The organism is Tamaricihabitans halophyticus (genome assembly GCF_004340875.1).
In the GTDB taxonomy this organism is placed as follows: Bacteria; Actinomycetota; Actinomycetes; order Mycobacteriales; family Pseudonocardiaceae; genus Tamaricihabitans; species Tamaricihabitans halophyticus.
Window position 1 is genome coordinate 226,749 of the sequence record NZ_SLXQ01000002.1, and the last position, 341,162, is coordinate 567,910.

The window sequence follows — 341,162 nt, forward strand, 5'->3', positions numbered from 1 at the left end:
GCGAGGTACTTGTCGGTGGTGGTGCCCGGCTGGTCGACGAGGTGCCCAACGCGTCCTATGTGGAGCCCGCCGTAGTACGGATGCCGGAGCAGAGCGCGATCGTGCGGCAGGAAACCTTCGCGCCGATCCTCTACGTGCTCACCTACGATGACTTCGACGAGGCGATCGCCCTGCACAACGGGGTTCCGCAAGGGCTGTCGTCCTCGGTGTTCACCCGGGACCAGCAGGAGGCCGAGCGGTTTCTGGCGGCCGATGGTTCGGATTGCGGGATCACGAACGTCAACATCGGTACCTCGGGAGCCGAGATCGGCGGCGCGTTCGGTGGCGAGAAGGAAACCGGTGGTGGCAGGGAGTCCGGTTCGGACGCATGGCGTGCCTACATGCGCAGGGCCACCAACACGGTCAACTACTCGAGCGAGTTGACGCTCGCGCAGAACGTCAGCTTCCTGTGACCTACCCCGGCAGGCGCCCTTTGCCGCGCATCGCGGCGTGCACCCGTTCCTCGGCAAGGCGCCGGCCGGCCTGGTGCGGGGTGAGCTGATCGCGGGTCGCCGCGGTGAGCACCGTCTGGGCGTTGGCGCGCAGCTTCTCGGCGATGGTACGGAACATGTCCGTGGTGTCCGGCCGGAATCCGGAGTGGCGCGCGTCCATCGCGAAGGCGGCCGCGATCACTCCGCCGGCGTTGGCGACGAAATCCGGGATGACCGGGATACCGCGCTTCGCGAGGATCGCCTGGGCGTTCGGCGAGGTCGGCAGATTGGCTCCCTCGACGATGAGCCGTGGCTGTACCGCTTGCGCGATATCCTCGTCGATCACGTCCTGCACGGCGGCGGGAACCAGGATCTCGCAGTCGGCAAGAAGCTCCTTGCCGGCGGCGAGCGGCGAGCCGATGTCGATGCGGTTGACGAAGGCGTCGCCGTATTCGGCGCTGGCCGCGCTGAGCGTGGCGACATCCAGCCCGGCAGGGTCATATCGCCCGCCGTGCGCGGTGGATACCGCGACGATGGTGGCACCGAGTTGGTGGAAACGTTGCGCGGCCGCCTTGCCGACCGCGCCGTAGCCCTGGATGGCCACGCGGGCCCCGGAAAGCGGTAGGTCGAGCATGGCCGCGCCGGCCTCGGCTGCCTCCGCGACGCCGAATCCGGTGACCCCAAGCTGATCGTAGGCAAGACCGCCCAGCTCCGCCGGCGTGCCGACCGCGGTGCCGCGGTCACCGAGTTCGTCCTGGATGATCGCGGCGTCCTGTTCGGTCAGGCCCATATCGAGCCCGAACACGTACTCGCTTGGCACCTCGTTGTGCAGGGCCCGCGCGAAGGCCCGCAGCACCGCCTCCTTGTCGGCGGCACTCGGGTCCGCGATGATGCCGGCCTTGGCGCCACCGTAGAACAGGTCGACGGCCGCCCATTTCCATGTCATGTTCCGCGCGAGCCTGGCTACCTCGGGCACGGTGACCGACGGTGCCATCCGGGTACCGCCCTTGCCGATACCGCGCGCGGTGTTGTCGATGACGAGTACGCCCCGCATGCCCGTACGGCGGTGCGAAACGACGACGATCTTCTCCGGTCCCCACTCGTCGACGAGTTGCAGCGCATCGGTCATTGCTGGCCCCCAGTGTGGTCTAGCACGGTGGACTGCCCGGATGCCCGGGCTCGAGCTCCACGATGCTGGTAATGCGCCGCGCGGCCAAGGGCGCGTAGCGCGACACTATTTTCGGGGCAGCCACAACTGTGCTTGCGCTCGCCAGGGTGGCCGTTACGGGCGCAGCTGGCCGAAGGCGGCCAGCCGTCGCCGGTGGTAGTCCAGGTCCTCCTCGTCCTGTGCTAGCCCGCGCGCGCTTGCCTGTACGAAGTAGACACTCTCGCGCCGCAGCCGGTGACGCATCAGCTGCACGAGGGTCTCCTCGTCGAGGCGTTCGGCAGTACCGCCGGCAGCGATATAGTTCTCGGTGAAGCTCCGTAGCCGCACCGGATCGAAGCGGAACTCGCCGGAGAACTCGAGTACCGCACTCGCCACTTCGATTTCGGGCCTGCCAACGAAAGCCTCATCCCAATCGAGCACGGCGATCAGCCGGCCGGACCCGTCCCGCGCAGCCAGCAGGTTGCCGCGGTAGTAGTCGCCGTGCAGTGGATGTCGTGGCCCGGCCTCGGCGGAGAACTCCGCGAGCCAGGCGTCCAGGCGCGGATCGTGCAGTAGCGGATCGGCATAGCTGGCCCTGCCGTCCAGGCCGGGCTCGAGAAAGCACGGCTTCGGGCGGGCACCGACGCTCGCGCCGGCGAGCGCGCGGTGTAGCCGGCCGAGCAGCCGTGCCGCCGCTGGCGCCGTGGTGACATCGGCTGCTGCTGGCCAGACGCCATCGATATACGGCCACAGCGAAACCACGCGGTTGCCGACCAACGTCACGGTTCCGGTACCGCCTGGCAGCTGTAGTGGAGTGACCGCTTCGGCGCAGCCCTGATCTCGTGCCGCGGTGGCGACTCGGTGGCACCACGACGCTGCGCCGATAGCCAGCTCTGCCGGGTCCGTTGTGGACGCGCCGATCCGGACGACCTTGTCGGCTACCCGCCAGGCGGCGGATTCCTCGCCACCGTACAAGCGCTCGGCCGGCCCGTACGCGCCGCAGACCCTTCGGATATCCGCCGTCAGTGTTGCCTCGGCGAAAACCATCTACCGCGCTCCTAGCCTCCGGGATCGGCAGCACCCGGCGGAATCCAGTCAGTGGGTAACGTCGGTCAGTGCGTTGTCCAGAATAGCTACCCCGCGATCGATCTCGGCATCCGATGCGGTCAATGGTGGGGCGATGCGGAAGGTGCCGCCCATCCCCGGCAGCTGCACGATGTTCATATGCAGACCGAGTTCGGCGCACCGTCGGGTGACCGCGGCGCCGAGTTTGTCTGTGTCGTCACCGCCGCCGGCGCCCTGCTCGTTCACCAGCTCCAGTCCGATCAGCAGTCCGCGACCCCGGATGTCGCCGATCGCCGGATGCCGGCCGGCGAGTTCGTGTAGCCCGTTGCGCATCCGCTCGCCGAGTTCCCGTGCGCGCAGTTCGAGGCGATCCCGTGCCAGCACGTCCAGCACGGTATTGCCGACCGCGGCTGGCAGCGGATCGTTGGCGTGCGTGGTGAGGAACAGGAACCCGCGATCGTGGGCCTCCCGCTCGATCTCCTCGCTGGTCACCATGGCGGCCAAGGGGAGCCCGGCGCCGAGGGTCTTGGACAGCGTGAGGATGTCCGGTACAACGCCGTCCCGTTCGAACGCGTACCAGTCGCCGGTACGGCACAACCCGGTCTGCGCTTCATCCAGGATCAGCAACATCCCGCGCTCGTGGCATTTGTCCCGCAGCGCGGCCAGATATCCGGGTGGCAGGTCGATGATTCCGCCGGAACTCAGGATGGGTTCGACCAGGCAGGCCGCGAGGCTACCGGCGGACTGGGCATCGATCAGGTCGAAACCAAGATCGAGTTGCCGGCGCCAGTCCAGGTTTCCGTTCGCGTCAACGAGGTCAGGGCGGAACCGGTCGGGGACAGGCAGGGCGAAGTTCCCGGGCGCGGGCGGTCCATAACCGGATCGTCCCGCGCTGTACGTCGCGTTCGCGGCCGCTTGCGTCATGCCATGCCAGGAGCGAGCGAAGGAGACGATCTCGTATCGGCCGGTGACCAGTTTGGCCATCCGGACCGCAGCCTCGTTCACCTCCGCTCCGGTGGTGAGCAGCATGGTCTTGCTGAGTGAGGCGGGCAGCGTCTCGGCGAGCCGGCCGGCCAGATCGAGTACTGGGCGGCTCAACATACCGCTGTAGAGGTGGTCCAACCGGCTGACCTGGTCGCGGACCGTCGCGACGATCTCCGGATGAGCGTGGCCGAGGATGGCGCTCATCTGTCCGGAGGTGAAGTCGAGTAGCTCCCTGCCGTCCTCGGTGAACACCGAGTTTCCCTCGGCCCGGTCGATGATCTCAGGGCTGAACGTGCCGTGTCCGAAATAGCGGACGAGGTGGCGAAGCTGGGTATTGGTGTCCTGCGGCATGGTTTCGACGTTACGAACGACAACGGTGCACGTCTATCACATGATATCGACGATTCTGTTCGATGTTGCCGTACAATTTGCTGGATGTTGAACCCGTGGCGGCTTCGCCTGCTCGGTTTGCTCGACAGTCTCGGCACCATCCGCGCGGTTGCCGAAACGCTGCATCTGAGCCCGTCCACGGTGTCCCAGCAGCTCGCCGTGCTCGAGGCGGAAACGCATAGCCAGCTGCTCGCCCGAGCCGGTCGGCGGGTCCGGTTGACCCGAACCGGGGTGGCGCTTGCCCGGCGGGGCAGGGAGATCCTCGACCGGATGGCCGAGGCCGAAGCGGAACTGCGGGCGCTCAACGACGAGCCGATCGGTACCGTCCGGCTGGGTGCCTTCCAGAGTGCGATTCACCCGCTTGCCGTCCCTACGGCCGCTCGGCTGGCCGACTCGCATCCACATCTGCATGTGGAGCTGATCGAATCCGAACCACATGAGAGTGGGTCCGCGCTACGCACCGGCGAGCTGGACGTGATCGTGACGACCACCGATTATGTCGAGTTCCCGTGGGATCGGGATCTGGAGATCATCCCGCTCGGTACCGATCCGGTGGTGCTGGTGCTGCCGAAGGGACATCCGCTGGCCAACCGGCGCGTGGTCGATCTTGCCGCCTGCGCGGCGGAGACCTGGGCATGTGACCGGCCCGGCTCCTACCTGGCCGAGCTGACCGCTCGGCTGTGCAGGGAAGCCGGTTTTGCGCCGAGGGTGGCCTGCCGGTTCAGCAACTACCTGCTGGCCGTGCAACACGTCGAAGCCGGACGATCGGTCACACTGTTGCCCGCGATGGCCGTCGCACCGAACTATGCGGTGGTTACCCGCGAGCTCACCACACCGGTGCACCGTAACGTCGCGATCGTCGTCCGGCGCGGGACCGCGCCACGGGCGGCGGTGGATGCCGTCGTTGGCGCGCTACTCGACCATCCGGAGATCCCGGGTCTTTCCGTACCAGCCTCGGGCGGGGACTAGCCGCGGCTACACGCTGCGCAGTACGGAGGTCACGATGCCGAGCACGATGGCCTCGTCGCCATCGATGTCCTGGTACGCGGGATTGCGTGGTTCCAGCGTGACATGCCCATTGCGCCGCCGGTAGACCTTGACGGTTGCCTCGCCGTCCAGCATCGCCGCGACGATCTGTCCGGAATGCGCCTCGGGTGTTTGCCGCACCACGACGATATCCCCATCGCAGATGGCGGCGTCGATCATCGAGTCGCCGCGCACCCGTAGCCCGAAGACGTTCCCGCGCCCGGTGAGTTCCCTTGGCAGCGTGAGCATGTCGTCCACGTGCTCTTCGGCGGTGATCGGGGTTCCCGCGGCGATATCGCCGACAACCGGCACCCGCACGGCGTCCTCGGCCGAATCCTTGGCCGCCGGCTGGTGCAGAAAGGCCCGCATATCGATCTGCCTGGACAGCGCGCGACCGCGGCGCAGAATGCCCTTGTCCTCGAGGCTTGCCAGATGTTTGGCCACCGAGGATGTGGACCGCAGGCCGACGACGTCACCGATTTCTCGCGTGCTCGGCGTGTAGCCGTACCTGTTCACCCAGTCCCGGATAGCGACCAGGATTCGTTGCTGACGAACGGGTAGTGCCGAGGTGTTCAGGTGCTCGAACGCATCGAGATCGTCGTAGGCGGTCATCCGCGGAATGGTAGAGGCAGGTAGCCGCGCCCGACGCAGTGGCAAGGGGTTGCCTCGTGACAGCCGGTAGCGGTATCTGGCGAGATGAGTGGTGCGGCACACCTGAACGTCTTAATGAAAATGACTGTCATTCAGCCTAAGGTCTACCCGTGCAGTCATCACAGTCAGGCCGCATCGAGGCCAGCCACCCGTACCCCGAGTCGTGTCCGTCCTCCGTGCTGCTGACCGAGTTGTCCAGGCTGCACGCCCAGCTTGCCGCGACGGATCTCCGGCCTTCGCCGACCACCGACGCCGCGTTCGGCCGATTGGTCGAGTTATGCGTTCGGGCGGGCGAGCGCGATGCCCGGGAGGTGCTCGCGGATCCGCGTTCGGCGGAGCTGGTTCCCGCGTTGCGCGCGGTGAGCGCCCGTGGCGAGACCCTGCTCGAACACCACTGGGCCGAACGCGTACTGGCCGCCGACGACGCGTGGACCGCGCTACGGCAGTTCCCTTACCTGGACAACTATCGCGAGCTGGTGCGAATGGAGCTTGCCGCGGCGGAGGCGGTCGGCTTCGGTATGCCGAAGTCCGTGGTGATTCTTGGTGCTGGGCCGCTGCCCCTGACCGGCCTGGTGCTCGCGCATGAGCATGGCATCCGAGTGGTCCACGTCGATCACAACACGCGGGCGTGCGCATCGGGTGCCGAACTGGCCGCCACGCTGGGACTGTCCGATCGAGTGTCTACCGTGGTCGCGGATGCCTCCGAAGCGGCGGGCCTTGCCGAGCTGCGGGAGGCCGATCTCGTGGTACTTGCCGCGCTAGTCGGGATGGACGGCGCCGCGAAACGCCCGGTGCTCGCGGCGCTGTCACGTAATATGCGCGCGGATGCCCGACTGCTCGTCCGGTCCGCGCACCGGCTGCGCACCGTGTTGTACCCGGCCGTAGCCGCCGACGATCTACTCGGGTTCCGGCCACTGCTGGAAATGCATCCCTGGGGCGAGGTGGTCAACTCGGTGCTGCTCGCCCGTCCTGAACCGGTGGCCGTGCCGCAAGCGGCACGGCCGAGCGGATTCAGCTAGCCGCCGTCGCAAGACGGGGTCGCCGGCGGAAATTCAGTGGACGGCGCCGTGCGGCCAGGCCGATCGTTCTTGTTATGTGGCAACAGGAGATTTGGGACGCGGAAACGGCCCGACGCTATGACACGCCGGGCCGTGGAATGTTCGCGCCGCAGGTGCTCGCCGCCACCGTCGACCGTCTTGCCGGCCTCGCGGGAGCGGGCGCGGCGCTCGAATTCGCCGTGGGTACGGGTCGGGTAGCCGTTCCGCTCGCCGAACGCGGTGTCCCGTTCACCGGCATCGAGTTGTCCGAGCCGATGATCGACCAGCTGCGCGGCAAAGCGGATGCGGACACGATTCCGGTCATCGTCGGTGATATGGCGGAAGCCAGCGCTCCCGGGCGGTACTCGCTCGTCTATCTCGTCTACAACACGATCTCCAATCTGCTCGATCAGGACGCCCAGATCGCGTGTTTCCACAACGCCGCACGCCATCTGGTTCCTGGTGGCCGGTTCGTGATCGAACTCGGCGTACCCGAGCTGCGTAAGCTCCCGCCAGGCCAGGACGCGGTTGTCTTCACGAACGAGCCCGGCTATCTCGGTGTGGACACCTACGATCCGCTGCGGCAGCACCTGATCTCGCATCATGTCGAGTTCACTGAGTCCCGGCAGGCCAGGCTGTCGCGTTGTCAGCAGCGCTATATCTGGCCGGCGGAGCTCGATCTGATGGCCCGGTTGGCCGGCTTCGAGCTGGAGGCGCGGCATGCGGACTGGTCGGGCGCCGAGTTCACCGCCGAATCACCGGCGCATGTCTCCGTCTACCGCCTGCCGTGAACTTAATGAACGAAACCCGCTTTACCCGGTCCATGCGCCTAGTGTCCTCGTCACGCGATGATGCGTTGGCCGCGAAGGAGTGCGTTGTGGGACCTGCTTCGAGTGGAGCTCGGCTGGCCGGGCGGTATATGCGCCGCGCGGTCGTCACCCTGGTCGCCTTGCTGGCGCTGCTCGGCACCGGGATACCAACCGCGACGGCTCGGAGCGGGCCCGAACCAGCTGCCTGCCCTGCGGCGATCGCCACGGCCGCAACCTGTTTTGCCGGTAGGGACACCACTGGCGCGTACTACTCGATCGCGATTCCGAACGAATGGAACGGCTCGCTCGTCATGCACGCGCACGGTGGGCCGGATCTGGAACCAGCGGATTCCGATCCACAACGGAGCGCGGACGACCTCGAACGTTGGACCGTCATGGTGCGGGAGGGCTACGCCTGGGCGGGCTCGTCATACCGGCGCGGCGGATATGGCGCGGAGATGGCCGCGCGGGACACCGAGAGCCTGCGGCGACTGTTCGTACGGGAATTCGGCGAACCCCGGAAAACCCTGCTGCACGGTCAGTCCTGGGGTGGCAATATCGCCGCGAAGATCGCCGAGGGCTTCGGGACCGATGCGAAGTCGCCGTACGCGGGGGTACTGCTCACCAACGGCTTGCTCGCCGGCGGTTCGCGCGGCTACGACTACCGGGTGGATCTCCGGGTGGTCTACCAGTACTACTGCGGGAATCATCCTCGGCCAACCGAACCGCAATATCCACTGTGGATGGGATTGCCCGCCAAGGCCACGATGACCGAGGACGACTTGCGTGGGCGGTTACAGGAATGCACCGGGTATGCCTCGTCGCCCACTGAACGTAGCGCCGTCCAGCAGCGGAAGCTGGACGAGATACTGGCCGTCACCAGGATACCCGAGCGCAGCTTGGAGTCGCACCTGAAGTTCGCGACCTTCACCTTCCGCGACATAGTCCACAATCGACTCGGTGGCCGTAACCCGTTCAGCAACCTGGGTGTGCGCTACTCGGGTTCGCGAGACGACGCGGCGCTCAATGCCGGTGTCGAGCGGTTCGCGGCGGACCGATCCGCCCGGCGCGACCTCTCCTACGACAGCGACCCGACGGGCGCGGTGTCGGTACCGGTTCTCACCCTGCACGCGATCGGCGATCCGACGGTCTTCGTGGAACAGGAGGCCGCCTACCGCGCCAGCCTCGCCGGCGCGGGCAGCGGTGGGTATCTCGTGCAGACCTTTACCGCGGAAGATGAACACAGTGGACTGAGTGACGCCGAGTACGCGAACTCGATCGCCGCGCTGTCCAGTTGGGTGGACACCGGGCGCAAGCCGACCCCGCACTCGGTGGCCGCGTCCTGCGCGGCATTCGACGCCAGTTACGCAACCGGCTGCTTCTACCGGCCCGACTATGCGCCGGCGAGCTATGCGAGCAAGGTACGCCCGCGCCCCGGTGGTACCCAGTGGCCAGCGCTCACCGCGAAACGCGCCGAACGCTGGCGCCAACAAGGCGATGTCGGGATCGCGCCCTGACCAGGCCGGCCGGTGCGCTGCTCAGCGAATGGGAATCAGCGGCGCGCTCGGTGCGATATGCCCGGTGATCGCCCCGAGCTCGGCGATCTCGACGCGTACGGTGTCGCCGGGGAGCAGATAGGGGTAGCGCTCCCCGCCGTGTAGTCCGGACAGTTCCAGGATGCAGCCGGTACCCACTGTTCCGCTGCCAATGACGTCACCGGGAACGAGCGTGGTGCCACGCGAGGCATAGGCGAGCATCTCACCGAACGACCAGTAGATATCCGCCCAGCTGCCGCCACCGTAGTCCTGGCCGTTCACCGAGGCGCGCATGGCCAGCTGGTAGCCGTTGCCCTTCCGGTACGGCTCCAGTTCATCCGGGGTTACCAACACGGGACCGATGCTGGTCGCGCTGTCCTTGCCTTTCGCCGGGCCGAGCCCGATGGTCGATTCGTGCGCCTGCACATCGCGCGCGGACCAGTCACAGAACACGGTGTATCCGGCGATATGTGCTTCGGCCTCGCCTGGTGCCAGGTTGCCGCCGGCACGGCCGATGACCGCCGCCACTTCTACCTCGTAGTCGAAGGAGCGCGAACCGGGGGAGATCGCGATCGTCTCGTCCGGACCGTGTACCGCGGCGGGATTCGTGAAGTAGAAGACTGGTTGCTCGAACCATAGCGGCGGGATCTCCGGACGGCCCAGAGCCTGCCGCGCGTTGCGTAGATGTTCCTCAAAGGACAGGAAGTCGCGGATCGAAGGCGGGCGTGGGATTGGCGCGCACAGCGTGATGTTCCCGAGTTCGGCAACCTCGACGGGCGCCTGCTCGGCACGCTCGGCCGCCGCGTCCAGCCCGCCTTCGGACTCGAGCAGATCGAGCAGACTCTCCCGCGGACCGAGCCCGCGCACCTGAGTGCCATTGAGCAGACCGGGGCACTGCTCGCCGGTTTCCGGGGAAAGGTAGGTGACCCAACGCATTTTTCGCTCCTGGATAGCTGACTATGCCGGCGTCCGCCGAACCGCATTCCTTAAGGTTATTGCGGCGGTCGGAGCACCGGGGACGTTTCCCTGAACACGCCGGCCTGCCGGAGGCCAAGCGGCGTTACGCGAAGCAGCCGATCGGGCCGCCGTTGAACTCGACCATATCCGTCCACACGGCACCGAGTGGGATCCGCTTGTCCACCGGGTTGCCGTCCAGCTCGGAATAGGCCCGGTGCAGGTTTCCGACCAGACGTTCACTTTCCTGCCAGCGTGCGAACCGGCTGTCGCTTGCCGCGCGTGCCGCCTCGAGTGGGCTGATCCCCGCGGCGTGTCCGGTACGTGCCACTGTGTCCACGAAACTGGCGTAGTCATCGAGGTTGTCGAGCAGCGTGGCCACCTCGTCGCCGCGACAGACCGGTCCGTGCCCGGGAATGAGGACGTCCGGTTCGAGCTCGCGGATCCGGGCCAGCGCGCGCGGATAGCCGGCCACGCTGCCCTCCACCAGGAAGGGCTGCCCGCCGGCGAAGGCCAGGTCCCCGGCGAACAGCGTGCGCTGTTCGGCAAGCCAGACAAGAACATCGCTGCGGGTGTGCGCCGGGCCGACGTGGATCAGGTCCACCTGGCGTTCGGCGAGGTGCATGGTCATCGTATCGGTGAAGGTGAGATCCGGCGGGCGTAGTTCCACGTGCCCGTAGTCCGGGCCGGTCAGCAGTTCGGCAGCGGCGAGACCGGCAGCAAGCACATCCTCGCGGCAGGTGACATGCCCGATGATCGGTGTGTGCGCGGGCATCAACCAGTTGCCATAGGTGTGGTCGCCGTGATGATGCGTGTTGACCAGGGCCCTCGGCGACCGCGTGCTGATCTCCGCCACCGTGGCGAGCAGCGCGCGATTGCGTTGCTCCGTGGATGTGGTGTCCACCAGCAGGTAGGAACCGTCGGCGTCGGTGATGATCCCGGTGTTGTTGACCATCCAGCTGCCGTCCGGCTGGATATAGCCGTACACCCCTGGGGCGACTTCGATGAGTTCCGGCGGTGGCAGCGCTCGGTTCGGCATGGCGGATTCCTTCGGGCAGCGAGTGGACGGGACTGGGTTTTACGCCTCGGGTTTATGGCATGGGTTATCCGGCTGGTTCGGTTCTGGTGGGTGTCTGGTCCGGCGCATCTCGATGGTGGGCTCGATCGGTACGGGGCAGTAGAAAGGTCAGCAGCGCGGCAGCCGCGAAAAAGCCCGCACAGATCAGCAGGCCGACACTCAGGCCAGCGGCGGCGGCGATCGGCGCGAGGGCGAACGGCGCGAACGCGGAGATGCCCCTGCCGATGTTGAAGCAGAACCCGGCACCGGTGGTGCGCACCCTGGTGGGAAACAGTTCGCCGATGTACGAACCGAACAGTCCCACGAAGGCGGCGAAGAACGCGAACAGCGGGCCGAACCAGAGCAGCGCGGTCTGATTGCTGGTCAGCGCGTACAGCGGAAGGGTTACGGCGACGCCGGCCAGCGAGATGATGATGGCGGCACGGCGTCCGATCCGGTCGGCGATAACACCGAATACGTTGTAGCCGACGAACATTCCCAGGTTGAGTACGGTCATGTAGACCGCCACGCTTTCCGAGTCGATACCACGTTCGGCGCTCAGATAGGTAGGGAGCCAGGTCGAACCACCCCACCAGCCGATCAGCGCGAGAGTGGCGACCAGGGTAGCGAGAATCGTGTTCCGGCGGATAGCCGGTTCGAAGATCTCGCCGATCGAGACGCGATCGGTCGCCGCCCGGGGCCCGGCTTCCCGCCGCCGGTTCGCTAGCCATTCCGGTGACTCGTCGAAGAAGATGCCCACGATGAGTACCGGCAGGATCACCGCCGTGCCAGCCACCAGGAACAGCAACCGCCAGTCCGGCAGAAAGAACCCGGAAAGTACGGCGGCGACCGCGCCGCCGATCGGGAATGAGCTGAGCACGAACGCCGCCGCACGGCCGCGATGCTGGCTCGGCCAGGTTTCCACGACGTAGGCGGACACCACGCCCCACACCCCGCCCAGGCCGAAGCCGGCCACGAATCGCAGGATCAGGAACACCGTGAAGTTAGGGACCACGGCCAGCGCGGCGGTGCACAGGCCGAAGGTGATCAACGATCCGAGTAACGCCTTCTTACGCCCGAAATTGTCCGCGAGATAGCCAGCGAGCACACTGCTCACGCCAATACCGAGCAGTGTCGCGGTGGCGAGCAGACCACCTTCGGCGCCGGTCAGGCCCAGATCGTCCTGGATCGCGGGGAGCGCGAGGGCGAGCAGCAGGATCTCCATCGCGTCGAACAGGTAGGCGATGAAGCCGCCGCCGAGAATGATCCATCGGGTGCGTTTCACCGAACACTCTCCTTTGAATGTGGCTCGTTCCCCATGCCGTGGCGGCCTCGGCCAGGTGGCAATCTGAGGCGTACTGTACGGACGTACAGTCAGTTTCGTCAACGGTGTGCCGGGCCGGCGGTTGAGTTGATCGCGCACGATTAGGGTCAGGTGAACCGGCAGAACGGAATTGGGTGGATGGGATCGTCAGCGGCAGGTGACTCCGGCGAGCGGGTCGAGCGGGCGGCGCCCGATCGGCGAAACCGCATTCTGGATGCGGCCGAGCGGATCTTCGCCGAGCATGGATACCACGGCACCACGCTGCGCCAGGTGGCTGGCGCGGCTGAGGTCAAACTGTCGCTGCTCGTCTACCACTTCGAATCGAAGCTTCGGCTCTACGTCAGCGTGTTCGAGCGACGGCAGTACGTCAACGACGAGCGATTGCGCAGATTGACCGTGATCGAGGACCTGACCGCGCCGGACGCGGTGGAGCGGGTCGTGCGCGCGTTCCTCGATCCGGTGGTCGAACTCGCCGAGGATGGCCGGTGGTACCGACGCCTGGTGCTGCGTGAGGCGGCTGATCCGTCCAGCCAGGACCGGCCGGTGATCGGCACGCTTTTCGACCCGATGGCGCGCCAGTTCATCGCCGCGCTGCGCGTGGCACTACCCGGCAAGCGGGAGGGCTTCTACGAGTGGGCGTACCTGTTCGCGGTGGGCGCCTTGACCCAGAGCGCCTTCGACGACCGGCTCAGTTCCATTTCGGATGGGACCATTTCGGACGAATCGAATCCAGGTGCCAAGGCCGATCTGTTGCGCTCGTTCATCGTCGCCGGATTGCGGCACGGCTAGCCGTGGCTGGCGACTAAGCGTCCGGTTCGTAGAGTTCCTCGACCGCGCTGAGCCGGTCGTGCGCACCTTGGCCAAGCCGCGAAGTGACCGCGGCGACCAGCGTTTCCAGCACCGCCATGGCCGGCACCAGTGAATCGAACGGGCTTGGTGCCTCGACCCTGGACGGCAGCACGATCTCCGCGATATGCGCTGCCGGTGAGAGCCACGGGTCGGTGAACAGTACGATACGTGCTCCCTGGTCGGCCGCCTGGCGAGCGAACTCGACCGTGGCGTTGTCGTAGCGGCGGTAGTCGAACAGCACGAGCACGTCGCGCGCTCCGAGGTCGAGCAGGGTAGTGGCACGCGTCAACTCGCCAGCCGGCACGGTTCGCACCGCCTTACGGATGAGTACCAGGTGCGCGGCCAGGTAATCGGCGAGTACCCCGCTGAACCGGCCACCGAGCAGGTGAATACGTAACCGAGGATCGGCGAGTAGCTCGGTCGCCCTGGTGAACTCTGTGTGCGGCAGTGCCGCGAAGCTGTTGGCGAGCACCTGCTGATAGTGCTGTTCGGCCTCGCCGATCGGCCGGTCCTGGCTCGTCCCGCGATCCGCGTCGGCGAGTTGGCGAAGTGGTGAGCCCATCTGCGCGTGTACTTCGCGGATCAACGCTTCCTGCATGGCCGGGTAGCTTTCGAAACCGATCCGGGCGGCGAAGCGCAGCACGGTGGGTGCGCTCACCAGGGCGCGCTTGGCCAGTTCCGCCACGGTTTCCAGTCCGGCCACGGGATAGGAGGCGAGAAGCGCGCGGCCGACTTTGAGTTCGCTCGGGCTGAGCTCGGCGAGCTTCTCGTGGGTGCGATCGGCGACGGTCGCCGGTATGCCGGTCGGCTGTGCGACGCCGTCCGCATCATCGCCCTTGCGCCCCTTGGCCTTTCCGGTCACCGAGTCCTCCCGAGAAGCGTGTTGCCGCACCTGCCAGTCAGCGTAGGCGGATGGCGCCGACCGCGCGGAGCCGGCATCTGACGGAGCACCATCGATCTCACAAACGTAACATCAGATCCTATTGACCGCGTAGTTGTAACGGCCATAACATCACTTGGGTTGGTGAGCCGACGGACCTACCGGTCGGCGCTCGTCCAATGAGGCCGTTCCGCGCCTTGCGGGCGAATACTTCGACGTTGGGTTCGACCAGCGTGGGGAGAGCGGGAAACAATGGAAAACGGTACTGGCGACGGCGCGGGCGCGCGATCGACCGGGGCGCCACGCCCGACCTACCGGCAGCCGAAAGGCGTTGAACAGTACGGCGTTGAACCGGTACCCGCCAGCGCGCGAACCGTACGCTGGCTCGATCTGTTCCAGATCATCGTCAACGTGCTGCTGAACCCAGGGTTGATCCTGGTAGGCGGGCTGGCGGTGGTCTCCGGGCTGTCCTTCTGGGCCGCGGTGAGTGCCCAGGTACTTGGGATCGCCATTGCTTTCATCGCCTACACGATCATGTCCACGATCGGCGTCGACTACGGCCTTCCCGGCATCGTCGCGACAAGGGCGACGCTCGGCATCCGGGCGTCCAAATGGCTGCTTTCCGCGCTGCGCTCGGTTGCCTCGGCGTTCTGGTTCGCGTTCCAGACCATCGCGGGCGCGCTCGGGATCACCGCGGTGCTCGAGGTATGGCTGGGTGTCGACGTTTCGGTGATCCTGGTCAGCGTGATCTTCGCGGTACTGCAGGCCGTGGTGGCGCTGTTCGGCTACCGGTCGCTCAAACATCTGTCCCGAGTGGCCTTCCCGCTGAAGATCGTGATCCTCGGGTATCTCGGCTACCTGCTCGCTACCCACGACGCTCCCGGTTTCTCACCCGCCGAGGTCTTCAGCTACTCCGGTGAAGGAAACGGCTGGCAGTGGGCGATCTTCGCGGTGTGGACGAACGCGACCGCGGCGACCTGGTTCACCCAGATCACCGATGCCGCCGATTACTGCCGCTACACCAGTTCGCGTAAGGACATGTGGCTCGGCACGATGGGCGCGGCCCTGCTCGGCGCTACCGTATCGGCCTGTTTCGGTGCGTACGCGGCAGCGGCGACGCTCGGCACCCAAGCAAACCCCTTCGAGGTGATTCCCGGGCTCGGCGTCGGCGCGATCACGCTGTTCCTGGTTCTCGTCGTTCTCGTGCTGGACAACTGGACGATCAACGTGCTGAACCTGTACACAGGTGGGCTCGCGCTGGTGAACATGATTCCGCGCGCGGGCCGCTTCTGGGCCACGGTGCTGATCGCCATCGCGGGCACCGCACTGGCCGCGGTTCCGTCCGTAGTGGACAATTTCGAAGGGTATATGACCGCGTTGGGCAATGTTTTCGCGCCGGTGGTGGGAGTGCTGGTCGCGGACTACCTCGTCGTCAAGCGCGCGAGACTGGAAGTGCCGGCGCTGTTTGAACCAGCCGGCCGCTACTGGTATGTAGCCGGCGTGAACCCGATCGCGCTCGGCTGGATTCTGCTCGGCGCCGCGGCGTACGGCTTCGTGCCCGAGGAGCTGCTGCCCACGCCGAGTATCGCGGTACTCAGCGGTATCGGCTACTGGCTCACCACGACGCTCGCCGCTCGGCACTGGCCGGCGATCCGGGAAGCCACCGCTCGGGCGGAGGTTCCGCCGCGACCGGAGGACACGGTGGCACGGTAGTCGCTATCGCTGGAATCGCTGTCGTTATCTCGCCGGCCGCGGCGGGAGGAAAGGAGAACGGTATGGATGTGCAGGCGGCGATCACCCGCGTGCTGGACGAGGTGGAGCGACAGCGCGACTTTCCGGTGGAGCTGGCCCGCGAGCTGATGCGGGTTCCCACGGTGAACCCCAAGTTCGAGGAAGCACCGGGGATCAACAGGGAGCCGGAGGCCCAGGACATCGTGGCCGCGCGGCTTGCCGAACTCGATATGACGACGACGCGTGCCGAGGTATTCGCCGGGCGGCCGAATGTCGCGGGGAGCTGGGCCGGTTCGGCCGAGCGCAGCCTGGCCATCAATGGGCATATCGATGTGGTCCCCGTCGGCGATCAGGCGGCCTGGTCGGTGGACCCTTTCGGCGCCGAGATCCACGATGGACGGTTGTATGGCCGCGGTGGTTACGATATGAAAGCCGGAATCGCGGCGGGTATCGCCGCGGCAAAGGCGCTGCGGGACTGCGGTATTGAACTCGACGGGCGTTTCGAGATCCACAGCGTGGTCGACGAGGAAGCCGGCGGCTTCGGTACCAAGGATCTGCTCCGCGACCCGGACCGAGTGCCGTCCGCGGTCATCGTGGGCGAGCCAACCGAAGGCCAGATCATGCCGTGCCAGCCCGGTTTGGAGTGGGTCAGGGTCACCATCCGCGGCCGCAACGCGCACGCTGGCTGGCGATACAACGATATCTACCCGCAGCGAGACACCCCGGACCGCACCCGGCCGGGGGTCAACGCGGCAGAGCTGGCCGCCAGGTTCCTCACCGCGGTGGGGCAGCTCGAGCGCGACTGGGGTTGCCGCAAACCGGCGCATCCGCTGCTGCCACCGGGGATTACCACGATCAACCCCGGGGTAGTTCAGGTCGGCTCCGGCATCGGTGCGAACGGTCTGCCGGTGACGATGACCAACCCGGCGATCACCCCTGATGTGGCGGTACTCGACTTCGACCTCAAGTACTCGCCAACCGAGAACTCGGCCCAGGTCCGCGCCGAGTTCGAGGAGTTCGTGCGCAGCTGGGCGGCGCAGGATTCCTGGCTGCGCGAGACCCCGCCGATCGTGCAGTGGGAACTCGGTTCCTTGCACTTCCCGGCCTTCGATACCCCGCTGGACTTCCCGTTGGTGGACAGCATCCGGCGGCAGCGCACCGCCCTCGGCAGGTCGGCGGAGATCACCGGTTTCGTCGCCGTATGTGATGGTGCCTTCTACCGCGGAGCTGGCGCGACCCCGCTGATCCACGGCCCGCTCGGCGCGGACGCGCACGGACCTGACGAGTGGGTGTCCGTGGAGTCGATCGTGGACACCGCGAAGGTGTACGCGGCCGCGGCCATCGAGTACTGCGGTTTGCGGGCTGGCTGAGGCCAGCGTGCTACGGCGTTTCTGTCCTACCTGGCACGGCGGCATACGCTGGGCATGGTGACTAGCCGTCCATGCCCAGCGTGCTGGCCGCGCCAAGGTAGCCGGCGAGCATCGCCCGCGCCACCTGCCTGATGTGTTCGTCGTCCGGCGCGAAGGTGGCGGAATGCAGGCGTTCGCTGCCGCCGTGCGTGCCGACGAACATCATCAGGGACGGGTAGCACGCGGAGAAGTACGCGAAATCGTCCGAGCCCGCCGAACGCAGTACCTCGTCGACCGTGATGTCCTGCGCGCGAAGATAACGTGCGGTGCCTTCGGTGATCCGCGGATCGTTGTGCAGCACCGGTTCGCCGCCGTGCACGGCGAGCTCGCCGGCGCATCCGTGTGCTTCCGCGACTCGCTCGACAAGTTCGGCGAGTTCGGCGTGCAGCTGCTGGCGCGCCGTTTCGTTCATCGCCCTGATCGTGCCCCGCGCGGTGGCGATATCCGGCGTGACGTTCGGTGCCGCGCCAGCGTCCAATGTCGTCACGCTGAGCACGGCCGTGGCCATCGGGTCCATCCGGCGGCTCACCAGGCTCTGCGCGGCGACCACGACCTGTGTGAGGCCGAGGACGGGGTCCCTGGTCAGCTGCGGATAAGCCGCATGCCCTCCGCTACCGCGAACGGTGATGGTGAACTCGTCACACGAGGCGTTCACCGCACCAGGCACGCAGGCCACCGTGCCGTCCGGGAGTAGCGGCTGCACGTGCGCGCCGATCGTGGCGCGGACTTGATGTTCGGTGAGGACACCGGATTCGGCGATATCGCGCGCGCCCGAAGGGTAGGTCTCCTCCCTCGGCTGCAGGATGCCAACCAGCGGGACCGGCACGTCGACCGCGTGCGCCGCCCGGCAGAGCGCGACCAGCGCGGCCAGGTGCACATCGTGTCCACAGGCGTGCATGACGCCAGGCCGGGTGGACGCCCACGGCAATTCGGTGCGCTCGGTGACCGCGAGGCCATCCAGTTCGGCCCTCACCGCGACCGATCGTCCTGGCCCACCGATTCGCAGTACCGCGCCGGTATCGGCGACACTCGTGCGCGCGAGCTCGGCGGGTAGCGCGTCAAGCACGCGATCCCTGGTTCGCGCTTCCGCGCCAGAGAGCTCGGGCAAACGGTGTAGTTCGTGCCGGAGTTCAATGGCTCCCGGTAGCTCCCGGTCAATCTGTTCGCTGAGGGCAGCGAGCAGGTCACGCACCCGTGCTTCTCCCATGCTTAGTTGGAACATTCTCTGGTTCCGCTGACTCCGATGTCGACGGGTTCGAGGTGGTGGTGCTTGGCAGGCGGTAAACCCGAGTGGCGTTCTCCGCGCCGATCATCCGTACGACCCGGCAGGCATCCGCGGTTGACCAGTCACCATCGGCCACCCAGTCGCCGATCGCGCGCAGCATGCCGCGTCGCCACAGCAGGGCGCCGAGGTGGTGCAGTTCTGGCGGGCCCCATGCGTCCGAAGAGAACAGGACCTTGGCGAACGGCGCGAGTTCAAGGGATTCGGCGATGATCGCGTCGGAGCGAGCGCCGGTGTAGTTCACGCCGAGGCCCACATCGAAGAAGACATGCGGGTAGGCCTGCGCGAGGTAGCCGGCTGAGCGGTGAAACGGATAACAGTGCAGTAGCAGCACATCCACGCCGGTTGGCTCGACGAGTTCCAGCCAACCAGTAAGCAGCAGCGGATCGCACCGGTCAAGGCGTAGATCGGGATCGCCGTAGCCGCTGTGCAGCTGAAGCGGCAGGCCGCGGTCGATTCCGGACCACAGCAGGAATCGCAGCAGCACCGGGTCGACAACCGGCGCCGCGCCACTGGTTTCCACCTCGCGTAGCCAGTTTCCGGCCGCCCGGACGACCTCGGACTCGCTGGGGCGAGTTGGGTCGAAGTCGAAGCCGTAGCGGTAGGCGACGATACTCTTCAGGCCAACCGCGTCGGCGCTGAGCTCGGCGAGCAGCTCAGGGAACCGGTGGGGAAACTCGGCTGCGCTGACCCCTGCACCAGCCAGTTGCTCGGCAACGGTCTCCAGCCGTACCACCTCGTGTGCCGGTACCCCGCTGGCTTCCGCCATTTCCGTGACGCCGAGGATCTCGTCACCACGAAACCCGGTTTCCACCAGGTACCGGCCTATCCCGCTGGCGGTGAGTAGCCGCCGGTTGACCTCCCGCGTGCCGAGCTCCGTCCGACGGTCCATATAGTCCTCTGCCGAGGCATGCGGCGACAGATCGAGAACTGGCGCGCACCACCGGCGAACCGCGAAACCCAGCTGCGAGTCGAACTGGGTCATCCAGCCGGGCACCGGCCGGTCCGATTCGGTGAGCAGGTTCTCCAACCCCGCCCGGTCAACATCCGCGCGAAGCGCGCCGTGCACGTGGTGATCGACAAGTGGCAGCTGATTGATCGTCTCGGCGAGCGCGGTCATGTCATTCTCAGTAGGCATCGGCGACCCTACGGACTCGTTCGGTATCGGCAAGGCCAGCGAGATGATCCATCTCGTGTCGCTTCACGGCCAGCTGGCTGGCGAGTAGTCGAGGATCGAACCAGGACCGCACGGTGTCATCGGCTTCCAGGTCGGCAAGCGCTTCGGGAAGTGATCCGGGCAGCGTGGGCGTGTTCGCCAGGTCCTGCTCGGTTGCCTCCTCCGGCCATACAACGGGTTCCGGGTAGTCGGCGCCGCCGGCAAGACCGGCGAGTCCGGCGCGGAGCACGACGGCGAGCGTCAACCACGGGTTTGCCGTCGCATCGGCCGCGCGGAACTCCAGATTGAACTGCCGGGCCGGGTCGGTGTCCACAACCGTACTTGTTGGACAGATCCGCAGCAGAGCTTCGCGGTTGTGCTCGGCGAGAAACGCGCCGCGCACGCTCCAGCGATGTGGACGTAGGCGCAGGAAGGAGACCGGGCTGGGCGCGGTCCACGCGGTCAGCGCTCGGGCGTGCCGGAGGATCCCCGCGCTGAACCGTAGCCCCAGCGTGGACAGCCGGCCAGGCTTGGCCGGGTCGAACAGCACTGGCTCACCGGTCTTGTCGGTGAGGCTGAAATGCAGGTGTACACCACTTCCGGTGCCGTCCGGGTGCTGCAGCGGGGCGAACGATGCGGACATGGACCTGCGTAGCGCGAGGTCGCGCACGAGTTCCCGGAGGTACACCGCGCGGTCTGCCGCACGTAGCCCCTCCGTGGGGCAAAGCGTGACCTCGAACTGATCCTCGCCGTACTCGGGTAGCCAGGTTTCCGGGTCGAGTCCGCTGGCGGTGAGTGTCTCGAGTAGATCCTCGCCGAACCGCGCGGCATCGCGGTGCCTGCGTAGCGAGAACGGCGCGCTGCTCGGCAGTCCACGAAGGACGAACTCGTGCTCGAAGCTGGCGCGTACCCGCAGGCCCGCCTCATCCGCGAGTTTGTCCAGTGTCTCGCGCAGGAAGCCGCGCGGGCAGCAGGGCCAGGCAGTTCCGTCCGGGTGTGTCAGATCGGTCAGGTACATGCGAAGGCCCGGATGGTCGCCGTCGGCTGGCAATTCGAGGCCGGTCTCCCGATCCGGCAACATGCGTAGATCGCCGATCGAACCGAACACGTCACCGGAGGTGATATCGCCAAAGGCGGTCAGCCCGAGGTTCGCCGGCACCCAGCCGACACCGCCGCGCAGCACCGCGTCGTGATTAGCGGACGGTACCGAGCGGCCACGAACCTGGCTGGCCAGATCGCAGGTAGCAAGGAAGACATCGGAAGCAGTGCGCATGAGTAGCTGTCTCCACGGGACGGGGGCGTGCAGGTAACGTACTAGAAGTTTCAGCGGTTGGCCATATATGCACGGAAGAAACATTTATTACACATGCTGGGCTGCCCGTTCATCTGGCTGGCGCCACGCGAGTACCGCGTAGCCGGCAAGGCCGAGCATGAGTACCGCGGTACCGAAGTTGAGCCAGCCGTACGAGGCCTGCGCCACGATCACCCCGGCGAGGGCGCCGCCGACCGCCGCGCTCGCGTTCATCCCGACATCGGAAAGACCCTGCGCGCTGGCCCGATTGGCGGTGGGCACCGATTCGGATAGCAGCGCCGAGCCCGCGACCAGGCCGCCCGACCAGCCCAGCCCAAGCAGGAAGAGCCCTATTCCGAGCAGCCAGGCCTGGTCCGCGGCGGCCAGCCCGCTCACCGCCGCGGCCAGCGCGGTGACAACCGCGGCGGCAACGATCACGGTGAGCCGCCCGAAGCGGTCGGCCAACCAGCCGATCACTGGCGAAAAGCCATACATGCCAAGAATATGCACGCTGATCACCAGCCCGATCACCGACAGTGAAACGTCCACATGGTCCATATGCACCGGAGTCATCACCATCACCGAGACCATGGCCAGATGTACGGCGGCGATCGTCAGCATGCCGAGCAGCGCGCGTGGCCGCGCGCGTAGCACCGGCAGCGTCGCGCGTAGCCCGACGGTGGGCTGGGTGCCCTCGGTGGCGGCTCGCGCCGTTCGCTCGGCGAGCCGTAGTGGGTCGGGGCGCAGCAACACGGCGAGCACCGCCGCGGCGCAACCGAATCCGACGAACGAGACCAGGAATGGCCCGGTCAGCGGCGGCAAGTCGAACAACGTGCCGAGGCGGCCGGCGGGTTCGGCCAGATTGGGGCCGAGTACCGAGCCGATCGTGGTCGCCCACACCACGGTGGCCAGCGAGCGCGCGGTGCGTTCCGGCGCGGCCAGATCGGTTGCCGCATAGCGTGCTTGCAGGCCGGCGGCGGTCGCGGAGCCAAACAACAACAACCCGAAAAGCAGCAGTGGCAGCGAATCGAACGCCGAGCCGGCGACCACGACGGCGGCACCGATCGCTCCCGTCGACATGCCACTGACCAGTGCGAATCGCCGGCCATTGCGGCGGGTCAGCCAGGCGATCGGCACCGCGACCAGTCCCGCGCCGAGCACTGAGCAGGTTTGTGCCAGCCCGGCAACCGATTCGGTTCCGCCGATCTGCGCGGCGATCAACCCGCCTACGGCGACACCGACGGCCACCCCGAGGCCGCCAAGTACCTGAGCGGCGGAAAGCACGGCCACCGTACGGCGTTGCACCGCTCGTTGGTCGACGGATTCAGTCATCGGGCTCCCTTGGCTCTCCTGCGCGTTACTGGCCTTTCCGGTACCAACCGGTGCTGGGGTTGCGCGGTCCCGGGTTTCGGGCGTGCTCGATCAGTTTGGCCCGCTCAGCCGCCGGTAGCGAGAGCGGCCAGGCACAACGCTGGTAAGGTGACCCTCGACAGGGAGTTGATCAGGGGGTCGGGTGCGGACTAGCGATTCTGGCCCGAGTGCTTACAGCTGAATGCATGGCCAATGAAGACAATTCGTAAGCGTCTCGGCGCGTGGGTTGGGCGACGATATCTGGCGAGAGCCCAGAAAAAGGGCCTCGATCTGTCCCAGATGTCGTTCTTGCCGGATTCCGCGTTATTACCGTTGAAGCGGGACGGACTGGACCCGATCCCGGAACTCGGGCAGCGGCGCGCCGAAGAACCGGTAAGCAAGTTGCCGCTACCGTTCGGTCTGAACGTGTGGCTCGTCACCGGCTACGCCGAGGCGAAGACCGTCCTCAGTAAGGCGGACGCGTTCAGCAACGACTTCTCACATCTGCTTGGTGCCGGTTTCAGCGAGGAACAGAATCCCGGCGGACTGGGTTTCAGTGATCCGCCGACGCACACCCGGCTGCGGAAACTGCTGACGCCGGAATTCACCATGCGCAGGCTGAAGCGGCTCGCGCCGCGTATTGAGTCCATTGTAGAAGGTCAACTGGACGAGATCGCCCGTGCTGACGGTCCGGTGGATCTCGTGGAGAGCTTCGCCCTGCCGATCCCTTCGCTGACCATCTGCGAGCTACTCGGCGTGCCGTACGCGGACCGCGCGGAGTTCCAGCGACTCAGCACTGCCCGGTTCGACCTGTTCGGCGGCGCGGGCGCCTCGCTTGGCGCCATTTCCGAATCGCTGAGTTACCTGAGTGAGATCGTCAAGAAGCAGCGTGCGGAACCCGGTGATGACCTGCTCGGCATGCTGATCAAGGAGCACGGCGACGAGATCGATGACACCGAGCTCGCCGGTCTCGCGGACGGGTTGCTCACCGGCGGTTTGGAGACCACCGCGAGCATGCTCGCGCTCGGCACGATTATCTTGCTACGGGATCGGGAATGCTTCCAACTGGTGCACGATGACGATGCCGCGATCGGTCCGTTCGTCGAGGAGCTGCTTCGCTACCTGACCGTGGTCCAGGTCGCCTTCCCGCGATTCGCCACCGAGGACATCGAGATCGGTGACAAGCGGATCGAGTCCGGCGACGTCGTGCTGGTCTCGCTCAGCAGTGTCAACCGGGACGACACTCTCGGCACCGAGATGGAACAGTTTGCCGGTACGCGCAAGCCATCCGCGCATATGGCTTTCGGTTACGGTATCCATCGCTGCGTCGGTGCCGAACTCGGTCGGATGGAGTTGCGCGCCGCGTATCCCGCGCTGGTACGTCGGTTCCCGCGGATGCGGTTGGCCGTCGATCCGGCTGAGCTCACCTTCCGGACGGCTTCCGCCGTGTACGGAGTGGAACGTTTGCCCGTTTTGCCACATTAGTCGTTGCGCCCAGAAGGTCGGTTCCCGTGCTCGCCGAGCGCGGAGAATCAGCGCCGGATGATGGCACCATATGCCGATGAGTGCTCCACATCGCGCGCGGCGCTGGCATCGCTACTGGGACAAGAAATCCGGCTCCTACGACGCGGAAATGCGCCGCTGGGATCAGCGGCTGTTCGGCGACTCCCGCAGCTGGGCATGCTCGCGCGCCAGTGGCGCGACGCTCGAGGTTGCCGTTGGCTCCGGTCTGAACCTTCCGGAGTATCCCGCTTCGGTTCGGCTCACTGGAATTGATCTGAGCGAGCGCATGTTGGACCTGGCACGAGCCCGAGCCGCCGAACTCGACCGGCAGGTGGAGCTACGACAGGCAAACGCGCATCAGCTGCCGTTCGGGGATGCGGAGTTCGACACCGTGGTGTGCACGTTCGGGTTGTGCGCCATACCCGACCCGCATCAGGCGGTGCGGGAAATGATCAGAGTGCTGCGTTCGGGCGGTGCCCTGGTGCTGGTGGACCACGTGCGGAGTACTTCGGCGTTGTTCCGGACGGGCCAGTGGTTGCTGGAACGGATCACCGTCCCGCTCGGCGGGGAGCATTTTCTGCGCCGCCCGCGCGAACTGGTCGAGGCGCACGGCCTGCGGATCGAGGAGGCGGACCGGTTCAAGCGCGGCATCGTGGAGCGACTCATCGCCCGCCAGGCACCAGTCGGCTGACCCGAGTCGGGGTGACCTGGCTGACACATCCATCCGTCAGGAATTAGCGGCCGGCTCTCGCACGTTAGTTGATAGCGAAAGGCTCAACTATGCGATGGACGTGCTGGTGAACCAACCAAGAACGTCCTCGCCGCGAGGAGGTAAGGATGGCCACGTTCTTCGGTCCTGCCGGGTTCGAGTCCGGCTCTTTCGATGAGTTCCTCGCGCGCTTCTTCGGTGCCGGCGGGGGTGCCTCGGATTCCCGCCGCCGGATTGACCTCACCGAGCTGATGACCGAGCCCACGCAACGGTTGCTGGGCGCGGCGGCACGGTACGCGGGGGCGCGTGGGCAGACCGAGATTGACCCGCTGCACCTACTGCACGCGATCGCCGAACAGGAGCCGACCAGGGAACTGATCGGCCACACGGGGGCGGATCCGGACAAGCTGGCCGGGGCGGTCGAGCGCGAGCTGCCCCCGGTCGCCGAACGACCGGCCGAGGCAAGTCAACCCACCTTGGCCGCGGCCACCAAGCGAGTCCTGCTGGACGCCCATCAGGCCGCGCGAGCCCTCGGATCGATGTACATCGCGCCCGAGCATGTGCTGCTCGCCCTCGCTGCCAACCAGTCCACCAGGGCGGGCAATCTGCTGGACGGCGCAGGGGTCAGTCCACGGGCGCTGCAGAGTCCGCAGGAGCAGGGTGCCAGCGCGGGAACCGGGGCAAGCGGTACCCCGACGCTGGACAAGTACGGCCAGGACCTGACGAAACGCGCCGCCGACGGCGAGCTCGACCCGGTGGTCGGGCGTGCCGAGGAGATCGAGCAGACGATCGAGGTACTTTCCCGGCGTACCAAGAACAACCCGGTGCTGGTCGGTGACGCGGGCGTTGGCAAGACCGCGATCGTCGAAGGCATCGCCGCGCGGATCGTCGCTGGTGAGGTGCCAGACACGCTCGCGAACAAGCGGCTCGTGCAGCTGGACCTGTCCGGCATGCTCGCCGGAACCCGCTACCGGGGTGATTTCGAGGAGCGGATGACCAAGGTCATCGAAGAGATCAGCGCGCACAGCGCCGAGGTGATCGTGTTCATCGACGAGTTGCACACCGTGGTGAACGCGGGTGGCGCGGAAGGTTCCGTGGACGCGGGCAATATGCTCAAACCCCGGCTGGCGCGCGGCGACCTGCACGTCATCGGCGCGACAACGCTCGGCGAGTACCGCAAACACGTGGAAGCCGACCCGGCGCTGGAACGCCGGTTCCAGCCCGTGCAGGTACCCGAGCCAAGCGTGCCGGACACCGTCGCGGTACTGCGCGGCCTGCGGGAGCGCTACGCCGAGCACCACAAGGTGCACTACACCGACGAGGCGATCACCGCCGCCGCCGAACTCGCGGACCGCTACATCGCGGACCGGTTCCTGCCGGACAAGGCGATTGACCTGATCGACCAGGCTGGCGCCCGGCGGCGGCTCCGGCTGCCCAGCGCCGACCCGGAAATCGGCCGCCTGCGTAAACGGCTGGAGTCCTTGGCAGCGGAGAAGGATCAGGCAGTCGCACAGGAGCGTTTCGAGGATGCCTCGCGGTCGCGCGATGAGATCAACGCGCTGCGCGACCAACTGAGCGAGCGTGGTGTCGCGCCCGATTCCGGCGCGGATGTCGAAACACCCGAGGTCACCGCGCGGGATATCGCCGAGGTGGTGTCCCGTCGCACCGGGGTCCCGGTCAGCCAGCTCACCGAGTCGGAGAAGGTTCGGCTGCGCAAGCTCGAAGACGAGCTGCACCAGCGGGTGATCGGCCAGGACACCGCGGTCCACGCGGTGGCGAGGGCCGTGCGCCGGTCCCGCAGCGGAATGGGCGATGAGCGCCGGCCGGTTGGTAGCTTCCTGTTCCTCGGCCCGACCGGGGTCGGTAAGACCGAGCTCGCCAAGGCGCTCGCGGAGACGCTGTTCGGCGACGAGGAGCGGATGGTGCGTCTGGATATGAGCGAGTTCGGCGAGCGACACACGGCGAGCCGGCTCGTCGGTGCCCCGCCCGGCTACGTCGGCTACGGCGAGGCAGGCGAGTTGACCGAAGCAGTGCGTCGGCGGCCGTACACCGTGGTGCTGCTCGATGAGGTCGAGAAGGCGCATCCGGATGTGTTCAACACGCTGTTGCAGGTGCTCGAGGACGGTCGGCTGACGGATGGCCAAGGCCGCACCGTGGACTTCAGCAACGCCGTGCTGATCATGACCAGCAATATCGGTTCCGAACTGATTTCCAGCAAGTCCGGTCCGATCGGGTTCAACTCGGCACAGCGCGCGGACGATGAGCGCTCGCTGCGCGAGCGGTTGATGCCACGGCTGCGGGAGTCCTTCCGGCCCGAGTTCCTGAACCGGATCGACGAGATCGTCACCTTCCGCCGGCTGGCGGCCGATGAGCTACACACGATCACCGATCTGCTGCTCGCCGATACCCGCAAACGGTTGTCCGCGCAGCGGATCGAGGTGGAGTTCGACGCCAGCGCGGTGGACTGGCTCGCCGAGCACGGTCATCAGCCGGAGTTCGGCGCGCGCCCGTTGCGGCGCACGATTCAACGCCAGGTCGACGATCACATCGCCGATCTGCTGCTGGATGGTGAGCTGTCCGAGGGTGCCGCCCTGCGGATCGGCGTGGCCGAGGATGCGCTGACCTTCGAGGTCCGGCAGCAGACTGCCGCGGCGTGAATCGAGCCGGCGGCGGCCGATGACTTTCGGGTGGTGGGTTCGTCAGTACTGGGGCAAGCCCACTACCCGAAAGGAGCGCGATGCGCACGGTCAGCTACACGTTCTCGGTTTCCCTCGACGGGTACATCGAGGACGGGAACGGCGGCATCTCGTGGACCACGCCCGATCCGGAAGTGCACGAGTTCTTCAACGAGATGGGTCGGGGCATCGATGTGTCCCTGTACGGTCGCCGGCTCTACGAGAGCATGTCCGGTTTCTGGCCGACCGTGGACGACAGCTCCGCCGAGTCCACCGAAGAAGCCGACTACGCGAAGATCTGGGCTGCCACCCCTAAGATCGTCTTCTCCACGACGTTGACCAAAGTGGACCACAACTCGCGGCTGGTGCGAGAGAACCCGGAAGCCGAGGTGCGGGCGCTCAAGGCGCAGCAGGGCAAGGAGATCGAGGTCGGTGGCGCCGGGCTGGCGGCCAGCCTGATGCGTGCTGATCTGATCGACGAGTACCGCATGATGCTGTTCCCGGTGGTGCTCGGTTCGGGTAAGCCGTACTTCACCGAACTGAACGCGTCCTTGCCACTCGAACTGGTGGAGACGCGGACATTCGGTTCGGGCGCGGTGTACTTGTGTTACCGGCGTATCCGCGAGGCGTGAGTGTGATTACGGTTGGGCCATGCGGTCCCAGGTCTCTGCGCGTACCCCGGTTTTCCGCAGTTCCGCTTTGCGGACCTTCCCGTTCGCGGTGAGCGGGAGAGCGTCGACCAGATCGATGAATCGCGGTATGGCGAAGTAGGCGAGCCGATCCACGCAGTGCTCGGCCAGGTCGGCGGCGGTTGTCTTGCCCAGTTCGGGTTTCACCACAACCGCCGCCATAACCTCGTCCTCGGCAAGCTCGGACGGCACCGCGAAAACCGCGACCTGGTCGACCGCCGGATGCGTACCGAGCACCTGTTCCACCTCGAACGAGGAGATGTTCTCGCCGCGCCGGCGGATCGCGTCCTTGATGCGATCGAGAAACCGGAACCAGCCGTCGCTTTCGCGCACCACGCGATCGCCGGTGTGAAACCACAGATCGCGCCAGGCTTGCACCGTCTGCTCGGCGGCGTGGTGATAGCCGGTGGCGAAGGCGAACGGGTCGTCGGCGCGCAGCACCAGCTCGCCCGCCGTGCCGTCCGGCACGGGAAGATCCAGCTCGTCGACGACTCGTGCCTGGAAACCAGGCAGCACCTTGCCGAGGTATCCAGGGCGTTGTTCGCCAGGTCGGGCGCCGATCACCATATTCGTCTCGGTGGAGCCGAAACCGTCCACGAGCGTGATCCCGAACCGGTCCTGAAACGGCAGGAACAGGCTACTTGGACTGGCCGGCGCGAGCGCTCGACGTACCCGGTGCGCTCGGTCGTTCGCGCCGGGCGGCTTGCTGTACAGGATGTTCACCATGGCGCCGAGTAGATAGGTCACCGTGGCCTCGCTGGTACGCAGGTCGGTCCAGAACGCCGAAGCGGAGAACCGTCCACCGAGGACATACCTGGCGCCGGAAACAAGCGCTTGCGCGAAGCAGTTCAATGCGTTCGTGTGATAGAGCGGGAGCACGGTGTAGAGCACGTCCCGCTCGGTGATCTCCAGTGTTTCGCAGACATTGATTCCCCACCAGTAGAATTGCGCGTGCGGACAACACACTCCTTTGGAGACGCCGGTGGTCCCCGAGGTGTACAGGATCGCCATCGTGTCGCCCGGTCGCACCTCAGCCGGCGCGATCGGTTGTGTCCGTGGCGGCAGGAGCTCCACCGTGCGCCCAGCAACCGCTTGCCGCGGTGTTCTTTCGGTCACCCACACCCTTTCCACCGTGTCCGGCAGCTCGAACGCGTCCAACCGGTCAAGGAGCTCCGGCTCGAGAATCAGCACCCGGCAGCCGGAGTCGGCGAGCGCGTGCCGCAGTCCCGCGCCGCGCAGGGCCACGTTCAGCGGTACCGCCGTCGCGCCCAGCCAGGCGCAGCCGAGGATGAGGTCGAGTAGTTCAACGCGGTTGGTGCAGAGCATCGCGATATGGTCGCCGTGCCGCAGGCCTTCGGCGCGCAACATGCCAGCGGTCCCGGCCACCGCGTCGCGCATCTCGCGAAAGTCGCGCCGCAGCTCACCGATCCGCAGCAGTTCCCGTCCGCCGTAGCGGTCGGCCTGCGCCTCAAGCAGTGCGGGCACCGTGCATTCGGCAAGCGGCAGATCGCGCAAGGGCAGCTCGGTCATGCGGGTTCGTCCTGTTCCGGTACCGGCACATAGCCGTACCTCGCCGGGCTGTGCGGGCCAGGCTGGGCGGTGCCTAGTTCGACCTCGTGTCCGTTGTGCACATCGGGGTAGTTGAGGCGAGCGATGACGATCGGGCCCAGCTCCGTGCGGATCGAGGCGAGTACCGCATCCGCTGGCTGGCCAAGGTGGGTGTACTCAACGACGTCGCCGTACCGTGCCCTGACCAGCCGGCCTCGTTCGGTGCCGCACCGTGGACAGAGCTCCCGGGGTGGAAATCGTGTCCGGCCACATTGCACGCATTGCCACATTGGTAGTCCCTGCTGACTCATCGGCCCTCCAGCACGGCCAGATTGGCGCAGGCGCCGTGCCGGTAGAGCACCATGCCGTACCCGGTTACCGCCGCGATCCTGGCTGGTACGGAGCGCTCGCCCGCTTCGCCGCGCAACTGGATGGCCGCCTCCACCAGCCCATGCATTCCGCCGGCCGCGCCCGCTTGCCCCGCGGACAGTTGCCCACCCGTGGTGTTTATCGGGAGGCGGTGTTGACGAAGATCCTCGTACAGGAACCGGCGCAGGTTCTCCGGCGCGACCAGCCCGAGCTCGGTGAGCTGGATCGCGACCATCACCGGGTAGTCGTCGTAGACGCAGACCAGATCCAGGTCGGCGGGGCCAACTCCGGCCCACCGCCAGACTTCCGGCGCGACCTCGCCCAGCCCAGTGCGCAGGCCGGTGGACTCCTGCCCATCGGCGTTCACGATCCCACCGATCGCGCGCACGACAGCGACCCCGCGCCCCGCCGCGCGGTCAGCCGCGGTGACAACCAGCGCGTCCGCGCCCGTTACCGGTGGCACGCAGTCGTAGCGATGCAGTGGATCGGCCACCAGGGGAGCGTCCAGATAGTCCGCAATGGACAGTGGTGTGCGATAAACCGCGCCCGGGTTGTGTCGTGCCCAGTCGCGCTGTGCGAGGACGATCTGACCGTAGTCCTGGCGATCAAGGCCGAACTCGGCCATATGTCGTTTGGTGAGCATCGCGAACAGCGGGTTCGGGCCAGCGGCCGGCAGTGGAGTGAGATGGTCGCGGGTCGCGATGTTGTACTCCGCGACCAGTTCGGCGAAGGCGGATCCGGCCATTCGATCACCGGCGATCAACAGGATGGTGCGCGCATCCCCGGCCTGCACCGCGCGTACCGCGTGCTGGAGCAGGTTTACCCCACTTGCGCCGCCATTGGTGTCCTCCATGATCCAGTTCAGCCGCAGTCCCATGCGCCAGGCCAGATCGACCGCATGATCCGGGCGGAGCGTGAAGCTGGCTACACCGAGCCCGTCGACATCGGCGAGCGTGATACCGGCATCCGCGACCGCCCGGCGCGCGGCGTCCACGAGCACCGTTTCGGTGCTCGCCGCCCGTGGTGGATGCCGGGTGTACGGACTTTCCGCCGCACCGGTGATCGCGACCTCGCTCATGTGCCGGGCACCGTGGTAGCGGGTGCCGGTTCGGTATCGACCGGACGGGTCTCCTTGGCGGCCAGTACCGCAACGACCGTGATGACGCCGAGGCCAACCAGATAGAGGGCGATCGGCCAGGACGCCCCGGCCCAGGCGAGGAGCGCGGTGGCGATGATGGGGGACATGCCGCCGGCGAATACCGAAGCCAGCTCGTGGCCGAGCGACACCCCGCTGTAGCGAACCTTGCTGCCGAACAGCTCGGCGAAAAAGCTTGGCTGCGCGCCGATCATGGCGCCATGACAGCCCGCGATCGCGACCACCATGGCCAGCCAGACCAGTAGCGGCGTTGTCGTGTCCAGCAGCCAGAAGAACGGGAAGGCGAAGGCGATCAGCCCGAGCGCGCCGCCGAGGTAGACCGGTCTTCTGCCGACCCGGTCGGATAGTGCGCCGAAGCCGACCATGGTCGCCCCCTCGATCGCCGAGGCGATGACCACACCCAGCAGTACGGTGTTGCGATCCATCCCGATCTGAGCGCCATAGGCCAGCGCGAATACCAGAAACACGTAGGATGCGCCGTTCTCGGCAACCCGTGCGCCCATGGTGACCAGCACCGACCTCGGATGTGCCCGGATCGCTTCCACCACTGGGCGTCGGCTGCGCTGCTCGCTGCCGCGCAGCTTCTGGAACTCGGGCGTCTCGTCCAGTTTGGCCCGGATGAGCAGACCGACTCCGGCAAGGACGATGCTCACCACGAAGGGGATTCGCCAGCCCCAGGACAGAAACGCGGACTCGGGCAGGGTGTTCACCACGGCGAAGGCGGCAGCGGAGAGTACGAAGCCGAGGACGACGCCGGTCTGGCTCCATGCCGAGAAGAAACCGCGCCGGCGGGCTGGCGCGTGCTCGCTGATCAGTAGTACGCCACCACCCCATTCGCCGCCTACCGCGATGCCCTGGACGATCCGCAGTAGCGTGAGTAGCAGCGGAGCCCAGATGCCGATCGCCTGGTAGGTCGGCAGTAGCCCGATCAGGCAGGTTGCCACGCCCATCATGGTCAGCGTGATGACCAGCATTTTCTTTCGGCCGAGGCGATCGCCGAAGTGTCCGAACACGATCCCGCCGAAGGGGCGCGCGGCGAAACCAACCGCGAACGTGCCGAAGGAAGCCAGCGTGCCGGCGAGCGGATCGAAGGCGGGGAAGAACAGCTGGTTGAACACGAGTGCGGCGGCCGTGCCGTACAGGAAGAAGTCGTACCACTCGAGGGCGTTTCCGACGACGCTGGCTACGACGACTCGGCGGATTCCGTGCGATGGCTGGTGTTGCTGGTCGGGACGCATGACTGGCCCTACCTCTCCGGCAGTGGATGCCAACCGCGCGGTAGGCGGCTGGTTCCGTGCTGGGCAGCGATTGTGCTGGGCTCGTTGGTTTGTTCCAATACCAACGGTCCGTTCAGCGGACCACCGCGAGAGTCAAGCGTTCTGGTTGCCGAGTGTGCCCTGCGGGAGCTGTCTGCCGAGGGCGCGGGCGGCGGTGAGTAGGGCGGGCGCCGACCGGTGTGGATCAAACCGGTCCGCCGGTGCGACTACGGACAGCGCGCAGATCAGCTCGCTGTCCCCAGCGAACACTGGAGCGGCCACCGCCGCGTAGCCAAGCGTTTGCTCTTCCCGCTCGACCGCGTAGCCGGTGTTCCGGATCGTCCGCAGCGCGGCCCTCAACCGATCAGGGTCAGTGACCGTGAACTTCGTCCGCGGCCGCATCCCGGTAGCGATGATCCGTTCGCATACATCCGGATCGCAGTGCGCGAGCAGCGCCTTGCCGTTCGCGCTGCTGTAGAGCGGGCTTCGGGACGGGACTCGCGCCGAGGACACCCCGCGCTCGCCGAGAAAACGCTCCACATGAAACAGCTCGAGATCGCCGCGAACTCCGAGGTAAACACTCTGCCTGGTGGTGAGGAAGAGATCCGTCATGAACGGCCGTGCGACCTCACGCAGGATGTTGTTCCTCGGCACGAGCTGGCCGAGCTCGTAGAGGCGCGCGCCGAGCCGGTATCGCCCTTCGGCTCGCTCCAGTACACCCCAACTGACGAGTTCCCGGGTCAGCCGGTGCACGCTGGCTTTCGGGACGCCGCTGCGCCTGGCGAGTTCGTTCAGACCGAGCTCGGCGCGGTTACCGCTGAAGGCCTCGATGATCAGCCGTGCCTTGCCGAGTACTGAATCCCCGTCAGTCGCAGCAGTCATCCTCGAACGCTAGTGTTCGCCGGTTGAGGATGTCCAGGCCGAGTAGGGCGGCGCCGGCGACTGGTGGTTGTTCGGCGCGGTAGACCTGTGCGTGTGGGATGCGTTTGCGGCAGCGTTGCGCTATGTCCTCGATGTGTTTCGGGTCGATTCCGGCGAGTACGCCGCCGCCGAGGACGATGCGTACTGGTTGGTCGACCAGGTCGAGTCGTTGGGCGGATACGGTGGCTAGCAGGGCGATCTCGGTGAGCTGCCGGTCGACCACCGTGCTGGCTACCTCGTCGCCGGCCTCGGCCACGGTGAACAGTAGGGGCGCGAGCTGGTGGATCACGGACATTGCCAGCCGGCCGAAATGTAGTTCGGTGACCACATCGGACATTGTCGCCACCTGGAAATGATCACGAACGGCCTCCTGTAGCGCGGTCCGCGGGCCACGACCGTCCTCCGCCCGGACGGCCGACCACAGCGCCTCCATCCCGAGTTGCTTGCCGCCACCCCAGTCGCCGGAGATCCGCCCGAGCGCGGGAAACCGATGTACCCGGCCATTCCCGGAAACCCCGACACAGTTCACTCCCGCGCCGCACACCACCGCGATCCCGACGCCGTCCGGGGTACCGGAACGGAGCAACGCGAAGGTGTCATTACCGACCGCGGCGGAGGTTGACCAGTTCCGCTCGCGGAGCTTGGCCAGGTAGGCGTCCTCTTCCTCAGCCAGGTCGAGTCCGGCCAGATACGCCGAGGTATGCCGGGCGTACGGGCCATCCTCGGGTAACCCCGCGCGCCGCGCCGCCGTACTGGCGAGCTCTTCGATCACGCCGAGGCTGGCGGGAATACCAAGCGATTGCGGTGAGCTCCCCGGACCGCGTACCCGCGCGAGCGGCTGCCCGTAATCGTCGACCAGCCAGACATCCGTCTTGCTGTTCCCGCCGTCAACGGCAAGTACCGCAGGTGTGGTCACGACTTGGTCCACGGCAAGAAGGGCGCGTTCTGTGCGATGAGCTCGTCAGCCAGCCGTTCGGCAAGCGTGTACTGGCCGACGAGTGGGTGCGCGAGTAGCGCGTCGGCCACCCGGTCCCTGCCGCCGAGCTTGGCCGCTTCCAGCGCGAGATGCTCGTATCCGGTGACATGTCCGATCAGTCCGGCGAGCGCGGGTGGTACCGGCCGGACCGGCATCGGCTTCGCTCCTGACGAGTCCACAGTAGCCGGAACCTCGATCACGGCGTCGTCCGGCAGGAACGGCATGACCCCGTTGTTCGGCACATTGACCACGTGTTCCTCGGCGCTCGCTCCACTGGTCAGCGCGTGCACGAGCTGGATGGCCGCTTCCGAGTAGTAGGCGCCGCCGCGCTCACCGAGTAGCGCCGGCTTGTCGGTCTGGTTTGGATCGGCATAGATATCCAGTAGTTCCCGTTCCACCTCGCTGACCTTCGTCGCGCGCGGCGTGCCCGCGCGCTGTTTGTCCACGATCTCGTCATGTGCGTAGAAGTACCGCAAGTAGGGAGAAGGCAGCGCGTGCAGGCGGTGCAGGAGATCCAGCGGGCTACCGCTGCGCTCGGCCAGTGCGGCGCCGTGCTGCTTGAACAGGTCGGCCAGCTGATCGACACCGTCCACCAGCACACCGCGTTCCCACGTCAGATGGTTCAGTCCGATGTGTTCCAGCCGAACCGAATCTGGTTCCGTGCCAAGCATTGTGGAGATCAGCCGTTGGTACATGATCGCCACGTTGCACAGGCCGACGGCCCGGTGCCCAGCGGTGGTCAGCGCCCTGGTGACGATGCCCACCGGGTTGGTGAAGTTCACCAGCCAGGTGCGTTCGCCAGCGATCGCGCGCACCCGATCCGCGATATCCAGCACGACCGGCACGGTACGTAGTGCTTTCGCGAGCCCACCGGCACCCGTCGTCTCCTGACCGATGCAGCCGCAGTCCAACGGGAAGGTTTCATCGCGTTGCCGTGCCGCCTGGCCACCAACCCTGAGCTGGAGCAGTACCGCGGTTGCGCCGTCCACGCCGCGTTCCAGCTCGGTGGTCGTGCGCACCCGCGCGGGATGCCCGGCGTGGTCGAGGAGCCGCTGACAGAACGGCCCCACGATGCCGAGGCGGTGCTCGTCCGGGTCGACCAGCACGATCTCGTCGACGGCCAGGCTGGTGCGCCTGCCGGCGATACCGTCCACGAGCTCCGGCGTGTAGGTCGAGCCACCGCCGACGACGGCAAGTTTCATTATTTCACTCCCGTGAATGTGATCCCTCTGATGAACGTCTTCTGGGCGAAGACGAACAGTACGATGACCGGCAGGATGGTGAGCACGGTCGCGGCCATGGTCAGATTCCAGTCCACTTTGTGCGTGTTGCGGAACATCGACAGCCCAAGCGAAAGCGTCCAGCTCTCCTCGTTCGTGCCGGTGTAGAGCAACGGTCCGAAGTAGTCATTCCAGGTGTAGAGGAAGGTGAACAGTGCCGCGGCGGCGATGCCCGGCCTGATCATCGGCAGCAGCACCTGGTAGAGGATGCGGAACTCGGAACAGCCGTCCACCCGTGCCGCGTCCAGATAGTCCTGTGGAATCGTCAGGAAGAACTGGCGGAGCAGGAAGATACTGAACGCATCGCCAACCAGATAGGGCACGATAAGCGGCCAGAGCGTGCCGGTCAGGCCGAGATCCGCCCACATGCTGTAGAGCGGGACGGCGACGACCTGTGGCGGCAGCATCATGGCGGCGATCACCAACATGAAGCCCACGTTGCTGCCGCGCCAGCGAAGCCTGGCAAGCGCGTAGGCCGCGGGGATACTGGAGATCAGCATGCCGACGGTCGCCGCGACCGAGTAGAGCACGCTGTTGACAAAGAAGTCGAGCATGGGCGCGGCTTCGAAAACGGTCGCGAAGTTGTCGAATCGCCACTCGCGCGGCCAGAGATCCGCCGTCAGTGCCTGCTGGTCCGTCATCACCGCGGTCAGCAACACGAAGAGCACCGGCAGCGCGAACATCAGGCCGAGTGCGATGCCGAGGCTGTGTACCGCTACCCAGTGCAGGAACCGTTGCCCGCCAGGACGGCGGGTGCTGGTCCGTTGTGTGGTCAAGGTTGTGGTCATGAGCGCACCGCCTCCGGGCTGCGGGCACGCAGCTGTCTGATGAGAACGGCCGTGAACGCGAACGACACGAGAAACAGCAGTACGGCCATGGCCGAGGCGTATCCCATGTGGTACGCGCGGAATCCCTCGTCGAACATCCGCGCCGTGAAGGTCAGCGTGGAGTCGGCGGGATAGCCGATCACCCTGGTACTGCCGACCGGGAAAGTACTGCCGGACGCCACCGAGCCGGCGACCACCGCCTGCGTGAAGTACTGCAACGCGAACACGATCGTATTGACGACGGCGAACAGCAGCACCGGCGCGATCGACGGCAAGGTGATGTTGCGGAACCTGCTCCATGGTCCGGCGCCATCGAGTTGCGCGGCCTCGTGTAGCTCCTTTGGCACGTCCAGCAGCGCGGCCAGAATAATGATCATGATCTCGCCGGAACCCCACAGGGTCAGCAGCACCAGTGCCGGTTTGGCCAGCGCGGGATCGCTGAACCACAGTGGACCTTCGATGCCCAGCCAGCCGAGCACGGTACTCACGGGCCCCTCGGGAGCCATGATGAAGACGAAGGTGATCGTCGCCGCGACCGGGGGTACCAGCGATGGCAGGTAGCACAAGGTGCGCACCAAGCCGACCCCGCGTTTGAGCCGGGCGAGCACCGAGGCGACGGCGAGCGCGAAGGCTACCCGGCATACGGTGAGCACGGCGACCAGCCACACCGTGTTGTACGCGGCCGTGGCGACCACCGGATCCTTGGCGAACAGGTACACGTAGTTGCGCAACCCGACGAAGCCGGGAGTGGCCAAACCGTCGAAATCGGTGAACGAGTACCACAGGGTCGCGGCAAGCGGGTAGAGGAAGAACACCGTGAGGCCGATTGCCCACGGCGCGAGGAACAGCAGTAGCCAGCCGCGGTGGTGCCGGGAGAGTGATCGGCGGCGTTTCGGCGTGTCCGAGGTGAGCGGTGCGCCGGCCCTACGTGTGTCGGTTATCGCGCGTGTCATCGCCGCCCCAGTTCTTTCGCGTCATCGATCGCCTGGTCCAGATCGGCGAGTTCGGCGGGCAGGTCGTCGACCTGGCCCGCTTGCCAGGACTGCAGGAAGCTCTCCACGGTCTTGATCGAGGCAAGTCCGTTCGGCGTAGGCGGGCTGGTGGCCAGATGTGGGCTGGTGAATATATCCAAAAAGGTCTGAAAGCGCTCATCTGCCTCGAGATCGGGATGCTTGGCCGCGTCCAAAGTGGAGGGCACGTTGCCAAACTCGTTCGCCAGGTGAAGCTGTGCCTCGGTGTTCGTGGACAGATACTTGATGGCCTCCCATGCGGCACCCGGCTGGTTGGCGCCACGCGGGATGCCGACCGTGCTACCGGTGATGTAGCCGCCGCCGTACGTGTTCCTACGGTCGTCGGCGACCGGTGCGGGGGCCGTGCCGTAGTTGACATCCGGTGCCTGGTCGGCGAGGAAGGCGGTGCGGTACTCGCCGTCGAAGACCATTGCGATCTCGCCGGTCTGGAATCCTTGGTCAGCCGAGGAGTAGAGGCCCAGCTTGCTGGTGAAGCGCTGCAGCCGTTCCCAGCCGTAGTAGTCGGTGAGCTCCTTTTGCCAGCGCAGCATTCGCTGCCATGCGGGATCCGTGGCCAGCGAGGATTTGCCCTTCTTGTCCACCCAGTCCGCTCCCCACTGCGGTGCCCAGACGGTGGGATAGTTCTGGTAGAAGAACATGCGGGGCACGAACCCGGCTACCTTGATCGAACCGTCCGGATTGAACTCGGTGAGGCGCTTCGCGTAGTCGGTGAGTTCGGACATGGTTCGCGGCGGCCGGTCGATGCCTGCCTTGGCGAACAGCTCCTTGTTGTAGTACAGGCCGAAAGTATCCGCGAGCATCGGCATGGAACACCGCGTGCCCTGATACTGGGTGTAGTTCCGAACGGCTTGCGGGATCCGGCTCAGATCCACCTCATCGCGCTCAAGATACGGGCCGAGATCCTGCCAGGCGCCGCTCGAACAGTAGAGCCCGACGTGGTACGACGCCGAGGAGATCGCCACATCCGGCGGTATGCCACCACGAATAGCCTGCGTGATCTTGTCGTCGTCCTGGTTACCGGATACCTCGACGGAGATATTTGGCTGCGATTCATCGAACCGGCGCATGACCTCGCGCAGTGCCTCCAGCTCGCGGTCCGCGAAGTTGCTCCATACCGTGATCGTGACCGGCCTGTTAGGCGGTGGTTCGGCCGTAGCCGGTTCGGTGGGGCCACCGCCGCAGGCGGCAAGGACGAAACCGGCGGCCATCGTGCTGGCGGCAAGCCGGATCGTGTTGCGACGGAACAGCTTAGTCATCGGCACTCCTCGGTTCCGGCCTTGGTTGCGGGCGGGTGAGTAGTTCGGCGGCGGAAAGGCCGAACAGCTGCTCCCTGGCGTTGGCGAGCGCGACATGCAGCGCGCCCGCGCGAACCGCGTCCTCCTGCGTCCAGGCCAACTCGACCGGTGTAGGTACCCATGCCTGCCGGTGTAAGTGCTTGCCAACTAGTGCGCATAGTCGCTCGCCGCCAGCCTGCGCGATCTGACCGGCGAGTAGCACGAGTTGCGGATCAAGCACGCTCACGATGCCGAGTACACCGGTGCTGATCCTGCTCGCCAGATCGTCGAGGAACGCTTCGCCGGATTGCCCCGCCGCGACCGCCTTGCGCACCACGACCTGGCCGGTACGCCCGCTGATGCCGTGCGCCCTGGCGAGCCGAACGGTTGCCGGATTGCCCAGCAGCTCGCCGAAGCGACTGCCAGCTGGCCCAGCAGAGGTGTCCGTTGTGGAGGGATCAGGCACCCGCATCCGGTCGATCTCACCGGCACCGCCGTGCGCGCCCCGCAAGAGGGTTCGGTTGAGTACGACCGCGCCACCAACCGCCGCAGCCGGCCAGACGAGCACGAAATCACGGATGGCCGCCGCCCTGCCGGTGACCATCTCTTCCAGGGCGACCAGGTTGACGTCGTTTTCCACCGTTACCGGTGTGTTCAGCTCGGCGCCGAGTCTTCCTGGCAGATCGAAGCCTTGCCAGCCGCGCAGGCCGGGAGCGAAGCCGAGCCGCCCCGTGTTCGGGTCAACCGCGCCCGGGCTGCCAAGTACCACGTGTAGCAACTGGTCCGCGGTGACTCCGGCCTTCGCGGTTGCCTTGCGCAGCGCGGCGGAGAACGCCGAAAGTGCCGCCTCGGTGGAACTGGTCGGCAGTTCGGCGTGCAGTTCGGCATGAATCCGGCCGGTGATATCGGCGAGCACGATGTCCACCGCGCCGATGGTCAACTCGGCGGCGACGAGATAGCCAAGCTCGCCGCGCACCGCCCACAGCTGTGCCCGTGGGCCGCGGCCGCCTTCCCGGAGACCGACAGTCTCGATCACCCCGTCATCCTGTAGCCGGGTGAGTAGCTGTGCGGTCGCCGGTTTGGACAGTCCAATGCGCTCGTCCAGATCGGCTCGGGTGAGTGGCCCATCGTGTAACAGCGCGTCGATCGCCGCGCGATCGTTGATCTCCCGGAGTAGCCGGGGACTGCCAACTCGCATCAAGACCTCGTTGTCTAGATCTGTCTGTTAACTTTCCAGACTAATTAGACAGAGGTTATGGCCGCTGAGGTGCGAGGTCAATACTCCGAATGCCAGGTTGGGCTGATGTTGGTCTGGCTAGGCCTCCGGCACGCCGATACCGAGATTCGTCCACCACCAGGGCGGCAGTGTTGTGGTCCGGTCGCTGACAAGCTGGTAACAGGCAACCTGTTGGCCCAGCCCATGTTGCCGCGAATGCCGTAGCCGAGGCAGTCGAGATAGGTGCTCAGTTCCGGACTAGCGGAGCGGAGCACGACATCGCGTACCTGGAGGAAGTGGGCGAGGATACGGTCACGCAACTCGGCGACTGGTCGCGGCGTGGCTATGCTTGGGTACTTGGCGCGTCCATTTCGGTGTCTGCTATCGGCGGTAGCCGGTTGGCGATTTCCAGCAGCGCGAAGGTCGGGTCGCCGCCGACATCGCGGGCCGGCTCAGCCAGGCGCGACCACTTGATCGAGCAGGGTATGGAACGTGTTCCGGTCCAATGTGCACGGATCTTCGGCCAACCAGCGGCCGATGTTTCGAACGAACTGGTCCGGCGTCATGGGTGGGGCCTCCAGCGTCTCCGGCGCATCGGCGGTGACCTTGCCCGACCGGCTGGGGTAGATGATCAGGGCGCCGCGGATCTGCGCCCCGGGTAGGAGCTCGCGGAACGCGGCCAGCGCGTCCGGCAACTGGGTTTCCCCGCCAAGGAAGCGATGACTGTCCCGCCACAACTGACCGGTTTCGTCGATCGTGTAATGCCCCGGCAGCCAGAGTTTGGAATCGATCAGCACCAGCCGTTTACCGCACAGCACGGCGTGGTCCACATCGGCGAAGACCGAATCCGGCAGCGCGAGACCATGGAACACGCGCACACCACTGAGTCTGGTCAGGTACCTGGTGAGCAGGTCGGCGGTACGTCGTTCGTCGACCTCATCGCGTTCTACCCCCGGCCGGCCGAACACCACCCGGTCGCCGAACTCCGCGGCGAACTCCTTGTCTTCCCGCGCGGTGGCCAGATATCGACGGGCGAGCAGCGCGCCGGCGACCACGGTGCCGGCCAGTACCGCCAGCACCGCGACGAAGACACCGGTCGGCAGGTTGAGCGGCAGTACCACCAGCAGCAGGCACAGCACGCCAACGCCGCCAACCCAGCCAGCCGGCGCGTGCCCGGTGGCTTCGCGCAAGGAGAACTGTGCCCGCTCGCCCGCGCCAGGCGCGAACCACCAGTCGATGGTGGCCGGGTCCACCCTTGGCGTCGGCGGGACGTAGTTCGGATCCGAACCGACCGTGCGCCGAGCGCGCGGCCGAGTAGTTCGCCGGGTGCCACCGAACGCTTCGAAGGCCAGCTCCTCGAGCGTCGCGTCGTCGAACCGGCTGGACTCGGCCCAGGACTCGTGCTGCCCGTTGAGTGGTTGGCCCGTCCCGTTCTTCCCCGAGCTGTCGTACTCCGCCCGAGTCACCGGATCGTGCAGCGTCTCGAAGGCGATCTGGAGTAAGCGAAAGGCGCCGGGCGTGCCGCCGGCGTCCGGGTGCATCGTTCTCGCCAGGTTCCGGAAGGCCGATTTGATCTCGGCCGGCGATGCATTCCGGTCCACGTCGAGCAACTCGTAATAGTCGACGTCGTCCGCTCCGCCCACGTCTGTGTCCACCTCCAGGTAAGTGCTTCGCAACGATATCGGCCGGCCAGGCGGCTTCGGGTGCCATGGGGCTGCCGGCGCGTCGATGCGGTGTGCTTACGGCCGCATGGCGACTTCGGCGGACGCGACAGGCCGAAAAATCAGGTTTCTAGCCCAAAGCATGAGCAACTGCCGGTACATTCCGGGCATTCGAGACCCGGAGGCGTGTAATGACACAAGTCGGCGACAAGACAACCGAAAGTGAATCGGCGACCGGATCCTCTCGCCTGAACTGGGTGGGGCTGCTTCTTGGTCCCTGCCTAGCGGCGCTGTTGTATCTGGTATTACCGGACAGCCTTGCTGGTAACGGGAAGATCGCCGCCGCCGTCGCGATGCTCATGGCGACCTGGTGGGTCACCGAGGCGATTCCGCTACCTGCGACCGCACTGTTGCCGATGATTATGTTTCCGGTCTTGGGTGTCGCACCCATCGAAGACGTCGTCGGTCCGTACGCCGACAAGGTCATCTTCCTGTTCATGGGTGGTTTCGTACTGGGACTAGCCATGCAGCGGTGGAACCTGCACCGGCGATTCGCTCTGCGTACCGTGCTCCTCGTTGGCACGAGCCCGGTCCGGCTGATCGGCGGGTTCATGCTTGCCACCGGATTTATCACGATGTGGGTGAGCAACACCGCCACCGCGGTGATCATGTATCCGGTGGGGCTTTCCGTGCTCGCGTTGGTTGGCCAACTTGGCGACGGCAAGGGCGACAAGAATTTCAGCACCGCGCTGATGCTGGGTATCGCCTATGCTGCCTCGATCGGATCGTTGGGCACGATCATTGGCACGCCACCGAATACGTTCCTGGTTGGTTATCTGCGCGATAACCACGACATCAACATTGGTTTCGGGCAATGGATGTTGTTCGGCGTGCCGATCTCCGCGGTCTTCCTCGTGCTTGCCTGGCTGGTGCTGAGCAAGTTCGTGTACCGGCCGCGCATCAAGGAGTTGCCGGGTAGCAGGGAGTTGCTCAAGCAGCAACTCGACGAGATGGGGCCGATGTCGCGTGGTGAGAAAAATGCGCTCGGGGTTTTCATCGGTGCGGCCGCGGCATGGATCCTGGCGCCGCTGCTTGCCGATCCGACGATCATGGGTGGCGCCGCGCTGACCTGGCTGGATCGGTTGGACGACAGTGTTATCGCTATGGCCGTAGCCGTCGTGCTCTTCATCCTGCCTGCCGGCGGTGGTGCCCGAACCATCGACTGGGACACCACGAAGCAGTTGCCGTGGGGAGTACTACTGCTTTTTGGTGGTGGGCTCAGCCTTTCTGGCCAGTTTACCGAGAGCGGCCTCAGCTCCTGGCTCGGTGAACAGGTTCGCGGTCTTGACGTACTGCCGACGGTGTTGTTCGTCGCGGCAGCCGCGTTGATCGTGTTGGCGCTGACGGAGCTGACCAGCAATACGGCCACGGCGGCTACCTTCATCCCGATACTCGGCGGGGTTGCAGTTGGCTTGGGCATTGATCCGATGGCCCTGGTAGTGCCCGCGGCGCTGGCTGCTACCTGCGCTTTCATGCTGCCGGTTGCGACTCCACCGAACGCGATCGTGTTCGGCTCTGGGCACGTCACCATCGGTCAGATGGTTCGCGGGGGTGTCTGGTTGAACGTAATCGCCGTCGTGCTCATCACGGTGGCTGTCTACGCCCTAGGCGGCTGGATACTCGGCATCGCGCTCTGATGCCAGGGGGTAGGTTGGCGCCATGTCGACCAGGGCCGCCGGACTGTTGCTCGCCGCGGGCGCGGGCCGACGGTTCGGCGGTCCGAAAGCGCTGGCCACACTGGACGGTGAAGCTTTCGTCCAGCGTGCCGTGCGAACGCTCACCGATGGCGGTTGCGATCCGGTACACGTGGTACTCGGTGCGCGGGCCGCGCAGGTCCGCGAGCTGTTGCCGGCCGGCGTGCACGCGGTGACCGCGCCGGACTGGTCGAGCGGGATGGGTGCCTCACTGCGCGCCGGGCTGGCCGCGATCGCCGAGCTGGACGTGGCCGCGGTGCTGGTGCACCTCGTTGATCTGCCGGGAGTATCCGCTCGGGTCGTCGCCACGCTAGCGGCGCTGAGCGAACCCTCGGTGCTCGCGCGGGCCAGCTACCACGGCGTGCCTGGCCATCCGGTGCTGCTCGGCAACCAGTACTGGCCGGAGATCGCGGCGAGTCTGCACGGCGATCAGGGCGCCCGGGGCTGGCTCGCCGGCCGGACCGACCTGCGGTTTGTGGAATGCGCCGAGCTCGGTGCTGGTGCCGATGTGGATACTCCGGATGATCTGCCCGCTGACGGGACGGGGTCTCGCCCGTAGGCTCGGTGCTCGTGACACCCGAGACCGCGGCCGAACTGGCCGACCAGCTCGAATCAACCGGCTACCTCGCCGACCCCGGCGTCGCGACCGCGGCGTTCCTGGCTATGCGGATGCCCAAACCGCTGTTCTGCGAGGGCGAGCCGGGGACAGGGAAAACCTCACTGGCGCAGGCGCTGTCCCAGGCCCTGGACGTGCCGCTGATCAGGTTGCAGTGCCACGAGGGGATCGACGCGGGGCAGGCGCTCTACGAATGGGATTTCCCCCGCCAACTGCTGCACCTGCGCGCGCTCGAGGCGGCCAGCGGTGGCGAACTCGACGTCACGGTCGCCGAGCAGTCCCTGTATACCGAGCGTTTCCTGCTCGCCAGGCCCCTGCTGCGCGCGCTGACCAGCGCGCCGTGCGTCCTACTCATCGACGAGATCGACCGCGCCGATGACGAGTTCGAGGCCTTCCTGCTCCAGGTGCTGGACGAGAACGCGGTGAGCATCCCGGAGTTCGGTGAGGTCCGTGCGCAGACGCCACCGCTGGTGGTACTCACCTCGAACCGCACCCGCGAGGTGCATGACGCGCTCAAGCGGCGCTGTCTGTACCACTGGCTCGCCCATCCCGAGTTCGCGCGCGAGGTCGAGATCCTGCGGCGCAGGTTGCCGGGGATCAGCGAACGACTGGCCGAGCAGGTCGCCGGAGCGGTGCGCCGGCTGCGTGAGCTGGAGCTGCTCAAGCCGCCCGGCGTGGCCGAATCGCTTGACTGGGCGCGGGCGCTGCAGGCGCTTGGCCGCGACGAACTGGACGCGGCCACCGCGGCCAGCACGCTTGGCGCGGTGCTGAAGTACCGCGAGGACGCGGATCGCGCGGTCGCGGCCGGGCTAGACGCGCTGCTCGCGGGTTGAGGCGATGGCAGGGGACACGATGGACGTACTGCCCGGGCTCGTCGGATTCGCCCGTGTGCTCGCCGAATCCGGTGTCCCGGTCAGTTCCCATCGCACCGCGATGTATCTGGACGCGGTTGGGCACCTCGACCTCGCCGATCCGGGAGCGCTCTACTGGGCGGGACGGCTGACGCTCTGCGGCGACCCGGACGACCTACCGCGCTACGACGAGGCCTTTGCCCGGTGGTTCACCGATGACTGGCCGGCGCAGGAGCAGCGTTCGGTGAGCATGCCGCAGCGCGCGCAGATCGCCGCGCTTTCCGGTGTCGAGGCCGGCAGCGGGGATGTGTTGAGCGATCCGGAAGCGCTGCCCGTGGCCGCGAGTGAAACCGAGATCCTGCGACATCGGGATATCGCTGCGCTCAGCCCGGCCGAACGCGCACATCTGCGGGAGCTGTTGAACAAGCTGCGGCCGCAACCGCCGAGACGTGCCTCGCTGCGGTCCGAGCAAGCGCGGCGCGGTCACCTCGACCCGCGCCGAACCCTGCGCGGCATGCTGACGACCCTGGGCGAGCCGATCCACCTGGCACACCGCAAACGCGCGAAACGGGCGCGCAAAGTGGTGTTGCTCGTGGACGTCTCCGGTTCGATGAGTCCGTACGCGGATGCGCTGCTGCGGTTCGCGCACGTGGTGACCAGGCATAACCCGGCGACCACCGAGGCGTTCGCGCTCGGCACCCGGATGACCCGGTTGTCACGGGCACTGCGCAGCCGGGATCCGGAGCATGCGCTCGCCGATGCCGGGCGCGCGGTGCCGGACTGGGCCGGCGGTACCCGGCTCGGCGAGACACTGCGCGCCTTCCTCGACCGGTGGGGACACCGTGGGCTGGCCAGGCACGCGGTGGTGGTTATTTTCTCGGATGGATGGGAACGCGGCGATACGGCGTTGTTGGAAGAGCAGCTCGCTCGGCTGCACCGGCTCGCCTACCGCGTGTTGTGGGTGAATCCGCACGCGGGGCGGAAAGGATATGCCCCAGTGCAATCCGGTATCGCGGCCGCGCTGCCGCATATCGACGGGCTGCTTGCCGGGCACAGCTTGGCCACGTTGGAACAACTGCTCCAGGAGATGCGTGATGCGGGACGTTCTTGATGAGCTATCCAAGCGCTGGGATGCCGGCGAGTCCGTCGGTCTTGGCACGGTAGTGAACACCTTCCGGTCGGCACCCCGCGCGCCTGGCGCGGCGATGGTGGTCGCCGAAGACGACACCGTCACCGGCAGCGTATCCGGCGGCTGTGTGGAGGGCGCGGTTTACGAGCTGGGGCAGCAGACCATCGCCGAGGGCACGCCGGTACTACAGCGCTATGGTGTTTCCGACGACGACGCTTTCGCGATCGGCCTCACCTGCGGCGGGATTATCGACATTTTCGTCGAGCGGGTGAACCGCGAATCGTTTCCCGAACTTGGCGCGATCGCCGAAGCGGTCCGGGCTGGGAAACCGGTCGCCGTGGCGACGGTGATCGAGCATCCGGACCCCGCCTGGCTGGGGAACCGGTTGGTGGTGTGGCCGGATCGGGCGAGCGGCGGGCTGGGCAGCGCCAGGGCAGACGATGCGGTCGCCGACGATACGCGCGGGCTGCTCGCGGGCGGGCGCAGCGCCACATTGCACTACGGGCCGGACGGCCAGCGCCGTGGCGAGGGGATGAGCGTGTTCGTGAACTCGTTCCAGCCGCCGCCTCGGATGTTGGTGTTCGGCGCCATCGACTTCGCCGCCGCGATGGCGCGGATGGGCGCGTACCTCGGCTACCAGGTGACGGTCTGCGACGCGCGCGGTGTATTTGCCACCGCTGCGCGGTTTCCCGAGGCGGACGAGGTGATCGTGGACTGGCCGCACCGTTACCTCGAGGCGGAGGCAGCCGCCGGCAGGGTGGACGAGCGAACGGTGCTCGCGGTGCTTACCCACGACCCGAAATTCGATGTACCACTGCTCGAGGTGGCGCTGCGGTTGAACGTCGCCTACGTCGGGGCGATGGGTTCCCGGCGGACGCATGACGACCGGCTCGCCAGGCTGCGCGAGGTCGGGCTCGGCGAGGCGGAGCTGGCCAGGCTCGCCTCGCCGATCGGCCTGGATCTCGGTGCCCGCACGCCCGAGGAGACCGCGGTGTCCATCGCCGCCGAGATGATCGCGCTGCGGTGGGGCGGGCGCGGGGAACGGCTCGCCGAGCTCAGCGGCCCGATCCACCGCGACGAGTAGTACACCGCAAGCGCGCCAGCCGGGGTCGGGCGGCGAGCTAACCGAGGACGACGGGACGACGAAGGACGGCTACTCGTACTCTTCACCGTCGCCCTTACCTGGCTTGCCGCCACCGCGGTCGGTTGCTCTGGCGTCGTCTTCCGGGTTCCCGCGGACGTCGATGTCCCCGACGCCGGCGTCCTCCCAGTCGCCCATGATGCGGTCGAAGGCGTGCTGCCTGCCGTCATCGGTCGCGGCGTAGTCCTCCGCGGCGGCCTCGACCTGCTGCGCGGCCAGGACGTAGCGGCCGGTCGACGTGCTGAGGAAGCCGCTGAACTGGTCGCGCAGCTGCTGCAATGCGGTGTCCGCGGTGGTCGCCTTTCCGTCCTGGTCGGCAAGGCTCTTGTCGGCGTCCTCGGTGTCATCGACCTTCGGGGCGAGCGCGTCGTACTGCTCGCCGACGTTGTAGCACACCTTGCTGATCTGCAGGATGTCCTCGATCTCGGCTTCGTAGCCCTTGTCGTCGCCACCGCGGTCGCCCTGTGCGTTGTTCTTTGTCAGGTCGTAGAGCTCCAGGTTGTAGCTGTGCACCCCGTTGAGCCCGTTCTGCAGTTCGGTGACTTTCGCGGAGTACTCCGACTCCATGTCCGACAGCTTGCGGCCCAGCCCGTCGATCTGCGAGTTCAGCGTGTTGACGATCTCCTCGATCTCGTGCGTGTACTCCTGCTGCTTGACCTCGGGGAGCAGCTTCTCACCGAGGAAGCCGACCAGGCTGATCGTCGCGCCCGCCGCGGCGCCGACCCCGGTGAACGAGGAGTAGACGCCGACCGCGGCGCCAATCCCGCTGACCACGGCCCAGCCCTCGCGCAGATCGGTCTTGACCGTGGCCTCCGCGCTGCACGCCTTGGTGGCCCACTGGGACCAGTACAGCGTGTCATTGCGGGCCTTCTGGATGATCGCTGCGCGGGTGGCGTAGAGGTTGGCGAGCGACCCGGCGATGCCGGACTGGTTGGTCATGCTCGGCAGGACCGAGGCGAAGAACCCCTCCTTCGCCCTGCTGGCCGCGAGCCCCGTCCAGCCGGCCCAGAAGTCCTGGCCCTGGCCCCTCTCGTCACCGAGGACGGTGACCTGGTTGGACAGGTCGTCTTCGCTGACGCCGTCGAACTTGCCATCCTTGACCGGCTGGTTGAGTCCGAGGTCGCCGCCGATCTTGACGAGGTCGTCATATGCGTCCTTCAAGGCGCGCAGGTCGTGCGTGTCGAACAGCGGCATCTTGAAGTAGACGTTGTCCCGCTCGCCGTACGCCCACTCGTCGATCAGCTTCAGATTGTCGCCCATGCCGCAACGGATCTGCGGCGGAACGGTGACCATCTCGCCGCCGTCGGCTGGCGTGCCGAGCACGTCGGTCGGCTCGTTGACTCCGGTGTTGCCAGGGCAGGTCACCGCGCTCAGCGAGCCCTGCTGGCCGCCCTCGACCCACTGGACGTACTGGCAGTCGCCGTTGACGAGATGGTGTCGGGCCGCCGTGGCGTGCGCGTTCCACAGTGTCAGCGCGGTCGGCGAGGTCGGGCGCTGGATGACCGTGGGGTAGTCGTAGCTGTACTCCCCGCCCGCGACCACCTCGACGTATTTTTCCCGCCATCGCTTGGTCAACGCCTCGTGGAAGTCGTTCATCGCCACGGATAGCGTCTCCGCGAAGTTCGTGCTGTAAATAGCAGAGGGGGGACTCATAGGTGACTCCTCTCGTGTGTGGTCACCTAATCCGTTCGATGGTTGGACGGTTCCGGTCCCGACCCTGGTTCCCTCGTCGGCCGATGAGGTGCGGTATACCGAGGTGTGGGTGACCGCAAGATTCTTAAGAAACGCGGTTCGGCGGGGCTGGGGCGGCTGGAACATTCGTATTACCGATGGGTTGGCACATCTGGGGGATGCGATCCGCACTTGCTGGTGATTCTGCGCCAAAATCTCCGCGAACGCGGATATAGCCTCGGGGAGGCGCCGCTGCGGACTTGTATGCGAACCGAATGGGGTGCAGGCTCCGAGATGAGTCCGATCATCGCCTCGTTGATGGGATTCGCCGTGTTCCCGATGACCAATCGCAAGGCCCCGCTTCGGCTGCGGGCCACCCACCGACAGGAGGCCCCATGCGCATCTCCGTCACCGTTGATGGAACGAAGTATGACGACGATGTCGAGCCACGCACCCTGCTCGTGCACTACCTGCGTGAACAGCTCGGCAAGACGGGCACCGTGGTCGGCTGCGACACCAGCAACTGCGGGGCCTGCACCGTCCACCTGGACGGGCACAGCGTGAAATCCTGCTCGGTGCTTGCGGTACAGGCCGATGGCTGTGAGGTCAACACCATCGAAGGCCTCGAGCGGGACGGCCAGCTTCACCCCATGCAGCAGGCCTTCCACGACAATCACGCCCTACAGTGCGGTTTCTGCACGCCGGGCATGATCATGCAGTCGCTCGATCTGCTCGCCGACAATCCGAATCCGAACGAGCACGAGGTACGGGAAGGTCTGGAGGGCAACCTCTGCCGGTGTACCGGCTACCAGAACATCGTGCGCGCCGTACAGGATGCCGCCGGCAAGATGAGCCCCGGTGCCGGCCCGGAAGTCGAGCGGGTGGCCAATGAGGTCGCCGGCCGGCACAGTGCCCGCACACCGGTTTCCAGCGGGGGTGAATGATGACCGCCACCATTGAGCCCGAGGTAGGTAAGGCCCGGCGGCGCAAGGAAGACGCCCGGCTGATCACCGGGCGTACCCGCTGGACGGACAACATCGTGTTGCCCGGCATGCTGCATATGGCGATCCTGCGCAGCCCAGTCGCGCATGCCCGGATCACCAGTATCGACACCAGCCAAGCCAGGGGGATGTCCGGGGTCGAAGCGGTGGTCACGGGAGCGGATATCGCCGAGGCGCAGGGCAGCCTGCCGTGCGCATGGCCGATCACCGACGATATGAAGTCGCCGCCGGCGCCCTCGCTTGCCGTGCACACCGTGAAGTTCGCCGGCGAGGCCGTGGCCGCGGTCGTCGCCCGCAGCAAGGCGGAAGCGCAGGACGCGTTGGAAGCCATCGAGGTCGACTACGCCGAACTGCCGGTGGTGCTGGACATGGCGGAGGCCGTGGCCGATGGTGCGCGGCTGACCCACGAAGACCTCGGTACCAACGCGAGCGCCACCTGGAAGTTCGACTCCGCGGAGGCCGGTACCGGGGGCGATGTCGAGCAAGCGATCGCCGACGGCGAGGTCGTGGTGCACCGCACCTTCCGGCAACAGCGGTTGATTCCCGCCTTCATGGAGCCGCGCTCGGTCGTCGTCGACCCGACCGGTGAGCAGCTGACCATGTGGTCGGCCACCCAGATTCCGCACATCCTGCGGTTGATGCTGGCCATGACGCTTGGCGTAGCCGAGCACAAGATCCGGGTCATCGCCCCGGATGTGGGCGGCGGCTTTGGCGGCAAACTGCAGGTCACGCCAGAGGAAGTGATCGCTTTCCTCGTCGCCCGCAAACTCGGCAAGCCGGTGAAGTACACCGAGACCAGGTCCGAGTCGTTGCAGGCCGCGCATCACGGCAGGGACCAGATCCAGAAGCTGACGATGGCCGCTCGAAGGGACGGCACGATCACTGGGCTGAAGGTGGAACTGCTGGCCGATATGGGCGCCTACCTGCGCCTGGTCACCCCCGGGGTGCCGATCCTCGGCGCGTTCATGTTCAACGCGATCTACAAGATCCCCGCGTACCACTTCGCCTGCACGAACGTGTTCACCAACAAGACGCCGACCGATGCATACCGGGGTGCGGGCCGGCCAGAGGCCACCTTCGCCATCGAGCGGATGATGGATGAGCTCGCGGTGGAACTCGGCATGGAACCGCTCGAGGTGCGCGAGAAGAACTGGATCAAGCACGAGGAGTTCCCGTACACCACGGTCTCCACGTTGACCTACGACTCCGGTAACTACGAGGCGGCGACCGCGAAGGCCAAGGACCTGTTCGGTTATGACGCGCTGCGCGCCGAGCAGGCTGAGCGCCGGGCGAAGAACGATCCAGTGCAGCTTGGCATCGGAATCTCCACATTCACCGAGATGTGTGGGCTGGCGCCGTCCCGGGTACTCGGTTCGCTGTCGTATGGCGCGGGCGGTTGGGAACACGCCGCGGTGCGGATGTTGCCGACCGGCAAGGTCGAAGTGGTCACCGGTTCCTCGCCACATGGCCAGGGGCACGAGACGGCGTGGAGCCAGATCGTCGCCGATCAGCTTGGTGTGCCGTTCGAGGACGTCGAGATCCTGCACGGGGACACGCAGTCCTCACACAAGGGAATGGACACCTATGGTTCGCGCTCGCTGACCGTTGGCGCGATGGCGGTGCTGAAGGCCGGTCACAAGGTGATCGACAAGGCTCGGACGATCGCGGCGCATATGATGGAATGCGCGCCGGATGACGTGGAGTTCGAGGCGGGTAAATTCACCGTGCGGGGTACCGATTCCTCGGTCGGCATCCAGGATGTCGCGCTCGCCGTCTTCGCCGCACACGACCTGCCGGACGGTGTGGAGCCATCGCTGGACTCGGAGGCCACCTTCGACCCGGAGAACTTCTCCTTCCCGCACGGCACCCATCTGTGCGCGACCGAAGTGGACACCGAAACCGGTCAGGTGCGCATCCGCTCCTACGTTTGCGTCGACGATATCGGTGCCGTGATCAACCCGCTGATCGTTGAAGGGCAGGTGCACGGCGGACTGGCCCAGGGAATTGCTCAGGCGCTGTTCGAGGAAGCCGTGCACGACGAGAGCGGGACGCTGACCACCGGTACGCTCGTGGACTACCTGGTGCCCTCGGCTGCCGACCTGCCGAGCTTCACCACCGGTCTCACCGAGACCAGGGCGACAAGTAACGAGCTCGGAGTGAAAGGTGTTGGTGAGGCCGGCACCATCGCATCCACGCCGGCCGTGGTGAACGCCGTTGTCGACGCGGTGCGACACCTTGGCGTTGCCGATATCGAGATGCCGTGCACGCCGATGCGCGTATGGCAGGCCATTCACGGAGGTGCACGATGATCCCTGCGGCATTCGACTACACCGCGCCGTCCACTGTGGAGGAAGCGGTCGGTGCGCTTGCCGAAGCGGGTGAGGACGCGAAGGTGCTTGGCGGCGGGCAGAGCCTGCTGCCGGTGCTGCGGATGCGGCTGGCCGCGCCGACAACACTGATCGACCTCGGCAAGGTGGCCGAACTGCGCGGTGTTCGCGAGGACGGCGGCGCGCTCGTGATCGGCGCTATGACCACGCACTACGACGTGCAGCGCGACCCGTTGGTGCAACAGCACGCCGCCTTGCTCGCGCGGGCGACCGACACCGTCGCCGACCCGCAGGTGCGGCACCGGGGAACCTTCGGTGGTTCGATCGCGCATGCGGACCCGGCTGGTGACCTGCTCGCGCCGGCGCTGGCGATGGACACGGAGATGGTGATCGCCGGGCAGGGCGGGCGCCGTACCGTCGCGGCCGCGGATTTCTTCGTGGACTACTTCACCACCGCGCTCGAGCCAGACGAACTGCTGGTGGAGGTGCGGGTACCGAAGCACACCGGATGGCACGCGCACTACGAGAAGTTCAACCGGGTCGCGCAGGCCTGGTCGATCGTCGCGGTAGCGGCCACGGTGCGGGTCGAGGGCACCTCGATAGCCGAGGCCAGGGTCGGCCTGACGAATATGGCCGCCACTCCGGTACGCGCCCACGCGGTCGAGAACGCGCTCGTCGGAGCGCCGGCCACCCCGGAGGCGATCCGCGCCGCCGCCGCCCACGCGGCGGAGGGGACCAGCCCGACAAGTGACGGAAACGCCGATGCGGACTACCGTCAACACCTGGCGCGGACGTTGACCGGGCGCGCGGTCACGGCCGCAGTCAGCGGATAGCGAGGTCGTGTGGGTCCTTTTCGGGCGTTCCGCGTCGCGAAGGGGACCCACGCGTCGACAGCTGTGTCTAGGACGAAGGAGTTTCTGCGTTGATTCTCGAGCACCAGTTTTCCGTGCCGGCACCACTCGACGAGGTGTGGAAGGCGGTGCTCGACCCCGAACGGGTAGCACCCTGTATGCCGGGAGCCACGCTCACCGAGGTGGAAGGGGATTCCTTCCGCGGTTCAGTCAAGGTGAAGCTGGGCCCGATCTCGCTGACGTACAAGGGGTCTGGTGAGTTCAAGGAAAAGAACGAGCAGGCCAAGCGGGTTGTGATCGAAGCTTCGGGTAAGGACGCGCGGGGTGGCGGCACGGCGTCGGCCACCGTGACCGTCACCCTCACCGCAAGCGGTGACAAGACCGATGGCGCGGTACACACCGACCTGAACATCACTGGCCGGCCGGCCCAGTTCGGCAGGGGGATGATTTCCGAGGTCGCTGGCAAGCTGCTTGATTCGTTCGCGCAGTGCCTCGCCGACAAGCTGGGCGGGGCACACGAGGCACCAGCCGCGCAGGACGCCGCCGCATCCAGTGCGGCTTCGGGTAGTTCTGGAGTGGGGCAGACCCCATCCACGGGTGCCGGCGGATCCTCATCGACCGGTGGTGGCACGTCGGCGGCGGGAAGTACGGCCACGGGAAACGCGGCCAGTAGCGGGGCTCCCCAGGACGCCGCCGCGATCGATCTGCTCGACTACGCGGGAACGCCGGTGATCAAGCGGTTGGCACCGGTGATTGGTGGCGCGCTCGTCGTGCTCGTGTTCGTCGCGCTGCGCCGTAAGCGCCGCAAGAAGAAGCGCGGCTAGTTCCCGCTCGTCCCCCGGCGGGTCATCGCCGCGCGACCGCGTCGATGACCCGGTTACCGCTGAGCAACACCGGGTCGTTGTGGTCGGCGCCGGGCACCTCGATCGCGGTCCCGTTCGGGAACGCCTCGGCGACCGCTCGGCTCTGTTCGGCGGGCACGATCGAGTCGGCTGAGCCGAACACCACCGTGGTGGGCGTCTGAATCCGCCGCGCGAGTTCGGCGACCGGAAAGCGATCTTTGAGCAGCCAGCGGGCTGGTAGAAACGGGTACTGCCGCGCGGCTACGTCAGCGAGCTCGGTGAACGGGGAGCGCAGCACCATTGCCGCCGGCGGTCGTTCGGCGGCGAGCCTGGTCAGCACGGCGGCGCCTAGGCTTTCCCCGAAATACCGCAGTTCATCGGCCGGCGCACCGAGTTCACCGACGAGGAAATCGTGCGCGGCACGGGCATCGCGGAGCAGGCCCTCCTCGCTGGGGCTGCCCTCGCTGTCGCCGTAACCGCGGTAGTCGAACAGCAGTACGGACAACCCGCGTTCGGCCAGGGCGCTCGCCAGCGGTGCCCGTAGCGAGCGGTCCCCGCCGTTGCCTGCGGCGACAAGGACCGTCGCGGCCGGTTCGCCAGCCACGGTTGCCCGCGCCGGTAGGTACCAGCCGCGCAACCGCACGCCGTCGCTGGCGACGAAGCTGACGTCGCGGGCACCAGGTAGGACCTCGTTCGCCGGCGCGACCGTGCCGGTGGACGGTAGATAGATCAGTTTGCGCTGGAACAGGTAGGCGCCGCCGAGGATCAGTCCGAGCACCAGCAGTACGACAAGCAGTCCGATCAGCACCCGCTTTCCCCATCCGCGGCCCGTGCCAGGCACCGCCGCACGCGCTGGTCGGGACACCGAATCAGTCGGCGGATTCGGCCTTGGCCGGCTTCACCGACTCGGCGTGCGCGGCGCCTTCGTTGTCCGGGCCTTCGGCGCCCGTGTCGTCGTTATCTGTGCCGTCGTTATTTGTGGCCGCCTTCTCCCGTGCCGCCGCGCGCCGTTTGCGGATGATCATCACGACGATGCCAATCACGAGAAGCGTGACAAGCAGCACGGCGCCCGCCGTGCCGAGCTGGCTCTCGATCGCCTTGGCGGACGCGCCGGCCCCGGCACCGATCCCGATATGCAACGCCGACCACGACGAGGCACCCAGTACCACCGCGGGCAGGAACTTGCGGAACGGAAGTCCGGAGGTGCCTGCCGCCGCGGGTGTCAGCGTGCGCACGACCGGCAGGTACCTGGCGAAGAATACGGCGTACGCGCCCCTGCGGCGGATCAGGTCGGTTGCCTTGTCCCAGTGCTGCTGGCCGATCTTGCGAACCAGTTTCGTCTCGCGCAGTCGCGGACCGAATCGTTTGCCGATCGCGTAGCCGATCGAATCACCGATTCCGGCGCAGACCGTGACGACCAGCCACAGCACGATGAACCGGGTGGGGGTGGTGACACTGGTCGCGGCGAGTAGCAGACCGGACTCGCCGGGTGCGATGAAGCCAAGCCCGATCGTGCATTCCGCGAGTACCAGCGCGCCGGTCGCGGCGACCAGCGCGGGTTGCGGCAAGCTGGCGATGCCTTCGATGAGGTCGGTCAGCAAGGCCACGTGCCGTTCTCCTCCCAGCGGTGCGATGTGGCACCAGTACCGAGGAAGGCAATGATGCGCACGACCCGGATGCGCTCCGGTAGATTCGTCTTCTTCTGACGGTCAGGCTACCGGTCCTGGTTCACCGTGGATTCATCGGCGGCCGACCCGGATTCCCTTTTTGCCCGTTTCCGTTTCACCAAGTACCAGATCAGCGCGGCCACCGCCACGGCACCAAGCAGAATCCAGCTAACCCGGCCAATCGCGTCCTCGATCCACTTCGCCGCCTCGCCAGCGGCCGAACCGATGCCAATATGCAGCGCCGACCACACCGTGGTGCCGACGAGTACGGCGGGCAGGAACTTGCGAAACGCCAGCCCAGAAGCCCCGGCCGCGGCCGGTACCAGGGTTCGCAGCACCGGCAGGAAGATCGCGAAGACCACCGCGAGCGCACCCCTGCGGCGAAGGAAGTCGGTTGCCTTGTCCCAGCCCTGCGCGCCGTGCTTGCGTACGAGCTTGGTCTGCCGGAGCTTGGGCCCGAAGTACTTGCCGATCGCGTACCCGACGGAATATCCCGCCGTCGCGCACAGCGAGGTAACCAGCCACATGATCAGGAACCGAGGTACCGAGTTGGCCGTGGTTCCAGCGATGAACAACGCCGTCTCACCCGGCGCGATGAAGCCGAGGCCGATCGTGCACTCGCCGAATACCAGCAGTCCAGCACCGATGACCACACCGGCCTGCGGCAAACTCTGCAGCCATTCGAGCAGATCGGTCAGCATCGCCATCGTGCCTTTCGCTTCGCCTGTGGCGAGCCTAGCGCTGGATGGCGTGATCTGTCGGACGGCGCGACCAACCGTGCGCCGCGGTCAGCCCCTGGCCAGTAGCGAGCTGGCTTCCTGCGCGGCGGGGCCGGCCTCGGCCAGATGCGCCAGCTGCGCGGGCAGTTCCTCGCCACGGTGCCGCACGGCCTGCGTGTACAGCCGACCGGCCCGGTACGAGGAGCGCACCAACGGCCCGGCCATCACGCCCGCAAACCCGATCTCCTCGGCCTTGTTCGAATGCGCCACGAACTCCTCCGGCTTCACCCAGCGGTCGACCGGATGGTGCCGAGGGGAGGGGCGCAGGTACTGGGTGATGGTGAGGATGTCGCAGCCGGCTTCGTGCAGATCGCGCATGGCCGGTTCGACCTCGTCACTGGTCTCGCCCATGCCGAGGATCAGGTTGGACTTGGTGACCAGCCCTGCCTGCCTGGCCTTGGTGATCACCTCGAGTGAGCGCTCATAGCGGAAGCCGGGGCGAATGCGCTTGAACACCCTCGGCACGGTCTCGAGGTTGTGCGCGAGCACTTCCGGGCGCGAGCCGAACACCTCGGCCAGCTGCTCCTCGTCGGCGTTGAAGTCCGGGATCAGCAGCTCCACACCGGTACCCGGGTTCAGCTGGTGGATCTGCCGGACGGTCTCGGCGTAGAGCCAGGCGCCGCCGTCGGGCTGATCGTCTCGTGCGACGCCAGTCACCGTGGAGTAGCGCAGCCCCATGGCCTGCACCGATTCGGCCACCTTGCGGGGCTCCTCGGTGTCCAGATCATCCGGCCGCCCGGTGTCGATCTGGCAGAAGTCGCACCGCCGGGTGCACTGGCCGCCGCCGATCAGGAAAGTGGCCTCGCGGTCTTCCCAGCATTCGTAGATGTTGGGGCAGCCAGCTTCCTCGCAGACGGTGTGCAGCCCCTCGCGGCGCACCAGGCTTTTGAGCTCGGTGTACTCCGGGCCCATCCGTGCCCGGGTCTTGATCCACGACGGCTTCTTCTCGATGGGCGTCTGGCTGTTGCGAACCTCGAGCCGCAGCAGCTTGCGCCCTTCAGGCACCACACTCACAACGATCACCTTACGCGGCTAGGCGGCCAGGTCGGTACCACGCGTGGCCGCCATCCCATTTGCTGGCGGCCAGTGCTGGGTGGCGTTGTTCAGCCAGCGGGCGCGAGCAACCGGCGCAGTTGCGCGACCGGGCCGCGTGGCCTGCCGGCGGGGCGTGTCGGGGTGCTGGCGATCAGGTTCAGCAGTGCCGTGCCAACCCTGCGGATCTTGTCCGCCGGTTCGGCCGCGCTCGCCAGGCCCGCGTTCAGCGCGAGCATGCTCAGTTCGACATCGCGGCCAGCGCGCAACTGCTCGGGAAAGGCATCGCCGTGCGCGTCCAGCACCGCGCGCAGTTCGGGATTCTGCCGCGCGGTTTCCCGCCAGGCGCGCGAGATCGCGTCCACCCGATCGTCCTCGGCGGCGCCGTGCGCGCCGTGATCCAGGTCGTCCAGCGCGAGGCCGATCCGCCCGGTGAGTAGTTGGTTCCACTTGTGCTGTAAGGCGAGCAGTAGTTCGCCCTCGTTCATGAACACGTCGTATCCGCCGGGGATCTCGGCGAGGGTGACCCGGCCGCCGGTCCGGCGCGCCTGCCGCAGTGCTCGGTCGAGCACCTCGCGGCGGCGATAGAAATCGCTCCAGCTCATGGCTAGACCCCTTTTACGTGACCTGCGTCATACCTTCGGTCTGTGGCATACCGTCGGTATGGTTCCCTGGGTTAAACGTACCACCGGTATGTGGGGTTCCCCGTGTCGTAGAGTTGTGAGTGTGGTGACAGTGCGCGCGAGGCGATTGGACTATTCCGAAGCCACCCGTACCGCCCTGGTGGACGGCGCGGTTGAGCTGTTCACCAAGCACGGCTACGCACAGACCTCACTCGACCAGATTGCCAAACATGCCCGGGTGACCAAGGGTGCGCTCTACCACCATTTCGGTGGGAAGCAGGCACTGTTCGAAGCGGCCTTCGACCGGATGGAAACCGTCTGCCTGCGTCGGGTCGGCGCGGTGCTGGAAGGCGATGGTTCGCCATGGGAACGGGCCAAGGCGGGACTACGCGTCTTCATCGAGATCTGCCTCGAGCCCGGATACCAGCGCATCGTGGTGCATGAGGCGCCCGTAGTGATGGGTTGGGAGCGCTGGCGCGAGGCCGAGGAGAACTTCGGGTTCGGCCTGGTTCGTGCCGGGGTACGGCTGCTGATCGATGCCGGCGAGGTGGCCGAGGTACCCGTCGAGGTCAGCGCGCGGCTGCTCTACGGTGCGCTGTGCTCGGCGGCCGAGCTGATCGCCAGCTCTACCGACCAGCAGAAGGTCGGCGAAGAGGTCGCGGACACGATCGAGCGACTGCTCGAACAGATCCGATCCCGCCCGCAGGCTGGTTGATTCCGCTAGCCTCGGCCAGGTGGATTTGAGGATCTTTACCGAGCCGCAGCAGGGTGCCAGCTATGCGGATCTGCTCCGCGTGGCGCGCTGCACCGAGGATGCCGGCTACTCCGCGTTCTTCCGTTCTGATCACTACTTGAAGATGGGCTCGGCGGACGGGTTGCCCGGCCCGACCGACGCCTGGATCACCCTCGCCGGCTTGGCAAGGGACACCAGTACGGTGCGCCTTGGCACGCTGATGACCGCGGCCACCTTCCGGCTGCCAGGACCACTGGCGATCTCCGTGGCGCAGGTCGACCAGATGTCCGGCGGCAGGGTCGAGTTCGGCTTCGGCAGTGGCTGGTACGCCGAGGAACATGACGCGTACGGCCTGACCCTGCCGCCAATGCGGGAGCGCTTCGACCGCTACGCGGAGCAGCTGGAGATCATCACTGGTCTCTGGGCGACCCCGGATGGCCAGAGCTACTCGTTCAACGGGAAGTACTTCCAGCTGGCCGACTCACCGGCGCTGCCGAAGCCGGCGCAACGCCCCCGGCCGCCCGTGCTGATCGGCGGCGGTGGCAAGAAGCGCACGCCAGCGCTCGCGGCCCGCTTCGCGAACGAGTTCAACCTGCCGTTCATGCCGGCCGAGCAGGCCGCGGCACAGTTCGATCGGGTGGCCGCGGCCTGCGGGGAGATCGGCAGGGACCCTGCCGAGATCACCCGCTCCGCGGCGCTGGTCGCCTGTGTTGGTCGGGACGATGCCGAGGTGGCCAACCGGGCTTCGGCGATTGGCAGGGACGTCGCCGAGCTCAAGGAGAACGGTCTCGCCGGTACGCCAGCCGAGGTGGTGCAGCGGATCGGCGAGTGGCGCGCGCAGACCGGGGTCGAGCGGATCTACCTGCAGATGCTCGATCTGTCCGACCTGGCCCAGATTGAGCTGATCGCCAGCGAGGTCGCGCCCCAGCTTCGGTGACGACTACGCTCGGTAACCGTGCTCTTTTAGATTAGCGAGTCTGCAACGTGAAGGTGACTCCGGGAGCGCTTGGCTGGTCCGCCCGGTCCAGCCAACGCTCTGTCACCGGCAGCGTGCCGGCCAGCGCCGCCAGCACCGCTTCGGTGGCCAGCGGGCGCACCTCGTCCACCGTGACGTCGCGATCCAGCTCGGCGCTCAGTGAGGTCACCCCGGCATCACTGATCCCGCACGGCACGATCTTGCCGAACTCGCCGAGGTCCGAGTTGCAGTTGATCTCGAACCCGTGCATGGTGACGCCGCGCTGCACGCGGATACCGATCGCGGCGATCTTGCGCTCCGGGCCGCGCGCATCGGCCGCGAGCCACACCCCGCTGCGCCCGTCGACGCGACCGGTTGGCACGCCGAGCGTGTCGCATACCGCGATCAGCGCCTGTTCGAGGCGCCGAACGTAGTCGACCACGTCAATCGGATCGGCCAGTTTGACAATCGGGTAGCCGACCAGCTGACCGGGGCCGTGCCAGGTGATCTTTCCGCCCCGATCCACATCCACGACCGGGGTCCCGTCGTCCGGCCGCTCATGCGGTTCGGTGCGCTTGCCCGCCGTGTACACCGAAGGGTGCTCGAGCAGCAGCATGGTGTCGCCCTCACGCCCCTCGTCGCGGGCGGTTACCAGCTCGCGCTGCAGCTCCCATGCCTCCTGGTAGTCCACCGTGCCAAGGGAACGGACCCGTACGGGTTCGGTCGCGGCGCGGCAGGGGCTTTGCGTCGTCGTCACGATGTCGAGCTTACGGCCGTCGCGACCGGTGGTTGGTGGGCCGGTCGATGTAGGGACCGGTCGATGTAGAGAGAGGATCACCATGCCGAGCAGGCCAACCCCAAGTACCCCGAGGACGGCGCCAATCGTGTCCGTCAGCCAGTGCACGCCAAGCAGCAAACGCAGGATCGCGGACAGCAGCACCGCGAGCACGCCGCAGCTGACCGCGTACCGCAGCAACCGCCTGGCCAGCAGCAGGCAGTACAGGGTGGCGAGCAGGGCTACGACAGTGACCGAGACGACATGCGAGCTCGGATAGCTCAGATCCGGGTAGGCCCTCGGTCGCTCGCGGTCGAAGAGCGGCTTCGCCAGGGAGACCGCCCGGCAGGCGATGCCGAGCAGCACCAGGCGGAGCAGGATCCCGGCGCGGTGGCGATCGCCGCGTAGGTAGCGCAGGCCAGCCGTCACCGCGAGCACGGCCATGGTGACCGCGTACAGCGAAGGCCCGAACAGGTCGCTCAGTATCGCGAGGACCTGCCCGGCACTGGTCTGCCAGAGCCCGTCGAACCGGGCGGCCAGCCAGGCATCCGGCGTGCTCGGTGCCGCCCGGACCGCGAACCCCAACCCGATGCAGGAAAGGATCGCGAGTGTTCCGGCCAGGGTGAGGTGGCGGCTTCCCGCGCTCACCGGCGCGTCGACCGGGCGAGTGCCTCGGCGAGTTCCGGGTATTCGAAGGTGAATCCCTGCCGCAGTAGCGCGGCGGGAACGGCCCGCTGGCCGAACAGCAGCATCTCCTCAAGTTGCTGGCCGCCGAGCGCCCGCAACGCGAAGGCGGGGGCAACCCACGGCGTGGGCCGGTGCACGGCCGCGCCGAGCGCTCGGGTGAAGGCTCGGTTGGTCGCGGGGTTCGGCGCGCACATGTTCACCGGACCGCTCAGCTCCTCGTGCTCGACCGCGAAGGTGACGGCGGCGGTGAAATCGGTGAGCTGAATCCACGGCAGGTACTGCTCACCCTGGCCGAACCGGGCACCGAGCATCGCCTGAAACACCGGTCGCAGCATGCCGAGCAGCCCGCCGGTCCTGGCCAGCACCGGACCGGTGCGTAGCAACACCACCCTGGTGCCCGCGTCCGCCGCCGGCTGTGTCGCCTGTTCCCAGTCCACGCACAGTTCGGCAAGAAAACCCGTGCCGGCCGCGGCGGTCTCGTCCACTTCCGTGGCACCCGTATCGCCGTAGTACCCGACCGCCGAAGCGTTGATCAGCACCGGGATCTGGTGCTCGGCTACCGCGGCGGCGAGTACCTCGGTCGGTTCCAGCCTGCTGTCCCTGATCAGCTGTTTACGGGCGGCGCTCCACCGCGCTGGCGCGAGCGGTCGGCCACAAAGATTGAGCACCGCCGAGACGCCGTCCAGCGCATCCTCGGCCAACCGGCCAGCTGGCGGATCCCAGGCGCGCTCAGCTGGGCCGGTTGGTTGTCGGCGCACCAGCCGCAGCACGTCATGCCCTGCCGAACGCAGTGCCGAGGTGACGGCCGCGCCGAGAAACCCAGACGATCCAGCGATCAACACCCGCATGGCGATGATGGTGCCATCGTTTCGAGAAAAAGCCACGGGGGCGGACCCCGCATCGCGGTCCGCCCCCGTGGTAGCAAACGGTCGTTACAGGCCGAGGTCGGCTTCGAACGCGCCCTCCTGCAACCGGTTCTTGACCGTGGTCAGGAACCGGCCCGCGTCCGCGCCGTCGACGAGCCGGTGGTCGTAGGTCAGCGCGAGGTAGACCATCGAGCGGATCGCGATGGTGTCCTCCCCGTTCGCGTCACTCACCACGACCGGCCGCTTCACGATCGAACCGACACCGAGGATCCCGACCTGTGGCTGGACCAGGATCGGGGTGTCGCTCAGCGCGCCATTGGTGCCCAGGTTGGTCAGCGAGAACGTGCCGCCCGCAAGCTCGTCCGGCTTGATCTGGTTGGTGCGGGCCCGCGCGGCAAGATCGTTGATCTTGTGTGACAGCCCGGCCACGTTCAGCTCACCCGCGTTGTGCACCACCGCGTTGAGTAGGCCGCGCTCGGTGTCCACCGCGATACCCAGGTGCTCGGCACCGTGATACGTGATCTGCTTGGCTTCCTCGTCGATCGAGGCGTTCAGCACCGGATGCTGTTTGAGCGCCTCGACCGTGGCCTTCGCGAAGAACGGCAGGAAGGTCAGCTTCACGCCTTCCCGCTGTTCGAAGTTGGCCTTCGCCTGCGCCCGCAGCCGCGCGATCTTGGTGACGTCCACCTCGAACAGCTGGGTGAGCTGCGCGGAGACCGCGAGCGATTCCCTGGTGCGCTGCGCGACGATCTGGCGCAGCCGGGGCAGTTTCTGCACGGTGCCGCGTAGCCCATCAGCCTCACCCGACGGTGCGGCTGGCGCGGCTGGCGCTGCCGGAGCACTCGGTGCGGCTGCCGGCGCGGCGGCCGCCTTGGCCGCCTCGACCGCGGCAAGCACATCCTGCTTGCGGATCCGGCCGCCGACCCCGCTGCCCTTGATCGTGTTCAGGTCAACACCGTGCTCGCCGGCCAGCTTGCGGACCAGCGGCGTGACGTACGGCGCGCCGCCCGCCGGTGCCGCGTCCACCTGTGGCTGCGCCGGCGCCGGTGCGGCGGGAGCGGCCGGTGGCGCGGGAGCAGGTTCGGGTGCGGCATGCCTGGCGGCTGCCGGCTCGGCTGGTGCGGCCGGCTGGGCTGGCGCTGGCTGGGCTGGCGGTTCGGGCGCTGCCGGTGCTGGTTCGGGCGCCGGTGGGGTAGGAGCTGGCGCGGCAGCGGCACCGGCCGCGCCGACTACCGCCAACTGGCCGCCCACCTCGACCGTGTCGTCCTCGCCGGCGAGGATTTCCAACACCGTGCCGGCTACTGGCGAAGGGATCTCGGTGTCGACCTTGTCGGTGGACACTTCCAGCAACGGCTCGTCGACCTCGACGGCCTCGCCGACCTGCTTCAACCAGCGGGTGACGGTGCCCTCGGTGACGCTTTCGCCGAGCGCGGGCATGCTGACCGTCGTGCCGCTCGCCGCGCCACCGGTAGGTGGTGCGGGCGCCGCCTCCTGCGGCGCCGGCTCAGTTGCCGGCGGCGCGGCCGCGGGCTCCGGTTCGGCCGCGGGCTCCGGTTCGGCCGCGGGCTCCGGTGTCGGCGCCGCGGCCGGCGCGGGCTCGGCCGCCGCGCCATCGCCGATCAGCGCGAGCTCGGCGCCGACCTCGACGGTGTCGTCTTCTTGCGCCAGGATCCGTTGGACGGTGCCCGCCGCGGGGGATGGGATCTCGGTGTCGACCTTGTCGGTGGACACTTCCAGCAACGGCTCGTCGACCTCGACGCTGTCACCCTCCTGCTTCAACCAGCGGGTGATCGTGCCCTCGGTGACGCTTTCGCCAAGTGCCGGCATCTGGACGGAGAAGGCCATCTGTTCGCTGACTCCTCGTTGTCTCTTTCGTTCGCTGATGTGGTGCCGACTGCTCAGCCGTGGACGTGCAGCGGCTTGCCGGCCAAGGCGAGGTGGGCCTCGCCGAGGGCTTCGGTCTGCGTCGGATGGGCGTGGATCAGGGGTGCCACGTCCGCAGGGAAGGCCTCCCAGTTGTAGATCAGCTGGGCCTCCCCAATTAGTTCGCCGACTCGTTCACCGACCATGGTGACGCCGACAACCGGACCTTCTTCTCCTTCGGCCCCGGCCTTCACGAGCTTGACGCCCCCTGCGGTCTTCAGGATCTGGCTCTTGCCGTTCCCAGCAAGATCGTAGGTGAAGGTGTGTACCGTGCCGAACTTCTCCTTCGCTTCCGCTTCGGTGAGCCCGACGGAGGCGACCTCCGGCTTGCAGTAGGTGACCCGAGGAATGCCCGCCTCGTCGATGGGCTTCGGGTTCAGGCCGGCGATGTCCTCGGCGACGAAGATCCCCTGCTGGAAGCCCCGGTGGGCCAGCTGCAGGCCGGGCACGAGATCGCCGACCGCGTAGACGCCAGGCAGGTTGGTGCGCAGCCGCTCGTCGGTGGGCACGAACCCGCGCTCCATCGCCAGGCCGGCTTCCTCGTAGCCGTGGCCCGCGCTGTTCGGGCCGCGGCCGACCGCGACGAGCAGCAGGTCCGCGTCGATCTGGTCGCCGGATTCGAGCGAGACGGACACGCCGCTTTCGGTCTGCTTCGCCTCGGTGAACTTGACGCCGGTCTTGTACTTGATGCCGCGCCGGCGAAACGCCCGCTCGAGTTGCTTGGAGGCGTACTCGTCTTCGGCCGGCACCAGCCGGGGCAGCGCTTCGACGATCGTGACCTCAGCGCCGAACGACCGCCATACGCTGGCGAACTCGACACCGATGACGCCGCCGCCGAGCACCACGACGCTTTCCGGTACGAAGTCCAGGTTCAGCGCTTCCTCGCTGGCGATGACCCGGCCACCGAGTTCGAGGCCTGGCAACGACTTGGAGTAGGAGCCGGTGGCCAGTACCACGTTCTTGCCGGTGTAGCGGGTGCCATTCACCTCGACGGTGCCGTTGCCGACGAAGGTGCCCGCGCCCTCGACCAGCGTCACCTTGTGCGCCTTGGCGAGCCCCTGCAAACCCTTGTACAGCCGGCCGACGATGCCGTCCTTGTATCCGTTCACGCCGGCGATATCGATGCCTTCGAGTGCCGATCGAACGCCGAACTGCTCACCTTCCCTCGCGTTGTCCGCGACCTCGGCCGCGTGCAGCAGCGCTTTGGTCGGGATGCAGCCGCGGTGTAGGCAGGTGCCGCCCAGCTTATCCTTCTCGATCATGATGACGGATAGGCCGAGCTCAGCCGCGCGAAACGCGCAAGCGTAGCCGCCCGAGCCGCCACCGAGGATCACCAGGTCGGCGGAGGTGTCGGTCACGTCGCTCTCCTCGAAGGGCAGTATTGGTTGCTCTCAGTTAGGTGATCGTTACCAGGTTGGGTGCGGCCACCACACGTCATCTTGTCACTAGGTGCGGCAAGCTTGCGACCTGGTGGGTCCTGTTCGGGTTACTCGGGTGATTTGGTGGATCCTGGAAACAGGTACGGCGGCAGGCGCAGTCGGCGGGAAAGCTTGGGAGGTCGATCGACGTGGGTCTATTCGACTCGCTGCGCAGGAAACGAAAAGGTGGCGGTGGGCCAAGGAAAGCAAGCGATACGGATACCGATCATCTGGACAGCTGGGCGGCCGAGCGGCATGGCGTCGAGGCATATCTGGAACCCCGGACCAACGTGACGGAAACCACCGTGGTGTTGATCGCGCACGACGGCGAGTGGACCCGGCGGCGGATCGCCAGCCCGGACGCGGCGCAGCAGTTTGGCCGCAAACGTGGCATTCCGGTATACGAGGTGCGCAAAGTCGGTTACCCGCAACGGATGCGGGATTACACCGAGCGGCAGCGGATCCGGCGCCGACGAGCACGCGAGCAGGAGTAGCCGCGCCCGGTGACCGCAAGATCTCTCAAGATCGCGGTCACCGGGACGTACTTTGGCGCGATCAGCCCGATTCGGCGATATCCGCGAGCACCGCCGCCAGCGTGCGGACGGGGACACCGGTGCCACCCTTGCCGGTGTACCCCCACGGCCCACCGGTGTTGAACGCCGGACCCGCGATATCGATATGCGCCCACGGCAAGTCGTCCGCGACGAACTCCTGGAGGAACAGGCCCGCGGCCAGCATCCCGCCCCAGCGGTGCCCGGTGACGTTCGCCAGATCGGCGAGCCGGGAATCCAGATCGCCGCGCAGTTCCTCCGGAAGTGGCATCGGCCAGCCACCCTCGCCGGTGTCCTGGGCGATCTTGGCTACCCTGTCCCGGAAATCCGCCGAACCCATGATCCCTGGGGTGCGGCTGCCGAGGGCGACCAGCTGCGCGCCGGTCAGCGTGGCGGTCTCGATCAGGTAATCCGGGTTGTCCTCGGCCGCCCGCACCATCGCGTCGGCGAGGACCAACCTGCCCTCCGCGTCGGTGTTCAGTACCTCCACGGTCTTGCCGCCGTACATCGTCAACACATCACCCGGGCGGTAGGACGTGCTGGATGGCATGTTCTCCGCGAGCGGCACCGTCGCGGTCACCTCGAGCGGGTAGCGCAGCTTGGCGGCGAGTACCACCGTTGCCACCACCGCCGCCGCCCCGGACATATCCGAGGTCATGTGATCCATATTGGCCGCTGGTTTGATCGAGATCCCGCCGGTGTCGAAGGTGATCCCCTTGCCGACCAGCGCGACCTTCTTCCGCGGCTTGCTTGCCCGGTAGCTCAACCGCACCAGCCTCGGCTGCCTCGCGGAACCCCCGCCGACTCCGAGGATTCCGCCGAAACCTTTGCGGCGCAACGCTTTCTCGTCCAGGACGGTGATCTCCAGGCCGGCCTCCTTGGCCAGCGCGCTCGCCCGATCGGCGAACGAACCAGGGTAGAGATCATTGGGTGGGGTGTTCACCAGATCACGTGCGATGCCGACGGCTTCGGCGATCGCTCCCGCCGCCTTGACCGCCGCGCGGTGCTCCTTGGTTGTCCCGGTCGCGGGCGCGAGCAGATCGATCTTGCCGAGTGGCGCCTCGCCCGGGTCGGATTTGTACTGAGTGAAGGCGTAACTGCCGAGCGCGGCGCCCTCCGCGGTCGCGCTCAGGTCCACCGCGGACAGCGTGAACAGGGCGCTCCGGCTGCCGGTGAGTGCCCGTGCGGCCGCGCCGGCGGCACGACGTACCTGTTCCGGGGTGTGCCCGCCGTGCTCGTCCGGCGCGCCAAGCCCGACCGCGAGCACCAGATCGGCCGTGGCCTTGCCCATCGAGGGCAGTTTGATGATCTCCTCGGCCTTGCCACTCGCGCCGAGCGCGGTGAGTAGCCCCAGCAGCTGACCGTCGAAGGCCGCGTCCATGTGCTCCGTGCCCTCGGCCAGCTCGGGGCCGTTCTTGCCCTGAACGGTGCCGAGCACGATGGCCTCGGTGCGTGCGCTGGCGATCGCCGACGGCTTCGGGGTGGCTACGGCGAGCTTCGGAACGGGCACGGTGTACTCCTTAGGCGCTTGGCAGCCGCTGGTATGCACAGGTTGGACGGATTCGTGCAGCATGCTAACGACCAGTCCGTTCGGCCACGTCACGAGCCTCGGCTCGGTTCTGCGAAGCTTGCCCGATGTTGCTGAGGTTGAGCGGGATGATCGGGGCCGGCTTGCTGCTCGGGTTCGCCCCCGCGGCGCAGACCGCGGGCTGGTCGGCCCTTGTCGGGATTCCGATTGCCGGCCTGGTCCTCTTGGCGCTCCTGCGGGTAGGGCGGTGGGCCGAGCCGTTCCCGGTGGCGCTGGGACTGCTGCTGCGGGTGCTCGCCGGCGCGGCGGTACTCGGTGCGGTGACGGTCTACGTGGCGCCGGGGCAACCGGTGGTGGCGTTCGGAGTGCTCGCCGTGGCGCTCGCCGTCCGGGCCAGTGGCTACCAGCCGCCAGCGCTGGCCGTTCAGCTGCTTACGGGACTGGTACTGGCCGTGTTACTTGCCGTTGTCGCGGCCAGCTTCGCGATCGCGCCGGTGGTGCCGTTCGAACCGAACCAGCTGGATCCGCTCGGGGTCGCGCGAGTGCTTGGCCTGTTCCTGTTCGCTCTGCTCGGCGTGGGCACGGGGGAGCGCGGTTCGGCGAGTATGGCGCTCGGTGGCGGTGCCTTCGCGCTACTCGCCGTCGGCGCGGCTGCGTTGTACCAGCTCGGACCCGCCCGGCTCGGCCTCTCCCCAGCGCCGCTGCGGGACATGCTCGCCGCGGCCGATGCCACCGCGCTTGGTGGCCTGCTCGACGGTGCGGTGCTGGTGATCGCGGTGATCGCGGTGTACTGGTTGCTCGGCGGGATCGGCACCGCGGCCGGTTCCCTTGGGCTGCCCGGTATCGCCGCGATCTGGAGCACCGTCGGTGGCTTGCTGATTCTCGTCGCCGGACTGTTCGGCACGCCAACCGAGCTGTTGGTACTGGCCGGGTGTGTGGCGCTGGCGTGGTGCGGGTGGCCGGCGCTGCGGGCGGTGTACCTCGATCGATCGAAGCTCGCGGCCGGCTGTCTCGTGGTGCTGGCGATCGCACTGGCCGCGCAACCCGTTGGCTATCTTGGTGTCGCGGCACTGCTGGTGCTGCTCGCCGCGGCCGGCGCGCTGGCGGCACGGCGCACTAACCGCGATCAGCTGACTACTCGATAGCTGGCCCGCTCGCCCACGGGGCGGATTCTTGGGATCTGCGATGTTCTGATGTCCAAGTACAGGATACGGTTCCTGCATGACCTCAGAACTGCCATTCACCAGGACTCCGAACACTGCGCCGGCGACCCCGGAGCGGGTAGCGGAGGTATTGGCTAAGCCTGGCTTTGGGGTGCACTTCACCGACCACATGGTGACCATCCCCTGGGACGCCGAGCACGGCTGGCACGACGCGACCGTCGGGCCGTACCGGACGTTCGAGCTTGACCCGGCCGCTTCCGTGCTGCACTACGCACAGGCCATCTTCGAAGGGCTCAAGGCCTACCGGCAGCCGGACGGTTCGATCGCGTCGTTTCGCCCGGAGCAGAACGCCGCGCGGTTTCGCGCCTCGGCTCGCCGGATCGCGATGCCCGAGCTGCCCGACGAGCTGTTCCTCGACTCGCTGCGCGAGCTGATCGCCGTCGACGAGCGCTGGGTGCCCTCAGCCGATGGCGAGTCGCTTTACCTGCGGCCGTACATGTTCTCCACGGAGGCCGGCCTCGGCGTGAACCGCCCGGCTGGCAAGTACATGTACGCGCTGATCGCCTCGCCGGCCGGCTCGTATTTCGCCGGCGGCGTCAAACCGGTGAAGGTGTGGCTGTGCACCGAATACGTGCGCGCGGCACCCGGCGGTACCGGCGCCGCGAAGTTCGCGGGCAACTACGCCGCGTCCTTTGTCGCGCAGGCGCAGGCCGTCGAGCAGGGCTGCGATCAGGTCGTCTGGCTGGATGCGGTGGAGCGCAGGTGGGTCGAGGAGATGGGCGGGATGAACCTGTTCTTCGTCTTCGGTTCCGGCGCGGACGCGCGGATCGTCACGCCAGGGCTGAGTGGTTCGCTGCTTCCCGGTGTCACCAGGGACTCGCTGCTCACGCTTGCCAAGGACCTCGGTTACCCGGTCGAGGAGCGTCGGGTGTCCACTGAGGAGTGGGAGAAGAAGGCGGCTACCGGCGAGCTGACCGAGGTCTTCGCCTGCGGCACCGCGGCCGTGATCACTCCGGTTGGCACGGCCAAGCACGCGGATGGTGAGTTCACCATTGGTGGCGGGCAGCCAGGCGAGGTGACGATGAAGCTACGCGCGGCGCTGACCGCGATCCAGGACGGCAGCGGGTCCGACCCGCACGGCTGGATGCGCAAGCTCGGCTGACTGGTCGCGTCAGGCCGTCGCGGACACGCAGACCACCAGCGTGACGGTGGTCGCGAGTTCGACGGCCGCGCCAAGCACGTCTCCGGTGATCCCGCCAAACCGCTTGCGGATATGCGGCAGGACGGCAACGACCAGCGCGGTGGCCAGTACCACCGCGAGCGGCCCAAGCCAGGGCAGCTCGGGGATGGTCAGCACCGCCGCGCCGGCGAGCAGCGCGGTCCAGCCAAGCGGGACCGGTAACGGCTGTGAGCCGGCGACGAGCGCGCCCAATCCCTCGGCGCGCGCCGAGGGCACGCCCCGTCGGCAGCACCAGCCAAGCGCGGCGCGGCCGGTGGCGACGGCGAGCGGCACCACCCACCAGCGTCCACTGTGGAGGACGCTGGCGAAACAGGCTGCCTGCGTGCCGTACACCACGAGCAGGGTTACCGCGCCGAACGGTCCGACGCCGCCGTCGCGCATCACCTCGAGCGCACGGGCTGGCGGACCGTAGCAGCCGAGGCCGTCCGCGGTATCCGCCAGACCGTCCACATGCATCCCTCTGGTCGCCAGCGCCAGCGCGCCGACCGTGAGTATCCCGGCGACCAACGCGGGCGCGCCGAGTTGGTGCAACCCGGCAAGCACGCCGAGCGCGAAGCAGCCGAGCAATACCCCCACCAGTGGGGCGAGGCTGATCGCCCGACGACAGTCCCGTGCTTCGACCGACCCGCCGGCTACCGGCAGTACGGTCAACCAGGACAGCGCGAGCCGCACCCGCTAGTCCTCGGCTGGTTGTGGGATTTGGCCGGAAACACCGGCTTGCTCGAAGGTAGCCATCTCGGTGAGAACCTTGGCCGCCATCCTGAGCAGTGGCAGCGCGGCGAGTCCGCCGGTGCCTTCACCAAGGCGCATGTCCAGCTCAAGCAGCGGTTCCAGCTGGAGCTGGTCGAGTGCGAGGTGTTGGGCGGGCTCGGTGGAGCGATGGGCGGCCAGCCACCACTGCCGCGCGCCCGGCGCGAGTTCTTCGGCGACCAGCGCGGCCGCACTGGCGATCACCCCGTCCAGCAGCACCGGTGTCTGTCGAACCGCCGCCTGTACGAGGAATGCCGCCATGGCGGCGAAGTCAGCGCCACCGACGACGCGGAGCAAGTCGACCGGATAGGCGCTGTTCGCGCGGGCCCTGCGCAATCCGTCCCTGATCGCCGTGGCCTTGCGCATCCAGGCGTTGTCATCGATGCCCGTCCCCCTGCCGATTACCGCTACCGGCTCGCTACCGGTGAGCGCGGCGATCAGCACCGCGGCGGGGGTGGTGTTCCCGATCCCCATATCGCCGACAATCAACAGGTCGGCGCCCGCGTCAACCTCGGCGTCCGCGATCGTCCGCCCCGCGGTGAGCGCGGTCTGCGTCTGCTCCTCGGTGAGCGCGTCCTCCACATCGATCGATCCGGACGACTCGCGCACCTTGAATTCGGCTACCTCGGGCGGGGTTTGCGCGGCCACCGCGATGTCCACCACCCGCACGGTTGCGCCGGCGACATCGCTGAGCACGTTCACCGCCGCGCCGCCGTCCAGGAAGTTGCGCACCATCTGCGCGGTGACCTCGGCGGGATAGGCGGAAACGCCGCCGCGCGCGATGCCGTGATCCCCGGCGAACACGACCACGCGGGGCCGCTGCAGTGGCCGAGGTGGGCAGCGACGCTGGCGCGCGGCGAGCCAGGTCCCGAGTTCCTCGAGCTTGCCGAGCGACCCTGGTGGCTTGGTCAGCTCCGCATGCCGTGCCCGCGCCTGGCCCGCCGCGTCCTGGTCGGGTTCGGGAATCTCCGGAAAGGTCACCGTGGCCGGCGGGAACGACTCGGTTGGCGGGGTCAAGCGCTACCTCCCTGCGTACGCAGCTTCAGCGGTATTCCCGCGACGAGCAGCACGACCTCGTCGCAGTGCTCGGCGAGTTGTGCGTTGAGCGCGCCGAGCTCATCGCGGAAAAGCCTGCCAGAGCGGGTTTGCGGCACGATGCCCAGGCCGACTTCGGCGGAAACCAGAACGAGTCGAGCCCGGCAGGCCGCGACGGCTTCCGCCAGCCGTGCGCGAGCCGCGCGTACCCGGTCCAGGTTATCCCGTTCCCAGCCGTTGGCCTCGTCGAATGCCCTGGTCAGCCAGGTGGCGAGATCGTCGACCAGCAGGGGCGGATCGGTTGGCTCGGCGGTGTGCAGCAGATCGGCGAGTTCGGCGGCCGCCGGCTCCGCAGTATGCCAGCTGGCCGGGCGGCGCTCGACGTGTTCGGCGATCCGCGCCTGCCAGTCGGCATCGTGCGGATCGCGGTAGGCGGTCGCCACGTAGACCGCGGGCTCATCTCCTGGCAGCAGCCCCTCTGCGTGCGCGGATTTGCCGGAGCGGGCACCGCCGAGGACAAGCGTTCGCCGTGGCTCGCCGAATATCACGCGCTGGCACGTTACCTTGTGCCCCGTGGACTACCGGTGGCGCTATACGAACCGGCACGGCGCGGTCGTGCCCGGCCCGGACGAGGCATTCGACGAACAGCAAGAAGCCGAGGCGTGGCTGACGGACAACTTCGGCGAACTCGCCGCATCCGGCATTGACCAGGTCACGCTGCTGGAAGGAACACGGGTCGTCTACGGCCCGATGAGCCTGCACCCCAGCTAGCGCTCAACTAGCGACGAGCGCACGCCCCGCGACCGCGTTCTTTAAGGTTCTTTAAGGGTGAGCGAGTCAGCGGAGCTGGTCGCCTGGTTTGAGCCGGGGCTTGGGTACCCGCAGCCGGCGTACCTGACTGGCGCGAACGAAGGCATACCAGCCGATGGACCGGCCCTTGATCTCTTCCTTCGGGAACTTCGCGCGCACCTGCTGGGTGATTCGCCTGCCGTTGAAGAAGCCCTCGAGCAGCATGCCGAGCAGCATCAGCGTGCACAGCAGCGTGGCGAACTGCTGCACCTGCGGATAGGGCACGAGCAGCGAGATGAACACCAGAATCGCCAGCGGCATGAACATGCCGAGCAGGTTCCGCCGGGAGTCGACGACGTCGCGCACATAGGCCTTGATCGGTCCCCGGTCCCTCGGCAGCAGGTAGCGGTCGTCGCCGGCCATCATGCGTTCCCTGCGCTCGGCGGAGGCCTGGCGGCGTTCCTCCTTGCTCGGCCGGGTCGCCTTCGACCGCTTCATCGCCTCGCGCGTGGTGCGCGGTGGCGGCGCCACCGGACCGCGCCGCCGGGCCTCGGCCTCGCGCCGCTTGGGCGTTGGCCGGCCCTTGCTCGGGGTATGGCGCTTGTCGTCATCGGCGGCGTCGGCGACCTCGGCATCAACGTCGTTCGCCTCGGCCGCGCTGCCTTCGGGCTCGGTGGATTGGCGACGCAGGAACTTCACCAGGCCAGGATATGGCAAGGCGGTCGCGGTGACGTCGGGTACTACCGGTTTTATCGCTAAGCTCCGTTCTCATGCGCGTCGTGGTTGCCCCAGACTGTTTCACCGGAACGCTCACCGCGGCCGAGGCCGCCGAGGCAATCGCGGCTGGCTGGTTAGCTCGCGCGCCTGGCGATGAGCTGATCAAACGGCCGCTTGCCGACGGTGGTCCCGGTTTCATCGATGTGCTGCATGCCGCGCTCGGCGGTATCCGGCACTCCCTGCGGGTCAGTGGACCGCTCGGGAACAGCGTCACCGCCGAATGGTTGGAACACGACGGAACGGCCTACCTGGAATCCGCCCAGGCCGTTGGGTTGCACCTGGTGGAAAGGGCGGACCGGGCCGCTGGATGCCTGCGGACCGGCAGTCGCGGAGTGGGCGAGCTGCTGCTGGCGGCGAAGGAAGCGGGAGCGCACACCGCCGTGGTCGGACTGGGTGGTTCGGCCAGTACGGACGGTGGCGCCGGCATGCTTGCCGCCCTTGGCGCGGCCCCGCTGGACGCCGACGGAGCCGAGCTGGGTTCCGGTGGTGCGGCACTGGCCGACTGTGCCCGGCTGGCCGGACCGGCTCCAGCCGGTGCGCTACCGGTGCTGGGAATGCGCCTCGTACTCGCTTCGGACGTGGAGAATCCACTGCTCGGGACGCATGGCGCGGCCCAGGTCTTCGGTCCGCAGAAAGGCGCGGATGCCGAGGCCGTGGAGCGGCTGGAGGTCGGGCTGACTCGCTACGCGGAGGTGCTGGCCGCGGCCGGCGCGCAGGTGCAGGACCGCGCCGGGGCAGGCGCGGCAGGCGGGCTCGGCGCGGGATTGCTTGCCCTCGGCGCGGACCGGATCTCCGGCGCGGCGTTCGTACGCGAACGCACGGGGCTGGACGCCGAGCTGACCAAGGCCGAACTGGTGCTCACCGGGGAGGGGAGCTTCGACTGGCAGTCCCTGCGCGGGAAGCTGATCACCGCCGTCGCCGCGGGCGCGGCCGAGCGCGGGGTGCCTTGCCTGGTGCTGGCGGGCCAGGTCAGTGTTGGCCGGCGGGAAGCGGGCGCGGTGGGCGTGGACACGGCGTATGCGGTGGCCGAGCACGCCGGTTCGGCCGAGGCGGCACTGGCCGATCCCGTGGGTACGCTGCGCGCCCTTGCTGGCGACGTCGCTGGGCAATGGAGCCGCGAGGCGGATCGGTAGTGCGGTGGCTCAGGCCACCGAAGTCGAGATGGGCGCGATCGTCACCGTAGGCGGATAATGTGTAACCATAGAGGGGAATAGGTCCCACTGGTGCGGTGTTGAACCGAGCGAACCACCAGGCAGACGCGGAGGAGTCCGAGGAGAGCCATGACGACCGCTCAGGAAAATGCCACCGAGACGTCAACCCACGGTGTGACGCTGACCGATGCGGCCTCGACCAAGGCAAAGGCGCTGCTCGATCAGGAGGGGCGCGACGATATGCATCTGCGTATCGCGGTACAGCCTGGTGGTTGCGCTGGCCTGCGTTACCAGCTGTTCTTCGACGAGCGCTCGCTGGACGGTGACTTGTTCCGGGAGTTCAACGGCCTGCAGGTGGCCGTGGACCGGATGAGCGCACCCTATGTGCAGGACGCCGTGATCGATTTCGTGGACACCATCGAAAAGCAGGGCTTCACCATCGACAACCCGAACGCCGGTGGTTCCTGTGCCTGCGGTGACAGCTTCCACTAGTAGGTTCCACTAGCAGGTTAGTTCGGCAACTGGTTTTCTCGGCCCGTCCGCTGTGCTTGGCGGACGGGCCGCTGCCGTTTTCAGCGGCTCAGACGTACAGATCCAGGTCTTCCACCTGGGCGAGGCAGGACTCCGATACCGCCCACGGCGCCGCCGCGCGTTGCTGCGGGATACCCCGCTCGGCCTGTATCGAGCCGGGGATGTCCGTACAGTCCGCGATCAGTTCGGCCATGCTTTCCGGGAGCGCGTAGCCAGTCATCGTGTTCACCACGTTCCCGACGCTAGGTCCTCCGCGGCTCCGACGGCACCCTTACCAATCGGTAGTGTTTGCGCCGGAGCCGGAGACAACCCATCCGAGGCACGTTCATAGGCGAGAACGCTGGTGTGTATCTTGCGGAGCTAGAGCAGTACAGGGTACTGCGGTTCCGGAATCTCCGGCTTGATCCGGTTCTCCACGAAGATTCCGTGCCAGAGCATGAACAGCAGTAGTGCCCAGATCCGCCGACTGTGATCGAGATTGCCGGCTCGGTGGTCCTCGAGCAGCCGCAGGACGGCCGGCTTGTCCAGCAGGGCGTCGGTGGCCGAGTCGTTGATGATGCCGCGCGCCCAGTCGTACATCTCGTTGCGCAGCCAGTGCCGGATCGGCACCGGGAAGCCCAGTTTTCGCCGGTTCAGCACGTGCCCTGGCACGATATCCGCGAGCGCCCTGCGCAGCGCGTGCTTGGTCGTCTCCTTGGTGATCTTTTCCTCGAGCGGGATCGTCGAGGCCACCCGGAACACCTCGTGGTCGAGGAACGGCACCCGCAGCTCGAGCGAGTTCGCCATGGTGACCTTGTCCGCCTTGACCAGGATGTCCCCGCGCAGCCAGGTGAACAGGTCAATGTGCTGCATCCGGCTGACCGGGTCCCAGCCGGTCGAACTGGCGTACAGGTCGGCGGTCACGTCCTGGTGACCGGCGCTCGGGTCGAAGGTGCGCAGTACGCCGCGCAACTGGTCGTCCCGGAACAGTCGGGCATTGCCGTAGTAGCGCTCCTCGAGCGGCAGCGCGCCCCTGCGCAGCAGGTCCTTACCCCTGGTGCCCTCGGGAATCTTGCTGGACACCTTGCCGATCAGCTTGCGTACGCCGCCGGGCACCTTCTCGAACGGCGCCAGCGAAAGCGGTTCGCGGTAGATCGTGTAGCCGCCGAACAGCTCATCCGAGCCCTCGCCGGAAAGCACCGCCTTCACGTGTTTGCGCGCTTCCCGCGCGATGAACCACAGCGGGACCAGCGCCGGGTCGGCCACCGGGTCATCCAGGTACCAGACGATCAGCGGCAGTGTGTCCATCATCTCGTCCGCGGACACGGTGCGGATCACGTGCTTGACGCCGATCGCCGCGGCGGACTCGGCCGCCACGTCCACCTCCGAGTAGCCCTCGCGTTCGAAGCCGGTGGTGAAGGCGATCAGGTTCGGGTTGTGTTCCTTGGCCAGCGCGGCGATCGCGGTCGAGTCGATCCCGCCAGAAAGGAACGCGCCCACGGTGATGTCCGGGTCGGCGATCATGTGCTTGCCGACCGAATCCCGCATCACATCGCGGATGCGCTCGTGCAGCTGCCGCGACTCGGTCGCGTCCCGCACCGGTTGCGCGTCGAACCGGGGGACGAAGTACCGCTTGGTCCGTAGCTCGCCGCCAGGCGCGACCGTGAACGAGGTGCCGGACTCGATTCGGCGGATGTCCAGGTGCAGCGTCTCTGGTTCTGGCACGTACTGCAACGTCAGGTAGTGCTGCAGCGCACGGGTGTCCAGGGCGCCTGAGATGCCGAGCTGTTCGGTGAGTTCGAGCAGGCTCTTCTTCTCGCTGGAGAACGCGGTGCCCTGCGGGCCGGCCGCGTAGAACAGCGGTTTGATCCCGAACGGGTCCCGCGCGCCGTGCAGTACCTGCTCCTCGGCGTCCCAGATCAGGAAGGCGAACATGCCACGCAGCCGGGGTAGCGCGGTATCGGCTCCCCAGTAGTGCCACGCGGCCACGATGGCCTCGCCGTCGCCTTCGGTGGCGAACGTCGCGTCGTGCTCGGCGATCAGCTGCTCGCGTAGCTCCTGGTAGTTGTAGATCTCACCATTGAAGTTGAGCGTGTAGCGGGCCGGCGACTCCGGCGGGCCCCAGGTGAGTGGCTGATGGGAGCGTTCGACGTCGATGAACGCGAGCCGGTTGAAGCCGAAGACCACCGGGCCGTCCGCCCAGGTGTCCGACTCATCCGGGCCACGGTGGCGCTGGCAGTGCATCGCGGCGCCGACCGCTTGCCGTGCCTTCGTCGCGTCGTCCTCGCTGGCGCATACCAGCCCAAGCAGGCCACACACGCGTGTGGTGCCCCTTTCCGATTCGGTTTCCGGTGCTCAACTGGCGCTCGGTTGGCGCTCAATTGGCCCCGTCGAGTGCGTCGCCTAGTATGCGCCATCACCCGAGTGTGGTTTCAGGCACGGTGCCCGCCATGCCGGGTTGCCCCCTCGCGCCGCATCCGGTGATCCCTCGGCTAGGCTCCGCGGTAGCTCATTCATGGGCGAGTGCCGAGGTTTTGCGGCATGCTCCGTGGTGGGCTACGCACATCGGTATGGCAGTCATCGGTAGGGCAGTCGAGGAGGCTTCGCGCAGTGGGCCGCAACGAGCGCACACCGGCAACACGGCTCAACAGGGCCGGAAAACTTGCCGCCCTTGTCGGGCTCATCGCCGTTCTGGCGACCGGGTGCTCAGCTGAGGAGGTGCTGCGGTTCGGTTGGCCCGAGGGCGTCACGCCGCAGGCCGTCGAGATGCGCCAGCTATGGACCGGCGCCTCGATCGCCGCCCTCGTCATGGGCTTCATCGTGTGGGGTCTGATCTTCTGGACGATCACCTTCCACCGCAAGAAGGCCAACTCGCCGGAGCTGCCGAGGCAGACCCAGTACAACGTGCCGCTCGAGCTCGGCCTCGCGGTCGTGCCGACGATCATGGTGCTGGTGCTCTTCTACTTCACCGTCAGCACCGAGGTCTCGGTGCTTGCGAAGGAAGACAACCCGGATCAGACCGTGGACGTGATCGCTTTCCAGTGGAACTGGGAGTTCCAGTACCAGGGATACGAGACTCCGGACGGTGAACCGGTCAGCACGGTGGGTAGCTCCAATGAGATCCCGCTGCTGGTGCTGCCGACCACCCAGACGATTCAGTACAACCTGCGATCCACCGACGTGATCCACTCGTTCTGGGTGCCCGAGTTCAACTTCAAGCGGGACGTGTTCCCGCACCCGGAGAAGAACAACCAGGACAACGAGTTCCAGAACACCATCGACCAGACCGGAAGCTTTGTCGGTCGGTGCGCCGAACTCTGCGGTACCTATCACTCCGCGATGAACTTCGAGGTGCGGGCGCTCGAGCCGGCCCAGTTCGAGGAGTACATGCAGCTGCGGATGCGGAACAACCCGAGTACTGGTGAGCTGTACACCGCGTCCGAAGCACTTGAGGAAATGGACTGTGGTGAGCTCTGCAGCCCGCGTGCGGTGACCACCAGGCCGTTCGACACCGACCGCACCGCGCGTACCGCATCCGGCTGAGACTCGCCCGGGTTCGACAGCGCGGATGGAAGCGGCACGCGGCATGCGAGTACGTAATGGGTTTGTGAGAGTGAGGACACCATGAAGGTCGAGGCTCGGATATTCGATATCGTTACGGCCTTTGCCTTTGTCGTAGCGATCATCTACGGCGTGCTGACGCATTTCTATGCGCACGACGGCGTGGAACCGGTGGGACTCACCGCGCTGATCCTGACCGGTGGGCTCTCCATGCTCGTCGGTACCTATTTCCGGTTTATCGCCAGGCGTATCGAACATCGCCCGGAGGACCGGGGCGATGCCGAGATCGCGGACGGCGCGGGAGAGCTGGGCTTTTTCAGCCCCGGTAGCTACTGGCCGATCGCGCTGGCCGGTTCGGCCGCGGTGACCGGTGTGGCGATGGCCTTCGGCCAGTGGTGGATGGTGGTGCTTGGCGGGATCGCGCTGCTGATCTCCGTCGGCGGCCTGGTTTTCGAGTACCACTCCAGTCCGAACGAGACCTGAACCAGCAGAGCTGGTAACAAACCGACCCGTGAATGGCGCCATTCACGGGTCGGTTTTTGTTTCGTCGCTAGGGGGGTGACTTGTTAGGGCTGGTCGGGTTAACCCAGTGAGGTGGAAAATTCCGCCCAGCGGGCGAGCAGCTCGGCAGCCGCGCCGGAGTCGACCGCTTCGGTGCCCTTGCGTAGCCCCTCCCGCAGGTCCGCGTGGACATCGTCGGTCAGCCCGCGGTAAGCGGCCAGCGTCCCGGCGGCATTGAGCAGTACGGCATCGCGCACGGGGCCCGGTTTGCCGTGTACCAGATCCCGTACCGCGCGTGCGTTCGTCTCCGGATCCCCGCCACGCAGCTCCGCGGGGGAGGCGAGCGTGATGCCCAGTTCGGTCGGTTCGATCCGGGCGGTGTGTACCTGGCCGTCGCGAACCACCCAGGCCGAGGTCGCGCCACTGGTGGTGATCTCGTCCAGCCCGTCGTCTCCCCGCACGACCAGCACGGAGGCACCGCGATCGGCGAACACCCGCGCGAGCACGGGAGCCATCCGCTCGTTCGCGCAGCCGATCAGCCCAGCGGCGGGCTGCGCGGGATTGGTCAGCGGGCCGAGCACGTTGAACGCGGTCGGAATGCCAACCTCCCGTCGCGGCGCCGCGGCGTGCACGTAACTGGGGTGGAACACGGGCGCGAAGCAGAAACCGATACTCAGCTCGCGCAGGCAGGCCTGCACTTGTGCGGGTGCCAGTTCGATCCGCACGCCGAGCCGTTCGAGCACATCCGCGGCCCCGCACTTCGAGGACGCGGCCCGGTTGCCGTGCTTCACCACCGGCACGCCCGCGGCCGCCGTGACGATCGCGGCCATCGTGGAGATGTTGACCGACCCCGACCTGTCCCCGCCGGTGCCCACCACATCCACGCAGCGCTGGTCGACCTCGACGCGGCGGGCATGGGCCAGCATCGACTTGGCCATGCCCGCGATCTCGGCGGCCGTCTCGCCCTTCGCGCGCAGTGCCACCGCGAAGGCGGCAACCTGGGCGGGTGTGGCGGCGGCGCTCATGATCTGGTCCATCGCCCACGCCGTGTCCACGGCATTCAGATCGTGCCCGGCGACCAGCTCGCCGAGCAGTCGTGGCCAGGTATGCGCCGATTCGTCGGGTTCAGCGGCGGTGCCAGTCATCTGGCCGCTCCTTCGATTAAAGAACTGCCCTTCGGGGGTTCACGAGGAACTCTTCCCTGGGAACTCTGCCCTGGGGGCGGTTAGCCGCGGACGGTGGGAACTCGCGCCGAGCGCGCTACATCGGCGACGGTCTCGGCGGCGGCAAGCGGATCGAGCGGGTGCACCAGCACTCCGTCCGCCTGCGACCAGGTCGCCAGCCATCGGTCGTCCTTGCGGCGTACCGCCACCACGATCGGCGGGCAGGCGGTGATCTCCAGCTTGAGCTGCCGGCACAGGCCCATGCCGCCGGTTGGCTGTGCCTCGCCGTCCAGGATCGCGAGGTCGATCTCGCCACTGTCCATCTCACCGATGACCTCGGCCACAGTCGAAGCCTCCACATAGGTGACCCGACCAAGGTCGGGAGCGGGGCGACGGCCAACGGCGGTGAGAATGCTCTCCCGGACCTGCGCGCGGTGGCTGAACACCAGGACACGAAGTCCGGGGCTGCTCGGCGTGCTCATTCTGGACACCCTCCTGCGTTGGCTGGTCCTGGCTCGGCTGCTGATCGACAGTTCGCGACGATGGCGATGTTAGCTGCCGGAGCACCCGCGCGGGCAGCGGAGGTGCCCACCGTCGCTGGTGGCCGACCGTGGGACCGGCCAGTGATTGGCTGGTCGCGCTGCGGACGCTCGCCTGGTGGCCGGTCCGTCCGGAATGCCCAGCCACCATCGTGATCGACTTGACGCGACACGGGCATGGACCCAACTCAGCGCCGCCCCCGGGCGCAGGACATAATGCGGTCGTGACTACGGGAGCGCCTTCGATCGGCCATCGGGTGCATTCGCTGAACCGGCCAAACATGGTCAGCGTGGGCACCATCGTGTGGCTAGCCAGCGAACTGATGTTCTTCGCTGGGCTGTTCGCCATGTTCTTCACGGTGAAAGCCCAGAACGACGCCGGGCATTGGCCGCCGCCATTGGAGAACGGTGAGCCGATCCATCTGAACCTCCCGTACGCCCTGCCCTTCACGATCATCCTGGTCGCGTCGTCCTTCACCTGTCAGCTCGGTGTGTTCGCCGCCGAACGTGGGGATGTCTACGGGCTGCGGCGTTGGTATCTGGTCACCCTGATCATGGGCACGATCTTCGTCGCCGGTCAGGGCGGTGAGTACATCCAGCTCATCACCGACGGGGTCACGATGAGCTCGGGCGCGTACGGCACGGTCTTCTACATGACCACCGGCTTCCACGGTCTGCACGTGATTGGTGGGCTCGTGGCCTTCGCGTTCCTGATCATGCGAACCCGCATGAGCAAGTTCACGCCAGCGCAGGCGACCTCGGCGATCGTCGTCTCCTACTACTGGCACTTCGTCGACATCGTGTGGATCGGTCTCTTCGCCGTGATCTACATCGTTCCCTGATGCCGAACACCGCGAACCGTCGCATCAAGCCCCGAACTGACAGCAAGGGTTGGCGCACATGACCACCAAGAACAAATCCAAGCCGAAGCGCACCGGGACGAAGTTCCGTCGCAGGCTCTCCGGCCTGCTCGCGCTCGGTGTCGCGTTGCTCAGCGTCGGTTTCCTGTACAGTGCGTTCGCGCCGGAACCGCAGACCGCGCAGGCGCAGGAAGACCCCGCCCTGGTCCGCAAGGGCGAGCAGGTCTACAACAACACGTGCATCAGCTGCCACGGCGCCAACCTGGAGGGCGTCCAGGATCGCGGGACCAGCCTTATTGGCGTCGGTGAGGCCTCGGTCTACTTCCAGACCTCGACCGGCCGGATGCCGATGGCACGGCAGGAAGCCCAGGCGCAGCGCAAGCCGGCGCAGCTCACCCCGGAGGAGATCGACGCGCTCGGTGCCTACATCCAGGCCAACGGTGGCGGCCCGGAGAAGCCGGCGAAGTCCGGCGGGGCACTGCAGGGTGAGGACTCCGCGCGCGGCGGCGAGCTCTTCCGGTTGAACTGCGCGTCCTGCCACAACTTCACCGGTCGGGGCGGAGCGCTGTCCTCAGGAAAGTTCGGACCACATCTGGACGGCGTGTCCGAAGAGGAGATCTACACGGCGATGCAGAGTGGGCCGCAGAACATGCCGAAGTTCTCCGATCGGCAGCTCACTCCGGAGGAGAAGGAAGACATCGTTGCCTATGTGAAATCGGTGACGGACGGAAACAACAATCCCGGCGGTAACGCCCTCGGTGGTTACGGACCGATGCCCGAAGGGCTGATCGTGTTTGTCGTCGGAATCGGGGCATTGGTCGGTGTGACGCTTTGGATCGGAGCCAAGGCATGAGCAAGGAGCAGCCGGAGCAGCCGAGCGAGGCCGAGCTCGCGGAGATGAGCCGCGACGACCTGGTCAAGCTGGGTGGCAAGCTGGACGGCGTTGAGATCGTTGAGTACCCCGACCCGTGGCCGGTGAAGGGGACCCGCGCGGAGAAGCGGGCGGAGCGTCTGGTCGCACTGTGGTTCGCCATCGCCGGACTGTCTGGTTTGGCCTTCGTTGGGGTGTTCCTGTGGTGGCCCTGGCAGTACACCGCCCCGGACGATTCCTCTGGTCACTTCCTGTACGGGCTTTACACGCCGCTGGTTGGGTTGACCCTTGGTTTGTCGATCACCGCGATCGGCGTGGGCGTAGTCCTCTACACCAAGAAGTTCCTGCCGCACGAAGTGACCGTGCAGCAGCGGCACGACGCCGGTGGTTCGAGTGAACTGGACCGGCAGACCGTGCTGGCACACCTTGCCGACGCCGGCACCAAGAACGGGATCGGTCGGCGTTCGCTGATCAAGCGCAGCGTCGGTTTCGGGCTCGGCGCTTTCGGTCTCGCGGGTGGGGTTTTCGCCCTCGGCGGGCTGATTCGCGATCCGTGGAAGAACACGGAGAACCACGAGGGTCTATGGCACACCGAGTGGCAGGCACGCAACGGCGAGCGGGTGTTCCTGCGCCGGTCCACTGGTGATCCACACGAGATCGCGCTGGTCCGGCCGGAGGATCTGGAGGCCGGCTCCATGGAGACGGTGTTCCCGTTCCGGGAGTCCGACCGCGAGGACGAGGACGCCTTGCTGCACGCGATGAAGAGCGCGGACAGCCCGGTGATGCTGATCCGCCTGCGCCCGGACGATGGCCGCAAGGTCGTCAAGCGCGCGGGCCAGGAGGACTACAACTTCGGCGACTACTACGCGTACACGAAGATCTGTAGTCACCTCGGTTGCCCGACGTCGCTGTACGAGCAGCAGACGAACCGGATTCTGTGCCCGTGTCACCAGTCGCAGTTCGATGCGCTGCAGTACGCCAAACCGGTTTTCGGGCCGGCCACGCGGGCGCTCGCACAACTGCCTATCGATGTCGACCCCGAAACGGGCTATTTTTACGCTAGGGACGATTTCAACGAGGCCGTTGGGCCGGCTTTTTGGGAGCGTAAGTCATGAGTGCCATCACCACGCCCACGAAGCCGAACAATCCGGCTGCCCGTGCGGCCGGTGGCGCGGCGAAGGCGGCCGACGATCGCCTGCACATGGCCGGCGGCATCCGGAAACAGCTGAACAAGGTATTCCCGACGCACTGGTCGTTCCTGCTCGGCGAGATCGCCCTGTACAGCTTCATCGTGCTGCTGCTCTCGGGTATCTATCTCGCGCTCTTCTTCGACCCTTCGATGGAGGAAGTGCAGTATCAGGGCGCCTTCGTCAACCTCCAGGGTCTGGAGATGTCCAGGGCGTACGAGTCCACGCTGGAGATCTCCTTCGAGGTCCGAGGTGGATTGTTCGCCAGACAGGTCCATCACTGGGCGGCCCTGCTGTTCATGGCCTCGATCGTGGTGCACATGCTCCGGGTGTTCTTCACCGGCGCGTTCCGTAAGCCGCGTGAGCTGAACTGGATCATCGGCATCCTGCTGCTCGGCCTGGGCATCCTCGAGGGCTTCACCGGCTACTCGCTGCCGGATGACGTGCTTTCCGGTTCCGGTCTGCGGATCATGTCCGGCCTGATCATGTCCATCCCCGTGATCGGTACCTGGACACACTGGCTCGCCTTCGGCGGGGAGTTCCCGGGGACAGAGATCATTCCGCGCTTGTATACCTTGCATATCCTGGTCATTCCGGGGATTTTGCTCGCGTTGATCGCGGTACACCTCGGCCTTGTCTGGTACCAGAAGCACACCCAGTTCCCTGGTGTGCGGCGCAAGGAGAGCAACGTCGTCGGCGTGCGGATCATGCCGTACTTCGCGCTGAAGGCCGGTGGCTTCTTCGCGATCGTCGTCGGTGTCTGTGCGCTCCTTGGCGGGTTGTTCCAGATCAACGGAATCTGGAACCTGGGCCCGTACAACGCGTCGCAGGTTTCCGCGGCAACGGTTCCCGACTGGTATATCGCCTGGACGGACGGTCTGCTGCGGATCTGGCCAGCGTGGGAGGTCTACCTAGGAAACTGGACGATTCCCGCGCCGTTCTTCCCATTCATGATGGGTCTGCCGATGCTGCTTGGTATCGCGGCCGTCTATCCGTGGCTCGAACGAAAACTCACCAAGGACAACGCGCACCACAACCTGCTGCAGCGGCCGCGGGATGTTCCGGTGCGTACCAGCCTCGGCGCGATGGCCATCACCTACTTCCTGGTCACGCTGATCACCACTGGTAACGATGTTATCGCCGATAAGTTCCATATCTCGCTGAACGCGATGGTGTGGTGGGGTCGGATCTCGTTGATCGTGCTGCCCCCGTTGGCCTACATCATCACCTACCGGATCTGCCTCGGTCTGCAGCGCGCCGACCGCGAGGTGCTTGAGCACGGTGTGGAGACCGGCATCATCAAGCGGCTGCCGCACGGTGAGTTCATCGAGGTGCACCAGCCACTTGGCGAGGTGGATGAGCACGGGCACGCGGTACCGCTGGAGTACCAGGGTGCGCCGGTGCCGAAGCGGATGAACAAGCTCGGCTCGGCAGGTGCACCGGTTCCAGGCAGTCTCATCTCGCCGGACCCGGTGGAGGAGACCGCCGCGCTGGAACGGGCGCACGCCGAGCAGCACGGGCACGGCAACGGTGCCGCGGGCAATGGTGCTGGCGGCAACGGTCATGTCGAGGCCGGCTCGGAGGCGAAGGAAGAGCCAGCCGGGCGCACCGACTGAGTTTCACCACCAGAACGTCCGGGTCACTCGCGCTAGCCGCGGGCGGCCCGGACGTTTTTGTGACACGCAGTGACCGCTAGATCCCTAAGAACCGCGGTCCGGGGTAGGGGTTGGGCTGGCGGGTCGGGTAGTAGGTACCGTCCGGGGCCGGCATACCGACGAGCCGGCGAAAGGGTGTAAAGGGTGGCGGAGACCGTCAACTCAGCGGATGCGGTCGTGGCGCAGGCAAACGATTTTGTCGAGTGGTTCCGGTCGAATACCGATCAGTTCATCTCTGGACTGCTGAACGTCGCGATCATCCTGCTGGTCGCGATCCTGCTCAGGGCGCTGGTTGGTCGGATCATCACGCATGTCATGAAGCGGATGGTTGGCTCCCGGCAGCGGCTGAGCAATGCCAAGGCGAAGGCGACCAAGGCCGTGCGCAAGAGCGCGGACGACGCCGCCAACACCGCCGACCGGCAGCTGCGCCAGCAACAGCGCGCGGACACCATCCGGTCGGTCCTGCGCAGCGTGGCCACCTTCGTCATCTTCGGGGTGGCGTTCGTGATGATCCTCGGCGAGTTCGGGATCAACCTGGCGCCGATTATCGCGAGCGCCAGCGTGCTCGGGCTGGCCATCGGGTTCGGTGCGCAGAGCCTCGTGCAGGACTTTCTTTCCGGCATCTTCATGATGATCGAGGATCAGTACGGCGTTGGAGACACGGTCGATATCGGTGACGCGGTCGGCACCGTCGAAGAGGTGACGTTGCGGATCACCAAGGTGCGCGACCTCGACGGTGGGCTCTGGCATGTCCGCAACGGCGAGATCATGCGGGTCTGCAATATGAACCAGGACTGGGCGAACGCGGTCGTCGATGTGCCACTCGATTACTCAGTGGACCTCACGAAGGCACATGAGGTGCTCGAACAGGCGGTGACCGAGTTCGCCGCGGAGCCGGCGAACATGCCGCGGATCCTGGCGAAGCCCGAGGTCAACGGCGTGGTGAGTATCGGAAACGGTGCGGTGACCGTGCGAGTCGTGGTGAAAACCAAGCCAGGCGAGCAGTGGGCGCTCGGCAGGGCGCTGCGCGGACTGCTCAAGCAGCGCTTCGACGCCGAGGGAATCCGGGTCGCTTACCCGCTGCTACCAGCGACCGGTGCGGGCGCGGCCAAGGAAGGCTAGTACGAACTAGTCGGCGTCCTGGATGCCGATCGCGAAGGCCGACTCCGCGTCCGCATGCGAATAGGACCGGAACGCGATATGCGTATCGGTGTGCCGCACGCCCGCGACCTTGCTGATCCGGCCAGGAACGAGTTCGGCCAGTTCCTCGTGGCTCTGGATGCGCACGATCGCGATCAGATCGATCGAACCGGCACAGGAGTAGACCTCCTGGACCCCGTCGATATCCGCGATCGCTTGGGCTGCCTCGGTGATGGTGTCCGCCTCGGCGTGTATCAACACGATCGCGGTGATCACGGCTTGTCCTCCTCGCGGTCGACCTCGTGCCGATAGCACGTGACGCGCCGATAGTAGCGCCTGCGCGGTCAGTCCCGCGCCAGCACCATCGCGCGGTCCCGCGCCTCGGTTGCCGTGGCGAGCCAGCCCCGCCAGCGCCCGGCGGCACCCGCTGGCTCCGCCCACGGCCAGCTGCTACGCACCAGTCGGGTGCCTGGTTTGGCCAACCAGCGGGACAGCACACCAACCTCCTCGGGTGGCGCGCCGCGGAGCGGCCCCGGCCCCGGCAGCACGGTCTCCGCGGCCGCCGTCAGCGCGTCCACCACCGGCATCGGCGCGACCCCGCGTTCGGCCACCCCGGCAGAGGCGAGGCGGCCGTATCGCGCGATCGCGAACCGCCAGCCGCCCGCACCGTCCGACTGGGCTGCGACCAACTCGGGCAGCGCGGCCAACGCGGCCAGCCGCTGACCTCGGTCGACCGCTCGTACCAGTGCGGCAAGTCCGTCCCTACGCAGCGCGGCCTGTTCGTAGCGCTGTTCGGTGGAAAGCTGATCGAGTTGTGCGGCGAGGGCTTCCAACGGGCTCGCCGCGGTCCCGGTGATCAGCTCGGTGATCGCCTGTACGGCCGGGGCATACTCCGCGACGCTCTGCCGTCCGGCGCACGGCGCGGCGCACCGGTCGAGCTCAGCCAGCGCGCACGGCCGGCCGGCCGCGCCAACCGCGGGGATCCGCTGCGTGCAGGCACGTAATCCGGAGGCACCCTGTAGCGCCTCGGCAGCCAGGTGCGCGGCGCGCTGGGAACGGAACGGTCCGAGCGCGCCGTCCCTTGGCACCTTGACCACGGACAGTCGGGGAAAGGCCTCCTCCGTGAGCACCAACCACCAGGCCCGGTTCGGGTTCTTCGAACGCCGGTTGTACGGCGGCCGGTGCGCGGCAAGCAGCCGCAGCTCGCGAACCTCGGCTTCCAAGGAATGCGCGCAGGGGACGGCGTGCACATCGGTGGCCAGCGCGACCATCTCGCGCAGCCGTGGCCTGGTCTCGCTCGCCGTGAAGTACTGCCGCACCCTGCGGCGCAGATTGTTCGCGGTACCGATATACAGCACTTCGTTGTTCGGCCCACGAAACAGGTACACACCCGGCTCCTCCGGCAGCCCCTTGGCCAGCGTGCGCTTGCGACGTTGCTGCGGGGTGCGCTCCGGCAGGTAGTCAACGAGCTCTTCCAGCGAGTGCACGCCAACCGCACCCACCCGTTCCAGGAGCGCGTGCAGCACGTCCACTGTGGCCCTCGCGTCGTCCAGCGCTCGATGCGTTGGTACCCGCGCGTTGAACAGCGTGGCCAGCGCGGAAAGCCGGCAACTTGGCGTGTCCTGTTTGGATAGGACACGGCGCGCCAGCCGAACCGTGCAGAGCACGGTGGACCGAGGGCGCGGGTACCCCCGTTGCTGGCAGGCAGCGCGGAGAAAGCCAGTGTCGAATCCCGCGTTATGCGCGACAAGCACCGCATCGCCGGCGAACTCGAGGAAAGCCGGCAACACGGTGTCCAAAGTGGGGGCATCGTGCACCATCGCCTGAGTGATCCCGGTCAGCCGAACCACCTCGGGCGGGATGCCGCGCTGCGGGTCCACCAGGGTGGTGAACTCCCCGAGTAACTCGCCGCCACGTACCTTGACCGCGCCGATCTCGGTGATCGCGTCGGATTCGGCACTGCCGCCGGTTGTCTCCAGGTCGAATACCACGAAGGTGGTCTCGCGCAGCGGAGTGCCGAGTTCGTCGAAGCTGAGTTGGCTGTTCCGCGCGGGCATGCGCGCACCGTAGGTCCGCCCCCCGACAAGGTTCGCGAGTCGAGCGCGCCGGTCCGTGCCCAGACCGGGATACGCACGGCATAATCGTGCGTTCGAACCACCGCCGGGTAGGAGGCACACCTCGTGGACCAGATCGGACTCAGTGTCGGGGGATGACCGGGCAACACGACGGCCCGGACGCCGCTGGCGGAGATGCGCCGGGCCGGGGTTCCTCCAGCTGGGACTCCTCCAGCTGGGATTCCCTCGACTGGGACTCCCTCGACTGGGCGGCGCTACCTGATCTCGTCCGGGGCCGGCTCGCCGAACTCGCCGCGGGTGCGGTGGGTGAGCTTTCCCGCGCCGACCTGCCGCCCCGGCTACGCCCGGTCGCCAGATTCGCCCCGGCCAAACGCGCGAGCAGGGCAGCCCAGCAGCTGCTGACCGAGCTCAGGGACAGTGCCCTGTTCCGCGCAGCGGTATTGCGTTGGGCGACCGAGCACCGGCCGAGCGAGGTCGACCCGGACAACGCCGACGCGGTCACGGCAGCCGCGGCCGCGGTCCTGCATGGCACCCCGGACGCGCCGGAGAAGGTCAAGCGGCTCGCCGACCAGGCACAGCAGAGTGGGCTGCGTGCGCAGCGCGACGCCGCGATAGCCCAGGTTGCCCGGCTCGAGGCGGACGTGGCCCGGCTGAGGGCCGAACTGGCCGACGCCCGCGAAGCCACCGAACAGGCACGAGCGGAACGGCGGGACGAGCTGGACCGGCTGCGTGGCCGGTTACGCGCCCAGGGGCAGCGGCTACGAGACGCGCTCGACACGACGGAGCAACAGGAGACCGCCGTGGCGCGGGCACGCGCCGAACTCGCTGACGAGCTTGCCGAGCTGCGCGCGCAGCGGGACGCCGAGCGGGAACGGGCCGAGCGGGAACGCGGCCGTGCCGAGCGGGCCAGTCAGGACGCCGAGCTCGCGCGTGCGGCTGCCAAACAGGGCCGGCAGGTCGACGAGGTACGGCTGGCCCTGTTGCTGGACAGCGCCGAAGGCGCGCTGCACGGGCTGCGCAGGGAACTCAGTATCGATGAGGCGGCGAGTCGGCAAGGGCGACCGGCCGATTGGGTCGCCGGTGCCAGCGCCGGTAGCGGGGCCGGCGGCAGTGTGGGTGATGCCGCCGCGTTGGGCAGGCTGCTGACGCTGCCGAGCGTGCACCTGATCGTGGACGGCTACAACGTGACCAAAACTGGGTATCCGGAATTGTCCCTGGCTGATCAGCGGGATCGCCTGGTGCGCCAGCTGGCCGCGCTTGCCGCGCGCACCTCGGCCGAGGTCACCGTGGTTTTCGACGGTGCGGGCGTGGTGGCGGTACCCACGGTGGCGCCACGGTCGGTGCGCGTGCTGTTCAGCGATCCGGGCGTGACCGCCGACGAGGTGATCCGCAACCTGGTCGCGGCGGAGCCCGGCGGTCGGCCCATGGTGGTGGCCACCGCCGATCGCGCCGTGGCCACCGGGATCCGCGCCGATGGAGCGCATCCGGTGGCTTCCGCGGTACTGCTGGACATGCTCGGCAGATCCTGACCGCGTGACGTTCGGCCGAACCGCTCGTTAGGTGGGTGAGGGAGAGCGGGCGGAGGTGGCCATGCGGCGGTGGCTGGTGGCTGGCTCACTCGCGCTCGTGACCGTACTCGCCGGTGCTGTCCCAGCCGTAGCGGAGGAACCGCCGGTCGAAGCGGGCGTGGCGCCGGGAGCCCAACCGCCGGACCCACGGCCCGGCGAAGCCTTCGCAAGCCCCGAGATCGCCACACTGCAGCGCACCGCGGGCACCGTGCAGCGGGAGTTGACCGACCTCACCGGGCGGATCGAGGGCGCGCGGGCAAAGCTGCGTACCGCCGATGCCGAGCTGCGCCGCGCCACGAGCGCACGGAAGCGCGCGGACGCGGTGGTCGCCGCGCGTCAGGACGAGGTGGACCGCTACTCGGGCGCCGTGTTCAGCGCGCTCGGTCAGCCCAACGAAGTGCGCCTGTTCCTGGTCGCCACCAGCGAGCGAGACTTCCTCGACGGCGCGCAGCTGATCACCGAACTGCGCGACGAGCAGCAGCGACGGTTGACCTCCGCGGTGAACCGGCAAAGCGCCGCGCAGCGCGCGGAACAGGCGGCAAGGGGCGCCCGGCAGGTGGCGGCCAACCGGTCGGCCCAGCTGGAGCGCAGCGTCAGCGACGCCAGGGGGCGGGCCGAGGCGGTGTCCTCGGAGCTGCGCGGTCAGCTGGCCGATGCGGACGCGGCCGTGCGTACCCAACAACGCGAACAACAGCGACTCAACCAGCGCACCGCGGCGAACTGGCGCGGCTACCTCGACCGGCTCAGCGCGGCCGGGATCCAGCCACCGGCCGCCGCGGACCTCGCCGACCCCGCCCGACTACCCGCCGGTCTCACACCGGTGCCGGGTGCGGACGGAACCGCACAGCGGGGCATCGCGCGAGCGACGAACGCCAACGGCCAGCGGCTGTTGGTGCTGCCGAAGGAAACCCTGGACGCGGTGAGTAAGGCGATGGACGCGTTGGGCAAGCCCTACGTGCCGGGTGCGACGGGCAGCGGACCGACCGCGTACTCCTGTGACGGACTGACCTCGACGGTGTATCGCGAAGCTGGGCTCGCCGTGCCCGATACCGCGGCGGCGCAGCTGGCCGAGGGGGTGCCGGTTCGCCGGACCGACGCGCAACCTGGTGACCTGATCTTCCTCGGTCCGGAACGCTACGGGGTGCAGTCCGTCGGGATCCTGTTGGATGGCCGCAGCATGCTGGTCGCCGACGCGAGCAGGGCGAATGTGGTGGTTCGGGAGTTGCCTGGCAAGGACACGGTGCTCGGCTTCACCAGGCCGTCGCTTGGCAACCGGGACGCGGCGCCGGTACCCGAGGCGACCGACGGCGGCCTGCGGTGGCGCTGCGGCAGCGTGCTGCTGCCCGCGCGGCTGGCCGATGGCGGTGCTGAGCCTGCTGACTCCGCGGGCTCGGCGGCACCGGCCACCGCCGGTGCCTGGAGCGGCTATCCGAACGGGCTGATTCCGTCGACCTCGCTGTGCCAGGTCGCCACCGGCCACCTGTTGCGCTGCGACGCCGCGCAGGCGTACCTGGCGATGTCCGAGGCGTACGCGGGTCGATTCGGTCAACCGCTGTGTATCACCGACTCCTACCGGACCTACACCACGCAGACGGAGCTGTATGCCCGCAAACCGGGACTGGCCGCGGTTCCGGGCACAAGTAACCACGGCTGGGCGCTTGCCGTCGACCTGTGTGGCGGTATCGAGTCGTTCGGTAGCGCACAACACGGCTGGATGCGGGCGAACGCCGGCACGTTTGGCTGGGTCAACCCCGACTGGGCCCGTCCAGGCGGTGGGCGCGAGGAACCTTGGCACTGGGAGTTCGCCGGTTAAGGGAGCCCGCCGGTTAAAGGGAGTTCGTGGGCTAGGGGAATCTGTGGGCTTGCTCGCATTGCTGGCGCGGAAACTGTCGGAGCCCGGCGTTACCGTCCTCGCGAAACGAACGTATGTGCGAACGTGAGGAGCTTCCTGTGCTGGTGGATTGCGATCGGTGCGCGGTGCGCGGTGATGCCTGCGGGGACTGTGTGATCACGGTACTGCTCGGGCCGCCGGACCCGGTTGAGTTCGATGTCGCCGAACGGCGGGCGATCGACGCGCTCGCGGAGGCCGGCATGGTCCCGCAGCTGCGCCTGGTGCCAACGGATTCGACCGAACGAGATGAAACGGGCGCCGCGTGACAAGCCAGATCGCGTCAGTTCGCGATACCTCGAGCTAGTCGGCGGCTGAGCGGTGAGCGGTCACTATTTGCGGTGAGCGGTTAGCGGAATTGGGCGATGGTGGTCACAGCCGGGAGTCGTTCGCTGGTCCGTTGGGGGGACTCATCGATAACGGAGTCATTTCATCGGGTCGCGGTGGACGCATCGGCTTACTTTTCGTAACCTGTCCGAGACCTCGCGGAAGGCGGTCGCTCACGAAGGGCGGCGACGTGGGGTCACCGCCGTGACAGCCTGTCGGGGGGCTGACCGGATGCCGTCGCCAGGCACCACAGAGATGTGGCGCCGAGCGAGCAGCAGCGCCGCAGCCGCCGGATGTTGGAATCCGTCTGGTTGATCGAGGGCCCCCGACCTCGACGCGGCCACCCGGTAGGCGGTACGTCGAGGACGAAGGAGACACGCGCGACGTGGCGTCGCATCGACTCAAGCGTTCGGTGCGTGGAGCATTAGCCGCTTCCGCTGTGATCGTGGCAGTGGGCTATGTTTCGGCACCGGCCATCGCAGACCCCGTAGATGACCCCGCCCCCGGCTCCCAATCTGAAGCACTCACGAAGTATCGCGAGCTCAGTACGGAAGCAGAGAAACTCAACGAGCGTCACCTCAAGGCGCAGGACGACCTGACAACCAAGCAAGGTGACCTGCGTACCGCGAACGCGGATCTGGCCAAGGCCAAGACAGCCGAGCGGCAGGCCCTGAAAGACCAGGAGCAGTTCCGCGGCCACGTCGACGAGCTGGCCGACGCGTCCTTCCAGGGTGCCCGGTTCAACCGGCTTTCCGCGCTGCTCACCGGTGATTCGGCGCAGGACTTCCTGGACAGGTCTTCGGCGCTTTCGGTACTGGCCGAAGACAAGGCGCAGGCCCTAGAACGGCTCTCCGGTGCCGTTCAGCGCGCCGAAACCGCGCGCAAGGAAGCCGGCAACGCCCAGCAACGCGCCGAGACCGCCCGGAACGGCGCGGCGAAGTTGGCCGGCACCATCGAAGAGCGCAAGGAAGCGCTGGAATCGCAGATCACCGAGGTGCAGGAGGCCGCTGGCCTGCTCAGCTCGGCCGACCAGGCGGAGATGTCCTCGGAGGGCGTGCAGGGCACGTTCCTCGCGCCAGCAGGCGCCGCCGGCGATGCGATGAACGCGGCGCTCGGCAAGCGCGGCAGCCCGTATGTCTGGGGAGCCACCGGCCCGAACGAGTTCGACTGCTCCGGGCTGACCTCCTGGGCCTACCAGCAGGCCGGCGTCAGTATCCCGCGGTCCAGCTCGGCACAGTCGCAGCACGGCCAGTCGGTGTCCCCGGACGCCATGCAGCCGGGTGACCTGGTGTTCTACGGTTCCCCGGTGCACCACGTCGGCATCTATGTCGGCGGCGGCAACATGGTGCACGCGCCGACCACCGGCGATGTCGTCAAGGTGTCCCCATTGCAGGACAACCTCACCGGCGTACGTCGCGTCGCGGGCTAGCCAGACGCTTTCCGGGTAACGGTCGGTTCGGCCCTACGATCTGTAGGCCATGATGGCCACCGCGCGAGCCAGAGCGGTGCTGGCCGCCGGTATCGCGGTGGTCGCACTGGCCGGCATCCTGATCCTCGGTGTGCCGCTGGACGAGCGGCACACCGAGTCGGGACCGGCAGCGCCGGGCGCTACGCGGCTGGCCACGCCAACCAGCGTCACCAGTTCCGCGGCCGAGGAAAGCGCCGCCGAGACCGCGCGGGCGCGGGAGATATCCGCGCTACTCACGCGCCGGGCAACCGCCCTGCGCGAACGCGATGAGCAGGCTTTCCTGGCCAGCCTCGATCCGAAAGCCGATCCGGCGTTTCGTACCGCCCAACAGGCCATGTTCCGTAACCTCGCGGACGTACCGCTCGCCGAGTGGCGCTACCAGGTGGCCACCGAGCCGGTGGCGGACGTGGCCGCGCTGTCCAGTACCGAACGGTTGGCCGCGCCACGCGTCGATCTGGTCTACGCGCTGGCCGGTGCGGATCAACGGCCCACGACCCGACCGATGGGGTACCTGTTCGTGCAGCGCGCCGGGCAGTGGTATCTGCGGTCCGATACCGAACTCGCCGAGCTTGGCGTCGATACCTGGCGTGGCCCGTGGGACTTCGGGCCGTGTGTGGTGTTCCGAGCGGAGTCCGGGCTGGTGATCTCCCATCCGAGCCGCGTGGCCACCGCCCGGCGGTTGACGGCGGAACTGGATGCGGCCGTGGCCGCGGTTACCGAGGTGTGGGGGCCGGCATGGGCCGGCACGGCCGCGCTCTGGCTGCCCGAGACGGCCGAGGAAATGCGCGCACTGGTCGGGCCCAAGTTCAGCACCGAAGGGATCGTCGCGGTCGCCGTGGCAGACCGGGTGAACGAGGCGGACCGCACCGCTCGCGGCCAGCGAGTGGTGTTCACCCCTGGCGGTGCCGAACAGCTCAGCGATACGGCATTGCGCGTGGTACTACGGCATGAGCTGGCCCATATCGCGACTCGCGGCCAGACGGTCGATGGCGCTCCGAAATGGTTACTGGAAGGCTTTGCCGACTACGTCGGTTACCGCGGCACGACCGTGCCGATGACCTACGCCGCGCCGGCCCTGGCTGCCTTGGTGCGCGCCGAGGGTCCGCCGGAAGAGTTCCCCACCGATGCCGACTTTCACGGCGATACGCATCCGTTGGACCTTGCCTACCAGCTGTCCTGGTCGGTGAGCAGCTACATCGTCGAGGAATACGGCGAGCCCCGGTTGCTCGAGTTGTATCGGGAGGTAGCCGCGCTCGGTCCCGCGGGGCGGCCAGCCGTCGATGCGGCGATCCGCGAGGTGCTCGGCGTGCCTCGGGCGGAACTGGTCGCTGGCTGGCGGGACTACCTGCGCCGCGTCTTCGATTGAGTGCCGATCGGGACGTCGGCGTCAAACGCCGGGGAGGAACCGTCCCGTCCGGGCCGGTGCGGCGTGTTCCTGGCCGCTGGGGTTCGACGGCACTGATCAGGCTTCGCCGAGGTAGTCCCAGGCGGCAAGGATGACGCGGTCGAATTCGACTGTGCCGGGCATGGGACGTCCGTACTCGTCGGTGGATCGGGGCATCACGTTTCGCAGGCACACCGCCGCGTGCATGCGTTGTGCGGGCAGGCGCAGTTCGTCGAGGGCGACGTCGATCATCGCGGTGAAGATCGTCCGGTCGGTTGCGTCCCATTCGGCGGTGCGGTGCAGGTAGCGGGCGGCGGAGCTCAGCGCCTTGGTGGTTGCGTGCCCGGCCTCGTCGCCGGTGACGCCGCAGAGCAGGCGCAGTATGTCGTCGCGGTAGTTGTGTCCGAGACCCCACACATCGTTCAGGATGTGGAGCGCTTGGCCCGCGACCGTCGGATCGTCGTCGGTGAGGTAGCGCGCTACGGCATCGGAGTTCCGTTCGGGCGTGGCGACCATACCTACGATCATCAGCGCTCGGTACGCGTCATTGGCCGACAATCCCTTGGCCAGCGTCTCCTCGACGAGACCGATCTCGCGAGCACTCAACCTGCGGTCCCGCGCCCGCCGCAGTAAATGGTCGAATTCGTGCATGGGTTGTCACAGCTCCGGCATCGTGGGGCACGTCCGTTGGCGTTGCCAATGAGTGGGGCGGTTGGTAGGCGAGGTCCAGCGGTTGCGTATGGCCGCTGGCGGGACTGGGACTACCTGCGCCGCGCCTTCGGCTGAGTTCCGACCGGAAGGTCCCGTGGCGCAAACGCGCTCGGCGGCGGAAGTGGCCGGTTGCTCGAGCCGGTGCGAAACGACTGGAGGAGGTAGGCCACCAGCCGGCGGGAGGCCGCGCCGTCCTCCGGCAGCGCCGCAACCAGGCCGGCGTGCGCCAGCAAGATCACGGCAATGTCGGAGGGCTGGAAATCGGCGCGCAGTGCCCCGGCCGCCTGTGCCCTGCGCACCACCGTGGCGAGGTCTCGTTCGGCCTGTTCGAGGGGGCGTTGGTGGTCCGTCATGCTCATCGGGAAGTCGGCGGTGAACGCGGCGGGGAAGCCCTTTTCCGCGCGCTGCTGCTCGCAGGTCGTCTCGACGAGTCGCTGGAAGCCGCGCCACGGGTCCGGATCGACAAGCGCGGCGGTGAGTTCCTGGGCGCAGGTTCGCAGCTGCTGCGCGAACGCCGCGCGTACCAGGTCGTCTCTGGTCGGGAACCGGCGGTAGAGCGTGGCCACGCCGACGCCGGCCTTGCGGGCCACGGTTGCCATCGGCGCGTCGATCCCATGCTCGGCGAACACGGCACGCGCGGCGACCAGGATGCGCTCCCTGTTGCGTCGCGCGTCCGCGCGCAGTCCGTCCTCGGTGGTCAACTGAGAGGATTCCACCACCAATACTTCTCACCTCCGGGCTAACAGGACGAGATCGTCCACTTATGAGTCTACGGTCGATATCGGCTTCCCGTTGACCGCTGATGGCAAAAGGTGCGAACGATGTCGGGCAATCTCATGAAAGCAGTGCTCTTCGATCGATACGGTGCTCCCGACGTGCTGTACATCGGTGAGGTGCCGCGCCCCGAGCCGGCGCCAGGTACGGCACTTGTCCGGGTGGCCGCCTTCAGCGTCAACGGTGGTGAGACCCCATGGCGCGCCGGCGACCTTCGCCCTTTTTCCGGCCGGAAGTTCCCCAAACGGGTTGGGCTGGATTTCACCGGTGAGGTGGTCGCGCTTGGTCCGCCTGGCAAACACCTCGGCGTCCAACCGGTCGCGGTTGGCGACCGGGTATGGGGCGTGCTTGGCCGCACCGCCGGATTCGGTAGCGCGGCCGAGTACGTGCGCGTGCCCATCGATCGGCTCGGGCGTGTACCCGAGCAGGTGGACCTGGTGGCGGCCGCCGCATTGCCGGTTGCGACCACGGCGGTCACCGCACTGTTCGAGAAGGCCGCGCTACGCCCCGGTGAGCGGCTACTCGTGCGTGGCGCGGCCGGCGGCGTCGGCTACGCGGCCGTGCAACTGGGCAGGGCGCGCGGTGCGGAGGTCACGGCCATGGCTCGCGCGGCCAACCTGGAGTTCGTGCGCGGCCTCGGCGCCGAGCACCTCGTCGACCACCGAACCGTTGTGCCAGCCGAGCTTGGCCGGTTCGACGTGATCCTGGATACGGCGGGCTCCGAACCGTGGACCTACCGGCGGCTGCTGCGTCCAGGTGGTCGGATGGTCACCATCGCCTTCGACCTGGCCCGGCCAGTCGTTTCGGTTGGCTACCTGGCGGCGAGCTGGGTACACGGACGCGGCCGGGTGCGGTTTTTCAGCGGTAACCCGAACCGGAAGCACCTCGATGACCTCGCTCGCCGGGTCGACGGCGGGGAGCTGCGCCCCGCCGTGCACGCCGTCTTCCCACTGGCGGAGACGGCGGCGGCACACCGCGCGCTCGAAGCCGGCGGTGTTCAGGGCAAGTACGTGGTCCGGGTCGACTAGCCGAATCGCGGTGGCTGGGTGCCTACGGCCGCCGGCAGCCGGTTAGCCTGGGCGGAGTGCGCACCACCTTGCTGATCACCAACGACTTTCCGCCGAGGCCAGGCGGGATCCAGGCATTGCTGCATTCGTTGACGGTCGAGCTGCCAGCCGACGACCTTGTCGTCTACGCGCCGTCCTGGTCGTCAGCGAGTGGCACTGATCACGAGTTCGACGCTGCCCAGCCGTTCGAAGTGGTCCGCCATCCCGGCCCGCTGATGCTGCCTACTCCGGATGTGCTGCGCAGAGCCCGGCAGATCGCCCGAGCCAGGGACTGTACGGCGATCTGGTTTGGCGCCGCCGCACCGCTCGCGCTGCTCGGCGAGAGCCTGGCCAACGGGGGCGAACGGCGAGTGGTCGCCTCGACTCATGGGCACGAGGTCGGCTGGTCGATGCTGCCCGGCGCGCGGCAGGCGCTGCGCCGGATCGGCAACACGTCGGATGTGGTGACCTTTGTCAGCCGCTACACCCGGTCCCGGTTCGCCAGCGCCTTCGGCCCGCACGCCGCGCTCGAGTACCTACCCTCCGGGGTCAATGCCGAGCGGTTTCGGCCGGACTCTGGTGCGCGAGCCGAGATCCGGCGGCGATACGGCATCGGCGAGCGCCCACTGACCGTCTGCGTGTCCAGGCTGGTGCCGCGAAAAGGGCAGGACATGCTGATCAGGGCGCTACCTGGACTGCGCGAGCGGGTGCCGGATGCCGCCCTGCTGCTGGTCGGCGGTGGCCCGTACGCCAACCGGCTGCGCTCGCTGGCCACCGCTCTCGGGGTGGCCGAGCATGTGTTCTTCACCAGCTCCGTGCCCTGGGATGAGCTGCCAGGGCACTACGCGGCCGGTGACGTGTTCGCGATGCCCTGCCGGACCCGTGGTGGGGGACTGGATGTGGAAGGGCTCGGGCTGGTCTATCTCGAGGCATCGGCGACCGGTCTACCGGTTATCGCCGGTGACTCGGGCGGTGCGCCGGAAACCGTGCGCGATGGCGTGACCGGGCATGTGCTGGACGGCAGGGATCTCGACCGCCTGGTGCGGCGGTTGGTCGAACTGCACGGCGACCCGGAACGGGCGGCGCGGATCGGCGCGGCCGGGCGCGAGTGGGTTCGGGAGAACTGGCGCTGGCCGGCGCTCGCCGCCCGGTTGTCCGGATTGCTCGACGGCGCCGGCGAACCAGCTCAGCTCGCGTAGAGCGCCTCGATATCCGCGGCGAAGTTCTTGTTCACCACGTTGCGGCGCACCTTCAGGCTCGGGGTCATCTCCCCGCCGGTTTCGGTGAAATCCACCGGCAGGATCCGGAACCGCTTGATCGACTCCGCTTTGGACACCGTGGTGTTCGCCGCATCGATCGTGGCCTGGATTTCGGCACGGAGCTCGGTGTCATCAACCAGTTGTGCCACGGTCGCTTCCGCCGGCTTGCCGTTGCGGCTCTTCCACGCGGGGAAGAACTCCTCGTCGATGGTCACCAGGGCCGCGATGTATGGCTGCTGGTCACCCACCACCATGCATTGGCTGACCAGTGGATGCGCCCGGATCTGATCCTCGAGGGTGGCCGGCGCGACGTTCTTGCCGGCGGCGGTCACGATGATCTCCTTCTTCCGCCCGGTGATCCGCAGATAGCCGTCTTCGTCCAGTTCACCGAGGTCGCCGGTGTGGAACCAACCGTCTTCCAGCGCCTCGGCAGTGGCCTCGGGGTTGTTCCAGTACTTGGTGAACACGATATCGCCGGAGATCAGGATCTCACCGTCGTCGGCGATCCGGATCGTGGTGCCTGGCACCGGTTGGCCCACCGTGCCGATCTTGATTCCGCCTTCGAGGTTCACCGCGGCCGCCGCGCTCGTCTCGGTCAGCCCGTAGCCCTCGTGTACCGGAACGCCGATGCCACGGAAGAAATGCCCGAGCCGTTCGCCGAGTGGCGCGCCGCCGGAGACCGTGGATTCGCACCGGCCGCCGAGTGCGGCGCGCAGCTTGCCGTACACCAGTTTGTCGAAAAGCAGGTGCCGGATACGCAGGCCAATGCCAGGGCCGCCGGTGTCCCGTGCCTGACTGAACTCGACCGCGGTCGCTTCCGCCGCGTCAAAGATCTTGCCCTTGCCCTCGGCGTGCGCTTTCTGCTTCGCGCTGTTGTAGACCTTCTCGAACACCCGAGGCACCGCCACGACCGAGGTCGGCCGAAACGAGCCGAGGTCGGCGACCAGGTTGGTGGTATCCGGGGTGTGCCCCGCGGTGAGTCGGCCGTACACACAGGTCACGGCCAGCGCCCTGGCGAGCACGTGGGCCAGCGGCAGGAACAGCAGCATGGACTTACCCGGTTGGAAAACCTGCGGGAAGATCGCCGTATTGGCGCGTACTTCGGCGAGGAAGTTGCGGTGCGTGAGTACACAGCCCTTGGGGCGCCCGGTGGTGCCCGAGGTGTAGACCAGCGTCGCGGGATCACTCGCCTTGGGCTCCCTGCGCCTGCGGTGCAGATCGTCGTTGGAGACGTCCACGCCGAGCTCGGTGAGTTCCTGGACCGCGCCGTTGTCCGCTTTCGCCGCCGGCTCGATCAGCCAGACGTGGGCCAGCTCGGCGAGGTTGCCGGCTACCTTGTCCACCACGTCGCGGTGCGCGGTGCTCTCCACCACGATCGCTTTGCTGCCCGAGTCGCCGAGCATCCACTCGACCTGGTCGGCCGAGGAGGTCTCGTAGATCGGCACCGTGACGCAGCCCGCGGACCAGATCGCGAAGTCGAGCAGCGTCCACTCGTAGCGGGTCTTCGCCATCAGGGCGACCCGGTCACCGACCGCCAACCCTGCCGCGATGAACCCCTTGGCGACCGCGCAGACCTCGTCGGCGAACTGTTTGGCGGTGACGTCCAGCCACGAGCCGTCGACCTGACGGCGGAAACTCACCGTGTCGGCGAACCGCTCCGCGTTCGCCCACACCATGTCCGTCAGGTTCTCGTCCTCGGCGACCGGGTTCGCTGCAGAACCGCTGAACTCACGCACCTCAAGCCTCCGTGCCAATGGGAGTTACCGACAAGTAAACCACCTGTTGAGCAGCTAACTTAGCGCGGATAACGCGCACAAGCCAGCGTGCCAGACCTGCGTGGTGCGGTGCGCGCGCCCCCGAGGGATCCTCGGCGGGTTGCCTGGTGGTCAACGGCCGGCCCGTGCAATCCTGCTGCCCGTGGCTACGGCAGCGGAACCGACACTGGACATCGTCGACGAGACCTTCCTCGCCGTGCCACCAACAACGCTGGCCGCGGTGTTCGCCGATCCGGCGAGCTGGCGGCGCCACTGGCCGGACCTGCGGTTGCGGGTCTATGCGGATCGCGGGGCGGAAGGGCTGCGCTGGACCGTGCGCGGCGCGCTCGTCGGCACCATGGAGGTGTGGCTGGAGCCCGCGCTGGACGGCACACTGCTGCACTACTTCCTGCGCGCCAGCCCCGCCGATCAGCTCGGTAACCCCGTGACCCTGCCGCCGGGCAAGCTACGCAAGGAGTTTGACCGGCGAGCGCGTGCCGCGAAGGCGATGTCCCTTGGCCTGAAGGAGATCCTCGAGGACGGCCGCGCGCCCGGCTGCCCGCCGCCCGGCTGAACCGGCGCGGGTCACACGGTAGGTAGCGTTCCTTCGCCGCATTAGGCTGGGGAGCGTGCGGGTTCATGTGGTCTCTGATGTGCACGGAAACGCGGAAGCACTGGCACGAGCCGGGGAGGGAGCTGATGCCCTGATCGTGCTCGGTGACCTGCTGGATTTCGTCGACTACCACGATCACGGCAAGGGGATCCTCGGTCGGCTGTTCGGCGCCGAACGGGTCTCGGTGTTCGCCAAGTTACGCAAGGAACGCCACCACGCGGAGACCGCCGCCTATGCCCGGTCGCTGTGGGAGGGCTTGGAGAACGCGGCGGATGCGGTCGAGTCGGCGATTCGCGAACAGTACGCCGAACTGTTCGCCGCGATGACCGTGCCCACCTATGCCACTCCCGGCAACGTGGATGTGCCCGCGCTCTGGCCGGAGTTCACCGGTGGGCATATCCGGATGCTGGACGGGGAGGCCGTCGAGTTGGACGGGTTGCGCTTCGGCTTTGTCGGGGGCGCGCTGCGCCCCGCCGGTACGACGCCCCGCCGTACCGGGGTGTGGCGGCCGTACCTGCGGGTCGAGGAGGACTTCGATGCCGGCGTCGCCGCGCTGCGGGAGGTGGACGTGTTGTGTACGCACATCCCGCCAGCCGTTCCGGTGCTCACCTACGACGTGGTGGCCAGGCGGCCGGAGGCGGGCTCGGCCGCGCTGCTCGACCTGATCCACCAGCAGCGGCCGCGCTGGTCGATGTTCGGGCACGTACACCAGCCGCTGGCGCCCCGGGCCCGGGTGGGCGCCACCGAGTGCATCAACGTGGGGCATTTCAAACAGACCACGCGCCCGTATGTGCTGCGCTGGTGAGCGGCCGAACCGGTAGCCTGCGCGGTATGACCGACCAGTCGACGCAGTCCATCGTGGTGAACGCGCCTCCGGAGCGGATCATGGCGGTCATTGCGAACTTCGCCGAGTACCCCCAGTGGGCCAACCAGGTCAAGGAGGCCGAGGTACTCAGCGAGGTGACCGTGGGCGAACACACCAGGGCCAAACAGGTGCGGATGACCCTGGACGCTGGCCCAGTCAAGGACGTCTACACCCTCGAGTACGCCTGGACCCCGGATGATCTGCTGGTCAGTTGGCATCTGGTGAAGGGGCAGATGCAGAAGGCGCAGGAGGGGAGCTACCGGCTCGAGCCGCAGGGCTCGGCTACCAAGGTGACCTATACGCTCGCCGTCCAGCTGGCCATTCCGATGATCGGCCTGTTGCGGCGCAAGGCGGAGAAAGTGATCATGGATATCGCCTTGAAGGATTTGAAGCAGCGCGTCGAGCAGGCCGCGGACGTCTAGGTGCGCGTCCTGCTGTTTACCGGCAAGGGCGGCGTGGGTAAAACGACCCTCGCCGCGGCGACGGCCGCGCAACTGGCCAGCCAGGGGCGCAAGACTCTGGTGATCTCTACCGATCCCGCGCATTCGCTTTCCGACGCGTTCGGCGTCCGGCTCGGCGCCGAACCGACTGAAGTGTCCGAACTGGACGTTACGGTGCACGCGGCGCAGCTGAGCTCGCGCGGCCTCGTCGATGAGTCGTGGCAGGAACTGCGCGCGCGGTTGCGTGCCGCGCTGTCCGGGTTCGGCGTGGACGAGCTGGACGCCGAAGAACTCACCGTGGTGCCAGGGATGGACGAGCTGCTCGCGCTCACCGAGGTCCGTCGGCTCGCGGACACCGGATCGTGGGATGCGCTGATTGTCGACTGTGGACCCACAGCGGAGACGTTACGGCTACTCTCGTTGCCTGAGGCGATTTCTGGCTATGTGCAGCGGATGTATCGAGGGACCCCGGCCGGTGGCGCGGCACCAGCGGTAGCCGAGGCCATCGGCCAGCTGGCAAGCCACGTCGCCGGGCTACGGGATTGGCTCACCGACGCGCGTACTACCACGGTCCGGCTGGTGTTCACCCCGGAACGGCTCGTCGTATCCGAGACACGCCGTACGCTCACCGCGCTCGCCTTGCGCGGCATACAGGTAGACGGGGTCATCGCGAACCGGCTGGCGCCGAAGGTGCGCCGCTGGCGGGGCGGCGCGGCGAACTGGTTGCGCATCAGGCGGTCCGAACAGGACAAGGTGCTCGCGGGGCTGGCCGGAACCGGCATCGCCGAGCCGCGGACCGTGGCGCACCGTGCGGCCGAACCGGTTGGCATGCAGGCGATTCTGGGTATCGCGACCGAACTGTACGGCGCGACCGATCCACTGTGCGGCCACAACACCTTCCGTGGGCCGCTGCTACGGGTCGAGGATGATCCGAGTGGGCACCGGCTGCACCTCGCGCTGCCGATCACCGACGACACCGATGTGGACTTGGCGCGAGTGGACGATGACCTTGCGGTTACCGTGGACGGCATGCGGAGGTTGATCGCGCTGCCGGCACTGTTGCGGAACCGTGTGGTGACCGGAGCCGAGGTCGACGCGGATGGGCTTACGGTGTTCCTGAGTAAGGACGGGGCGCGTCGATGACCGGACACGAGGATCAGCCACAGCTCGCCGAGGAGCTTGCGCTGTTGCTGGAGATGGTGTTGTCCAGGGCGCAGCCGTGGCTGGACGGGGTGATCGCCGCCGGGCATTCGGGCGAGCGGGCACATGCCGATTCCGATCAGGACTCGGATGCGCGGCAGGAGACGAGCGAATGCACCTGGTGCCCGTTGTGCGCGGTGGTGGCGATGGCTCGCGGCCAGCGTCCGGAACTGGTCGCCACGGTTCTTGAGCACGCCGCGGAAGTAATCGCGCTACTGCGTGCCGTGCTCGCGGACCGCTGGGACCCGAGCACGGTGCACATGCCGGGCTTCCGGCCGGAGCGGGAGGCGCCGTCCGGCGATTCGCCACCGGATCAGGGGCAGGGCAGTTCGGCCGAGCACGCCCGGCGGTGCGACGATGTCCCGCGCGGACCGCGCTCGCCACGCGTGCAACACATCGCGGTTCAGCGGAAAGGCGCGCCCGCGGGAGGCTCGGCGTAGTGCACACGATCGGTATCGACGTTGGGGGCACGAGTGTGCGTGCCGGGGTGGTCGACGAGTACGGCACCATTCTGGACACCGCGCGCGCGGCGACCCCGAGCGACCAGCACGCGCTGGAGGACGCGATCACCGCGACCGTCACGGAGCTCGGTGATCGGCACGAGATCGCCGCGGTGGGGCTCGCGGTGGCTGGATTCGTGCACAACGACCGGCGCAGCGTGATGTTCGCACCGCATCTGGCCTGGCGCGATGCTCCGGTAGCCGAACGGGTCGCCAGCCGGATCGGACTTCCGGTGCTACTGGAACACGACGCGAACGCCGCGACGGTTGCCGAGCACCGGTTCGGCGCGGCTCGAGGCGCCGGGGTGGTGCTGCTGATCGCGATCGGAACCGGGATCGGCGCTGGCCTGTTGCTGGATGGGCGGTTGTATCGGGGCGCCTACGGGGTAGCACCGGAACTGGGACACCTGCGGGTCGTGCCGGGTGGCCGGCCGTGCTCCTGCGGGAAGAAGGGCTGCTGGGAGCGCTACTGCAGCGGCACCGCGCTGAGCACTACGGCGATCGAGCTGCTGGCCAGGTATCCGGGCCGGTCCACCGTGCTCGCCAGGGAGGCGGCCAAGGACGCCAGGGAAGTGACCGGCCGCAAGGTCGCTGGCGCCGCGCGGGATGGTGATCCGGTGGCCAAGGAGGCGGTTGCCGATCTGGCCAGATGGCTCGGCGAGGGGTTGGCACTGGTCGCCGATGTGTACGACCCGGAGATCGTGGTGATCGCCGGTGGAGTCTCGGCCTCGGCGCCGCTGTTCCTCGACGATGCGCGGGAGTACTACCGCGAGTTGACCACGGGTACCGGGCATCGTCCGCTGGCGCGGATCCGGACGGCGCAGCTCGGCGACGAATCGGCGATCGTCGGCGCGGCGAGCCTGGCCCGCGAGCACGCCCCGTAACCGCGTTCGTGAAGGTCAGCGAGCGTGTTTTAGACCTGTGAGCCGTCCGGGTTGGCGCCCGGAGGTGGGCCCTGCTGGCGTTTGCTGAGTACGAAGTAGCCAAGCGCGCAGGTGACCGCGAGCAGGCCGATCGGCGTGCTGACCTCCGGAGTGAGCCCGAAGATGCCAGGGGCGAACAACAACAGCAGCCCAACCAGAACGAAGACCAGCACGATGATGGCGCCCTTGCGTGGCCTGGGCAGTGGCGGCGGCTCCGGCGGGTGATAGTGATCGTCGTCCGGGTCGACGTTGTCCAGCGCGTCCAGGTTCTGCCAGGTGGGGTCCCATTCGGAGGAAGCGCTACGCCAGCCACCGCTGGTCGGCTGCTCCCGAGGGATCGTGGCGGTGCCGGCGGAGTCGTCCTGTGGTGGCTCCGGCTCGTCCGGAGCGTCCTGATCCGGCAGGTTCTTGCCGAGTCCCTCGGACTCCAGCCCGGCTACGATCTCCGCGAAGGCGGCATCCACATCCTCCGGCCCGCCAGAGCCGTTTCCCCGGTTCTGCACCGCTCACCTTCCCTCGGCCACTGCCGTTGCTCGCTCGGCGTGTACCGCACGCAGGAACTCGACGCTCTTCGCGAAGATCGTCGGCGCGTCGTTGTCCATAGTGGCCACGTGAAAGCTGTCCGTGAGGGTTACCTCGGTGACCATCGTGCTCCGCACACCATCCAGCACCACTTGCGCGTTCACCGGCTCCACCACGTGGTCGACGGTCGAGTGCAGCATCAACAGCGGTTGGGTGACCAGCGGCAGGTCTCGGCGAACCAGCCGCCACAACCGCGCCAGGCTCGTCGCCGCACGCAGTGGCAATCGATCGTAGCTCAGTTCCCGGACTCCCGGCTTGGCGATATCGCCGGCGATCCCTGCCAACGAGGGCACCAGCCGGGAGGCCACCGGCAGTAGTTTCGCGTCCAGTCTCGTGGTCAGCACCGATGGGTTGACCAGCGCGATCCCGGAGACCAATGGACCGTACTGCTGGGCCAGCCGCAGGGTGAGCGTGCCGCCCATGGACTGCCCGAAGACGTACACCTCGGCGTATTTCCCGCGTAGCGCGGCCAGTTCGGCCCGCACGCATTCGTACCAGTCCGGCCATCGGCTGCGGTTGCACTCCTGCCAGCTCGTGCCGTGGCCGGGCAGTCGGGGACAGCTGACCGCGTAACCGCGTTTGGCCAGGTACTCGCCCCACGGTCGCATGCTCTGCGGGGTGCCGGTGAAGCCGTGGCACAACAGCACGGCGATACCGTCCGTGGCCTCGGCTGGCGAGTGCGCGAACGGTTCCGCGCCGGGTATGACTGGCACGTGCGTCCCCTCACGTGGGTAGCGAATCCGCCCTGGCCATCCTCCCATGGACTACCCGGTGCTGGCACGTCTCGGTCCGGGCGCCGGTGATGTCGTTAATGATGAGGACTGGGTAAACGTCGACTGGGTAAACGTGGACTGGGTAAACGTGGACTGGGTAAACACTGTCCCCCTTACTGGTCAGGTAACGTTGTCCGACGGGGCCATGCTTCGTAGGCTGCTTCGTAGGCCTGGTGAGCAGGCAACGAGTGAGCGAGCGCGAATCGGATCGAATCTCCGTCAGACGGGAGTCGCGGTGCTGTACTGGGTGTTGAAACACCTGTCGCTGGGTCCATTGCTCCGGCTGTTGTGCCGGCCGAAGGTCACCGGCCGGGAGTTGATCCCGGAGCATGGCGGCGCGCTGCTGGTCAGCAACCACCTCGCCGTGATGGATTCGTTCGCGATGCCGCTGGTCATCCGGCGCAGGGTGACCTTTCCGGCGAAACTGGAGTACTTCACCGAGCCGGGGCTGAAGGGTCGGTTGAAGAAGTGGTTCTTCAGCGGTACCGGTCAGGTGCCCATTGACCGGTCGAGTGGTTCGGCGGCGCAGGCCGCGTTGGACACCTGCATCCGGCTGGCCAAGGAGGGCCACCTGGTTGGGATCTACCCTGAGGGCACTCGGTCGCCAGACGGCAGGCTGTACAAGGGCAAAACGGGCGTCGCGCGGATCGCGCTGGAATCTCGCGTTCCGGTCATTCCGGTCGCGATGGTCGGCACGGACAAGGCGAACCCGATCGGTTCGAAGACCCTGCGGCCACACCAGATCCAGATCCGGTTCGGTGAGCCGCTGGACTTTTCCCGGTATGACGGGCTTTCCGGTGATCGTTTCGTGGAGCGGTCGATCACCGACGAGATCATGTACGCCCTGATGGAACTGTCTGGGCAGGAGTACGTGGACATCTACGCGGCCAAGGCCAAGGAGTTACAGGAGGCCGAGGCAAACGGGGTCCGACCGGACGTGCCCGCGCAGCCGGTGCAGACGGCAGCCGAGGTCGCCCGAATTCCGGACAGCAAGGCCAGCTGACCGTGCCCGATCGGACGACAATTACGCTGCCCGAGTGCGGTTCTTCTATGACACCGAGTTCATCGAGGACGGAACCACGATCGACCTGGTGTCGATCGGCGTCGTCGATGAGCGCGGTAACGAGTTCTACGCGGTGTCCACGGAATTTGACGAGGGCAAGGCTGGCCCGTGGGTACGCGAGAACGTATTGCCCAAACTGCCGCCACCGGCGGACGGCGCATGGCGGTCCAGGGCGCGGATCAGGGACGAACTGATCAAGTTCCTCAGTCCGAACGGTGAGCGGGTCGAGCTGTGGGCCTGGTTCGCCGCCTATGACCATGTGGCTCTGGCTCAGCTCTGGGGCGCGATGCCGGCGTTGCCCCGGCAACTGCCCCGATTCACCAGGGACCTGCGCCAGCTCTGGGATGAGGTCGGCAAGCCGAAACTGCCGGACCAGCCCGAGGACGCGCACGACGCCCTCGCCGATGCCCGGCACAACCTGACGCGCTGGCGAATCATGGACGCGCACCGCAAACGCAAAGGGAACCCGACCCGCTGACCGGTCGCAGTGGCGGAGGTCACTAGGCTGTGCTCGCGCGACTTGAACGATTCACGCGACCAGTGTTGATCAGCTGGTGACGACGAGAAGGGATAGCCCATGCGAGTCGGAGTACTGACCGGCGGCGGAGACTGCCCGGGATTGAACGCGGTGATCAGGGCCGTTGTCCGGAAGGGCGTCGAGACGCACGGCTGGGAGGTACTGGGTTACCGCAACGGGTGGCAGGGCCCGATGAGCGGGGAGTCCCGGCCCCTCGGGCTCAACGACGTGGAGGACATTCTGCCGCGTGGTGGCACGATCCTCGGCTCGTCGCGGACGAATCCGTACTCCACCGACGGTGGCGCGGAGCGGATCCGTCAGGTGCTCACCGACCAGGGCATTGACGCGCTGATCGCGATCGGTGGCGAGGACACGCTCGGCGTGGCCAAGCGGCTCACCGATGACGGCATCGGGGTCGTCGGTGTCCCCAAGACGATCGACAACGATCTGGACGCGACGGACTACACCTTCGGCTTCGACACCGCCGTGCATATCGCCACCGAGGCGATTGACCGGCTGCGCACCACCGCGGAATCCCATCACCGCGCCCTGGTCGTCGAGGTGATGGGGCGGCACGCCGGCTGGATCGCGCTGCACTCCGGTCTTGCTGGCGGGGCGAACGTCATCCTGGTGCCGGAACGCCCGTTCTCACTGGACAAAGTGGTGGAGTGGACCCAACGCCGGTTCGAGCGGCAGTTCGCCCCGATCCTGGTGGTTGCCGAAGGCGCGCTGCCGGAAGGCGGCGCGGAGGTGTTGCAGGCAGGCGAGAAGGACGCGTTCGGCCACGTCCGGCTTGGTGGGATCGGCACTTGGTTGGCCGAGGAACTGGCCGAGCGCACCGGCAAGGAGTCCCGCGCGGTCGTGCTCGGGCACACCCAGCGGGGCGGCACGCCAACCGCCTACGACCGGGTGCTGGCCACCCGGTTCGGGCTGCACGCGGTGGATGCGGTGGCGGCCGGCGAGTTCGGTTCGATGGTCGCCCTGCGCGGCACCGATATCGTCCGGGTGCCACTGGCGACCGCCACGGCGCGGTTGAAGACGGTGCCGGCCGAGCGTTATGCCGAGGCCGAGGTGTTCTTCGGCTGAGCCGAGTCTGCTCCGGTACGGGCAGGCGCGCCGGTGTTGTCCCGCCGGCGCGCCAGCCGCAGCCAGCGCCAGAGCAGGCCGCGACGCGGCGCGAGCAGGCGTAGCAACAGGAAGCAGCCGACGGTGGTGAGTCCGATCATGCCGGCGATCGAGCTGTCGTAGGCGACGGCGGCGCGCTGCCCGACAAAGGAGCTCACCCAGCCGATCGCGACGGACACCAGCAGCATCGTGTCCAGCCGGTTCGCCACCAGTTGCGCCGCGGCGGCAGGGACCACGAAGAACGTCACGACCAGGATCGCCCCAACGCTGTCGAAGACGATGACCGCGACGATCGCGCTCACCATCAGCAGTAGCCGCTGGATCAGCCGACCGCGTAGCCCAGCGATATCCGCGAACTCCGGGTCGAAGGCCAGCGTCTGTAGCCCGCGCCAGCTGAGCAGCACGAACCCCAGCGCGAGTAGTACGGCAAGCAGGGTCATCAGCAGCGGGCGGGGAAACTCCACCGCGCCAAGCGACATCGTGCGAAACGGCGCGAAGGTGATCTCGCCGTAGATCGTGGAGTCCAGATCCAGGTGCGCGCCGGAGGCAAAGCCGCTGACGCCGAGCACACCGAGGGAGAACAGCGCGGGGAAGGTCAGCGCGATCGCGGCGTCGGTGCCGAGCAGTCGGGTACGCCGCAGCGCGTCGATGGCCAGTACACAGAGCAGCCCGAAGGCCGCGGCGCCAAGGGTGGCGAGCAGACTGGATCTGCTGCCGGTGAGCAGGTACATCGCCACCACACCGGGCAGTACCGCGTGCCCGATCGCATCCGAGGTGAGCGATTGCCTGCGCAACACCAGAAATGGGCCGAGTAGCCCGCAGGCGGTGGCCAGGGTTCCGGCCGTCAGGAGGATGATCGCGTCGTCGGTGTTCATCGCGACACCTGCTCGGATTCCAGGCGTGCCGAGCGGGCGGCGTGCCGCCGCCACGCCCTGCTCAACACTCCTCGGCGCGGCGCGAACAGCAGCGCCGCCGCGGCGAACGCGGTGGCGAGCAAGACAATAACCGGTCCGGTGGGTAGTCCGGCCCTTCCCGCGAGTAGTGCGCCGGACACCCCGGCGAGCGCGCCGATGGCCCCGGAAACCGGTACCAGCGTGCCAAGTCGATTGGTCAGCGCGCGGGCGGCGACACAGGGCGCGACGAGGAGGGCGACCATCAGGATCGCGCCTACGGTGCGTACTCCGAGCACCACGGCGATAACCAGCAGCGCGGTGCTCGCCGCGTCGATGGTCCAGGTAGGCACCCCGGCGACCGCGCTGAACTGCGGGTCGAAACTCGCTGAGCGCAGCAGCCGGAAGAACACCACGATGGCCAGTAGCGCCAGGCCACCGAGGATCAGTGTGAACCACACATCGCGAACGACCATCCCCGCCGCCTGCCCGAACAGGTAGGCGTCCAAACCGGACTGTTGGCCACTGCCGCCCTGTGCGATATGCGTGAGCAACACGATGCCCAAGGCGAAGGAGGCGGACAAGGTGATGCCGATCGCGGCATCCGGCGCGGTTCGGCCGGCTCGTTCCAGACCGATCATCAGCGCCGCGGCGCCGAGTGCGCAGATCGCGGCACCGACCAGCAACACCGCGGGGTCTTTCACGCCAACGAAGAGGAAGGCAAGGGCTACTCCCGGCAGCGTGCCGTGGCTCATCGCGTCGCCGAACATCGCGCGTCCGCGAAGTACGGCGAAGGGCGCCAGGCTGCCCGCGATGAACCCGAGGACCGCGCTCCCGGTCGCGACCACGGCCTCCGGATAGGGCAGCGGTAAGAGATCGAGTAACGCGTTCACCGCGCTGCCCGTGCGGGTTCGGTATGGCGTGGCGCCAGGCCGTACGCCCGTGCCAGGGCCTCCGTGGTGAGCACATCGGATACCTCACCGGCGGCAAGCACCGTGCCGGCGAGCAGCACCGCGTGGTCGAATCGCTCGGCTACCGTACGCAGGTCGTGGTGCACCGCGAGCACGGTCGCGCCGTCGGCGCATAGCTCGGCGAGCAGGTCGACCAGCGCCTCCTCGGTCCGGGTGTCTACCGCGGTGAAGGGTTCGTCGAGGACAAGCAGATCGGCCCGCTGGGCCAGGGCGCGGGCGAGGAACACTCGCTGTCGCTGACCACCGGAAAGCTCATCGAGTGGTTCATCGAGTAGCGCGCCGATTCCGGTGCGTTCCACGGCTTCGGCGACGGCCGCGTCATCGTCCGCGCCAAGCCGGCGAAACCAGCCACGATGCGGGTAGCGGCCCATCTCCACCACCTGGATCGCGGTGATCGGGAAGTCCTTGGTGACGAGGTCCTGCTGTGGCACGTAGGCGACCCTGCGGCGATTCGCCCGCAAGGTCGTGCCGAGGATGCGGACGTCGCCGTTGGTCAGCGGGACCAACCCGAGTGTCGCCTTGAGTGCCGTCGACTTGCCCGCGCCATTCGGGCCCACGATCGCGGCGAGTACGCCGGTCGGTATGTCGAAGGAGACCTCACGCAGCACGGGACGGCCGCCGTAGCTAACCTCCACATTGGACAGTTGAAGGGCAAGTTGGTGCTGTTCACTCATGACAATCCCGCCACCAGTCTGTCCACATTGGCCCGTAGCATTCCTGGGTAGCTTCCTTCGGGGGTGCCGGCCGCTCCGGCGGCGTCGGAGTACAGCTCGCCGCCAAGTCGCAACGGGTGATCTCGAGAGCGGGCGGCGGCGAGTACCGCCTGCAAGGTCTGCTCGGAAACGCTGGACTCGACGAACACGGCGGGAACCTGCCTGCGCGCCACCAGGTTCGCCACGCGTTCCACATCCGCGGTGGTCGCCTCGTCACTGGTGGAGATGCCCTGGATGCCCACTACGTCCATGTCGTATGCGCGACCGAAGTAGCGGAAGGCGTCATGCGAGGTGACCAACACCCGACGAGACTCCGGGATCGTCGCGATCCGGGCACGGATCTCGGTGTCCAGTTGGTCCAGTTCGGCTCGATAGCTCGCCGCGCGCTGCCGGTAGTACGCGGCGTTGGCCGGATCCTGGGCACTGAGCGAATCCCGCACTCCGTTCACCACGAACCGCCAGAGTTGGACGTCGAACCACACATGCGGATCGAACTCCTCGGCTGCCGGTGCGTCATCGGCCGGCTCGAGCAGCCGCTCGGTGGGGATCCGTTCCCCGGCGAGCAGCACCGGTCGACGTTCGGCGACATCGTCGAGTACCGGCTGTAGATTGCCTTCCAGGTACAGGCCAACCGCGACGACGAGATCGGCGCCGCGCAGCCGGGCCACGTCCGAGGCCGTCGCGTTGTACAGATGAGGATCCACGCCTGGGCCCATCAGCCCGCTCACCGCTACCCGGTCACCGCCGACCTCGCGGACCGTGTCGGTGAGGAAATTGGTCGTGCTGACCACACGCAGCTGGCCGGGCCGGGCGCTGGATTCGCCATGCGGCCAGACCGCGAAGGTGATCGAACCGCTCAGCAGCATGCCGGCAACCAGGATGACACCGGTGATCAGCCGCCTGCGGCGGGTCCGCTGAATCGCGCGGGGTTGAATCGCACGGGGTTGGGTGGCACGGGGCTGGCGCACGTCAGTCCACCTCGACGAAGATCGCGTCCGTGAGTACGTGCCCGAAACCGTGCGTGGCTTCGTTCGGGGGTTCGCCGACGCGCACCATCAGCGGTCCGCCAAAGGGTTTGCGCTCGAGCAACGTGATCTGGTCACCGAGGCTGATCTGTTCGGCGGCGAGATAGCGAAGCAGTTCGGGGTCGAGGTCGACCACCCGCACGATGCGCCCACTCGCTGGCGGGTCCAGCTGGGAAAGGCGGTGCGCGTCCGGGATGGCGATGGTGCCGTCCGCGGTGGGGATCGGATCCCCGTGTGGATCGACCAGTGGGTGGCCGAGTTTCGCCGCGATCCGGTCAAGCAGGGTGTTCGAGACGGTGTGTTCCAGTTGCTCGGCCTCGTCGTGCACTTCATCCCACGCGTAGTCGAGGTGCGTGACCAGGTATAGCTCGATCAGCCGGTGCCGGCGGAGCACTTCGAGGGCGATCCGCCTGCCGGCTTCGGTGAGCGTGATGTCGCCGTACCGAGCGTGCTCCACGAGTCCCAGGTCGGCCAGTTTGCGCACCATGCCGGATGCCGAGGAAAGCGAGACGCCGAGGCGTCCGGCAAGCGCGCTTGTGGTGACCGTGTCCGCGCCGCGTTCGCGCAGCGCGTAGATCACCTTCAGGTAATCTTCGACGGAGCTCGATCTCCACTTCGGCATGCCGAACATTTGACTATGGTACGGCATAGTTGGTGCCGGTAACCAGACCTGCCCGACGCGTTCATGGGCGGCTGGCGCATGCGGAGCGGGCTCGCCGGCCGGGTAGTCTGCTACCCATGGCAGATCAGGCGGCGAACGTGCACGGGGCTGGGCGGCAGGACGAGCGCGACGGTATGTCGTGGACCGTGGATGTCCCGGTTGACACCCTGCCCGAGCTGCCGCCGTTGCCGCCGGACCTGCGCGGCAAGCTGGATGAGGCGGTGTCGCTACCGGCCGCGCAACAGCCGGAGTGGCCCAACCCGGAGCATGTCCGCCAGGTACGCACCGTGCTGGAGAGTGTGCCGCCCATCACCATGCCTGCCGAGATCGACCGGCTGCACGAGCGGTTGGCCATGGTGGCGCGCGGTGAGGCCTTCCTGTTGCAGGGCGGCGACTGCGGGGAGACCTTCGCGGACAACACCGAACCGCATATCCGGGCCAACCTGCGCACCTTGCTGCAGATGGCCGTGGTGCTGACCTACGGCGCGAGCCTGCCGGTCGTCAAGGTCGGCCGGATCGCCGGCCAGTACGGCAAGCCGAGGTCGAACACCACCGACGCGCTTGGTCTGCCGGTGTATCGCGGCGACATCGTGAACTCGGTGGCGGCTACCCCCGAGGGGCGCCAACCGGACCCGAGCAGGATGATCCGTGCTTACGCGAACTCCAGCGCGGCCATGAACCTGCTGCGTGCGTTGACTGGCGCCGGGATGGCCGACCTGAGCAAGGTGCACGACTGGAACAAGGATTTCGTGCGCACCTCGCCCGCCGGCGAACGGTACGAGGCGCTTGCCGCCGAGATCGATCGCGGTCTGCGGTTCATGTCGGCCTGCGGAGTGCAGGATCCGAGCCTGCACAGCACCGAGATCTATGCCAGCCACGAGGCACTGCTGATCGACTACGAGCGTGCGATGTTGCGTCTCGATCAGTCCAATCCGGACTCACCGAAGTTGTACGATCTTTCCGCGCATTTCCTCTGGATCGGGGAGCGCACCCGGCAGTTGAGCGGTGCGCATATCGCTTTCGCCGAGTTGTTGTCGAATCCGATCGGCTTGAAGATCGGCCCGACAACGACGCCGGAGCAGGCCGTGGAGTACGTCGAGCGGTTGGATCCGCGCGGCACGCCTGGCAGGCTCACGCTGATCAGCAGGATGGGCAACCAGAAGGTGCGTGATGTGCTGCCGGCGATCGTGGAGAAGGTGACCGCGTCGGGGCACCAGGTGATCTGGCAGTGCGACCCGATGCACGGAAACACCCATGAATCGTCCACTGGTTACAAGACGCGACACTTCGACCGGATCGTGGATGAGGTGCAGGGCTTCTTCGAGGTGCACAGGGGCCTGGGTACCTATCCGGGCGGGGTGCATATCGAGCTCACCGGTGAGGATGTCACCGAATGCCTTGGTGGCGCGCAGGACATCTCGGACACCGATCTTGCCGGGCGGTACGAGACGGCTTGCGATCCGCGGCTGAACACGCAGCAGTCGCTCGAGCTGTCGTTCCTGATCGCCGAAATGCTTCGTTCCTGAGCTGAGCGTGGCTCAGCGCGGGCGGGAGATCGGTTCGCCCTTGCCCCAGTCGGTGTACTCGATGGTGGTGGCATTGGCGTATTCCTGGCCGTCGCCGAGGCTGTACTTCTCCCGTTCCGCAAGGCTTATCGGGAGATAGTCCTTGTTCAGCGTGAGGGTGAACTCCGTACCAAGGTCAAAGTACTGCACTTCCGGATTGCTCTTGGACTCGTCCGCGGGTATCTCGCCGCGGTAGATGATCGAGTCCGCGTTCTGCCGCGCGGTGTTCAGCGTCGCGTCGGCGAGTAGCTCGCGTACTCGCTCGATACCAGCGGCGTTCCGCACTTCGACCAGGGCGGCGGCGTCGAGCTGATCATCCGCCCAGCCCGCTCGCTCCTCGGCGGGCGTGTCCAGTTGTCCAGTCGGGAAATCGCGCCAGCCGTTTCCAGCGTCCATATAGGTCATATCTGGAAATACGAAACCGTTGCGGCGTGGCGTATCTGGATCATCCGGGCCGCGTTCGGTATTGTAGTAGTCCACGATCTCCGCGGTACTACCCGTGTCCCCGTAGCTGATCCGACCGTTTCCGGTGTACACGTTCGCGCAGCAAGCCTCGTAATCGTAGGTGAACGAGGCGGTTGTGGCTTCGCTGACCTGATCCACGATCACGTCGTCCACATCGTCCGGTCGTTGGGGCGGTGTTTCCGGAAGCTCGGATTCGGCGCGAGGTGGTAGCTCGTCACTGGAGCCAGGGCCGACGATCACGACCGCGCCAACGATGGCTCCGGCGGTGACCACCGCGCCCGCGCCGACCAACACGGAGGTGGGCAGTTTGGCCAGCGGGCCAAGCGCGGCCGGCGGGGCTGGCGGCGTACTCACCGGTGGTGCTGGTGGCTCTGGCGCGGGCGGCCCTGCCGCTTCCGGCGTCCCCGGTGCCAGTGCGCCAGGGGCATGCGCCAAGGGGAACAGTCCGGCCAGCAGCGCGGTGAGGGCCACCAGGCGTTTGCGGCCGCGTGCTTCCCAGCCTTCGCCGTAGCCGGCGCTCGCCGCGAGTTCCAGGTCGCCGAGAAACGCGGCTGCCGAGGGGTGCCGCAGTGCCGGATCCTTGGCCAGCCCATCGGCCACCAGTTCGCGCAGCGATTCGGGTACCTCGGCGAGTGGGATCGGCGCGTCCCGGTGGGCCGCGGCGAGTGCGCTCAGCTCCTGCTGCGGAAACGGCCGGTGCCCGGTGAGGCATTCGAAGAACACCGCGGTCGCCGAGTAGACATCGCCGGAAGGGCTGGCCGGCGCGCCCGCCCACTGTTCCGGGGCGAGGTAGGCGGGGCTGCCTTCGGCCGCCACCACGGCGCCGGTGGACACCGCGATCCCGAAGTCGGCGAGTTTGCTGCTGCCATCCGCGCACACCAACACGTTCGGCGGTTTGTAGTCGCGGTGCACCGCCCCGGCCGCGTGTGCCGCGGTCAACCCGAGCAGCGAGCCCTTGAGTAGCAGCAGAGCGGCTTCGGGTGGCATCGCCCCGTGCGAGTTCAGCAACTCGCGCAAGGAAACACCGTCGACCAGCTCCATCACGATCGCCGCGCCGGCCGAGCCTTCCACGTATTCGTAGAACCGGACGATATGCGCCTCGGTGAGCCCGGCGAGCAGTCGCGCCTCGCCCCGGAACCGATCCCGGAACGCCTGATTGGCCAGCAGCTGCGGGGACACGTACTTGATCGCGACCGCCGTGCCACTCGCGTCATGCACGGCATGCACCACCCGGCCGGAGGCGCCCGCGCCAAGTTCTCGAACTTCGGTGTAGCCGCCCAGTCGCCAGTTCTCGGCCATTTGCCCGGTGTCGCCCCTCGCCGTGTGCTTGCCTGACGACGGTATCGACATCATCCGTGACACTCAATGATTAAGTGTCACCTTACTGGTCTCGGGATTGGGGTACAGCGGGACCATGCGCGCGCATCGCCGCAAGATTCCTCAGGAATGCGGCCCGCTGGCGCGAAACGGATTCACGATTTTCTGGCCGTCGCATGCCGCGCCCCACCTGTTGAACTGACCGGCTTGGCCGTCGCACGCTATGGCCCAGTAGTCTCCCAATTCCGCTGAAATTCCCGGCCGTGTCACTGGGATGGGAAAGGAGCCACATGGACCATCGGTGGCCGGCAGGCAGTCGCATCGGTGTCGGGATGCATCGCGACAGCGTCACCGCCGCCCTGGTCGCCGAAGGCAGCCAGCTTGGCAGGAACGACCTCCCGCTGGACTCCACGTGGCAGGAGCTGGAGGGTCGGCTGGCCATCCAGCTGCGGCAGCTCGGCAGTCGGGCCCGGACTCCAGTGGAATCCGTCGCCTGGGAGCTTTCCGACCTGCTCACCCCACTCGCCGAAGCGTCCCCGGTGGCCGCGTTGCGCATGCTGCCCCGCGCGCCGGTATCCGACGCGCTCGCCGGACAACCCTCGCCGCTGTTGCACACCCTCGTCGGGCACCGCGCGAACGTGCGTGGCGGACACGATCTGTTCGGATTCGAACTCGCCCCGCCGGACGTGACCGGCGCGGTCGCGGTCGCCCGAGCCGCCGCCGAGGCCGGCTATCCGGCACTGGCCATCACCGCCTCTGGCGCGATGGGTTGCCCCGAGCATGAGCAACTCGCCGCCGAAGCGATCCTGGATGCCGTACCCGGACTGCGGCTGTGCCTTTCGCACGAGGTTGGCGGGCTCGGTGTGCTGCAAAGGGAAGCCGCCGCCGTGCTCACGCTCGCACTGCAACCGCGCATCGGCGAGCTGATCGGCGCGTGCGAACGGGCTACGGCGAGCGGTGCGCCCGCGGCCACCGCATGGTTCGTCGCCGGTGACGGCGGGCGGCTGTCCGCCGAACGGCTGCGTACCTTCCCGGCGAGCGCGCTGGGTTCCGGCGGGGCAGCTGCGCTGCTTGGCGCCGCCGTGCTTGCCGAGCAACCCGATGCGAGCGTGGTACTCGCCGATGGCGACAGCTACGGCTTGGGCTACGTCCGTTCCGGATTGCCCTACGCCAGCTCCGATGTGATGGAGGTGGACCGGATGCGGCTGGCGATCCCGCAGGCGGTGATATCGCCGGTCGCGGTACCGGATGTTGGCCAGGCCGGGGTGCTCGCCGATGGTACCGGCCCGGCGCTCGTCGTCGGGTTGCGCTCCGACGATATTGCCGCGGCGCGGTCGTTCAGCGAGCGATCAACCAGCGAAACCCGGTTGGTGTGCGATGCCGATGTGGTCGCGGTGGGCAGCGCGGTCACCGAGCCGAGCGCCTGGCTCGATCTGGTGGTGACCGCGGATAACCCCGAGGAGCTGGAGCGAGTGCGCGGCACACTGGCGGACCGGGCGTGCACCCTGCTCGCCTCGAGTGGCGCGCGGCCGGGAACCGAGCGCATCGTGAGTAGCACGGTTTCTCCACTCTCCTTTCTGCGTAGCGGCTCCTATCGGGTGGTGCTGCGTGCCAGCGGCAGCATCGGAGGTGCACCGTGAGTCGGGTAACCCAGCTGACCGCGGCGGACGCGGATGCGATGCTGCTCGGCGCCGAGTTCTTCGGTGCCTCCATCGCCGGCCATCACCTCGAGCACTTTCGTTCCTGGCTACGTGAGGTACTGCTGCGGCGCGGGCCGGTTCCCGTTGTGCCGCCGGCCGAACTGCCAGCGGAAACGCAGTGCGCCGCGATTGGCGTTGCCGGCTCGATGATCGCGGTTGTGGAACTGCCACCTTCCGGTGACGAACCGCAGGGTGTGGCTGCCGCGTTGGAAAACCAGCTCGACCGCAAACTCGGCGCGGTGATGGCGATGAACGCCGCGACAATCAACGCGCTGTTACCAGTGATCGCCGCGGCCGAACTTGATCTGCCCATTGTGGACTGTGATGGGATGGGTCGAATCCTTCCACTGATCAGTCAAACGAGCTACACGGTTGCCGGTCTGCCGCTGACCCCGATGACGGCGACGAGCGCGGTGCGAGACCAGATGAGTGTCGTCGCCGAGGCGCAGCGCGCCGAGCTGCTGGTGCGCGCCATGCTGAACACCGCGGGTGGCTGGCTGCTCTGCGGCCTGTACCCAACAACGGCGCGGCAGCTGGTCACCGGGGCGATCGAGGGTTCGATCAGCAGGGTGGTACGCGTCGGTCGGGTGCTTGCCGCCGCGCGGGATCGGGACCATATTCTGCGCGGCCTCGGATCCGAGGTGGGCGCGACCTGGCTGGGCGGTGGTCAGGTCGTCGAGGTGGGGCCGTCCGGCAAGCGTGGCGCGGAACCCAACCAGCCGGCGAACCCGACCACCGTGGTGGTGCGGGAGCGCGGCAGCTCCGGCAGGGTGATCCGGATTGAGGCGCAGAACGAACTGCTGCTGGCCGTTGTGGACGGTGTACTGGTGACCGCCGTGCCCGATCTGATCTGCCTGCTCGACCGCAATGGACTGCGCATCCAAGGTCTGGAGCGGACCAACGTCGGCGACGAGGTCGACGTGCTGATGGTGCCGGCCGCGCCGGTTTGGCACACCCCGGCCGGGCTCGCGCTCGCCGGCCCGCAGGCTTTCGGTCTGCCCGTCCGACACCCGAAGGAGCCCGTCGAATGAGTCGAACTCCGTCACTGGACGCGCTCACCGTGGACGCCCTGGTCCGATATGGACCGTTGGCGACCGCTACTCCGCTGATCGAGGAACACTTCGACCGCCCCGTTCCGCACGTCGCTCTGGTGTCCGAACTGGACGATATTCGCGGATGCGCGGCACATACCGCGGTGGTACTGCATCCGGTGCTCACCCACGGCGTATGGGCGGTGGAGTCAGCTTTGCGGCTGTCCTGGGAGCGCGCGGCGTCCTGTGTGGTCACACCGGGACTACCGGGAATCGGGGAGTCCACCGCGCAGCTCGCCAAGCGGCTGCGGATGCCGGTGTTCGTCGTTCCGGACGACTCCGCGCGATGCGCGCTCGACCTGGCCGCGGCCGTGGCGAACCCGGAATCGGTGCGTGCCAAGGTGATCGCGCAATGCGCGATGCTGTTCGGGGAACGTAGCACCGCACGCGGCATTCTTGGCGTGATCAATACCGAGGTGCCCGGGGTGGAGGTGGCGCTGGTCGCCGAGGACGGTGCGGTGCTTGCCGGGCGTACCGCCGCGGCCACCGCGGGCGGCGATCAGGTTCGGGTCGAGGTTGCCGGTCCGGACGGGAAACCGTGGGCGAGGATGGTGGCGAGTCTGGTGCAGGGTGGGCATGTGCGGGAGACCGTACGTTCGATCCTGCGCTTGGCGCGCGCGCCGCTGGTTGCCTCGGTCGCGCGGGAACGGCTGGAGGTCGTGCACCGCAGCGCTCGGGCTGGGGCGGCTCTGGATGTACTGCTCGGCGCGGAGGCGCGCGGGGAGCAGTCGCTACTCGGACCGTCCGGTCTGGAGGCGGAGGCGGTGACCGAGCTCGGCTGGCAGCCCGCGGACCTGCCGATCGCGGTGTTCCTGCGTGCGGCGACGGAGGCCGGGCCGGATGTGCCGACGGTGACACCCGGCGTGATGTCCGCCTGGCAGCAGGTTTTCGGTGACCGGCCGCTGGTGCCGCGCGCCGCCGGCTGGGCCAGTTGGTGGTCCGGAACCTCGTGTTCTCCCGAGGAGGTGCGCGATCGGTTGCGTCGCGGGCTGAGCCGGATGCGCTCGCCGATCGCGCTGGTAGGCGGCGTCGGCACGGTCGGCGAACAACCGGGCAGCCTGCGTACCTCCCTGGTGCAGGCCGAACTGGCTTCGGCCGGCGCCCGCGGCCAGTCGGTCGGCCACGTCGAGCTGTTCACCGAACTGGGGGAGCGACTGGTGCTTGCCTGCCTTCCGCTCGCCGAGCTGGCCCGTTCGGCCGAGGTCGCCCTGGCCGAGCTGCTTGCCGCAAGTGACAGGGAAACGCTGGTGGAAACCTTGCGCGCGGTGTTGGACAGCGGCGGGTCCACCGGGCAGGCAGCCACGCGGCTGCGGGTCCATCGCAACACCGTGCTCGGGCGGCTGGAGCGGATTCGCGGTTATGGCATCGACCCGGACAGCGCGGACGGCCGGCTTGCCTTGCACCTGGCCGCGTACGCGCTGTCCACACACGGCCCGGCGCCCGCTCGCTGACCGCGTTCTTTAAGGTTAGCGGGGTGGGGCGGTGATGTGTTGATCGAGCAGATCCGCTTCGATGGCCGCCGGGTCCCGGTCGGCCACAAGGCCGAACCCACCACCGCCACCGGTCGCGCAGCGCACCACGTCACCGGCGGAGAGCTGCATCCCGTTGCATTTGAGCAACCGGCGCTCGTCCGGCCGTCCAGGGTTGATGATCACCTCGGGCGGTTCCGCGTCGGCTCCGCCGAACAATCCCCACGCCGGAGTGATCGAACGCTCGAACCACAACGACACCGTGCAGTCGGACAACGCCTCGTACTCGCGCACCACACCGTTCCCGCCGCGCCATTTGCCCGCGCCGCCAGAGTCTGGCCGAATACCGTATTCCCGCAACCGGAACGGATACCGCGTCTCCAACACCTCGATCGGCATATCCTTCAGCGACCCGTTCACGTTGTTGATCAGCGCGGATTCCCCGTCCGAACCCTCGAAACCGCCCCAACCGCCGAGAGTGGCCTCGAGGTTCACGTAATCCCTTCCGGTGCGCGGATCGTTGCCGGCCAGCAGCACGATCATGGAATCGCCATGACTTGCCCCGGCCACCTTGTCCGGCAGCGCCGGAGCGAGCGCCTTGGCCACCAGGTCAATCAGCAGACCCAGGTGCGAGAAGTACCATTGGCACGCCGCGGGGGCCACCGCACCGAACACCGACCCTTCGCGTACCTGCACGGTCATCGGCCGGAATGAGCCGCCATTGCCCGGCACGTCCGGGCTGATCAACAACTTGTAGCCAACCCGGCACGCGGACACCGCTTGCGCCGCACCACAGTTGATCGGTCCCACGGTCTGGTCGGCGGACTCGGTGACATCGAAATCGATCTGCTCGCCCCGCACGGTGATCTTCAGTTTCACCGGGATCGTGGCCGCGAGGTCGACGCCGTCGTTGTCCAGTACGCCTTCCGCGGTGTACACGCCATCCGGAACATCGCGGATTACCGCGCGCTCCAACCGTTCGGTCTGTGCGAAGATCTCGTCCCTTGCCGCCCGCAGCGTGTCCAAACCAAACCGTCGAACCAGCTCGGCCAGCCGCTTCTCGCCCATCTTGATGGTGGCGATCATCGCGTGCATATCGCCGGTCGTCGGATACGGGAAGCGCACGTTCGTAGCGATGGTGCTCATCACGCCGGGTACGTCCACCCCGCCCTCGACCAGTTTCTGCGCGCCGAGCCGCAGGCCTTCCTGGAAGATGTTCACCGAATCCATGGATCCGCCTGGATCCTTCGAACCGACATCGATCCAGTGTGCTCTGGTCGCCGTGAACCCGACCAGCTCGTCATCGACGAACACCGGCCCGAATATGGTCACGTCATTGAGATGCGTACCGCCGAGATAGCTGTCGTTGAGAATCCACACATCGCCTGGCTGCCAGACGTCCCTGCCGAACTGGCGCTCGGTATCCCGCGTGCAGGTCTCCAGATTGCCAAGGAAAATCGGCAAACCCGCGGACTGGCCGAGCACCTGGTGCTTGTCGTCGAGCAGCGCGACGACACAATCCCCGCATTCGTAGATAATCGCGGTGTAGGCGGAGCGGATCAGCGTCGCGTTCATATCGTCTGCTGCCGCGGTCAGCGCGTTGCGCACGATCTCCACGACGACCGGGTCCACATTCGAGCTCATGCCGAAGCCTCCTTCGCGCGAATCACCAGCGAGCCGATGCTGTCCACGGAAACCGTGTAGTCGGGCGGAACCACGGTCGTTGCGGTGCCTTCGACCACGATCGCCGGTCCGGCAAAGCCGTGTCCCCGTGCCAACTCATCGCGCTTGATGAGTGGCGCGGAATACCGCTGCCCGTTGAAGATTACTTCGCGGTCCGCTGTGGGGAAATCGGCCGATTCGGCCGAGGGGATACGTTCCGCCTCGGTGCGTTCCAGCACGCCGAACGCGGTGCTGCGCAAGGTCACGAACTCGATCGGCGCGCCCAGATTCGCGTGCCCGTACCTGGTTTCGTGTAGCTGGGCGAAGCGTTTCGCGACCGTCTCGACGAAATCGGCGCGATGCGGTTCGTTCGCCTCCACGATCGGCACCGTGAGCGTGTACTCCTGCGCCGCGTAGCGGATATCCACCGCATGCTCGACCCGCTTCGCCTGCTCGGGCACCCCCTCGCTGTCCAGTGAGCGCAGTGCCTCCCGCGCCATTGCCGCGAGCTTGCCGGCCATATCCGCGCGGTCGAGGTCTTCGTCGAGGAAGAAGTACTGCTCGGAGAAGTCCTTGCGGATCTCGGTTTGCAGCATTCCCCATGCGCTCAGCGCGCCGGGGAACCTGGGTACCACGACCTCGCCGATGCCCAGTTCCTTGGCAAGGAACACCGCGTGCATGGGGCCCGCGCCGCCGAAGGCGACCAGAGTGAACTCCCTCGGCTCGATCCCTCGGGAGACGGTGATGGTGCGGATCGCTTGGGCCATCTTGGCGTTGGCCACATCGCAGATCCCCTCGGCCATCGCCACCGGTTCCAGGTCCAGCTGCTCGCCGAGTCGGGCGATGGAAGCCCGCGCGGCCGGTAGCGACAGGCTGAGCTGTCCGCCGGCGAACCAGTCGGGTTCGATGCGGCCAAGCGTCAGGTTCGCGTCCGTGACCGTCGGTTGCTCGCCGCCGCGCTGATAGCAGGCGGGACCGGGGGCAGCACCGGCCGAATGCGGCCCGACGCGCAGACCGCCGGCTTCCAGCCAGGCGATTGATCCACCGCCAGCGCCGACCGTGTGGATGTTCACCACGCTCATCAGCAACGGCAGACCCTCGAGCTCGGCCTCGGGGGACACGTCCGGCTGGCCGTCGATCACCAGCGACACGTCGAACGAGGTGCCGCCCATGTCGACACAGATCAGGTTCGGTCGGCCGGTGGCCGCGGCCAGCGCGACCCCACCCATAGTGCCGCCAACCGGCCCGGAAAGCAGGGTCTGCAGCGGGCGAGCGCGCGCCGATTCGGCGGTCAGCACGCCGCCGGAGGACTGCATCACGTGCAGCGGAACCCGCAACCCTTCCTCGGCGAGGCTGCGTTCGAGCTCGGTCAGATAGCTGCGCACCACCGGCCCGGTGTAGGCCTCTACCACGGCCGAGGAGGTGCGCTCGTATTCCCGCCATTCCTTGGCGGCCTCGTGCGAAAGCGAGATGGTGACGTCCTCGCCGAGCTCGGCGCGCAGCAGGTCCCTGGTGCGCCGCTCGTGGTCCGGATTGGCATAGCTGAACAGGTAGGCGACCGCGATGGCGCCGAAACCCTCGTGCCGATAGCGTTCGGCCGCCGCGCGGACCGCCTGCTCGTCCAGCGGTTCGAGTTCACCGCCGGTGTGTTCCAGCCGGCCACCGATCTCGACGATGTCTCGCCTGGGCACCAGCGGCTGCGGCTTGCGGTAGTGCAGGTCGTACAGCTTGGTACGGGGGCCACGCGCGATGTGGTACGTGTCCGAGGCTCCCGCGCTGGCCAGCAACAGGACCCGCACGCCACGCCGTTCCAGGAAGGCGTTCAGACCCTGGGTCGTGCCGTGCACGGTGAACGAGATGTCCCGAGGCGAATCGACGAGGGAGTTCAGCGCGCTGTGCACGCCTTCGGTCAGATCATCTGGAGTAGTTGAAGATTTTCCGGCCTGAAACCGCCCGGTTGTCTGGTCGTAGGCGACGACATCGGTGAAGGTGCCGCCGATGTCCATGGAGACGCGGTACTGGTCCATTCGGCGAAACTCCTTTCAACAAGGAAGTATTCCCACGGTAAGGCCCCAGAAACGTGGCTGACTGTGCAGCGTGAACACGCACGGGGAAATTCGGGGTGCCCGATGCCCACCTTGGTGCGAATGGGGGTATCTATCTTATCGGGTGTTCAACTCGATGCCCGCAGTAATCGGCGGGCACCTGGCCTGCTCGGGAGGGTGGTTGTGGCGACCCGGTTCGATGTCCCGCGACCAGCGCGACGGAACTACTCCGTCGATCCAGCCGACGTGTTCGAGGCGTACAACGACGCGGTTAACCTGCGCGATGTGCGTACCGCACAGACACTGCTCAGCCCGAATCTATCGGTGACCATCAACGAACGGCCGGCCATCGGGTTCACCGATGGTGACCAGGTCACCGACGAACTGCTGTTGCGCTGCTTTCCGAACTGTCGCAGGGAAATCCTGCGCACGCTCGTCCAGTCCAACCAGGCCGCGGTTCGCTGGCGGCTACGCGGCGAGCCCGCCAGGACCTTTGCCGGGCTTCCCGAGCTGGATGTGCACGGCTGCATGTTCGTGCGCGTCCGGGACGGCCGGATGGCACAGGTCGCGATGTACTTCGAGGACCTTGGGTTGCGCACGATTCTCGCGCGCGCCCGTGATCTGCTGGCTCGCGTCCCCCGCGCGGCCGGCTGACCGTCGCTTGATCCCGACTGTGTGATCCAGAATGGGTGATCCCGGCCCCGACCCGGGAAACCAAGCGCGGTCGCGATGGCCTGCTGGGGCGTGTCTCCCCCCTCAGACGCCCCGGCAGGCCACCCAGTCTTGGTGACGTCCCCGTTCGCGTTCGTCAAGGCCAGCGTTTGTCGGGGCAACCGCGGCTGGTTAGGGGAAAGCGCCGACCAGGACGGTACTGCCGGGCGCTACGTTGCTGCCCGCGCTCGGCTCCTGCTGCACGACCCTGCTGTCCGGCCGCGGGAACAGCTGCCGTACCTCGGCGGCCAACCCGGCGTCCTCGAGTGCCGCTTCGGCCTCGGCCACGGTCTTGCCGGTCAGTTCGGGCACCGTCACCGCCGTCGACAGGTAGACCCCGACCCGGGTGGAATCCTCATCGGGCACGGTTCCCGCCGCCGGCTCGGTGCGAATCACCCGGCCGTTGCCAGCCTCCTCGGAGAACTCCTCGCCAGCGACGTAAGGCTCCATCCCCGCTTCGCTGATCGCCGCGAAGGCCTCTTCCTTGGTCATACCGGCGACCTCGGGCACGGGCTGTGGCGGCGGCCCCTTGGACACGATGACCATCACGGCGGCGCCGGTCTTCAGCGCGGTGCCAGCGGGCGGATCGGTCTTGATCACCGCGCCTTCCGGGACCTGGTTGTGATACTCGTTCACCGAGTCGTCCGTGCGCGGCCGTAGCTGCTCGTCCGCAAGCGCGGCCCGCGCCTCGTCGAGCGACGTGCCTGGCGTGATGTCCGGCACCGTGGGTGGTCCGGTGGAGACAAGCACGGTGATCTCATCGCCGCCAAGTGCCTGGTGTCCCGCTGCCGGGTCCGAGCCGATGACCGTGCCGGCGGCGACCTCGTCGTGCCGCATCTTGGTGATCTTGGGCGTGAAGCCGGCCGTCCGTACCGTCTGCTCGGCCCGCGCGGTGTCCATCCCGGCGATCTCGGGCACCGGAGACCAGCGGCCGTCCACGAACCACCAGGTACCGACGCCGAGTAGGCCAAGAAGTAGCGCGCCGAGTATCGCGAAGACGATGATCTTGCGGCGGCGGCCACCGCGCGCGGCGGCCATACCATGCGGTGGCGTCGGTGCCGAATCACCAATCGGCGGTTGATGCGCGGTGTGCTCGGCGGGAAGTTCGCGCCGCAACGCCTGGGTGCCGCGGGGTCCGGTATTGGCAAGTGCGGCCATCTCGGCCGCGGAGAGCACGCTCGTACCGTTGGGTGGCGTGCCGGAGCTGGTCGGTTGGTTGGCCGTGGCCTCGGTGGCGGAATCCGCGGTTGGTTCGGCGGCCTCCGCCGAACTGATCGTCGACGCCGAAACCGGGCCGGTGTGTTCGCGGGCATGCGGGACAGGGACCGGAACGGGCGTCGGTGGGATGCCGAGGGTTCGTCCCACGCCGAGTAGCTCGGTGCGGAACTGCTCCGCATCGGCTGGCCGGGCGCTCGCATCCCTGCTGGTCGCCCGCAGCACCAGCTCGTCGAGCGCGGCCGGAATCCCAGGGATCAGGGTGCTCGGCGCGGGCACGTCGTTGTGCACGTGTTGGTAAGCCACGGAAAGCGCGGTATCGCCACGGTACGGCGGGCGCCCGGTGAGCATCTCGAAGAGCAACACACCCGCGGAGTAGACGTCGCCCCGTGAGGTCGTCGCACCGGTGGTGACCTGCTCAGGGGACAGATAGGCGACCGTACCGAGGATGACGCTCGAGCTGGTGTGCGTCGCGCTGGCCACCGCGCGGACCAGGCCGAAATCGGCAACCTTGACCACGCCGCTCGCCGAGCCGCCCGTGCCGCTGCGACCGATCAGCACGTTCTCCGGTTTCACGTCGCGGTGCACCAGGCCGGCCTGATGCGCGGCGGACAGCGCGGAAAGCACCGGGTCGAGCACGCTCAGGGCGAGCGGCACGGGTAGCGCGCCCCGTTCGCCGAGTAGATCGCGCAGCGTGCCGCCGTCGACCAGCTCCATCACCAGGAATACCCGGTTGTGCTCGGGATCGGTTTCGGCACCCTGATCATGTACGGCTACGACGTTCGCGTGGTGCAGGCGCGCGGCGGACCGGGCTTCGCGCTGGAAGCGGTCCACGAACGTCGGATCGTCGGCGAATCGCGGATCCATGATCTTGATCGCCACCGCGCGGTCCAGCCTGGTGTCCATACCTCGGTAGACGGCGGACATACCGCCCTTGGCGAGCAAGGCGTCGACCCGATAGCGCTGCTCCAGCACGGCACCGATCAGGTTTGCCCGCATCCCGTTCACGAGCGTTGATCGTAGAGAGCCGCGCGTGGACGCGTGGCACCGTATCGATAACGCCCGGGTCCGCTGTCCGATGCGTCCGGATCCGGAAGGCCGGCATATCGGATACCAGGAGCGTCCGGTGCCAGCTTTGCCCGGAAGGGGCACACCTGATTGGCATGGATATGGCATCGTATGGGGCGTGAGTGCGATCCCAGTCGCCGATGATGTGCTCGATGCCGACGTTGAGGTGCTCAGCCTCACTGAGGTGGCCAATCAGCTCGGGCTTTCGGCGAACAAAGTTCGGCAGTTGTTGCGGGAAAGTCAGCTGGTGGCGGTGCGCCGCGACGGGCAGCTGTACGTACCGTCGTCGTTCCTTGCCGAGGACGGCTTAGTGAAAGGATTGGCCGGCACGCTGACGGTGCTCTCCGATGCCGGCTTCGACTCGAGCGAGATGCTGCGCTGGTTGTTCACCGCGGACGACACCCTGCCGGGTACGCCGATCGAGGCATTGCGTACCAACCGGGGGACCGAGGTCAAGCGGCGCGCGCAAGCATCAGCGTTCTAGGCGTTCGTTGTTCTGGGCGTTCGTTTCAGCGTAGCCATGCGGCGCGGAGGAAGCCGGGCAACGCGACGCGGATTCGCTTGCCGGCTGGCACGCTGACTCGCCTGGGCAGCACGTCGTAGTCCACCGCTTCGATCTCGTCCAAGATTGCTTGGTACAGCGTGAACGCCGTGGCTACGCAAGGGCGAACGGCAGGTCGAAGCAGCTCGATGCCCGGTAATGCCCTGCGGTAGACGGCCCGGGTGTGCGCGACCAAGTGGGCAAGCGCGGCACGGATCCGGCGGTCGGTCTGCCCGCTGCGCTGTGCCCAGCGCAGCAGTTCGCGATCGACGCCGAACGCGGCGAGCTCGGCGGCCGGCAGGTACAGCCTGCCGCGGTCAAGGTCCTCGCCGACATCGCGGAGGAAGTTCGTCAGCTGAAAGGCGATACCGAGCGCATCCGCGTGCGGTTCGGCCTGCTCGGCGGGCACTACCGTACCGAGTACGGGTAGCAGCTGCCTGCCGATCGCGCAGGCCGAGCCGCGCATGTAGTCCTCGAGCGCGGGGAAGTCCGGGTACTCGGCAATCCGCAGGTCCATGCGCATGGCGTCGAGGAACTCGACGAACAGCTTCGGATCGATCTGGTAGCGCCGCACCGTATCCGCCAGCGCGATCAGTACCGGCGACGCTACTGGCGTTCCGGCGATCGCCGCGTCCAGCTGGCCGGCCAGCCCCTCCAGCGCGCTGGCGCGCTGCTCGATCGTGCGGTCCGGGTCGATGTCCACGATATCGTCTGCGTGCCTGGCGAAGGCGTAGAGCGCGTGCACCCCGGCCCGCGCGTCCGGCGGCAGGAGTCGCGTGGCCAGGAAGTAGGTGCGGCCGTGCCGCGCATTGATACCGCGCGCGGCCGTGTACGCGGCGCGTAGGCGCGGCGCGGTGATACCGGCCGCGTCCAGTTCAGCGGGACTCATGCGGTGTGCCTAGGGATTAGCTGCCTCGGGGATCGCGCCCGTCGGGGTCGGTCAGATCGCGCCCCACGCTACCCAGCGGCGCGACGTGAGCTGGCACGCAGTCCGCGCACACCGCAAGATTTCTGAAGGATGCGCCGAGCCCGGCGCTAGCGTAGGGCCACGAGTACCCGGTCCTCGCCCTGCTGCCATACGGCGCCCACTTCGGTGAATCCCGCCTCGTGGAGCAGCGCGGTGTGCTGGTCGACCGAGAGATTGTTGGTGTCGTCGTGCTCGAGCGCGCGTTGCGAGCGGGCATCGACGAGCGGGCCGAGGCATTCGTCCTCGAGCACCTCCCGCCACCAGGTTCGCCAGCTCTCCAGGTCGGCGCCGCCAGCGCGGTCGGCTTGACCGTTGCGCACCACCTCACTGAGCTGGTCCAGCCGCTCGGTGCCGGTGGGCAGGTGGTCGCCGTTGACGAAGATGCCGTTCGGCTCGAGTAGTTCGCCGAGTGTGCGGTAGAGCCCGGCGAGTGACTCCGGCGCCATCCAGTGCAGCGCCGTGGTGGAAACGGCGGCGTCGATCCGCCCGGTCAGCCCAGCGCTACTCACCCAGTTCGGGTCGGCGAGGTCCGCGTCCACGAACTCGACCCGCGGGTAGTCCTGCCCGTAGTAGGCGCTGCCAAGGCCGAGGAGCAGTGGGTCGGCGTCCACACCGATGATGCGTGCTCCGGGTAGCGCCTTCGCGAGTCGACCGGAAAGCGAGCCAGGTCCGCAGCCCAGGTCCACGATAACCGGGTCCTTCCGGTCGCCGAGGTGGTGTCGAACCAGGTCGATGATGACCTGAAAACGCTCCTCGCGGTCGAGAATGTACTGCTCCTGCTGGGTGTCCCAGCGTCGTAGCCAGTCCTGCGCGGCGGGGTAGTCGAGTGTCGGCATCGCGGACTCCGATCCTCGTCGTTACTGTTGTTATCTCTGATGGCAGTTACGACGCTAGATTGGGATCGGTGACTGGTCAAGTGAGATTCGACAGTCATGCGAGTGATGTGGTCGCGGCCGCGGTCGGCCTGGTGAACGCGCTGACCCCTGGCTGGCGGCGCGGAAGGGAGTACTTTCCACCCGAGGAGCCGGAGCGCTTGCGGGTGGTAGCACACGCCTTGCGGGACTGGCGAGCGCCCGTCGCCGCCGAGGTCGCGGAGTTGGCGCAGGAGGCGGCCGCGTTGCGTGTGGTGTTTGAGCTACTGGCCGATGGTGCGCTGGATTCCGCGTGCGCGGAGGTGAATGCCTTGCTCAAGCGAACCGAAGCCGTACCCGTGCTGTCCAATCACGACGGAGACGAGTGGCATCTGCATTTCCACGCGATGGATGCGGGGTTCGCGCGGAGCTGGGCAGCGGCGATGGCGACCGCGCTGGCCGTCGCGCTCGGTCATGGCTACGCGGACCGGCTCGGCGTGTGCTCGGCCGAAGCCTGCGATCGGGTCTATGTGGACGTCTCGCGTAACGGCACGCGGCGGTTCTGCTCGACCGCCTGCCAGAATCGCGTGAAGGCGGCCGAGTTTCGCCGTAGGAAGTCCGCGGTCCAGGACTAACTCGCGGGCACCGGTTCCCCGGTGGGTTTGGCCGCCTTGCTGAGGTAGCGCTGCTGCGCGAACAGCAGCGCGGCCAGCGCGATACCGATCAGGTCCGAGCGCCAGTCGCCATGCAGCAGCGCGATCCCGCTTGCGGCAGCGGCAATCCGTAGTGCCCAGTGCAGCTTGGCGTTCAGGTAGCCGACGAGCGCGATCGACACCATGATCGCGCCAGCCGCGCCGGTGAGCGCGGCCAGTATCCCTTCCGCCCAGCCGACTTCCTGCAACAGCAGTTCGGGCGAGAGGACGAACATGAACGGTACGACGAAGCCGGAAATCGCGATGCGTACCGAGTAAACCCCGGTCTTGATGGGATTACCGCCGGAGATCCCGGCCGCGGCATAGGCGGCGAGGCAGACCGGCGGCGTGATATCCGCCATGACACCGAAGTAGTAGACGAAGAAGTGCGCGACGAGCACCATCGCCACCGTCGGTTCGGCCAGGTCGCCCTGCAGGATGGTGATGATCGCCGGCGCGGCCAGCGTCGCGGTGATCACGTAGTTCGCCGTGGTCGGTAGCCCGATACCCAGGATCAAACAGGCCAGCATCGACAGGATCAGGGTGGGCAGCAGGTGCCCCTGGCCGAGCGCGACCAGCCCGGCGCTGAGCTTGAGGCCGAGCCCGGTCAGCGTGATCACGCCGGCGATCAGGCCGGCCGCAGCGCAGGCCGCGATGATCGGTAGCGCCAGTTTGGCCGCGCCCACCAAACCGTCCACAAGCGAGCGAACGGTGAGCTTGTCCTCGACCCCACGCCAGCGTCCAACCAGCAGCGCGATCAGTTGCACGAGCAGGTTGATGCCGATAGTGATCGCGATCGCGCGCATCGCCGCGTAGATCGGCGAGTAACCGAGGGAAAGCAGCACGAAGATCGCGATGATCGGGATGAGCAGATATCCCTTGGTGGCGAGCAGCCGGCGCAGGCTTGGCAGCACGCTTCTCGGTAGCCCGCGGATGCCCAACCGTTTCGCGTCGAAATGCACCACGGCGAACTGCGCCACGAAGAACAGGATCGCCGGGATCAGCGCGGCCTTGATGATCTCGAGATAGGACACCCCGGTGAACTCGATCATGAGGAACGCTGCCGCGCCCATGACTGGAGGCGCGATCTGCCCGCCGGTCGAGGAGGCCGCTTCGACCGCTCCCGAGTATTCCCTGCCATAACCGGATTTACGCATCATCGGGATGGTGAAGGCGCCATTGCTCACCGTGTTGGCCACCGAGCTTCCGGTGATGGTTCCGGAGAACGCGCTTGTTACCACCGCGACCTTCGCGGTGCCGCCGGTAGCCCAGCCGGTGGCACCCAGCGCGAGGTTGGTGAAGAACTTCTCCATCCCGGTTCGCTGCAGCATCGCCGCGAAGATGAGGAACAGGAAAATGAACGTCGACGAGATCGCGATGGGGGTGCCGAATACACCCTCCGTGCCTAGAAAGGACGAGGCAACGATCCGCTCGACACTGTAGCCACCGTGTTCCAGAAAGCCGGGCAGCCACGGTCCAATGTAGGCATACAGCAGCATGGCGCTCGCCAACACGACGAGCGCGCTGCCAAGCGCGCGGTGTGCGGCGACCAGGATCAGTAGCACCCCGACGGTACCTACGGCGATATTGGCCGCGTCGAGCTTGCCAACCGTATTGGTGATCTGCTCGTACCGCAGGAAAACGTAGAACCCGGAACCCATCGCGAGCACCGCGAGCAGCACATCAGCGGCTGGCATGCCGAACGGTGCCCACGGCAGGTAGCGCGCGGCCTGTACGGAGACCAGTACACCGAACGCGGGGAGCACGACGAACGGCTCCGCGAAACCGTTGACCGTCAGCCAGCCGAGCACCAGCAGCCCGGTACCGGTCAGCGCCCAGCCAAACTTGCGCGCACGCGCGGTGTTGCGCGGTTTACCGGGGTAGAGCAGAAACAGCAGGCCCAAGCCGAGCGCCAGATGCAGCGAACCCTGCTGCAGACCGGGAAGCGTGCCGAAGAACCCGGTGTACAGATGGAAAAGGCTCAGCGCGAGACCAACGGTGAACACCACCGCTTGCCATCCGGGATGCAGGTCCCTACCGGAACCCGTCTCGGTGAGATCGAGCTCCTTGAGTTGTTCGAGATCGGCTTGTACCGCCGTGGGCGGTTGTTTCGGTTGTGTGGTCATCGCGCTACCCCAGATCGTGCGGACGGACGGTGGGAGAACGGATCAGTCGAGCAGGCCGACCTCCCGGTAATAGCGCTCGGCTCCAGGATGTAGTTCGAAGGGGCCCTGGCTGTCGATGGCCTTGTCCCTTTCGATCTGGGCGCCGACATCGTGTCCGATCTGGCCGGAACGTTCGTAGAGCTGTTTCACCAGTTGATAGGCGGTTCGCTCGTCGAAGTCCCTTGTGGTGTACAGCGTCGCCCAGTTGCTCACCGCGCGCACCGGTTCCTGCTGTGCCGGATAGGTCCGCGCCGGAATAGTGATGTCGGTGTAGCTGGGGCGATCCTTGGTGAGCTTGTCCAGGCCGGCCTGGTCGATCCGCACCATGCGCACGTCGTTGTTCGTGGCCACCTGGGTGATGCTGCTCGCGGGTACGGCGAGTACCGACATCGCCGCGTCCACTTGGCCATCGCCGAGTTTGCGCGCGGCGTCCTCGAAAGTGCTGTCGAAGGCGGTGATATCGGCGGTGGACATGCCGTGTGCCTCCAGTACGTGCTCGGAGGTAACCGCCGTACCACTGCCAGGCGGGCCGATCTCGACCCGCTTGCCTCGTAGATCTTCCACCGAGTCGATGCCGGATTCCTTGCTCGCGACTATCTGGAGCACTTCGGGGTAGATATTGCCGAGCATCACGATATCGTCCGGATTGTCCAATGGCTCGGTGGCGAAGATGTCCTCGCCTTCGACCGCGCCGGCCGCCGTCCCGTTGGTGGCCATGATGAGTTGGTTCTCGCCCTGATCGAGCAGCCGTAGGTTCTCCACCGAAGCGCCGCTCGCCTGGGTGCTCACCGAAACATTCGGAATGTGGTCGGTCCACAGCTGCGCGATCTCCCCGCCGAGGGGGAAGTACGTGCCGCCGGTCGAACCGGTGGCCATCCGGATGCTGCCCGCGCCGGGTTCGGTGCACGCGGCAAGCAGGCAGAGCCCAACCGCCGCGCCGGCCACCGCCCTTCTGACGCGCGCGAAAGTGGTTCGGACCATCGCAGCATCTTGCTGGCTCGGCATGGTGGTTGACAATAACCAGAATGCCGCAATTCCAGCTTACTTTTCGCGACGTTGCCTCGCGGCAGTACGCTTGGTGCGCGGAGAAGTCATCTCCCGCCGGTGATCCGCGCCGCGGCGAGTTTTCCGGAGATCAGCACCGGTGGGATACCCACGCCGGGCGTAGTGCCGCAGCCGGCGAGCACCGCATTGTCCACCCCGGACACGAGATTGCGCGGCCGGAACGGCCCGGTCTGTCGGAAGGTGTGCGCGGCGGAAAACGGCGTTCCGGCGGCGAGGCCGTCGGCGGCCCAGTCCTCCGGTGTGCAGCGCACCCGTTCCTCGAGGGAATCGCCGAACCCGGTCAGCCCGCGTGCTTCGAGTACGCGTTCCAGTTCGGCGCCGTAGGCGGGGCCAACTCGATCCCAGTCGATCCGTGCCGTCTCGGTATTCGGGCAGGGCGCGAGCACGGTGTAGAGCTGCTTGCCGTTCCCGGTCAGCTGCGGGTCGGTCCGAGTGGGATTGGTAACCAGCAACGAGGGGTCGGTCATCAACTGGCCCGTTGTGGTGATCTCGCGGAAGGTGGTTTCCCAGTGTTGCCCGAACATCAGCGTGTGGTGCTCGATGGGTGACCATGCTCGATCGCTGAGCGCGTGCAGCACGAAGGCCGAAGGCGCCCAGCGCATCCGTACCGGTCGACGTGGTTGGTGGCCGAGTAGCCGGTAGGCGGTCGGTAGTTCGGTGCTGAGTACCACGGCGTCGCAGGCGAAGCGTTCGCCGGTGTTCGCCCTGACCGCGCTGACCCTGCCGCCGTGCCGTTCCAACCACGCGGCCGAGGTGTCGAACCGGATCGTCGCCCCCGCGTTGCGGGCGGTGTCGGCCATTGCCTCGGCGAGCCGGTGGACGCCACCGCGCGGGTAGTACACGCCGGCGATGGTGTCCATGTACGGGATCACCCCGTAGGCGGCCAGCGCGGTACGTGGCGGCAGTCCGGCGTAGAGCGCCTGGAAGGAGAACAGGCGGCGGAGCCGTTCGTCCCCGAGGAACGTGGCGATGGCGGGCCCCAGGCGGCCGAACCCACCGATCGCGGTCAACCGCAGCAGTTCCGGGCACAGCAGCTGAAATGGCGAATCGAAGTTCGCGCCGATGAATCGCTCCCGCTCCACCCGGTACAACTCGGTCAGCCAGGCCCGCAACGCCCGGTAGCCTGCCGCGTCCCGCGCCCCCGAGGCTCGCCGGATCTCCTCTTCCATCTCCGCGCCATCGGTGTGTACGGCGATCGTGCTGCCGTCCGCGAAATGCGCGCGGTAGGCGGGATCCAGCCGCTCCAGGGTGACCTGGTCGGACAGGGTGGCGCCGACCGCCGCGAAGGCTTCCTCGGCAAGCTCGGGCATGGTGAGCACGGTCGCGCCGGAATCCATCCGGTGACCGCCGAGCAACCGGCTGCCAGCACGCCCGCCCGGGGTCGCGGATCGTTCCAGCACGGTCACGTTCCGCCCGGAGCCAAGCAGATGCAGCGCGCAGGACAGTCCGGAAAGGCCGGCGCCGACCACGACCACGTGGTCCGTGCGCCCGGTTACCGTGCGCACTCCTAGCTCTCTCGCTTGGTCGCGGCCATCGCGAGTGCCCGTAGCCGCTCGCCGGCTGGCTCAGCGAGCCCTGCCGAGGCCAACGCGGCCAGCGCGCTTTCGGTGAGTTCGGTGATCTGCCGCTCCACCGCGTCCACCGCGCCGAGTTCGACAAGCAGCTGGCGCGCGTCGAACACGTCTTGTTCGGTGAGCTCGGCTTTGCCGAGATAGGAGCGCAATCGCCGAGCCTCGGCGTCCCTGTTCTTCGCGGCGGCGTATTCCAAGCCGCGAGCGAGCAGCACCGTGCGCTTGCCCTCGCGCAGATCATCGCCCGCCGGTTTGCCGGTGACCGCCGGGTCCCCGAAAACGCCCAGCATATCGTCGCGTAGCTGGAAGGCGACCCCGATATCAGCGCCGAACTGGCGTAGCGCGGCGATCAGTGACTCGTCGGCGCCGGCGAGCGCGGCACCAATATGCAACGGGCGTGCCACCGTGTAGGCCGCCGTTTTCAGCTGGTCGATGCGCAACGCCGCGTCCACCGACTCACTGCCGCGCGCCTGGGTCAGCACATCCAGATACTGTCCGGCGAGCATCTCGCTGCGCATCGCGTGCCAGGCCGGCGCGGCGCTGGCCAACCGCGCCTCGGGCAGCCCGCACCGGTAGAACATGTCATCCGCCCAGGCCAGCGCCAAATCGCCGATCAGCACCGCGCCGGCGAGCCCGTACTGCTCGGCCGAACCAAGCCAGCCGGCTTCGCGATGCCGGCGGCCGAACTCGATATGCACCGTCGGGGCCCCGCGCCGGGTATCGGAGGAATCCATCAGATCGTCGTGCACCAGCGCGCACGCCTGGATCAGCTCAAGGCTGCTGACCGCGCACAGCAGCTGCTCGGTATCCGGCCCGGTGGGGTCACCGCCGGCTCCTCGCCAGCCCCACCAGGCGAACGTGGGGCGCAGCCGTTTTCCGCCGCCGAGGACGAAATCGGTCAGTGCGTCAACCGGGTCCGCGAAGGACGGCTCGGTCGTGCGCAGCGGTTCGCCGAGTCGCGTGAGGTGAGTACGCAATACGCGCGCCACCTCGGTGGGCAACTGCTCGTCGATCGGATGCGAAGCTGGGTGTGCGGGCACCACACCATGGTCCGATGCGCCCGGCGTCAGCTCCCATCCGGGGTAATCGACACCGCGCGGGAAGTGCGTAAACCCTGCTGCCGGAGTGCCTGTCGACCCGGTAGCGTGCCGGCATGGCAGTTTCCCGAACCGGTGTACATGAGATCAGCGACAAGTACGTTCGTGACTACGTCGCGGTCGACCCCATCGAAGGCACGGCTATTGGTGAGCCTGGCTACGACGACCAGCTTCCGGATTTTTCCCCGGACGGTTACGCGGCCCGCGCCGAGGTCAACGCACGGGCGTTGCGTGCGATCCGGGAAGCCGAGCCGGCCGACGAGAGTGAGCGAAGCGCCCAAGCGGTGTTCCTGGAGCGCACCGGGCTGGCGATGGAGATCCACGAGGCGGGGCTGGACGTCTCCTCGTTGAACGTGATCGAGTCGCCGGTGCAGGCGATCCGCGAGGTTTTCGATCTGATGCCCACCCAGACACAGGAGCAGTGGGCCACGATCGCCGCGCGGATGGCGAAGATTCCGGACGCGATTGACGGGCTGCGGGTCTCGTTGACCACATCCATCGAGGATGGCACCGCTTCGGCGCTGCGCCAGGTGAGCAAGGTCGCCGAGCAGTGCGAGACCTGGGCGGGATTGCGTGGCAGCGCCCCGTTCTTCGAGCGATTCGTTGCCGATGCCGACCAGGTGGCCGGCGTTTCCGAGGGGCTGCGCACGGATTTGCGGGACGCGGCTCGGCAGGCGGGGGAGGCCTATGGGCAGCTCGCCGGCTTCCTGCGCGCCGAGATGGCGCCGAAGGTGCCGACCAAGGATGCCGTTGGTCCGGACATCTACAGGCTGATGTCCCGGCATTTCACCGGCGCCAACCTGGATCTCGCCGAGGCCTATGAGTGGGGCTGGGCGGAGTTCTACCGCGTCGAGTCGGAGATGAAGCAGGTCGCGAACCGGATCAAGTCCGGTGCTGGCCTCGCCGAAGTCGCCGGCACGCTGGATGCCGATCCGCGCTATCGCGTGGTGGGCCAGGACGGGCTGCGGGAGTGGATGCAGCGGTTGTCCGATGACGCGCTGGTCGGCTTGCGGGACACGCATTTCGACATACCCGACGCGCTGATGGCGCTGGAGTGCAAGATCGCCCCGCCGGGCGGTGGAGTCGGCGCGTACTACACCGGACCGACGGATGATTTCTCCCGCCCTGGCCAGATGTGGTGGTCGGTACCCGCCGACCGGCAGGAGTTCAGCACCTGGCGCGAGGTCTCCGTGGTCTATCACGAGGGCGTGCCGGGACATCATCTACAGGTCGCCACGGCGGTGTACCAGGCGGCCACGTTGAACCGCTATCAGCGGTTGATGTGCATGACCTCGGGGCATTGCGAGGGATGGGCGCTCTACGCCGAACGCCTGATGCACGAGCTCGGTTATCTCGGTGACGACGGGAACCTGCTGGGCATGCTCGACGCGCATCTGTTCCGGGCCGCGCGGGTGATCGTGGACATCGGCATGCATCTCGAGCTGGAGATCCCGGCCAGTGTGGACTTCCATCCCGGCGAGCGGTGGACGCCCGAACTCGGGCTGGAGTTCATGCTGACCAGGACGATCTCCGAGGAAGCCCATGTGCGCGACGAGATCGACCGTTATCTCGGTTGGCCGGGGCAGGCGCCTTCGTACAAGCTCGGCGAGCGGCAGTGGCTTGCCGCCCGCGACGAGGCAAAAGCCAGGCACGGTGCGGATTTCGATATCAAGCGGTTCCACACCCAGGCGCTCGCGCTCGGCTCGATGGGCCTGGACACGCTGCGCGAACGGCTTGCCGCGCTGTAGGGCAGGAGCGGAGATGGGCGAGTTACTACACATCGCGGAGCGCGTCGAATGGGAAGCGGCGCGCTCCGTGGGGGAGTACCGGATCTCCACCCGTGGGGTCGGTCTCGACGAACAGGGCTTTATCCACCTCTCGTTGCCCGAGCAGGTGCGTGGAGTCGCCGAACGGTTCTACGCGGATGCCGAAGACCTGGTGCTGCTGGTGATCGACGCGGACCGGTTGACCGATCCGGTGCGATACGAGCCGCCCGCGCCAGGGGTGGCGGAGGAGTTCCCGCATCTGTACGGGCCGTTGCCGGTCAGCGCGGTCCGCGAAGTACGGCCGATCAGCCGGACGGCCAGCGGTGAATTCCAGTTCTCCTGACCACGTTACTCCGGGGATCCTTCGATGACTGTGTGTGACCGCGTTCTTTTGAGGTGTCCTTTGAGGTTAGCGAGATTGGTCGCGGGCGGGCATGGGTAGTGCGCGACCGAGGACCGCGAAGGGCCGAGGGTCCCCGGCGAACCGGTAGTCCCGCAACACGTCGGTGAAGCCCGTCTTGCGGTACAGACCCCAGGCCTTGCTGGTGCCTTCCGGAGTGGACAGCAACACCTGGCTGACCGGGAGGTCGGCGAGCAGCAGGCGCAGCAGATCCTCCCCGGTGCCCTTGCCCTGGTTCTCCGGCTGTACGTGCAGCTCGGTGAGCTCGAAATAGTCGCGCAGCCAGGTATCGGCGGTCTCCGTGCCGTGCAGCTTGCTGAGCCCGTTGCGTACCTGTTCGTGCCACCACTGGCCGCGCGCCCCGTAGTAGCCGTAGGCGATACCGACGAGCGTGTTCTCGGTGTCCGTGGCGACCACGCAGCGCCAGCCGACGCGCAGCATATGCGATAGCCACATCGGCGCCCGTTGTTCGGCGGTTCCCGCTGGGTAGCGCATCGCCCGGACGTAGATCCGCAGCGCTTCGGGGAGTCTGGCGCGCAGCTCCTCGGCGGTGAGCCGGGTGATCCGGGCGTTGTCGGAAGAGCCCATTGTCCGGTGCCGGCCGTCAGTATCTGTCACGGTGCGGCATTTTCCTCCACCGCCGCCACATTCGCAGCCGTTCCCCCAGTGAGCGTGCACAACTCCGCGTAGGTCGTGGGATACACCGTTTTCGGATGCCCGGCGGCCGCCCAGATCAGCGCATAGTCGGCGAGTGTCGCGTCCACCAGAGTGCGTACCGGAGTGGGATGACCCACCGGGGCAACCCCGCCGATCGACTGACCGGTGTGCGCCCGGACGAACTCGGGGTCCGCCTTGCGGATGGATTCCGCGTCGACCAGGGCGCGGAGTCGTCCGGTATCCGCGCGATGCGCGCCGGAAGTCAGCACGAGCAGTGGGAAATCGACGCCGCCCGCGTGTGCGCGAAAGATCAGACTGTTCGCGATCGCGCCGACCGGGACGCCAACCGCGGCCGCGGCCTTCGCCGCGGTGCGCACATCATCGGGAAGGACCTGAACGCCGTCCGCCGCGCGGTGTTGCCCCGCGGCCCGCAGCTTGGCGACGACCTGGGTGACGGCGGGATGATCGAGTGAACTCACGGGGGCTATCTCAGCATGGGAACACCCCGTGCCGCATCCGGATTCGGTGTCGTCTCGCTGGGGAGTTGAAGGTTGTCGGGGGTCGGAGTTAAGCTGAATTTGTTCGAACACGCGTTCGATAGCGGTAATGGGTGCGAGTCGGTTCTGGTGCTTCTGGGTCCCGGCGCCTGACCGGCTTATCGGGCTCCGGCGGCGAGGTGGGGGAAGCGCCGCGCCGCCGGAGCCCGCCAAGCGTGTTCGAACACCACCGGCTCGCTCGCGGTGGGCGGCGTATCCGTGCCACTCGAGCACCAACGCGCAGGAGGTCGTTCATGGCCAGCACACTGAAGCCCGGTCCGCCGGAGAGTGACACGCTGCTGGACAGCGCCAGGACGTCGGCTGGCAAACCGGCGAAACCAGCGGCGCGGCACGAGACACAGCGTCCCGGCCTGTTCAGCCACCGGCAGTTGGCCAAACCGGCCCCCGCGCCACAGGCGCTCGCCTTGCTTGCCGACGCGAAGCGGGAGCTGGGTGAGGCGGTACGGGAGCAGGACCGTGCCCAACGGTTCGCGGGCGCCTACCAGGCCGCGTTGCGGGCGAGCGCGGCGGTACTTGCCGCGCGTGGCAGGCCGCATCGGGGGCGGGCAAGGCCAGTCAGCGCGTGGAAGCTGCTCAGCACCATCGCGCCGGAACTCGCCGAATGGGCGGGGTATTTCGAAGCTAACTCGGCAACGAGAGCGGCCGTGCAGGCGGGCATCACCCGCGACGTGGGTATCCAGTCGGCCGATGAGCTTGTTCGGCAGAGCACGCGGTTCCTGGCGATCGCGAGGCGAGCGGTTCATGCCGGCGGATAGTTCCGGTTCGGGCTTTCCTGGCTTTGTCGACTATGTGCGATTACTGGACGTACTGGCGGTCGAGGTGGAGCTCACCGCGCGAACCGTGCATGGTTCGCGGCTGGACGCGCCGGTACCGGCGTGCCCAGGGCTGACCCTCGGCGAGACCGTTCGGCACCTCGGCAGCGTGTACCGGATGGCCCGAAGCTGGATCGCCGAGGGTGCCCGGCCGACGCACTGGCAGCGCGCGCCCGATTCCAATGGAACGGGCTCCAGCGGAGGTAGCTGGGGCGGCGCGCTCGTTGACTATCTGCGGTCCGGTCTGGCTGAACTGCTCCCCGAATTGTCCGGCCATGCTCCGGATGATCCCTGCGCGACGTGGTGGCCGGCCGATCGTGGCTACGGTTTCTGGGCACGTCGCCTGGTCCATGAGACCACCGTGCATCGCACCGACGTACAGTCCGCCGCAGGCGTCGCGGTAGCGGACATAGCCACTGATATCGCGCTGGATGGCGTCGACGAGGTACTGCGACTGTGGCTCGGTTACCGGCTCAGCCAGCTGGGTGTCACCGGCACCCGACACGGCACGGTGCTGGTTGAAACGGACCAATACCGTTGGCTGGTGCGCGCGGATCCAGCCGAGACCGCGGTTCGGCGCCTCAGCGCCGAAGCGGCCGACAACTCAGCTGACTCGGTGGATGCCGTGGTTTCGGCCAACCCGGTGGAGATGTACCTCTGGTTATGGGGACGTCGTCCGCTCGGCACGGTACGGATCACCGGACAGGATGAGGCGGTCTGGCAGATGTGGGCCTTGCTTCGGCTGGCCACCCGCTGAGCGGCGAAAGGCTGGTCGAGCAGCAACGCCTCTGGTCAGCGTGACCAGAACCAGTTGGTTTCCCGTGCCGCGCGCATCGCCTTCTTCCGCCGATCCTGGTCCAACCGGCTCAGGTACAGCATTCCGGAAAGGTGATCGGTTTCGTGTTGTAGACACTGCGCCATGACTCCGGCGCCTTCGACGGTCACCGGCTCGTTCGCCAGATCCACCCCGCGTACCACCGCGTACTTCGCGCGTACCGTGGGAAACCACAGTTCCGGCACGGAAAGGCAGCCTTCGTCGATCTCGTGGGTCTCTTCGGAGAGCTCGACGATCTCCGGGTTGATCACATAACCATGCTTGCCGTCCACGAGATAGCTGAACGCGCGGAGGCTGACGCCGATCTGCGGCGCGGCGAGGCCCGCCCTGCCTGGCGCTTCGACGGTGTCCAGCAAATCGGTGATCAACGCGGCGGTTGCCTTGTCGAAGCTGGTGACCGGCTCGCAGGCGGTGGTGAGCACCGGGTCGCCGAAATACCTGATCGAACGCATGGCCATGCCGAAGTCCTTTCTCGTTACGGCGGGAAAGTCTACGGTCGCCACCGGGTCGGTTCGCGTGGTACTCAGGCCCGTAGCCGCAAACCCTGCGGTGTGGTCCGAAACCCGGCCTCGCGCAGGATCTCCGCGAGCCGCGAGGTCAGTGCCTGCTCTCCATCGGCCTTGCGGACCGCCAGCTGACCCAGCCAGCCGTCGCGCACCGCCTGGGACAGCGCGTCGGCCGCCGCGCGCAGCACCGATTCCTCCGTACTGAAGGACAACAGCGAACGCCCACCGCGTTCGACATAGAGCGCGGGCTGCCCGTCCACCAACACGGTCAGCGCCCCGGCCTTCCTACCTGGTCGATGTCGGGATTTCCCGTCCTGCGCACCGATCACCTCCGGCCAGGCCAGCGCGGCACCGTAGGGCTGCGCCGGATCCGTCGCGGCAAGCACGGTGGCCACTGGTCCGGTGTGCGCCGTGTCCGATCGGGATACCGCACGCAGCCGATCAACCGCGCCGCGCGCCGCGAACTGCGCGGCGCCAAGCCCTTCCACCACGTAACCGCGTACGAGCTGTCCGGACTCCTCCATGGCGCGCAGCACCCGGTACACCGCGCTGAAACCACCGGTGACCCGTTCGGTATCCAGCGCACCTCTGGTCAGTACGCCATGCCGGTCGAGGAAGGCCTCCGCGCGCGCGTGCGCCTTGCGTGTCGGGTCGGGTTCCCGTTCGGGTACCAGCGCCCACCTGCCGGCCACGTTCGGCGGGCCGGAGCGGCTGGTCGACAGCGCCCCTCGGGCCGCGCGCATCCGGGCGTAGCGGCCCCGGGGAGCATTGCGCCGTGGCTTGTGCGCTCCGCCACCCGCGAGCTGCGCGCGCAACGGGGCCAGCGTGTCGCCGGTGACCAGCCCCGCCCAGACGAGTTCCCACAGCGCCGCACTCACCTGCTCCTCAGTAGGTGCCGGCTCGTCGTCCGCGCGAGGCAGTCCCCCCACCCGTTCGGTGAGCTGTCGGAAGAACAGTGCCCCGCCGGCAAGCGCGGAAAGAATCCCGGTATGCAGCGGAGTGTCGGGGATGGACTCAGCGGGATCCGGCAGCAACAGCCCAGCAAGGTCGGCGGGCGCGACGGCGAGCCAGCCGTCTCCGCCGCTGAGCGCGCCACAACCACACCAGACCACCTCGCCGCCCGCGGACAACTCGTCCAGCAGCGTCGGCAGATAGCCGGGTAACCGGACGGGCAGGATCAGCGATTCGAGCGCGCTCGCCGGAAGTGGTGCCCCAGCGAGCTGTTCTACAACGGACAGTACGTCATCGGCCGTCGGTGCCGCGCGCATTCGACGGCCGATGCCGTGCCAGGAAGGGAGAAACCTGCCGAGCGCGGCAGGCTCTACCGGTTCCACTTCGGAGCGAATCCTGGCCAAGCTCGCCCTGCGCAGCCGCCGAAGGACCTCGGCATCGCAGTACTCCACCTGACCGGCGCCGTCACCGGCCGACTCGTCAAGCGGCCGTAGCTCGCCACGCACCAGCCTTCCCGCGCTCACCATCCGGTCGAGCGTTCCGGTGACCACCGCGACGCCGAGCCCGTAGCGGGCGGCCGCGCTCGCCGCGGTAAACGGCCCTCGGGTGCGGCCGTATCGAGCGAACAGTTCACCAAGCGGATCCGTTACCGGCTCGGTGAAAGCCTCCGGTACACCCACGGGTAGCGCTACCCCGAGCGCATCCCGCAACTTGCCGGCATCCTCGATCGCCGCGAAGCGCTCCTCGCCGGCAATGCGCACGCGAATCGCGCGCCGGGCCGACTCCAGTTCGGTGAGCCAGGCGCTGTCAATCCCGCGCAGCGCGGCTTCCGTGGTGCTCAGATCGCCGAGGAAGCGCAGCAGATCGGCCGCGTCCTCGGCATGCCGGGCGTGTCGTTCGGGTTCGAGGCGTTGCAGGGATCGCTCCACCTGGTCGATCACGGCACCGTCGAGCAGTTCGCGGAGCGCTTCGGTGCCGAGCAGCTCGGCGAGTAGCGATGAATCGAGGGACAGTGCGGCGGCACGCCGTTCCGCGAGTGGCGCGTCGGTCTCGTAGAGGAACATCCCCACATAACCGAACAGCAGGGTGCGCGCGAACGGGGAGGGTGTCGTGGTCTCCACTTCCACCACCCGCACCCGGCGGGCTTGCACATCGGACATCAGCTCGCGCAGCCCACCCACGTCGTAGACGTCCTGCAGGCACTCCCGCATCGCCTCGAGCACCACCGGAAACTGCTCGTACTGCGCGGCGACCGCGAGCAGTTGAGCGGAACGCTGCCGCTGCTGCCACAGCGGCGTCCGTTTGCGCGGATCCCTGCGGGGCAGCAGCAGGGCGCGCGCCGCGCATTCCCGGAACCGAGCCGCGAACAGTGCGGAACCGCTGACCTCGGCGACCACCACACGCTCCACGTCATCCGGATCGAGCAGCACATCATCGGCGCCGACGGTGACCGGCGCCCCGGTGTCGTCCACGGTGTCCGGCAGGCGCAACACGATGCCGTCGTCGGAATGCGCCAACTGCGCCTCGATCCCGCGCCGGTTCCGCAGCCGTTCGGCGATGGCCAGCGCCCATGGCGCGTTCACCCGCGCCCCGAACGGGGAATGCACGACCAGCCGCCAATCGCCCAGTTCGTCGCGGAACCGCTCGACGAGCAGGGTTCGGTCGTCCGGTACATGCCGGGTCGCCGCGCGTTGCTCGGCAAGGTAGCCGAGCAGGTTGTCCCGCGCCCATTCATCCAGCCCGGCCGCTGCCGCCCGCTCACGTGCCGCGGTGTCCCCGAGCGCGGAGAGTTCGCGGAGGAAGGCGCCAAGCGCCCTGCCCAGCTCGAGCGGGCGACCGGGCGCATCGCCTTTCCAGAACGGCATCCGGGCCGGTTCGCCGGGTGCTGGGGTGACGATCACCCGGTCATGGGTGATGTCGCCGATCCGCCATGCGCTGGTGCCGAGCAGCACCGTGTCGCCGACCCTGGACTCGTAGACCATCTCCTCGTCCAGCTCGCCCACCTTCGATCCGGGGCGCCCCTCTTCGCCGGGCGTGGTCACGGTGAACAAACCGCGATCCGGGATCGTGCCGCCAGACGTCACGGCCAATCGCTGGGCGCCGGGGCGGGCGTGCAGGGTTCCCGCGATCCGATCCCAGGTGATCCGGGCGCGCAGCTCGCCGAACTCCTCACTCGGATAGCGGCCAGCGAGCATGTCCAGCACCGAATGCAGGGCCGAATCGGGCAGGCCGGCGAACGGCGCCGCGCGGCGCGCCAGATCCGCCAGCTCGGGCACCTGCCAGCTGTCCATTGCCACCATCGCCACGATCTGCTGGGCGAGTACGTCAAGTGGGTTCCGCGGGTAGCGCATCGCCTCGATCGCCCCAGCGGTCATCCGCTCCGCGACCACCGCGCAGGACACCAGATCGCCCCGGAACTTCGGGAACATCACGCCCGTGGATACGGCGCCGACATGGTGGCCAGCGCGCCCGACACGTTGCAGCCCGGACGCGACCGTTGGTGGCGCCTCCACCTGCACGACCAGATCCACCGCGCCCATATCGATGCCGAGTTCGAGGGAGGAGGTGGCGACGACGCAGGCCAGCCGTCCACCTTTCAGCTCTTCCTCGACCCTGGTGCGCTGCTCTCTGGACATGGAACCGTGATGCGCCTTGGCTACCGGGCCATCCTCGGTACCTTCGGCGGTTGTTGTTTCGGTGATCCCCGCCGCCCACCCGGATTCGGCGATCGCCTCGGCGGGAAACCGGCCGACGTCTCGTGGATATACCGGTTCTTCCGCGGCCAGCTCGTTGAGCTTCGCGGTGAGCCGTTCGGCGAGCCGCCGGGAGTTGGCGAACACGATCGTCGACTGATGTGCCCGTACCAGCTCGAGGATCCGGCGCTGTACCGCCGGCCAGACCGACGGTTGCGATTGACCGTCTCCGTCGGATTCCCCGGTATCCGACTCCTGCCGGGGTTGGGCCTGCTCCGTGGCGCCGGGGTTGCCGAGATCCTCGAGTGGCACCTCGACGCGGACGTGAATGGTCTTGGCCGTCTCCGGCTGGACGACCCGTACCGGTCTACCGCCGGCGAGGAAGGTGCTCACCTCGGCCACCGGTCGCACGGTCGCGGAAAGGCCGATGCGCTGGGCGGGTTTGGCAAGCAGCGCGTCCAGCCGCTCGAGGGACAGCGCGAGATGGGCGCCGCGTTTTCCACCGGCGACCGCGTGTACCTCGTCCAGGATGACCGTCTCGACCCCGCGCAGCGATTCCCGCGCCGCCGAGGTCAGCAGCAGAAACAATGATTCGGGCGTGGTGACGAGCACATCGGGTGGGCTGCGAGTGAAGGCGCGGCGTTGCTCTGCCGGTGTATCGCCGGTGCGCATACCCACGGTGATGGCCGGCTCGGGTTGCCCGAGCCGGGTGGCCGCCTGGCGGATTCCGGCCAGTGGGGCACGTAGGTTGCGCTGTACGTCGACGGCCAGTGCCTTCAACGGTGAGACGTAGAGCACGCGGCACCGTTGCTGGCGCGCTGGGGTATCGGCGGTGCTCGAAAAGGTGCTGGTGGCGAGCCGATCCAGTGCCCAGAGGAAAGCCGCCAGTGTCTTGCCGGACCCGGTGGGGGCGACGACCAGCGCGTGTTCGCCCGCCGCCGCGGCCTGCCAGGCGCCCGCTTGTGCTTCGGTCGGCGCGGCAAAGGCGCCGGTGAACCACTGGCGGGTCGCGGTGGAGAACGGTTCTAGCGGGTCCATACCCCCATCCTGGTTCAGACCACCGACATACCGCAGGCGGCGCGGTGCCGAACACGCTCCGCTACCAGGGTGACCCGTCCGAGGCGCAAATCTGCGGGCAACGACCACCGTGTTGCGCGAACATGGCAACATCACGCACGACACGGGGCCGGTTGGTCGGTGTTCACGACAAGGACGAGGGGAGCGGTAGTGCGGATCCTTTCGGTGGATCTCGGCACGTCCAATACCGCGGCTGTACTGTCCGCGCACGGGCGTCCACCGAGAGTCATTGAGGTCGACGGTTCGGCGACTTTGCCGTCGTCGGTCTTCGCCGATGAGGATGGCAACCTCATGGTTGGCAGGGATGCCGAGCGACGCGCGCGGCTGGATCCCGCACGGTTCGAACCCAATCCGAAACGCCGCGTGGACGAGGGGAATCTGCTGCTCGGCGATCGGGTCGTGCCGGTGGCCGAAGCGCTCAGCGCGGTGCTGCGCAGGGTCAGTGAGGAAACCTCCCGCCAGCTTGGTGGCGCGGTCCCGGACGAGGTGCGACTCAGTCACCCCGCGCAGTGGGGTCCGGTGCGGCGAAACGTGTTGCTGTCCGCGGCGCGCCAGGCCGGCTTTGGTTCGAACCTGGTCCTGGTTCCCGAACCGGTCGCGGCCGCCGCGCATTACGCCGCGCTTTCCGGGTACTCGCTGGCGCCCGGGCAGTCACTCGCGGTCTACGACCTTGGCGCCGGTACCTTCGACGTGGCCGTGGTCGGCGCTACTCAGCAGGGTTTCGCCGTGCTCGCCGAGGGGGGTTTACCTGACCTCGGCGGGTTGGATGTGGATCAGGCACTGCTCGAGCACGTCGGTAGGCAGGTTTCGTTTCGCGATCCGCAGCGCTGGCAGCGACTGTTGCGGCCGGAGTCGACGGCTGATCGCCGGGCGCAGCGTGCGCTGCGGGAGGACGTCAAGGAAGCGAAGGAGTCGCTTTCCCGGCATCCGCAGACCGAGGTGCCGATGCCGGAGCCGTTTGATGACGTGCTCGTCACGCGCGCCGAGCTGGAAGCACTGGTGCGGCCGAGCCTGTTGCGCAGCGTGGAGCTGCTGGCCAGCACGGTCCGGTCCACGGGGACCACACCTGATCAGCTCGCGGGTATCTATCTGGTCGGTGGATCCAGCCGGATACCGCTGGTCGCCAGTCTGATCGGGGAGCAGCTCGGTGTGGTGCCGACGAGCCTGGACCAGCCGGAGACCGCCGTCGCTCTCGGCGCGCACCACGTATCCGAGGAAGGCCTGCGGATGCGTACACACGACCTCGGTGGCGTGGTCGGTGGCGCGGCCGCCGCCAGTCAGCTCGGCCAAACCGGCCAGCCCAGCCAAGCTAGCCAGCCGACTGGCGTCGGACCGAGTTCGGGTGGACTGCCCAGTCAGGCCCAGCCCGGTCAGGCCCAACCCGGTCAGGCCCAGCCTGGTCAGCGACCGGCAGGGCCTCCGCCCGCTGCCGGCGGTCCGCAAAACCCTGGCTACCGGCCAGCCGCGGCGGGGCCGAATAACCCGGCGCCCGTCCGCGGCGGTTATCCGGCTGGTTCGGGCACGGCGCAGCTGCCCAAGTCGGCCAAGAACGCCAAGAACAGTTCCAAGAACAGGGCACTGCTTATTGGCGGTATCGCGGCGGCGGTGTTATTGCTCGGTGGGCTCGCGGCGTTCATTTTCTTGCGGGGCGACGACAGTCAGCCGAGTGCCGAGGAGTGCCAACAGCCTGGCGAGACTGACGATGTCGGCTTCACCAACTGCATGCGCCAGCTGGCCGGCAGCATCGCCGACCAGGGCGACTGTTCCAGCGGATTGAACGCGGGTGGCTACGAAATGGGCTCGATTGGTGGCCCGATGGTCAGCTGCAAGATCCCCGAGGTCGAGGGCGCGTCGCTGATCTATTACCACGCTCCTTCGCAGGCGCAGGCGGATACCTCGATGAACGTGATGGACCAGATCACCGGTGCGCAGGGCAACGCCGTGGAGGCCAATTGGCAGGGCAACGGGTTGGCCGGTCGGTACCGGTCAACGGCCGGCCCCTCGATTGCCGTGTTGACCTTCACGGTGAACGACCGGCCGGTTTACGGCACCATCATCAAACCGAATCTGGGCGGCGGTTCGACCGATCCCAACGACCTCGCCGACGTGTTCGAGAAGAACGTGGTGCCAGAAAGCACTGAGTGAGTTGGGCGGCTAGCGGTTCCGCATGTTGCGTAGCGCGATCACGCCCACCACGATCGCCGAGATGATCACCACGAGCGAGGCGATCTCCAGTGCGGTGGAGCCGAGCGGGGAGTTCTGCGCGAGCAGCATGGCTCCAGTGTAGGGATGCGGGCCGGCTGGGACATGGGATGCTGGGTACATGACCGACCAGCAGTGGCAAGCAGTGGACGATTACTTCACCGGGCTGCTGGACACGGCTGACCCGGTGCTGGACGCGGCGCTTGCCGCCAATGCGGCCGCGGAGCTACCGGATATCGGCGTAGCGCCGAACCAGGGCCGATTTCTGCAGTTGCTGGCCAGGATGCGGGGCGCGCGGAACATCCTCGAGGTGGGCACGCTCGGCGGCTACAGCACGATCTGGTTGGCCAGGGCACTCGGCGCGGACGGTCGGTTGATCAGTCTCGAAGTCGATCCGAAGCATGCTGAGGTCGCGCGGCAGAACATCGCCCGTGCCGGGTTGACGGATCAGGTGCAGATTCGGGTGGGTAGGGCGGTGGACACCCTTGCGGAGCTGGCCGGTGAAGGCGTTGGGCCATTCGACTTCATCTTTATCGACGCGGACAAGCCCAGTAATCCGGACTACTTCGCATGGGCGCTGCGGCTTTCCGTGCCGGGCAGTGTGATCGTGGTGGACAACGTGGTTCGAAACGGCGCGGTAGTCGATGCGGACAGCGCCGATCCAAAGGTACGGGGGGTGCGGGCGCTTGCCGAGGCCGTCGCTGCCGAGCCACGGGTACGCGCGACCGTGCTGCAGACCGTGGGCGGCAAGGGCTACGACGGTTTCCTGCTCGCCGAGGTACGGCACTAGCTGAGCGCGTCGGTCGGCTGGAAGCTTGCTGGGAACTTGGCGGGTGCTTGCCGCGGGGTGTTGTCGGGCAGACCGTAGGCTGGGCGGCGATGCGTATTACGGCGTTCCGAAGGCTGATGGCCGAGGAGTTCGGTGAGGTGCGGGCTGAGATGCTCGCACGGGATCACGTGTTGAGCGCGCTTGGCGGGCGGACCGTGGATCAGGCGTTGGCTGAGGGGGAAGCGGCCAAGCGGGTGTGGCTCGCGGTGTGCGATGACCTCGAGGTGCCAAAGGATCGGCGCTAGACCAGTCTGGACCAGCTCTAGACCGGCTCTAGACCAGCTCTGGACCAGCACTGGCTATCGGAACCAGTCGTTAGATCGCAGGTCAGAGGCATTTTTCGGGTCCGGGAAGAGAAAAGTCTTCCCGCTGGGCGTGTCGCCCGCGGCATCGAACAGATGTTCGTCTACCATGTTCTCCACAGTGGGGTCAGTTGTCCACAGCTCGGCTCCGCTGACTGGATTTGTCGGCCCTGGCGCTTAGCGTCAATGGTGTAAGGCAAGCGAGAACGCACGACGACTCGAGCCGGTGAAGCACAGCCCGAGCGTCGCACAGGCAACGAGGTGGATTCTCAATATGGCACCAGCAGCACCAGACAAGGACAAGGCGCTCGAGCTGGCCCTTGCCCAGATCGACAAACAGTTCGGCAAGGGGTCGGTGATGCGCCTTGGCGAGGAGGGGCGTGCACCCGTCGAGGTGGTTCCCACCGGTTCGATCGCGCTGGATGTCGCACTGGGGATCGGAGGCCTGCCGCGCGGTAGGGTCGTCGAGGTCTACGGTCCGGAGTCCTCGGGTAAGACCACCGTCGCGCTGCACGCGGTGGCCAACGCGCAGAAGTCGGGCGGGATCGCGGCCTTCGTGGACGCCGAACACGCGCTCGACCCGGAGTACGCCAAGAAGCTCGGGGTGGATACCGACGCCCTCCTCGTGTCCCAGCCGGACACCGGTGAGCAAGCGCTGGAGATCGCGGACATGCTGATCCGCTCTGGCGCGCTGGACATCCTGGTGATCGACTCGGTGGCCGCGCTGGTGCCTCGTGCGGAAATCGAAGGCGAGATGGGCGACTCGCATGTGGGTCTGCAGGCCCGGTTGATGAGCCAGGCGCTGCGTAAGATCACCGGTGCGCTGCACAACTCGGGTACCACCGCGGTGTTCATCAACCAGCTGCGGGAGAAGGTCGGCGTGATGTTCGGCTCGCCGGAGACGACCACGGGCGGTAAGGCGTTGAAGTTCTACGCTTCGGTGCGTCTGGACGTGCGGCGGATCGAGACCCTCAAGGATGGCGGTGAGCCGGTGGGTAACCGCACCAGGGTGAAGGTCGTGAAGAACAAGGTCGCGCCACCGTTCAAGCAGGCCGAATTCGACATCCTGTACGGCCACGGAGTGTCCCGTGAGGGCTCGCTGATCGATATGGGTGTTGAGCAAGGCATTCTGCGTAAGTCCGGCGCCTGGTACACCTATGAGGGCGATCAGCTCGGCCAGGGTAAGGAGAACGCGCGGAAGTTCTTGCGGGACAACCCGGACATAGCCAACGAGATCGAGAAGCGAATCAAGGACAAGCTCGGCATCGGTGCCACGCTGGATGCCGATGAGACGGTCCCCGCTCCCGTTGACTTCTGAGCAGGCCGCGGGTCGTGACTCCGGTCCGAGCGCTCAGCCGGACGGGTTCAGCCAGGCCAAGGACGTCTGTCTCCGTCTGCTGACCACGCGACCGCGGACGCGTGCCGAGCTCGAGAAGGCCTTGCAGGGCAAGGGATTCGACGAGGAGACAGCTGAGTATGTGCTTGGCCGGCTGGACAAAGCCGGTCTGGTGGACGATGCCTCGTTCGCTGAAACCTGGGTTCGTAGCAGGCATGTTCACCAAGGGCTTGGCCGCCGCGCGATCGCGGCCGAGCTACGTCGTAAGGGAGTTGACGAGTCGGTGACCGCCCAGGCGGTGGCCGAGGTCGATCCGGAGTCGGAAGCCGAACGTGCCAGGGAACTCGTGCGCAAGAAGTTGCGCGGGATGACCAGCGCGACGGCCGGGCTCGACGAGACAACCAAGATGCGTCGACTGGTGGGTATGTTGGCACGCAAGGGTTACGCGGAAGGCCTCGCCTTCAGCATCGTTCGGGAAGAGCTGGGTGCCGCGGACACCGAGCCACAAGATCCCTAACCTCGCCAACCTTGCAGAACGCGGTCTGGCGGACACCGGTAACCCGCTCGCGCGCGGCGCCGGCTTTAGGGTGGTCGCCATGACAAGGGAGCTTGGTTTGGAGCGTGACACGGTGCTACCACGACCGGCGCGACATATCGTGTGGGACTGGAACGGAACGCTGCTGGCCGACAACGACGCTGTGCTCGCGGCGGTGAACAAGGTCTGCGCGGGATTCGAACGACCAGCGGTCACGCTCGCCGAATGGCGGGCGATATATGGTCGTCCGATCATCCACAGTTACGAGCGACTGCTCGACATGCCGATCGATGACGCCGCATGGGCTCGGGTCGACGCGTACTACCACGACCACTACCGGGAGCTGCTGCCAGACTGCGGCCTAGCCGAAGGCGCGCTCGATGCGCTGCGTCAGTGGCGCGCGGCCGGTGGTACCCAGTCCCTGCTTTCGATGTGGTTCCACGACGAGCTGACGCCGCTGGTTGCCGACTTCGGTCTCGCTGAGCTGTTCGGCAGGGTCGACGGTCTCCAGCGAGAGGTCGGCGGGGATTCCAAAGTCGAGCATATGCGGTCACATTTGCGTGCCCAACGGCTCGACCCGGCCGAGGTCGTACTAGTTGGCGACGTCGTGGACGATGCCTACGCGGCCGAACAGGCGGGCGCTTCCTGCGTGCTGGTGAGTACCGGGATGGCGCCCCGCGATGAACTCGCTCGCACGGGTGCCCCGGTCGCCGATTCCCTTGCCGATGCGATAAACCATCTGCTGCCGGAAACTGGCGTCCAGAGCCTCCCGCACTGAAACAGAACTCGCCGCGGGCCTCACGATCACTCGCCCAGGATCACCCGGCTAGGGCGGCCGCGTCCTTGGCCAGTGCTTCGATCTTGGCGACATCTCCTGCGGCCACGGCGTCCTTGGGGGTCAACCAGGTTCCGCCAACACAGCCCACATTGGACAGACCGAGGTAGCGCGGTGCGCTGTCCGGGGTGATACCGCCGGTCGGGCAGAAGCGCAGTTCGGGCAGCGGACCAGCGATCGACCGCAGATAGTCGACCCCGCCACTGGCCTCGGCGGGGAAGAACTTGAGCGCGCCGAAGCCACGCTCGGCCACCCGCATCGCCTCGGAGACGGTACTGACCCCGGGCAGGAACGGCAGCCCGGTTGCCGATGCCGCGTCCAGCACGCTGTCCGTGCAACCCGGCGTGACCAGAAACTGCGCCCCCGCGGCGGCGGACTGTTCGGCGTGCCGGGGCGCAGTCACCGTCCCGGCACCGACCAGCGTCTCCGGTACCTCGGCGCGCACCCGCGCGATCGCCTCCAGTGCGACCGGCGTGCGCAGCGTGATCTCGATGATCCGCACACCACCCGCGGCGAGCGCCCGCGCCACTGGAACGGCATGATCGACGTCGTCCAGGACGACCACGGGAACGACGGGCGAAACCTCGAGTAGCTCGGCGGCGGTGGTCACGGTGGTCAGTGTCTCCTTCACGGTAGGTGGCCCGGTGCCAGGCCAGCTTCGGCGACCGTACCGGCGAGCGACTCCGCGCTGGCCGCGTACTGCCCGCTGAACACGCTGGCGCCCTCTTCTGCCGGGCCTACGGCGGCCCGCAGCGCGCCGAACAGCTCCCGGCCGGTGCCGGTCCAGCCGCTCGCCAGCTGTCCGTCCTGAGCCGGCTGACGGCTGGCCAGCTCGGCCTGCTCGACCAATACGTCTAGGGTTCCGGCCCGGGTGTCCAAGCTGATCATGTCTCCGTCCCGAACCCTGGCAAGCGGACCACCCGTGGCCGCCTCCGGAGTCAGGTGGATGGCCGCGGGAATCTTGCCGGACGCGCCGGACATCCGGCCATCGGTGAGCAGCGCGACCCGGTGCCCACGGTCCAACAACACGCCAAGCGATGGCGTGAGGCCGTGCAGCTCCGGCATCCCGTTGGCCTGCGGGCCCTGCTGGCGTAGCACCACCACCACATCACGGTCCAACTCCCCGGCACGGAAAGCCTCGGTGAAGGACCGCTGATCGGTGAACACCCGGGCGGGTGCGGTCACCTCGCGATGCCGCTCGGCCACCGCGGACACCTTGATCACCGCCCTGCCGAGATTGCCCTGCACCATGCGTAGGCCGCCGTCGGCGGAGAGCGGCTTGCTTGCCGGCCGCAGTACCTGCTCGTCCAGCGAATGACTGGGGCCTTCCCGCCAGGTCAGTTCGCCATCCTCGAGCACCGGTTCCATCCGGTAGTGGTCCAGGCCCTCGCCGGCCACGGTCCGCACATCGCGGTGCAGCAGGCCGGCCTCCAGCAGGGTGGACACCAGGAACTGCACGCCGCCGGCGGCCTGGAAGTGGTTGATATCCGCGCTGCCGTTCGGGTAGACGCTGGCCAGCAGCGGTACGACCGCCGAAAGATCATTGAAGTCATCCCAGGTGAGGCGGATACCCGCGGCCGCGGCGATCGCCACCAGATGCAGCGTGTGGTTGGTCGATCCGCCCGTAGCGAGCAGCGCGATGACCCCATTGACCACACTGCGCTCGTCGACCACCTCGGCAAGCATGTGGCCCTCATCGGCCAGCTCCACCACCCGTCGCCCGGCGTGCTCGGTCAGCGCCTTACGCAGCGGTGTGCCCGGCGGGACGAAGCTGGCCCCTGGCAGGTGCAGCCCCATCGCCTCCACCACGAGCTGGTTGGAGTTCGCGGTGCCGTAGAAGGTGCAGGTCCCCGGCGAGTGGTAGGAAGCGGCCTCGGCCTCGAGTAGGTCCTCCCTACTCGCCTTGCCCTCCGCGTACAGCTGGCGAATCCGGGACTTCTCCGAATTGGGCAGACCAGAGGCCATCGGACCGGCTGGCACCAGGATCGTCGGCAGATGCCCGAAGGACAGCGCGCCGATCAACAATCCGGGCACGATCTTGTCGCACACTCCGAGCAGCAGCGCCCCGTCGAACATCTCGTGGGACAGCGCGATACCCGTGGACATCGCGATGACCTCGCGGCTGAACAGGGACAGTTCCATCCCCGCCCGGCCCTGGGTGATCCCATCGCACATCGCTGGCACGCCACCCGCGAACTGCGCGACGCCCCCGGCCTGTCGCACCGATTCCTTGATCCAGTCGGGGAACTCCCGCAGCGGCTGATGCGCGGAGAGCATGTCGTTGTACGCGGAGACGATCGCGACACCGGGGCGGTGTGCCCTGCGGAGCACGAGTTTGTCCTCGCCAGCGCAACCGGCGAAGCCATGCGCCAGGTTGCTGCAGGGCAGGTCGGCGCGGACCGGTCCGACACTGGCCGCTTGGCGCATCCGCGCCAGGTAGGCAGCCCTTGTGGGCTCGCTTCGTTCGACGATCCGCGCGGTGACCTGGTCGATGACGGGGTGAATCGGCGCGTTGATAGCAGCCTCCGGATCAATAGGTGTCAGCTCGGAGGCGGAAGCGATACGGCGCTGTATGCGGCCGCCGCCTGTCAAGTTTAAGCCACTGTGAAGATCAGATCAAAATCGATCCAGTAACCGCTGATCGTGGCCAACCCGTATCGCAAAGTGAATCTTGAACTGTGTACCTTGTCACAGTAGGAGCTGGCTCGGCGGAGTCGGCGAACGTGGCGGGTCGCACCACCACAGCGCACTGCGGCGCCGCCTGGCAACTGAAGTGATGCCCGAACTGATGTGATGCGAGGTGCGGTTATGGCGACCACGGAAATCACCGAGTTGCGGCGAGCGATTGGACAGCTGCGCCAGTGTGTCGGCGACCTACGCTCCCGATATGGCGATGCGGCCGTGATTCAGCGACTCGCCAACGACGTCGACCGGTTGGATATCGACGCGAACGAGCTTGGTGACCCGCCACCATTGCCCCAGCAGCCGGCAGGCGCTTCGGGGCGCGAGAACGTGGTCGTGGTTCCGGATACGCCGTACGACGACTCGCTCTGGCACGGCGCCGACGACGAAGGCGTCGGCGGGTACCGGCCGCAGCACCCATGAGTGCACCGGATATAGAGTCCCGAGGGGTGGACCAACAAACAGGTACCGGGGTCCTCTCAAGGACGAGAGCCCGGATCGCGGATCGGACGCTGCGGACCGATCGCTGGTGGCTGTCGCCACTGCTGACCGTGCTGGGCCTGGCCTTCTTCGTCATCTACTCGACGATCCGGGCTTTCTGGGGCTCCGCCTACTACGTACCCGAATACAACTATCTGACGCCGTTCTACTCACCATGTCTGAGCACGGCATGTGAACCCGGTTCGAGCCACTTCGGGACCTTGTTCGACTTCCCGTGGTTCATTCCGTATGCCGCGCTCTCGCTGCCGTTCCTGCTGCTGTTCCGGCTGACGTGCTACTACTACCGCAAGGCCTACTACCGCTCGGTGTGGTTCTCCCCGCCGGCGTGCGCGGTTGCCGAACCACACAGCAAGTACACGGGGGAAACCCGCTTCCCGCTGATCATGCAGAACCTGCACCGGTACTTCTTCTATGCCGCCGCGCTGGTCGTGCTGATCAACACCTACGACGCGATCGCCGCGTTCAGCGGCGAGAACGGTTTCGGGATCGGGCTCGGCAACCTCATCCTGCTCGCGAACGTGATCCTGCTCTGGGCATACACGTTCTCCTGCCACTCGTGCCGGCACGTGGCAGGGGGCAGGCTGAAGAACTTCTCGAAACACCCCGTGCGGTACTGGTTCTGGACCCAGGTGTCCAAGTTGAACACGCGCCACATGCAGTATGCGTGGATCACGCTGTTCATGCTGATGTTCACCGACTTCTACGTGATGTTGGTGGCCAGCGGAACCATCGCCGACCTGCGCATCATTAACTGAAGAAGCTGAGGAATTCTATGACCGAGGTGGAGCGGCACAGCTACGACGTCGTAGTGATCGGTGCCGGCGGCGCCGGTCTGCGTGCCGTCATCGAGGCACGGCAGCGTGGGTTGAGCGTGGCCGTGGTCTGCAAGTCCCTGTTCGGCAAGGCGCATACGGTAATGGCCGAGGGCGGTTGCGCCGCGTCGATGGGCAATTCCAACCCAAATGACAACTGGCAGGTGCACTTCCGGGACACCATGCGTGGTGGGAAGTTCCTGAACAACTGGCGGATGGCCGAGCTGCACGCGAAGGAAGCTCCCGAGCGGGTCTGGGAGCTGGAGACCTACGGGGCGCTGTTCGACCGCACGGCGGACGGGAGGATCAGCCAGCGGAACTTCGGCGGGCATACCTACCCGCGCCTCGCGCATGTCGGCGACCGCACCGGGCTCGAGCTGATCCGGACGATGCAGCAGAAGATCGTCTCGCTGCAGCAGGAGGACTATGCCGAGCACGGCGACTACGAAGCCAAGATCAAGGTTTTCGCCGAGTGCACGATCACCGAACTGCTCAAGGACGGTAACGCCATCGCCGGCGCATTCGGCTACTGGCGGGAATCCGGCAGGTTCATCCTGTTCGAGACCCCGGCGGTGGTGCTGGCAACCGGCGGTATCGGCAAGTCCTTCAAGGTGACCTCGAACTCCTGGGAGTACACGGGAGACGGGCATGCGCTCGCCCTGCGTGCCGGCGCCAAGCTGATCAACATGGAGTTCGTCCAGTTCCATCCCACCGGCATGGTCTGGCCACCAAGCGTGAAGGGCATCCTGGTCACCGAGGGGGTGCGTGGCGACGGCGGAGTGCTCAAGAATGCCGAGGGCAAGCGCTTCATGTTCGACTACATCCCCGAGGTGTTCAAGGACCAGTACGCGGACAACGAGGAAGAAGCCGACCGCTGGTATGACAACCCGGATGGGAACCGGCGAACGCCCGATCTGTTGCCACGGGACGAGGTCGCCAGGGCGATCAACTCGGAGGTGAAAGCCGGCAGGGGATCTCCGCACGGCGGGGTTTTCCTCGATATCGCTAGCCGGCTGCCGAAAGAGGAGATCAAGAAGCGGCTGCCGTCCATGCATCACCAGTTCAAGGAACTGGCCGATGTGGACATTACCGGCGAGCCCATGGAGGTCGGGCCCACCTGTCACTACGTGATGGGCGGTATCGAGGTCGATCCGGACACCGCTTCGTCCGATGTGGCGGGTCTCTTCGCGGCTGGCGAATGCGCCGGCGGGATGCACGGCTCCAACCGGCTCGGCGGGAACTCCCTTTCCGACTTGCTGGTCTTTGGTCGGCGGGCCGGTCTCGGCGCGGCGAACTACGTCATCGAGCTGGCCAGCTGGCCAAGTGTCGCCCCGTCCGATGTGGATACCGCGGCTGCCGAGGCGGTGGAGTGCTTCGAGCCGAAGGAAGGCAACGAGAATCCCTACACGGTGCATGCCGAGCTGCAGGACTCGATGAACGGTCTTGTCGGGATCATCCGCAAGGCCGAGGAGATGCGTGCGGCCGCTGCGAAGGTCGAGGAGTTCAAACAGCGGGCCAAGCAGGCCACCGTGGAGGGCCACCGGCAGTTCAACCCCGGCTGGCATCTCGCGCTCGACCTGCGGAACATGCTGCTGGTCAGCGAATGCGTCGCGAAAGCCGCGTTGCTACGCGAAGAGAGCCGTGGTGGACACACCCGCGACGATCACCCGGGGATGGTGGCGGACTGGCGGAACAAGCTGCTGGTCTGCGCGATCGATGGGGACGGCGTGCGGGTGACCGAACAGGAACAGCCACCGATGCGGCAGGATCTGCTCGAGCTGTTCGAGCTCGGCGAGCTGGAGAAGTACTACACCTCGGGCGAACTCACCGAGCATCCAGAACGGAAGGAGTCCATATGAGTTACCAGGGCAAGTTCCGGGTCTGGCGCGGCGATGTGGACGGAGGCGACTTCGAGGACTTCACCGTTGAGGTGAACGAGGGCGAGGTGGTGCTGGACATCATCCACCGGCTGCAGGCCACCCAGGCACCCGATCTGGCGGTTCGGTGGAACTGCAAGGCGGGCAAATGCGGGTCCTGTTCGGCGGAGATCAACGGCCGGCCGCGGTTGCTGTGCATGACCCGGATGTCCACCTTCACCGAGGACGAAACGATCACCGTGACGCCGTTGCGGGCCTTCCCGGTGATGCGGGATCTGGTCACTGACGTGTCGTACAACTACACGAAGGCGCGGGAAGTGCCGGCTTTCACTCCGCCGGAAGGTGTCGGGCTCGGCGAGTACCGGATGCACCAGGTGGATGTCGAGCGCTCGCAGGAGTTCCGCAAGTGCATCGAATGCTTCCTGTGTCAGGACACCTGCCACGTGGTGCGCGATCACGAGGACAACAAGGAGTCCTTCGCTGGGCCACGTTTCCTGATGCGGATCGCCGAACTGGAGATGCACCCGCTCGATGCGGGCGATCGCACCACGGCGGCACAGGAGGAGCACGGCCTCGGCTACTGCAACATCACCAAGTGCTGCACCGATGTGTGTCCGGAAGGTATCAAGATCACCGATAACGCGCTGATCCCGATGAAGGAGCGCGTTGCCGGTCAAAAGTACGACCCGCTCGTATGGCTTGGTAACAAGCTGTTTCGGCGCGGCTAGCCGCGCCGCCCGTCGGGTCGCAGGCGCTCAGCGCAGTGCCTGCGACCCGACGACGGACAGTAACCGCAGTTTCTCGTAGCTCTCGCTGCCCGCGATCGCCGTATAGACGATCAGTTGATGCGACTGGTTCGGGTCAAGGAGCGTCTGGCAGTGCAGTTCCAACGCGCCGACCTCGGGGTGTACGAAATTCTTCACCTCGCGGGGCCGGACGCCGATCTCGTGGTCTTGCCACAGGTGGCGAAACTCCTCGCTCTGGTCGAGCAGCAGCTCAGCGTAGTGAGCCGCCCGGGAATCGGGGCCGCGCAGCGCGGCGACTCCGCGTAGCCCCGAGACGAACATCCGACTGAGGAACGCATGGTCCTCGGGCGCATAGCGCTCCCGGGTATCAGCATCGGTGAACCACCGGTACCCGATGCTGCGAGCGGGCCCGCGGAAGCCGGTGAGGTCGCCGGCGAGCGCGACGCCGAGCGGGGTCTGCCGCAGCGTCTCACCGAGTTCCGTGACGACCTCCGCGGGAGTGTCGTGTAGACGGTCGAGGACGCGCAGCAGCCCAGGGCTGATGTGCTCGCTGTCCACACCGCGCGCGGGCGGCGAGTGCCCGGCAAGCCGGAAAAGGTGATCCCGCTCGTCCAGGGAGAGATGGATCCCCTGTGCGATCGCGGCGATCATCTGCTCGGACGGCTGTGGGCCGGTCTGTCGTTCGAGCCGCGCGTAGTAGTCGGTCGACATGTGGCACAGCACGGCCACCTCCTCCCGCCGCAGGCCCGTCGTCCTGCGGCGTTGCCCGCGAGGTAGGCCGACATCCTCGGGTTGCAGGGACTCCCGACGGCGCCGGAGGAACTCCGCTAAACCGGTTCGATCTATCACCGCATGCGCCTCCGCTTCCGGCCGTGCCCGTTCAGGTCCTATTTCTACCGCCAGGATCGTTTGCGAGCCACGGATCGTGAATCCACCCCTGACGGATGCGCGCGCGCAAGGCCGGAGCCTGGGCTTCCTGATCAGTGGATCGGACGGCCCTGAATAGTGCTACCGATGCACGCCATGGTGGAGGAGCACTATAGCCGCACGAGCTCGAAACCCAGGAGTGGACAGATGCCACGCACGATCATCGACTGCACGGTCCCGGACCTGTCCGGTGGACGCGCGCTGATTACCGGAGCAAGCGACGGGATCGGGCTCGGCCTCGCCACGCGACTCGCGGCCGCGGGGGCCGAAGTGCTGCTGCCGGTGCGCAATCCACGCAAGGGGGAGGCGGCGATCGGCACGATCCGGCAGACGGTACCCAACGCGAAAGTCGCGCTGCGCGAGCTCGATCTGTCTTCGCTCGTCTCCGTCGCGTCCCTCGGCGAGACGCTGCTCGCCGAGGGACAGCCGATCAACATCCTGATCAACAACGCCGGCGTGATGACCCCGCCCGAGCGACAGGTGACCGCCGACGGCTTCGAGCTGCAGTTCGGCACCAATCACCTTGGCCATGTCGCCCTGGTCGCCCACCTGCTGCCACTGTTGCGTGCTGGCCAGGCGCGGGTGACCTCGCAAGTCAGCGTCGCGGCGAACCAGGGCGCGATCAACTGGGACGACCTGAACTGGGAGCGTTCCTACGAGGGTAGGAGGGCCTACAGCCAGTCGAAGATCGCCCTCGGGCTCTTCGGCCTGGAACTCGACCGACGCAGCCAGGCCAATGGCTGGGGGATCACGAGCAATCTCGCCCATCCCGGGGTCGCGCCGACCGGCCTGCTTGCCGCCCGCCCCGAGGTCGGCCGCGATACGGACACCAGAAGCGTGCGTCTGATCAGAGCGCTGTCCGCGCGTGGCATCCTCGTCGGCACCGTACACACCGCGCAGTTACCCGCCCTGTACGCCGCGACGTCTCCGGTGGCAAGCCGTGGCGGGTTCTACGGGCCACGCGGACTCGGACACATGGGTGGCCCGCCGGGCGAGCAGAAGCTCTACTCGCGGCTACGCGGCCACGAGCAGGCGGCGCGCGTCTGGCAGGTCTCCGCGGAACTGACCGGGGTGCCGTGGCCGGCCAGCTAGCTGGCCCGTCAGCGGGCGTCGGCCAGCGTGGCGTCCGGCTTCTTGTCGTCGTCCAGGTCGATGTGCTTCTTGCTCCGGTTCTGCCGCTTGTCCAGGTAGTTGGCCAGCCAGGTGAGCAACAGGCACAGCACGATGTAGATCGCCGCGATGACGATCGTGGTCGGCACGATCGGACGATCGAAGACACCCTGCGAGCCCAGGTTGCGCGCGTAGTACAGAAGTTCCTGGTAGGTGATCAGGAAGCCGAGCGCGGTGTCCTTGAGCAGCACCACCAGCTGGCTGATGATCGTCGGCATCATCGACCGGATGGCCTGCGGCAGCAGCACCGTGACCATGACCTGCGTTTTGCGCATGCCGAGCGCATAGGCGGCTTCCTGCTGTCCCTTGGGTAGGGCGAGCACACCCGCGCGGAAGACCTCGGCAAGCACCGAGCCGTTGTAGAGCATCAGCCCGAGCACGACCGCGAGATACGGCGTCATCTCCACGCCGGCGACGGGCAGTCCGAAGTAGAACAGGAAGATCATGACCAGCAGCGGGATCGCGCGGAAGAACTCGACGATCACCGTTGCGAAGGCACGAATCCAGACATGGTCGGACAGGCGCGCGATCGCGAAGATCGCGCCGAAGACCAGTGCGAGAACAGCGCCGGACGCGAACGCCTGCAGGGTTGCCAGAACGGCCTTCGCCAGGTCGATCTGGATCTGCTCGTACTGCAGCCATTCCCATTTGGACGGTACGAACTCGCCGCTCTCGTAGAACTTGTATCCGACATAGCCAAGCGCCCCGGCAAGGGCGAGGATGCCGAGCACCGCCAGCATCCGGTGGCGCGCCTTGGCTTTCGGGCCAGGCGCGTCGTACAGCACGCTGCTCATCGCGCCACACTCCAACGCTTCTCGAGGGTCCGCTGTACGGAAGTCAGGATCATGACGAGGAGGATGAAGCCGACCGCCACGAAGATCAGGGTAAGCAGCTGGTTCTCACCACGCTCACTGAGAATCGAGCGGATCTGTCCGGCCTCGGCCACCGAGAAACCAGCGGCGATCGTGGTGTTCTTCAGTAGCGCGATCAACATGCTCATCATCGGTGGCAGCACCGAGCGGAACGCCTGCGGTAGCACGATCGTGCCGAGTACCTGCCCGAAGCCGAGGCCTAGCGCGCGTGCCGCCTCGGCCTGTCCGACAGGGACGGTGTTGATTCCCGAACGGACCACCTCGCAGATGAATGCCGAGGTATAGACGGTCAGCGCCACACATGCCGTCATGAAGAACGAGAGATCGACCATGTCCAGCCGCGGGTAGGCGAACGCGAAGAACAGGAAGACCAGGGTCAACGGCGTGTTGCGCACGATCGTCACATAGAGCGTGCCCGCCGAGCGAAACACCGGCACCGGGCTGACCCGGAGCATCGCCAGCGCCGTACCCAAGATCAGCGAGCCGATTCCGGACACCACGAACAGTTGAATCGTCGTGTAGAAACCGTTCGCGAATACGTCCAGGTTGTCGAATAGAACGTCCATCGAGCCTTCCCCGCGTACTGACCTATGACGGTGGCCGGGTGGAACGTGTCCAGCCGGCCACCGTCCCAGGGTGATCAGTACCGATCGATCTTCGGTGTCTCTGCCTTCGCGCCCGACTTGCCCAGGGTGGCGTCGTAGATCTCCTGCCAGGTCCCCTCCTCGATGGAGGTTTCCAGCTCATCGTTCACGAAATCGCGCAGGGCCTTGTCTTCCTTCGCGAGGCCGATGCCGTAGGGCTCCTCGGAGAAGGTGTCCCCAACGAGCTTCATCTCCTCGGGGTCCTCGGCGGCGTAGCCGGCCAGGATCGCGTCATCGGTGGTAACCGCGTCCACCTCGTTGCCAAGCAGCTTGTCCACGCACTGCGAGTAGCCCTGGAACTCGACGATGTTGGAGTTCTCGGTCAGCTTCTGCTCGCGCACGTTCTGGATCGGGGTGGAGCCGGTCGCCGAGCAGACCTTCTTGCCCTTGAGCGTGTCCTTGCCCTTGATCTCTTCCTCGTCGCTGCGGACGAGTAGCCCCTGGCCGGCCTCGAAGTACGGACCAGCGAAGCCGACCTGTTGCTTGCGCTCATCGCTCATCGTGTAGGTGCCGACGTAGAAATCCACGTCACCGTTGATGATCGCCTGTTCCCGTGCCTCGGAAGGAACCGGCTTGTACTCGATCTGATTGGCCTTGTAACCCATCGCTGCGGCGACCATCCGGCCGATCTCGATGTCAAAGCCCGAGTACTCGTTGGTCCTCGGGTCCTTGTAACCGAGTCCCGGCTGGTCGTCTTTGACGCCCATCACGAGCTTGTTGTCGCCACGGGACTGCATATCCTTGAACGTCGGCGAGTTGGCGATCTCGACGTTCTGGGCGACCTCGTAGGTCGGCAGCGCCGCCTCGTCGGGTGCTGAGCCGCCGCCCCCTTCCGGGGCGTCGCCTTCCTTGCCGCATGCCGACAACACGAGACCGCCGACGAGCAGCCCGACTGCCAGGGACCGAACCTTCATCGTGCTCTTCTCCTGCTCTTTGATCGGACGGCGCGGTTGGCGCCGTAACCGGAACTCAGTGGGCCGAACTCAATGGGTCAGGATCTTGCCCAGGAAGTCCTTTGCCCGGTCGGACTTCGGCGCCGTGAAGAACTCGTTCGGGGTCGAGTCCTCCACGATCTCCCCGTCAGCCATGAACACCACTCGGTGCGCGGCCCTGCGGGCGAAGCCCATCTCGTGGGTTACCACGAGCATCGTCATACCGTCCTTGGCCAGCCCGGCCATCGTGTCCAGCACTTCCTGGACCATTTCCGGGTCGAGCGCCGAGGTCGGCTCGTCGAACAGCATCACCTTCGGCTGCATCGCAAGCGCGCGGGCGATGGCGGCACGCTGCTGTTGACCGCCGGACAGTTGCGCGGGGTACTTCTCCGCCTGGTTGGCGATCCCCACTCGGTCGAGCAGCGCCATCGCGGCCTTCTTGGCCTCGGCCGCCGACTGCTTACGCACCTTGACCGGCGCGAGCGTGACGTTATCCACGATGGTCTTATGCGAGAACAGATTGAACTGCTGGAACACCATGCCGACATCGGCGCGGAGACCGGCAAGCGCCTTGCCCTCGGCTGGCAGCGGCTTGCCATCCACCTCGATGGTGCCCGAATTGATCGGCTCGAGCCGGTTGATCGCCCGGCACAGGGTCGATTTACCTGACCCCGATGGGCCGAGCACCACGACTACCTGCCCGCTGGGAACCTCGATGTTGATATCGCGCAGCACGTGCAGCTGCCCAAAGTACTTGTCGACGCCGGCCATGCGAATCATCGGCGGCGTAGGCAGCGAGCCCTCTGCTGCGGTCATCGGCCCTCCAGGACGGCTGTGTCAGTCTGCGTTCTGATCGTTGTACGGATGGTGCGCGTTAGCCAAGCCCCGTAACCATGCTGTTTCCCAGGCGGATCTAACACGATGCGTCCTAGGTTGGGGTCGGAATTCACCGAATGACAACCTAGCGGCACCGACTTGTTACTCCAAACGGGTGGGGCAGGTGGCTCGTCACTGTAGTCATGGCCGGGAGCCAAAGCACGCCGGGTACCAACCGGTCGAGTACCGGGTTCTACCCTGGGGTAGCGAACACGAAATGCCTGTCAGGAGCTCGAGTGACGCGCAGTTACCAGATCCGTACCTTCGGTTGCCAGATGAACGTGCACGACTCGGAACGGCTGGCCGGACTACTTGAGGACGCCGGTTATGCGCCGGCGTCCGAGGGTGCCGCGGCCGATGTCGTCGTGTTCAACACCTGCGCGGTTCGAGAGAACGCGGACAACAAGCTGTACGGCAACCTTGGCCACCTGCGGCCGAGCAAGGACGCCAATCCGGATATGCAGATCGCGGTCGGCGGCTGCCTTGCGCAGAAGGACCGTGGCGAGATCGTCAAGCGCGCGCCCTGGGTGGATGTGGTGTTCGGTACGCACAACATCGGTTCGCTTCCCACGCTGCTCGAGCGGGCCCGGCACAATGCCGAGGCCGAGGTCGAGATCCTGGAGTCGCTGGAGACATTCCCCTCGACGTTGCCAGCCAGGCGCGATTCGGCCTACTCGGGTTGGGTGTCGATCTCCGTCGGCTGCAACAACACCTGCACCTTCTGCATCGTTCCCTCGCTGCGCGGTAAGGAACGTGACCGGCGCCCAGGCGAAGTGCTCGCCGAGGTGGAGGCGCTGGTCACAGAAGGAGTCCTTGAGGTAACCCTACTGGGGCAGAACGTCAATTCTTATGGTGTGGAGTTCGGCGACCGGCTGGCCTTCTCCAAGTTGCTGCGGGCATGCGGCGAGGTCGACGGCCTCGAGCGGGTGCGCTTCACCTCGCCGCACCCGAAGGACTTCACCGATGACGTGATCGCCGCGATGGCCGAAACACCGAACGTATGCCCGCAGCTGCACATGCCGCTGCAGTCCGGTTCGGACCGGGTCCTCAAGGCGATGCGGCGTTCCTACCGCTCGCGGCGGTATCTGGAGATACTGGACAAGGTTCGCGAATCGCTACCGGATGCCGCGATCACCACCGATATCATCGTCGGCTTTCCCGGTGAGACCGAAGCGGATTTTCAGGACACCCTGGACGTGGTCCGCGCGGCGCGGTTTTCCAGCGCGTTCACCTTCCAGTACTCCAAGCGTCCGGGTACGCCGGCAGCCGAGCTGCCGGACCAGCTGCCGAAGGAGGTCGTCCAGGAGCGGTTCGAGCGGCTGATCGAGGTGCAGAACGAGGTGTCCTGGGCGGAGAACAAGAAACAGGTTGGCCGGGAGGTGGAGATCCTCGTCGCCGCGGGTGAAGGGCGGAAGGACCAGCGAAGCAACCGGATGAGCGGGCGGGCACGGGATGGCCGGCTGGTCCATTTCAACCCCGAGGGTGCCGCCGTGGACCGCGCCGTTCGGCCCGGGGACGTGGTGCATGCCGTGATCAGCTACGCCGCACCGCACCACCTCGTCGCGGATGGTGAGTTGCGGGCACATCGACGTACCCGCGCGGGTGATCACACCGAGGACGGTGTTCGACCGAAGACCGCTGGGGTGAGCCTGGGCCTGCCGGCCTTTGGAGTACCCGATGCGCAACCTGTCGTTGCGGAAGGATGTGGCGTGTGATGAGCGAGGAGTCGGCGAACCGGTCGGGCGTTGACCTGGCCGAGATGGACGAGCTACGCGAGGAGGTGGACTCCGCCGAACGGCGCGCCGTTCGGACCGTCGAGTTCGGCAACCGCGCGATGGTGATCGCTGGTGCGGTGTTCGTTCTGCTCATCGGGATCGTGTTGCCCTGGATGGATGGCCAGACCGGCTGGCAGGTTCTGCTCAATGGCGAGGAAGCCATCCCTCGGCTGTTCGCCGGCACGGCGATCGGCATCGGCGTGCTCGGCTCAATAGCCACCCTGATCACCCGGCGGTGGGCGCTGTGCTGGGTCTGTGCGATCGGCGGTTGGTTTGCCTCGGTCGATGGGCTGCTCGCGATCTGGTCGCAGCAGTCCATGGTCGGCAGGGACGTCGCCGCCACCGGGCCGGAGTTCGGCATGATCATTTCGGCGGTCGCGATGGTCGTACTTGCCGTGCAGTGGTTCCGGATGGCCTGGTCGCGTCCCTGATCGCGGGCCGTGGCCAGGCGTGCGGCCGGGTAGCCGCGGGCTCAGCGGTTGGCGACCGCGTTCTCCGCGGCCTCCAACCACTCGCGCCACTGCGCCGCCTGAGCTTCCGCCTGCTCGGCACGTTTGCGATCACCCGCGGCGCGGGCCTTCTCCGCCTGAGACTCGAACTGCTCGACGCGCTCCCGGAACTGCGCCGCGCGCGCCTGCGCCTCCGGATCGGTCCGCCGCCACTGCGCGTTGGCCGCCGAGCGGACCTTGTCCTCAACCGCCTTGAGCCGGCCCTCGAGTTCCCTGATCCGTTCCTTCGGAACCTTCCCGATACCGTCCCAGCGCTCCTGGATCCGGTGTAGCTGGGCTTTCGCCGCTTCGATATCGGCGGCGGGATCGATCTTGTCCGCCTCCGCGAGCAGTTCCTCCTTCAGCTTGGCGTTGTCCGCGAACTCCGCGTCACGCTCACTGAAAACGTCCGAACGCCGTTTGAAGAAGGAATCCTGCGCGGCGCGGAACCGTTGCCACAGCGCCTCGTCGGTATCCTTCGGGGCGCGGCCAGCCGCCTTCCAGTCGGCCATGAGCTGCTTGTACCTGGTTGCCGTGGCACCCCAGTCGGTGGAGTCGACGAGCCCTTCGGCCTCGGCGAGAAGCTCCTCCTTGCGTTGTTTGGCCACCGCCCGCTGCTTGTCCAGTTCGGCGAAATGCGAGCCACGCCGACGGTTGAACGACTCCCGCGCCTTGGAGAAGCGCTTCCACAACGCGTCGTCGGTTTTCCGGTCCACCCCGCGGACGGTCTTCCACTCGTCCAGGATGGCGCGTAGCCGATCCCCCGCGGTCTTCCACTGGGTGGATTCGGCCGCGAGCTGTTCCGCCTCGGCGACCAGGGCCTCTTTGTGCCGCACGGCCTGCGACCGTTCCACCTCTTTTGCCTTCTTGGCCTCGTCCATCGACCGCTCGGCATGGGCGATCACATGTTCGATTCGCGCGGACAGCGCGGCGAGGTCGCCGACGACGGCGGCATCGGCAAGTCCGTCCCGCAGGTGTTTCGCGCTGGTCATCGCCTGTTTTGGATCACCAGCGCCGGAATTCAGCCGCGATTCGAGCAACTCGACCTCGGTGCGCAGGTCGTCGAACCGGCGCGCGAAGTGCAGCAACCCTTCCGTCGGCGAGCCCGCCTGCCAGGAACCGACGACCCGCTCACCTTCGGGGATCTCGCCATCCGGGGTGTCCATCTTCGGGGTTCGGACGTAGACCGTGCCATCGGCATCGACCCGGCCCCACACCTCCGGTGTGGATTCGGCGGACGGCACGGGCGGTGCTTGTGGAACTGCCCGTTTTCCCTCGCCGGATGGTTCGCTGTGTGGGCGGGTGCCCTTGTCGGTCATCGCCGGTTCCTCCTCGCATGGTGCTCCGCCTCGCGGATACCTGCGCGCATTCAAACAGTTCAGGGCGCTCGATGGGTAGCCCACTGTAAGCCGGTAACCTCACCGGGCGTGAGCACGCCCGCCGGTGTCCGTCCGATCGCGATTGTCGGCCCCACCGCGACCGGCAAATCCGAACTCGCCATCTCGGTCGCCGAGACCATCGGCGGTGAGGTGATCAACGCCGACGCGATGCAGTTGTATCGCGGGATGAACATCGGCACGGCGAAGGTGACCACCGCCGAGCAGCGCGGCATACCGCACCATTTGTTGGACGTGCTCGAGGTTACCGAATCGGCGACGGTGGCCGCATACCAGCGGGACGCGCGAGCGGTTATCACCCGGCTGCGGACCGCCGGGGTCGTTCCGGTGCTGGTGGGCGGCTCGGGTCTCTATGTCCAGGCCGTACTCGATGAGCTGCGGTTTCCAGGTACCGATCCGGTGGTCCGGGCCCGGTTGGACGCCGAGGCCGCCGAGCTGGGACCGGCCGTACTGCACGAGCGGTTGGCCGCGCTCGACCCGGCGGCGGCGACCGCGATCCTGCCGTCCAACTCGCGGCGGATCGTCCGGGCGCTCGAGGTGATCGAGCTGACCGGTGCGCCGTTCTCCGCGAATCTGCCGAAGCCGGGCCCTGCCCGCTACGGCACCGTGCTGTTCGGGGTGGACAGGGATCCCGCCGAGCTCGACGCCCGAGTCGATGAGCGGGCTCGGCTGATGTTCGAGACCGGGCTGGTGGACGAGGTGCGTGCGCTGGTGGACGTCGGCCTGCGCCAGGGGCGTACCGCCGCCCGCGCACTGGGGTACCAGCAGGTGCTCGCCGCGTTGGACGGCACATACGATATGGCGGAGGCCGAGCGCGAGACCGCGCGGGCAACCCGGCGATTCGTGCGGCGACAGCGGTCCTGGTTCCGCAGGGACAAGCGGATCAGTTGGCTGCCCGGCGCGGAGCGCGGATTGGCCGAGCGAGTGATTCGGCAGTGGCGGCGCGAGACCGACGATTAGGCTGGAAGACGTGGGCGGAATCGAGTTCCTCAAGGGACATGGCACGCAGAACGACTTCGTCGTGCTGCCCGATCCAGAAGGCAAGCTGGAGTTGACCGAGGAACGGGTACGGGCACTGTGTGACCGTCGGCGGGGGATCGGCGCGGACGGCGTGCTGCGCGTGACCCGCGCCGGTGCGATGCCGACCGAAGCGCCGGATGTGGAATCCATCGTGGACCGCAATATGTGGTTCATGGACTACCGCAACGCGGATGGGTCGATCGCCGAGATGTGCGGGAACGGCGTGCGGGTGTACGCGCGCTATCTCCGCGAAGCTGGGTTGGTCGAGGGTAGCGAGTTCGTGCTTGGTACTCGCGCGGGCGCGCGCGGTGTGGTGTTCAATCCGGATGACACGGTGACCGTGGATATGGGCTCGCCGCACCGGAACGGGCACGCCGCGGTACGGGTGGGGGAAACCGAGTACGACGCGATGAGCGTGAACGTGGGCAACCAGCACGCGGTGTCCATTGTGGAACAGCCGGTGGCGGGGATCGATCTTTCCGCCGAGCCGGCGTACGAACCCGAGGACTTCCCGGATGGCGCGAACTTCGAATTCGTGAACGTCGTGTCCGAGGACGTGCTGCGGATGCGGGTCTACGAACGCGGCGTGGGCGAGACGCGGTCCTGCGGTACCGGCACGGTGGCCGCGGCGAAGGTCTACATAGCCCGCAAGGAGAACAGCAACGGGGTGGGTACGGCCGATGTGCTCGTGCCTGGTGGCCGGGTATCCGTGCGAATCATGATCGGAGCCAGCACGCTGACCGGACCAGCCGAACTCGTGGCGCGTGGTGAGCTGGACGAGAGCTGGTGGCGCTCGGCCGCCGAACCGGTCTAGCGCGGGTCGGGTGTAGACGGCGGCTCCGGCGTGGCGTCGGCCGGTACGTCACGCATCCGGCGCAGTGGTGAGCACAGTACCCACAGCACCGACAGGATCGACCCGCCGGTCGAGATCCAGATTGCCGGTCGTACGCCCAGCCATTCGCCAACCACACCGCCGAGTAGCGCGCCGATCGGCAGTACGCCCCAGATGACGAACCGCATGGTTGCCGTCATCCGCCCGCGTAACCGGTCCGGGCAGATCATCTGCCGGTAACTGACCTGCGCGATGTCGTACACGACCACCGCGTAGATCAGCGCGATATAGCCGACGAACGCCAGCGCGACACCGATCTCCGGTTGAGCCAGCGGTAGCAGCAGCATCAGCGGCTGCACGGTAACCAGGACCAGCCACATCGTGCGGACCTGGCCGAAGGTGCGCATCCACCAGCTCGCCGTGAGCGCACCGAGCAGCGAACCAAGGCCACCGCTGGCGAGTACCAAACCAACAACGCCAGCGGAAAGACCGAGTTCCTGAACCAGGTAGAGCGCGAGCAGCGCGCCGAGCATCGACTCGAAGAGGTTGGCCGTGGCACCGGTCGCGACGAGCGGGCGGATCGTCGGGTGGGTGAAGACGAATCGCAGGCCTTCCACGATCTCGGTGCGCAACCGGCCCGTGTGCTGACGTTCGGGCACGGTTTCGACGTGCTTGATGCGGAACAGGAACAGTACCGAGGCGAAATAGCCGACGCAGGTGCTCAGCACGGCGTTCGCGGCGCCGGCGAACTGGATCAGCCAGCCACCCATCGCGGGGGCACTCATCTCGGAGATCGAGCGGGTGGATTCGAGTTTCGCGAAGCCGTCCGGCAGCTGCTGGCGGTGGATCAGGTTGGCCAGGTACGGCTGGGCGGCGATATCGAAGAACACCGTACCCGCGCCGACCAGCAGCGCGACGATCAGCAACTGGGTCATGCTGAGCGCATCGAACCAGGCGGCCACCGGGACGCTCAGCAGCAGCAGCCCTCGGCTGAGATCAGCGATGATCATGACGGGCCGCCGGCGCAGCCGATCCAGCCAGGCGCCGACCGGCAAGCCGATCAGCAGGAACGCGAACGTGCTCGCCGCGTTCAGCAGGCCCAGTTCGAACGCGCTGGCACCGAGCGAGCCGATCGCCAGCAGCGGCAGCACGGCCTGCACCGTGTAGGTGCCGAACTGGCTTGCCGTATCGCCGGCCCAGAACCGTAGGAACCCGGCATGGCGGGTCAGCGCTACCGGCGCTGGCGATTCGGACATATGTGCAGCATCCCGTATTACGGATGATCACTGCAGCCGAGTATCGATTTTGGGTGAGTTCGAGGTGTGTCGACCGGTCGTGTTCGGGCGCGGTCGTAGCCTGCATGGGTGACTGGACGACGAGCAACGGAGTTGGAAACGAAGGCGCTCGCCTCGGCCGTGCGACTGCGGATTCTTCGGTTGACCCACCAGCGCGGGTTAACGAACAAGGAGATCGCGGTGCGGCTCGGCAAGGATCCGGCGACCACACTGCACCATATCCGCAAACTGGTCGCGGCCGGTTTTCTCACGGCACAGCGGGCGCGTAGGGGCGCAAGGGGCGCGCGGGAGATTCCCTACCGGGCGACAATGGCGAGCAGGCACATCGGCGTCGGCACCGATGGCACGCCCGCGGAACGCCTCGCCGAGCTTTCCGCGCGGGAGGCGATTCTCGCCGCCTATCTCGGTGAGGTCGCCGATCTCGGCCTGACCGAAGTTGACCAGGTACGGCTGGCCCTTTCGCTACGCCGGCAGGACCGGGAGGAATTTCATACCCGGTTGACCGCGTTGGTTGAGGAGTTCCGCGAGCGCGATCCGGACGGTGACCGGCTCGGGGTTTACGTCGCGCTCTACCCGAGCGGGTAAAGCGCTCGGCGTAACCGAGGAAACGTGGGACAATAGGGGCAGGATGACAGATTTGATACGTGATGACGAGCTGATCGGGCAGGGTGCGCGGAGCCGGGGTTCCCAGGGGCAGGGTTTCCAGGGCCAGGGTTCTCCCGAGGGCCTTGCCGGCGACGGGGTAACCGCCATGGCCGAGGACATCTCGGATGGCGAGTTGGCGCTGACCGAACGGGCGGCGCTGCGCAGGGTCGTCGGCCTGTCCACAGAGCTCGCGGATATTTCCGAGGTCGAGTACCGCCAGCTGCGGCTGGAACGGGTCGTGCTGGTCGGGGTATGGACCAGTGGCACGGTCGAGCAGGCCGATGCCTCGCTCGCCGAGCTTGGTCGGCTCGCCGAGACGGCTGGCTCGGAGGTGTTGGAAGGCCTGATCCAGCGGCGCGACCGGCCGGATCCGGCTACCTACATCGGCTCGGGCAAGGTGCGCGAGCTGGCTGACACCGTGCGCGCGAACGGCGCCGATACGGTGATCTGCGATGGTGAACTCTCCGCTGGCCAGCTGCGCCAACTGGAGGAAAAGCTCAAGGTCAAGGTGATCGACCGGACCGCGCTGATCCTGGATATCTTCGCCCAGCACGCACGGTCCCGCGAAGGCAAGGCGCAGGTTGAGCTGGCCCAGTTGCAGTACCTGATGCCGCGGCTGCGTGGTTGGGGTTCGGCCCTCTCCCGGCAGGCCGGTGGGCGCGCTGGCGGTGCTGGCGGCGGTGTCGGGTTGCGCGGTCCAGGTGAAACGAAACTGGAGATCGATCGCCGGCGGATCCACAAGCGGATCGCGAAACTGCGCAAGGAAGTCGTGGGGATGGACACCGTGCGGCGGACCAAGCGGGATCGCCGGCTGGCCAACGAGGTTCCGAGTGTGGCCATCGTGGGCTATACCAACGCGGGTAAATCGAGCCTGCTGAACGCGATCACCGGGGCCGGTGTTCTGGTCCAGGACGCCCTGTTCGCCACCCTGGATCCGACCACTCGGCGCGGTGTGACACCGGACGGCAGGGACTACACCCTGACCGATACGGTCGGCTTCGTCCGGCATCTGCCGCACCAGCTCGTGGACGCATTTCGGTCCACATTGGAGGAAGCGGTAGCCGCGGATGTGTTGCTGCACGTCGTGGATGCCGCGGACGCACTGCCCGAAGCACAGGTCGAAGCGGTACGCGAAGTGCTCGGGGAGATCACCGAGGGCCGGGACGAGACTCTGCCGCCGGAGCTGCTCGTGGTGAACAAGGCCGACGCGGTGGACGAGTTGGAGCTGGCCAGGCTACGACACGTGTTCCCGGAAGCGATCGTCGTATCGGCGCGTACCGGGACTGGTGTGGCTGACCTGATTGAGGCCATCGCCGATCGGTTGCCCCGACCGGACGTGCTGGTCGAGGCACTGCTGCCGTATGCCAGCGGAGCCTTGGTGGCCAGGGTGCACCGGGAAGGTGAAGTGCTTTCCGAACGGCATACCGCCGATGGCACCATGCTCAGCGCCCGGGTACGCCCCGACCTGGCTGGTGTGCTCGCCGGTTTCACCACAAACGGCACGGCCGGGTGAGACGAGCCGCCATCGCGGCTGTGCTCCTGGGGCTGACCGCGCTGGTCTGCCCGGGGGTAGCGTCGGCAACGGCGAACGAGGTGCCCGAACCGGTCGACCGGTGCGTCGTCTCGGACCCCCGGCTGGATGAGGTTTCCGGGCTGGCCGCCGATGACCAGCGATGGTATGCCGTCAACGACGGCGGTTCCCGGCTGGAGGTGTATGTCCTCGGTCGGGACTGCGCCGTGCAGGACGTGATCACCAACGACACCAATCCCTACGACGTCGAGGATCTGGCGCTGGCCACCGATGGCACGCTGTGGCTGGCCGATACCGGGGACAACCGGAAGGTGCGCGAGACCGTAGCCCTGCACGAACTCGGCCAGGACGGTTCGGCCACGCTCTACCGGCTGACGTATCCGGACCGGGCGCACGATGCCGAGGCGCTGCTGCTCGGCGCGGACGGTGTGCCGTACATCGTCACCAAGTCGGGGCTGGGCAGCTCCGGTATCTACCGCCCGGCCGAAGAGCTGACCAGCCCTGGGCCCACTCCGCTCGAGCGGGTCGGCTCGGTGCAGTTCACGCCGACGAGTACGCCGGGTGGGCCGATCTCGCGCGTGATCGGCTCGGTGACCGTCACCGGCGGCGCGGTGAGCGCGGATGGTCGGGTGGTGGCGCTACGCACCTACACCGACGCCTACCTGTATCCCGCGCCGGACGGTGATGTGCTCGCCGCACTGGCGCGAGATCCCGTTCGGGTTCCGCTGCCGAACGAGCAGCAGGGCGAGGCGATCGCGTTCGAGCCGGACGGCGCGCTGCTTTCCGCGTCGGAAGGCACCAACCAGCCGCTTCGGGCGGTCGAAGCGGCGGAGGAGCTGGCCGGCAAGGCGGCTACGTCGGCCAGCCGTTCCGGCGCGGAGCAGCGCGAAACCGGCGGTACTGGCCCGGAGGGGGATGCGGCCGCCCGAAGTGATGATTCCGGGCTGGCGACCGGACCCGCGCTGCTGATCGCCATCGGGATCGCGCTGCTGCTTGCCGTTGGTTTCGGGCGGTGGCGCCGGCGTTCTCGCTGAGCCCAGCAGCGCGGCTACTGGCCGACTCGGTAGCCGGCTCTATAGCCGACGCAGTACCGCCACGACCTTGCCGAGCACCGTCGCGTCGTCACCGGGAATCGGTTCGTAGGACTCGTTGTGCGGGATCAGCCAGACGTGGCCGTCCTTGCGCTTGAGCGTCTTGACGGTGGCCTCGCCGTCGATCATCGCGGCGACGATATCGCCGTTTTCCGCGTCCTCCTGTTGGCGGACAACGACCCAGTCGCCATCGGTGATCGCCGCGTCCACCATCGAATCACCGCTGACGTTCAGCATGAACAGCGATCCGTCACCGACGAGTTCCTTTGGCATCGGGAACACGTCCTCGACCGCCTGTTGGGCGAGAATCGGGCCACCGGCGGCGATCCGCCCCAGGATGGGCACATAAGTCGGAGCGGGCAGGCTCTCGTTCGGTTCCGCCTCGGAACTGTGTGCCGGACCGGTGGGCCGCGCGTCGACCTCACTGGCCGCGGAGCTGATCGGGATCACCTGCCGGGCCTTCTTACGCCGCTTGCCCGGTTCGTCCTCCGGCGGCAGCACGCCAACGGCACGCGGCCGGTTCGGGTCGCGTCGCAGGAAACCCTTCTGTTCCAGGGCGCGAAGCTGGTGCGATACCGACGAGGTGGAGGTCAGGCCGACGGAGTCGCCGATCTCGCGCACGCTCGGTGGGTAGCCGAACCGGTCCACATGGGCGCGGATGACCTCCAGCACATGCCGCTGGCGCGGGGTGAGTCCGGCCGCGTCCACGGCGTCGTCGAGCCCGGGAAAACCCGTCACGGTGCCTTTCCGGGGACGTCCGGCGCGCGAGTTTCGCGGGCCCGCGTCGTCGGGCTTGTCGTCGTTGTTCGTCACTGCGTTCCTCCGGTGCCGGCCATGCTCGTGCGGTCCGTGTGTTCGATTATCGCGCGACCTGAGTCAAGTTGCGCGGAGATCCACGGCGATGTGTTCGACGCGCTGAAACGGGATGGTCAATTACCCGGTTCGCGACTCGTTTGTCGAGGTAGACGGTAACCCGCGAGATCGGCGAGATCAAACACCTGTTCGAGAGACACGCCGGGCGGGACTCGATTTTGTCGGGGCGAAGTGGTACAAAATCGCACGGACGTTCGATCGAACTACTGTTCGAAGCAGCGAAGGGAGCGAGGCGATGTCGGTACTCGCGAACGACACGGCAAACGTGCCGGAGATGCCGGAGGCGTCTGGGGTGTCTGGGATTCCTGGGGCGTCTGGGGCTCCTGGGGTCTCTGGGGTGCTGAGGGAGCGCGGGGAGCGGCACTCACGAGGCGGGGCCGGTGTGATCGTCGAGCATCCGGCCGTTCGAAATCGTCCTCCCCGTCCGCGAACTCCGGCGCCGCGAGCTCTTCCCGGGCAGCGAAACGGGCGTCGGGTGCTCGAACGCGTGCCGGCGAGGTCGCGGCCGCCACGCGGGGTTGAAGCGCCAAGGTCGGTCCGGTCGAACGGTTGCCAGGCGCGGGTACCGGCGCGCAGGTGGCCAGCGCTCCTGGCGCTCGGTGTCGCGGTGTTTCTCGGGGTGCTGGGCTTCGGCGCGCTCGCTGACGGGATGAGCCCGCCGGTTCCGGAGCGCACCACCGTTGTCTCGGTCGCCCCCGGCGAGACGCTCTGGCAGGTCGCCGACCGGTACGCCGCGGATAGCGACCCGAACGAGGTTGTGGCGCGTATTCAACAACTCAATGAGATGTCCGGCACCAAGGTGCATGCCGGAGACGTGCTGACCGTACCGGATCAGGCCGGCGGCACCGAGATCAACTGACGGTAGCGCGTACCGCGCTCGACGTCGGGTCCGCGCCGCCCGCGGCTGGGCGCGAGCGTGGCGTCGCCCGCCAGAATCCGGGCGAGTCGGGTAAAGCGGACCCGACGCGCCGCGACACGTTTTACGACTTTGCCCGCTCGGGTGAACACGATCGGTGATGGGGTTCGCGTTGACCTCGGCATCGAGTCCGGCTGAGGTATCTGTAGCGCGACCACGAGCTGTTTCACTCGCTCGTGTCGCTTGCGATTCCTTGGTCAGCGGCCTAACGTCTACCCCAACATCTAGTAGTTACATCGCTGTCGTTAGTCCACAGGTTGGGTTAGGATCGAAGGTAGCTGTCCACAGGGCATCCACCGGTAGTCCACAACTTGATCAACAGTTTGATCAGTGGCCGTGATCGTTAACCCGTGACGACGACGCCGTGGCGGGCGGCGGCGGTGCGGACGCGGATGGACCGTCAGCCAGTATCGGTGCGCATGTTCGTAGCGGAACGTGATGGTGTGGTTGCCGGGTAACTCCCGTGCGGCGCCCGTGCGGCGGGGGTGGCTAGTCGAGAAAGTAGGAGTCTTACGATGCGATGTCCGTTCTGTCGGAACACCGACTCGCGAGTCGTCGACTCCAGGGAAGTCGAGGATGGTCAGGCGATTCGTCGCCGGCGATCGTGTTCGGCCTGCAGTCGGCGGTTCACGACGGTCGAGCAAGGTGTGCTCGCGGTGGTGAAACGATCCGGCGTGACCGAGCCGTTCAGTAGGGACAAGGTCGTTCGGGGAGTCCAGCGCGCCTGCCAGGGTCGTCCGGTGGACGACGATGATGTTCAGCAGTTGGCCCATCGGGTGGAGGAAACCGTCCGAGCCGCGGGTGTCGCGGAGATACCGGCACACGAGGTTGGCCTTGCCATCCTGGGACCGCTTCGCGAGCTCGACGAAGTCGCCTACCTCCGGTTTGCGAGCGTCTACCGGGCGTTTTCCTCCGTGGAGGACTTCGAGAAGGAGATCGCGGAGTTGCGTAAGGCGACCGAGCGGGATCCGGCGGGGTAACTCGGCCGCACGGTACGGGCAGCGCGTGGTCGTGGCGGTAGCTGGTTGATGGGGCGAGTTCGGGACGGCGAAGTGAGTGCGAGTGACAAGTAGTAGGGCTTTCTTGCGGGGGAAGTCGAAACAAGTGAGGGAGAGAAGGGTCATGACCGAGACCGTCGGGGCCGCGGCGAACACCGCGTCAGGGGACGAGAGCGGCGATGCCGCGGTGGGTGAAGGCGGGACGGCCCGCCGGGGCCTGCGGGTGGAGCGCGTGTTCACCACCGAAGGCGTGCATCCCTACGACGAGGTGACCTGGGAGCACCGCGACGTCGTGATGACCAACTGGCGGGACGGTTCGGTCAACTTCGAACAGCGCGGCGTGGAGTTCCCGGATTTCTGGTCCGTGAACGCGGTCAACATCGTGACCAGCAAGTACTTTCGCGGCGCCGTCGGAACCGCGCAGCGGGAGAGTAGCCTGCGTCAGCTGATCGACAGGGTGGTGAACAGCTACGTGCGCGCGGGGACGCTGCACGGCTACTTCGCCACCGATGCGGACGCCGAGGTGTTCCAGCACGAACTCACCTGGATGTTGCTGCACCAGTACTTCAGCTTCAACTCGCCGGTGTGGTTCAACGTGGGAACCAGTTCGCCGCAGCAGGTCAGCGCCTGCTTCATCCTGTCGGTGGACGACACCATGGAATCGATCCTCAACTGGTACAAGGAAGAGGGGCTGATCTTCAAGGGCGGCTCCGGTGCCGGGCTGAACCTGTCCCGCATCCGGTCCTCCAAGGAACTGCTTTCCTCCGGCGGCACGGCATCCGGTCCGGTCTCGTTCATGCGCGGCGCGGACGCGTCCGCGGGGACGATCAAATCCGGTGGTGCCACCCGGCGCGCCGCGAAGATGGTCGTCCTGGATGTGGATCACCCGGACGTCGAGGAGTTCATCGAGACCAAGGCGAAGGAAGAGGAGAAGATCCGCATCCTGCGGGATGGCGGCTTCGATATGGACCTCGGTGGTCGGGACATCACCTCGGTCCAGTACCAGAACGCGAACAACTCGGTGCGGGTCTCCGATGAGTTCATGCGCGCGGTCGAGCGCCGGTCCGAGTTCGGGCTGCGGTCCAGGACCACCGGCGAGCCCGTGGACACGGTGGACGCCAAATCGCTCTTCCAGAAGATGGCCAAGGCCGCTTGGGAGTGCGCGGACCCCGGGCTGCAGTACGACGACACGATCAACGACTGGCACACCAACCCGGAGACAGGTCGGATCACCGCGTCGAACCCGTGCTCGGAGTACATGAGTCTGGACAACTCGTCCTGCAACCTCGCATCGCTGAACCTGCTGAAGTTCCTGCGTGACGACAGCAGTTTCGACAGCGCGAAGTTCGTCAAGGCGGTGGAGTTGGTGATCACCGCGATGGACATCTCGATCTGCTTCGCGGACTTCCCGACCGAGCCGATCGGCGACACCACCCGGCGGTTCCGGCAGCTGGGTATCGGCTACGCGAACCTTGGCGCGCTGCTGATGGCCACCGCGCGTGGTTATGACTCGGACAGCGGGCGCTCGCTGGCCGCGGCGATCACCTCACTGATGACCGGCACCGCGTACCGCAGGTCCGCCGAACTCGCCGCCGCCGTCGGTGCGTACGACGGCTATGCCCGCAATGAGGAGGGGCACAAGCGCGTGATGCGCAAGCACGCCGCCGCCAACGACTCGGTGCGTGTGGTCAACCCGGATGAGCGCGCGGTGCTCACCGCCGCGAGTGAGCAGTGGCACGAGGGGTTGCGGATCGGCGAGCAGCACGGCTGGCGCAACGCGCAGGCCAGCGTGCTCGCCCCGACCGGAACCATCGGGTTCATGATGGACTGCGATACCACCGGTATCGAGCCAGACTTCTCCCTGGTGAAATTCAAGAAGCTGGTCGGCGGCGGTTCGATGCAGATCGTGAACCAGACGATCCCGCGGGCCCTGCGGAACCTGGGTTACGTGGAGGAGTCCGTCGAGGCCATCGTCGAGTACATCGCCGAGCACGGTCACGTGGTCGACGCGCCCGGGCTGCGCCCCGAGCACTACGAGGTGTTCGACTGCGCGATGGGCGAGCGGTCGATCGCGCCGATGGGTCACGTGCGGATGATGGCCGCCGTACAGCCGTTCCTTTCCGGTGCCATCTCCAAGACCGTGAACATGCCGGAAGCCGCGACCATCGAAGATGTTGAGGAGATCTACTTCGAGGGCTGGAAGCTCGGGCTCAAGGCTCTGGCCATCTACCGGGACAACTGCAAGGTCGGCCAGCCGCTTTCGGTACACAAGAGCGGTTCGGACGAGCCGGAGAAGGTCGTGGAGTACCGGCCGGTGCGTAAGCGGCTGCCCAAGAAGCGGCCGAGCCAGACCATCTCCTTCACCGTTGGTGGCGCGGAAGGCTATCTGCACGCCGGCGAATACCCGGACGACGGCCTCGGTGAGGTCTTCGTCAAGCTGGGTAAGCAGGGATCCACGCTCTCTGGCGTGATGGACGCCTTCTCGATGTCCATTTCGGTCGGTCTGCAGTACGGCATCCCGCTGGAGTTCTACGTTTCGAAGTTCCAGAACCTGCGTTTCGAACCGGCTGGGATGACTGACGACCCAGACGTTCGGATGGCGACCAGCGTGCTGGACTACCTGTTCCGGCGACTCGCGTTGGACTACCTGCCGTACGAGAAGCGGGCCCAGCTCGGCATTTTCACCGCCGCGGAACGTACCGCGCAGGTGGCGGAGGACTACTCCACCGAACAGTCCGCTGTAGACATTGATGGGCTGCGCGGTTCGGTCGATGCCACGCCGAGCAAGGAGATCTCGTCGGCCGAGTCGGCTGGGGACGATCAGGAGGTTGGCAGTTCGACCGAGTTGCTCGAGCTCCGGCTCGGCAAAGCCGCCGATGCGCCACTGTGCATGACCTGTGGCACCAAGATGCGCCCAGCGGGTTCCTGCTACGCCTGTGAGGGCTGTGGCGCCACCTCGGGCTGCAGCTGATAGCAGCAGGTTTTAGGGTGGGCGCCGGTAAACCAGCCGGCGTCCACCCTGACCTGCCGAGTTCCTTGGGGTCCGTTCTGGACAGAATGCGACGGCTTCTCGGTCAGTCTGCGGGCAGCGTGGTGCGCAACCGGCGAATCGTACGCAGGGCTTCCGTGCGGTGCTTTGCGGATTTCAACCAGGCCGGCAGTCGTTCAACGAGGCTCATCGAACCGCGATAGGCGCCGCGTTCCCGTAGTCGCGCGGCCAGATAGGACTCGAGTAGCGCGAGATGCTCGGCGTTGTACGCCCACAGAACGTTCCCGCCGCAGCACTCCGCGCGCAGCCACAATGGCAGCCCGAAGTATGGATCATCGGGCCCGTTCAGCTCCGGCACGATCCAGTAGTTGTCGTGCCGCGGCGCGGTCCAACCGGCGGTGTGGCCACAGCCCAGACAACTAAGCCTGCGGTGCGGGTTGGAAGGCCCGGGCCGTGCCGTCGTGGTCGGCTCAGGGAGTACCGAAGCGCAGCCGGCGCATTTCGGGCACCGCACCAGTATCCGGTCGGCATACCGCCATAACCGGACCAGCGGGTCGGTAAACCGGTCCGACTGGCCGTCGCTGGTCTCGGTCATCCTGCTTCCCGTAAGTGGCCGCGCCCGCGCTACCCGGGTATGCCGATTCCCTTGGACAGCCGATCGCGCAGACCGACCGCCGCGAGCAGGCAGTTGGCCAGCTCTTGTGGTGTGGACAGGAAAGGGGAGTGGTCGGCTTCGAGTTGGTAGACGGCAAGGCAGGGCAGCATCGCGTGCATCATACGCTGCGCGGCCAGCTCGAGTGCCCGATCGTGCAAGCACTCCACATAGGCCCTGGCGACCGAGCCGAACCGGCCATTGCTCTGCGCGACATCCGGGCCCGCTTCGGCCGCGGAAGGCGGGCCGGCAGGTTCGGGAACCAGTCTCTCCGCCGCCCAGCTCGCGTCCTCGGCGCCGCATCGGTTGAACAGCACGGACTCCGGATCGCGCACCGTCATCGTGTTCGTCTCAGCGTCCTCGACGATCCGGCTGGTCAGCGCCTGGCCGGCGAACTCGGGTGGCACTGTCCCGTTGGGCAACAAGAACGCGCTGACGTAGACCAGCAGGTGCACCAGATCGGGCCGCAGCTGGGCCAGTTTCGATATCACCATCCCGGACGAGCTGTGGCCGACCAGTACGACCGGTTCCGCGCACTGTTTGAGCAGGGCAAGCAACTCATTGAAGGAGGCGCGGTCCGGGGTGTGCACCGTATGCCCGGCATCCCGAAGCGACGGCACGACGCGTTCCCAGCACCACGCGCCATGCCAGCGGGCATGGACCAGCACGAAAGTCGTCATGAGCGGTCGCCCGGCGGATAAATGTGCATATCCCACAGATTATCTATGCATTTTGCACAGGTCAACCTGTCATGATGGTGCTATGGCAGGTGAACGTACGGTCGACGCGACCGGTGCGGAGCCGGGCGGTGGGCCAGAACTGTTTCGGTTAGTGCGGTTCTGGGCGCGTCGCTGGGCCAGTCAGGTCGCGGTCGATGCGGCTGGTGCCGCGGAAGTCGCGCATGTGCATGTGGTCGAGGCGGTGCATTCGGCCGCGTACGGCCGGGACGTCGAGGTGGCCGTGCCCGAGGTCGCGCATCAGCTTGGCGTGGATCGTTCCGTGGCGAGCAGGATGGTCAGCGCGGCAGCCGCGGCCGGGTACGTACACAGGCAAGCCTCGGCCTCGGATGCGCGGCGGATCGGCGTGCGCCTGACCGAAACCGGTAGGGAGCTGCTGGCCGCCGCATACCGCTGGCAGCAGGAGACCTTCGATAATCTCGTGGCCGGCTGGGAGCCGGCCGATGCCAGCCGGTTCGCTGGGTACCTCCGCAGACTTGCCGACGAACTCCTCGAATCGCCCAGCTGACGTCGACCGCGAGCTGCCTCAGTCGGACAGTGTTCGCCAGAGGAACTCGAAGGCCAGCGCCCATTTGAACGCGAGCTGCGCGTTGTCCGCGGCCGCCCCGTGGCCACCTTCGATATTCTCGTAGTACTCGACCGGATGGCCTTGGGCACGCAGCAACGCCACCATCTTGCGGGCATGTCCCGGATGAACCCGGTCGTCCCGTGTGGACGTGACGAACAGGGTTGGCGGATACGACCGGTCCGGTCGCGCATTGTGATATGGTGAGTACTCGCGTAGAAATGCCCAGTCCGCCTCGTCATCCGGGTCGCCGTACTCGGCCATCCAGGACGCGCCGGCAAGCAACTGGTGATAGCGGCGCATATCCAGCAGCGGCACCTGGCAGACGATCGCGCCGAACCGCTCCGGGTAGCTGGTCAACATGACGCCCATCAGCAAGCCGCCATTGCTGCCGCCCTGGATGCCGAGCTGCTCCGGCGTGCTGATCCCACGTCGTACCAGATCATCGGCCACGGCCGCGAAGTCGGCGTACGCGCGTGGCCGGTTCTCCCGCAACGCGCTGGTATGCCATTGCGGGCCGTACTCTCCGCCGCCGCGGATATTGGCGATGACGTAGGTGCCGCCGTTGGCGAGCCAGCCACTGCCGATCACCCCGCTATAGGAAGGGGTGAGCGCGATTTCGAACCCGCCGTAGCCGGTGAGCAGGGTCGGTCCGGCGCCGTGCTCCTTGCCGACGACAAAGTAGGGAACCTTGGTCCCGTCCGCGGATTCGGCGAAGTACTGGCGGACCGCGATCCCGGTGGCGTCGAAGGCCGCCGGTGCGCGTTTGAGCGTTTCGGTCGCGCCGCCGATATGTCCGTACCGGAGCTCGGCTGGTGTGGTGAAACCGCTGATATTGAGCAGGTATTCGTCACTGTTGTCCGGATCGGTGCCGATTATCGTGGCGCTGGCGTGCTCGTCCACTCCGCCTAGCGGTTCCTGTGACCACCCGTCATCAGACGGGGTGAGTACCTTCATCCGGCTCTGTACATCGGAAAGCAGGCTCAGCACCAGATGGTTCCGCGTCCACACGTGACCGTCCAATGAGGTATGCGCATCGGGCTCGAAGAGCACGGTGAGGTCACGGCCGCCAGCGAGGTAGTCGACGACTCTGGCCGCGAGCAGCACGCCGGCCGGGTAGTCCGTGCCCTGCACAGACCATGGCGCGCGGGTGCGGATCAGCAGCCATTCCCGATGCACGTCAATGTCCGCATCGGTGGGCACGTCGATGCGGACGAGTTCACCGCCAGGCTCGCGCAGGTAGTTCTCATCGTTGTGGAAGTCAAGCGCACGGCGCACGAAGTCGCGCTGGTATCCGGGCGTCGAATCGTGCATCGCGAATACCGCGACATCTTCGGGCTTTCCCTCGAAAAGGGTCTGCGCCTCGGCGAGTGGCGTGCCGCGTCGCCATTCCTTGGCGATCCTGGGATACCCGGAGTTGGTGCGGGAACCCTCGCCGAAGTCCGTGCCCACGAAGATGCGATCCTCGTCGATCCAGCTCACCGAGCTTTTCGCTTCGGGTAGCTGGAATCCGTCCGGTACGAAGGTTCGAGTGTCCATATCGAACTCGCGAACGACGCTGGCGTCAGCGCCACCCCTGGACAGTTCCACGAGGCAGCGGCGGAAGCTGGGCCGCAGTACCGTCGCGCCCTGCCACACCCAGTTCTCGCCTTCCTGCTCGGCGAGCGCGTCCACATCGATCAGCACCTGCCAGTCCGGCTGGTCCTTGCGGTACTCGTCGAGAGTCGTGCGGCGCCAGAGGCCACGGGGGTGGTCGGCGTCCCGCCAGAAGTTGTAGAGATAGTCGCCGCGCCGGCGCACGTACGGGATGCGGTCGTCCGCGTCGAGCACCGCACGGATGTCATCGCGAAGCCGCTCGAAGCGTTCGTTGTGCGTGAGTTCCTCGGTGGACTCGGCATTGCGGGCGCGGACCCAGTCGAGCGAGGTGTCGCCGGTGACGTCCTCGAGCCAGCGGTACGGGTCGGTGTCGGCGTGCGTATCGGTCACATATCGAGTCTGCCAGTTCGGTTGGGCCGGCCGGCCGCCGCCCACTTGCGGGATTGACAGCCGGCCTGGTCGAGACAACAGTGCGATTGGACACATTTCAGCTCAGTCGCCTGGGGGTTTCGTGCGGGCTTCGCGAATGGCCGCTACGGCCGCGGTTCTGCTGGCGCCATTACTCGTTGGCACGGTGCTCGCCCCGGGCTTGGGAGCCACGGCGGCCACGTCTCCGGCGGCGTCAGCCCAGCAGGCGCCGCCGCAGCGGCCGGTGTTCAAGGATGGCGAGGCGCAGCCGGTGTTCGATCCGAAGAACGTCGTGCGCGAGGAGCTGTTCGTGCGAGCGCCGGTGGACAGTGATCGCGACGGCGCCGACGACGAGGTGCACGTGGTAGTGGTGCGCCCGGCTGAGACCAAACGCGGCGTGCGGGTGCCGGTGGTCTACCAGGCAAGCCCGTACTACGCCGGCGGCAATGACGTCGCCAACCATGATGTGGATGTCGAGCTCCACGACCCTGGCGCGCCGGACGACCGGGCGACGAACGGTACTGGCACGACCCTGCGCGCGGCCGAGGATCAGCGGAGGGTCGCCGCTGCCGGTGCGCGAGCGCCGCGAGCCGATATCGGATCGTCCTACGAGGAGTATTTCCTCGCCCGTGGTTTTGCCATGGTCTATGCCGAGTCGCTTGGCACCGGCGAATCCACTGGTTGCCCGACCACCGGTGGGCGAAACGAGACCATTGGCGCGCGTTCGGTTATTGACTGGCTTGGCGGTAGGGCAAGCGCCCGCGACAGCACGGGTAAGAAGGTCAAGGCGAACTGGACGACCGGCAAGACCGGGATGATGGGCGTGTCCTACAACGGAACCCTGCCCAACGCCGTCGCGTCCACCGGTGTACCGGGACTGGAGGCCATCGTGCCGATCGCCGCGATCTCCAGTTGGTATGACTACTACCGTGCCGACGGCGCGGTAGTGGCACCCGGTGGGTTCCAGGGCGAGGACGCCGATGTGCTTGCCAAGTACGTGCACACCCGGGCGGACCGTGCGGTGTGCCAACCGGTGATCGACGAGTTGGCGGCTGAACAGGATCGCTCGACGGGCGACTACAGCGAGTTCTGGGATGAGCGGAACTACCTCAACGACGTGGACAAGGTTCGGGCCGGCGTGCTCGCCGTACACGGATTGAACGACTGGAATGTGAAGACCAAGCAGGCTGCCCAGTGGTACGAGGCACTGGCCGACAACGGAGTCGACCGCAAGATCTGGCTACATCAGGGAGCGCACGTCGATCCGGCATCGGTCCGGCCGAAGGAATGGCATCGCACACTGAACCGATGGTTCTCCCATTTCCTTTACGGCCTGGACAACGGCGTCACCGACGAGCCAAAGGCGACGCTGCAGCGCGCTGACGAGTCTTGGGTGGACGAACCGGACTGGCCCTCGGTGCAGGCGCAGGACGCGCGGGTCTATCCGTGGCCGGGCGGGACCGGGCGCGGCGCGCTCGATCCACGGTTCGGGGTCCCTGGCTCGCCGAGCGTCGAGCGGTTGGCTGACGACGCCACGCAGACCGTGGACGAGCTGGTTGACCTGGCACGTTCCGGGAACCGGCTCAGCTACGTCAGTGCTCCCGCCCGTAGCGACCTGCGGCTCAGTGGAACGCCGCGGGCACGCCTGCGGATCGCGTTCGACCGGCCAGCGGCGAACGTGACCGCGGTGCTCGTGGACCGCGCGCCAGATGGCTCCAGCAAGATCATCACGCGCGGCTGGACGGATCCACAGAACCGCGATGGCGCGGACCGCACTGAACCAATTGAACCGGGTGAGTCCTACGATCTTTCGGTCGAGCTACAACCGCAGGACTATGTGCTGCCCAAGGGGAACCGGCTGGAGTTCGCGCTGGTTTCCAGTGACCACGACTACACCCTGCGGCCGAAACCAGGCGCAGGGCTGGCGATGACACTGAACGCGAGCAACGTGACGCTGCCGGTGGTGGGCGGCCCGGCCGCGCTGCGGAACGCGATCCAGCGCTAGCCACTGAGCGCTGGGGGCAGGGACGCTACGTAGATCGCTGCCGGATTGCCCGGCGACCAGTCCGGCAGCGGGTCGATCGTGTCTATCTTGAGGAAACCGTGCTTCTCCCAGAACGCCCGGGTAGCCCGGTACGGTTCGTACCCGGCGCCCGCGTCCAGCGTCTTGACCTCGATCAGGCGCAGACCGTCTTCGGACAGTTCGCCCAACACCCGGTCCAACAGCCAACTTCCGACACCGTGACCGCGTCGCGATGCCGTGATGGCGAACCAGAGGATCTCCGCGGCATGCGCGAACCGCCGCTCGACGATCGCGAACCCGACCGGTGTCCTGCCGTCCACGGCGAGCCATGTCGAATGGGCCAACAGGTCCGCGGCAACCTTGTCGGGTACGTCCTCGGTGAAGTATTCGGGCAGTCCCCGCACGATCGCGACACAATCGCCAGCGTCAGCGGGTTTCGCCCTGCGCACGGCCAGCACGCCGCGATCGTCGCAGCGGTCGGTCCAGCCCGGCAAATGGTTTTCGCGCACGGCAAGGCAGTTGTCCACACGCGAGCGAACTGTCCACAGTTGGCGCATTGAGGAGTGCCGAACAGGTCTTCGCCCCGCATCGTGGAGCCATGACGACTTCGCCAACACCACCAGCGTCCCCGACGCCGCCAGCCCTCAATGAGCCAACCGGCAGTGATCGAGTCACCCTTCGCGAGCCGGGCGAGATCATCGCCGCCACCGGGTACTTGCTCGGCTTCCATCCGACAGAGTCGGTCGTGCTCCTCGGCCATACCAGTGCGGAGCGTGGTCGAATCGGGATGAGCATGCGGGCCGATTTGCCGGTCGCGGCAGCCGAGGGGGAGCTGGTCGAATACCTCTGCGATGTGCTGGCCACCCAACTGGCCACCCAGGAAGTCTCGGCCATCACCGTCGTCGTGGTCGGTGGCCTCGGCGATCGTCCGCAGGGCAGGCGTTCGCCGCCACGCGGACGGCTGATCAAACGACTGCGCCATGCCTTCGAGGGGCTAGGGCTCCCGCTCCTCCATGCACTGTGGACGGCCCGCGTGACCAAGGGGGCGCGGTGGCGGTGCTACCAGGACGCGGATTGCACGGGCACGCTGCCGGACCCGGACAGTTCGGTCGTCGCCGCGACGACCGCCGCGCGGGGCAGGGTGACCTACAAGCACCGGCAGGAACTCGTAGACAGTCTCCGCGCCGATCCAGCCGAAGCGCTGGACAGGCGAGCGGCGTTGATCGGCGAGCGAATGTCCACGATGGATTCGACGAGTGAGTCGGCCGAGGTCACGGCGGCCCGGGGGCGCAAAGCCGTCCTTGAGGCACTGAATGCTGAGGAGAACGGCCAGCCGCGCCGGCACGATGACCTCATCGCCGAACTGGCCATGGCGCTGGCACAGACGGCGGTCCGGGACTGGTGCTTACACACCGCCGTGCCCGTGGACAGCCTGCGCGCCCTGGCAGCGGAGCGTCTCTGGACATGGCTGACCAAGTCGACCCCGGCTCCGGAACGTGCCGAACCGGCGTGTCTACTCGGTTACGCGGCCTACGTTCGAGGTGATGGAGCATTGGCACGAGTCGCCTTTGAGGCGGCGCTGGACGCGCATCCCGGCCATACGCTGTCCCGACTGCTGATGCGGGCACTTGAGAACGCGTTACCGCCGGAACAGATCGCCGTATTGGCTACCTCTGGTACCCGGCGCGGTGCCACGCCGGGTACCGGGGCCGCGAGTGGGGCCGTCGCCCAGTCAGGCGGGCAGGCGGCTCTGGGTGAATGACCAAGCGTCGCCGACCATCTCCGCGAGTTCGGCGCGCTGGGGCTGCCAGCCAAGCTCGGTGCGGGCCCGTTCACTGGAGGCGACGAGTACGGCAGGGTCGCCGCCGCGCCGTTCCGCCGCGACCGCGGGGATCGGATGTCCGGTGACCTCGCGACAGGTGTCCACGACCTGCCGGTTGGAGAATCCGGTGCCGTTGCCGAGGTTGTAGATCCGGTGTTCCCCCGCGGCTGCCTTGTCCAGCGCCAGCAGATGCGCTTCGGCGAGGTCCGCGACGTGGATGTAGTCCCGTACGCAGGTCCCGTCCTCGGTCGGGTAGTCATCCCCGTAGATCTGGACCTGCTGGCGTTCGCCGGCCGGCACCTGCAGCACGATCGGGATCAGGTGCGTTTCGGTGGTGTGGCGTTCGCCGAAACGCCGGTAGGAGCCAGCGACGTTGAAGTATCGAAGGCTGACCGCGGCAAGGCCGTGCGCGGCCGCATAGGAGGTGATCGCGTGATCGATGGCTAGCTTCGTCGCCCCGTAGGTGTTGGTCGGGCGCGTCGGCGCGGTTTCCCGAATGGGTACCTCATCCGGCTCGCCGTAGACGGCGGCGGTGGACGAGAACACCAGCTTCGGGGTGCCCGTGCGGCGCATCGCTTCGAGGAGGCGCAAGGAGGTAACGACGTTGCCATCCCAGTACTTCGCCGGATCCTGCATCGACTCACCGACCAGGGACTTCGCGGCGAAATGCAGTACGCCGTCGAATCCCTCGGTGAGCAGCGCGGCGGCATCCGTCGCGGCATCGCCCTCGACGAAACGGCAGCCGTCCGGGATGGCGTCCGCGTGGCCGGTAGACAGATCGTCGAGCACGACGACGTCATGCCCGTTCTCGATCAGCCGTGCGGCGCACACACTGCCGATGTAGCCGGCGCCGCCAGTGACCAGCAGCTTCGCCGGAGAGTTGGGGATGGTGTTCACGGTCTTGCCTTTCTCAGGGCCCATCTTTTCGAGGTACTGGCACCGCGTGTTTCGAGGTACTGGCATTGGGCACGGCGGGTGTGTGTCCTAGTAGTACCCCGTGGACCCGACGGATCGTACGCCGGGTCAGCACACCTGGCCCGCGCCGGCCGAGGGCACGGCGGTGAAGGTCCTTGGCGAGCGGTAGCCGGCGCTCCGGAATGCCTCGTACACCGTGCGCTCGATACCGGCCCGTTGATCCTGACGCACCAGCGCGATGGCCGAGCCACCGAATCCGCCACCGATCATCCGAGCCCCGAGTGCTCCCGAGCCGATGGCGGTATCCACCGCAAGGTCGAGTTCAGCGCAGGAGACCTGGTAGTCGTCCCGCAGGCTGACATGTGAGGCGGTCAGCGATCCGCCGATCGCGCTGGTCGAGCCGGATCGAAGGGCAGTGACGACATCGAGCACGCGTTGGTTCTCGGTGACTACATGCCGGGTGAGCGCGGCCAGTTCCGCGGGTAACTCCGCCAGCGCGGCGCCAAGCTGCGCCATAGCGATATCGCGCAGGGCGGGGACGCTGAGGAGTTCCGCCGCTTTCGCGCAGCCGTTGCGCCGGTCGCCGTAGCCGGATTCGATTAGCGCGTGGTTCGACCGCGTGTCGATGACCAGGATTTCCAGGCCCTCGTCGATCGAGCGAAACGGCACCTGTTCCTGCTCGCCGGAGCGTACGTCGAGGAACAGGGCGTGCCCTTCGGTGCAGCACATCGACGCGGTCTGGTCGAGTATCCCGCTTGGCATGCCGACGAACTCGTTCTCCGCGCGCTGTGCCCAGCGGGCGATCGTGGCGCGGCTCGGGCCCGCCGGTACCGACTCTCGTGGTACCGACTCTTGTCGCGCCGTGTCCTGGAGTGCCGAGTCCTGGAGTGCCGAGGGGCCCACGCCGGCGAGACCCAGTAGCGCCAGCGCGACCGCGCATTCCAACGCCGCCGACGAAGACAGTCCGGCACCGGTGGGAACATCGCTGCGCAGGACGAGATCGGCACCGCTGGCGTAGCCGTGGGCGCGCAGCACCCATGCCACCCCGGCAGGGTAGGCGGCCCAGCCGGAAACCGTGCCTGGAACCAGCTCGTCGATCCGCACTGGGGATGCCTGCTGCGCTCGCCCGTCCGAGCCGACGCTGCACAGCGTGAGCATCCCGTCCGAACGGGCTGTCCCCGCCACCGCGATGCGGTGCGGTAAGGCGAACGGCAGTACGAACCCGTCGTTGTAGTCGGTGTGTTCGCCGATCACGTTCACTCGGCCGGGCGCGACCCACACTCCCGCCGGCCGCCGGCCGTGCCGCTCCACGAAAGCGGCACCGACCGTATCGACAAGCGTCATTTGACCTGGGCAAGTACCGCATGCAGCACCGAGGTGCCGACCTCGGTGGAGCGCTGTTCGCCGCGTACCTCGATGCGCTTGGTCGCGGTGTCCAGCTTGCCGATCTCGACGGTACCGCCGGGCACCAGCCCGACTTCCTTGAGCTCGACCATCAGGGCGCTGTCCAGCTGCAGGTGTTCGGCGAGCCGGCGGACCTCGACCTTCCCGCCGCCCCTGCGGGCCACCTCGTCCAGGCGGACCAGGTCGGACTCGATAGGCGGCGCCGGTTGCCCGCCGTCCACGAGCAAGTCGAGCCCGGGGATCGGGTTGCCGTAGGGCGAGGTGGACGGATGGTTGAGCAGCTTCACCAGCTTGCGCTCGACCGCCTCGCTCATCACGTGTTCCCAACGGCAGGCTTCGTTGTGGACCTCTTCCCACTCGAGCCCGATGACGTCGACAAGCAGCCGCTCGGCCAGCCGGTGCTTGCGCATGACCGCGACCGCGAGCTCCCTACCGTGCTCGGTGAGCTGCAGGTGGCGGTCACTGGCCACGATCACGAGACCGTCGCGTTCCATCCGGGCCACGGTCTGGCTGACCGTCGGGCCGCTTTGCTCGAGTCGTTCCGCGATACGCGCGCGCAGCGGAACCATGCCCTCTTCCTCGAGCTCGTAGATGGTCTTCAAGTACATCTCAGTAGTGTCGATGAGATCGTTCACGCCTTATCCCCTTTTGTCGCGGCTGTCCATGGTAGTCGCGGGTCCCGACACTCTCGTCTGCTGATCTCGTTCGGGTGGCCTCGACCAAGGCAGCCGACCGTCCGGGCTGCCGGACCGGGGACCGACCGGCGGATGCCGTGGAAAGACGGCAGGATGTCGGTGTGCGTCCACTGATCACGACTACGGAACTTGCCGGATTGTTGGGTACACCCGAACAGCCAACGTTGCTGGACATTCGCTGGCGGTTGGGCGGACCACCTGGTCACCAAGTTTACAAGCTGGGACATCTTCCCGGCGCGGTGTTCCTCGACATGGACACCGAACTCGCCGGCCCACCGGGCAACGGCGGCCGCCACCCCCTACCGGAGCCGACGATTCTGCAGCGTGCGCTGCGTCGCGCCGGTGTCCGTGCGGACCATCCCGTGGTGGTCTACGACGACGCGGACGGCTCCGCCGCCGCCCGCGCCTGGTGGCTGTTGCGCTGGGCAGGGCATTCGGCGGTCGCTCTACTCGACGGTGGTTACGCGGCGTGGCGAGGGGCTGGGCATGCCGTGACGACGGTGGAGCCGGAGCCCACCCCGGGCGATATCCAGGTGCGCCCTGGCGCGATGCCGGTACTGGATGCCGAACAAGCGGCCGAGCTGGCCACTGCGGAGCATCCGGGGGTGTTGCTGGACGCGCGGGCGGCGCAGCGGTACGCGGGCCACCAGGAGCCGATCGATCCGCGCGCGGGACATATTCCCGGCGCGCGCAACGCGCCGATCAGCGAGCAGGTCGACGCGGCCGGCCACTGGCTGTCGCCAGCAGAGCTCGCCGAACGGTTCGCCACGCTGGGCGTACGCGCCACCGAACCGGTTGGCGCGTACTGCGGCTCCGGGATCACCGCCGCCTCGCTGGTGCTCGCCCTTGAAGTGGCCGGTCACCCCGAACCGGTCGCGCTCTACAGTGGCTCCTGGTCGCACTGGTGCACCGATCCGAACCGGCCGGTCGCCACCGGCGAGACGCCATAACCAGCGCGGGCGGGACGGGCCGAGCCAACCTGGCGCGCGAGAGCGGCTCGGCGGGTTACCGTACCGAACCATGGGTGCACCGGCCGTTGTGTGGGATTCCGAACTGCTTGGCTACGACCTGGGTGGTGAGCACCCGTTCAATCCGGTGCGGCTGGAACTGACCATCCGGTTGGCCAACGCGCTCGGCGTGCTCGATGGGGTCCCGCTGTTGCGGCCCGAACAGGCGCCCGAAGCCGAACTGGAACGGGTACACACGCACGAGTACCTGGAAGCCGTGAAACAGGCGCCGATGGTTGGCTGGGACCTCGAGCACGGCCTCGGCACCACCGACAACCCGGTTTTCGACCAGATGCACTCCGCCTCCGCGCTGGTCGTCGGATCCACCCTGCTCGCGGCCGAACAGCTCGCCAGCGGGAGTGTTACCCGCGCGGTGAGTATCGCCGGTGGGCTGCACCACGCGATGCGCGACCATGCCGCGGGTTTCTGCGTCTACAACGACTGCGCGGTGGCCATCTCCTGGCTGCTGGACAACGGGTTCGACCGGATCGCCTATGTGGATACCGACGTGCATCACGGCGACGGAGTACAGGCCGCCTTCTACGACGACCCGAGGGTGCTGACGATCTCCCTGCACCAGAGCCCGCTGACGTTATGGCCGGGAACCGGCGCCGCCACCGAGATCGGGGCCGGTTCGGCGCAGGGCTACGCGGTCAACGTGCCACTGCCGCCGGGTACCGGCGATGACGGTTGGCTGCGCGCCTTCCACGCGGTCGTGCCCTCCCTGCTCGCCGAGTTCCGCCCGCAGGTGCTGGTGACCCAGTGCGGGGTGGATTCGCATCGCGAGGATCCGCTCGCGGATCTGGCACTGACCGTGGACGGTCACCGGACGATCTACCGAGAACTGCGCGGCCTTGCCGAGGCCCACGCGGATGGTCGCTGGCTGGCCATGGGCGGCGGCGGGTATCAGCTCGTCCGGGTGGTCCCGCGATCATGGACGCATCTGATCGCGACCATGCTCGATCGTGATGTGGCTCCGGACACGCGGCTGCCGGCGAGCTGGGTGGACCCGCTGCGCGCGAACGCGCCGAGTATCCAGTTGCCGACTACCATGAGCGATGGCGGTACGCCGGAGTTTCAGCGGTGGGGAGGTGAGCTGGGCGACTCCGTGGACCGGGCCATCCGAGAAACTCGGCGCGCGGTGTTTCCGTTGCACGGATTGGATCCAGACGATCCACGGGACTAGAACCGGTCGATCGCGAGTCAGCGGGCTAAGCGGATCCACCCGGGAGGAATGTACACAGTGGATAGGTCGGACGAGAAGCGCGATCCGGACGCGGTAGCCGGTTCCGCCGAGCAGCCGGAGCAGGCGGACCAGCGACGGGATCCGTATGACTATCCACGCAGGTGGGAAGCCGATGTCGTACTCGCCGACGGCGGCACGGTGCATCTGCGCCCGATCACCCCGGCCGACCAGGACGCCATCCTTGCCTTCCACGGCCGGCTGTCCGACCGCACTCGATACTTTCGCTACTTCGGCCCTTACCCCCGCATGCCCCAGCGCGATCTCGAACGGTTCACCAATGTGGACCACCATGATCGCGTGGCCTTCGTCGCGCTGCTTGGCGACGACATTGTCTCGGTCGGCCGTTACGAACGGCTTGGCGAGTCCAACCAGGCCGAGGTTGCTTTCGTGGTCGAGGATTCGCACCAGGGCAGGGGACTGGGCTCGATACTGCTCGAACACCTTGCCGCGGCGGCTCGGGAGTGTGGGCTGACCTCCTTCGTCGCCGAAGTGCTCGCGGAGAACCCGCAGATGGTTCGGGTGTTCCGCGAAGCCGGCTATCAGGTCAGCCGCGCGCTCGAGGAGGGCGTGCTGCACCTGGAATTCGATATCGACCCGACCGAGGATTCCCTCGCCGTCGCACGGTCGCGGGAACAGGCTGCCGAGGCACGCAGCGTGTACAACGTGTTGCATCCGCGTTCGGTAGCGGTGATCGGTGCCTCCGCCGATCCAACCAAGGTCGGCTACGCGGTGTTGAGCAACTTGCTGCTCGCTGACTTCGCCGGCCCGGTGTACCCGGTGAATCCGGAACATGTCGCGGTGCGCGGCGTGCGCGCCTACCGGTCCGTTGTGGACATCCCGGATCCGGTTGATCTCGCCGTTGTCGCGGTGCCCGCGGCGAGCATGGACGATGTGCTCGACGGGTGTCTGGCCAAAGGCGTGAAGGCTTTGCTCGTGGTGTCCGCCGGATACGGCGAGACTGGCCCACACGGTCTCCACGAGGAACGGCGGCTGGCCGGCGAGGCAAGGGCACATGGCATGCGCGTGATCGGGCCGAACGCGCTCGGCGTGGTGAACACCAACGGGTCGGTGCGGCTGAACGCGACGCTCGCGCCGAAACTGCCCGCGCGCGGGCGAACCGGATTCTTCTGCCAGTCCGGCGCGCTGGGCACGGCGATTCTCGCGGACGCCGCGGCGCGCGGGCTGGGGCTGTCCACCTTCGTGTCCGCCGGTAACCGCGCGGATGTGTCCGGCAACGACCTGTTGCAGTACTGGGAGACCGATCCGGGCACCGATGTGGTGCTGCTCTATCTCGAATCCTTCGGCAACCCGCGCAAGTTCGCCAGGTTGGCGCGCCGGCTCGGCCGGAGCAAGCCGATCGTGGCGGTGAAATCCGGCCGGCATGCGATCAGTCCCGCGTTGGCGGCCACCTCGGTGCGGGTCGACGAATCCAGCGTGCAGGCACTGTTCGAACAGGCCGGGGTGATTCGGGTTGAGTCGCTAGCCCAGCTGTTCGATACCGCGATGCTACTGGCACACCAACCCCTGCCCACGGGAAACCGCATCGCCATCGTCGGCAACTCGACCGCGATCGCGGTGCTCGCCTCGGACACCGCACTGGCACAGGATCTGGAACTGGCCTGTGATCCGATCGATGTCGGTACGCATGCCGGCCCTGAGGAGTTCGCGACCGCGGTCCGCGAAGCACTCGCGAGATCCGATGTGGACTCCGCGGTCGTGGTGTTCGTACCGCCGGTCGCGGTGCCCGGCACGGCCTATGCCCGTGCTCTACGGGATATCGTCGACGACTACGCGGCCGGTTCGAGCACCCCCAAGCCGATCGTGTCCACCTTCCTTGCCGCGGAAGGCATTCCGAATGAGCTCGCCGTGCATGACGACAGTGGCGCGGTGACCAAGGGCTCGGTGCCGTCCTATCCGAGTCCGGAACGTGCGGTGCTCGCCCTGGCGCGAGTCACCCGATATGCGCGCTGGCGTTCGGCCGAGCAGGGCCGGATCGTGCGGCCAGTCGATACGCACCCAGAACGGGCCCACGAGGTGGTCCGCACGGCCCTGGACACGGCCGAGAGCGGTCCGCACACTGGGAAGCCGGTCCGGATGACCGATGAGCAGGCCCTCGAGTTGCTCGCCGCCTATGGCATCCCGGTTGTGCCGTATCGGGTGGTCTCCAACGAGGCGGAGGCGGTCGCGGCCGCCGATGACTTGGGTTATCCGGTGGCGGTGAAGTCCGCCGACGAGCGGTTACGCAACCGGCCGGATCTGCTCGGCGTGCGGCTGGACCTGGATACCCCGGATGCGGTTCGGGGCGCATATCAGGTGTTGGTATCCGATTCGGCCGCGGACACCGTGTACGTGCAGCGGATGGCGCCGCGCGGGGTTTCCTGCGTGCTCGGACTGCAGGACGACCCATCGTTCGGCAGCCTGATCTCCTTCGGCCTCGGCGGTATCGTGAGCGATCTGCTCGGCGACCGCGCTTACCGTGCGGTCCCGCTCACCGATGTGGATGCGGCCGCGCTGGTGCGCGAGCCGAAGGCGGCACCACTACTGACCGGGTACCGCGGAGATGAACCGGTCGACCTCGGTGCGCTGCGGGATCTGGTGCTGCGCCTTGCCACGCTGGCCGAGGACCAGCCCGAGGTGCGCTGGGTGGCCTTCGAACCCGTACTCGCCTCGCCGGACGGCGCGAACGTGCTCAGCGCACGGATCGGCCTTGGTCCGCCGCCAGCGAGGCCGGACACCGGACCGCGCCGGTTGCGTTCGCTCGACCCGCGTTGACCGACCGAACCGGCGTGCTTGTCCGCCGTTCGTAGTTCGGCCTACCGTGCCGGTATGCCGAAACAGCAGGTATCGCGTAGTCGGGTTATTCCGGCCGCACCGGAGCACATCTTCGCCCTACTGGTGGATCCGGCCAAACATGCGCTTTTCGACGGTTCCGGCACGATCAAGGGCGCGCGCGGCTCGGCCGGCAAACGGCTCACCCTCGGTTCGACCTTCGGCATGGACATGCGGATACTCGCGCCTTATCGGATCACCAACACGGTGGTCGAGTTCGAGGAGAACGTGCTCATCGCCTGGCGGCATTTCTACGGCCACCGCTGGCGCTGGCACCTGGCCGCCCGAGGCCATGGCCAGACCGAGGTCACCGAAACGTTCGACTGGTCGACCGCACGGACCGCGCGGCTGCTCGGCCGCACACAGATCCCGGCACGCAACACCAAGGCGATCGAGCGCAGCCTACGACTGCTCGACGAGCACTTTCGTGCCCAGTGACCGGGTCGCGAGCAAACCCCAGGTTCGCGCGCAACCTTCCACCGGTCCCGTTCCGTCTACCGGGTATGAGACAGCTACGAAATCGCCTCGGGTTGTTCGCGGGTGCCAGCATGGTGGTCCTGCTCGGCGCCGCCTGCGCGACTGGCCAGGACCAATCCGTCGAGCCGCGTGCCGGCCAGGCCAGCGAAGACCATCCAGCCGATGGCCAGGGCGGCACCAATCAGCACGGTGCCGATCCGGGTGGGGCCAATCACGGTGGGACCGACGGCACGAACGACGCGGGCAGCTCGGATGGCGGTGAAGCACCGAGCAGCGACGGAGCCGATCAGGAGGTGCCCGCCGGGGCGAAACCCCTCCCGCAGGGCCAGATCGTGGACGAAGGACCAACCGCGTCGGCGGACCGCAAGCAGGTATGGGTCAGCGGGAATGGCCGCACGATCACCGTGGTCGCCCAGGAAGCCGGCTGCGGCTCGGCCACCGCACGGGTCACCGGGCAGCAGGCCGAGCGGGTCCAGATACGTGCTACCGAGCTCGTGCGGACGGCCCCGGGCATGGCATGCACAATGGACATCCGCTACCCGAAGCTCAACGTTTCGGTGGACGAACCGCTCGGCGAGCGCACCGTGGTGATCGAGCGGACCAAAAAGCGCGTCGATTAACGGAAGCTGATCTGCAGTGTCGGCGCCGAGGTCTCGGCAAAGAAGTCGTTGCCCTTGTCGTCCATCACGATGAACGCGGGGAAGTTCTCGACCTCGATCTTCCAGACCGCTTCCATGCCCAGTTCCGGGTACTCGAGTACATCGACCTTGCGGATGCAGTCCTGGGCGAGCCTGGCGGCCGGTCCACCGATCGAACCGAGATAGAAACCGCCGTGCTCCTGGCAGGCTTGCACTACCGCACTGGACCGGTTGCCCTTGGCGAGCATGACCAGCGAACCCCCAGCGGCCTGAAACTGCGCGACATACGAGTCCATCCGGCCGGCGGTCGTCGGCCCGAATGAACCGGAAGGGTAGCCATCCGGGGTTTTCGCCGGTCCCGCGTAATAGACGGGGTGGTCCTTCAGGTACTGCGGCATCGGCTCGCCGGCCGCCAGCCGCTCGGCGATCTTCGCGTGCGCGATGTCCCTAGCTACCACCAGCGGACCAGTCAGCGAGAGCCGAGTCTTCACTGGGAGCTTGGTGAGCATCGCGCGGATTTCGTCCATCGGCTGGTTGAGATCGACGTGCACCACCTCGTCGGAGAGTTCCTCGTCGTGCACCTCGGGCAAATAGCGGGCCGGGTCGCGCTCCAGCTGTTCGAGGAACACGCCATCGGCGGTGATCTTCGCCTTCGCCTGCCGGTCGGCCGAACAGGACACCGCGATGCCCACCGGGCAGGACGCGCCGTGTCGGGGCAGCCGGATCACCCGGACGTCGTGGCAGAAGTACTTGCCGCCGAACTGCGCGCCAATACCGAACTGCTGGGTCATCTCCAGCACCTGTTGTTCCAGATCGACATCGCGGAACGCGTGCCCGAGCTCGGAACCCTCGCGCGGCAGGTCGTCCAGGTACCGGGCCGAGGCCAGTTTCGCTACCTTCAGGTTGTACTCCGCCGAGGTGCCGCCAACCACGATGGCCAGGTGGTACGGCGGGCAGGCCGCGGTGCCAAGGCCGCGCAGCTTCTCGTCCAGGAACTTGGCCAGTCGAGTGGGGTTCAGTACGGCCTTGGTCTCCTGATAGAGGAACGTCTTGTTCGCGCTGCCGCCACCCTTGGCCATGAACAGAAACTCGTAGCTGGGCGCCGCATCGCCGTCCTTGTGGAACAGCTCGATCTGGGCGGGCAGATTCGTGCCCGTGTTGCGTTCTTCCCAGAAGTTCACCGGAGCCATCTGCGAATAGCGCAGATTCAGCTCCTGGTATGCCTGGAAGATCCCCTTGGCAAGCGCTTCTTCGTCGGTTCCGCCGGTGAGCACCCGCTCGTTGCGCTTGCCCATGACGATTGCCGTGCCGGTGTCCTGGCACATCGGCAGCACGCCCCCCGCGGAAATGCAGGCGTTGCGCAGCAGGTCCATCGCGACGAACCGGTCGTTCCCACTCGCCTCGGGGTCGTCCACGATCGAACGCAGCTGCTCGAGGTGGCTGGTGCGCAGCAGATGCTGGATATCCTTGACCGCCTCGCGCGCGAGTTCGGTGAGGGCTTCCGGGGCGATCCGGAGGAAGCTGCCGGCTGGGGTTTCGACCGTTTCGACCCCATCCGGAGTAAGCAGCCGATACTCCGTCCGAGTGTCCTTGCCGGTGGGCAGCAGTTCGGTGTAGTTGAAGGCGGGTCCGGGGGATGCGGTGGTGGACACGTCAGTTGCTCCCTTGCACATTCGCGCTACTGGGCCTGACGTTACCCGGCACGGGGTTGGCGGTAATTCGGGAGGCCGGACCACCCCGACTGGTCCGACCTCCCGGCGCACGCGCCACGGCCGGGCGGCGATGTCGCGGTGCCGCCCGGTACCGCTGGCGCGGGGCTAGCGGCTCAGCTGGCGTAGGCGCGCAGTCGTTCCGCCCGCTCGCCGTCGCGCAGCTTCGCCATCACCTCGCGTTCGATCTGCCGCACCCGCTCGCGGGACAGACCGAAGTACTTGCCGATGTAGTCCAGCGTGCGCGGCTGCCCATCATTCAGTCCGTACCGCAATCGGATGACGGCCTGCTCGCGCTCGTCCAGCGTGGCCAGTACGCGACGTAGATCGTCTTGCAGTAGCCCGGAAATGACCGCGCTCTCCGCGTCGGTCGCCTCGCCGTCCTCGATGAAATCGCCCAGTGGGGCGTCTTCCTCGGTGCCGACCGGCATATCCAAACTCACCGGATCCCGCGCATGGTCGAGCAGATCGCCGACCTTGTGCTGTGGCAACCCCGATTCGGCTGCCAGCTCCTCGTGCGTGGCCTCCCTGCCGAGCTGCTGATGCAGATCCCGCTTGATCCTGGCGAGCTTGTTCACCTGCTCGACCAGATGCACGGGCAGCCGGATGGTGCGTCCCTGATCGGCCATCCCCCTGGTGATGGCCTGCCGAATCCACCAGGTGGCGTAGGTGGAGAACTTGAAACCCTTCGTGTAGTCAAACTTCTCCACCGCACGGATCAGACCCAGGTTCCCTTCCTGAATCAGGTCGAGCAGCGGCATCCCGCGACCGGTGTAGCGCTTGGCCAGCGATACGACCAGCCGGAGGTTCGCCTCGAGTAGATGCTTCTTCGCCTTGGTTCCGTCCTGGACCAAGGCGGTGAGCTCACCCCTGCGCTCCTTGCTCAAGTCATCGGCGGTGTCCAGCATGTGCTGGGCAAATACGCCCGCCTCGATGCGCTTGGCCAGCTCGACCTCGTCCTGCGCGGTGAGCAGGGCGGTGCGGCCGATGCCATTGAGGTACACGCGAACCAGATCCGCGGCGGGACCCTGCGTGTCCAGATCGGGCTGCTCGGCGGTGGCAGGCGCGGTGGTTACCGTCGTTTCGAACGTTTGCGCTGCCTGCACGGATCGCCGAGTCCGCTGGCTCGGTGGGGTCTCGGACGCGAGGTCGGGCATGTCCTGGATAGTCGTGGCGGTCATCACGGTTGGATCCTCAGTGACCGGCGGACCTTCCACTGTCTGTGGGACGGTCATGTCTCCCTCCCCTGTTGCGAGCTGCCGTTGTCCTGTTACACACCGGTGCTGTTCGCATGCTTGGCGTCTGTGTTCGATCACCCTGTTGTTGGCTCTTCATTCGGCTCAACGCGCACGCCCTCCGAAACGTTCCCGGTCTCTCACTAAGGAGACGCCAGAAACCTTGGCTGGTTGCTCAAGAAAGCCTGAGGTTTTCCTGAGAGTTGGCTCACGAAAGTCGCTTACCGTGCCGAATAATGGTCTAGACCAGTGGTTGATCATCGTTCACGTGTCCATCTTGGACATCGTTGAACGGTTGAGTCCCCCTCGGCGCTAAACCTCGACGAGCACCGTGAACGGTCCGTCGTTGGTGCTGTCTACCAACATCATCGTTCCGAAGCGGCCAGTTGCTACATCCGCGCCACGAGCGCGTAATTCGGTAACGACGGCGGTGACGAGTGGTTCCGCCGCGGCGGGTGGCGCTGCCTCGGTCCAGGACGGTCGTCGACCCTTTCGGGTGTCGCCATAAAGCGTGAATTGGCTGACTACGAGTAATGGTGCGCCGGTAGTGGCGCAGGACTGCTCATCGCGCAGGACGCGGAGTTCATGCAGCTTGCGGGCCATCGTCACGGCCTTTTCCGGCGTGTCTTCGGCGTGAATCCCTAGTAAGACCAGCAGTCCCGGTCCATCGATCGCACCCACGACCTCGTCATCCACCGTGACATGTGCCGCACGCACCCTGCTGACCACGGCCCGCATTCGCCCGTTTCCTCCCTGATCACCCGGTCGGTCGCGGCTGTGATGTTCCCCGCACCCCGGTTCTCCCGCTGACTAGTCAGCCTGTCCGCCTATGCCGTCCGCGGGCAGCAACATGCCGTGCCGTACCAGCTCGCGCACCGCTGGCAGGGTGGCACTGACCAGATCCGTGAGCGGCTCGTCATGCGCGGCGGACAGCAGCGCGAGTAGGTCGCCGAGCGGGAGTGCGCCCCGGCAGCCGGCGAGCAGCGCGCTGGACAGTTCGTCCAGTTCGTGTCGCCAGCCAGGGCCATCCGTGCGGTGTAGCCGGTTGATCGTGGTTCGCCAACCATCCAGCGAGGGTTCCGCGATACGCTCGAGCACCACGCTGTCCGCGACAACGAACCTGGTCGCGAGCAGTTCGTCGGAGGTGGGCACGGTGCGCAGCCAGTCCACCCGATCCAGCCAGCCGGCGGCCTCCGCGCCGAGTGGATCGTCATAGGCGTGCCGCAAATCCTCACAGACGACCGAACTCGCCGCGCCATCCGAATCACCCGCGATCCGGCGCAGCGTGACGAAGCCGAATCCGATTCCTTCCACGTCGTTGGCCGCGAACCAATCCAGCCAGGCGCCCGCTTTTGCCCGTCCTTCCGCCGATCGGGGGTCGATGCCGGCATCCCGCAGCCAGGTTCCGACATACAGCCCGGGATCGGCGACATCGCGCTGGACGAACCAGGCATCCACCCCGCTCGACGGGAGCCAGGAACTCACTCGATCGGCCCAATCCTCGCCGGTCCGATGTAGCCAGGAGGCAAGCAACTGGCCAATACCGCCCGGATTCAGGAAACCGGGCAGTTGCCGGATCACCAACGAGCTCGCATCGTCTCCGGCCAGCCCGGAATCGCGGTAGACGTAGTCCACCTTCGGCGGACCGACGACGAACGGTGGATTGCAGACAATCTGGTCGAACCGGCGGCGGGCCACCGGGGTGAACCATTCGCCGGGCAACAGTTCCACGTCCAGCTGGTTGAGCCGGAACGTCGCCGCGGCCAGGCGCAGCGCGCGTGGCGCCACATCGGTGGCGGTGACCCGCTCGGCATGCCTGGTGGCATGCAGCGCCTGCACGCCGCAACCGGTGCCCACGTCCAGCACGCTGCGCACCGGTCGGCGCGTGGTTGCCCTGACCAAGCTGTGCGAAGCCTGTCCGATGCCAAGCACGTGGTCGGTCGGCACCCGGTCGCCAATCCGGCCGGAGTCCAGATCGGAAATCACCCACCACGAGGAATCCTCATCGGCATGCGGCCGGATATCCACGGCGGCGCGTAGCCGGTCCGCGGTGCCGGTGAGCACCCCATTGGCTACCGCATCGCCCAGCGGCAATGGCCGTAATGCGGCGTCGAGCTCGGTGGCGGTTGCCGTATCCCCGAGCAGAAACACCCGGATCAGCGTGCCAAGGGCACCCGCGTCCGCGACGGCGCGGCGGGCCGGCTCTGGCTCGCCCCTGCCGAGGGCCGCATGTGCCTGTGGACCGAGCGCGTCCAGCACCCCATCCGCGTCATAGCGGTGCTCGAGGAAGGCCGCACGCATCCTTTCGGTCAGCTCGGGCGCGCAGATCCCGCTCTTCAGATCCGGGTACGCGGTCAGATCTGGATGCTCGACGTTGGATGCGGAACGGGCTGCAGGTGTTGGCGGCTTAGTCACGAAGGAATAATCGCACGCCACGCGCCGTAGCTTCCGGACATTCAACGCCGGAAATGCGCCGAATGTATGCCGGAGTACGGTTTGTTCCGGCTGGTCAACGCGCGTGTCGCGGAACCGCTATCCGGGGTGTTCCAGCGTACTGGCTAGTGGCACGATGAATATGTGAAGCTTCGGCATGAGAGTGACCATCCGGGCAATACCGAACAGGAAGCCCCGGTGTTGATCACCGAAGCCGCGCCCTCCTACGACGACGAGTACGCGGCGCGTAAGCGCAAGTATTTCTGGATGATGGGGATGCGGTTTCCCTGTCTGATCCTGGCGGGTGTCTTCTACCACACCTGGTGGCTGGCCCTGGCGTTGATCGTGCTGTCGGTTCCGCTGCCGTGGGTCGCCGTACTGATCGCTAACGACCGGCCGCCGCGCAAGGCGGAGTTCGTCAACAAGTATCAGCGGGAACCGAGGGCGGTCGAAGACGGTACGCACCGCATCGTTGCTGGCGATCGGGACGGCGAGCAGGACTGACCTACCCCGACCGGCGCCTGGCACCAGTGGCGTGCCGTCGTGCACGGGAATGGGGTACGGCAAAATGGACGGCGTGAGTACGGCAACGCAGACGCTTCCCGAGCTGGATACCCGGCCGGAAGGCACCGAGAGCACCGACGACGAGCGCCCGGAAGTCTTTCACTACGTGCGCAAGGACAAGATCGCCGAGAGCGCGGTGATGGGCACGCACGTGGTGGCACTGTGCGGCGAGGTGTTCCCGGTGACCAAATCGGCCAAGCCTGGCTCGCCGGTGTGCCCCGACTGCAAGCGCATCTTCGAGGAGATGCCACCCGGCGGGGACGACGAATAAACCACTAGCGGTTCGATTCGCCCGATTCGCCTGGTGTGGTTCCTGGTTGGGCGATGCGATCCGTACGGTCGGGCGGATGGCCGTTTTCGCCATAGTGCTCCGGCCGCGCGGGGTGTTCCGGTAGCGCTGGTTGTGCTGCCTGTGCCGGCCGCCCAGGTGGAACTGGTAGTTCGGTGGTTGGCTGGGCGGCTAGCTGGTCCTGCTCGGCAGGGAGGTGTTCACCGGCGCGCTCCATCTCCAGCCGCCGCCATTTGCGGCGCTGCCTGCGCGTCATCTTTGCCGGCCACATGTCCTGGATCGCCGCGTTGAAGTAGGCGCCGATGACCACCGCGAGCCCGATGAAGAAGGCGAACAGCAGGAACGCGATCGGCGCCGCCAGCGCGCCGTAGGTGTATCCGGTCGTCGTGATCCACGAGATGTAGACGCGCAGCCCGGTACTGGAAACCAGGAAAACCACCATCGCGAGGACGGCCCCCGGCAACACCCGGTGCCAGGGCAGTTTGCGCGGCAGGGCCAGCTTGTACAGCGTGGTGAGCGCGAGCATGGTGACCAGTCCGACGACGGGGTAGTAGAGATAGTTCACCCAGGCGGTGACGGTCGGCTGCCAATCGGTGGGGAACACGTTCGGCAGCAGATCAGGGCCGAGCGCGATCAATGGCAGTCCGATGATCAGCAGGATCAACGTAGCCACGTAGAGCAGCAGGGCGAAGATGCGCTGCCACACCTCGTTGCGGACCCCGTACTGGCCGTGCGCCACCGTGATGGCGTCGACGAAGGACGACAGCGCGGAGGAACCGGCCCACAGCGACAGCAGGAAACCGACCGAGACGATCTCACCGCGTCCAGTGGTCAGGATGTCGTTCACCGTCGGTTCGATGATCCGGGCGACCACGTCCGCGCTGAAGATCGTTTCGCTGACGGCCATGATCTCGTGGCGGACGGCGTCGACCACCTGCGAGCCGAACCATTCCCCGAGGAAACCGAGGCTACCCAGCAGTCCGAGGAGCAGTGGTGGCAGCGACAGGGTCTGCCAGAAGGCGGCCTCGGCCGCTTCGGAGAACAGGTTGCCTTCCCAGGCCTTGTTCAGGGTGCGGCCGATCAGCCGCAGCGGGCCCCGGCGCGGGGGTTTTTCCGGCTGAGCTGACGGCGGCGCGCCCGTCGCCGCGGCCGCGTCTGCTGGCGCGCCGGCGGGTTCGTCGCGCCGATCGGGGAGGTCCTGCGAATTCATGACCCTCTCAGGATGGTCTATTGCCGCTTGATCGGCAGGTCTGGGTTCCAGATCATTTCCTGATTGTCGCGTCGCGCGCGAGCCGACACTCGCTGAACGGGTAAACTCGCCGCGGCCCCGTTCGGGGCTGACTGGGGGATGGTTCCGGCGAAGACGCCGGTGTAGGGGATTACCTGCGGCGTGCCCGGTGGGAACCGGTGCGGCCGCTGACGCGATGCGAAGGGAGCGGTTCGTCGGTGCCGGCGTCCTCTGCTGAGCAGGAGCAGCGCGAAACGAGCGTGCGGCCGCTGCGCGCCTGGCAGCGCAGGGCACTCACCAAGTACCTGACCACTCGTCCGCAGGATTTTCTCGCGGTTGCTACGCCCGGTTCAGGTAAGACCGTGTTCGGGCTACGGGTGGCAAGCGAACTGCTCGCCGATCGAACTGTGTCGGCTATCACCATCGTGACGCCCACGGAACACCTCAAACATCAGTGGGCGTCCGCGGCAGCCGCGGCGGGTATCGCGATCAACTCGAACTTCACCAACGGGCAAGGGGCGGTCTCCGGCGACTTTCAGGGCGTCGCGGTGACCTATGCGCAGGTCGCGGCGCATCCGACGCTGCACAGGGTACGTACCGAGAACCGCAAAACCCTGGTGATCCTGGACGAGATTCACCACGGCGGGGACGCCAAGTCCTGGGGCGATGCGATTCGGGAAGCGTTCACCCCCGCCGTGCGGCGGTTGGCGCTGACCGGAACGCCGTTTCGTAGCGATGACTCGCCGATCCCGTTCGTTGGCTACGAACCGGACGGCGCGGGAGCCCTGCGCAGCGCGGCCGACCACACGTACGGCTATGCGGACGCGCTCGCCGATGGCGTAGTGCGCCCGGTGATCTTCCTGGCCTACTCGGGTGAGGCGAGCTGGCGAACCAGTGCGGGCGACGAGTTCACCGCGCGGTTGGGCGAGCCATTGACCGCGGAGCAGACCGCTCGCGCGTGGCGTACCGCGCTCGACCCGGCGGGGGAGTGGATTCCGTCCGTGCTGCGCGCCGCGGATGTGCGGCTGGGGCAGCTGCGCTCATCGGGGGTACCGGATGCCGCCGGCCTGGTGATCGCCACCGACCATGAATCGGCCCGTGCCTACGCGAAGCTGCTGCGGGGTATCAGCGGGACGGAGCCGGTGCTCGTGCTCTCCGATGACCCGAAGTCGACCAGGCGGATTGGTGAGTTCGCCGATTCCGATGACCGCTGGTTGGTCGCGGTTCGGATGGTGTCCGAAGGGGTGGACGTCCCCCGGTTGGCTGTCGGGGTGTACGCGACGAGCGCGTCGACCCCGTTGTTCTTCGCTCAGGCGATTGGCCGGTTCGTCCGTGCCAGGCAGCAGGGCGAGACGGCGAGCGTCTTCCTACCGAGCGTTCCGGTACTGCTCGAACTCGCCAGCGAGATGGAGACCGAACGCGACCACGTGCTCGGCAAACCCCACCGGGAAAAGGACGGCTGGGACGACGAGCTGCTGGTAGCGGCGAACCGCACGGAGGACGAGCCAGGCGAGGAGGAGAAGCCGTACACCTCACTCGGGGCCTCCGCCGAGCTGGATCAGGTGATCTATGACGGCAATTCCTTCGGCACCGGTGCCTTCGCGGGTACCGAGGAGGAACAGGAGTATCTGGGGCTGCCTGGCCTGCTCGAACCCGATCAGGTGCGTGCGTTGCTGCGCAAACGGCAGGAGGAGCAGGTCACCGCGACCAAGCGGAACGGTGAATCCGGTCAGGCCGCCAAAGCTGATGTGACCCCGGAACGTCCGCAGACCGTGCAGGAACGGCTTGGCTCGTTGCGTAGAGAGCTCAATGCGCTGGTCGCGGTGTACAACCACCGAACGGGAAAACCGCACGCGACGATTCATGGGGAACTACGGCGTAGCTGTGGTGGCCCGCCGACGGCGATGGCAACCGTGGAACAACTCGAGGAGCGCATCGCGACGCTGCGCTCCTGGTGAGCGCTACACACCTGCTCGCGCGCGATGGCGGCATAAGTTGGGCGGGAACCTCGCTTCCGACGAGATTCCCGCCCCGGTGTGCGGAAAGGTGCTTATCTAGTTTCTCGTTGGCGGCCAGTGATGCACGGCTGAAGCACCCGGCATCAGGTGGGTGGGTTCAGTCATGCTGCAGGTCAGCCTCCTGTTCCTGGAGCTTGCTCTTGTACTCGCGCGCGTGGTGCCCGCAAAAGAGCAGCTCGCCTCCGGTGCGAAGAACGGCACGTGCCTGTGCCGCTGCGCCGCACCGATCACAACGGTCGGCAGCGGTCAGTTTGGGGCGGGTGAGCGTCGCGGACATGAAAATCTCCCTCCGTCCCGGTCTCGGGCTGGCCGAGACCCTCCATCCTGCTGCGACCACGGTGACCCGGTACCCGGTCGAGTCCGGTTTGTTCACTGTGCTCGCTGCCCCCACTCTTGCAGACATCCGGCGGACCGCAAGGGTCCCGCGCCGGCGTGAGTCGTTTGCCCAGTCAGCTTTCGGCGAACAGGCACCGGACGACCGGTCCCGGCCGGGCGTGTTGCAGGATCGGGCGAGTGGGTTCCGGAACACGGTCGATCGCTCGGCTGCTGCAGCGCTTGCCGGCGCCGTTGCTGTTCATCATCGGCGGCCTGTCCATGTACCTCGGTGCCGCCGCCGCGACCTGGCTGTTCGAGGCGGTGAACCCGGCTGGGGTGGCCTGGCTGCGCCAGCTGGGTGCCGCGGTGTTCCTGCTGGCGTGGCGACGGCCGAAGCGGATCGCCTGGCGCGGCCGTGCGCTGCTGCTGGCGACGGCATTTGGCGTGGTCACCGCGGGGATGAACGTGCTGTTCTACGAGGCGATCGCGCGGTTGCCGCTGGGTACCGCGGTGGCGTTGGAGTTCGTCGGCCCGGTGTTCGTGGCCGCCATCGGTTCGCGTACCGCCCGCGACGTGGTGGCGCTACTGTTCGTGGTCGGCGGCGTGGTGCTGATCGCGGATGTGCAGCTGTCCGGTAGCGCGCTTGGCGTGTTCTTCGCCTTGGCCGCCGCGGCGGCGTGGGCTGGCTACATCCTGCTCGGAAAGCGGGTGGCCAATGCCGGCAATGGCGTGGACAGTTTGGCTGTCGGCTTCGTGATGGCCACCCTGCTGCTCAGCCCGTTGGCGCTGGGCACGGGGGAGGCCTGGGGTTCGGCGCGGTTGCTGGTGCTTGGCCTCGGCGTCGGCCTCCTGTCCACCGTGGTGCCGTACGTGCTCGACCAGATCGTGCTACGTCGAGTTGGTCAGGCCAAGTTCGCGATCCTGCTCGCGCTGCTTCCGGTGACCGCCACCGCGACCGGCCTCGTGGTGCTCGGCCAGGTACCCAGTGTGGCCGAGGCTATCGGCATTCTGGCCGTGGTTGCCGGTGTGGCATTGCGCAGCCCGGACGAGCGTGCCAGTAACAGATCCGCCGAACCGCCCAGCTGATGTGGGCAGTCCGGCGGAACAGTATTCGTGACGGTGTTATCTAGGGTTGGTTGGACCTGTGGTCTTACTGGGCATCCAGCGCGAGCATCTCGCCCTCGCCCTGCTGGATCTCCGCCTCGAGTTCGCGAAGCCGGTCGCGGTGCTGTCGTGCGTGGTGCCCACAGAACAGCAGTTCTCCGCCGGAGGGCAGTACGGCTCGTACCCCAGCAGCGGCGCCGCAACGGTCGCAGCGGTCGGCGGCGCTCAACGCGGGGCGTTCGAGTGTGGTGGACATTGAAATCTCCCTCCATCCCGGCGCCGGCCGAACCATGCTGCTGGTCGTACCGGAAGCCTCGTTTGGGCCGCGGCCTTCACTAGGTTCGACGTTACGGGGCCTTCGGCTGTTCCCCAAAGATGAGCGATGGTCATCACGTTTCGTTGCGAGCGAACACGACCTTGGTTCTCGGTGCTCGCGTTTCAGCATGTGGGAACGGGTGCGCGAGAAATATTCGGTGGCAGCCGGGTCCGGGCGTTGCTACCGTCAGCGATCGATAGTCAGCATTCGACCCGGACGATCCGTCCTAGAAAGTAGTGCCTGTGATGCCCCGGCCACGGCCGAGCGTGTTCAGTCTGGCAACGGCTGCCCGCTCGATGCGCCTGACCGCCGTCCGCTAATGGCCGGCGCGGACTGGCGCGCCGACACGTCGATCGCTCGCCTTCGCGGCTCCATTGTCTACAGTGGAGACATGGCGTCGGCCTGAGCTGTCTCCTGGCATCGTCCTTTCTGGACTATAGGTACACGCTCGGCTCCCTTTCCGGTATGTCAACCATTCTTTCCGGTAAGGAGCTTCCGGGTGTCCACAAAGAACACCAAGTCCATCGCACGAACCGAAACCTTCACCTGCCTGCGGTGTGGGCTCACCGTCAGCGCCTATCAGCCGAACGGTGAACGGCGAGACCACTGTCCTAGCTGTATCTACTCACAGCACACGGTCGACCGAGTCAGTGGTGGGGTTTCGGAGTGCCTCGCGCGGATGATCCCGATCTCCATCGCCGTGCCGCGCAGCGCGGACTGGCTGGTCATTCACCGCTGTACGGGATGCGACGTGTTGACCTCGTCGCCTATGTCCGCAGATGACAACCAGCTCATCCTGGTTCGGCTCGCGGTGCGTCCGCTTGCCCAGCCGCCGTTCCCGCTCGAGGTGTTCGGCGATCTGTGATCGCGCTCGCTTCCGGCGACTCGCTGACCAATGGGGAATCGAAAGTCTTATGCCACGACGACAATCGCGGTCCCGTCGACCGCAACGACCAAAGGATGTTTACCACGAGAAGGGTGAGCCAGCTGGTGATGCGTTTCGCTGCATCGGCTGTCACCTCGATGTGCCGTATCAGGTGCCCGGCAGCGCGCACCGGAACCACTGTCCGAACTGTTTGACGAGCAAGCATGTCGACGGCCGGATACCGGGGGACCGGCGGCAGCGGTGTCACGGTCGGATGACCGCCCTGTGTCTGATGGCCGATCGACAGGGTGAATGGCTGGTCATTCACGAATGCCTGGCGTGTGGGGAGCTGAGCGCGAACCGGATCGCCGGGGATGACAACGCGCTGGTGCTGCTGCGGATGGCGGTGCGGCCGCTGTCGCACGGCAGGCTGCCGGCCCGTGCGCTACTGGGGCTTTAGCGCGGGCCGGTTCTCGGCATCGACGAGTGAGCGCACAAAAAACGGCGCCGCTGACCTGTGTAGTACGGGTCAGCGGCGCCGTTGTGAGCTAGCTCAGTCCAGGTAGTCGCGCAGCACCTGCGACCGGGACGGATGCCGTAGCTTCGACATCGTCTTCGACTCGATCTGCCGGATGCGTTCCCTGGTAACGCCGTAAACCTGGCCGATCTCGTCCAGCGTGCGTGGTTGGCCGTCAGTGAGCCCGAAGCGCAGCCGGACGACTCCTGCCTCGCGCTCGGACAGGGTGGCGAGCACCGACTGCAGTTGATCCTGCAGCAAGGTGAACGACACCGCGTCCACCGCGACGACCGCTTCGCTGTCCTCGATGAAGTCACCGAGCTGGGAGTCGCCCTCGTCACCGATCGTCTGATCGAGCGAGATCGGCTCCCGCGCGTACTGCTGGATCTCCAGGACCTTCTCCGGGGAGATGTCCATCTCCTTGGCGAGCTCCTCGGGGGTGGGCTCGCGACCGAGGTCCTGCAGCAGCTCCCGCTGAATCCGGCCGAGCTTGTTGATCACCTCGACCATGTGCACCGGGATACGGATGGTGCGTGCCTGGTCGGCCATCGCGCGGGTGATCGCCTGCCGGATCCACCAGGTGGCGTACGTGGAGAACTTGTAGCCCTTGGTGTAGTCGAACTTCTCCACCGCGCGGATCAGGCCGAGGTTGCCCTCCTGGATCAGGTCGAGGAAGGCCATCCCCCGTCCCGTGTAGCGCTTGGCAAGCGATACCACCAGGCGCAGGTTCGCCTCGAGGAGGTGGCTTTTCGCCCGCTCCCCGTCGCGCACGATCCACCGCAGGTCGCGACGCATCTGCGGCTGGAGCTTCTCGCCCTCTTCCTCGTAGGTGCGCACCCGCTCGGCCGCGTAGAGGCCGGCTTCGATCCGCTTGGCGAGCTCAACCTCCTCTTCCGCGTTGAGCAGCGCGACCTTGCCGATCTGCTTGAGGTAGGCACGGACCGAGTCGGCGGACGCGGTGAGCTCGGCATCCTTGCGTGCCTGCCGGAGGGCTTCGGACTCCTCCTCGTCCCAGACGAAGTCCGGGTCGTTCTTGGCGTCCTTACCCGCCTGGCTCTCCGGGGCCTCCTCGGCCTCTTCCTCGGTCACCGTGGCGTCGACGACGTCGACTTCGACGCCTTCGAGGTCGGCGAGATCCGGCGCGTCCAGCTCAACGCCGTCGACCGCCTCCTCGCCTGGCCCGTCCAGCTCGACGTCGACATCCTCGGCGCCCGGCGACGCCTTCTTGGTCTTGGCCGGCGTGGCAGAGCCCTTCGCCGGCGCTTTCTTGCTCGCGGTCTTCTTGGCTTTCGCGGACGACGCGGGTGCCTCCTCGGCCTCCGGGCTTGCCGGAGCCTTCTTGAGCGGCGCGGCCTTGGTGGCCTTGGCGGCGCTCGCGGAGGAGGTTGAGCGTCGGGATGCGGTTCTTGCGGCTGCCACGTACGCCCTTTCACAGCGGTCGATCATGGCCAGCGGAAGCCTTTGCGCCTCAGCTGCTTTCAGGTATCGGGAGAGCCCGCGTCCTGGCGAATCAACGGATTCGCCGACGTGAGCACCTGTTCCATTGTAGCGACGGTTCGGCAAGGGATTGGCATGCCGAGGGCAGTTGATCGAAAGGGATTCCAACGAGATTTCGGTCGATATGCCATCCGTGCAGGTCAGTGCCTGATTTTCGAACTCGCGGCGACCGCCGCGCCGATGATCCCAGCGGCGTTCTGCCGCGAGGCGGCGATCACATCCGTGCGTACGTCGAGCAGCGGTAGCCACTTTTCCGCCTTCTTGCTGACGCCGCCGCCCGCGATGATCAGGTCCGGCCAGAGCACCGATTCCAGCGCGCGGAGGTAGGTCGATACCCGCTTGCTCCAGTTTTCCCAGGTCAGGTCCTCTTCGTCCTTGACGGAAGCGGCCGCACGTGTTTCCGCATCGTGACCTTCGACTTCGAGGTGGCCGAATTCGGTGTTCGGCAAAAGCACCCCATCGTGGAAGAGTGCGCTGCCGATGCCGGTGCCGAAGGTCAGCAGCGCGGTGACCCCCTTGCGTGCGCGTTCGGGCCCGTACTGGATCTCCGCGATACCCGCCGCGTCGGCGTCATTGAGCAGCGTCAACTCCGCGGGCTCGCGGCCGAGCCGGTCGGCGAACAGGCTTCTGGCGTCCGTGCCGATCCAGGACTTGTCGACGTTCGCGGCGGTATGCGCGACGCCCTCCTTGATCACCAAGGGCAGGGTAATCCCGATCGGTCCCGTCCACCCGAACTTCGCCACGATCTCGGCCGCCGCGTCCGCGACGGCTTCCGGGGTGGATGGCTGTGGGGTGGCAAGCCGGATCCGGTCGGTCGCGAGTTGGCCGGCATCGAGGTCCACGAGACATCCTTTGATGCCGGAACCCCCGACGTCGATACCGAACCCTTGGGTAGCGGCCACGGCTGACTTCCTTCCTGGCGATGAAGCGCGATAACCAGAACGTCAGGTACATACGCGCGGCGATGTACCTATTTCGATTCAGTACAGCGACAATAGCGGCCGAACGGGAAGCGGCGTGGTGTGGTCGGATAGACCCGTGGGAGTTGCGGAACTGGAACTGCTCAAGGTGGCCGAACAGGTCGCCGCGGAGACGGCGGAGCTCGTGCGCTCGGTACGAGCATCGATGACCGATGGCCAAGACGTCGAGGTACGGACCAAGACCAGCGAAACCGATGTGGTGACGGCGGCCGATCAGCAGGCGGAACGCCTCGTCCGGGCACGGCTCGCCGAGCTGCGCCCGGACGAACCGGTACTCGGTGAGGAACAGGGCGGTGTCGAGGGCAGTGGCATCCGGTGGGTGATTGATCCGATTGACGGGACGGTGAACTTTCTCTACGGCTTTCCGTGGTATGCCGTGTCGTTGGCGGCACAGGTGGACGGCGTCTCGGTAGCCGGCGCGGTGATCGAACCGGACAGCGGCCGACGGTGGACCGCCGCCCGCGGGCACGGCGCCTGGCTGGATGGGCGGCGGCTGCGGGTGGGGCAGCCGAGCAAACTCGCCCACGCGCTGGTTATCACCGGGTTCTCCTATCTACCCGAGCGCAGGGCGCGGCAGGCGGAGATGGTCACCGGGCTACTCGGGCGCGTCCGGGATATCCGGCGCAGCGGATCGGCTTCGCTGGATCTGTGCGCCGTCGCCGCTGGCTGGGCGGACGGCTACGTGGAGCACGGGCTGCATCGTTGGGACTGGGCCGCGGGCGCGCTGGTGGCCGCGGAGGCCGGCGCGGTGGTCAATCTGCCCGAGGAGCATCCGGAGCTGGGTGGGGACGCCACGATCGCGGCGGCGCCGAGCATTCACTCGGAGCTGTACCAGGCCGCCCTCGACTGCGGGATCGACAAGGTGTGAAGCCGGCTTCGCTCACGCTTGGGTCCGTGTTCGGGTTCGGGTGCGCCGGCCTTCGGGTGAATCGGCCTGGTCAGCAGGTCAGATCGCGAGCAGCGGCCAGCTTCGCCTGATCGATGCTCGGGCCACCATCACCCGCGGACTGCTCGGCGCTCCCCTGATTCGGGTGTGATTTTTCCCACTCCCGTAGTGCTTCGATCGCTTCGAGGCCTTCGGCCTTTGGCCGGAGGTCGTCGAACCGCTCACCGATCGACAACTCCACCGCGGCATCCGGCCGGTTGGTGCGCACCAGCTCGGCGCATGGTTCGAGGAGGCTGAGCAGCCGTGCGGTGGCCGCGCCGTTTTCCCCGAAACGGATCTGCCCACGGCAGTCCATGTTCTGTTCCGGGTACAGCTCGTCGTTACCTGGCTGGGAAATCTGGTCGAAACCGTGCCCACGTAGGGTTTCCGTGGTGATCGCGGCCTGCCCGCGTTGGCTCCCGGCGTTCAGCACCTGAATCTTCGCGTTGCCCGGTGTCGCGGGGGTGGTGTTGTCCAGCGCGTCGAAGGGCAATGAGGAGAGCTCGCTGCCCTCGGGAAGTTCTTCCGGCGGTGGACACTTCACGGCTTCGTTGCGGTCCACACTGCCGTCCAGCGCGCTGATCCATACGCCGACCGCGACCAAGCTGAGTACGGCGAGCACGATGAGAGCCGGAAGCGGCTTGCGCTTCCGGTAAAGCGGAGTTCGTCCGCGCCCGGTTCCGTACCCCAGCCCCACTGCCCCGTCCCTCCGTGGGTCACGCCTGCTCTTGATGGTTCTGCTGTCGATGGTCTCGCTCTAGCTGGTCTCCATAGAGAAGAGTCTTCAACAGATGAATCGTCACTGATCAGCTTAGGCGTTTCAGTGTCCGACTGTGGGTCTTCTCGCGTCCAGGTGGTGAACGTGTCGCGAGCATTATCCATGTCACGCGGAACTGATTCGCGCCCCTGTCACGTTGTTCGATCGGTATCCGTGCGGCGTGACCAGCGGATCGTACGGTGCAGGAACGACCCGATCCGGGTCGGGCGGCCGGCGTCGAGCGCGGCGTGTCCGGCCGGCTCGGGCGCCAGAACACTGGGCTGGATGTTCGAAAAGACACCCTGGATGAGTGATGTATGCACCGTTTCGCGAAAGGATGGGCTACCCTCTGCGCGCTCCGCGCGAATGAATCACTGGGTGATGTCGGGGCGGACCAGCGGAATCGGTTTCCGTGGCCGGTCAAGGGGCCGGCCACGGGGTCGGTCAAGGGGTCGGTCAAATCCGGCATTCGGCAGGGAGACCTGACTCACTGCCTTGCCGGGCACAAACCGGGACGCTGGAACGTTGTCCAGCGGCACAAGCATCCGTGAGTCCGCTCGCGGGGCATGAGGTAGTAACACGTCAGAGCTGACTGCAGGGGTGAGTAAGAAGATGGCGACCGATTACGACGCGCCGCGCCGCAGCGAGGCGGACGACCTCGCGGAGGACTCATTGGAGGAGCTCAAGGCGCGGCGTAACGAGACCCAGTCCGGCGTGGTGGACGTTGACGAATCGGAAACCGCGGAGAATTTCGAGTTGCCCGGAGCGGATCTTTCCGGGCTGTCCGGTGAGGACCTTACGGTCAAGGTCGTGCCGAAGCAGGCGGACGAGTTCACCTGTCCGCGCTGTTTCCTGGTAGTACATCGCAGTCGGATGGTCGTCGACGACGATGGCAATTACATCTGCCGGGACTGCGAGTGAGCTAACGCCCCGTTCCTCGCGGCGTGGGCTCGCCCTGCTGTGCCGCGTACGCGCCACAGCAGGGCCCGGCGACCGTGTGGTCGGCGTGGCGTGGGGCCTAGTTTCCGCGCGCCGCCTGCTCGGTGCGGATTGCTTCGGCCAGCCGCTCCGGCGACCGGGTGCTGATCAACCAGTACGGGGTCGGGTCGTCGGGATCGGTCAACCGCACCCGCAGCATCGGTCCGACCCAGGCTCGGTGAATCACGAAGGCCGCCGGATCAAGGCCAGGGCCAAGCGCTTCCCGTTTGTCCGCCTTGCGAATCACCTCCAGCTCACCGACGAATTCCACCGGTAGATGCGCTGGATCTCCGGCACCAACCAGTAGCTCGCCGCCGGCAAGGCGTACCCGAGCCCGGCCGAGCCACAGCATCAGCACGATGACGACGGCGACCGCGATGGCATATGGCAGCCAACCGCGAACGCCCTCATATCCCATGTGGATCTGCGCGGCCATCAGTACCGCGCCGATCAGCGGTAGCGGCCAGCACCACCAGGTCGCGTACAGCCGCTCGGCGTATGTCGCCCGATCGGTGGATATTGCCGGCGTTTCGGCGCCGGCGTCTTCTGAATTCTTTGGCATTTCGGACACCCCGGCCGTGCTCGTGCCGGCATCGCGCTCCGGGTTGGGCGTCTGCGCATCCGTACTCACGAGAACAAGGGTAGTCTCGCGGCCTGTGTCCAGCGTGCCCATGTCCACAGTTGAAGTTCTGCTGACCCGGATCGACCCGGAAGTGCCGGTACCCACCTACGCGCGTCCCGCGGACGCCGGTGCGGACCTGACCGCCACCTCGGATGTGGTGCTGGCGCCCGGTGAGCGCGCCGTGGTTGGTACCGGGATCGCGATTGCCCTGCCGGAGGGCTTCGCGGGTTTCGTACATCCGCGCTCGGGACTCGCCGCGCGAGTGGGTCTCTCGTTGGTGAACACCCCCGGCACGATCGACGCCGGCTACCGGGGTGAGATCAAGGTATGCCTGATCAACCATGACCAGACCGAGACGATCACGCTGCGCAGGGGAGATCGGATCGCGCAGCTGATCGTGCAGCGGGTCGAACACGCGGTGTTTCGTGAGGTGCGTGAGCTGGCCGACAGCGAGCGCGGCAGCGGGGGTTATGGCTCGACCGGCGGGCATGCCACATTGGGCGCCGCGCATGGCGGTGCGGCGGGCTGAACCGTGGTTCGGGTCGGCCCGCCCGGTGATGTGGCAAGTAACGAGACGGAGGAACTGTGGGGATATTCCGGCGACGTGGCCGAAAGGACGAACAGTCCGCACGGGATGAACGCCCCGCCGAGAATGAGGACGAGGCGCCCGACGCGGATGCTGACCCTGACGAGGAGATCGCGGCCGCGGGGGAGGACGGGCCGTTCGATCTCGAGGACGCCCCGGACGACCAGGTGCCGAGGTTGGATCTCGGATCCGTTCGGGTGCCCGTCCCGGACGGCGCGCAGCTACAGGTCGAGATGGATCCGTCCGGTCCGGTACGCGCCGTACACGTGGTGACGCCGGTTGGTCAGATCACCATCAGCGCTTATGCCGCGCCGCGTACCGGCGGGTTGTGGTACGAGGTGCGCAGTGAACTCGCCGAACAGCTCAACGGGGACGGCGCGCAGGTGGAAAGTCGGCGCGGCGAATGGGGTGCCGAGCTCGCAGCTGCCCTCGGCAAGGTGTCCCTGCGATTCGTCGGAGTGGACGGCCCACGGTGGATGCTGCGTGGGGTGATCGCTGGTCCACCGGAACAGGCCGAGGAGGCCGTCGGGCTGCTGCGTACCGTCGTGCGCGGCACGGTCGTGGTGCGCGGGCCGGATCCGATGCCGGTGCGCACTCCGCTTTCCATCAAGCTGCCCGAGGCGATCGCCGAGCATGTCCAGCAGGCCCAAGGTAATCAGAGCGGCGGCTAGTCCGTTGGCTTGCCGCCGAGCGCACTGAGCCAGGCGAGCACGGTGGCCCTGCCCAGCGCGGCGCGGTCGGTGGCCATCGCTTGGATACTCGTGCCGCGTAGTGTCGCCGCCGGCAGCCGGGTGGCCCAGCTTTCCGCCATGGCGATCGGATGGACCGGATCATCGCGGAACCCGCCAAGGCCGGTCGGTATCGCGAGAGTTTCCAGCGCTTCGGCCGCCGGCGCTGCCCTGCGCGCGGCGACGCGTAGCGATGTCGCCAGCTCGGCGCCGTAGCTGGGCCAGGATCGGCGCAGTTCGGCCGCTAACCAGTCCGGGATGCCCTCGGTGGCCGCGCGGAGCGCGGCGGGGACGCCGAGGGCGGCGACCGCGTCGGCCGAAGCATGCGCGGCCAACGCGGCGGGGGCTTCGTCGGGCGCGCCGTGCCAGGCCGGCAGCGCGAGCAACAGCCCGGCACAGCGGTCCGGGTTGGCCAGTGCCCATTCCGCGGCGAGATGCGCGCCGAACGACAACCCGCCGGCAAGGATCGGCCCTTCGCCGGCGTGCCTGGTCAGCTCGTCGAGGTAATGCTCGGCCAGGCGGGCTCCCGGCCGGGGCGCGGGCGTATGCAGGTGAATTCCGACGGCACGTAGCGGTTCGAGGAACACCGCTCGGACGAACTCGTCGTCCGAGCCCGTGCCGGGTAGCAGTACCGCCCTGGTGGTTCCCGCGGAAAGCGTCACGTACCGATCCTCGCCTATCGGCCGCGCGCACCAGCCGCCCGGCTACGCTGGCGACCGAGACATACCTGGCCAGCGGGAGACCACGGATGACAAGCTCGATACGCGCTCGGCTTGGCCAGCTGACCGCTGGACTTGCCGCTCGGTTGGCGGAGGTTCGCCCCGCTCGCTCGGCAGCGAACACCGGGCAGGTCGAGACGGTGGGGCGGGAGCCGGTGACGCGGCTCGGTCGGCTTCGGGACGTGCGGATACGCGACCGTGGCGCGGGCTACACGCTGGAAGCCGAGCTGTTCGACGGCCTCGACGCGATAACGCTAGTCTGGTTCGGCCGCAGGCGTATCGTCGGTATCGAGGTGGACCGGGTGGTCCGGGTTCGTGGCCGGATCGCCGAACGCGACGGCACCCAGGTGTTGTACAACCCCTACTACGAGTTACAGCGGACTTGATGAGCGAAACCCGGCCCGATTCCGAACAGCCAACGACTGGCTCCGCCGATCCGACTCCGGCACCCGAAGAACCCCCAACCGGCAACGAAACGGCAGCTGGCGACGAAGCCACGGCCGGTGGCGAAACCACGACGGCGGAGAAGCCGGAACCGACCCTGCTCGAGCAGATGGGCGGGTTGAGCGGGCTGGTGTACTCGGCCGTACCGGTGGCCTCCTTCGTGCTGGTCAATTCCTTCGCCGGGCTGGCACCGGCGATCTGGGCCGCGCTTGGTGTGGCCGTGCTGATCACCGTTATCCGGGTGGTGCGCAAGGAGCCGATCCAGCCGGCGGTATCCGGTTTCTTCGGAGTGGCGATCGCGGCGTTCATCGCCTACCGCACCGGTGACGCGCGCGGGTTCTTCCTTTTCGGTATCTGGGCGAGTCTGCTCTATGGCGGGGCCTTCCTGCTTTCGGTGCTGGCTCGCTGGCCGTTGGCCGGAGTGATCTGGTCGTATCTGAACGGCACCGGAATGTCCTGGCGTAAGGACAAGCGCTCGCGGCGCGCCTACGACGTCGCGACATTGGTCTGGGTCGTCGTCTTCGGTGCCCGGTTCGTGGTGCAGCGCTGGCTCTACGAGGAGAATCTCACAGGCTGGCTGGGCTTCGCCAAGATCGCGATGGGCTACCCGCTGTTCGGACTGGCACTGCTCGTCACGATCTGGGCGGTGCGCAACGCCGAGCGGCGCCGCAAGGAACTGGACGCCGTGGCGGCCGAGACCACGGTGAGCGACGACGAGATCGAACGCCGGCTGCGCCAGAAGTACGCCAACCCGGTAGAAGGTGGCTGACCGAGCGCGATCGGTTATTCGGTTGCTGGCAATACGGTTTCCGGTAGCCGCAGTGCCGAGCGGATCCGCGGTTGCATCCCTGCCGAGGTGACGAACAGCAGTTCATCGCCCGGTCGCAGGGTGTCGTCCGGGCCCGGCACGAGCACCCGGTTCGCGCGAAGCACGGTGACCAGGGCAACCTCCGGTGGCAAGGCGAGTTCGCGGATCGGGCGTCCGGCGAGCGGCGTATCCGGGGCCAGGGTCGTTTCCACGAGTTCCGCCTGCCCGCCGCGCAGGGTCATCAGCTGGACAAGCTCGCCGACGCTGACCGCTTCCTCGACCATCGCGGCGAGGATGCGCGGGGTGGAGACCGCGACGTCCACACCCCAGTTCTCGGTGAACAGCCACTCGTTGGCCGGATCGTTCACCCGTGCGACGACCCGGCGTACCGCGAACTCGGTTTTGGCGAGCAGGGACACCACGAGGTTCACCTTGTCGTCTCCGGTAGCGGCCACCACCACATCGCACAGCTGCATCCCCGCTTCTTCCAGCGAGGAAAGCTCACAGGCGTCCGCGAGTACCCACTCCGCGGCCTCCACCGACGCCGGTTCGTAGGCGGCGATATCGCGTTCGATCAGCATCACCCGATGGCCGTTGGTGATCAGCTCGCCGGCGATGGACCGGCCAACGGCGCCGGCACCCGCGATGGTGACCCGCATCAGCTGGCCTCCTCTGGAGGTTGGGCGGCGATCGCGGTGACCTCGGCTACCGCCTCGGAGTGTGCCGCGACGTAAACAAGATCGTCGGCTTGGAGCACCGTTTCGCTGTTCGGGAGTAGCCCGTCGCCGAATCGGAGGAGGAACGCGACCCGGCACCCGGTGGTCAATTCCAGCCGGGTGACAGGGTGGCCGATCCAGGCCTCATGCACGGTCAGTGGGAGCACCGCCACACGCCCGGAAGGTTCCCGCCATGCGTCGGCCGCACTGTCCGGAACCAGGGCGCGCAGTAGTCGTTCGGTGGTCCACGGGACGGTGGCGACGGTGGGAATCCCCAGGCGCTGGTACACCACGGCGCGTTTGTGGTCGTAGATCCGCGCGACCACCCGAGACACCTCGAACGACTCCCTGGCCACGCGCGCGGAAATGATATTGGAGTTGTCGCCGCTCGAGACGGCGGCGAAGGCATCCGCGTGCTCGATTCCGGCCTCGATCAGTACGTCCCTGTCGAAGCCGGTTCCGACGACTTGCTCGCCGCGAAAGTCCGCGCCGAGCCGGCGAAACGCCTGCCGCTCCTTGTCGATAACCGCGACTTCGTGGCCAAGCCCTTCCACCGCGCCAGCCAGCGCGGCGCCGACCCGGCCACAGCCCATGATCACAACGCGCACCCCGATGCCTCCTCGCCGTCGGTGCCGGCGTTCGACGGGTATCGGTCTTCCCTCGCCGCGGTCAGCCTACGCTGGTCGGGTGGCTGATACCGGGCAAACCGCCGGCCGGTCCACTGTGGAGTGGACGGGCGAGGTTCTGGAACTCGACGTGGATACCGTGGCGCACGGCGGGCACTGCGTGGCGCGGCATACCGGCAGGGTGGTGTTCGTCCGGCATGCCCTGCCGGGGGAGCGGGTCCGCGCCAGGGTGACCGAGGACCGGGGTGGCTCGTTCTGCCGGGCCGATGCGGTCGAGGTACTTCGCGCGGCGCCGGGCAGGGTCAGCCCAGCCTGTCCACTGTCCGGTCCGGACGGCTGTGGTGGCTGCGACTGGCAACACGCCTCGGCCGGGACCCAGCGCGAACTCAAGGCCCAGGTGGTCGCTGAGCAGTTGCGGCGGCTTGCCGGGTTGGACTGGCAGGTCCGGGTGGAGCCACTTCCCCTGGATGGGCCGGATGAGCTGCTTGGTTGGCGAAGCAGGGTTCGGCTCGGGGTGGACGAGCGCGGACGGGTCGGGCTACGGAAAAGCCGCGGGCATGAGCTGATCCCGATCACGGACTGTCCGATCAGCAGCCCGGGAATGCTCGCTGAGGTAGTCGACCGGCAGTGGACGCCCGGCGCGGAGGTCGTCGTGACCAAGGACGGCGCGGGCGAGGTGCACGCAGCCGAGGTGTGCGGGGACAACCGAGGCAGAACCCGTCAGCGGGAGGTACTGGGGGACCCGGTCGCGGTCGAGCACGTCGCCGGTCGCCGGTGGTCGGTGCGGGCACACGGGTTCTGGCAGGTACACCCTTCGGCCGCGGCAAGGCTCGCCGAGGTGGTCGCGGACTGGGCCAACGCCCGTACCGGCGGGCGGGTATGGGATCTCTACGCGGGTGCCGGGCTGTTCACCGCGGTGCTCGCCGACCAGGTGGGGCCGGGCGGTTCGGTGCTCGCCGTGGAGTCCGCGCCCTCAGCTGCGGCGGATTGCCGGCACAACCTCGCCGAGCTACCCCAGGTGCGGGTGCGGACCGGCAGGGTGGAACGGGTGGTGACGGGCCAGCGCGGCTCGCCCGAGGTGGTGGTTCTCGATCCACCCCGCAGCGGTGCGGGTAAGGCGGTGGTCGATGCGATCGCCAGCCGTAAACCGTCCACAGTGGTCTATGTCGCCTGTGATCCGGCCGCGCTTGCCAGGGATGTGGCGCGATTCGGCCTGCGCGGTTACCGGCTGGCCGGGTTGCGCGCCTTCGACGCGTTCCCGATGACTCACCACGTGGAATGCGTCGCGCTGCTCACCCGCTGACCGGGGTGTCGCCGAACTCACAGGCGCGTGTTCGGTGGTCGGCGGACAATGCCGGTTATGGGCAAGCTCTATGCGCGGATCGACGACCGGCTGCGGACCTTCATCGAGGACCAGCCGATGTTCTTCGTGGCTTCCGCGCCGCTTTCTGGTGAGGGGCACGTCAACCTGTCGCCAAAGGGGCGAGCTGGCACGCTCGTGGTGCTCGATGAGCACACCGTCGGCTACCTCGATTTCGGCGGCAGTCACGCGGAAACGCTCGCGCATATCCGGGAGAACGGTCGAATCACCTTGATGTGGTGTGCCTTTACCGGGCCACCCAAGGTGCTGCGGATACACGGGCAGGGCGACCCGGTTTTCCGGGATGATCCGCGCTGGTCGACGCTGCTCGCACGGTTCGGTGCCGCCGATGGCGCTGGCCTGCGCGCGATCGTCGTGGTGCGGGCCGAGCGGATCAGCGATAGCTGCGGGTTCGCCGTCCCGTTGCTGGACTACCAGTCCGATCGCGACCTGCACGCCGAGCACCTCGGACGCAAGAGCGATGCGGAATTCGCCGAGTACTGCGCGAACAAGCCGTACAACGGCACCAGTATCGACGGCCTACCGGCGCTCCCGCTGCCGTTGCCGCCCCGTAACCGCGTTCCTTAGGACTCCTGCGGTCGCCTGACTCCAACATCGTAGCCGGGTTCCCGGTTGACAGGAACGCGTCCGAAACTTATGTTTAGCTACCTTACAAAAGTTGCGGGCGCATGACATTGCCCGGTGCACAAGTTGTCGAGTTCGTCGTTGTCCGTGTTCGACCTGCGGGAGACCCATGGCTGTGTCGCGCCCAGGCGCATCGCGCATTTCCCGGCGCACCGTGCTGCGCGGTATCGCCGCGAGCGCCGCTGGCGCCGGTATCGCCGCCTTCGCCAGTGGCTGCACGGGTTTCGCCACCACCGGGAATTCCGGCCTGGTGTTCCTGTCCACCCAGTTCCGCCCGGTCGAGGAGGCCGAGCGCTTCCGCGAGTTGCTCCGCACCGTCTATCCCGCCGAGGTCAGCTATGTGACCAGCGAGGAGGGCCCGTTCATCGGGCAGGTACGCACCCAGCACGATGCCAATTCGGTGCAGTTCGCGTTGCTCGGCGGGGTTCATGGGGATCTCGCGCCGCTGGTTGACGGTTACCTCGCCGAGGCCGACGGCTTGCTCGGGGAACTGGGCGATCTCGGTATTCCCCCGGAGTACCTGGATCTGGCCAAGCTGGGAACCCGGCGCAGCTGGTACGTGCCGTGGGCGCAGGCCAGTTACCTGCTGGCAGCCGACGAGGATGCGCTCGGGCAGCTACCGCCGGGCGTGCGGGAGGACGAGCTCAGCTACGACGATCTGCTTGACTGGGCGATCGCCGCGCGGCGGGCGAACGGGAACCGGCCGCGGTTCGGGTTCCCTGCTGGGCCGGCTGGACTGCTGCACCGGTTCCTGCAGGGTTACCTGTATCCCTCGTTCACCGGCGGGCAGATCACTACCTTCCGCTCGCCCGAGGCGGTGCGCGCCTGGGAGTACCTGCGGGAACTGTGGGCGAACTGCGTGCCCTCCAGCACGACCTACGAGATGATGCAGGAAGCACTGGTCGCCGGCGAGGCGACGATCGCTTGGGACCATATGGCGCGCCTGGTCGACGCGCCGCGTACCCAACCGGGTCGATGGCGCCTGCTGCCGGCCCCGCGTGGTCCGCGCGGGCTCGGCTATATGGCGGTCGTAACGGGACTGGGACTGCCCGCGCAGAGCAACGACCGTGCCGGCGCGACGGACCTGATCAAAGCGCTCAGCACGGCGTCAGCTCAGGTGGAACTGTTGCGCGCGAACGCCTTCCTGCCCGTGGTGCGCGCCGAGTTGCCGGATGATCTCGAGCCGGCGTTGCGGATGTCCGCCGAGGCCGTAGACGCCCAGCGCGCGGCCGATGACGCGATCCTGGCGCTGCCGCCGGTAGGGCTTGCCGAACGGGAGGGCGAGGTGACCAAGGTCTTCCAGGACTGCTTCCGGTCCATAGTGCTCGGTGGCGCTAACATTCGTTCCACTTTGGATAGCCAGGCTCGCGTGCTGCAGCGGTTGCTCGACGAGTTGCGGGTACCCTGCTGGGCCCCGGATCCGGTCACTGGCGCACGATGCGAGGTGGCCTGACAATGGCGGAGCAAACCGCGACCCGGGTATCCCGTCAAAGCAGGCGGCGGATTACCAGTTCCCCGTGGCTGCTGCTGGCACCGTCGATCGTGCTGCTGGCGCTGTTGTTCGGCTGGCCACTGGTGCAAGGTGTGCTCAGCGCCTTCAGCGGTGACTCCGGGCTCACACTCGGGCACTGGCAACGGTTGTTCGCCGATCCGTACTTCCTGCAGGCCTTGCGTAATACGCTGTTGCTGATCGTCGTCGTGGTGCCGATCCAGCTGGTGCTCGCGCTCGTGATGGCATTGCTGATGCAGGCGCGGCCACGGTTTTCCGGCACGCACTTCTATCTGTGGACGATCCCGCTCGCGGTCTCCGAACTCGCCGCCGGCCTCGTGTGGCTGTCCGTATTCGCCGATCGGGGCTACCTCAACTCGTTCCTGGTGAACCTGGGCCTCAGTGAGTCGGGCGTGCAGTGGTTGAACTACGACAACACGCTCACCATGTTCATCACCGTGGTGGTGGCCGAGCTGTGGCGGGCCACCTCATTGGTGTTCGTGATCGTGGTCGCCGGGGTGCAGATGATCCCGAAGGACTACGACGAGGCGGCTCAGGTTTTCGGCGCCAGCATGTGGCAGCGGCTGTGGCATGTCACCTTGCCGCTGCTGCGGCCAAGCCTGCAGGTGGCGTTGATCTTACGGACGATTCTGGCGCTTCAGGCTTTCGCGGTCGCCCAGGCGCTCACCGGGCGCAACTTCCCGTTGCTCGTGGGGGAGACCTATGAGTGGTACGTCAACCTGCAGAACCCCGCGGTGGCCAGTGCGGCGGCACTCGTGGTGCTCGCGCTCTCGCTCGGCACCTCGCTGGCCTACTTGCGGGCGATGCGGCAGCCGGATGCCACGGGGTGAGGCAATGAGTGAGGACATCCGATGACCGCCGAGACCGCCAGCACGAGCAGGGTGCTGCCGCCCGTGGATCGCGCCCCGCTACGGCGCCGGAAATGGCGCAGGGCCGGGGTGCAGGCTGCCTGCGTGGCCATCACCCTGTTCATGGCCCTGCCGCTGGTGTTCATCGCGCTCGCGGCCTTCTCCGGGCGGGCAGCGCTCAACGAGTTCCCCAAGTCGTTGGTACCGAGCGAGTTCGCGGTCGACACGATGACAAGCTTCCTGGCCGGCACCGGAACCGTGCCAGCGTTGGGGAACTCGCTGTTGGTCGGTTGCTACACGGTGGTGCTTTCGCTGTTGTTCGGTGCCCCTGCTGGGTACGCCCTTGCCAGGCACACCTTCCGGGGCAAGGACGCTTACCAGCTTTTCGTGCTGCTGGTCCGCGCCTTGCCGATCGTGGTGCTTTCGGTACCGCTGGCCACGATGTTCCTGAATTTCGGCATCTACGACAAGGTCGTATCCGTGACGCTGGTGCACACCGCCCTGGCTATGCCGACCACCGTGCTGATCACCGCGAGCATTTTCGTCTCCGTGCCGACGGACGTGGAGGAAGCGGCACGGGTGTTCGGTTGTACGAAGCTGGACGCGGTTCGCCGCACCGTATTGCCACTTGCCCTGCCGGGCCTGGCGGCCGCGTCGATCTTCACTTTCGTGTTGTCCTGGAACGAAGTGCTCGGGGCCGCGGTGCTGACGCTCGGGCATCGCACGTTACCCGCGCAGGTGCTCGCCTCGCTGGCGGAATCGCCGCAGGCGTATCGATTCGCCGGTGGTTTCGCGCTGGTCGTGCCGGCACTGGTGTTCATCGCGGTGATGCGCCGCTACCTGCTCAACATGTGGGGCTCCACGCTTCGCTGAAGCCAGCAGCCATCCGAACAGAAGGGTGAACCGACGACCATGGCCGAGATCGTCCTGCGTGACCTGGTGAAGACCTATCCGGGTGCTGCCGGGCCAGCTACCGACGGGGTGTCGCTTGATGTCGCCGACGGGGAATTCATGGTGCTGCTCGGCCCGTCGGGCTGCGGCAAGACCACGTTGCTGCGTACCGTGGCCGGCCTCGAACTGCCCGACTCGGGACAGATCGTCATCGGTGACCGGGATGTGACCTATCTGGATCCTCGCCGGCGCAACCTGTCCATGGTTTTCCAGTCCTACGCCGTGTTCCCGCACAAGAAGGTCGCGGACAACATCGGCTTCGGCCTGCGGGTACACGGTATGGCCGCCGACGAGATTCGCCGGAAGGTTTCCTGGGCGGCGGAGCTGCTCCAGCTCACCGACTACCTGGACCGCTATCCGGCCAAACTGTCCGGTGGGCAGCGGCAGCGGGTCGCGGTGGCCAGGGCGATCGTGATGAATCCGGACGTCCTGCTGATGGACGAGCCGCTGTCCAATCTCGACGCGTTGCTGCGGTTGTCGTTCCGCGCCGAGCTGAAGAAGCTGGTGAACGAACTGGGGACGACCACGCTGTACGTCACGCACGACCAGCTCGAGGCACTGTCGCTCGGCGATCGGGTGGCCGTGTTGCGTTCTGGCCGGATCGCGCAGTGCGGCCCGCCCACCGAGGTGTACGACCAGCCGGCCGACGAGTTCGTCGGCGGCTTCCTCGGTAGCCCGCCGATGAACTTCCTGCGCGGCGTTCTCGTCGAGGATGGCGATACGTTGCGGCTTGATGTCGGCAGCCAGTCGATAGGCGCGCCCCGTGAGCTACGCCCGTACCTCGGTCAGCACATACATCTGGGTATCCGCCCGGAATCGATGGTCGCCGCCGAACCGGGAGAGACGAAGGGTACTGGCGTGCTGCGGGGCACGGTGCAGGTCGTCGAACCGCTCGGCTCCTCGGTACTGCTCACCATGGACACCGCCGGCCAGCAGCTCAAAGTACAGGCGCCGGCGGGTTTCCGGGTGGATCCGGGCAGCGAGCTCGCGCTGGATCTGCCGGTGGACACCAGGCGGTGGTACGACCCGGAAAGCCAGCTACTGTTGGAGGTTAGATGACGGAGACGGAAGTCTCCAGGCGGTGTCTGCCGGCGAGCACGCTCGCTGCGCGGGCGGCATACGTGTTGCGCGGCAACGACACGGGCACGGTGATCACGGCGGCGCCGAAACTCTACCCGCATATGTGGAGCTGGGATGCCGCGTTCATCGCCATTGGCGTCGCCCATCTCGACGTGCGCAGGGCAGTGTCCGAACTGGACACATTACTCGCCGCGCAGTGGCACAACGGAATGCTGCCGCACATCGTGTACACGGAGGACACCGACTACTTCCCAGGGCCGGACCGGTGGGGTACCCATCTCGCCGAACACATGCCCGAGCATGTCCGCACCTCGGGTATCTGCCAACCGCCGGTGCACGCGATATCCGTCCGGCGCATACTCGATATCGGGCGCAGGGCTGGTGGTTCGGACCGTGCCGCGGTCGAGGAGTTCGCGCGCAGGGCATGGCCGTCGCTCTACGCCTGGCACCGCTGGCTGATGCGGTTCCGGACGCCCGACGAGACGGGACTGCTCGCCGTCGTACACGGCTGGGAGTCCGGAATGGACAATTCGCCGCGTTGGGACGAGCCGTATGCCGCTGTTCGGCCAGCGGCCGAGCTACCTCCGTACGCGCGGCTGGATCTCGGCATGGTTCGGGATACCGCCGAGCGCCCCACGGATACCGAGTACGACCGGTACCTGTGGTTGATCGAGGAGATGCGTGGAGTCCGCTACGCGCCCGACGAAGTGGTCCGCGAGTCGAGTTTCCTTGTCGGGGACGTGTTCCTGAGCGCGATCTTCGCGGTCTCCTGCCAGGTACTCGAGGAACTCGGCACGGAACTGGGCAGGCCGGAGCGTGAACTCCGCGAGCTCGCCGGCTGGGCCGCGGCCGCTCGCGCTGGCGTTCTCGCCAGCGTTGACCCGGCCACCGGGATGGCGCGCGATCGCGATATCCGTGCGAACGCGTGGCTCTCCGCGCGTACCGTCGCCGGTTTCGCGCCGCTGTTGTGCGGTGGCGCGCCCGCGGACCGGGAGCAAGCGCTACTCGACGAGTTCACCGGACCGGGATGGTGCGGTTACCCGGGGCTGATCGCCGGGATACCGCCGTCGGTCTCGCCGGCCGACCCCGGATTCCTGCCGAGGCAGTACTGGCGCGGTCCACAATGGCCGGTTATTGGCTGGATGTTCGGGTGGGCGTTCGCCAGACACGGCTATTCCGAGCTCGCGGAAACCATGCGAGCCGAAGGGTTGCGGCTGACCGCGGCAGGGGAGTTCGGCGAGTACTACGAACCGTTCACCGGTGCGGCGCTCGGCAGCACCGGGCAGTCCTGGACGGCGGCGGTAGTGCTCGACTGGCTCTGTCACGCTGAGTGAAGTCGCGACGCCTTCGGTTGGGGGTGGGGCGGTGTCTCGGCACCTCGTAGACTGGTTGCTTGGTGGCGCTCCCAAGACGCGGACGAGGTGACGGAAAGTGACGCTGCTTGATGCCGTACATGGTCCGAACGACGTGCGGCGACTCGACCTGGCGGAGCTGACCCAGCTCGCCGACGAGATCAGGCACTTCCTGGTCGAGAAGGTCTGCGCGGCCGGTGGCCACCTCGGTCCGAACCTTGGCGTCGTCGAACTCACCCTCGCCATGCACCGGGTTTTCGACTCACCGCAGGATGTGCTGCTCTTCGACGTCGGACACCAGAGCTACGTGCACAAGATCCTCACCGGCCGGCAGGCCGAGTTCGATCAGCTCCGCCAGCAGGACGGCCTCGCCGGTTACCCGGCCCGTGCGGAGAGCGAGCACGATCTGGTGGAAAACAGCCATGCGTCCACCGCGCTTTCCTACGCGGATGGCATGGCGAAAGCGTTCGCGCTCAGCGGCAGCCGGCGGCATGTGGTGGCTCTGGTCGGCGATGGCGCGCTGACCGGGGGCATGTGCTGGGAGGCACTGAACAACATCGCCGCGAACAAGGACCATCCCGTCGTGATCGTGATCAACGACAACGGGCGCTCCTACTCGCCGACCATCGGCGGACTCGCGGAACATCTGACCGCGCTGCGGCTACGTCCCGGCTACGAACGGGTGCTCGACGGCGGCCGGAAGATGCTGGAGCACACGCCGGTGGTGGGTAAACCGCTGTATGCCGCGTTGCATGCGGCGAAGGCGGGGGTGAAGGACGCGCTGAGCCCGCAGATGATGTTCTCCGACCTCGGGCTGAAGTATCTCGGCCCGGTGGACGGGCATGACCTCACCGCCGTGGAGGCCGCGCTGGCCAAGGCGAAGGCGTTCGGTGGCCCAGTGATCGTGCATACCGTCACCCAGAAGGGCAATGGCTACGCTCCCGCGGAGAACCACGAAGCGGATCAGATGCACCAGACCGATCCGATCAACCCGCTGACCGGGGAGCCGGCCAAGGTCAAGGGCACCAGCTGGACATCGGTCTTCGGCGCGGAGCTGACCAGAATCGGCGCGGAACGCCCGGATGTGGTGGCGATAACCGCGGCGATGTTGCGCTCCACGGGCCTGCATCATTTCGCGGCGGAGTTCCCGGACCGCTGGTTCGATGTCGGTATCGCCGAACAGCACGCGGTGACCTCGGCGGCCGGCATGGCGATGGCCGGTATGCATCCGGTGGTCGCGGTGTACTCCACGTTCCTCAACAGAGCCTTCGACCAGCTGCTGATGGATGTGGCCCTGCACCGGCAGCCAGTCACCCTGGTACTCGACCGTGCCGGAATCACTGGCCCAGATGGGCCGAGTCACCACGGGATGTGGGACCTGTCGCTGCTGGGTATGGTGCCGGGCATTCGAGTGGCCGCGCCACGCGATGCCGACACGCTGCGCGAGGAGCTACGCGAGGCGGTGGCGGTATCTGACGGGCCGACCGTGCTGCGCTTCTCCAAGGGCGATGTGGTCGACGAACTGCCCGCGGTCGAGCGCATCAACGGCGTGGACGTGCTGCACCGGCCGAGCGCGGAGCCTGGCGATGCGGATGTGCTGCTCGTCGCGGTGGGCGTGTTCGGTGAGCTCGGCGTCGCCGCCGCCGATCGGCTGGCCGCACAGGGGATCGCGGTGACCGTGGTCGATCCGCGCTGGGTGTTCCCGGTACCCGAGGTGCTCACCGAGCTTGCCGGGCGGCACCGGCTCGTGGTCACCGTGGAAGACAGTGGCCGGCATGGCGGTTTTGGTTCGGCGTTCGCGCAGTGCCTGCGCGATGCTGGGGTATCGGTGCCGTTGTGCGACCTGGCCGTACCGCAGCGTTTCCTCGCGCATGGTTCGCGGGGCGAGGTGCTGTCCGAGGCCGGGCTGACCGCGCAGGACGTCGCCAGGCGCATCACCGAATGGGTTGCTAGCCGGGCTGAGGACACGCCCGCGCGAGTATCTGGCTGACCTTCACCAGCGGTAGTGACCGTTCTGGTGAATCCGCTTGCGGCGTATATTCCATATTGGTTATATTCCTCAAGTGGCAAATACGTTTGAGGTGCTCGCCGAGCCGCGACGTAGGGAGATCCTGGATCTGCTGCGCGTGTGCGAACGTCCGGTCGGTGATCTGGTCGGCCGACTCGGACTGACCCAGCCGGCCGTGTCCAAGCACCTGAAGGTGCTGCGTGCCGCTGGTCTGGTGGACGTACGTCAGGACGCGCAGCGCCGCTGGTACCGACTTCGCGCGCAGCCACTGGCCGAAGTGGATGCCTGGCTGGCGCCGTATCGCCAGTTCTGGAACGAGCGGTTGGACGCATTGGAGCGACACCTCGACGCTATGCCGGATGAACGCCCGGGAACCGGGAAAACCGACGGAACCGAGGGGATATGAGTACCAAACAGCAGTTGAGTGCCGTGGGCGAACGAAGCCAGCTGCGGATCGAGCGGCGGTTCGCGCACCCGCGCGAGAAGGTCTGGTCAGCGATCACCGAGCCGGAGCATTTCTTCGCTTGGTATCCGATGGCATCCGGAACGATCGATCCGCGGCCGTCCGGGGCGCTCGAGTTCGACGACGGGGAGGGCACCACATACCGCGGCGAGGTGCTCGAATTCGATCCACCGAAGGTGTTCGCCTTCCGGGAGGAGCAGGATGAACTGCGCTTCGAGCTGAGCGACGACGGCGCGGGATGCCTATTGGTGTTCACCCACACCTTCGCTGACCGGGCATGGGCCGCGCATACCGCCGCCGGTTGGCATCGGTGCCTTGACGTGCTGGAAACCCGGCTCACTGGCGAAGCGTCCGAACTGCCGGACAACGGCGCCGAACTGCGGGCCCACTACGCCAAGTTAGTTCGGTCTTGACTAGCGGCAACGAGGCAGATGATGCCGGCGGGGCGCGGCTGACGGAGACCGCGGATGGCAGGTACGAGCTGTGCTTCGAACGCAGGCTGGCGCATCCACCAGAGAAGGTCTGGCGAGCGATCACCGAATGGGACCAGCTGCGGTCCTGGTTCCCCGCGGTTGTCGAGTTCGACCTGCGTCCGGGCGCGCCGCTGCGGTTCGGGGTGACCGAGGAGCAGGTCCGGCGGTACGGCATGCCAGCCGATCACGTGGCAGCGGGGACGATGTTGCGGGTCGAGCCGCCCAACCTGGTGGAGTTCAGCTGGGCGGGTGAGATCCTGCGCTGGGAACTGACCGCGGATGGCGCGGGTGGCTGTGTGCTGGTGTTCCGGAACATCTTCGACGACCGGGATATCGCGGCGCCGGCCGCCGCTGGCTGGCACGCCGGGCTGGAGGTGGTCATCGCCCAGCTGGACGGGATGGTCATCGACTGGTCCCCGCTGGACCGGGCGGATGAGCTCGGCCCGGAGTACACGAACCTGGTCCCCGAGCCACGCCGGTAACCGCAAGAACTCCAAAGAACGTGGTCACGGGGCGTGAACGTCGGTGGGTGGGTCATCAGCCGCGTCTCAGGAAACTGTGGCACCGTTGTCGGCGTGCGAATTCTGGTTGTCGAAGACGAGGCGCCGCTGGCCGACGCCGTGGCGCGCGGGTTACGTAAGGAGGGTATGGCCGTCGATGTCGCCTATACCGGGGACGACGGCCACGAGAAGGCGACGGTAACCCGCTACGACGTGATCGTGCTGGACAGGGACTTGCCAGGGATGTCCGGTGATGACATCTGCGCGGACATCGTGGCTTCCGGTCAGCTCACCCGCGTGCTGATGCTCACGGCCAGTACCGCGATCGCGGACCGGGTCGCCGGGCTCTCCCTTGGCGCGGACGATTACCTCGCCAAGCCGTTCGCCTTCCCGGAACTCGTGGCCAGGGTTCGTGCGCTCGGCAGACGGGCGACCCCGGCGGCACCGCCCTTGTTGACCGCCGGCGATGTGGTGCTCGACCCAGCCAAGCGCACGGTGCACCGTGCCGGGACACCGGTTGAACTGACTCGCAAAGAGTTCGGGGTGCTTGAAGTGCTGCTGAGCTCCGGTGGGACCGTGGTGAGCAGTGAAGAACTGCTTGAACGGGTGTGGGATGAGAATGCCGATCCGTTCACCACGACCGTACGGGTGACGGTGATGACCTTGCGTAAGAAGCTCGGTGAGCCGGGCATTATCGAAACGGTGGTCGGCTCGGGCTATCGCGTGCCGGACGCCAGCCAGCTCACCGCGCCCGTGTCGGGTGGGGAGACCGGGCAGGAGCGTTCGCCCGGGGCGGAGGCTGAACAGGAGTGAGCGTATTCGGGGCGCGCAGCCTGCGCGCCCGGATTACCCTGCTCGCCACTGGTCTCGTCGCGGCGGTCAGCGCCGTACTGTTGGCGCTCGGCTGGATGCTGGCTGGCAATGTGGTCAGCGGGGTTCCACAGCTGCCAGCGGGCAGCCTGATTCGGGTCGGCGGTACGGATGTGCCAGCCGAGGAACTCACCGAGATACTCAAGGACCAGGCGCAGCAGCGGGTGCTGTTCGCCGGATCGATCGCGTTCGCGTGCATTATCGCCGCGGCGGCCATCCTCGCCTGGACCTTCACCGGTCGCGTACTGCAGCCGCTGCGGGATGTCACCGCGACCGCGCACCGGTTGTCCGCGGAATCCCTGGACGAGCGGATCGGGTCCACCGGGTCCAGGGACGAGTTGGCCACCCTGGCGCACACCTTCGACGAGATGCTGGACCGGCTGGAGGAGGCCTTCTCCGCGCAGCGCAGATTCGTCGCCAACGCCAGCCACGAACTACGCACCCCACTGTCGGTGATCCGCGCCGAGTTGGACGTGACACTCGCTGACCCGGACGCCGATGAGGCCGAGCTGCGCCGGATGGCCGAGGTGGTGCGGGACGCGACGGATCGAGCCGAACGACTGGTGGAGGCGCTGCTGGTGCTCGCAAGGGCGCAGGGCGCGGGGCTCGCCGTGCGCGAACCGCTCGATCTGGCCGCGGTCGTGGCCACGGCATGGGCGCAGGTGCGGACGGAGGCGCAGCAGCGGGGGATCACCGTGCGGCTGGAGACCACTCCCGCCGTCGCCGTTGGCGAGCCGGCGCTCCTGGAGCGGATCGCCGGAAACCTGGTGGAGAACGCCATCCGGCACAACGTGGAGGGCGGCTGGGTGGAGATCCGCACTACGCCAGGGCCGCGCCATTCGGAGCTCACCGTACGGTCCTCGGGCGCGGTGCTCACCCCGGACCGCGTTCAGGAGCTACTCGAGCCGTTCCGGCGCGGTGGCACCGCGCGAACCGCCCGCAGCGGTTCCGGGCTCGGACTGTCCATCGTGCGGGCGATCGTCACCGCGCACTCCGGGAAGCTGGCCCTGCATCCGCTCGAGGAAGGCGGCCTTACGGTCACCGTGTGGTTGCCAGCCGCGCCCTAACCCCGTTTCGGCCGGGTACCTAGGCGCGCCGGCGCGGTGTGTTCAGTCCTGAGCTGGACTGGCGGTCAGGGCTTCGGCGAGTGCGGCCGAGGTGAGATCGATCTGCCAGGGGCGGGCGCCGCCGGCCGCCAGCGCCGCCGTCACGCCGGTCGGTGAGAGGTCCGCGGGCGGCTCCCAACAGGTTCGCCGGACCAGGTCCGGCAGTAGCAGGTTCTCCACCGGAAGCGTGTTCACCTCGGCGATCTCCAGCAGCGCCGTACGGGCCGCGGAGAACCGGGCAGCGGCGGCAGGATCCTTGTCCGCCCAGCGGTTGGTTGGCGGCGGACCGTCGTGCGGCGGTGACGTGGCCGGCAGCTCATCCTTGGGCAGCTCCTTGGCCGCCAACAGCGCACCCATCCAGACCTTGGAGATCCGGCGCTGAGCTTGCCCGCGAAACACCGGCAGCGCCCGCAACTCGGCTTCGCTGGCCGGATTGGCGAGCACAGCGGCGACGATCGCGCTGTCCGGGAGGACCCTGCCGGCCGCCGTGTCCCGGTGGCGCGCCAGTTCGTCCCGCGCCTGCCACATCGCCCGTACCGCGGCGAGCGCGCGGGCGCCACGCACTTTGTGTACGCCGGAAGTGCGACGCCACGGTTCCGCGCGCGGAACCGGTGGGGGCGCCGTCCGGACGGCCTCGAATTCCTGATCCGCCCAGGCCAGCTTGTCCTGTGCGGTGAGCTCGGCGACCATCGCGTCCCGTAACGGAAGCAGCAGCTCCACGTCCAGTGCCGCGTAGTCGAGCCATTCCGCGGGTAATGGCCGGCGCGACCAATCGGCGGCGCCGTGTCCCTTCTCGAGACGGTAACCAAGGACCTGTTCGACCAGGGTGCCAAGCGCCACCCGCTCGAAGCCGGCGAGCCGGCCAGCGAGCTCCGTGTCGAACAGTGTCGTTGGGTACAGCCCGAGCTCGGCAAGGCAGGGCAGATCCTGCGATGCCGCGTGCAACACCCAGTCCGTGCCGTCCAGCGCACGGACCAACGGGTCCAGCTTGTCGGCGAGGGCGATGGGGTCGATCAGCAGCGTGCCGCAACCCGCCCTGCGGAGTTGGATCAGATAGGCACGCTGATGGTAGCGGTAGCCGGAGGCACGTTCGGTGTCTACGGCTACGGCGCCATGGCCAGCGCTGATCGCTTCGCAGGCGCTACGCAGTGCCTCGGGGTCTGCCACCACTGGTGGGGTGCCCTCCGCCGGTGCGGTGAGCAGGATCGGCTCGTCTTGCACAGGCCCATCCTGCCCGTGTGGGTTAGGTGCCCGCACAGGCGGCTCCACCACGGTGTTCCCCGAGGCCAACTACGTGCCTGGTGAACTCGTGTACGGCAGTCAGCGAATGACACCCGCACGCATCGCCAGCGCAACCATCTGCGCCCGATCTCCGGTGCCCAGCTTTCGTCCAATACGCGAAAGATGGGATTTCACCGTGAGCGCGGACAGGTTGAGCTCTTCACCGATCTCTTTGTTGGACTGTCCATCGGCGACCAGCTGCAGTACCTCCACCTCGCGCGCGGATAGCTCGCGTGGTGTGTTGTCGGTGCCGGGAACCCTGGTTCCGGTAGCGAGGACCGGGGCGACACTGGGATCGGCGTAAACCCCGCCGTCCAGTACCCGGCGGACGCCATCGGTCACCACGACCGGCGAAGCCGATTTGAGTAGGTACGCCTGCGCACCCGCTTGGAAAGCCGACCGTACCGCGTACGGGTCGTCCGAAGACGCCAGCACGACGATGCGTGGCCAGCCATGACTGCGGAGCTCAGTTACCAGCTCGATACCGCTGCCATCTGGCAGGCCGAGATCGAGAATGGCCAGGTCACAGGGCCCAGTGGCAAGTGCTCGGGCGCGTGCTTCGGCCACCGTGGCGGCCTCGTGCACGGTACCCGCGCCCATCTGGGCGAGCCGAGCGGATATCGCCTCCCTCAGTAGGGGGTGGTCATCGACCACCAGTACCGAGAACAACTCTTCCCGCGGGTGCGGGACCATGCTCGCCGGCAGGGCGCCGGCAGGTGTGGATCGAACGGCCTGACTGAAGCCGACGGCAGCCACGTCACTACCTCCCTGGAGTCGGTCGTGCCCCCCGACCGGCACCGGGACTTTCGGCCAATCAGCCGCGCCGCCTATGGACCGAAAGTGGTGTCGACGAAGGCAGCGTAGCCGCCCAAGCGGGTCAGTGGGACAATCATTCGGGTATCTATCCCGATTGTGTCGCCACTCTTCGTAGTTTTTGTCCTGCAATCGGGGGACAGCTCAATTAGCTGTTAACACCCGCGTTTCGGCGGACGATAAAACTAGTCACCCGTCGTATCGAGTTGTGGAGTTTCATTAGTCCACCAGGTCGACGGGTATTACTCCAGGGCGCGCTGAGACCTGACGTAGCACCGTCGCTGACGGGTATCAGGAACCTGAGTCTCAGTAACCTCAGGCTGCGGAACCCGGGTCCTCAGGAGCTCTGGCGCTGCCCGAACACCGTGACGCCGACCGGCGGCAGACCGACCACGCTCGCCATCAGCTGGCAGAAGGCCGCGCCATGCGCGGTCAGCTCAGGGTTGGTCGCGGTCCAGGACGCGCGCAGCTCCAGATCATCGGTACGCGCGGGGCCGCTGATATCGCCGAACCGTGCCGACGAGGTCTCGGTGACCGTGCCGCCGAGCGCGGTCCAGGCCGCGCCGGACTCGGCCAGCGCATCGCTGAGCCAGGACCAGCTCACCGCGGGCAGGAACGGGTCGCTGGCCAGCTCCCTGTCGATCTCCGCGCGCACATAGGTGACGATCCGCAGCACGCCGTTCCAGGCTTCCTGGCCCTCCGGGTCGTACAGCAACACCAACCGGCCGGTGGCGAGCACGTCGACGGGGCCAGTCGCCTCGGCGCTGAGCGCGTACGCCCATGGGGCGAGTCGCTGGGGCGGTTTCACTACCTCGAGTTGTACTTCCGGGCGCGCGTGCACCGCGGTCAGCGAACTGACAGCTTCACGAAACAGCTCCGGCGCTTCGGACATCCCGGTCACGCTACTGACTGTAAGACGCGAAGCCAGCATGCCGGGTGAGGGCACGCCGAGAAAAGCCGAACCACGCCGCATTGGCAAACACGGCGCGTGCGACTATGGGAGCACGATGAGCGAGATGACATCCACGCAGGTGACCACCGCTTCCGGTCGGGGGACGCCGGCACGCAGGCCGCTACCGGACGCCCCTTTCCTCGCCGCCGCACGTGGCGAGACCCCTTCGCGGGTCCCCGTGTGGTTCATGCGCCAGGCCGGCCGATCGTTGCCAGAGTACCGCGAACTGCGTGCCGGCACCCCGATGTTGGCGGCCTGCACCGATCCCGGGATGCTCGCCGAGATCACCCTGCAGCCGGTACGCCGGCATGGCGTGGACGCGGCGATCCTGTTCAGTGACATCGTTGTTCCGCTGCGCGCGGCTGGCGTCGACGTCGATATCGTCGCCGGTACCGGCCCGGTGGTCGCGAACCCAGTGCGCTCGGACGCCGACGTGGCCAACCTCCCGCTACTCGACCCGGATCAGGTCAGCCCGGTCGCCGATGGCATCCGGCTACTGCTCGGTGAGCTCGCGGACACCCCGCTGATCGGATTCGCCGGCGCCCCGTTCACGCTCGCCTCCTATCTCGTCGAGGGCGGGCCGAGCCGCAACCACGAGCGGACCAAGGCGCTGATGCACGCGGCACCGGCCACCTGGCATGCGCTGCTCGACCGGCTCGCGACGGTCGCGCTCACCTTCCTGAACGTGCAGGTAGCTGCTGGCGTCGACGCGGTGCAGCTGTTTGACTCCTGGGCTGGCGCGCTCTCCGAAGCCGAGTACCGGGAGTTCGTCCTGCCGCATTCGGCCAAGGTGCTCGGCGGGCTCGCCGATGCTGGGGTGCCCCGGATTCACTTCGGGGTCGGCACGGCGGAGCTGCTGCCCGCGATGCGCTCGGCCGGTGCGGACGTCGTCGGGGTCGATTGGCGGTTGCCGCTGGACAGGGCGGCCGCGCGGCTGCGCGCCGCCGCGCCGGAAGCAGCGGAGCCGGTGGTGCAGGGAAACCTTGATCCCGCCGTACTGTTCGCCGGCTCTTCGGTGGTCGCCGAGCAGGCCCGCAGGGTGGCCGCCGAGGGGCGAGCCGCTGGTGGGCATGTGTTCAACCTCGGCCATGGAGTGCTGCCGGATACCGATCCGGATGTGCTGACCAGACTAGTCGAGGTAGTGCACGAGCAACCGGTGCGCTGATGGCGCCGCGCGTCGCGGTCGTCGGCGGCGGTATCTCGGGTGCCGCGGCGGCGTACCGACTGCGCGTGCTGTTGGGGTCGTCGGCTGACATCGTGCTGATCGAGCAGTGCGACCGGCTTGGCGGCAAGCTGTACACGGGCTCGCTTGCCGGGCACGACTTCGATCTTGGCGCGGAAGCGTTTCTGGCGCGCCGCCCGGAAGCCCTGGAGCTGGCGGGTGAACTTGGCCTACCCGTCGTGCACCCTTCCGGGATGCGCTCCGCGCTGCGCGCGGGTGGCGCGACGGTGCCGCTGCCGGCGGGCACGATGCTCGGGGTGCCGGCCACGGCCGATTCGGTGGCCGGCGTGCTGTCGGCGCGGGGCCAGCGAGCCGTGGCCGCCGAATCGAGTAGGTCCGCTCCGCTGCTGGACGGCGATATCGCGGTGGGCACACTGCTGCGCGAGCGTTTCGACGATGAGCTCGTCGATCGCCTCGTTGATCCACTCCTTGGCGGCGTGTACGCGGGCGGCGCGGACAGCCTCGGACTGCGGGCGACCGTGCCAGCCCTAGCGTCCGCATTGGACGCTGGGGCGGAATCGGTGACCGCCGCGGTGGCCGGTCTGTTGCCGAACACGCCAAGTACGGCCCCGGTGTTCGGAACACTGCCGGGTGGTCTCGCCCAGCTGGTTGACCGGCTGGCGGAGATGTCCCGCGCTCGGCAGCTACTTTCCCGCACCGTAAGGGAAATCTGCCCGACCGAGCGCGGTTGGCGGCTCCAGCTGGGCGCGGCGGCATCCGCACACGCCCCGGCCGAGCCGGAACTGCTTGCCGATGCGGTGGTGCTGGCGGTCCCGGCGCCCGCGGCAAGCAAACTGCTCGCGCCGGTCCTACCGGATGCGGCTACCGCTTTCGCGGGGATCGAGCTGGCTTCGATGGCGGTGATCGGGCTTGCGCTGCCACCCGAGGTGTCCCTACCCGAACGGGCCGGGATCCTGATCGGCTCGGGGGAGCGGCACGCGGACGGAACCGAGTTCACCGCGAAAGCGTTCACCTTCTCGACTCGCAAGTGGACACATTACGGCACGGACGCGGTGCTGCTCAGAGGATCGGTCGGAAAGTTCGCCGATACCAGGGCACTCCGCTACACCGATGCCGAGCTCGTGCGGCTGGTTCGCGCGGACCTCGCCGAACTGACCGGAATTCGCGACCGTCCACTCGACGCTGTGGTCAAACGGTGGGGTGGCGGGCTACCGCAGTATTCGGTGGGCCATCTGGATCGGGTTCAGCGGATCGCGGAATCGCTTACCCGCCAACCAACGCTGGCGATCGCTGGTGCCGCGTTGCATGGTGTCGGTGTGCCAGCATGTATCGGTACCGCTGATGCCGCCGCGCGCCGGGTAGCCGGCGCGGTGAACTAGCAGGTTCACACCCGGGTCGATTCCTTGACACCCCGCCTCCTGCGGCGCAGGAACCGGACGGTGGGCGCTCCGAGTACCGCCAGCGCGACCAGAATCCAGACCGTGAGCGAGATTGACGACCCGGCGAGCAAGTCCGGCACGCTTCCGCGGCTGAGCGCCAGGCCCTGCCGAAGGTAGGTTTCCAGGAACGGGCCGAGGGCGACACCCAGAATCAGCGGCGCCATCTGAAAGCCATAGGTCCGCAGGACGTACCCGAGGGCGGCGAAGACCACCAGCAGGTACACGTCCAGCATGCTGTTGTTGACGCTGTAGGCGCCAATCACGGACAGCGCCACGATGCCGGTAACCAGCACGTGCTGCGGTGTGCTGAGCAGCCGTACCCATACCCCGATCATCGGGATATTCAGCACGACGAGCATCAGGTTGCCCAGGAAGATCGACGCGATAACGCCCCAGAAGATATCCGGGTCGTTCGTGATCAACGCGGGCCCTGGCTGTACTCCGTGGATGATCATTGCGGACAGCACGAGTGCCAGCGTGCTCGAGAACGGGATGCCGAGCGTCAAGATCGGCACGATGCTTGATGTGGACGCAGCGTTGTTGGCGGCCTCCGGCCCGGACACCCCTTCGATCTGCCCGGTGCCGAACCGGGACGGAGTCTTCGAGATGCTTTTCTCCGCTTTGTAGGAGGCAAAAGCCGAAACAGCGGCCGACGGTCCCGGCAGCAGACCCAGGAAGGCCCCCAGTCCGGTACCTCGCAGCCACGGCGCCACGGATCGGCGCACCTCGTCCTTCGACGGTATGAGGTCCCGCACCCGGACCTTGGTAGTCGTGCCGTTGCCCCGCTTGCCAGAGACCAGGAAGAGCAGTTCCGCGATACCGAACGCGCCCACCGCCACCGGCACCAGACCGATACCCTGACTGAGCTCGCCGTTGCCGAAGGTGAACCGCGAGATCGAGGTGACCGGCTCCTGGCCGATCGTGGCGACCACGAGGCCGAGACCGAGTGGCACCAGGTTGCTCGCCAAGCCCCCGCCCGACACGGTCGCCAGAATGAGCAGGCTCCCGGTCACCAGCGCGAATAGTTCGGCCGGGCCGAATGCCAGGCCAAGCTCGGCAAGAGCCGGAGCGAAGAAGGTCACCACCACGGCCGTGAGCATTCCGGCGACGAACGAGCCGATAGTGGTGATCCCGAGTACCGGCCCCGCTCGTCCGTTACGCGCAAGTTCGTAGCCGTCCATGGCCGCGACGACCGACGCGGCTTCACCGGGGACCTTGAACAGGATCGATGTAATGGATCCGCCATACATCGCGCCGTAGTAGATCCCGGCGATCATGATAATGCCGGTTTCCGGGCTGTCGAGCGTGAACGTCAGCGGCAACACCAACGCAGCACCGGCAACGGTGCCGAGACCCGGCAGAACGCCGGTCAGCATTCCGAGTAACACGCCCGCGAACGCGGCGCCGATGTTGATCGGCTGTACGGCAACGCTTAAGCCATGCAGCAGCCCGTCGAGGGTATCCACGTTGTCACCCTTCGGTCAGTCAGATATCGAGTAAGCCTTCGGGCATGGGCACCCCGAGCGCGTTCACGAAGACCAGATTCATCGCGATGCCGATGGTGAGCCCGCCAATGACGGCCCACAGCCAGGATTTGCCGCCGAGCAACCGGAGCGAGACGGTACAGAACAGTACGGTCGTGACGATATGTCCGAGCATCGGCAACAACAGGACGTAGGCCACGATGGACACGGCAAGCCCGATCACCCGCACCAGGCCGGTTCCGTGCGGCAGATCTACCGTCTCGTCTCGGCTGATTCCCCGCCATGCCTCGACCAGCGTCACCAGCGCGGCGAAGGCCAGAAACCCGCCGACCGCGAGTGGGAACAACGCCGGTCCCGGCTGCTCCGCGGTGCCGATCGACAGCGAACTCGCCTGATGCAGGTACGCCAGGGAAAAAGCCAGCACGGCCGCCCCGACGGCCGCTCGACCTTTCCGCTGACTGCCTACCGATTCAGCTTCCGACATGGCTCGTCCTTCTGCTCGATCCTGCTGCGATGGCATTCCGGCGCACTACGGCGCATTACGGACCCAGCTCCCGATTCAGCCCTGCTTTGTTGGCATGCCGGTTTCCTTGAGGAGACCGGAATACTCCTCACGGGTCTGGTTGATCGTTTCCTGATATTCCTCGGGACCCTGCGGGCTCGGTTCCATACCCCGTTCCCTGAGGAAGTCCTGGAACTGCTTGCTCTCGGCTACCTCGCGTGCCGCCTCGACCAGACGCTTCTTGACTTCTGGTGGAAGTTCGCGTGGTGCGCCAATGCCGACGTATTCGGGTGTGTTGCCGATCTCGAGCCCCAGTTCGCCGGTCGGCGTAGCGTCCGGCGCGGCATGGAACGGCTTATCGCGGAAGGTGGCGAGAATGCGCAGGTTGTTCGCCTCGACATCGCCGGCGAAGGTCCCGACCCTGCCGACCGCCGCGTCGACCTGGCCGCCAACGAGAGCCTTGAGGGCATCGGAACCGCCGCCGCCAAACGGTACGGACTGCACATCGATACCGGCGTCCTTGGCCAGTTTGCGGATCTCCAGGTCCGTCACGGACTGTGCGCCGGAATTGGCGATCTGGAACTCGCCAGGTCGCTTCTTGGCATCGCTGATGAAGTCCGCAAAGGATTTCCACGGCGCATCAGCCGGAACTGCGAGATTCGCCGGCTGCTCGGCGAGTCCGAAGATCAGTTCGGCTTCGTCTGGCTCATAGGGGAGATCCTGCTGCAGCGGGTTCAGCGCCAGGGCACTGTCGATGAACATCCCGATCGTGTAGCCATCGGGTTCAGCCTGCAGGACTTCGTTGGTCCCGACGGTCGTACCGCCACCATCGCGATTCTTGACAACTACGGAGGTCCCCAGCTCGGCCTCGAGTTGCCGGGCGAACGCCCGACCAACAGGGTCGGTGGAACCACCTGGTGCCGCGGGGATGATGAACGTGACGTCGTCATCCGGGTAGTCCTCGGGAGAGCTGCTGGTACAGCCCGCTGCCACGACGAGCGTCAAGCTCGCCGCTGCGGACGCCACCACACTGTGGATCTTCATGATTACCTCCCAGCGCTGTAACGCTGCTCCAACTTGTCGAACTCTGGTTTGCGGACCAAACGTTGCCGTTCCGCCCACGGCAGAACGAGATCCTGGGTTTGCTTGAGGTCACCGCTGTCGCGCAGCTTCGCCAGGGCCTGCTGCATGCCGTGCACCGATGCCTGCAGCGCGACATTCGCGAACAGAGCCACACCGAACCCGAGTGATGCCAGCGTTGTTCGGTCGACGAGGGGCGTGCGCCCGCCTTCGACCATGTTGGCGACCAACGGCACACCTGGCAGGTGGCGTGGAATGGCCGCCAGCTGCTCGTGATCGGTTGGTCCCTCGACGAAGATGACGTCCGCACCCGCTTCGTGGTAGGCAATAGCGCGCTCCACTGCCTGGTCGAAGCCGAGCGTGTTGATGGCGTCCGTCCTGGCGATGAGCAGGAAGTCCGCGCGCCGCGTGTCGACCGCCATCCGGATCTTCTGGACCATCTCTGCTTGGTCGATGACCGTCTGCCCATCGAAGTGACCGCAACGTTTCGGGGATTCCTGGTCCTCGATCTGGATCGCACTGGCCCCTGCCTGCTCGAGCAGCCGAACAGTCCGCTGGACGCCCAACGCGTTGCCGAAACCGGTATCAGCGTCAACGATCAGTGGAATAGATACGGTATCGGCGATCGTGCGGACATGTTGGGCGAGCTCGGTCAGGGTCACGAGTCCGATATCAGGCACACCAAGGAAGGTGTTCGCCACTCCAGCACCGGTGAGGTACACGGCGGGGAAGCCCATGTCTTCGATCACCCGAGCGGTAAGCGCGTTTGGCGCACCGAGCGCGGGCGTTGCTAGGCCGGGCGCGACCAGCTCGCGTAGCGGGTTACCGGTTGTCGTCACGTTCGATCCTCTCGTTGTGGGACCATCGCGATCCCCGTCATCAGTGTTCGGGCGGTACTGCTGGTACCGGCCGATGTGACGTGCTGGCGTCCTTCGAGGAGTTCCGTCTCGACGCGAATCTCGACCTGGCCACGGGGGTGACCAATTCGGACGGTGGCGGCATCCGGCGTGGCCGGCGCGCCAATGATCTTGTGCGGCACGGTGCCAGCAAGACGCGCCGCGGCAGCCACGCAGATCGCCGATGTTCCCGGGATCGCATGGTGCGCGCGCTGCAGCGAGATACTGCGCGATTCGAGATCCCGTTCCGGCAGCTGGGCTGCCGCGAGGATGGCGATCCGGGGAACGGCGCGTGACGGGCCACGTGCTCCGCCGATACCGAGCTCGGCCGCGACCTGTGCGCGCAACTCTTCCAGGTCCGCAAGCAGGTCGGTCCGCGAACTCAACTCGTCACGGCTTTCCGTTGCGGTGAGCCCGAGCTCCCCGGCCGGAATCATGATCACCACCGAGGCGATACCGGCGATCGTCACCGGCAGCAGGCCGTGTCGCCAGCGGCGGTACTCGTAGGCGGCGCCGGTCGGAAAGACGTTCGCACCGTCCTGGCCGGCTGGATCGATGTGGTCGATATCGACGGCGGTTCCGGTCTGGTAGGGCCCCGCACCGGTACCCGGCCGCGTGGTCGAGACCAGCAGCCGGCCGGTGTTGAGGTTGCGTAACCGGATCCGCTCGGGGGTACTGTTTGGTCCACGGAGCAGGCCCTGCTCAACCGCCCACGGGCCGACCGCATACGACAGGTTCCCGCAGTTGCCGGACGTGTCCACGATCCGTTCGTTGATACCGACCTGGTAGAACATGTACTCGATGTCCGCTTCGGGGTCCTGTGCCGCGCGGACGGCGACCACCTTGCTGGTAGACGAGGCGCCACCACCCAGACCGTCCACTTGCAATGGATCAGGACTGCCGAGCAGATCCACCAGTAGTCGATCGCGTGTATCGACGTCGGTGGGTAGATCGTCCAGGTGGACGAAGACTCCTCGGCTCGTGCCGCCACGCACGAGGTCCGCGCGGATCCGCGTCATACCGCCCTCCCCGCGAGCATGGCGCCCCGTGCAGCCACACGGCCGAACACCAGTGAGCGCAGGACGGATGTGGCACCCGGATACTTGCGGTGGTAGACGCCGGTCATCTCGCCCGCAGCCCAGAGTCCGCGGATCCACATTCCGTCCTCGGTGAGTACGCGGGACTCCTGATCAACGGCCACGCCACCGAAGGTGAAGCACACCGCGGTGGCGATCGGAATGGCGACAAACGGTGCTCCCACGACCGCCCGCGCCCAGTTCGACTTGGGCGGTTGCAGGCCGATCGTGCACAATCCATCGGCGGCCGTGTGGTCGAATCCGGGTTCACCCGGTTGGACAGCGCGGTTGTAGGCGTCCACTGTTGATGTCAACGCCCGAGCGTCGACATCAAGCACCTTGGCGAGATGTTCAAGCGACTCAGCCTGGTACGGGTTCTGGTCGGTGAGCGTTGCTCGGTCGAAGTCAGGTATCTCGAGTAGCCGCTGGTCGGCGATCAGGTAGGCAATGTTGCCCGGTTGTCGGAAAATCGACCGGCAGACCTCCTCATAGATCTCGTCAACCGTGCCGGAGGCTTCGTCGACGAACCGCTCGCCGTCCGCGTTGACCAGGATTCCGTACGGGAACGTCATCACGACGGCTTCGGGCATATGCGATCGCGGGTCCACCGGTTCGCCGTGGAAGTTGCCCCATTCGCCGGCACGCGCGGCACCGATGTCGATCGCGGACTCGATGAGCTCACCCTGGTTGAAGGAACCGCCACGTGCCACCGGTTTCATGAACTCGGCGTTCTCGCCGAAGCTGCGTCGCATCAGTTCGACGTTGCCCTCGTAGCCGCCACTTGCCAGTAGCACAGCGGTAGCGCGGAGTTCGCCGCGCCGCCCGTCCCGGTCGGTGTAGTGGACGCCAGTTACCTGGCGCTCGGAACCGGCACCGGACGTCAGCAACCCGTCGACGGTGGTCTCGTAGCGGAACTCGACACCCAGGCCTTCCGCGACCCGGCCAAGTGTGTCGACGATGGCCGCGCCGCCGCCGGCGATACCCAAGCGGGGCTTGCGGGCCGTGAGGAAGAACATCGGCACCATCTCGAACCGGACGCCGTGAGATTCCAACCATCGCAGGGTTTCCGTGGACAGCTCGCGGAGCCGGCTGACATATGCCGGATCGGCGGCTCCGCCGGTGAACGCCGCGAAGTCCTCGTCGAACCCGTCGGCCGGCCGCAGTTCCTCGGTCATTCGGAAGTACGCGCTTGACCAGCGTGTGTTGCCGCCGCGCTCGTTTCGTGTGCTGCGTTCGAGCACGACCACGTTGGCGGCGGGATCCTGCTCTTTGGCGCTGACCGCGGCGCTCAGCCCAGCAGCACCACAACCGACGATCAGCACATCGATGTCGTGCGGATCAACTGACCTTGCCTCAGGTTCGGATCGCGAAGGGATCACGAGACGAGCCTCCAAAATCGATCATCACGTTCTTGGTGGTCAGGTAGTCCTGCAAGGCGGCGACACCCCGCTCACGGCCATATCCGCTGTGCTTGAATCCGCCGAACGGTGCCTGCACGGCGACCGCGCGGTAGGTGTTGACCCAGACCGTCCCCGCGCGTAGCGAACGGGTCATCCGCATGGCGCGGTCGACGTCCTTCGTCCACACGCCGGCAGCGAGGCCGAACTTGGTGGCATTCGCTAGCTCAACCGCGTCCTGCTCGGTGTCGAACGGCATTACCGCGAGCACCGGGCCGAACACCTCTTCCCGCGCTAACCGCATATCCGGGGTGACGTCGGCAAAGATCGTCGGCTGAACGAAGAGGCCCGGCAGCAGTCGTTCCTCCGGCTCGCCGCCGGCCAGTAACCGCGCTCCGTCCTGTTTGGCCGATTCGATGTGCCCGAGTACGCGATCGAACTGCTGGCGGTTCGCGCAGGTACCCATCTCCGTGTCGAGCGATGTCGGGTCGCCGAGACGGATGCCGTGGGACGATTCCGTCAGGGACGCACAGACTTCGGCATAGATGGACCGCTGTACCAGCAGGCGTGAGCCCGCGACGCATGTCTGGCCGGTGGCGGCGAAGATCCCCGCGAACGCTCCGGAGAGAGCCGCGGTCAGGTCGGCATCGGCGAAAATGATGTTCGGACTCTTGCCGCCGAGTTCCAGCGTCACCGGAACCAGGTTCGCGCCGGCGACCGTGGCGATCGCGGCGCCGATCTCCGGGCTGCCGGTAAACGAGATCTTGCCGATGTCCTGGCGGTCGGTCAGTGCTTTGCCGACATCCGCCTCGCCGGTGACCACATTGACCACGCCGGGTGGGAAGCCAGCGCGGTCGACCAGCCGCGCGAACTCCAGGGTTGTCACCGAGGCGTGCTCACTGGGCTTGATGACTACCGTGTTGCCGGCGGCCAGGGCCGGCGCCAGTTTGTTCGACAGCAACCCCATGGGCGAGTTCCAGGCCGTGATCAGCACGCACACGCCAAGTGGTTCGGCGTGGGTCAGATCGAGCAGCGTCGGATCGTCGAGCGGGATCGTCGCGCCTTGCAGATTCTCCGCCAGGCTGGCGAAATACCGGTACTGCCGCGCGGCGAAACGCATCTGTGCCCGCGTCTCGCGTACTACCTTGCCGTTGTCGGTACTTTCCAGGTCACCCATCCGGTCGCCGTCGGCTTCTAGCAGATCCGCCAGTGTGCGCAGCAGATCCGCCCGCTGCACTGGTGGCCTTGCCCGCCAGGTCTCGAAGGCGCCCCCCGCCGCGGCAACAGCGTGGTCAACCTGTGCGGATGTCGCGCGGGGCACTGTCGCATGTGGCTTGCCGGTGTACGGATTGATCGACTCGAAGCGATCGCCAGTGGCCGAACTAACTGCCTGCCCGTCGATGTACAGCTCGTAATTCGTCAGTGTCATGACCGCCTCCGGTGCTCGACATCGGCTTCGGGACGGCGGGCCCGGAAGCACCAGCGCCCTTCGTAACGCACGATCTCGTCGTGATAGACGACATGTGCGGCCAGTTCAGGACGGTCCCCGCCGACGTCGACCACGAGCCCGTAGCACCGGCCCGCGATGTGATCGCTCGCCTGCTCGAAGGTGTGGTTCGTGGTCAGGATCCGCGCCCTCGGGTAGTCATCCGGCCGGCGTTCGGCGAACGACCTCAGCTGCGCATGGCCGACGATCGGGCGCCCTGCCGTGGCCGCGCCGACGCCAGGCACGAAGGTGGCCTCCGGTAGCCAGCATTCGATCCACCTGTCGCCGTCGTTGGCATCGATCGCCTGCGCGTAGCGTCCGTACAGATCAAGCAACTCGGTCCGCGTCGTCGCGTCGAGCACCACTAGTAGACCTCCCGGTCGAAGACCGACGGATCGTGCGATGGCACGATCACGTCCGCGAGGGATTCCATCCGCAGCAGACTCGCCCAGTAGTCGCGCATGTCCACATAGACCATTCCCGGGCGATGCCGGAGATGCTCGTCGCCGTCCCAGTTCGCCTGAAGATCAACGTTGTCGCCGGCAAGCAGGTAACTCTGCTTTGCGGTACTGATCTTGATTCCCTGCGAGCCGGGCGTATGGCCAGGCAGGTGATATGCGGTCATACCGGGAAACAGCTCGGTATCCCCATGCAAGGTGTTGATGCGGTCGCGGACCAGCGTCCACGGCGCCGGCCGGGACAGGCCGTGGTCGAACGAGACCTGGTGTGGCGGGAGGGGATTCTCCGCGTACTCGATCTCGTCGTCCTGGATGTGCACTTGCGCTCTGGTGAACAGTGGCACGTTCGCCGCGTGGTCCCAATGCAGATGGGTCAGCACCACATCGGTGATGTCTTCCGGCTCGAGGTCATACCTGGCCAGTTCCGTGCGTACCTGGCCAGGTCCGGTACCCACCACCCACTGGTCGTGATCGCTCAGCGCGCGGTCCTCGTCGTAGATTCCCGCGTCAATCAGCACCGCCCGGTCGCCGTCGACGGCAAGGAAACCCGTCGCGATCGCCCGGATCTTTTCGCCGAACCCCTTGTTGTAGAGAAACCGGGAGAGCTCGAACTCCGGCCACTCGCCGAAGTTCAACGGGTAGAGCTGCCACAACGTCATACTCCTATCGATAGCCAGATGACACTGTTCGCCGCCGCAGTTGGTGAGCAGATCTCGGTGGTCCGCCCGTCGTACGACGAGGTGCGCGTCGGTGGCGGTATCTCGCGGCCAGTCGCATAACGCGCGAAACGTACTTTGACGGCTCAACTATCAACTGTCAACAGTTGGCGGCAGATTCAGCGAGCATTGAGCATGCGATTCCCGACGGTGGAGTCGCCACGAGCCGTCCTCGCGAACGAGTTGGTCGTGGTATTCGGTCTGCAGCATCGCCGTCGGCGGGCCGGCGGCCGTCGTCCCCATCAGCAGTACGTAAGTCCGCGCCGCGATGCCCCACGGGGCGGGCTCCAGCAATGTCTGACTGATCCAATGCTGGGTTCGAATCCCCTGGTCATGCCATTCCTGGCAGTGATTCACGGCGAAGTCCCGCAAGGCTGGCCGGCCGGTGCGGGTACCGAAGGTCGACGACCAGTACGTGCCGTCGCTGGTGTAGCAGGCGGCCCACGCCTCGCCGTCCCCCTCGTCAATCGCGCGGGCGTAACGGGCGTAGAGGAGCCGGATCTCAAACTCGTCGGTGACATCGATGTTGGTCATGGCTCTCCTGTCATCTGTCTACAGTTAGCGGTACTATAGGTAGACGGATCAGCGAACGGAAGGAGCTCGATGGCTGCCGACTCACCAGACCTGGCCACGGAACGGGCCCGCGTCAAAGCGAGATTCGAGGAACTCAGAGGGTTCTGGGATCCGTTGTGGGATCCAGTTCTCGATGCGGATCCCGAGCTCCTGGACGCCTATATCGATCTGTCAGCCGTGCCGTGGAAGCATGGAACGCTGCGGCCACAAGAGCGCGAACTCATCTACGTCGCGATGAACGCATCCACCACGCATCTTTACGAGATCGGGGTTCGGGTGCATCTCCGCAACGCGATCGCGCATGGGGCGACCGCGGACGAAGCGATGGCCGTGCTGGCGATCGTGTCGGAGCTGGGCGTCGATACGATGCGGTCCACACTGCCGGTCCTGGCCAGCGAACTGGCGGAACGGGCCGAATTCGATCTGCCTGACCTGCAAACCGACTCGTGGACCGAGGCCGCGGGCAGGCTGGCCCCGCACTACCTGGACGCCTACCGCAGGTATGCGCAGGTAACCCGGAAACGAACCGTGCTGCGGGATGATTTCTGTCATCTCGTCGCGATCGCGGCCGCCGCGGCGGCGACTCATCTGCATATGCCGGCGGTTCGTGAGCACATTCGGGCGGCGCTCGATGCCGGAGTACCATGGCAGCAGATTGTCGAAGTGCTGGAAGTTGTTGCCATGATCGGCGTGCACACGCTTACCGAATGCGCCAGGGTCGTGGCCGACGAGTTTGCTTCGGTTTCTGGAGCGGAACGAGACGAACGGTGATCCTGATTCGACGACGTCAACCGAAACCCGGCCGCTCGCGGAATATCCGGACGCTGCTGCTGGAGCAACCGTGCAGCCACTGATCCGGCGCGACGACAACGGCTATCGAGCTCAAGCACAGGAACTTCTCCGGCAGTGGATCGTGCAGGGAAGGTTCGCGCCCGGCGAGCGGCTGAACGAGGTAAGTCTGGCCAGGGAGCTCGGCATCAGTCGCGGGCCGCTCCGGGAAGCCTTGCAACGACTCGACGCCGCCGGTTTCGTGACGATAGTCAGCCACCGCGGCGCCTTCGTACGCACCTTCAATCGGCGAGAGATCACTGACCTGTTTGAGTTGCGGGTAGCACTGGAAGAAACCGCTTCCGGGTTGGCAGCCGAACGGATCACCGACCAGGAAGCGGATGAGCTGCAATCACTGGTATCAGAGATATCGGCACAGATGGCAACATCCGAAAGCAGTTGCTTCCCCGAGGGGATCGACCTGCATTCGCGCATTGCGACGCTGTCCCGTAACTCTGTACTTGCCAGCCACCTTGCGGAAGTCCACGCCCATCTCGCGCTGGCGCGAGTGACATCCGGGAACCAGCCAGATCGAGCCCACGTAGCGCAGGCCGAGCACGAGGCCATCGTTGCGGCCATCGTCGAACGCGACCGGATGGGTGCCAGGGAACGGATGGCGGATCACCTTCGGCACGCCATGACCAATGCCTTGCGCAGCCTGCTGAGCCCGAGCGATACGCGGAACGAGGAGTAGACCGGGCCGAGGTTCACGGCACGCGTTGTACTAACACCTTCTCTCCTTCGGTAGTGGCGTCGAGACTCAGCGCATCGGTGCCCGTCGGCCGTTCGTGGAGCAGGCATTCGGCAACCGGGGTGGCCAACGTGGTGCGTAGCGCCCTGCGCAGCGCGCGCGCTCCGTACACCGGGTCGAATCCCCGCGTGTGCAGCAACTCGACCACCGAATCCGCCACCGTCAGTTCGACGTTCTTGCGGCGCAGCCGTGCGGCGAGCAGCGCGATCTCTTGGCGAATGATCGTTTCGGCCGCCCCCGTGTCGATATCAGCGAAAATCGCGGTCTGATCGATCCGGTTGAGGAACTCCGGATCGAAGAAGTCGCGCAGTGCGGCGGAAGTGATCGATCTGTTGTCTCGTGCGGACATTCGAGTAGCCAGTGCGGGCGATAGCTTGTCCACGGCGCGGCGCCAGCGCGCGGAGCGCCGTTTCGCGAGCGTGGCCGAGCCGAGATTCGAGGTGAGAAAGACCAGCGAGTTCCGAAACGAGATCGTCTGCTGCCCGTTTGCCAGCCGCAGGGTTCCGCTGTCCAGGATATGCAGCAGGGCGCGTAACACCGTTGGGTGTGCCTTTTCCACCTCATCGAAGAGTACGATCCCTGGCCGGTAGAGATCGCCTTCGACTTTGGTGCGGTCGAATACCGAGAAGGCTTCCTTGCTGCCCGCGTAGCCGGGTGGCGCGCCGCTGAACGAAGCCGCGTAATGCTCCTGGGCGAGCGCGTTCATATCCACCCGGCACAGGTCGTCCGGATCGGACCGGAGTTCCGCGGCCAGCCGGCGAACCAGCTCGGTCTTGCCGACACCGGTCGGTCCGACCAGTAACAGGTTCGCCAGTGGACGGTCTGGTTCGGACACTCCGGCACGGGCGAGCAGCAAGGCGTTGACTACCGCGTCGATCGCCGTTTCCTGGCCGTGGATACGTGCGCGCAGCCGCGCGGCGATGGCGACCGGGTCAAACGAGCCAACACCGAGCTGGCTCGTGCCATTCGGATTGGTCGTGGAAACCGGATCTTCGTCGGTCTGGTTGGCGCCACGCCGCGCGTTCTGCTCGTGGTACATATCGCTCAGAAACGGCATATATCGTGGTTCTCCCGCTTCGCGTTGCGTTGGGTCGTCAGGCGTCCATCGTCTTGTTCACCGGCAGCTCGCCGACCTGGCAGTCGGCCACCCCGACGGTGTCCCTGGTGATCTTTTCGACGTTCTCCTGCGCCTTCTGCGCGTCGGTGACCCACAGCTTGTAAAACTCGAACGGGCAGTCCGCGACACCCTTGTCGCCATCGTCTGCCGCGTGCACCCCGGAATAGCCTCGGTGCAACAGCTTGAACAGGTGATTCTGCGACTGGTCGTACTCTCGCGCGTCGCGGATCGCGGACAGCGAAAGCTGGGCGTACTGGATGCCGTACTCCTCTTCGCCCGTCTCGCCAAGAGTTCGGCCGTCGAATCCGATGATCGAGGAGTGCCCGAAGTACGAGTACACCCCGTCGAAGCCGGCGGCGTTGGCGACCGCGACGTAACAGTTGTTCGCCCACGCCATCGCTTTCGCGATGAGTACCTGCTGGTCCTTCGCCGGGTACATGTAACCCTGGCAGCGGACGATGAGCTCGGCGCCCTTCATCGCGTAGTCTCGCCAGATCTCCGGGTAGTTCCCGTCATCGCAGATGATCAGCGAGATCTTCATCCCTTTTGGACCTTCGGTGACGTACGTGGTGTCTCCCGGATACCAGCCTTCGATCGGGCACCACGGCAGGATCTTGCGATACTTCTGCGCGATCTCGCCACGGTCATTGATCAACACCAGCGTGTTGTACGGCGGTTTGTTCGGGTGATCTTCATGCTGCTCGCCGGTAATCGAGAACACGCCCCAGGTTTGCGCGGCGCGGCAGGCTTCCGCGAAGATCGCCGTCTCCTCGCCGGGAACCGTCGCCGCGGTGGCGTACATCTCGTCCTGGTCGTACATGATCCCCTGCGTCGAGTACTCGGGGAGCACCACCAGATCCATGCCGGGTAGGCCGGACTTCATGCCAACCACCATGTCGGCGATCTTGCGGGCGTTGTCCAACACCTCGGCCTTGGTGTGCAGTCGAGGCATCTTGTAGTTGACCACCGCGATGCCAACCGTGTCCGGACTCGCGGAAATGTCACCGTGCCGCATGGGTTTCTCCTTGTCTGTGCTGGAGTTGTCAAGCTCGCTATGGATGTGCGCGGCCGCTGTGGCCGCGCAAGGTCAGGTGTGCGCTGGCTGGCTGACCAGAGTGGAGCCACGCCGGCCGGCGAGTACGGCGGCAATTCCCACCAGCGCGAGGCATCCGAGCGCGCCGACCGTCGCGACCGTTGCCGTCGCCTGGTATCCACCTGTCATCGCCGCGAACGCGGGCAGTGTCGTGGTTGGCTGGCTGAGCAGCAGCACCGTCCATGCGGTGAACGTGCTCAGCCGATCCATTCCGAGGCCGAGCACCAGGAAGAACAGGAACCACAACAGGGCCCAGGCAAGCCAGATCACGCCGAATACCGGGTCACCGTCTCGCCAGAACGAGAAGCCGGCGTAACTCACCGCCGCCACCGCGACGAACAGACAGAACCAACCGAGGCCTTCGGGTGCGAGGTCGGCCAGGTTGGCAATACCGACGTACAGATAGGTGAAGCCAAACAGGAACAGCCCGGACGCCGCGAATACCGCATCGGTGTCCGCGCCGGCCTGGATGATCAGCACCGTGGGCGTGATGCACTGCAGGCCGCCGACGAACAGGTTCAGTGGCGCCGCCGCGCGACCCGTCACCTTGCCGAGCAGCATCAGCCCGTTCAGGAACAGTACCGCGCCGACGTAGATCAGTCCGACATTGTTCATCGCCATCCTCTTTCCCGCGGCCCGGACAACGGGCGCCGGTTGGCTGATCTTCGGACGACCACCTTTGGAATAATTTCAAATGAAAATAATGGACGCTCGGGGTGCCGTCAAGACGGATTGGCGCTGGATCAACTGCCGTGCACGGGTTTCCCGGGGAGGGGGAAGGGTAGGTGCCGGGCGAGACCTACAGGCGGGCGATGATGTCGAAGTCGTAGCCGTCCGCGACGGCAAGATACACATGCTGCGCGGCCTGCTGGCCGTGAAACTCGATCGTGCCACGCGGGCCGTGATAGGCGACGCCGTCAATGGCGGCATTGAGGTCGGCCAGTTCCGGCGTGCCCGCGCGGCGCGCGAGATGCGCGAGGGTGTGCAGGCCTTCGTAACAGGATTCCGCGGCGTTGTTCAGCGGCGGCGCGTGTGGTCCGTGCAGTCCCACGTAGCGGCCGAGTAGATCCAGCGCGTCGGCGGTGGCCAGCGAGCGGAAGTAGGCCGCCGAGACGAACAGGTTCTCGGTCGCCGCGCTACCGCTGGCCAGCAGCATGTTCTCCTCCATGAGCGGGCTGAAGCGAACCAGCCGCTCGTGCAGCCCGCGCGCGGCGAACCGGCGATTGAACTCCACCGCGTCCTGGCCGACCAGCAGCATCAACACGCCGTCGCAGGCGGTGGGGTCGATCTGGTCGAGCAGTGCGTCCATATCGGCGGAACCGAGCCGGACAAAGCCTTTTCCGACGATGTTCAGATCGAGCTCGTGGGCGAACTGGTCCGTCGCGGTTGCCGAAAGATGTGGCCATACGTAGTCGTCGCCGGCGATGAACCAGCGGCGGGCGCCGGTGTTGTCGCGCAGCCAGCGCAGTGCCGGCGCGATCTGGAAACGCGGGGTCTCGCCGGAACAGTAGATACCGGCGCGCTGTTCGCCGCCCTCGTACAACGAGGAGTAGACGTAGGGCACCCGGTCGGCGAGTACCGGGGCGAGCGTGTTGCGCACGCTGGAGATATGCCAGCCACTGACCGCGTCGATGCGCCCGGCGGCGAGTAGTTCGCCTACCTTCGCGGCGATCTCTCGTGGATGCGCACCGCCGTCTACGACATCGAAGGTGACCTCCCTGCCGAGAATGCCGTCCTCGTTGTTGAGTTCGTGCACGGCGAGTTCGGTGATCGCCTCGCAGGATGGGCCGAACAGCCCGGCGGGACCCTGCAAGGGGATCACCATCGCGATCCGCCAGCAGTCGCGCTGCTGGCGCGTGGCGGTACGGAGTGCCATGGCGCAACCAACCTGGTATCGGACGAAAGATCGGCTGATCTCGCGAATACCTTGGCTTATTTTCAACTGGAAGTCTTACAATCGGTGGGTAATTTCGCAAGTGCGACAGACGGTGGAGAGATGGCGGAGCGCGGCGTGGTAACCGAGGTTTCGTTGACGGCCGCGCTCACCCGCGCGGCACACGAGGTCGCGAGTAGCGTGCAGCGCGCCGTCAAGGACGAGGGGTTCTCCTTCGACCAGTGGCTGGTGATCGAATCGCTGGCCGGCTCGCACGGGATGGCGATGGCCGAGCTGGCCGCGAACACCAAGGTCACCGGGCCCACCTTGACCAGGGTGGTGGATCGGCTGGTCACCACGGCGACGGTGTACCGCGAGGTCGACGCCACCGACCGGCGCCGGGTGTTGGTCTACCTCAGTCCGCGTGGCCGTGCCGTGTATCGCCGGTTGGCGCCGAAGGTGGCGGAGCTGGAAAGCGAGCTGCTCGAGCGGATCCCGGAACCGGCGGTCGTGCTCAGTGGGTTGCGCTCGTTGCATTCGACCGAGGCGCCGGCGGAGTAGGCGCGCGTCGAGCGAAAACCCGGCGGCGGTGCGGTGCGATCGGCAGGGCAGAATCGGGGTATGGCTGATACGACCTCGAACGCCGCCCGCATTCGCGAACTCAATGACACGATTCGTTACACCATGTGGTCGGTTTTTCGTGCGGAGCCCGGACGGTTGCCCGCCGACCGGGCGCAGGCGGCCGGTGAGGCGAACGACTATCTCGAAGCCTTGGCGGACAAGGGTGTCACGGTGCGCGGCGTTTACGATATCGCCGGTATGCGGGCCGATGCGGACTACCTGATCTGGTGGCATGCGGAGGAAGTCGAGCAGGTTCAGGCCGCCTACTCGGGTTTCCGGCGGACGGCGGTCGGCAAGGCGTCTGTTCCGGTGTGGAGCCAGGTGGCGCTGCACCGCCCCGCGGAGTTCAACAAGAGCCACCTGCCCGCGTTTCTTGCCGGCGAGGAGCCCCGCAAGTACGTCTGCGTCTACCCGTTCGTCCGGTCTTATGAGTGGTATCTGCTGCCCGACGAGGAGCGTCGCGAGATGCTCGCCGAGCACGGGATGCAGGCGCGGGATTTCGGGGATGTGCGGGCCAACACGGTGGCCTCGTTCGCGCTGGGGGACTACGAGTGGATCCTCGCCTTCGAAGCCGATGAGCTGCACCGGATCGTGGACCTGATGCGGCATCTGCGGGCCAGCAAGGCACGCAGGCATGTGCGTGAGGAGATCCCGTTCTTCACCGGTCCCCGGGTACCGATCAGCGACGTGGTGACCAACCTGCCGTAGCCGAGCCGCGGCTCCATCGAACCGCGAGCTCTGCGGATCTTGCGGTTACTGCGTGTGATCGCGTTCTTTAAGGTTAGCCGGCTCAGGCCTCGGCGGGTGCCAGGCGCATGGCGACCGAGTTGATGCAATACCGCTGGTCGGTTGGCGTACCGAAGCCCTCGCCCTCGAAGACGTGGCCGAGGTGGCCGTGGCAGGTTGCGCACAGCACCTCGACGCGGCGCATTCCCATGCTGTTGTCCTCGCGGAGCAGCACCGCGTCCGAGTCCGTGGGGTCCCAGAAGGATGGCCAACCGCAGCCGGAGTGGAACTTCGTCTCGCTGCGGAACAGCTCGGCGTCACACGCCCTGCAGTGGTAGACGCCAACGGTTTCGGTGTCGGTGTAGGCACCCCGGAAGGCCGGTTCGGTTGCCGCTTCGCGTAGCACCGCGTACTCGTCCGGGGACAACTGCGCGCGCCACTCCTGGTCGGACTTCACCACAGCGGGTTTCGCGCCGGCGACTGGTTGCTCCATGACACCAGGCTAACCCGATCCGACGGGCCCGGACCGGGCGTGGTCCGGCCAGGTCGCCAGCGGGTCACGGGCCGAATGCGGAGAGCAGGTAACCGAGTGCGCTCCAGAGTGCGATGAGCACGGCGAGTAACAGCAGGCTCACCAGGGCAATCGCCGCGATCCGGCGCCAACCAGTCGCGCGATTCACCGAATCGGCACGCTCGTGGTCGAAACGCGCGGCAGCGCTTGCCGGTATCGCGCGTCCCGCGGATCCGGAGCCTGGTTCATTCCAGTTCATGCCGGAATGACCTATCTGCGCCATATTGTCCACGGTAACCTGTCCGCGCGAACAAGCCTAGGACATGTCCCTCAAATCGGGCGAGTCGCCCAGTGGTAGGCGCACCTCGAAGCCCGCGCCACCTGCGGCAGGCGCGAACGCGCGGACTCGACCGCCGTGTGCCGTGGCGATCGCGGCGACGATGGCAAGGCCAAGACCGGCTCCACCGTGTTCCCGCGACCTGCCTTGATCGGCCCGGTAGAAGCGATCGAATACGGCTGCGCGCTCGGTGTCGTCCAGCCCAGGGCCCGAATCGGTGACACTGATGACCGCCACGTTTCGCGCACTGCGCAGAGTGACTGTCGCGGGTGCGGTCGGCGGGGTGTGCCGGGCGACATTGCCAAGCAGGTTGCCGAGGACCTGCCGCAGCGACGACGCGTCGCCAGATACGGGCGGCACCGTCGTGGCGTCCAGCCGGATCGGCCGGTCCGGCTCGGTGGCGCGCGCGTCGGCTACCGCGTCCGTGACGAGCTCGAGCAGATCGACTGGCTCCCGCAGCGGCGGGCTGCCCTCGTCCAGCCTGGCGAGTAGCAGCAGATCATCAACCAGCAGCCCCATTCGTGCTGCCTCTGCCTCGATTCGTCGCATGACCTTGGCAAGGTCGTCTGGCCGGTCGGCGGCACCTCGGTGGAAGAGTTCCGCGTAACCACGGATCGTTGCCACCGGGGTGCGGAGTTCGTGCGAGGCGTCCGCGACGAATCGCCGTAGCCGTTTCTCGACGGCGACGCGCTCGGCGAAGGTGCGCTCCAGCTGGCCCGCCATCTCGTTGAACGCACCGCCGAGCCGGCCGATCTCCGTGCCTTCCCCGGTATCGGCAACCCTGGTGTTCAACTCACCGTCGCCCAACTGGACCGCCGCCGCGGTAACCGCGTTGAGCGGTCGTAACTCCCTGGTGATGAGCCGGGCGGCGAGGAGTGCGAGCACGAGCAGCGTGACCACAAAAGTGCCGATCGCGATTCGCGCCACGCGTCCGGTCAGTTCCGCGTACTGGGCGGCGTGCAGCGTGACGGCCGCCGGGCTGATCTCCGCCAGCTGGGCGGTGTAGCGGTCATCGTCCCAGTCCTGCAGGGCGCCGAAGGTCGCGCCCACGGCCACACCCAGCCCCACGGTGAGCAACCCGACGACGACGATGATCAGTCGCGTGCGCAGGCTGGCCTTCGTACGAACGCGCCACCGCATCAGTCCGGCCGCCGTTCCGGCAGTCGCAACGCGTAGCCCACCCGAGGGACCGTGTGGATCAGCGCCGGTTCGGTGGCGTCAACCTTGCGGCGCAGGTAGCTGATGTAGGTCTGCACCACCGCGTCGTTGCCGCCGAAGTCGTATTCCCAGACGTGTTCCAGGATCTGCCGTTTGGTCAGCACCCTGCCCGCGTTGATCAGGAGGTACCGCAGCAGGGTGAACTCGGTCGGGGTGAGCTCGATCAGCACCCCGGCACGCCGGACCTGGTAGGCGTCCTCGTCCAACTCGAGATCGGCGAAGACGTGCTTGGCGCTGTCCTTGCTCGGTTGGGTCCTACGCAGTACCACCCGAACGCGGGCGATGAGTTCCTGCAGGCTGAACGGTTTGGTCAGGTAGTCATCACCGCCGATGGACAGCCCGGTGATCTTGTCCTCGGTCGCGTCCCGCGCGGTGAGGAACAGTACGGGTGTCTGTACGCCATCTCTGCGCAACTGCCGGCAGGTGTCCATTCCGGAGCCATCCGGAAGAAGTACGTCGAGCACGATGAGATCCGGGCGAAACTCCCTGGTGTGCCGGATCGCCTCACGGTGCGAGCCGGTGGTGCGGGTGTCAAATCCTTCGTAGCGCAGCGCGGTGGCCACCAGGTCGGCGAGGTACTCCTCGTCGTCCACGACGAGGACTCGGTGTGGCTGTTCGTTCACCGCTCCATCATCGCCGCCGGTTCGCGTTGCCGGGGCCGTTCACAGAGAACTCTCAGAACGCCGGCACCACACACACTGAACGGGTCGCTTGTCTGGTCGGCATGGACAAGCTCGTACGCGTGATCGTGGCGCACCGCCTCAGGGCCGGCGCCGCGCTACTCCTTCTGTTCCTCGCCGGCCTCGCCGCTACGCCGTTTCTCGTTCAGCACGTGGCTGAGGAGTACGAATATCCGGGTCTGCCCGCATGGGAAGCCAACCAGCGGATCAGTGCGGAATTCGGCACCGGCGGCTATGAACGCCCGTTCGTGCCAGTGATCACTTTGCCTGGTGGACAAACCGCGACGGACCCGGGCACCGCTTCGGTACTCGCGGATGCCTTCGACACGCTGGGCGAGCAACCGGGAATGCGCGTCGCGCACTACGGCAACACGGAGGATCCTGGCTTTCTCAGCCCGGACCGGACGAGTGCCTACGGACTCGTTTACCGCGCGCCCGTGGAACAGGGCGGCATGCCTGGCGACGCGCTCGGTGAAACGCCCGATGTCGGCCCGGAGATCGCTGAGCTGCTGCGACCGGAACTGCCAGCCAGTGCGGAACTACACGTCACTGGTCTGGATACGCTCGCGACCAGTGGTGATGCCGGCGGGCTCGACGTGCCGGTGAAGCTCGCCGTGGCGGTGCTCGCCGCGGCCGCGGTGCTGTACTGGTTGTTCCGCTCGGCGCTTGCCCTCGTTCCGCTGCTGATCGCGGCGGTGGCGGTGCCCATCTCGATGCTGGTGCTACTCGCCGTCTCCACTGTCGCCGAGATTCCGCACGCGGCGCTGATGGCACTGCCCCTGATCGGCCTCGGAATCGCCATCGACTACGCGTTGCTGCTGGTCACCCGATGGCGGGAGGAGCGATCGCGCGGGGCTTCGGCGGAGGAAGCCACCCGGCTGGCGATGACCAGGGCGGGCAATTCGGTGGTGTTCAGTGGGGTAGCGGTGGCGATCGGGCTGGCCGCGCTCACCGCGCTGCCCATCCCGTTCCTGCGTGGTCTCGGACTCGGCGGAATGGCGATCGCGCTGAGCAGCGTGCTGGTGACCCTGGTGCTTTTCCCGATGCTGCTGGTCAACGGCCGGCGTTGGCTGGTGGGCAATGATCGCGCGGTGCGCAGGGACAAGGCGGCGAGCGCTACCTGGACCGCGATCGGCCGCTGGGTGGTCCGGCACCGACGGCTGGCCGCAGGCGGGGTCACCGCGCTGCTCGGGACGCTGGCCGTCGTCGCCTTCGCGGTGAATCCCTCGCTGCCAAACAGTGATCAGCTGGCCGAGCACGGGCCAGGGCATGCTGGCTTGACCACCCTGCGTGATGCCGGCATTCCATCAGGTGTACTTGGTTCGTTCGATGTGTACCTGCCCGATGCGGCCTTGGCGCCGGAGGTCACCGCACGGCTCGGCGAACTGCCCGGGGTACGGGCGGTCGCCGCACCCGAGGATGCCCAATGGCGTTCGGGCGAAGCCGCCGTGCTCAGCGTGGTTCCAGTCGACGAGGGCGGTTCGGTGGCCGGTCAGCAACTCGTGTCCGAGGTTCGCGCCGCCGTACCGGATGGGGTGCTGGTCGGCGGCAACACCGCGCAGCAGCTGGACTACGTCGACGTGGTCTACACCGCACTGCCAGTGATGATCGCTGTGCTGGGGTTGGTCACCTTCGTGTTGTTGGCCCGCGCCTTCCGGTCCCTGCTGTTACCGGTCAAGGCGATCCTGGTGAATCTGCTTTCGCTCGGTGCGGTGCTGGGGATACTCGTGCTGATCTGGCAGTTCGGCTGGGGTACCGAGCAGCTTTTCGGTATTCCGGCGAACGGAACTATCGGGACCTTCGTGCCGGTCACCGTGTTCGCGTTCCTTTATGGGTTGTCAATGGACTACGAGGTGTTCGTGCTGGCCAGGATACGTGAGGAATACGACCGCACCAGCAGTACCCAGGCGGCGGTGGTGCACGGGCTCGGCCGAACCGGTCGGTTGGTCAGCTGCGCCGCGCTGATCCTGTGCCTCTCCTTCGGAGCGGTGGCCTCCGGCGGCGAGCTGGACGTGGCCATGTTCGCTTCCGGGATCGCGGTCGGGATCATCCTGGACGCCACACTGGTTCGCGGGGTCCTGGTGCCGGCCACCGTGGCGATGTTCGGCCGCTGGAACTGGTGGCTTCCCGCCTGGGCAGCCCGGCTGCTGCGGGTACCGGCGTCCCCTGTGCGGGAGCGCGCGGCTGAGGGGGTTCAGCTGGCCAGGCAGGCGTAGGTGGCATCGACCAGCCCTCGGGTGCGTGGGTCACCGGCGAGCGGGTCCGCCGGCCAGGACAGCCGGTTCGTCACGTATCCGATGGCCAGTCGATGCTCGGGATCGGCGAAGCCGAAGGACCCGCCGTAGCCGGTGAAACCGAAGGCATCCGGGTTCGGTCCGTAGTGGCCGCCGTTGTTCCGGGTGTAGCCGGGTCCCCATTCGTTCGGGAAATCGGGCGCGGCCAGGTTGATAAACAGATCATGCAGTGTGCCCTGGCCGGCGCGACAGCGCTCGATGGCGTCCGCGCCGGAGAGCACTCGTACCCCGTCGAGGTGGCCGTCACCGGCCAGCGCGGCGTACATCCTGGCCAGCCCGTGCGCGGTGCCGTGGCCGTTCACCGCGGGCAGCTGTGCGGCCTGCCAGCGTGCGTCCAGCGCGTACGGCAGGCCCCACGGGCCGGCGAGCATCGCCGCGACCACCTCGGGCAGCCCCTCCGCCGCGCGCATCGCGGCAACCGCGGGGTAGACCTCCTCCAGCCCGGCCAGCCGGTCGCGTTCCGCCGCGCCCAGTCCGATATGGAAGTCCAGGCCGAGCGGTTCGGTGAGCTCGCGCCGCACGAACTCGCCGACGCTCGCGCCGCTGATCCGCCGGATCACCTCACCGACGAGCCAACCGAAGGTGTTGGCGTGATAGCAACTCAGCTCGCCAGGCCGCCACCACGGCGACATCTCGGCGAGCATCGTGGTCATCACGTCCCAATCGCAGACGTCCTCCAGAGTGACCGGTCGCGGCGTGGCGGCGAGGCCCGCCTGGTGGGAGAGCAGATAGCGCACGGGGATCCGTTCCTTGCCGCCGGCGGCGAACTCGGGCCAGTAGCGGGTGACCGGCGCGTCCAGATCCAGCTCGCCACGATCGGCGAGCAGGTGCGCGGCCAACGCGGTCACGCCCTTGGTCGCGGAGAACACGCAGCACAGCGTGTCCGCCGACCATGGCGTCGAGCCAGCCGGATCCCGGTGGCCGGCCCAGACATCGACGACCGGTTCGCCGTCCTGGTACACGGCGAAGCCGGCGCCGATCTCGCCGTGCCGGTCGAAGTTGTCCCGAAATACCTCGACGACCGGTTCGTACTCGCTCCGCCAGCCGCCGTTCGGCTCGATCCGCTGCTCGCTCACTGGCCCTGCCCCTGCCTGCCTCTATCGTGGAACCGTTCCTTGTCCTGGATGGGTGAGCATGACATCGGTTTCGACGTGGTTTCTTGAACAGAACGATTGCCGTGCGCGGTTCGCGGGAATCGCGGGGCTTTACCTGTTCGGTGAACCGGTGGCGGCCTGGGCACCGCGAAGTCACCATCCGGCATGGAAGGTGCTGCTACCGATCGGTGGCGCGGCCGCGGTCGTGCTCGCCGGCGGCACCATCGTGCAGGGCAGGGGGGAGTACTGGTCGCACCGCAGGCCAGTCACCAGGCGTATGTCTCATCCGGTTATGTCGCGCTGTTCGTCAACCCATGGTTGACCTCCCGCGCGCGGGAGGCCGCGGCCGCGCCGATCGAACCGGCCACCGTGCGCCGGCTACTCGCGGCGCTGCGGTTGGCTGGGCCCGCGCCGGACCTGCCAGCCGCGCGAAGGGAACTGGTCACGTTGCTCGGGCCGGCGCCGCCGGTTGATCCGCGCGTCCAGTACGTGCTTGAGGCGCTGCCGCGTACCGCCCGGATCGCCGATCTTGGCGCGGAGGTCGGGCTGTCCCTGCCCCGGTTACGCGCACTTGTCGACCGGGATGTGGGGATCTCGCTGGTTCGGCTTCGGCAGTGGCATCGGGTCGGCCACGCGATCGCCGAGTTGCCTCGGGTGCCGGTCAGCCAGGCCGCGCTACTCGCGGGGTTCGCCGATCAGGCGCATCTGACACGAACCAGCAGGCGGCTGGTCGGCCGCACACCCGCCGCGATCGCGGGTACACCGAGCTGACGACGGCCCGGGCGGTGCGTGCGCACTCGGGGTGTTGGAGCACAATGCACGAGGCAACGCCCAGCGTGACCAGCGCGCAGCCAGAAAGCGACCATCCAGGAAGCGAGAAGAGTGCAGTGGAGGCAACAGCATCGTGACGACCGCCAACTCGCCGCAGGTAAGCGAGACGGAACCGATCCAACCGGATGCCGCGCAGGCTGAGCGAGCCCTGCACCAGCGGATCGCCGAGGAACTCACGGTCGGGCCGAGGCAGGTGCGAGCCGCCGTGGAACTCCTCGATGGTGGTTCAACGGTGCCGTTCATCGCCCGCTACCGGAAGGAGGTCACCGGTGGCCTGGACGACGAGCAGCTGCGCACGCTCGAGGAGCGGCTGCGCTATCTGCGTGAGCTCGAGGAACGCCGGACGGCGATCCTCACCTCGATCCACGAGCAGGGCAAACTGGATGACGAGCTGCGCGCGCGGATCATGGCCGCGGATTCGAAAGCCCGGCTCGAGGACATCTACCTGCCCTACAAGCCGAAGCGGCGGACCAAAGCGCAGATCGCGCGGGAAGCCGGTCTGGAACCGCTCGCCGATCTGCTGATCACCGACCCCAGCCACGACCCGAAGACCGAGGCCGCTGCGTTCGTGGACGCCGAGGCCGGCGTGGCCGACGAAACCGCGGCGCTGGAAGGAGCGCGAGCCATCCTGGTCGAACGCTTCGCCGAGGACGCCGACCTGATCGGCGAGCTGCGGGAGCGGATGTGGGCACGCGGTCAGCTGAAATCCGCCGTGCGGGAAGGAAAGGAGACCGAGGGCGCCAAATTCGCGGACTACTTCGAGTTCGCCGAGCCACTGGACAAGCTGCCTTCGCACCGGATTCTCGCCATGTTCCGAGGGGAGAAGGAAGAAGCACTCGAACTCGACGTGATCCCCGAGGAGCCGAGTGAAGACGGCGGTCCGAGCAGCTACGAGCGCAGCATCGCGCACCGGTTCGAGATCGCCGACGAGGGGCGAGCAGCGGATCGCTGGCTGCTGGACGCGGTCCGCTGGGCGTGGCGTACCCGCATCCTGATGAACCTGGGTATCGATATGCGTGGCCGGCTGCGGCAGGTCGCGGAGGACGAGGCGGTCCGGGTGTTCGCGAGCAACCTGCGGGATCTGCTGCTCGCCGCGCCCGCCGGGTACCGGGCAACGCTGGGGCTGGACCCCGGGTACCGGACCGGCACGAAGGTGGCGGTGATCGACGCGACCGGCAAACTGGTCGCGACCGAGACGATCTATCCGCACAAACCGCAGGGGCGCTGGGACGAGGCGCTCGCGGTGTTGGCGCGACTGGTGCAGGCGCACGGTGTCGAGCTGATCGCGATCGGCAATGGCACCGCGTCCAGGGAGACCGACAGGCTGGCCGCCGAGCTGGTGAAGGTGCAGCCCAAGCTGACCAAGATCGTGGTGTCCGAAGCCGGCGCTTCGGTGTACTCCGCCTCGGCGTACGCTTCCCGTGAGTTCCCCGAACTGGACGTGTCGCTACGGGGCGCGGTGTCCATCGCCCGTAGGTTGCAGGACCCGCTGGCCGAGCTGGTCAAGATCGAGCCGAAGTCGATCGGGGTTGGCCAGTACCAGCACGATGTCTCCGAGGCGAAGCTGTCCCGTTCCCTGGAAGCGGTGGTCGAGGACTGTGTGAATGCCGTCGGGGTCGATGTGAACACCGCGTCGGTGCCGCTACTGACCAGGGTGTCCGGCATCGGCGCGAGCCTTGCCGAAAGCATCGTCACGCACCGCGAGGCTACCGGCCGGTTCCAGTCCCGTGGCGGGCTGAAGGACGTGCCGCGCCTCGGGCCGAAAGCTTTCGAACAGTGCGCGGGCTTCCTGCGGATTCGGGGCGGGGACGATCCGCTGGACGCTTCGGCGGTGCACCCGGAGTCCTATCCGGTGGTGCACCGGATCAAGGAGGCCACCGGCAGCGAGCTGGACGCGCTGATCGGCAACGGCTCGTTGTTGCGCGGGCTGGACCCGAAGGCGTTTGTGGACGATTCGGTTGGTCTGCCAACCGTGAACGACATCCTGACGGAGTTGGAAAAACCCGGTAGGGACCCTCGGCCGGAGTTCCAGACGGCCGCGTTCGCCGAAGGCGTGGAGACGCTCGCCGACCTCAAGCCGGAGATGGTGCTGGAAGGTGTGGTCACGAACGTCGCCGCCTTCGGCGCCTTCGTGGACATCGGGGTGCACCAGGATGGACTGGTACACGTTTCGGCCATGTCCAAATCGTTCGTGTCTGACCCACGCGATGTGGTGAAGTCTGGGGATATCGTCCGGGTCAAGGTGCTCGAAGTGGACGTTGCCCGCAAGCGGATCGGCCTCACCCTGCGGCTGGACGATGAGGTCGGCGGCGGCCGTGCCACCGGTAAGTCCGGTGGCAACCAGCGCGGCGAGCGGCCAGCCGCGGATCGTGGGCAGCAGCGCAAGGGCGGCCAAGGTGGTAAGGGCGGCCAAGGCGGGAAGGGCAAGGGTGGCGGTCGGCAGCGTGATGGTGGCGCGCCAAGCGGCTCGATGGCCGATGCGCTACGCCGGGCTGGGTTCGGCGACCGCTGATCGATTGTCGCGCCGCGCGGGTCTGATCGGGCCCGCGCGGCGGTCCTTTGTCGACTCGAACCGGTGATCCTTTCACCGCAATATCCCCAAATAGATTGCGATCTGGTGGTGGCCCGGTAATCTGCGACAGCATGGCCGGTGCTCATCGGATCGTGCGCGTGCTTTCCGTGCTTGCGGTCTTGGCGTGTGCCGTGGCGATCGTGTTACTGGGTTTGTTGCATATCAGCCCGACGCTGGGCGGGCTCAGCCCGTTCACCGACGTGCTCAGCCACTATGCGCACCGGCCGGGACGCTGGCTGTGGGATCTCGCGCTGATCGTCACCGCCGTCGGCTCGGTGGCGTTGCTGGTGGGGATGTGGCTGGCTGGCGTGCTGCGTGGCGTGCTGGCGGTGGCGGGCATGGTGGCCTGGTGCGGTGGTTTGCCGCTGGTCGTGCTGTTCCTCAAGGACCCGCAAGGTGGGGCGGTGACGATGGCCGGCAAGATCCACCTTGCCGCCACGATTGCCTGCTGTGTGGGCCTTGCGGTGACCGGTTTGGCCATCGGCAGGCGGTACCGGTCGCACCCGGAGTGGCTACGGTTCGCTCGCTGGTCGTGGTGGTTTGCGGTGGTGTGTCTGCCGCTGTTCGTGCCCTTCGTGCTCCCCATGGTGGGTGAGGTGCTGCTGAACCAGGACTGGCAGCCGTATCTACCGAACGGGTTCTTCGAGCGCATCGTGGCCGTGCTGGACGGATGCCTGCTGTTGCTGTTCTCGGTATGGACGTGGCGGGCGGCGGATGGACGGTCGGAATCGACTGGGGCCGTTCAGGAGTGGGCAGCACCGGTCGCGCGGGGCTAGTCTGGATCACAGGGCTTCGCCGGGCGATTGAGCGGTGAGCGGGAGGCGCGGCGTTCGGCGAGCGGAACCGGGTCGACAAGTGGAGTAGCGAGATGGCTCGTGCCGCCGCGGAAACGATCTACCCGTTACTGGGTGCCGTGCTTGGTGATCAGCTTCGTGTCCGATTGCGTTGTTGGGACGGTAGTGTCGCGGGCCCACCGGATGCCTCCGTCCATCTGACGCTGCGCCGCCGGAGGGCGTTGCGCCGACTGTTGTGGGCACCCAACGAGTTGGGCTTGGCGCGCGCGTTCGTTTCGGGCGATCTCGATGTGGACGGTGACCTGTTCGAAAGTCTCGCCCAGCTGGACAGGGTGGTGCATCCGGAACGCGGTGAGCCGATCAGGGCGGACCGCACGGGTCGGGTGGCCGCGCTGAAAGCGGCGTTGCGCCTCGGTGTGCTCGGACCGCCGCCGAAGCCACCGGTCGAGGAGGTTCGGCTTGCCGGGCGGCGACATTCGTTGCGGCGGGATGCTTCCGCGATCGCGCATCACTACAACCTCAGCAACGAGTTCTACGGGCTGGTGCTCGGGCCTTCGATGACCTATTCGTGTGCCTATTGGACAGACGAGGCGAAGGATCTCACCGAGGCGCAGACGGCCAAGCATGACCTGGTGGCACGCAAACTGGAGTTACGCCCCGGCATGCGGGTCCTGGACGTCGGCTGCGGCTGGGGCGGTTTCGTGCGGCATGCCGCACGCGAGTACGGGGCGCGTGCGGTGGGCATCACGCTGTCCACCGAGCAGGCCGAGTTCGCCAGGAAGCGGGTCGCCGAGGAAGGTCTCGGCGACTTGGTCGAGATCAGGGTGCAGGATTATCGCGAGATCCAGGATGGGCCGTATGACGCGATCGCGAGCGTCGGGATGGCCGAGCATGTCGGGGCGGCCGGGTTGCCCGGGTATGCGGCCACCCTGTTCGAGTTGCTGACACCGCGGGGGCGGCTGCTCAACCACGCGATATCCCGGCGGCCGGAGTTCACCGTGCGCAAGGACAAGTCCTCGTTCATCGACCGCTACGTGTTCCCGGACGGCGAACTCGAACCGCTTGGGGTGCAGGTAAGCGCGTTGGAGCAGGGCGGTTTCGAGGTTCGCGATGTGCAGTCGCTGCGCGAGCACTACGCGCGAACGCTGCGGGCGTGGGTGGACAATCTGCGCTCCGGCTGGGCCGAGGCCGTGCGGCTGACCAGTATCGGGCGGGCGCGGGTGTGGCAGCTGTACATGTCCGCCTGCGCGCTGACCTTCGCGATCGGTCGAATCGGGGTGAACCAGGTACTCGCGATACGCCCTGACACCGACGGCGGCAGCGGGATGCCCGCCGTCCGCCGGATCTGATGCCCGGCTACTGGGCGGCTTTCATCGTTTGCAGCATGTACCCTGCTATACCTTGTACGGTCTCGCAGGCGTCGCCACTTTGGTTACTGGACGACGTTCGCACACCAACGTCCATCGACAGATCGTCCCGCAGTCCCACGGAGACGGTGCAGCTTCGGCTGACTGCCCGGGTGGCATATATGACAGCTGGATGCCCTTCGATGTCACCGACCGGCTCGAACACGTTGTACCGGCCGCGTGAATTGGCGTCATAGACTCCGGTCAACCCGCGTCCACCGGCAGTAACAAGAATTATGCTCGCGAGGCCGGACGTTTCAACATTTGCCCAGCTGCAGGTAGGTCCAGCGGTTGAATCCTTGTCTACTTCCCCTTGTTCGGGAAGGTTCAAATCATTCAGTTGGTTGGGTGTCAACGCCGCACATGGATCCTGTTCGAACTTGGACACGTCCAACGGTTCTTCAACGGCAGGAGCACCGTGTCCCGGTAGGCCGCCGTCATCATTCGAAGATGGGCTCGGCGAGGAGCCATTGCTCTGTGGCGATGCGGGTTCTGCGGTGCCGGGCTCTTCCGTCGAACATCCAACAAGGGTCAAAGAGGCGACTGCGAGAACAAACAGCGATGCTTTACCGGTACGTAGCATCAAACGGGACCCACCGATCCATCCTGCTTCTTCAGGTTGCGTTCTGCCTCGTCTTCCGTCTCGTTGTAATCGCCTAGGGCCGCAGCGCACTTATCCACCTGCACAAGACAATAGTCGCGACGTTCAATCAGTGAGTCGATGACCTTTGTCCAGCAGCATTGGCTGCCAATGCGTAACGGGCACTAACGTATTCATCGCCCGGCCCCTCGATCTGCGTCAGTACTTCTGCCTTCCGGGCGTCCATCTCGTAGGAGTCAGCCAGGCGTTGCCACCTGTTCTTGATAGAGCGAAGTTGTTCTTCGGTGTACTCGAAACGTCCCGCCGACTCGCCACCGCCGCTGGCGACTTCCTCCAACTGGTTAATCTGATTGGTGCCGATAGCGACGGCCCCCGAGCCCAATGGCTGCGCCCGGACCTTCTGCTGGCTGGCTCATGTTCCCCTCCCATGCGACGATCGCGTACGGCTACATGCTGCCAGCACGGTATCACCGCATGCGATTGTCGCGAGGGCAATCAGTCAGAACGAGCTGGATAGAGCGCTGTTAATTCCCCTGGAGGTTAACCTACGGTCACCTGATTGGGAGAAGTTAGTCCAGTTCGGTGAGTAGGGCGCGCCAGGCGGAGCAAGGGATGGTGAGGTGGTCGCCCGCGCGGTTCTTGGTGTCCCGCAGGTAGACGGTGTCCTCGGCACGTGCTACCTCCACGCAGTCACCGTTGTCGCCGCTATAGCTGCTGGTGCGCCAAGTCATGGTCTTCGGGTCGGGCATGGTCATCGCTACTGTCTCCATCCGGATAGAGCTCGATCGCGGTATTGCCAATCAGCTCCTTCGATTGTCGCGCATCCAGGGCTGTCTCCGCGAGCCTGGCCAACATGGCCCGATAGGTGGCAATCTCTGCCGCTTCCTCGAGAAACACGCTGGTCGTCTGGCTTTCCAGGTAGACGACCGGCTTGAAATCGACGATGTCCAGTAGGAGGAAGGCGCCCGCGACCCCGGCGTGCCCGCCCTGATGGGCCGGGACCACCCGCAGGTCGATATGCGGCCGTACCGCCATCCGCAGCAGGTGGTGCAGCTGTTCGGACATGACCTCCGCGCCACCGACCGGGAGGCGAAGCGCGAACTCGTGGACGAAGAACGTGAACTGAATCGGTTGCTCGCGGCTCAGCAGGCTCTGCCGGGCCAGCCGGGCGGCCACTCGTTCGTCGATTTCGGTTGGCGGAACATTGCCGGCCTCGGTGAGTAACGCCCTGGTGTAATCGCCGGTCTGCAACAAGCCTGGCACCATGCAAAGTTGAAAACTGTGATACTTCGCCGCGTTGTTCTCCAGGTCGACCAGGATGCGGAGCTGCTTCGGGAGCCCCGTGCCGAACTGCTGCAGCAAGCCGGGACGGTTTGCCTCCCGGCACAACCACAGCATCCGGTCCCGCTCCGCGCCGGTGACATCACATACCGCTAGGAACGCGGACAGATCCAGTTCGGCGCAGGCACGTTTACCGCTGAGGTTGCGCGACAGTCGCGCCTCGTCCCAGCGGAGCTTGCGCGCTATCTCCTTACCGGACAGTCCGGTCGCGCGCAGGGCCTGTCTCATCGCATCGCCGAGTTGTCGGCTGCGGATCGTGGGGAAATCGCTTTCCATGGTGGCCCAACCTAGCGAGGGCAGCCGACGTCGAGCACCGTCAACGCGAGTTGTTCGCCGGAAAGACGCATCGATTGTTCGGCGTGCAATTGGTTCACTAACCTCGCGACACCTCTGTCCACAAACGGGCGCAAGATCCCTAAAGATTGCGGTTACGGAGCCCGGCGAAGTCAGGCGGGGCAAGGGGTGCCGTCGTTCGGCACGGTGCCATTCGTGAGAAACGCGGTCGCGGCTTCCGTCGCGCAGTCCGACTGTCCCATCGCGCCATGCCCGGCGCCCTGCCATTCGACCCGTACGGCGGTGCGCAACCGATCCGCGGCGCGCGCCGTGCCACGCTCCGGCGTGATCGGGTCAGCCTTCGTACTGAGCACCAGAATCGGCGGCGCATTGGCGCCATCCGGAGTGGGCAACGGCTCGGTCCGGCGCTGCCACGGCGAACACCAGGCAAGCCGTTGCGCGATCAACGAGCCGAACACGGGATACTTGTTCGCCCAGTCGCCCGCCGTCTCGGTGATCTGGTTGGGAGCGAGCCGATCCATCCGGTCATTGCAGCTGTTCACCAGCGCGCCATCCAGCCCAGGCGGCAGGGTGGGGGATCCGGCCAACATCGGTTCCACAAAGGTCGCGAGTTTGCCCGTGTTACCGCCGCGCGCCTCGGCGACCGCGGTTGCCAGCTCGGGCCACCGCGAACGATCGGCCAACCCAACGAGTACCGCGTACAGCGCCGTTCCCGGACCCATGGTCACGCCCTGGCCCGTCCGCGTTTCGTTACCTCGCAAGGTGTCCAGCAGTTCGGTCAGCGCACCCTGCGGATCCCCGCCGAGTGGGCAGTCCCCACCGGTGCAGTTGGCGGCGAACGCCGCAAAGGCCGCATCCGCGCCGGCCGCGGTCTCTTCGGTCGCGGCCAGTTCGTCATCGCCAGGGTCGGGCGCGCCATCCAGCACCAGGCGCCCGGTGCGGTCCGGGTGGTTCGTCGCATACAGGCTGAGCAACCGGGAAGCCTCGCCGCGAGCGATCGCGTTCAGATGGCGCAACCCCAGTGCTTCCCGTACGGCTTCCAGATCGGCGATGGCATGGCTGGTCTCCAGCGCGCTGAACTGTGTCTCCAGTCGCAGCGCACATTCCTTACCCGCTTCCCGTGCCGCGTCGAGTACCGGTGTCACATCCGTCGCGGCCGGATCGATCTCGACAAGCTGCGCGCGGGTGGCCGCCGGCACACAGTTCGCCGCATCGGATTCGCCGGTACCCCTGCGGTCCACGCCGATCAGCGAGAACTGCTTGAGCAGCTCGTCGGGTAGCCGCTCGGCCAGCTGCGCGGCATACACCGTGCCCGGCGTACCCGTCACGTCGTTCAGCACGAGAAGTGGCGTTTGCCCTTCGCCGACCTTCGACACCGCGATCCGCGAACTGCCCTGGTCCTGCGGGCTGTCCGGGGATGTCAGCAGGCCGCGGACCTCGGCGCATTCGTAGTTCGCGTCCCCGGCCAGCGTGACCGTGGAGCGCTGCTTGATCTCCTCGGTGCACTCCGACCAGCTGATTCGCGAATCCGGTCGCTCCAGCGGCGGCAGCTTCGCCGGGCCACGCTCGCGTTGCCGGTCCTGATCACCCTGTTCCTGCATGACCACTGCCGGCCGGGTGGACGGGCCCGCGGTGCACGCGCCGATCAACAACAGCACGCCGATACTGAGCAGCACACCACGCACGCGGTGCGCTGTTGACCTGCTCGGCACGACACCCCCTCAACTACGGCTGCCCGCCAGCCTCGCACGCCTTGGGTGAGACCTGAGTGAGGGTGTCGTCAGCGCACCCTGCGGCGTTCGCCGGCGTCCAGCTCGAGGCGTACCGCGGCGGGTAGTTCGGGCAGGTCAAGTGTCTCGCGGGCGCCGGCGAGCACGCGTTCGTCCAGCTCGGCCCACACCGCCTGCAGGCTCGTCCCTTCCCGCAGCCACAGGGTCAACCGCAGGGCTGGCGCCGCGGCCGACCCGACGACTCTGGCCCGCGCCCGGGTCACCCCGGTGATCGACGCGGCGGCGGTGCCGACCGCGTTCGCCAGCGCGCCGGCGGTGACCCGTAGTTCGGCGCCCACCGTGCGGTCGAGCTCCAGATCGGGGCGGGCCTCCGGACGTAGCGCGCGCACCAACCACCACAACCCGGCGACCACCAGCAGCAGCCCAGCGGCCAGCGCGACGATCCGCGCGGGCGTGGCGTGCGCGGTGAGCCAGTCCACGGCGATCGGGTCGCGCAGCGGACGGGCCGCCCGGTATGTACCGAGCCATCCGAGCCCGATGACCAGCACGGCCGCCCCGCCGGCGAGCGCGAGTAGCCCGACCATCGTGACGAGTAGCCGTTCCGCGCGATAGGAACGGGCGAGTGCAGAGGCGGCGTTCATCGGCGCTCCCGCGCGGCGGTCACGACCACGGTGACCCGAGGCTGGCGGGCCAGCGGCAACTCGGCAAGAAGCTCCCGCACCGAATCCAGCAACCGCGGCCGCAGCTGGCCAGCAGACTCGAGCCGGCTGCGCGCCTTCACCTTCACCTTCTTCGCGCTTGCCGTCACCGAGGCCCCGGAGACCGCGTCCTGCGCGCGGACATGCCGGCCGACCAACCTGGCCAATGCCCTCGGCGAGGTGGACACGCTGACCGCCGTGCCAGGGTCGCGTAGCCGAATATCCCTGGTCTTGGCCGCGGCCGAGGCGAGTAGCAGCACCAGGCCGAGCGCCGCGAGGACGCCGGCGGCGACCAGCGTTTCGGTATCCGACCAGTGCCTTCCGTCCAGATACCGCAACCAGGACGGCCAGGGCACCAGCAGTGGCGCGCGCTGTGGCCAGGCCCACGACCAGCCCACTTCCCCGACGGTGAGCGCACCCAAGCCGAGCAGGGCAAGGCCGAAGAGGCCGGAAAGTAAACGGACGAACAAGCGCACGGGTCGTTCACTCCACTCGTGCCTGGGTTTCCGGTAGCAATGCGGAGACCGTGACCTTGACGCCGCGAACCCGATAGGCGGTGATGCGCGCGACCTCGTCGATCACGCGCTCGCGAATCTCGGCGACGACGGGACGGATCGGGGTGGGGTAGTGCACCGCGATATCGAGCTGCACCTCCGCCTCATTGCCCTGACAGGTGACCTTGGCGGTTGAGCCAGTCGTGCCGATCCCGACGCCGGCGACCTTTCGCTGCGCCCGCGCGGTGCCCGGCACCAGGTCAGCGGTGCGCTGTGCGACTTTGCGAACCACGGCGTCGGCGATGTGCAGCGTGCCCCGGTCCTCCGGCGGTACTGGTTGCTGGCTCACCGGTCTCGACCTTTGCCGAAGAGGTCACTGGCATCCCATTCGCCGTCCAGCACTCGGCCAACCACCAGGCCGATCACCCCGACGGCCAGGGTGACCAGGAACGCGGTGAATCCTTGTGTCGCCGCGAGACCGAGTACCAGACCGGCCAGCATGCCCGTCTGTGTTGCGTTCATCCTCGTTCGCTCCTCTGTTCAGACGTCACATCGGCGGGTCATTCGACTCGTGGTGCCCTGTTCCGGCGCTCACGCCAGCGCCGCAGGTAGAACAGCGGCAACCGCAGCCCGCGTGGCCGCCGCACGATCTCGATCGGCGCGTCGTAGGGGTCGGTGTGCTCAGCCTGCTGAGTGGATCGCGCCGACTCCTCAGCCATCCGTTCGAACCGTGCGAGTCCGGCCTTGAACACCTCGGGGTCGCCACCGGTATCCGGATGGTGGGCGCGGATGAAAGCGAGAAACGCGGCGCGGCGTTCCTCCTCGGTCACGGCGCGGCCCCACCGCACCGTTGCTCGTGCCCCTCCAGATCGGACACTACGGCCATCGGATCCGCTCCTCGGCGCCAGTTGCTGAACGGCCACGGGCGCACCCCGCATCCCCGGGTGCACTACCGCCATTGTTCCGGGGTGCACTCGAGTTGGCGAGCTGGAACGCCGGCTACTCGACGCGGGAAGGCGCATTTTCCTCGTCGTCTTCGGCGACGTAGACGTCGTTCACGGCGAGGTTCACCTCGATGACCTCGAGTCCGGTCATCCGTTCCACCGAGGTGATCACGTTCTTGCGCACCACGCGTGCGACGTCCGCGATCGCGGCGCCGTATTCGATCACCAGGTCGAGGTCGATCGCCGCCTGCTTCTCGCCGACCTCGACCGCAACGCCGGTGGTCGACGCCGTTCCCGCACCGGGGATGCGTTCCTTGATCGCTCCGACCGCGCGTGACATGCCACCGCCAAGGGCATGTACCCCGCTGACCTCGCGTGCCGCGATGGACCCGATTTTCTGTACGACGGTGGACGAGATCGTGGTCTTGCCGAGGCTGGTTTCCTCCGCCTGCCGTGCCGGCGCTTCGTTCACGCGGGTGGCGGGAGTCGACTCGGATCCGGATTTCGCCGGGGTGTTCTGCGCCATCAATGGGCTCCTTTCGAGCTGAACTGCCTAACCGGGCGATGTCGCGATCATCAGTCTCGTACGCGACCTTCTGCCATCCAGGACATCCCGAACGGGTGGCACGGCACGCAGGATCACCCATTTGGGGGAGCTGGGTGGTGGCCGCGGAGCGCTGCTACGACCCGCGTCGCCGGTACCGGAGCAGGAGGAAGTCCTCGTCGTGCAGTACCGAATCGAGCCGCAGGGCGCGCGGCACGGCCTGCTCGGTGCCGGTGGCGATCCGACCGGCGGTGCCACTTGCCAGCAGTGGGGCAACCGTCAGGCACAGCTGGTCGACCAGGTCCTGCTCGATGAGCTGGCCAAACAGTCGAGGACCGCCTTCGCAGCACACTCGGGACAGGCCCTGCTCGTGCAGCAGGCGCAGCGCCGTTGGCAACTCCACCCGGTCATCACCGGCGAGCAGGATTCGCGCGCCAGCCGCGGCCAGCCGCGCCCTGCGGTGTTCCGGCGCCGCCGCGCAGGTCACGATGATGGGCGGCACGGTGCGGTCACTGAACAGCCGCGCCGAGGGGGCGAGCGTGCAGCTGGCCGTGACCACCGCGATCGGCGCCACGTCGGAAAAACCGAAGCGACGACGGCGGGCGAGCTTGCGCGGCGTGCGGGGCACCGGACGGTAGTCCTCACTGGTCACCGTCTGGGCTCCGACGAGGATCACATCCGCGAGGTCCCTGCCAAGCAGGAACACCCGGCGATCTCCTTCGCTGGACAACCCATCCGAGGTGCCCGCCACGCTCACTGCTCCGTCCGCGCTGGACACGAAATTGACCTGGACCCAGGCGCGCTCAAGCGCGGTGGGGTACGCGTAGAGCCGCGCGAGATCCGCCTCGCCAATCCTGTCCGGCTCGCCAGGGCCGGCCCCGGCGCTGGACAGGAGGCTGCGCATGCCCGACGACGATACGCGACTAGGCTCGACCGCATGTGCGCCATGCGGCTGTCCGAACGGCAACCCGAGATCCGGCCGGACGAGCTCGTTGAATCACTCGTTCCCCCGCCGCGATTCGACGACGTGCGGCTGGCGACGTATCTACCCAACGAGGATGAGCCGAGTCAGCGCGCGGCGGTGACCGCCTGCGCGGAGTTCATCACCGAGGTGAACAGTGACTCGAAGGCCAAGCCGCGCTGGCGCCGGTTGTTCGGCGGTGCCGGAAACGGGGAAACCGGTGTCTCGGGCAGGTACTTCGACGGCGGTTTCGGGGTCGGCAAAACTCACCTGCTCGCGTCGATCTGGCATGCGGTGGAAGGCCCGAAGGCGTATGCGACCTTCGTGGAGTTGACCCATCTGGTTGGCGCCCTTGGGTTCAACACCGCGGTGGAGCGGCTGCGCGCGCACCGGTTGCTGGCCATCGACGAGTTCGAGTTGGACGACCCTGGCGACACGATGCTGGTCACCCGGTTGCTCAGTGAACTGATGAACGCGGGCGTGCGCATCGCGGCGACCTCGAACACGTTGCCGGACAAGCTCGGCGAGGGCCGCTTCGCCGCCGAGGATTTTCTGCGCGAGATCCACGCGCTGTCCGCGCGCTTCGCCGTGGTGCGAGTGGACGGTCCGGATTACCGGCATCGTGGTTTGGCGCCCGCGCCGGAACCGCTGGACGATGCGGCGCTGCGGGAGAGCGCGGCGAGCAAAGCTGACTCTACTTTGGACGATTTTGACGAGCTGTGTACCGCGCTGCAATCCCTACACCCTTCCCGGTACGGTCGGCTACTGGATGGCGTCTCGGTCGTGCACCTGAGTCAGGTTCGTCCGGCGAGCGATCAGAACGTCGCACTGCGGCTGGTCAGCTTCGCGGATCGGCTCTATGACCGGGCGATTCCGGTACTTGTCTCCGGGCAGCCGGTTTCCGAACTGTTCGGCGCGGAGATGCTGAGCGGGGGATACCGCAAGAAGTACCTTCGCGCGGTATCCCGATTGGCCGCGCTGGCCAGAGACGGTGCGGTCATCTCCTAGCCGGCCCCTCCCGGGTACGAAGCGGAAATCCGATCGCACCCGTCCGCGTCGATAAGCGAGACTGCGGCTATGGGTTATCTGGAAGCCGCCGGGCTGGCATATCGGCTCGACGACGGGCGCGAGTTGTTCCGGGAGGTGTCCTTTACCGTCGGGGCAGGGCAGACCGTGGCGTTGGTAGGGGCAAACGGCGCGGGTAAGACCACCCTGCTGAGGTTGCTCAGCGGCGAACTCAACGCCGCCGAAGGCGGGGTGCACACGCAGGGTGGGCTTGGCGTGATGCCGCAGTTCATCGGTTCGGTACGGGACGAGCGCACGGTGCGCGATCTGCTGCTCACCGTGGCTCCTGAGACGCTACGGGCGGCAGCCGAGGAACTCGACGCGGTGGAACTCGCGCTGATGGACACCGAGGACGAAGCCACCCAGTTGCGCTACGCCGAAGCCCTAGCCGGCTGGGGCGAAGCAGGTGGCTACCAAGCCGAGGTGCTCTGGGACACTGTCACGATCGCCGCCCTCGGCATACCCTATGACCGGGCCAAACACCGCTCGGTACGCAGCCTGTCCGGGGGCGAGCAGAAGCGCTTGGTGATCGAAGCGCTGCTGCGTGGCCAGGAGCAGGTCCTGCTGCTCGACGAGCCGGACAACTACCTCGACGTACCGGGTAAACGCTGGCTCGAGGAACGGCTCGCGGAAACCGGTAAGGCCGTTCTGCTGGTCAGTCACGACCGGGAACTGCTAGCCAGCTCGGCAACCCAGATCGTCGCGCTGGAAGGTGGCGGGGTCTGGGTGCACGGTGGTGGCTTCGGTACCTGGCACGCGGCGCGGGAGGCCCGCCGGGCGCGGCTGTTCGAGCTGCGCCGTCGCTGGGATGACAAGCACCAGCAGCTCATCGAGCTGGTCCGCTCGCTGCAACGCGCGGCGACCATGAGCGACGAGATGACCTCGCGATATCGCGCGGCGCAAACCAGGCTGCGCAAGTTCGAGGAGGCCGGCGCGCCGCCGAAACCGCCACCGGAGGAGCGGGTGAAACCGAAGCTCGTCGGCGGGCGCACCGGCCTACGCGCCATCACCTGCACGGGTCTCGAACTGTCCGGGCTAATGCGCCCGTTCGACACCGAGGTGTTCTTCGGCGACCGGGTCTGCGTGCTCGGGTCGAACGGTTCGGGTAAAAGCCATTTCCTCCGATTGCTCGGCGGCGACGAGTCGGTGGCACACACCGGGCAGTGCCGGCTCGGCGCGCGGGTGGTCCCCGGTTTGTTCGCACAGACCCACCAGCACCCGGAATGGCAGGGCCGCACGCTCACCGACATCCTGTGGGAGGGCGATACCGACCGGCCGAGCGTGCCCCGCGACGTATCCATGGCCGCGCTGAGCAGGTATGGCCTTGCCGCCGCCGGTGATCGGCCGTTCGAGCGCCTTTCCGGTGGTCAACAGGCGCGGTTCCAGATTCTGTTGCTCGAGGTCGCCGGCGCCACCTTGCTGCTGCTCGACGAGCCAACCGACAACCTGGACCTGACGTCCGCGGAGGCACTGCAGGCCGCGCTCGGCGAGTTCACCGGAACCGTGGTCGCGGTGACGCACGACCGCTGGTTCGCCAGGGACTTCGACCGCTACCTGGTGTTTCGCGCCGATGGCCAGGTAACCGAGGTAGCCGAACCGGTATGGGATGAGGGTCGGGTCGCGCGAGCGCGCTGACCCGACCCTCACCCAGCCCCCCGGGGTTCACCCGGACACCGGCACCGTTCGTCAGCGGGCGAGCACCTCGCCGAGAGCATCCACGCCCCTGTCCAGGTCCGCCTCGGAGATCATCAGGGGTGGCGCCAGGCGCAGCGTGGACCCGTGCGTTTCCTTGCACAGCACGCCGTTTTCGGCGAGGCGTTCGGAGGCCGCGCGCCCGGTCAACCCACCGGGTGCGATATCCACGCCGGCCCACAGACCGCGGCCGCGTACCTCGCTGGCGCCGTTACCGACCAGCTCGCCGAGCCGCTCGTGCAGCCGGGCACCAAGCCGCGCGGAGCGCTGCTGGAACTCGCCCGTGGACAGTAGGCGCACCACGGCGCGACCGACCGCGCAGGCAAGCGGGTTGCCGCCGAAGGTCGATCCATGCTCGCCGGGCCGCAGCACGCCGAGCACCGCGCGGCTGCCGACGACCGCGGACACGGGCAGGATGCCGCCGCCGAGCGCCTTGCCGAGGGTGTAGACGTCGGCGCGTACCCCCGCATGATCAAGCGCGAGCAGTTCGCCGGTCCTGGCCAGTCCGGACTGGATCTCGTCGGCGATCAGCAGCACTCCGGCCTGGTCACAGATCTCTCGCACCGTGCGCAGGTACTCGTCGGTCGGCACGAGTACGCCGGCCTCGCCCTGGATCGGCTCGAGTAGCACCGCGGCGGTGTTGGGGGTGATCGCCTGCCGAAGCGCCTCGGCGTTGCCGTGTTCCACGACCCGGAAGCCCGGCGTGAACGGTCCGAAGTCGGCCCTGGCGCTCTCGTCGGTGGAGAAGGACACGATCGTCGTGGTCCGGCCGTGGAAGTTCTCGCCAGCTACCACGATCTCCGCGGCGCCGTCGGGTACGCCCTTGACGCGGTACGCCCATTTGCGGGCGAGCTTGATGGCCGATTCCACCGCTTCGGCGCCTGAGTTCATCGGCAGCACCATCTCGGTGCCGGTCAGCTCGGCGAGCTCCTGGCAGAACGGGCCGAACTGGTCGTGGTGAAATGCCCTGCTGGTGAGCGTGATCCGGTTGAGCTGTTCGGTCGCGGCCGCTACGAGTGCCGGGTGGCGGTGCCCGAAGTTCAGCGCGGAGTAGCCGGCGAGAAAGTCCAGATAGCGGTTGCCGGCCACATCGGTGACCCAGGCGCCTTCGCCGTGACTGAGCACGACGGGTAGCGGATGGTAGTTATGCGCACTCCATTGCTCGTCGAGTTGCACAAAGTCACTGGCGGGATGCATGTTGCTGCGTGGCTCGGCTGTCATGGTCATAAACCAAGATTATGTTGGCGACAGGTATCTGTTCAGCCGTTGACCGTTGCCCATATTGGTGATTCATTGCGTGATTGGTCGGTACCTACAGTTGATCATTTCGTGTGGGGTGGATGTATCATCTCGCCCACCGATCTGCGAAGGTCAGGGGGTGACGAGCGAGACCCCGTTTCTCCGGCTGCAGGCCCGTACCCAACGATTCACCCTCGGCGCGCCCCGCGAGTTTCGCGTCACTCCCGATGGTTCGCGGGTACTTTTCCTGCGCGCCAGTTCGGGCGAGGAGAACCGCACCAGCCTGTGGTCCCTGGACGTCGGCACGGGCGTGGAGTCGGTGCTCGTTGACGCCGCCGCGCTGACCGGTACGGACGAGCGGCTGTCCGAGGAAGAACGGGCGCGGCGGGAGCGCAGCAGGGAGCGTTCCGGCGGAGTCGTCGGTTATGCCTGCGATGCCGAGGTGCGCAAGGCGACCTTCGCGCTGTCCGGCCGGCTGTACGTGGTGGATACGCTCTCCGGTGAGCTCGCCGAACTGGCCACGAACGGTTCGGTGGTTGACCCTCGGCTCGACCCGACCGGCAGTCACGTCGCCTACGTCGCCGATCGCGGTCTGCGCGTGGTCGACCTGGCAACCGGCGCCGATCGGGCGCTGTCCGAACCAGGCAACGAGCAGGTCGCCTGGGGGCTGGCGGAGTTCATCGCCGCCGAGGAGATGAACCGAGCACGCGGCTACTGGTGGTCGCCGGACGGCACCGCGCTGCTTGTCGAGCGCAGTGACCGCGGCCCGGTGACCCGCTGGCATATCGCCGATGCCGCGCAGCCGGATCGCGAGCCAACGGCCATGGCCTATCCGGCCGCGGGTACCCCGAACGCGGTGGTTTCCCTGGTGCTGCTCGGTCTGGACGGCAGTAACGTGCCGATCGACTGGGATGCCGAGCGGTTCCCGTATCTCGTCGAGGTGCACTGGTCGGCTGGCGGGCCGCCGCTGATCGCGGTGCAGTCGCGGGATCAGCGCACCATTCAGATCCGGTCGGTCGACCTGGCGAGTGGCGCCACCGCGTTGCGCTTCACCCGGACGGATCCGACCTGGGTCGAGATCATTCCCGGCGCGCCCGCGTGGACCTCGGACGGACGGCTCGTCGTGGTGTCCGAACAGGACTCGAGCTACCGGCTGCTGATCGAAGGGGAACCGGTAACCGGCCCGGGGTTGCAGGTGCGTTCGGTGCTGCGGGTGACCGACGAGGTGCTGTTCACCGGGTCCGAGGATGATCCGACGCAGATCCACGTTTATCGCACCAGCAAAGGGGAAACGCAGCGGTTGTCCACCGCTGCCGGGGTGCATATCGGTGGCGGCGACGCGGCGCTGACCGTGCTCAGCAGCTGGAGTCTGGACTACCACGGACCGAGGGTCGAAGTGCTGCGCGATGGCGCGCCGGTCGCGAAAATCGATTCGCTCGTCGCCGACCCGGGGCTGCCCCTGAACCTCAGCATGCTGACGGTGGGCAGCCGGCGGCTGCGGTGCGCGCTGCTGTTGCCGAACGGCTACCAGCGGGGCGCGGCGAAGCTACCGGTGCTGCTTGATCCGTACGGCGGTCCGCATGCGCAACGCGTGCTGCGCAGCAGTAGCGCGTTCCTGACCGCGCAGTGGCTCGCCGACCAGGGTTTCGCCGTGCTTGTAGTGGATGGCAGGGGCAGTCCGGGTAGGGGGCCGGCATGGGATCGGGAGATCGCAGGTGAACTCGCGGATGTGCCGTTGGCGGACCAGGTGGACGCGCTACAGGCGGTCGCCGAGGAGTATCCGGATGTGCTGGACACCGAGCGGGTCGCGATCCGCGGTTGGTCGTTCGGTGGTTTCCTTGCCGCGCTGGCGGTGCTGCGCAGGCCCGATGTGTTCCACGCCGCCGTTGCCGGTGCGCCGGTGACCGACTGGCGGCTCTACGACACGCATTACACCGAGCGCTATCTCGGGCTTCCTGACGACGATCCCGCGAGTTTCACGCGTAATTCGCTGCTCGCGGACGCGGATGGATTGCGCCGGCCGCTGATGCTTATTCACGGCCTTGCCGATGACAACGTGTTTCCGGCACATGCCCTGCGGCTGTCCGCGGCACTGTTCAATGCCGGCAAGTCACATTATTTCGTGCCGCTCGTCGGGGCCACGCATATGCCGCCGAATGGTGAGGCTGGTGCGGAAAGCCTGGTGCGCCAACAAGTTGATTGGCTGCTGCGGGAGTTGAACGTTTCGGGGTCGACGGCGACCCCGACGGAGATGGGAGCTGGTGGATGACTTCCGAACTGTCTGGCAAGACCGCGCTGATCACCGGTGCGTCTCGGGGAATCGGCAAGGCAATCGCGCAGGCGCTTGCCGCCAAGGGCTGCAATGTCGTGCTCACCTCGCGCAAGCAGGAATCGGTCGACGAGGTCGCCGCCGAGATTCGCGCGGCGAGTGATGTTGGTGCCCTGCCGGTTGCCGCGCACGCCGCCGAGCCGGACCAGGCGCAGTCCTGTGTGGACGCGGCGGTCGCCGAGTTCGGGGGGATCGACGTACTGGTCAACAACGCGGGCACGAATCCGTACTTCGGCCCGATGGTTGATCTCGACATGGTGCGAGCGGAGAAGACCGTGCGGGTCAACCAGACCGCCGTCGTGCTGTGGACCCAATTGGCGTGGAAGGCTTCGATGGCCGAACGCGGTGGCAGCGTGATCAACATTGCCTCGATCGGCGGGATGGCCACGGAGCCGGGGATCGGTTTCTACAACGCGACAAAGGCGGCCGTCCTGCATCTGACGCGGCAGTTCGCCGCTGAGCTCGCGCCGTCGGTGCGGGTGAACGCGATCGCGCCAGGAATCGTGCGTACTCATCTGGCCCGCGCGCTGTGGGAGGAGCACGAGAGTGCGCTCAACGATGCGCTGCCCCTTGGTCGGATTGGTGAGCCGGCGGATATCGCGAACGCCGCGGTGTTCCTCGCTGGCGCGGAGTCGTCCTGGATGACAGGCCAGACCATGGTGATCGACGGCGGCGCATTGGTCCGTTCCCAGGTCGGCTGACCACTCGCGCTGTTCCACGCCGCGCTCCGTGACCGCAATCCGTAGGGATCGCGGGAGGACACGTATAGTGCCTGTTTAGTGACGCGTCGTAATCGCGTTCCTTGAGGTTAGCGACATTGGTGCGTTGGCGGTTGACGTGTGCCCAAAATTGACTGCATCCAGATCCATAAATAGACTTGAGTCTAGTTGTAGATCTGGAATCAATGAAGCTTCCATGAGGAGGTTCCTATGGCACACCGCCGGCTGATCACCGGAGGCGACGTTCTGGTAGGCGATCCACTGCGGGGTGAGGTTCGCAGGGCCGATGTTCTGATCGAGGACGGCACGATCGTGTCCATCGGAACCGACCTCGGCACCGTCGACGCCGAACGGCTGGACGCCACCGGGACGTGGATCATCCCGGGGTTCGTGGATACCCACCGCCACCTATGGCAGACCACCATGCGCGCGGTAACCGCGAACTGGAACCTCAACGAGTACTTCTGGTGTATCCGCAACAACCACGCGGGGCTGCACGGGGCGGAGGACGCCTATGCCGGCCAGTTCGCCGGTGCGCTCGACGCCCTCAGCGCCGGCGTGACCACCACCATTGATCACTGCCACATCATGAACTCGCCGGATCACGCCGATGAGGCCGTTCGCGGGATCACCGATGCGGGTATTCGCGCGTTGTGGTGCTACGGCTTCTACCACTCACCCGCGGAGGAACCGCATTTCACCAGCGCGGAACAACGCTACGCGGACGCGCGGCGAGTGCGCGCGACCCATTTCTCCGCCAGCGATGGGCTCGTGCGGATGGGCGTCGCGCTCAATGAACTCGGTCTCGTGCCGTTCGGGGAAACCCGGCGCGAGTTCGAGGTCGCTGGCGAACTGGGCATACCCGTGACGGCGCACACCCAGTGCCTGTGGAATCCGAACAAGATCGAAGACGTCAAACTGTTCCATCGGGCGGGTTTGCTGCGCCAAGGCGATATCCATTCACACGCGAACACGTGCACCGACGAGGATTTCGCGCTGCTACGCGATGCCGGCTGCTCGGTGTCCAGTACGCCGGACACCGAGCTACAGATGGGTGTCGGTATCCCGATCTTCCGGCGAGCGACCAACGTCGGTGTGACGGCTGGGATGGGCAACGACATCGTGTCCAACAACAGCGGCGACTTCTTCAGCACCATGCGCGTGCTCATGGAGTTCGAACGTGGCCACGTCAACCAGCCGATCCTGGACGAACAGGGGCTACCCGGTCTTCCCCCAGGGGCGCCGCTGAGCACCCGCCAGATCCTGCATGGGGCCACCCTCGCCGGGGCGAGGGCCCTGGGGCTGGAGAGCGTCTGCGGTTCGATCGAGGAAGGCAAGGCCGCCGACCTGGTCCTGCTCGGGCATGATCGCGTGCATATGCGCCCGATCATCGATCCCGTGGACTCGATCGTCATCCAGGCGACCACCCGGGATATCCGGCACGTCATGGTTGCCGGGCAAACCCGGCTCGACGAGGGACGACTGCCGGCCGACCAGGATCAGCGAGCGGTCTCGCTGATCGACGCCGCGCACGAACGTGTCGCCGAGAAGGTCAACAGGCGCGGCGGATGGAAGCCCGAAGTCCCCCATGGACTGTGGGACGAGCTGTGGCCGATGATGGTCGCCAACACCGAAAGCGAAACGGTAGCCGCGCCATAGCGGGTCGTGCGGCCATCACCGCATCCTCAGCGGATATCGCGGTTGCCGGGCGCGGCGGGCGAGTCAGTGGAAAGCGGCGCTGAGTAGCACGCCCGCCGCGCCGGCGGTGCAGCCGGCGAGCACCGTGCCGACGACGTTGAGCGCGGCGAGCATCCTGGCGCGCTCCACGAACAGCCGGATCGTGTCGTAGCTGAACGTGCTGAACGTCGTCAGCGAACCACACAGCCCGACGCCCAGGAACAGCCGCAGCGATTCGGGTGGCGCCCCCAACCAGATCGCGCCGGTGAGCACGCCGAGCAGGAACGAGCCGAGCACGTTCACCGTCCAGATGCCAGCGGGAAATCGGGAACCAACCGACCTACCGACGAGCCGGTCCAGCCACCAGCGCAGCACCGAGCCCACCGCGCCACCCGCGGCGACAAGCAGTACGGTCATCGCGTCACCCGCCAGACCCGCGCGCTGGCAAGGATTCGGCGAGTAGCAAACAGTCCACATGCTACGGCGAGCAGGCCGCACAGCAGGCTGCCGAGCAGGTAACTCAGCGCGATGATCCGCGCGCCGACCCAGCCGGACTCCATCGCCTGCATCACATAGGTAGACAAGGTGGTGAATCCGCCGATAAACCCGACGCCCACGGCTGGTCGGAGTAGCCGGTGAGGCCTGCTCGATTCGGTGAGCACGGCCATCAGCGCGCCGATGGCCAGGCAGCCGAGCACGTTGCTCAGGAACGTCCCGAACGGGAACTCGCCCGGCCGCGCCGGCAGCGCCAGCTCCATCGCGTACCTGGCCATGCTGCCCAACGCGCCGCCAACCGCCACGACGAGCGCGACATCCCAGACCCGCCTACCCCCCGCGGGCCGTGCCGGCGAATGCCAGACGTCAGCGGCCTGCCCTGTTTCAGTCATGACGTACCCCATCCGCGCGTTACCCGCTTGTTCCGGACAGGGACCGTTGGTGGCCAAGCCACGGTTGGTTCCGGCGAGCCCCACCGCCGGGTCACTCCAGGTAGCAGAGCGCCGGCGCCGACGTTACCCGAGTCGGCGCCGGCGCGCAGCTGCCCTATTACTGATCTGACCGCAGGCGCAACCGGCGCAGCAGCTGCGCGTTCAGCGCGACCACGATCGTGGATACGCTCATTGCCACCGCGCCAACCGCCGGTGCCAGGGTGAAGCCGATGCCGGCAAGCACGCCAGCCGCGAGTGGCACCGACACCAGGTTGTACGAGGTCGCCCAGAGCAGGTTCTGCGTCATCTTGCGGTAGCTGGCCAGCGACAACCGGCGGACCGCCAGCACTCCGCGCGGATCGTCCGAAGCGAGTACCACCCCTGCCGACTCGATGGCCACATCCGTACCCGCGCCGATCGCGATTCCGACGTCGGCACGAGCCAGCGCGGGCGCGTCGTTGACCCCGTCACCGACCATGGCCACTTGCTGGCCGCGGTTCTGCAGCTCGCGCACCGCGCTGTCCTTGTCCTCCGGCAGCACCTCGGCGAACACCTCGTCCACGCCGAGTTCGGTGCCGACGGCCTCCGCGACATTGCGCGCGTCGCCGGTGATCAGCACCGCCCGTACGCCCGCCGCGTGTAGCTCGGCGATGGCCTGCCTGGATTCCGGTCGAATCTCGTCGGCCAGCGCCAGCGCTCCCAACACCGCGCCGTCGGCGAGTACGTGCAGCACCGTGGCTCCGCGTGCCGCCCAGGACTCGGTGTGCTCGGTGAGCTCGGCCGGCGCCGTGACCCCGTAGTCAGCGAGCAACGCGGGGCCACCCACCGCTATCTGGCTACCACCAACGGTGGCGCTCACCCCGCGCCCGGTGCGGGACTGGAACTCGGTTGCCTCCGGGACCGGCCCGTGCTCTCGTGCGGTCGCGACGATCGCCTTGGCCAGCGGGTGCTCCGAGGCGTACTCGGCCGCCGCGGCAACGGCGAGTAGTTCCGCTTCCGTGTGCCCGGATACCGCGGCGACCTCGGTCACCGCCGGCGTGCCCTTGGTCAGCGTGCCCGTCTTGTCGAAAAGGACCGCGTCCACGGTGCGCATCCGCTCCAGCGCCAGCCGGTCCTTCACCAGGATGCCCGCCTTTGCCGACATGCTCGTGGAGATCGCGATGACCAACGGGATCGCCAAGCCGAGGGCGTGCGGGCAGGCGATTACCAGCACCGTCACGGTGCGTTCGACCGCGGCACTCGCCTCGCCAATGGCGAGCCATACCGCGAAGGTGAGCGAACCGGCGATGAGCGCGAACCAGAACAGCAGTCCCGCCGCCCGGTCGGCGAGCGCTTGCGCCCGCGAGCGGGAGCTCTGCGCCTCGGCGACAAGCCGCTGGATGCCGGCGAGCGCGGTATCCGCGCCGACCGCGTCCACGCGGACCCGGATCGCCGAGTCGGTGGTCACGGTGCCGGCCACCACCCGGTCGCCGGCACCCCTGCGTACCGTCGTCGATTCACCGGTCACCATCGACTCGTCGAGCTCAGCGCTGCCCTCGACGACCGTGCCGTCAGCCGGCACCCGCGAGCCGGACCGGACAAGCACCGTCTGACCGGTGTGCAGGTCGGCGATGCGCACCGGGCGGAGCTCACCGTGCTCATCGACCAGCTCCGCGGTCTCCGGTAGCAGATCGGAAAGGGCCTCCAACGCCCCGGATGCCTGTCCAAGGGCGCGCATTTCCAGCCAGTGCCCCAGCAGCATGATCACGACGAGCAGCGCGAGTTCCCACCAGAAGTCGAGCTGCAGGCCAGCCACGCCCAATGTGGTCAGTCCACTTGCGACAAAGGCTACGGTGATCGCGAGGGCGACCAGGGTCATCATGCCCGGCTTGCGGCCGCGTAGTTCGCCGACCGCGCCGGAAAGGAAGGGCCAGCCGCCGTAGAAGAACACGATCGTGCCGAGTACTGGCGCGATCCACTCCGCCCAGGACGGCACGTGGTAGCCAAGTAGGTCGGCGACCATATGGCTGCCGAATACGGTCGGGACGGCGAGCACCAGGCTGAGCCAGAACCGATCGCGGAACTGGGCGGCGTGATCGCCGTGTCCACCGTGGCCGTGCTGTGCGTGTCCATCGTGCGTTGCCTCGGCGACCTGTTCGGTGTGTCCGGTGTGGTCGCCGTGTTCGGTAGCCGACGTCTCGGTGTGGGTCGGCGAGTGTCCAGTCATGTTCTCCTCCCAGAGGCACACCATACCCCCCTAGGGTAATGATGCAAGGTGTACTGGCACACAGTTGGCGTCGTGGCGGGTCGATGGCCGCATGGCCGCACCGGATACGGCAGACTCGCGGTGTGCGCGGATCGATTGTGGTGTTGGGCGGGCGTAGCGAGATCGGGCTGGCGGTGGCACGCCGGCTGATAGACGCGGAGCATCAAACCGTGGTGCTTGCCGCGCGACCGCGCGGCGAGCAGCGACTGGCGGACCTTGACCAGCAGGAGGACATGCTGCGGGCCGCGGGCGCGGCCGAGGTTGTCCGGGTGGCCTTCGACGCTGACGACCTGGACACGCATGCACAGGTGTTGACCGAGATCGCCGAGGAGCACGGGCCGATCGAGGTGGTGGTCACCGCGTTCGGCGTGCTTGGCGACCAAGCGCGCGCGGAGCGTGCCGCCGAACACGCGATCGAGGTCGTACACACCGACTACGTCGCCCATATCGCGGTGCTCACCAGGTTGGCGAACCTGCTGCGCGCGCAGGGGCACGGCAAGATCGTCGTGTTCTCCTCAGTGGCCGGTGTCCGGGTACGCAGGGCGAACTACGTCTACGGCTCGGCCAAGGCAGGGCTGGACGGGTTCGCCAGCGGGCTCGCCGACGCGCTTGCCGGTAGCGGGGTGCGCCTGCTGCTGGTGCGACCGGGTTTCGTGATCGGCAATATGACCGCGGGGATGAAGCCCGCGCCGTTCGCCAGTACGCCCGAGCAGGTCGCGGAGGCGACCGTGCAGGGCTTGCGGCGCAACCGTGCCGTGGTGTGGGTGCCCTCGGTGCTGCGACCGGTCTTCGCGCTGCTGCGACTGCTGCCGAGGGTGATCTGGCGGCGGATGCCGCGCTAGTCGGGCGGGTTCAGCCGCAGCACCGGATTGACCGGCGCGGCGCCGTCGAACGGTTCGGCGAGGTGGCCCTCGGCAAGGGCGGCCAGCGCGGTGAAGGTCCCGGCGATCTCGGTGCCATACGGCTCGACAAGTGGCCATTCGCGGTCGTGCTCGGCGAACCAACCGGCGAGTGCCGCCGGGATCGGGTAGTTGCCGGCCCTGTCCAGGTACAGCGGAGCGCGCGCCCGCGCCTGCAAGGCCAGCGTCCGGTATTCCCGCAGAGCCAGGCGCATCCGGATCCACCGGTAGCGGTCGGTCTGGGTGAACCCGCTGGCCTCGTCATCCTCGGCGGTTTCGGTGAAGCGTTCGACCAGCCCGGCACCGGCCAAGTATCCGCGCCGGGCGATCGTGGCGATCGTTTCCGGGGGCATCAACAGATTCGTACTGCCCTCGCCCGCGCCCTGCCGCACGTTGGCGATCCGGCCGCGAAATCCGGGCAGCGCCGACTGCAAGGTGTCCCGCCAGCTCAGGAAGGTGTCCAGGATCTGGCCGAGCAGCCCGGTCGCTCCGGAACCCACGGCCGACCAGCGTTCGGCGGCGCGGGCATCGTCCTGCTCCGGCAGGTGGACCTGTTCTGCCTCGCCAACCGCGCTGCCGAGCGTGTCCAGGCTCAGGCCGAAGGTGGGCCAGCGGGGCAGCAGGCTGTCGAAGAAGTGGATCGGGAAGTTGCTGGTGATTCCGCCGTCGGAGAACCAGTGCACCCTGCCGTACTGGTAAAGCGGGACCGCGCAGATCAGCCCCGGCATCGACAGGCTGAGCCGGGCACCGAGGATCACCGGGACATCCCAGGGATCGGGCAGCCAGTACAGCTGGCTGTCCACGTGCCGGGGGCACCGCCAGCCGCTCGTACCGACCTCGGACATCTGCCGGATCGCTCGCTCGGGCAGCAGACCTCGCAGGCAGTCGGCGCAGAACTGCCAGCGGTCATGTTCGTCCTCGGTGTATTCGAAGGGCAGCCGGAAGGGCCGGCCGGCGTTCAGATCGGTGGTCATCAGCTCGAGGTTGATCGCCCGCTCGCCCGGCGAATCCGCGAGCGAGCGCCACTCGTCGGTGCTGAGCTCGGCCCCAGTTGCGCGGGTGGGGCCGAGCCAGAGATCGCCGAAGGTCAGCGCCCGACGTTCGCCCGACTCGTGGCCAGCCACCGGAATCCCGGCGAGATCGTCGATCCGGTCGGCCAGCCAGGTCGCCAGTGGGGGCACCCCGGTCCCGCGAGGCAGGCCGACCATCCGGTCGACCCAGTTCGGCCGGTAGGGTTCGGCGCCCCGCACCATGCCGAAGTCGAACCGCTCGGTTTCGGCCAGCGCCGGCCAGCTTGCCCGCAGATAGATTGCCGCGAACACGGCAAGCACCGCGAAGCTGGTAACCAGCCAGCACAGCACGGCCAGCGCCGCCGCCGACAACCAGGCCGATGTCGTCGAATCGGCGGCGACAAGCAGCCAGATCGCCGGCACCAGCGGCAGCGCCAGTGCCACCGCCCCAGGGTGGATCCGGCGAACCGGGTACCAGAGTGCCCAGATCGCACATCCGGCCGCCAGCGCGGCCAGCGGCCAGGTCAGCCACCAGGCAGGTGCCGACCATTGGTCGACACCCAGGCCGATGGCCAGCCCGGTCGGCGCCACGAGCCAGCCGAGCGCCAATACCACCAGTGCACACCGGGCCAGTGGCCCGACGACCAGCAGCAGACCAGCGATAATCGCGAAGAGCCGACTGCGACCGGTCGTCGCGGAATCCTGCATCGTCGCGATCAGCAGCCGAAACAGCCGGTGCAGGCGGCGATCCGGCTGGAACAGTTCGGCCAGCCGCCAGCGAGCCGCGCCCGAACCGGAGATCAGCCAGTGCATCAGCTCGGCCAGCCCGGCGAATCCGGTGGACACCGAGCCGTCCGGAGCCGGTGTCTCGCCGCCACCGTTCTGGTCCCCATCGTTCTGGTTCCCATCGTTCTGGTTCGGGGTGGCCCGGCTGCGGCCGTACTCGGCGGCAGCCGTCGCGGTAGCCACGATGGCGCCGGCCGATGCGCCACCGACCGACCGAAACACGTACCGCTGGGCCAGCGCGCATACCGCGAGTGGGTAGATCACGGCGCTGGTCGCGCCGCCGCGCATGGTCAGATCGCAGGAGCGATCGGCGTATGCGCGGTACTCTTCGGGGTCGGCCTCCCGATCGACCTCGGCCGGTGCCTTACGCAGCGAGGCGTGCTCGTCCGGGATGACGTAGCGAGCTGGATCGTCCAACCCGAGTTCCATGATCGCGGCAACCGGATCGGCGTTGTCGGTCATGTGCACCTCGGGGACCGGTTGGATTCGGACGCGTCAACTATCCCAGACCGGCCCCCGCCCTAATCACCGCAATATCGCAATATCACCGTGAAACGCGGTCCTCGCGGCCGAGTCAGTGTGCCCGCAGGTGTTCCAGCAGCAGCGCGGCCAGCGGTTCCGGTGCTTCCTCCGGGATCCAGTGCGTGAGGTCCTCGAGCATCTGGAACGAGTACGGCCCGGTCACCCAGTTCTCCGTGTCGAAGGCGGCCGTCGAACCGAGCGCGACGTCCTCGGTACTCCACACGTAGAGCGTGGGTACCGCGACGGGGCCGAGCTTGCCGTCTGGCCTGCCGGCGCGGTACCAGTTCAGCGCTGCGGTGAGGGCGCCAGGCTCGGACAGCCGGCGCACATAGTCGTCGATCCGGTTCTGCGGCACCCGGTACTCGAACATCCGGCGAATCGCCTTGGCGTCGTCGGCAAGCATCCGCTGCTCGGTAGTGCCTACCTCCTGCCACTGCCGCATATAGGTGGACCGCAGTTGCTGGTCCTCGTCGCTGCGCAGCGCGGCGCCGAGCGCGGCGGGATGCGGCGTGGACACCGAGGTGAGCGTGCGCAGCCGTTCCGGGTGCTCGCCAGCCGTCCACCAGGCGACCGCGCCGCCCCAGTCATGCCCGACCAGATCGAAACGCGCCCAGCCCAGCTCGTCCGCGATGCGCAGTACGTCGGCCACGAGCTCGCTGATCGCGTACTCGGCCGCGCGTTCTGGCCGTACGCCAGGGGAATAGCCGCGCTGGTCGGGTGCCACGACGCGAAAGCCGTTGGCGCCGAGCGCGCCCAGCTGGTACTCCCATTGGGCCGCGGCCTCCGGGAAGCCGTGCAGCAGTAGTACCGGGCGGCCGTCCGTTGGGCCGGCCGCGATCGCGTCGAACGAGCCGACATCGGTGACGATGCTGATGTGTTCGGTCACGGGCGCAGCCTAGTAGGAAACCGGTAGTGCTGGCCTATCCTGGTGGAGGTAATCGGTCCGGGGGTGAGGAGCGAGGCGATGACGGAATCCGCCAGGTCCACGGTTGTGGGTCCGTTCGTGGACTGGTCGGGCGGTTTCGCTGACTGGCTGCGAGCGAGCACCGACGAGGACTGGTCGGCGGCGGTCAATCACCGGTTCGTCCGGGAGCTGTACGCCGAGCGCGTGCCCGAGCCGGTATTGCGGCGGTATCTCGTACAGGACTACCAGTTCGTGGACCGGTTCGCCGCGATGCTCGGCGCGGCGGTGTCCTGTGCCGACACGATCGACTCGCGCATGGTGCTCGGCCGTCAGCTGGGTGTCGTCGCCGGCACCGAGAACACCTATTTCCAGCGTGCTTTCGACGCGCTCGAGGTGCCGTCGGCCGATCGGGAGCGGCCAGACTGGCTGCGGCCAACGCGGGAATTCAACGAGCTGATGGACGCGGCCAGGATCAGCCAGAACTATCCGTACTGCCTGGTGGTGCTCACCGTCGCGGAATGGTTGTACCTGGATTGGGCGGCAGCCGCGCCCGAACCGCTGCCGGCCGGCTTCATCTGTCGCGAATGGATCGAACTGCACCACAATCCCGAATTCGTTGCCTGGGTAGATTGGCTGCGGGCGGAACTGGACCGGGTTGGTCCGCATCTGGACGAACTGGAACAGCAGGCGTGTCTGCGGTACTGGTCCCGGGCGACCGCGCTGGAACTCGCGTTCTTCGATGCCGCGTATGAGTGAGCCGACCGCCGTGCACGAGACGGAACCGCGCTGTTCGGCCAAGGGCTGCACGGCGCCGGCGAGCTACGCGGTGCGCTGGAACAACCCGAAGATCCACCGGCCGGAGCGGGAGAAGACCTGGCTGGCCTGTCCCGAACATCGGGAATGGCTGGCGAAGTTCCTCGATATGCGTGGATTCCTGCGGCGGGTCGAGGAGCTCCACGAGCCGTAAGATCCCTGAACATCGCGGTCAGGCGGGTCCAACCAACCCCACAGGCTCGCTAACCTTAAAGAACGTGGTCACACGCGGTAACCGAAAATCCCTGAACAACGCGGCTTGGTGGCGCAGGGAGCCGCGAATAGCCGCATAATTGCGGTATGTGTCGAAGCATCAAGACCCTGCGCCCGCCGTACGCCGAGCAGGTGACCGAAACCGATATCCGCGCGGCAGCGCTGCAGTACGTGCGCAAGATTTCCGGATTCCGGCAACCCGCGGCGCATAACGCCGAGGCGTTCGAGCGTGCCGTGGACGCGGTCGAAGCGGCGACCGCGGAACTGCTGGAGACGCTGCAGGTCCGCGGTTCGCGCCCGTCCTAAGCAGCCCCGGTGGGCCAGATCACGCCGGAACGTTCGGAATCCACCCGGTAGTCGCTAACGATGCCGTCGAACAGCCGCGCGCCAAGCGCGTAAGCCTGGTCCATGGGTTTGGCCGGATCCCGCTGAACCTCGCCGCGCGAGTTGGCCACGCCGCGCACCACACCCACGAACTCGTGTCGTAGATACCGCGCGAGTTCCTGCAGCTGTGCGGTCGCTCCGACAACCGCGCCGGGGTAGCTCTCCTCCGCGGTCAGCGCGACGGCGAAGCGTTTCCCCTTCAGCCTGTCGATCATGTCGGCGAAGTCCGGATTACCGGAACTCGTGTAGCAGAACAGTCGATCGATGAAGATCTTGAGCTGGCCGGCGATGCCGTACCAGTACAGCGGAGTAGCGAAGATCCACGCATCCGCATCGGCCACCTTGCCGCGCAGCAGTTCCTCGTATTCGTCGTCGATGCCGCAGCGACCATCAGACAGCCGGCAGGTGCGGCAGTCGCGCAGCGGGGCACGCACCACATCGGCGAGATCCACCAGATCGATCTGATGGCCATTGCTGGCGGCGCCGGACAACACGGCTTCGGCAAGCATGCGGGAATTACCGTCTTTGCGGGGACTTGAGCTCAATGCGAGGACTCTCATACGACCATGCTCGCCGCGAGCATTCATGAGTACAAGCGCAATGTTATGGCCAGTATTGATAAGCTGAACTTTATGATTGATCTCGCGCGCCTTCGGCTGCTGATCGCCCTGCACGAGCTCGGTACCTTGCATGCCGCCGCGGCGTCCCTGCACGTCTCGGCGTCCGCGGCCTCGCAGCAGCTGGCCACGTTGACCAGAGAGGTGGGTGCCACCCTCACCGAAGCGGACGGCCGCAAGCTCCGGTTCACCGATGCCGGCAAGGTACTGGTCGAGCACGCCTACCAGCTACTGGCGCAGGTGGAACGAGCGCGCGGGGACGTGCGAGCCGCGTCCGGCGGCGAACTCGGCGAGCTGACCGTGGGGTCCTACTCCTCGCTCATCTGCTCGCTACTCATTCCGGCTACCGATGTGTTGCATGGTTGGCATCCTCGGCTCCGGGTGAACATCCGAGAAGTCACCAGCCCGGACAGCCTCGCCGGACTGGCCAGCGGCGAGCTGGATGTCGTCGTCGACGTGGAAGCTCAGGACACGCCGACGATCGATGACCCCCGCTATACCCGGATGCCGCTCGGCACCGAGGATATCGAGCTCGCGCTCCCCGCCGACCATCCGCTCGCCAGCGAGTCGACCGCCGACCTTGCCGCGCACGCCGCGGCCGACTGGGTGAGCACAATGGACGGAGACGCCTGCGATCAGCTTCTTCGAGCTGCCTGCGCGGCGGCCGGATTCAACCCGATCATCCGGCATCGCGCCAGCGACTGGCGGACGGTGCTCGCGCTGGTCGCGGCGGGCAGGGGGGTGGCACTGGTGCCCGGCGTGACACCAGCACTCGTCCCCGCTGGTGTCAGCCTGGTGCCGTTCGACAGTCCGGCGGCGCGCCGGCACGTCTACGCGGCGGTGCGCCGAGGTAGCGAAGCGCGGCCCGCGGTACAGGCCTGCCTGTCCGCGCTGGGCGAGCAAGCAACCGCCGCGGCCGGCTGACGCTGCCGGCTACCCGGCCACGGCCAGCGCGGTGCGCGCGTCCAGGGCCATCGGGTTACGTGCCATCGCCTCGTTGCCTTCGGCGATCTCGCGGGCGATCGGGGTAAGCAGTTCGGCAAGCCGCTCGGCCCGCCGGGTACCCAATTCCCGCCACGGCCCGCTGGCCGCGGCATCGGTGCGCTCCTCGATCCAGTCCCGCAGCCGCTGGCCTTCGGTAGTGGGCGCACCATCCTGATCCAGCAGGCCACGTTCGACAAGCCGGCTGGTCGCCGCGGTCCATTCGTCCGGCGTCCAGCCGCGCGCCTCGCGCAGGTACTCCGCATCGATTCCGCGCTCGGCGCCGAAAAGCACGAGTGCCTGTGCTGGCGGAAGTTCGGCGACAACCAATGCCGCGATATGTCCATCCCCGCGCGATTCCCGCAGTACCGTGCACGCCTGCCAGGGCCGCAGGTGTGTCGCGCCGGGCGAGTCGAGTGCCTGGTTCGCCGCCGCCATCGGCCGGCCAGCAACCGAGGCAACCGTGGCGGCGGAGGAGGCGAGGTCCGCGGCTTCGGCAAGTTCGCCGCTTGCCAACGTTTCCGCGCCGAGCAGTCGGCGCAATGATTTGTCCACACCGGACAGACGGGCGGCCAGGTAGCGCGCGGGACTCGCTACCCGCCAGGCATCCGGCACCGCGCGAGCCACCCTGCGCGGATGAAACCCGTAGAACGCTGAGGTGATCGTGGCGGCATCGACCGCCCCGAGCGGTGCGGCGCGCATCCCGAAGTAGCCCATCCAGCCGCCCTGGCAACCGAGCTCGTCGGTCACCGCTCGCGATTCGGGCGTGAAATAGGTGACCGCGTGATAGGTCTCGAAGCGCACCCACAGTGCGCGGGCAAGTCCCGCGAAAGGGTCAGTCATCCGCGTCGCTCCGGTTGCCGGGGGAAAGTCGCCAACGAACTTCCGACTCAGGACACTAGGATGCTCGAGCTGATTGGATGCTCGAGCTGATCGTGGCCAGTAACCCGACACTACCCATTTCGACGGCAAGGTGAACAGCGATGCCGGCAGGCGGCGAACGCGAGGCAAGGGCCGGTGCGTTGGCGCGCTCCGGGGCGGGCTCACTCGCCACGCTGCGGACCGTGCGGCGGGTCCGCGATGACCTCAAGGACGGGCTAGGCGGTCCGCGGTTGCGCGCGGTTGCCCGTCGGCTGCGCTGGTTGACCGGTGCCGACGGGATCGCGCTCGCCGATTTGACCAGCCCGTTGCAGTGGGCCGGTCAGCCCGCGCCGGACCAGCGGGTGCGCGAGCTGGTGGACACCGTGTTGCACACCGAGGCGCGGAGCGGGCGTCCACCACTGGTCGCCGTTCCGCTCGATGTCCAGGACGAGGTGGCCGGCGTGCTGGTGGTGCACGGCAAGGTGCGGATGGCTAATGTTCGCGAGGCGGCCAGCCTGGTGATGGACGCGCTGGAACGCGGGCGGTTGGAAGCCTCGGCCGAGCAGGCGGCGCAGTCCGAGTTCCGCGCGCTGCGCGCGGAGATCTCGCCGCATTTCGTGTACAACGCGCTGTCCGTGATCGCCTCACTGGTGCGCTCGGACCCGGATCGGGCGCGGGATCTGATGCTGGATTTCGCCGACTACATTCGCTACAGCCTCGCCAGGCACGGCGAGTACACCACGGTGGCCGACGAGTTCCACGCGATCGAGACGTATCTGGCGCTACAGCGCGCGGTACTCGGCGATCGGCTGCGGGTGCAGATCAGGGTGGCGCCGGAAGTGCTCGCCGTGCCGGTGCCCTACCTGGTCCTGCAGCCGCTGGTGGAAAACGCCATCCGGCACGGTTTGGAGCCGCGTACCGAGGCGGGGCTTGTTCAGGTGCGGGGCGAGGCCGAAGGCAGTGAGTGTGTGATCAGCGTCGAGGATGACGGTATCGGGATGGACCCCGGCAAAGCCGAGGCGATTCTGGCGGGGCGGACCTATCCGGACAGTGTCGGCCTGGTTAATGTTGACCGCAGGCTCCGCCATGTGTACGGCGCGTGGTTCGGGCTCGTTGTGGAGACCGCGATGGAGGCCGGTACCCGGGTTGTGGTGCGGGTACCCATGTTCCAGCCGGGAGTGATGCCGTGAGCACGCCATCGCAAGGGCTGCGAGTGCTGGCCGTGGACGATGTGCCGCCGGCACTGGACGAGCTGTGCCAGCTGCTCCGCGAGGCGCCCGAGGTAGCCGAGGTGGCCGGCGCGGGCGATCCGCTGACCGCACTGAAGATGATCCACGGTGGCGAATTCGACGCGGTCTTTCTGGATATCGCGATGCCCGGCCTGGACGGCCTTGAGCTGGCCTCGTTGCTCGCCAAGCTGTCCCAGCCGCCGGTCATCGTGTTCGTGACCGCCTACGACGGCCACGCGGTCGCCGCCTACGGTATCGGCGCCGTCGACTACCTGCTCAAACCACTGCGCGCGGAGCGGCTGTCGGCCGCGCTGGCCAAGGTACGAAAAATGGTCGCGGCGGGTGGCGCGCCAGCTGCTGGCGGCGATGAGCCGATCCCCGACGCGATGGCGGCACTGCCGGTCGAGAGTGCGGGGCGCACCCGCTACGTACGGCGTAGCGAGGTGCGGTACGTGGAAGCTCAGGGTGACTATGTGCGGCTGCATACCCGCTCTGGCGAGCACCTGGTGCGGATGCCGATCTCCCGGCTCGAGGAGTACTGGGAGGGCACCGGATTCGCCAGGGTGCACAGGGGATTCCTGGTCGCGCTCGGCGAGATCAAGGAACTGCGCAGCGATTCGGCCGGCGGGCTGCTCGCGCACACCGATGTGGGCGACGTACCGGTGAGCCGCCGGCACGCGAGGGACCTGCGGGAACGGCTGCTCCAGGCGGCCAGGCGCAGCGAACTGGACGGCAAGGGGCGGCGCGGCTGATGGCTGGCGCCAAGCGGGTCACGGTGATGAGCCCATCGACCAGGTTGGCGCACGCCCGGCGCAGGGTGCGGGGTCGGTGGCGGGTACCTCGCCTCGACCCGGCGGACGCGGAGCGTGCGCTCGCGCTGTATCGCGCGCAACGCGCGCGGGGCGTGGCCGCGCTGGTACTGCTTGCCGCGCTGCTGTTCGGGCTACCGGTGCTGCTTTCCGGCTGGGCAACCCTCGAGCAATGGCGGCTGGTGGGGATACCGATGTCCTGGCTCGCGCTGCTCGTTCCGTATCCAGTCATGATGTTGCTGGCGGCGTGGCAGCTGCGTCGCGCCGAGCGAATCGAAGACAGCTAGTGTTCACGGTCATCGCGGTGGCACCGGTCGTGCTGGTGACCCTGCTCATCGGGCTGCGCGGGGTGGCCGCGATGCGCACCACCTCGGATTTCCTCGTCGCCTCCCGGGGCGTGTCGCCGTTGCTGAACTCCGCGGCGGTGTCCGGTGAGTACCTGTCCGCGGCCTCGTTTCTCGGCGTCGCCGGGCTGATGGTCAAGGATGGGGTGGGCGCGCTCTGGTATCCCGTTGGCTTCGCGGCCGGCTATCTGGTCATGCTCGTGCTCGTGGCCGCGCCGATGCGCCGTTCCGGGGCGGTCACGGTGCCGGATTTCGTCGAGGCGCGACTGGCCTCGCCAGCGCTTCGCCGGCTTGCCGCGATCGTGGTGCTGATGATCTGCGCGCTGTACCTGGTTCCGCAGTTCCGTACCGCTGGCCTGGTGCTGATGGCGATCAGCGATACGCCGTACTGGGTGGGCGTGGTGATCGCGGGGGCGTCGGTGAGCGCGACGCTGGCGCTCGGCGGCATGCGTGCGGCCACCTATGTGCAGGCCTTTCAGTTCGTGCTCAAACTGGTGCTGTTCATCGTGCCCGCGCTCTGGCTGGTGCTGCAGACCAGCGCCGCCACCCAGGACGAGGCCCTGCGTCCGGTGGGATTCACCGAATTCGCCACGGACACTCCGGTGAGCTTCGAGAACGATGTCGTCCTGCGGATCCCCACCGCGACCACGGTGCAGACCGACGACGGTCAGCAGCGGGTACTGCCGGCGGGGACGGTGCAGGTCGCTGAGGACGAGACGTTGCACTTCCCGCAGGGTGCTCAGGTCCCCCGGGTGCAGGGCCTGCCCGAACTTGGCGGGTCGGACTGGTCCGGACCACTACTGAACCTGCGGGACGCCGGCTATCCGATGCTCGGCACCATCGCGGTACTGCTCGCCACGGTACTCGGCACGATGGGGCTGCCCCATGTCCTGATGCGTTTCCACACCAGCTCGGACGGGCGGGCCGCCCGCCGCACGGCCGCCTTCACGGTGGTGCTGCTCGGCTTGTTCTACCTGTTTCCCGCCATCTACGGCGCGCTGGGGAGGGTGCTCGTACCCGAGCTCTATCTATCGGGAATGACCGATTCGGTGGTGGTCGCGCTGCCCGCGCGGGTGGATCCGAGCTGGGTGGGCACCATGTTCACCGCACTGCTCACCGCCGGCGCCTTCGCGGCCTTTCTGGCCACCTCGCTCGGTTTGCTGCTCGCCCTGTCCGGGGCCATCTCGCACGATCTGGTGCCGGGCGGGCTGCGGCAACTACGGATTACCGTGGTGCTGGCGGCCGTCGTCGTGGTGCTGCTCGCCTTCGCCGCTCGGCAGCTGGACGCCGGAATCCTGGTGACGTGGGGGTTCACCGTGGCCGCCGCGACCTTCTGCCCGCTACTCGTACTCGGGATCTGGTGGTCCCGGCTCACCGCGACGGGCGCGATCTGGGGCGTACTGGTTGGTCTGGGGGTTACCTCGACCGGCATCCTGATCACGCTGTTCGGCCCCGCGGTGGCCGGCTGGCTGGGTATTCTGGCCGCGCAACCGGCACCACTCGCGGTGCCGCTGGCGTTCCTGACCATGGTGTTGGTCTCGCTACGCGGTCGCCCGCCGTCCTGGGCGATGACGGCCATGCTGCGGTTGCACCTCGATGAACGTCACGATGCGCGCCCGGGACGGTCGTTACCTGGCCGTTCTCGAACTGACCGCTCGACGTGGCTCACTCGCCGTTGGTCGACCGCTCGCCGCAAAGGCCGTCGATTGGTCCGGTAACGATACTCGCGTCCCCACGTGTTACTTACCGTGTCGGTCAGCACACGGGGGGGACAAGGAGGTCTCGTGAGTACTACCGAAGGTGACCAGAACAGCGAGGACACCTGGGCGCGGGTACATGGTGGGGCGGAGTTCCAGGAGCTGCGCCGTCGGTTGCGCGGGTTCGTGTTCCCCATGGCCGTGCTGTTTCTCGCCTGGTATCTGCTGTACGTTCTGCTGGCTGACTACGCGCACGGCTTCATGTCCACCAAGCTGGTTGGCAATATCAACGTCGGCTTGGTGTTCGGCTTGCTGCAGTTCGTCTCCACATTCGTCATCACCGCGCTGTACGTGCGGCACGCCAACCGAAAACTCGATCCGATCGCGGACAAGATCAGGGCCGAGGTGGAGAGCGAGGTAGCGGACAAATGAGCACGCTCGCGCAAAGCATCGAGGGCAGTAACCCGGCACTGAACATCGGGGTTTTCGGGCTGTTCGTTCTGGTCACCCTGGTCGTGGTGCTCCGGGCGAGCCGGAACACCAAAACCGCTTCGGACTACTACGCGGCCGGGCGGTCGTTCTCCGGTCCACAGAACGGCACCGCGATCGCCGGTGACTACCTCTCCGCCGCGTCGTTCCTGGGGATCGCCGGCGCCATCGCGCTCTACGGCTACGACGGCTTCCTCTACTCGATTGGTTTCCTTGTCGCCTGGTTGGTCGCGTTGCTGCTGGTGGCCGAACTGTTGCGGAACACCGGCAAATTCACCATGGGCGACGTGCTCGCCTTCCGGATGCGCCAGCGACCGGTCCGCGCGGCCGCCGCGACGTCCACGCTCGCGGTGAGCTTCTTCTATCTGCTCGCCCAGATGGCCGGTGCCGGGATTCTCGTATCGCTGCTGCTGGGGATTTCCGGTGAGGCGGGGCAGAATCTGGTGATCGCCGTGGTCGGCGTGATCATGATCGTCTACGTGTTGGTCGGCGGTATGAAGGGCACCACCTGGGTGCAGATCATCAAGGCCGCGCTGCTGATTACCGCGACCGCCGCGATGACGATCTGGGTGCTTGGCCGGTATGGCTTCAACCTGTCCGAGTTGCTGCAGGGCGCGGTGGACAAGGCGGGCGCCGGTGGCGAGGCACTGCTCAATCCAGGGGCGAAGTACGGCATCTCGGAGATGAGCAAGGTCGACTTCCTGTCACTGGGTATTGCCCTCGTGCTCGGTACCGCCGGCCTGCCGCACGTGCTGATGCGCTTCTACACCGTGCCAACCGCGCGCGACGCCCGGCGTTCCGTGGTGTGGGCAATCGTCCTCATCGGACTGTTCTACTTGTTCACCCTGGTGCTCGGCTACGGTGCGGGCGCACTCGTCGGGCCGGAGCAGATCGCCAACGCGCCGGGCGGGGAGAACTCGGCGGCGCCGCTGCTCGCGTTGGAACTCGGCGGGCCGATCCTGCTCGGCTTCATCGCCGCGGTCGCCTTCGCGACGATTCTCGCCGTGGTCGCGGGTCTGACGATCACCGCCTCAGCCTCGTTCGCGCACGATATCTATGCCAACGTGATCAAGAAGGGCAAGGAGGACTCCAAGGCGCAGGAGGTCAAGGTCGCGCGGATCACCGCACTGGTGATCGGTGCCGTCGCGATCGTCGGCGGCATTCTCGCGAAGAACCAGAACGTGGCCTTCCTGGTCGCGCTCGCCTTCGCGGTCGCGGCCTCGGCGAACCTGCCGACGATCCTCTACTCGCTGTTCTGGAAGCGGTTCAACACCTCGGGTGCATTGTGGAGCATCTACGGCGGATTGAGCGTGACCGTGGTGCTGATCATCTTCTCGCCGGCGGTCTCCGGTAACGAAGACGCGATGTTCCCCTCGGCGGACTTCGATCTCTTCCCGCTGTCCAACCCGGGTTTGGTGTCCATTCCGCTCTCGTTCTTCTTCGGCTGGCTCGGCACGATGCTGTCCAAGGAGCATCTGGAGGGCAAGTACAAGGAGATGGAAGTACGCTCGCTGACCGGTGCCGGCGCGGAGAAGGCAACGCAGCACTGATACCGGTGCTCCCAGCAGCCGAATTATCCGCAAGGATCGCGGCTGCTGGGAGCGATCGCCGCGGCTGTGGGTGTGCTCACGGCCAGCCGGCTGCTGACTTACCAGCTGGGCTATGCCAACATCGAGGTTGATAGAGACCTCAGATGGAAGGCGGCGTAATGGGTGAGCGGCCACTGGCGCTCGTGACCAACGATGACGGGATCACCTCGCCAGGGTTGATCACCCTGGCCGAGGCGGCTCGTCAGGCGGATTTCGATGTGGTGGTGGCTGCGCCGCACGCGGAGGCCAGCGGCGCGGGGGCGAGCCTGAGCGTGTTCGCCGAGCGTGGCGCGGAGATGTTCTACCGGCACGAGCATGACGAGTTGGCCGGTGTGCCGTGTTTCGCGGTGCACGGCCATCCGGCGTACATCACGCTCGCCGCGCTGCACGGCGCTTTCGGCCCGCGCCCGGATGTGGTGCTTTCCGGGATCAATCGTGGCGGCAATATCGGCACCAGCGTGCTGCATTCGGGGACCGTGGGCGCCGCGCTGACCGCGGCGGTGAACGAACTGCCCGCACTCGCGGTGTCGCTTGACGTGCTCGATCGCGAAGGGCCGATGTACTGGGACAGCGTGGTGCCGGTGCTGCACGCCGCCTTCCCACTGTTGTACAAAGTGGACGCTGGGGTCACGTTGAACGTGAACGTGCCGAACCGGCCGGCCGCGGAACTTGGCGAGTTGCGCAAAGCGGGTCTGGCCAGCTTCGGCGCCGTGCACGCCAGGATCGCGTCCTTCCTGGCGAGCCGGCAGGACCTGGTCACCGGAGTCGCTCCGGCACCGGTCGAGGAAGGGACCGACGCCGAGCTGTTGAACGCGGGATTCCCCACCGTGACGGCGATCAACCCGGTTCTGGAGTCGACCGACCAGCCCGTCCCCGAACGGCTGGACCACCGGTAGGGCAGTGCCATACTCCCCGATAACCGCATTTCCTGGGGATCTCGCGGTTATCGGGGAGAGTTGCTATTTCGTGGCTCGGGATGGGTAGGGAAGTAGCGCCATCTCCCTGGCGTTCTTGATCGCCGTAGCCACCTCGCGCTGCTGTTTCGGCTCGAGCCCGGTCACCCGGCGAGACCGAATCTTGCCGCGATCCGAGATGAACTTCCGCAGCACCTCGACGTCCTTCCAGTCTACTGTGGATTCCCCCATGCGCGCGAGCAGATTCTGTTTGCGTCGCGCTGGGCGTGGATTGGCCATCATGTTCCCTTCCGGTAATGCTTACCAGCTCGACTTGTGGAGGCCGGGCAGCTGGCCGTCGTGTGCCAGCTCGCGCAGGCGGATCCGGGAGATTCCGAATGCCCGCTGGTAGGCCCTCGGGCGACCGTCGATGGCATCCCGGTTGCGAACTCGTGTCCGGCTGGCGTCGCGGGGCATCCGTTGCAGGGCGAGTTGCGCCCGAGCCCGCTCCGCATCGCTGGTGCGGGGTGAGCGGATCGTTTCCTTGAGTTTCGCCCTGCGCTCGGCATAGCGCGCGACGAGGGCCTTGCGCTGCTCGTTCTTCGCGATCTTGGATTTCTTTGCCATGAGAATGTGCTACCGCTCCTCGCGGAACTCGACGTGGGCGCGGGCTATCGGGTCGAACTTGCGTAGCTTCAACCGATCGGGGTCGTTCCGGCGATTCTTGCGGGTGACATAGGTGTAGCCAGTCCCCGCGGTGGAGCGCAGCTTGATGATCGGCCGGATGTCCGTGGCTTTGGCCATTACAGGTGGACTCCCTTCGCGCGCAGTTCGGCCACGACGGACTCGACACCGCGCTTGTCGATGATCTTGATTCCGGTGGTGGAGACGCGGAGGCGGATCCACCGGTCCTCGCTGGCCAGGTAGTACCTCCGCCGCTGGATATTCGGCTCCCAGCGACGCGCCGTGCGGCGCTGGGAATGCGACACCCGGTTGCCATAGCCCGGCCGCTTGCCGGTCACTTGACACACCGCCGACATGCATCCTCCCTTATTGGTAATGAAAGTGGTTTTCATTTACTCTACGCGAAGTAGCCGAGGAGCCAAACCGAGCCCCGGTTGATCGGCATTCCTGGAAGGGAGCTGGATGTCTCAGGCAGTGCGGACTCCGCTGGTGATCGTCTGCGGGATCGCGCGGGAAGCCGTGCGCGCGGTCGTGCACCAGCGGGAGTTTCGCGGACGCGGTACCGCGGTGATCCACCACGACCTCAGCGCGGTCGGCGAGGGCATCGTCCGGCGCAGGCTGTGCGTGCACGGGTGCAGCCAGGAATCCGTGCTCGAGCTGGCGCATTGCTGCGTCTCCTGCACGGTGCGCGAGGACCTGTTGCCGCTACTGGTCGAACTCGCCGCCCGGCCGTCCGTCGAGCGGATCGTGCTCCACCTCGACCCTTCGCTGGAACCGGAGGCGATCTGCTGGGAACTGCAGCACGTCGTGGTCGGCGAGGCGGTTGCCGCCGAGTGGGTAGCGGTCGAGGGCGTGCTCACCGTGGTATCCCATGCGGAGTGGCTGGATCAGGCCACGGGTGATCAGCCGCTCGCGGAAGTCGGCCCTCGCCATGGCATCGGCATCGTCGGCGACGACGAGCGCACCCTGGCGCAACTGGTCGTCGGCCAGGCGGAGTTCGCTGACGCGATCGTCTTGGCTGGTGCCGCGCCGGATGCCTGGCGCGCTGCGCGTACCTCGGCGGTGCTCGACCGGCTGGCCCCGCTCGCGCCCAGGGTTCCGCTCGCCGAGCTGAACGTCGAGCACTTACTCGCGGCGATTCCCACCTCAGCGCGGCGCGGCGTGGTTGATGGCGCGCACGACCCGTTGCTACGCGGTCAGCCACCGTTCGACGCGGACGCGGGCGTTTCTCTTGTGCTGTTCGAGGACCGGCGACCGTTTCACCCCGAACGGCTGCACGAAGCGATCGATGTGCTGCTCGACGGCGTGGTGCGGACGAAGGGCCGGCTGTGGTTGGCAAGTCAGCCGGATACCGCACTGTGGCTGGAATCGGCTGGCGGTGGGCTGCGCGTCGGACACGCTGGCCCCTGGTTGGCCGCACTGGACGACGAGGCCTGGATGGAGCAGGACCCGCAGCGCAGGGCGATGGCCGCGGTGCGTTGGGACGCCGAGTTCGGTGACCGCGCACAGGAGATCGTGGTACTGGCACATCGCGCTAGCCCGGAGGATATCGAGGCGGCGCTTCGCGGCGCGCTGCTCACCGACGCGGAGCTGGTCGCGGGCTGGGACAGCTGGCGGCAGCTCACCGATCCGTTCGGCGGCTGGCACACCGATCCCTGCGTGGATACCGATACGGCTGGCGATAGCTACGTGGACAGTCGAAACGCCGAGTACGGCGGACCCAATCGAATCGAGGAGTAGATGAAACCCGGTATTCATCCGGACTATCACCCGGTGGTTTTCCAAGATTCCGCTACCGGAGACGCGTTTCTCACCAGGTCGACCGCGACCTCGACGACCACGATCCGGTGGTCGGACGGCAATACCTACCCACTCGTCGTGGTTGACGTTTCCGCATGGTCGCATCCTTTGTGGACGGGTGCGCGCCGGCTTATGGACACCACGGGACAGGTCGAGAAGTTTCACCGTCGCTACGGTCGGCGGGATCACCGAACGGAGCAGGACTGATGGCGGTACCCAAGCGAAAGGTCTCCCCCGCGAACACTCGCAAGCGCCGGTCGCAGTGGCTCAGTGGCGCCAAGCCGCCGAATCTGGTGCCGATCACGGTGGACGGCAAAACCAAGCTGGTGCCGCGCGAACTGCTGCGGCATTTCCATCGCGGATAGCCATTGCTGGCTATGATTGGCCTCAGTGGTCCGGCTGCCAGGATGCCGTGTCGGTTGTGGCCGGAGGGTGAGTGAGCCGGCGAAAGGTGGCCAGCGAAAGATGACCAGTGGCGCGCGTCCAGCGAAGCGACCGCCGACCGCGCAGGAAGCGGTGCTCGCGGAGATCCGGCGCGCGATCCTTGGTGGCGATATGCCGCCAGGGACACAGATCTTTCAGGACGAGCTGGCCACCCGGTTCGGCGTCAGCCGGGTTCCCGTACGCGACGCGTTGCGTACGCTGGAAGGCGAGGATCTGGTTACCTACGTGCCGCGCCGCGGCTATCACGTGATCCAACTCGATGTCGACGAACTGCTGGAGATCCAGCAGATCAGGGAAATCCTGGAAACCGAGGTATTGCGGCGGATCACTCCGGCGGTGTGTGCGGAGGTGGCCGATCGGATGGCCGTCGCGATGGATGAGATGGTCGAGCACGAACGGCAGGAGGACTTCGCCTCCTGGGTAAGTGCACATCGTGACTTCCACTTCGCGCTGTTCGGCGCGGCCGAGATGCCGTACCTCACTCGTATCCTTGGCCAGCTGTGGGACGCGTCCGATTTGTACCGTGCGCATTACATGCACGCGGGCCAAGCGCGCCAGCGGGCGGATGATGATCACCGAGGTCTGCTCGCGGCCGTCCGAGCCGGCCAGCCCGCCGAACTCGTTGAGCTGATGAGGGCGCACCGGGAGACCACGGTGCGGTCGATCCGCCGCTCGTTGATCGGTCACCCGGCCGACTGAAGCTCCGGTTCGCTAGCCACGCACGATCTGGGCGCCGACTCGGGCCGGTGGGGTTTGCTCGCTGCGGCCTACCAGTGGTACGCCGTCCACGAGCACCGCCGAGATACCTGGTAGGTCACCGAACGCGAAGCATTCCAGTGCGTCGCGCGCGGGCGAGCCGGTGATCGGGCCGGCGACGACGAGATCGCCGGGTTGCCCCGGTTCGAGTAGCCCGCCTGGTATGCCGTGTCGACGGGCCACGTTGCCGGTCGCCGCGGCCACCGCCTGTGCCGGCGGCACCCCGCAGATGCTGGCCAGGAAGCAGAGGTTGCGCAGCATCCCGCGCGGTATCACGCCGGTGCCGCCGGGGGTGTCGGTGCCGAGCGTGAGCCGGTCCAGCGCGCCGATCGCCGTCAGGTGGTCGGTGGTGATCTTCGTCGCGCGGTAGTTCATCGAGCTACACACTTCGGCCGCGGCACTGGGCAGTTCGTCGAGTACCCCGCGGATTTCCCCGTCGGGCATGGGAATCGGCCCGCCGGAGATATGCCCGATCACGTCCGGGCCGACCGCGGTGACGACCTCCTGGCCGGCGACTCTGCTGGACCCGGACCTGGACACGCCACCCGAATGCATCTTCACGACCATCCCGCGTTCACTGGCCCAGCGCATGTACTGCACGGCTTCGCCATCATCCAGCCGTGCCCAGTCGTAGAAGATGAACTTCAGCTGGCGGATACCGGCTTCTACAGCGCGGTCGAAGTCGCTCTGTCGTAGACCCGGAACCAGCAGCAGCGTGCCAGCGTGCACCTTGACCCCGGACGGCCGGACCCGGCCCACGGTATGCCGGGACACCGTGGCCAAGCCGGTCACCAGATCCGGGGTGAGCTCCTCGAATGGCAGGCCCGGCACGTGTAGTTCACCGGCGGAAACCATGGTGGTGGTGCCGCCATGCAGGTAGTTACGTACCCAGCCGACCGAGTTCTGCGCCGGCGTCCATTCGCCGACCGTGGGATGTACATGGCCGTCGATCAAGCCGGGCAGTACGGTCTCGCCGCGCGCGTCCACCAGGACGTCCGGATGGGGATGGTCAGCGCCCACGGAGACGATGACGCCGTCCTCGATGAGCAGCGAGGTATCCGTCTGAATTGCACCGTGGGCGTTGCCATCCACGAGCGTTCCGATGTTGGTCACCAGGGCGGTGGTCATCTGGCCTCCTGGCCGATCCGGTTACGACGGATAATGTATACATTGCTGATCGAGTAGCGACAAGCCCGCGACCCGGATGAGGTCGTTGACATGCACCGGTATGGCCAAGGCGCGGTATGTATCAGGGATACGATGTTGCTGGAACATGAGAGTCGCCAGAGGGCAGGGATGAGATGGCGAAGCCACCGCGCGCGTTCGTGCGACCACCAACCGCGCAGGAGGCCGTACTCGTGGAGCTGCGCAGGCGAATTCTCACCGCTGAGCTCGCGCCGGGGGTCCAGGTCCTGCAGGAGGCGTTCGCGGAGGAGCTCGGCGTCAGCCGGGTACCGGTTCGCGAGGCGCTGAAGATACTCGCTGGCGAAGGGCTGGTGCGATACAAGCCGCAGCACGGCTACTTCGTCACCGAACACTCGGGCGAGGAACTGCTTGAGGTGTACCGGATCCGGCAGCTACTCGAGGCCGAGGCCGTGCGGGTCGGACTTGGTGGCCTGACACTTGCCGGGCTGGCCGCGATGGACGCGGAAGCCGATGCGGTCGAAAGCGCCGCGCGGCAAGGTGACGTCGCGGCACTGATCGCCGCGAACCGTCGGTTCCATTTCACGCTGTTCGAGGCTTCCGGGCGTAAGCGCCTGGTCCGGTTGATCTCGCAGCTCTGGGACGCGGCGGAGCCCTATCGCGCTAGCTACTTTGCTGACCAGGACAATCGAGCGACCGTGCCGAGTGAACATCGGGAGCTGGCCGCGGCCGCGCGACGTGGCTCGGTGCCAGAGGTCGTCCGACTCCTTGACGCGCATCGCGGGCGGGGCATGCGGGCGCTGCAGGGCACGGAGGGGTTCTCCGGCTGAATCGTCGCCCGGTGTTCGGCTCGGCTCCCTGTCGCGTATCCCTGCTTGATCGTGGCGCGGTATGGGGGTGAGCCCTGGCGACCCCGCCGTGCTGCCCGCTCCGGGCTGACATGGGTTCGGTGGCGCCGGGCTCGGTCACGCCCCGTGATCGCGTTCTTTAAGGTTAACGGGGTGATCTTCGCGGAACCGCGTTCTTGAAGGATCTTGCGGTCATCCACGGAGCGTGGTCAAGCGCGGTCACGGGCGGCCGGCGACGTTTTCCTGGCGCATGCCGGCCGGTTCGCGGCGATTTTCGGACCCTGGTCGAGCCCGTCGAATTCGTTCTTCCGTTTGGATGACGACTCCAGTACGGTGCTGTGTATACATTACCCATGATACATGCGGAGGCCGCGTGATCAGCAAAGGCGTTGGGTTGTTCCCCACCGAGCCGGTAGGGGCGATACGCGAGTACACACTGCTTGCCGAGTCGTTGGGTTACGACAATGTGTGGTTTGGCGACTCACAGAACATCTGGCGAGAATCCTCGGTCACCATGGGCGCAGCCGCCGTGGGAACCAAGCGAGTCGTTTTCGGCACCGGGGTCACCAATGCCGTGACCCGGCACCGGTCACTACTGGCTTCGACCTGGGCCACGCTCGCCGAGTACACCGGCGGTCGGGCCGCGCTGGGCATCGGCACTGGCGATTCTTCCTTGCGCACCATGGGGCTGACGCCGCTGAAACTGCGTGAACTGGAATCGGCTGTCACCGAACTACGCGCCCTGTTCCGGGGCGAGTCGGTAGCAGAAGAACACAGTGGCGCGCAGTTTCGGTTGAGCTATCTGGCCGAACCGGTGAAGGTGCCCATCTACATCGCCGCATCGGCACCGAAGATCCTGAAGCTGTCCGGGCGCATCGCCGACGGGGTGATCGTGCTGGTTGGTACTGAACCGCGATTCGTCGAAGCGGCCTTGGCGACCATCGAAGAGGGAGCGGCGGAATCCGGGCGGACGCTCGACGATCTGCATATCGTGCTGTGGACCCCGACCGCGATCTCGACCGATCCGGTACAGGCAAAGGATCTGGCTCGCGCGCACACCGCCCGTGTCTGCATCCGGCCGCTACCAGCCGCCGTTGATCCGGCGCTGGAATCGGCGATCGCCCGGATCCGCGATTCGTACGACTACTACCACCATATGGATACCGAGGCGGGGCACGCCGATATCGTTCCCGATGATCTGGTCGATCTTTTCGCGCTCGCGGGCACTCCCGAGCAGTGCAGGGAGCGCCTCGAACAGGTCGCCAAGCTCGGGGTGGACCAGGTTTCCATCGTTCCCTTTGTCCCTCCTGGACAGACAAGGGCCGACACCATTCGCACGTTCGCGGAGATCGCGGATTCCTTGTGAGTCATCGCGATGCGAACCCGCCACGGTCACGTAACGGGCAGGCGGAGTATCCGGCGCCAGGCGCCGACGTGGTTGGCGCTCCGCCTGCCCTGCACCGTGACAGGCAGCCAACAACTCCCGAGTACGAGCCGCGTCCGTCCACGGCTGAGTCTGGTCAATCGGGTGCCATGAACCGGTCCGTAGCGCTCAGCCCAGTGGCGATCGCCGCACTGGCCGCAGGGTTGCTTGGCATCTGCGCTGTGGCTCTGCGCTCCCGTAGGGCACGCCGCGGGACGCGGTGAGCCGCAGGCCGTCTTCCTTCCAGGATTCCGCTACAAGGAGTCGACACATGAAATCCCGGACTAACCTGGCACGTCGGATTACCGCGTTACTCAGTGGTCTCACTCTGCTCAGTCTCACCGCCTGCAGCGCGCTCAGTCAGGAGGAAGAGGGGGGTAGTGGACAGATCAGGGTCGCTGCCACCGGTGTGGACAGTCTCCCTTTCATGGCCGTACTGCAGCTCGCCGTCGACAAGGGATGGTTCGAACGGGAGGAGCTGAACGTTTCCATCCTTTCCGGTGGTGGCGGCGGGAACACCCTGCGCACGGTCACCAGCGGGGATGCCGATCTGGCGATCACCGGAAGCCCCGCGGTCGTGCACGCGGCGCAGACCCCGGCGGCGAATCTGACGGTGATCGGTTCGTGGATGCAGGTCAACGACTTCTCCTGGATCACCCCTGATCAGGGCGCGTCGTTGGAGGGAGCCTCGCTCGGTTTCTCCAAGGCGGGATCGGCGACCGAGCTCATCGTCAACGGGGTAAAAGAAGAGCTGGCGGACAAGCGGCTCACGTCGATCTCCGTCGGGGAGATGGGCGACAACTGGGTTGCGGCGAAGGCAGGCCGGATCACCGCGGGCTGGGCTATGCATCCGTTCGTCACGGAGAAGCAGGAGGAGGAAGGGGCGAAGGTCCTGCTCTCCGCGCGCGATGTGATCGGTGATCACCCTGCCGATCTGGTGGCGGTCAACAATGACTTCAAGGAAGCCAACGGAAAGCAACTGTCCGCGTTCTTCCGTGTGGTGGACAAGGCGTTCAACTATGTGGTGCGGGAACCGGAGAAGGCAGCCAAGGATCTCGGTCCGCTGGTTGATGTGACGCCCGAGATCATGGCCACGGCGTTGCGGCAAACTCCCGAGCTGGAGACCGCCTACTCGCTCAAGGTCGACCCGCAGGCACTGCGGAACCTGTCCGACCTGATGGTCGGCGCCGGTGAGATCGATGAGCCCATCGAGTGGGGGAGCCTGCTTGATCAGCGATACCTGCCCGAGAACGCCCGAGCCGACCTTGACGGGAAGGAAGGTTGAGCATGTCGCAGCCCGGAATCCAGATCAGCGATCTCAGTGTCGAGTTCGCCGGTGGCGATGCGGACCCGGTGACCGCGGTGTCCGGCGTGAGTCAGGAAATCGACGCGCACCGGTTCGTGTCCATCGTCGGTCCGAGTGGCTGTGGGAAGTCGACACTGCTCAATGTGGTGGCCGGCCTGCAGCAGCCGACAGCCGGCTCGATCATGATCGATGGCAAGCCGGTTACCGGCCCGGACCGCCGGATCGGGTTGGTGTTTCAGGAGGACTCGACGCTGCCGTGGAAGACCACGACGGACAACGTCGCGTTCGGCATGCGAATCCTGGGCGTAGCGAAACGGGATCAGCAACGCAGGGCGCAGGAGATGATCGATCTCGTTGGCTTGCAAGGGTTCGAGCAGTCGTACCCCGCGATGCTTTCCGGCGGGATGCGCCAGCGAGTCGCATTGGCTCGTACTCTGGCGCAGCAGCCTTCGGTGTTGTTGATGGACGAGCCGTTCGCCGCGCTCGATCAGCAGACTCGGATTCTGCTCGGCGCGGAGGTCCGCCGGATCTGGCGGCAGACCAAACAAACGGTGCTGTTCGTGACCCACGACCTGTCCGAGGCGATCCTGATGTCACAACAGGTCTGGGTGATGTCCTACCGGCCGGGCCGGATCATCGACGTCATCGATGTGGACCTACCTGACGACCGGGACGCTTCGGTCGTGTCGACGCCAGCGTTCAACGAACTACAGAACCGGATCTGGTCGACGCTGCAGCAGGAAGCAATGCGTGGCTTCGTCGCGGAATCCACGGCGGCATGAGTGGAGTGGCGATGGAGTCCACAGTAGCGGCACCGGTGAAAACCGAAAGCCCACATACCCCAACTCCGGTGCCTGGTCGCCGGCGAAAGCGTCCGAGTACCGGTCTGCTTTCCGCTGTCTGCACCTTCGGCCTGCTCGTGCTCGGTTGCCTGTTCTGGCATCTTGGTTCGGCGCTCGCGTGGTGGTCACCGGCGACGATACCGCCGCTCACCGAGGTGACGCCGGCGCTGGTCGAGATCCTGGGCTCCGGGGAGTTCTGGGGTGATGCCGGAAGGACCGGATTCGAGATCGCGATCGCCTTTGTTGGCGGTGGCGCCTTCGGGCTGCTCGTCGGGATCGGCTTCTGGAAGGCACCGACCATCGGACGTGTCTTCGAGCCGTATCTGGTTTCGTTCTACGCCGTACCACTCGTGCTGTTCTACCCGGTGATGATCGTGATCGTCGGGATCAACCAATGGTCGGTCATCATTCTGGCTTCGATCATGGCGGGGATTCCGATGGCGTTGAACACCTGGGTGGGGTTGTCCGGGCTACCTCCGGTGTACCTCAAGCTTGCCCGCTCGCTTGGCTGTAATCCCCGGCAGACGATGTTCGAGGTCGCGTTGCCCGCCGCCGCGCCGTTCATCGTGGCTGGGCTCCGGCTTGCCGTGGTCTACGCGTTGATCGGTGCCGTGGCGATGGAGTTCGTCACCGCCAGCGCGGGGCTTGGCTTCCGTATTCGCTACCTCTACGAATCGTTCGACACCGTCGAGATGTTCGTCTACGTGCTGGTGGTGCTTGCCATGTCGCTGGCGCTGACGTTCCTGCTCTCCGTGGCCGAGCGAGCCTTACTGCGGGGGAGGGCTGGCCGATGACGGCTGCATCTGTCCACACGCGCCGGCGGCCGCGGATCAATGTCCCGGCCGGTTCGTTCCTGCTGTTGCTCTTGGTGATCTTGCTCTGGTGGTTGGCGGCACAGCTGAGCTTCGTGATTCCTACCCCGGCCGACACCGTGGGTGCGCTGGTTTCGAACTTCGGTGACGCGGACTACCGCCGGCATGTCGAGGCTACGGCGGCGGCCGTACTGGTCGCCTTTCTGGTCGCCGGGTTGCTCGGTGTTCTGCTTGGACTCGCGCTCGGGCTGTCGAAATGGGTTCGCATCATCTTCGAACCACTCGTCGTTGGCTTCAACGGAGTGCCGAAGATCGTGCTGTACCCCGTGCTTCTGCCGATCTTCAGCTTGAGTGGCTCGAAGATCGTGATGGGAGTGCTGTTTGGCCTGTTCCCGATCCTGATCAACGTCGCGGCGGGGATCCGGGACATGCCTGCTGTGTACTGGAAACTGGCTCGTTCGGTGAACGCGAACTGGTGGCAGGTGCTGACTCAGATCATCGTGCCGGCGATTCGACGCCCGTTGTTGACCGGAGTCCGGCTGGCCGCCAGCCTTTCCGCGGTCGGGGTGGTGCTCGCGGAGTTCTTCTCGACCAGGTTCGGCCTCGGCAGGGTCGTACTCCGTGCCTATGGAAACGGTAACTATCCAGACATGATGGCGACGATCCTGCTGCTCATCTCGGTTGCCTTTATCGTTTCCCTGCTGTTGTGGCGGTGGGAGCGGAAAACTCGATGAGTGCGAACGAGAACGCCCGAGTAGCACCGTTGGTCGGGCAGCACGTGCAACGCGGCGAGGATCTTCGGTTCGCGACCGGGCAGGGCAGGTTCGTCGCCGACCACGTCTCGACCACGACACTGCATGCGGTATTCCTTCGCGCCACTCAAGCCGCTGGGCAGATCCGGTCCATCGACACCTTGGCCGCCCGCGATTGCCCGGGTGTACTGGCCGTGCTCACCGGCACGGACCTGGCTGGCACGCTCGCGCCGATCGGCGCGCTGCACGAGCCGAACGAGGCCTTTGTAGACGCGTTCTCCTTCCAGATGGCGGATATCGCGATCCCTTGCTTGGTCACTGACCGGGTGCACTACGTCGGCGAACCAGTGGCCGTCGTGGTCGCGGAGAGCCGAGCGATGGCCGAGGACGCCGCGGAGCTCATCGACGTCGACTATACGCCGGGCACGGCGGTCACCACGCCGCAAGCCGCGCTCGAGCCGGCGGCGCCCCGGGTTCACGAGCATCTGCCGGACAACATCGCGGCGTCCCTGCGTGGTGGTTTCGGTGATGTCCCCGCGGCCAGCAAGGGCGCTGCCCACCGGGTGACCGGACGTTTCCGAATGGGTAGGCATTCCGGGGTTCCGCTGGAATGCCGGGGAGTGGTGGCCAGTTGGGACCCGGCGCGGGGCAGGGTCGATGTGCGCACCTCGACTCAGGTGCCGCACTTCGTGCGAACCGCGATCTGCGCCTCAACCGGCTGGTCCGTCAGCGAGGTGCATGTGTCCACTCCGGACGTCGGCGGCGGGTTCGGTCCCAAGGCGAACGTGTACGCGGAGGAAGTGGTTATCGCGTATCTGGCTCGGCTGCTCGGCAGGGAGGTCGCCTGGCTCGAGGACCGGGCGGAGCACTTCGTGGCCAGCGCGCAGGGGCGCGATCAACATCTGGATGCCGAGCTCGCGGTGGACTCAACCGGGCATATCGTGTCCTGGTCGGTGGAATTCCTTGCCGATGTGGGTGCCGGAAGCTTGTGGGTAGCCGGCATCACCGCGAACACCGCACTGCACTCGGTCGGCGCGTACCGCGTTCCGCATTTCCAGGTTGTGGGTACCGCGGTCTACACGAACAAGACGATCGTCGCGCAGTACCGCGGCGCTGGCCGCCCGGAAGCCTGCTTCGCGCTGGAACGGTGCCTTGATATGGCCGCCGAGGCGGCTGGTATTTCTCGCCTCGAGATCCGCGAACGTAATCTGCTCCGTGCCGAGGAACTACCGAAGCGGTTGCCATTGCCGTATCGCGACGGGGTGCCGATCACCTACGACGGCGCGGATTTCCGACGTTGCCTGCGGGCATGCGAACAGCGCCTGCCGGATGACCTGCTCGACACACTCAGGGCGCGGTATCCGGGAATGTATCTCGGCAGTGGGGTGGCGACCTACGTGGAGGCGACAGGGCGCGGTCCCTATGAAAGCGCCACGGTACGGCTGCTCGCCGATGGCACCTTCGAGGTCGGCGTGGGATCCGCGTGCGCGGGGCAGTCCCATGAGACCACCTTCGCGCAGATCGCCGCTGATGCGCTCGGTGTGCCGATGTCCGCGGTCCGGGTGCGGACCGGCGACACCGATGCGGTCGCCGATGGCATCGGCTCGTTCGCGAGTCGGTCCGCGGTGGTGGGTGGGTCCGCCGTACATCGGGTGTGTAGCCAGCTGCGGGCACGGGCGCGTGAACTCGTGGCGCGATGTCTGGGCATCGAGCAGGACAGCGAACACGAACCGACCTGGTCGGAGGTGGGTCGGCTGCTCGCGCCGGGGGGCGAGCTTGCCGAGCAGGCCCCGCTGAGTGTCACCGGCACGTTCGAGCCGCCCACGGTGACCTGGACGATGGGTGCTCATCTCGCGGTGGTTGGCGTTGCGCCAGAAACCGGGATAGCACGGGTGCTGCACTATGTCGTGGCGCATGAGGGTGGTGTGGAGATCAATCCGACCGTGGTGCTCGGGCAGATACGGGGCGGTGTGGCACAGGGAATCGGTGGAATCTTGCTCGAGGAGTTCGATTACGCCGATGATGGGCAGCCAGCGACCGCGACCTTCGCCGAGTACTTGCTGCCGGGCAGTTGCGACGTGCCACCGGTCGACGTGGTGCACTTGCCTGGGCCAGCTCAGCTGAATCCGATTGGTGTGAAAGGTGTTGGCGAAAGCGGAACCATCGCGGTGTACGCGGCCGTCGCGTCGGCCATCGAGGATGCGCTCAGCTGCCCCGCCGGCACGTTGACCAGTACGCCAGTCCTGCCGAGTACCATGCTTGACATTGCCGAGTCTAGTGTGGACGCTTCGGTATGAAGCCGGCGGCGATTGATTACGCGCGGCCAGCCTCGGTCGCCGATGCTCTGTCCATAATGGAGTCTGATGTCGAGGCGAAGGTGCTAGCCGGCGGGCAGAGCCTGCTTGCGGTGATGAACTTCCGGCTCGCTCGACCGACCCAGCTGATCGATATCGGTTCACTGGCCGAGCTGAACCGGATCTTCGACGACGACGGCTCGCTGCTGATTGGTGCCCTGCGCTGCCATCGCGACCTGGAAACCGATCCGCTCGTGCGGGACAGGCTGCCACCACTCGCGGAAGCCGCCCGGCATATCGGGCATATCGCCATCCGGAACAGGGGCACCCTCGGTGGGAGTATCGCGCATGCGGATCCGGCCGCGGAGCTTCCGGCACTCGCCGCGCTGCTGGACGCCGAGATCTATGTGGACTCGCGGCAACGCGGCCGCCGCGTGTACCACGCTGCGGAGTTCTTCGAGGCTCGATACACGACCTTGCTCGAGCCCGACGAGCTGGTGACCTGGATTCGATTCCCGACCCTGCCGGCGGATGCGGGCTGGGGATTCACCGAGGCCGCGCGCCGGCACGGTGATTTCGCGATCGCCGGAGCGTTCGCCGTTGTCGAGTTGACAGGAGACCGGCGGTTGCGCCGTGCGCGCGCGGTGTTGTTCGGGGTGACGGACCGGCCATGGTTGATCGAGGCCGTGGAGCTCACCGGCCGTGTGGCGGCTCCGGATATCTGGCGAGAGTTCGCCACCGCCGCGATGGCCGAATTGGTGGACACGATGGAGGGGGCCTATCGGTGGCGGGTGGCGGCCGGCTGTTTGGCGCGAGCGTTCGAGCGGGCGGCGGCGAACGCGCGGGCGGGTGCCCATGAGTGACATTGTGGTTGACCTGGAGGTCAACGGTGTCCGGTACGAACGAACCGTTCCCGCGCGGCTCTCGCTTGCTGATTTCCTGCGGGACTCGCTGGGCCTGACCGGCACGCATCTCGGGTGCGAGCATGGCGTATGTGGTTCCTGCACGGTGCTCGTGGATGGCCGCAGCGCGCGATCATGCCTACTACTCGCGGCTCAGGTGTCCGGGGCGACGGTGCGGACCGTGGAAGGGCTCGCCGAGTCGGACGGAAGCCCTGGCACGGTGCAGTCCGCGTTGGCGCGACACGGTGGAATCCAATGTGGTTTCTGCACTCCCGGCTTCGTTGTCGCGCTGACCGAGCTGGTAGCGGAAGGCAAGGAACTCGACGAGGAAGAGATCAGGGAAGCACTGTCCGGGAACATATGCCGCTGCACCGGCTATCACGGCGCGATCGCCGCGGCCGTCGAACTGACTGGCCCTGATCCCGGCTGTGCTGGCTGCGACCAGGAATGCGGCAGCTGATATCTCGCAGGAGCGCGGGTCGGCCGTGGCCTGTTAGGCTCGATCGATCCATCGGCGGTCATCGACCGGTGCACTGGGGAGATTCCTATGCGCGCACGCTGGTCGAGCTGGTTGCCCTATGCGATCCCACTCGCCGTTGTAGGTATCCCGGCGGTGATCCTGGTGCTCGCGTACGGCGATCTCGACTCGGACAATACGGACGATCTGGCTGACGCGCGTGTCCGGCGCTCCCGGGTAACCCAATGCGGCCGGATGACGCCGAGGTACCCGAACGGACGGGTTACTTGAATTCGGCACCGGCCTACCGTGGTCCGGGGCCGCACCGCCTTGCCATCCATCACATCGGCGGGCCGAATGACATGAGCGAGTCAACGCATGCGCTGAGCTCAGACGGCCCCCTGCCGGACGATTGGTCTGCCGGCACCGGCAAGCGAGCACGGGACACCGCGCAACTCGTGCTGTGCGAGTATCCGCCTGAAACCGGCGCGCCGGTGCGCCAATGCCACTACACCGAATCCATTCCGGACACCGGAAAGCAGGCAACGGTGCCAGTGGTGACCGCGAAGTACACCTACCTCCTGCGGGAGGCCCGCACCGGTGCGGCGCTCGCCAGCTTCACGCTGAACGGCACGAAGAACGACTGCCCGTACCGCACCGAGTCTGACACGATTCCGCAGACCGTTGATGCCGCCGATCTGGTCGACGAGCTCCGCCCGTACGTCACTGGCGAGCGGTGACCTCCCGGTAAATGGCGGATAGCCTGGTAGGAGCGGATCAAGGAGTCAGGCGGCGAAGGGAAGGGTTCGTGCACGACGAGATCTGTCTACTGAGCGCTACCGAGCAGGCCGCGGCCCTGCGGGCGAAGGAACTGAGCGCCAGGGAACTGATGGGCGCGCATCTCGCCAGGATCGAGGCGATCAACCCTTCCGTGAACGCGATCGTCACGCTCGTCGCCGAACAGGCACTGGAGCGGGCGCGGGTGGCGGACGAGCGGCTGGCGAACGGCGTCGAACCGGGACCGCTGCACGGATTGCCGGTCGCCCACAAGGACCTCCACCTCACCGCGGGTATCCGCACGACCTTCGGCTCCCCGGCGTTTGCCGAGCACGTACCGGAACAGACCGATCTCGTCGTCGAACGGCTCAATTCGGCAGGCGCGATCACCATCGGTAAGACCAATACCCCGGAGTTCGGCGCCGGTTCGCATACCTTCAACCCCGTTTTCGGTACGACGCGCAACCCCTACGACACGACCAAATCGGCGGGAGGGAGCAGCGGTGGCGCGGCGGCCGCGCTCGCCTGTGGGCTGCAGCCGATCGCGGACGGCAGCGATATGGGTGGCTCGCTGCGGAACCCGGCCTCGTTCTGCAATGTGGTTGGCCTGCGGCCATCGCCGGGCAGGGTGCCCAACTGGCCGGCGCCGCTCGGCTGGTCGTCGCTTGGGGTGCAGGGACCGATGGCGCGCACGGTCACCGATGTAGCGTTGACGCTTTCCGTGATCGCCGGTCCGGATGATCGGTGCCCGACCTCGCTCAGCGAACCGGGCGCGCTGTTTCGCGAGCCACTTTCCGCGCCACGGCGCGGGCTTCGGCTCGCCTGGTCGCCGGATCTCGGCGGCCTCCCCGTCGAGTCGGATGTGCTCGCGGTACTCACCGAACAGGTGCGGGTGTTCGAACGGTTGGGCTACGAGGTCGAACTGGCGTGCCCGGATTTCACCTGTGCGGACGAGGTGTTCCGCACGATGCGGGCCTGGCAGTTCGAGCACAGCCACGGCCCGCTCGTGGACCGGCGCCCAGAACTGGTGAAGCCCTCGCTGCGGCAGAACGCAGCGATCGGCCGTCGGCTTACCGGGTCGGACATCAGTCGCGCGGAAGCGCTGCGCACCACCCTCTATCATCGGATGCGCACGTTCTTCACCGAGTACGACGCGCTGCTGCTGCCAGTAAGTCAGGTCTTGCCGTTCGATGCGGATCTGGAGTATCCAGCTGAGGTCGCCGGTGTTCCGACGGCGGACTACATCGACTGGATGCGGTCCTGCTACTACGTGTCCGTCGTGGGTAATCCCGCGCTGTCCGTACCGGCGGGATTCACCCCGGATGGGCTGCCAGTCGGCCTGCAGATCGTCGGCGGACATCGTGGAGAACTGGCCTTGCTCCAGCTCGGCCACGCCTTCGAACAGGCGACTGGCTTCGGCAAGCAGACGCCCGGCCAGTCTCGCTGATCGATTACGGTTCATCCGCGCCGGCTGATGGGTTAGATTCGCTGGCTATGGAGTCCGTGGCGGTACGCGAGACGATCCTACGCACGATCGAAACCGTGGAGGATCGGCTCGAACCTATCGGCGATCATCTGGTTCACAGCTATCAGTCGGACATTGTGGACTATCGCGCGCTGGATGAGCAGGCCTTGCGGGGTGACGTCCGCCAGACCGCGCAACGTAATGTGCAGGAGCTGCTCGCGGCACTGCGCGATGAGGCGGCCCCTACCGACACATCACTGGAAGCATTGCGTCGCAGCGCGCGCCGCAGGGTGCACCAGGGGATTTCGTTGCAGGCACTGTTACATGCCTACCGGTTGTGGGGCCAGGTCGTCTGGCAGGAGATCCTCGGCGTGAGCGATCCCGAGGTAGCGGCCGAACGCGAGGCCGCACTGATCATCGCCGGCCGGGTCATGGCCTATGTGGACCAGGTGTCGGTGGCCGTCGCGCAGACCTATTTGGATGAGGTGACCGGTGTACTCGGCGACCGCGAGGCGATGCGGCGTGACCTACTCGAAGCCCTGATTTCCGGGCGACCGATCAGCGAGCGAATGCGGCAGCGCGCCAGTGCATCCAACCTGGATGTGGGCGGCGCGCATGCGGTGGTGCTCGCTCGGCTACTCGAGCCAGGCGGTAGCGAACGTGCGGTGCTGCGCGCGGCGGTAACCGAGGCCCGCAAACGGTTGCGTCCGGACAACGCGTCGATCCTGGTGGGTATCCGGGAGGACGAAGTGGTGATCATCTGTCCGGCGACAGACGCATCCGGCTACACCACACTCGTCCAGCAGGCTGGCGAATGGGCCGCACAGCTCAGCGATTTCGCGGTCGGTGTCGGCCGGGTACATTCCGCGATGGACGGTATCGCGCAGGGTTATGCCGAAGCGGAGCAGGCCGTACGGCTCGGCGCCGCGCGGGGCGCGCACGCGAAAGCGATCACCTTCTCCGATGTCCTGCTCGACCAGCTACTGTCCAGCAGCTCGCACCTGGGTGCGCTGCACGATGAGACGATGCGCCCGCTGCACGAGTACGACAGGGAGCGCGACTCGCAGCTGGTTCGCACGCTGCGCGCGTACTACGAACACGGTTTCAGCCTGGCGAAAAGCGCCGCGGAACTCAGCGTCAACCCGAACACCATCGTGTACCGGTTACGCCGCATTCAACAGCTGACCGGGCACGATCCCAATGATCCAGATGAGCTGCTGTTGCTCGTGCTTGGCCTGAAAAGCGACCGATGGGCAGAGGGATAGTCCTAGCCGAGCCCGATGACCTGCACGTTTGCGGTTTCTCGCATGGATTGATGGAGAAGTTCTCGATTCTTCGGGCAGACAGTACCGCGAGCGGTTACCTACCTTCAGTGCGCTAGCTCACCAACTCGGCCGCGGTTGTGGCCGGTGACGCACAGGGAGGTGCCCGTGGGTGATCCAGCCGTCTGGTTCCCCGATGACGATGTGTTGGCGCGCAGCCGGTTGGGCGAGTTTCTGCGGACCACCGGATGCACCGACCTTGCCGAGCTGGACGGCGCCGCGCGCACCGACCCCGCGTGGTTCTGGGACGCCGCCGCCAGCTGGCTAGCGCTGGACTGGCAGCAGGAGCCCGAACGGATCGTCCGTGAGCTGGACGCGGGGCCAGGGACCCGCTGGTTTCCGGGAGGCGCGCTGAACATCGCGGATAACGCGGTGGACCGCTGGCTGCGTCGTGGCCGTGCCGCTGAGCCGGCGTTGAGCTGGGAAAACGAGGACGGAACCAGTGGTTGCCTTAGCTTCGCGGAGCTCGCGGCCGAGATTGATCGGGTCGCGGCCGGGCTGCTGGACAACGGTATCGGGTTCGGCGACCGGGTGGGTATCCAACTGCCAATGGTGCGCGAGGCGGTCGTGGCCATGCTCGCCTGCGCCAAGATCGGGGCCATCGCGGTGCTGCTGTTCTCCGGTTTCGGCGAGTCGGCCGTTCAGCAGCGGCTCAATGCCTGCGAAGCGGTCGCCGTGATCAGCGCGGATGGGTTCGCCCGGAAGGGCCGCATCGTCGAACTCCGCGGCATGCTCGCCCGGGTAGCCGAACAAGTGCCAAGCCTGCGCACCATCGTGCTGGTCGGCCTTGGTGGCCCGGCACAACCGAAGCTGGCCGGAGAGGTCGACTGGGCGAGTCTTGGCAGCACGGGACGCGCCGTACCGAGCGCGCGCTGTCCAAGTGACCATCCGCTGATGATCGCGTACACCTCGGGAACAACGGGCGCACCAAAGGGGATCATGCTTGGGCACGCGGGCTTCGCGATCAAGGCGGGCACGGACGCCGCGTGGTGCTTCGATATCGGTGTCGGAGATATGAGCAGCTGGATCACCGACCCCGGTTGGATCATGAGCCCGATCACCGTCCTCGGTGGACTGGTTGCGGGCAGCGCGGTCGCGGTGTACGGCGGCGCCGTCGATTATCCCGATACTGGAAGGGTATGGCGGTTCGCGCGCGACGCGGGCGTCACCATGCTCGGGGTTTCGCCAACCCTGGTGCGTACCTTGGCCAAGGGCGGCCCGGAGGCGGTACCCGATGACTTGGGTGCGCTGCGGGTGTTCGCGTCCAGCGGCGAGCCGTGGACGCCGGATGCCTTTGAGTGGTTGTTCGACACGGTTGGCGGCAAGCGGCTACCGATCATCAACTACTCCGGTGGGACCGAGGTATCCGGTGCGATCCTGAGTAACACCACGATGCAACCGATCGTCTCCTGTGGATTCGCCGGCTCGGTGCCGGGAATGGCCGCGGATGTCGCGGACGAGGGTGGCGACTCGCTACGCGGCGCCGTCGGCGAGCTCGTGCTGCGCGCGTCCTCACCCGGCATGCCACTGGGTTTCTGGGGCGATACGGCGCGCTATGCGAAGACCTACTGGTCTTCCTGGCCAGGCGTGTGGCTGCACGGTGATTTCGCCGAAGTGGACAGCGCCGGGGTGTGGTACATCCGGGGCCGCAGCGACGACACGATGAACGTCGCGGGCAAACGCATCGGCCCCGCGGAGATCGAGCAGGTTGTCGGCGCGCATACCGAGGTCAGCGAGTGCGCGGCCTTCGGTGTCCCCGACCCGATCAAGGGCGAAGCGGTCGTGGTCGTCGTGGTGGCAAACACGGCCTCGCCGGTGACCGAACTCGCCGGACGGATCGCCGGTATGGTCCGGGAGCGCCTTGGCGCGGCGCTCGCGCCGCGCGCGGTGCATATCGTCGCCGAACTGCCCCGTACCCGCAGCGGCAAGATCCTGCGCAGGGTTATCCGTGCGGTGTATCTGGGTGATCAGCCAGGCGATCTGTCCTCATTGGATAACCCGGAAGCGATTGACATGGTGGCGGGGCTGCGATGACCCTTCGGAACAGTGCCGCGGTCGTGGGTGCCGCCGAGGTCCCGCCAAGCCGGACAACCACTGGAATGACCACATTGGACATGATTGCCACGGTGGCGGCAGCGGCGGCGGCGGACGCGGGCGTGGCCAAGGACGAGATCGACGGGCTGCTTGTCGGTCCACAGGTTGGTGAGACACCACAACATGTGCCAGCCACCGTAGCCGAGTATCTTGGCCTGCGGCCACGCTACGCTGATCTGGTTGATCTCGGTGGCGCCACCGGCGCCGGCATGGTGTGGCGGGCGGCGGCAGCCATCCAGGCGGGCATGTGTGAGACCGCGCTCTGCGTACTGGGCAATATCCGCGAAGGTGACCCACCCCGGTCACCGAACCGGAATCCCATCAGGGAATTCGACGTGCCGTACGGCGGCAGCGGCGCGAATCAGGCATACGCCATGGTCGCCACTCGGCATATGGCCGAGTTCGGCACCACGGCGGAGCAGCTCGCTCAGGTACCGGTGTTCGAAAGGGCGAACGCTCGATTCAATCCGGACGCGGTGTTCCACGACAAGCCGATCACCGTGGACGATGTACTTGCCTCGCCCATGGTCATGGAGCCACTGCGCCTGCTCGAAGTGGTGATGCCGTGTGGTGGCGCGACCGCAGTGCTGGTGACCGGTCGGGGCAGTGCGCGCCGGTTCCGGCGCCGGCCGGTGTGGCTGCGCGGCGCGGGGGAGAAGGTGACACACCGCGCGCTCAGTCAGGCACCCGAGTTGACCACCTCGCCGCTAGCGGCGGCGATCGCGGATGCCTACCGGATGGCCGGAGTTGGCCCGAGCGATCTCGATCTGCTGACGCCGTACGACTGTTACTCGATCATGCTCGCGGTGACCTTCGAGGACGCCGGGCTTTGCGCGAAGGGCAGCGCCGGGCCCTGGATGGCCGAACAGGACTTCTCGCATACCGGGAATCTGCCGTGTAATCCACACGGCGGGCAACTCGCCTGCGGCCAAGCGGATCTCGCCGGCGGGATGGCGCACCTGGTCGAGGCTGTCCGCCAGCTGCGCGGTACGGCCGAGGGGCGGCAGGTCGCCGATCCGGCACTGGCACTGGTGACTGGCAACGGCGCCACGATGAGCGAGGAAGTCGCGCTGGTAATGGAGGCCGACTCGTGAGCATCCCGAAGCCGGGACCGACCCCGGTACCGATGAGCAAGCCATTCTGGTCCGCCACCGCACAGGGCCAGTTGGTCGTACAGCGGTGCCAGGGCTGTGGCACCCACCAGCATTACCCAAGAGTCGTGTGTAGACACTGCTGGCTTACTGAGCTCGACTGGGTGACGTGTTCGGGAGATGGTCGAGTGTGGACCTACACCGTCGTACACCGGCCTGGTCATCCCGCATGGGAACCGGAAGTCCCGTACGTACTCGCCCTCGTCGAACTGGACGAGGGGCCGCGGCTGATGACCAATATCGTCAATATCGCACCCGCCGAGATGCGGGTCGGACTCGCGGTCCGTGCGGTGTTCGACGATACCGCCGACACGTCACTGGTGCACTTCGCGCCGGTGGATCGTCCACTTCCCACTCCGTGAACCGCGACTAGCCGAAGACAGCAACCGATCGGCTTCACAACGAGGTGATGACCATGAGTCCCGCGCCCCAGGACACCGACAAGGCCAAGCGGATGTCCCCGCGCCGCGTCGCGATAGCAAGCTTTATCGGCACGGCCATCGAGTGGTACGACTTCTACCTTTACGGCACCGCAGCGGCCCTGGTTTTCAACCATCTGTTCTTCCCGGACTTCTCACCACTTGCCGGAACCCTGCTCGCACTGTCTACTTTCTCCGCTGGATTCATCGCCCGCCCCCTTGGGGGGATAGTCATGGGGCACTTCGGCGACCGCATCGGCCGTAAGTCGATGCTGGTGCTTTCGTTGCTGATGATGGGATTCGCCACCGCCTTGATCGGCGTGCTGCCCACCTATGCGACCGCGGGTATCTGGGCGCCGGTGCTGCTGGTGCTGCTGCGCGTAGTGCAGGGCTTCGGCGTTGGCGGGGAATGGGGCGGCGCGGTGCTGATGGCCGTCGAACACGCGCCCGCGCGTTCTCGAGGGTTCTTCGGGGCCTGGCCGCAGATGGGTGTACCCGCTGGTCTGCTGCTGGCCAACGGCGTGTTCATGGGTATGACCACGATGCTGAGTACCGAAGCGTTCCAGGCATGGGGTTGGCGCATCCCGTTCCTGGCTTCCGCGGCACTCGTCATCGTCGGCCTGTTCATCCGCCTGCGGATCGAGGAGTCCCCCGATTTCCAGGAGATCTCCGATAAGGGGCAGGTCGACCGGTTCCCGGTGCTCACGCTGCTTCGCCAGCAGTGGCGCGTCGTGCTGCTCGCCGCCGGCGTGAAGCTGTCGCAGAACTCCATCTTCTACATCCTGACCGTTTTCGTACTGACCTACGCGACAACCGTGCTAGGGCTGGACCAGTCCGTCGCGCTGATCGGCGTCGTGTTGAGCTCCGCGCTGAGCCTGGTGAACCTGCTGTTCTTCGGCTGGCTGTCCGACAGGTACGGCCGCCGGCTCGTCTACCTCGTTGGCGTGGTCGCCTCCTTGCTGTTCTCCTTCCCGTTCTTCTGGCTGCTCGACACCCGATCTGCCTGGGTGATCTGGCTCGCCATGGTGATCGGCATGATCGCGCACGACATGATGTACGGCCCGCAGGCGGCGTATTTCAGTGAGCTCTTCGACGCGAACGTCCGGTACAGCGGGGCCTCGCTCGGCTATCAGCTGTCCTCGGTGGTCGCCGGCGGGCTGTCCCCCGTGATCGCGGTGGCCCTGCTTGGCCTCGCGAACAACCATCACTGGCCGATCGCGGTTTATATGATGGGCGTGGGCGTGATCAGTGTGCTGGCCACCTGCTTGGGCCCGGAAACCCATCGCGGCGATCGACGGACAGCCGCCGGCCCTGCCGCGTCAAAGATGACGAGCAAGGTGTGATTAGTCCGTGATCATGCGCCGGCGGGGTGTGCAGCTCGGTTTGATCGCCGCGGTCCAGGTACTGGGCATGGCGATGTGGTTCTCGGCATCGGCTGTGGTCCCTTCGCTGCAAAGCGAATGGGGGATCAGCGAAGTCGCCGCCGTCTGGCTCACCGCCGCGGTGCAGCTGGGTTTTGTGCTGGGTGCGGTGATCTCCGCGTTACTCAACCTGCCGGACCGCTTCGCGCCGCAGCGGCTGGCTGCCTGCGCCGCGCTTGGCGCGGCGGTCACGACGGCGGCCGTGCCGTTGCTCGCCGATGGTTTGGCTACCGCCGTGCTGCTCCGGCTGGCGGTCGGCATGTTCCTCGCCGGCGTCTACCCGGTCGGCATGAAACTCATGGCCTCCTGGTTCGGCTCAGCCGGCCGCGGTTTCGCGCTGGGCGTGCTGGTCGGCGCGCTGACCCTCGGCTCATCCTTGCCGCATCTGGTGAACGGCCTCGCCGACCTGGAATGGCGTGGCGTGTTGTACGTCTCGGCGGCGATCGGGGTGGCCGCGGCCGTGCTCGCGGTGAGCCTGGTGCGGCCGGGTCCGCTGCTCGGTGCCGCGGCGCGGCACCGGCCACGCTATGTCCTCGAGATGTTCCGCGAACGTGGACCGCTGCTGGCCAACCTCGGCTACTTCGGCCATATGTGGGAGCTGTACGCCCTGTGGACGTGGCTGCCGTCGTTTCTCGCGGCGAGCGCGGGGCTCAGTTCGACTGAGGTCGGGGTCACCGCGTTCCTGGTGATCGGGGTCGCCGGTGTCGCCGGTTGCCTGCTCGGCGGCTGGGCGAGCGACCGGTTCGGCCGGCCGCCGGCAGCCAGGATCGCGCTGCTCATCAGCGGCGCCTGCTGCCTGGCCGCACCGCTGATCTTCATCGCCCCCTGGCCGGTACAGCTGGCCGTGCTGCTGTTGTGGGGGCTGGCGGTGATCGCCGATTCCGGCGTGTTCTCCACGGTGCTCAGCGAGGTGGCCGATCAGCGCTACGTGGGTACCGCGTTGACCGCGCAAACCGCGCTCGGCTTCCTGTTGACCGTGGTCACGATCAACATCGTGCCGATCATGGCGAACATCGTGGGTTGGCAGTACGCCTTCCTGGTACTCGCGCCCGGACCGCTGCTTGGCGCCGTCGCCATGCGAGCCCTGCGCGATGGGACTTCGGCGGCGGGTGTCGCCAGCCAACCAACGCAGAACTAGCCATCCAGAACTAGCCCATCCCAACAAATGGCCCATCCCGACAACTGGCCCATCCAGGACTGGACCAGATAGGAATCGAAAGGAGAGTGCCGATGACCGCATGGCCCCATGGCGCACCCGAGGCCGGCCAGACCGCCGCCATGACCCGCACGGTGACCAGCCGGGATATCGAACTGTTCACCGAGATCAGTGGTGATCGCAACCCGCTGCACTACGACGAGGCAGCGGCCGCGGCCTCCCGGTTCGGCGAGATCGTTGTGCAGGGCGGCATCACCAGCGCGATTCTGAACGCGGTGGTCGCGGAGAAATTGCCCGGTCCCGGCACGGTTTTCCTGAACACCCAGTTCGACTTCAAGGCGCCGGTGCGGCCGGGTGATGAGATCACCGGCACGGTCGAGCTGACCGAGGTACGGGCGGACAAACCGATCTGCAAGCTCGCCGTGCGGGTCACCCGGGACGACGGCACCGTGGCGCTGTCCGGCACCGCGGTCTGTTACACGATGGCACTGGACGGCGAACGATGACCGCACTGACGGACAGGGACCCGGTGCTGGTGGCCGCCGCGCGGACACCGATCGGCAAGTTGGGTGGCGCGCTTGCGCGGATCGATCCGCTCGACCTCGGTGCCGTGGCGGTGGCAGGGGCGCTCGAACGCTCGGGCGGGGTCCAGCCGGATTACGTACTGCTCGGCAACGTCGTGCAAGCCGGCAACGGGCAGAACCCCGCGCGGCTCGCCGCGTCTAGGGCCGGCGTGCCGAGCACGGTTCCGGCGATGACGCTCAACGACGTCTGCCTGGCCAGCATGAGTGCGGTCGCCGTTGCCGGGATGCAGCTGCGCGCCGGCGAGATCGACTCGGCGGTGGTGGGTGGATTCGATTCGATGAGCCAAGCCCCGCATGCCATCCGGCAGCGCGTCGCGCCGAGGGTAGGGGACGGGCGGTTGGTCGATCTGCTTGTGCACGACGGGCTGTGGTGCGGGTTGGCCGACACGGGCATGGGTGAGCTTTCCGACGCGGAGAACGAACGGCTCGGCATCGCCAGAGGCGAGCAGGACGAGCTTGCCGCCCGAAGCCACCGCAACGCGCGGGTGGCGACCGAGCGGGGCGAACTCGCCGCCGAGATCGTGCCGGTACCCGGCGCCGAGCTTGGCACTGATGAGGGCATCCGAGGGGACACCGAGCCAGCCCGGTTGGCGAAACTGCGTCCCGCGTTCACCTCCTCCGGCAGTATCACCGCGGCCAACGCGTCCCAGATGTCGGACGCGGCCGCCGCCGGAGTGCTGACGACCGCGGCGCGGGCGCGTTCGGCCGGCCATTCGACGATGACCCAGATCGTGGACAGGACCGTGGTCGCCGGCCCGGATCCGACCTTGCACCTCAAGCCGGCGCATGCCGCACGGCTGCTGCTCGACCGGCACGGTCTGCGCCCCGCGGATATCGATCTGTGGGAGATCAACGAGGCGTTCGCCGGCGTGGTGCTCGCCAGTGTCCGGGAGCTGGAAATCGATCCAGTAGTAGTGAACCGCCGGGGCGGTGCGATCGCGCTCGGGCATCCGCTTGGCGCCTCGGGATTTCGACTGGTGCAGACACTTGCCGCGCAGCTGGTCGCGCTGGATCGCGAACTCGGGGTGGCGGCGATCTGTGGCGGAGGCGGCCAGGGGCAGGCGATGTTGCTGCGCCGGCGGTAGGCCGCCGACCCGGTCAGTCGGGCAGGAGCGGAACCGACTGCACTGGTTGCTCCCGCAACAGCGTGCCTCGGGTGATCGCCGCCGAGCCGAAGCGGTCGCGAATCCCGTCGAGGACCGCGTCCAGCCCCTCGCCACTGGATGGTTGCAGCGGCAGGGCCAGCTGAACGGCGTCCTCGCTGTCCAAGTTGGACAACGTGACGCCGAGCAGGGTCAGCCCAGCCTGATCGATGGCCGGCAGCTGTTCGGCGAGCAGTTCCCGCGCGACGGTGAGAATCAGGTCGGTTCGCGAGCTCGCCTCGACCAGCGTCCGAGATCTGGTCTCGCGGTGGAAATCACCAAACCGGAAGCGAAGCACGACCGTACGGCTGACCCGGCGGGCTGCCCGGAGTCGTCGGGTCAACCGATCGACCAGCCCGGCAAGCACCGCGTCGAGCTCGATCCGCGATCGCGGTCGGGTGCCGAGCGCGCGTTGTGCGCCCATCGAACGGCGTCGCCTGCCGGTGCGGACTCGACGTGGGTCCTGGTTCACCGAAAGGGCGTGCAGGTGCCGACCGGCGGCCCTGCCGAGCAGCCGGTCCAGGGCAGCAGGGTCGGCACGGGCGAGTTCGCCGACCGTGCTGATTCCCCGCGCGCGCAGCTTGCCGGCGGTGATCGCCCCGACACCCCATAACCGCTCCACCGGCAGCGGATGCAGGAACTCCCGCTCCCCGTCGTGCGGGACGACAAGCAGGCCATCCGGTTTGGCTACCGCGCTGGCCACCTTGGCGAGAAACTTGGTTCTGGCCACTCCTACGGTGATCGGGAGCCCGACGCGTTCGGCCACCTGGCCGCGAAGCCGCACGGCGATCTCGGCCGGCGTACCGGCGATCCGTGCCAGCCCGCCGACATCGAGGAACGCCTCGTCAATGGAAATGCCTTCGACCAGCGGAGTGGTGTCGGTGAACACCTCGAACACCGCCGCGCTCGCCTTCGCGTAGGCGGACATCCGGGGCGGCACCACGATCGCCCCTGGGCACAGCCTTCGGGCCGAGCTGCCGCCCATGGCGGTCCGCACGCCGAACGCCTTGGCCTCATAGCTTGCCGCGAGCACTACCCCTCCGCCGACGATCACCGGGCGACCGCGTAGCCGGGGATCATCCCGTTGCTCGACCGAGGCGTAGAACGCGTCCAGGTCGGCATGCAGGATAGGCCCCTGCACCGGTACTGGCTCCTGCGCCGATACTGGCTCCCGCTCCGATCCGTCCGCAGCCACGAACAGATGTTCGCATTGGGGTCGGACAGTTCAGCGGTGCTACCCGAGGTGACGTAGTGCGTGCGAACGGTGAGCGTGCTGGTCACGACAGCTTGGGCAGGCGTTGCTCGACGTCGAGCAACGCCGCGAAGGGGTCGCCGCGTTCGGCGATCCGGTCAAGCACGGTGTCGATCGTCCAGCCGTCCGGCCGTAGGTTCGGGTCGTCCAGCTCATCCCATTCGAGTGGGACCGAAACCGGTGCCCCCGGTCGCGGTCGCGCGCTGTACGGCGCCACCAGCGTTTTGTTCCGCACGTTCTGCGTGTAGTCCAGCCTCGCCAGCCCGCCGCGTTCGTCTTTCGCCCATGCCCAGCTGACGAGATCAGGGACCGTGTCCCCGATCGCCTTCGACACTGTCTGTGTCCACTCACGTGTCTGCGCGTAGCTGTAGCCGGGTGCGACCGGCACCCAGATCTGGATACCGCGTTGACCGGTGACCTTTGGCCGGCCGGTCACGCCGAGATGCTCCAGGGCAGTACGGTGCAGTCTGGCCAGGGTCAGCACCTCGTCGAAGGTCGTCTCGGTGCCCGGATCGATATCGAAGAATGCCCAGCTCGGCTGCTCGACATCGGCGATCGTGGAACTCCACGGGTGCAGCTCGACGGCCGCGTAGTTGGCCAGCCACACCAGCGCGGGGACACTGTCCGCGATCAGATACCACTGTGCCTTGTCCCGGTCCGCGTCCGGTCGTTGCCAGCGGGTGAGCCAGCTGGGCGCGTGTTCCGGCACGGCCTTGTGCCAGAAGCCCGGCTTGGCCACACCGTTCGGGAACCGGTGCGTGTTGAGCGGGCGGTCCACCAGATAGGGCAGCAGCACGGGCGCGATCCGCGCGTGGTAGCGAATCAGATCGCGTTTGGTGATCGCCCGTGCACCGTCCTGGCTCGGGAAAAGCGTCTTGTGCAGGTTCGTCAGCGGGACATCCCGGCCGGCGATCCGCCAGCTGCCCGCCTGGCCAAGGTCGGCAAGGTCGGCCAGCTCCGCCTCGGTCGGTGGCCTCCAGCGCGCGTGCGCGCCGTGGGTTTTCTTGTTGGCCGCTGTTCGTTTCCTGGGTTTTCCTTTCGGGGTGTTATCTGGTTCGCCGGAGTCCAGTGGGATCTCGGCGCGATTAGCGGGCAGGTCACCGCGCCAGAGCGCCGCTGGCGCCGCGGCCACCTGTTGGTTGGTGCGTCCACTTTTCACCGAACGCGGATGATCTTCCGGATCCCAACCGGGATGGGCGTGCTCATCGGTCTTCTTCTTCAGCAGCAGCCATTGCTTGCCATCCTCGGTGCTTCGGCTCGGCCGGATGAGCACGAACCTGCCCGCGAGCTTTTCGCCATGCAGGTCGAAGTGCAGATTGCCGCTCGCGATTGCTTCCGCCGGATCCGCGGTGTCCACCGGTTCCCAGGTTCCGCGATCCCACACGATGACATCGCCAGCACCGTACTCCCCACTGGGGATGATTCCTTCGAAATCCGCGTACTCCAGCGGATGATCCTCGACGTGTACGGCAAGGTGACGGGCGGTGGGATCAAGGGTCGGTCCCTTCGGTACCGCCCAGCTCACCAGCACGCCGTTCAGTTCAAGGCGCAGGTCATAGTGTCGGCGGCGAGCGCGGTGGCGCTGTACGACGAACCGGTTGCCGGTGGCCGGTTCCCCGGTGGCCGGGTCGCCGGCCGGCTCAGGGGTGCGCGTGAAATCGCGCTTGCGCTGGTATGTGGCCAACCGGTCGGCAGGTGCGTCGTCCATGGTTCCTGCGTACTCCGTTCGTCGCCAAGCGGAAAGCCCCGGCGGACAAGACGTCGATGGCGCGGGTGGTTCAGACCGGTGCGTCGGCGCCTGCCATGCCTCCCCGGATTGGGTGAAGCACACCACGCCGTAGGGCAAACTCGCGGCCTGGAACGGCGGATCATGAGCTCGGATTGATCATCCACAATGCCGTTCGCGACCAGTTCGCGAGCTGCTTGCGGGAAACCGCTCAAGCGCAAGGAATCCGGCTTCTTCCGCACCGTCTTGCTCGGGCACGGAGGTGACCACGGTATCCTAGGCCTCGAGCTGCGTGGATCACGCACCGACTGCCACTACGACAGTGGCGCCGTAGTCTGAAAAGGACGACGCCGTGGACGAGAGGGGTATTGGTGCTGCTGGCAATCGCATTGCACATGCTCGTGGCGGTCATCGTGCTGCTGATTGCTCGCCGTGCCGGCCGTTGGGTGTTCGCGATCGCCGCGGCGGTTCCCGCGGTGACCTTCGCCTGGGTGATGAGTGGCAGCGCGGCGACGTTAGCCGGTGATGCTCGAGTAGAGACACTGTCCTGGGCGCCAAAGATCGGGCTCGAGTCCGTGCTGCGCCTCGACGTACTCAGCTTCGTCATGATCATTCTGGTGTCCGGCGTTGGCGCGGTGGTTTTCGCGTTCTACGCCGCCTACGCCAAACCGGGCGAGCGCGGAGTCGGTCGCACCGCCGCGCTGCTGTCCGTGTTCGCCGGCGCGATGCTCGGCTTGGTGCTTGCCGACGACATCTTCACGCTGTACGTCTTCTGGGAACTCACCACCGTCTGTTCCTTCCTGCTCGTCGGCGGGGACGGGGTGAGTCGTGCCGCGCGGCGTTCGGCGGTGCAGGCACTGTTGGTCACCGCGATCGGTGGCCTCGCCATGCTCGGTGGACTGGTGCTACTTGCCGAGGCGTCCGGGACCTACCGGATTTCCGAGATCGTCGCGAACCCGCCTTCCGGTGCGGCGGTCAACGTGGCGCTGGTGCTGCTGCTCGTCGGCGTCGTCACGAAGTCCGCGCAGGTGCCGTTCCACCCGTGGTTGCCAGGCGCCATGGTCGCGCCGACACCGGTCAGTGCGTACCTGCACGCGGCGGCGATGGTGAAAGCCGGCGTTTACCTGCTGGCGCGGTTCGCGCCAGGGTTCGGCGACGTGCCCGCCTGGTGGGTACCCGCGGTGGTGCTCGGCTCGCTGACCATGCTGATCGGCGGTTACCGGGCGTTGCGGGAGACCGATCTGAAGACCCTGCTCGCCTATGGCACCGTGTCCCAACTGGGTTTCCTGACCGTGTTGATGGGGGCTGGAACGCGGGCGGCGGCATTGGCCGGAATCACCCTGCTGCTCGCGCACGGCCTGTTCAAATCGGCGCTGTTCCTGGTAGTCGGGGTGATCGACCGGCAGACAGGGACGCGAGATATCCGGCATCTTTCCGGCGTCGGGAGGCAATCGCCCGCCCTGGCCGTGTTCGCCGTACTCGCACTGGCCTCAATGGCCGGACTGCCCCCGCTCCTTGGTTTCGTGGGCAAGGAAACGGCGTTCGAAGCCTTCACCTACGGCGGTACGGATACTTTCGTTCTGGTCGCCATCGCACTCGGTTCGGTGCTGACCGTCGCCTACAGCATCCGATTCGTCTGGGGCGCTTTCGCGACCAAGACAGATCTGCCGGATACCGCGGTGTCCACGCCCGGTATCGGTTTGCTCGGGCCGGTGGCGCTGCCCGCCCTTGCTGGTCTCGTCTTCGGCGTGGCGACCCCACTGGCCAGCACGGTGGTCGATGGCTACCCGGCCGCGATGCCGTTCGGGCCTGAAGCGTCGGATCTCGCGCTGTGGCACGGAATTGGCGTGCCGCTTGGCCTTTCGGTACTCGCGCTGGTCGGCGGCTATCTGGTGTACCGCTACCCGGCCTCCTGGCAATGGCTGTGTGGCAGGCTGCCTTCGGCCTTGAACGCGCAACGCGGGTACGAGCGCGCGGTGACCGGGCTGGACGATGTGGCACACAAGGTCACCGGTCGGCTCCAGGTTGGTTCCCTGCCGGCGTACCTCGGGGTCATCCTCGTCGCGGTGTTTGTGGTTGCCGGAGTCGGCATGATCAGCGACACGCCGCTGCCGGCGGAATGGCGCTGGTTCGATAATCCGCTTCAGGTGCCGCTCGCGCTGCTGGTGCTCGCCGGAGCGTGGGCAGCGGTCTTCGCGCACCGGCGGATCACCGCGGTGTTGTTTGCCAGCGTCGTCGGCTACGGTATCGCGGCTCTGTTTATTGTGGACGGTGGGCCAGATCTGGCGCTCGCGCAGTTCCTGGTCGAATCGCTGACCTTGGTCGTCTTCGTGTTCGTGCTGCGCCGGTTCCCCGCGCATTTCAGCAATCTCAAGTCAATCCGCTCGTTCCGTTTCGGTAAGCTCGCGGTGGCGGCCACGGCTGGAATCCTGGTTTCGCTCGCCGGCGTGCTCTACTCGGGAGCGCGTACCGAGTCCCCAACGGCCAGCCAGGAGTACGCGGAACGGGCGGTTTCCGAGGCCGGCGCCAGCAATGTGGTCAACGCCATCATCGTGGACTTCCGTGCCTTCGACACCGTCGGTGAGATCACCGTGCTCGCGGTGGCAGCGGCCGGTGCCGCGAGCCTGATCCTGGCGGCGCAGCGAAGCGCTCGCCGTCCAACCGAGTCCGATGAGGACAGCAAGGCCAGCAAGCGCAAGGAGGCCTCGCGATGAAAGCCAACCCAGAGTCGGATCCCCAGCCCAACTCCGAGTCGAATTCCGAGTTCAACCTCCACGAGGAGATGTGGAACGACTGGGATGTGCCGCGCGACCAGCTGCTCGCCGGGGAGTACGCCGGTGGCGTATGGAAGCGGTCCTTGTTGCTCGAGTCGGCCGCGCGGATCGTGTTTCCGACCGTGCTGGTCTTCTCGATCTACCTGCTGATCGCTGGGCACTACGACGCGGGTGGCGGGTTCAGTGGTGGCTTGGTCGCCGGTCTGGCATTCGTGGTGCGCTATGTCGCGGGCGGCCGGGGTGAACTGGCGACGATCCTGCGGATCCGGCCGCTTGTGGTCGTGGGTATGGGGTTGACCATCGCCGTGGTGGTGGCCCTGGCGCCATTGCTTGTCGGCGGCGAAGTGTTGGCCACCACGACGTTCGACGTCCCGTTGCCGGTGATCGGCGATGTCAAGATCGCCACCAGTCTCGGCCTCGACCTCGGCGTGTACTTGCTGATTGTCGGAGTGGTCCTGGACCTGCTACGAACGCTCGGTGCCGGTATCGAACTACAGGCGCCCGGCGACCGCACGAGCAAGCGAGAGGGGGCCTGAGTGTTCACCATCAACATCACGATGGCGGTGTTGCTCGCCGGGGTGTACACCGTCGGCTTCTACTTGCTGATGCAACGTTCGCTGATGCGGGTCGTGCTAGGCATCATGATCATCGGTCATGGGGCGAACCTGTTCCTGCAGGCCGCAGGCGGCCCGCCAGGTGATCCCGCGATGGTCGCGGCCGGCGTGCCGGAAAACATGGTCGATCCACTGCCGCAGGCGATGGCGCTGACCGCTATCGTGATCACCTTCGCGCTGACCACCTTCCTGCTTGCCCTTGCTTATCGATCATGGGTGTTCCTCGGTCATGACGAGGTACAGGACGATCTGCACGATTACCGGATTCGGCGGCTGCCGAGGCGCTACACCAAACCGGACAGCCTCGTCGGCTCGGATAGTGAGGCGAACTCATGACAGCCCTGGTCACGCTGCCAGTGCTGCTCCCGCTGCTGGCCGCCGCGCTATCCCTGATGCTCACCCGGTTCGCGACGATCCAGCGTTTGCTCGGACTCATCGTGCTGCTGCTGATCGTGCTGGATGCCGCCTGGCTGCTGCAGGTGGTGGACTCCGAGGGACCGGTCGTGGTCCAGCTCGGCGGGCACGCCGCGCCGTTCGGTATCACGATGATCGCCGACCGGCTGGCCGCGCTGCTGTTGCTGGTCTCCGCGGTGGTCACGCTTTCCGTGTTGCTGTTCTCGATTGGCCAGCGGATCACCGACTACGGCAGGGACACCTCGAGCACCGCGTTTCACCCGATGTATCTGGTGCTGTGTTCCGGAGTCTCGCTCGCCTACGTTTCGGGTGATCTGTTCAACCTGTTCGTCGCTTTCGAGATCATGCTCGCCGCGTCATACGTGCTGATTACCCGGCGAACCACGGCGAGCCGGATTCGCGCCGGGATGACCTATGTGATCGTCAGCCTGGCGGCCTCGCTGCTGTTCATCACGATGATCGCGTTGGTCTACGCGGCCACCGGCACGGTGAATCTCGCGGACCTCGCGGACAAGATGGGCGCCCTCCCGGATGGTATTCAGCTTGGGCTCTCGCTGTTGATGCTCGTGGTGTTCGGGATCAAGGCTGCGATGGTTCCGTTGCACTTCTGGCTGCCGGACAGCTATCCGACCGCGCCTGCCCCGATTACCGCCGTATTCGCCGGGTTGCTGACCAAGGTCGGCGTCTACGCGATGATCCGGACGCAGACCTTGGTCTTCGACCATATGGAGAGCTGGACGGTCCTGCTCGTGCTCGGCTCGTTGACCATGATCGTCGGCGCGCTCGGCGCGATCGCGCAGGACGACATCAACCGGCTGCTCTCCTTCCTGCTGGTGAGCCATATCGGGTTCATGCTCTTCGGTCTCGCGCTGTTCAACGAACTAGGCATGACCGGCGCGATCCTGTACGTGGTGCACCACATCATCGTGCAGGCATCGCTGTTCCTCGCCTGCGGTCTGGTCACTCGACATACCGGTACGGTCTCGGTGAACGGGATGTCCGGAGTTGCCAAGGCCTATCCGCTGATCGCCGTGCTGTTCGCGCTCCCCGCGTTGAGCCTCGCCGGAATCCCGCCGTTCTCCGGGTTCATCGCGAAGATCGCGTTGTTCCAGGCTGGGGTTCAGGAGGCTACCCCGATCGCCTACGTGGCAACCGGCGCGGCCATTCTGACCAGCCTGCTGACGCTGTATGCGGTCGGCAGGGTCTGGGTGGTCTCGTTCTGGGGTGAACCGAGCACGCCGCATCCGGACCCCGATCCGACCGACGAGTTGATCGTGGGCACTAGGGTGACCTCCCGTTCGATGACCACGGCCACGGGTGGGCTGGTCGCCGCCGGGCTACTGATCATTTTCGTCGCGGGCCCGCTGTCCGGGATCAGCGAGCGCGCGGCCACGGACCTGCTCGACCCCAGTAGCTACCGGGAGGTTGTCCTCGGCGACAGCGCGATCGCGGGAGGAGGCGAGTGATGTCCGAGACTGACGAGTCGCAGGAAACGCCGCGGGCCAAGCGGTTGCCACTGGTCTGCTGGCTGGTGGTGTTCTGGCTACTGCTGTGGCGGTCCCTGGATATCGGCATGGTGCTGCTCGGCATCGCGGTCGCGCTGCTGGTGGTCATGCTGTTCCCGATGCCGCGGTTGTCGGTCCCCGTGGTGCTCCGTCCGTTGAGCGCGCTCTGGCTTGCCACGCATCTGGTGTTCGAGCTGGTTACTTCGGCGCTGCGGCTGCTCTGGTACACCCGCAAACACGCCCGTGACCCGGATGTCGCGATTGTCGAGGTGCCCATCCTGTCCGATGTCGATCATGTGATCGCGGTAGCCGCGAACATGATCTCGTTGGCTCCTGGCACCTTCGTGTTGCAGATCGACAGGGAACGGCGGCTGTTTTACGTCTACACGGTGGACGTGGACTCGCCGGCGAAACTGGCGAAAGCACGGCGACACGCGATCTCGCTGCAGACCAAGGTGGTTCGGGCATTCGCGCCCCGCGACGAGCTGCGCGCACTGGCCTCGATGCGCGACCGTCAGGAGGAAGCCCGGTGACTATCGTCTTCAACATCACCCTCGGGCTACTCTGCGTTGCCGGTCTGCTCGTGCTGATCCGGCTGATCAAGGGCCCATCTACATTGGATCGACTACTGGCCGTGGATGTGATCGTCGTGCTGCTGGCCGCTGGCGTCGCGGTCGGTATGGCGGTGCTGTCGGATAGTTCGAACCTCGCGCTGCTGGTGTCGATCGTGCTACTTGGCTTCGCCGGCTCGATCACGGGCGTGCGGCTTGCTGAACGAGGGGAGCGGCACCGATGAGTATTCTGGATATCGCCAGCTCGATCTGCTTGTTGTCCGGTGCGACGTTCTGTGTGGTCGGGGCGTACGGGATGCTGCGCTTCCCCGATGTGCCAAGCCGGTTGCAGGCCGCGACCAAGCCGCAAACGCTTGGTCTGCTGCTCGTACTGCTTGGTGTGGCGCTACAGCTGGAATTCGGCCAAGCGCTCGGCCTCGCACTGGTGGCGCTGCTACAGATCATTACGGCTCCGGTGCTTTCCCAGCTCGTTGGGCGGGCCGCCTACCGGACAGGGGCCATCGCGCCGAACACGATGGTGGTTGACGAGCTCGAGTTGCGGCTCGCCGCTGAGGACGCCGGGGACGCGAACGGGGCCAGCGACAACCAGGATCGCTGACCCCGCTCCGGCGCGGTTACTCAAGGAGAACGGCAGTGTCTCAGGACTCCTGTGTGCTGGCCTGTTCACCCGCACGGATCTGGGTGCCCACTTCGAGTTGGGCGCGTTCGGCGGCGAGGATGCGCAAGGCCTCCTCGCCGGAGACCTCGGTCCGCGGCGTAATCAGGCTGACCAGCACACCGGCGATCAAAGCTGCCGACAGCGAGGGAATAGCCGGGTTGCCCCAGAATTCGGTAAGCCCATCATTCATGTTCACCACGGTCGCGGCGGCGGCACCGCCGATGATCGCGGCGAACCCGCCCTGCCAGGTTGCCCGCTTCCAGAACTTACCAAGCAAGACCGCGATGAGCAGGCCGGTAAGCACGGTGGAGATCATCAGTGTGATGTAGTCGATGATCGTCTCGGCGAGTAGCGCGCCGCCCAGCGCGAAGGCAAGCACGGCGACGAGCGCGATCCGGGAGTAGCGCACCATGTTGTGTGCGGCGGGAATCCGGCCCGTGAACAGGTAGCTGATATCCCGTAGGAACATCGTGACCCCGGCGATCGCTTCGGAGTCCCCAGAGGACATCGTCGCGGATAGGCCGGCGACCAGGAGCAGCGCGCCGATCCATACGGGGAAGAGTTCGGTAGCGAGCTGAGGGAACGCCAGGTCGGGATTGTCGATTCCCGGTAGCAGTGCCTGGCTGGCTAGTCCGGTGACCGCCGGCATGATCGCGAAGATCGCGAACAGGATGCCGACCAGCAGGAAGCTGCGCCGCGCGGTGCGGACACTGTCCGCTGAGTAGATTCGCTGGCGGTGCGTAGGGGTGGCGAGCACCCCCACGGCGATCACTACGGCGAGCGAGATCGCCGGTAGCACGCCGAGCGCGTCCATCCCGAGGAACGAGGTCGACTCGGCGGGGACCGCGTCGTTGATGGCGCCGAAGCCGCCAGCCTTCACTAGCGCGAGGACGGCGAGGATGGTGAAGCCGACGAACAGGATCGTGCCCTGCACCATATCCGTAATGACCACCGCAAGGTAACCGCCGATTACGGTGTAGAGGCCGAAGCCGGCCGCCACGACGATCTTGGCGAGGACCATATCCATCCCGGTGAGATAGGACAGATACAACGCGCCACCAAGGATATGTGCGCCAAGCCAACCGATTGTCGCGATGAACAGCACGATCGCGACGGTGCCCTTCAAGATCCGGTTCGCGCCGTAGTAGTAGGAGATCTCTTCCGGGAAGGTCATGAAGCCATGCTTGCGGGCGTCCGCGAACAACAGCAGCAACAGGAATACGCCCACCGCGCCGCCGATTCCATAGAGCATCCCCGCCCAACCGTCCGAGTAGGACAGGCCGACCGCGCCGAGGCTCGACCCGGTCCCTACCAGGGTAGCCAGGGCGCTACCGGTGACGAACGGCCAGGTCAGCCGACGCCCGGCGAGCAGGAAATCCTCGCCGGTGCGATTGCGGCGGGACACCCAGATGCCGAGGCCGAGCATAACGCCGATCGAGCAGAGAAACGTGATGAGATAGACGGAACTGGAGCCAGCGGCCATGATGACCCTCCCGCGATGGTGTTGTCGAAAACGTTAAGAAAATTCAGCCGGCAGCAGCGTGCCTGGATACCGGTCGGTCGTGATCCCTTCTGTTGCTGCCGGGGCTCCATTCACGAGCACGGCACGAATCCCTGCTGGGGTTTGGCGTGGTGCGGTGAAGTTCGCTCGATCGTCGAGTCTCGCGAGATCGATAGCTACGAGATCAGCCGGCGCGCCGGTGGTGATGGTCCCTCTGCCCGCGATCCGGAACCGGTCGGCAGGCAGGCTGGTCATCCGCCGGACCGCTTCTTCCACGGTGAACAGCCCACGATCCAGCGCGTACTCACGCAGTACCCGTGGGAAAGTGCCGTACATTCGAGGGTGCGTATAGGGAGAGCGCACGGGTAGACCGTCCGAGCCAATCATGGACCACGGCCAGGACAGTGCGGTCGCGACATCCTGCTCGTCCATCTGGAACAGCACTACCGTGATCTTGCCCTGTTCCTCGAGCACGAGTTCGCCGAGGCACTCGATCGGATCCGCGTCCCGTTCGGCGGCTACATCGGACAGTAGCCAGCCTTCGTAACGCTGGTTCTCGGGCTGCTGGAAGCCAGCGAGTCGGATCCGTTCCGCGCCAAGGGAACGAAGGTTGTTCTCCCGGTGTTGCCACGGCTGCCGTAGCTCATCGATGATCGTGGCACGGCGCTTCGAATCAGCGAGTTCGGTAAGCAGTCCAGGAACACCATCGGCGAGTGTCCAGTTCGGAAATAGCGCCGAGACGGTCGTGCTGCCGGCTGGATAGGGGTAGACATCGGCGGTGATATCGATGCCTTCCGCTCGCGCGGCGTCCAGCAGCTCCAGTACTTCCGGCATGCGGCCCCGGTTCCGGGGCGAGACAACCTTGAGATGGCTCAGCTGAGTCCGCACTCCAGTGAGCCGCGCGATATCCAGCAGCTCGTCAAGCGAGGCGACGATGTCGTCACCCTCGCTGCGGATATGCGCAGCCAGTATCCCATCATTGGCCGCGACTGCCCTGGCCAGCGCGACCAGTTCCGCTTGTTCGGCAACGTCGCCGGGCGCATACATCAGGCCGAGCGACAGCCCCGCCGCGCCGCGCTCCATCGATTCGGTGAGCAACCGCGCGGCCTGATCGACCTCGGGCGCGCTCAATGCGCGCCGGGCATACCCAGCGATGGCGGCCCGTAGCGCGCCGTGCGGTACCAGGGCCACCGCGTTTGTGCGCAACGGCGTGCTCGCCAGTACATCCAGGTATTCAGGGAAACTTCGCCAAGGCATGGTTTCCGGGAAGTCGCCGAGGATCGGCCCGGAGTAGGACTCGTGCAGCTGCCGATCGGCGCCGAGAGGAGCGCAACCGTGTCCACAGTTGCCGATCACGTCAACCGTGACGCCCTGCAGGACCTTCGGGTCGACGCCGCCCGCGCGCAGCAGCGCCAGGTCGTCGTGCGCGTGCACATCGATGAATCCGGGTAGCAATACCGCGCCGGCGACGTCCATGATCCGCGCGTCCACGGAATCGGTGATCGTGCCGATCTGAGCTATTCGCCCTGCTTCCACGAGCACGTCGGCTTTTCGGCGGAGTGTGCCGGTGCCGTCGATGATTTCGCCGCCACGCAAGAGGAATCGGTCCGCGATCATCGGGTCACCCCTAAGGTTGATCTTGTTCAGGGATTGATCGCCCTGACCGCCCAGAAGCGATGGGGCGTGGCTTATCGGGTACTGCCGGTCGTATGGCTCTC

The 341,162-nt window shown here is 66.9% G+C and carries 328 protein-coding genes (1 of these 328 only partly in view); 177 read left to right on the top strand and 151 right to left on the bottom strand.

Annotated features, from left to right (window positions below):
* Positions 1–452, top strand: partial view of an L-piperidine-6-carboxylate dehydrogenase gene (amaB, locus tag EV191_RS08670; RefSeq protein ID WP_132876405.1) — the 3' end only. Its footprint begins 1,078 nt before the window's first position; the window shows 452 of its 1,530 coding nt (coding positions 1,079–1,530); the start codon falls outside the window, past its left edge; its stop codon occupies positions 450–452.
* A 1-nt stretch (position 453) separates the two neighbouring features.
* Here the strand turns inward: amaB and EV191_RS08675 are convergent, their stop codons facing one another.
* The 3 genes from EV191_RS08675 to EV191_RS08685 form a co-directional block, all read right to left on the bottom strand.
* Positions 454–1,599, bottom strand: coding sequence for a Glu/Leu/Phe/Val family dehydrogenase (locus tag EV191_RS08675; protein ID WP_132876406.1), 1,146 nt, complete (start codon positions 1,597–1,599; stop codon positions 454–456).
* Positions 1,600–1,752: 153 nt separating this feature from the next.
* A complete protein-coding gene (locus tag EV191_RS08680; RefSeq protein WP_132876407.1) occupies positions 1,753–2,664 on the bottom strand; it encodes a phosphotransferase in 912 nt (303 codons plus the stop codon).
* A gap of 48 nt (positions 2,665–2,712) precedes the next feature.
* Positions 2,713–4,017, bottom strand: a complete 1,305-nt coding sequence (locus tag EV191_RS08685; protein ID WP_132876408.1) for an aspartate aminotransferase family protein — start codon at positions 4,015–4,017, stop codon at positions 2,713–2,715.
* Between the two features lie 84 nt (positions 4,018–4,101).
* On the opposite strand from EV191_RS08685, the gene EV191_RS08690 reads away from it, so the two are divergent.
* The gene (locus EV191_RS08690) at positions 4,102–5,025 is read left to right on the top strand and encodes a LysR family transcriptional regulator (protein WP_132876409.1); all 924 of its coding nucleotides are present in this window, start codon (positions 4,102–4,104) and stop codon (positions 5,023–5,025) included.
* A gap of 6 nt (positions 5,026–5,031) precedes the next feature.
* Here EV191_RS08690 and lexA (EV191_RS08695) read toward each other — a convergent pair whose 3' ends face one another.
* A complete protein-coding gene (gene lexA / locus EV191_RS08695; RefSeq protein ID WP_132876410.1) occupies positions 5,032–5,694 on the bottom strand; it encodes a transcriptional repressor LexA in 663 nt (220 codons plus the stop codon).
* A gap of 149 nt (positions 5,695–5,843) precedes the next feature.
* Between lexA (EV191_RS08695) and EV191_RS08700 the strand changes: the two genes are divergently transcribed.
* The 3 genes from EV191_RS08700 to EV191_RS08710 all read left to right on the top strand — a co-directional run bounded on the left by EV191_RS08700 (position 5,844) and on the right by EV191_RS08710 (position 9,096).
* Positions 5,844–6,752: a nicotianamine synthase family protein gene (locus EV191_RS08700; RefSeq protein WP_243658838.1), complete on the top strand. Its 909-nt coding sequence runs from the start codon at positions 5,844–5,846 to the stop codon at positions 6,750–6,752.
* A gap of 74 nt (positions 6,753–6,826) precedes the next feature.
* Positions 6,827–7,561, top strand: coding sequence for a class I SAM-dependent DNA methyltransferase (locus tag EV191_RS08705; RefSeq protein WP_132876411.1), 735 nt, complete (start codon positions 6,827–6,829; stop codon positions 7,559–7,561).
* Positions 7,562–7,647: 86 nt separating this feature from the next.
* Positions 7,648–9,096 carry a hypothetical protein gene (locus tag EV191_RS08710; protein WP_207894461.1) on the top strand — a complete coding sequence of 483 codons (1,449 nt, stop codon included), beginning with the start codon at positions 7,648–7,650 and terminating at the stop codon, positions 9,094–9,096.
* A 21-nt stretch (positions 9,097–9,117) separates the two neighbouring features.
* Here the strand turns inward: EV191_RS08710 and EV191_RS08715 are convergent, their stop codons facing one another.
* From EV191_RS08715 to EV191_RS08725, 3 genes are all read right to left on the bottom strand, one after another.
* Positions 9,118–10,050 (bottom strand): fumarylacetoacetate hydrolase family protein, encoded by a 933-nt coding sequence (locus EV191_RS08715; RefSeq protein ID WP_132876412.1) that lies wholly within the window; start codon positions 10,048–10,050, stop codon positions 9,118–9,120.
* Between the two features lie 124 nt (positions 10,051–10,174).
* Positions 10,175–11,107, bottom strand: coding sequence for an MBL fold metallo-hydrolase (locus EV191_RS08720; protein WP_132876413.1), 933 nt, complete (start codon positions 11,105–11,107; stop codon positions 10,175–10,177).
* Between the two features lie 64 nt (positions 11,108–11,171).
* Positions 11,172–12,410: an MFS transporter gene (locus EV191_RS08725; RefSeq protein ID WP_132876414.1), complete on the bottom strand. Its 1,239-nt coding sequence runs from the start codon at positions 12,408–12,410 to the stop codon at positions 11,172–11,174.
* Positions 12,411–12,587: 177 nt separating this feature from the next.
* On the opposite strand from EV191_RS08725, the gene EV191_RS08730 reads away from it, so the two are divergent.
* The gene (locus tag EV191_RS08730) at positions 12,588–13,238 is read left to right on the top strand and encodes a TetR/AcrR family transcriptional regulator (protein WP_132876415.1); all 651 of its coding nucleotides are present in this window, start codon (positions 12,588–12,590) and stop codon (positions 13,236–13,238) included.
* A 13-nt stretch (positions 13,239–13,251) separates the two neighbouring features.
* On the opposite strand, the gene EV191_RS08735 is transcribed toward EV191_RS08730, so the two are convergent.
* Entirely contained in the window at positions 13,252–14,160 is a 909-nt protein-coding gene (locus EV191_RS08735) for a MurR/RpiR family transcriptional regulator (RefSeq protein WP_207894462.1), read from the bottom strand.
* Positions 14,161–14,430: 270 nt separating this feature from the next.
* Here EV191_RS08735 and EV191_RS08740 point away from each other — a divergent pair, with 270 nt between their 5' ends.
* Positions 14,431–15,891 carry a purine-cytosine permease family protein gene (locus EV191_RS08740; protein ID WP_132876416.1) on the top strand — a complete coding sequence of 487 codons (1,461 nt, stop codon included), beginning with the start codon at positions 14,431–14,433 and terminating at the stop codon, positions 15,889–15,891.
* A 62-nt stretch (positions 15,892–15,953) separates the two neighbouring features.
* A complete protein-coding gene (locus EV191_RS08745) occupies positions 15,954–17,279 on the top strand; it encodes a M20 family metallopeptidase (RefSeq protein WP_132876417.1) in 1,326 nt (441 codons plus the stop codon).
* A gap of 61 nt (positions 17,280–17,340) precedes the next feature.
* Here EV191_RS08745 and EV191_RS08750 read toward each other — a convergent pair whose 3' ends face one another.
* From EV191_RS08750 to EV191_RS08765, 4 genes are all read right to left on the bottom strand, one after another.
* Positions 17,341–18,525 (bottom strand): M20 metallopeptidase family protein, encoded by a 1,185-nt coding sequence (locus EV191_RS08750; RefSeq protein ID WP_132876418.1) that lies wholly within the window; start codon positions 18,523–18,525, stop codon positions 17,341–17,343.
* Positions 18,503–19,738, bottom strand: a complete 1,236-nt coding sequence (locus EV191_RS08755; RefSeq protein WP_243658839.1) for an amidohydrolase family protein — start codon at positions 19,736–19,738, stop codon at positions 18,503–18,505. Before EV191_RS08755 ends, EV191_RS08750 begins: the two co-directional genes overlap by 23 nt.
* Positions 19,728–21,029: a type I glutamate--ammonia ligase gene (locus tag EV191_RS08760; RefSeq protein ID WP_132876419.1), complete on the bottom strand. Its 1,302-nt coding sequence runs from the start codon at positions 21,027–21,029 to the stop codon at positions 19,728–19,730. The genes EV191_RS08755 and EV191_RS08760 overlap by 11 nt, the downstream gene beginning before the upstream one ends.
* Before the next feature lie 87 nt (positions 21,030–21,116).
* The gene (locus EV191_RS08765; protein ID WP_132876420.1) at positions 21,117–22,379 is read right to left on the bottom strand and encodes an MFS transporter; all 1,263 of its coding nucleotides are present in this window, start codon (positions 22,377–22,379) and stop codon (positions 21,117–21,119) included.
* A gap of 231 nt (positions 22,380–22,610) precedes the next feature.
* Between EV191_RS08765 and EV191_RS08770 the strand changes: the two genes are divergently transcribed.
* The 4 genes from EV191_RS08770 to EV191_RS08785 all read left to right on the top strand — a co-directional run bounded on the left by EV191_RS08770 (position 22,611) and on the right by EV191_RS08785 (position 27,916).
* Positions 22,611–23,882 carry a cytochrome P450 gene (locus EV191_RS08770; protein WP_132876421.1) on the top strand — a complete coding sequence of 424 codons (1,272 nt, stop codon included), beginning with the start codon at positions 22,611–22,613 and terminating at the stop codon, positions 23,880–23,882.
* 76 nt (positions 23,883–23,958) lie between these two features.
* A complete protein-coding gene (locus EV191_RS08775) occupies positions 23,959–24,591 on the top strand; it encodes a class I SAM-dependent methyltransferase (RefSeq protein WP_132876422.1) in 633 nt (210 codons plus the stop codon).
* 146 nt (positions 24,592–24,737) lie between these two features.
* Positions 24,738–27,266: an ATP-dependent Clp protease ATP-binding subunit gene (locus EV191_RS08780; protein WP_132876423.1), complete on the top strand. Its 2,529-nt coding sequence runs from the start codon at positions 24,738–24,740 to the stop codon at positions 27,264–27,266.
* Between the two features lie 80 nt (positions 27,267–27,346).
* The gene (locus EV191_RS08785) at positions 27,347–27,916 is read left to right on the top strand and encodes a dihydrofolate reductase family protein (RefSeq protein WP_132876424.1); all 570 of its coding nucleotides are present in this window, start codon (positions 27,347–27,349) and stop codon (positions 27,914–27,916) included.
* A 6-nt stretch (positions 27,917–27,922) separates the two neighbouring features.
* Here the strand turns inward: EV191_RS08785 and EV191_RS08790 are convergent, their stop codons facing one another.
* From EV191_RS08790 to EV191_RS08845, 12 genes are all read right to left on the bottom strand, one after another.
* A complete protein-coding gene (locus tag EV191_RS08790; protein WP_132876425.1) occupies positions 27,923–29,503 on the bottom strand; it encodes an ATP-dependent acyl-CoA ligase in 1,581 nt (526 codons plus the stop codon).
* Positions 29,500–29,832, bottom strand: a complete 333-nt coding sequence (locus EV191_RS08795) for a zinc ribbon domain-containing protein (RefSeq protein ID WP_132876426.1) — start codon at positions 29,830–29,832, stop codon at positions 29,500–29,502. The genes EV191_RS08790 and EV191_RS08795 overlap by 4 nt, the downstream gene beginning before the upstream one ends.
* On the bottom strand, positions 29,829–30,968 hold the full coding sequence (locus tag EV191_RS08800) for a thiolase family protein (RefSeq protein WP_132876427.1): 1,140 nt from the start codon (positions 30,966–30,968) through the stop codon (positions 29,829–29,831). Before EV191_RS08800 ends, EV191_RS08795 begins: the two co-directional genes overlap by 4 nt.
* Entirely contained in the window at positions 30,965–32,284 is a 1,320-nt protein-coding gene (locus EV191_RS08805; RefSeq protein WP_132876428.1) for an MFS transporter, read from the bottom strand. The genes EV191_RS08800 and EV191_RS08805 overlap by 4 nt, the downstream gene beginning before the upstream one ends.
* 132 nt (positions 32,285–32,416) lie before the next feature.
* Positions 32,417–33,184 (bottom strand): IclR family transcriptional regulator, encoded by a 768-nt coding sequence (locus EV191_RS08810; RefSeq protein WP_132876429.1) that lies wholly within the window; start codon positions 33,182–33,184, stop codon positions 32,417–32,419.
* Complete coding sequence (locus EV191_RS08815) at positions 33,168–34,139, bottom strand: N-acetylglucosamine kinase (RefSeq protein ID WP_132876430.1); 972 nt, start codon at positions 34,137–34,139, stop codon at positions 33,168–33,170. Before EV191_RS08815 ends, EV191_RS08810 begins: the two co-directional genes overlap by 17 nt.
* Positions 34,136–35,401: a 6-phospho-beta-glucosidase gene (locus EV191_RS08820; protein ID WP_132876431.1), complete on the bottom strand. Its 1,266-nt coding sequence runs from the start codon at positions 35,399–35,401 to the stop codon at positions 34,136–34,138. The genes EV191_RS08815 and EV191_RS08820 overlap by 4 nt, the downstream gene beginning before the upstream one ends.
* A complete protein-coding gene (locus EV191_RS08825; RefSeq protein ID WP_132876432.1) occupies positions 35,401–36,267 on the bottom strand; it encodes a carbohydrate ABC transporter permease in 867 nt (288 codons plus the stop codon). Before EV191_RS08825 ends, EV191_RS08820 begins: the two co-directional genes overlap by 1 nt.
* Entirely contained in the window at positions 36,264–37,259 is a 996-nt protein-coding gene (locus EV191_RS08830; protein ID WP_132876433.1) for a carbohydrate ABC transporter permease, read from the bottom strand. The genes EV191_RS08825 and EV191_RS08830 overlap by 4 nt, the downstream gene beginning before the upstream one ends.
* The gene (locus tag EV191_RS08835; RefSeq protein WP_165912884.1) at positions 37,256–38,593 is read right to left on the bottom strand and encodes an ABC transporter substrate-binding protein; all 1,338 of its coding nucleotides are present in this window, start codon (positions 38,591–38,593) and stop codon (positions 37,256–37,258) included. The genes EV191_RS08830 and EV191_RS08835 overlap by 4 nt, the downstream gene beginning before the upstream one ends.
* On the bottom strand, positions 38,586–39,809 hold the full coding sequence (locus tag EV191_RS08840; protein WP_132876434.1) for an ROK family transcriptional regulator: 1,224 nt from the start codon (positions 39,807–39,809) through the stop codon (positions 38,586–38,588). Before EV191_RS08840 ends, EV191_RS08835 begins: the two co-directional genes overlap by 8 nt.
* Before the next feature lie 470 nt (positions 39,810–40,279).
* On the bottom strand, positions 40,280–41,470 hold the full coding sequence (locus EV191_RS08845; RefSeq protein ID WP_132876435.1) for a J domain-containing protein: 1,191 nt from the start codon (positions 41,468–41,470) through the stop codon (positions 40,280–40,282).
* A gap of 209 nt (positions 41,471–41,679) precedes the next feature.
* On the opposite strand from EV191_RS08845, the gene EV191_RS08850 reads away from it, so the two are divergent.
* Genes EV191_RS08850 through EV191_RS08870 form a run of 5 tightly spaced genes read left to right on the top strand, consistent with a single transcriptional unit; the run spans position 41,680 to position 46,922 of the window.
* Positions 41,680–43,185, top strand: coding sequence for an SLC13 family permease (locus tag EV191_RS08850; protein WP_132876436.1), 1,506 nt, complete (start codon positions 41,680–41,682; stop codon positions 43,183–43,185).
* A 22-nt stretch (positions 43,186–43,207) separates the two neighbouring features.
* Positions 43,208–43,801 (top strand): nucleotidyltransferase family protein, encoded by a 594-nt coding sequence (locus EV191_RS08855; RefSeq protein WP_132876437.1) that lies wholly within the window; start codon positions 43,208–43,210, stop codon positions 43,799–43,801.
* An 11-nt stretch (positions 43,802–43,812) separates the two neighbouring features.
* Positions 43,813–44,691, top strand: a complete 879-nt coding sequence (locus EV191_RS08860) for an AAA family ATPase (protein WP_207894463.1) — start codon at positions 43,813–43,815, stop codon at positions 44,689–44,691.
* A 4-nt stretch (positions 44,692–44,695) separates the two neighbouring features.
* Entirely contained in the window at positions 44,696–45,820 is a 1,125-nt protein-coding gene (locus EV191_RS08865; RefSeq protein WP_207894464.1) for a vWA domain-containing protein, read from the top strand.
* Positions 45,804–46,922, top strand: coding sequence for an XdhC family protein (locus EV191_RS08870; RefSeq protein ID WP_132876439.1), 1,119 nt, complete (start codon positions 45,804–45,806; stop codon positions 46,920–46,922). Before EV191_RS08865 ends, EV191_RS08870 begins: the two co-directional genes overlap by 17 nt.
* Before the next feature lie 69 nt (positions 46,923–46,991).
* On the opposite strand, the gene EV191_RS08875 is transcribed toward EV191_RS08870, so the two are convergent.
* Complete coding sequence (locus EV191_RS08875) at positions 46,992–48,632, bottom strand: hypothetical protein (RefSeq protein ID WP_132876440.1); 1,641 nt, start codon at positions 48,630–48,632, stop codon at positions 46,992–46,994.
* 413 nt (positions 48,633–49,045) lie between these two features.
* Between EV191_RS08875 and EV191_RS08880 the strand changes: the two genes are divergently transcribed.
* From EV191_RS08880 to EV191_RS08895, 4 genes are all read left to right on the top strand, one after another.
* Complete coding sequence (locus EV191_RS08880) at positions 49,046–49,594, top strand: (2Fe-2S)-binding protein (protein WP_132876441.1); 549 nt, start codon at positions 49,046–49,048, stop codon at positions 49,592–49,594.
* The gene (locus EV191_RS08885) at positions 49,594–51,960 is read left to right on the top strand and encodes a xanthine dehydrogenase family protein molybdopterin-binding subunit (protein WP_132876442.1); all 2,367 of its coding nucleotides are present in this window, start codon (positions 49,594–49,596) and stop codon (positions 51,958–51,960) included. The genes EV191_RS08880 and EV191_RS08885 overlap by 1 nt, the downstream gene beginning before the upstream one ends.
* Positions 51,957–52,811, top strand: coding sequence for an FAD binding domain-containing protein (locus EV191_RS08890; RefSeq protein WP_132876443.1), 855 nt, complete (start codon positions 51,957–51,959; stop codon positions 52,809–52,811). Before EV191_RS08885 ends, EV191_RS08890 begins: the two co-directional genes overlap by 4 nt.
* 89 nt (positions 52,812–52,900) lie before the next feature.
* Positions 52,901–53,653, top strand: a complete 753-nt coding sequence (locus EV191_RS08895; RefSeq protein ID WP_132876444.1) for an SRPBCC family protein — start codon at positions 52,901–52,903, stop codon at positions 53,651–53,653.
* A 22-nt stretch (positions 53,654–53,675) separates the two neighbouring features.
* Here the strand turns inward: EV191_RS08895 and EV191_RS08900 are convergent, their stop codons facing one another.
* The 5 genes from EV191_RS08900 to EV191_RS08920 all read right to left on the bottom strand — a co-directional run bounded on the left by EV191_RS08900 (position 53,676) and on the right by EV191_RS08920 (position 57,754).
* Positions 53,676–54,479 (bottom strand): alpha/beta hydrolase, encoded by an 804-nt coding sequence (locus EV191_RS08900; protein WP_341539602.1) that lies wholly within the window; start codon positions 54,477–54,479, stop codon positions 53,676–53,678.
* 61 nt (positions 54,480–54,540) lie between these two features.
* Complete coding sequence (locus EV191_RS08905; RefSeq protein WP_132876445.1) at positions 54,541–55,278, bottom strand: DedA family protein; 738 nt, start codon at positions 55,276–55,278, stop codon at positions 54,541–54,543.
* A gap of 107 nt (positions 55,279–55,385) precedes the next feature.
* Complete coding sequence (locus EV191_RS08910) at positions 55,386–56,045, bottom strand: DedA family protein (protein WP_132876446.1); 660 nt, start codon at positions 56,043–56,045, stop codon at positions 55,386–55,388.
* Between the two features lie 81 nt (positions 56,046–56,126).
* Positions 56,127–57,131, bottom strand: a complete 1,005-nt coding sequence (gene lipA / locus EV191_RS08915; RefSeq protein ID WP_132876447.1) for a lipoyl synthase — start codon at positions 57,129–57,131, stop codon at positions 56,127–56,129.
* An 89-nt stretch (positions 57,132–57,220) separates the two neighbouring features.
* Positions 57,221–57,754: a hypothetical protein gene (locus EV191_RS08920; RefSeq protein WP_132876448.1), complete on the bottom strand. Its 534-nt coding sequence runs from the start codon at positions 57,752–57,754 to the stop codon at positions 57,221–57,223.
* 130 nt (positions 57,755–57,884) lie between these two features.
* Here EV191_RS08920 and EV191_RS08925 point away from each other — a divergent pair, with 130 nt between their 5' ends.
* Together EV191_RS08925 and EV191_RS08930 are read left to right on the top strand one after the other, a co-directional pair.
* Positions 57,885–58,487 carry a TetR/AcrR family transcriptional regulator gene (locus EV191_RS08925; RefSeq protein ID WP_132876713.1) on the top strand — a complete coding sequence of 201 codons (603 nt, stop codon included), beginning with the start codon at positions 57,885–57,887 and terminating at the stop codon, positions 58,485–58,487.
* Positions 58,488–58,506: 19 nt separating this feature from the next.
* The gene (locus EV191_RS08930; protein WP_132876449.1) at positions 58,507–59,442 is read left to right on the top strand and encodes an LLM class F420-dependent oxidoreductase; all 936 of its coding nucleotides are present in this window, start codon (positions 58,507–58,509) and stop codon (positions 59,440–59,442) included.
* Positions 59,443–59,473: 31 nt separating this feature from the next.
* On the opposite strand, the gene lipB is transcribed toward EV191_RS08930, so the two are convergent.
* From lipB to lpdA, 4 genes are all read right to left on the bottom strand, one after another.
* Positions 59,474–60,217, bottom strand: coding sequence for a lipoyl(octanoyl) transferase LipB (gene lipB / locus EV191_RS08935; RefSeq protein ID WP_132876714.1), 744 nt, complete (start codon positions 60,215–60,217; stop codon positions 59,474–59,476).
* A 662-nt stretch (positions 60,218–60,879) separates the two neighbouring features.
* The gene (locus EV191_RS08940) at positions 60,880–61,770 is read right to left on the bottom strand and encodes a TIGR01777 family oxidoreductase (protein WP_132876450.1); all 891 of its coding nucleotides are present in this window, start codon (positions 61,768–61,770) and stop codon (positions 60,880–60,882) included.
* Positions 61,771–61,854: 84 nt separating this feature from the next.
* Entirely contained in the window at positions 61,855–63,633 is a 1,779-nt protein-coding gene (sucB, locus tag EV191_RS08945) for a 2-oxoglutarate dehydrogenase, E2 component, dihydrolipoamide succinyltransferase (RefSeq protein WP_132876451.1), read from the bottom strand.
* 53 nt (positions 63,634–63,686) lie between these two features.
* Entirely contained in the window at positions 63,687–65,069 is a 1,383-nt protein-coding gene (gene lpdA, locus EV191_RS08950; protein WP_132876452.1) for a dihydrolipoyl dehydrogenase, read from the bottom strand.
* A gap of 209 nt (positions 65,070–65,278) precedes the next feature.
* Here lpdA and EV191_RS08955 point away from each other — a divergent pair, with 209 nt between their 5' ends.
* Positions 65,279–65,623 (top strand): oxidoreductase, encoded by a 345-nt coding sequence (locus EV191_RS08955; RefSeq protein WP_207894465.1) that lies wholly within the window; start codon positions 65,279–65,281, stop codon positions 65,621–65,623.
* 61 nt (positions 65,624–65,684) lie between these two features.
* On the opposite strand, the gene EV191_RS08960 is transcribed toward EV191_RS08955, so the two are convergent.
* The gene (locus EV191_RS08960; RefSeq protein ID WP_132876454.1) at positions 65,685–67,190 is read right to left on the bottom strand and encodes a leucyl aminopeptidase; all 1,506 of its coding nucleotides are present in this window, start codon (positions 67,188–67,190) and stop codon (positions 65,685–65,687) included.
* Between the two features lie 125 nt (positions 67,191–67,315).
* Here EV191_RS08960 and EV191_RS08965 point away from each other — a divergent pair, with 125 nt between their 5' ends.
* Both EV191_RS08965 and EV191_RS08970 read left to right on the top strand, forming a co-directional pair.
* Positions 67,316–68,353 carry a hypothetical protein gene (locus EV191_RS08965; protein WP_132876455.1) on the top strand — a complete coding sequence of 346 codons (1,038 nt, stop codon included), beginning with the start codon at positions 67,316–67,318 and terminating at the stop codon, positions 68,351–68,353.
* A 76-nt stretch (positions 68,354–68,429) separates the two neighbouring features.
* Positions 68,430–69,533, top strand: coding sequence for a branched-chain amino acid aminotransferase (locus EV191_RS08970; RefSeq protein WP_132876456.1), 1,104 nt, complete (start codon positions 68,430–68,432; stop codon positions 69,531–69,533).
* A gap of 9 nt (positions 69,534–69,542) precedes the next feature.
* On the opposite strand, the gene cobS is transcribed toward EV191_RS08970, so the two are convergent.
* From cobS to cobU, 3 genes are read right to left on the bottom strand one after another with little or no spacing between them, the layout of a single operon-like run.
* Positions 69,543–70,283, bottom strand: coding sequence for an adenosylcobinamide-GDP ribazoletransferase (gene cobS, locus EV191_RS08975; RefSeq protein WP_132876457.1), 741 nt, complete (start codon positions 70,281–70,283; stop codon positions 69,543–69,545).
* A gap of 3 nt (positions 70,284–70,286) precedes the next feature.
* Positions 70,287–71,378: a nicotinate-nucleotide--dimethylbenzimidazole phosphoribosyltransferase gene (cobT, locus tag EV191_RS08980; protein ID WP_132876458.1), complete on the bottom strand. Its 1,092-nt coding sequence runs from the start codon at positions 71,376–71,378 to the stop codon at positions 70,287–70,289.
* A complete protein-coding gene (gene cobU, locus EV191_RS08985; RefSeq protein ID WP_243658840.1) occupies positions 71,375–71,944 on the bottom strand; it encodes a bifunctional adenosylcobinamide kinase/adenosylcobinamide-phosphate guanylyltransferase in 570 nt (189 codons plus the stop codon). Before cobU ends, cobT begins: the two co-directional genes overlap by 4 nt.
* Positions 71,945–71,969: 25 nt before the next feature.
* On the opposite strand from cobU, the gene EV191_RS08990 reads away from it, so the two are divergent.
* Positions 71,970–72,167: a hypothetical protein gene (locus tag EV191_RS08990; RefSeq protein ID WP_132876459.1), complete on the top strand. Its 198-nt coding sequence runs from the start codon at positions 71,970–71,972 to the stop codon at positions 72,165–72,167.
* Positions 72,168–72,233: 66 nt separating this feature from the next.
* Here EV191_RS08990 and EV191_RS08995 read toward each other — a convergent pair whose 3' ends face one another.
* A complete protein-coding gene (locus EV191_RS08995) occupies positions 72,234–72,884 on the bottom strand; it encodes a DUF3043 domain-containing protein (protein WP_132876460.1) in 651 nt (216 codons plus the stop codon).
* Positions 72,885–72,955: 71 nt separating this feature from the next.
* Between EV191_RS08995 and EV191_RS09000 the strand changes: the two genes are divergently transcribed.
* A complete protein-coding gene (locus EV191_RS09000) occupies positions 72,956–74,095 on the top strand; it encodes a glycerate kinase family protein (protein WP_132876461.1) in 1,140 nt (379 codons plus the stop codon).
* A gap of 147 nt (positions 74,096–74,242) precedes the next feature.
* Positions 74,243–74,605: a HesB/IscA family protein gene (locus tag EV191_RS09005; protein ID WP_132876462.1), complete on the top strand. Its 363-nt coding sequence runs from the start codon at positions 74,243–74,245 to the stop codon at positions 74,603–74,605.
* A gap of 88 nt (positions 74,606–74,693) precedes the next feature.
* Here the strand turns inward: EV191_RS09005 and EV191_RS30055 are convergent, their stop codons facing one another.
* Positions 74,694–74,864, bottom strand: coding sequence for a hypothetical protein (locus tag EV191_RS30055; protein WP_165912885.1), 171 nt, complete (start codon positions 74,862–74,864; stop codon positions 74,694–74,696).
* A gap of 140 nt (positions 74,865–75,004) precedes the next feature.
* Positions 75,005–76,942 (bottom strand): asparagine synthase (glutamine-hydrolyzing), encoded by a 1,938-nt coding sequence (gene asnB, locus EV191_RS09010; protein ID WP_132876463.1) that lies wholly within the window; start codon positions 76,940–76,942, stop codon positions 75,005–75,007.
* A gap of 291 nt (positions 76,943–77,233) precedes the next feature.
* Here asnB and ctaC point away from each other — a divergent pair, with 291 nt between their 5' ends.
* Positions 77,234–78,166: an aa3-type cytochrome oxidase subunit II gene (gene ctaC, locus EV191_RS09015; RefSeq protein WP_132876464.1), complete on the top strand. Its 933-nt coding sequence runs from the start codon at positions 77,234–77,236 to the stop codon at positions 78,164–78,166.
* An 81-nt stretch (positions 78,167–78,247) separates the two neighbouring features.
* Positions 78,248–78,667, top strand: coding sequence for a cytochrome c oxidase subunit 4 (locus EV191_RS09020; protein WP_132876465.1), 420 nt, complete (start codon positions 78,248–78,250; stop codon positions 78,665–78,667).
* Between the two features lie 98 nt (positions 78,668–78,765).
* Here the strand turns inward: EV191_RS09020 and trpD are convergent, their stop codons facing one another.
* Together trpD and EV191_RS09030 are read right to left on the bottom strand one after the other, a co-directional pair.
* Positions 78,766–79,830, bottom strand: a complete 1,065-nt coding sequence (trpD, locus tag EV191_RS09025; protein WP_132876466.1) for an anthranilate phosphoribosyltransferase — start codon at positions 79,828–79,830, stop codon at positions 78,766–78,768.
* An 80-nt stretch (positions 79,831–79,910) separates the two neighbouring features.
* Complete coding sequence (locus tag EV191_RS09030) at positions 79,911–80,330, bottom strand: hypothetical protein (protein WP_132876467.1); 420 nt, start codon at positions 80,328–80,330, stop codon at positions 79,911–79,913.
* Between the two features lie 281 nt (positions 80,331–80,611).
* Here EV191_RS09030 and ctaE point away from each other — a divergent pair, with 281 nt between their 5' ends.
* The 5 genes from ctaE to EV191_RS09055 all read left to right on the top strand — a co-directional run bounded on the left by ctaE (position 80,612) and on the right by EV191_RS09055 (position 86,082).
* Positions 80,612–81,229, top strand: coding sequence for an aa3-type cytochrome oxidase subunit III (ctaE, locus tag EV191_RS09035; protein ID WP_481557248.1), 618 nt, complete (start codon positions 80,612–80,614; stop codon positions 81,227–81,229).
* Between the two features lie 58 nt (positions 81,230–81,287).
* Positions 81,288–82,100, top strand: coding sequence for a cytochrome bc1 complex diheme cytochrome c subunit (qcrC, locus tag EV191_RS09040; protein WP_132876468.1), 813 nt, complete (start codon positions 81,288–81,290; stop codon positions 82,098–82,100).
* Positions 82,097–83,233, top strand: a complete 1,137-nt coding sequence (gene qcrA, locus EV191_RS09045; RefSeq protein WP_132876469.1) for a cytochrome bc1 complex Rieske iron-sulfur subunit — start codon at positions 82,097–82,099, stop codon at positions 83,231–83,233. Before qcrC ends, qcrA begins: the two co-directional genes overlap by 4 nt.
* Positions 83,230–84,921 (top strand): cytochrome bc1 complex cytochrome b subunit, encoded by a 1,692-nt coding sequence (gene qcrB / locus EV191_RS09050; protein ID WP_132876470.1) that lies wholly within the window; start codon positions 83,230–83,232, stop codon positions 84,919–84,921. The genes qcrA and qcrB overlap by 4 nt, the downstream gene beginning before the upstream one ends.
* Before the next feature lie 183 nt (positions 84,922–85,104).
* Positions 85,105–86,082: a mechanosensitive ion channel family protein gene (locus EV191_RS09055; RefSeq protein WP_243658841.1), complete on the top strand. Its 978-nt coding sequence runs from the start codon at positions 85,105–85,107 to the stop codon at positions 86,080–86,082.
* A gap of 6 nt (positions 86,083–86,088) precedes the next feature.
* On the opposite strand, the gene EV191_RS09060 is transcribed toward EV191_RS09055, so the two are convergent.
* Together EV191_RS09060 and EV191_RS09065 are read right to left on the bottom strand one after the other, a co-directional pair.
* On the bottom strand, positions 86,089–86,376 hold the full coding sequence (locus EV191_RS09060; RefSeq protein ID WP_132876471.1) for an Lrp/AsnC family transcriptional regulator: 288 nt from the start codon (positions 86,374–86,376) through the stop codon (positions 86,089–86,091).
* 68 nt (positions 86,377–86,444) lie between these two features.
* Positions 86,445–88,157 carry a DEDD exonuclease domain-containing protein gene (locus EV191_RS09065; protein WP_132876472.1) on the bottom strand — a complete coding sequence of 571 codons (1,713 nt, stop codon included), beginning with the start codon at positions 88,155–88,157 and terminating at the stop codon, positions 86,445–86,447.
* Between the two features lie 152 nt (positions 88,158–88,309).
* On the opposite strand from EV191_RS09065, the gene EV191_RS09070 reads away from it, so the two are divergent.
* The 5 genes from EV191_RS09070 (at position 88,310) to EV191_RS09090 (ending at position 94,792) form a co-directional block, all read left to right on the top strand.
* On the top strand, positions 88,310–89,704 hold the full coding sequence (locus tag EV191_RS09070) for an NYN domain-containing protein (RefSeq protein ID WP_132876473.1): 1,395 nt from the start codon (positions 88,310–88,312) through the stop codon (positions 89,702–89,704).
* Positions 89,705–89,765: 61 nt separating this feature from the next.
* Entirely contained in the window at positions 89,766–91,556 is a 1,791-nt protein-coding gene (locus tag EV191_RS09075) for an NlpC/P60 family protein (protein WP_132876474.1), read from the top strand.
* Positions 91,557–91,669: 113 nt separating this feature from the next.
* A complete protein-coding gene (locus tag EV191_RS09080) occupies positions 91,670–91,900 on the top strand; it encodes a hypothetical protein (protein WP_132876475.1) in 231 nt (76 codons plus the stop codon).
* A gap of 443 nt (positions 91,901–92,343) precedes the next feature.
* Complete coding sequence (locus tag EV191_RS09085; RefSeq protein WP_132876476.1) at positions 92,344–93,387, top strand: C40 family peptidase; 1,044 nt, start codon at positions 92,344–92,346, stop codon at positions 93,385–93,387.
* Positions 93,388–93,439: 52 nt separating this feature from the next.
* Positions 93,440–94,792, top strand: a complete 1,353-nt coding sequence (locus EV191_RS09090) for a hypothetical protein (protein ID WP_165912886.1) — start codon at positions 93,440–93,442, stop codon at positions 94,790–94,792.
* A 96-nt stretch (positions 94,793–94,888) separates the two neighbouring features.
* On the opposite strand, the gene EV191_RS09095 is transcribed toward EV191_RS09090, so the two are convergent.
* Entirely contained in the window at positions 94,889–95,461 is a 573-nt protein-coding gene (locus EV191_RS09095) for a hypothetical protein (protein WP_132876478.1), read from the bottom strand.
* 110 nt (positions 95,462–95,571) lie between these two features.
* Positions 95,572–96,240, bottom strand: a complete 669-nt coding sequence (locus EV191_RS09100) for a TetR/AcrR family transcriptional regulator (RefSeq protein ID WP_132876479.1) — start codon at positions 96,238–96,240, stop codon at positions 95,572–95,574.
* 102 nt (positions 96,241–96,342) lie between these two features.
* Between EV191_RS09100 and EV191_RS09105 the strand changes: the two genes are divergently transcribed.
* Positions 96,343–97,323, top strand: a complete 981-nt coding sequence (locus EV191_RS09105) for an NAD(P)-dependent alcohol dehydrogenase (RefSeq protein WP_132876480.1) — start codon at positions 96,343–96,345, stop codon at positions 97,321–97,323.
* A 56-nt stretch (positions 97,324–97,379) separates the two neighbouring features.
* Complete coding sequence (locus EV191_RS09110; protein ID WP_132876481.1) at positions 97,380–98,540, top strand: glycosyltransferase family 4 protein; 1,161 nt, start codon at positions 97,380–97,382, stop codon at positions 98,538–98,540.
* Here EV191_RS09110 and EV191_RS09115 read toward each other — a convergent pair.
* Positions 98,528–100,336 carry an AMP-dependent synthetase/ligase gene (locus EV191_RS09115; RefSeq protein ID WP_132876482.1) on the bottom strand — a complete coding sequence of 603 codons (1,809 nt, stop codon included), beginning with the start codon at positions 100,334–100,336 and terminating at the stop codon, positions 98,528–98,530. The two genes, EV191_RS09110 and EV191_RS09115, sit on opposite strands and share 13 nt — an antisense overlap.
* Before the next feature lie 181 nt (positions 100,337–100,517).
* Between EV191_RS09115 and EV191_RS09120 the strand changes: the two genes are divergently transcribed.
* From EV191_RS09120 to EV191_RS09145, 6 genes are read left to right on the top strand one after another with little or no spacing between them, the layout of a single operon-like run.
* On the top strand, positions 100,518–100,928 hold the full coding sequence (locus tag EV191_RS09120) for a polyketide cyclase / dehydrase and lipid transport (protein WP_132876483.1): 411 nt from the start codon (positions 100,518–100,520) through the stop codon (positions 100,926–100,928).
* A 55-nt stretch (positions 100,929–100,983) separates the two neighbouring features.
* Entirely contained in the window at positions 100,984–101,772 is a 789-nt protein-coding gene (locus tag EV191_RS09125; protein ID WP_132876484.1) for a metallophosphoesterase family protein, read from the top strand.
* Positions 101,773–101,798: 26 nt separating this feature from the next.
* Entirely contained in the window at positions 101,799–102,254 is a 456-nt protein-coding gene (locus tag EV191_RS09130) for an SRPBCC family protein (protein WP_132876485.1), read from the top strand.
* Positions 102,255–103,415 carry an ArsA family ATPase gene (locus tag EV191_RS09135; RefSeq protein ID WP_132876486.1) on the top strand — a complete coding sequence of 387 codons (1,161 nt, stop codon included), beginning with the start codon at positions 102,255–102,257 and terminating at the stop codon, positions 103,413–103,415. It begins immediately after the preceding gene.
* Positions 103,412–103,912, top strand: coding sequence for a hypothetical protein (locus EV191_RS09140; RefSeq protein ID WP_132876487.1), 501 nt, complete (start codon positions 103,412–103,414; stop codon positions 103,910–103,912). The genes EV191_RS09135 and EV191_RS09140 overlap by 4 nt, the downstream gene beginning before the upstream one ends.
* Positions 103,912–104,856 (top strand): ROK family protein, encoded by a 945-nt coding sequence (locus tag EV191_RS09145; protein WP_207894467.1) that lies wholly within the window; start codon positions 103,912–103,914, stop codon positions 104,854–104,856. Before EV191_RS09140 ends, EV191_RS09145 begins: the two co-directional genes overlap by 1 nt.
* Before the next feature lie 29 nt (positions 104,857–104,885).
* Here EV191_RS09145 and EV191_RS09150 read toward each other — a convergent pair whose 3' ends face one another.
* Together EV191_RS09150 and EV191_RS09155 are read right to left on the bottom strand one after the other, a co-directional pair.
* Positions 104,886–105,398, bottom strand: coding sequence for a hypothetical protein (locus tag EV191_RS09150; RefSeq protein WP_132876488.1), 513 nt, complete (start codon positions 105,396–105,398; stop codon positions 104,886–104,888).
* Positions 105,399–105,401: 3 nt separating this feature from the next.
* Positions 105,402–106,190: an alpha/beta hydrolase gene (locus EV191_RS09155; RefSeq protein WP_132876489.1), complete on the bottom strand. Its 789-nt coding sequence runs from the start codon at positions 106,188–106,190 to the stop codon at positions 105,402–105,404.
* A gap of 295 nt (positions 106,191–106,485) precedes the next feature.
* On the opposite strand from EV191_RS09155, the gene EV191_RS09160 reads away from it, so the two are divergent.
* The 3 genes from EV191_RS09160 (at position 106,486) to EV191_RS09170 (ending at position 108,916) form a co-directional block, all read left to right on the top strand.
* On the top strand, positions 106,486–107,253 hold the full coding sequence (locus tag EV191_RS09160; protein WP_132876719.1) for a lysophospholipid acyltransferase family protein: 768 nt from the start codon (positions 106,486–106,488) through the stop codon (positions 107,251–107,253).
* Positions 107,254–107,287: 34 nt separating this feature from the next.
* On the top strand, positions 107,288–107,791 hold the full coding sequence (locus EV191_RS09165) for a polyadenylate-specific 3'-exoribonuclease AS (RefSeq protein WP_132876490.1): 504 nt from the start codon (positions 107,288–107,290) through the stop codon (positions 107,789–107,791).
* A 99-nt stretch (positions 107,792–107,890) separates the two neighbouring features.
* Positions 107,891–108,916, top strand: a complete 1,026-nt coding sequence (locus tag EV191_RS09170; RefSeq protein WP_132876491.1) for a 6-phosphofructokinase — start codon at positions 107,891–107,893, stop codon at positions 108,914–108,916.
* On the opposite strand, the gene EV191_RS09175 is transcribed toward EV191_RS09170, so the two are convergent.
* From EV191_RS09175 to EV191_RS09195, 5 genes are read right to left on the bottom strand one after another with little or no spacing between them, the layout of a single operon-like run.
* Complete coding sequence (locus EV191_RS09175; protein WP_132876492.1) at positions 108,886–109,830, bottom strand: metal ABC transporter permease; 945 nt, start codon at positions 109,828–109,830, stop codon at positions 108,886–108,888. The genes EV191_RS09170 and EV191_RS09175 overlap by 31 nt on opposite strands.
* Positions 109,827–110,738, bottom strand: a complete 912-nt coding sequence (locus EV191_RS09180) for a metal ABC transporter permease (RefSeq protein ID WP_132876493.1) — start codon at positions 110,736–110,738, stop codon at positions 109,827–109,829. Before EV191_RS09180 ends, EV191_RS09175 begins: the two co-directional genes overlap by 4 nt.
* Positions 110,735–111,490: a metal ABC transporter ATP-binding protein gene (locus tag EV191_RS09185; protein ID WP_132876494.1), complete on the bottom strand. Its 756-nt coding sequence runs from the start codon at positions 111,488–111,490 to the stop codon at positions 110,735–110,737. Before EV191_RS09185 ends, EV191_RS09180 begins: the two co-directional genes overlap by 4 nt.
* On the bottom strand, positions 111,487–112,497 hold the full coding sequence (locus EV191_RS09190) for a metal ABC transporter solute-binding protein, Zn/Mn family (protein WP_243658842.1): 1,011 nt from the start codon (positions 112,495–112,497) through the stop codon (positions 111,487–111,489). Before EV191_RS09190 ends, EV191_RS09185 begins: the two co-directional genes overlap by 4 nt.
* 1 nt (position 112,498) lies before the next feature.
* Entirely contained in the window at positions 112,499–113,185 is a 687-nt protein-coding gene (locus tag EV191_RS09195; protein WP_424565441.1) for a metal-dependent transcriptional regulator, read from the bottom strand.
* A gap of 164 nt (positions 113,186–113,349) precedes the next feature.
* On the opposite strand from EV191_RS09195, the gene EV191_RS09200 reads away from it, so the two are divergent.
* Positions 113,350–114,741: a class II 3-deoxy-7-phosphoheptulonate synthase gene (locus EV191_RS09200; protein WP_132876722.1), complete on the top strand. Its 1,392-nt coding sequence runs from the start codon at positions 113,350–113,352 to the stop codon at positions 114,739–114,741.
* 12 nt (positions 114,742–114,753) lie between these two features.
* Here the strand turns inward: EV191_RS09200 and EV191_RS30335 are convergent, their stop codons facing one another.
* Positions 114,754–116,544: a serine/threonine-protein kinase gene (locus tag EV191_RS30335; protein ID WP_132876495.1), complete on the bottom strand. Its 1,791-nt coding sequence runs from the start codon at positions 116,542–116,544 to the stop codon at positions 114,754–114,756.
* A gap of 308 nt (positions 116,545–116,852) precedes the next feature.
* Here EV191_RS30335 and EV191_RS09210 point away from each other — a divergent pair, with 308 nt between their 5' ends.
* Genes EV191_RS09210 through EV191_RS09220 form a run of 3 tightly spaced genes read left to right on the top strand, consistent with a single transcriptional unit; the run spans position 116,853 to position 120,804 of the window.
* Positions 116,853–118,202 carry a hypothetical protein gene (locus EV191_RS09210; protein WP_132876496.1) on the top strand — a complete coding sequence of 450 codons (1,350 nt, stop codon included), beginning with the start codon at positions 116,853–116,855 and terminating at the stop codon, positions 118,200–118,202.
* Complete coding sequence (locus EV191_RS09215; protein ID WP_243658843.1) at positions 118,199–119,293, top strand: DUF917 domain-containing protein; 1,095 nt, start codon at positions 118,199–118,201, stop codon at positions 119,291–119,293. Before EV191_RS09210 ends, EV191_RS09215 begins: the two co-directional genes overlap by 4 nt.
* A complete protein-coding gene (locus EV191_RS09220; protein WP_132876497.1) occupies positions 119,290–120,804 on the top strand; it encodes a helix-turn-helix domain-containing protein in 1,515 nt (504 codons plus the stop codon). The genes EV191_RS09215 and EV191_RS09220 overlap by 4 nt, the downstream gene beginning before the upstream one ends.
* 15 nt (positions 120,805–120,819) lie before the next feature.
* Here the strand turns inward: EV191_RS09220 and EV191_RS09225 are convergent, their stop codons facing one another.
* Positions 120,820–122,466 carry a hydantoinase B/oxoprolinase family protein gene (locus tag EV191_RS09225; protein WP_132876498.1) on the bottom strand — a complete coding sequence of 549 codons (1,647 nt, stop codon included), beginning with the start codon at positions 122,464–122,466 and terminating at the stop codon, positions 120,820–120,822.
* Positions 122,463–124,511, bottom strand: a complete 2,049-nt coding sequence (locus EV191_RS09230; RefSeq protein ID WP_132876499.1) for a hydantoinase/oxoprolinase family protein — start codon at positions 124,509–124,511, stop codon at positions 122,463–122,465. Before EV191_RS09230 ends, EV191_RS09225 begins: the two co-directional genes overlap by 4 nt.
* 201 nt (positions 124,512–124,712) lie before the next feature.
* Here EV191_RS09230 and EV191_RS09235 point away from each other — a divergent pair, with 201 nt between their 5' ends.
* Positions 124,713–125,183: a nuclear transport factor 2 family protein gene (locus EV191_RS09235; RefSeq protein ID WP_165912887.1), complete on the top strand. Its 471-nt coding sequence runs from the start codon at positions 124,713–124,715 to the stop codon at positions 125,181–125,183.
* A gap of 189 nt (positions 125,184–125,372) precedes the next feature.
* Here EV191_RS09235 and EV191_RS09240 read toward each other — a convergent pair whose 3' ends face one another.
* Positions 125,373–127,454 (bottom strand): Stk1 family PASTA domain-containing Ser/Thr kinase, encoded by a 2,082-nt coding sequence (locus tag EV191_RS09240; RefSeq protein WP_132876724.1) that lies wholly within the window; start codon positions 127,452–127,454, stop codon positions 125,373–125,375.
* Positions 127,455–127,641: 187 nt separating this feature from the next.
* On the opposite strand from EV191_RS09240, the gene EV191_RS09245 reads away from it, so the two are divergent.
* Positions 127,642–128,007, top strand: coding sequence for an Rv2175c family DNA-binding protein (locus EV191_RS09245; protein ID WP_132876501.1), 366 nt, complete (start codon positions 127,642–127,644; stop codon positions 128,005–128,007).
* Positions 128,008–128,032: 25 nt separating this feature from the next.
* Here the strand turns inward: EV191_RS09245 and EV191_RS09250 are convergent, their stop codons facing one another.
* Entirely contained in the window at positions 128,033–128,953 is a 921-nt protein-coding gene (locus EV191_RS09250) for a phytoene/squalene synthase family protein (protein ID WP_132876502.1), read from the bottom strand.
* Positions 128,954–129,099: 146 nt separating this feature from the next.
* Complete coding sequence (locus EV191_RS09255; RefSeq protein WP_132876503.1) at positions 129,100–129,867, bottom strand: class I SAM-dependent methyltransferase; 768 nt, start codon at positions 129,865–129,867, stop codon at positions 129,100–129,102.
* Positions 129,868–129,935: 68 nt separating this feature from the next.
* Between EV191_RS09255 and EV191_RS09260 the strand changes: the two genes are divergently transcribed.
* Complete coding sequence (locus tag EV191_RS09260) at positions 129,936–130,517, top strand: CGNR zinc finger domain-containing protein (RefSeq protein WP_243658844.1); 582 nt, start codon at positions 129,936–129,938, stop codon at positions 130,515–130,517.
* On the opposite strand, the gene EV191_RS09265 is transcribed toward EV191_RS09260, so the two are convergent.
* From EV191_RS09265 to EV191_RS09280, 4 genes are all read right to left on the bottom strand, one after another.
* Positions 130,514–132,700: a TRAP transporter permease gene (locus EV191_RS09265; RefSeq protein ID WP_132876504.1), complete on the bottom strand. Its 2,187-nt coding sequence runs from the start codon at positions 132,698–132,700 to the stop codon at positions 130,514–130,516. The genes EV191_RS09260 and EV191_RS09265 overlap by 4 nt on opposite strands.
* Positions 132,701–132,742: 42 nt before the next feature.
* Positions 132,743–133,720 carry a TAXI family TRAP transporter solute-binding subunit gene (locus tag EV191_RS09270; RefSeq protein WP_132876505.1) on the bottom strand — a complete coding sequence of 326 codons (978 nt, stop codon included), beginning with the start codon at positions 133,718–133,720 and terminating at the stop codon, positions 132,743–132,745.
* A 110-nt stretch (positions 133,721–133,830) separates the two neighbouring features.
* Positions 133,831–135,309: a phytoene desaturase family protein gene (gene crtI / locus EV191_RS09275; RefSeq protein WP_132876506.1), complete on the bottom strand. Its 1,479-nt coding sequence runs from the start codon at positions 135,307–135,309 to the stop codon at positions 133,831–133,833.
* A gap of 2 nt (positions 135,310–135,311) precedes the next feature.
* Positions 135,312–136,415 (bottom strand): polyprenyl synthetase family protein, encoded by a 1,104-nt coding sequence (locus tag EV191_RS09280; RefSeq protein ID WP_424565442.1) that lies wholly within the window; start codon positions 136,413–136,415, stop codon positions 135,312–135,314.
* A 113-nt stretch (positions 136,416–136,528) separates the two neighbouring features.
* Between EV191_RS09280 and EV191_RS09285 the strand changes: the two genes are divergently transcribed.
* Positions 136,529–138,220 carry a DUF885 domain-containing protein gene (locus EV191_RS09285; protein WP_132876507.1) on the top strand — a complete coding sequence of 564 codons (1,692 nt, stop codon included), beginning with the start codon at positions 136,529–136,531 and terminating at the stop codon, positions 138,218–138,220.
* A gap of 13 nt (positions 138,221–138,233) precedes the next feature.
* Positions 138,234–138,581 (top strand): DUF952 domain-containing protein, encoded by a 348-nt coding sequence (locus EV191_RS09290; protein WP_132876508.1) that lies wholly within the window; start codon positions 138,234–138,236, stop codon positions 138,579–138,581.
* Positions 138,582–138,647: 66 nt separating this feature from the next.
* Here EV191_RS09290 and EV191_RS09295 read toward each other — a convergent pair whose 3' ends face one another.
* Both EV191_RS09295 and EV191_RS09300 read right to left on the bottom strand, forming a co-directional pair.
* Positions 138,648–139,226: an N-acetyltransferase gene (locus tag EV191_RS09295; RefSeq protein WP_132876727.1), complete on the bottom strand. Its 579-nt coding sequence runs from the start codon at positions 139,224–139,226 to the stop codon at positions 138,648–138,650.
* A gap of 26 nt (positions 139,227–139,252) precedes the next feature.
* Positions 139,253–139,774 carry a YbaK/EbsC family protein gene (locus EV191_RS09300; protein ID WP_132876509.1) on the bottom strand — a complete coding sequence of 174 codons (522 nt, stop codon included), beginning with the start codon at positions 139,772–139,774 and terminating at the stop codon, positions 139,253–139,255.
* Positions 139,775–140,085: 311 nt separating this feature from the next.
* Here EV191_RS09300 and EV191_RS09305 point away from each other — a divergent pair, with 311 nt between their 5' ends.
* Complete coding sequence (locus EV191_RS09305) at positions 140,086–140,607, top strand: SAV_6107 family HEPN domain-containing protein (RefSeq protein WP_132876510.1); 522 nt, start codon at positions 140,086–140,088, stop codon at positions 140,605–140,607.
* Positions 140,594–141,421 (top strand): maleylpyruvate isomerase family mycothiol-dependent enzyme, encoded by an 828-nt coding sequence (locus EV191_RS09310; RefSeq protein WP_132876511.1) that lies wholly within the window; start codon positions 140,594–140,596, stop codon positions 141,419–141,421. The genes EV191_RS09305 and EV191_RS09310 overlap by 14 nt, the downstream gene beginning before the upstream one ends.
* A 35-nt stretch (positions 141,422–141,456) precedes the next feature.
* Here EV191_RS09310 and def read toward each other — a convergent pair whose 3' ends face one another.
* Positions 141,457–141,957 carry a peptide deformylase gene (gene def / locus EV191_RS09315; RefSeq protein ID WP_132876512.1) on the bottom strand — a complete coding sequence of 167 codons (501 nt, stop codon included), beginning with the start codon at positions 141,955–141,957 and terminating at the stop codon, positions 141,457–141,459.
* 65 nt (positions 141,958–142,022) lie between these two features.
* Positions 142,023–146,687, bottom strand: a complete 4,665-nt coding sequence (locus EV191_RS09320; protein WP_132876513.1) for an ATP-dependent helicase — start codon at positions 146,685–146,687, stop codon at positions 142,023–142,025.
* 189 nt (positions 146,688–146,876) lie between these two features.
* Between EV191_RS09320 and EV191_RS09325 the strand changes: the two genes are divergently transcribed.
* The 6 genes from EV191_RS09325 (at position 146,877) to EV191_RS09350 (ending at position 152,708) form a co-directional block, all read left to right on the top strand.
* A complete protein-coding gene (locus EV191_RS09325) occupies positions 146,877–148,871 on the top strand; it encodes an Hsp70 family protein (RefSeq protein WP_132876514.1) in 1,995 nt (664 codons plus the stop codon).
* A gap of 178 nt (positions 148,872–149,049) precedes the next feature.
* Positions 149,050–149,718 carry an O-methyltransferase gene (locus EV191_RS09330; protein WP_132876515.1) on the top strand — a complete coding sequence of 223 codons (669 nt, stop codon included), beginning with the start codon at positions 149,050–149,052 and terminating at the stop codon, positions 149,716–149,718.
* A gap of 89 nt (positions 149,719–149,807) precedes the next feature.
* Complete coding sequence (locus tag EV191_RS09335; RefSeq protein WP_132876516.1) at positions 149,808–150,002, top strand: DUF3046 domain-containing protein; 195 nt, start codon at positions 149,808–149,810, stop codon at positions 150,000–150,002.
* 331 nt (positions 150,003–150,333) lie between these two features.
* Positions 150,334–151,377, top strand: coding sequence for a recombinase RecA (recA, locus tag EV191_RS09340; RefSeq protein WP_132876517.1), 1,044 nt, complete (start codon positions 150,334–150,336; stop codon positions 151,375–151,377).
* Positions 151,346–151,912, top strand: a complete 567-nt coding sequence (locus EV191_RS09345; RefSeq protein ID WP_132876518.1) for a regulatory protein RecX — start codon at positions 151,346–151,348, stop codon at positions 151,910–151,912. The genes recA and EV191_RS09345 overlap by 32 nt, the downstream gene beginning before the upstream one ends.
* 79 nt (positions 151,913–151,991) lie before the next feature.
* Positions 151,992–152,708: an HAD family hydrolase gene (locus EV191_RS09350; RefSeq protein ID WP_132876519.1), complete on the top strand. Its 717-nt coding sequence runs from the start codon at positions 151,992–151,994 to the stop codon at positions 152,706–152,708.
* A 40-nt stretch (positions 152,709–152,748) separates the two neighbouring features.
* On the opposite strand, the gene eda is transcribed toward EV191_RS09350, so the two are convergent.
* Both eda and edd read right to left on the bottom strand, forming a co-directional pair.
* On the bottom strand, positions 152,749–153,375 hold the full coding sequence (gene eda / locus EV191_RS09355) for a bifunctional 4-hydroxy-2-oxoglutarate aldolase/2-dehydro-3-deoxy-phosphogluconate aldolase (RefSeq protein WP_132876520.1): 627 nt from the start codon (positions 153,373–153,375) through the stop codon (positions 152,749–152,751).
* A 17-nt stretch (positions 153,376–153,392) separates the two neighbouring features.
* Entirely contained in the window at positions 153,393–155,270 is a 1,878-nt protein-coding gene (edd, locus tag EV191_RS09360; RefSeq protein WP_132876728.1) for a phosphogluconate dehydratase, read from the bottom strand.
* Positions 155,271–155,573: 303 nt separating this feature from the next.
* Here edd and EV191_RS09365 point away from each other — a divergent pair, with 303 nt between their 5' ends.
* From EV191_RS09365 to EV191_RS09380, 4 genes are read left to right on the top strand one after another with little or no spacing between them, the layout of a single operon-like run.
* The gene (locus EV191_RS09365; RefSeq protein ID WP_132876521.1) at positions 155,574–155,870 is read left to right on the top strand and encodes a hypothetical protein; all 297 of its coding nucleotides are present in this window, start codon (positions 155,574–155,576) and stop codon (positions 155,868–155,870) included.
* Positions 155,867–156,703 carry a hypothetical protein gene (locus tag EV191_RS09370; protein ID WP_132876522.1) on the top strand — a complete coding sequence of 279 codons (837 nt, stop codon included), beginning with the start codon at positions 155,867–155,869 and terminating at the stop codon, positions 156,701–156,703. Before EV191_RS09365 ends, EV191_RS09370 begins: the two co-directional genes overlap by 4 nt.
* Before the next feature lie 17 nt (positions 156,704–156,720).
* Positions 156,721–158,619: a fumarate reductase/succinate dehydrogenase flavoprotein subunit gene (locus EV191_RS09375; protein ID WP_132876523.1), complete on the top strand. Its 1,899-nt coding sequence runs from the start codon at positions 156,721–156,723 to the stop codon at positions 158,617–158,619.
* Entirely contained in the window at positions 158,616–159,365 is a 750-nt protein-coding gene (locus tag EV191_RS09380) for a succinate dehydrogenase/fumarate reductase iron-sulfur subunit (protein WP_132876524.1), read from the top strand. Before EV191_RS09375 ends, EV191_RS09380 begins: the two co-directional genes overlap by 4 nt.
* 27 nt (positions 159,366–159,392) lie before the next feature.
* On the opposite strand, the gene EV191_RS09385 is transcribed toward EV191_RS09380, so the two are convergent.
* Positions 159,393–160,232 (bottom strand): helix-turn-helix transcriptional regulator, encoded by an 840-nt coding sequence (locus EV191_RS09385; RefSeq protein ID WP_132876525.1) that lies wholly within the window; start codon positions 160,230–160,232, stop codon positions 159,393–159,395.
* Positions 160,233–160,457: 225 nt separating this feature from the next.
* Here EV191_RS09385 and EV191_RS09390 point away from each other — a divergent pair, with 225 nt between their 5' ends.
* Positions 160,458–161,402: an SDR family oxidoreductase gene (locus EV191_RS09390; RefSeq protein WP_132876526.1), complete on the top strand. Its 945-nt coding sequence runs from the start codon at positions 160,458–160,460 to the stop codon at positions 161,400–161,402.
* An 8-nt stretch (positions 161,403–161,410) separates the two neighbouring features.
* Here EV191_RS09390 and EV191_RS09395 read toward each other — a convergent pair whose 3' ends face one another.
* The 4 genes from EV191_RS09395 to EV191_RS09410 form a co-directional block, all read right to left on the bottom strand.
* Complete coding sequence (locus EV191_RS09395; RefSeq protein ID WP_132876527.1) at positions 161,411–162,274, bottom strand: amino acid ABC transporter permease; 864 nt, start codon at positions 162,272–162,274, stop codon at positions 161,411–161,413.
* Positions 162,271–162,918: an amino acid ABC transporter permease gene (locus EV191_RS09400; protein ID WP_132876528.1), complete on the bottom strand. Its 648-nt coding sequence runs from the start codon at positions 162,916–162,918 to the stop codon at positions 162,271–162,273. The genes EV191_RS09395 and EV191_RS09400 overlap by 4 nt, the downstream gene beginning before the upstream one ends.
* Positions 162,919–162,992: 74 nt before the next feature.
* Positions 162,993–163,910 (bottom strand): glutamate ABC transporter substrate-binding protein, encoded by a 918-nt coding sequence (locus tag EV191_RS09405; RefSeq protein ID WP_132876529.1) that lies wholly within the window; start codon positions 163,908–163,910, stop codon positions 162,993–162,995.
* A 69-nt stretch (positions 163,911–163,979) separates the two neighbouring features.
* A complete protein-coding gene (locus EV191_RS09410; protein WP_132876729.1) occupies positions 163,980–164,708 on the bottom strand; it encodes an amino acid ABC transporter ATP-binding protein in 729 nt (242 codons plus the stop codon).
* Positions 164,709–165,040: 332 nt separating this feature from the next.
* On the opposite strand from EV191_RS09410, the gene miaB reads away from it, so the two are divergent.
* Both miaB and EV191_RS09420 read left to right on the top strand, forming a co-directional pair.
* Positions 165,041–166,519, top strand: coding sequence for a tRNA (N6-isopentenyl adenosine(37)-C2)-methylthiotransferase MiaB (gene miaB, locus EV191_RS09415; protein WP_207894468.1), 1,479 nt, complete (start codon positions 165,041–165,043; stop codon positions 166,517–166,519).
* Complete coding sequence (locus EV191_RS09420; RefSeq protein WP_132876531.1) at positions 166,519–167,010, top strand: Rv2732c family membrane protein; 492 nt, start codon at positions 166,519–166,521, stop codon at positions 167,008–167,010. Before miaB ends, EV191_RS09420 begins: the two co-directional genes overlap by 1 nt.
* 41 nt (positions 167,011–167,051) lie before the next feature.
* On the opposite strand, the gene EV191_RS09425 is transcribed toward EV191_RS09420, so the two are convergent.
* Positions 167,052–168,386, bottom strand: coding sequence for a DUF349 domain-containing protein (locus tag EV191_RS09425; protein ID WP_132876532.1), 1,335 nt, complete (start codon positions 168,384–168,386; stop codon positions 167,052–167,054).
* A gap of 108 nt (positions 168,387–168,494) precedes the next feature.
* On the opposite strand from EV191_RS09425, the gene miaA reads away from it, so the two are divergent.
* The gene (miaA, locus tag EV191_RS09430) at positions 168,495–169,424 is read left to right on the top strand and encodes a tRNA (adenosine(37)-N6)-dimethylallyltransferase MiaA (protein WP_207894469.1); all 930 of its coding nucleotides are present in this window, start codon (positions 168,495–168,497) and stop codon (positions 169,422–169,424) included.
* 10 nt (positions 169,425–169,434) lie between these two features.
* The gene (gene dapF / locus EV191_RS09435) at positions 169,435–170,298 is read left to right on the top strand and encodes a diaminopimelate epimerase (RefSeq protein WP_132876533.1); all 864 of its coding nucleotides are present in this window, start codon (positions 169,435–169,437) and stop codon (positions 170,296–170,298) included.
* Here the strand turns inward: dapF and EV191_RS09440 are convergent.
* Positions 170,295–171,572 (bottom strand): MFS transporter, encoded by a 1,278-nt coding sequence (locus tag EV191_RS09440; RefSeq protein WP_132876534.1) that lies wholly within the window; start codon positions 171,570–171,572, stop codon positions 170,295–170,297. The two genes, dapF and EV191_RS09440, sit on opposite strands and share 4 nt — an antisense overlap.
* Positions 171,573–171,680: 108 nt before the next feature.
* Here EV191_RS09440 and EV191_RS09445 point away from each other — a divergent pair, with 108 nt between their 5' ends.
* The 3 genes from EV191_RS09445 to EV191_RS09455 all read left to right on the top strand — a co-directional run bounded on the left by EV191_RS09445 (position 171,681) and on the right by EV191_RS09455 (position 174,821).
* Positions 171,681–172,196, top strand: a complete 516-nt coding sequence (locus tag EV191_RS09445; protein WP_132876535.1) for a winged helix-turn-helix domain-containing protein — start codon at positions 171,681–171,683, stop codon at positions 172,194–172,196.
* A 166-nt stretch (positions 172,197–172,362) separates the two neighbouring features.
* Positions 172,363–173,769: a GTPase HflX gene (gene hflX, locus EV191_RS09450; protein ID WP_132876731.1), complete on the top strand. Its 1,407-nt coding sequence runs from the start codon at positions 172,363–172,365 to the stop codon at positions 173,767–173,769.
* The gene (locus tag EV191_RS09455; RefSeq protein ID WP_243658845.1) at positions 173,766–174,821 is read left to right on the top strand and encodes an esterase-like activity of phytase family protein; all 1,056 of its coding nucleotides are present in this window, start codon (positions 173,766–173,768) and stop codon (positions 174,819–174,821) included. The genes hflX and EV191_RS09455 overlap by 4 nt, the downstream gene beginning before the upstream one ends.
* A gap of 39 nt (positions 174,822–174,860) precedes the next feature.
* On the opposite strand, the gene lexA (EV191_RS09460) is transcribed toward EV191_RS09455, so the two are convergent.
* Positions 174,861–175,616, bottom strand: a complete 756-nt coding sequence (gene lexA, locus EV191_RS09460; protein WP_132876732.1) for a transcriptional repressor LexA — start codon at positions 175,614–175,616, stop codon at positions 174,861–174,863.
* A 622-nt stretch (positions 175,617–176,238) separates the two neighbouring features.
* On the opposite strand from lexA (EV191_RS09460), the gene EV191_RS30065 reads away from it, so the two are divergent.
* The 3 genes from EV191_RS30065 (at position 176,239) to EV191_RS09475 (ending at position 180,636) form a co-directional block, all read left to right on the top strand.
* Entirely contained in the window at positions 176,239–176,610 is a 372-nt protein-coding gene (locus EV191_RS30065) for a LysM peptidoglycan-binding domain-containing protein (protein ID WP_165912889.1), read from the top strand.
* Between the two features lie 572 nt (positions 176,611–177,182).
* Positions 177,183–177,647 carry a transcriptional regulator NrdR gene (gene nrdR / locus EV191_RS09470; protein ID WP_132876538.1) on the top strand — a complete coding sequence of 155 codons (465 nt, stop codon included), beginning with the start codon at positions 177,183–177,185 and terminating at the stop codon, positions 177,645–177,647.
* A 142-nt stretch (positions 177,648–177,789) separates the two neighbouring features.
* Complete coding sequence (locus EV191_RS09475; RefSeq protein ID WP_132876539.1) at positions 177,790–180,636, top strand: vitamin B12-dependent ribonucleotide reductase; 2,847 nt, start codon at positions 177,790–177,792, stop codon at positions 180,634–180,636.
* A gap of 103 nt (positions 180,637–180,739) precedes the next feature.
* On the opposite strand, the gene EV191_RS09480 is transcribed toward EV191_RS09475, so the two are convergent.
* Positions 180,740–181,249 (bottom strand): TFIIB-type zinc ribbon-containing protein, encoded by a 510-nt coding sequence (locus EV191_RS09480; RefSeq protein WP_132876540.1) that lies wholly within the window; start codon positions 181,247–181,249, stop codon positions 180,740–180,742.
* Between the two features lie 29 nt (positions 181,250–181,278).
* Entirely contained in the window at positions 181,279–181,986 is a 708-nt protein-coding gene (locus tag EV191_RS09485; RefSeq protein ID WP_132876541.1) for an alpha/beta fold hydrolase, read from the bottom strand.
* 82 nt (positions 181,987–182,068) lie between these two features.
* Between EV191_RS09485 and EV191_RS09490 the strand changes: the two genes are divergently transcribed.
* Complete coding sequence (locus tag EV191_RS09490; RefSeq protein WP_132876542.1) at positions 182,069–182,551, top strand: MarR family winged helix-turn-helix transcriptional regulator; 483 nt, start codon at positions 182,069–182,071, stop codon at positions 182,549–182,551.
* 18 nt (positions 182,552–182,569) lie between these two features.
* Here the strand turns inward: EV191_RS09490 and EV191_RS09495 are convergent, their stop codons facing one another.
* Positions 182,570–184,594 (bottom strand): prolyl oligopeptidase family serine peptidase, encoded by a 2,025-nt coding sequence (locus EV191_RS09495; RefSeq protein ID WP_243658846.1) that lies wholly within the window; start codon positions 184,592–184,594, stop codon positions 182,570–182,572.
* 136 nt (positions 184,595–184,730) lie between these two features.
* Between EV191_RS09495 and EV191_RS09500 the strand changes: the two genes are divergently transcribed.
* Positions 184,731–186,617, top strand: a complete 1,887-nt coding sequence (locus EV191_RS09500) for a Xaa-Pro dipeptidyl-peptidase (RefSeq protein ID WP_132876544.1) — start codon at positions 184,731–184,733, stop codon at positions 186,615–186,617.
* Here the strand turns inward: EV191_RS09500 and EV191_RS09505 are convergent.
* Positions 186,614–187,144 (bottom strand): GNAT family N-acetyltransferase, encoded by a 531-nt coding sequence (locus EV191_RS09505; RefSeq protein WP_165912890.1) that lies wholly within the window; start codon positions 187,142–187,144, stop codon positions 186,614–186,616. The genes EV191_RS09500 and EV191_RS09505 overlap by 4 nt on opposite strands.
* A gap of 89 nt (positions 187,145–187,233) precedes the next feature.
* Here EV191_RS09505 and EV191_RS09510 point away from each other — a divergent pair, with 89 nt between their 5' ends.
* Positions 187,234–188,397 carry a DUF4192 domain-containing protein gene (locus tag EV191_RS09510; RefSeq protein WP_132876546.1) on the top strand — a complete coding sequence of 388 codons (1,164 nt, stop codon included), beginning with the start codon at positions 187,234–187,236 and terminating at the stop codon, positions 188,395–188,397.
* Here the strand turns inward: EV191_RS09510 and galE are convergent.
* The 3 genes from galE to EV191_RS09525 all read right to left on the bottom strand — a co-directional run bounded on the left by galE (position 188,368) and on the right by EV191_RS09525 (position 191,411).
* Complete coding sequence (gene galE / locus EV191_RS09515) at positions 188,368–189,378, bottom strand: UDP-glucose 4-epimerase GalE (protein ID WP_132876547.1); 1,011 nt, start codon at positions 189,376–189,378, stop codon at positions 188,368–188,370. The genes EV191_RS09510 and galE overlap by 30 nt on opposite strands.
* Positions 189,379–189,480: 102 nt before the next feature.
* Positions 189,481–190,716: a galactokinase gene (locus EV191_RS09520; protein WP_132876548.1), complete on the bottom strand. Its 1,236-nt coding sequence runs from the start codon at positions 190,714–190,716 to the stop codon at positions 189,481–189,483.
* A complete protein-coding gene (locus EV191_RS09525) occupies positions 190,713–191,411 on the bottom strand; it encodes an iron-dependent transcriptional repressor DtxR (protein ID WP_132876549.1) in 699 nt (232 codons plus the stop codon). The genes EV191_RS09520 and EV191_RS09525 overlap by 4 nt, the downstream gene beginning before the upstream one ends.
* A gap of 161 nt (positions 191,412–191,572) precedes the next feature.
* Here EV191_RS09525 and EV191_RS09530 point away from each other — a divergent pair, with 161 nt between their 5' ends.
* From EV191_RS09530 to EV191_RS09550, 5 genes are all read left to right on the top strand, one after another.
* Positions 191,573–192,421: a sulfurtransferase gene (locus tag EV191_RS09530; RefSeq protein WP_132876550.1), complete on the top strand. Its 849-nt coding sequence runs from the start codon at positions 191,573–191,575 to the stop codon at positions 192,419–192,421.
* 70 nt (positions 192,422–192,491) lie between these two features.
* The gene (locus EV191_RS09535; protein WP_132876551.1) at positions 192,492–193,664 is read left to right on the top strand and encodes an acetoin utilization protein AcuC; all 1,173 of its coding nucleotides are present in this window, start codon (positions 192,492–192,494) and stop codon (positions 193,662–193,664) included.
* 57 nt (positions 193,665–193,721) lie between these two features.
* Positions 193,722–196,496, top strand: a complete 2,775-nt coding sequence (locus EV191_RS09540) for a bifunctional acetate--CoA ligase family protein/GNAT family N-acetyltransferase (RefSeq protein WP_243658847.1) — start codon at positions 193,722–193,724, stop codon at positions 196,494–196,496.
* A gap of 54 nt (positions 196,497–196,550) precedes the next feature.
* Positions 196,551–196,991, top strand: a complete 441-nt coding sequence (locus EV191_RS09545; RefSeq protein WP_132876553.1) for an SRPBCC family protein — start codon at positions 196,551–196,553, stop codon at positions 196,989–196,991.
* A 65-nt stretch (positions 196,992–197,056) separates the two neighbouring features.
* Positions 197,057–197,650 carry a hypothetical protein gene (locus EV191_RS09550; protein ID WP_132876554.1) on the top strand — a complete coding sequence of 198 codons (594 nt, stop codon included), beginning with the start codon at positions 197,057–197,059 and terminating at the stop codon, positions 197,648–197,650.
* Here the strand turns inward: EV191_RS09550 and EV191_RS09555 are convergent.
* The 4 genes from EV191_RS09555 to EV191_RS09570 all read right to left on the bottom strand — a co-directional run bounded on the left by EV191_RS09555 (position 197,647) and on the right by EV191_RS09570 (position 202,913).
* Positions 197,647–199,320, bottom strand: a complete 1,674-nt coding sequence (locus EV191_RS09555; protein WP_243658848.1) for a fumarate hydratase — start codon at positions 199,318–199,320, stop codon at positions 197,647–197,649. The genes EV191_RS09550 and EV191_RS09555 overlap by 4 nt on opposite strands.
* Positions 199,321–199,493: 173 nt before the next feature.
* Entirely contained in the window at positions 199,494–200,612 is a 1,119-nt protein-coding gene (locus tag EV191_RS09560) for a sigma-70 family RNA polymerase sigma factor (protein ID WP_243658849.1), read from the bottom strand.
* Between the two features lie 312 nt (positions 200,613–200,924).
* Positions 200,925–201,350, bottom strand: a complete 426-nt coding sequence (dtd, locus tag EV191_RS09565) for a D-aminoacyl-tRNA deacylase (protein ID WP_132876556.1) — start codon at positions 201,348–201,350, stop codon at positions 200,925–200,927.
* Positions 201,351–201,422: 72 nt separating this feature from the next.
* Positions 201,423–202,913: a DUF7782 domain-containing protein gene (locus tag EV191_RS09570; protein WP_132876734.1), complete on the bottom strand. Its 1,491-nt coding sequence runs from the start codon at positions 202,911–202,913 to the stop codon at positions 201,423–201,425.
* A 276-nt stretch (positions 202,914–203,189) separates the two neighbouring features.
* Here EV191_RS09570 and EV191_RS09575 point away from each other — a divergent pair, with 276 nt between their 5' ends.
* Positions 203,190–203,549, top strand: a complete 360-nt coding sequence (locus tag EV191_RS09575; protein WP_132876557.1) for a DUF3099 domain-containing protein — start codon at positions 203,190–203,192, stop codon at positions 203,547–203,549.
* Positions 203,550–203,613: 64 nt separating this feature from the next.
* On the top strand, positions 203,614–203,880 hold the full coding sequence (locus EV191_RS09580) for a DUF3039 domain-containing protein (RefSeq protein ID WP_132876558.1): 267 nt from the start codon (positions 203,614–203,616) through the stop codon (positions 203,878–203,880).
* A 4-nt stretch (positions 203,881–203,884) separates the two neighbouring features.
* Here the strand turns inward: EV191_RS09580 and EV191_RS09585 are convergent, their stop codons facing one another.
* A complete protein-coding gene (locus EV191_RS09585; RefSeq protein WP_132876559.1) occupies positions 203,885–205,108 on the bottom strand; it encodes a YihY/virulence factor BrkB family protein in 1,224 nt (407 codons plus the stop codon).
* 236 nt (positions 205,109–205,344) lie between these two features.
* Here EV191_RS09585 and EV191_RS09590 point away from each other — a divergent pair, with 236 nt between their 5' ends.
* Entirely contained in the window at positions 205,345–207,084 is a 1,740-nt protein-coding gene (locus tag EV191_RS09590) for a DEAD/DEAH box helicase (protein ID WP_207894470.1), read from the top strand.
* A 157-nt stretch (positions 207,085–207,241) separates the two neighbouring features.
* Here EV191_RS09590 and EV191_RS09595 read toward each other — a convergent pair whose 3' ends face one another.
* Entirely contained in the window at positions 207,242–207,421 is a 180-nt protein-coding gene (locus EV191_RS09595) for a DUF7455 domain-containing protein (protein WP_132876560.1), read from the bottom strand.
* Between the two features lie 317 nt (positions 207,422–207,738).
* Between EV191_RS09595 and EV191_RS09600 the strand changes: the two genes are divergently transcribed.
* Positions 207,739–208,545 carry an EamA family transporter gene (locus EV191_RS09600; protein WP_132876736.1) on the top strand — a complete coding sequence of 269 codons (807 nt, stop codon included), beginning with the start codon at positions 207,739–207,741 and terminating at the stop codon, positions 208,543–208,545.
* 64 nt (positions 208,546–208,609) lie between these two features.
* Here the strand turns inward: EV191_RS09600 and EV191_RS09605 are convergent, their stop codons facing one another.
* Entirely contained in the window at positions 208,610–208,819 is a 210-nt protein-coding gene (locus tag EV191_RS09605) for a DUF7455 domain-containing protein (protein ID WP_132876561.1), read from the bottom strand.
* Between the two features lie 559 nt (positions 208,820–209,378).
* Between EV191_RS09605 and EV191_RS09610 the strand changes: the two genes are divergently transcribed.
* Together EV191_RS09610 and EV191_RS09615 are read left to right on the top strand one after the other, a co-directional pair.
* Complete coding sequence (locus EV191_RS09610) at positions 209,379–209,744, top strand: RNHCP domain-containing protein (RefSeq protein WP_132876562.1); 366 nt, start codon at positions 209,379–209,381, stop codon at positions 209,742–209,744.
* Positions 209,745–209,793: 49 nt separating this feature from the next.
* Positions 209,794–210,204, top strand: coding sequence for an RNHCP domain-containing protein (locus EV191_RS09615; RefSeq protein ID WP_132876563.1), 411 nt, complete (start codon positions 209,794–209,796; stop codon positions 210,202–210,204).
* Between the two features lie 93 nt (positions 210,205–210,297).
* On the opposite strand, the gene EV191_RS09620 is transcribed toward EV191_RS09615, so the two are convergent.
* Together EV191_RS09620 and ppgK are read right to left on the bottom strand one after the other, a co-directional pair.
* Positions 210,298–211,680, bottom strand: coding sequence for an RNA polymerase sigma factor (locus tag EV191_RS09620; RefSeq protein ID WP_132876564.1), 1,383 nt, complete (start codon positions 211,678–211,680; stop codon positions 210,298–210,300).
* 218 nt (positions 211,681–211,898) lie between these two features.
* Positions 211,899–212,660 carry a polyphosphate--glucose phosphotransferase gene (ppgK, locus tag EV191_RS09625; RefSeq protein ID WP_132876565.1) on the bottom strand — a complete coding sequence of 254 codons (762 nt, stop codon included), beginning with the start codon at positions 212,658–212,660 and terminating at the stop codon, positions 211,899–211,901.
* 136 nt (positions 212,661–212,796) lie between these two features.
* Between ppgK and EV191_RS09630 the strand changes: the two genes are divergently transcribed.
* Positions 212,797–213,606 (top strand): inositol monophosphatase family protein, encoded by an 810-nt coding sequence (locus EV191_RS09630; RefSeq protein WP_243658850.1) that lies wholly within the window; start codon positions 212,797–212,799, stop codon positions 213,604–213,606.
* A 70-nt stretch (positions 213,607–213,676) separates the two neighbouring features.
* On the opposite strand, the gene cei is transcribed toward EV191_RS09630, so the two are convergent.
* Positions 213,677–214,360, bottom strand: a complete 684-nt coding sequence (gene cei / locus EV191_RS09635; RefSeq protein ID WP_132876566.1) for an envelope integrity protein Cei — start codon at positions 214,358–214,360, stop codon at positions 213,677–213,679.
* A gap of 672 nt (positions 214,361–215,032) precedes the next feature.
* Here cei and EV191_RS09640 point away from each other — a divergent pair.
* Positions 215,033–215,341: a DUF4193 domain-containing protein gene (locus EV191_RS09640; RefSeq protein ID WP_132876738.1), complete on the top strand. Its 309-nt coding sequence runs from the start codon at positions 215,033–215,035 to the stop codon at positions 215,339–215,341.
* A 97-nt stretch (positions 215,342–215,438) separates the two neighbouring features.
* On the opposite strand, the gene EV191_RS09645 is transcribed toward EV191_RS09640, so the two are convergent.
* Positions 215,439–215,960, bottom strand: coding sequence for a DUF3093 domain-containing protein (locus EV191_RS09645; RefSeq protein ID WP_132876739.1), 522 nt, complete (start codon positions 215,958–215,960; stop codon positions 215,439–215,441).
* Positions 215,961–216,069: 109 nt separating this feature from the next.
* Between EV191_RS09645 and dut the strand changes: the two genes are divergently transcribed.
* On the top strand, positions 216,070–216,549 hold the full coding sequence (gene dut / locus EV191_RS09650) for a dUTP diphosphatase (protein WP_132876740.1): 480 nt from the start codon (positions 216,070–216,072) through the stop codon (positions 216,547–216,549).
* 56 nt (positions 216,550–216,605) lie between these two features.
* Positions 216,606–217,277: a DUF3710 domain-containing protein gene (locus EV191_RS09655; RefSeq protein ID WP_132876567.1), complete on the top strand. Its 672-nt coding sequence runs from the start codon at positions 216,606–216,608 to the stop codon at positions 217,275–217,277.
* On the opposite strand, the gene EV191_RS09660 is transcribed toward EV191_RS09655, so the two are convergent.
* Positions 217,274–217,996, bottom strand: coding sequence for an alpha/beta fold hydrolase (locus EV191_RS09660; RefSeq protein WP_165912892.1), 723 nt, complete (start codon positions 217,994–217,996; stop codon positions 217,274–217,276). The genes EV191_RS09655 and EV191_RS09660 overlap by 4 nt on opposite strands.
* A gap of 86 nt (positions 217,997–218,082) precedes the next feature.
* Between EV191_RS09660 and EV191_RS09665 the strand changes: the two genes are divergently transcribed.
* Positions 218,083–218,439, top strand: coding sequence for a single stranded DNA-binding domain-containing protein (locus EV191_RS09665; RefSeq protein WP_132876568.1), 357 nt, complete (start codon positions 218,083–218,085; stop codon positions 218,437–218,439).
* Positions 218,439–219,266 (top strand): DUF3159 domain-containing protein, encoded by an 828-nt coding sequence (locus EV191_RS09670; RefSeq protein ID WP_132876569.1) that lies wholly within the window; start codon positions 218,439–218,441, stop codon positions 219,264–219,266. Before EV191_RS09665 ends, EV191_RS09670 begins: the two co-directional genes overlap by 1 nt.
* 14 nt (positions 219,267–219,280) lie before the next feature.
* On the opposite strand, the gene EV191_RS09675 is transcribed toward EV191_RS09670, so the two are convergent.
* Both EV191_RS09675 and EV191_RS09680 read right to left on the bottom strand, forming a co-directional pair.
* Positions 219,281–219,964, bottom strand: coding sequence for a potassium channel family protein (locus tag EV191_RS09675; RefSeq protein WP_132876570.1), 684 nt, complete (start codon positions 219,962–219,964; stop codon positions 219,281–219,283).
* Complete coding sequence (locus EV191_RS09680) at positions 219,964–220,629, bottom strand: potassium channel family protein (protein WP_132876571.1); 666 nt, start codon at positions 220,627–220,629, stop codon at positions 219,964–219,966. The genes EV191_RS09675 and EV191_RS09680 overlap by 1 nt, the downstream gene beginning before the upstream one ends.
* Positions 220,630–220,708: 79 nt before the next feature.
* On the opposite strand from EV191_RS09680, the gene EV191_RS09685 reads away from it, so the two are divergent.
* The 13 genes from EV191_RS09685 to EV191_RS09745 all read left to right on the top strand — a co-directional run bounded on the left by EV191_RS09685 (position 220,709) and on the right by EV191_RS09745 (position 233,774).
* Entirely contained in the window at positions 220,709–221,950 is a 1,242-nt protein-coding gene (locus tag EV191_RS09685) for a class I SAM-dependent RNA methyltransferase (protein ID WP_243658851.1), read from the top strand.
* A 57-nt stretch (positions 221,951–222,007) separates the two neighbouring features.
* Entirely contained in the window at positions 222,008–222,595 is a 588-nt protein-coding gene (locus EV191_RS09690; RefSeq protein WP_132876573.1) for a pyridoxamine 5'-phosphate oxidase family protein, read from the top strand.
* Between the two features lie 166 nt (positions 222,596–222,761).
* Entirely contained in the window at positions 222,762–224,105 is a 1,344-nt protein-coding gene (locus EV191_RS09695; RefSeq protein ID WP_132876574.1) for an ABC transporter substrate-binding protein, read from the top strand.
* A gap of 2 nt (positions 224,106–224,107) precedes the next feature.
* Positions 224,108–224,992 (top strand): carbohydrate ABC transporter permease, encoded by an 885-nt coding sequence (locus EV191_RS09700; RefSeq protein WP_132876575.1) that lies wholly within the window; start codon positions 224,108–224,110, stop codon positions 224,990–224,992.
* A 21-nt stretch (positions 224,993–225,013) separates the two neighbouring features.
* A complete protein-coding gene (locus EV191_RS09705) occupies positions 225,014–225,883 on the top strand; it encodes a carbohydrate ABC transporter permease (RefSeq protein ID WP_132876576.1) in 870 nt (289 codons plus the stop codon).
* A 39-nt stretch (positions 225,884–225,922) separates the two neighbouring features.
* Entirely contained in the window at positions 225,923–227,020 is a 1,098-nt protein-coding gene (locus EV191_RS09710) for an ABC transporter ATP-binding protein (RefSeq protein WP_132876577.1), read from the top strand.
* Positions 227,017–228,375, top strand: coding sequence for a glucosylglycerate hydrolase (gene ggh, locus EV191_RS09715; RefSeq protein ID WP_132876578.1), 1,359 nt, complete (start codon positions 227,017–227,019; stop codon positions 228,373–228,375). The genes EV191_RS09710 and ggh overlap by 4 nt, the downstream gene beginning before the upstream one ends.
* Positions 228,376–228,472: 97 nt before the next feature.
* Positions 228,473–230,383: a 1-deoxy-D-xylulose-5-phosphate synthase gene (gene dxs / locus EV191_RS09720; RefSeq protein ID WP_132876579.1), complete on the top strand. Its 1,911-nt coding sequence runs from the start codon at positions 228,473–228,475 to the stop codon at positions 230,381–230,383.
* A gap of 73 nt (positions 230,384–230,456) precedes the next feature.
* A complete protein-coding gene (locus tag EV191_RS09725) occupies positions 230,457–230,807 on the top strand; it encodes an ArsR/SmtB family transcription factor (protein WP_132876580.1) in 351 nt (116 codons plus the stop codon).
* On the top strand, positions 230,804–231,277 hold the full coding sequence (locus EV191_RS09730) for an SRPBCC family protein (RefSeq protein ID WP_132876581.1): 474 nt from the start codon (positions 230,804–230,806) through the stop codon (positions 231,275–231,277). Before EV191_RS09725 ends, EV191_RS09730 begins: the two co-directional genes overlap by 4 nt.
* On the top strand, positions 231,274–231,819 hold the full coding sequence (locus EV191_RS09735; protein WP_243658852.1) for an SRPBCC domain-containing protein: 546 nt from the start codon (positions 231,274–231,276) through the stop codon (positions 231,817–231,819). The genes EV191_RS09730 and EV191_RS09735 overlap by 4 nt, the downstream gene beginning before the upstream one ends.
* A gap of 93 nt (positions 231,820–231,912) precedes the next feature.
* Positions 231,913–232,650 (top strand): response regulator transcription factor, encoded by a 738-nt coding sequence (locus tag EV191_RS09740; RefSeq protein WP_165912893.1) that lies wholly within the window; start codon positions 231,913–231,915, stop codon positions 232,648–232,650.
* Positions 232,647–233,774: a sensor histidine kinase gene (locus tag EV191_RS09745; RefSeq protein ID WP_132876582.1), complete on the top strand. Its 1,128-nt coding sequence runs from the start codon at positions 232,647–232,649 to the stop codon at positions 233,772–233,774. The genes EV191_RS09740 and EV191_RS09745 overlap by 4 nt, the downstream gene beginning before the upstream one ends.
* A 42-nt stretch (positions 233,775–233,816) precedes the next feature.
* Here EV191_RS09745 and EV191_RS09750 read toward each other — a convergent pair whose 3' ends face one another.
* The 3 genes from EV191_RS09750 to EV191_RS09760 all read right to left on the bottom strand — a co-directional run bounded on the left by EV191_RS09750 (position 233,817) and on the right by EV191_RS09760 (position 236,799).
* Positions 233,817–235,034, bottom strand: coding sequence for a ribonuclease D (locus tag EV191_RS09750; protein WP_243658853.1), 1,218 nt, complete (start codon positions 235,032–235,034; stop codon positions 233,817–233,819).
* A 99-nt stretch (positions 235,035–235,133) separates the two neighbouring features.
* Entirely contained in the window at positions 235,134–235,850 is a 717-nt protein-coding gene (locus EV191_RS09755; protein WP_132876584.1) for a response regulator, read from the bottom strand.
* A gap of 394 nt (positions 235,851–236,244) precedes the next feature.
* On the bottom strand, positions 236,245–236,799 hold the full coding sequence (locus EV191_RS09760; RefSeq protein WP_424565443.1) for a DUF3000 domain-containing protein: 555 nt from the start codon (positions 236,797–236,799) through the stop codon (positions 236,245–236,247).
* A 124-nt stretch (positions 236,800–236,923) separates the two neighbouring features.
* Between EV191_RS09760 and hemE the strand changes: the two genes are divergently transcribed.
* Both hemE and hemG read left to right on the top strand, forming a co-directional pair.
* Complete coding sequence (gene hemE / locus EV191_RS09765) at positions 236,924–238,024, top strand: uroporphyrinogen decarboxylase (protein WP_424565444.1); 1,101 nt, start codon at positions 236,924–236,926, stop codon at positions 238,022–238,024.
* Positions 238,024–239,421 (top strand): protoporphyrinogen oxidase, encoded by a 1,398-nt coding sequence (hemG, locus tag EV191_RS09770; RefSeq protein ID WP_132876587.1) that lies wholly within the window; start codon positions 238,024–238,026, stop codon positions 239,419–239,421. Before hemE ends, hemG begins: the two co-directional genes overlap by 1 nt.
* A 5-nt stretch (positions 239,422–239,426) precedes the next feature.
* Here hemG and EV191_RS09775 read toward each other — a convergent pair whose 3' ends face one another.
* The 10 genes from EV191_RS09775 to EV191_RS09820 all read right to left on the bottom strand — a co-directional run bounded on the left by EV191_RS09775 (position 239,427) and on the right by EV191_RS09820 (position 249,110).
* Positions 239,427–240,947, bottom strand: a complete 1,521-nt coding sequence (locus EV191_RS09775) for a tripartite tricarboxylate transporter permease (RefSeq protein ID WP_132876588.1) — start codon at positions 240,945–240,947, stop codon at positions 239,427–239,429.
* A gap of 19 nt (positions 240,948–240,966) precedes the next feature.
* Positions 240,967–241,449, bottom strand: coding sequence for a tripartite tricarboxylate transporter TctB family protein (locus EV191_RS09780; protein WP_165912894.1), 483 nt, complete (start codon positions 241,447–241,449; stop codon positions 240,967–240,969).
* Between the two features lie 75 nt (positions 241,450–241,524).
* Complete coding sequence (locus EV191_RS09785; RefSeq protein WP_132876590.1) at positions 241,525–242,511, bottom strand: Bug family tripartite tricarboxylate transporter substrate binding protein; 987 nt, start codon at positions 242,509–242,511, stop codon at positions 241,525–241,527.
* A 2-nt stretch (positions 242,512–242,513) separates the two neighbouring features.
* Positions 242,514–243,386, bottom strand: coding sequence for an isocitrate lyase/PEP mutase family protein (locus tag EV191_RS09790; RefSeq protein WP_132876591.1), 873 nt, complete (start codon positions 243,384–243,386; stop codon positions 242,514–242,516).
* Complete coding sequence (locus tag EV191_RS09795) at positions 243,383–244,462, bottom strand: PrpF domain-containing protein (protein ID WP_132876592.1); 1,080 nt, start codon at positions 244,460–244,462, stop codon at positions 243,383–243,385. The genes EV191_RS09790 and EV191_RS09795 overlap by 4 nt, the downstream gene beginning before the upstream one ends.
* Positions 244,459–245,898 carry an FAD-binding protein gene (locus tag EV191_RS09800; RefSeq protein ID WP_207894471.1) on the bottom strand — a complete coding sequence of 480 codons (1,440 nt, stop codon included), beginning with the start codon at positions 245,896–245,898 and terminating at the stop codon, positions 244,459–244,461. The genes EV191_RS09795 and EV191_RS09800 overlap by 4 nt, the downstream gene beginning before the upstream one ends.
* On the bottom strand, positions 245,873–247,345 hold the full coding sequence (locus EV191_RS09805) for an aldehyde dehydrogenase (RefSeq protein ID WP_132876593.1): 1,473 nt from the start codon (positions 247,343–247,345) through the stop codon (positions 245,873–245,875). Before EV191_RS09805 ends, EV191_RS09800 begins: the two co-directional genes overlap by 26 nt.
* Positions 247,342–247,764, bottom strand: coding sequence for a nuclear transport factor 2 family protein (locus tag EV191_RS09810; protein WP_165912895.1), 423 nt, complete (start codon positions 247,762–247,764; stop codon positions 247,342–247,344). The genes EV191_RS09805 and EV191_RS09810 overlap by 4 nt, the downstream gene beginning before the upstream one ends.
* Positions 247,765–247,766: 2 nt before the next feature.
* Complete coding sequence (locus EV191_RS09815) at positions 247,767–248,519, bottom strand: N-acyl homoserine lactonase family protein (RefSeq protein WP_132876595.1); 753 nt, start codon at positions 248,517–248,519, stop codon at positions 247,767–247,769.
* A 150-nt stretch (positions 248,520–248,669) separates the two neighbouring features.
* A complete protein-coding gene (locus EV191_RS09820) occupies positions 248,670–249,110 on the bottom strand; it encodes a nuclear transport factor 2 family protein (protein ID WP_132876596.1) in 441 nt (146 codons plus the stop codon).
* Between the two features lie 69 nt (positions 249,111–249,179).
* Between EV191_RS09820 and EV191_RS09825 the strand changes: the two genes are divergently transcribed.
* Together EV191_RS09825 and EV191_RS09830 are read left to right on the top strand one after the other, a co-directional pair.
* Entirely contained in the window at positions 249,180–249,920 is a 741-nt protein-coding gene (locus EV191_RS09825) for a carboxymuconolactone decarboxylase family protein (protein WP_132876597.1), read from the top strand.
* 70 nt (positions 249,921–249,990) lie between these two features.
* On the top strand, positions 249,991–250,671 hold the full coding sequence (locus EV191_RS09830; RefSeq protein WP_165912896.1) for a GntR family transcriptional regulator: 681 nt from the start codon (positions 249,991–249,993) through the stop codon (positions 250,669–250,671).
* 13 nt (positions 250,672–250,684) lie between these two features.
* On the opposite strand, the gene EV191_RS09835 is transcribed toward EV191_RS09830, so the two are convergent.
* The 4 genes from EV191_RS09835 to EV191_RS09850 all read right to left on the bottom strand — a co-directional run bounded on the left by EV191_RS09835 (position 250,685) and on the right by EV191_RS09850 (position 254,814).
* The gene (locus EV191_RS09835) at positions 250,685–251,785 is read right to left on the bottom strand and encodes an AAA family ATPase (protein WP_132876599.1); all 1,101 of its coding nucleotides are present in this window, start codon (positions 251,783–251,785) and stop codon (positions 250,685–250,687) included.
* Between the two features lie 37 nt (positions 251,786–251,822).
* Positions 251,823–252,860: an aliphatic amidase gene (locus tag EV191_RS09840; RefSeq protein WP_132876600.1), complete on the bottom strand. Its 1,038-nt coding sequence runs from the start codon at positions 252,858–252,860 to the stop codon at positions 251,823–251,825.
* Between the two features lie 72 nt (positions 252,861–252,932).
* Positions 252,933–253,553 (bottom strand): AmiS/UreI family transporter, encoded by a 621-nt coding sequence (locus tag EV191_RS09845; RefSeq protein WP_132876601.1) that lies wholly within the window; start codon positions 253,551–253,553, stop codon positions 252,933–252,935.
* 184 nt (positions 253,554–253,737) lie between these two features.
* A complete protein-coding gene (locus EV191_RS09850) occupies positions 253,738–254,814 on the bottom strand; it encodes a substrate-binding domain-containing protein (RefSeq protein ID WP_243658854.1) in 1,077 nt (358 codons plus the stop codon).
* Between the two features lie 120 nt (positions 254,815–254,934).
* Between EV191_RS09850 and EV191_RS09855 the strand changes: the two genes are divergently transcribed.
* Complete coding sequence (locus EV191_RS09855) at positions 254,935–255,372, top strand: MarR family winged helix-turn-helix transcriptional regulator (protein ID WP_132876602.1); 438 nt, start codon at positions 254,935–254,937, stop codon at positions 255,370–255,372.
* A gap of 60 nt (positions 255,373–255,432) precedes the next feature.
* Positions 255,433–256,140, top strand: coding sequence for a hydrogen peroxide-dependent heme synthase (gene hemQ / locus EV191_RS09860; protein WP_132876603.1), 708 nt, complete (start codon positions 255,433–255,435; stop codon positions 256,138–256,140).
* Positions 256,141–256,222: 82 nt separating this feature from the next.
* Here the strand turns inward: hemQ and msrB are convergent, their stop codons facing one another.
* The 4 genes from msrB to EV191_RS09880 form a co-directional block, all read right to left on the bottom strand.
* On the bottom strand, positions 256,223–256,651 hold the full coding sequence (msrB, locus tag EV191_RS09865; protein WP_132876604.1) for a peptide-methionine (R)-S-oxide reductase MsrB: 429 nt from the start codon (positions 256,649–256,651) through the stop codon (positions 256,223–256,225).
* Between the two features lie 64 nt (positions 256,652–256,715).
* Entirely contained in the window at positions 256,716–256,952 is a 237-nt protein-coding gene (locus EV191_RS09870) for a hypothetical protein (RefSeq protein WP_132876605.1), read from the bottom strand.
* A gap of 33 nt (positions 256,953–256,985) precedes the next feature.
* Positions 256,986–258,146: a sensor histidine kinase gene (locus EV191_RS09875; protein ID WP_132876606.1), complete on the bottom strand. Its 1,161-nt coding sequence runs from the start codon at positions 258,144–258,146 to the stop codon at positions 256,986–256,988.
* The gene (locus tag EV191_RS09880) at positions 258,146–258,847 is read right to left on the bottom strand and encodes a response regulator transcription factor (RefSeq protein WP_132876607.1); all 702 of its coding nucleotides are present in this window, start codon (positions 258,845–258,847) and stop codon (positions 258,146–258,148) included. The genes EV191_RS09875 and EV191_RS09880 overlap by 1 nt, the downstream gene beginning before the upstream one ends.
* Before the next feature lie 101 nt (positions 258,848–258,948).
* On the opposite strand from EV191_RS09880, the gene EV191_RS09885 reads away from it, so the two are divergent.
* The gene (locus tag EV191_RS09885) at positions 258,949–261,120 is read left to right on the top strand and encodes an MMPL family transporter (protein WP_132876608.1); all 2,172 of its coding nucleotides are present in this window, start codon (positions 258,949–258,951) and stop codon (positions 261,118–261,120) included.
* On the opposite strand, the gene EV191_RS09890 is transcribed toward EV191_RS09885, so the two are convergent.
* A complete protein-coding gene (locus tag EV191_RS09890) occupies positions 261,099–262,274 on the bottom strand; it encodes a serine hydrolase domain-containing protein (RefSeq protein WP_207894472.1) in 1,176 nt (391 codons plus the stop codon). The two genes, EV191_RS09885 and EV191_RS09890, sit on opposite strands and share 22 nt — an antisense overlap.
* A 58-nt stretch (positions 262,275–262,332) precedes the next feature.
* Between EV191_RS09890 and EV191_RS30340 the strand changes: the two genes are divergently transcribed.
* The 5 genes from EV191_RS30340 (at position 262,333) to EV191_RS09910 (ending at position 267,838) form a co-directional block, all read left to right on the top strand.
* On the top strand, positions 262,333–262,614 hold the full coding sequence (locus tag EV191_RS30340) for a hypothetical protein (protein ID WP_207894473.1): 282 nt from the start codon (positions 262,333–262,335) through the stop codon (positions 262,612–262,614).
* The gene (locus tag EV191_RS09895) at positions 262,611–263,063 is read left to right on the top strand and encodes a helix-turn-helix domain-containing protein (RefSeq protein ID WP_207894474.1); all 453 of its coding nucleotides are present in this window, start codon (positions 262,611–262,613) and stop codon (positions 263,061–263,063) included. Before EV191_RS30340 ends, EV191_RS09895 begins: the two co-directional genes overlap by 4 nt.
* Before the next feature lie 175 nt (positions 263,064–263,238).
* On the top strand, positions 263,239–265,635 hold the full coding sequence (locus EV191_RS09900; protein WP_132876747.1) for a Tex family protein: 2,397 nt from the start codon (positions 263,239–263,241) through the stop codon (positions 265,633–265,635).
* 131 nt (positions 265,636–265,766) lie between these two features.
* Positions 265,767–266,471 (top strand): DUF998 domain-containing protein, encoded by a 705-nt coding sequence (locus EV191_RS09905; protein ID WP_132876610.1) that lies wholly within the window; start codon positions 265,767–265,769, stop codon positions 266,469–266,471.
* A 92-nt stretch (positions 266,472–266,563) separates the two neighbouring features.
* Positions 266,564–267,838 (top strand): SAM-dependent methyltransferase, encoded by a 1,275-nt coding sequence (locus EV191_RS09910; protein WP_132876611.1) that lies wholly within the window; start codon positions 266,564–266,566, stop codon positions 267,836–267,838.
* Between the two features lie 7 nt (positions 267,839–267,845).
* On the opposite strand, the gene EV191_RS30950 is transcribed toward EV191_RS09910, so the two are convergent.
* From EV191_RS30950 to EV191_RS09970, 12 genes are all read right to left on the bottom strand, one after another.
* The gene (locus tag EV191_RS30950; RefSeq protein ID WP_132876612.1) at positions 267,846–268,478 is read right to left on the bottom strand and encodes a DUF3558 domain-containing protein; all 633 of its coding nucleotides are present in this window, start codon (positions 268,476–268,478) and stop codon (positions 267,846–267,848) included.
* A 127-nt stretch (positions 268,479–268,605) separates the two neighbouring features.
* Entirely contained in the window at positions 268,606–268,833 is a 228-nt protein-coding gene (locus EV191_RS09920; protein WP_132876613.1) for a hypothetical protein, read from the bottom strand.
* A gap of 232 nt (positions 268,834–269,065) precedes the next feature.
* Positions 269,066–269,182, bottom strand: coding sequence for a DUF397 domain-containing protein (locus EV191_RS09925; RefSeq protein WP_341539603.1), 117 nt, complete (start codon positions 269,180–269,182; stop codon positions 269,066–269,068).
* Between the two features lie 19 nt (positions 269,183–269,201).
* Positions 269,202–270,113 (bottom strand): helix-turn-helix domain-containing protein, encoded by a 912-nt coding sequence (locus tag EV191_RS09930; RefSeq protein ID WP_132876614.1) that lies wholly within the window; start codon positions 270,111–270,113, stop codon positions 269,202–269,204.
* Positions 270,114–270,283: 170 nt separating this feature from the next.
* A complete protein-coding gene (locus EV191_RS09935) occupies positions 270,284–271,843 on the bottom strand; it encodes an alpha/beta hydrolase (RefSeq protein ID WP_132876615.1) in 1,560 nt (519 codons plus the stop codon).
* A 68-nt stretch (positions 271,844–271,911) separates the two neighbouring features.
* Positions 271,912–272,502, bottom strand: coding sequence for an Asp23/Gls24 family envelope stress response protein (locus EV191_RS09940; RefSeq protein ID WP_132876616.1), 591 nt, complete (start codon positions 272,500–272,502; stop codon positions 271,912–271,914).
* Positions 272,499–273,035 (bottom strand): DUF6286 domain-containing protein, encoded by a 537-nt coding sequence (locus tag EV191_RS09945; protein ID WP_132876617.1) that lies wholly within the window; start codon positions 273,033–273,035, stop codon positions 272,499–272,501. Before EV191_RS09945 ends, EV191_RS09940 begins: the two co-directional genes overlap by 4 nt.
* Positions 273,036–273,042: 7 nt before the next feature.
* Positions 273,043–273,402, bottom strand: a complete 360-nt coding sequence (locus tag EV191_RS09950; RefSeq protein ID WP_132876618.1) for an Asp23/Gls24 family envelope stress response protein — start codon at positions 273,400–273,402, stop codon at positions 273,043–273,045.
* Complete coding sequence (locus EV191_RS09955) at positions 273,399–273,575, bottom strand: hypothetical protein (RefSeq protein WP_132876619.1); 177 nt, start codon at positions 273,573–273,575, stop codon at positions 273,399–273,401. The genes EV191_RS09950 and EV191_RS09955 overlap by 4 nt, the downstream gene beginning before the upstream one ends.
* 38 nt (positions 273,576–273,613) lie before the next feature.
* Positions 273,614–273,883, bottom strand: a complete 270-nt coding sequence (locus EV191_RS09960; protein WP_132876620.1) for a hypothetical protein — start codon at positions 273,881–273,883, stop codon at positions 273,614–273,616.
* Positions 273,884–274,052: 169 nt separating this feature from the next.
* Complete coding sequence (locus EV191_RS09965; protein WP_132876621.1) at positions 274,053–274,523, bottom strand: Asp23/Gls24 family envelope stress response protein; 471 nt, start codon at positions 274,521–274,523, stop codon at positions 274,053–274,055.
* A gap of 154 nt (positions 274,524–274,677) precedes the next feature.
* On the bottom strand, positions 274,678–275,445 hold the full coding sequence (locus EV191_RS09970) for a pyrimidine reductase family protein (protein ID WP_132876622.1): 768 nt from the start codon (positions 275,443–275,445) through the stop codon (positions 274,678–274,680).
* 33 nt (positions 275,446–275,478) lie between these two features.
* Between EV191_RS09970 and zapE the strand changes: the two genes are divergently transcribed.
* Both zapE and EV191_RS09980 read left to right on the top strand, forming a co-directional pair.
* Positions 275,479–276,510, top strand: coding sequence for a cell division protein ZapE (zapE, locus tag EV191_RS09975; protein ID WP_132876623.1), 1,032 nt, complete (start codon positions 275,479–275,481; stop codon positions 276,508–276,510).
* Positions 276,511–276,579: 69 nt separating this feature from the next.
* On the top strand, positions 276,580–278,202 hold the full coding sequence (locus tag EV191_RS09980) for an ATP-binding cassette domain-containing protein (RefSeq protein WP_132876624.1): 1,623 nt from the start codon (positions 276,580–276,582) through the stop codon (positions 278,200–278,202).
* A gap of 51 nt (positions 278,203–278,253) precedes the next feature.
* On the opposite strand, the gene rocD is transcribed toward EV191_RS09980, so the two are convergent.
* Complete coding sequence (rocD, locus tag EV191_RS09985; protein WP_132876625.1) at positions 278,254–279,486, bottom strand: ornithine--oxo-acid transaminase; 1,233 nt, start codon at positions 279,484–279,486, stop codon at positions 278,254–278,256.
* A 151-nt stretch (positions 279,487–279,637) separates the two neighbouring features.
* Here rocD and EV191_RS09990 point away from each other — a divergent pair, with 151 nt between their 5' ends.
* The 3 genes from EV191_RS09990 (at position 279,638) to EV191_RS10000 (ending at position 284,205) form a co-directional block, all read left to right on the top strand.
* The gene (locus EV191_RS09990; protein WP_132876626.1) at positions 279,638–281,767 is read left to right on the top strand and encodes a S9 family peptidase; all 2,130 of its coding nucleotides are present in this window, start codon (positions 279,638–279,640) and stop codon (positions 281,765–281,767) included.
* The gene (locus EV191_RS09995; RefSeq protein WP_132876627.1) at positions 281,764–282,528 is read left to right on the top strand and encodes an SDR family oxidoreductase; all 765 of its coding nucleotides are present in this window, start codon (positions 281,764–281,766) and stop codon (positions 282,526–282,528) included. The genes EV191_RS09990 and EV191_RS09995 overlap by 4 nt, the downstream gene beginning before the upstream one ends.
* 228 nt (positions 282,529–282,756) lie before the next feature.
* Positions 282,757–284,205 (top strand): amidohydrolase family protein, encoded by a 1,449-nt coding sequence (locus EV191_RS10000; protein WP_132876628.1) that lies wholly within the window; start codon positions 282,757–282,759, stop codon positions 284,203–284,205.
* A 63-nt stretch (positions 284,206–284,268) separates the two neighbouring features.
* Here EV191_RS10000 and crcB read toward each other — a convergent pair whose 3' ends face one another.
* The 3 genes from crcB to EV191_RS10015 all read right to left on the bottom strand — a co-directional run bounded on the left by crcB (position 284,269) and on the right by EV191_RS10015 (position 287,355).
* Positions 284,269–284,640 (bottom strand): fluoride efflux transporter CrcB, encoded by a 372-nt coding sequence (gene crcB, locus EV191_RS10005; protein WP_132876629.1) that lies wholly within the window; start codon positions 284,638–284,640, stop codon positions 284,269–284,271.
* On the bottom strand, positions 284,637–285,110 hold the full coding sequence (locus tag EV191_RS10010; RefSeq protein WP_132876630.1) for a fluoride efflux transporter FluC: 474 nt from the start codon (positions 285,108–285,110) through the stop codon (positions 284,637–284,639). Before EV191_RS10010 ends, crcB begins: the two co-directional genes overlap by 4 nt.
* Before the next feature lie 157 nt (positions 285,111–285,267).
* Complete coding sequence (locus EV191_RS10015) at positions 285,268–287,355, bottom strand: heavy metal translocating P-type ATPase (RefSeq protein ID WP_132876631.1); 2,088 nt, start codon at positions 287,353–287,355, stop codon at positions 285,268–285,270.
* A 122-nt stretch (positions 287,356–287,477) separates the two neighbouring features.
* Here EV191_RS10015 and dprE2 point away from each other — a divergent pair, with 122 nt between their 5' ends.
* A complete protein-coding gene (dprE2, locus tag EV191_RS10020; protein WP_132876632.1) occupies positions 287,478–288,236 on the top strand; it encodes a decaprenylphospho-beta-D-erythro-pentofuranosid-2-ulose 2-reductase in 759 nt (252 codons plus the stop codon).
* Here the strand turns inward: dprE2 and EV191_RS10025 are convergent.
* Positions 288,233–290,551, bottom strand: a complete 2,319-nt coding sequence (locus EV191_RS10025; RefSeq protein WP_243658855.1) for a patatin-like phospholipase family protein — start codon at positions 290,549–290,551, stop codon at positions 288,233–288,235. The genes dprE2 and EV191_RS10025 overlap by 4 nt on opposite strands.
* 112 nt (positions 290,552–290,663) lie before the next feature.
* On the bottom strand, positions 290,664–291,497 hold the full coding sequence (locus EV191_RS10030; RefSeq protein ID WP_132876633.1) for an alpha/beta fold hydrolase: 834 nt from the start codon (positions 291,495–291,497) through the stop codon (positions 290,664–290,666).
* A 78-nt stretch (positions 291,498–291,575) separates the two neighbouring features.
* Here EV191_RS10030 and EV191_RS10035 point away from each other — a divergent pair, with 78 nt between their 5' ends.
* The 3 genes from EV191_RS10035 (at position 291,576) to EV191_RS10045 (ending at position 292,847) form a co-directional block, all read left to right on the top strand.
* Positions 291,576–292,271: a TenA family protein gene (locus EV191_RS10035; RefSeq protein ID WP_132876634.1), complete on the top strand. Its 696-nt coding sequence runs from the start codon at positions 291,576–291,578 to the stop codon at positions 292,269–292,271.
* The gene (locus tag EV191_RS10040) at positions 292,264–292,482 is read left to right on the top strand and encodes a hypothetical protein (RefSeq protein WP_132876635.1); all 219 of its coding nucleotides are present in this window, start codon (positions 292,264–292,266) and stop codon (positions 292,480–292,482) included. Before EV191_RS10035 ends, EV191_RS10040 begins: the two co-directional genes overlap by 8 nt.
* A 146-nt stretch (positions 292,483–292,628) precedes the next feature.
* Positions 292,629–292,847, top strand: a complete 219-nt coding sequence (locus tag EV191_RS10045) for a DUF2277 domain-containing protein (RefSeq protein WP_132876636.1) — start codon at positions 292,629–292,631, stop codon at positions 292,845–292,847.
* Here the strand turns inward: EV191_RS10045 and EV191_RS10050 are convergent.
* Positions 292,844–293,485 (bottom strand): flavodoxin family protein, encoded by a 642-nt coding sequence (locus EV191_RS10050; RefSeq protein WP_132876637.1) that lies wholly within the window; start codon positions 293,483–293,485, stop codon positions 292,844–292,846. The genes EV191_RS10045 and EV191_RS10050 overlap by 4 nt on opposite strands.
* Before the next feature lie 72 nt (positions 293,486–293,557).
* Between EV191_RS10050 and EV191_RS10055 the strand changes: the two genes are divergently transcribed.
* Positions 293,558–294,466 carry a LysR family transcriptional regulator gene (locus tag EV191_RS10055; protein ID WP_165912897.1) on the top strand — a complete coding sequence of 303 codons (909 nt, stop codon included), beginning with the start codon at positions 293,558–293,560 and terminating at the stop codon, positions 294,464–294,466.
* Between the two features lie 9 nt (positions 294,467–294,475).
* Here the strand turns inward: EV191_RS10055 and EV191_RS10060 are convergent, their stop codons facing one another.
* Positions 294,476–295,366, bottom strand: a complete 891-nt coding sequence (locus tag EV191_RS10060; protein WP_132876639.1) for an SCO6745 family protein — start codon at positions 295,364–295,366, stop codon at positions 294,476–294,478.
* A gap of 140 nt (positions 295,367–295,506) precedes the next feature.
* Here EV191_RS10060 and EV191_RS10065 point away from each other — a divergent pair, with 140 nt between their 5' ends.
* From EV191_RS10065 to surE, 7 genes are all read left to right on the top strand, one after another.
* A complete protein-coding gene (locus tag EV191_RS10065; protein WP_132876640.1) occupies positions 295,507–296,574 on the top strand; it encodes a sensor histidine kinase in 1,068 nt (355 codons plus the stop codon).
* Positions 296,571–297,365, top strand: a complete 795-nt coding sequence (locus tag EV191_RS10070; RefSeq protein ID WP_132876641.1) for a LytR/AlgR family response regulator transcription factor — start codon at positions 296,571–296,573, stop codon at positions 297,363–297,365. Before EV191_RS10065 ends, EV191_RS10070 begins: the two co-directional genes overlap by 4 nt.
* Positions 297,365–297,709 carry a hypothetical protein gene (locus tag EV191_RS10075; protein WP_132876642.1) on the top strand — a complete coding sequence of 115 codons (345 nt, stop codon included), beginning with the start codon at positions 297,365–297,367 and terminating at the stop codon, positions 297,707–297,709. Before EV191_RS10070 ends, EV191_RS10075 begins: the two co-directional genes overlap by 1 nt.
* Positions 297,709–299,484, top strand: a complete 1,776-nt coding sequence (locus tag EV191_RS10080; protein WP_132876643.1) for a sodium/solute symporter — start codon at positions 297,709–297,711, stop codon at positions 299,482–299,484. Before EV191_RS10075 ends, EV191_RS10080 begins: the two co-directional genes overlap by 1 nt.
* Before the next feature lie 66 nt (positions 299,485–299,550).
* Positions 299,551–299,895, top strand: coding sequence for a DUF485 domain-containing protein (locus EV191_RS10085; RefSeq protein WP_132876644.1), 345 nt, complete (start codon positions 299,551–299,553; stop codon positions 299,893–299,895).
* On the top strand, positions 299,892–301,502 hold the full coding sequence (locus tag EV191_RS10090; protein WP_132876645.1) for a solute symporter family protein: 1,611 nt from the start codon (positions 299,892–299,894) through the stop codon (positions 301,500–301,502). Before EV191_RS10085 ends, EV191_RS10090 begins: the two co-directional genes overlap by 4 nt.
* A 158-nt stretch (positions 301,503–301,660) precedes the next feature.
* Positions 301,661–302,437 carry a 5'/3'-nucleotidase SurE gene (gene surE / locus EV191_RS10095; protein WP_132876646.1) on the top strand — a complete coding sequence of 259 codons (777 nt, stop codon included), beginning with the start codon at positions 301,661–301,663 and terminating at the stop codon, positions 302,435–302,437.
* A 63-nt stretch (positions 302,438–302,500) separates the two neighbouring features.
* Here the strand turns inward: surE and rpsR are convergent, their stop codons facing one another.
* From rpsR to rpmB, 4 genes are read right to left on the bottom strand one after another with little or no spacing between them, the layout of a single operon-like run.
* Positions 302,501–302,737 carry a 30S ribosomal protein S18 gene (gene rpsR, locus EV191_RS10100; RefSeq protein WP_132876647.1) on the bottom strand — a complete coding sequence of 79 codons (237 nt, stop codon included), beginning with the start codon at positions 302,735–302,737 and terminating at the stop codon, positions 302,501–302,503.
* Positions 302,738–302,755: 18 nt separating this feature from the next.
* Positions 302,756–303,061, bottom strand: a complete 306-nt coding sequence (gene rpsN / locus EV191_RS10105; protein WP_132876648.1) for a 30S ribosomal protein S14 — start codon at positions 303,059–303,061, stop codon at positions 302,756–302,758.
* A gap of 9 nt (positions 303,062–303,070) precedes the next feature.
* The gene (rpmG, locus tag EV191_RS10110; RefSeq protein WP_132876649.1) at positions 303,071–303,238 is read right to left on the bottom strand and encodes a 50S ribosomal protein L33; all 168 of its coding nucleotides are present in this window, start codon (positions 303,236–303,238) and stop codon (positions 303,071–303,073) included.
* The gene (gene rpmB, locus EV191_RS10115) at positions 303,238–303,474 is read right to left on the bottom strand and encodes a 50S ribosomal protein L28 (RefSeq protein WP_132876650.1); all 237 of its coding nucleotides are present in this window, start codon (positions 303,472–303,474) and stop codon (positions 303,238–303,240) included. The genes rpmG and rpmB overlap by 1 nt, the downstream gene beginning before the upstream one ends.
* 106 nt (positions 303,475–303,580) lie before the next feature.
* Here rpmB and mrf point away from each other — a divergent pair, with 106 nt between their 5' ends.
* From mrf to EV191_RS10135, 4 genes are all read left to right on the top strand, one after another.
* Positions 303,581–304,858 (top strand): ribosome hibernation factor-recruiting GTPase MRF, encoded by a 1,278-nt coding sequence (gene mrf / locus EV191_RS10120; RefSeq protein ID WP_132876651.1) that lies wholly within the window; start codon positions 303,581–303,583, stop codon positions 304,856–304,858.
* The gene (locus EV191_RS10125) at positions 304,859–305,125 is read left to right on the top strand and encodes a type B 50S ribosomal protein L31 (protein WP_132876652.1); all 267 of its coding nucleotides are present in this window, start codon (positions 304,859–304,861) and stop codon (positions 305,123–305,125) included.
* Positions 305,125–305,283, top strand: a complete 159-nt coding sequence (gene rpmF, locus EV191_RS10130; protein ID WP_132876653.1) for a 50S ribosomal protein L32 — start codon at positions 305,125–305,127, stop codon at positions 305,281–305,283. Before EV191_RS10125 ends, rpmF begins: the two co-directional genes overlap by 1 nt.
* Before the next feature lie 100 nt (positions 305,284–305,383).
* Positions 305,384–306,061, top strand: a complete 678-nt coding sequence (locus tag EV191_RS10135; protein WP_132876654.1) for a GntR family transcriptional regulator — start codon at positions 305,384–305,386, stop codon at positions 306,059–306,061.
* 12 nt (positions 306,062–306,073) lie between these two features.
* Here EV191_RS10135 and EV191_RS10140 read toward each other — a convergent pair whose 3' ends face one another.
* The gene (locus tag EV191_RS10140) at positions 306,074–307,246 is read right to left on the bottom strand and encodes an amidohydrolase family protein (protein WP_132876655.1); all 1,173 of its coding nucleotides are present in this window, start codon (positions 307,244–307,246) and stop codon (positions 306,074–306,076) included.
* A 173-nt stretch (positions 307,247–307,419) separates the two neighbouring features.
* Between EV191_RS10140 and EV191_RS10145 the strand changes: the two genes are divergently transcribed.
* The 20 genes from EV191_RS10145 to EV191_RS10240 all read left to right on the top strand — a co-directional run bounded on the left by EV191_RS10145 (position 307,420) and on the right by EV191_RS10240 (position 328,371).
* Positions 307,420–308,091, top strand: coding sequence for a GntR family transcriptional regulator (locus tag EV191_RS10145; protein ID WP_132876656.1), 672 nt, complete (start codon positions 307,420–307,422; stop codon positions 308,089–308,091).
* Positions 308,092–308,482: 391 nt separating this feature from the next.
* The gene (locus tag EV191_RS10150) at positions 308,483–309,475 is read left to right on the top strand and encodes an LLM class flavin-dependent oxidoreductase (RefSeq protein ID WP_207894476.1); all 993 of its coding nucleotides are present in this window, start codon (positions 308,483–308,485) and stop codon (positions 309,473–309,475) included.
* Positions 309,476–309,803: 328 nt separating this feature from the next.
* Entirely contained in the window at positions 309,804–310,817 is a 1,014-nt protein-coding gene (locus EV191_RS10155) for an ABC transporter substrate-binding protein (RefSeq protein ID WP_132876658.1), read from the top strand.
* 2 nt (positions 310,818–310,819) lie between these two features.
* Positions 310,820–311,620, top strand: coding sequence for an ABC transporter ATP-binding protein (locus EV191_RS10160; protein ID WP_132876659.1), 801 nt, complete (start codon positions 310,820–310,822; stop codon positions 311,618–311,620).
* 11 nt (positions 311,621–311,631) lie between these two features.
* On the top strand, positions 311,632–312,474 hold the full coding sequence (locus tag EV191_RS10165) for an ABC transporter permease (protein ID WP_132876660.1): 843 nt from the start codon (positions 311,632–311,634) through the stop codon (positions 312,472–312,474).
* On the top strand, positions 312,471–313,226 hold the full coding sequence (locus EV191_RS10170) for an ABC transporter permease (protein ID WP_132876661.1): 756 nt from the start codon (positions 312,471–312,473) through the stop codon (positions 313,224–313,226). Before EV191_RS10165 ends, EV191_RS10170 begins: the two co-directional genes overlap by 4 nt.
* Positions 313,223–315,541, top strand: coding sequence for a xanthine dehydrogenase family protein molybdopterin-binding subunit (locus tag EV191_RS10175; protein WP_132876662.1), 2,319 nt, complete (start codon positions 313,223–313,225; stop codon positions 315,539–315,541). Before EV191_RS10170 ends, EV191_RS10175 begins: the two co-directional genes overlap by 4 nt.
* Positions 315,538–316,401 carry an FAD binding domain-containing protein gene (locus tag EV191_RS10180; protein WP_132876663.1) on the top strand — a complete coding sequence of 288 codons (864 nt, stop codon included), beginning with the start codon at positions 315,538–315,540 and terminating at the stop codon, positions 316,399–316,401. Before EV191_RS10175 ends, EV191_RS10180 begins: the two co-directional genes overlap by 4 nt.
* Positions 316,394–316,900, top strand: coding sequence for a (2Fe-2S)-binding protein (locus tag EV191_RS10185; protein WP_132876664.1), 507 nt, complete (start codon positions 316,394–316,396; stop codon positions 316,898–316,900). The genes EV191_RS10180 and EV191_RS10185 overlap by 8 nt, the downstream gene beginning before the upstream one ends.
* 87 nt (positions 316,901–316,987) lie before the next feature.
* The gene (locus EV191_RS10190; protein ID WP_132876665.1) at positions 316,988–317,188 is read left to right on the top strand and encodes a hypothetical protein; all 201 of its coding nucleotides are present in this window, start codon (positions 316,988–316,990) and stop codon (positions 317,186–317,188) included.
* A 71-nt stretch (positions 317,189–317,259) separates the two neighbouring features.
* Positions 317,260–317,637, top strand: a complete 378-nt coding sequence (locus EV191_RS10195; RefSeq protein ID WP_132876666.1) for a hypothetical protein — start codon at positions 317,260–317,262, stop codon at positions 317,635–317,637.
* 68 nt (positions 317,638–317,705) lie between these two features.
* Positions 317,706–319,121, top strand: coding sequence for an amidase (locus tag EV191_RS10200; RefSeq protein ID WP_243658857.1), 1,416 nt, complete (start codon positions 317,706–317,708; stop codon positions 319,119–319,121).
* A 47-nt stretch (positions 319,122–319,168) separates the two neighbouring features.
* The gene (locus EV191_RS10205; protein ID WP_132876668.1) at positions 319,169–320,404 is read left to right on the top strand and encodes a PucR family transcriptional regulator; all 1,236 of its coding nucleotides are present in this window, start codon (positions 319,169–319,171) and stop codon (positions 320,402–320,404) included.
* Positions 320,405–320,569: 165 nt separating this feature from the next.
* Complete coding sequence (locus EV191_RS10210) at positions 320,570–322,495, top strand: AMP-binding protein (protein ID WP_243658858.1); 1,926 nt, start codon at positions 320,570–320,572, stop codon at positions 322,493–322,495.
* Positions 322,492–323,649 carry a thiolase family protein gene (locus EV191_RS10215; protein ID WP_132876669.1) on the top strand — a complete coding sequence of 386 codons (1,158 nt, stop codon included), beginning with the start codon at positions 322,492–322,494 and terminating at the stop codon, positions 323,647–323,649. Before EV191_RS10210 ends, EV191_RS10215 begins: the two co-directional genes overlap by 4 nt.
* The gene (locus EV191_RS10220) at positions 323,646–324,068 is read left to right on the top strand and encodes a Zn-ribbon domain-containing OB-fold protein (RefSeq protein ID WP_132876670.1); all 423 of its coding nucleotides are present in this window, start codon (positions 323,646–323,648) and stop codon (positions 324,066–324,068) included. The genes EV191_RS10215 and EV191_RS10220 overlap by 4 nt, the downstream gene beginning before the upstream one ends.
* Positions 324,069–324,121: 53 nt before the next feature.
* A complete protein-coding gene (locus EV191_RS10225) occupies positions 324,122–325,468 on the top strand; it encodes an MFS transporter (RefSeq protein WP_207894477.1) in 1,347 nt (448 codons plus the stop codon).
* Positions 325,469–325,481: 13 nt separating this feature from the next.
* Positions 325,482–326,684 (top strand): MFS transporter, encoded by a 1,203-nt coding sequence (locus EV191_RS10230; RefSeq protein WP_132876752.1) that lies wholly within the window; start codon positions 325,482–325,484, stop codon positions 326,682–326,684.
* 92 nt (positions 326,685–326,776) lie between these two features.
* Positions 326,777–327,208: a MaoC family dehydratase gene (locus tag EV191_RS10235; protein ID WP_132876671.1), complete on the top strand. Its 432-nt coding sequence runs from the start codon at positions 326,777–326,779 to the stop codon at positions 327,206–327,208.
* Positions 327,205–328,371: an acetyl-CoA C-acyltransferase gene (locus EV191_RS10240; RefSeq protein ID WP_132876672.1), complete on the top strand. Its 1,167-nt coding sequence runs from the start codon at positions 327,205–327,207 to the stop codon at positions 328,369–328,371. Before EV191_RS10235 ends, EV191_RS10240 begins: the two co-directional genes overlap by 4 nt.
* Positions 328,372–328,384: 13 nt before the next feature.
* Here the strand turns inward: EV191_RS10240 and dinB are convergent, their stop codons facing one another.
* Both dinB and ligD read right to left on the bottom strand, forming a co-directional pair.
* Positions 328,385–329,623, bottom strand: coding sequence for a DNA polymerase IV (dinB, locus tag EV191_RS10245; protein ID WP_207894478.1), 1,239 nt, complete (start codon positions 329,621–329,623; stop codon positions 328,385–328,387).
* A gap of 82 nt (positions 329,624–329,705) precedes the next feature.
* Positions 329,706–331,388, bottom strand: a complete 1,683-nt coding sequence (gene ligD / locus EV191_RS10250) for a non-homologous end-joining DNA ligase (RefSeq protein ID WP_132876674.1) — start codon at positions 331,386–331,388, stop codon at positions 329,706–329,708.
* Positions 331,389–331,777: 389 nt separating this feature from the next.
* Here ligD and mbhE point away from each other — a divergent pair, with 389 nt between their 5' ends.
* From mbhE to mnhG, 7 genes are read left to right on the top strand one after another with little or no spacing between them, the layout of a single operon-like run.
* Positions 331,778–334,120: a hydrogen gas-evolving membrane-bound hydrogenase subunit E gene (mbhE, locus tag EV191_RS10255; RefSeq protein WP_132876675.1), complete on the top strand. Its 2,343-nt coding sequence runs from the start codon at positions 331,778–331,780 to the stop codon at positions 334,118–334,120.
* Positions 334,117–334,716, top strand: coding sequence for an MnhB domain-containing protein (locus EV191_RS10260; RefSeq protein ID WP_243658859.1), 600 nt, complete (start codon positions 334,117–334,119; stop codon positions 334,714–334,716). The genes mbhE and EV191_RS10260 overlap by 4 nt, the downstream gene beginning before the upstream one ends.
* A gap of 21 nt (positions 334,717–334,737) precedes the next feature.
* A complete protein-coding gene (locus EV191_RS10265) occupies positions 334,738–335,130 on the top strand; it encodes an NADH-quinone oxidoreductase subunit K (protein ID WP_132876754.1) in 393 nt (130 codons plus the stop codon).
* Positions 335,127–336,674 (top strand): Na+/H+ antiporter subunit D, encoded by a 1,548-nt coding sequence (locus tag EV191_RS10270; protein WP_132876676.1) that lies wholly within the window; start codon positions 335,127–335,129, stop codon positions 336,672–336,674. The genes EV191_RS10265 and EV191_RS10270 overlap by 4 nt, the downstream gene beginning before the upstream one ends.
* Positions 336,674–337,246 carry a Na+/H+ antiporter subunit E gene (locus tag EV191_RS10275; RefSeq protein ID WP_132876677.1) on the top strand — a complete coding sequence of 191 codons (573 nt, stop codon included), beginning with the start codon at positions 336,674–336,676 and terminating at the stop codon, positions 337,244–337,246. The genes EV191_RS10270 and EV191_RS10275 overlap by 1 nt, the downstream gene beginning before the upstream one ends.
* Positions 337,243–337,509: an MrpF/PhaF family protein gene (locus EV191_RS10280; RefSeq protein WP_132876678.1), complete on the top strand. Its 267-nt coding sequence runs from the start codon at positions 337,243–337,245 to the stop codon at positions 337,507–337,509. The genes EV191_RS10275 and EV191_RS10280 overlap by 4 nt, the downstream gene beginning before the upstream one ends.
* Positions 337,506–337,883 (top strand): monovalent cation/H(+) antiporter subunit G, encoded by a 378-nt coding sequence (gene mnhG / locus EV191_RS10285; protein ID WP_132876679.1) that lies wholly within the window; start codon positions 337,506–337,508, stop codon positions 337,881–337,883. The genes EV191_RS10280 and mnhG overlap by 4 nt, the downstream gene beginning before the upstream one ends.
* A gap of 40 nt (positions 337,884–337,923) precedes the next feature.
* On the opposite strand, the gene EV191_RS10290 is transcribed toward mnhG, so the two are convergent.
* Both EV191_RS10290 and EV191_RS10295 read right to left on the bottom strand, forming a co-directional pair.
* A complete protein-coding gene (locus EV191_RS10290) occupies positions 337,924–339,426 on the bottom strand; it encodes a sodium:solute symporter family protein (RefSeq protein ID WP_132876680.1) in 1,503 nt (500 codons plus the stop codon).
* A 33-nt stretch (positions 339,427–339,459) separates the two neighbouring features.
* Positions 339,460–341,061 (bottom strand): N-acyl-D-amino-acid deacylase family protein, encoded by a 1,602-nt coding sequence (locus EV191_RS10295; RefSeq protein WP_132876681.1) that lies wholly within the window; start codon positions 341,059–341,061, stop codon positions 339,460–339,462.
* Positions 341,062–341,162 lie beyond the last annotated feature (101 nt).

Coding starts and splice junctions, on each gene's coding strand:
- EV191_RS08675 (WP_132876406.1), bottom strand. CDS start 1,599: ATGACCGATGCGCTGCAACTCGTCGACGAGTGGGGACCGGAGAAGATC.
- EV191_RS08680 (WP_132876407.1), bottom strand. CDS start 2,664: ATGGTTTTCGCCGAGGCAACACTGACGGCGGATATCCGAAGGGTCTGC.
- EV191_RS08685 (WP_132876408.1), bottom strand. CDS start 4,017: ATGCCGCAGGACACCAATACCCAGCTTCGCCACCTCGTCCGCTATTTC.
- EV191_RS08690 (WP_132876409.1), top strand. CDS start 4,102: ATGTTGAACCCGTGGCGGCTTCGCCTGCTCGGTTTGCTCGACAGTCTC.
- lexA (WP_132876410.1), bottom strand. CDS start 5,694: ATGACCGCCTACGACGATCTCGATGCGTTCGAGCACCTGAACACCTCG.
- EV191_RS08705 (WP_132876411.1), top strand. CDS start 6,827: ATGTGGCAACAGGAGATTTGGGACGCGGAAACGGCCCGACGCTATGAC.
- EV191_RS08715 (WP_132876412.1), bottom strand. CDS start 10,050: ATGCGTTGGGTCACCTACCTTTCCCCGGAAACCGGCGAGCAGTGCCCC.
- EV191_RS08720 (WP_132876413.1), bottom strand. CDS start 11,107: ATGCCGAACCGAGCGCTGCCACCGCCGGAACTCATCGAAGTCGCCCCA.
- EV191_RS08730 (WP_132876415.1), top strand. CDS start 12,588: ATGGGATCGTCAGCGGCAGGTGACTCCGGCGAGCGGGTCGAGCGGGCG.
- EV191_RS08740 (WP_132876416.1), top strand. CDS start 14,431: ATGGAAAACGGTACTGGCGACGGCGCGGGCGCGCGATCGACCGGGGCG.
- EV191_RS08745 (WP_132876417.1), top strand. CDS start 15,954: ATGGATGTGCAGGCGGCGATCACCCGCGTGCTGGACGAGGTGGAGCGA.
- EV191_RS08750 (WP_132876418.1), bottom strand. CDS start 18,525: ATGGGAGAAGCACGGGTGCGTGACCTGCTCGCTGCCCTCAGCGAACAG.
- EV191_RS08755 (WP_243658839.1), bottom strand. CDS start 19,738: ATGCCTACTGAGAATGACATGACCGCGCTCGCCGAGACGATCAATCAG.
- EV191_RS08760 (WP_132876419.1), bottom strand. CDS start 21,029: ATGCGCACTGCTTCCGATGTCTTCCTTGCTACCTGCGATCTGGCCAGC.
- EV191_RS08765 (WP_132876420.1), bottom strand. CDS start 22,379: ATGACTGAATCCGTCGACCAACGAGCGGTGCAACGCCGTACGGTGGCC.
- EV191_RS08770 (WP_132876421.1), top strand. CDS start 22,611: ATGAAGACAATTCGTAAGCGTCTCGGCGCGTGGGTTGGGCGACGATAT.
- EV191_RS08775 (WP_132876422.1), top strand. CDS start 23,959: ATGAGTGCTCCACATCGCGCGCGGCGCTGGCATCGCTACTGGGACAAG.
- EV191_RS08780 (WP_132876423.1), top strand. CDS start 24,738: ATGGCCACGTTCTTCGGTCCTGCCGGGTTCGAGTCCGGCTCTTTCGAT.
- EV191_RS08785 (WP_132876424.1), top strand. CDS start 27,347: ATGCGCACGGTCAGCTACACGTTCTCGGTTTCCCTCGACGGGTACATC.
- EV191_RS08790 (WP_132876425.1), bottom strand. CDS start 29,503: ATGACCGAGCTGCCCTTGCGCGATCTGCCGCTTGCCGAATGCACGGTG.
- EV191_RS08795 (WP_132876426.1), bottom strand. CDS start 29,832: ATGAGTCAGCAGGGACTACCAATGTGGCAATGCGTGCAATGTGGCCGG.
- EV191_RS08800 (WP_132876427.1), bottom strand. CDS start 30,968: ATGAGCGAGGTCGCGATCACCGGTGCGGCGGAAAGTCCGTACACCCGG.
- EV191_RS08805 (WP_132876428.1), bottom strand. CDS start 32,284: ATGCGTCCCGACCAGCAACACCAGCCATCGCACGGAATCCGCCGAGTC.
- EV191_RS08810 (WP_132876429.1), bottom strand. CDS start 33,184: ATGACTGCTGCGACTGACGGGGATTCAGTACTCGGCAAGGCACGGCTG.
- EV191_RS08820 (WP_132876431.1), bottom strand. CDS start 35,401: ATGAAACTTGCCGTCGTCGGCGGTGGCTCGACCTACACGCCGGAGCTC.
- EV191_RS08825 (WP_132876432.1), bottom strand. CDS start 36,267: ATGACCACAACCTTGACCACACAACGGACCAGCACCCGCCGTCCTGGC.
- EV191_RS08830 (WP_132876433.1), bottom strand. CDS start 37,259: ATGACACGCGCGATAACCGACACACGTAGGGCCGGCGCACCGCTCACC.
- EV191_RS08835 (WP_165912884.1), bottom strand. CDS start 38,593: ATGACTAAGCTGTTCCGTCGCAACACGATCCGGCTTGCCGCCAGCACG.
- EV191_RS08840 (WP_132876434.1), bottom strand. CDS start 39,809: ATGCGAGTTGGCAGTCCCCGGCTACTCCGGGAGATCAACGATCGCGCG.
- EV191_RS08850 (WP_132876436.1), top strand. CDS start 41,680: ATGACACAAGTCGGCGACAAGACAACCGAAAGTGAATCGGCGACCGGA.
- EV191_RS08855 (WP_132876437.1), top strand. CDS start 43,208: ATGTCGACCAGGGCCGCCGGACTGTTGCTCGCCGCGGGCGCGGGCCGA.
- EV191_RS08865 (WP_207894464.1), top strand. CDS start 44,696: ATGGCAGGGGACACGATGGACGTACTGCCCGGGCTCGTCGGATTCGCC.
- EV191_RS08870 (WP_132876439.1), top strand. CDS start 45,804: ATGCGGGACGTTCTTGATGAGCTATCCAAGCGCTGGGATGCCGGCGAG.
- EV191_RS08875 (WP_132876440.1), bottom strand. CDS start 48,632: ATGAGTCCCCCCTCTGCTATTTACAGCACGAACTTCGCGGAGACGCTA.
- EV191_RS08880 (WP_132876441.1), top strand. CDS start 49,046: ATGCGCATCTCCGTCACCGTTGATGGAACGAAGTATGACGACGATGTC.
- EV191_RS08885 (WP_132876442.1), top strand. CDS start 49,594: ATGACCGCCACCATTGAGCCCGAGGTAGGTAAGGCCCGGCGGCGCAAG.
- EV191_RS08890 (WP_132876443.1), top strand. CDS start 51,957: ATGATCCCTGCGGCATTCGACTACACCGCGCCGTCCACTGTGGAGGAA.
- EV191_RS08910 (WP_132876446.1), bottom strand. CDS start 56,045: ATGGCGATGCTGACCGATCTGCTCGAATGGCTGCAGAGTTTGCCGCAG.
- EV191_RS08920 (WP_132876448.1), bottom strand. CDS start 57,754: ATGAGCTGGAGCGATTTCTATCGCCGCCGCGAGGTGCTCGACCGAGCA.
- EV191_RS08940 (WP_132876450.1), bottom strand. CDS start 61,770: ATGCGGGTGTTGATCGCTGGATCGTCTGGGTTTCTCGGCGCGGCCGTC.
- sucB (WP_132876451.1), bottom strand. CDS start 63,633: ATGGCCTTCTCCGTCCAGATGCCGGCACTTGGCGAAAGCGTCACCGAG.
- EV191_RS08965 (WP_132876455.1), top strand. CDS start 67,316: ATGTTGCTGAGGTTGAGCGGGATGATCGGGGCCGGCTTGCTGCTCGGG.
- EV191_RS08970 (WP_132876456.1), top strand. CDS start 68,430: ATGACCTCAGAACTGCCATTCACCAGGACTCCGAACACTGCGCCGGCG.
- EV191_RS09000 (WP_132876461.1), top strand. CDS start 72,956: ATGCGCGTCGTGGTTGCCCCAGACTGTTTCACCGGAACGCTCACCGCG.
- EV191_RS09005 (WP_132876462.1), top strand. CDS start 74,243: ATGACGACCGCTCAGGAAAATGCCACCGAGACGTCAACCCACGGTGTG.
- EV191_RS30055 (WP_165912885.1), bottom strand. CDS start 74,864: ATGACTGGCTACGCGCTCCCGGAAAGCATGGCCGAACTGATCGCGGAC.
- EV191_RS09020 (WP_132876465.1), top strand. CDS start 78,248: ATGAAGGTCGAGGCTCGGATATTCGATATCGTTACGGCCTTTGCCTTT.
- trpD (WP_132876466.1), bottom strand. CDS start 79,830: ATGACTGGCACCGCCGCTGAACCCGACGAATCGGCGCATACCTGGCCA.
- EV191_RS09030 (WP_132876467.1), bottom strand. CDS start 80,330: ATGAGCACGCCGAGCAGCCCCGGACTTCGTGTCCTGGTGTTCAGCCAC.
- qcrC (WP_132876468.1), top strand. CDS start 81,288: ATGACCACCAAGAACAAATCCAAGCCGAAGCGCACCGGGACGAAGTTC.
- qcrA (WP_132876469.1), top strand. CDS start 82,097: ATGAGCAAGGAGCAGCCGGAGCAGCCGAGCGAGGCCGAGCTCGCGGAG.
- qcrB (WP_132876470.1), top strand. CDS start 83,230: ATGAGTGCCATCACCACGCCCACGAAGCCGAACAATCCGGCTGCCCGT.
- EV191_RS09065 (WP_132876472.1), bottom strand. CDS start 88,157: ATGCCCGCGCGGAACAGCCAACTCAGCTTCGACGAACTCGGCACTCCG.
- EV191_RS09070 (WP_132876473.1), top strand. CDS start 88,310: ATGACCGGGCAACACGACGGCCCGGACGCCGCTGGCGGAGATGCGCCG.
- EV191_RS09075 (WP_132876474.1), top strand. CDS start 89,766: ATGCGGCGGTGGCTGGTGGCTGGCTCACTCGCGCTCGTGACCGTACTC.
- EV191_RS09080 (WP_132876475.1), top strand. CDS start 91,670: ATGTGCGAACGTGAGGAGCTTCCTGTGCTGGTGGATTGCGATCGGTGC.
- EV191_RS09090 (WP_165912886.1), top strand. CDS start 93,440: ATGGCCACCGCGCGAGCCAGAGCGGTGCTGGCCGCCGGTATCGCGGTG.
- EV191_RS09095 (WP_132876478.1), bottom strand. CDS start 95,461: ATGCACGAATTCGACCATTTACTGCGGCGGGCGCGGGACCGCAGGTTG.
- EV191_RS09105 (WP_132876480.1), top strand. CDS start 96,343: ATGTCGGGCAATCTCATGAAAGCAGTGCTCTTCGATCGATACGGTGCT.
- EV191_RS09130 (WP_132876485.1), top strand. CDS start 101,799: ATGACCGACCAGTCGACGCAGTCCATCGTGGTGAACGCGCCTCCGGAG.
- EV191_RS09140 (WP_132876487.1), top strand. CDS start 103,412: ATGACCGGACACGAGGATCAGCCACAGCTCGCCGAGGAGCTTGCGCTG.
- EV191_RS09170 (WP_132876491.1), top strand. CDS start 107,891: ATGCGAGTCGGAGTACTGACCGGCGGCGGAGACTGCCCGGGATTGAAC.
- EV191_RS09175 (WP_132876492.1), bottom strand. CDS start 109,830: ATGAACACCGACGACGCGATCATCCTCCTGACGGCCGGAACCCTGGCC.
- EV191_RS09185 (WP_132876494.1), bottom strand. CDS start 111,490: ATGAGTGAACAGCACCAACTTGCCCTTCAACTGTCCAATGTGGAGGTT.
- EV191_RS09195 (WP_424565441.1), bottom strand. CDS start 113,185: ATGTTCGGCATGCCGAAGTGGAGATCGAGCTCCGTCGAAGATTACCTG.
- EV191_RS09200 (WP_132876722.1), top strand. CDS start 113,350: ATGTCGTGGACCGTGGATGTCCCGGTTGACACCCTGCCCGAGCTGCCG.
- EV191_RS30335 (WP_132876495.1), bottom strand. CDS start 116,544: ATGGCCGAGAACTGGCGACTGGGCGGCTACACCGAAGTTCGAGAACTT.
- EV191_RS09210 (WP_132876496.1), top strand. CDS start 116,853: ATGGACCATCGGTGGCCGGCAGGCAGTCGCATCGGTGTCGGGATGCAT.
- EV191_RS09220 (WP_132876497.1), top strand. CDS start 119,290: ATGAGTCGAACTCCGTCACTGGACGCGCTCACCGTGGACGCCCTGGTC.
- EV191_RS09225 (WP_132876498.1), bottom strand. CDS start 122,466: ATGAGCTCGAATGTGGACCCGGTCGTCGTGGAGATCGTGCGCAACGCG.
- EV191_RS09230 (WP_132876499.1), bottom strand. CDS start 124,511: ATGGACCAGTACCGCGTCTCCATGGACATCGGCGGCACCTTCACCGAT.
- EV191_RS09240 (WP_132876724.1), bottom strand. CDS start 127,454: ATGCGGGCAAACCTGATCGGTGCCGTGCTGGAGCAGCGCTATCGGGTC.
- EV191_RS09250 (WP_132876502.1), bottom strand. CDS start 128,953: ATGAGTCCCGCTGAACTGGACGCGGCCGGTATCACCGCGCCGCGCCTA.
- EV191_RS09255 (WP_132876503.1), bottom strand. CDS start 129,867: ATGCCGACACTCGACTACCCCGCCGCGCAGGACTGGCTACGACGCTGG.
- EV191_RS09265 (WP_132876504.1), bottom strand. CDS start 132,700: ATGACCACACAACCGAAACAACCGCCCACGGCGGTACAAGCCGATCTC.
- EV191_RS09270 (WP_132876505.1), bottom strand. CDS start 133,720: ATGGTCCGAACCACTTTCGCGCGCGTCAGAAGGGCGGTGGCCGGCGCG.
- EV191_RS09285 (WP_132876507.1), top strand. CDS start 136,529: ATGGCAGTTTCCCGAACCGGTGTACATGAGATCAGCGACAAGTACGTT.
- EV191_RS09290 (WP_132876508.1), top strand. CDS start 138,234: ATGGGCGAGTTACTACACATCGCGGAGCGCGTCGAATGGGAAGCGGCG.
- EV191_RS09295 (WP_132876727.1), bottom strand. CDS start 139,226: ATGGGCTCTTCCGACAACGCCCGGATCACCCGGCTCACCGCCGAGGAG.
- EV191_RS09305 (WP_132876510.1), top strand. CDS start 140,086: ATGGCCAGCACACTGAAGCCCGGTCCGCCGGAGAGTGACACGCTGCTG.
- EV191_RS09310 (WP_132876511.1), top strand. CDS start 140,594: ATGCCGGCGGATAGTTCCGGTTCGGGCTTTCCTGGCTTTGTCGACTAT.
- def (WP_132876512.1), bottom strand. CDS start 141,957: ATGGCCATGCGTTCGATCAGGTATTTCGGCGACCCGGTGCTCACCACC.
- EV191_RS09320 (WP_132876513.1), bottom strand. CDS start 146,687: ATGGACCCGCTAGAACCGTTCTCCACCGCGACCCGCCAGTGGTTCACC.
- EV191_RS09330 (WP_132876515.1), top strand. CDS start 149,050: ATGACCGACCAGCAGTGGCAAGCAGTGGACGATTACTTCACCGGGCTG.
- EV191_RS09335 (WP_132876516.1), top strand. CDS start 149,808: ATGCGTATTACGGCGTTCCGAAGGCTGATGGCCGAGGAGTTCGGTGAG.
- recA (WP_132876517.1), top strand. CDS start 150,334: ATGGCACCAGCAGCACCAGACAAGGACAAGGCGCTCGAGCTGGCCCTT.
- EV191_RS09345 (WP_132876518.1), top strand. CDS start 151,346: ATGAGACGGTCCCCGCTCCCGTTGACTTCTGAGCAGGCCGCGGGTCGT.
- EV191_RS09350 (WP_132876519.1), top strand. CDS start 151,992: ATGACAAGGGAGCTTGGTTTGGAGCGTGACACGGTGCTACCACGACCG.
- EV191_RS09365 (WP_132876521.1), top strand. CDS start 155,574: ATGGCGACCACGGAAATCACCGAGTTGCGGCGAGCGATTGGACAGCTG.
- EV191_RS09370 (WP_132876522.1), top strand. CDS start 155,867: ATGAGTGCACCGGATATAGAGTCCCGAGGGGTGGACCAACAAACAGGT.
- EV191_RS09375 (WP_132876523.1), top strand. CDS start 156,721: ATGACCGAGGTGGAGCGGCACAGCTACGACGTCGTAGTGATCGGTGCC.
- EV191_RS09380 (WP_132876524.1), top strand. CDS start 158,616: ATGAGTTACCAGGGCAAGTTCCGGGTCTGGCGCGGCGATGTGGACGGA.
- EV191_RS09390 (WP_132876526.1), top strand. CDS start 160,458: ATGCCACGCACGATCATCGACTGCACGGTCCCGGACCTGTCCGGTGGA.
- EV191_RS09395 (WP_132876527.1), bottom strand. CDS start 162,274: ATGAGCAGCGTGCTGTACGACGCGCCTGGCCCGAAAGCCAAGGCGCGC.
- EV191_RS09400 (WP_132876528.1), bottom strand. CDS start 162,918: ATGGACGTTCTATTCGACAACCTGGACGTATTCGCGAACGGTTTCTAC.
- EV191_RS09405 (WP_132876529.1), bottom strand. CDS start 163,910: ATGAAGGTTCGGTCCCTGGCAGTCGGGCTGCTCGTCGGCGGTCTCGTG.
- EV191_RS09410 (WP_132876729.1), bottom strand. CDS start 164,708: ATGATTCGCATGGCCGGCGTCGACAAGTACTTTGGGCAGCTGCACGTG.
- EV191_RS09420 (WP_132876531.1), top strand. CDS start 166,519: ATGAGCGAGGAGTCGGCGAACCGGTCGGGCGTTGACCTGGCCGAGATG.
- EV191_RS09425 (WP_132876532.1), bottom strand. CDS start 168,386: ATGACCGACAAGGGCACCCGCCCACACAGCGAACCATCCGGCGAGGGA.
- EV191_RS09440 (WP_132876534.1), bottom strand. CDS start 171,572: ATGTCCGAATCGCCAGCGCCGGTAGCGCTGACCCGCCATGCCGGGTTC.
- hflX (WP_132876731.1), top strand. CDS start 172,363: ATGGCCGAGGACATCTCGGATGGCGAGTTGGCGCTGACCGAACGGGCG.
- nrdR (WP_132876538.1), top strand. CDS start 177,183: ATGCGATGTCCGTTCTGTCGGAACACCGACTCGCGAGTCGTCGACTCC.
- EV191_RS09475 (WP_132876539.1), top strand. CDS start 177,790: ATGACCGAGACCGTCGGGGCCGCGGCGAACACCGCGTCAGGGGACGAG.
- EV191_RS09480 (WP_132876540.1), bottom strand. CDS start 181,249: ATGACCGAGACCAGCGACGGCCAGTCGGACCGGTTTACCGACCCGCTG.
- EV191_RS09485 (WP_132876541.1), bottom strand. CDS start 181,986: ATGACGACTTTCGTGCTGGTCCATGCCCGCTGGCATGGCGCGTGGTGC.
- EV191_RS09490 (WP_132876542.1), top strand. CDS start 182,069: ATGGCAGGTGAACGTACGGTCGACGCGACCGGTGCGGAGCCGGGCGGT.
- EV191_RS09500 (WP_132876544.1), top strand. CDS start 184,731: ATGGCCGCTACGGCCGCGGTTCTGCTGGCGCCATTACTCGTTGGCACG.
- EV191_RS09510 (WP_132876546.1), top strand. CDS start 187,234: ATGACGACTTCGCCAACACCACCAGCGTCCCCGACGCCGCCAGCCCTC.
- galE (WP_132876547.1), bottom strand. CDS start 189,378: ATGGGCCCTGAGAAAGGCAAGACCGTGAACACCATCCCCAACTCTCCG.
- EV191_RS09520 (WP_132876548.1), bottom strand. CDS start 190,716: ATGACGCTTGTCGATACGGTCGGTGCCGCTTTCGTGGAGCGGCACGGC.
- EV191_RS09535 (WP_132876551.1), top strand. CDS start 192,492: ATGGGTGCACCGGCCGTTGTGTGGGATTCCGAACTGCTTGGCTACGAC.
- EV191_RS09545 (WP_132876553.1), top strand. CDS start 196,551: ATGCCGAAACAGCAGGTATCGCGTAGTCGGGTTATTCCGGCCGCACCG.
- EV191_RS09550 (WP_132876554.1), top strand. CDS start 197,057: ATGAGACAGCTACGAAATCGCCTCGGGTTGTTCGCGGGTGCCAGCATG.
- EV191_RS09560 (WP_243658849.1), bottom strand. CDS start 200,612: ATGACCGTCCCACAGACAGTGGAAGGTCCGCCGGTCACTGAGGATCCA.
- dtd (WP_132876556.1), bottom strand. CDS start 201,350: ATGCGGGCCGTGGTCAGCAGGGTGCGTGCGGCACATGTCACGGTGGAT.
- EV191_RS09570 (WP_132876734.1), bottom strand. CDS start 202,913: ATGCGTGCGGCCTTCCTCGAGCACCGCTATGACGCGGATGGGGTGCTG.
- EV191_RS09580 (WP_132876558.1), top strand. CDS start 203,614: ATGGACGGCGTGAGTACGGCAACGCAGACGCTTCCCGAGCTGGATACC.
- EV191_RS09585 (WP_132876559.1), bottom strand. CDS start 205,108: ATGAATTCGCAGGACCTCCCCGATCGGCGCGACGAACCCGCCGGCGCG.
- EV191_RS09595 (WP_132876560.1), bottom strand. CDS start 207,421: ATGTCCGCGACGCTCACCCGCCCCAAACTGACCGCTGCCGACCGTTGT.
- EV191_RS09600 (WP_132876736.1), top strand. CDS start 207,739: ATGTACCTCGGTGCCGCCGCCGCGACCTGGCTGTTCGAGGCGGTGAAC.
- EV191_RS09605 (WP_132876561.1), bottom strand. CDS start 208,819: ATGTCCACCACACTCGAACGCCCCGCGTTGAGCGCCGCCGACCGCTGC.
- EV191_RS09615 (WP_132876563.1), top strand. CDS start 209,794: ATGCCACGACGACAATCGCGGTCCCGTCGACCGCAACGACCAAAGGAT.
- EV191_RS09640 (WP_132876738.1), top strand. CDS start 215,033: ATGGCGACCGATTACGACGCGCCGCGCCGCAGCGAGGCGGACGACCTC.
- EV191_RS09645 (WP_132876739.1), bottom strand. CDS start 215,960: ATGCCAAAGAATTCAGAAGACGCCGGCGCCGAAACGCCGGCAATATCC.
- dut (WP_132876740.1), top strand. CDS start 216,070: ATGTCCACAGTTGAAGTTCTGCTGACCCGGATCGACCCGGAAGTGCCG.
- EV191_RS09665 (WP_132876568.1), top strand. CDS start 218,083: ATGACAAGCTCGATACGCGCTCGGCTTGGCCAGCTGACCGCTGGACTT.
- EV191_RS09670 (WP_132876569.1), top strand. CDS start 218,439: ATGAGCGAAACCCGGCCCGATTCCGAACAGCCAACGACTGGCTCCGCC.
- EV191_RS09675 (WP_132876570.1), bottom strand. CDS start 219,964: ATGCGGGTCACCATCGCGGGTGCCGGCGCCGTTGGCCGGTCCATCGCC.
- EV191_RS09690 (WP_132876573.1), top strand. CDS start 222,008: ATGGGCAAGCTCTATGCGCGGATCGACGACCGGCTGCGGACCTTCATC.
- EV191_RS09695 (WP_132876574.1), top strand. CDS start 222,762: ATGGCTGTGTCGCGCCCAGGCGCATCGCGCATTTCCCGGCGCACCGTG.
- EV191_RS09700 (WP_132876575.1), top strand. CDS start 224,108: ATGGCGGAGCAAACCGCGACCCGGGTATCCCGTCAAAGCAGGCGGCGG.
- EV191_RS09705 (WP_132876576.1), top strand. CDS start 225,014: ATGACCGCCGAGACCGCCAGCACGAGCAGGGTGCTGCCGCCCGTGGAT.
- EV191_RS09710 (WP_132876577.1), top strand. CDS start 225,923: ATGGCCGAGATCGTCCTGCGTGACCTGGTGAAGACCTATCCGGGTGCT.
- ggh (WP_132876578.1), top strand. CDS start 227,017: ATGACGGAGACGGAAGTCTCCAGGCGGTGTCTGCCGGCGAGCACGCTC.
- EV191_RS09730 (WP_132876581.1), top strand. CDS start 230,804: ATGAGTACCAAACAGCAGTTGAGTGCCGTGGGCGAACGAAGCCAGCTG.
- EV191_RS09760 (WP_424565443.1), bottom strand. CDS start 236,799: ATGTCCGAAGCGCCGGAGCTGTTTCGTGAAGCTGTCAGTTCGCTGACC.
- hemE (WP_424565444.1), top strand. CDS start 236,924: ATGACATCCACGCAGGTGACCACCGCTTCCGGTCGGGGGACGCCGGCA.
- hemG (WP_132876587.1), top strand. CDS start 238,024: ATGGCGCCGCGCGTCGCGGTCGTCGGCGGCGGTATCTCGGGTGCCGCG.
- EV191_RS09780 (WP_165912894.1), bottom strand. CDS start 241,449: ATGTCGGAAGCTGAATCGGTAGGCAGTCAGCGGAAAGGTCGAGCGGCC.
- EV191_RS09785 (WP_132876590.1), bottom strand. CDS start 242,511: ATGAAGATCCACAGTGTGGTGGCGTCCGCAGCGGCGAGCTTGACGCTC.
- EV191_RS09795 (WP_132876592.1), bottom strand. CDS start 244,462: ATGACGCGGATCCGCGCGGACCTCGTGCGTGGCGGCACGAGCCGAGGA.
- EV191_RS09805 (WP_132876593.1), bottom strand. CDS start 247,345: ATGACACTGACGAATTACGAGCTGTACATCGACGGGCAGGCAGTTAGT.
- EV191_RS09815 (WP_132876595.1), bottom strand. CDS start 248,519: ATGACGTTGTGGCAGCTCTACCCGTTGAACTTCGGCGAGTGGCCGGAG.
- EV191_RS09820 (WP_132876596.1), bottom strand. CDS start 249,110: ATGACCAACATCGATGTCACCGACGAGTTTGAGATCCGGCTCCTCTAC.
- EV191_RS09825 (WP_132876597.1), top strand. CDS start 249,180: ATGGCTGCCGACTCACCAGACCTGGCCACGGAACGGGCCCGCGTCAAA.
- EV191_RS09835 (WP_132876599.1), bottom strand. CDS start 251,785: ATGCCGTTTCTGAGCGATATGTACCACGAGCAGAACGCGCGGCGTGGC.
- EV191_RS09840 (WP_132876600.1), bottom strand. CDS start 252,860: ATGCGGCACGGTGACATTTCCGCGAGTCCGGACACGGTTGGCATCGCG.
- EV191_RS09845 (WP_132876601.1), bottom strand. CDS start 253,553: ATGAACAATGTCGGACTGATCTACGTCGGCGCGGTACTGTTCCTGAAC.
- EV191_RS09850 (WP_243658854.1), bottom strand. CDS start 254,814: ATGGCACTCCGTACCGCCACGCGCCAGCAGCGCGACTGCTGGCGGATC.
- EV191_RS09855 (WP_132876602.1), top strand. CDS start 254,935: ATGGCGGAGCGCGGCGTGGTAACCGAGGTTTCGTTGACGGCCGCGCTC.
- hemQ (WP_132876603.1), top strand. CDS start 255,433: ATGGCTGATACGACCTCGAACGCCGCCCGCATTCGCGAACTCAATGAC.
- msrB (WP_132876604.1), bottom strand. CDS start 256,651: ATGGAGCAACCAGTCGCCGGCGCGAAACCCGCTGTGGTGAAGTCCGAC.
- EV191_RS09870 (WP_132876605.1), bottom strand. CDS start 256,952: ATGGCGCAGATAGGTCATTCCGGCATGAACTGGAATGAACCAGGCTCC.
- EV191_RS09875 (WP_132876606.1), bottom strand. CDS start 258,146: ATGCGGTGGCGCGTTCGTACGAAGGCCAGCCTGCGCACGCGACTGATC.
- EV191_RS09885 (WP_132876608.1), top strand. CDS start 258,949: ATGGACAAGCTCGTACGCGTGATCGTGGCGCACCGCCTCAGGGCCGGC.
- EV191_RS30340 (WP_207894473.1), top strand. CDS start 262,333: ATGACATCGGTTTCGACGTGGTTTCTTGAACAGAACGATTGCCGTGCG.
- EV191_RS09905 (WP_132876610.1), top strand. CDS start 265,767: ATGGCCGGTGCTCATCGGATCGTGCGCGTGCTTTCCGTGCTTGCGGTC.
- EV191_RS09910 (WP_132876611.1), top strand. CDS start 266,564: ATGGCTCGTGCCGCCGCGGAAACGATCTACCCGTTACTGGGTGCCGTG.
- EV191_RS30950 (WP_132876612.1), bottom strand. CDS start 268,478: ATGCTACGTACCGGTAAAGCATCGCTGTTTGTTCTCGCAGTCGCCTCT.
- EV191_RS09930 (WP_132876614.1), bottom strand. CDS start 270,113: ATGGAAAGCGATTTCCCCACGATCCGCAGCCGACAACTCGGCGATGCG.
- EV191_RS09940 (WP_132876616.1), bottom strand. CDS start 272,502: ATGAACGCCGCCTCTGCACTCGCCCGTTCCTATCGCGCGGAACGGCTA.
- EV191_RS09955 (WP_132876619.1), bottom strand. CDS start 273,575: ATGAACGCAACACAGACGGGCATGCTGGCCGGTCTGGTACTCGGTCTC.
- EV191_RS09965 (WP_132876621.1), bottom strand. CDS start 274,523: ATGGCGCAGAACACCCCGGCGAAATCCGGATCCGAGTCGACTCCCGCC.
- EV191_RS09970 (WP_132876622.1), bottom strand. CDS start 275,445: ATGCGCAGCCTCCTGTCCAGCGCCGGGGCCGGCCCTGGCGAGCCGGAC.
- zapE (WP_132876623.1), top strand. CDS start 275,479: ATGTGCGCCATGCGGCTGTCCGAACGGCAACCCGAGATCCGGCCGGAC.
- EV191_RS09980 (WP_132876624.1), top strand. CDS start 276,580: ATGGGTTATCTGGAAGCCGCCGGGCTGGCATATCGGCTCGACGACGGG.
- rocD (WP_132876625.1), bottom strand. CDS start 279,486: ATGACCATGACAGCCGAGCCACGCAGCAACATGCATCCCGCCAGTGAC.
- EV191_RS09995 (WP_132876627.1), top strand. CDS start 281,764: ATGACTTCCGAACTGTCTGGCAAGACCGCGCTGATCACCGGTGCGTCT.
- EV191_RS10000 (WP_132876628.1), top strand. CDS start 282,757: ATGGCACACCGCCGGCTGATCACCGGAGGCGACGTTCTGGTAGGCGAT.
- crcB (WP_132876629.1), bottom strand. CDS start 284,640: ATGACCGTACTGCTTGTCGCCGCGGGTGGCGCGGTGGGCTCGGTGCTG.
- EV191_RS10010 (WP_132876630.1), bottom strand. CDS start 285,110: ATGACTGAAACAGGGCAGGCCGCTGACGTCTGGCATTCGCCGGCACGG.
- EV191_RS10015 (WP_132876631.1), bottom strand. CDS start 287,355: ATGACTGGACACTCGCCGACCCACACCGAGACGTCGGCTACCGAACAC.
- EV191_RS10025 (WP_243658855.1), bottom strand. CDS start 290,551: ATGACCGACAACGCCGATCCGGTTGCCGCGATCATGGAACTCGGGTTG.
- EV191_RS10035 (WP_132876634.1), top strand. CDS start 291,576: ATGACGGAATCCGCCAGGTCCACGGTTGTGGGTCCGTTCGTGGACTGG.
- EV191_RS10040 (WP_132876635.1), top strand. CDS start 292,264: ATGAGTGAGCCGACCGCCGTGCACGAGACGGAACCGCGCTGTTCGGCC.
- EV191_RS10045 (WP_132876636.1), top strand. CDS start 292,629: ATGTGTCGAAGCATCAAGACCCTGCGCCCGCCGTACGCCGAGCAGGTG.
- EV191_RS10050 (WP_132876637.1), bottom strand. CDS start 293,485: ATGAGAGTCCTCGCATTGAGCTCAAGTCCCCGCAAAGACGGTAATTCC.
- EV191_RS10055 (WP_165912897.1), top strand. CDS start 293,558: ATGATTGATCTCGCGCGCCTTCGGCTGCTGATCGCCCTGCACGAGCTC.
- EV191_RS10060 (WP_132876639.1), bottom strand. CDS start 295,366: ATGACTGACCCTTTCGCGGGACTTGCCCGCGCACTGTGGGTGCGCTTC.
- EV191_RS10065 (WP_132876640.1), top strand. CDS start 295,507: ATGCCGGCAGGCGGCGAACGCGAGGCAAGGGCCGGTGCGTTGGCGCGC.
- EV191_RS10075 (WP_132876642.1), top strand. CDS start 297,365: ATGGCTGGCGCCAAGCGGGTCACGGTGATGAGCCCATCGACCAGGTTG.
- EV191_RS10090 (WP_132876645.1), top strand. CDS start 299,892: ATGAGCACGCTCGCGCAAAGCATCGAGGGCAGTAACCCGGCACTGAAC.
- surE (WP_132876646.1), top strand. CDS start 301,661: ATGGGTGAGCGGCCACTGGCGCTCGTGACCAACGATGACGGGATCACC.
- rpsR (WP_132876647.1), bottom strand. CDS start 302,737: ATGATGGCCAATCCACGCCCAGCGCGACGCAAACAGAATCTGCTCGCG.
- rpsN (WP_132876648.1), bottom strand. CDS start 303,061: ATGGCAAAGAAATCCAAGATCGCGAAGAACGAGCAGCGCAAGGCCCTC.
- rpmG (WP_132876649.1), bottom strand. CDS start 303,238: ATGGCCAAAGCCACGGACATCCGGCCGATCATCAAGCTGCGCTCCACC.
- rpmB (WP_132876650.1), bottom strand. CDS start 303,474: ATGTCGGCGGTGTGTCAAGTGACCGGCAAGCGGCCGGGCTATGGCAAC.
- mrf (WP_132876651.1), top strand. CDS start 303,581: ATGTCTCAGGCAGTGCGGACTCCGCTGGTGATCGTCTGCGGGATCGCG.
- EV191_RS10125 (WP_132876652.1), top strand. CDS start 304,859: ATGAAACCCGGTATTCATCCGGACTATCACCCGGTGGTTTTCCAAGAT.
- rpmF (WP_132876653.1), top strand. CDS start 305,125: ATGGCGGTACCCAAGCGAAAGGTCTCCCCCGCGAACACTCGCAAGCGC.
- EV191_RS10135 (WP_132876654.1), top strand. CDS start 305,384: ATGACCAGTGGCGCGCGTCCAGCGAAGCGACCGCCGACCGCGCAGGAA.
- EV191_RS10140 (WP_132876655.1), bottom strand. CDS start 307,246: ATGACCACCGCCCTGGTGACCAACATCGGAACGCTCGTGGATGGCAAC.
- EV191_RS10145 (WP_132876656.1), top strand. CDS start 307,420: ATGGCGAAGCCACCGCGCGCGTTCGTGCGACCACCAACCGCGCAGGAG.
- EV191_RS10155 (WP_132876658.1), top strand. CDS start 309,804: ATGAAATCCCGGACTAACCTGGCACGTCGGATTACCGCGTTACTCAGT.
- EV191_RS10160 (WP_132876659.1), top strand. CDS start 310,820: ATGTCGCAGCCCGGAATCCAGATCAGCGATCTCAGTGTCGAGTTCGCC.
- EV191_RS10165 (WP_132876660.1), top strand. CDS start 311,632: ATGGAGTCCACAGTAGCGGCACCGGTGAAAACCGAAAGCCCACATACC.
- EV191_RS10170 (WP_132876661.1), top strand. CDS start 312,471: ATGACGGCTGCATCTGTCCACACGCGCCGGCGGCCGCGGATCAATGTC.
- EV191_RS10175 (WP_132876662.1), top strand. CDS start 313,223: ATGAGTGCGAACGAGAACGCCCGAGTAGCACCGTTGGTCGGGCAGCAC.
- EV191_RS10180 (WP_132876663.1), top strand. CDS start 315,538: ATGAAGCCGGCGGCGATTGATTACGCGCGGCCAGCCTCGGTCGCCGAT.
- EV191_RS10185 (WP_132876664.1), top strand. CDS start 316,394: ATGAGTGACATTGTGGTTGACCTGGAGGTCAACGGTGTCCGGTACGAA.
- EV191_RS10190 (WP_132876665.1), top strand. CDS start 316,988: ATGCGCGCACGCTGGTCGAGCTGGTTGCCCTATGCGATCCCACTCGCC.
- EV191_RS10195 (WP_132876666.1), top strand. CDS start 317,260: ATGAGCGAGTCAACGCATGCGCTGAGCTCAGACGGCCCCCTGCCGGAC.
- EV191_RS10205 (WP_132876668.1), top strand. CDS start 319,169: ATGGAGTCCGTGGCGGTACGCGAGACGATCCTACGCACGATCGAAACC.
- EV191_RS10215 (WP_132876669.1), top strand. CDS start 322,492: ATGACCCTTCGGAACAGTGCCGCGGTCGTGGGTGCCGCCGAGGTCCCG.
- EV191_RS10225 (WP_207894477.1), top strand. CDS start 324,122: ATGAGTCCCGCGCCCCAGGACACCGACAAGGCCAAGCGGATGTCCCCG.
- EV191_RS10230 (WP_132876752.1), top strand. CDS start 325,482: ATGCGCCGGCGGGGTGTGCAGCTCGGTTTGATCGCCGCGGTCCAGGTA.
- EV191_RS10235 (WP_132876671.1), top strand. CDS start 326,777: ATGACCGCATGGCCCCATGGCGCACCCGAGGCCGGCCAGACCGCCGCC.
- EV191_RS10240 (WP_132876672.1), top strand. CDS start 327,205: ATGACCGCACTGACGGACAGGGACCCGGTGCTGGTGGCCGCCGCGCGG.
- ligD (WP_132876674.1), bottom strand. CDS start 331,388: ATGGACGACGCACCTGCCGACCGGTTGGCCACATACCAGCGCAAGCGC.
- EV191_RS10260 (WP_243658859.1), top strand. CDS start 334,117: ATGAAAGCCAACCCAGAGTCGGATCCCCAGCCCAACTCCGAGTCGAAT.
- EV191_RS10265 (WP_132876754.1), top strand. CDS start 334,738: ATGGCGGTGTTGCTCGCCGGGGTGTACACCGTCGGCTTCTACTTGCTG.
- EV191_RS10270 (WP_132876676.1), top strand. CDS start 335,127: ATGACAGCCCTGGTCACGCTGCCAGTGCTGCTCCCGCTGCTGGCCGCC.
- EV191_RS10275 (WP_132876677.1), top strand. CDS start 336,674: ATGTCCGAGACTGACGAGTCGCAGGAAACGCCGCGGGCCAAGCGGTTG.
- mnhG (WP_132876679.1), top strand. CDS start 337,506: ATGAGTATTCTGGATATCGCCAGCTCGATCTGCTTGTTGTCCGGTGCG.
- EV191_RS10290 (WP_132876680.1), bottom strand. CDS start 339,426: ATGGCCGCTGGCTCCAGTTCCGTCTATCTCATCACGTTTCTCTGCTCG.
- EV191_RS10295 (WP_132876681.1), bottom strand. CDS start 341,061: ATGATCGCGGACCGATTCCTCTTGCGTGGCGGCGAAATCATCGACGGC.